Below are 336648 nucleotides of genomic sequence, written 5' to 3'. Positions count from 1 at the left end.
GGCCATTTTACCCCGCAGGAGCAAAGCGACGAGGAGGCTCACCGCACGCCCCAAGAAAAATTTGCTCTTGAAAAAGCCGGCAATTGGGCTTTTTCATAATTTTTCAGAGGAAAGCGAAGCGCCTGGAACGGAAATCAACAGACTTGTTAAGCAGAGCCAATTGTTTGCTATCTTCCTAATTTTGTATGCTTGATTATTAAAATGAACGGGTAACGTTTATATTAAAACTTTACAGGCAAGCAAAATATCCAGAGTCATACTTAATTAAATCCTGTAATTGCGGGTATACCACTAAAGAATTAATAAATCAGTTAACTAGTTGCTTACTATAATTCAGGGAGGAAACAGCATGCAATGGAAAGGCAGAAGGGCGAGCAGTAATGTTGAAGACAGGAGAGGCATGGGCGGGGGCGGCCTGATGATGGGCGGCGGCCTGGGCGGTATCATCCTCCTCGTGATCATGACATTCCTTGGCGGAGGTGACCTTGGGGATGTAGTCAATAATATGGGCGGTCAGGGACAATCGCCAGCACCATATCAGGAAACGAAGCAAGAAGAGGAGCTGGCTCAATTTGTTTCTGTTGTTTTAGCAGATACAGAAGAAGTGTGGTCAGAGGTTTTTAAAGAAGAAGGGATGGTCTACACAGAACCGACTCTTGTCTTGTATTCAGGAAGTGTACAGTCAGCCTGTGGCGTTGCGGGATCACAGGTAGGCCCGTTCTATTGTCCGGGAGACCAAAAGCTATATATTGATTTGAGCTTCTATGATGAGCTGCAAAGGAAATTCCAGGCGCCAGGCGATTTTGCGATGGCATATGTTGTTGCCCATGAAGTAGGACACCATGTCCAGACTTTATTAGGTACTTCAGATAAGCTTAATTCAATGCGAGGAAAACTCGATAAGACAGAATTCAATAAATACCAGGTCCGATTTGAGCTTCAGGCTGACTATTTAGCCGGAGTATGGGCGCATCATGCACAGGGGATGGGAGTAGTCGAGGAAGGCGATCTTGAGGAAGCATTGAATGCAGCAAGTGCTGTTGGCGATGATACCATCCAGAAACGCACACAGGGCTATGTCGTGCCAGAAAGCTTTACGCACGGAACCTCTGAACAAAGGAAAAGCTGGTTCTATAAAGGGTACGAAGCTGGAAACCTGAAAGAGGGAGATACGTTTAACACGCGAGGATTTTAGGTACAGTTAACCATGGGCCTTTTTAGTCCAGGCCATCGGCATTTCTTTAAAAAATGGATGGTCAGGTCCAAAGAGCATGACCTTGGACGTAACTTAGAGGAAAAAATGTTCAGCCACAGCTGGACAAGTTAACCCAGGTTATTGAAAGGAGCAGATGCTACATGGGAACTCAAGTAAGATCATTTTTTCTGAACGATGCAGGTGACATTCCGAACAATGCTGATTTGCCAGTCATTGTTTATGAAGGAGTCTTTGCTGACAATCTGAATATGGAAACCCAGTTTAAGCAGCATAACTGGACTGGCACATGGAGTGGAGATGTGTATGATTACCATCATTATCATACCAATACACATGAGGTGTTAGGAGTTAAGTCCGGGCAGGCGACCGTGCTGATTGGCGGGGACAGCGGCGAGCGGCTCGAGCTAAAAGCAGGCGATGTAGTAGTTCTCCCAGCAGGCACTGGACATAAGAAAATTGAAAGCAGTGCAGACTTTGCTGTTGTCGGAGCTTATCCCGATGGAAGCAAGCCGGACTTGAAAGAAAAAGACCCTGGCGCACGGGCACAGGCAAAAGCGCAAATCAAAAATGTACCGGTGCCACAGACTGACCCTGTATATGGTGACAGCGGACCGCTGCTCGAAAAATGGGTAAAGTAAAGCTCAGATAGAATAGCAGGCTGATATGGATACACAATCCATGTCGCCTGTTTTTTTTTGGACTGGACTGCAGAAATAACATCCACCAAAAATAAAATAGTTTTTAAAAATACCTATATGGGTATATAATGATAGTGAAAAGGATTCAAATTCTATGATGCTTTGGGCAAACTAAGTGGCTGTATGGAAGAAAAGAGCGAAAGAAGGGAAGGAAATGGCGGATAAGAAACTGGTTTATTTTGTTTCATTAAGCTCAAATGTTCCTTATGTCCTGAAAGATGCGCTGAAAAAGGCGGAGGAAGGCAGTGAGATTTCCATCTTTTTTGATCTTGATGGTGCCCGCGTGCTGGATAAACGCTATCTAAAAATCATGGAACGAACTCATAACATGGATTTAGCCAGAATGATGAGAAAACTCATGGAAATGGGCATCAAGTTCTTTGGCTGCCAGATGAATGTCCTGATCGCGGATGGGCTGGAACTGGTGGAAGGTGCGCAGTTAGCAGGAGTGGCGACATTTTTGGATACAGCCTATGATGCTGATGCAGTGTTAAGCTATTAAGGGGGGCTATACTGATGGCAAACAAAAAAGTTGTAGTAATGGCGCTTCATGATGAACTTGAGTCAGCATATCCGCCATTGAATATTGCGGTTGGTGCAGCTTCATCCGGTGCAGATGTGATCCTCGCCTTCGCGCGGAAAGGCGTCCATATCCTTGATAAAAGATATGTATCAGTTCCATCAGAGGACCTGGAGTATTTATCTAACGCCATAAATGATTTCGGTGTATCGTCTGTCCATGAGCTGCTGGATATAGCTGTGGAAATGGGTGTCCAGCTCTACGCTGTCGATCTGGATATAAAAGATACGTTCGAATTTTTGCACCCAGCAGAGCAGGTTCCGATCAAATGGGTCCTTAATGAAGCTGCATCTGCGGATTTGTTTATGCATTTTTAAATGTTGATGATAATGAAACAAAAAGCCTGAAGACATCTATGATTTTCATAGAGTTTGTCTCCAGGCTTAAACAGTGGCTTTCCCACTCTGTGTAAGAAATGAATGTTTCATCCTATCTGTTTCGACAGGTCATTTTTGCATGTGACCTTGTTCTTGCCATGTTCCTTGGACTGCAGGAGCAGCTGGTCTGCGTAAATATAGCCTTTTTCCATTGAAGTATAAGGGTTGACCGTGAAGAAATACAGTCCAAATGAAGAGGTGACCGATATGGAATGCATATCGGATTTGTATTCTACCTCTACTGAGCTGGCTTCAATCCCCTGGCGGATCTGTTCCACTAAATCAATGGTCTCCCCAAACGTCCGATTCCTGAAAATAAGCGTGAATTCTTCACCGCCGCTGCGGAATAGGTAATCCCCCTCAGCCAGATACGAATTTAAGGTCAGGGCAAAATGCTGGATGACCTTGTCCCCGACAGCGTGATTATAGGAGTCATTGATCCGCTTGAATTTATCAATATCTGTCACGACAATGGCGATGCGTTCACCAGATTGATTGAGTTCCGCCATTTTCAAATCCATGTAAGCGCGGTTTGGAATTCCTGTCAGGAAGTCTGTATAGGCCATTTGCTCGAATTTGTCCCGCTCGATCCGATCCTGGATGCTTTGCGATTTCGAATGGAATGAACGGCTGACAAGGTAATTCAGGATAAATAAACCGAACATCATCTCCCACTGCTGTTCCTGAAGGAATAACAGCAGAAAGCCGTTAGTGAATGCTGTTTTTCCCAGATCAAGGATATTATTGCTTTCCCTGAAAAATTGGAGAGCTTCTTTAACACTCTTTATTTCACCAGAAATATAAAAAGCAGCCGACAAGAAGGTGTAAGAAATAACCATTGTCAATACTGCGAGGATGCTCATTAAAATCCAGAACCCAAAAGGTATGCCTTCAAATATAGGATAGGCGAGTTTATATAAATAGTATCCAGTCGAGTAAATCAGGACATGGGCGCCGATATTGTAAAAGGTATCCCAAAATTCCTCTTCATCTGCTGTTTTTGATTGCTTTCTCATCACGAAAACAGAAACACGGTAAATAGCCTCAAAAATGAACAAGCCTAAAGGACCTGCAAAAATACCGAACGACAGGCTGTAGCTGATCCCGTAATCAAATTTGATTGTCCCATTTTTCGCCGTAATCCTGAGATGGTTATAAAGAATGGAGAACAGCCAATAAATCGATAATGCAATCAGGAACGTGTTTTGTTCCGTAAAAAAGGTACCTAAACCAAAAGCCACGGCAATAGATGCGAAAAACAGTACAAAATTATAAATCCTAGCTTCCAGCATAGGCATAATTACCCCTTTCCCAATCCCTACCATATAATATTATCCTAAGTATATTACTAGTTGCAAAATAAATTTTTTGATTTATTTAAATTTTTGTGCCATTTGATTTGTCTGCTGCGTATCATAAATGTCTAGAATGGGTGTAAGGAAGGAAAGAAAATTTTTTCGGGTAAGGAAATATTGCATTTAAAGGAAAAAGATATAAGAATGTCGAATAATATAATAAATATATTCATAATTTTAAATTAATTATTTTTAATATAAAAAGACAGAGAGGGGTCGTATATGGATCTATTGTTAGGAATAACTGTTGTCTTTTTGTTGCTTGTGCTGGCCGGCGTGATTCTATATTCTCAACGGAAAAATAAACTGAATCAGCTTCCAGCCAATAATCCAAAGTCCTTCCTGGAAAGCGGCATGAGAGAAGATGGGAAAAAACTAGTGGCAGTCATAGGCGGAGACCTCGTCCATGGTAATATCAGCTACAATTTTGTTGAAGATGCAGCAAGACGGAAGGGCTGCCTTGATTATCAATTCATCAATGATGGAGTCAATGGGAGCACATCATTTGATGTCCTGGAGCGGCTTGATGATGTGATTGCGTGCAACCCTGATTTCGCTGTCATTTTGGTTGGGATGAATGATGCATCCTTCAAAATTGCACCGGATATTGCCAGGCGAAAACAGAATGGCCAGGGATATTCGGAAAAACCATCCATATTGGCTTATGAGAGGAATTTGGCAGAGATTGTGAGCAGGCTGAAAACAGAAACAGGTGCAAAAATCGCTTTGCTTTCTCTTCCTGTCGCAGGTGAAAATTTATTTTCCAAGGCCAATAAGGAGATTGACCAATACAACGAGGTCATCAAAAAACTTGCTGAAATGAGCAATGTCTCCTATTTGCCATTCAATGAAAAACTGAAGGCATTCCTCAAAGGCAAAGGGAATACGAGAGGGCGCTCCTTGCCAAACAGCTCAAAGCTGTACGAACAGGCAGTCATCCAGCATTTTGTGTTTGGACATAGCCTTGACCGGATTGCTCATCGAAATGGCTTTTTATTGCTGACAGATGGCATGCATTTGAACAGTACTGCGGGAATGATGGCCGCGCACCAGATTGAGCTGTTTTTGAAAAAGAACGAGCTTAAGGCAATTCAATAGAAAAGGATACTGGCAGCTGCGCAGTATCCTTTTTGCATTATGCCTGGACTTCGCTTATGAATGCATGGGTATTGCCTTCTGGGTCCTTGAAGAAAGTCATCCACGTTTCAGTCTGTCCGATTTTCGCGACGACATGCGGTTCATCCAGGAAGGTGATGTCAGCAGCCAGCTCTTCATATTTCCCCTTTATATCTTTCACTTGAAAATAAATGACGGAGCTTGCGTTTCCATATTCCTCTTTTTCCGGGAGGCTTAGGAGAAGCCTGACTCCATTGCAATCGAAAAAAGCCATTGAATCCGTGTTGAACAATAACGGAAGTCCTAATTGATCCTTATAAAAGGAAATAGCTCTTTCGATATCCTTCACTGGGACTCCAATTTGGCCGATTTTTTGTATTGAATTCATGTCATCCTCCTAAAAATAATTTTTTGCCAGAAAGGTACTAATATCCGCTTTGATCTTTTTCACATATTCATCAGAGGGAAAATGTCCCATTCGATAGCTTTTAAATTCCAGTTGATCACCGAAAAGTCCTGCTGCTTTTTGGGAAATGTTTTTTTCCGGAAAAAATACATCTTCCGTTCCTGAAATAATTAACGTCGGAGCGTTATAGCCCGCCAATTCCGTTGCTGTCGTCAGCTTTGGCATATCCTGCTCTAGGACCGTATGCCTGAAAATGCTGCCGATGATATTTTCGTCGATAGTAGACATGCTGTTGTTGGACATGATATTAGCGATTTGCCTTAAGCTTTTTGCAGATCCGTTCATTTTATAAAACAGAAGCGGAAGAAGGATTTGCTTCACCATATTAAGCTTCGAGCCTAAACTGATCCCAGCCGGAGCCACAAGTACGGCGCAGTCTATTTTTTCAGGCTGATAGGCTGCAAGTCTTAAAAGAATGCCAGCTCCATAGGATGGCCCAATGAACGCGCATTTTTCAATCCCGTAGTGGGTCATCAAATCTTCAATCTACTCTGCAAAACTATGGTCGGAGGCGGAAATCCTGGTTTCATCACTGTACCCGGGATGGCCGATGGTGTCCGGAGCATAAACCTTGTAATCTTTTAACAGGCCCTTGAACCATGATAAGGTCACTGGATTGATGCAATTGCCGCCCTGAAAAATGAAAACCGGCCTGCCATCCGCTTTTCCCATTTTCAATACATGCGTATTTCCGTACCTGGTTTGGACATACTCCCGGTCAATCGGCAAGTCAAAAAGAGTAAGATAATGTTCATATTGATCCAGAATTTCTTTTTTGCCAGCACTAGATTTATATATTGTTTTCATTGGATCACTGCTCCTGGATATAAATGCAACTCGTTCTGATATAGTAATACTTTATGACTAGATGAATCTCCTTTAATTTTTTCTCCTTGGCTGATGTGTATAATAGCAATGAATGTAATTTATAGGAGGCGCCACATGCTGAAGTTGGACATACCAGGGAGAAAAGAGCTTGAAATACAACATCTAATCTTGGACTTTAACGGGACCATCGCCTTGGACGGAGTTTTGGTACCGGGTGTAACGGAGAGGATTGAGGTGCTTAGTCAGAGTCTGGAGATTCACGTTATTACCGCGGACACCAATGGAAGTGTCACAGGCCAGTGCAGCAGCTTGCCGGTTTCAATTAAAATCCTTGAAACCGGAAACCATACGGAGGAAAAGGGAGAGTTTGCCGAAGCTCTGGGTAATGCTGTCTGTATCGGGAATGGGGCTAACGATGAAGCAATGTTCGAAGCATCTGAACTTGCGATAGCCGTGGTTGGAAGCGAAGGCTGTATGACTCAAACTCTCTTGAAAAGCGATCTTATCGTCCAAAATATCAACGATGCTTTCGATTTATTGCTAAAACCTAACCGGTTGATCGCGACATTGCGGAAATAGAAGGATTTTTCAGAAACAAGAAAAAGACGCACCCTGCCGAGGTGGGTCTTTTTGCGTTACTGCTTGTCTAAAATACTTTTTCGCACAGTCCATAGAAAAATATATAATAGTGCTACACACCACTTTTTCCATTATTAAGAAAATCTTAAGATTTATCCTCGGTGAATGTTAAGGTTCACTGTCTAGAATAATCACTATCAAAGCATGTCTTTGTCTGAAAGGGGGGTATTGGAGTGGAGCAATACAATGTGCTAGTGGTCGACGATGAAAAAGAAATACGCGACGCGATCGAAATTTATTTGAAGAATGAAGGAATCACGGTCATCAAGGCGGCAGACGGGATTGAAGCAATCGAAAAGCTGAATGAGCAGCCGGTCCATCTCATCATACTGGATGTGATGATGCCACGCCAGGATGGGATTACGACAACGTTCCGGATTCGGGAGGATAAAAACATCCCGATCATTATCCTGAGCGCCAAGAGTGAAGATACGGACAAAATCCTTGGGCTGCAGGTCGGAGCGGATGATTATGTGACGAAGCCGTTCAATCCGCTTGAACTGATTGCCAGGGTAAAATCGCAGCTCAGACGATATGTGACGCTTGGTACATATGAAGGGAAGACGAAGCTGCTCGATCTGAATGGGCTGACACTCGATCAATCATCAAAAGAGGTCACTGCCCACGGCGAGCCCGTGAAGCTGACGCCAATTGAGTACAAGATCTTCGAGCTGCTGATGACGAATGCCGGCAGAGTGTTTTCCATCAACGATATCTATGAACGCGTCTGGAAGGAACCGAGCTACAATGCCGAAAATACTGTAGCCGTCCATATCCGGAAAATCCGTGAAAAAATAGAAATCGATCCGAAGAATCCGAGATTTTTGAAGGTGGTGTGGGGCATTGGGTATAAAATCGAAAAGTAAGTATGGAATCGTCATCTGGCTGCTTCTGGCAGCATTCGGACTTAGCGGACTGTTCTCAGCCTTGACGAATGGCAGCCAGTTTTTACAGGGTGATTACTTCGAATCAGAAGAATACAGCTCCCAGATGAATCGTTTTGTCAGTTTGCTGCAAGTCTTTGAACTTAATAGCATGACTAAAGAAGAAATGAAAAAGCAAATTACTGTTTCAGATGCAGAAATAGAAGAGCATCGGACGCGATATGGGAATCTTGGCGACCAGATTTCCAATATCGGCATGCAGTATGATCAGCAAATCCAGGATGCAAAGGACAGCGGTAATAAAGCGGTTGAAACAGCCCTTACGAAGGAAAGGGATTCGAAAATTGCCGATATAACCGAAAACTTCAACAATGATGAACATGTACGCGCCAAAGTTGTGAAGGAAAAAGAAAAGCGCATTGATGAATTTTACCAGGAGCTGGAGCAGTATCGACAGCAATTCCGGAATTACGAGCGTGCATATAAATATTACTTGAAGAACGATGATACGGGAAAGGTTTTCACCAACCTGAATATTAAAGATGGAGATTCTGTTTCGGACTACTTGAACAGTAAAGAAATGTACTATGTTCAGGATTACAGTGAGATCCAGGATTTTAATGGCTACACAGGAAACTATGAGGGGCTCGTGTCTTACAATGAGGTCGCAGATACAATTCTTATGAATCAGGATCGTAATTTTACAGGAAAGATTGGGCTATCTAAAGCTGCTCCGGCAAACCTTCAGGCCATCCAGGACTACCGGTATTTCCAGAAGCGCCAGGTGCTTTTCATCGGCTTTATGATTGCCAGTATGGGCGCGCTGATTGCTGCGTATGTGATTGCGAGGCGTAAACCAGCCGTTGTGTTTGGCTCATTTGAAAATTTCAGGCCGTTATACGCCAAAGTTCCACTGGATATAAGAGCAGGCATCCTGCTGGCAACGGGCGGTTTCCTATTGCTGTCAATGACCTTGGTCAGTGAGCAGTTTGTCTATTATCATTCTGACGTATTCTCTTCGCTGATAGAGCTGATTTTCAGCCTGGCATTTGGAGCAGCATTGCTCGGCTTTGGCTTGATGCAGCTGAAATCAATCGCTGATTACCGTAATGATGAACAGCAGCTTAGGGATGATTTTAAGAAAAGCCTTGTTTTTAAAGCATATCAGGCGATACTGGATGCCTTCCTGATCAGGAGTATCGGTATTCAGCTGATCGTGCTGCTCGCATTTGTATTTGGGCTTGGCATGATTGCAGCCGCTGTTTTGGTTGAACCAGGTTTCATTGTCATTTTTGGCCTTGCTTTCATTTTCATTGGGCTGCCGCTTCTTATCATCATCATGAAAAAGGCTGGCCAATTTAACAGGATCATGCTGAATACCGAAGAGCTTGCAGCCGGTAATATGGGCACAGACCTTGCTGTAAAAGGAAAATCGGTTTTCGCCAAACATGCAGCAAACATCAATACATTGCGGAACGCTGTGAAGGTCTCACACAGGGAACAGGTGAAAAGCGAGCGGCTGAAGACCGAACTGATCACCAATGTCAGCCATGATCTCAGGACACCGCTGACATCGATCATCACTTATACAGAACTGTTGAAGACACCGGATCTGGCGCCAGAAGACCGTGATTCCTATATCGAAATCCTTGACCGGAAATCAAAGCGCCTTAAGGTCTTGATCGATGATTTATTCGAGGCGACCAAGATGGCAAGCGGCAACATCGAACTTAAGAAGGATAAGGTCGACATCATCCAGCTCCTGCAGCAGGCATTGGCCGAGCACAATGAAGCGCTGAGCCAATCATCGCTCCAGCTGCGCCTGACACAGCCGGACCACCCTGTATATGCATTCGTCGATGGCCAGAAACTGTGGCGAGTGTTTGATAACCTGATCGGAAACATCCTCAAGTACTCACTTGAGAATACTAGAGTCTATATTTCGGTAAAAGCAGAGCTCGACCAGGTTGTGCTGACGTTTAAAAATGTGACCAAATATGAACTCGGCGAGGATTTGGATGAATTGTTCGAGCGCTTCAAACGTGGTGACCAGTCCCGCCATACTGATGGCTCCGGCCTCGGTTTGGCAATCGCCAAATCGATCGTGGATTTGCACGAAGGCTCACTCGACATCGAAGTCGATGGCGATTTGTTCAAGGTGACCGTTATTTTGGATAGGATAAGTTGATATTTTCGATCCCTTGCACATATGCAGGGGGTTTTTTATGGAGCAGCATGGGTTGTGAGATGTTACGGGCTGAAACGGAGAGGATTTTGGCGTTATCTGAAATATATTAGTGAATAATGGTTGGATATTAGCAAAATCACAAAAAAATTTGCGGAAGCAGCCTTGTTTTTTGCAAAAACTAATATTCAGGTACCAAAGGATCAGCGAAATTGCACCGTAGAGGTCAAATTATCAAATAGAGACAGCGTAAATCGTCCAGAATCAGGTGCGTGAAAATTATATCGACGAAAATGCCCCAGATATCGACGGAAAAACAAATATATCGACGAAAACGCCACCGATATCGACGAAAAAAAGAATATATCGACGAAATTCACCAACTTATCGACGAATTGGAAATTATCGAGGAAAATTTCCAGCCCTCAGCATCTTCAACTCCAAAAAAATATATCATGACTCCTGTAAAGACAAGTGTTACTATAAAGTAGTTCAAGCAAGTTAATGTTAAAATTATCAAATTTAGGGAAACTACTTGTATCGTTGAATTGTAGCAGGAGGATTATATGAAAAAAACTCAGGAAATTTCAAAGAAAAAGCTGCTGGGGATTTCAGGTCTGGGCTGGATGTTCGATGCGATGGATGTTGGGATTCTTTCCTTCATCATCGCAGCATTGAAGGTGGACTGGGATCTGTCTGTCCAGGAAATGGGCTGGATTGGCAGCGTGAATTCAATCGGCATGGCTGCCGGTGCGCTGATTTTCGGTTTGCTTGCTGACAGGATTGGCCGGAAGAATGTCTTTATCATTACATTGTTGCTATTCTCGGTCGGAAGCGGGGTTTCCGCGATGGCTACGACCCTGTGGTTCTTTTTGCTGATGCGTTTCTTCATTGGGATGGGGCTCGGAGGGGAGCTGCCCGTGGCCTCGACGCTTGTTTCAGAAAGTGTGCCTGCTGAAAAGCGCGGGCGTGTGGTCGTCCTTCTGGAGAGCTTCTGGGCAGGGGGCTGGCTGATTGCGGCATTGATCTCCTATTTCGTCATTCCAAAGTACGGCTGGCAAATGGCCTTGATTTTGAGTGCGCTGCCAGCACTTTATGCTTTGTATCTACGTGTCAACCTGCCGGATTCGCCGCGCTTCCTTGCGGTCAAGAAGAAGGAGCGGCTGACTGTCAAGGAAAGCATTGCCGAAGTCTGGTCGAGGGAACATGTAAAGAAAACGGCGATGCTCTGGATTCTTTGGTTCAGCGTCGTATTTTCCTATTACGGCATGTTCCTCTGGCTGCCGAGTGTCATGGTCATGAAGGGTTTCACGCTGATCAAGAGCTTCCAGTATGTGCTGATCATGACGCTGGCGCAGCTGCCGGGTTATTTTACCGCCGCGTGGCTTATTGAAAAAGCGGGCCGGAAATTTGTCCTGATTGTCTATCTCATTGGAACAGCACTCAGCGCGTATTTCTTCGGCACTGCGGACACGCTGGCATTGCTGATTACGGCAGGAGTCCTGTTGTCCTTCTTTAATCTGGGGGCATGGGGGGCGCTTTATGCCTACACACCAGAACAATATCCAACAACGATTCGCGGCTCAGGTGCCGGTATGGCTGCATCGTTCGGCCGGATTGGCGGAATCCTTGGGCCTTTGATGGTGCCTTACCTATCCGCCCAAGGCCTTTCCATTACTGCCATCTTTACGATTTTCTGCGTATCGATTCTTATCGGTGCAGTCGCCGTCTGGCTTTGGGGCACTGAAACGAAGCAGACGGAATTGGCTTAGAGCACTCTATCCAAAACATAAAAAAGTTCGCCTGGGATATCCAGGCGAATCAGTTTGTAGACAAAAGGGGTTCGGAATGGTCTCATTCCGAACCCCTTTTTGGATTTTATCGGATTTTTCAAAGGAAACAGACTCCCTTTGCTATACTTTTAGGCCATTTCTGGACTTCTCCATGTCCAGTTGGCCATCTTCTTCAAATTCAAGGCAGCGAAAGTAAGCATCGCCTGCATCGACAATTTTTTAAGTCCCCTCAGGGTTGTCCAACGCATGCCATGCTTTTCTTTTGCATCTGCGAATACACGCTCAATGGTTTCCTTGCGCTTCGCATAGATTTGTTTTACTTCTGGTTTGTGCCTTAAGTGATCTGCCTCTTCCACATACTCTTGCCAGATATGGCGTGTTACCACCTTTTGGTGGTCTTTGCTTTCTGTGCATTGCGCTAAAAACGGGCAAGTGACACAGATTTGTTTAGGGGATTTATATTCACGATATCCCTCTTTCGTTGTGGTCGAATACTTCAGGACCTCACCCGCAGGACACAAGTAACAGTCGTAGAATTCGTCATATACATATTCATATTTACGGAAGAATCCGTCCTTCGTTCGTGGTCGGGTATATGGCAAAGCCGGGACCATTTCGTTTTCCATTAGAAACTTCGTAATAGCTGGAGTTTTATAGGCTGCGTCGGCCGCGACGGCATTAGGCTTTCCAACTTTCTCTATCACTTGTTCTACCAGTGGCTCAAGGATCAGGCTGTCATGCGTATTGCCAGGTGTCACAATTGTCCCTAGGACAAATCCATTACGGTCTGATGCCGCATGAAAGGAATAGGCAAACTGTTTTGTCCGTTCATCTTTGACGTAGTATCCACTCTCAGGATCGGTTGTGCTTTCCTTGATTTCCTTCGTTTCCTCCTTCTCGAACTTATCGGGAGGAAAAGGTTTTTTCCCGTGATCTTCTCGATCCTGATTGATCTCTTCCTGGAGTTTCTCTTGATACGCCCGTGTTTCCTTTCGCACCACTTTCTTCTCGAATTTATGCTTATTCGCACTTGCTTTTACATGGGTTGAATCAATAAAGACATGTTCAGCACTAATAAGTTTCTTATCCGCTGCGGTCTTAAGAATTCGATAGAAAATCTGTTCAAACAAATCGGTGTCTTTAAAACGGCGTTCGTAATTCTTCCCGAAGGTGGAGAAATGGGGAACTTTATCATGGAATCCATACCCCAAAAACCAGCGGTAGGCCATGTTGGTTTCTACTTCGGCAATAGTCTGGCGCATGGAACGGATGCCAAAGGTATATTGAATGAAACTTAGCTTAATAAGAATTACAGGGTCAATGCTTGGGCGACCTACTTCGGAATACACATCCTTCACCAGTTCATAGATGAAAGAAAAATCAAGGGCTGCTTCCATCTTACGGACTAAATGGTCCTGAGGAACCAGCTGGTCTAAAGCGACCATCTCTATTTGGTCTCGTTGGATTGGATTGTTTTTCGAAAGCATCTTCATCACCTCAAGCGTTATATGTATCTATTTTAAAAGAGACTTATGGTTAGTTCCACACTAAGTTGAAGAATCCTGTTGATTGGAGTGGAAGGCGCGTAGACTCCTGCGGGATCAGACGGACAGGTGAGACCCCGCAGGCGCCAGCGGCGACGAGGAGGCTCAGCGCCGGCCCCGCGGAAAGCGAAGCGCCTGGAACGGAAATCAACAGCCCCATTCCAGCACAAACCAAAAAAACTGTAGACAAGCTCGATTTCCATCGAGTTTGTCTACAGTCTGGTTCGCCTGGGATATCCAGGCGAATTTTTTTGGCTTAATTTAAGCTTTCACATGCTTGAACACATTAACAGCAAACAAAATGCCGCCGAGTACAACGACCAGCGATCCGACAACTGCCAGAACCGTGAATCCGCCGTTATTTGTGAGCATGACTAATGAAATCCCGCCCTGCATCACCGGCACGCCGAGATTATGCAGCCAGAAGTGGATCTTCGCCAGTTTGCTGCTGCCTGCTGCCGGAAATAAATGATAGATGGTTCCGAACAGGGCCATCGATACCCAGCCAAGCAGGTTTAAGTGGGCATGCACTGAGGACAGTGAGAAATTATGCGTGATCCCCATAATAATACCTAGAATAATAGCAATAACAAAATAAACTGCCGCAATCTTAAAAAATCTGATGCTCAATGTTTTTCCTCCTTTCTTTATAGTTCTTTTAGATTATATAAGAATTCTGAAAAAATATAACATTTTTACCATAAAAATAGTGCTTATTCTGGTAAAAAAACTTGGAAGCTGGAGAACAGGACTATTCTCCTGGAATGCAATAGTAGAATAATGATAAGTTCAGGATGACACAAAAATATCATCTTTGGATTTATCAATTTTACGGAAATTCATGATATAATAGTGCAAACGTTTGTACAACTTTTTAAAGGGTGATAAATGCGATGAAAAGATTATTTGGAATCGATAGCTGGAAAATCATCGAAACTGAACTGCATAAAGAAGATTTCCGTCTTGCTGAAAGCATCATGAGCCTTGGAAACGGCCATATGGGCATGCGTGGAAACTTTGAAGAAACCTATTCTGGAGATTTCCACCGCGGCTCATATATAGCGGGTGTATGGTTCCCGGACAAGACTCGTGTTGGCTGGTGGAAGAACGGCTACCCGCATTATTTTGGAAAGGTAATCAACTCTACAAATTTTATTGGCATAAAAGTGTTTGTTGATGGCGAAGAGCTTGATCTTCATAAAGCAGATGTGAAGGAATACTACCGCGAGCTTGATATGCAGCATGGTGTCTTGACAAGGAAATTCACTGTCATCCAAAACGGCAAGGAAACAGAAGTGGAAGCGGTCAGATTCCTATCGGTTGCTGAACAAGAGCTTGCTGCGATCCGTTATTCAGTGACTGCCAAAAACTATAATGGAAACGTTACCTTTGTTCCTTATCTGGATGGCGACGTACGCAATGAGGACTCCAATTATGATGAGGACTTCTGGTATGAAGTGAGCAGGGATGCTGCAGAACAAAAAGGCAGCCTTGTCATGAAGACGAAGGACAACCCATTCGGTACGCCAACCTTCCAGGTAGGCACAACTATGCAAACGATTGTCGAAGGTGAGACTGTAAGTGTATCTGTAAATGAAAAAGAAGAATATGTGGAAAATGTGATTGAAGTGAAGGCAGATCAGGGTAAAACTGTAACCCTTTACAAATATGTCGCAGTGACAACTGACCGGGATTATGAGGCAGAAGAGCTTATTGCGAAGGGGCAGGAAGTCCTTGCACGCTCTGTTGAAAAAGGGTTTGAACAGCTTCTTGATGAGCACAGAAATGGCTGGCTGAGCCGCTGGGAAATCGCCGATGTTGAAATATCTGGCGACGACTCTGCACAGCAGGGAATCCGTTTCAACCTATTCCAGTTATTCTCGACTTATTATGGCGAAGATTCTCGTCTCAATATCGGTCCAAAAGGATTTACAGGTGAAAAATACGGCGGCGCTACTTACTGGGATACAGAGGCTTACGCCATTCCGCTATACCTTTCAACTGCTGAATCAGAGGTTGCCCGCAACCTGCTGATCTACCGCCACAACCAGCTGGATGGTGCCTACCACAATGCGAAGCAGCAGGGACTGAAGGGTGCACTGTATCCAATGGTTACTTTTACAGGCGTCGAGTGCCACAATGAGTGGGAAATCACGTTTGAAGAAATCCACCGTAACGGCGCAATTGCCTATGCGATCTATAACTATGTGAACTACACTGGAGATAAGAATTATCTGCATGAATATGGAATCGATGTGCTTGCCGGGATTTCCCGCTTCTGGGCAGACCGAGTGCATTTCAGCAAGGCAAAGAACGTCTATATGATTCACGGTGTGACAGGTCCTAACGAGTACGAAAACAATGTGAACAACAACTGGTACACAAACCGTATTGCTGTATGGACGCTCCGCTATACGCTGGAAGTGATTGATTTCTTGAAGCAAAACGGCCATGAAGACCGTCTTGCGGGCCTTGAATTCTCTGATGAAGAGCTTGCGAAGTGGCAGGACATCATCGACAGAATGTACTTCCCGTACGATGAAGAAAGAGAAGTATTCGTTCAGCACGATACATTCCTTGATAAAGATCTGAAGACAGTCGATGAGCTGGCAGCGGAAGACCGCCCGATCAACCAGAACTGGTCATGGGATAAAATCCTTCGCAGCTGCTTCATCAAGCAGGCGGATGTGCTGCAGGGCTTATACTTCTTCAACCATGAGTTCACACAAGAAGAGAAACGTCGCAACTTCGAATTCTATGAGCCAATGACGGTCCATGAGTCTTCCTTGTCTCCAAGTATCCACGCTGTACTTGCAGCAGAGCTTGGCATGGAGGAGAAGGCATACGAAATGTACAACCGCACGGCGCGCCTTGACCTTGATAACTATAACAACGATACAGAAGACGGCCTGCACATCACGAGCATGACTGGTGCATGGCTCGGAATCGTCCAGGGCTTTGCCGGCATGCGCACAGCAGAGGGCACATTGTCGTTTGCGCCATTCATTCCGCAGGCCTGGAACCAATACAGCTTCAACATCATTTACCGCGGCCACTACATCAAGGTCGAAGTAAACCAGGAAAACGTCGTTCTTTCCCAGCAGGGACCAGAGCTTGCTATGAACCTATATGGTGAGAGCGTTACGATCCCTGAAGATGGCGAGCTTTCTGTAAAATTAAAATAAATACTCTGTTATAGTCTATGTTGAGATTTTAAACACTGTTGATTGTAGTGGAAGGCGCGAAGACTCCTCCGAAAATGCTACCGCATTTCCATCGTGCGTGGGCAACTTCGAAGAAGCCAATTCAAAGTCCTGCGGGCGCAGCTGGACAGATGAGACCCCGGTAGAAATGGCCCAAGAAGAAGGGCCATTTTACCCCGCAGGAGCAAAGCGACGAGGAGGCTCACCGCACGCCCCAAGAAGAATTTGCCCTTGAAAAAGCCGGCAGTTGGGCTTTTTCATAATTCTTCAGAGGAAAGCGAAGCGCCTGGAACGAAAATCAACAGACATGTTTAGCAGAGACATGAAAATAATATCAAGAAGATCTTCGGGTACCCGAAGGTCTTTCTAATGAAAAGGGGTTAAACGATGACAAGACCGCTTAAAGCCTTCATTTTTGATCTTGATGGTGTCATTACCGATACAGCTGAATACCACTTTTTAGCGTGGAAGGCACTTGCAGAGGATTTGGGCATTACCTTTACGCGTGAGGACAACGAGGAGCTTAAGGGTGTATCCCGCATGGATTCTCTTGAAAAAATCCTTGCGATTGGCGGCAGGGAGAATGATTTTTCCGCAGAAGAAAAGGATGCCCTTGCAGATAAGAAGAATGACCATTATTTAACCTTGATCCAGAACATCACTCCAGAGGATCTGCTGCCTGCAATCAAGGAATTGATTAATGCTATTAAGGCAAACGGGCTGAAGCTTGGCCTCGCGTCCGCAAGCAAAAATGCGTTCACGGTCATGGAGTCGCTTGGCATGAAAGAGGAGTTCGATATCATTGTGGATGCGAAGACAGTAGCGAACGGCAAGCCTCATCCGGAGGTATTCCTTCGTGCGGCAGAGATGCTTGGAGTAGAGCCGGAAGCATGCATCGGCGTTGAAGATGCGGCAGCAGGCGTCCAGGCAATCAAAGCTGCTGGCATGTACGCTGTCGCAGTAGGACCGAGGGAAAGCTTTGAGAACGCTGACCTTGTATACGCAAGCACAGCTGAGCTTTCATTTGAACAAATCGTGAAAGAATATAATGCATAATGGTTCTGGCCAGATAAAGGTCGTTTTTTGAAGTTAAAAAATTAATATAGCTTTTCACGATAGTAATTTGAACTCAACGAAAAATGCTTGGAGCATGCTCCAAGCATTTTTTTTAAGATAAGCGGCCGTTTAACACCCGGCACCAATTTGCCAATGAATTTAAATATTTTTATCTCGCTGTTGGAAATACTCTTTGTACCATTTCGCTAAATTCATCGTACAAGCCACGAATCGGCTCTCCATTTTGGATTTTATTACCGTAATCGCTCATGCGGTCAACAAAATCAGGGTTGCTTGAAACATAGACATTATCAATGCTTTTATCAGTGGATTTAACCTTATCAGAAATTTTATCCTCAAGGTCTTTTCTAACATTGCCTGTTTGGTCATCGTTTAAAACAACCGCAACATAAGCTGTGCTGTCTGTAACAATCACATGTGCTCTTTTTACTTCATTTAGATCCTCAATCTTGTTTTTAACGTCATCGTGAACTCGCATTTGCACATCATTATTGTCATTGTTATCAAGGTTATCATTAAGAATTCTTGCGCCTCTGGAAGTGTTATCATCATAATTTTGTGTCTTCACATTGTTGTTATCGCTCACATCATCTCTGGCTCCATTGTTCATCGCACAGCCCGTGCTTAAAGCGATTGTTAACAAGACGAATGATAAATTTTTAATAACCTTCATGTTTTTCACTCCTTAAATTTACTTCAATTTTAGAGTTGCCAAACAATCGGTTATTATTCGCATTGTGAAATGAGTTAGAGCACTGACAATTATTCATCTTTAATAGAATCAAAACCGTGCTCTTTAAAGGTGGCTTTATTTTAATACTTTGTTGCTATTCTATATGCTTTTTAAATCTCCTTTTAAATGGTTTTTAAAGAAGGCTTTGCAATAAAAGGCTGTTGATTTCCGTTCCAGGCGCTTCGCTTTCCTCTGAAGAATTATGAAAAAGCCCAACTGCCGGCTTTTTCAAGGGCAAATTCTTCTTGGGGAGTGCGGTGAGCCTCCTCGTCGCTTTGCTCCTGCGGGGTAAAATGGCCCTTCTTCTTGGGCCATTTCTACCGGGGTCTCACCTGTCCCGCTTCATCCCGAAGGAGTCTGCGCGCCTGGAACGAAGAGCAACAGGATCTTAATTCAAAAATGGTGAAAGCAACAATCTTTTGCGAAAACAGCCTTAAAAATAAAAGCAACAGTTCAATTCATATGTGAATTGGACTGCTAATCGGCGTGCTAATTCATTTTGCGACGATACTAAACTGATGCTAAGTTTTTTCCCATTTATTCTTGGTCAACTAATGCTGCCTTTACTTCCTCATAAAATCGCGCAGGTTCGTCAACATTCAGGACAATCCGTGATACCTTCCGTTTCAATCCATACATTAACTGCAGCTCCTGTGGCTCATGAAGAAGGATTTCAAAGGTCGGTTTTTCCGGCATGAAATCAGCAGCACGGGCATCATAGAGGTCTTTTAGCTCCTTGCTGCTGAATTTTTCCGGTCCGTCATAATACTTAATCTCTTTAATCTGGCTTAACGGAAGGTGCATGCTCTTTGAAAAGCCTGTCTGCAGGAGCAAATGGTCTTCTGTCAGCAAATAAGGGCTCAGGCGGGTTGCCTGGATTTCAGCAATGAAGTACAAGATTCCGTAAACGTTGAGGAACAGCAATACATACGCCACGACTTCATTCCAGCCATGCAGGAAATAGTGGAGCCCGATCGATTCAATCGCAACAGCGTGGATCAGCATAAGATTTACTGCCACCGAGCTTGTTTTATGATGATAGGTAAAAGCCTGCCCATGCTCAATGTGGACTTTCTTTTTCCATGAAAAAAGAGCGTAATGGAACAATGAAAACTCCGTCGCGAAAACCAACGCTGGCTTATTGCCTGGCAAATGCTTTTCAATCGCTGTTTTAACATTGAACAGAAAGTAGGAACTTTGCCTGCTTAAGCTTCTGTATTCCGTTAAAAGCTTAGGCAGCCTGATAAGGATTGTATAGGCGATATAAAGCTCGAGCAGCAGGAAGGCGCCTTCCGACACTATCAGCAAATAGGGAAGGAAGGAGTACTCTGCTAAATGCTGCTTTGGGACAATGAAGTAGGCCGCAGCGAAACCTGCCAGGATGACAATGCCCATATACTTAAGTGAGTATCGTTTGCGGATGATCATGAAGTACGTCAACAGAGGCAAGATGATGAGCAAGTCCAGCAATGAACCGAGGACAGCACCATCAGGGACTGGGCCGAACATCGAGGTTCGGTAAAGTGTATAGTTGGCCAGCAGAATCAGAGAGGCTAAAAACATAAAAAGCAGGAACTTTGGTTTCCTTATAACGCCATTTGTCATAATTATCCACCTCAATTACATTATAACGAATTTAATAGTGCAAAAGTAGTATTTATACGTAATGAATTATATTAGTTTTGTTTGTGAATTCGGTGCAGGAAATACAGAACAAGCCACCGCAATTGTACTGAATACCCAAAACACATAATATTTCGGATTACAAAACAGTAATAAGGGAAATATGCTATTATATTTCTTTTTTCGAAGGACGGTGTGACTATATGTACGATTGCCTAATTGTCGGCGGCGGGATTGCAGGGCTTCAGGCTGCAATCCAGCTGGGCCGGTATAATCATAAAACCATGGTGCTGGATTCAGGAGATGGCCGGTCAGCCATCTGCCATAGCTATCACAATATTCTTGGATACCCGGATGGGATCAGCGGTGCTGAATTAAGGGAAACAGGCCGCAAACAGGCGGAGAGATATGGTGTTGAATTTGTGATTGGCAAGGCCGCAAATGCCAGGAAAACGGCCGATGGTTTTGAAATCGAGGCAGACAGCGGCCAAACTTACAAGACTAGGAGATTGCTGCTGGCAACCGGGATAATGGACAGGATCCCGCCATTTCCGGAATTGATGCCGACTCTTGGTATCAGTGTATATGTCTGTCCGGATTGCGATGGGTTTGAAGTGAAGGATAAAACAACGATCGTGATGGGTGCAGGGAATGTCGGCGCGAACATGGCCCTGACGCTAAGTTATTTTTCCAATAAAATTACCTATGTAAACCATGAAGATACAGAAGTTGACGACGAAAAAATGGCTGAGTTAAAGGGAAAAGGCATTAAATATGCTAAAGGGCCGATTGAAAGAGTGTTAGCGGATGGACCTGACTTTAAAGGAGTAGTGCTGTCAAATGGAGAAGAGCTGACGGCAGAGCGGGGCTTCATCGCCTTTGGAGGCAACGAGGTGAAGTCCCAGCTGGCACAGCAGCTTGGGGTTGAACTGCATAAAAACAAACATGTGCTGGTAGATCCGCGGACAAAAATGACCAATGTGGAGCATGTCTGGGCCGCAGGTGATGTCGTTGCGCACTCTGAGCAAGTCACCATTGCAATGGGAGACGGGATGCAGGCCAGCATCTGGATTCATAAGACGCTTTTACCGGAGGGCAAGGGCTGACGATTGGGGATAATCCAAATTGAAATCAATGTATTCCTCGTTGAAGAGGATGTATTCCCTTTTGTTCGCAATTTCCCCCATTTGAATCAATATATTCCCCGTTGGACAAAACGAAAGCCGCCACTCATACCTGAATGGCGGCTTTATTCTATTCAAGGTCTATTTTTGCCAGCGGCAGCTCAGCAGGACCATCAGTGACATCACCTTTATAAGAGAAGCGTGAGCCGTGGCACGGGCAGTCCCATGTGCGATCGCCATTATTCCATTTCAGCTCGCAGCCCATATGGGTACAGGTAGTATCGACGACATGCAGCTGGCCGCTTTCATCGCGATAGGCACCGACCCGTTTGCCGTTCACCGTAATTGCAGCGCCTTCATCGTTGCCGAGGCTTTCAGGTTCTGTTGATGGCTTTTCGAGCTTGCCCTTGATTAGTTCCTTTGCGACAGTGACATTATCGGTGACGAAGGTCGCTATATCAGGCTCAGCATGGAATCTTTGCGGTGAAAATACATCCGTGTACGGGTTATCCTTTTTCAGGACAAGGTCTGACATGAGAATACCGGCATTGATGCCGTTTGTCATGCCCCATTTGCGATAGCCTGTTGCCACAAAAATATTTTCAGTGCTCGAGGAGTACTTGCCCACAAACGGGATTTTATCCAGTGTGGTCGGATCCTGTGCTGACCAGCGGTATGGGATTTCTTTGATTCCGAACGTCTGTGATGCAAAAGCCTCGAGTGCTTCGTAATACTGGTGGGTATTCTCTTCCTGGCCGGTAATATGGCTGTCGCCCCCAAACAGCACGAGACGCTCACCATTGTAATCTGTGTAGCGCAGCGAACGGGTTGGCGTTTCGGCATTGATATACATGCCGCCCGGAAACTCTTTTTCCGTCTTGACTGCGAGCACATAGGACCGGTTGACCTGCATCCGTGAAAAATAAAAGCCTTTTAAGTCATAAAACGGGAAGTGTGAGCTGATAATCATTTGGCTGCAGCGGACCTTATGCCCGTCCCGGACAGTCACGACTGGTTCGGAGCCTTCCTCCATATCGACAGCGGTGGTATTTTCGAAAATCTGGCCGCCCATTTCGGTAAAACGCTCAACGAGATGCTTCAAGAACTTCAACGGATGGAATTGGACCTGGTTGCGCATGACGACCGCGGCCATCGCTTCGACAGGGATCGGCACGCTGGAGACATACTCGCTGCCGAATACGCCAAGCTTTTCATAGGCTTTGAATTCTTTAAGCAATTTTTCCATTTCCTTATCGGAATTCGTATAAAGATAGGCATCCTCCTCTTTGAAGTCACAGTCGACCTGCTGGTCCTTCACGAGGTTTTTCACGAACTGCATCGCATCATAGTTTGCCTGATAATAAAGGCGGGCTTTGTCTTCGCCAAAATGGCTGATCAGCTCATCATAAATCATGCCATGCTGGGCGGTTACCTTTGCAGTTGTATGGCCAGTTGTTCCATTTAAAATGCTGCCGGCCTCAATCACCGCTACCTTGGCGCCTGCTTTTGCGAGCTGATAGGCAGAGGTCAAACCGGTGATACCGGCGCCAACTATAGCTACATCCACCTTCAGGTCCTCCTGCAGCTTAGGGAATGAAGGGAGCTCGACAGATGTGCGCCAGTATGGTTCAGGAAAGCGCGGCAGCCTTGAAGTATTATCGTTCATCGGAAATCCTCCTTAAAATTGTTCATACTAACTAATTTTTCCTATTCCTCAAAAATCATGCTTGTTTCCTTTACCCAGCGAATATCTTTGATAGACAAGTTTTTTCCAAATTGAGCGGAACAAAGAGGGATATGGGCCGGTCATGATAGAATGGATAGATAAAATGATTCCTCAGGATAATCAGGAGGACGATATGGAAATCACAATTGTGGGTGCGGGGTATGTTGGCCTTGTCACCGGGGTTTGCTTTGCGGAAGTTGGATACAATGTCACTTGTTTAGATAAGGATGAAGAAAAAATTAAGGGACTTGCAGCAGGCAAGTGCCCGATTTATGAGCCGGGGCTTGAGGAGCTGCTGCAGAAAAATCTGGAGGCAGGGAGAGTTTCTTTTACCACAGACGTCAAAACAGCGTACCAAAATGCCGAGGTGATCTTCATGGCTGTTGGGACACCTGAAGGCGCAGATGGATCGGCCAATCTCGATTATCTCGAAACGGCGGCAGCGGACGCAGGCACCTGTTTAAACCAGGATGCGGTCATCGTCATTAAAAGCACTGTACCGGTTGGGACAAATGAAAGGGTTGCCGGGATATTAAGAAAACGGCTCCAGCCTGGATTGAAGGTGGATGTCGTCTCGAATCCGGAGTTTCTTCGCGAGGGGTCGGGCATCCTCGATACCTTCCATGCGGACCGCATCGTCATCGGTGCGGATGACTGCGAGGCAGGCGGCAGGGTTGCGAGTATTTATGACCCTTTTGGTGTACCAGTCCTGCAGACGGATTCCCGCAGTGCGGAGCTCATCAAGTATGCATCGAACGCATTTCTGGCGACAAAAATCAGTTTTATCAATGAAATCGCCAATTTGTGTGAACTAACCGGCGCCAATATTGAAGATGTCGCCAGGGGAATGGGCATGGACCAGCGCATTGGCAGCCAGTTCCTGAAGGCCGGAATCGGTTACGGCGGTTCCTGTTTTCCCAAGGATACAAAAGCGCTCGAGAAGCTGTCCGAGGCTTCACAGTATGATTTCAAGATTTTGAAGGCAGCAATGGAGGTAAACAGCAGCCAAAAACAGCAGCTGCTTGTGAGGGCTAAGGAGCTCCTGGGTTCCTTGCAGGGAAAGCGCGCTGCAGTTCTGGGCCTGGCCTTCAAGCCGCATACGGATGATATCAGGGAAGCAGCGGCAATTGGGCTGATAGCACAGCTTCTAGAAGACGGTGCGGATGTATCGGTCTATGATCCAGCAGCTATGAAAAACACAGAAGAAATCTTCGGCACCAGGCTCTATTATGCAGCAGATATCGATGGTGCCATCAAAGGTGCCGATGTCGTGTTCATCATGACAGAATGGCCGCAAATCACAGACTATGAACTGAAGAACTTCCATTTGTACATGCGGGAACCGATTGTTTTTGACGGCAGGAATTGCTTCAGCCGCGAGGAGGCTGAAAAAGCTGGCATCACCTATCTTTCCATTGGCAGGAAGCCTGTGATCCCTGCTTCGGATTCTGAGACTCTTGGGATCGGGAAGGATTGAACACATCAGCAAATTTAAGGTAAAATTATCCTAAGTACCTTCAGTTTAGGAGGAAGCAGGATGGCCAAGGTTAAAACGAATGCAATGAGAATTCTCGATACACAAAAAATCCCTTACGAAATCCATACCTATGATTCAAATGATGGAAAAATAGACGGAGTCGCTGTTGCCGGTAAGATTGGCAAGGACCCTGCACAGGTGTACAAGACACTTGTTGCCGTGGGCGCGAGCAAAAATCTCTATGTTTTTGTCATTCCGGTTGAATCCGAGCTTGATTTGAAAAAGGCGGCAAGGGAAGCTGGCGAAAAAAATATCGAGATGCTGCCGGTAAAGGATATCCAAAAGTTCACTGGCTATATCCGTGGCGGCTGCTCACCTGTCGGCATGAAAAAGAACTACCCAACGTTTTTGGATTCAAGCGCCGAGGCTCTGGATTCCATCATTGTCAGCGCCGGTAAGATCGGGTTCCAGGTCGAGCTGGTGCCGAAAGATCTTCTGGGAGCGGCAAATGGCAAGCTTGCTCAATTGGCGAAATGAGAAAACCACAGCCCCGGGGGTTGTGGTTTTTCGCGTAATATCATAATCTCTTGGCAGCGGATTTACTTTCCTATTCAACCCTATCTGAACAGATAGATTCTACAGGTAAGTAACATGAATCAGAAAACACATTTATAGCTTTCCTTCAAATCTATTGCCGGTCAGCCGCATTGATTTTAATGTCCAGGCTGGCTATTTGAGACTGGTATAGTTCCTCATAACTTTTAGAAGTATCATAGGCTAGTTCTTTTTCAGAGGCGTTCGGTTTTTCCTTGGCGACATCAGCCTTCAGGATTTCATAGATTTGCTGTGTGAGCAATTTTTCCGTGAAAAAACTGTTCAGGCGATTGTTATATGCATCTTCGGGAAAACCCGCCACTAGCGTTTCAGCGGCTTTATTTTTCCCGACCTTGGCTGTGAACTCCCTGACCGCCTCTGCAACTTCATTTCCTTCCGCTTTCAATCCCTTTTCCCTTGCGAGCAGGTACATCGAGTGCTGCTCAATCATTTTTGATAGATTGACATTGAAATTATCGTGGTATTTCAGCTGTTCATCCCAATAGGCAAGCTTATCTGTGAGGTCATCACCCTTAAGGGCCTGTTCATCCTGCTGGCGGTTCAGTTCAATATCAACCTTGTTCATCAGCTGGCAGAATTGCAGGTCCTCATAGGACAGCACCTTGCCATCGATTGTGACAACTTTATCATCTGCAGTAAAACCATCGTCAGCAGTCTCAGCAGGAGATTCCTGTTCTGCCGCTGCCGACTTGTTTTCCTGGACTGGCTGTTTTTCATCCTGCTGGCAGCCGTTAAGAAAAAGGCCGGTCAGCAGCATGGCAATAATCATCTTTTTCATGATTGCATCAATCCTTTTCCACTTCGAATGTCAGGACATGTTCGAAGCCGGATTCGCCTTCGATATTGGCAAGCCATTCACCTGCCATCGGCAGTTCGGCGTCAGCTTCATAGATTCCATTGCCTTTATCCTCAAAAGATAGCTCGATCGAACCATGGTCCATTTTGGCCATCTCAAGATATGCGGTGAATTCGAGTCCTTCAGCTGGCTTTCCATCCTTTAAAATCTCAATGACAACCGGATAGCTTTCGCCAGCCTTGTATTTGGGTGCCTGTTTCAGCGTGAATTCATAATCAGAGCCTGAGCTGCAGCCGGTTATCAGCAGCATCAGCAGCATAATGCCTGCGATCAATCTTTTCATTTCAAACCCGCTCCTTTTAAATGTTCTTCCAGGAATTCAGCGACCGTGTACTTGGTCATCTGGCCGTTTTCTAAAAATGCGACATGCGTACAGATCTGTTTGATCTCATCCATGTGGTGGGAGGCCATGAAGATTGTTTTCCCAGTCAGGGACTTGAGGATCTGGAGGATTTCCTCACGTCCAAGCGGGTCAAGGCCGCTCGTAGGTTCATCGAGAATCAGGATGTCAGTGTCGTAGTAAAGCATGACGCAAAGGCCGAGGCGCTGGAGCATGCCTTTAGAATAACCCTTTACCTGGTTGTGGCGGTCCTCCCAGAGTGACACAAGCTTTAATTTTTCCTCGATCTTCTTCTCGTCTACCTCACTCGACCCAAGCGATGCAAAGAAACGCATATTTTCTTCGCCTGTAAGATGAGGGTAGAGGTGAAACTTCTCCGGAAGGTAGGAAACGATTTTTTTCCAGTCTCCTTTTTTATTAGAAAACCCTCCGAGAGTGATCGCTCCCTTTTTTACTGGCTGAAGGCCAAGAATCGAGCGAATCAGTGTTGATTTCCCGGCGCCATTCCGGCCGACCAGAGCGCAATATTCATTTTTTTCGATGGTGAGATTGATATCCTTCAGCACTTGTTTGTTTTTATAAGATTGAGATAAACCTTTGATTTCAATCATGATTTTTCCCCCTTGCTGCGGAACAGGATGGAAAGCTCGAAGAACAGGATCATCCAGAAGGCCAGGTCAATCACAAGGAATTTCCAAGGGGCCATCCAGATCATTTTTTCCATCAGCCTCGACATATTGTTCAGCGAGAACAAGCCGAGGGAGGTTTCCAGGTAAAAGCGCATCGTGTGCAGCGGATCCAGGAAATAAAGCCAGGAAAACAGTTCGACATTTTCATAGGAAACAGATGGAATGTATTGGATGAAGGCCAGGTCAATCAGGAAAACGAACAGGAACCAGGTAAAAATCGCTGCGCCGATCAGCTGCATCTTTGTATTGGCGATATTGCCAAGGAACAGGCCGAGCTGGTTAAAAATAAGCAGCAAGACGACAACGGTTGCCACGAAATAAAGGAAGCTGCCGAGCTGAAAATGCAGGAACCATTTCATTGCAATCGCAAGCACAAAATACCAGCTAACGAAGGCCCCGATAACGACTGATTGGATTGCAATGCTCTTTTTCAGCATCAGGCTGCGGTTCGATTCCTTTTTCGTCAGCAGGATCATCGATGTTTTCAGTTCTTTTTCCTGGAAGATTGAAAAAGAAGAGATGAACAGCGCAAAGATCGGTACAAGGTAAATATTCATATCGTAAAGCGAGAGAAGAAAGGCATCGAATCCCAGTTCATCTGGAAAAGAACGTGCTTCCGCCAGAAGAAACAGGGATGTTAGGATGACCATCGCAAGCCCAAGCCAGAGGCCTTTCCCGCGTGACTGTTCAAGCCATTCCTTCCAAATGTAGTTCATGATAAACGACTCCTTCTCTTGAATAGAACCCAGCCCAGGATCAAAACCACCGGAACAGCAATCATGATGAACAATGGGCTGCTGCTGGACGATTGGTTTTCCTTGATCAGCGGGAATTCATCCACGACCATGACCTTCTGGGTGCTCAGGACTTCATTGATTTTTTCATAGATTTTAATTGCAGGGCTCTTTAAAAACAGGTAGGCCAGTTCATTTTCTTCGACCAGCTTATATAGTGATGATTTATATTCAACAGGAGAGTCACCGATCTGGTTTTGGTCCAGATCAAGCACAGCAAGATCTGTTCCCCAGTAGTTTCCAATCCCGTTCTGATTCCATTGGTTATAGGATTCTGCGCCGATTGTCAGCACATTTGCGACATTCTGCTTAAATTGATTTCTGGTGAACACCTGTGATGTCGAGGTAGTCCACAGCTCGATGCCGATTTCATTGTGGAAAAACTTGTTTCCTTCAATCCGGTTCTGCGTTGATTGCTCAAGGTAGATTCCGCGCTGGTTCAGGTAGAATTCATTATCCAATACGGTGTTGCTGCTGCTCGTCTGGATGATCAGGCCGAAGGAGCGGGACCCTTGATTAAAGGAAAACTGGTTTTCTTTCAGTGTGATTCCCTGGGAGTGCATGATCGCGGCACCGCCCGTATTTTTGTTAAAACGGTTTTTGTAAAAGAAATTATTATTTGAATACATATAGTGCAGCCCATAGCGGGTCTCGCTTACCAGATTGTTGCGTATTTCGTTCTCATCCGCATACTCTACATAAATTCCGTCGCGGGTGTTCGCGATGGTGCAGTCTTCAATGACATTATTGGAGGTGCGGACAAGCTGGATGCCATTGCCCTGGCTGCCAAGTTTTCCAGTTCCCTGGCCGGTGACTTTGACATCTTTGACTAGATTGTGTTTTGAACTATTAATATAAAGTCCATGGTAAACATCGTGGATAACTAGTTTAATAAACTGGTTATGGTCACCCTTCGTGCGGATCCCCGAATATTCCTCATCGGAGCTCCTGTTCAGGCTGCCATGTTCGATCGTTAAGTTTTTCAATGTTACATTTGATGCTTTGACCAATACGACATTTCCGTTGCCATCGCCCCGGAGGACTGTTCCTTTTTTGCCGATGATTGTAATCGGCTTCGTTATTTCGATATTGCCGTCATATTGCTTTCCTTCAAGCTGTAGTTCGCCGTTAATTGGAGTTTCATCAATCAGCTGCTGCAGGGATACATCTGCCGAGACAGGCAGGGTGGATAAGATCCAGACGCCTATCCCAACAAATAAAATCAATAGCCTGTTCATCGCTTTCTCTCCAGCCACAACGGCAGAACAGTCAGCAAGAAGGCTGCGGCAAGCAGGAATGAACCAGTCGTAAAATAGCTGTGCGTGACAAAGTTGGCGAGGATATTCTCTCCAAGAATCGGCGGGACAAACGGATCAAGCTCAATTGGTGCCTTCGGATCCAGTTCAGTGCCAAATTTGGTCAGCCAGCGCTTCATATCATAAATTCCAAGTGCGCCGCCAACTGCCAAAAGGCCGGCTGGAATGTAAAGCAGCCCTTTTCTCCTTACTAGCGCAACGATGATGAACAGTAAGGCGACAGCAATGATCAGACCGGGCAAATATTTCAGCTCCGGAAAGCTTTCATTGCTGAAGGGCGCCATGCCAATATAATGGTTCAGCCCATTGACGATATCAATATTTCCAGCAAGCTTGCTTGGATATACAACGATATCGAGGCCCTCTGGGTATTGAGGGGCAAAGAACTTCATACCCCACCAAGGGAATTTGATAGAGGCAAATAGCAAAGCTGCAGCTCCAAGCAGGCTGGCCATCGAAGCGACAGATATCTTTTTTGCCATCTTGATCATCTCCTATTAGGAAGCGGCAGCTCCTATTAAAACGGAAAGGAACTACTGCCTATTTTTAAAAAGTGAGAAAGGGTATCGGCTAAAAGCAATACCCTTTTCCTATTTTCAGAGTGCAGGATTATTTCGGTTCAACCAGCAGATAGCCGCTCATTTCCTGGTGCAATGCTGAACAGAAGTTTGTACAGTAAATCGGGAATGTACCAGCTTTCTCTGCAGTAAACTCGATTGTGCTAGTTTGGCCTGGCTGGACTTCATAGTTTAAGTCATGGTCCATGATGCCGAAACCATGCGTGATATCCTGGTCAAGGTCAATATTCGTCAGGTGGATGAATACCTTGTCGCCCTGGTTGACTTTGATTTCATCCGGGCGTTTCGCTTTGGCGTCAAACACGAATTTGGATCTCATCGCAATACCGTAAACATGGACTTCATTGCCTTTACGTTCAATACGGGTGTCTTCCTGTTTCCAGACTGAGTTCTCGCGCTTTTCATCCTTCGCGTAAATCGGGATCGTTTTGATCTTGTCGCGGTGGATTGTCTGCGCATAGTGCGGTTCTGGGTCAACCGGACTTGTGTAGATGACCTCCATCTTATCGCCGGAAATATCAATCAATTCCATGGATTCAGGATGTGAAGGCCCGACTGACAGGAAGTTATCCTTTGCGATTTTGTTCAATGAAACAATCCATTTGCCATCCGGAGTAGCAGTGTCCCCTTCAGCAGCTGTAGAGTGTCCTGGTGAATAGTGGACAGGCGTTCTGTCGAGAACCTCACCGGTAGCAATTTTCCACTTGACGATTTCAGAAGAAATGAACATTGTGTTGTAAGCATTTCCTTTGTCATCGAATTGGGTATGAAGCGGCCCAAGGGCACCAGGCGGGTCAACTTCACGCTCTACAACCTTGTCATAAGGCAGAACAGGGATGCCGTATTTTTCACCTTCAAATTCATTATTCTTGATCAGTTCAAAGGCTTTCTCGAATGAGAAAACAGTCATTAGTGGCGCTAGTTTGCCTGATGCGATGAAACGAGTCCCGTCCGGAGTCACATCAACACCGTGCGGAGACTTCGCGACAGGAACGGCGTAGATGGAACCCTTATGCTTGCGCGGGTCAATCATCTTCGCGCCGTTCACTTCCTCGTACTCACCATCTGCAATTTTCTTCTCAAGCTCTTTCCAGTTCAGCATGACGATATAGTCGCGGTCGTTCTGGGAAGCATTGATTTCATTGTTTGTTGTTGCGAATTCAGTGTTGTATGTTGTCATGACAATCCAGTCGCCAGACATTTTTTTGCCGGCATCCGATAGGTCATAGGACCAAGGCGGAAGCATGATTTGGTATGCGAGGTCAAGTTCCTTCTTTTTCTGGTCGAATTTCACCATTGAAACGACGCCTTTATATTTGCTTTCAAAGTCATCCAGTGGCGCATATTCTTTTCCGATTGGGACAGAGAATCGTGTTGGCATGACGATGTATTCCGTATTCTGTGTTACAAACGTACCAGCGTGAGGGCCGCCCATATTCGGCATTTCCATGATATCTGCGGTGTGGAATGTGCTAAGGTCGACAGCGGCGATCCGGTTATTGGCCACATCGTTCGCGAAGACGAATTTGCCATCGTATTCAGCATTTGTTTCGGAAATGGCCGGGTGGTGGAAGTCGCCCCATGTATACTTGCCGAGCATTTCTTTCGTTTTGGTGTCAAAACCGTAGCCAGTTGCCGGATCAGGCGAGAAAACAGGAACGGTCCGTATCTTCCTCATTGATGGAAGTCCATAGACGAACAGCTGTCCTGAGTGGCCGCCAGATGAGAGCATATAGTAATCATCAAGCTCACCGTAAGGGACATACACTTTTTCGGCATTCGACTTGTTTGTATTTGCAGTGTCATTGCTTGCTTCTCCTTTAGGCCCTGTTGAAAAATCAGCGAAAAACACTGTCGCCGCCATAAATCCGGCAAGAAGGCCAGAGGCTGCTGGAACCCATTTTTTCATTAACGTTGCACCACCTTGTTTATTTTTCTGAAGCTTCTTTCAATATGCCTACAACTTGATTTATTTCATCCTCAGACAGCGGATTTCCGCCGATTACACCAGACATGACTGCAGAAGTTGGTGCTTTAAGGAATTCAGAAACAGGTTTGCCATGCTTGCCTTCGACATTCTTGTACGCCTGTGAAAGGTCAGGGCCGGTAGCGCCGCCTTTGAGGTTTAATGCTTCGACTGAATGGCAGCCCAGGCAGCCTTTGGATTGAAGGATATTTTCTTCTCCGGCTGCTGCAGTTTCTTGCGTATCTGCAGGCTCAGCTTTTTCAGCTTTTGTTTCTTCTGGCTTGGATTGCTCCGTGACAGCGGCCTTTTGATCCTGGCTGCCGCTCGCCGGAATCACATCAAAGGCAATATATCCAATGCCAAGGCCAATGAGAGCACTGATGATGAAATGAATGACAGGTTTATTCACTTTTTTCCCCCCTCGATTGATTTACAATTACATCCTAACTTTTTGGAAAAAACGGTAGTGTGATGTACTGCACACAATTTTGTGTTTATTGTGAAGGATTTGTGAAAGCAGTGTGTAGGCCTGTGAAGAACATCACTTGCCCGGGAAATAATTTCTTAGGATGTTCAAAAATGTGATGGGAATTGTGTGGCTGCACAAAGGACTGACTCACGATTAAGTGGGAGGTTTAAAGAATGGGAGAGGAATAGTATTGGTTACCAAATATTCATTCAACTAGGCATTCACCCAGCACAACCGCCCTGCATATAGTAATGAGGAAGCTATAACAAGCCGGTTTTATAGCGGCTGGAGGGAGTGCGAAATATGGCTGGGAAAATACTGAATTACTTTGCCGGCGGGAATACAGCCCGTGGATTTTACAATTTGTATGATTCGAACCTGCAGGGATTGTCTCGTTTGTTTATTTTGAAGGGCGGCCCTGGAACAGGCAAATCTTCTTTGATGAAAAAAATCGGTAATGAATGGGTTGAAAAAGGCTATGACATAGAATTCCTGCACTGCTCGTCAGATAATAAATCGATTGATGGAGTGATCATACCTAAGCTGAATGTGGGCATCGTTGATGGAACTGCTCCGCATGTCATTGAGCCAAAAGCGCCCGGGGCAGTCGAGGAATACATCAACCTGGGAGAGGCATGGAATTCCGCCAAGCTGCAGGAGCATAGGGAAACCATCCTGAAGCTGTCTGAGGAAATCAGCACTGCTTTTAATACTGCATACAGCCAGTTCGCGGAGGCATTGAGGATTCACGATGAGTGGGAAAAATTCTATATCGAGAATATGGATTTTGCCAAAGCAAATGAATTCACGAACCAATTGATTGGAAAATTGTTCGGTGACAGCAGGCTGGAGGGTGAAGGGAAAGTGATTGACCGATTCCTCGGAGCGGCAACACCAGTTGGCGCAGTCGATTTTGTCCCTAACCTGACTGAAACAGTTGGCAAGAGATATTTCATTAAAGGCCGTCCTGGTTCAGGAAAGTCGACCATGCTGAAAAAGCTGGCAGCCGAAGCGAAGTCGCGCGGCTATGAAGTCGAAGTCTACCATTGTGGCTTTGATCCGCACAGCCTTGACATGGTGATTGTCCGTGAACTTGATTTCGCGATTTTTGACAGCACCGCTCCGCATGAGTACTTCCCTGACCGGGCGACAGATGAAATCATCGATATGTACACGGAGCTCATCGAGCCTGGAACAGATGAAAAGTATGCCGAGGAAATCAAGGATGTCGGCAGCAGATATAAAAATAAGATGAATGAGGCAATCGCGTCGCTTGCTAATGCAAAGGTGCTTCGCGATCAGCTGGAAAAAATCTATATTGGTGCGATGGATTTTTCAAAGGTCGATGCTATTGCCAGCCAAATTCAGGCAGAAATTGAATCATTGCCTGTCCAGTAGCACCCATTTGGGCATTGGGCATACATTACAGGGAAAACATCTAGAGAGGGGATATGAGTTTGAATTATTATAACTTCTACCCATATGGACAATATCAGCAAGATGACGAAGAATATGGCTATTACCAAAACCAATTCTACCCGCAGTATGATGAAAGGATTTTCCCAGGCGGCGGGCAGGGAGGAGGCTTTCCGTTTCCGGGCGGCGGGCCAGGCGGAGGAGGATTTCCATTCCCAGGCGGTGGTCCTGGTGGCCAGCCTGGCGGATTCCCAGGTGGCGGCGGATTCCCGGGAGGACCTCCCCCAGGACAGCAGCAAGGCGGCGGGGCACCGACATCACCACCGCCAGCCTTCATTCCACAGGAAACCCAGGCATCAGCCTTTGCGGTTGATCCAGGCGGAATCAGAAGATGCCTCTACCGCTACACATATGTTTGGCTGAACAATGGCAGTGCCTTCTGGTACTTCCCAACCTTTGTCGGCCGCAATTCAGTAGCTGGCTGGAGATGGCGGCGCCGTTGGGGATGGGTCTACTTTGGGATTGACCTGAGGCAGATTCGTTCATTCCAGTGCTTCTAAAGCATAAAAAAGAGAGCTCGTGCATTTTTCGCATGAGCTCTCTTTTGCATATAGTCAAAAAATCAAATGTGCGACTAACACAATGATCGGCAGCGTTACAATCGTACGCTGGAGGAAAATGATGAACAATTCCCCGAAGCTTACCGGAATTTTGGATCCAAGCAGCAATCCACCGACCTCTGACATATAAATCAGCTGGGTAACCGAAACAGCAGCAATTATGAATCTGGTCATTTCACTGCCGATTTCCGCGCCGATGACAGAAGGCAGGAACATATCAGCAAAGCCGACTATCAAAGTTTCTGAAGCAGCCTTGGCTTCAGGGACCTGCATCAACTCCAGCAGCGGAATGAACGGCAAACCGAGCCATTGGAATACAGGTGTATATTCAGCGACTATCAAGGCGAGTGTGCCAAGAGCCATGACGATCGGAGCTACACCCATCCACATATCGAGGATATTTCTTACACCTGCGATGAAGAAATCCTGGAAACTGCGGTTGGCTCTTGCTTTTTCAACAGCCTGTGTCATACCCCATGAAAAAGGGGTAAATCCCTGGGGAATCTTTTCTTCAGAATAATCGTCTGGCCGCTCCACAAAATACGTATCAGGCTTCCGTGATAACGGAGGGATGCGCGGAATGATGATGGCCGCAATGACCCCGGCACCTGTGACTGTCAAATAAAACGGGACAAACATAGAGCCCAGGCCAACCTGTGAGATGACCACAAGACTGAAGGTGATGGATACTACGGAGAATGTCGTCCCGATCACGGCAGCCTCTCTCTTCGTGTAATATCCCTCTTCATATTGCTTGCTTGTGAGCAGGACTCCAATAGTTCCATCTCCAAGCCATGACGCAAGGCAGTCGATGGATGAGCGGCCAGGCAGCCTGAAGATTGGGCGCATGAACTTTGTCAGCAATGTGCCAAACAGCTCGAGCAGGCCGAAGTTCAGCAGCAGCGGTAAGAATAAACCGGCAAACAGGAAAACAGCAAACAGGATCGGCAGCAGGTCATTGAGAAGCAGCCCGCCTGTATTTGGCGACCACACTGCTTCAGGCCCAATCTTGAACAAAGTCATGATCGCAAAAATAGCTCCCAGGATGCGGGCAATCAGCCAGATGGCTGGTACATCAAAAAGCGCCTTAAGAAAATGATTGCGATTTAAAACCTCAGGCCTTACCGATTTAATCAATAAGGTGCCGATCAAAGTCAAGACAATGATTACTGTCATGATCGCCGGCAGTGAGCCCCCAAGCAAATCCTGGACCCAGCCAGAAAGAACCGCGATCGGTATTGTGATTTCTCCCTTATAGGAGACCGGAATCATGAAGAAGAATATCCCGATTAATGATGGAATGATAAATGTTAAAAGGTCCCCAACAGAGGCCTTCTTTTTCTGAAGCGGTTTTTCCAAAACAATTTCACCCTTAAAATACATATTTATAAACAAGAAATAATTTTAATGCATATAATGCGGTTTGCCAACCCTTTTCTCAGCCCAATTCCTTCCTGAATTATATTAACCTAAACGCCACTGATTAAACACGAGGAAGGGGGAGCACGGGGACGTACCCTGTGCTTCTGTTTTTTTTTAATGAAGGAAGCAATGGGTACGTCCCCGTGCTTCTAGCAGGAATCAAGCTTCAAATAGGGAATATAAAAGGGGAATTCAGTATATCAACAGGGAGAAAAAAATCATGGATATTACTTTGGAGAAAATCGGACCAAATAAAAAGACGATTTTGCGTAATCTCTACTCATTATACCTTCACGATTTATCAGCATTCGCGGACGGATTGATGGTGAGCGAGGATGGAAGTTATGAGTTTGACTCATTTGATTTGATATGGGAGAAAGAAGGAATCTCTCCTTATTTAATAATGGCAGAAGGCAAGCTTGCGGGTTTTATTCTGCTGCTGGAGGCCCCTATAACGAAAAAGGTAGATAAAGTCATCAATGATTTCTTTATCCTTCACCCATACCGCGGCAAGGGAGCCGCAAAAGCTGCAGCATCACTGATTTTCCAGGAGCACAAAGGCAGCTACTATATTTCACAGCTAACCAGGAATGAACCCGCTGTCCGCTTCTGGAAAAAGCTTTATCAGCAATTTGCGATCGACTATGAAGAAATTACAGAAGAACAGGATGGCGAGCAAGTCGTTTATCAAACATTCACGATTGGGGAAGCACGGGGACGTATTCTAGTGCTTCCCTGATCTTAATGAAAAAGGAAGCACAGGGTACGTCCCCGTGCTTCTATTCCTATAGGCAGTTGGCTGCTAATCGTCTGATTTCCCTGGTCATGTCCTTGTTTACTGGGTAAACTTCTTCTAAATAATCCAATATTTTTAGAGCGGATTCTGGGACTTTCTGATAGCCCTGCAGCATTTCTGCCATTAATCCTGCAAATTTAGGGAATCTTTTCTCGATGCGTCTCTCATTACCAAAAATATCAGGATAATACTCTATTTCCTGTTCAATTAGGTGGAGCACAGATAGGATATTATCTATAGCATGATTCTGAATAAACTTCATGCCAGATAAATTTTCGCCTCGAGCATACCTGCACAGCCCTACATATAAGTTAGTCAGGGCCTCATTGATAGCAAAGCTTAAGGATTCCTGGCGTACTGATGGTGCTTTTCTTACAGGTGAGACAATTTCAAGATTAGTGAAAGAAGGATCTTTCCAGACAATACGTCCCGGCGAAAATAGAATATTCTTCATTTCCTCTTCTTCGAATACCGCAAATTCACCATATATTCCATCTTGAAATAAAATCTTATAACCGTCTTTTGTATTTTTAAATGAATAAGCCAAAGGGTGGGCTGTTTCTAGCCAATCTAACTGGTCGATGAATCTTGTTTTCTGATTGGGCTTTACGATGACGAAAAAGTCCAAATCAGAATAATCATCTAACCGTCCAAGTTCTAGTCCAACTGAACCAAGTCCCAGCAAAAGCAGGGCGTCACCGGTTTTTTCTAAACTTTCTCCAATTTGATTGAGTCTTTCTAATAGCAATTCTTTCCCCATTTTTACATCCCTCCCTGAATTAACTCGATTAAAATTTCCAGCTAAACTGCTTTTTCTGCCGATTTATCCTGTCGATATCAAGATGGATCCATACCTGTGAGCAGTGGGTATTATTGTTAATGATTAATCTTCATTGCCTTGCTGTATAAGAAAAAAGACCAAATCAATTCCGATTTGGTCTGTATGTTTCTCCAACGAAGCTGCAATAGCGTTATTAGTTATTTTACATATACTCTTGTTTCATAAGGTTTGAGGGTTAATGCGGTAACTGGTCCGTGCTGTTCTGCCTCTTGATTGCTTAGCAGGAGTTTGCTGGATTCTAGCGGGAATCCGTCAAATTCATAATCTGCTGGCTGGTCGGAAAGGTTGGTGATCACGATTGCCTGTTGGCCGTCCAGTGTACGGGTGTATGCATAGATTTGCTCGTGGTTTTCGAGGATCAGGTCATATACTCCGTATGTGAAAACTTCATGTTCCTTTTTCATCTGGATCATTTTTTTATAAAAATGAAGGATCGATTCAGGATCATTTAGCTGCTGCTCGACGTTGATTGTTGTATAGTTCGGGTTCATGCCGAGCCATGGATTGCCGGTTGTGAATCCTGCATTTGCCTCTGCTGACCATTGCATCGGTGTCCGTGAGTTGTCGCGGCTTGTTGCCCAGATGAAATCCATTATTTCTTCATGCGGCACGCCGGCTTCACGGCGGATGTTATAAAGGTTCTTGATCGCGACATCATCGTAATCCTCGATGGAAGGGAACTGGACATTGGTCATGCCGATTTCCTGGCCTTGATAGATGAATGGTGTTCCCTGCATCAGGAAATACATCGATGCCAATGCTGTCGCGCTTTCACGCCAGTATTCTTTATCATTGCCCCATGTGGACACAATGCGCGCTTTGTCATGGTTTTCAATGAAAAGGGCATTCCAGCCTTTGCCTTCAAGGCCTTTTTGCCAGCGAGTGAATACGCTTTTCAACTTGGCGAGGTCAAGTGCCTTCTTTTCAGAATCCCAGAGGTCCAGGTGCTCAAACTGGAAAACCATATTGAACTTCCCGTTTTCTTCACCCACCCAAAGGTCTGCTTCCTCAATGCTGACGCCATTTGCCTCACCGACAGTCATGATGTCGTATTTTGAGAAGGTCTCCTGCTTCAGTTCCTCCAGGTACTTCTGGATTCCGTCCACATTCATATGCTTATCGAATGAAGAAACATACTGAAGCCCTTCCGGATTCGGCATATCCTGAAGCCCGTCTTCCTTTTTGATATGGCTGATCGCGTCAACACGGAAGCCATCGATTCCTTTATCAAGCCACCAATTGATCATATCGTATAAAGCAGTGCGGACTTCTTTGTTTTCCCAGTTTAAATCAGGCTGCTTGCGCGAGAAGATATGAAGGAAATACTGATCTGTTTCTTCATCGTATTCCCAGGCAGAGCCGCCGAAGATGCTTTCCCAGTTATTCGGCTCAGCCCCATCCTTGCCATCACGCCAAATGTACCAGTCGCGTTTCGGGCTGTCTTTTGACTCGCGTGACTCGAGGAACCAGGCATGCTCATCGCTCGTATGATTGATAACAAGATCGATGATCAGCTTCATGCCGCGCTTATGTGTTTCTTTTAAAAGCTGGTCGAAGTCTTCCATCGTGCCGAACTCATCCATGATATCCTGGTAATCACTGATATCATATCCATTGTCATCATTAGGAGACTTGTACATCGGGCAAATCCAGATGACATCGATGCCCAGCTCCTTCAGGTAATCCAGTTTAGAAATCATTCCTTGTAAATCGCCAATGCCGTCGCCGTTCGAATCCATGAAGCTTCTAGGATAAACCTGATAGGCAACCGCTTCTTTCCACCATGTGTGTTTCATGTGAACCCTCATTTCTGTATAAAAGCTATGTCCGCAAACGCTGCCGTCATCGGAACATAGCTTGCTTCCTGTATTTTCCCCAATTTTACGGAAATAGGACCGTAAAATCATGATGCGCCCCGTTATTTTACTGTAAAAGCAGCAGGATGCCAAGATAAGCACCGGGGACAGCTGTCCTGGCATTGATGTTTGACTTGCAGGCAAACGTTAGAACCTTCCAGCCATAAAATTCGACCGAGGATGGCTCTAATAAAGACGATTAGGACCATCCAGCAATAAAATTCGACCGAGGATGGCTCTAATAAAGACGATTAGGACCATCCAGCCTAAAAATTCAACCGTAGATGGCTCTAATAAAGGCGATTAGGACCATCCATCCATAAAATTGAACCGAGGATGGCTCTAATAAAGGCGATTAGAACCTTCCAGCCATAAAATTCGACCGAGGATGGCTCTAATAAAGGCGATTAGGACCATCCAGCCTAAAAATTCGACCGAGGATGGCTCTAATAAAGACGATTAGAACCTTCCATCCATAAAATTCTACCGTAGATGGCTCTAATAAAGGCGATTAGGACCATCCAGCCTGAAAATTCGACCGAGGATGGCTCTAATAAATGCTACTAAGGCTCCTAGTTCTTTACATCAGAGCCTATTGCAAAGCAAGACTTGCGCTCGATCATTTTAGCTGGGATTGTGATCCGTTTAGGCAGAGCCTTTGGATTTTTGATTATTTCTATTAAACAGTTAGCTGCTTCAAACCCTAACTGAAAGATATCAATGTTCACCGATGTCAGCTGCGGCTTCATATGCTCCGTTAGCGGCACATCATTGAAGCTCACAATTGAAATCTGCTCAGGCACCTTGATATTCAATTCCTCTGAATAGCTCATGAGTTCGATCGCGGTAAAATCATCTGCCACTACCAGGGCGGTAGGGGGCTGGTGGGAGGAAAGGAACCTGGTGATGCCTTCTTTTCCTTCTGATTTTAAGCATTTCTCATGGATAATATACGTTTCGTCATAAGGGATGCCAGCTTCCTGGAGGGCCTGTCTGTACCCTTCAAGCCGGTCGATTGTAAAAACGAAATCCAAATTCACGCCGATAAAGGCGATGCTGCGATGGCCGAGCTGGATTAAATAATCTGTTACCTGTTTTGTGATGTAGATATTATCATTGTCGACATAGGTGATCCGCTCTGCATTCTTGTAAGGGCGGCCAATGACGGTAAAAGGAAAGTTCTCCTCCAGCAAATAATTCATGATCCTGTCGTCCGTTTTCGAATAAAGGAGGATGATGCCGTCCACACGCCGTCCCTGGACCATGGACACAACCTGTTGGAAAATCTCTTCATCGGTGATGCCGGTGGTTAAATATACCCCGAATTGATCCTCGTGGGCTTTCATGCTGATTCCCCTCAAAACTTCAGGGAAGAAGGGATTCTGCAGCGCCTGTGTTGCTGAATTGGGCATAACAATGCCAATTGTTTCTGTACTTCGCACGACAAGGCTTCGCGCCTGGAAATTAGGGTGATAACCCAGTCTCTCCATTTCAATTCGCACACGCTTCTTGGTTTCTTCACTGATATGAGGATGGTCAGCAATCACCCTGGAAACGGTCGAAGGTGACACAGCGGCTGCCTTTGCTACATCTTTAATTGTGACTGCCATTCGTTGTCGCTCCTATTCGATCGATTTTTACAGCAGGACGCTTATTTGACTGAGCCTTCGGAAACGCCCTTGATGATTTGCTTCTGAAGGAAGAAGTAAATGATGATGACTGGAATGATCGCGATCGTCAATCCTGCCAGCGCCAAATGCCACTGCTTTGTATACTCGCCGAAGAAGAAGAACATTTTCAGCGGGATGGTTTCCATGCCTTGCTGGTTGATGACCAGGGAAGGCAGCAGGTAATCGTTCCAGATCCAGATGATGTTCAAAATCGCGACTGTTACAGACACTGGCTTCAACATCGGGAAGATGATGTACCAGAAAATCTGGAACCTGTTTGCTCCATCAATTGTTGCTGCTTCATCGAGGGATTTTGAAATCCCGCTCAATGTTCCATGGTAAAGGAAGATGGACAAGCTCGCACCAAATCCAAGATACATAAACACCAATCCAGCCCTGTTCAGCATTTCGAGCTTACCGAAGATTGATACCAATGGAATCATGACCGATTGGAAAGGAATCAGCATCGCTGCCACGAACAGCATGAAGATGATGCCGCTTGTTTTTCCGCCTCTTCTTGATAGGGCATATGCCGCCATCGAAGAGAACACGATGATGACCGCTACAGCCAGGACCGTAATCAGGACGGAGTTGAAAAAGGTTTTGATAAAATCAAGGCGCTCAAACGCTGTCACATAGTTATCAAATGTAAAAACATCCGGAAGCTTGATTGTATCCTCGAACATTTCACGCTTCGTTTTAAAAGAGTTTACGATCATGAGATAGAAAGGGGAGAGCCAGACCAGGGCCAAAATGATGCCAAGAATTTCAAGGATGATTCTGCCTTGCTTTTTCTTTTTCATTACATCTCGACCTCCCGTTTCTTATTGATGTAAACCTGAGTCAATGAAATCACAGCGACAATCAGGAAGAAAATGACGGCCTTAGCCTGTGCGAAAGCCATGGCATTCTCAACGAATGCTGTTTTGAAAATCTCCATCGCCACCATTTGGGTGGAGTTGTACGGACCGCCGCCAGTCAGGCTAAGGTTTTGGTCATAAAGCTTGAATGAATTTGAAAGCGTCAGGAATAAGCTGACTGTGAACGCAGGCATGACAAGCGGGAACGTTACATGCCAGAATCGCTGGAGGCTGTTTGCTCCATCAATCTCAGCCGCTTCAAGCAGCTCCTGAGGTACACCTTCAAGGAATGAGATGTAGATGACCATGATATAACCAGCCATTTGCCAGCTCATCAAGATCGCCATTGCCCAGAAACCCGTTTCCGTAGTGGAGAGCCAGCCTTGCAGGCCTTCAATACCAAGAATTTCGCCGGCACTTGCGAATACTTTTGTAAAAATGAACTGCCAGATGAAGCCTAAAATAAGTCCGCCAATCAGGTTAGGCATGAAGAAAATCGTTCTCAGGATATTGTTGGTTTTGAATTTTTGCGTTACAAGCAATGCCAAAGATAGGCCAAAGAAATTGATCAGGAACACGGAAACAACCGTGAACTTCGTCGTGAACCATAACGCATCCTTGAATTCCTTCTCTGCGAATAACGCTTTGTAATGTTCAAGACCTACAAATGATGGTGTCTTAATCCCGTTCCAATCCGTGAATGAGTAGTAAACTCCGTATGCAAGCGGCAGAATCACAACTACAGCAAGCGCGAACAACGCTGGAGCAAGGAAAAGCCAGTACCAGAGATTCCGGTTACGCATCTGTAAATCCTCCTGTCTATGAATGCCCGGTAAAGGGGAATACATGAATTAGTTTGGTGAGTGAAAAATCAGTGTGGTTTGTGCAAGCGTTTGTACAGTTTCTTTTTCTAGTAGTTTACTTTTTTAAAAAACAGTAGGAAACAAAACAGCCGGAGCCGTTCTGTTTCCCTCTTGTTGTGAAAAAATTATTACTTGCGAGCGTCTGCCCATGCTTTAGATGATTCTTTAACAAGCTCATCCCAGCTCATTTCGCCGCTCACGTATTTTTGGATGTTCACGCCAAGCTTTTCTTGTCCCCAGCCTGTTGGGTAACCCATGAATGTCCAAGCCAATGTTTTGCCAGCTGAAGAGTATTCATAGATTTCTTTTGCAAGTGGATCAGAGATTTTGCCAGCATCATATCCTTCATAAGCAGGAATGAATTTGAAGTCTTCGATTACAGCTGTTTTACCTTCTTCAGAAGTGTACAGCCAGTCTAGGAATTCTTTCGCTGCTGCTACTTCTTTTTCGTCCTTGTTGCTGTTTACAGCCCAGTACATTGGTACGCCTACAGGGATTGAATCTTCTTTGTAGCCTTCAACAGGGATAGGAAGGATGCCTACACCGCTGTTAGCAAGCTCTTCGTCGATGCCTGCGATTGAACCAGATACCCAGTTACCTTGCTGGATGATAGCAGCTTTGCCAGTAGAGAATAATTCTTCAACTTGCTTAGCGTAGTCAAGGCTTACAGTTGGCTGGTCAGAGTATTCGTTCTGAAGGTCAAGGATCTTCTTGAATGCATCGCCATGCTCAAACTTAACTTCCTTGGATTCGAACGCGTTGATTACGTTCTGGTCGAATTCAGGAGCAAGGAACACGTTGGACAGGTGAAGTCCTGTTACCCAAGTTTCTTTTGCTGGAAGTGCGAATACTGAAGTAAGGCCAAGGTCCTTCTTTTTGCTGTCAAGAGTCTTCACTGCTTCTTCTAAAGCCTTGTAGCTAGTGATGCTCTTAGGGTCGATTCCTGCTTTTTCAAAAATGCCTTTATTATAAATGAAGCCATAGCCTTCCTGGTTGTATGGAAGTCCTAGTACTTTATCGTCTTTTGTTACACCTTCAAGCGTTCCGCTAAGGGCAGCTTTTGCCGCTTTCGTATCAGAAAGGTCAGCAAGCTTATCCTGCCAGTCTGCAACGTCCTGAGGTCCGCCTACGTTGTAAATAGTAGGTTCATTGCCTGAAGCGAACTTGGATTTAAGTGCAGCGCCGTAATCCTCACCGCCGCCAACTGTCGTAATGTTGATGTCGACGTTCTTGTGTGCGTCTTCATAAGTTTTTGCAAGGTCTTCAAACTGATCCTTGAATTCCACTTTGAACTGGAAAATGTCAACGGTTACTTGATCTCCGCCTTTTTCTTTGTCCCCGGAAGCTTTGTCATCGCTTGATGAACATCCCGCAAGGCCGCCGCCAACTAACAGGCCAAGAGAAAGAACTGCTGGAAATAGCTTTTTTGCTTTCATTGTTGAGATACCCCCAAAAATATTTGTTTTTTGCATGCAACCACATGCGTTCCGAAAGCGTTTGCATATATTTGCATAGATTCATAGAAGACAGACGCCATATACAACACCTTTAAAACGCTTACATTCAAAAGATAAAAATAAGGAAAACACTGATATTGCTTGGTTGAAAAGCGTTTTTCCCTCTTGCTATCCTCGTATGCAAACGATTGCAGCTGTGGATTCATAATAGCATATGAATCTTTTAATGACAATATGTAAGTTTTGAAGAAATTTAAATTGATAGTCTATTAGTAAAACTCAACGCAATTCCCGGCTGGCAGGGCAGAACTAGTATATACACGTATCATTTGATGTTATGGGATTGAAGGTCTATCATGGGAACAAAGTGATAATAATAGTAGTAGAAGGTGAAGGCGAACATGATTAAATGTATAGCAACAGATATGGATGGAACATTATTGACCGCGGCCCAGGAAATCACAGCTGAAAACCGGGAAGCGATTTTACAGGCGCTTGAAAAAGGTGTGGAGGTCGTGGTTGCGACTGGCCGTTCCTATCAGGAAGCCAGGTTTGTGCTTGAGGAAGCTGGCCTGAAGCTCCCGATGATTTGTGTGAATGGAGCTGAAGTACGCTCCAGTGACGGGAAGATCATTTCTTCAAGCCCTTTACAAAAGGAGCAGGCAAGGCAGGCAGCACTGCGGCTGGTTGAAAGCGGCGTTTATTTTGAGGTATACACGAACCAGGGGACGTTCACAGAGGATGAGGATAAAGCGATCTCAATCATCGTCGATATTTTTTCAACGGCGAATCCGGAAATCCCGATCGAACAAATTGCTAAAGCAGCAGAGGAAAGACTGCATAAGGGCCTGGTGCGGACAATCGAACATTATGACAGGCTCTTTGAAGAGGACCAGTATGAAATTTATAAGCTGCTGGCTTTTTCTTTGGACCCGGAAAAATTGGCTGCTGCAAACAGTGCACTGAAGGAAATCGATGGCCTCGCGATCAGTTCATCAGGCAGTGAAAATATTGAAATCACCAGCCTTGAAGCGCAAAAAGGGGTTGCACTGGAAAAATTCGTGCAGTCACGGAGCATTAGCCTGGAAGAAACGATGGCACTTGGCGACAATTTCAATGATGTGTCGATGCTGAGAAAAGTCGGAAAGCCGGTTGCGATGGGCAATGCGGTTGAAGAAATCAAGGCATTATGCGGCGAGGTTACATTAACGAATGAAGAAAGCGGCGTAGGAAAAGCGATTCTGGCTGTCCTTGGGGATGGGCAGAGAACTATATAAGGAAGGTTTGGTGTCATGAAAAGATTATTGTATGTGTTAGCTGCGATCCTTATGGTCCTTGCCGGATGCACCAGTGGTGAGGAGGAAAAAAAACCTGCGGAAAAGGAAGCGAATCCTGATGGGCAGGAGACTGTGGCCCAGGTCAGTGATCTGGAAGCTGTCGCTGAAAACCTCCAGGTTCCATGGTCGATCAATAAGCTGGGAGATATTTTTTACCTTAGCGAACGTCCTGGCACCATCGTGAAGGTTGAAAATGGCACGGCCAAGCGGCAGAAAGTGTCATTAAAGAAGGAGCTTTCGCAGGCTTCCGAAGCAGGATTGCTTGGTTTTGTGCTTGCGCTCGATTTTCAGCAAACCAATAAGGCATTCGCTTACTACACATATGAAAATGGCACCGGTCAATTCAACAGGATTGTGGAATTGACATTAACAAACGATGTATGGACCGAGGGCAGGCTGTTGCTCGATAAAATTCCGAGCGGCCGCTTCCACCATGGCGGAAGGCTGAAGATTGGCCCGGATGGCAAACTGTATGCAACGGCTGGGGATGCAGCGACAACTCCTGAAATTGCCCAGAACCTTGGCTCGCTCGGCGGGAAGATTTTACGCATGAATCTCGACGGCTCGGTACCGGAGGATAATCCATTTGGAAACTCTTATGTATATAGCTATGGCCACCGAAATCCACAGGGGCTTGCCTGGGGCGAGGATGGAACCATGTATGCAAGCGAGCACGGGCCATCCGCCCATGATGAAATCAATGTCATTGAGCCAGGAAAGAATTATGGCTGGCCGGAAATCACAGGCAATGAAACGAAGCAGGGAATGGTGACTCCGCTCTTCCAGTCAGGGAACAATACGTGGGCACCATCAGGAATAGCATTTCATGATGGGAAGCTTTACGCTGCAACCTTGAGGGGCAATGCATTAAGGGAATTCGACCCTGTCGCGAAAACAACGGGAGAAGTGGTCACGGGTGTCGGCCGGATTCGGGATGTGCTGATCGAAGGTGACTATGTTTACTTCGTTACCAATAATACTGACGGCCGCGGCACTCCTGCAGAAGGCGATGACAAGCTTTATAGGGTGAAAATTGCCGATTTATTAAAATGAGCAGAGGGAACAGCTGAAAAATGAGGCTGTTCCTTCTTTTTTGTGGCTGTTTGAAAGTGTTGGATCAAGTTGTGAGCAGTTGGCGCATGTTTTTATAGCGAAAAATTATTTATATAGCAATAAAGCATTTTATAGCGAACTGGAAATAATTCAAGATTTTTTCCATGGTGAAAAAAGGCCGAGCACAAATGCCCGGCTTTTTACTTGCTATTCGGCCCGCCCAATCCATGCATGATGAATTCAACGGTTCTTTCTATCTCAGCTTCATCGTCCCAATCTGCTTCAGGCAAGATCATATAGCGGGCAAGCAGGTAGCCGAAGATCGTGGACAGCGACATGCGGAACACGCTGTAGGCAGGTATTTCAATGAGCTGGCCTTTTTCCTGGTAATGCTCCACGATCTTTTCGAAACGTGCATACACCTTCAGCGCGATATGCTCCTTGAACAAATCCTTTAACTCGGGATGGAACGGGATCTCCTGGAGCAGGATTTTTACAGTGGACAGGTTTTTGACCAAAAAGTCGCGGCGGTTCACGATGATCGCCTTAAGGAAATCCTCGACATGCTCATAATCATGGTTAAGGACCTTATTAAGATCTTTTATGATAAAAGGTGCAACAAACTTTGCCATCACTGGAGAAACAATCGCCAGCAGCAAATCCTTTTTCGTTTTATAATGTCGGAAAATCGTGCCTTCCGCTACCCCGGCTTTTTTGGCAATTTCGCTGGTGGAGGTGGCTGAATAGCCTTTTTCGGCAAAGGACTCGATCGCAGAGACGATTATTTTCTTCTGCTTGTCGGTCAATTCTTCTTCTGTATCAATAAATTCATCAATGGTCAGGTCGCGATCTGTCATCATTATCTCCCTCCGCGAGTAGTGGCGGCCATTTAGACTGCGCGGTGTTTTCTCAATGCTAGAATGTTGAGCAGGATGAATCCTGCAGAGAAACCGGCCATAATCAACAGATTACCATAAATGGCATCCCAGCCATAGCCTCTTACCATGATATCACGCAAAGCTTCGGCCGCATAATAGAGTGGCGTGATCGGGCCAAGCCAGCTCAGCCATCCGGAAATGGTATCGAGGTTGATCAGTCCCGAGAAGAAGAACTGCGGAACGATGATGATCGGGATGAACTGGATCATCTGGAATTCGTTGTTCGCAAAAGCGGAAAGCAGGGTACCCAGCGTCAGCGCCGTCATCGATAGCATCAGGGTGATGAGCAGGACGTAAATAAACGAGCCCTCCATCAGCATGCCCAACACATAAATCGCATACCAGGCAATCAATGTCGCCTGCAGCATCGTGAAAATCCCGAAGCCAATTACATAGCCAATCACGATTTCCCATTTGCGGAGCGGGCTTGCAAGCAGTTTTTCCAGCGTCCCGCTTGTTCTTTCACGTAAAAAAGAAATACCCGAGATGATAAAAACAAAAAAGAAGGCAAAGAATCCAAGCAATACCGGTCCGAAATAATCGAATTGCCCCATATCTTCAGAGCCGTGGAGGTAATCCACATCCATTTCCAGCCTAGCGTTTTCTGGGAGCAGCGGCTTTGTCGCCTGCTGTATCCACTTCATTACTGCGCCATTGACTGACGGGTCACTGCCCTCAAGGACGATTTTATCAAGCGCTGGCCCTTCAAAAACAATGTAGCCGTCGATTTCCTGTCCGGAAGTATCTTCCCTTGCCGATTTTACAGATTCATATTCTGTGATCTTGGCATCTTTTAAATCGAGTTTTTCCATTAATGTTTCTGGAGCATTGACGAGACCGACCTTGGGTATATAATCGTCTCCATTGAAAACCAGGTGAAGCATTGTCAGAATGATGAGGGGAGCGATGAGCATCATGGCCAGTGTTCTTTTGTCCCTCAGGAATTGGCGGATGATCCTGATTACTAAAGCATTAATTCGCATGCTGGGCACCTCCATAGGCTAAAAATGCTTCCTCGACACTGGAGGAACCAGTTTTGTTTTTTAATTCATCAGGCGTCCCGACGGCAATCAGGCTGCCATCGCGAATCAACCCCAGTCTGTCACATTTCTCGGCTTCATCCATGACATGGGTCGTCACAATCAATGTCTTGCCATTTGCCTTTAAATCATAGAAGCCATTCCAGATACTTTTGCGAAGGACGGGGTCAATCCCTACTGTTGGTTCATCGAGAATCAGCAGCTCCGGTTCATGGAGGAGGGCCGCTGCGAGCGATAAACGGCGTTTCATACCGCCAGAATAATTGGTTACGAGTTTATTAAGGTGTTCAGATAAGTCCACGAGTTCCATTACCTCTAGGATCCGCTGCTTCCTCCGGGCCCCGCTTAAACCAAACAGGCTGGCGAAAAATTCAAGGTTTTCTTTTGCCGACAGCTCCGTGTAAAGTGCATCGGATTGAGCCATGTAGCCAATTTTTTCAATAAGCTGCAGGGAGGGCATTTTCTGGCCGAATAAATAGTTCTCTCCTTCACTTGGCTGGTCCAAGCCGACAAGCTGTTTGACAAGCGTTGTCTTTCCGGCACCTGAAGGGCCAAGCAGGCCGAATATCTCTCCATTTTCGATATCTAGATTGATATTCTTTAAAACTTCATGAGTACCATAGCGTTTTGAAACATTTTTAATGGAAACGATCATTATGGAATCCACCTTCCTTTTTAAAAGTAGTGAGTAATCACTCACTATTTGATACTAAGAATATATCATCAAGAGTGAAATGTAAAGTGAGTAATCACTCATTTGTGCTGAAGGTCAGTTTTTATAATTAAGGCTGCTTTAAATATATGGTAATATGGTAGTAAAGAATGAATATAACGAAAATTAAAATAAATTACGAGGTGGACTTGGTGTTTGGAAATAAGAAAAGGTTAATCCTGGTCATCGTTCCGCTGCTGATTATCGGTGGATTAATCCTATTTGATGCCAATTTGGATGTTTACTCGATCAAAAAGACCGGCACCCTTGTTTATAAGAATCAGGAGTTTCACACAGGATATGATACTTATAAGAAATTTTATATCAATGGTGAAAGAAATTTTAAAATTGACAAATTGATTGGCAAAACGGATAACAGCAAGTTCATCGGCTTCAAAGAATCTGTCTGGAGTATCGAAGGGGTACCGGCAGATGAGGTTGTGTTTGTTAAAGGGCTGATGATTGAGGGGATTTATGAGAAGGATTAGAAAGGCATAGAGAGATAGGAATTAGTCATGCCTGATGTAAAAAAATAGGCTGTTTTCGCAAAGTTTGTTGCTATCACCAATGTTGAATTAAGATCCTGTTGATTGTAGTGGAAGGCGCGCAGACTCCTTCGGGATGAAGCGGGACAGGTGAGACCCCGCAGGAGCAAAGCGACGAGGAGGCTCACCGCACGCCCCGAGGAAAGCGAAGCGCCTGGAACGGAAATCAACAGCCTTTTATTGCATAGCCTTCTTTAAAAAGCCATATATAATAGCAACAAAGTATTAGAAAAGAGCCAAAAAAATCCACCAAAACTGGTGGATTTCCTTACTCAGCAAACTTATAAGTCCAGAAACGTTCATTATTCAGCCATGCCATTGTGGCAGGGTCCTTCTCTTTCAGCTTATCAGCCATATCAGCAAGCATCAGCTCTGTCTGGGAGCGGTGAGCCCTGATGGCTTCGAGCTTTACATCAGCTACTGCACTGATATCATGGACAATATCAGCCTGGCCCAGCTCCTCAACACAATTGCGCGAGAAGGCTACACAGTGCAATTTCGGCCTGTCTGCTGCCGGGATTTTTTCGACGGCCCTTACTACCGCTGCACCTGTTGCCTCATGGTCGGGGTGAACTGAATAACCAGGGTAGAAGGTGATGACTAAAGAGGGATTCAATTCGGTAATCAATGATGACATCAGGTTCGTCAGCATGTCTTCATCTTCAAATTCAACCGTTTTATCACGGAATCCAAGCATCCTTAAATCAGATATGCCAAGAGCGCGTGCCGCATCCTTCAATTCCTTTTTCCTTATAGCCGCCAGTGTTTCCCGATTGGCAAATGGCGGATTCCCCATATTGCGTCCCATCTGGCCGAGCGTCAGGCAGGCATATGTGACAGGTGTTCCCATATTCACATGAGATGCAATCGTCCCGGAAACGCCAAACGCCTCATCATCTGGATGAGGAAACACTACAAGTACTTGTCTTTCTTTTTCCATATTCAAATCTCTCCTTTCAGCCAGCCTGAAAACATCTTATTCAAAAGGCGTTTCGCTAATCTGCAGAGCAACAGCGAGCTTTCCGCTGAAGTCATGGCCAGCCAGCAGCAGCCTTCCTTTATCATCAATCTCAAAATGTGTGATTCCTTCAGCATAAACCCAGCCTAATGGAATTTTTAGTCCAGTCCGATATGGTCCTTCACCCGTGATTTTTGCGCGCTCGTATGTAACCTTCGCGTTGCGGATGTATGCCCCTGATGAGAAAAATGACTCATTATTATGGGAAGCATAAGCCCCGTTTGTTGTTTCAAGGTGAATATAAACTTCCTTATTTTTAAAACTGTCCAAAGCCTGCTGGACATCCTGCACTATAACCGGATCCATCCATACTCCTCCTTCCGTGTTCAATGCCGCCCGGTCCTCTTTCGGAGCCTTTGAATGCCCCGATGAATGAAGTTCCCACTTTATGTTAGCCGATTGAACAGCCTTCTATGATAAAAAAATAGCTGCAGCACCATTCATGGATGCTTTTTTGAATACATACTGATATAAGAGTACTTTTCTACGGAATGTTTTAAGGAGGTCCTGTATCATGACCTCTTAAAGCAATAGACCTCGCTTACTTAAGTCAAACCATGCAAGTGAAAAGACCCTTGTAAATCGATATATCCATATTACTAAAAAATCCTTCTGAAAGCGAAATGTACGCTCGGGGGTTTTACAAAGGCTGTTTTCGTAAAGATTGTTGTTAAAATCCAAAAGCTGATTTCAACGTGATAAAAGCCATTTTGTATGCCGGTACTAATTTAGCAAGCTCTTTTCTCATAATAAGCGATAAGTTTGGGAAGAAACTTGAGTAATTCAATCCTATTTTTTAGTCAATAGCAACAGAGTTTGAAAAAAGAGCCTTTACAAAAAATGTTTATTAAGGGTGAAGGGTGGAAAAAGTTTAGCAAAAGGAGGGGTTCCATGGAACATGCAAAGGCAGTATTGATAAAAGGCATCATGACGTTTGCCGTTCTGCTTCTCATTTTTGGCAGTTATACAGGAGTTGGCGAAATCCTTCTTCTTACAATTGTTCTTGGTGCTATATCCTACTTTGCCGGAGATTTGTTTATTTTGCCTAAAACAAGCAACCTGACAGCGACTTCTGCAGACTTGATTGTGTCGTTCATTGTGATCTGGGGAATGGGATTGATGTTATTTGACAACACTGGCAACTTGATTGGCCCAGCGCTTTTCGCAGCATTATTGATAGCTGCCGGGGAATGGTTCTTCCATAGCTATATGGCTGATAAAGTACTTCGAATAAATCGGAAAATATAAAAAGGATGGCGGCTGCCATCCTTTTTTCTTATGCATTGAACCACGTGCCGGAATTTACAGGCTTGTATTAAATTTATTCGCCTCTGTTGCCGCCTGAGAATTGGTTGAACGCAAGGTGCGTTGTTGGCCCTACATATTCATTCAGTCTGAAGCCATGCTTGATTGCCTCAGTGATGAAGCGTTTTGCCACATCCAATGCTTCAGGGACTGATTTGCCCTTGGCAAGCTGCGCTGTGATCGCAGAAGCGAATGTGCAGCCCGCGCCATGCGTGAAGCTTGTTTCCACTTTTTCAGACTCGAAAAGTGTGAAGTCTTTGCCATCATAAAGAAGGTCAACTGCTTTTTCATGGTTAAGCTTGCTGCCGCCCTTGATCATGACGTTCTTGGCACCAAGGTCATGGATCTTGGCAGCAGCTTCCTTCATGTCATCGATGGTGCGGATTGGGCCAGTTTGAGCCAGCTGCCATGCTTCGAACAGGTTCGGAGTCACAACTGTTGCTCTTGGAAGAAGCAATTCTCTCATTGCATCTGTGTTTTCAGGCATTAATACCTCGTCTTCCCCTTTACATACCATAACAGGGTCGATGACAACTCGGTCCAGCTTGAACTCATCGATTTTGCGGGCAGAAAGCTCAATGATATCGACAGTTCCAAGCATCCCTGTCTTCATTGCGTCAATTCCGACTGAAAGAATCGTTTCCAGCTGCTTCTCTACTAATTCAACTGGCTGAGGGAATACCTCGTGATGCCAGTGATTCTTTGGATCCATTGTCACGATTGTCGTAAGGGCAGTCATACCGTAAACCCCAAGCTCCTGGAACGTCTTCAGATCAGCCTGGATCCCAGCTCCGCCACTCGTATCAGAACCCGCAATCGTCAAAACCTTTTTCAACGCCATACCAAAACCTCCAATTCAAATCATGCCCGCTTTACCACACTAACGCACCGGGGGTCAGACCCCCGGCGCTGTGACGCGTTAAAGTGTGTGGCCGCGGACTGTTTTTATTTGCTTTCCTTTGATTATACCAATTCCTTTGATTTAGACAAAGGGAGGGGACTTGGAGGAAGAAATTAACTTTTTGCGATTTTGTGGCATTGACGGCTGCCGTGATGAAAGTTACTGAGGGAGGTATGGATTTTCGGTTAGGATGGGAGGAGTGAAATTTGGCCCAGGCTGAGAGAAAAAGGTTTTTCGTGAATGGAAAATCTTGAATTGATAGTTTGTTAAAAAAATAGACAATTTTCATCTATATTTTTGTAACAATTGAAGCGGTTTCCAGCAGCCGTTTTCCAGTAAATTAAAGGTGTAGGGGTATAAATCCTTTTTTCATATTTAGATGTTTTACAAATATAGAAAACGTAATAATCAAAGTTTGTGAGATATTTAACAGTCTTTCAAATCCATCAGCATTACCATTGATGGAAGATAGTGATTGCTGCAGCATATCCCGGAGAAGAGCACAGTGAGGGGTGAAGAAAATGAACAAGAAAGGCTGTCCCGATGAATTTCCCATCAGTCTTAGGCTGAACGGTTTTGAAATTGCTGTCTTCCAGCTGACCAATCAGGATCTGACAGATTGGGCATATGGTTATCTGTACTCAGAAGGATTGATTGACCGTGCGGAAGATGTGGTGACCATAGAGTTCAATGAGAAGCGGGGGACTCTGGACGTCACCCTGTGCAATAGCTTTGAGCCTGAGCAGATGTTCTCGAAGAAAAAGCATTATACAGCCGGCTGCGGCCGAGGTGTGACCTTCTTTTCGATGACGGACGTGAAGAAGTTCAATAAAGTGAATTCAGATGAAACATATCCGCTTACTTATCTGCTTAAAAAGCGCGCTGAATTTGCACAGAATTCGCCGCTTTATCTTGAAACAGGCGGCATGCACGGTGCCTGCATCATCCTTGAAGATGGCAGCATCGAGGTCCGGGAAGATATCGGCCGGCATAATGCTGTCGATAAGATCATTGGCCACGCAATCAGAAAGCGCTTGCAGCCCGACCGGCTCGTCCTGCTTACCACCGGAAGAGTGTCATATGAAATGCTCTCTAAAGCAGCAAAGTTCGGCTTTGCTGTGATAGGTTCCCGGACCGCAGCGACGAAGCAGGCTATCCAGCTGGCCAGGTTCCTCAATATTGAAGTCGTTGGCTACCTGCGCGGGAAAATGGCCACTGTCTATACAAAGGCTGGGAGGATCACGGATGATTTGAATCCGCCCGCTTCCGCAGAGGAACTCCTTGAAAGGGGGGAAGCCCATCAAGTATTGAATTGAATCTGCTTATGGGATTAGGGATATTCAAGCAATTAAAGGGAAGGAGAGAGAGAAATGGTTGAAATCAACCTGAATCGCCGGCAATTCCTGAAGCTGTCAGGAGCAACTGCCGCAACACTGGCTGTTGTTGAGCTTGGCTTCAATGAAACAGAAGTCCGCGCGAAAACAAAGGATTTCAAGATTGCCAAAGCTACTGTAACACCAACCATTTGTCCATACTGCGCTGTGGGCTGCGGAATTTTAGTCCATACAAAAAACAATGATGTGGTATATACGGAAGGGGATCCGGACCATCCCATCAATGAAGGAAGCCTTTGCAGTAAAGGGACGACCATCAGACAGCTGTACACTTCGGAAAAACGCGTCCTGAAGCCGCGTTATCGTGCACCTGGAAGCAATAAGTGGGAAGAAAAGGACTGGGGATGGATGCTTGATACCATCGCCAAACGCGTTAAAGAAACGCGTGACAAATCCTTCGTTGAGAAATCGAACGGAATTTTTGTCAATAAAACTGAAGCGATTGCCAGCCTTGGCGGCGCTGCACTTGATAATGAAGAAACCTATTTGCTCGCGAAAATGATGAGAGGGCTTGGTGTCACCTATTTAGAGCACCAGGCACGAATATGACACAGTTCAACGGTTGCCGGTCTGGCACCTTCATTTGGCCGTGGAGCAATGACAAATCACTGGAATGATCTGCAGCATACCGATTGCGCGCTGATCATCGGAGCCAACCCTGCTGAAAACCATCCAGTCAGCTTTAGATGGCTTTTAAAGGCAAGGGAAAACGGAGGCAAAATTTTATCAGTCGATCCACGTTTTACAAGAACATCATCACAGGCTGATACCTATGCCCCGCTTCGCTCCGGAACCGATATTCCTTTTATCGGCGGTTTGATCAATTATGCGATAGAAAAGAATCTATTCCACAAGGAGTATGTTGCTAAATATACAAATGCCTCCTTTATCGTCAAGGAAGGCTTCGAATTCAAAGACGGCTTGTTCAGCGGATATGATGCCAAAACACGCTCATATGACAAGGCGAGCTGGTCGTTTGAAACAGCGGAAGATGGAACTCCGGTTAAGGATGAAACACTCCAGCACCCTAGAAGCGTCTTCCAGCTGATGAAAAAGCACTACTCCCGCTATGACATTGACACTGTCACAACAGTAACAGGAACACCTAAGGAAGAATACCTGAAGATTGCTGACAGCTTCTGTTCAACAGGAAAGCCTGGCAAGGCGGGAACAATCCTGTATGCAATGGGGACAACACAGCATACAGTCGGAACTCAGAATGTCCGTTCATATGCAATGCTGCAGCTCCTTTTAGGCAATATCGGGATGCCTGGCGGAGGCGTCAATGCCCTGCGCGGAGAATCGAATGTCCAGGGCTCGACAGACTTTGGACTGCTATTCGGCGATCTGCCTGGATATCTGGGTGCTCCGAAAGAGCTTCCGGAACACGCAACCCTCAAGGCATATCTGGAAAAAGAAACACCTTCAGCCGGATACTGGAGCAATAAACCGAAATTCGTGGTCAGCCTTTTGAAGGCATGGTACGGCCCGAATGCCACAAAGGAAAATGAATTCTGCTATCAGTATCTTCCAAAAGGAAACAAGAACTACTCCCATATCGCGCTTTTCAATGCAATGTATAAAGGCGAATTGGATGGAGCATTCCTGTTTGGAACGAACCCCGTAGTCGGGGGCCCGAACGCAGGCAAGGAGAAAGAAGCATTAAGCAAGCTTGACTGGCTTGTAGCCATCGACCTTTGGGAAACGGAGACATCTGCCTTCTGGCAAAAGGATGCGGGAAGCGACCCATCCAAGATCAATACAGAGGTATTCCTGCTGCCGGCAGCATCTTCTTATGAAAAAGAAGGAACCGTTTCAAATAGCGGCCGCTGGATGCAATACCGCTGGAAAGCGATTGAACCAAAAGGCGAGGCAAAAGCAGACATGGAAATCATCCATATACTGGTGAAGCGACTCAAAGGCCTGTACAAAAATGAAAGCTCAGCTGCTGCTCGAGCAATCAATGCCTTGTACTGGAATTATGGCGAGCATGATCATCCTGATTTTGATCTTGTTGCCAGGGAAATCAATGGTTATTACACAAAAACAGGCAAACAGGTTGAAAACTTCGGCAGCCTTGCGGATGATGGCTCAACCTGCTCCGGCAACTGGATCTATTCAGGCTTTTATCCAGAAGAGGGCAACCTGTCCAAGCGCCGTGACAACAAGGATAATGGCATGGGCAATTTCCTGAACTGGTCATATGCATGGCCGATGAACCGCCGCATCCTGTACAACCGTGCCTCCGCAGATCCAAGCGGAAAGCCGTGGAGCAAGGATAAGGCAGTAATCTGGTGGGATGCCGCAGCGAAAAAATGGACTGGACACGATGTTCCTGACTTTAAAGCGGTAGTAGCACCTACTGATAAAGGCGGCACGAACCCATTCATCATGACAAAGGATGGCGTGGGCGGAATGTTTGCCCCAACGCTGAATGACGGACCTTTCCCTGAGCATTACGAACCGTTTGAAAGCCCAGTGCCAAATGTATTTTCAAGCCAGGAAATCAACCCGACCATCAAGGTATGGGATGGTGACTTCAACCTTAAAGGCACGAAGAAACAGTATCCGATTGTCGCGACAACATACCGGGTAAGTGAACACTGGCAGTCTGGCTCGATGACAAGGAACCAGCAATGGCTTTCTGAATTAATGGGCCATATGTATATCGAAATGAGCGAAGAGCTCGCGAAGGAAAAAGGCATCAAGAATAAAGATCAAGTCATCGTTACGTCCGCGCGCGGGGAAGTCAAAGCGTATGCGATGGTGACGAAGCGCTTCAAGCCGCATACAATCAACGGCAAGAAGGTCCACCAGATCGGCATGCCTTGGCACTTCGGCTATAAAGGATATGCAACAGGGGATACAGCGAACCGCTTAACACCTCATATCGGGGACGCCAACACGATGATTCCTGAGTATAAGGCATTCCTCTGCAACGTAAGGAGGGCTGACTGATGCCAAAGGCGGAATATGTAAAATTTGTCGATGTCACTAAGTGTGACGGCTGCCGTGCATGTATGGTCGCCTGCAAGAACTGGAACGACCTTCCTGCTGAGCCGGAGGAGTTCCAGGGCAGTGTCCAGTCACATGCAAAAGTGACAGCCAATACGTGGAATGTACTGTCATTCATTGAACACGAAAATGGAAAAGGCAATCTTGAGTATCTTTTCCGGCACTCCTCCTGCTTCCATTGCACCGAAGCAGCCTGCGTTAAGGTTTGCCCGGAAGATGCGATGCATTACACAGAATTCGGCACAGTCGATGTGAATACAGACAAGTGCGTCGGCTGCGGCTATTGCGTCCAGAACTGCCCATTCGATGTCGTCCAGCTGGCAACATACAAGGACAAGAATGGCAAGGAGTACAAAAAGGCACAGAAATGCACGATGTGCGTTGACCGCCTTGAGGAAGGCATGCAGCCTGCCTGCGTGACAACCTGCCATACTGACGCAATGGAATTTGGCACAAAAGAAGAAATGCTGAAGAAGGCTGAAAAACGCCTGAAAGAAATCAAGGACCGCTTCCCGAATGCCATGATTTATAACCCAGAGGGAGTCGGCGGCACCCATACGATTTATGTGCTAGCTGAAAGGCCGTCTGTGTACGGTCTGCCAGAAAAGCCTAAGGTTCCGACATCTGCAGTAGTCTGGAAGGATTACGCACAGCCAATCGGAAAAATGATGCTGGGAGCCACAAGCATGGCACTCGTAGGCGCATTTGTCACCAGCAAGCTGTTCAATAAAGAAGGCAAGGGACATGAAGAGGATGGAGGCGGCAGCCATGAGTAAACCGCAAAAATCAGATGTGAAGGTAAAACGTTTCTCAAAGGGTTTTGTCGTTGCGCATGCTGTGAATGCCATTTCCTTCTTTGCACTTTATATCACGGCGCTGCCGATGTATACAGAATGGTTTGACTGGCTCTATCCAGTGCTTGGCGGACCGGAGGGAGCCCGCCTGCTCCACAGGATTTTCGCGGTTGCATTCATCACGCCGACATTCATTTGGCTGATTATGGACCCTAAAGGCCTCCTCCGCTCGGGCAAAGAGCTTGTGACCTGGAAAAAGAGAGATTTGCAGTTCTTCACCGAATTCGTGAAGGAGCTGTTCGGCTTTAGATTCAAGCATGTCAAACAGACATTCTTTAACGCCGGGGAAAAAATCAACTCAATCATCCAGATCCTGACGGCAATTTTGATCATCGGATCAGGCTTCCCAATGTGGTTCCCCCAGCTGTTCCCAAAGGTGATGGTCCAGTGGGCGTATGTAGCGCACAATATTGGTTTCGGATTAGCGATCGCAGTCGTGGTTGGCCATATCTACCTCAGCGTCATCCACAAAAATTCAAGACCAGGCTATACCGGTGTCATCACCGGCGAAGTTCCTGCATGGTGGGCAAAGGACCATTATACGGAATGGTATGAAGAAGAAGTCAAGAAAGGCAACTTCCCTGACCTTGATAAAAAAGGCAATAAGAAGAAGGGTGCGTAATTGCTAGGTTCTGTTATTTCAGAATGTTAATTTTGATAATGCTGTTGATCGAAGCGCCTGGAATGGAGATCAACAATCTAATTTAACGGAGCCAATTTTAAGAAAGGTTTATGATGAGAGTTTTTAGCCGCTATAAATGCTAGGACTACTACTCTCTTAGAAGAACCTTCATCAGGGGGAATGGCAGCCATAATGGAAGCCATTCCCTTCAAAATTTGATATGGAAGAGGGGCTCAGCATGAAGAAGTCCGTTGTTTCGAAAGATTACCAGAAATTGCAGAAAGATATCATCAGTTTGCAGGAGCAGTGGAAATCCAGCATTGACCTTGACCGCATCAGGCCAAACCTGGATAAAGCGGCTATGGAAGCAGGTGTACCGGTCACTGCTTTAGCGGCTATTGACTTTGATATATCACTATTTTTACAGTGGATAGAGGATATGAGAGAATTATTAGCGAAATATCAACCAGACCTGGAACACTCTATGGAAAGAATCCAAAGGTTGCTGGATGAAGAAACGGCGGTTAGGTGGATTGATGAAGCCTTCGCTTTGAACCATATATATTTTGCCGGCTTTGCCGAAGAGAATGGGCTTGATAGCTGGATTCCTTTGTTCCTGGCGGAAACAGTGCTCCGTCCTTATTTGCAGCTGACAGCTGAAAAAGTTCAGCAGGCTATCCAGTATGGGGTCCATGGCGCTGGCTGTCCTGTTTGCGGGGAACCTGTCCGCCTCGCCCAGATTGAGGATAACGGCAAAAAAGTCCTTCACTGCCCGAGATGCCTTGCACACTGGCATGATAAGAAGATTACCTGCTCGCATTGCGGCAATGAGGATCATGAAACCGTTCAATTCCTGACAATCGAAGGGGAGTCGGCTGCCCAGATCCAGGTTTGCGATGTATGCAAGGGGTATACCAAAATAATCGATACACGACAATATATCATAAAGCCTACCCCGGCTATGCTCGACCTGAATACGATCCATCTGGATTTTGTTGCCCAGGAAAACGGCTATAGTGCGGCAGGAGATATAAAACTGAAAAATTAGAAGAAGGTGCTAACGGATGAAAGCCGGAGCTATTATTTTATCAGGCGGAAAGTCCAGCAGGATGGGTTCAAACAAAGCTCTCCTGAAAATTCGCGAAAAAACGAATATTGAGAGAATTAAGGATGAGCTAAAGCATGTATTCGATGATATAATTCTAGTAACGAATGATCCTGAAACCTATCAATTTTTGAATATGAAAACGGTCTCAGACCACTTTCCCGGTTCTGGGCCGCTTGCAGGAATCCACGCAGGCCTTGAGGCTTCAGACTACGAGGAGAATTTTGTCGTTGCCTGTGACATGCCATTTGTATCAGCGGAGCTTGCGGCGAACCTTGTCAGGATGCTAAAGCACCATGACGCGGTTGTCCCGGTAATAGAGGGCAGGCAGCATCCGCTTTTTGCAGCATATCAGAAAAGGACAGCACAGGACGCCAAAAACAGTATCGAAGAGGGAGATCTCAGGATGAAGAACCTTCTCGGCGGGCTGGATGTGCGATATCCGGATGAGGCTGATTTGAAGCTATACTGTGAAGGCAATCTTGAACGTGTCTTTTTCAATATGAATCGCCCCGAGGAATACGAGGACGCGAAGAAGTGGGCTGAATCCGACCGATAGTTTTTTCAGGTGCCAGAAAGGAAGTTAGGCAGCATGCAATTTTTCAAAGTGAAAACAGTTGAGGAGACTCTTGCATTAATAGACGAGAAAATCGGGAAGGTGACGGAGGCCGAAATTCGCCCTCTTGATGAAGCATTGCATTATATCCTGGCTGAGGATGTCATCGCAGCGGAGAATGTCCCGGGGTTTGACCGGTCAACCGTTGATGGCTATGCGGTCATTGCCAGGGATACCTATGGCTCTTCTGAGTCGATGCCGGGCTTTTTGAATGTGGCCGGCGAGGTGCATATGGGCGAAGAGGCGGTTAAGGCAGTCGGCAGGGGAGAAGCAATCTACGTTCCGACAGGCGGGATGCTTCCCCCAGGCAGTGACAGCGTCCTGATGATCGAGCATTGCGAGGATATCGGCGGCCTGCTAAATACCTATAAGCAGATTGCCCCGGGAGAAAATGTCATCCGTGCCGGAGAAGACATCAGGGCTGGCGAAGTCCTGCTTGCACAAGGAACGAAGCTGCGCCCGCAGGAGCTTGGTGCTCTCGCTGCACTCGGTATTTCCCGGGTAAAGGTCTACCGGAAGCTGAAAGCTGCGTACCTTTCTTCAGGCGATGAAATTGTCCCGTTTGAAACAAAAAACCTGGGAACAGGGCAAATCCGTGACATCAATTATCTGACCGTCAAAGGATTGGCCAATGAGTGGGATATCGATGTTATTTATGGCGGGATCACCCGCGATGATTTTCAGGAATTTTCCGCAAAAGCGCGCGAGTTATATGAACAGGCAGACTGCCTGATTTTATCCGGAGGCAGCTCTGTCGGAACCAAGGATTTCACCACTGAAGTCATTCAGTCGCTAGGTGACCCGGGCGTATTTGTCCATGGTATATCAATTAAACCAGGCAAGCCAACGATTCTGGCACTTGCTGATGGCAAGCCCGTCATCGGCCTTCCGGGTCATCCGGCATCCGCGATGATTATCTTCAAGCTGTTTGGGGAGCGGGTTTTCCGGAGATTGAAGGGTGAGAGGATCGAAAACAAACCGGAACGGATTTTTGCAAGGATTGTTAAAAATATTCCGTCCTCACCAGGAAGATCCGATTATATCAGGGTCAAGCTGGAGGAGAAGGACGGAGAATGGTGGGCAGAGCCGATTATCGGCAAGTCCGGCCTGATTACAACTTTGGTGAAAAGTGATGGAATCGTTGAGATTGTTTCTGAAAAAGAAGGCATTTCTCAGGGAGAATACGTTCCAGTCATTTTGACGAGATAGGGGGAGCCGAAAATGGACCGAATACGATATAATCGAAAAATCTATCTGGAGGACAAGCCGCGCAGTGACGCCAGAGAAGAAATACTGGCTGCGTTCAACCTTCCTCAGGAAAAAGAATGGATCCCGGCTGCCAGCGCCCTCGGCAGAATTACTGCAGAACCTGTATTCGCAAATGTCTCCATGCCTTTTTACCATGCGTCAGCCATGGATGGAGTCGCAGTGAGCGCGGAAGAAACATATGAAGCGCATGAGCAGCGTCCCCTTCATTTAAAAAAGGGCGAGAACTTTGTCTATGTTGACACTGGGAATGCGATTCCTTCACCATTCAACGCCGTGATCATGGTCGAGCATATTCACGTCATTGACGAGGACACAATTGAAATCATTGAACCGGCAACTCCATGGCAGCATATCCGTCCAATCGGGGAGGATATTGTCCAGGAGGAAATGCTGTTCACCCAGGGCCATGAGCTGCGCCCTGCAGACCTTGGGGCCCTTCTCGCGGCTCAGGTTACCGAGGTCTGTGTCGTGAAAAAGCCGCTGGTAACCATCATCCCAACAGGGAATGAGCTGGTCAGCGCCGACACCTCCCTATCCTCAGGCAGGATCATCGAGTTCAATGGCACGGTTTTCAGCGCCTATATTGAGGACTGGGGCGGAACGCCTTATCTTCATCCGATTGTGAAGGATGAGCCTGAGAAAATAAAAGAAGCCCTGCTGAATGCGGTTGAGACATCTGATATTGTCGTCATCAACGCAGGTTCATCAGCAGGCTCAAAGGATTATACAGTCCATATCCTCGAGGAGCTGGGCACTGTTTTTACCCATGGGGTCGCCACAAGGCCGGGTAAGCCGGTCATCCTTGGGAAGATTAACGATAAAGTGGTTATTGGAGTGCCAGGCTACCCTGTATCAGCTTACCTTGCGCTCGAATGGTTTGTAAGGCCGCTCGTTTGCAAATATCTCGGTATTCCAGAACCGAAAAGGCCAACATTGCAGGTGAAGCTTGGCCGCAGGATCGTCTCCACGATGGGGGCGGAGGACTTTGTCCGAATGAATATCGGCTATGTGGATGGACAATTTGTCGCCAACCCGCTGACTCGCGCGGCGGGCGTCACGATGTCACTTGTGCGCGCGGATGGCTTGCTGGTCGTGCCGCCGGATGAGCTTGGATACGAACAGGGCGATACCGTTGAGGTTGAACTGTATCGGCCTGTCGAGGAAATCAAGAATGCGATCGTCTTCAGCGGCAGCCACGACTTGACGATTGATCTCCTTTCATCACAGCTGAAAAGGCAGCGCACAGACATGAAAATTGTTTCTTCACATGTAGGAAGCATGGCCGGATTAATGGCAATCCGGAAAGGGGAAGCCCATGTAGCGGGCATTCATTTGCTTGACCCGGAGACGAAAGAATATAATATAACCTATGTGAAAAAATTGCTTGCCGGACAGGACGCGGTCCTTTATCCGTTTTTAAAAAGGACGCAGGGCTGGATGCTTCCAAAAGGAAATCCGCTCGGCATCGAAAATGCAGGTGACATTGCTGTCAAAGGCGCCGACTATGCCAACAGGCAGAAGGGTGCCGGCACCAGGATCCTGTATGATTTATTGTTAAAAGAAGCAGACCTGTCTCCAGAGCAGATCAACGGCTATGACCGCGAAATGTTCTCGCACCTGAGTGTTGCTGCCGAGATAAAGGGCAATGAAAATGCGGCGGGATTGGGCATCTTCCCTGCAGCAAGAGCCATGGGCCTTGATTTCATCCCTGTAGCGGATGAAAATTATGATTTGCTTATGACAAAGGCATTTTATGAAAGCGAAAAGGGTATCTGGTTAAGGTCCGTAATCCAGTCAGAAGCCTTCAAGGCGGAAGTTGCTAAAATTGGCGGCTATGCGGTGGTCGAAAATCCGGAGCCGATTTATTTTTTAGGCTCTGTTAAAGCTGAAGATTGATTTTTAAACCCTGTTGCTCTTCGTTCCAGGCGCGCAGACTCCTTCGGGATGAAGCGGGCAGGTGAGACCTAGGTAGAAATGGCACGAGAATATGGGGCCATTTTACCCCGTGGGAGAAAAGCGGCGAGGAGGCTCACCGCGCGCCCCAAGAAAAATTGGCTCTTGAAAAAGCCGGCAATTGTGCTTTTTCATAATTTTTTAGAGGAAAGCGAAGTGCCTGGAACGAAAATCAACAGACTTGTTTAACAGAGCCTACTTTTAATAAGAATATTTAGGATGATAGAGCGTAATTGCTGTTAAAATGACAACCTTCCTGGGAAAAGCGCTGGGTACCCGAATGAAGCTGTCAAAAGGACAACTCATACGGAAAAATGCTAGAGTTGTCTATAAGAAGTTATCATGATAAAAGCTGATGAGAGCTGTCTGTCAAAAAGGATTGAGCTCACAAATAAATTAAGCAGTATCCTGATCTGGATCAATTTATAGAGGTGAAAATGATGAATTATGAAATTGCGAAGGAACCAATCAACGTTCAATCCGTCATTGATAAAGTGGTCCAGCGTGATGCAGGGGCAATCACGACATTCATTGGCACCGTCCGGGAAATGACAAAGGGAAAGAAGACCCTTTATCTGATATACGATGCATATGAGCCGATGGCGGTAAAAAAGCTTGAGCAAATTGGCACGGAAATCCAGGAGCGCTGGAATGGCGCACAGGTTGCGATCACACACCGTGTCGGCAGATTGGATATCACCGATATTGCCGTCGTTATCGCTGTTTCGACTCCTCACCGCAACGATGCATACGAAGCGAACCGCTACGCGATTGAACGCATCAAGGAAATCGTCCCGATCTGGAAAAAGGAGCATTGGGAAGACGGCGAGGAATGGATTGGCAATCAGCTAGAAACTGTCCCATATCCGACAGGAAAACCGGAGGAGAAGGATCTCAATGAATAAAATCTTATTTTTTGCCCACCTGAGGGATGAAGCAGGCCATGAATCAGTAGAAGTTGACGCAGCTGGCAAAACGGTTGCTGAATTAAAAGAAATCATCGCTGAAAAGTATGGAGTCCAAAAGCTTGATACGTCCATGACGGCAATAAATGAAGAGTTTTCGTCAAATGATGAAGTAATCAAAGATGGTGACACGATTGCGTTCATTCCGCCGGTTTCAGGCGGCTGATTTGAGTGAAAACCAGCACCTGATCCGCAATCCAGCCATGTGAAATGGGAGAGTTAGCGGACAAACGGTGCATGAGTTCTACCCAACAGGAGGAATAATCATGTCAGAAAGATATTCACGCCAGACGCTGTTTCCTCCAATCGGCAAAACGGGGCAGGAGAAAATCGGCAGCAAGCATGTATTGATGATCGGTGCCGGCGCGCTTGGCTCTGGCAATGCAGAATTATTGGTCCGTGCGGGAGTAGGCCGGCTGACGATTGTCGATCGTGACTATGTCGAGGCGAGCAATCTTCAGCGCCAGCAGCTGTATACGGAAGAGGATGTAGCCCTGAAGCTGCCTAAGGCTGCTGCTGCTGAAAAAAGGCTGAGAGCGATCAACTCTGATGTGGAAATCCGTGCTCATATTGCAGATGCCACACCGGAAAAATTGGCTGAGCTTGCTGAAGATGTGGATTTGATCATCGATGCCACTGATAATTTTGAAACAAGGATGGCGATCAACGATATCTCGCAGAAATATCGCATTCCCTGGATTTACGGTGCCTGCGTCGCCAGCTTTGGCATGAGCTTTTCGATCATTCCCGGACAGACGCCATGCCTGAACTGCTTGCTTAAAACGGTCCCGCTCCAGGGGCTGACATGCGATACGGGCGGAATCATTGGACCCGCCGTCCAGATGGTCATTGCCCATCAGGGAGCAGAGGCACTGAAAATCCTGGTAGAGGACTGGGATGCGGTCAGGACTTCCTTTGTCAGCTTCGACTTATGGCGAAACCAATATAGCAGCATGAAAATGTCCAAGGCGAAGGATCCGGGCTGCCTTTCCTGCGGGGAACATCCTGAATATCCATATTTGAACGCTGAAAACATGACGAAAACGACTGTCCTTTGCGGCCGCGATACCGTCCAAATCAGGCCGGCACGCCAGCAGCAGCTTAACCTGCAGGAAACAGCCGGTAAAATGAAGGATTTAGGCTATGAGGTAAAAGGGAATCCTTATCTGGTATCCGTTGAAATGCCTGAAAACCGAATGGTCATATTCCAGGATGGACGAGCATTGATTCACGGAACGAAGGATTTGGCCCATGCACGCAGCATCTATCAGCGGTTTTTTGGATAGGCTGTTTTCAGTTTAGGAATACAATTTTCACAACGCGCAAACCCCCTGCCGAGTTGGCAGGGGGTTTCTATTTAAACGATCCTTGGCAGATCGGATATAATGTTTAGCGCAATGGTTACTTTACATCATCTGTAGCGACAAGAACGAGGCGGCCCTTGTCCAATTCCATTTCATACTGTTCAGCTTCCTGCTTGGAAAGGCCGAGTGATTCAAACTTGCTGCGAAGCTCGTCGCCGCGTGATTTGAACATGTTGCCGATGGAATCAAAGAAGCCTTGTTCCTTGAAGCCCATTCCGCCTGTTTCGGTAGCATCTGTTAAATGCTCGCTGCGGTTTTCGTCATGTGCGAAAATATAAATGTTTTCTTTGCCGAATCCAGCTGCTTCCAATGAGCTGATTTTTTCCGTTGCCTGGACTCCGTTTTCAACTACTTCTACTTTTAACATAGTATCTTCCTCCTTATGGATTTTAACTGTTCAAGCTGGGAAAACGTGATGTCTTCCGCGTCTACAATATATATATAACCGCTTTGGATTCTATTAAACCTGAAGTAGAAGATTGGAAAAATCTCTTTTTATTGGTGCCTAATTTGACAGAAACGGGTAGATTGATAGAGAGGAGAGTGATCAATGGTGGGAATTTTACAGAATGGCTGGGCTTCGCTGCTGGCCGAAGAATTTGAAAAACCGTATTATCAACAGCTGCGATCATTTTTAAAAGAAGAGTATGCGACGAGAACCATATATCCAGACAAAGATGATATTTTCAATGCGCTTCATTTTACAGATTTCGAGGATGTGAAGGTCGTCATTCTTGGCCAGGACCCGTATCATGGACCAGGACAGGCACATGGGTTAAGCTTTTCGGTGAAGCCGGGAGTCGCACTGCCGCCTTCGCTGCGGAATATCTTCAAGGAGCTGAATGGCGATCTCGGCTGCTATGTTCCTGACAATGGCTATCTGAAAAAGTGGGCAGACCAAGGTGTGATGCTTCTCAATACTGTGCTGACCGTCCGTGCAGGTGAAGCCAATTCGCACCGGGGAAAAGGCTGGGAGACTTTTACCGATAAAATCATATCCCTTTTGAATGAACGGGAAAAGCCTGTCATTTTCATCCTTTGGGGCAAACCGGCTCAAAGCAAGCTGAAGCTGATCGATGAAAGCAAGCATAAAATCATTATGTCCGTTCATCCAAGCCCTCTGTCCGCAAGAAGGGGTTTCTTTGGCAGCAAGCCGTTCTCAAAGGTGAATGAGCTGCTGCGGGAGCAAGGCGAGAAGGAAATAGACTGGCAGATTGAAAATTTGGAATAGGTTAAAGAGCTCCGGGAAACCGGGTTTTTTTTAGTGATGGAATTGATATAATTGTACACAGCCAAATTATGCGCAGCCTAAGTAAAAGTCGACATGTTCCACGTGGAACTGACATCCATGATTAGTGCTGGTCGAAAAATTAGTCGAATTGATGTAAAATGGAACGGTATGAATAAGGCTATTGAAATTGGATTTACATATAGGTTTGGATATGGAGGTGAGTGGATGAATATTTCATTGCAGAAACTGCTGGCAAAGATGGAAGCGGAAATCAGGCTTGCACGGTCAGCGGAAACGGAGGCTGTCCAGCGCGAAAAGATTCATTCGATCAAAACATTGTGTGAGCTTGTCCTAGATGAGCCAGCACAGCAGGGGACAGGGAAGCATACCAGTAACGAAGCTGGCAGGACGGTAAACCCGCCCGCGCCGCAATATGCTGCCCCGCAGCCAGGCTATGTCCAGCCGCAGCTGTCTGTGAACCAGCCGGCACAAGTCATGCCCCAGCCGAAGAAGCTGGAAATGGATGATCACTCCAACGGGGATTCGCTGTTCGACTTTTAACACACTGAAGAGGAAAGATAAATAATGAGGTGGAAAGAATGAAGACATTTATTTTAATAGGGGCAATCAATGCATTCCTGGCTGTAGCGCTTGGCGCATTTGGCGCGCATGGACTTGAAGGGAAGGTTGAGCCTAAATATCTTGAAACATGGAAGACAGCTGTTACTTACCAGATGTTCCATGCCACAGGCTTATTGATCATCGGAGTCCTGGCGGGCAAGCTGCCGGCTTCTGGACTTATTTCCTGGTCAGGCTGGCTGATGCTGATCGGAATCATCCTGTTCTCAGGAAGCCTTTACGTATTAAGTGTGACGAAAATCAGCATTCTTGGAGCGATTACTCCGCTTGGGGGAGTAGCATTCCTGGCAGCCTGGATATTGCTGATGATCGCAGCGGTTAAATATCTATAAAAAATAAAAAGCACGCTGTCGCCAGCGTGCTTTTTACTATGCTTCCGTTTCCTTTACAATCGTCTTATTGATTTCTACACGTTCCCTGCCCATGAAGAAAACCGCAATGGCTGAAAGCACGATTGGGATTAACGCAAGGGCGAAGATGTGAGTGATGGATGCAGACATTGCCCCAACGATTTTGTCCAGTACAAATCCAGGAATTTGCGATCTCTGACCAGATTGGAACAGCTGCTGCGGATCACCCATAAGCTGGTTTCCTTGTCCGCCGCCCATCCCTGCAAATGCGCTTTTCAATTTATCCATGAAGACATTGTTCTGGATCGTTCCAAAAATGGTGATTCCAAGAGTCATTCCAAGTGAACGGAGAAACGAGTTCGTCGAATTCGCGGACCCGCGAAAACGAGGGTCAAGATTATGGATCGACGCAGTCGGCAGCAGGGAAAACGAGAAGCCCATCCCGAAGCCGGCTATAATCATGAATAGAGTCAATAGCAGCCTTGTTGTTTCTGGTGACATCATGCTAAGCATGAGCATTCCAGCAAAGTAAGCAACGACTGAAATGAACATTAGATTCCGGTAACTCGTTTTTGTCTGGAAAATGCCGCCTACAGCACTTCCGGCAACGGATCCGAGCATCATCGGAGTCAGGATGAGTCCTGCAGTCTTGGCAGATCCGCCATAAACCGCCTGCACGAAAATAGGGATATAGACTGCAAGGATGATAAAGGTTGCTCCATATAAGAATGCAAGAATCTGTGATGCTGCAAACAGGCGCCTTTTGAACATCCAGAAAGAAATGATCGGCTCATCTGCTTTCCTTTCAGCAAAAATAAATACCAGGAAGAAAACCGCAAAGCTCGAAAATAACCCGATAATCTGGATTGACTCCCAGCTGTACTCTTTTCCGCCAAGCTCAAGAGCGAACATCAAGCTGACAACAGCCACTACAAGAGTGATGGCGCCAGCCCAGTCAATTTTTTGCTTGGAATGCTGAGCAGATTCATGATAATACTTAAAAATGAAAAATAAAGACAAAATTCCAATTGGTACATTGATGTAAAATACCCAGTGCCAGCTGAACCAATCAGTGATATATGCTCCAAGCAGAGGTCCAAGCACGCTTGATGTGCCGAAAACCGCACCAAGCAGCCCGGTCATTTTCCCGCGCTTCTCTGGCGGGAAAATATCAAAAACAATTGTAAAGGCAATCGGCATCAAGGCGCCACCGCCAATTCCCTGGATTGCCCTGTAAATGCTGAGCTGTACCATCGTTTCTGCAATTCCGCAAAGGGCGGAGCCTATTAAAAACACAAGAAGGCCAAATATGTAAAACCGTTTACGCCCGTACATATCTGACAGTTTCCCAAAAATCGGCATTCCCGCCATGACAGCGACCATATAAGCCGAAGTGACCCAAACGAATTTATCAAAGTCGCCCAGGTCTGCCACAATCGTGCCCATCGCCGTTGCGACAATCGTATTATCCATTGCCGCCATCAAAATCCCGAGCAGCAGGCCAGCCACTACCAGTTTAATATTGCTTTCACTAGAAACCATACAGTTTCCTCCCGGATATATTAATTTGAAAAAACAGGTATCTAAAGTGTATTTTTCCACCCGGAATATTGTCAAGACGCTAGCTGCGCCGAAATGAAAAAAACGGCCGAAGCCGTTTTGATCAGTCTATCAGCGCGGAGGATATGTGCTCATCCCTGCACCGCCGCCAAAAGGATAGTCATATTCAATTTCTTCATCAAATGTGATGTAATCAAGGTAAACCATCGGCAGAAGGAAGCGCATATTGGTCTGCGGGTCACTAATGATGATGTGGTCCCTCCCGGCAGCTTCAATAATGCCTTTGAAAATCTTTGCGTTCCACTCCCGGTTGTTTTCAAAAGTCATATAGATCGTTGCTAGCTTACCTTTGTTCAGGCGAAGGATGTTTTCAATATACGACTGTTCCGCCGGCAGCATCCCCGGAACCTGGACACCTGCAGCGCTGCCGCCCATTCCGCCGCCAGAATAGGTCGGAATTTGAGTTGCCTGCTGAGGGAATCCCGTCTGACCCATCTGACCCATTTGCCCCATTTGCTGCATTTGCCCCATTTGCCCCATTTGTGGCACCTGGCCTTGAGGGTAGCCTGTTGTGGCCTGTTCATCGCTTGCAGTATATGGCTGGTACATTTGCGGGTAGGTTCTGTAGTTATAGTATGGATTATTGAATTGTGTCATTTGTAAAAGCCTCCTTTTTTAATTATATGGACTAGCTGCATTTCACCTTGCTATGTAAAAATGGTGAAATGGTCTGTTACAGGAAGGTGTACAAGTAAAATGAATCCTCACTATTTCATTCTTATGAGGGAAGCTTGATTTTATGACAGAAAAAACGGAAGGGAATGCGGGGAATATGAAAAAGCCCCAGGCTGTCTGCCCAGGGCTTGAAATTTGTATTAAACCTGTAAGAATGATGCTACGCGCTCTTCTTCAAGGATGTTTCCGACAAAGAACGAGCCGAACTCGCCATAGCGTGCACTTACTTCATCAAAACGCATTTCATATACAAGCTTCTTGAATTGAAGGACATCGTCTGCGAACAGAGTAACACCCCACTCATAATCATCGAAGCCTACTGAACCTGTGATGATTTGCTTTACTTTGCCAGCGTATTGGCGTCCGATCATGCCGTGGCTGCGCATCATGCTGCGGCGGTCTTCCATCGGAAGCATGTACCAGTTGTCATCTCCCTGGCGGCGCTTGTCCATTGGATAGAAACAAACATACTTCGCTTTTGGCAGCTCAGGATAAAGGCGCGCAAGGATTTGCGGATTCTGGTATGGATCCTCACCAGCCGGCAGGTAGTTGCTCAATTCAACAACTGAAACATAAGAGTGTGCCGGAATTGTGTATTCTGCAAGCTTTGACTTGTTGAATTCTGTTTCGATTTCGTTCAGCTCTTCCATTGTTGGGCGCAGGATCATCATCATGAAATCTGCTTTTTGGCCAACGATTGTATAAAGAGCGTGGCTGCCTTGTTTTTCAGCCTGAGTACCATTCCACTTTTCCACTAAACCGAGGAATTCATTGATTACTTCCTGACGCTCTTCAGCCGGAAGCATCTTCCAGGTTGTCCAGTCAACAGTACGGAAATCATGCAAACAATACCAGCCATCAAGTGTTTGTGCTGCTTCACTCATATATATCACTCCTAAAAATCATCAATATACCAATATCATATCATAGTTTCTCCATCCGTCATGCTTATAAAACCTGATTGTTTGAAGAGAGTATAAAAAGGATAATTTGTTAATGATATTAAAGGCAGGAAAAGCATGCTTGAATATTTACAATTAAAAGACTTCTGACTGTAAACGGTAACAATCTTGAATTTTAAAACACGTAAAGTATCCTAGAAGTATAGATAAAAGGAGGAGTCAGCATGAGTGATTTATTTGAAGGCTTAAAAGCGAGATTGAGCGGCCAAAACTTGCGTATTGTTTTTCCGGAAGGACTTGACGAACGTATCCTGGCAGCAGCAGGCAGATTGGCTGCGGACGGAATTTTGACACCGATTTTGGTAGGAAACATCGAACAGATCCAGGCAAAGGCGAATGATATGGATGTATCGCTTGATGCGGCCGAAATCTATGACCCGGCTAATTTTGCGATGATGGATGAGCTGGTTGCGGCTTTCGTTGAACGTCGAAAAGGGAAAGCTACAGAAGAACAGGCTCGCCAAATCCTGCTTGATGAAAACTACTTCGGCACGATGCTCGTTTACGCAAACAGAGCAGATGGCCTTGTAAGCGGAGCAGCACATTCAACTGCTGATACAGTGCGCCCGGCATTGCAGATCATCAAGACGAAGGAAGGCGTACGCAAAACTTCAGGTGTGTTTATCATGGTGCGTGAAGATGAAAAGTACGTATTCGCTGATTGCGCGATTAACATTGCGCCAGACAGCCAGGACCTTGCGGAAATCGCGATCGAAAGCGCTAAGACAGCCAGAATGTTCGATGTGGAGCCGCGTGTAGCAATGCTAAGCTTCTCTACAAAAGGTTCAGCTGTATCTCCTGAAACGGAAAAGGTATCCAAGGCATTGGAAGAGGCTAAGCTTCGCGATCCATTGCTGATTGTTGACGGCGAATTCCAATTCGACGCAGCATTCGTTCCATCTGTCGCTGAAAAGAAAGCACCGAATTCTCCAATCCAGGGAGATGCGAATGTATTCGTATTCCCAAGCCTGGAAGCAGGAAACATCGGCTACAAAATCGCTCAGCGCCTTGGCGGATTTGAAGCAGTCGGCCCAATCCTGCAAGGTTTGAACCGCCCTGTTAACGACCTGTCCCGCGGCTGCAGCGAGGAAGACGTATACAAGCTTGCGCTGATTACGGCAGCTCAGGCGCTAAATAAGTAAAATTATGTACGTGGGAAGCCGGTCGAATTTTTTTCGATCGGTTTTTTGCTGTTTTGTTGAATAGCTTGATTGCGTTATCCGACTTAGAGCCAACGACCGCCCTAAAAGCACTGGTGGATGGTCTTAATAGAGGAGATAAGAGCCATCTGCTGCTTCAAAAGGAGAGCTAGGAGGTCTTAATAATGTTTATTAGAGCCATCTACAGCTTCTAAAGTAGAGCTAATGGTCTTAATAGAGGAGATAAGAGCCACCTGTGGCCTCAAAAAGAGAGCTAGATGGTCTTAATACTGTTTATTAGAGCCACCTGCGGCTCCTAAAGTAGGGTTGGATGGTCTTAATAGAGGTTATTAGAGCCACCTACACCCTCAAATGTAGCCTGGATGGTCTTAATCACTTATCTAACGAAACTAAAACAAGTGTACTGGGCAGAATACCAGAAAGGTAAGCAAATTAAAGCTGGGTCACCCCGATATGCTATAATATCAACGGAAATATCATAGAAAATTGCAATAGAGTTTGGAAAAGGGGAATTATCATGGATGAGGCGCTTAATTTATTGCGTCAGGACAAATGGAGACTGATTGACCAGTCGGCGCTGGGTGCGCATTTTCATGCTTTGCAGTCGTTTGGCACGGACGATACATTGTGCGAGTCGGTCGGCACCGGACATTCACCGGCGACGGCCCGGGCCTGGGTTCATCACAATACGATTGTCCTTGGCATCCAGGATACGAGGCTCCCATTTTTACAGGATGGCCTTGATTATCTTGAGCAGCAGGGCTATCAATATATTGTCCGCAATTCTGGCGGACTGGCAGTGGTGCTGGATGAAGGGGTCCTGAATCTATCACTGATTTTGCCTGAAAAAGAGAAGGGCATTGATATCAATCGCGGATATGATGCGATGTGGTTCATGATCCGGGAGATGTTTGCCGACTTTAACAAAGAAATCGAAGCGAAAGAGATATCGGCTTCCTATTGTCCGGGAAGCTATGACTTAAGCATTGGCGGGAAAAAGTTTGCCGGCATTTCGCAGCGCCGCTTGAAAAAGGGCGTAGCGGTCCAAATCTATCTTTGCGTGACAGGCAGCGGGAGCGAGCGGGCAGAACTAATCCGCGAATTTTATTCCCGCGCCAAAAAGGGAAAAACGACGAAGTTCAGTTATCCCGAGATCCAGCCTGAAGTGATGGCTTCCCTGACAGAGCTTTTCGGTGTCGACATGACAGTTCAGGATGTGATGCTGCGGTTTTTGAAGTTCCTCAGTGCCAACAGCAATGAGCTGACATCAGGCTATTTGAACGGTGCGGAAATCGAAATGTTCGATCACTACTATGACCGCATCATCGATCGAAATGAGAAGTTTTTGGAGCCGCGGGAATAGCTGCTGGATGCAGGTATATAAAAATAAAGAAAAGCCGGTTACCCAACTATACGGGTGCCGGCTTTTCCTAAGAGGGGGCTGTTGCGATCTCCATCTCCATACAACATCTATTTATATAGTAATTTATTCCGCTACTTTTTCGAGATTGCCGTTGCGGTCCATTTTGAACTTCGTTGCCGGGCGCTCTTCTTCTTCAAAGAGAACCAGCTTGCGGGCGCGATTCATGATTTTCAGCAATGTCTCGTAATCTTCCTGCATCGTATGAGTATTGTTCTCAAGTTCATTGACCTTGGCCTGAAGCTCTTCGTTCTGCTTCCTTAAACTATTGATTTCACGCTTCAATCTTTCATTCTCGCTCTTATAAATATCAACTTGCAATGTTGATCCATTCAGGCTTTGCAGATAAGCGATCACATGGCCCATCGTCAATCCTGTAGGCGGGACTGTATGCCTGACCGTGAGCGGCGTGGCCTGCGGTTTCTGGACGGCAGCCGGAACTTCTTCCATCTGTGAAGCTTCGACACTGAAATCCTGCTGCTCTTGTTTTTCATTCAGCAAATCTTGCATTTCAGCCATGAGAGCTGCTTCAAGTTGTTTGTCGTCCTGATCAAGCATTGATAAATCAAAGGTAATCTGTGAATCATCCGCTTCAGCTGCTGGCAGCGAACCTGTCAAACTTTCATCTAAAACTGGAACCGGCGGAGCGTACAGCAATTTCTTTTTGCCGCCCTGGTCTTTTCCTAGGATTCTCTGTCTTTGCTTACGCTGCTTTTTCGCGAGCTGCAAAGCTTTTTCATAGTTATGCCTTACAACGGCGTTCCACCTGAATCCACAGGCTGCTGAAGTGCGGTCGAGCTTGTCGCCCACCTCTTCAAACGCGTTCAATTGTGTACTGCCTTCTCTTACATGGCGCAGTACGGTTTCCGCTAGCAATAAATCATTTTCTTCAGTCCAGGCATCCTGGCGTACCTTCATTTTCTTCAACTCCCTTTTACATTGGTTAACTATAGAAACTTATATTTCAATCATGTCCTGAAATTGGAAACCTTATACATTGCAAAATGGAAGGATAGTAGATTTTTTGCGATAAATACGTGTTTTCCATAAAGATAGATAAAGGAGCAGAGCCTTTGGACAGCTTGCAATCGAGTGAAATAAGAGGTAAAATACCTGTTAGTCTATAGCGAAAAGCGGAAGCGCCAAAATCTGTGTCCATTGACTGACTATCACACAAAGCGGACGTCGGCTAGACCTTGTGCAGATCAGGCAGGAATGCCGGGATGAAACTTGAGGCGCTGGAGCTGGACAGTATGATTAGAAAGGGTTGTCCTAAATGGCAAACGAATTTCGAGTTTGCGACGATTGTCAGGCCGTAAACCTTAAAACATTGATTCCGAAGCTGAAGCAGCTGGATCCGGAAGCGAAAGTGGACATTGGCTGCCAGTCCTATTGCGGGCCAGGCAGAAAGAAAACCTTCGCCTTCGTCAACAATCGGCCAGTCGCTGCTCTCACTGAAGAAGAACTAATGGAAAAAGTCGAGAAAAAACTTAAATAGAGTTCCGGATTATTTAGGTTTTAAAATGTCATACAAATCACCTTTAAACCAAGTTTAGAGGTGATTTTTCTTTCTTATCTGTGCAAATTTCCACCTGAAACTTGCAATCTACATTTTCAATTGTTTACAAATCATTGAATATAGGAATTAAGGGAGTATGGTAAATTTTTATCAAAAAATGCAAATTGTCTCGAACCCTGATTAAACCTCGTTTTTACAATCTGAAGATGAAAAATTTGTAAAAATTTGCAGAAAATCGAGGTGATTTGACGATTGAAACAGGCTATAATAAGTAACAAGATGAACAGGAAGAAGGGGAAAGATGGGATACTCGGAAGAAAAGCTATTTGAAGAAAAAGTTTTCAAAGATCCTGTCCACCGGTATGTCCATGTCCGTGACCGGGTGATCTGGGATTTGATCGGGACGAAGGAGTTCCAGCGCCTGAGAAGGATCAAGCAGCTCGGCACGACGTACTTAACCTTCCACGGAGCGGAACACAGCAGATTCAACCATTCATTAGGCGTCTATGAAATCGTTCGCCGCATTGTCGATGATGCTTTTGCATCGAGGCCGGAATGGGATGAGGGAGAGCGTCTTCTGTCCATGTGTGCAGCACTGCTTCACGACCTTGGCCATGGCCCCTTCTCGCATTCATTTGAGAAGGTATTCGACCTTGACCATGAAGACTTCACCAGGGAAATCATTCTTGGGGACACCGAGGTCAATCAAGTGCTGACGAAAGTAGCGCCTGATTTTCCAAAGAAGGTTGCTGAAGTCATTGAAAAAACGTACGAAAACAAGCTCGTCATCAGCCTGATCTCAAGCCAGATCGACGCTGACCGGATGGACTACCTTCAAAGGGATGCCTATTTTACGGGCGTGAGTTACGGACATTTTGATATGGAACGGATTTTGCGTGTCATGCGCCCAAAGGAAGACCAGGTTGTCATCAAGCAAAGCGGGATGCATGCTGTCGAAGACTACATAATGAGCCGCTATCAGATGTACTGGCAGGTATATTTCCATCCAGTCACAAGAAGTGCCGAAGTCATTTTGACGAAAATCCTGCACCGTGCAAAACACCTTCATGAGCAAAATTACACCTTCAAACATAAACCGCATCATTTTTACTCAATTTTTGAGGACCGTTTGACGCTGCAAGACTATTTAAAATTGGATGAAGCAGTGTTCCTCTACTATTTTCAGATTTGGGAAGAGGAAGAGGACCAGATCCTCAGCGATCTGTGCCGACGCTTCAATAACCGCAATCTATTTAAATATGTGGAGTTTGACCCGGCAAAGGAATACAAGAAGCTGGCAAGGCTTTCTGTTTTATTCGAACAGGCTGGGCTCGACCCTGAATATTATCTGGTCGTCGATTCATCGTCAGACCTTCCATATGATTTTTACCGTCCGGGCGAGGAGGAAGAACGTCTTCCAATCCACCTGCTAAAAAAGAACGGCGAAATCCGCGAGCTTTCGCGAGAGTCCGAGATTGTCGACGCCATTTCAGGCAAAAGACGGACAGACCATAAACTTTATTACCCTGCCGATATTCTGGAAAAGGAAAAAGCACGCCCTGAAATCGCGCAGATTATACAAATTCTAGAGCTGCACTTAGACAATGGGACCATTTGATACAGGAGTTGACGCGTTTTGTTAAAAGACCACGCTAAAATCATACATGCCATTTCAGTTTCTGGAGAGGTCATCGGCAGGAAGAAGCTGCAGAAAATGATCTATATCGCAAAGAAAATGGAGTTTCCTTTCCAGGAGCGCTTCCAGTTCCATTTTTATGGACCATATTCTGAGGAGCTTACGTTAAGAGTAGAAGAGCTTTGCAATATGGGCTTCCTTGACGAAGTGAAGGAAAAAAAGGGAGGCTACTACCAGTACCGCTATACCCTTACCGAGGCCGGCCAGGAATTCCTGAGCGAAAACAGCATCGACATGCCATGCCTTGGCGACTGCCTGACAGACATCAATGGACAGAATGCAAGATTCCTTGAACTCGTATCCACTGTTTTGTATTTTGATAACTTGCCAGAAGACGAGGTAAAAGAAAAAGTGCAGACAGTCAAAAAGAGCCAGAAATACACAGACGAAGAGATTGCAGACGCTTATGCTTATATTGCAAGCCTAAAGGAAAAATCCAGGCAGCTGGCATAATCTTGATAATGGAGTACGGAACCTATGCGGGTTTTGTGCTCTTTTTTTATTTGGCTGTATTCGCAAAGATTGTTGCCTTCACCAATGTTGAATTGAGATCCTGTTGCTCTTCGTTCCAGGCGCGAAGACTCCTTCGGGATGAAGCGGGACAGGTGAGACCCCGGAAGAAATGGTCCGAAAAGAAGGGACCATTTTTCCCCGCAGGAGCGCAGTTACGAGGAGGCTCACCGCACGACCCAAGAAAAATTTGCCCTTGAAAAAGCCGGCAATTGGCTTTTTCATAATTTTTCAGAGGAAAGCGAAGCGCCTGGAACGGAAATCAACAGCGTTTTACTACAAAGAGGTAACTTATAAGCTCTATAGATGCCTAGTAGGGACGATTATAAGAATAAAGAGGTAACTTATAAAAAATTCCAAGATGATAAAATATTAGTAATTGGAAGGAAAATCCAAACCTAAAGTGAAATAAGTAAAGATACTGATTCAAAGGGAGCTGATTGGATGCAGATGCCTACACATATCGTGGCGGTCGGCGGAATTGTGGAGAATGAGGACGGGAAAATCCTCCTGGTCAAAACTCAGCATGGGGGATGGGTGTTTCCTGGCGGACAGGTGGAGGTTGGCGAGAATTTGCCTGATGCGCTTCGCAGGGAAGTGAAAGAGGAAAGTGGAATGGAGATTGAAATCAAAAATTTAGTGGGAATTTACTCTAATACTGCTGTACATAAGTGGTATGACGGCATTACCGATGTACCGACCAAATTGATGCTGGACTTTGCCTGTATAAGTGTTGGCGGTGAATTAAGTGTTTCTGAGGAAACATCGGATAGCCGCTGGGTTGAAAAAGAAAAGGTGCTTGATCTGATTTCGGGCCCTGCTTACCGGACGCGGTTCGAGGCGTATTTGAAATCTTCCGGTTCAGTTCAGTATATGGATTATGTAACGCATCCTGAGTTCGAATTGAAGTTAAATACACTTGTATAAGGGAAAAGCTCAGAATCAATGTTCTGAGCTTTTACTAATGGTGGATCTATTCGTCACTTAAACGCTTGCCTGCAACAGCATAATGATTCTTCGTCATTTCTTCGATAAAAACAACGACCTTTTCCTTTGGTGCGCCAGTTGTTTCGCTGACAGCGTCGGTTACTTTTTCAACAAGAGCTTTCTTTTGGTCTTCAGAGCGGCCTTCAAGCATTTTGACTGTTACATATGGCATATGTGTTGCCTCCTTGAATATGTTGAAATGTACATCTAGATTGAGTTTTTCATAATTCGCCAAAATGTGCAAGTCCCTAGAACGATTCACTTTTTCACATTCAAAGTAGAATGGGGTATAATCTAGGGAAAAGAGAAAAAGGGGAATGGTCTGTGTTTTTACCCTATTCGTTAGATCAAATACCGTATGTTGCTGCAGCGCTGATGATTGCATTCGCGGTGCACGAGTTCGCCCATGCCTGGGTGGCGTATAAGTTTGGCGATCATACTGCGCAGAAGCAGGGAAGATTGACGCTGAATCCGATTCAGCATCTGGATCCGCTCGGCACAATCTTGATTTTCATCGCTGGTTTCGGCTGGGCAAGACCGGTTCCGGTCAATCGCTTCATGTTCAAAAACCCGAGGCTTGCCGGTGTTCTCGTTTCAGTTGCGGGCCCAATCAGCAATCTTCTGCTTGTCTTTCTGGCATTCGCAATCTGGTATATATTTGTAGCGCTTGGATTGGCATCGGGGATTCCGGAGTTTTTCCTGAATTTCCTCAATATCTTTATCGGCCTGAATGCGATGCTGTTCGTCTTCAACCTGCTGCCGTTCCCTCCGCTTGACGGTTACCGCATTATCGAGGATTTGGCGCCAGCAGATATCCGTGCAAAAATGACCCAGTACGAAGCGTATGTATCAGTCATCTTTTTAATTCTGGTAATCACACCACTTGACCAATATACCATCGGGCCGATTTTCAGCTATCTGATTCCGGCTGTCATTGATGGAGTGCAGAGCTTGTTTGCGTGGATTTAGTCAGGGGTTGTTGTTAAAGAGACTATTAAAACATTTTGAAGGCAAAATATTGGTGAACTGTTATGGGTGAGGCCATTAGAGCCATTCAAAGGCGAAAATCAGTGGTGGATGGTCTTAATAAAGCTTATTGGAACCATTCAAAGCCAGAAATCATTGCTGGATGGTCTTAATAGAGCTTATTAGAACCATTCAAAGGCGAAAATCAGTGGTGGATGGTCTTAATAGAGCTTATTAGAACCATTCAAAGCCAGAAATCATTGCTGGATGGTCTTAATAGAGCTTATTAGAGCCATTCAAAGCCAGAAATCGTTGCTGGATGGTCTTAATAGAGCTTATTAGAGCCATTCAAAGCCAGAAATCGTTGCTGGATGGTCTTAATAGAGCTTATTAGAACCATTTAAAGGCGAAAATCACTGGTGAATGGTCTTAATGGAGCTTATTAGAACCATTTAAAGGCGAAAATCACTGGTGAATGGTCTTAATGGAGCTTATTAGAACCAATCAAAGCCAGAAATCATTGCTGGATGGTCTTAATGAAGCTTATTAGAACAACTCCAAGCTAGAAAACGCAGACGAATTGTCGTAATAGTAATAGAGGCTATTAAAACAATTCAAAGCCAAAAACCCGTAATGAATTGCTATAAGTGCGCCTCATAAACCAATTTTCATACCAAAAAACCATCATCCAATTGTTCAAATAAAAGATTTTAAATCTTTCTGAAGGAGGAATTTCCATGGAGGAAAAAAAGAAAAACATAGGCTTTAATATTATCAAAAATGATCCGATGGATGGACACAAGGGCTTTGGGAAGGGTGTCCTGACGCTGGATAATGTTTCTCCTGTCATCATTGATGTCGATGCGGGCGAGGCGGCTGTCGATGTTGGAGCGATGCATGCGCGCAGTGTCGTGGAGAAGGGCATTAAGTTTTTGCCTGACCGCAATGAGGTTCCGGATGCAAAGCTGTATTGGGTTGTATGGGTAACGATTGACCGCAAGGAAGAGGGGCCGTATTATGCGGGAGTCACAGCCTGCGAAATGACGGTGAACCGTGAGATCCGCCGCGGCTATAAATCCCTGCCGGAGCATGTTAACAGGCTTGATAAGTCAATCAAGCGCCAGATCATTGTCAATCATATGGATGATAAGTCAAAAAATATTCTTACAGACTTCTTGAAAAATCATGATGCAGGAATGTGGGAGAGGTCAGAAGATCAGTTAAAGGCAGACTTATCAGTATAAAATAAGCGTTATAAGGGGTTGGATAATTCTCCCTTAAATTTGTCGAAATTGTGACATTTTTTATGGATGACAATATCTGGCTTGCTCACTTTGAATAAAAAAAGTAAACTTAATACAGCGTAAAACACATTTTATGCTAGGACGAGAAAAACCCCGGGAGCTTGCTTCCGGGGTTTTTCTTTGTTTTTTGGCGATTTTTGTCGTTGACAGTCTATGGTAATCGACACTTAATTCCCAAACAATCGCTTATACCAAGGTTTCTTTTCTTTTTTCTTTTCAGGCTTTGGCTCTTCATGCTCTTCATCATTGCCCAGGTGATCTGTGCAATATTCCGTCGGCTCTGTTCCGGTCTGGAAGTAGGTGAGCCGCTTTACCGGACAAGTGTCGGATGCCAGTTTTCCGTTGGCCGGATCCACATAGACACCGACTGTGCCTTTCGCACGCTTGAATTTCTTCGCTGGCTCGTCATCAAGAGCTTTTTCCATAAAATCGAGCCAAATATTCTTGGCATATGATTTTTCAACAGTCAGTTCGATCGGTTTTCCCTTATCGTAGCCGGTCCATACGGCTGAGACAAGCTGAGGCGTGTAGCCAATCATCCAGCTGTCTGTTTCCGTAGTTCCTGATTTGCCGGCATAAGGGCGGGTCATTTTTTTAATCAGCGTGCTGCCGGTTACGGATGAATAGCCATTTAGCTTTTTATCGAAAATCCCTGTCAGCATATGGGTCATCACGGATGCCACATCAGGCTTCAATACATCAGCTTCTTCCTTCTTATATTCATAGATGACTTCCCCTCTATGATTCTCAACCTTTTTGATCAAGACAGGCTCTACTTCTTTGCCGCCATTGGCAAACATGCTGTAGGCATTGGCCATTTCGATCACCCTGACTCCGGAAGTGCCGAGTGCCAGGGATGGGACATTTGCCATTTGGGTTGTAATGCCAAAACGTTTGGCTGTATCGATCAGAGTGTCCTCTCCAAGGAAAAGATGCGTTTTAACAGCATAGACATTATCTGACAGTGCCAGGGCCTGAGCCATGGTGATATCAGCGTTTGCATACTTATTGTTAAAATTGTGCGGTGTATATTCGGAACGCCCGTCATCGAACCTGAAGGTCGTCAGCTGGCTCTTCATCGTTGTTGATGGTGTGAAGCCATTTTCCAGTGCAGCATAGTAAAGGAGCGGCTTCATGGTGGACCCCGGCTGCCTTACTGCCTGGACTGCACGGTTAAATGGACTTTCTTCATAATTCCTTCCGCCTACCATCGCTTTTACATACCCGTTCTTAGGGTTCATCGCAACGATTCCCGCCTGGATCTCCGAATCAGCAGGAATCAGCTTGCTGACTGTTTCTTCAGCGATTTCCTGCTGCTTGAGGTTAAGCGTCGTATACACCTTCAGGCCGCCAAGGGAAATCGTCCGGTCATCAAAGTTCAGTGAATTTTTCAAGGCGCTGCGGACAGCATCCTGAAAATAAGGTGCCTTGCCAAGCTGGTCATTCTGGTGCTTGCCAATTAGCTGCAGCTTTTCAATTTTGGCTTTTTCAGCCGCGGCTTCATCGATAAAGCCGTTCTCCTTCATCGTATAAAGGATGACCTGCTGGCGCTGCTTCGCTTTTTCCATCGACGCCAAAGGCGAGTAGATATTAGGCCCCTTAGGAATTCCTGCTAGCATGGAAGCTTCCGCCAGGGATAGATCCTTCGCATCCTTGCCAAAATAATAACGGCTTGCAGCCTGTACACCGTAGGCGCCATTGCCGTAGTAGATCGTATTTAAATAGCCTTCGAGGATTTCATCCTTCGAATAGTTCATTTCAAGCCGCAAAGTATAGAATGCTTCCACGGCTTTTCGCTTCCAGGTTTTTTCATGGGCAAGATACAGATTCCTTGCATACTGCTGGGTAATCGTACTTGCACCCTGGACCTTGGACATCGCCTTCAGGTCGGCAAGGGCAGCGCCGGCAATCCGCTTATAATCAAACCCGTTATGGGCGAAAAAGCTTTTATCCTCTATGGAAATGGTGGCATCAATTAACTGCGGTGAGATCTCTTCAAGCGGCACCCAGTAGCGCTTTTGCCCGGAATTGCTTTCGCCAATGACAGTGCCATCATCGGATAGATAAAGAGTTGACTGAGGCACAGCGAGCGGCGGCGGTCCCTGAAGCTTCGCGTATCCAAGCAGGGAAAAATAAAGGATCGCGGCCAGAGCCAGGCCTCCAAGACTTATAAAAATCAACGCGCGCAAATATTTGATTGTTTTGCGAAACCGCTGGTCGGTCATCAGCTCCATGCTGCTTCCCCCTAAAAAGATAGATAGTATCAGTATGAAAGAATTTAGCGTATTTTAAACATTCAAGAAAAGAGAATTAAATTTTGCTTGCAATTTTGCTAGATTCAACTATACTTTTTCTGATGTTTGTATTTGTGATGTTGGGGAAGTATAAAACTAAATATGAATGGTTCGCAGATTTTCAGTCCTTCGGCATTTCCATGGAGAGGGCATTTTTCTGCGAAAATTGACCAATATAAATGAATGAGCTGGCTGGTGCCTTTTCGGATTTTTAATGGCAGCGCCCATGCATGTGAAAATTTCGCCGCATCATAACGGAAATTTTTTTGCCGAAAGGAAGGAAGAAACTATGGGTCTTTGGTTTACAGAAAAGCAGACAGAAAACTTTGGTATCACGATGAAAGTGAACAAAACGTTACATACAGAGCAAACTGAGTTCCAGAAGCTTGATATGGTAGAAACAGAAGAGTGGGGCAATATGCTTTTACTTGATGACATGGTTATGACATCTGTAAAAGATGAGTTCGTCTACCACGAAATGGTCGCGCACATCCCATTATTCACGCATCCAAACCCTGAGCACGTATTGGTAGTAGGCGGCGGCGACGGCGGTGTAATCCGTGAAGTCCTTAAGCACCCTAGCGTGAAAAAAGCGACTCTTGTAGATATCGATGGAAAAGTAATCGAGTACTCAAAGAAGTATTTGCCTGAAATCGCTGGCAAGCTGGACGACCCACGTGTCGATGTTCAGGTTGGCGACGGCTTCATGCATATCGCTGAAAGCGAAAACCAGTATGATGTCATCATGGTTGACTCTACTGAGCCAGTTGGACCAGCAGTAAACCTGTTCACAAAAGGCTTTTACGCTGGAATTTCCAAAGCATTGAAGGAAGACGGCATCTTCGTTGCACAGTCAGACAACCCTTGGTTCAAAGCTGACCTGATCCGCAACGTGCAAAAAGATGTAAGAGAAATCTTCCCAATCACACGCCTATACGTGGCGAACATCCCAACATACCCAAGCGGAATGTGGGCGTTCACACTAGGTTCAAAGAAGCACGACCCGCTTGAAGTAAGCGAAGACCGCTTCCACGAAATCGAAACAAAATACTACACGAAAGAGCTTCACAAAGCAGCTTTCGTATTGCCTAAATTTGTTGGCGATCTTTTAAAATAATCATGATATGACCGGTTAATTTGCCGGCAAATCCCATACGGCTTCCCGGTAACCCGGGGGCCCTTTTAATGTAAAGGCTGTGTTAAAGTTTCACTATTTATATTAAGCCCTGTTGATTAGAGTGGAAGGCGCGAAGACTCCTGCGGGATGAACGGGTCAGGGGAGACCCCGCAGGAGTGAAGCGACGAGGAGGCTCCCCGAGCTGCCCGCGGAAAGCGAAGCGCCTGGAACGGAAATCAACAGCCTAAGTTAACAACGCCAATGTAAATATCATTAGAAAGAGGTGTTTGGAATGCGTTTTGATGAAGCCTATTCTGGCAATGTATTTATCCGCAGCCATTCAAATTACATGGAAAGCAAGGCGGTCCTTTACGGCATGCCGATGGACTGGACTGTAAGCTACCGTCCTGGTTCCCGCTTCGGCCCGACTCGTATCCGGGAGGTCTCTATCGGTCTTGAGGAGTACAGCGCGTACCTTGATAAGGATTTGGCTGATTTGGCTTACTTTGATGCAGGGGATATCCCGCTTCCTTTCGGGAATGCACAAAAAAGCCTTGATATGATTGAAGAATTCGTGGACAAGCTGTTAGCTGCCGATAAGTTCCCGCTTGGTATGGGCGGTGAGCACCTGGTTTCATGGCCGGTCATGAAGGCAGTTGCAAGAAAGTATGAAGATCTTGCTATTATCCACTTCGATGCCCATACAGATTTGCGCGAGCACTATGAAGGGGAGCCATTATCCCACTCAACGCCAATTCGCAAAATTGCTGAGCATATTGGGCCTAAGAATGTTTACTCTTTCGGAATCCGTTCCGGCATGAAGGAAGAATTCGAATGGGCAAAGCAAGCTGGCATGCACATTTCCAAGTTTGAAGTGCTTGAGCCGCTAAAGGAAATCCTGCCTGCACTTGCAGGACGCCCTGTATACGTGACGATCGATATCGATGTCCTTGATCCAGCGCATGCTCCTGGAACAGGTACAGTAGATGCTGGCGGAATCACTTCGAAGGAATTGCTGGCATCGATCCATGCAATCGCAAATTCCGATGTGAACGTTGTCGGTGCTGACCTGGTAGAAGTAGCGCCAATCTACGATACATCCGAAATGACTGCAAACACAGCTAGCAAACTCATCCGTGAAATGCTGCTTGGGTTTGTGAAATAAAAAAAGAGTTAGAAGCTGCATCCTTATTGAGGGTGCAGCTTTTTTGTATGGTGAGACTTTTCAGAAGTAAATCCAACTCCACTCGTAAATCCCTCTCGTACCGAGTGCGGACATAAAAATCCTTTTAAATAGAAGGAATATTCAAAAATGTATAGAAAATATAATGACTATGAGTACAACTACTACAAAGGAGGTTAAAAGCATGAAAATGTTGGTTTCATTTTTTAACCGCATCATGCAGCGGTATTTGCCTGATCCGTTTCTTTTTGTCATCATCCTAACTTTTGCTGTTTTTGGATTAGGCCTTATTTTTACTGACAATGGTCCATATCAGATGGTCCAGCATTGGGGCAACGGATTCTGGAGCTTGCTGACGTTCTCGATGCAAATGGTTCTGGTGCTTGTCACAGGCCATGTTCTTGCGAGCAGCAATATATTTAAAAAAGGATTGGGTGCTCTTGCTTCGCTGGCAAAATCACCGGGGCAGGCCATCATCATCGTCACGATTGTTTCGATGGCAGCCAGCTTAATCAACTGGGGTTTCGGATTGGTCATTGGAGCCCTATTTGCGAAGGAACTGGCCAAGAAGGTTAAAAATGTTGATTACAGGCTGTTGATTGCAAGCGCTTACTCCGGTTTTATTGTCTGGCATGGCGGGATTTCAGGTTCCATTCCGCTCACGATTGCAACGGAAGGACATTTTTCACAGGATTTGATTGGAATCATCCCAACTGAGCAGACCATTTTTGCTGGATTCAATCTCATCATTATCCTGGTGCTGCTGATTGTCCTGCCAATCGTTAACAGGCTGATGATGCCATCGCGGGAAGAAACAATCACGGTAGACCCTGCGATATTGGAAGCGAATGTCCAGGCTGCAGCAATCGAGCAAGGTGCGATGACACCGGCTGATAAACTGGAAAACAGCCGGATTATTTCATTGCTAATCGGGATTTTTGGACTCGTGTTCTTATTCTATTATTTTGCGACGAACGGCTTCAAATTGAACCTTGATATTGTTAACTTCCTGTTTTTATTCCTGGGGATCCTGTTCCATGGGACACCAAAGCAATTTCTTGAGGCTGTTGTGAATGCGGTGAAGGGTGCAAGCGGCATCATTGTCCAGTTTCCTTTTTACGCAGGGATCATGGGCATGATGACGGCATCCGGTCTTGCTGCAGTCATGTCTGAAGGCTTTGTTTCGATTTCGAATGAGTTTACATTCCCATTCTTCACATTCCTGAGTGCAGGACTGGTAAACTTCTTTGTGCCATCAGGTGGCGGCCAATGGGCGGTGCAGGCGCCAGTCATGCTCGAAGCGGCCCAGACACTTGGCGTATCCATTCCAAAGACAGCGATGGCCGTGGCATGGGGCGATGCCTGGACGAACCTGATCCAGCCATTCTGGGCGCTCCCGGCACTCGCGATTGCCGGCTTAAAGGCGAAGGATATCATGGGATACTGTGTCCTGACCCTGATTGTCAGCGGAATTGTCATTTCCGCAGGAATGCTATTTTTCTAAAGGTAGTTTTTTAAAAGGGGATTATATAAGAGAGAGGGAGGAGCGCAATGCTTCTCCTTTTAAAATTGGTAAAAATCAAATAATTTTTCCAGTTTGCGGGATTTCGACAAAAGTTTGCGGAATGAAGGGAGCAGAGCTGCGGGATTTCAACAAAGAGTCACAGATCAGGCGGAAAAAATGCAAAATCTTGGGTAAAAACGCGCGGAATCAAAGCGCGTTGTCGCGGAATACAATCCAAATCAATACTGAACTAACTTTTCATACCAGGTGGCCTGCTATTTACGTCGCAAAACCAGCAAAATTTCAGCGGAATTCACTAATATCTCAGTAACAAATTAAAAAACTGGATAGCCCGCAGCCATCCAGTTCACTCTATTACATTTTCTCAAACGTCTCACAGATCGTTTCGCGTTCATTTGCTGCTTGTCTGCCGGTGTTGGCGATAACTTTAATGGAATCCGCTACACATTCGTCGCCTTCTGCCCAATATTTGCAGTTTTCCACATCGCATTTTACTTCGATTTTCATGTAGATCGCCTCCTTAATGGGTTTTGATAATCTATACCCGGATAAGTAAGGCCCTAATCCTTTATGACTATGCCTAATATTGGCTGGTTTAAAAGTCGGAAATGCAAGGAGAGATTCCTCCTAACCTTGCACTTTCAAATGAGAATATTTATACTTATAAAGTTATAATAGAAGCAGACATGCGGTAGCCAGTTCAAGGTCTTTTACACAGGGGCTGGTTAATGGCCGCAGTAAGGAAATAGACTTGTTTATTATGGAAAAGGACGTGTTAACGGTGCCGACTGGACCCGCTGATCAGATTCCTGTCAAGGTGACGGTAAAAACGGTGATTTATAGTGGCAGTGAGAAGGAAACTTTTGAATTGACCACTTTTGGCCGATACTATAAAAAAGCGAGCAGCTCGTACCTCCAGTATGATGAAGTGATGGAGGAAGGGGATGTTCAGACAACGGTTAAGATTTCAGGGGACGAAGTGCTGATTTTACGGAGCGGTGCAATCAAGATGAGGCTTCATTTCCTGCTGAATAAGAAAACCCCGGGCAATTATAAGACGCCGTATGGGCTGCTGGAAACCTCGGCGCTCACAAAACGGCTGGATACAAATTTTAACGCTCAAAGCCAGGAAGGCCATGTTGATTTGCTTTATGATATGGCGATCCAGGGTGCGAATGCAGGTACATACCATCTGACGATTAATTTTAAGGAGGAAGGCAAATGAACATAGTTGAACAGGTTCAATTGAAGCTGAAAGAAGAAATCAAGCAGGCTGCCATTAAGGCGAATCTCGCGGAGGAAGCACAAATTCCATCTGTAGTCCTTGAAACACCTAAGGAAAAAGCGCATGGCGATTACTCTACGAACATGGCGATGCAGCTTGCGCGCGTCGCGAAGAAGGCCCCGCGCCAGATTGCGGAGCTATTGATCGAGAACTTTGATAAAAGCAAGGCGTCCATCGAGAAAATTGAGATCGCCGGCCCTGGCTTCATCAATTTTTATATGGATAACAGCTATCTGACCGACCTGATTCCAGCAATCCTTGAAGCAGGCGAAAAGTACGGCGAATCCAAGGTTGGCAATGGCCAGAAGATCCAGGTTGAGTTCGTTTCCGCCAATCCGACTGGTGACCTTCACCTTGGGCACGCACGCGGCGCGGCTGTCGGCGATTCTTTGTGCAATGTGCTGGCGAAGGCTGGCTACGATGTATCTCGTGAATATTACATCAATGATGCCGGCAACCAGATCAACAACCTGGCACTGTCTGTTGAAGCGCGTTACTTCCAGGCGCTTGGCATGGATAAGCCGATGCCTGAGGACGGCTACCATGGCGAGGACATTATCGGTATCGGCAAAAAGCTTGCTGAGGAGTTCGGCGACAAATATGTCAATGTATCTGACCAGGAGCGTTTCGATACTTTCCGTGAATACGGCCTGAAATATGAAATGGAAAAATTGAAGCAAGATCTTGAGAACTTCCGCGTCGGATTCGATGTATGGTACTCAGAAACTTCGCTTTATAAAAATGGAAAAATTGATGTGGCCCTCAATGCATTGCGTGAAAATGGCCATATTTATGAGCAGGACGGCGCTACATGGTTTCGTTCAACTGAACTGGGCGATGACAAGGACCGCGTCCTGATCAAGCAGGACGGATCTTACACATACTTATTGCCTGATATTGCATACCACAAGGACAAGCTTGAGCGCGGTTTTGAAAAATTGATCAACATCTGGGGAGCGGACCACCACGGCTATATCCCGCGTATGAAGGCGGCGATCCAGGCTCTTGGCTATGACCGCGACCAGCTTGAGGTTGAAATCATCCAGCTCGTTCATCTTTATAAAAATGGCGAGAAAATGAAGATGAGCAAGCGTACCGGTAAGGCAGTCACAATGCGTGACCTGATTGAAGAGGTAGGCCTTGATGCGGTTCGTTACTTCTTCGCAATGAGAAGCGCGGATACTCATATGGACTTCGACCTTGACTTGGCGGTATCGCAATCAAATGAAAACCCAGTATTCTATGCGCAATATGCGCACGCGCGTATTTCCAGCATCCTGCGTTCTGCTGAAGAACAGGGCTTTGCTGCTGGCAATGACGCTGATTTCAAATTAATCGGGGCGGAAAAGGAATTGGATCTGCTGAAGAAGCTTGGCGAATTCCCGCTGGCAGTCGCTGAAGCAGCCCAAAAACGCATGCCTCACCGCATCTCGAACTATATTTTCGAGCTTGCGTCCGTCTTCCACAGCTTCTACAATGCCGAAAAAGTGTTGGATATGGACAACAAAGAAAGAACCCAGGCTCGTCTTGCCCTCATCAAGAGTGCCAAGATTACACTTAAGAACGCACTTGCGCTGATTGGCGTATCTGCTCCGGAAAAGATGTAAATAATAATAAGAAATGCGCTGGTTCCCGGATGAACTAGCGCATTTTTTTAGGCTCAGTTAAAGCTTTATGAGGAATATTAAACTCTGTTGATTGGAGTGGAAGGCGCGTAGACTCCTCCGAAAATGCTAACGCATTTCCATCGTGCGTGGGTCCAATCGAGGAAGCTTTTCAGAGTCCTGCGGGCGCAGCTGGTCAGATGAGACCCCGCAGGAGCAAAGCGACGAGGAGGCTCATCGCCGGCCCCGCGGAAAGCGAAGCGCCTGGAACGGAAATCAACAGACTTCTTAAACAGAACTTGTGTTAAAAAGGTAGGCCGATAAATCTTTTATAGTTTCTATTTAAATTAAGGACAAATACTATTAGAATAATCAGTATAATCTCAAACAGTGAGGGGTTCTCATGGGAACGGGCCAAGTCCTATATAAGCAAGAAGCAGAGAAAATATGTCCCGAACGCCAATCGCAAATTCCGGTTCACAAAGGATACGTTTCATGGTGTGAATGCGGCTATAATATAAAAATGGACCATTCAGAAAGACCGAAGACAAAACTGAACAGAATATATGAACAGCTTGGAAACAGGCGAGGGGAAAAAATCTACAATAGTTTGGTCGCAAAAAAGGAATTTTCAGCAGGGATGCTTTTTTCAAAATTGCCAGTCTTCCTGCTGGCAACACTAATCCATCTTGTCAGTATAAGCTCACTTTTCTTCGGAATCTATCTATTAACTTTTCATAATAGCAATTACCTGCTGATAGCAATTGGACTTGGCTTACTGGGGATCTCATGGCTGGCAAGGCCCAGAGCACCGAGGCTTGAGAAAAGTGAACATTTGCTTCCGCGTGATGAGTTTCCTTATTTGTATCTCGCGGCGGACCAGCTGGCTGATGCGATGGGAGTTCCAAGAATTGATGGAATTTTGATCAATGAGGATTTTAACGCGTCTGTAACCCAAATTGGCTGGAGCAGAAGGAACATTATTAAGATTGGCTATCCATTGTTTTCAATTTTGGAACCTGAAGAACAAATGGCCATTTTGGCGCACGAATTCGGCCATATCAAAAATGGTGATCTATCAAGAAGCATTTATATTGGCTCAGCGTTATTTACTCTCCAAACCTGGTACGAGCTGCTGGAGCCTGTGCCTCTGGATGAAAGCGAGAATATGGGAATAGCTGAATGGCCTGTTTATTACTTTATGGTTTTACTAGCGCAAATTCCATATTTCCTTTTCTTTTTGCTGGTCCATTTTCTTTATGATGATTCCCAAAAGGGTGAATATCTTGCGGATGACCGTGCCGCTAAAACGGCAGGTTATCAGCATCTGGTAACCGCCATGGAAAAATTCGAGTATGCTGACACTTTTTATTCCAAAGTAAGGGAAGCAGCAATTAGCAGAACAGAAATGAATGTATTCAATGCCATGGAAGAACAGCTTTTGACAATGCCTCTGCGTGAAAAAGAGCGGCTGTCCCGCTGTTCGCAAATGGAGGAATCCAGGTTGGATGCGACTCATCCGCCCACATTTTACCGAGTACAAATGCTTGAGCGATTTAGGGAAGTCCCGCCGTCTCTTCCTGTAGACAACGGAACATTGAATAAAATGACTGGTGAATTGGAATCGCAAGAAAAAAGAATCCAGGACCAGTTAATCGAAAACTACCGCTATCATCTTAATTACTAAACAAAAAGCTGCTGGGGGATATCCAGCAGCTTTTTGTTCATTTCCACTCCAAAACAGCTCCGCCAATCCGATTCACACCGCGAATTTTAGCCAAATCCTCAACTAAAGCGAGCACTGCTTTGTCCTTTGTCTTCGCTTCGATCATGAAGTCGACGTCCTGGCCGATTCCGCGCAAAATATCAATCAGCGGCAGGATGAATTCGGCATCAACGTAATCGGCATGTGATCGGTACGCTTTTTCTGACTTTGGTGATGAGATATGGATCTTTGGCCTTAATCCTGTCCGCGCCCAAGTTTCAAAACCAACAGGAAGGATTTTTTCAAGCGAATCCTCACAAAGGTTGGCCATGTGATGGTGATAATCAAACATGAATGGTACATCCTCTTTTACACAGGCAGCGAGAGTTTCTGCGGAATTATATGTTTTATCATCATTCTCAAGCGTCGTGATTTTCTTGATATGTGCTGGCAGCCTGGTGAAATTTTCATGGAATCTGAGAATCGTTTCGTCCTTGTTGCCATAGGCTCCGCCAATATGGATGTTGATGATTGCTTCATTTTCCAGTCCCATCGCTTCAAGCATGCCATAATGGTATTCCATGTCCAGGATGGCATTGGCTGTAACTTCCTCACGGGGAGAGGTGAACAGGGTGAACTGATTAGGGTGGAAGCTTGTCCTTACCCCGTGTTTCTTAACTAACGCGCCGATTTCCAGCCATTTATCCCGGAATGGAGACACATAATCCCATTTCACTTCAGGGTGTGTCGCCAGCGGCGCGATCGAACTTGAGAATCGGTACAGCGGGATGTCATGGGCAATATTATAGTGAATCATTCTTTCTGTATTCATAAGGTTCTGGTACGTAACTGAGAGCAGTTTTTCCTGCCGCTCCTCTTTTGCCAGCTGCCCATAGCGGGCGAATGTCAGCGCCTTTGAGGGAGAGGCATCCCATAAACTGATGGCAGTGGAAACATATCCAAGCCTGATAATCATAATGAAACTCCTTCATCATCCGAAGCAGCTTCGCCCAGCTTCGGTTTTTATAAAAAGGCTCTGTTAATGCTGAATATTGATTTTTAAACGCTGTTGATTGTAGTGGAAGGCGCGTAGACTCCTTCGGGATTTAGCGGGCAGGTGAGACCCCGGAAGAAATGGTCCGAAAAAGAAGGGACCATTTTTCCCCGCAGGAGCGAAGCAACGAGGAGGCTCACCGCACGCCCCAAGAAAAATTTGCCCTTGAAAAAGCCGGCAGTTGGGCTTTTTCATAATTTTTCAGAGGAAAGCAAGTGCCTGGAACGAAAATCAACAGCCTTGTTTAACAAAACCTATAAAAAAAAGGATATCGTCCGTGCGGCAGTTTCCTTGATTGACAGCAGCAGGCTGACCCGGCTGAAATCCTGGTAGGTGGCCTTACGGGAATTCAGGATATCTTCTGTTAAAACATGCTTTACTTTTTTAATAAAAGCAGGGTCATAAACGAGACAGTTCAATTCATAATTTAAAAACATGCTTCTTTTATCGAAGTTGGCGGTTCCGATATCACAAATGCTGTCATCGATCGTCATTACTTTTGCATGATAAAATCCGTTCAGATACTGGTATACATCCGCACCTTCTTTTATAAGCGTCCGCAGGTATGGATGCGATGCCTCTTTTACAAGGATATGGTCAGCCTTGCAAGGGACAAGAATCGTTAATTGAACTCCTCGCTGGATGGCATCGCGCAGTACTTTAAATACTTTTTCACTCGGAATGAAGTATGGTGTTCCAATGATGATGTTTTTCTCAGCTTTTTTAATCAGCTTAATGATCAGATTTTCCAAAAGAACGCCTTCAGTAGGAACAATTTGCTGCTGCATCGTTCCTTTCTCCAACCTCGGGAAATAAGCACGATCCTGCAGCAGATTTACTTTTGCAGCTTCATGCCAGTCCTGCAAAAACTCCATCTGGAGGTCATGTACACCTTCGCCGGTCATTTTGAGGTGATAATCGCGCCATGGAGAAAGCTTTGGATCTTTGTCATTATACTCATTGCCGATATTAAAACCGCCAAGATATGCGACTTTCCCATCTATCACCGTAATCTTCCGGTGGTTGCGGATTTGGGATGAATAAAAGATGAACGGGAAATTCGGTACGTGCGAATAATGGAACTCTACACCAGCATCCTTAAGGGATTTGATGGATTTCCGTTTCAAGCCGCTGCCGACCCAGTCAACCAGCAGGCGGACCTCCACACCTTCACGGGCCTTATCCTTTAAAATGGACATGAACTCATGACTGATTTTATCATCCTGGACGATGTAAAACAGAATATGGATGTGCTGCTCGGCCTTTTTTATATCGGTAAAAAGGTCTTTGAACAAGTCGGGCCCTTTAGCAATAAGATCAAGATTGCTGTTTTGGACCGGGAACTCATATTTCACAGCTTCTGCAAGATGCTTCCTTCTTCCAAGTATGAAATCGGCTGCGGCCCATACGGCAAGCCCTGCTATTATCAAAAACACAATCCATCCAAATTCCATAGCGATTCGGCTCCCTTAAAAGATATTTATTTTATCTTTGCCGAAATCACTCCATATATGTTATGTTCCTGTAAAAGAGGGAGTATAAACAATTTTCAGAAATGATAGGAAATAAGTTGACTGAATGCTCATTCATTATATAATGGTAGTAAGGATAAATTCAGAATATTGGTTTGTTTAGAAATTTTCATCCAAAAAATCAGCATCGAAAGGGGTCAAACATTTATGGAAGGATTGCTTTGGGTCAATCTTATCGCGTTCCTGCTTGTAACCGCTTACGCTATCAGTTTGTTTGTTTACGTGGTCAAGACAAGGATCGAATACATCAAGCTCGGCAAGAAATCCGAGTTCGACGATGACGTGAAAGAGCGCGTCAGGAGAATCTGGGTTCATGTATTTGGCCAGAAGAGGCTTCTTAAGGATAAGAAGAGCGGAATCATCCACGTTATGTTCTTTTATGGATTCATCCTTGTCCAGTTTGGGGCAATCGATTTTATCTGGAAGGGGCTGAAGCCAGGCTCGCATTTGCCGCTTGGGCCGCTGTATCCAGGTTTCACGTTTTTCCAGGAACTTGTCACATTGACTATTCTTGTGGCGGTTGTCTGGGCATTCTATCGCCGCTATGTTGAAAAATTGGTCCGCCTGAAGCGAGGCTTCAAAAACGGTCTTGTGCTTCTTTTCATCGGAGGTTTGATGCTTTCCGTACTGCTTGGAAATGGCATGAGCATGATCTGGCATGGCCATGAAGCAACATGGACAGAGCCGGTTGCGTCATTAATTGCAACCGCATTCAGCGGAATTCCTGAAGCAGCAGCGATCACGATTTTCTATATCGCTTGGTGGATCCACCTGCTGTTCCTGCTTGCGTTCCTGGTGTATGTGCCGCAGTCAAAGCACGCCCACTTAATCGCAGGGCCTGCGAATGTTTATTTGACAAAGGTTGATGCTCCAGGGAAAATCAAGAAAATTGATTTTGAAGACGAAACACAAGAGACATTCGGTGCAGGAAAAATCACCGACTTCAATTATGAGCAGATGATCGATTTCTACGCGTGTGTGGAATGCGGCCGCTGTACAAATATGTGTCCGGCAACCGGCACAGGAAAAATGCTTTCTCCGATGGACTTGATCGTCAAACTGCGAGACCATTTGACACTTCACGGTGCGGCAGTTACATCAAAGCAGCCATGGGTGCCTACATTCGCATTCGGGAATACGAAGGGCAATCAGATCGCGCTTGCTGCGGCTGGCCAGGGTGCTGAAGAGGCAGCTGCAGGCCTAGCTTACAATCCAAGCATGATCGGAGACGTCATTACAGAAGAGGAAATCTGGGCTTGTACAACTTGCCGCAACTGTGAGGATCAGTGTCCGGTTATGAACGAGCATGTTGACAAGATCATCGACCTTCGCCGCTATCTTGTACTGACTGAAGGTAAAATGGATGCTGACGCACAGCGCGCCATGACAAATATTGAGCGCCAGGGCAACCCATGGGGCTTGAACCGCAAGGAAAAAGAAGACTGGCGCGAGCTTCGCGATGATGTCGTCATTCCTACGGTAAAGGAAATGAAAAAAGCAGATGAAGAATTCGAATATCTCTTCTGGGTAGGCTCAATGGGTTCTTATGACAACCGCAGCCAGAAGATCGCCCTGTCATTTGCGAAGCTTTTAAACGAAGCGGGAGTCAAGTTCGCAATCCTTGGAAACAAGGAAAAGAACTCCGGCGATACACCGCGCCGCCTCGGCAATGAATTCCTGTTCCAGGAGCTGGCGACAAAGAATATTGAAGAATTCGAGAAAAATGAAGTGAAGAAGATCGTGACAATCGATCCTCACGCATACAATATCTTTAAGAATGAATATCCTGACTTCGGATTCGAAGGCGAGGTTTACCACCACACTGAGCTTCTTGCCAAACTGGTGAAGGAAGGCAAGCTCGTTCCGAAGCACGCAGTCAACGAAACGATCACTTTCCACGATTCCTGCTACCTGGGCCGTTACAATGAAGTGTATGACGCACCGCGTGATATCCTCAAGGCAATTCCAGGTGTGGATCTGAAGGAAATGGAACGCAACCGCGATACAGCAATGTGCTGTGGCGCAGGCGGCGGCTTGATGTGGATGGAAGAAGAAACCGGCCACAGAATCAACGTTGCCCGTACAGAACAGGCGTTATCAGTGAACCCATCCGTGATCAGCTCCGGATGCCCATACTGCTTGACGATGCTATCTGACGGAACGAAAGCGAAGGAAGTAGAAGACAGCGTCGATACACTCGACGTAGCAGAACTGCTTGAAAAATCCGTATTCGGAGAAATCAAGCCGCTTGTTTCGTAAGTGCTCTTTTATAGCAAAACGTTGATATTTAGTTCAGGTTGATTGTAGTGGAAGGCGCGCAGATTCCTTCGGGATACAGCGGGACGGAGAGACCCCGGCAGAAATGGCCTTGAATAGGGGGCCGTTTTACCCGCAGGAGCGAAGCGGCGATGGAGATCACCGCACGCCTCAAGAAGAATTTGCTTATGAAAAAGCCGGCAGTTGGGCTTTTTCATCGAAGCGCCTGGAACGAAAATCAACAGCCTATTTCAATAAAAATCATGAATAGTAGAAGTTGACTCACCGTAAAAATTCGACACATGCCAGAATTTTTAGCAAAGTGTTTCAATTTCTACTATTTTTACGATAAAATGAATATGTTGATAAAGCGCTTACATTTACTTCGGCAGCAAACCACTTTAAAACCTCTAAGAACCAGCATCATGCCTATTTTTTTGGCTAATAGAAAGCGTGAATTTTAACTAAAATTCACACTTTCTAACCCATAAGGGCAACTACGCCTCTGTCTTCGCCCTAAAGGGCTCGACAATCGGCGAGTTTTTTTTAGACCAGTTTCGAGCGAGCGTTCAGTCAACCAATACCGGCTGAATGCAATTTTAAAATTAATAGATTACAAGGGAGAGATGGCAATGGGAAAGACAGTCATTCTAGCAGGGGCAAGAACACCTTTTGGAAAGCTTGGCGGTGCATTGAGCGGTTTCACCGCAAGCCAGCTTGGAGGGATTGCAATAAAAGAGGCATTATCACGTGCTGATGTTAAGCCTGAAGAAGTTGGCGAAGTGATTCTGGGAACCGTGCTTCAAGGCGGGCAGGGACAGCTTCCTTCCCGACAGGCAGCCAGGGAAGCGGGCATTCCCTGGGAGATAAAGACAGAGACAGTCAACAAGGTATGTGCTTCCGGGATGCGCAGCCTGACGCTTGGCGATCAGATTATTCGTGCAGGAGACGAGGAAGTCATTGTTGCCGGCGGAATGGAATCGATGAGCAACGCACCATATTTGCTCCCGAAAGCACGCTGGGGATTGAGAATGGGCGACGGCCAGGTGAAGGATTTGATGATCCATGACGGCCTGACATGCAGCTTCAAGGGAGTCCACATGGGAACGTACGGAAATGAAGTGGCGAAGGAGCTTGAAATCGGCCGTGCAGAGCAGGATGAATGGGCATATCGCAGCCATCAGAAGGCCATCGAAGCGATTGAATCAGGAAAGCTGGCTGAAGAAATTGTTCCAGTCCAGGTGCCTCAGCGCAAAGGAGATCCGGTTGTAGTAGAACATGATGAATCACCGCGTAAGGATACATCAATTGAAAAGCTTGCCAAGCTTGGCTCAGTGTTCAATTCAGACGGCACGATCACTGCCGGCAATGCGCCTGGCGTCAATGACGGTGCGGCTGCCCTCGTGCTGATGAGCGAGGAGCGTGCAGAACGCGAAGGCAGGACACCACAGGCGGTCATCCTTGCACACGCAGCAATCGCGACTGAAGCGAAGGATTTCCCGAAAACACCAGGAATCGTCATCAATGAGTTGTTAAAGAAAACAGGCAAATCGCTTGAGGAAATTGATTTGTTCGAAATCAATGAAGCTTTTGCAGCAGTAGCTTTGACAAGCGGACGCATTGCGAATCTTGATCCTGAAAAGGTAAACGTCAATGGCGGCGCGGTAGCGCTTGGACACCCAATCGGGGCAAGCGGTGCGCGCATCATCCTGACACTTATGCACGAACTGAAGCGCCGCGGCGGCGGGGTCGGCATTGCGGCGATCTGCAGCGGCGGAGGCCAGGGAGATGCAGTGATGATCGAGGTGTCGAAGCAATAAAGCTGTTCAGGTTTACTGTGATGAATACGGACGATAGGAGGGCGGCTATGATGCCCTGCCCTCCATTGATATGAAAATGAATTTGAAATGAGCATAGGAGGACTTTCGATGAGTGTTCAAGCAATTATGGTAATCGGCGCAGGGCAGATGGGTTCTGGAATCGCACAAGTATGCGCGCAGGCAGGATACAGTGTGGTATTGAACGATCTTAAGCCAGAGTTTGTTGAGCGTGGTATGGCAGGAATCAAAAAGAACCTGAACCGCCAGGCAGACAAGGGACGCATGACTTCAGAGCAGGTTGATGAGATTGTCGGAAAAATTACTGCTTCTCATGATTTGCAGGATGCTGCAAAGGTTGACCTTGTCATTGAGGCAGCAGTTGAGAATATGGACATTAAAGCGAAGATTTTTGCCCAGCTGGATGAGATTGCTCCAGCACATGCGATTCTTGCATCAAATACTTCCTCACTGCCAATCACAGAAATCGCTGCAGCAACAAAGCGTCCTGAAAAGGTCATTGGAATGCACTTCATGAATCCTGTGCCAGTGATGAAGCTGGTTGAAATCATCCGCGGCCTCGCGACTGCTGATGAAGTCTATCAGACAATCGAGGATATTACGAAAACATTGGAGAAAGTCCCTGTAGAAGTAAATGATTTCCCTGGCTTCGTATCAAACCGCATTTTGATGCCGATGATCAACGAAGCAATCTACACATTGTATGAAGGCGTGGCAACGAAAGAAGCGATCGATGAAGTCATGAAGCTTGGCATGAACCATCCGATGGGACCGCTGACACTGGCAGACTTTATTGGCCTCGACACCTGCCTGTACATCATGGAAACCCTGCACGAAGGCTTCGGTGATGACAAATACCGCCCGTGCCCACTGCTAAGAAAATACGTAAAAGCAGGCTGGCTTGGCAAGAAATCAGGCCGCGGCTTCTACACATACCAATAAATATGGCGTGATCAGCACGTCAACGCATTAAAGCGGCGGGGGTCAGACCCCCGACACTTTAAAGTGCTAAAGGGAGGGCGAAGGATGAATCTGAGGTTTACGGAAGAGCAGGAAATGATGCGGAAGATGGTTCGTGATTTTGCGCAGAGTGAAATTGCTCCTTTTGTTGAGAAGATGGAGGAAGGCGAGTTCCCGAAAGAAATCCTGAAGAAGATGGGGGAGCTTGGCTTGATGGGGATTCCGGTTCCCGAGCAGTATGGCGGATCAGAGATGGATTTCATCTCTTATATTATAGCGATTCATGAAATTTCAAAGGTAAGCGCGACGGTGGGTGTCATCCTGTCGGTGCATACATCAGTCGGCACCAATCCGATTTTATACTTCGGCACGGAAGAGCAGAAGCAGAAGTACGTTCCTAAGCTGGCAGCAGGTGAATATCTAGGGGCTTTCTGTTTAACTGAACCGAGCGCTGGCTCGGATGCGGCCAGCCTCAAGACGCGGGCGGTCAAGAAGGATGGCCACTATGTATTGAACGGTTCTAAGGTGTTCATTACCAATGGCGGCGAAGCAGATGTGTACATCGTCTTTGCTTCCACCAATCCTGAACTGGGCACCAAGGGTGTATCTGCATTCATCGTTGAAAAGGATACTCCAGGCTTCATCGTTGGCAAGGATGAGCACAAAATGGGCCTTTACGGCTCTCGCACCGTCCAGCTGACATTCGAAGACATGAAGGTACCAGCGGAAAATCTGCTTGGCCAGGAAGGTGAAGGCTTTAAAATCGCCATGAGCAATCTTGATTCAGGAAGAATCGGGATTGCAGCGCAGGCGCTTGGAATTGCCGAAGCGGCCCTGGAAGCAGCAACAGGATATGCAAAGGAAAGAGTCCAGTTCGGCAAACCGATTGCCGCTCAGCAGGGAATTGGCTTCAAGCTCGCAGACATGGCGACATCGGTGGAGGCTGCGAAACTATTGATCTACCGTGCAGCCCAGCTGCGTTCGGAAGGCCAGAAATGCGGCATCGAAGCGTCAATGGCAAAGCTGTTCGCATCAAGGACAGCAGTAGAGGTATCTACAGAAGCAATCCAGGTATTCGGGGGCTATGGCTATACGAAGGAATACCCGGTTGAACGTTATTTCCGTGACGCGAAGGTTACCGAAATTTACGAAGGAACAAGCGAGATCCAGAAGATTGTGATCAGCAAGCAGTTATAAAGCCTTATTACCAACATCAATATAACTATTAATCTATTAAACCGTTAATGGAGGAAATAACAATGAATTTTCGATTATCCGAAGAACATGACATGATCAGAAAAATGGTGCGTGATTTTGCGAAGAATGAAGTAGCTCCTACAGCTGCTGAGCGTGACGAGGAAGAGCGCTTTGACCGCGAGATTTTTGACAAGATGGCGGAGCTTGGCCTGACAGGGATTCCCTGGCCTGAAGAGTATGGCGGAATCGGCAGTGACTATCTTGCATACTGCATCGCCGTTGAAGAATTATCACGCGTCTGCGCGTCGACTGGTGTAATGCTTTCAGCTCATACTTCACTAGCTGGATGGCCAATCTTCAAGTTCGGCAACGAAGAGCAAAAACAAAAGTATTTGAGGCCGATGGCTGAAGGAAAAAGCATTGGCGCATATGGCCTTACAGAGCCAGGCAGCGGTTCAGATGCCGGCGCAATGAGGACGACTGCAAAAGAAGATGGTGACCACTATGTGCTGAATGGTTCGAAAATCTTCATCACAAACGGCGGCGTTGCTGACATTTATGTTGTATTCGCGTTAACAGATCCTTCAAGCAAGCATAAAGGAACAACAGCGTTCATCGTTGAGAGCAGCTTCCCGGGCTTCTCTGTCGGCAAGAAGGAAAAGAAGCTGGGCATCCGTTCATCACCTACAACAGAAATCATTTTTGAAGACTGCCGCGTTCCAAAGGAAAACATCCTTGGCGAAGTAGGCGAAGGCTTCAAAATTGCGATGATGACGCTTGATGGCGGCCGCAATGGTATTGCTGCACAGGCTGTCGGCATCGCTCAGGGCGCACTTGATGCTGCTGTCGACTATGCAAAGGAACGCCAGCAATTCGGCAAGCCAATCGCGGCTAACCAGGGAATCGGCTTCAAGCTTGCGGACATGGCAACTTCTGTTGAAGCTGCAAGACTATTAACCTACCAGGCAGCATGGCTGGAATCCGAAGGCCTTCCATATGGCAAGGAATCGGCCATGTCGAAGCTATTTGCAGGCGACACGGCAATGAAGGTAACAACTGAAGCGGTACAGGTATTCGGCGGCTATGGCTACACAAAGGATTACCCAGTAGAACGCTTCATGCGCGATGCGAAGATCACGCAGATTTATGAAGGAACACAGGAGATCCAGCGTCTGGTTATCTCACGTATGCTGACAAAATAAGGTCCCTTGACAATTTGGAAAAAGTAAACGGAAAACAAGGCGGGTAGAAATGTGATGAAAAAGCGAGAAGTGCAGGCGTCGGTAAAAGATGAGCGCCTTGTGAAAAAGAGGCGCGACCAGATGATCAAGGGGGCCGTTACCCTTTTTAAGCAAAAGGGCTTTCACCGTACGACAACCAGAGAGATTGCCCGGGCTTCAGGCTTTAGCATCGGTACCCTTTATGAATACATCCGCACAAAGGAAGATGTCCTCTATCTTGTCTGTGACAGCATCTACGACGAGGTGCGCGACAGACTTCAGGAAAACCTTGATACGAACCAGGGGACACTTGAGAGCCTGAGGGTCGGGATCGCCAATTACTTCAAGGTAATGGATGACCTGCAGGATGAGGTCCTCGTCATGTACCAGGAGGTTAAGTCGCTGACAAAGGACGCGCTTCCTTATGTGCTGAAAAAAGAAATCGAAATGGTGGCAATGTTCGAGGAAGTGATCCAGCGCTGCGTTGAAAATGGCGAGCTTGACCTGGATGAGAAACATGTCAAAATCATTGCCCACAATATCTTCGTCCAGGGGCAGATGTGGGGATTCCGCCGCTGGGCCATGCGCAAGCTGTATACACTTGATGAATATACAGAGCTGCAGACTGAACTGCTTTTTAAGGGGATAAAGGGATCGGAAACGAAATTATGAACAGGGGGTACAGAATGAGTATGAAGGAAACGTATAAGCCGAAGAATCATATTCGCTTTGTGACAGCTTCAAGTTTGTTCGACGGCCACGATGCTTCGATCAATATCATGAGAAGGATCCTGCAATCAATGGGTGCAGAGGTCATCCATCTCGGGCATAACCGCTCCGTTGAGGAAGTTGTGAACGCGGCAATCCAGGAAGATGCGCAGGGGATCGCGATTTCTTCCTACCAGGGCGGGCATGTTGAATACTTTAAATATATGTATGACCTTTTAAAGGAAAAGGGCGCTAGCCATATCCGCATTTATGGCGGAGGCGGCGGGGGCATCATTCCTCGGGAAATAAAAGAGCTTCATGAGTACGGAATCGCACGGATTTTCTCGCCGGAAGATGGCCGCAAATATGGCCTTGATGGCATGATTGAGCAAATGATCAAGGAATGTGATTTCCCGACAGTGACAGTTGAAGGCGTTGAGGAAATCGAAAAGCTTGAATCGGGCGACCCGAATGCCGTTGCCAAGCTGATCACGCTGGCAGAACAGCAGGTTGGTTCGGAAAAAGAAGCAGCGGCTGCGGTCGAAACATTGATGGAAAAGGTAAAGACGATGACCAAATCCGTACCTGTAGTCGGTATCACCGGAACAGGCGGTGCAGGTAAAAGTTCATTGACAGACGAACTGATCAGGCGCTTCATCAATGAAATCCCTGAAAAACGCGTCGCGATTTTATCAGTCGACCCGACTAAGCAAAAAACAGGCGGTGCCCTGCTTGGCGACCGGATCCGCATGAACGCGATCTTCTCTCCGCGCGTTTATATGCGAAGCCTGGCGACAAGAAAATCGAGATCAGAGCTTTCCCTTGCGATCAAAGATGCGATTGACGTGGTAAAAGCGGCAGGCTTTGACCTCGTGATCGTTGAAACAAGCGGGATTGGCCAGGGAGATGCTGGCATTACCGAAGTGTGCGATGTATCTATGTACGTGATGACAAGCGAATTCGGTGCGCCGTCACAGCTTGAGAAAATCGACATGATTGATTACGCTGATTTGATTGTCATCAATAAATTCGAGCGCAAGGGCTCAGAGGATGCGAAGCGCCAGGTCCAGAAGCAATACCAGCGCAGCCATCTTTTCTGGGATAAAGAACTGGATGAGATGCCAGTGTACGGCACGATTGCCAGCCAGTTCAATGACCCTGGTACAAATGCCCTTTTTGCTGCCCTGGTTAATAAAATCAATGAAAAAGCGGGTACTGACTGGACGACATCCTTCTCTACGAATGCAATCGTGGAAAAGCAGAATATCATCATTCCAAATGACCGCCGCTATTATTTAAGGGAGATTTCCGAGACGGTCCGCGGCTATCACAGGCACGCTGCCGAGCAGTCAGAGCTTGCCCGCCGTTTGTTCCAGCTTGAAGGGACGATCGAAGCGGTAAAAGAACGCGAGACGAACGAAGAAGTCCTTAAATCACTTGAGGCGATGAAGGAAGAGCTTGTGAAAAAGCTTACTCCAGAATCGAAAAATATTATTGACCAATGGGGAGCTCTAAAAGAAAAGTACAGTGCAGATAAATTCATCACAAAGATCCGCGACAAGGAAATCGTGACGGAATTGAAGACGAAGAGCCTGTCTGGCCTGATGATCCCTAAGGTCGCATTGCCAAAGTACAAGGATTACGGCGAGATTTTACGCTGGGTATATCTAGAGAATGTACCTGGAAGCTTCCCTTATACAGCCGGAGTTTTCCCGTTCAAGCGTGAAGGGGAGGACCCGAAGCGCCAGTTCGCAGGGGAAGGAACGCCGGAAAGAACGAACCGCCGCTTCCATTACCTTTCAAAGGACGACAGCGCAAAGCGTTTGAGTACTGCTTTTGACTCCGTGACATTATACGGCGAGGATCCTGATTACCGCCCTGATATTTACGGTAAGGTAGGGGAGAGCGGTGTCAGCGTCTGTACGCTTGATGACATGAAAAAGCTGTATGCCGGCTTCGACCTTTGCCATCCATCGACTTCAGTATCGATGACGATCAATGGTCCTGCGCCAATCATTCTGGCGATGTTCATGAACACCGCGATCGAACAGCAGGCAGAGAAGAAGGAAGCTGAGCTTGGCCGCAAGCTGAATGATGAAGAGTTCGCGCAAATCAAGGAAATGACGCTGCAAACAGTCCGCGGTACGGTGCAGGCGGATATTTTAAAAGAAGACCAGGGACAAAACACTTGTATCTTCTCAACTGAATTTGCACTTCGGATGATGGGCGATATCCAGCAGTATTTTATCGACGAGAAGGTCCGCAATTACTATTCTGTATCCATTTCGGGATACCATATTGCCGAAGCGGGCGCAAACCCGATTTCCCAGCTGGCATTCACGCTGTCAAACGGATTCACGTATGTTGAGTACTATTTAAGCAGGGGCATGAAGATTGATGACTTCGCGCCGAATTTGAGCTTCTTTTTCTCAAACGGACTTGATCCCGAGTATTCAGTCATTGGCCGTGTAGCACGCCGCATCTGGGCAACGGTCATGAAAAACAAGTATGGCGCAAATGAGCGCAGCCAGAAGCTGAAGTATCATATCCAGACTTCAGGCCGTTCCCTGCATGCGCAGGAAATCGACTTCAACGATATCCGGACGACGCTTCAGGCATTGATGGCGCTGCATGACAACTGTAACTCGCTTCATACAAATGCCTATGATGAGGCAATCACAACGCCGACTGAAGAATCCGTCCGCAGGGCAATGGCGATCCAGATGATCATCACGAAGGAACATGGATTGACGAAAAACGAAAATCCGCTTCAGGGTGCGTTCATCATCGAAGAGCTGACAGACCTTGTAGAAGAAGCAGTCCTGCAGGAATTTGAACGGATCAATGACCGCGGCGGCGTGCTAGGCGCAATGGAAACACAATATCAGCGCGGCAAGATCCAGGATGAGTCGATGTACTACGAAATGAAGAAGCATTCAGGTGAGCTGCCGATCATCGGCGTGAATACTTACTTGAATCCGAATCCTCCATCCGAAGAAGAAATTGACAAGATGGAGCTTGCCCGGGCGACAACTGAGGAAAAAGAAACACAGATCCGAAATCTGGAATCCTTCAAGGCTAAAAATAAGGACCAGTCAGAAGAGGCCCTTAACCGCCTGAAAGAAGCAGCAGTCAGCGGCGGCAATATTTTTGCAGAGCTGATGGAAACGGTAAAATATGCTAGCCTTGGCCAGATTACCCGAGCACTTTACGAGGTTGGCGGACAATTCCGCAGAAACATGTAAAAAGCCACGTTTAAAAAAAGTCCTGCAAGTGTATAAAGGTAGGGCACAGATAACTGGATTCACAGCAAAGATGGCTTGTAGGAGACTATGAGCCATCTTATTTTAAACTCTATTATCCGCCTGCAGCCAAGGTTGCTGAATTTATATCAATTTTACATACATTTTTCCAGCATATCTTATATAATCTAACTATAAGGCTCTATTGGGATTAAGAGATTAGCCCGCAGAACATATTTGACTTTTTGCTTATCTGGATGAATACTTTTACTGCATGTTCATCGCTGAAATCTCCCCAATGGCTCAACTAGAGTTGGTACATATGACCTACTGCAGGATGTGAAAAAATTTGAGACTGGTATTGCAAACGGCAGGGGCTGCGATCATCGCTGCGGCCTTATACTATTTATATCAGCGTCAGCTTGGTGCCATTTCTTTTTTCGTTCTATCGATCTTTTTCTGTTATCTGGCATACACACAGCTCAGGAAGCGGAAAAAGAAAGAAGTAATCTCTTCGCGAAAGACAGGAGCAGAAAGCGAAAAAAGCCAAGAAAACAACAGATAAAACTAGCATAAAGGTTTAGAATTTGTTTATAATGTAGAATATGCATTCTGGGATATTTTCCTTGTTTTCGGACGCAAGGCCAAGTATGGCCTGGAATAGAGAAAGGAAGTGCGAAGGTTGAGTCTAAATCAATACTCAAAAGAAGAGCTTCAAGAAATGTCATTGATTGAAGTTGCATTCGAAATTTTAAAAGAGAAAAAGCAGGCAATCACATTCAAAGAACTTATGGATGAAATTACAAAGGTCCTTGGACTGAGCGAAGAGGTAGCCCTCGACAGAATGGCTCAGTTTTATACAGATATAAACATAGATGGACGCTTCATGTCACAGGGGGAATCCCGCTGGGGACTTCGCGTTTGGTACCCTGTAGACCAAATTGAAGAAGACAATGTCACAACGGTCAAGCCTAAGAAGAAGAAATCCAAAAAGGCAACTGATGAGGACGATCTCGACCTTGACGAATTCGATGAAATCGATGAGGAAGATCTTGATTATGACGACATCGATGAATTCGATGAAGATGAAGACGACGATCTTCTTGATGACGATGATGATGAAGAGGAAGAAGAATTCGACGAAGATCTTGATGACACTGAAGACTTCGATGAAGACGACGACGAGTTACTGGAAGACGAAGAAGAAGATCTTCCGCTTGAAGACGAGGATCTTGAAGACGACGAAGATCTCTAATTCACTGCTTGACTTTTAACAGGCCCGACTGTAGAATACTTTTTGGGCTCCTTAAAAAAGGACGATTAGTAAAAAAAGCAGCAAAACGCTCCCCATACACTGTATGCGGGGCGTTTTTTTTTGTTTTTTGCTCAGTTATATACCAATGATGGTTTCAATCCCTGTTGATTGCAGTGGAAGGCGCGCAGACTCCTTCGGGATTTAGCGGGCAGGTGAGACCCCGCAGGAGCGAAGCGACGAGGAGGCTCACCGCACGCCACAAGAAGAATTTGCTTATGAAAAAGCCGGCATTTGGGCTTTTTCATAATTCTTCAGAGGAAAGCGAAGCGCCTGGAACGGAAATCAACAGCATAATTACGCTGAACCATTTTATTAGAGCATATTCAACCCCCCTGGGGAAAAACGGCAGGCACCAGCAAAAGCAAACAGTGCAGGCTACACAACAATGTTAAAAATTTTATTAATAAATCAATTAAACAGGTACAGATTGTACAAACTGTTTGATGAGGGGGATTACATTATGGCAAAGTATATTTTTGTTACTGGCGGCGTAGTTTCGTCATTAGGAAAAGGAATCACAGCAGCCTCTCTTGGCAGACTCCTGAAAAACAGGGGCATGAGCGTGACAATTCAAAAATTCGATCCATACATCAACGTGGATCCTGGGACAATGAGCCCTTATCAGCACGGTGAGGTATTCGTTACAGATGATGGCGCTGAAACCGATTTGGACCTTGGCCACTACGAGCGTTTCATTGATATCAACCTGAACAAATACTCTAACGTGACAACAGGTAAAATCTACTCTACAGTTTTGAAGAAAGAGCGCCGCGGCGACTATCTTGGCGGAACTGTACAGGTTATTCCGCACATCACAAATGAGATCAAGGACCGTGTTTTCCGCGCTGGAAAAGAAACTGGCGCTGACGTAGTCATCACAGAAATCGGCGGTACAGTTGGGGACATCGAATCACTGCCATTCCTTGAAGCAATCCGCCAGATAAAAAATGATGTTGGACGCGACAACGTTATGTACGTCCACTGTACTTTGGTACCATATATCAAAGCTGCCGGTGAAATGAAAACAAAGCCAACACAGCACAGCGTAAAAGAATTGCGCAGCCTGGGCATCCAGCCAAACATCATCGTCCTGCGTACGGAAATGCCGATATCCCAGGATATGAAAGATAAAATTGCTCTTTTCTGTGACATTGACAAAGACGCAGTTATCGAAGCTGCAGATGCAGATACACTTTATTCCATTCCGCTTGCGCTTCAGGAACAGAAGATGGACCAGCTTGTCTGCGACCACTTCAAGCTTGATTGCGGCGAAGCAGATATGACAGAGTGGAACAAGCTTGTTGAAAAGGTAACCAATCTTTCTGGCAAGACTAGAATCGCTCTTGTCGGTAAATATGTAGAGCTTCAGGATGCATACATTTCAGTGGTAGAATCTTTAAAGCACGCTGGATATGCTTTTGACAGCGATATTGAAATCAAGTGGGTCAATTCTGAAGAAGTAACAGCAGAAAATGTCGTTGAACTGCTTGACGATGCAGACGGAATCCTTGTTCCGGGCGGCTTTGGTGACCGCGGTATTGAAGGTAAGATCCTAGCGACTCAGTACGCACGCGAGAACAAAGTTCCATTCTTCGGAATCTGCCTTGGCATGCAGCTTGCATCAGTTGAATTCGCGCGCAATGTCCTTGGTCTTGAAGGTGCACACTCTGCAGAAATCATGCCAAGCACGCCATACCCAATCATCGACCTTCTTCCTGAACAGAAGGATATCGAAGATCTTGGCGGAACACTTCGTCTTGGCTTATATCCATGTAAGCTAGAAGAAGATACAAAGGCATTCGCTGCTTACGGAGATGACCTGATCTATGAACGCCACCGCCACCGTTACGAATTCAATAATGAATATCGTCAGGCAATGGAAAAGGCAGGCTTCCTGTTCTCAGGGACAAGCCCAGATGGCCGCCTTGTAGAAATCATCGAGCTAAAAGACCACCCATGGTTCCTGGCGTCCCAGTTCCATCCGGAATTCACATCAAGACCAACACGCCCGCAGCCATTATTCAGGGATTTCATTGAAGCATCAATCAAATTCCGTCAATAAAATAAAAATCCGGTGCATTCTCGAGGGAATGCACCGGATTTTTTTATGAATTTTGCTGCCGAATGTTTTTTTCACCAGTTTATGCTCGTTTTTCACCAGTAACTTTAGATTTTTTCACCAGTAAGTTTGTTTTTTTTAACAAGACAACGATTTTATCACCAGTAAGTTTGATTTTTTCACCAGACTACGATTTTATCATCAGTAACCTCAGTTTTATCACCAGTAACTGCGATTTTATCACCAGTAAGTTTGTTTTTATCACCAGTAACTACGATTTTACCACCAGTAACTTTGTTTTTTTCACCGCATTACGATTTTATCACCAGTAACTTTGGTTTTTTCACCAGTAACTACAGTTTTATCACCAGTAAGTTTGTTTTTTTCACCAGTAACTGCGATTTTATCACCAGTATGCCAAAAATTAATTCATGGTTACATCTGGTTGGTTGAGCGCTACCCAAAAGGTCAAATTTACTAGCTAATGCAGCCGAAACTAAACCCTAGTACTCCTCCAAAATCTCCTCAATCGTAAACTTCAAGCCGTAATATACAAATAGGGCGGCCATCGATGTAGGGAATCCAATTCTGTTACCTGTTTCGTCTGGAAGCATGCCCTTTGTCAGCCTTAAGTCGATATGGACATCCGCCAGTGTATTGAGGCTTTCTCGATCGGTTTCTCCGCGGACAGTTGAGATTGCAACAAATGGAATTCCTTTTCCCTTTAAATCATGAGCCGTACCTACAGCATCCGCATCATTAGCATAACGGCTGACAATCAGGACGCGGTCAGCTGCCTCAACTTGAACTCCAGCTGTTAAAAGAGCTGCTGACTGCAGCGGTTCTTCGCCATAAACTGCTTCGAAACCGATTGCCTGCATTTCTTTTGTACCGTAAATATAAATCGTTCCCTGGCCGGCCGCTGCCTGTGCCAGCAAACGTGCACCATCCTCGATTGCGAACTCTTCTTTTTCATGCAGCCGTTTGAATAACCCTGTTAGCTGTGTCGAAAACATTTTTAACATAGAAGCACCTCCATCTTTGCCAATTTTGATTATATCGAACTACAATGAGAAGGTAAAAGTCCTTGTCGAAAAAAACTTTGATATATGGCAGGAATTTCAAGGATTATCACGAAATATGTAATGGGGATAAAACAAGAGCGTTTCCTGGACAAAACATTTACATGAACACTGTTTTCACATCGCTTTTCGCCAGATTAGCTTGGGCCGACTGGCAAAAGGTTATGGAAAGTCAAATGACTTATTAGGGGGAAGATGGCGGCATGAAAGAAAAAATACTTATTGTTGACGACCAGTTTGGCATCAGAATTCTACTTAATGAAGTGCTGCAAAAAGAAGGTTATCAAACGTATCAGGCTGCAAATGGCGTCCAGGCCCTAGATATCGTAAAAAAGCATCCACCAGATCTGGTCCTTTTGGATATGAAAATCCCTGGCATGGATGGAATTGAGATTCTTAAGAGAATGAAGGTCATTGAGCCGGACATCCGCGTCATCATAATGACAGCGTACGGAGAACTGGATATGATCCAGGAGGCAATGGACCTCGGCGCGCTGACTCATTTTGCAAAACCGTTTGATATTGATGATATCCGTGCGGCTGTTAAAAAATATTCACAAACCGTTTCATGAAAAATGAATCAGGTCAAAAATAATAGATAAGCTTAAGTACATATTTTTCCCTCAAAGATTTGGGGGATTTTTTTTCTGGAATTCATACTGTAAAAAGCGCTTGATCGCACAAATAAATTGGATTAATTTGTAAAAAAATAAAGAGAAACGCATGTTATCAGATTAGCGAAAATATTGGTAGCGCTTGCTTTATAGCATTTTTATGACACTTGCAAAAACAAGGCTTGAACGATGGCAATTCTCAAATTCTTTTGGTATGATACATATGAATTCCACAGGATCAATTCGTTTTGTTGAATGCCTTCTCGGGTACATAATCAAATGCAGAGAAGGAAAACCTTTAAAATGGTAGCATAGTCAAAAAGACGATTGATCATTACGAAGGAGGAAAAATAATGCCTTTAGTTTCAATGACAGAAATGCTTAAGAAAGCGAATGCGGAAGGCTACGCTGTTGGGCAATTTAACTTAAATAACCTTGAGTTCACTCAAGCGATCCTTCAGGCTGCTGAAGCTGAAAAATCCCCAGTCATCCTTGGTGTTTCTGAGGGTGCTGCACGCTACATGGGCGGCTTCAAGACAGTTGTGAAAATGGTAGAAGGTCTGATGGAGGACTATAAAATTACAGTTCCTGTCGCTATTCACTTAGACCACGGTTCAAGCTTCGATAAGTGTAAAGAGGCAATCGATGCAGGCTTTACATCTGTTATGATCGATGCTTCACACGGTCCTTTCGAAGAGAACGTAGAAATCACTTCAAAAGTGGTAGAATACGCTCACTCTAAAGGTGTTTCTGTAGAAGCGGAATTAGGAGTTGTCGGCGGCCAGGAAGATGATGTCGTTGCAGCTGGCGTAATTTATGCTGATCCTAAGGAATGTGAAGAGCTTGTTAAGCGCACTGGCATTGACTGCCTTGCTCCTGCACTAGGTTCTGTTCACGGCCCTTACAAAGGCGAACCAAACCTTGGCTTCAAAGAAATGGAAGAAATCAACAAAACTGCTGGTGTACCATTAGTGTTACACGGCGGAACTGGAATCCCTACAAAAGATATCCAGAAGTCTATTTCTTTTGGAACTGCGAAAATCAACGTTAACACTGAAAACCAAATCGCTTCTGCTAAAGCAGTTCGTGAAACACTTGCTGCTAAGCCTGAAGAATACGATCCACGTAAATACCTTGGACCTGCTCGCGATGCGATCAAGGAAACTGTTATCGGCAAGATGCGCGAATTCGGTTCTTCTAACAAAGCGTAAAAGCTTCGCAAATCTGGTATAATTAAAACCGCCTTACATAAGGCGGTTTTATTCGATTTTTATATGATTGAAAATTTTGTCGACTGGAGGCGTTTACAAATGAAATTTTTTATCGATACTGCGAATATGGAAGAAATCCGCGAGGCCTATGCACTAGGAATCCTGTCTGGTGTTACAACCAACCCGTCATTGGTGGCGAAAGAGAAGAATGTTAAGTTCGAAGACCGCCTGAAGGAAATCACTGAGCTTGTTCCTGGTTCCGTCAGCGCAGAGGTCATTGCGCTGGACGCAGAAGGAATGATCAGGGAAGGCAAGGAGCTTGCTGCGATCGCCCCGAACATCACAATCAAGGTTCCGATGACTCCTGATGGGTTAAAAGCTGTTTCTGTTTTCTCAAAAGAAGGCATCAAGACGAATGTTACACTTGTTTTCAGTGCTAACCAGGCATTGCTTGCAGCAAGAGCAGGAGCTACATACGTTTCACCATTCCTGGGAAGATTGGATGACATCGGCCACAACGGCCTTGACTTAATCTCAACGATCGCGGACATTTTCACGATCCATGGCATTGAGACAGAAATCATTGCCGCTTCCATCCGCCACCCTCAGCATGTGACAGATGCAGCGTTAAGAGGCGCGCATATCGCAACAGTACCATACAAAGTCATCCAGCAAATGTTCAACCACCCACTAACAGACAAAGGCATCGAAGCATTCCTGAAAGACTGGGAATCACGCGGCCAATAAATCTCAACTCACGTTAACGCTTTAAAGCGCCGGGGGTCAGACCCCCGCTGCTTTAAAGTGGTAAAGTCCGGCGCATGTCAGGAACTTTTGCCCAATTTCTAGTTTCTTGCATTTTATTACATGATTTTGGGAATATCGTGTAAACTAGAGGAATAGAATACTGCCGGAATCTGGCTATATTTGTTGGAAAAATGTTCCTGTGTTTCTGTTTTAATAATAATTTTACAAGAGCCTACATCGGTCTTAGCTGAAATCCTATTTGCATCTCCAGCTTGACCTTAATACATCACGGCTTAGAAGGGAGTCAAAAATGGAAAAGCTTAAGATTGCAGGCGGTTATCCATTAAAAGGAACTGTTCGGATCAGCGGTGCGAAGAACAGTGCGGTAGCCCTGATCCCCGCAACGATTTTAGCTGAATCGCCTGTAACCATCGAAGGTTTGCCGAATATTTCTGACGTTCATATGCTTAAGGATTTGATGGAGGAAATTGGCGGTTCTGTCCAGTTCTCGAACAATGAAATGACGGTTGATCCGTCTTCCATGATTTCCATGCCTTTGCCGAATGGAAAAGTGAAAAAGCTGAGAGCATCTTACTACCTGATGGGAGCAATGCTGGGACGTTTCAAAAAGGCTGTCATTGGCCTGCCGGGCGGCTGCCATTTAGGTCCGAGGCCGATTGATCAGCATATAAAAGGTTTTGAAGCACTTGGAGCGAGTGTGACAAATGAACAGGGTGCCATTTATTTGCGCGCTGACGAGCTCCGCGGTGCAAGGATTTATCTGGATGTTGTCAGCGTTGGTGCAACAATCAATATCATGCTTGCCGCTGTACGTGCAAAAGGCCGTACAGTCATTGAAAATGCGGCGAAAGAGCCTGAAATCATTGATGTTGCGACATTGCTTACAAATATGGGTGCCAAAATCAAAGGTGCGGGTACGGATGTGATCCGGATCGATGGCGTGGACGAGCTGCACGGCTGCCGCCACACAATCATACCTGACCGGATCGAAGCTGGTACATATTTGATTCTTGGTGCGGCAATCGGAGAAGGTGTCCTGATTGATAATGTCATTCCGCAGCATATTGAATCTCTTGTAGCCAAGCTGAAGGAAATGGGCGCGCACATCGAAGCGAGTGACGAATCCATTTTCGTCGGGCCGGCAGATAAGTACAAAGCTGTTGATATTAAAACCCTGGTCTATCCAGGCTTCCCAACAGATCTTCAGCAGCCTTTCACCTCGCTTTTAACGAGAGCAGAGGGCTCCAGTGTCGTGACCGATACCATTTATGGTGCGCGCTTCAAGCATATTGATGAGCTTAGGAGAATGAATGCCAATATCAAGGTAGAGGGCAGATCGGCAATCATCAGCGGACCTGTCAAGCTGCAGGGTGCAAAGGTGAAGGCAAGCGATCTGCGTGCTGGCGCTGCACTTGTGATAGCTGGTTTGATGGCTGAAGGGGTTACTGAAATCACCGGAGTTGATCATATTGACCGCGGCTACAGCCACATCGTAGAAAAGCTGAACGGACTTGGTGCCACAATTTGGCGCGAAGATATGACGTCTGAAGAGCAAGAAGAGATAAAAAAATCATAAAAAGTATAGTACAATGAAAGATGTACAATACAAATGGTAGTACTAATGGCAGTTTATAAGCGAAATAGTATAGCATATTAACCTTGGTACGATAGGCTCACCAAGCTGGCAAATCACATTTCCTTTTATGAAAATGATCGGAATTAGAGGTGCCGGAATCTCTGGGGAGTCCTGTCGCCGGGGTTTATACTACAGCTGACTATTTCCTATAGGCATTAGTGCTTTGATGATTAGGGGAGGATCTCATGGAACGCAGCTTAACGATGGAGCTTGTCCGTGTAACGGAAGCAGCAGCACTTGCTTCAGCCCGCTGGATGGGCCGTGGTAAAAAAGATGAGGCCGATGATGCGGCTACTTCAGCAATGAGGGATGTTTTTGACACGATTCCGATGAAAGGCACGGTAGTAATCGGCGAAGGGGAAATGGACGAAGCGCCAATGCTGTATATTGGCGAAAAGCTTGGGACAGGCTATGGGCCGCGTGTGGATGTCGCTGTCGATCCGCTGGAAGGCACAAACATCGTTGCCTCTGGCGGCTGGAATGCGCTTGCTGTACTGGCGGTTGCGGATAACGGCAATTTGCTGCACGCGCCAGACATGTATATGGACAAACTTGCGGTAGGACCTGAAGCAGTCGGTATGGTTGATATCAATGCTTCCGTACTTGATAATCTGAAGGCTGTCGCAAAAGCAAAGAACAAGGATATCGAAGATGTTGTGGCAACGGTATTGAACCGTCCTCGACATGAGCATATCATTGCGCAGCTGCGTGAAGCAGGAGCAAGGATCAAGCTGATCAACGATGGCGATGTTGCCGGCGCAATCAACACTGCGTTCGATTTCACTGGCGTTGACATCCTGTTTGGCTCAGGCGGAGCTCCTGAAGGCGTTATTGCTGCAGTAGCACTAAAAAGCCTCGGCGGAGAAATCCAGGGGAAATTGCTTCCGCAAAATGACGCAGAACTAGAACGCTGCATAAAAATGGGCCTCGATGTGAACAAAATTCTTCTTATGGAAGACTTTGTCCGCGGTGATGACGCAATCTTTGCTGCAACCGGCGTAACCGACGGCGAATTGCTGAAGGGCGTCCAGTTCAAAGGCTCTTACGGCTCAACCCATTCAATTGTTATGCGTGCGAAATCAGGCACAGTCCGCTTTATCGAAGGCCAGCACAGCCTGAAGAAAAAGCCGCACCTGGTTATGAAATAATAAATATTTTATTTTAGATCAGTAATACCTATAAATTATTAAATGACTGTTGCTCTTCGTTCCAGGCGCGTAGACTCCTTCGGGATGAAGCGGGACAGGTGAGACCCCGGAAGAAATGGTCCGAAAAAGAAGGGACCATTTTTCCCCGCAGGAGCAAAGCGACGAGGAGGCTCACCGCACGCGCCGAGAAAAGCGAAGCGCCTGGAACAAAAATCAACAGCTAATTAAATAACCAGCAAACCCTTACAAATTAGCTCCCGATACCTAATTCTATAGGCAGAGGGAGCTAATTTAAAAAGATATTGATTATTTTTCCTATTTAAGGGTAAAATGAAAATTGTTTTTACTACTTCGAAATCTGCTTGCATCCAGGCTCTTTTCGTAAATTAGCTAGATTCAGAAAAGAAATTCTTCATTAATTCCTTCTTACAATCCTTCAAAGGAAACTCGTTTCTTCTTTTTCCATCCATACCTTTTGAACTCTTATACATTCTTTATTTTTATGGTGGAAATCGAAATATTTTAAGGTGTGGTGACATTATGGAAGTAAATATTTCAAGCTTAGAAAATATGAAATTAAAAGAGCTGTATGAACTTGCAAAGGAATACAAGGTTTCCTACTACAGCAAATTGTCGAAAAAAGAATTGATTTTTGCCATTTTAAAAGCGCGTGCTGAGCAGCAGGGTTACTTTTTCATGGAAGGTGTTCTTGAGATCATCCAGTCAGAGGGCTTTGGCTTCCTGCGTCCGATCAATTACTCGCCTAGTTCTGAGGACATTTATATTTCCGCTTCGCAGATCCGCCGTTTTGATCTGAGAAATGGAGACAAGGTTTCAGGAAAGGTTCGTCCTCCAAAGGAAAACGAGCGCTATTTTGGCTTGCTTCAGGTTGAAGCAGTTAACGGCGACGATCCGGAGTCTGCTAAGGAAAGGGTTCACTTCCCTGGACTGACGCCTTTATATCCGGACCGCCAGATGAAATTGGAGACAACCCATAATAAAGTTTCTACCAGAATCATGGATGTCCTCGCGCCAGTCGGTTTTGGCCAGCGTGGCTTGATTGTTGCGCCGCCAAAGGCTGGTAAGACGATGCTGATCAAGGAAATCGCGAACAGCATCACAACGAACCATCCTGAAGCAGAATTGATTGTCCTGCTGATCGATGAGCGTCCGGAAGAAGTAACCGATATCGAGAGATCGGTTGCAGGCGATGTTGTCAGCTCGACTTTCGATGAAGTCCCTGAAAACCATATTAAAGTGGCCGAGCTTGTGCTTGAGCGTGCGATGCGTCTAGTTGAACACAAGCGTGACGTTATCATTTTGATGGACAGCATCACCCGTCTTGCGCGTGCCTACAACCTCGTCATTCCGCCAAGCGGACGGACACTTTCCGGCGGTATCGACCCGGCTGCATTCCACCGTCCAAAGCGTTTCTTCGGTGCAGCGCGTAATATCGAAGAGGGCGGAAGCTTGACAATCCTTGCGACTGCGCTTGTGGATACTGGTTCACGTATGGATGACGTTATCTATGAAGAATTCAAGGGAACTGGTAATATGGAGCTTCATCTTGACCGTTCACTTGCGGAAAGAAGAATCTTCCCGGCAATCGATATCCGCCGTTCCGGAACTCGTAAGGAAGAACTGCTTATCCCTAAAGACCATCTCGACAAGCTCTGGGCAATCCGCAAATCGATGTCCGATTCGCCAGACTTCGCAGAAAAATTCTTGCGCAAGCTAAGGCAGTCCAAGTCAAATGAAGACTTCTTCGCTGTCCTTGGCGAGGAAATGAAGGGGAATACGAAGCGTCAGTAATTTACTAGTTGCTGTATTGAATGCATTGAGTTTTAGCACCTGTTGCTCTTCGTTCCAGGCGCGAAGACTCCTTCGGGATGAAGCGGGACAGTGAGACCCCGGAAGAAATGGCCCGAAAAGAAGGGACCATTTTTCCCCGCAGAAGCGAAGCGACGAGGAGGCTCACCGCACGCCCCGAGGAAAGCGAAGCGCCTGGAACGGAATTCAACAGTCTAATTTTTATTTTATATTCCTTTTTATGGAAGGTAAAACAAGCTTGAAAAATAAAAGCATACTTGTTATACTGATTACAGTGTGTTTTTACAAAAACGGCAAGTACTATATTTGCTGTTATTTATAACTCTGTTTCGGATATGATTCAGGGCGGAAGGAGATGAAAAGAATGAAATCAGGAATTCATCCAAATTACAAAACAGTTAAGGTGACTTGCGCATGCGGTAACGAATTCGAAACTGGTTCTGTAAAGAACGAGATTCGCGTTGAAACTTGCTCTGAGTGCCATCCTTTCTATACTGGACGTCAAAAATTTGCTGAAGCTGGCGGACGTGTTGACCGCTTCAACAAGAAGTACGGCCTTAAGAACCAACAACAGTAATAGCAAACCTCAAAAACAGGCAAGAAGCTTTGTGACTTGCCTGTTTTTTATTGTCTAGATTTAGATGTACAAGGGTACATAAAGATAGATTTATCCGTAAATTTTATCTTCATAAAACTTTAAATTTCAGTCTGGTTTTGGCGCTTTTTTTTGTTATAATGGAAAAAGCTGAAAAAAAGGTGTCGGATGTAGTCAGAATTTGGACCAGCGAGGAAGGAGAGGCCGACCATGTACGTGATGAAACAAAGCGGTTGGATCGAGCTGATTTGCGGCAGCATGTTTTCCGGGAAGTCGGAGGAATTGATCCGCCGAGTGCGCAGAACCCAGTTCGCCAAGCAGAAAATTGCCGTTTTCAAGCCGAAAATCGATAACCGCTACAGCGAAGAATCGGTTGTATCACACAACGGAACTGCTGTTACAGCAATGCCTATAGCGAATTCCACAGATATTTTCCAGCATATCAATCCAGATATCGATGTGATTGCCATTGACGAAGTACAGTTCTTTGACAATGAGATCCTTCAGGTTGTCCAGCATCTCGCAGACAGCGGATATCGAGTGATTGTTGCCGGCCTTGACCAGGATTTCCGCGGGGAGCCATTCGGCCAGATGCCAGCGTTGATGGCAGTTGCCGAAAATGTGACCAAGCTACAGGCTGTTTGTGCTGTATGCGGTTCACCTGCAAGCCGTACCCAGCGTTTAATCAATGGAAGCCCAGCTTCATATGACGATCCTGTCATTCTCGTTGGGGCATCAGAATCTTATGAGCCACGCTGCAGGCACCATCACGAAGTGCCGAAATCCCCAAACGAGCTGAAAATAGAAAAAACGACTGAAACTTTGACATAAATATTGTAATCCTCCTATTCATGGGAGGATTTTTTGTTTGTAATGAAGATTGAAGTTTTCCTTATTTTGGGTGAAGGGGAGATTATCCTGCCTTTTGGATTAATTATTGTGATAAATGGAATGATTCCTGACTTTTTTCGGGCAATTATAGCTGTTCTTCAGGAGACTCCCTCACTTCACCAGGAGAATGATTTTTCCAGCTTGAAAATTTCACTGCTAAATGGGCAGTTTGAAAAAAATACAAAGCACCCTTCTCGTGAATGCATGGCCAAGTCATGCTGCGGGCAACCTAACGTTGGGAGGTGCCATAATATGAAAAAAACATTCATGGTTTTTATCTTAGCAATGATCATGGTTTCAGGATGTGCTCAGAATAATGCTGAATCTGTACACGAAAAGCAGCAGGATCAGGCCGGGCAGGACCTGTTAAATGACCGTGATGGTGTTCGCGAAGGGGACGGACCGAATTTTTCCAGGGACGTGGATGACGGGATGACGATGAGCGACCAGAACCCAAATCTGCTGAATACCGATAATGAAAATCATATTAATTTATCAATGGATGTTCGAAAGGCCAAAGAAGTGATAGCTGCACAAGGGTATGAGCCTGATGCAGTCTGGATCAATGGCGGTAGGATGAACATAACCGCGCGCCCGGAAGGCAGGCTTTCCAGGGATGAACGGGACCAGGCGGAAAAGTCACTAAGGAAAAATCTCTTAAAGGCTCTGCCTCGCTATGAAATCAATGTGGATATTAAATAGGTTGGCTGAAGCATGCTCGCTGATGGGTGTGCTTTTTTGTGCTTAAGATCAATATAGAGAATCTTTCTTTTTCGTTTTTGGATGAAAAGGGAATTAAAAATTGAGCAACGGGGATTAATTTGAAAGAACAGGAACTAATTGTATGTTACGGGGATTAAGTTGAATAAGAAGGGTTAAAACTGAGGAAACCAGGTTTTCGTCCAACGAAACCATAATTAACATGAATGAAATAAAAATTAATTAAGGGTATCAGTCAAAAACCGCATCCAGCTGGTTATCATGATTCACCTGTTTCTATCTAAACCAGCAGATTGGCTTTGACTGAGATATTCACCTATACTATAATTAGAATGTTATGAGCTTTTTTCTAAGCTTTTTTTAATAAGAATATTGAGTCGTCCGTATTGGATATTAAATATAGAGGTGAATGCCCGTGTTTGATCGTCTTCAAGCAGTTGAGGATCGTTATGAAAGATTGAATGAGCTATTGAGTGACCCGGAAATTGTTAATGATTCCAAGAAGCTTCGTGAGTATTCCAAGGAACAGTCTGACATTCAGGATACTGTTATGGCTTACCGTGAATATAAGGAAGTTAAAGAGCAGCTGGCTGATGCGAAAGCGATGCTGGAGGAAAAGCTGGATGCAGAAATGCGTGAAATGGTAAAGGAAGAAATCTCTGAGCTTGAGCCTCAGATTGAAGAGCTTGAGGCTCGTATCAAGCTTCTTCTTATCCCGAAAGACCCTAATGATGACAAGAACGTTATCATGGAAATCCGCGGCGCAGCAGGCGGAGATGAGGCTGCTCTTTTTGCAGGCGACCTTTACCGCATGTACAGCCGCTATGCGGAATCCCAGGGCTGGAAGACCGAGGTTATCGATGCGAGCACGACTGGCGTCGGCGGTTTCAAGGAGATCATCTTCATGATCAATGGGAATGGCGCATATTCCAAAATGAAATTCGAAAATGGGGCGCACCGTGTACAGCGTGTTCCAGAAACAGAATCAGGCGGACGTATCCATACGTCAACAGCAACGGTAGCATGCCTTCCGGAAGCAGAGGAAGTCGAAATTGAGCTTCATGATAAAGATATCCGTTTCGACGCATTCGCGTCCAGCGGTGCAGGCGGACAGTCCGTTAACACGACGATGTCGGCTGTTCGTCTAACGCATATTCCAACAGGTATTGTGGTTTCCTGCCAGGATGAAAAATCGCAGCATAAAAACAAAGACAAGGCGATGAAGGTACTTCGTGCCCGCGTTTATGACAAGTTCCAGCAGGAAGCACAGGCTGAGTACGACCAGGTTCGTAAATCAGCTGTCGGTACAGGGGACCGCTCTGAGCGTATCCGTACGTACAACTTCCCGCAAAACCGCGTGACTGACCACCGTATCGGTTTGACTATCCAGAAACTTGACCAGATTTTGCAAGGCAAGATGGATGAAATCATCGATGCGCTGATCATGGAAGACCAGTCTCAAAGGCTTGAGAGTGCCAACAATGAGTAATCACAGTGTAAAAATATACGAAGCCCTCAATTGGGCTTCTTCTTTTTTAAAAGAAAGCAATCGGGAAGAGTATGCAGGCGAGCTTTTGCTGCGCCACTTCTCAGGCCTTAGCCGGACTTCGATGCTTGCGATGATGCGTGATGATTTGGACGCTGGTGTGTGGGTTCTTTTCCAGGAGGCTGTAAAAAGGCATGCTGATGGGGAACCGATTCAATACATCATTGGCTCAGAGGAGTTTTATGGCCGCCGCTTTGAAGTGAATGAGCATGTGCTGATTCCCCGTCCGGAAACGGAAGAGCTGGTGTATGGGACATTGAAGCGTCTCGGTGAGCTTTTTCCAGATGAGGATACGCTTGAGCTAGTTGATGTCGGGACAGGCAGCGGCGCGATTTCCGTTACGCTCAAGCTTGAAAAGCCCGAGCTGAATGTAACCGCCATCGACCTTTCAGAAGACGCATTAAAGGTTGCGCAGAAAAATGCCGCACAGCTTGAAGCGGAAATTGAATTCATCCACGGCGACTTGCTGCAGCCGCTCATCTTACAGGGGAAAAAGGTTGACGCAGTCATCTCCAATCCGCCATATATACCAGTATCCGACCAGGAATGGATGTCGGACATTGTCACTGAGCATGAGCCGCATATGGCCCTGTTTGCCGGTGAAGATGGGCTGGATCTCTACCGCAGATTCATGGATGAGCTGCCGCTAGTCCTCAAGGAAAAAGCGCTGGTCGGCTTTGAAATCGGTGCCGGCCAGGGAGAAGCAGTCTCCGGCCTGCTGAAAAAAACCTTCCCGCACGCAAAGGTGGAAATCGTTTTTGATATCAATGGCAAGGACCGGATGGTGTTTGCGGAAATGTTATAGAAATTTGGATCTCGCTTCAGAAGGCGAGGTCTATTTTTTTGGCTCTGTTAAAGCTGATGTTGATTTTTAAACCCTGTTGATTGTAGTGGAAGGCGCGCAGACTCCTTCGGGATGAAGCGGGACAGGTGAGACCCCGGAAGAAATGGCCCGAAAAGAAGGGACCATTTTTCCCCGCAGGAGCGAAGCGACGAGGAGGCTCACCGTACGCCCCAAGAAAAATTTACCCTTGAAAAAGCCGGCAGTTGGGCTTTTTCATAATTTTTCAGAGGAAAGCGAAGCGCCTGGAACGGAAATCAACAGCCTTGTTTAACAGAGCTATTTTTTTCAAAATTACTAGTTTAAGAATCTATCAATCTGTCCACACTGTGACTAGTGAAGGGATGGTGCGGAAGATGATGACAAAAAAAACAGCAGCAATCATATATATTCTCCTATTATGCGCAGGTACAATTATAAGTTTATATACACCCAAAAATGAAGTGACGGCCCAGGAGGCGATGGTGATTCCGAATGAGGCCATCAGGCTGAGGATCCTCGCTGACAGCGATACAGAAAAGGACCAGGCAATCAAGCGAAAGGTCCGCGATGCAGTAAATAAAGAGATTACCCTGTGGGTCAAGGATATAGCTTCGATAGACGATGCGCGGAACGTAATCAAATCCAAGCTTCCTGAAATCCAGGCAATCGCCGAAAATGTAGTAAAAACTGAAGGTTCATCACAATCTGTCAAAACAGAGTTCGATAAAGTCCAGTTCCCGACAAAGCTTTATGGACAATTCCTCTACCCAGCAGGCCAGTACGAAGCAATCCTGATCACTTTGGGTGAGGGGCAAGGAGCAAACTGGTGGTGCGTGCTTTATCCGCCGCTGTGTTTCCTTGATTTTTCAAACGGAGAAGCGACAAGCGAAGGCTTTGACGAGGGTGACAGTAAAGGTGATGTAAAAGTAGACAGTGAAGAAAAAGCAGCAGACGCTGATAAGGAAGACACAAAGTCAAAGAAGAAGCCTGCAAAGGAAATTGGCACTGAGAAGCCTGTATTCGAAGATGGCTCTGAGGAAGAAGAAGTAGAGGTAACATTCTTTTTGGTCGAGATTTGGAACAGGATATTTGGATAAAAAGTGACCCCGCTTGAGAATATGCGGGGTCTCTTTTGGCCATTTAGCCTATATATTTTGCACAAATCGCTCATCAGGTATTTTAGTCAGCATCACATAAAGGCTGGCAGGGGCGGTTCCTGTGTTTTTGTAGGATAGTTCTTCAGTTCCGGCAAGATGGACAGTTTCGTTTGCAGCAGCGGTTACTTCTGTGCCATCAATTGTGAAGGTTCCTTCCCCTTGAAGAGTTAGAATATAGACCTCGGTGCCGGGATGGGTGTGCTTCGGCAGCTCCTGTCCGGGCATGAAGTTTAATAGAAAAATAGTGCTTTCGCCTTTTTTTAAAAGAATCCTCTTCGTAAAGCGCTCCTCGTTGAATTCCTGGTAATCCTTTAGTGAGATTTTTTCCATCATGAACTCCTCCTCTATTAGTGGCTGTTAACCATGATTGGCGCGATTTGGCTTAAGCGTTCAAACAATGCCTTTCCGCCTTCTGTCTCTATTAAACCGGTTTCGGTCAATGTTTCGTGCATCAGCTTAAGCCATGCCTGTGCCCGGACAGGCGTGATTTCGAAAGGCATATGCCTTGCGCGCATATTTGGCGGTCCGAACTTTTCGCTGTATAGCGGACCTCCGCCTGTCAATTGTGTCAGGAACATCCACTGCTTCATTTTTATTTCTTCGATATCCCCCTCGAACAAAGGACTTAGCTCTTCATTTTCATAAACCTTCGGATAAAAAGTATCGACAATTTTGCGGATGGAAGCATCGCCGCCAATTTGCTCATAAATCGTTTTAATTTCCATGCCGTTCCTCCTGTTAACATCTGAACAAATAAATTTATTTATCTTTATTATAACCACCCAGATGATCAGAAAGAGTGACCTAAATCACTCACTTGTGAAATTTTCACTATGAGAAGCTAGGAAACTATATCTAGCTTCTCTAAGAAAAAGATGGTAAAAGAGGTAAAATTCCTGTGAATATTTCCAAAAATATTACATCTAGTGGACAGGGATATTACATTCCTTTTTCAAAGGTTTTAGAGGCGGGAGAAGCGGATATTCAAGGGAGTGTAAGAACAAAACAAAAACAGATTTCAAGGAGGATGAGTACTATGGCTAACAACAATAACAATAACAATGATAATGGTAAAATGTCACGTGAAGAACGCGGACGCATGGGCGGCGAAGCAACAAGCCGTAATCATGACAAAGATTTCTATCAGGAAATCGGCCGTAAAGGCGGAGAAGCAACAGCTGAAAATCACGACAAAGACTTCTATCAGGAAATTGGCCGCAAAGGCGGAGAAGCTACTGCTGAAAGCCATGATAGCGAGTTCTACCAGGAAATCGGCCGCAAAGGCGGAGAAGCAACATCTGAGAATCATGACAAGGAATTCTATCAGGAGATTGGACGCAAGGGCGGCGAAGCCACTGCTGAAAATCATGGTGAAGAATTCTACAAAGAAATTGGTGAAAAAGGCGGCAACGCTCGTTCAGAGAACAACAACAATGATTAATCAACCGGTTTAATAGACCAAAAAGCAGACAAGGCAGCATCCATTCTAGATGGATGCTGCCTTGTTTCACTTTCCCCCTATTATCGAGTTCTACTTTTTCAACTCTCTCATATTCATTAAGTAGAATCTAAATTTTGGGGTGAAAGATATGACGTGGAAAATTAGAAGTGCGAATATTGAAGATGTAACTAAATTGGAGGCTTTTTTAACAAAAGCAGGAGTTAGCGCGGAAGGTTTGCATGAATCAATAGAAAACTTTTCGCTTATGGAAAACACTGATGGGGAATTGAAGGCATGTTTGGGTGTGGAGCCTGTTGAAAAGGCAGGCCTGCTGCGATCATTCGTTGTTTCCCCGGAAATTGCCCAGCCAGATTTGCTGCTTCTTTTTAAAAGAGCGTTCTTGACTGCAAAATGCCAGGAGCTGCAGGCCCTCTATCTTGTAACCAACAAAATGAGTGCGGTTTCCTTTTTCAGCAGCATGGGTTTTGAGATGGTCACTCAATCAGAGCTTCCGGAAACATTGCTTGAAAAAAATCATATAAAACATGTTTTGACTGTGGATAACTCTGCTATTATGAAAATAATTCTGTAAATTGTGGATATATCCACAAAGTTATCCACGGATCCACTGATTTTATACACAATTTGTGGATAAAAACTTGTGTTCGCCTTCTTATTCTTTTATACTTTCATAGAAATCTTGTTATCCATAAAGGATAAACGGACTAGATTAAGGGATACAAGGCCCAGAATCAAAGGTGGATGTACATGGAAACAAAAATGTGGACAGTGGATAAGGATGTGGATAATTTAAAAACATATCCACAGATTATAGAAGCAGCTGAAAAACTCAAACAAAATGAAGTGGTCGCATTTCCGACAGAAACCGTATATGGACTTGGCGGAAACGCTAAAAGTGATGAGGCCGTGTCAAAAATCTTTGAAGCAAAAGGCAGGCCTGGGGATAACCCGTTGATCGTCCATATCTCAAGTCAGGAACAAGCCCATGCATTTGTAAAAGAAATTCCTGAAAAAGCGAAGCGTTTAATGGATGCCTTTTGGCCAGGGCCATTAACGATCATTTTAGAAAAAAGGGCAGGGGTGCTCTCAGATAAGGCTACTGCGGGTTTGTCGTCTGTTGCGGTGAGAATGCCTGACCACCCAGTAGCGCGGGCGCTGATTGAAGCATCAGGTCTGCCGCTGGCGGCGCCAAGCGCAAATTTATCAGGAAAGCCCAGCCCAACGGCTGCCGGACATGTTGCCGATGATTTGACGGGCAGAATTGCCGGAATTGTTGACGGAGGCCCGACCGGAGTTGGCCTGGAGTCCACAGTGGTCGATTGCACCGCTGATGTACCCGTTATTCTACGGCCGGGTGGTGTGACACGGGAACAGCTGGAGTCGGTGGTCGGTGAAGTAAGCACGGATCCAGCTTTGAAGGATGGAGACCAGGCGCCCAAATCGCCAGGGATGAAATACCGCCACTACGCTCCTAACGCACCGTTTTATCTAGTGGACGGGACGCGCGGGCAAATCCAGCAGCTCGTCCAGGAAAAACGGAACGAGGGCTTGAAGGTCGGCGTCATGACTACAGTGGAAAACAGGGATTTTTATGATGCCAATGTCGTCATCGCCTGCGGAGAAAGAAGCAATCTTGAAACAGTCGCCGAGGCTCTATATGATACATTACGTTCCTTCAATAATGAAGAGCTCGACATTATCTTTGGCGAAGTCTTCCCGGAACATGGCATCGGCCAGGCCATCATGAACCGGCTATCCAAGGCATCTGGATTGGAAATTATAAAAAAGTAATAGTACGGAGGCGCATCGAGGTTTCGGTGCGCTTTTTTAATTACTTCCCTCAAATCGCGGATAGTTTTAAAGGGTGCTGTTAAGGCCATTCATCCCTAAAATTTCTTCATGGATGGCTCTAATGGAGGCTATAAAGACCATTTAGCCCGAAAACTTCATCATGGATGGCTCTAATGGAGGCTATAAAGGCCATCCAGCCTATAAATATCGTCGTGGATGGTTCTAATAAAGGCTATAAAGACCATCCAGCCCGAAAATAACTTCGTGGATGGCTCTAATGGAGGCTATAAAGACCATCCAGCCCTAAATAATCGTCGAGGATGGCTCTAATAAAGGTTATTAAGACCATCCAGCCCTAAAATAACTTCGTGGATGGCTCTAATGGAGGCTATTAAGACCATTCAGCGGTAAAAAATCGTCGTGGATGGTTCTAATAAAGGCTATTAAGACCATCCAGTCCGAAAAAATCGTCGTGGATGGCTCTAATGGAGGCTATAAAGACCATCCAGCCGTAAAATATTGACGAGGATGGCTCTAATGGAGGCTATAAAGACCATCCAGCCGTAAAATATTGACGTGGATGGTTCTAATAAAGGCTGTTAAGACCATTCAGCCGTAAAAAATCGTCGTGGATGGCTCTAATGGAGGCTATAAAGACCATCCAGTCCGAAAATAACTTCGTGGATGGCTCTAATAAAGGTTATTAAGACCAACCAGCCCTAAAAATTCTCTCGAGATGGCTCTAATGGCTCTAATAAAGGCTTTCAAGCTTTAATAATCGATTTGTTGGTGTTAGATGTGGTGCGTGTTTTAGGGGCACCTTAGACACGAGTTAATCAAGAACCATAGCCACAAAATTTCCATGCTTCTAAATCCATTTGGACGTGCATATGCTGAATTAGCAAGTCCGAGGGGGAGAAGACATGGCAGCAATCGCTGGTGAATTACTTACACTAATATTGATGGCTTTTGCATTAGGGATGGATGCTTTTTCGGTCGGCCTTGGAATGGGAATGTTCCGGCTGACAAAGAGACATATCTTTAAAATTGGTGTCACGATTGGAATTTTCCATGTGTGGATGCCTCTGCTTGGTATGGTGGCAGGCAGGTTTTTATCTGATCAGTTTGGGGCGATTGCCGGTTATATCGGAGGCGGGCTTCTCGTGCTGCTTGGACTGCAGATGATATGGTCAAGCTTCAAAGAAGATGAGACAAGTTTGATCACACCAGTTGGGAAAGGCTTATTTATTTTTGCCTTAAGTGTCAGCCTGGACAGCTTCTCAGTCGGACTCACGCTTGGCATTTACGGAGCGAGAACAGCTCTGGTCCTCGTTTGCTTTGGAGTGGCAGCGATGATCCTCACGTGGGCGGGCCTCCTCGTCGGCCGCAAGATGCAAGGCTGGATTGGTACATACAGCGAAGTACTTGGAGGCAGCATACTCCTTGCCTTCGGGATCAAATTGCTTTTGCCGCTATAAAATCAATGCACCTGTATTTTTGCAGGTGTATTTTTATTTGGACGGTTCTTGTGCTTCCGCCATGGAAGCGCAAGAACCGTCCCCGTGCTTCTCGGTGAAACTTATTTTATAATGGTAGAAAAACTAGAGGAGGTCCTGACATGGCAAGAGTATTATTTGTCTGTACGGGAAATACTTGCCGAAGCCCGATGGCAGAGGCGATTTTAAGGAGCAAACAGCTGCCGGGGGTGGAGGTCAAGTCAGCTGGTGTTTATGCGGTCAATGACGCTGAAGCATCGGTCAATGCGAAAACAGTACTGGATGAGCAAGGGATCAACCATGATCATCGCTCCTCGACGCTGACCAGGGAAATGATGGAATGGGCAACACTGGTCCTGACGATGACTCAAGGACATAAATCGGTGATTTTGAGTCAATATCCACAGGCTGCAGAAAAAACTTTTACCCTGAAGGAATTTGCGGAAGACGGCACAACCCTTGATGTGGCAGACCCTTATGGCGGAAATGAGCAAATTTATCGTGAAGCTTTTTCAGAAATTAAGGAAAGTATAGAAAAAATTATCGATAAGCTCCGATAATAACCTTGTAGGCATTTTGATTACTTATCAGGGGGATTATCTGTGGCGGCAAAAAAGAGCTATAAATTCGGATTGAAAAAGAAAATGGTCTTGCTGACAACTGTGCTCGCGATCATTACTTATTCGACAAGTGCATTTTTCATTTATTTTCTAGAACCATATGTACAAAACTTCCTTGATATCAGTCCGCTTGTTTACAATGGGGTTGTTCTCGGAATGGGGATTTTCTGGTCAGGCTTTCTTGCATATATTGCGGCCGGTTTGATCATCAAGCCGCTCCAGAAGCTTGAGCAGTCAGCTATGAAAGCTGCAGAGGGTGAGATCGGAGAGGACGCGGAATTGTCAAAATCGGATGATGAAATCCGTTCTCTGGGACTGGCCTTCAATAATATGCTGGCAAATCTGCGTGAAATGGTCAGCCAGATTGACACGAACTTCAAGGAAACGAATGAAAAGGTCATTTCGATTTCAGGCCAATCATCCGCGGCAGCAGAACAGGCATCGATCATTTCCACTACCATCAAGGAAATCGCTGCAGGGGCCGATTCTTCGGCTTTATCGACGCAGTCGACTGCAGAGTCAGTAGACGAAGTCATCCGCATCGCAGAAGAGGTCCAGGAAAAAGCGCGCACTTCCGAGACAATTTCCGTTGAGATGGTAAAAGATCTGCAGGAATCGAAGAACGCAATCCATTCATTGATTTCAGGAATTGAAAGGCTTGCGAACGATAACCGCGAATCACTGGGTACGGTAAAAAGGCTTGAGGAGAACGCAGCAAAAGTTGAGCAAATCATCCAGCTAGTCGGGGACATTGCAGCCCAGACGAACCTTCTAGCGCTGAACGCTTCGATCGAAGCAGCAAGAGCCGGTGAGCATGGAAAAGGCTTTGCCGTTGTTGCTGAAGAGGTAAGGAAGCTAGCGGATCAGAGCGCCGATGCGGTTCAAGGCATTTCGCAACTGATCCAGAATATCCAGGCAGAAGTCCAGAACGTTGTCGGCCAGATCAGCAGACAGGTAGAAACAGCAAACAGCGAAGTCAAAAAAGGTGAAAAAACCAATCAGGTCATCGATGAAATGACCTCTACAATCAATGAAATGGCTGAGGTCATCCACGCGATCACAGGATTGGTAGAAAACCAGATGGAAACAATCCACGAAACTTCTGAACAATCACAGGAAATGGCGGCCATCGCGGAAGAAACATCAGCAGGTGCCCTGAGCGTAGCATCAGCAGCCGAGCAGCAGGCAGAAGTGATTGAGAATGTCGAATCACTGGCAATCGAGCTGAAAAACCAGGCCCAAAAGCTGAAGGGCACAATTACAAAGTTTTCATTATAGAATTTAACCACAGCTGCGGCTGTGGTTTTATTTTGGCCTGGGAAAAATTATTCTGAATTTCCAGTTCGCTATATTAATTTATTTTCGCTATAAAAAAGATTTTTTCGCTGTAAATTAATTTTACGCTATAAAAATCATAATTCCGCTATAAAATCCAATCGCAAACGTTTTTATCACCAGCAGCCAGGCAAGCTGAGCTAACTGACCCGATTTCTTTATAAAATGTGAGGAGTATGAGAAAATAACGGTAGAATTTATCACCCCGCAATCCGGGAATCTATAGGAGGATTTTACAATGAAAGTTGCAATTGCTTCAGACCATGGCGGAGTGAACATCCGTGAAGAAATCAAAAGCCTGATGGACGAAATGAATATCCAATATGAAGATTTCGGATGTGAATGCAATACATCCGTCGACTATCCTGACTATGCGCTCCCAGTTGCGGAAAAGGTGGCAAACGGAGAGTTTGACAAGGGGATTTTAATTTGCGGTACAGGCATCGGCATGAGCATTGCTGCGAATAAGGTAAAAGGAATCCGCTGCGCCCTTGTACATGATGTATTCAGCGCCAAGGCAACGCGCCAGCATAACGACAGCAACATCCTCGCGATGGGTGAGCGCGTCATCGGGCCGGGACTTGCCCGGGAAATCGCAGCCACATGGCTGACAACGGAATTCGAAGGCGGCCGCCATGAAAACCGCGTTGGCAAAATCACGAATTACGAGAACAAGTAATATACGTGTTAGGCAAAATCACGAATTACAAAAATAAGTAATAAACACGTTGGGTAAAATCACAAATCAGAGAACAAGTAATAAACCGTGTTAGCTAAATCACGAATTAAAAGAACAAGTAATAGACTTGTGGGTGGGCTAAAATCACGTGAATCACGAGAACAAGCAATAAACTATCAGGCTGAGCAACGCTGCAAATTCCTGCCCAGCCTATTTAAGCAAAATCTCGAGAAGGGGTGAGGGCGTATGGCAATTGAACAGTGGGAAGCAGAATTGAAGTCAATACTGAATGATTTTAACTCACAGGCGGACCTGAAAAAGGGACAGGTACTGGTGATTGGCTGCAGCACGAGTGAAATTATTGGCCAGAGAATCGGGACGGCTGGTACCGAAGAGGTTGCGGAAATGGTGTTCAGGCAGCTTCGGGAGTTCCAAAAAGAAACTGGCGTACGGCTCGCGTTCCAATGCTGTGAGCATCTGAACAGGGCAATCGTCGTTGAACGGGAAACCGCGGAACAAAAGCAGCTTGATGAAGTAACCGTGATTCCGGTCAGGAATGCAGGCGGGGCGATGGCAGCCTATGCGTATCAGCATATGGAAGATGCCGTGGTGGTCGAATTCATCAGGGCCGAAGCGGGCATCGATATAGGCGATACGTTAATTGGCATGCATATGAAGCATGTCGCTGTCCCTGTGCGTGTACCACAAAAAAGCGTTGGCCATGCCCATGTAACCATGGCCAAAACAAGGCCGAAGCTGATTGGCGGGGCACGAGCGGTATATGAGCTGACAAAGGAAAATGAGTCCTGCTGATGGTTTTGTTTTTTTTAGGCTAAAAGAGGGTCAGCCTTTTCTTTCAATATAATATCAGCTAAAATAAGAATGAATTTTCTAATAACGATGGAACCAATTACATACAGGTGAATGAAGGGGGAACTATAGTGAAGCACTTGTCACAGCAGGATAGCCAGGTTTTTGCAGCCATTCAGGATGAACTGAAGAGGCAGCGCACGAAAATTGAATTGATTGCTTCTGAAAACTTTGTCAGTGAGGCAGTAATGGAAGCGCAGGGTTCTGTGCTGACGAATAAATACGCTGAAGGTTATCCGGGCCGCCGCTATTATGGCGGTTGTGAGCATGTCGATGTTGCCGAGAATATTGCCCGCGACCGCGCGAAGGAAATCTTTGGCGCTGAGCATGTTAACGTCCAGCCGCACTCTGGCGCACAGGCGAATATGGCTGTTTATTTCACGATTCTTGAGCATGGCGATACAGTGCTTGGGATGAATCTGTCGCATGGCGGCCATTTGACACACGGAAGTCCTGTTAACTTCAGCGGCATCCAGTACAATTTTGTTGAGTACGGTGTGGATGAGAACACGCATTTAATCAATTATGATGATGTACTTCAAAAAGCGCGCGAGCATAAGCCGAAGCTGATCGTAGCGGGTGCAAGTGCCTATCCAAGAGCGATTGACTTCAAGCGTTTCCGTGAGATCGCCGATGAAGTAGGCGCTTATTTGATGGTCGATATGGCGCATATCGCAGGTCTCGTTGCTGCTGGCCTCCATCAAAATCCAGTCCCTTATGCTGATTTTGTTACAACTACAACACATAAGACGCTACGCGGACCGCGCGGCGGCATGATTCTATGCAGAGAAGAATTCGCCAAGAAAATCGATAAATCAATCTTCCCGGGCATCCAGGGCGGTCCGTTGATGCACGTCATCGCTGCCAAGGCTGTCGCTTTCGGAGAAGCTTTGCAGGATGATTTCAAGCAATATGCACAAAACATCATCTCAAACGCAGCCCGTCTTGCTGAAGGCTTAAAGAAAGAAGGCATCGATCTAGTATCAGGAGGAACGGACAACCACCTTCTGCTAGTCGACCTTCGTTCACTTGGCCTTACTGGCAAAGTTGCTGAGAAGGTGCTGGATGACATCGGCATCACAGTTAATAAGAACACAATCCCGTTCGATCCAGAAAGCCCATTTGTTACAAGCGGCGTCCGCATCGGAACGGCAGCAGTCACAAGCCGCGGCTTCGGGCATGAAGAAATGGATGAGATTGCTTCACTGATCGCCTTCGCATTGAAAAACCACGAAGACGAAGCAAAACTCGAAGAAGCCAAACAACGCGTCGAAGACCTTACTAGCAAATTCGAACTATATCCAGAAAGATAATAGAATAGAGAAGCCTTCATAAGGCTTTAGCACATTAACGCGCCGGGGGTCTGACCCCCGGCGCGTTAATGCGGTAAAGGGCCGCACTTCTTTTGAAAAGCTTTCCTCCTTATGAATCAGGACGATTATTTTGCGGAAAAATGACTATGATTACGAAATGAAAACATTCAGATGCAATGGTTGATTGTAGCAATGTTTTTCTGTAAAATTAGACGAAGTGTGATTCAACAGATCTTACATAATCAGACAGGTGTTCACAACTCATTTACCCTGAAAAGGAGAGATACACATGGCAAAGGTTTACGTATTTGACCATCCATTGATCCAGCATAAACTTACTTATATCCGCGATACAAGCACAGGCACGAAGGAATTCCGCGAGCTTGTAGATGAAGTCGCAACGCTTATGGCGTTCGAAATCACACGCGACATGCCGCTTGAGGAGATCGAAATCGAAACTCCAGTCAGCAAGACAAAATCAAAGGTGCTTTCAGGCAAAAAGCTGGGTATCATCCCAATCCTGCGTGCAGGAATCGGTATGGTTGACGGAATCCTTAAGCTTATCCCGGCTGCAAAGGTTGGTCATATCGGCCTGTATCGCGACCCTGAAACGCTTATGCCGGTTGAATACTATGTGAAGCTTCCAAGCGATGTGGAGGAGCGCGATTTCATCGTTGTTGATCCAATGCTTGCTACTGGCGGATCTGCCGTTGAAGCGATCAACTCTCTTAAAAAGCGCGGCGCAAAGCATATCAAATTCATGTGTTTAATCGCAGCTCCTGAAGGGGTAGAAGCAGTTAAAAACGCACATCCTGATGTTGATATTTATATTGCTGCACTTGATGAAAAGCTAAATGACCACGGATATATTGTTCCAGGACTGGGCGACGCAGGCGACCGTTTATTCGGAACGAAATAAGGAGTGTTTGATTTGAATCAGCCGATTAAAGTCATGACGATATTTGGGACACGCCCGGAAGCTATCAAGATGGCGCCGCTTGTCCTTGAATTGCAGAAGCACCCAGAGCATTTTGAATCCATCGTTACAGTAACAGCCCAGCACCGCCAAATGCTTGATCAGGTTTTGGATATTTTCAACATTAAGCCTGACCATGACCTTAACATCATGAAGGACCGCCAGACATTGATTGATGTGACAACAAGAGGTTTGGAAGGCCTTGATAAAGTCATGAAGGAAGTCAAGCCGGACATCGTCCTTGTCCATGGCGATACGACAACTACATTCGTTGCCAGCCTTGCTGCCTACTACAATCAAATTGTGGTCGGCCACGTTGAAGCTGGTTTGAGAACTTGGAACAAGTACTCTCCGTTCCCGGAAGAAATGAACCGCCAGCTGACAGGCGTAATGGCAGATCTACATTTCTCGCCAACGTCTCAATCAGCGCAAAACCTTCTTCAGGAGAACAAGGATAAGGAAAACATCTTCATCACCGGAAATACAGCAATTGATGCGCTGAAAACAACGGTAAAGGATACGTATCAGCATGAAGTACTTGATAAGCTTGGCAATGACCGCCTGATCCTGATGACGGCGCACCGCCGCGAAAACCTTGGTGAGCCGATGCGCAACATGTTCCGCGCCATCAAGCGCATCGTCGATGAGCAGAAGGATGTCCAGGTTGTCTACCCTGTCCACTTGAATCCGGTTGTCCGCGAGCTTGCTGACGAAGTGCTTGGCAATGACCCGCGCATCCATCTGATCGAGCCGCTCGATGTCATCGATTTCCATAACTTCGCGTCTCGCGCGCACCTGATCCTGACTGATTCAGGCGGAGTACAGGAAGAAGCACCATCCCTTGGTGTTCCGGTACTTGTTCTTCGTGATACGACTGAGCGTCCAGAAGGAATCGAAGCAGGAACATTGAAGCTTGCCGGCAATGAAGAGCAGCCAATCTATGATATGGCTACAGAACTTCTGACAGACCGCGAAGCATATGAAAAAATGGCAAAGGCTTCAAATCCTTATGGAGACGGCCTTGCATCTCAACGTATTTGCGAAGCGATCCGTTACTACTTCAAGCAAACTGAAAATCGTCCTGAAGAATATAAATAAACGATTCTTGACACCTCTTTTTTCGATAAAAGAGGTGTTTTTGCTTTTGGCTCTTTTCTAATACTTTGTTGCTATTCTATATGCTCTTGAAATCTCCTTCCAAATGGTTTATTAAAGAAGGCTTCGCAATAACAAACTGTTGATTTCCGTTCCAGTCGCTTCGCTTTCCTCGGGGCGTGCGGTGAGCCTCCTCGTCGCTTTGCTCCTGCGGGGTCTCACCTGTCCCGCTTTTATCCCGAAGGAGTCTGCGCGCCTTCCACTACAATCAACAGGATCTCAATTCAACATTGGTGAAAGCAACAATCTTTGCGAAAACAGCCTTGCTTATAAATAGAGACGAAAATCCTGCTGGGAAATTGATTTAATCTCCTTCAACGGGAAAATTGCCCGAAATCCTGCAATATCCTTTCCGTCAACTTATTAATCTCCCACTCAACCTTGATAATTGCCCGGAAACCACCATTAATCTCCCGGTCAACCATAATAATTGCCCGAAAACCAGAGATAATTAATCCAAAAAACCATAATAATCGTGCCTTTATCCTAATTTTGGTAAAATCCACTCTCCGATAAGCACACATCCTAAATTAAGAAAAACCTGCATACTACCCTTCCAAAATTGAAACGCTAACGGAAAAAGGGGGAGTCTGCCTTGTTCAAGCGTCCATTCATGATTCTTTTTCCAATCCTGCTGATACTTACTGCCTTCCAGCCGCAGAAACTCCAGTATCCACCCATTCCAGAGGAAGATTCCCACGCAGAAAAAATCGCAATCGTGGTGACCGAAAATCCATTAACTGAACAGGAAATTATCCGGCAGCTAAAAGACTTAAAAAACACCAAACTCCGGCGGGTCTTCCGCTATGCTGTGCAGGGATACTCCGTTGAAGGACCGATTGCCGAGCTGGAAAAGCTTCAAAAGAGAAATGAGGTGAAACTGGTCTCAGAAGTTAACACCTATCAGGTTGAAACAACTCCGTACTTGCATAGAAAACAGGACTCTTTTCAAATAAAAAAGGAGGACCCGCACCAGCCAACGCGTTACAAGCCCAGCTCCAGTTTCACCGATAATTTTGAACTGATTGGTTCTGAGGCAGTCCGCGGGATCCTCGATGATAAAGGTGAACGGCTGACTGGAAAAGGCATCACCATAGGTGTAATTGATACAGGGATTGATTATGAGCATCCTGACCTTCGCAGGAATTTCGCTGGCGGCCATGATTTGGTTGATGGTGATGAGGACCCGATGGAGACAAAGGGCATGGGACCGCGAAGCACTTTGCATGGAACCCATGTGGCAGGCATCATCGCCGCCAATGGAAGAATGAGAGGGATGGCACCTGAAGCCAAAATTGTCGCTTATCGGGCACTGGGCCCAGGGGGCAGCGGCACGACGGAGCAGGTGATCGCGGCGATAGATGAAGCAATCAAGGATAAGGTGGACATTCTGAATCTTTCCCTGGGAAATGATGTGAATGGACCTGATCTTCCCATCAGTCTCGCCCTGAATAAGGCGGTCGACAACGGCATTGTCGCAGTAACATCCTCAGGCAACTCAGGGCCGAACCGCTGGACGGTCGGTTCACCAGGCACGGCTTCCAAAGCAATTTCCGTCGGTGCATCAACACCGCCGTTGATGGTGCCGTATGTGAGCGGTGCCGGCCAGGCAGGGAAAATAAGGCTGGAGCTTTTGCAGGGTTCAGGCAAATGGAGCAGCGCACATAGCGAAGGTCTTGTATTCGCCGGTCTCGGCACGAAGGAAGAATTGAAGAATGTGAAGGACAAGCTTGTTTTGCTGGAACGAGGCAAGCTTACTTTTACCGAAAAGGCGAAGAATGCCATGGAGGCCGGCGCCATTGGCATGATCATTTATAACAATACGAAAGGCACCTTCTTTGGAAACCTGGAGGAGAGCCTGACTATCCCGGTTGCGGCCATCAGCAAGAAGGATGGCCTCGCTTTGAAAAAGCAGCTGGAAAAAGGGAATCTGCTGCTAAGGATTAATTTAATAGAAGAAAAAGATATCCTGGCCGATTTTAGCTCGCGCGGGCCGGTGACAGTCACCTGGGAAATCAAGCCTGACATTGTGGCCCCGGGAGTTGCGATCAACAGCACAATCCCCGGTGGATATTTGCTGCTTCAGGGAACAAGCATGGCAGCGCCTCATGTGGCGGGAGCGGCAGCGCTGATCAAGCAGGCCCATCCAGATTGGGGGCCATACGAGATCAAAGCAGCAATCATGAACACGGCCAAGCGAATTTCAGACAGGACAGGCAAAACTTATCGGACATATGAACAGGGTGCTGGCAGGATCCAGACTGAATCAGCAATCAAGACGGAAAGTCTCGTCATGCCTGGTTCGCTGCAATTCGGGAAATTCCAGCTGTCGGACGATAAGCACCGCCATACGGCCATGGTAGAAGTCAAAAATATAAGCAGCCATGCTAAAAGGTATTCATTTGACATTCCCAGGAAGGAATCTGGAATTGAGTGGGAGCTCCCATTAAGTTTTACCCTCGGTGCCAACGAATCGAAAAAACTGCAGCTGGCGATGAAGGTTTCTCCACAGCATTTGAAAAATAAGATCCACGATGGCAGCCTGCTGCTGGATGATGGGAAAAATAAAATCACGATACCGTATTTGTATGTGTTGGAGGAGCCGGATTATCCACGGGTCATGGGCTTTGATTTTGCTCCTGCTGATAGCGGGAATGCCTACCGGTATGAGGTCTATCTCCCGGGTGGCGCTGAAGAGTTCGGCATCGCGCTCTTTGATCCTGATCAGTATCGTTTCATCGGTTACCTTGATTGGGGCCGGAAGCTGAAGAAAGGGATGGCAGGCAAGGAAATCCCTCTCGAAAAATTGCCGGAGGACGGCGTGTATTTGGCAAAAGTTTTCGCAAAAAAAGCAGGGCGTGAAAGCACGATTGAAACTTTTATCGTGATTGATAAGCAGCAGGCAGCAAACATGGCCGGCGGGGAATGATTCCTGCCGGCTTTATTTGGATTGGATATCCATTTTGTCTATGGGAAATTAGAAAATGAACGGGAATTTTTCCAGTCAAAAAAAATAATTCTAATATAGGGTTATTGGTATTTGAAGTTCAGTGAAAACTTTGTGAATTTTTTCACCCCAATGGATTGACATTGACATTTGCCTATTGTATGCTTACTTAGGGCATAAAATGATAAGGTTTTCAATGTTGATTTGCAAGCTTTTTTAAATGAAAGATATTGTTTTTTCAGAAAATATTTTTCATCCCCCTGATCGTCCATTCTCAAAAGTGAGGATGCGTTTTTATGCGCCGAAACAACCGCCACCCATATAAAGCGATGGCACTCATGTCCGCTATACTATCTCAATTGGTAGGCTCCATTTTAATTGGCATTTTTTCCGGCAGATGGCTCGACCGTACCCTTGGTACAGACCCGCTTTTCTTAATATTCGGATTGCTGATCGGATTGGCGGCAGGTGTGTATGCCATGCTTCGCCTCGTCCAACACTTCTTCTCAGGAGACTAGCCATAAATGGAAATCAAGGATATGTTCCAACGTCATCGAAAATACATATTTACCTTGCTATCACTGTATGTACTCGGGTATGGCTTTACAAGCTATCAATCTGAATTTGCTGGATTGATATTCGGTACAAGCCTGAGCCTTTTTAATTTGTGGCAGCTTGCAAGGAAAATGGACCGCTTTGGGGACTCGGTTTTGCAGGGGAAGAAGGTGCGTTCACTTGGGTTCATCTCGAGGCTCGCAACCGGAGCACTTGTAGTCATCATCGCGATGGAATATCCGGAGCGTATAAGTCTTATTTTTTCCGTATTGGGATTAATGACATCCTATATTGTCATTATGATAGATTTTTTTGTCCAGTCTTTTCATAAACGTAACTAGCGGGGAAGAGAGGTGAATTAACGGATGCATCATGAAGCTCCATTATTACATTTATTTGGGCTTACTTTTAACTTGGCAAACATGCTGATGATCACAGTAGCAAGTGCTATCGTTTTCATCGTTGCAGTACTTTCAACTCGCAATCTAGCGATGAAACCGACAGGGATCCAGAACTTTTTTGAATGGGTGATGGATTTCGTAAAAGGAATTATCAACAGTGCGATGGACTGGAAGGACGGGGGAAGATTCCACGTGCTTGGAATTACATTGATGATGTACGTCTTTGTTTCCAACATGCTAGGACTTCCATTCTCAATCGTATATGACGGTGTGCTTTGGTGGAAATCGCCAACGGCTGACCCAGTCATCACTCTGACTCTTGCAGTCATGGTTGTAGGGCTATCCCACTACTATGGTGTCAAGCTGAAGGGTACTGCTGAATACGGGAAGGAATTCTTCAAACCATTCTGGTTTATGTTCCCGATCAAAATCATTGAAGAGTTCGCAAATACGCTTACTCTTGGTCTCCGTCTTTACGGAAACATTTACGCGGGTGAAATTCTTCTTTCCCTGCTAGCTGCCGGTCTTGCAACTGGCGTAGGCGGACACTTGGCCGCTATCGTTCCAATGCTCGCCTGGCAAGGATTCTCGATTTTCGTCGGCGGAATCCAGGCGTTTATCTTCACAATGTTAACGATGGTTTATCTCTCCCATAAAGTGAGCCATGACCATTAATATATACCTGTTCATTTATTGGACAAAACTTTTTAAAAAATTATTTTTTCATACATTAAAGGAGGAAACAAAATAATGGGTCTTTTAGCAGCAGCAATCGCAATCGGTTTGGCAGCACTTGGTGCAGGTATTGGTAACGGTCTTATCGTATCACGTACAGTAGAAGGTATGGCTCGTCAGCCAGAAGCTAAAGGTATGCTTCAAACTACAATGTTCATCGGGGTTGCGTTAGTCGAAGCGATTCCTATCATCGCTGTAGTTATCGCGTTCATGGTTATTGGTGGTTAATAAGCGTTATTCATATTGAAATAGTAATGGCGAAGATCATTCCGCGCGAACCTTCGCCATTCTATTATGTAAGCTCTTTTCAGTAACTGAAAAGAGCCAATAACTAAGTATTAAAACATTCGTTTTATATAAAAAAGGGGCAAGCCTCAGTTCTTATGAACGGGGAGCCCGGGCGCAAAGCGTCTCGATGTTGGACCTTTTTATCACGGCACACAACTCTTGAAGGGAGTGAATCGAGGGTGTTAACAATGAATTTCTTAGTATTGGGAGCAGCTGCTGAACACGGCGGCTTGAACACAGGAGACATCTTATTCCAGCTGGTTATGTTCCTTGTTTTGTTAGCATTGCTTAAAAAGTTCGCATGGGGTCCATTGATGGGCATCATGAAGCAGCGTGAAGAGCACATTGCTGGCGAAATCGGAGCGGCGGAAAAGAGCCGTGCCGAAGCACATAAACTACTGGAAGAGCAGCGTGAAATGCTTAAGCAGGCACGCACAGAAGCACAGGGCTTGATTGAAAATGCAAAGAAACAAGGCGATGTACAGCGTGACGAGATCATCGCGCTTGCACGCACTGAATCTGAAAGAATTAAGGAAGCTGCAAAGCTTGAAATCGAACAGCAGAAGGAGCAGGCTGTCGCTGCAATTCGCGAGCAGGTCGCTTCATTGTCTGTCTTGATTGCTTCAAAGGTAATCGAGAAGGAAATTTCTGCAGCTGACCAGGAAAAGCTCATCAATGAATACATTCAAGAGGCGGGTAATGCCCGATGAGCAACTCGACAGTAGCAAAACGCTATGCCCTGGCTCTTTTTCAAATCGCTTCTGAAAAGCAGGTTCTTGCTGAGGTTGAGCAGGAGCTTCGCACTGTGAAAGAAGTTGTTAAGAACAATCCTGAACTGACTGTCTTTTTAAAGTCTCCTAAACTTTCTAATGAAAAGAAGAAAGAGGTTTTAAACCAGGCTTTCGGATCAGCAAGCACATATGTCCGCAACACACTGATGATCCTGGTTGACCGCCACCGCGAAGACCAGATCGCAGAGGTTGCAGATGAGTTCATCAACCTTGCAAACGATGCAAAAGGCATCGCTGAAGCGAAAGTATACAGTGTTCAGCCGTTATCAGCTGAGCAGGCTGAAGCCATTTCAGCTGCATTCGCGCCGCAGGTTGGCAAACAAACTCTTCAAATCGAAAATATTGTAGATTCCAATTTGCTTGGAGGCGTAAAGCTTCGCATTGGAAACCGCATTTTTGACGGCAGCTTGCGCGGCAAGCTAGACCGCTTAGAACGTAAATTGCTAGGCTAAGATTCGTAGATAGGGGTGAAACTCATGAGCATCAAAGCTGAAGAAATCAGTGCGCTGATAAAATCGCAAATTGAAAACTATCAGTCGGAAATTCAAGTGAGTGATGTGGGTACAGTTATCAGTGTTGGTGACGGTATCGCACGTGCTCATGGCCTCGACAATGTCATGGCTGGAGAACTTGTTGAATTTTCAAACGGCGTTATGGGTATGGCGCAAAACCTTGAAGAAAATAACGTCGGTATCATCATCCTTGGACCTTTCACGGACATCCGCGAAGGTGACGAGGTACGCCGTACGGGCCGCATCATGGAGGTTCCTGTTGGGGAGCAGCTAATCGGCCGCGTAGTAAACCCTCTTGGACAGCCAGTAGATGGCATGGGTCCAATCAACACAACTAAAACTCGTCCGATCGAGTACAATGCACCAGGCGTTATGGACCGTAAATCTGTTCATGAGCCATTGCAGACTGGTATCAAGGCGATTGACGCTCTTGTTCCAATCGGGCGCGGACAGCGTGAATTGATCATCGGTGACCGTCAGACTGGTAAAACATCTGTTGCCATCGATACAATCCTGAACCAAAAAGGCCAGGATATGGTATGTATCTATGTTGCGATCGGCCAGAAGGAATCAACTGTACGTAACGCAGTTGAAACTCTTCGTAAACACGGCGCACTAGATTACTCAATCGTTGTTACAGCATCTGCATCACAGCCTGCTCCATTGCTATACCTTGCTCCTTACGCTGGTGTTACAATGGCAGAAGAATTCATGTATGCTGGCAAGCACGTGCTTGTAGTATATGATGACCTTTCTAAACAAGCGGCTGCATACCGTGAGCTTTCCTTGCTGCTTCGCCGTCCTCCAGGTCGTGAAGCTTACCCAGGGGATGTATTCTACTTGCACTCACGCTTACTAGAGCGTGCTGCTAAGTTGAGCGACGCTAAAGGCGCAGGTTCAATCACAGCACTTCCGTTCATTGAAACACAGGCAGGCGACGTATCTGCTTACATTCCAACGAACGTAATCTCAATCACAGACGGACAGATCTTCTTGCAGTCCGACCTATTCTTCTCTGGCGTACGTCCAGCGATCAACGCAGGTCTTTCTGTATCCCGTGTAGGTGGATCCGCTCAAATCAAAGCGATGAAGAAGGTATCTGGTACACTGCGTCTTGACCTTGCTTCATACCGTGAATTGGAAGCATTCGCACAGTTCGGTTCCGACCTTGACAAAGCAACTCAAGCAAAGCTGAACCGCGGTGCCCGTACGGTAGAAGTTCTTAAGCAGGACCTGAACAAGCCGCTATCTGTTGAAAAGCAAGTAGCGATCCTATATGCATTGACTCGCGGCTTCCTTGACGATATTCCATTGCAGGATATCCGCCGCTTCGAAGCTGAATACCTGACTTGGTTAGACCACAACCGCAAAGAAGTGTTAGACCATATCCGCACAACGAAGGAACTTCCTTCCGACGACGATATGGCTGCTGCGATCAACGACTTCAAAAAGACGTTCGCAGTATCTGAATAATCAGTGATGCCGGCCTGCCTTGCAAAAGAGCAAGCTGGCTCCTGCTTGACCTTGGACTAACAATCTTCGATAAAGGGTGGTGAGAACCGAAATGGCATCTTTACGTGATATAAAAAACCGTATTACTTCTACAAAAAAGACGAGCCAGATTACCAAGGCAATGGAAATGGTATCCGCAGCTAAATGGAACCGTGGAGTAATGAACGCGAAAGCATTCGTTCCTTACATGGAAAAAATCCAGGAAGTGACGGCTTCCATCGCAGTGGGCAGCAAGGATGCAAACCATCCGATGCTGACAACTCGTCCTGTGAAGAAGACGGGATATCTAGTGATTACTTCAGATCGCGGTCTAGCGGGTGCATACAACAGTAACGTTCTTCGCCAGCTTTACCAGACGATCCAAAGTCGCCATAAATCAAATGATGAGTTTGCGATCATCGCGATCGGGCGTGTCGGCCGTGACTTTTTCCAAAGCCGTGGCATGAATGTCGTCCTTGATATCGTAGGCATCGCGGACCAGCCTTCTTTCTCTGAGATCCAGGATATCGCCAGCAGCACAGTTGGCATGTTCTCAGACGAGACATTTGATGAATTATATATTTACTACAGCCATTACGTCAGCGCGATTTCACAGGAAGTAACAGAGAAGAAGCTTCTGCCGTTAACAGACATTGCAGCTGCTTCAACAAAGCTGACTTCTTACGAATTCGAACCAAACGCTGAAGAAATCCTGGAAGTTCTCTTGCCGCAATATGCAGAAAGCTTGATTTACGGAGCACTGCTTGACAGCAAAGCCAGTGAACACGCTGCTCGTATGACAGCCATGAGAAATGCTACGGATAACGCGAAAGAGCTGATCAATTCCCTCAGCTTGAGCTACAACCGTGCACGTCAGGCTGCTATTACCCAGGAAATCACCGAAATCGTCGGTGGAGCTGCAGCGCTCGAATAGATATTTTCCAATTGACTTTAGGGGATGTGGCATGATGACCACATCCCATCATGATGTATATATTTGAACAAGTACGTTAGGAGGGAACAAGATGAACAAAGGACGCGTTCTCCAGGTTATGGGTCCGGTTGTTGACGTAAAGTTTGAAAGCGGCAATCTTCCAGAGATCTATAACGCTTTGAAAATTGTAAGTAATGACGCGGATGTTAACGTCGAACTAACTCTTGAAGTAGCCATTCACTTGGGCGATGACACAGTTCGTACAATCGCGATGTCTTCCACAGACGGTCTTAAGCGTGGAGTGGAAGTAGTAGATACAGGTGCTGCCATCTCCGTTCCAGTTGGGGATGTAACACTAGGACGTGTATTCAACGTATTGGGTGAGTCAATCGACCTTGACGCTCCAGTCCCTGCCGATGCACGCCGCGATTCAATCCACAGGGAAGCTCCAACATTCGAACAGCTTTCAACTGAAGTTGAAATCCTTGAAACAGGTATTAAGGTTGTTGACCTTCTTGCTCCATATATCAAGGGTGGAAAAATTGGTCTATTCGGTGGTGCCGGTGTAGGTAAAACGGTATTAATCCAGGAATTGATCAACAACATCGCTCAAGAGCACAGCGGTATCTCCGTATTCGCAGGTGTTGGTGAGCGTACACGTGAAGGTAATGACCTTTATCATGAAATGACGGATTCAGGCGTTATCAAGCAAACTGCGATGGTATTCGGACAGATGAACGAGCCGCCAGGAGCACGTATGCGTGTAGCCCTGACTGGTTTGACAATGGCTGAATATTTCCGTGATGAGCAAGGACAGGACGTTCTTTTCTTCATGGATAACATCTTCCGTTTCACGCAAGCAGGTTCTGAGGTTTCCGCGCTGCTTGGCCGTATGCCATCTGCCGTAGGTTACCAGCCGACTCTTGCAACTGAAATGGGTAAATTGCAGGAACGTATCACATCTACTAACGTAGGTTCTGTTACATCCATCCAGGCAATTTACGTACCAGCGGATGACTATACTGACCCGGCTCCGGCTACAACTTTCGCTCACTTGGATGCAACAACTAACCTTGAGCGTAAGCTTTCTGAAATGGGTATCTACCCTGCGGTGGATCCACTTGCTTCGACTTCACGTGCATTGACACCTGAAATCGTTGGCGAAGAGCACTATTCAGTTGCTCGTCGTGTACAGCAAACATTACAGCGTTACAGAGAACTTCAGGATATCATCGCGATCCTTGGTATGGATGAGCTTTCTGACGAAGATAAGCTAACAGTACACCGTGCTCGCCGTATCCAGTTCTACCTATCTCAAAACTTCCACGTAGCTGAGCAGTTTACTGGTCAGAAGGGTTCTTACGTGCCAGTTAAAGAAACAGTTAAAGGATTCGCTGAAATCCTTGACGGTAAATATGACCACCTTCCAGAAGATGCATTCCGCCTTGTTGGCCGAATCGAAGAAGTTATCGAGAATGCAAAACGTATGGGTGTAGAGGTCTAATAACGGACCAGGAGGGTAAAAAATGAAGACGATTAAAGTCAGTGTTGTTACTCCCGATGGGCCGGTGTATGAGTCGAATGTTGAAATGGTAAGCACAAAAGCCCGCTCAGGCGAGCTTGGAATCTTGCCAGGCCACATTCCAACGGTTGCACCGCTACAAATTGGCGCTGTCCGTTTGAAAAATGGCAGCAATACTGAGTTCGTTGCGGTAAGCGGCGGCTTCCTTGAAGTCCGTCCAGATCAAGTAACCATCCTTGCTCAATCCGCAGAACAATCATCTGAAATCGATCTTGAACGTGCCCTAAGAGCAAAAGAACGCGCCGAACAGCGCCTGCGTGAAAAACAGCAGGAGAACGTTGACTTCAGACGTGCAGAACTTGCCCTTCAGCGTGCAATCAACCGTATTTCAGTTGCAGAACGCAAAATCTAATTTATATGAATCAACACCCTCCGGTTATGCTGGGGGGTGTTTTTTGTTGGCACTGTTAACCAAGGCTGTTGATTTACGTTCCAGGCTCTTCGCTTTCCTCTGAAAAATTATGAAAAAGCCCAATTGGCGGCTTTTTCAAGGGCAAATTTTTCATGGGTCGTGCGCTGAGCCTCCTCGCCGCTTCGCTTCTGCGGGGTAAAATGGCCCTTCTTCTCAGGCCATTTCTACCTAGGTCTCACTGCCCGCTAAATCCCGAAGGAGTCTGCGCGCCTTCCACTAAAATCAACAGGGTTCAAAAATCAACATTCAACATTAACAGAGCCTTTTATCATGGAGGATAACGGTGGTAGTGAACTTCGCCTATATAATTAGAATTCTGCCAGAAAAACGTTGATCTTCGAATAAAAAGCAAATTTCCCTCTGAAAAAACTGTTAACCGCACACGAAAATTAAGAATTGATACTATAAACCGCGATGCAAAAACACAAACTAAGATTTTTTTAGAAAATTCTCCTTCAGCTTGACCCAGTTCATCCAACTTTCCGCGGCCAAACATTAAAATCCCCACGCCAAACCAATTTAATGATCGTCTTCTACCACAGATTTCAGAAATGTTGATAAACGTCACTGACAATATAATTCAATTTGCGTTTTAATATAGGATGTAACCGATTGCCGTTTTCAGGTGTTCCATGCAGTTACATCACTCACCTTCAACTCATTCCATTGGCTGCACCCTTACTGGAGAACGGAGCTTGAAGGCATCAAAAAGAACACCTGAATAAACAAGATGAATATATTCCTGGCATTGCGACTATGTATGTAATTGGACGACTCATTCTGGCCGGCCATTTCAAGTCATTTTTCCACTCTAATGATCTATTGAATATGCTTGGAAGAAGGTTGCCAGATTGTTCAAAGCCTTGTCGACACACTATTGTAACAATGGTATAATTGTTATCGGTTACAAGTTTGATAAGTATGAAAATTTTACAACATTGGAGGGATGGGCATGGAACAGTTGAATCTATATCAAAATAACTATTTGATAGTCTTTGTGTTCCTATGTCTCGGGGTATTGCTGCCTATTGTGGCCTTGTTCGCGGCGAAGCTATTGCGTCCGAAGTACAAGCAGGATGAGCGCAAATATACCACCTACGAGAGCGGGATGGAACCTTTCAGCGATGCTAGGGTTCAGTTTAACGTCCGTTATTATGTGTTTGCCCTTATGTTCGTTATTTTTGATGTAGAAACAGCGTTTTTGTATCCATGGGCTGTCGCCTATGAGAAGCTGGGGATTTTCGCATTGATTGAAATGCTGATCTTCGTTGTATTGCTTCTTATCGGACTCATCTACGCGTGGAAAAAGAAGGTGCTAAAATGGATTTAAAGTTGGATGAACTTTCACCTGCAGAAATGGCAGAACTCCAAAGAAATGTATTCGTGACAACACTTGAACAGGTTAAAGGCTGGGCACGAAGCAACTCCATGTGGCCAATGACATTTGGTCTTGCATGCTGTGCGATCGAAATGATGGCATCAAGCTCCGCGCACTATGACCTTGACCGTTTCGGTACATTCTATCGTAACTCGCCGCGTCAATCAGATGTCATGATCGTATCGGGTACTGTTACGAAGAAAATGGCGCCGACTGTGCGCAGGCTGTATGACCAGCTGGCTGAGCCAAAATGGGTCATTGCCATGGGATCATGTGCGACAGCAGGCGGTCCTTACGTAAAATCATATTCAGTAGTAAAAGGGGTCGACCAGATCGTTCCTGTCGATGTTTACATACCGGGATGCCCGCCGAACCCAGCAGCCCTGATTTACGGGATTAATAAATTGAAAGAGAAAATCCGTTACGAGGCGAAGACCGGGAAGAAGGTGATCTAACCGATGAGCGGGGAAAAGGATTTAGAGCAATTAAAGAGAGAAGCGGCCGAGAAGGCGAAGGAGCTGGCAAAGCAGCGCCTTGCAGCCAAGCAATCGGGAGAGGCTCCTGCATCAGAACCAGCACAAACATCGCAAGCTTCGGGTGAAGATGCGGACCTAGCGAAAAAGAAAGCCGCAGCTGCAGCCAAGGCAAAAGCAGCTGCTTTGGCAAAAATGAAAGCAATGGGCCAGACTGAGGCAACAGCTGAAGAAGAGGCGCCAGCGCCAACACCTCAGGCAGAAGGCCAGGATGCGGACCTTGCGAAAAAGAAGGCCGCTGCAGCAGCGAAAGCAAAGGCAGCTGCACTGGCAAAGATGAAAGCAACAGGCCAGGTGGAGGAGAATGCAGACGCTCCTGCTGATGAAGATGCTGATCTTGCTAAAAAGAAGGCCGCGGCAGCAGCGAAAGCAAAGGCAGCTGCACTTGCAAAAATGAAGGCATCAGGCCAGGCTGAGGAGACTGCAGAGGCTCCAGCAGGGGATGACGATGATCTTGCGAAAAAGAAAGCAGCCGCAGTGGCGAAAGCAAAAGCCGCCGCAGCAGCCAAGCTGAAGGCTAAAGCAGAAGCTGGCGAAGGAGCAGAGGCTCCAGCAGGAGATGACGATGACCTAGCCAAGAAGAAAGCCGCCGCAGTAGCGAAGGCAAAGGCAGCCGCAGCAGCAAAAGCGAAGGCAGCCGCATCAGGTGGAGCCGGAGACGATGAAAAAGCGAAAGCGATTGCCGCAGCCAAGGCAAAAGCAGCTGCAGCAGCGAAGGCGAAAGCCGCAGGGGGAGCAGCTGCCGAAGCAGAACCTGTGGAAGAGAAAAAGCCTTCACCGAACCAGCCTTATCTTGATAAATATGTGAAGGTAATCTCAGACAATCTCGGAGCAGATGTTTTAGAAGATTACTATATTAACCCGCTGTCAAAGGATGTACCGACGCTAGTTGCGAAGAAGGAGTCGTACCAGCGCCTGGCTGCATTCCTCAAATACAATGAACTGCTTGGCTTTGATTATTTATCTGAGCTTCATGGCACTGATTTTGAGACGCATATGGAAGTGTATGTGCATTTGTACTCATACAAAAACAGACAGTCTGTTGCATTGAAGGTCAAACTTGACCGCAATGAGCCGGCAGTTGAATCTGTTACGCCATTATGGGCGGGTGCCAACTGGCCTGAATGTGAAGCGTACGACTTGCTTGGTATTAAATTTGAAGGCCATCCTGACCTCCATCGCATCATGCTTGGTGAAGACTGGGTCGGCCACCCATTACGTAAAGACTATGAACCGTATGATGTGGAGGTGTAGCCCGTGATACGCACAGAAGAAATGCTCTTGAACGTGGGCCCGCAGCACCCTAGTACACACGGTGTATTCCGCCTCGTTCTAAAAATCGACGGGGAAATCATTGTAGAAGCAAAGCCAGTAATCGGCTACCTGCACCGCGGCACTGAAAAGCTCGCGGAAAATCTGCAATATACCCAGATCATTCCGTACACGGACCGAATGGACTATGTATCGGCTATGACAAACAATTATGTCATCGTCCATGCAGTAGAAACGATGATGGGCATCAAAATCCCGGAACGCGCTGAATACCTGAGGATTCTGGCGATGGAATTGAACCGCGTTGCCAGCCACCTGCTCTGGTGGGGAACATTCATCCTTGACTTCGGTGCGACAAGCCCATTGCTTTATGCATTCCGTGACCGGGAAATGATCCTGAACCTGCTGAATGAGCTATCAGGGGCGCGCCTGACATTCAATTACATGCGTGTCGGCGGCGTCAAATGGGATGCTCCTGAAGGCTGGCTTGAAAAGGTCTCCGAGTTTGTCCCTTACTTAAGAGGACAGCTGAAAGGCTACCATCAGCTTGTTTCCGGAAATGAAATTTTCCTTAACCGTACAAAAGGCATCGGTACATATACAAAAGAAGATGCCATCAATTATTCATTGAGCGGTCCAAACCTGCGCTCAACCGGCGTCAAATGGGATTTGCGCAAGGATGAGCCATACTCAATCTATGACCGCTTCGACTTCGACGTCGTCACTCGCGAAGAAGGTGACGCACTTGCCCGCTATTACTGCAGGCTCGGCGAAATCGAAGAATCTCTGAAAATCATCGAACAGGCCATCGAGCAATTCCCGAAAGAGGGCGAAATCATGGCCAAGGTTCCAAAGATCATCAAAGCTCCAAAAGGGGAAGCGTTTGTCCGGATCGAAGGCTCAAGAGGCGAGATCGGCTGCTATATTTCCAGCGATGGCAAGAAAGAGCCATACCGTCTCAAGTTCAGAAGGCCGTCCTTCTACAATTTGCAAATCCTTCCTAAACTTCTAGAAGGTGAAAGTATCTCGAATCTGATTGCAATTTTAGGAGCGGTTGATATCGTTCTTGGGGAGGTAGACGGATAATGGTTGAGGAATTTCTCAATTCAAGCCCCGGCCTGATCAATTTTGGAATTTTCTTTCTCCTGGCAGTCGTGCTGTTGCTCGTCATCCTTGGATTCGTAACAATGGCAATCCTCGCTGAGAGAAAAGTGCTTGGTTTTATGCAGGGCCGTTATGGTCCCGCCCATGTCGGCGGTAAATGGGGTCTCCTGCAGTCCGTGGCCGACGTACTGAAGCTTTTGGTAAAAGAAGATTTGATCCCTAAATTGGCGGATAAGCCGCTGTTCATCATCGCACCGGTAATTGCGTTCGCGCCATCTTTCATGGTCATGGCGACAATCCCGCTGACAGATGAACTTCAATTTGCGGATTTGAATGTTGGTTTCCTCTATTATATTGCCGTTTCAGGACTGACAATTGTCGGGATGCTGATGGCAGGCTGGGCATCCAACAATAAGTACTCCCTGCTTGGCGGTATGCGTGCTGCGGCACAGATGATTTCCTATGAAATCCCGCTTGTCATGAGTGTGCTGGGAATCGTCCTGCTGACAGGAAGCCTGAATCTGAATGAAATCGTTGAAGCCCAAAGCAGCGGTGGCTGGTTCATCATCTGGCAGCCAATCGCCTTTATCGTATTCTTCATCGCTGCAACTGCAGAACTGAACAGGGTGCCATTTGACCTTGCAGAAGCGGAAAATGAACTTGTTGCCGGTTTCCATACTGAATACTCAGGTTTCCGCTGGGCGATGTTCATGCTCGCAGAATATGTGTATATGTTCGCAATGTCTGCATTGATTACTGTGCTATTCCTTGGAGGCTGGCTGCCGCTGCCATTCCTGGACTTCATTCCGGGTGCTGTGTGGTTCTCGCTCAAGTTCAGCCTGGTAGTCTACATCCTGATCTGGTTCCGTGCGACGTTCCCGCGTATCCGTGCAGACCAGCTAATGGAGTTCGCTTGGAAGGTGCTGCTGCCGGTTGCGCTGGCAAACATTTTCTTGACAGCTTTAATTAAGGAACTTTTCAATATTTAAATTTTGAATGGAAGCAGGCATCAATCTAGGCGCCGCTGCTTCCCGGATTAAAAGGGGTGAATAACGTGCTAGGATGGACTAAAGGATTAGCTTATACCCTTAAACAATTGTCTCGCGAGAAACTCACTTATGATTATCCGAACGAACCGATACCGCTTCCGGACCGGGCCCGCGGTATCCAGAAGTTTTATCCTGAAAAATGCATCGTCTGCAATCAATGTGCCAATATTTGCCCGACAGAATGCATCAACCTGACAGGGAAAAAGCATCCTGATCCGACGAAAAAAGGCAAAATCATTGATACGTATGATATCAACTTCGAGCTTTGCATCCTCTGTGACCTGTGCACAGAAGTCTGCCCGACAGAAGCGATCATCATGACGAACAACTTCGAGCTTGCTGAATACAGTCGGGATGATTTATTTAAGAACCTGGAATGGCTCGACGAAAATGATGAGAATATACGGAAGGTGAATAAAGCATGACGTTAACAGGCGAATTTTTTGCGTTTATGTCACTTGCTTTAGTGGCGGTAATCGGCGGCGTGCTTTTACTGAACCTTACCAGGGTCATCCATATGGTCGTGGCGCTCGTTTTTACATTCGTCAGTATTGCAGGTATCTATATTTTGTTATCAGCCGAATTCATTGCGGTTATCCAGGTCATGATTTATTCCGGCGCGATCACGATCATCATGCTGTTCGGAATCATGCTTACCCGCCACCACAGTGACGATGAGGAGCAGAAAACAAGTCCATGGAGAAAGCTTTTGCTGCTTCTTGGCGTTCTGGGCTTCGGCGGAGCTGTTTATTATGGGATCTATGACCTGAGCTTTGAAGCAGTGCCAAATACGCTGCATGAGAACAATACGGAACAAATTGGGATGGCGCTTTATTCCAAGTACATCATTCCGTTTGAACTAATGTCTGTAATCCTGCTTGTCGCGCTCGTAGGCGCAATCGTGCTGGCACGCAAGGATGATGAGAAGGAGGGGGATAAGGAATGAGTTCAGTTCCAGTTTCAGCCTTTCTTGCACTTGCACTTATCCTGTTCTGCATCGGCCTTTACGGCGCGCTGACAAAGCGCAACACCGTCATTGTGCTGATTTCGATTGAATTGATGCTGAATGCGGCCAATATCAATCTAGTAACCTTCAGCAAATACGGATTGAACCCATCCATCACAGGACAGGTCTTTGCGCTGTTCGCCATCGCGATTGCCGCGGCGGAGGCAGCTGTCGGACTGGCGATCTTGATTGCTCTATACCGCAACCGCAGGACTGTCAATGTGGATGAAATGAATCAGCTGAAAAACTAATTAAATGAAACTGACGGCGTCCAATTCGCTGTCAATTGTATACTGCTATTCTTGTAGCTGGACTGCCCCGCATACTGCGGGCCTCAATCTGACGGACGTAAAAAGAAAGACAGCGCCCGTTCAAAAAAGGGGATTGTGATATTAATGGAGAATGCTTGGCTCATTCCGCTGTTCCCGCTTGTATCCTTTCTGTTGCTGCTGCTATTCGGAAAAAGGCTTAAAGAAGCGAGTGCGTTCGTTGGGATCCTGGCGACGCTTGCCTCACTGGTATATTCGATCCTTGTGCTGATTGAGCGCATGTCAGAGCATACCTACAAAGCTGAATCCGTCTGGCTGACAATAGGGGATTTACAACTGACTGCGGGCTTTGAAGTAAATCAATTAAATGCATTGATGCTGGTAATCGTGTCACTTGTCAGCTTCCTTGTACATACCTATTCAAAAGGATATATGCATGGCGATGAGCGTTTCCCGGTTTTCTATGCCTATCTAGGATTATTTACATTTGCGATGCTAGGTCTTGTCATCTCGCCTAACCTTCTTCAGACATATATTTTCTGGGAGCTGGTTGGTGTAGGTTCATTCCTGCTGATCGGGTTTTATTTTTACAAAGAAAGTGCCAAAGCGGCTGCAAAGAAAGCCTTCATCATGACCCGTATCGGGGATGTCGGGCTGTTGATCGGGATGATTCTATTATTCTGGCAAACTGGCAGCTTTGAATATGATGAGATCTTTGCGGCAGTTGAAGAAGGAGCTATATCAGGGACGATGATTACCCTGACTGCGATCCTGATTTTCATCGGGGCAGTCGGTAAATCGGGTCAATTCCCGCTCCACACATGGCTTCCTGACGCGATGGAAGGCCCAACGCCTGTTTCTGCATTGATCCACGCAGCGACAATGGTTGCGGCCGGTGTATATTTAGTCGCATCACTGTTCCCGCTTTTCAATGCAAGCGAGACGGCAATGATGACTGTAGCGATCATCGGTGCATTCACAGCGATTTTTGCGGCAACGATCGGCCTTGTACAGACAGACATCAAACGCGTCCTGGCGTTTTCAACTGTCAGCCAGCTTGGCTATATGATGCTGGCGCTAGGTTCGGCCGGTTATGTTGCCGGAGTTTTCCACTTGATGACTCATGCTTTCTTCAAAGCATTGTTGTTCCTTGCAGCAGGAAGCGTCATCCATGCTGTACATACTCAGGATATTGAAAAAATGGGCGGGCTTTGGAAGAAGCTTACGTTCACTGGACCATTGTTCCTGATCGGGACATTGGCCATCAGCGGTGTACCGCTATTCTCAGGATTCTTCAGTAAAGATGAAATCCTGATTGCTGCCTGGGCACATGGCCATACTGTGCTGTTCTGGCTGGCTGTCATTGCGGCATTCTTCACGGCGTTCTATATGTTCCGCCTGTTCTTCATGGTGTTCACTGGTGAAGCACGCAGTGAAATGAAGAATGTCCATGAATCGCCATCTGTCATGACTCTGCCAATGGTTGTCCTTGCTGTACTTGCTGTTGTGGCAGGTTATGTGAACACACCTTGGTTCGGTACATTCCTTGGCGATTGGCTTGTTGAAGGCAATGAAGCGCTTGGACACGGACATATCGAAGGCCCAGCCTGGATCATGGTGGTTGCGACTGTCGTTTCCTTGCTCGGCATCCTGCTTGCATGGATGATGTACGGCAAGAAGTCCATATCCCGGGATTGGCTTAGCAGCAGAGCGCCAATTGCTTACGGCATTGTGAAAAATAAGTATTATATCGATGAAATATACAGCCAGACATTCGTGTTTGGCGCTAAAGCAATCAGTCTTTTCCTTCGCTTCATCGAGCTCTTCCTTGTGGAAGGCCTTGTGAAACTGACGACAGCTGTTGTCCAGGGGCTTGGAAAAACTGGTGCCAGGATCCAAAGCGGCCAGGTACAGACATACGGTGCCATTGCCTTTGTCGGACTTGCAGTTCTGATGGTCATCTTTGCTTTGACAGGGGGGTATTTGTAATGGATTTCAACTATTTTCTTACCTTGCTGGTATTCTCCCCTTTACTAGGTATCCTGCTGCTGGCTTTCATGCCAAAAGCAAATGAATCAGGCATCAAGATGCTTGGTGTGCTGGCTACGCTTCCGTCCCTGGTTTTGTCGCTGATTGCGTACTTCTCCTACCGCGGCGGAGCGGACCTTGCCAATTTTTCCGAAAAGCTTCGCTGGATCCAGTTTGGCGGACCAAGTGCTGAGCAATCCGGCATGTTCAGTGTCAATTATGAACTGGGCATCGATGGATTCGGCCTGATCATGGTTGTGCTTACTTCTGTGATTGCCACGCTGGCAGCATTAGCATCCTTCCATATCAAAAAAGAGTGGAAAGGCTACTATATGCTGTTCCTGCTGCTTGAAATCGGCATGCTTGGAGTTTTCACGTCCCAGAACCTGATTCTGTTCTTCCTTTTCTTCGAAATCACCCTGATTCCGATGTTCTTCCTGATTGGAAAATGGGGCTATTACGAAAGAGAAAAGGCTGCCTACAGCTTTTTGATTTATAACGGACTTGGCTCAGCCATCCTGTTGATTGTCATCATGGTGCTGTTCTCAAGAACCGGCACTTCTAATATTGAAATGCTGAAAGTCATCCTGAATACTGAAGGCGCGCCACTGGTAGCGCCGGTTTCAGAGTCACTGAAGATGGGATTATTGATTGCCCTGCTTGTTGCGTTTGGCGTCAAGCTGCCAATCTTCCCGCTCCACAGCTGGATGCTGCGCGTCCACGTGGAGGCGCCGCCATCAATCGTTATGATCCACTCAGGGATCCTGTTGAAAATCGGTGCCTTCGGTTTGATCCGCTTTGGTATGGGAATCTTCCCTGAGCAATTTGCGGATTTAACCGTTCTTCTAGCAATACTTGGCGTCATCAATCTGCTTTATGGAGCATTCCTTGCTTTTATCCAGACAGATTTCAAAATGGTCCTGGCTTACTCTTCTATTTCCCATATGGGTATCGTGTTAATCGGACTCGGCGCAAGTAATGAAGCGGGGATTCAAGGAGCTATTTTCCAGGTCGTTTCCCACGGCTTGATTTCAGCATTATTGTTCTTCCTGGTCGGTGTGCTGTACGAACGCACACATACCACTACACTTTCAAATCTTGGCGGGCTTGCAAAAGGCATGCCGGTTGCTTCAGGCTTCCTGCTTGCAGGTGCGATGGCATCTCTTGGCTTGCCTGGCATGTCCGGATTCATCAGCGAATTCATGGCATTCTTCGGCTTGTTCAAAGAAATGCCGATCATCGCAGCGGTTGGTACTCTTGGCATCATCATGACAGCAGTTTACCTGCTGCGTGCAGTGCTTGGCATTACCTATGGCAAGGCAGAACGCGAATTCGTTGGCATTTCCGATGTCCGTTCGTTTGAATGGGCGCCGATCCTGGTGCTTGTCGGCTTGATCGTCCTGATTGGAGTATATCCTAACGTTCTTGGTGAACCGCTTCAGGCAACATTAGAGACTATCTTGATGGGAATAGGGGGGTGATGAACGATGGATTTAGATACACTTCTATCATTTGATTGGGGAACGATGGCTCCGGAGTTCATCATCCTTGGCATAGCGACAGCACTGTCTGTCCTTGATTTATTCATGCCAAAGCATGTAGACCGCAAAGTACTTGGCTGGATTGGTTTCATTGGTGTTCTGGCAGCACTTGTATCATTGGTGATGCTCATTGGCACAGAAACGACTTCAATCCTGTTTGACACCTTCAGGCTGGATTCATTTGCGATTGCTTTTAAACTGATCCTGCTTGTTGGTTCGGCTTTAGTTATGCTTCTGGCTATCGATTATCATCATAATGACGGGCTCGAGGAATATAAAGGGGAATTCTTCTACCTGTTCCTTGCTGCATTGCTTGGTGCGATGATGATGGCTTCAAGCGGAGACTTGATTACATTGTTCGTCGGACTTGAGCTGCTGTCGATTCCTTCTTATATTCTGGCTGGAATGCGCAAGCGCAATCTTCAGTCGAATGAATCAGCAATGAAATACGTCATCAACGGCGGAATTTCATCAGCGATAACGCTGTTCGGTATGAGCTATGTTTTCGGACTTGCTGGTACGACAAATTTAAAAGGAATTGCAACAGTATTCGGAGGGATGTCTGATTCTCAGCACATTTACCTTCTTGGACTTGCATTTTTCATGATTTTCGTCGGCCTGTCCTTCAAGCTTGCTTCCGCGCCATTCCATATGTGGGCGCCGGATGTTTATCAGGGTGCTCCGACTCCTGTCACCGCGTTTTTGAGCGTGGTTTCAAAAACGGCTGGATTCGTGATCATAATGCGCATCATTTTATCCGTATTCATGTATGTGCCGGTAACAGGAGAGGAAGGACAGCAAGTTCCGCTGCTGTTTGCGGTACAGGATTATATCGCTTTCCTTGCTGGCGCGACAATGATCATCGGTAACGTGGTAGCGTTAAGGCAGCGCAACATTAAGCGCATGTTCGCATACTCAAGTATCGCGCATGCAGGTTATATCCTTGTCGCCTTAACGGCAATGTCGTTTGTAACCTTTGATTCGATCTGGTTCTACCTGCTTGCCTATGTATTGATGAACATGGGGGCATTTGCCATCATCCAGCTGATCACAGCAAAAATCGGTTCTGAAGATATCAGCCATTTTGCAGGCCTCTACCGCCGTGCACCGCTGCTGGCAGTAGGAATGGGAATCTTCATCCTGTCACTCGCAGGAATCCCGGGAACAGCTGGTTTCATCGGCAAGCTTAATATCTTCCTGGGTGCCTTGATGGTTGACCAGGCGCACTATGTGCTTGTCTCAATCATGATCGCAACCACTGTTGTCTCATATTTCTACTATTTTGGAATCATGACGCAAATGTTCTTCCGCCCGGCGGCAGACGATGCGAAAATTGGAATTCCTGCAGGCCTGACAGCCGTGATCATCATCACAGGTGCAGCAACCATCCTGTTCGGTGTCATGCCAAACCTGGCCCTGGACTTCCTGCACGGCAATTTCAACCAATTTGTTGATTTTATGAGGTAGAATATCTGTTGATGAAGGGGAGATTAACAGTCGTGTTTTAAAACGAAATAGATTTTGGGGAAAATCTGTTCCGTCATGGATGCCGGTCTCCACCGGCAAAGGGGTAACATAATTGATAAAAGCTGACCTGCATTCGTTGTGGGTCAGCTTTTTTGCTTGTAAAGAAGTTGGTTTCTGAAACTTTTCCGCATCCGCTCCGTCTAATTACAGGTAGGCGGCTGCCTTATGTTAAAATGGTAAGGTAAAAGGGGGAACGACACTTATGATTACGGCAATTGGTCCTTACGCACTGACCAGCATTATTTCCCATCTTGCCTTTATCGCAGTTGCCTGGTGGGCGCTTCAAGCCATCCAGTTTGAGAAGCTGTTAAGGCCTAACCACGTGCTTCAGGCAAGGGTGCTATACATTTTAGCCTCGATCGCACTTGGCTCCACTGTCAGCAATTTCTTCCTTGACTATCTCCAATGGTCGCAGCAGCTGCCAATGATTTTTCAAATGGTAAAAAATTAGGTCTTCATACATGTTTTCAAAATGACAAATATTGAGTAAAATTCTTTTTGTTGTTATTTATTTTGTACATATATGTTTGTTTTTTCACAAACGGTGTACACCCGGCCAAGTTGATTAAAAAATGCTGTCAAAAAGTGACGACAATTCCCAAGTATGCGATACTCTCACCTGGTAACAATGGTAATAAGGGGAGAGTGAAATCGACATGAAGAAAATTTCGTTTATTTTATCAATTTTTGGCATTATTGGTTTTATTGTACTTCAGGCTGGGAATAAAACGACTGTAGCTGACACAGATCATGAGATTTACACTCTGGCCTCAGTTTTGCAGGACGAAAATATTTTGATCACTGGTTGGTCTATTTATGCAAGGGAAACCTTGGTAAAAAAAGATGCAGATAGTCTGGCGGAGGATTTGAAGTCTAAGCTTCCAAATTGGACATGGACGCGCGGCGAGGATTCTAACCATGGAGAAATCATTGCCGTATCAAAGTCTTCCGGGCTTCAAGAGAAAATTAAAATTATTTCAACGGACACAAACGGCCAGATACATACGTATATCATGTATGAGGTCAGAGGTCAGTCATGGAATAAAAATACAAAATCTTTTTTAAGCAAAAATTTACCAGGCAGATTATTTGACATATTTCGAGGAAATGCCACAACTTTCTCTTGTATCGAAGGCGAATTCAATGATAAGATAAAATCGGCTTTACCTGTTTATAAAAGTAAACTGTTAAAGGCATTTAATGCAAAAGAAGTTGAAGGACTGGAAGAGGATTCATTTATTTCTGCATCCGCCTTTTCACCTCTTTTCGACAAATCATTGAGCAGTGAACATGACATGAATATGCAGCTTGGATTACGGAAAAATGAACGATTGGGCGGTAAGACTACCATTGTAGTTGGCACACCCATCATAACGATTGAATATTAATATAGAGAAATTGGACGCGGAGGGGAATACACTTGGAAAAAATCATCGTCCGTGGCGGACAAAGGCTAAGCGGTTCTGTAAAGGTTGAAGGAGCTAAGAATGCCGTCTTGCCTGTTATCGCTGCAACATTATTAGCAAGTGACGGAAAAAGCGTAATTCGTGATGTGCCAACTCTCTCCGATGTATATACCATCAACGAAGTATTACGTTCTTTAAACGCCGTAGTGGAGTTTGAAAATAACACAATTACTGTAGATGCATCCAGAGAGTTAAAGATCGAAGCGCCATTTGAATATGTTCGTAAAATGCGTGCTTCTGTATTAGTTATGGGATCACTGCTTGCCAGGAATGGCCGTGCGCGAGTAGCGCTTCCAGGCGGATGTGCAATCGGTTCCCGTCCTATCGACCAGCACCTTAAAGGCTTTGAAGCAATGGGTGCAACAGTCAAGGTAGGCAACGGTTTTATCGAAGCCGAAGCAGTAAATGGCTTACACGGAGCTAAAATATATCTTGATTTCCCTAGCGTAGGCGCTACGGAAAATATCATGATGGCCGCTGTTCTTGCAAAAGGCACGACAATCATGGAAAACGTCGCAAAAGAACCAGAGATCGTAGACCTTGCAAACTTCCTGAATAAAATGGGTGCGAAGGTCCGCGGCGCAGGTACGGGCACAATCCGTATCGAAGGTGTTGAGGTGCTGTTTGGCGCAGACCACAACATCATCCCGGACCGCATCGAAGCAGGAACATTCATGGTTGCTTCTGCCATTACAGGCGGAAACGTCCTTGTAAAAGGCGCAGTACCGGAACACCTTTCTTCATTAATTGCAAAGATGGAAGAAATGGGCGTTACCATTATCGAAGAAGCAGAAGGTCTTCGTGTTATCGGACCTGATTCGCTAAAAGCAGTTGATATCAAAACAATGCCTCACCCTGGTTTCCCTACGGATATGCAATCCCAGATGATGGCACTGCTATTGCGCGCTCAGGGCACAAGCATGATCACTGAAACTGTATTCGAAAACCGCTTCATGCACGTGGAAGAGTTCCGCCGCATGAATGCAAACATCAAGATTGATGGACGTTCTGTCATCATGAACGGACCATCCGATCTCCAGGGAGCAGAAGTGGCTGCAACTGACCTGCGTGCCGCAGCATCACTGATCCTGACTGGTTTAGTGGCAGATGGCATGACACGCGTGACGGAGTTGTACCACCTTGACCGCGGATATGTTGACTTCCACTTAAAACTGGCCGCACTTGGCGCAGACATCGAACGCGTCAGCGAAATCGAAGAAACTTCAGTGACTGAAAAATTAGTCTCAGACATGAACGCATAAATAATCGTACTCAATGAACCGGAGAATTGTGCTTAGCGTATAGTTCTGCGGTTTTTTGATTTTTAGGGACTGGTTGGGCTTGGGAGTTAGAGAGAAATCGGTCCTTTGTGTGCATTTTTGAAAAATAATTGTCCAATTTCAAGAATTTTTGCTGTATAGCATTTTGCCAAAAATGATGTCATAAATGCTTGTCCGCCTCCATAAGAATGAAATGTAGACGGTTTTCCACCGTAAATTTCATAATGGAGGCTTTTTCTATGTTAAAATTCAAACCAATCATCGTACTAGCTGCAATCCTATTCGCTGTCACACTCCTTATACCTACTGTGCTCGTCCTCCCTTTTATGGAAGAAAAGGCAGGCGGGAAGCTGGGAGAAGACCTCCAGAAGGAAGCGAAGGATGTCACGGCAGTGCCATCGGCAGACTCTGCCATCGAGGTGGCTGTGTACAGGACAGCTTTGTCAAAGACAGAGAAGCTTCCGCTGGACGAATACTTAATTGGCGTTGTAGCCGCTGAAATGCCTGCTGAGTTCGAGCTTGAGGCATTGAAGGCGCAGGCGCTGTCTGCAAGGACCTATTATGTAAAACAAATGCTGAGCCCCAATAAGGTTGGTGTACCTGCTGGAGCACAGCTGAATGACACCGAAATCCACCAGGTTTTTAAAAACAAGGAAGAGCTCAAAAAGCAGTGGGGCGTCGATTATAAATGGAAAGTCAAGAAGATTGCCGAGGCTGTAAAAGCAACGGACGGCCAGGTGCTGACATATGAAGGTGCACCAATCGATGCGACCTTCTTCTCAACCAGCAATGGCTATACAGAGAACTCAGAGGAATACTGGGCCAATGCCTTCCCATACCTGAGAAGCGTTGAAAGCCCATGGGATCTTAAATCACCGAAGTTCCACAGCCAGACGGTCATGAGCATCGCGGAGGTTGAATCCAAGCTCGGAGTGAAGCTGCCGAACTCCGCTTCGATCGGAAAGGTCATTTCACGGACAGCCGGCAACCGCGTCGGAAAAATCGATATTAACGGCAAGGTCCTGACAGGCAAGGAAGTGCGCGAAAAGCTTGATTTAAGATCCAGCGACTTCTCCTGGGTCATCAAAGGCAATAACGTCGTCATCACCACCGAAGGCTTCGGTCACGGCGTCGGCATGAGCCAATACGGCGCCAACGGCATGGCCACCGAGGGGAAAAATTATAAAGACATTGTCACACACTATTATAAGGGTGTTGAAATCAGTACAGCGGATAGCATGCTGACTAAGGTGACTGCCAGAAAGTAGTGTACTGGACGATAGCCTTTGATGCTAAGAACCAAATATTTTGATTACCTGCCAGGGCAAAGAGCGCCCTGGCTTTTTAGCGCGATTGGGTTCGGCTTGAAGCCTTAAGGTTTTTTCGCGGGATTGAAGAATGTTTCGTTATTTGGTGGCATTTGGTAGGTGCGGCCTTTTTTTGCCCCAATGGATGGTAGATTCATTGAGGCCAAAATATTCGTGGCAGCCCTCGTAGAGTTGATTTTGGAGAAATCTCTAAATGCAGCATTAGATAGAGTTGGATTAATAAGCAGGAAGAAATCCTTAATTGTCTTATGGTGAGCTGTTTTGGATGTATGGGAGCATATAGGACATCTCCAGAACCATTTTTCGCGTTGCATTCCATAGGATAGACAGGAGGGACATTGTACACCTAATTGAAGATCAGCTTGCGTGAGGGAATAAATATTAAGTAAATCAGGATGGTGAGGAGTATGTTTCTTTATAAGTATCCTTGATAACTTTTTTGCCTCCTTCTTTTGAAAAAAAGCATTGGTATTAAATTCATCAACCTTTAGGACACGATTTAATAATACATCTCCTTTTACGATTAACTTGTTTAGCGAACGGTCATTAGTTTTAACAATAGTGGAAGGATTGCTGATGGTAACGAAGTGATAAATAGGAGGAACATTGAATTTATGATGCTGGAGCCATCTTTTTAAATGCCATGCTTGCATTCTAACTTGTAGAAGAGGATTATCATAAGATTTTTCTTTCTCATCCTTTGTTTGAATTATTTGCTCGGAATCTTTATCAAAAAAGACAGTACCAGAGTAGTTCTTGGTTTCAATTAGGAGGATATAACGAAGAGTCAAAATGAGGGTATCCATTTGGAAGTACCAATCTCCATCGGCAAGACGTAAATCCCGGAATATAAGGAAACCTTGTTCAGGTAAGAAACTCAATCGATAATCGGTTTGCAATTCACCCCTGTAACCAGCACGCCAGGCTTTATAATCTTCCTCAATTGAGGCGAATTTAGGATGATTTTTCAGTATTCTTTCCATTAATGCTTCATACATGAGAAGACGAATAGGATATACTCTCTCTTTTTCAATCAAAACAGTCACTTCCTTAATAGTTTTTAGAATGAATTCTACAAATACCGGATAAATACCTATTAAGGTAATCCTGCTTTTGTGAATTTTTTTAGAACAATTAATGTAATGAAGGATAATACCAGTTGAAAACGAGATAATTCCAGTTGGAAAGGATTTAATACCAGTTGGGAGCATTTTAATACCAGTTAAACTGAATTTAATACCAGTTGGAGCAAAGTCCAAATAAAAAGCCGGCCTTTAATACAAGGCCAGCCCCTTTAAAGCAATTATCCCCGTGCCCAATCCTCAATCCCCCGCAAAACCCTGGCCAGCCTCCCAAACTTCCCGCTGAAATAAGCATGGTGAATGAAATGCGATGCCGCTAAAACCCCAATTATGTCTTTTATAAAATCAATCACGGTTGCGGACCTATACGGGACGAAGCTCTGGTGGATTTCGTCTGTCAGCCCCCACAGGATCGCTACGCCCATGAACGCAAAGCTTAAAACCGGTGTGAAGCGCCCGGTGATCAGGGCAGCGAGAACGAGCAAGACATACAAGATCCCAAACTCAACGAGATGGAGTGATTCTTTTATAAACCGGTCGACTCCCTGGTTTGGCAGCTCGACGATTGCGTCTGATGGATTGCTGGACATGATCCAGATTGCCGCCATATAGAACAATGGCAGGAGGCGTAAAACCAAAACGACTAACTTTTTCATCAATGAAACCTCACTTTGTATTGGTAAAAAACATTAAAAAACTTTTTTGCATAAAATTATCACCTTTGTCGAAAAATAAGCAGTAAAAAATTTTTCAACTCTATGTATATATTTTTTCGCATCTGTTCAGACTGATTGCTGAGGTGATGAAAATGAGAGAGGAAAGATCTTCTCAAGACAAAAGCAAGAACAGCTTTTTCAAGAAGCGGTGGGTGTATCCAACAGTTTATATTGCAAGTGCCGCAATCATTCTAACTGGGGTCCTATGGTATCAAAACAGCGGTAACAACGGAGCGGATCAGCTCGAGTACAAAGCGACTGATATGCCTGGCAAAAAAATCAATGATCAGCCAGCCGTTGAAGTAAACCGTGCGATGGAAAACTTCGTAATGCCAGTTGTGAATGAAGACGATGCTGTCATCCAAATGGGATTCTATGATAATGACAGCGATGCAAAAGACCAGGAAGCAGCTCTAGTGTTCTATGACAATACGTACCATCCGAACACTGGATTAGACATTGCTTCCAAAGATGGCAAGGCTTTCGATGTTGTTGCTTCATTAAGTGGTACTGTCACTAAAGTCATGGAAGATAGCTTGCTTGGAAATGTCATTGTAATTGAGCATGACAAAGGTATTGTAACACAATATCAGTCAGTGAAAGACTACCAAGTTAAGGTTGGCGACCAAGTTGAGCAAGGACAAGTCATTGCGAAATCTGGTACAAGCCTGATCAATGAAAAGGCTGGCAACCACGTACACTTTGAAATCCGCAAGGACAATGTGCCTGTCAATCCGCATGAGTTCTTCAACAAGTCTCTGAGCGCATTGCAGGAAGCAGAAATTGCGAATGAAAAAGCAGCGGCTGAAGGAGATGCAGGCAAGTCAGAGGAAGCAACTGAAGACGAAGCTGCCCAAGAAGAAGGCGCCCCAGCTGGCGACGAATCTGACAGCGTAACGCCAGACGAAGAAAAACCAGCAGAAGACGGCTCTGACAAAAAAGACGCCGGTGAAGACAAAGACGCTGGCCAAGACAAAGACACAACAACTGATTCAGAAGAATCAACAAACTCATAATAAAATATGCTTTAGCACATTAACGTCCTGGGGGTCTGACCCCCAGGACGTTAATGCGTTAAAGCGGCGGGGGTCAGACCCCCGCCGCTTTAAAGTGGGAAAGCCCGGGTAGTTTCTCTCTTTTGTTAATTGGAATTGATATGGTAAAATCAGACGGAAGGAGGGGTACATATGAAGAGGGTGTTTTTGTTTTTTGTGTTTGTGATCGTTGCGGCTGTTTTTGCGGGCTGCAGCAAGGAACCGACTCCAGAGGAACGTTTTTCGCAGTATGTGAAGCTGTGGAATGATCAGAAGTTTGATGAGATGTATGGGTTTTTATCGGAGGAGGCGAAGGGAAGGATCTCGAAGGAGGACTTTGTCAATCGCTATAATAAAATTTATCAAGATTTAGAGATTAACAAGCTGAAGGTCAGCTATAAGCAGCCTAAAGAGGAGCAGGAACACGATAAGAAAGAGCAGCTGGTCTCCCTTCCGTTTTCGGCAAGCATGGAAAGTGTTGCAGGCCCGATTTCGTTTGATTATGAAGCTGAGCTCGTAAAGGAAGAACGCGAGAAAGAAACAAACTGGTATGTGGACTGGAATACGACCTATATTTTCCCGGAATTAGGCTCAGGGGATAAAATCAGTTTCCAGAATGTGAAGGCGGAACGCGGGGCAATCCTTGACCGGGAAGGCAATGGGCTGGCTATTAACGGGTCTGCCCTCCAGATTGGCGTGGTCCCTGGGGAAATGGGCGGGCAAAAGGCACAAATCATCACCAGGCTCACGGAGCTGCTCGACATGTCAGAGGAGCAAATCAACAAAGCGCTCAATGCCAGCTGGGTCAAGCCCGAGCATTTCGTCCCGCTGAAAAAAATCTCAAGGACAGATGAAGCGCTAAAAGAAAAATTATTTGTGCTAGCCGGTGTAACAAGCCAGCAGGTTGGGGCTCGTGAATACCCTTATGGCGAATCACTGTCGCACCTGCTTGGCTATATCGGCCCTGTAACGGCAGATGACCTCGAGAAACTGGATGGCAAGGGCTATACAAGTACCGATTATATTGGCCGCCGCGGCCTTGAGCAGGTGCTTGAGGAACAGTTAAAAGGAACGAATGGAATCAAAATCTCAATAAACAAAGAAAATGGCACTGAAACGGTGCTGGCAGAAAAGCCAGTAATACACGGAAAAGATGTCCAGCTGACAATTGATGTGGTCATGCAGCAGCAATTATATGATCAGCTTAAAGGCAAGGCAGGCACATCAGCGGCACTTAACCCAACAACGGGTGAGACCCTGGCTCTGGTCAGTTCGCCAGGCTTCGATCCAAACGAGATGACGCTGGGAATCTCGCAGAACAAGCGGAAACTGCTAGAGGAGAATCCGCTGCAGCCTACACTTAATAGATTCAAGCTAACCTATGCGCCAGGATCAGTGATAAAGCCAATTACTGCTGCGATTGGTCTCGAGAGCGGCAAACTGAAGCCTAATACTGCCTATGAAATAACAACGAAGCAGTGGCAGAAGGACGCTTCATGGGGCAATTACAAGGTCACCAGGTATTCAGACGTCAAAGGAACGATCGACCTGGAAAAAGCGCTCATCTACTCCGACAATATTTATTTTGCCAGAGCAGCCCTGGAGGAGATGGGAGCTGATACCTTTAGGGAGGGCCTGAAGAAGTTTGGCTTTGAAGACCAGCCGGAATATTTGTATCCGATGGAGCCATCGCAAATCGGCAAAATGGAAAGTGACATCAGTCTTGCAGACTCATCATATGGCCAAGGGCAGGTTGAAATGAACGTACTGCACCTCTCAGCTGCCTATTCACCGCTTGTCAACAAAGGCAATATGGTCAAGCCGGTTCTAGGCATGGAAGATGAAAAAAGCCAGATTTGGAAGGAAGCTGTGATTGGTCAGGAAAATATAACTACACTTAACGGGATGCTGAGGAAGGTCGTCTCGGATCCAAGAGGCACGGCTCACAGCGCCAATATGGCCGATTACCCGCTCGCAGGGAAAACCGGTACCGCCGAAATCAAGCAGAAGCAAGGCGAGAAAGGCAAGGAGCTTGGATGGTTTGTCGCCTATAATCCGCAATCAACTGATTTGATTGTTGCGATGATGATTGAGAATTCAGGATCCGGCGACGTCGTTAAAAGGGTGAAGCAATTTTATCAGTTGAGGAAATAGAAAGAAGGGGTCCAGCTGTGTAGGCCGGGCCCTTTTCATGAGTTGAGGAGGAAACATGACAGAGAAAAAATTCAGCTGGGGATTTAACGCAATACAAGTAAGTATGGTTTTCTTTTTCAGTTTAATAGGCAGTGCGGCCCCAGTATGGTCTTTTACTACTTTTAAAATACAGCTTGGCATTCTATTTTTAGGGATATTGCTCGCTGTTTATTGGTATCGGACAATGGAAGATGCCAGGAAGTATAATTTATATGTTGCGGCAGACATGATAGTATTAATGGGATTTTTCGCGACAGTTCCTCTTTTTAGGCTGGCATGGGATACCAGTCTGTTCTGGGTACTCCTGACCGTCTATCTGCTAATTTTATTCCATTCAATTTTAAAAAATATCATCCTGCACCGTCTGCATGCAGTATTAAAATATCTGCCGGCTATTCTGTTGAGTATGGCACTGATCTTATTGATTAGTGTGTTCTTTTTAAGGGATAGCCAGGGATCAATTATAACTACCTTATATAACTCCAGTGATGGTGCTATTGTTCTAACTTTTTTCTTATATGTTATTGGTGTGTTAATGACCTGGCTGGGTATGTTTGTTTTAAGAGAGTTCTATGAAAAGCCAGCTGAAAAAGAACGGAAACCTGTAAGGAAGGTCAGGAAAAAGAGAAAAAGGAGATAGCTGGAGGTATGACATTGACAACTGGTATTAAATACGGTTCAACTGGTATTAAAAGTGAGCCAGCTGGTAATAAATCAGCTCCAACTGGAATTAAAGCCGTGCCAACTGGTATTAAAATGCAAATACTATTCTTCAGTCCTTCCGAAAGCTAACAATCTCTTCTTTTTAAAAAGGAGAGATTTTTTTATTTAGAATTTTCAACTATTTTAGTATAATATTTCGTAAGACGAATAAATGGGGGAATCTAACATGTCTTTGCATACATATCCTTATCCTTCCCAGCGCATGGCGACTGTAGCCCGCAATGGGATGGTGGCAACTTCTCAGCCGCTTGCTGCGCAGGCTGGGCTTGATATTTTAAAAAAGGGCGGCAACGCGATTGATGCGGCGATTGCCACTGCGGCGTGCCTTACGGTAGTCGAGCCGACTTCTAACGGAATCGGCGGTGACGCTTTTGCCCTAGTGTGGGTGAAGGACAAGCTTCATGGCTTGAATGCCAGCGGTCCAGCACCACAATCCATTTCAATTGAGAAAGTTAAGGAACTTGGCCATGAAAAAATGCCTTCGCACGGCTGGATTCCGGTAACAGTTCCAGGCGCACCAGCAGCGTGGGCCGAGCTTTCGAAAAAATTTGGGCGACTGCCTCTGACGGAAGTGCTGCAGCCGGCGATTGACTATGCCCGAAATGGCTACCCGCTCACTCCGATTCTGGAAAAATACTGGAACGGTGCCTACAAAGCCTATAAGACTCGTTTCCAGGGAGCTGACTATGAAGAATGGTTCCGCGTATTCGCCCCGGATGGAAGGGCGCCAGAGGCAGGCGAGATGTGGAAGTCAGAAGACCATGCAAACACGCTCCAGGAAATCGCAGAGAGTAACGGGGAGAGTTTTTACAGAGGGAAGCTGGCGGAAAGGATTGCTGATGCCTCTGAAAAAGCAGGCGGCTTCCTTAGCAAGTCTGATTTGGAAAGCTATCATCCGGAATGGGTAGATCCAATTTCCGTTTCGTACCGAGGCCATGAAATCTGGGAGATACCGCCGAATGGCCAGGGAATTGTCACCTTGATGGCATTGAATATTTTAAAAGGCTACGAGTTTACACACCGTGAAGATGTGAATGGCGTCCATCTCCAGCTTGAAGCGATGAAGCAGGCATTCACGGATGGCAAGGAATATGTTTCTGACCCAGCGACTATGCAGGCTAAGGCTGCCGATCTGCTTTCTGAAAAATTTGCAGAGGAAGCCCGGGCAAAGATTGGTGAAGAAGCAATGATGCCTGAACCAGGCCAGCTGCCAAAAGGCGGAACGGTGTATTTGGCGACAGCCGACGGGGAAGGCAATATGGTTTCGTTTATCCAGAGCAACTATATGGGCTTCGGTTCAGGAATCGTGGTTCCAGGTACCGGCATCGGCCTGCAAAACCGCGGGCATGATTTCTCGCTCGATCCAAATCATGCAAATGCGCTTGCTCCTGGGAAAAAGACGTATCACACCATCATCCCTGGCTTCATTACAAAAGGAAAAGAAGCAGTGGGCCCATTTGGAGTCATGGGCGGGTATATGCAGCCGCAGGGCCATGTCCAGGTGGCAATGAATATGATTGACTTCGGGTTGAACCCACAGGCAGCACTGGACGCCCCGCGCTGGCAGTGGATTGAAGGTAAACAGATTGAAGTCGAACATCACTTCCCGAACCATGTCGTCAAGCAGCTGGCAGCACGTGGGCATCAGATGAAGGTAGCGTATGATGGCGGCGGTTTTGGCCGGGGACAGGTCATCGTCCGCAATCCGGAATCAGGCGTGCTGACCGGCGGCACGGAAGCAAGGACAGACGGCAGCATTGCCTGCTGGTGATAAATGGATTTATCAGGATCGCCTTTCATCGGGCGTTCCTTTTTTTCGCCTTTAAAAAAGGTAATAAGAGCAGTGCTCAAAGTAGTTCAACAAAATATTCCACCTATTAATTGCAATGAGAGCCTTGCTCGATGCAGTTCAGTATGATTTTCGGCATCTATAATTTAATGAGAGCTCGGCCCAATGCGCTTCAGGTGGCATTTCTGTATCTGAATTGTAAAGAGGGCCTTGCTTGATGAAGTTCAGTATGATTTTCTGCATCTATAATTTAATGAGAGCCCGGCCCAATGCGCTTCAGGTGGCATTTCTGTATCTGAATTGTAATGAGAGCCTTGCCCGATGCAGTCCAGCTGAATATTCCACATCTCAGGTGCAATGAAATCTCCAAGCAATGTGAGTTATTGTCTCTTCTAAATTTTTATATCTAGCTTTTCCAAATGAAGTAGAGTCCCACTCCCTACAAAAATCCAACACTCAACAAAACCACAGTCAAATTTAACAAAAATTTTTTTTCGACAAATTTAATAATAGAGAAGTTCAAAAAACCTTTATTCTGCTGACGTTTTTCCAACGTTCGTTAAAATATCGACATAGTAACCGATTACATTTTTTGAATAGAGTTACTTGACCAGGGTGGACAGAATATGGATAATAAAATTAAATTTTCTAAAGATTTAGTAAAATTATGAAATTGGAGGAATCCATCTGTGATTATTTTAATCGGCCTTCTGGCCATTACAGGCATCAGCCTGTACATAGCGTTCAGAAAAAATAAGATGATTTTTCTTACAGTGCCGTTCCTTAGCATATTTCTCTATTTCCTCATCCAGATTATCATGGTGCCAGCTCCGTTTTTCGAAACATTAAAGTTTATTTTCAGCCTCAGCTAAACTTTTTCAGACAATCTTCAGTTAATCATTTACGACCACATCCAGGAAACAAATTCACATCTTAGACTTCAATCATTCGAATCAGGTATCAGCTCTGCCATGGCAGAGTTCATATAACCCAAATTTTTTTAAGAAGGAGAGGGAATGGCTTCAGCTCGTAATGGTTTTAGATTCCGTGTCCGTTAACCAATGGGATTATACAAAGGGGATTAGCAATTACAAAGGGGTGTAAGTGTGAAGAAAATTGATAAGGCAGTCGCAGATGCGTATTTCCGCGAGAAAAACCGTAACATGATCATTTATTTTGCGATCTGGTTCATTGTTTCGTTCGGTGTCGTGCTGGTCGCAGAGCCGCTTAGCGAGATTTCGATCGGCGGATTCCCGTTCCACTATTTTATGGGAGCACAGGGAGCAGTGTTGACCTTCATTATCCTGCTGTTCGTAAACGCGAAGGTCAGCGATGGCATTGACAAAAAGTATGGAATCGATGAAGAGAAAAATGTGAAATTAAGTGAAGGTAAAAGCCTGGATCACTAATTTCTGAGGGCAGCCATTTTTGCTTTTATGGAAAAATAGAAAGCAGCTGAAAAAGGGGGAGAACTTTGGATACACAATTTTTGGTCTCATTATCTATTATTTTAGCAACCTTTGCTTTGTATATCGGTATCGCTGTCTATAATACAGCAAAACAGACATCTGACTTTTACGTGGCAAGCCGCGGGGTCCCGCCAATTTTTAACGGAATGGCGATCGGCGCTGACTGGATGAGTGCGGCGTCCTTCATCGGGATGGCTGGGACCATCATGCTGCTTGGTTACGACGGGCTTGCCTATATCATGGGCTGGACGGGCGGCTATCTTCTGCTGACGTTCCTGCTTGCACCGCAGCTCAGGAAGTACGGGCGCTATACCGTTCCTGAATTCATTGGCGACCGCTTCAACAGCCATACAGCACGTGTCATCGCCGCAATCTCCACGATTATCATCAGCTTTACGTACTCTATCGGCCAGCTTTCTGGATCAGGCGTGGTAATCGGGCGCCTGTTTGAAATTGATGCGAAGCTTGGGACGATGATTGGTGTTGTCCTGATTGCCGTCTATGCAGCATTCGGCGGTATGAAGGGGATTACATGGACACAGGTAGCACAGTATATCATTTTAATCATTGCTTACCTGATTCCGGTTATCTTTATGTCCCTGCAGCTTACGAACAGCCCGCTGCCATGGCTTTCTTATGGCGAATTGGTCGGGAAGATGGGCGAGCTGGACCGTGAGCTCGGCATTTCAGAGTACTTCGCGCCATTCACAAACGGTACGAAATGGCAGTTCCTTGCACTTATGTTTACATTGATGGCCGGTACGGCGGGACTTCCGCACGTTATCGTCCGTTTCTATACGGTTTCAACGATGAAGGCAGCCCGCTGGTCAGGAGCATGGGCACTTCTGTTCATCGGTTTGCTTTACCTGTCCGCACCTGCTTATGCGGCATTCTCTCGCTTCATCCTGATGACGAAGGTTGCTGGCAGCAAAATCACTGAACTGCCGGCGTGGACGAAAACATGGGTTGATACTGGCAAACTGCAGCTCGCTGATGGAAACGGCGATGGAATCCTTCAATGGAAGGAACTGATCATCTCCAATGACATCGTCGTTATGGCGACACCAGAAATCGCGAATCTTGGCGTATTTGTCATCGGCCTTGTAGCGGCAGGCGCTATGGCCGCAGCGCTTTCTACAGCGGGCGGCTTGATGATCGCCATATCGTCTGCGTTTGCACACGATATTTATTACCGCGTCATGAAGCCGAACGCTTCGGAAAAAACACGTCTGAATGTAGCGCGTATCTCGATTGTCGTCGCTACATTGCTTGCGGGTCTCATTGCGCTTAACCCTCCAGGAGCGATCACGCAAATCGTTGCCTGGGCATTCGCGCTTGCAAGCGGTACGTTCTTCCCGGCTCTCATTCTCGGAGTGTGGTGGAAGCGCTCTAACTCACAGGGTGTCATTGCCGGTATGCTTGTCGGACTTGGCGTCACCCTTGCCTATATCTTCGCGGCAAAATACGGTGGCTACACGATCCTTGGCATAATTGACACAGGTGCCGGCGTATTCGGAGCTGCGGCTGCGATCCTTGCCAATGTCGTTGTTTCGCTAGCCACTCCTGCACCATCACAAAAAATTCAGGAGGAAGTACTCGACCTTCGCTATCCTGAACAAATGGTGTATAAGAACGGTGAAGTTTGGATGAATGACGATGGAACAAAAGCTCTATAAGGAAATTTGGAAGGCTGTGCAGCTCCACCCCTTATTCCAGGGGGTGGAGGAAAGCACGGCCCTTTCCCTTGTCGAGGAATGCGAAGCATTAACCTTTAAAAAACGAGAAATCATGCTCCAGGCAGAAACTCCTCGCCAGGGGCTTTTGCTGATTTTACAGGGAATTGCCGAAGTGTTTGTGAAAAATGCTGCTGGTCAGGATGAAGTACTCGAAGTGATCCGCGAGGGCGAAATTGTTGGTTTTTCCAGCCTTGCCGATTTCCTTGGGATTGCAAAGGCAGAAAAAGCACAGCCGACAGTTGAAGTCAGGGCTGTACAAGAGGTAAGGGCGCTGCTGATTCCTTTTTCAGTCCTCGCTAAAAGATGGGACGACCAAAATGTCCACGACTATCTGTTGACCCAGGTAGCCATCAGGCTGAAGGATGTATATGGATCGCTTGCAGAACAGGTAAAGCTGGCAAAGGGGATGGGGGAAGGAGAAACCATTCTCACCAGGGTCCAGGATCTCATGTCGGAAAAAATCGTCGCAGTTGCTCCTAAAACAAGCATCCAGGAAGCTGCACAAACAATGGCGGAGAACAAGACAAGCTCGGTATTGGTGGTAGAGGGTAAAGAACTAAAAGGAATCATCACCGAGAGGGATATTGTCGATCGAGTCGTTGCAAAGGGAATGTCTTTTCAGGAGCCTTCCAGCCTGGTGATGACTGAAAACCCTGTCACGATTTCGAGATTTGCTTATTACTATGATGCTATTTCCGAGATTCTTTTAAAAGGAATCAAGCATCTGCCTGTCGTGGATGAGGGTGAAGTTTCCGGTATCATTACCTTTACGGATCTTCACCGGAAAAAGAATGATAGCGTCATGAGGACGATTAAAAAGATTGAAGAGGTCGATGAAGCAGCCTTGCCTGAAATTAAAGCAGCCATTTATGAAATTACTGAAACTCTGATAAGAGATCGGGTGCCGGTCTTGGCCATGCTTGAAATCATAACGAAACTGTATGACCGCTTGATCGGCAGGGCTGTGGAATTATCACTTGAAGTGCTGCGCAGGAAGGGCCTTGCGGCGCCTGCACCGTTCGCATTTTACCTGATGGGATCCAGCGGCCGCGGGGAACAATTCATGCTGACTGATCAGGACCACTTCCTTGTCTATGGTGAGACAGAGGACCATGCCTATTTTGAAATGCTGGGTAAGGAGATCACCACGATGCTTGAAAAAGCTGGCTATGCCCGCTGCAAAGGCTTGATGATGTCGAGCGAGTCTGCGTGGAGAGGAACGGTTTTACAGTGGCAGGACCGGGTAAGGAAATGGATGCTGCAGTCCACCAACGAAAACCTGCTGCTAGCCCAGAACTTTTATTCCTATCGTTTTGCGTCAGGAAGCGAACAGCTGAACCAGGAGTTCGAGACGAAAATAGCTGAATTGCTGGATCGCTCCAAGATCTTTTTATACAGGATGGTGCAGGCTGAGCGTGAGCAGGAAATCCCGACACTCGATGAACCGATCAGGGCGCTGTTCAAGCTTGGACGGAAAAGCATTGATATGAAGAAAGAGATTCTTTTTCCTTTTCACCACAGCCTGCAGATTCTATCTCTGTATTATGGGGGAATCTCTGGAACCCCACTTGAAAAACTAGCAGCCTTGAAAGAGAAAGGTATTTTTACAGAAGCATTTTTTCACGATTTAAGAGATGCATTCAGCCATATACTCAATTTGTATATCAGGCAGCGGTGGGAAAATGAAGAGGGGAGTTCTATTCTCTCATTTTCATCGATGTCGACGAGGCAAAAGGATGAACTGATCCTCAGCCTGCGGACGATGAGAGAACTGCAAGGAATGGTATTTGCCAGATTTTCAGTGTAAGAGCCGGGTTAGAGAGGAGGAGGGCATGTTCTTTCAACGCAAGCATATTTCCTGCAACTTAACTTACGAAAATATCCCTTTGTCGACGCCAATCGAGGAGCTAACCTTTATCGTATTCGACACAGAAACGACGGGATTCCAGGTGGCAACAGCTGATCGGCTCATTGAAATTGGCGCAGTCCCGGTCCAGGGACTGAAGGTCAGCGAAAAGGATCAATTTCAGACATATGTAAATCCAGAGCGACAAATTTCTCGGGAAATAATTGAATTAACATCGATTACAAACGAGCTTGTGAGCGTAGCGCCACCCGCTATGGAGGCGATATCTCAATTTTTCACCTATGTCGAATCACACGAAGCAGTATGCCTTGTCGGCCATTATGTCAGCTTTGATGCCCTTGTCCTGAAGAGCGAGCTAAAGCGGGAAAAACTTGGACTGAAAAAACTGTTTACAATCGATACTCTGGATTTGATTGGCTTTATCGCTCCCTCATACGATATGCGCGATCTGCATCGATACGCCATGGCATTCGGCACCCGCATTTATGACCGCCATAGCGCTATAGGCGATACGCTCACCACCGCCTATTTGTTCATAGAACTGCTCCAGCAATTCAAGGGCCGGGGACATCGGACATGGGGCGAGCTGATCAAAGCGACGGACAGCCAGATGAGGACGATGCAGTTTTGATGGGGATGTATAATATTTCCTGTCGATAGTACTATTGATTAAGGATAATATTTGGGTAAGAAACTATCACCCAAGAGGTTATGAAATGAATGGCGATTAAAATAATAATGCATATCATATTAGTTATCTTTGTTCTATCCGGTGTTAATGGTTCAAGCGAAATGCCACAAGTCGAAGTGATTGAGACGAAGATGCCTTTTTATGATGAAGAAGGAAATGAGCACGAAGTTTATGAATTATTCACGTTCAACTCCCCTTCTTTTAACAGGGTCTATTCTGTATTCCTGCCTTTGCCACCATCACCATGGGCAAGGGATGGAATTTCTTTTACGGCATATAATCTTAGTAATGAAGAGGTCGTACTTGACGTGACTGAAGAAGAGGGAGAGCTTCTTTGGAAATCGACTATTCGTTATTATGAGGAGAAGAAAGCAAAAGATTGGAAGCAGTACCGCACTGGAAAATATAATGAAAGTTTAAAACATGTCAATCAAATAATGTTTCCGTAGAATTCAACAGCTGGTAAACAAGCAAAGAACCCAGGGTTAAAAAATCCATGGGTTCTTTCTCAATTAATCTATACTAACAACCGCACCATTCTTATAGGAAACAATCAATTTATCACCAGCAAGCTCCTGATACTTCCTTGCCGTTCCATACGCAACCTTTAAAGGAACTGCCTGTCCATTCTGCGTAAATTCAACGGTGAAATTGTCTGCAGCACCGGCAACAGTTGCCTCCATCGTTTGGATTTCACCAGGAATCAGCAGCTTTTGGCCGATCAGGACCATATCATCCTGCAAGCTGTTTGCTGCCTTCAATTCTTTTGGGCTGATGCCGAATCGCTTGGAAATGCTCCACACCGTGTCTCCGGGATTGACAGTATAAGTGCCCTTGCCGGCCTGATGATAATGGGTAGGTACGATTAATTCCTGTCCCACATAGATTGTTTCTTTTAATAAACGGTTTTCCTTCAATAAATCCTTCACGGTGACACCGTATTTTTTCGCAAGAGAATAAAGGGTATCGCCCTTTTTTACCTTATAAATACCAGCTTCATTCTCAGGTTCACTAACAGGAATATATAATTTCTGGCCTGCCTGGATCTTATCACCTTGAAGCGAATTTCCGTCCTGCAGGACTTTTACTGAAGTATCGAACTTCTTGGAAAGGCTGTACAATGTATCGCCTTTTTTAACGATGTACATCGCGCCATCAGCCTCGATTTTCTTTTGTCCCATACCAAACAGCAATGCCGTTGCCAGCGACCCCGCGAGCGCGGCACCCGCAGCCTGCCTGCGCCGTTTAAGTGCGACCTTGCGTTTCTGTTCTCTAATACGCTGTTTTCTTGTTTGTCTGTACGTAATCACAGCAATCTTCCCCCAATGAAAAATAAACTCCTTAACAGAGATTCGCATATGGGTTCGCTTTTTTGTCCTCAATTTGGGTGTTGAGGAAAGATTTTCTTTTAAAGGAGGGGGAAAGCAAGGACAATTACACTTTGATTTATATATTAATTGGGTGTGTTGTATTTAGGTCTTCAATACAAACCCTGTTGCTCTCCGTTCCAGGCGTGCTGACTCCTGCGGTTGCAGCTGGCCAGGTGAGACCCCGCAGGAGCAAAGAGGAGGCTAAACGCCAGCCCCGCGGAAAACGAAGCGCCTGGAACTAAAATCAACAGCCTAATTTAAAAAGCAAACCGCAAAAGAAAGCCAAATAAACCATTAAAATTGTTAGATTTTTTAAAAAACTTTATAATACCTTGTCCCTATTGTGTTTTTCGTGCATATATCATCAACCAAGCTAATAAAATGTTACAAACCTGACAAAGAGAGTGTTTGAGGTGAGGAGTCGTTTGAAGACCTGAGGATTTAGCTGGGGACATGATTAATCATTGTAATATCCAGAAGGCCATGCCTTCTGCCGCAAGCAGTTATCTTTGCGGAAAACAGTATTTGCTGATGAAAGCGAGTCTCATTTCACACTTCTCACATCCAATTTAGGGAGGGCGAGTGGTGTGCACGATTACATCAAAGAGAGAACAATCAAGATTGGAAAGTATATCGTGGAGACGAGGAAAACAGTTCGCGTCATAGCGAAGGAGTTTGGCGTGTCCAAAAGTACAGTCCATAAAGACCTGACAGAAAGATTGCCTGAGATCAACCCTGACCTTGCCAATGAAGTAAAAGAGATCCTTGATTATCATAAATCGATTCGCCATTTAAGAGGCGGAGAGGCTACTAAGTTAAAGTACAGGAAAGAGGAAAGGGAAGAAGAGCCTGTTAAGTGAAACAATCCGGAATTATAGCCTGAAGTGAAGGGAGGGAACGTAATTCAGCTGTGGAAGAACAGAAGCCAACATAGAAAATGCCCAGCTTGACATACATAAAGCCGGGCATCGCCACAAAAGGCGTGTATGATTCTGCTCAATTCAAAAGCGGAGGCTGCCGCCTTTTTATCATGGACAGAATGGGACAAGGCCACTCTGTCTGGAAGCTGCGCGCACTATTCCCCTGCGTCGCCATCCCCATCATGATCGCCGATATTATCAGGAGCCGACTTCGGATCGCTAATATCCGGCCCCTCTCCCCGCTCAGCAGAATTGCGGGCGTTTTTAATAATCATGAACGCAGCGATTATGATGAGAACGACTGCGGCAATTAAAAAATTCATGTAAAATTCCTCCGATCCATTTTACTCCCTATTTCCAATTTTACAGTAAGGAAACAAGAATTTCAGGTATCATGACAAAAATCAACAAATCATGTCGATTTTTTCAGCAATGAGTTACTTATTTCAGGCTTCTGTGATAAAATAAACAATTAGGGTAGAATATGGTTCGCAGATTGCGGCAGCGTCTGGAAATCTCGAACATCGTGATCTATTTTTACATAGACGAGACTTTGCGTCAGAGAGAAACGAGGCTTACTCAGCCGCAGCCAGCCATGATCAAGGAGGAAAAATCAGAATGTTTGCAAGGGATATTGGGATTGACCTTGGTACTGCCAATGTGTTGATTCATGTAAAAGGCCGAGGAATTGTATTGAATGAACCGTCTGTTGTGGCGATTGATAAAAACACGAATAAAGTTTTGGCTGTCGGTGAGGAAGCGCGCCGTATGGTTGGGCGTACACCTGGCAATATCGTAGCGATCCGTCCGTTGAAGGATGGCGTCATTGCTGACTTTGATGTAACCGAATCCATGCTTAAGCATTTCATCAACAAACTGAATGTGAAAGGCTTCCTGTCCAAGCCGCGCATCCTGATCTGCTGTCCAACGAACATCACAAGCGTTGAGCAAAAAGCGATCAAGGAAGCAGCTGAAAAGAGCGGCGGCAAGAAAGTATACCTTGAAGAAGAGCCAAAGGTAGCAGCAATCGGCGCAGGCATGGATATCTTCCAGCCCAGCGGCAATATGGTTGTGGATATCGGCGGCGGTACAACGGATGTTGCCGTGCTTTCCATGGGCGATATCGTAACCTCTGCATCGATAAAAATGGCTGGCGACAAGTTTGACGCTGAAATTTTAAATTATATTAAACGCGAATATAAGCTGCTGATCGGTGAACGAACAGCTGAAAATATTAAACTGACAATTGGAACAGTATTCCCTGGCGGCCGTAACGAAGAAATGGAAATCCGCGGACGCGATATGGTTTCCGGTCTTCCAAGAACGATCACAGTCCGTTCCGAAGAAGTGGAACAGGCATTAAGAGAATCTGTAGCAGTCATCGTCCAGGCGGCAAAAACAGTCCTGGAACGCACACCGCCTGAGCTTTCCGCAGACATCATCGACCGCGGCGTTATTTTAACTGGCGGCGGTGCATTGCTGCATGGCATTGACCAGCTGATGATGGAAGAATTGAAGGTCCCTGTATTGATTGCTGACAACCCGATGGATTGTGTTGCAATTGGAACCGGCATCATGCTCGATAACATCGACCGCATCGCTGGGCGCCGCAGAATTGTATAAATAGGTAGGTTAAAAATCTGGAGTTTGACGGAGAAAGCAGCCGTTGGACTCCGGATTTTTTTGGTTTATACCCAATTTTTCGCAAATAAAACCTAAAATCCTACATTTTCCTGCAAATTTTTAATGTTTCCCGCCGATATATTTCATATAATAGGAATTAGAGAAAAAATTTCCTGTTTTGTCAGGTTATTTTGGTCGATTTCATGGAAAAATCGCATCAGATATAAGGGTGTAAAATAGATATCGATGAAATCGGGATTTATATCGACGAAAAAAGAAATATATCGACGAAACTGCCCCGGATATCGACGGAAAATGAATTTTATCGACGAAATTGCTTCATATATCGACGAATTGGAAATTATCCAGGGGAATTTCCAGTCAGTTTTTACACACTGTGCTATACAGTATTAAGCATTTATAGATTACGATTCGATTTACACTAGGAGACAAAGCTCCAATGAGGTGGATATATGTTTAAAGGATTCTATACAGCGGCATCCGGGATGTTTGCCCAGCAGCGCAGGACGGAAATGCTGACCAATAATATGTCTAATGCAAATACACCGGGCTATAAAGCGGATCAATCTGCATTGAAGGCTTTCCCGGAAATGCTCCTGCAGCGCTTTGACCAGACAAATATACCGACGGAAAAAGGGCTGAACCTGCCTTTCAGCAAAGAGATTGGCACGATAAATACCGGTGTTTATATGCAGGAGGCGATACCAAAGTTCATACAGGGCGATTTGCGCGATACGGGCAGGTCAACGGACGTAGCGCTTCTGGATGTTACGATGCCTGATAATGGTACGGTATTTTTCAATGTCCGCCATGAAGACGGTTCTGTCCGTTACACACGGAATGGGAACTTCACCGTTGATGGACAAGGCTTCCTTACAGCCGGCAGCGGCCAATATGTTCTTGACCAGGCTGGCCAGCCAATCCAGCTTTCCAGTGATCGCTTTAGTATCAATGAAGCTGGGGTGCTTACCGGGGAAAACGGCGAAAACGCGATACTCGGCATTGGTTATGCCAACGATCCACTCCGGATGATCAAGGAAGGCGACGGCATGTTCCGGACAGAAGATGGTGCGCCGCTTCCAAACGCATTAGGTACGCCAGGTGTCCAATTCAAGATGCAGCAAGGTTTTCTTGAGCAATCAAATGTCGATATCAGCAGGACGATGACCGACATGATGACAGCCTACCGCGCATTCGAAGCCAACCAGAAGATCCTCCAGGCCTATGACCGCAGCATGGAAAAAGCCGCGAATGAAATCGGCAGACTGTAAACCTGTTTTTTGGACTTATTATTTTTAAAATAAATAACAATCCAGCCCACGGATTGCGTTGAGGGATCATATATGAACAGAACCATGTTTACTGCTACGAATACATTGTCCCAGCTGCAGAAGCAGATGGATATTATCAGCCACAACCTGGCGAACGTTGATACCAATGGATATAAGCGCCGTGAAGCATCTTTCACCGATCTGCTCGTCCAGGAGTTCCGGAACCAGCCGAATAATGCGCTGGAGCAAAACAGGATGACGCCATTCAATATCCGGCAGGGAACAGGCGCAAGGCTTGGCCAGGTGCAAATGGTTCTTAGCCAGGGAAATATTAAAACAACTGACCGCCAATTGGATACCGCTTTTACAAAAGAGGGGCAATTATACCGTGTCATGGTCCAGAATGAAAATGGCGGCTCGGCGATCAGCTTCACAAGGAACGGCGCTTTATACTTATCGCCTATTGGTGACAATCAAACAATGCTGGTGAACAGCGATGGACATGCAATCCTTGATGAAAATGACCAGCCAATTACCATTACTGGAAACGTAAAGCAATTCAGCATCAGTCCTAACGGAAATTTTTCTGCTGAAATGTACGATGGATCGACGCAAGACGTGAATCTTGGTGTAGTATTAGTAAAGAAGCCGCAGTTTTTAGAGCAAAAGGGCGGCAATTTGCTTGGATTACCGGAAGATTTAGCGGGACTTGGCGTGACGGAAGCAGACATCCTTACCGGCCTGGATGGTCCTTTAAGGAATCAGATTTCAATCCAGCAGGGCGTGCTTGAGCAGTCCAATGTCGACATGAGCAAAGAAATGACGGATTTGATCAATGTCCAGCGCAGCTTCCAATTCCACTCCAAATCCATCAATATCGCGGACCAGATGCTGGGGCTGGTGAACGGGATCCGTTAAGAAGGGAAGAACAGAATGGCTTTGAACAAGAATAATCAGGAAGCAACAACGCGTGAACAAGTGAAAAAAACGAAAAAAGCACGCGAAAATAAGAAAAGAATCCGGGTTCGCCTTATTCCGATCTGGCTTCGGATTATAATTGTCCTTATCCTGTTAGCTTTAAGCATCATGCTTGGAGCAATGTTCGGTTACGCCGTCATGGGCAACGGAGAAGCGAAGGATATTTTTGAAAAATCAACCTGGACTCATATTATTGATCTGGTGAATAAAGAATAATTAAGGAAGGAAGGGAAATTCCCTTCCTTTTTTATATTGTTTTTTAGTACAATGGGAGTTAAGCACCTAATATTAATAGGAGGTACTAAAAATGCTTGATATCACTCAAATTAAAGAAATCATTCCTCACAGGTATCCATTCTTGCTCGTTGATAAAATTGTGGAAGTCGAAGAAGGGAAAAAAGCCATTGGCATTAAAAATGTTACTGCCAATGAGGAGTTCTTCAACGGACATTTTCCGGACTATCCAGTCATGCCTGGTGTGCTGATCGTTGAAGCACTTGCTCAGGTAGGGGCTGTAGCGATGCTGATGGTTGAAGAAAACCGCGGCAAGATTGGCCTTTTTGCCGGCATCGACAACTGCCGCTTCAAGCGCCAGGTAAAGCCAGGCGACCAGCTTCGCCTTGAGGTTGAAATGGTCAAGCTTCGCGGACCGATTGGAAAAGGAAAAGCGATTGCCACGGTAGATGGCGAGCTAGCGTGCGAAGCTGAGCTCACATTTGCGATTAAATAACGATTTGCCCGGACACTTGTTCCGGGTTATTTTTTTTGCATAAAAAAATGGAAACATGCAAGTTTTTTCCGTTAGTGGGCAATATAACAGCAGACCCGTGCAACAGGTCTTAAAAAACCTACTAATGAAAGGGGCTTTTACTCATGAAGAAAAAGCTATTAATGCTAATCGGTGGCTCTTTGCTATCGGCTATGTTCCTTGCAGGCTGCGCGAACAATGATGATCAGAATCCTCCTCCAAATGATGATGTGGATGTTGAGAATCCGGCAGACAATGACATGAACGATAACAATGGAAATGTTGATAACGATGGCGTTATCGATGATAATGATGAAAACGTACCTGACACTCCAGATGTCAACACAGATGACGATGGCGACATGATGAAGGACAACAACGAGCCAGGCGAAGATGCTGTTGAAGACACAAGAGATATGAACGATAAAAATAAAGAAGACCAGTAAAAATGTTAGGCGGGAGAGTGCTCCTGCCTATTTTTATTGGAATAAAAAAACTCCCGCATTCAGCAGGAGTTCAATTAAACTTTTTTAGGCTGTAAAATTTTCGGCCGGGAAATCATTTTGTCCTTGAATTCCGCCATCAGTGCCTCGCCAGTTAGGCCTTTATCCATCAGGTATTCAAGCAGTTTTTCAGGATAATCGCTCTTTGGTTTTGTCAATTTTCCGGTCAGAAGGATGCTGGCATGGCTCTTAAGCTTCTTTACGCAGCAGACTTTTGTGGAAAAAGCAGCCGGGTCATTCTCTTTTTTCGTGATGACGACTTGCACGATAATTTCCTTGTCATTCGCGCACGCATCTTCAAAATAAGGAATGTATTTGTGGTCGGTAAAAACCTCGACAAGCCACGTGCCTTTATCATCCTCTTTATTGATGATCAGGCCATCCTCCATATCGATATCCACTAAAGCATCATCATCAGCAAGCTGCATTGAGATCAACTTAAAGGTCTTCATGTCAACCACCTCCTGTAATACTTGTCCAAATTATAACATAGTCAGAACCGAAAGCGAAAAAAAGGATAAGCTTCCGAAAAAGAATAGCAATGTCGAAAAATATTTCATCCGTTTTGCTAAAAATGAGTTTTCAGGATGCAAAAATGGCGGAAATTCATTTTTGGGCAGGAAATAGTCCTTTGGATCTATCTTTCTGCAGGGGAAAATTCATTTTTGGCGATTTTACTCTTGTCCTGCATGAGAATATGATGTGGGTAGAACAGAGAAAGGAGTTGAAAAGGATGATTAACCAGGTTACATTAGTCGGCCGCCTGACCAGGGATCCGGAGCTTAAATGGACCCAGGAAGGCAAGGCAGTCACCAATGTCACGCTTGCGGTAACAAGGCATTACAAAAACCCCCATGGTGATATTGAAGCTGATTTCGTCAACTGCACGCTTTGGGGCAAGACGGCGGAAAACACTGCCCAATATTGCAGGAAGGGCTCTGTCATTGGCGTGACCGGAAGGATCCAGACCCGCAATTATGAAAACCAGGATGGGAAAAAGGTGTATGTCACCGAAGTCGTTGCCGAAGGTGTCAGGTTCCTGGGCACGAAGCCTCAAAAGGACCAGCATGATCCGCGGGAAAGAGAGCCGCAGCGGGAACATCATCACGAGCCGTTTTCGAGACAGAACGAACAGCGCCAGGCTCCGCCAGTGGAAAGAGAGGAACTTCCATTTGCCTAGCGAGAACGAATCTCTTGAAAAGCTCCTCGTCAGCCTCATCAAAATGGTCGGGAAGAACAATGAAAGAGTCGACGAACTCATGAAGAAGGTCCAGCAGCTTGAAATCGCCACGAAAGAACAACAAGTCCACCGCGTATACTCATTCATAGCCGAACCGCCAAAACCCGATGCGTACAGCAAAAAGGAATACATTAAAACATGATTCGAAAACTAGTTCCTCGGACACTCTTCTTGGTTAAGCATTCATAGAGAGAATCAAAGACGAATCTCCAATATACCCTCTAATTTTGACCGGCTGGCGGGAAGGTGACCAGCTGGTTTTTTTGTGATTGCTGGAAAGGCTGCACTCTCCCGCACTGGTTTCTTTAAGATTAGAACTTCAAGTTGAAAAAAACCAGTACCAAAACAGGTACTGGTTCCAATCCGTTACGATAAAAACACCAGCTCATGCAGCTCTTCTGTGGACAGCTCGGTAATCCAGCTGTCGCTCTGGATGATCTGGTCATTCAATGACTGCTTCTTTTCAAGCATGGCATCGATTTTTTCCTCAAGCGTGCCGGTGCTGATCAGCTTATGGACGTGGACGAAGCGGCTCTGGCCAATCCGGTACGCACGGTCTGTTGCCTGGTTCTCGACCGCAGGGTTCCACCAGCGGTCATAGTGGACAACGTGGTTCGCCGCTGTCAGGTTCAAGCCGGTGCCGCCGGCCTTCAGAGAAAGCAGGAATACCGGGAACTCTCGGTTCTGGAACTTCGTGATCAGTTCATCGCGCTTCGTTTTAGGCAGGCTGCCGTTCAGGAACGGAACCTCGATGTCGAATTCCTTTTTCAAAGCGCTTTGGATCATTTCGCCCATTCCGATGTACTGAGTGAAAATAATGCAGCTTTCTTCCTGCTCCAGCACCGCGCCGACAAGCTCGATCATCTTTTCCATTTTTGCTGAACGGTCGATGAGGTGCTTCGGTTTTTCCTCTTTTAAATAAAGTGCCGGGTGGTTGCAAAGCTGCTTCAGGCGGCTCAGCAATTGTAAAATCAACCCTTTGCGCTCAAACGCGGATAGCTGCTCGATTTGTGCGAATGTATCTTTTACAAGCTGTTCATACAGGGACGCCTGCTCTGCAGTCAGCGGGCAATATTCCTTCTGCTCGACCTTATCCGGAAGGTTCAGGGCCACGTCTTCATCCTTCTTTGTCCTCCGCAGCAGGAACGGCTTGATCAGTGACTGAAGCTGGGTGATTTTTTCCTTCTTATCTTCTTTTTCAATCGGCAGGATGAACTGCTTCTGGAACTGGCCGGCGCTGCCGAGATAGCCGCGGTTGGTGAAGTCGAAAATTGACCACAGCTCGGACAGGCGGTTTTCCATCGGCGTTCCGGTCAGGGCGATATGATGCTTGCCCTTCAGCTTGCGGACAGCACGCGATTGCTTGGTGTCCGCATTTTTTATATTCTGTGCCTCGTCAATCGCCACCGCGCTCCATTCGACATTCTCGAGATCCTCGAAATCCAGGTGCGTCAGGCCGTATGAAGTCAGCACGATATCCGAACTCATAGCTTCCTCGGTAAAAATCGTGCCCTTCAGACGGTTCGGGCCGTAGTGAAGATGGACCTTCATCTCAGGAGCAAAGCGCTCGACTTCTTTTTGCCAGTTGCCAAGGACAGAGGTTGGGCAGACGATCAGGGCAGGGTGCCCGTCGTTTTCCTGTTCTTTTACCGACAATAGGTAGGAAATCAGCTGGATAGTTTTCCCGAGACCCATGTCATCGGCAAGCAGGGCGCCAAAGCCGTATTTTCGCAAAAACAGCAGCCAGTTCATGCCGAGCTTCTGATATGGGCGCAGCTCGCCTTGCAATCCGGCCGGCACAGGGGAATCAGGAATTTCCTTCGTTTCAGACAGCTGCTTGATCATTTGCTTCCAATGGCGGTTCAGCTCGATCTGGATTTTTGCGAATGCGCGCGGGTCGTCGAGCCCGTCTCCATCCTCGCCGTCTTCATCTGAAAGCTCCTGCTGCAGCAGGTCACGAATATGTAAGCCTTCCTTATCGGCTTTTTTCATCAGGTCCTGGATCTGGCGGATGAATCCATGGTCCAGCTTGATCCAGCGGCCCTTCAAATACACAAGGCGCCGCTTTTCGTTCACAAGGCGCTGGAATTCATCCTCGCTGAGATCCACGCCATTCATCGAGAAGCGCCAGTCATAATCGAGCATCGCATTCAGCCCGACGAACGAACGGCGGTAGCCAGTCTGGCCCTTTAGTTTAGCTTTTACCTTCAGGTTGGCGTTCTTGACCGCTTCCCACCAGGAAGGGAGGAGGATTTCGATGCCAAGCGCGATCAAAGTCTCGCTCGCTTCGGTCAGGAACATCCACGCTTCATCCTCGGTGAGGCTGGATTTAAGCCGTGTGCCGTCACCGTCGTCATCCGCAATCCATGGGAAGATGTTCGCGAGGCGCGATTCTTCGTTTTCGACCTTTTCGCTAAAATCATCCCAGCCAGCCGGGTAGCTCTCATAATCCCGGGCATCAATCAGCATCGCTTCATTTTTCCCGCGCAAAAATAGACCCAGCTTCCAGTCACCCATATCATCAAGCGGTTCTTCGAGCCGCATGCCAATTGTAAAGGGAGCAGGGCTTTCCTTTAGTCCAATCCACTCCAGCCAGCGGTCCTCATCAAAGTAGGCAGCCAGCTGCTGGGCAGAAAGCTGCTTGTTCCGAAGGACATCCAGCTTGTCGCCGAGCAGGTACTTCATCGTTTCGTTTTCGTGGAAGTAGGATTCCAGGGAGTTATGGAACAAATCAGCCACAAAGTTTCGCACTGTGATCGATTCATCATTCAGCTTGATGGCCTCATCCCAAAAAGGCTCATGGAACTCATCCAGTACGCTCGCAGGCAGAGCCCAGCGAAAATCCTCACCTTCCAGCTGAGAGAAATCCGGATGCCACTCCTTCGCCAAAATCGCATCATAAACAGCATGGGCAGTCGACAGGCAAATATCACCGACTTCGTCCCATTCCCATTCAACCAGCCGATTGAAGCTCTCCTCGCCGAACAAGGTGACAAGCTGCCAGGCGCTGAGCGTAACACCCTCAGCAGCACCCCATTTAACGCTGTCAAGCATCGTCCCATAATAGCTTTCCTTATGGCGGAAAAACAACAGCTTCTTCCATTGCGGCGAAGCCAGGCCAAAACCATCAAAATCCTCACCACTCAAAAAATAACGCCCGCCAGCCACAGGCATCACACCAATCCGAATCTGCTTAATCTCAAGCATCCAACCACCCCCTAGTATCGCACTTCACCACACCACCGCGCTACTCCGCTGGGGGTCAGACCCCCGGCGCTTCACCGCATCACCGCACCGGGGGTCTGACCCCCAGTGCGGTGATGCGTTAAACTAATTTTTGTTACACTTCTGTTTCTTCTGGTACTTCGATCAGCTTGTTTCTTGTGCATTCTTCGTGGAATGCGCGGAGTCTTTTGGTTCGTGTCAGTAGTTTATCGAAGAAGGCTTGCCATTCTGGCAGCCTTTTGAGTTTTTTGTAAACGGTCCGCAGTTTTTTCAGCAGGCGGGCGGCCTGGCGGTAGCTGCTGCGGTTCTTCATTTCAATTAAATCGCCGACCATCTGATGGTAGAGCGGGATCAGAACCTCAGGCGCTTCCTTCTGCAGAATCTTGATCCGTTCATTTGAAATCGAATTATATTCGAACCCAAAATACGAGTACAGCTCACTCCACTGCTCGTATTGCTGTTTCTCGAACAAGGAATCCTCGTACTCATAGAAGCTGTATGGCATCGCCTGGGATAGCGCACGGTCGTACAGCTCGCCGCGGCCAATCTCGCGGGTATAGGCGCCAATCAGCTTCAGCGCATAGCGCGTGAATTTTTTACAAGTATAATACTCGCCAAGATGCTTCAAATAATTCCGCAGCGAACCTACGAGGTAATCGATGAACGGCGCCATCCGGCTCCACTCGCGCTGCACCCGGAATCCGTCCAGCCAGTAAAACAGATAAGGCAGCGACTCAATGGACAACCCCGAGAACACCTTCAGCGCATCCCCATCCTGCTTCGCCAAAATCAGCTGATGGACAAGGGCGATTTCCTCGATCACATCCCGTTTGCCTTCGCCGAATTTCTCAAGACGCGCACGCTCCTGCTCACGCCATCCGGCATTCTTGAATAATTTTTCCCACAGCAGCCGATACAAATCAATCCGCTCATACCCTGAAGCCGAAACCGGGAACGTCAATCCAATGGACTCATCCTTGATTTTTTCCAAAAAAGCATCGAATGAAAACGGCATTGTATTGAAAGCAAGGCGCTCAATATATTCCTCCGCATCATTGAACAAATCCTCGAACAGCGGCCGGTAGTAGCGGTCCATCGTCGCATCTTCATCATGGCCGAATTCCCGCGCAAGCTCTGATAACAAGTTAAACGAATATACAGCCGCAGCAATCATATAGAGATTTTTCCAAACGGCTTCAAGCGGCGCAGACACCTCAACCCGGCGCACATAGGTCCGGAAAAGCCCCGGCACCACATATGGTTTCGGCTCGCCCTGGCCCTTCATGATTTCCTCGAAGCTTTCGTTAAAAGAAGCGACCCACTGCTCGTAATCATGGCCGGTCCTCGTATCCTTCCGAACCAGATCCTTCGCGCGCTGCAGCCCCCATTTTTCAGCACTCTGTTGTTCTTTTGCAGGCTTGCGCCAGGCTTCAACCCAATCGCCGACGCTTGCAACCTCTCCGTATGCCTGGAAAAAGGCGGCCAGGCGGTGGCGGCAAAATGAATTGGCCGGACAGGTGCAGCTGCTTTCCTGTGGATCGCTCACATTGATGTACACACGAACTGGCGTGACATCCTGGACCGTTGCCCAGATCGACTTCACCATATACTTCAGATGGTGGACAGTTCCCTGGCGATACAGCATCAGCCCTTTTTGGACTAGGCGCGCATCCTCTTCGACCTCAGCCTTGAGCATCGTATTTAATTTTACGGCGGCTTCCTTTAAGACGGGCGCCTGATTCTCAGGTATGACAGCCACAGCGATCCCTCCGTTCCTATGGGAAAAATTTATGTATAGCGCTCACGCAATCGCAAGGCAGGCAAGATCTGCTGCCAGAATTTTATAAAATCCGAAAAAACATATTCTTCTATTATACCCAAAAATGGGCGATTAGAGGAGGGAGTTGTTTGATTTTAAAATTAGGGCAGGGAAATCTGTGGAGATTGTTGAATAGAAAAAGGAAACAGGTTCCATTTTGTGACATTATTTTAAAAAATCATACAAAATCTGTCTGTTATCATTTCAATTTTTGACTTTTTTCAGCTAAAATGAAGGATACAAAGACATTCTGGGGGACATAAGATGAACCGAATTCCTGTGCTTCGCGGCCTTTTTGACTATGATGTATATACATATAAACTAAGAGATTCAGAATATGTACCCGGTGTATGGAAGAATACGACGATGCTGATCCTGCTCAGCGGCCTGATTTTCGGCATCAGCGCCTATTTTGGCATCGGCTCGGAATATCTTTCGAAAAACCTGACCGCTATCTCGCGGGAAAACTATGAATTACATAAGCTGCTGTTCATGATTGGCCAGACCATCTGGGGGATTGTTTACGGCGCAGCAATGATTTTCATACCGGCGCTATTCTTCTGGACACTGTCCGACATTGGCCTGAAAAAATTCGTGACACTCCAGCAATTCGTCCTGCCAATCCTGCTGCTGGAAAAAGCAATCCTGATCCCGCTTGCGACCACGCTTGGATTGATCAAGGTATCCTCGCCATTTTCACTTGGAATCATCGCCCAGTACATAACCGGAAATGATTTTATCATCTATTTCATGTCGGCTATTTCTCTATTTAAACTTTGGGCTATTTTTATAGAATACAAGTACGTAAAAATGCTGACTGGCAAGAATCCGCGCGTGGTCCTGCTGATGGTCATCGGCATCAATCTCATATTCTGGCTATTCTCGGCGCTGTTTGCGTTCGTCCAGTTTGAGAAGATTTTATAAGGGAGGTGCACCATATGAAAAAAAAGACAGCAATCCTCGCTGCTGCAGGTATCCTGTTTTTCACAGGTAATCTGTATCTGGCATTCAAGGAAGACAGCAAGGCGGTGCGTTCCTCCTATATCAATAAGTGGACAGCGACTGGAAAAGACAATCTCACTAAAACCCTCATGGCAGACGGTGTTGTCACGCCTGTCGAGGAGCATCATGTTTACTATAATGACACTCCGGGCGGCTTCAAGAATTTTCTTGTAAAAGAAGGCGACCAGGTCGACTCTGGCACACCTTTATACGAATATGCCTCAGACGGCGACGATGCAGACCGCCAGAAGTTAGAGAACGAAAAGAATCAGCTGGTGAGGGAAGCGGCTTTGATCGATGAACAGATCCAGCAGCTCGAATACCTGCTGTCGGTTTCTGAATCCGCTACGGAAAGCAGCGTTCCAGTAACCGGGGACGGGACGACTGGTACCGGGACTGGAACTGGAACTGGGACGTCTTCGCGTGATCTTGTGAATGCTTCAATTGAAAAAGAAATTTACGATAAGAAGAGCGAGAAAACACGGATTGAATCTGAGATCGACCAGTATGATAACACTATCAATTCGGAGAACGACAGTGACCAGCTCGGCATCAACAGCGAGGTAGCAGGGACTGTGAAGAAGATCAACTATGATCTGGAGAACCCAATCCTGACGATTATTTCCGACAGCCCAAAGGTCGAGGGGACTTTTAGCGAAAAGGACCTGAAAGAGGTCAAGGAAGGCATGGAGGTTTACGTGAAATCCGACATGCTCAAGAAAAAGGTGAAGGGCACTCTGACCAAGATTGCCTCCTATCCAGAGACAGATCCTTCCGTAAAAAAAGCAAGCCGTTTCGCGTATGAAATCGAGCTTGCAGAGGAAGACGCCAATCTGGTAAAAGGAACGCATGTCGATGTTTCCGTTGTCACAGCCCAGGTGTTGAATGCGGCAACCGTACCGGCAAAATCAGTGGTTAAGGCCAAAAAGGCAAACTATGTCTATATACTGAATGAAGCAGGTAAAGTTGAAAAGCGCAAAATCAACAAAGGCATGGAGCTGGACGGCAAAGTAGAAGTCAAAAAAGGCGCCAAACCAGGCGAACTCGTCGTCAAAAACCCAGAAAAAGTCCAAAAAGCCGGCGACCCATTCTTCAGCAAACTAAAACCAGACACCCTGAATAAGAAGACATTTAAAAATGAACCGAAAAAAGACATCCTCAAAGCCATTATGGTAGGGTTTTTCAAACGGTAAATAGTGATCGAGGGAAGAAAAGGAGAGGCTATTAGCCCCTCCTTTTCTTCCTTTTGTGCTTTAAAGCGCCGGGGGTCAGACCCCCGGCGCGGTGATGCGTTAAAGTGTTTTGTTCTAATAGAATAGTAAATTATCGAGGTTGCCAGTGCGGACATAGGTTCAGAGGATCATTTTAGGGGATACGGGAGTGGTTTATGCCTACTGCTGTCTCTCATTCAGTATCTCTAAAACAACCTGATGCTGCTTTTGGATTGTGGAAACATGCTTTAATTCGCTGGATAATTCAAGTTTAGTTTCATCCAGCTTCTTCATTAGGCTGCCATAATAAAAAGCAACTTCCTTCCGCATTTCACCTTGCTCGGAAAGCAGGCTCTTCTGTCCATCTTCGAGGCTGGATAAACGGCTGTCCATGGTGTCAAATCTCTGATCCATGGCATCGAATTTCTGATCCATTTTGTTAAAACGGTCATCCATGGAATCTAGTCGGGTGTCCATTGCGTCAAACCTTTTGTCCATGGAATCCAGTCGGTTATCCATTGCATCAAACCTTTTATCAATGGAATCAAATTTTTTATCGATTGCATCAAACTTCTTGTCAATCGCATCAAATCGTTTGTCGATAATCTCGAAATTACGATCAATACCATCAAACCGCTTTAAAATCTGCTGCAGAATTTCTTCCAATTTTCTCACCTCCTATTTCTCCAATTATACTCCCGTACCCATAGCTTGTCATCATTCCAAGCGCAATAAAAAAGGTCGGATCACCCCACACTTCACCACTTTAAAGCGCCGGGGGTCAGACCCCCGGCGCGTTGGTGCGTTGGTGTGTTAAATCCCTTTTTTAAAGTTGGATTACGTCTATATCTTGTATGATCCATTTGCCTTCTGCATATTTGAACAGGAAGATGACGTTTTGCTTGCCGTTAAGGTCGCCTTCTTGGTACTGGATCAGTTTGTACTCGGTGTCTGATACTTTTTCAAAATCATACGGTATTTCTGGCCATAAATAATGAGCTCCCTCGGTTGGCTGATTATATAGGCCGTCAGCACGCTCTTCCACCCGGAAACTAAATGTTGATTCGACTTTTTCCCTGGCCATGAAATCTGTAAATAAGGCGTAAAACTCTTCCTTTGTTTTATATGATTTGAACTTGAATTGGTCGTTATCCGAGTCGGCAAATGCAGCATCCGTTGTTGCCTTGTATTGCTCCAATATAGCAACTGCTTTTCCTTCATCAAATGCCATCCTGGCTTTTTCCTCTTCTTCTGCTTTTTTAGCTTCTTCCTCAGCTTTCTTTGCTTCCTCCAGCTCCCGAATATGCTGGTCAAGCAGAACTGTATGCCCTTTAGCTTCTAATATAGAAGAAACGATTTTATAAAAATCAATCTCGCCCATATCGCCTGCCTGCTCAACGATTTGGTAGAACCCTTCATCCTTCCATATGAGTGCTTGATGATTCCCGGCAATGCTGAACACCTGACCGGCCAGCCCTTCAGCTAATTCGAGTTCGGTTTCCAGCATTCCGCTTACTTCAGGCTTCTCCTTTTGCATTCCGTAAGTGAAATATTCGTCCTCATTTGTTTCTTTTACATAGACATGCTCATACAGATTCTCGTTTGTTAATGTATGTTTAAACACATAGCCATCAGGAATATAGGCAGGGGTTACAAGCGTAGGTTTTTCATTGAAATTTGTATCCTTACCCGGATGAGGCAATATTACTTCGGAATCAAGGTTTCGTCCTGGATTTGGAGCTGGGTTAGCAGGCTCCTGCATATCGTTGCTGACGATATAATAGATTCCCACTGAAAATAACAGGACCGCTGCCATGCTGAGAGTCTTTGGTACAGCCTGGGAGACCTTTACACCAGATTTCTTCCGGTTCGCCGCTCTGCTGCCTGTTTTCTCAAGCACATTCATCCTCATTTGTTCGGTAAAAATAAAATCAGCCAATTCTCCCTTTGACAGATTTTCCTTGAGATCCTTGAGTTCCTTCATCAGTTTCACCTCTTTCGGTTAAATAGTCCTTTAATAATCTCTTAGCTTTAGTAAGCCGTGATTTTACAGTATTAATATTAAGATCGCAGATTTCACTGATTTCTTTTAGCGGACATTCCTGATAATAAAATAAGAAAATGATTTCGCGATATTTCATAGGCAGCTGAAACATAGCAGCCGCAAGCTCCTGGTTATCAGCTCGTTCCATGAATTGTTTTTCCGGACTGTCATTGGACCCTGTCAAAAGGGAGGAAATATAGCCGCTGACATGGATCTTCCGGTGGTGCCAGCTCCTCAAATAGTCCTTGCAATGGTTCGCTGCAATCCGGTAAAGCCAGGTTTGCAGGGAAGAATCACCTTTAAAAGTATCCAGCTTCTCGTAGCATTTGATAAAAATCTCCTGCGCCAAATCCTCCGCTGTCTGGCGGTTCCTGACATAAGAATACGCCAGGTGGAGCACGTGAGTCCCATGCTCCCTCATAAGCCGATCAATCGTTTCCTGATGTTCCATCATCTCACCCCGTTCCTCGCACAAACGATGCACAAAGCTGTTTTACTATTTAGACGGTACCAGATTTCTAAAAGTTTACAAATAGCGAATGTTTTTTAGCACATTAACGCGCCGGGGGTCAGACCCCCGGCGCGTTAATGTGCTAAAGTGCAGTACGTTCTGATACGAATCCTTGGTATTATTGCTTGAGAAGGTGTTAATCTGAAAATTAAAGAAGAAGACGGCATTATCAAAGTGAAGGGGTGCAATTATTGAGGATTTTCGTTGACGTTGTCAAGTTGACAGTGAAGGAGATAAAGGGGTGCTGGCAGCTTGCGAAAACTGCAGAGACTCATCATGGCAAATCAATTTATATGTCGCTGGTTTATATGAATGGCTTATTTTTGCCTGTCTATCTGATCCCGCTTCTCTATACCTTCGTTATCGTTGGCGGCGCGGTTTATTATGGTCCGGTGCTGCTCTTGGGGCTGCTTTTCAATCTTCCTTTTGTTCTGTTCGTATTATGGATAAAGGTAAAACTGTATCCTATATTGAAACAGAATTTGCTTAAGAAAAATAAAAGTGCCTGATTCCAGGGAAGTTAAACCTAAACCTCGGCTGGAATCAGGCACTATTTTTATATCGTAGCCTATTAATCATTTTCTCTCCGCTTTCGTCCTTTATTGCTGATGACTTCCAATAACATTAGTTTCTGTTCCTGACTTAACATACTCCAGCTTCCTGCTTTGACCTTCATTTAAAACACTCCTTTTAATGTATTATTTTGGGATATCAGCTTTGTCCTCCTCTTATACCGCCTTTTTTAAAAAGTTAAACAATCTATATTTCTACAAATTACCAAGCGTTTTAGAGAGCAAAAGCAGAACATTGTCGAATTTTAGAGAACCGACGAACCAACCTAAAATCTCAGCCCATTAAAACGAGTAAAATCGCCCGGGAAAAGGCTAATCGTGTAAAAAGGAGGCAAATTTATTGTCGTGTGAAATTTTGAAACGGCTGGTAAAAATTCTCGACTAACTATGTGTAAAGCAAATCAATTAATCGGGGGAATGAAAGATGGGCGCAGTAACAAAACGTTTAATTATCGGACTGGTGATTTTTGCATTAGCGACATTGACTTATTTAGGCACCATGCTGCCCAAGGCAGAAGCGAGTATTTCCTGGGGGCAGGAGGTAACAGCTGTGGCGAGCAACTATAAAGGTGTGAAATATAAATGGGGCGGAAAGTCGACAAAAGAAGGCTTCGATGCCTCTGGTTTCACGCAGTTTGTATATGATTACTCAGCAGCAGACCTGAAGCTGCCGCGAACCTCAGCAGATCAGTACAAAGTGGGCAAAGCAGTCAGCAAAAAGAATCTGCAGGAAGGCGACCTAGTCTTCTTCAATACAAACGGAAAAGGCGTATCCTTCGTCGGGATCTACCTCGAAAAGGGCAAGTTCATTGCAGTTACAGTTTCAAAAGGAGTCTCAATCCAATCCATGGACTCAAACTACTGGAAAACCAAATACGTAGGAGCCAAAAGGGTATTGAATTACTAAAAGGCAATGGTGCTCGCTTCGCCGCACTAACGCATTAACCCGCCGGGGGTCAGACCCCCGGCGGGTTAATGCGTTAAAGGGAAAAAGTGCATTTCCACCTCGACCATCCAAATCCTGGGACATGTTTTGCAACTCGGAAAATATACTGTATTAACTATGGAAAGGGGTTGATACTGTGTTAGCTTCGATTGCGGATCGTTTATCAAGGGGAGTTCAGCGGTACTTGCCGGATGCTTTCGTCATTGCGGTGCTTCTCACGTTGTTTGTCTTCATTGTTGGTTTTTTTACCAATCCTGCAGAGCCTATTAACCTGGTAAAATCGTTCGGTGATGGTTTCTGGGTTTACCTTGCTTTTACGATGCAAATGGTAATTCTCTTAATGACAGGGATGGTACTGGCGTCTGTCCCTTTTGTAAAAAGGGGGCTTGAATCCTTAGCCTCGCTGGCAAACACCCCAAACAAAGCGTATGTTTTGACGTTTACGGTCACAGCCATTGCCTACTACATCAACTGGGGATTAGCGGTTGTTGTCGGGGCCATTCTCGTTCGCGAGGTGGGCAGGCGCAATCAAAACGCTCATTTTCCGCTATTGGTTGCTGCTGCCTATTCACCAACCGTTTTATACACAGCTGGCCTATCAAGCTCCATCGGTCTTACGGTTGCCACGCCTGACCATTTTCTGGCTGATGTGATGGGAGTTATTCCAACATCGGATACCATCTTTAGCTCCGGCACAATTATAATTTTTGCCGCGTTATTCCTCACGATGCCAATAATTATCTGCTTAATGGCGCCAAAAACAAACGTAAAACCATACATGGCAAAGGAAGCGCCTCAGAAGAAAAAGGAGACTGGCGAGTACACAGAAAACACCCCAGCGGCAAAACTGGAAAGGACACCGGTGTTAGGGATGCTGACCGGAGCTTTGGGACTTATTTATGTAGTTAATGAATTTATTAACGGCCGGGATCTCGATTTAAATATCATCAACATATTATTCCTGTCGTTAGGATTGTTTTTTCACAGGTCTCTTGGGCAATTTGGCGAAGCATTCAAGGAAGCGGCGAGTTCTACATCACCGATCATCCTGCAATTTCCGTTCTATGCTGGCATAATCGCAGTGCTTGGAAGTTCAGGGCTTGGCCAGGCAATCATTGACGGGATGGCTTCGGTTGCCAGTAAAGAAACCTTTGATATCTTCACGTATTGGTCAGCGGGTGTGGTAAATATGCTGGCTCCTTCAGGCGGCGGGCAGTGGGCGCTCCAGGGACCGCTTCAAGTTCCAGCCGGGATGTCATTGGGAGTAGACCCGGCAACCATCGCCATGGCAGTAGGCTGGGGAGACGCATGGACGAACCTGATCCAGCCATTCTGGGCATTGCCAATCCTAAGCGTAGTCGGCTTGCACATCCGCCATATCATGGGCTACTGCTTCCTCCTTGCCATTTGGGTTGGAGCACTGACTTCAATTCTTATGCTGTTTGTGTATTAATAACAAAAAGTAACGCAGTTCTGCTGCACACAAGTAACGCATTAACGGGCTGGGGGTCTGACCCCCAGCCCATTAATGCGTTAAAGGATCTATTCGCTCACAATGCAAGGTTTAATAATTCTCCCAAAGAGGTAAAGAAAATAACTTGCATAAATAAGGCGATTGTACATTTTTTGAAAAGCTGGTGAAATCGAGCCTAATTTAGTAGCTAATACCCCTCATCACTCATATTTTAAAGAAAGAAAGTTTTCCAACACTTAACAAAGATTTAATTGTTAAATCACTGTAATCCAGCTGAAATGGTTTTCTATTATAATAGTAGAAAATTATTCACAATTTACTAGCTGGAAGAATATTTACAATTCTTGTAATTTTATATATTATATTCATATTGAACTCAGGAGGTCCATGTCATTGGAACAGCAGATGAAACAGGCAGAATATAATCAGGAGCTCTTTTTTGATGTCATTAAAAAGGCATACGAAAAAGGTATGAATGAAAAAGAAATGACAGTAGAAAAGATAGTCGAAGACTTAAAGAACGACTTGAGAAATACTCTATTAAAATAATCCGAGCAAATGGACACCTTAAAAGGTCAAGCCATTTGCTTTTTTTATTGGGCAAAAGCCTTTGATCCAGCCGGCTTGCCCTTATCCTTTAACACATTAACGCACTGGGGGTCAGACCCCCAGTGCGTTAATGTGTTAAAGTCTTATAAATCTCTCTTCTCCCGACCCCCAAAAACTGGCGAAAAAAGTCGATTTGTATTTATGTAGGAAGTTATGATATTGTAATAATGTTAATTTAGTGCACCATAGTATTGTTTAGGGGGTACCTTAAATAGGATGTTAAAAGATCTTGCTCCAGGCATAAAAATAAGCATTTCCAGATCCATATCGAAGTCATTCGAGCAGTATATGAGCAGAATTGGCTGGGATGAAAATAAGTATAGCCTTGAGGATTTCATCAAGGAATGGCGGGAATACATTCATAATTCTGCATCATGGTACAGCCAGCTTAGTGAAGAAACGAAGGCGGATCCGGTTTTCCATGAAGAACTCGCCGCAAAAATCAATGAAACGATCGAAAAGATCTTCAATGAGGCACCAACTCAGGAACAAATTGAAGAAATCGAAAAGCTGCAGGAGCAGCACGGCAAAGAGTTTGACTACTCTTGCAAAATGGAAGCAAAGTACATTATCGATACGCAAAAACGCTAATTCACCACGGTATCGGGAAATATAAAATAACAGTGCAAACTTTGGTGTAAAACTATAAAATTATTACTTTCATGTGAGATCATGAAGCTTGCCATATATATTTCTAAAAAAGGCAGTCCAAAATTATTTTGGACTGCCTTTTTTTAGTCATCCAAGGCAAAAATACAGTCCCGCGTATTTTAAAATAATATTTTTTACAAATTATTGAAACCTAACCAGGAAAGCAGCCGTCTGTAAATGTGGAAACATATGCTAAAAAAGCACTAATGGTGTTAAAATTTTACAAACTTTGCCGATACTTACATTATTGAGCAATAAAATTAGCGATAAAAGAAAGGTACCTTCAATGAAAAAACTAGCAGCTCTACTTTTGAGTGCTGCAGGCCTGTTCAGCGTGATGCCGGACAAGGCGGACGCAGCGGAAACGAATTTTACAGACCTGACACGGAGCCACTGGGCATATCATGATATCAGCTTTTTAACAGAGAAGAATGTCATCATGGGAAATAACGGCATGTTCTTGCCGAATGAAACAATCACCAGGCTTGATGCGGCCGTCATGATGGGGCGGGCAATGCAGCTTGATGCTCCTGCCGATCCTGCTGCAACCATGCCAACAGATATGTTCCTTTCTACAAGGGGATATAATGAGGTTGTTAATGAGCTTGAAAAAGGAATGTTTACACTGAACGAAAACGGTGCATTCCAGCCGAATGAGCCACTGACGAGAAAGGACATGGCCCAGGCACTTGCCGCTGGATTTCAATACCAGGGGAAAGGGCAGTCGGCTTTCAAAGATGTTCCTGTAACAGATCCATATTATTCCTATATTGATGCCATTGCTGCCAATAAAGTCACCACAGGATACAGCGACAACACATTCAGGCCGGACATGCCGGTGGACCGCCTGCAGTTCTCGGTTTTCCTTGCAAGGATATACAATAAGCCGTTAGAATACACGGTCAAGCAAGATGGGGTGGTCCTCCATACTGTTCGTGACCCAGAAGAAGCCATCAGCCTTGCACTGAATTATCCAAAAGCAACGGTCCATCCAGTGAGCAACTCGCTCGTTACATATCCGGAAAAAACAGGAGCCTTGAGCGAGACCGGAATCCGGAACGGTGTCTTGATTTACAATGGAGCAGAACGGACAATTGGGTTCTCTCCAGAATTTTTCAGGCCATATATATCACCTAATGGAAGCAATGGGACTTTGTTTGATTCATTCATACTTTTGGGACGCAGCTATCCAGGGGGGGAATTTGGGGTCCATGCCAAGAATAATGCCAACTACTCCGACTGGTGGTGGTACTTGACGGAAACCTTTGCGGACAACGGGGCCATCGTCAATTTGAATGAGTCGGCGAAAAGCCTTAATAAAACAGTGAATGTCTATATCGCAATTCCCTACCCGAAAATGGGAGGAACAATGGTCGACCTTGAAGGCAAGGAGCATCCAAACTCCATGGCCGAGCGCGAAAAATTAGTTGCGTGGTACATTGATCAGACAGAAATGATGTGGGATGTCGCAGGTTATTCGAATCTTAACTTCAAGGGTTACTACTGGATAAGCGAGACAATGGGCCATCGCGAAGACGAGAAGCTGATCAACAATATTGCGGATAAGATCCATTTGAATAGCCGGACATTCATCTATTCGCCGCATGCCACTTCATCCAATTTCGAACATTGGAAAAACTACGGATTTGATGGTGCGTACCTGCAGCCGAATACATTCAGGCTGAAGATTCCGGATACCCAGGCACGCCTGCACAGAGCGTTCCTTCAGGCTCAGATTTACGGAAGCGGGATCAACCTGGAAATAGATCAATACGGACCTCATCAAATGGATGCAGGGTTGGAAAACTTTAAACAATATATTGAAATGGCCCATCGCTACCGCCTGCCCGAACAAAGCCTGATTGTCTACCAGGGCGTGGGAATGGTCGACCGAATGGTAAAATACTCGAGTCAGCCATCCTATTACCAGGCCTACCAGCTGTTGAGCAGCCTGGCTTACCAATAAGAGATTCAATGATAAGTGACAGGCGCTTCCTGATTCCCGGGGAGGAAGCCTGTCACTTTTTTGCGAAAAAAAATATTGAGAGCTAGGTTTCAGACAGGAGAAGGGACTATGCTTGAAAAACTGTCTGAAAGCCAGCGTCATTTGGACAGAAAAGGCATCAAAGCTTGAAAAGCTGTCTGAATGAGAACCTCATTCGGACAGGAAAAGCCCCATCGGTGCAAAACTGTCCGAAAGCCAGCGTCATTCGGACAGAAAAGGCATCAAAGCTTGAAAAGCTGTCTGAATGAGAACCTCATTCGGACAGGAAAAGCCCCACCGGTGTCAAAACTGTCCGAAAGCAAACCTGATTCGGACAAGAAAAGGGTATACGTTGCCAAAACTGTCCGAAAGCCGGCGTCATTTGGACAGAAAAGGCAACAAAGCTTGAAAAACTGTCCGAAAGCAAACCTGATTCGGACAAGAAAAGGGTATTCGTTGCCAAAACTGTCTGAAAGCCAGCGTCATTCGGACAGGAAAAGCCTCACCGGTGCCAAAACTGTCCGAAAGCAAACCTGATTCGGACAGGAAAAGCCCCACCGGTGTCAAAACTGTCCGAAAGCAAACCTCATTCGGACAGGAAAAGCCTCACCAGTGTCAAAACTGTCCGAAAGCCGGCGCCATTCGGACATGGAATCAATTTGCACTTAAAAAACTGTCAAAAAGAGGACTCCATTTCACAGGGTTGCTGAAGCTCTTCAAATCCTGTTAGTAAGGAATCCTCGTATTTTAAAAAGCTGGTCGCCATAATCATGCAAAACTAAACTGTGGCAGCTGTCTTTCTAATTGTCCAGAGTGATATCAAATTTTTTGCCAAGACCTAAAATCATCCTTAAAGCACTCTAGTCATTTAGCCACCGTCACCAAGAGTTTTATAGACAATATGACGCATTTTTATAAGAAAATCTTGTAAATAATTTGCCAAACACACCCAAATATATTAATTTCCCCAAAATCAAATAATATGAAACATGTAATTTATTCCAATTAAATCGTCGAAAAACGTTGATAAATCAGTAATCAGCTTAGAATCTCCTAATTTTTGTAACCTTATTCGCCTTTTTATAGCTAAATTGGATGATTCAGGCACCATTTCCATGTGTTAAAATGTAGAAAAAAGACGAAAGGAGCAGACGAGAATGAAGCGTATTGTAACAAGTATTTTACTAGCTTTGTTGATTCTGCCATTCACAGCAAAAAGCTCCGAAGCGGCTGTTTCCTTTTATGATTTAGATAGCACGCATCGGGCTTATCCAGAAGTTAGTTACCTTGCCGGTGGAAATATAGTCAATGGAACAGGGGGTTATTTTTACCCTAACAGAGAGGTGACCCGTGCTGAAGCTGCAACAATGCTTGGGCGCGCGTTGAATCTCAATGGAACAAAGCGTGTAACCTGGTTTAAGGATGTCGACAGCGGCAGTTTTGCTTCAGGCTACATACAGTCAGCAGCAGAAAAGAGCATCATCTCGGGCTATCAGGATGGTACGTTCAAGCCTGATAATAAAGTGACGCGCGGTGAAATGGCACTCCTGATCAACAGGGCGTTCGGATACGGCGGCACTGATACTGTCTCAGCAGCAAAAAAGCTTATGGAAAAAGGAATTGCCCAGGGAATTACCTCTACGAATTTTGGTTATGACTTAAAAATTAAAAGAGCGGACTTCTCAATCTTTTTAGCAAGAGCAGTTAATTACAAATATCGTATCAATGGACAGGTTGATTTTGGCGGTGACCTTCAAGTCAACGCTGGCGGGGACACTTTGAACGTCCGCACAGGTCCATCTACAGGCTTCAATGTGGTACAAGCGCTGCCTGACGGAACAAAAGTAGAAGCAGCTTACAGGGTCGCCGACTGGGTATTCATCCGTTCGGGCTCTGTCGAAGGCCTGGTGCACGGCGACTATTTAACAGGTGCTTATCCATCCTTTATGAACCCGCCGCTGCCAGCATCCACTCCAAGCCCTTTAAGCTCGGAGATGATTATCATCGACCCGGGACATGGTGGAACAGATCCTGGAGCAAGCGGATACGGACTTCAAGAAAAAGCAGTTGTGTTGGATACAGCCCTTAAGGTAAAAGTCTTGCTTGCTAAAACTCCATTTGCTTTTAAATTGACGAGAGAAACTGATGTATACTTATCATTGTCCCAGCGCGTGAACATAGCGAAGGCTGCAGGCGGAGACACATTCCTCAGCATCCATGCGAATGCTTTCAATGGATCGGCTAACGGAACTGAAACATATTACTACGGACTATCCGGAGAAAACCCATATGTTTCAGAAAGTAAACAATTAGCATCCGCAGTCCAAAAACGTATGGTCGCAGCATGGCAGCTGAATGACAGAGGAACAGCTCACGGAGATTATCACGTAATCCGCGAGAACACAATGCCAGCTGTTCTAGTAGAACTTGGATTCATCGACCACAAAGGCGATAACCAGAAGCTAGCGAACGCCGGCTGGAGACAAAAAGCAGCCGAAGCAATCTACCTCGGAATCCTTGACTACTACAAAGCAAAAGGCTACAACGTCGCATACCTATACGACGTAGTAAAATAAAATACTATATTTTAAAATACAAACCTACTAAAATAAGAAAGGAGTCTACTATTAGACTCCTTTTCTGATAGCTGGAACATGGGGACGGTTCTCGTGTTCCAAACTTTTAATGGAACGGAACATATGGACGGTTCTCGTGTTCCATACCATAATCGAGCGGACTCCGTTCGATTTTTGCTATAGGAGAACATACGACACCTGGTCAAGAAACGGGGAATAAGCATGAAAAAGATGATTGCTTTAATGTTAGCTTCACTATTGGTAACCTCGGCAGCTGTGCCGGCATTGGCTTCCGGCACGGTTGAGCTGCAGGCGGAGCCGGAACGTTACATAGTATTTTTTCAAAATCCAACGGCCGCTAAAATGATCCAGGAAAATGGCGGAGAAATCATTCAATCTTATACGTCAATCAATGCCGCGACAGTAAGCATGGACGAAGCAAAGCTCGAAGGTATGAATGCACTGGGATTGATCGAAAGCTTCCACAAGGAAAACAAATTCGAATCGAGCGCCCAGACTACTCCGTGGGCTCATGCCAACCTGAATATCCCTGCAAAAGTGCCCTCGACACTATCAGGCAGGGGAGTGAAAATCGCCATCATTGATACAGGTGTGGATTCCAATCATCAGGACTTATCAGTGAAGGATGGGGTTTGTACGCTTGATGACTCGATCAGTGCAGATGCCTGTGACCACGGTTATCTTGATGAAAATGGCCACGGCACCCATGTTGCGGGAATCATCGCCGCTAAAAACAACACTATCGGGATTGTCGGAGTGGCTCCGGATGCTGAAATCTATGCGGTAAAAGCGCTTGATGGCAATGGGGACGGTACAACCTCCACAATCATGGCAGGAATCGATTGGGCAATCCGTAAAGGCGTTAATATCATCAATATGAGTTTGACGACTGAATACCCGGATATGGGGATCAAAGCGATGGTTGATAAAGCGAATGCGAATGGAATTATCGTCATTGCCGCTGCAGGAAACGAAGGAACTCTGTCGGGCATTGAAGAAACGGTTATGTATCCTGGTAAGTTCCCGAGCGTTATTGCTGTAGCTTCAGTCAGATCCGACAACCGCAGGGCCACAACCTCAGCAACCGGCCAGGAGATTGAGCTGGCTGCACCTGGCGAAATGATCTATTCAACACTTCCAACCCGTGTGGCACCAGCTGGCTACGGGACAATGAGCGGAACATCAATGGCAGCTCCGTTTGTAGCCGGGATGGCTGCTCTTTATAAAGAGAAATTCCCGAACTACACGAATGATCAAATTCGTTCTTTACTGCAAAGAAATGCGAAAGACCTCGGGGTGGCAGGCCGGGATCGCCTATATGGCTATGGGCTGATCCAGACAGACACCGTGCCTGTGGAAAGTGCCCAGGCACCAATCACGTTTACTTCCAATGGCAATGGCTCATTTAAATTAAACATGCAGCCAGTTCTGGAAAAATATGAGGCTTACTCTGTTTACCGTGAAGGAAAACTAATAGCTGACCGTATACAAGATGCTAGTTTCGAAGACTACGGAACGACAGGCGGCATTAATTATACGGTTTACCCTTGGCTCAATGGCATAATGAACAAGGATAAAATAGTAGAGACAATTGTTTCGCTAAGCAAACCGGCGATCCCTGATTTGAATAATTCTGCATGGTACAGCCGGAATATGATGTATCTGTACTCACAGGGTGTCTTAAAAGGGGATGCTTTCAACCAGCTGCAGCCTGCGAAGTTTGTAACGCGGGCAGAGGCGGTCGCGATGCTGGGGAGGGCACTTGGCCTTGATGGAAAACAAAGAGCAACAAAGTTCAAAGACGTGCCAAGCAGCAGCTTTGCCTCAGGTTATATCCAATCAGCAGTCGAACGGAAAATCATTAGCGGACGGGCAGATGGCACGTTCAGGCCGAATGATCTTGTGACCCGTGCCGAAATGGCAATTATGCTATCAAAAGCCTACAGTCTGCCGGCAGCAACGACGGGAAGCTTCAGCGACGTACCAGCCGGAATGGCAGGCTACCAGCAAATCTACAATCTCTCTGCAGCAAAAATCACAACAGGATACACAGACGGAACCTTCAAACCACACGAAAAAATGCTAAGATCCTATTACTCCGTCTTCCTGTCCAAAGCAGCAAACCCGAATTTAAAATAGAGAAATAAAATAGAGAAATAAAAAAAGCTTTAACGCATTAACGCGCCGGGGGTCAGACCCCCGGCGCGTTAATGCGTTAAAGCCCCTATTCAAACACAAAAAAACACCGATTTACCAGATCGGTGTCGAACGACGACGGATTACCAGTCCGCCGCCAATGGCTTGGTGGCCTGCCGTAAATGGATTACCAACCAAAATCTTAACGTATTATAGTTATATCAAAATATGTCGAAGTTTGTCGACAGGTAACTTATGGCATTAACGCATTTTCTTCACCATAAAGCTAAACATCTTCAAAAGCCGACCGATATAATTAGGTATTTTACCCGAAAAACAGACCCGAAATGCCATTGTTCGAAAATTGTAATATAATCGTAAAAGTTATGACATTCCATTTCTGCTAATATAGTCATATAGAACCAAAATCTGATAATTTGTAACATAAAAACAACAAGGCAGAGGTGTACTAATGAAGAAGCTCGTAACGAGGCTAATTTTGGCGGCATTACTAGTATCGCTCATTCCATTCCAATCGGCCATGGCAGCAACGCAGCAGGAACAGGTTGTCCAGATTGCGAAACAATACATAGGAGTACCATATCTTTATGGCGGCACAACTCCAAGCGGGTTCGACTGTTCAGGTTATATCGGATATGTCTTTAACGAGATTGGCGTCACGATGCCGAGAGTTTCAGCAGACCAGTATAATGTTGGCACAGCGGTATCCAAGGATAATCTCCAGCCTGGAGATCTAGTATTCTTTGAAAAAACATATGATAAAGCAGGAATTACCCATTCAGGGATCTACATAGGCGACAACCAATTTTTAAGTGCCACAACAAGCAAGGGGATCAAAATTGATTCCCTCGACAGTACATATTGGGGGCCAAAGTTTTACGGAGCAAAAAGAGTCCTCGTAACAGCTGCAAGCCTTCCAGGCCAATATCAGGACGTTCCCCAGGAGCATCCTGCGTTCCAGGCAGTAATGACATTGAGTAATCAGAATGTGATCAAGGGAATCGACAGCACGACATTCCAGCCAGACCAGCCGGTTACAAGAGGACAAGCATCTGCTATCATCAACCGTGTATTGAAACTGCAGCCTAAGTCACTGAACGGTTTCACGGATGTTTCATCTAATTACCAATTCGCAGCTGATATTGCCGCAATCAGGGAAGCTGGCGTCATCAACGGATTCGCTGACGGTTCTTTCCGCCCGAACAACAATATGACAAAAGCTGAGATGGCAGTAATCGTCCAGCGTGCATTCAAGCTGGCCAAGACAGAGGTCCAAACAGCAAATGCTCCCTACAATGACGTCATGCCAGGCTACTGGGCATATGATGCGATCATGACGATGCACCGAATCGATACAACGACAATTTTTAATGGCAGCCAATACGGCGCTTCGTTAAAAGCGACACGCGCAACGTTTGCGGCTTCAATCTATAATTCTATCAATGCAAAATAATAGAAAGCTGGGAAGCGTTTTTCCCAGCTTTTTCTATACGCTTTTTGCCCTTAAAAACTAAACATCCGTGCCAATGGACCGATACTATAACACGAGAAGGTGGTCAAAGAGGTAGTTTATGACCATTTTAAAAAATCTGTCAAAACAGCCTGTTCTATCTGTAAAAAAATTGGTAGAATGAGAGAGTAATTGTCAGAATTTTTGACAAAAAACATCTGGGGGTAAAAGAATGAAGAAGAAACTTGGCATACTCGCTCTGACTTTCGGGTTGAGTGTGAGCAGTTTATTGTCGATTCAGCAGCCAAAGGCTTATGCACAGGATGATATCACAGGGAGCGCGTTAGAAACAGAAATGCGCGCGATGATTGCAGCTGACGTCATCCAGGGCTATGGAGAGGGAATCTATAAACCAGGACTGAATGTATCACGCGGCCAATTTGCGACATTCATTTCCCGTGCCCTTAAGCTTCCTGAAGGACCGCATGTATATTCCGATGTCCCACTATCATCAGGGCTTGCGAAAGGAATCAATAGCGCAGCTCAAGCAGGGATCATCATGGGATACAATCCAACAACTTTTGGGCCGAATGACCAAATCTCGCGTGAACAGGCAGCGGCGATGATCGACCGTGCTTTTAACTATATGCAGTTAACAAGGGAAGACGCTGAACTGAATTTTTCAGATGCTGCTGAAATCAATAAAAATTTTAAGATGGCCGTAGCAAAAAACTCCCGTGACGGCTTAATAAAAGGTCTTGCAAATGGCGACGGTACATACAAGTTCATGCCGAAAAAGACTGCAACCCGCCAGGAAGCAGCTGCGTTCATTTATCGTATGCTGAATAAAATGGCAGAATCGGAAATACCTGAAGAGCCAGGTGAAGATGGAGCAGAAGGCTACAGAGTGGCAACCATCCAAACGACTGGTGAACTGACTTACAGCAGGACCTATTCATCTTTTGACACAGCGAAGACTGCCGCAACAGCTTCAAACCAGGTTGTAACCGTTAATGAACAAATCGTGGAAATGCCGGCAGGACTCGTATGGTCAAAACCAGCATTAGGGCAATCTTTAACTTATATTTATAAAGACTCATCTCTAAAATCTTCCTTCACATACTTACCGGCTGGCCAGGAGATGAAGTATGTCGATGCGACAGAGAATTATGTAAAAGTAATTCTTGCTGGTAAGACAGCTTATGTAAAACATGAAGAGGTATCATTAGTTCCATTGCAGCTGATCGAAGGCAGAAACTATTATTCTGTCAATGGCAATAATGAGCTCGTTCACACAATCTATGATCCTATTAAAAAGACATACGTCTCCTATACGATGGGATTCGCGCCAAGCTTCCTTTCCCAGGGAAATAAATATTACAGCTGGGATGGCGGCCAGTTCATGAACACTTCCGGCAATGTCATCGGAACAGCATACCAATACTTTAACTACCTGCCGGCTCGTACGGAAACATCCTATACGGCTGAAGAGTTAAACAGCTATATCGATTACATCCTTGCAGAAAAGCAGGCGCTATATGCGTCTAACCCGACAGTCTATGCCAAATACAAAGACGCAGCAACTGTCAGCAAAATCAAAGGGCTTGGAGCATACCTGAAGGAAGCGGAAGTAAAACATAACATCAATGCACTGCTGATCCTTGGCATGGCTATGCATGAAAGCGACTTCGGCATGAGTAAGTACGCGTTAGAGCGCAACAACCTGTTTGGAATCAAAGCATATGACAGCAATACAGACGCCGCACAGAAATTCGCTTCACCAAATGAAGCAATCGACGCGCTGGCGAACCTATATTTGAATAAAAATTACATCAATCCAGCAGGCGCCCATGCAAATGGTGCAGCAACAGGTAACAAAGCACGCGGCTTCAACGTCAAATACGCATCTGACCCATTCTGGGGCCAAAAAATTGCCGGCCACATGCACCGAGTGGACATGTACCTCGGCAAAAAAGACCGTGGAGCCAATGCCTACACAATCGGCCAGACAACAATTGACGGCGTAAACGCACGAATCAATCCAGGCACCGAATCCGCTCTAGTATACGAAAACAAAAACGCCGGAGCACCAGTAGCGATCCTCGGATCAGTAAAACATACCGACAACTACGAATGGAAAAAAATCATGTCCGACGCAGCAACAACAAACGAAGTCTACATCAGAGCAGACCTAATCCAGGACCTGCCAATCGTAAAATAGTGGAACATGGGGACGGTTCTCATGTTCCAACCTGGAACACAGGGACGGTTCTCGTGTTCCAAAATAGAGTCCAAAGAAAGATGCTGGCCAAAATTCGTGCCAGCATCTTTTTTTAAAGGAGGAATCCCATTTGAGAGATGGATTTTTACGAGAAGCAGCAAAGTTCAGACGCTGGGCAGGCCCGAAGAGCAAGACATTTGGCGAATGGGAGACTGAGTACGACGATTGGATGGAGATATATCATGCTGTCGAAGCATTGATAGCAGGTGAGCCAGCGGAACAGTGGGATGACGAGCTGAAGGAAGAATTCTTATACATACTCGCCAGGGATAATGAATGTGAAAATATCCTTGATACGCTGATTCAATTTCCAGAACACCTGATTGTTTTATCGGGGCATGCTGCGACCTTCCATGACCCTGATGCCAGATGGCAGATTGCTCACGGGCTGGGTCAAACGGCAGCTTACACTGAAGAACGGCACATATTGCTGGATGTTTTAAAAAACGATAATGATGAATACGTAAGAAGAAGAGCTACGTTTTCCTGGGAGGCAAGCGGCTTTTGAAAAAGGTATATCTACTAATTTGCATGATTGTCCTGGCTGGGTGTAATGAGAAGGAGCAGTTACCAGATCATCCGCAAAAAATGACCCCGCCAATTGAAGCCAAGCTAAAGGTCAATCATCTGCAAAAAGATGTTTATGAACTTTCGCTGGAGGTTAAATTTTTAAACCGTGAATACCTCGCAAAAGCAGTCCTCGAGGAATCAGGCGTCATAAAAAGTGCAGAATCCGGCAGAAGTCTGCTGGGAGAATGGAGAGGGATTCAAGAGGGAGCGACCTATTCCATTCCGTTCAAGGTAAAAGCAGAAGGCTAAGGTAAAGGCAGTGTAAAAGTACGAGTAGAAGCATATGACCAAAACGGAACTCTTAAATATGGAAAGAACCCCGAACAGTACTTCCTTGTCACCAAAGAAGAAGTCCTCACTGGGATAAACGGGTACATGGAGCTGGAAATCCAGCACCTCGATCATTTGAGGAAAGAAGGCAAGATTTCTGCAAACGAGTATGAAAAGCGTAAAGAAGAAATTACGAAGGGGGGAACGGTTCTTAAAAACGCCACTTTAACGCACTAAAGCAGTGGGGGTCAGACCCCCACCGCTTTAAAGTTCTAAAGCAACCTTCACTTTTATGCTGCTTTCTTCTTCCTCAAGATCCCGATCAGCTGCCTGAATCCTTCTCGATAGAAGAAATACACTCCGGCTACGTACAATACTACGCCCAACGGCACGAGAATTGCGAGCTGGATCAATGAGTACAGCTCGGAAATCGGTGTGAACTGCTTCACCAGATACACAGGAACTGCCATCAACAAAGTCGGCAGAATAACCCGCCCGAACAGCTTCGCCAAACGAACTCTCTCCGCAGCGTCAAAATCCTTATAAACGACAAACGTCGAAACGCCTAAATAGTAAATTGAAACGAGCGAGCTTGTCAGCGCCAGACCCGGGTAACCAAATGGCCCTACCAGCAGCCAGTTGAACACAAGGTTCAGGACAATCGTCGTAACGCTGATCCGCAGCACGATTGCGGTTTTCCCGCGTGCGTACATCGACTTGGACACGATGTACTGCAAGCCCTGCGTGACAATCAAAGGAATATAATAAACAAGTGCAACATAGGTATTCTGCGTATCCTCTGCCGTAAACCGCCCCCGCTCGAACACAAACGAGATCGCCTCTTTACCGACGAGCAGCAATCCCACTGCGATCGGCAGCAGTGTCACCAAGGTAATCTGCATTCCCATGAATACAGTGCCCTGGAACTTCTTCGGATTATCAACCTGTTCAGACAATAAGGTAAAAATAATCGCCGCAACCGTTGTCGCGTAAATAGCCTGCGGTATGCTCACCAAAAGGGAAGCGTTGTTCAAATACGTAACCGCACCGCTGACCTCTGTCCCGGAAGCAAACGACTTGTTCACGAACATATTGATCTGCCCGACTACCGAGTTCAGCAAAGCCGGTGCCAGCAAAACGATGAACGCCGAAAAGAACGCCTTTTCAACCTTGACAGTCGGCTGCCATTTGTACCCATTTTTAAACAGGTAAAAGAACTGAATGACCGTCCCTAAAAACGTTCCGAAAATAAAGCCGTAAGCAAGACTGTAAATTCCCCACTGATCAGAGAACAGCAGAGCAAAAACCGCCCCCATCAAGGTCGCAAGCAGCTTGGAAATCTGCGACGGAACAAACACGCGCCGTCCCTGCAAATACGACTCCAAAATTCCATTCACAGCAATCAAGCTCATGAACAGGAAAAAGAACTGCGTAATCTCGACAGCGACCTTTGAAGTGGTCTCCGTCATATGCCCGTAAATGAAAGGGACAAAATAAGGCACAAGGAAGTAGCCGACGAGAGTAACTCCGAGGAACACTAACACTGTTCCGTTTAAGATCCCATTCGCATTGCGTTCCGTTTCCTCCGGGCTTTCCTTCCTCTTTTGCACATACATCGGAAGGAACACATTATTGAAGCCGCCGGAAATCATCGCAACGACAAGCGTGATAAAAGAGAACGCCAGTAAATATCCGTCAGTATAATGGTTCGCACCGAACTCGCGGGCGATGATACTTTCCCGCAGGAAGCCGGACAGCTTAAGGACCAGGGCCAGGAGGGTAATCCAGATGGCCGTTTTTTTCAATCCTGCCATATTCGTTTCAGTCACTTTCTATAAAAGAATTTTCACACGAAAAACAGCCTAAACAAAAGTAAGGCGAAACAAATGCCCCGCCTTACTAAATTCCATCTCTATCATAGCAGTCCCAAACTGGAGAGACTACAGCAAATCGATTTGCACCGCGGTCAACTGACCTTGAAGCAAATCGATCTGCGAACCCAACCCACTGAGACCACTATCCAAAAATCCTACTTACGCCCCAAAGCGCTTAAATAAATCTCTTCATACTTCGCAGCAGCTGCAAGGTGGGAGTACTCTTCCTCAATCTTCTTGCGTGCCTTTGCCGCAAACTCTTCGCCTTTTTCAGGATTCTTTAAATAGAAGATAATCGCTTCAGCCAGCTCCTGAACATTTTTCTCTTCAACAAGCAAGCCATCTTCCTTATCCACGATGATTTCCTTCAAGCCGCCGACAGCACATGCAACTAGCGGAGACCCGGAACCCATCGCTTCAAGCGCAGAAATCGAAGTCGCTTCTTCAACACCCGCAGAGTGGACACTCGGCACAAGCGCGACATCAGCCAGCGCATAATAATCCTTAACCTTGTCATGAGCGACAGCCCCAAGCAAATCAACCTTGCTCTCAAGCCCATTTTCGGCAACAATCTTCTTGATTTCAGACAACGCTTCGCCGCTTCCTGCATAGATTAACCTTGTGTTTGGAAATTCCTTCAGCACAGCAGGCATCGCAAGCGCCGGATAAATGACACCGTTCTTCTTCGTCAAACGGCGCGGCACGAACAATACATTTTCATCACGAGAAACGCCATACTTATCACGTAGCGCATTTTTCTTGTCCTTGTCAGGCTTGAAGCTGTGGATGTCGATGAAGTTGCGGATCGCGATTCCGTCGACACCGGACACTTCCTTCACATACTCCTTCAAGCGCTGGTCAACAGTGACGACTTTGCGCGTTTTCTGGTATGCCTGGATTTCAATCTCCTGCATTTCCTGAGCTTCAGCACTGCCTTCATCAATCGAGCCTTTGCTGACAGATTCGAACGCCATGTATCCATGAACCGTCGAAACAACAGGAATCCCAGTTTCAAGCGCGGCAAGAGTAGTGAAAGGATCCTGAGCGTTAATGACATCATAATTTTTATGTTTGTTCTTTAAAATAAGAGCCTTCAGCAGTCTCTTACGGGCATAGTGGCTCCAAAGGATGCCGCGGCCCTTTTTCACTTTATTGATCACAAAGCTAGGACCCTGCGCGTACACCTTGCGGACAACAGGCGCCACATCAGTGAACGAAAGGACATCAACCTCATGTCCACGCTCCTCAAGTCCAGCCTTCAATGTCGCAACATGAGTCGAAAGACCGCCAGCATGCGGATAATCATAAGCGGTAGCAATAAGAATCTTCATAATTGCACCTCCTGGGTTAGTTTAAATTGCACAGGGAAGGTTCTTGTGCTTGTTTTGTGAGGGGAAATCAATCAATAGAACCTTCCCCCTGCTCACTCAATGGCAAATCAATCAGCAGAACCGTCCCTCTGCGCACATCACTTTACTTAACAAATTTTTCTTTCATCAAATCAACATTACGTACTGCTTCAACGCGCATTTCTTCTGCGTTTGCCTTTACAACCTGGCTGTACTTTTCACGGTTGTCCAATAATTCCAAACCATTCCGAGTAAGCTCTTCAATGTTCATTTCTTCAAGGACGGCTGAGTACGGCCACATGCCGCTGCGCTTCAGCAGGCTTTCGACCTTTTTGTCATAGCTTAACCCAATATGCGGCACGCCTGTCAGCGTGGAGAAAATTAATGCGTGCAATCTCATGCCGATCGTGATCTGGCATTCGCCGATAAAGTTCAGGTATTGGTTCGGCGTGAAGTTCGTTCCAAGGATAATGCATTTGTCAGCGTGCTTCATATGCTGCATGACATCCTTGCTCGCCTTGTCGTCGTGATGGCCTTCCATCGGCACGAACACCGGCGTGATCCCGCGCGCTTCGATCCAATGATCAAGGATCTCAGCGATCTGCTCAAACTGCTTTACTTTTTCAAACCAAGGACGGACAGAAACGGCGACAAGATTGTCCTTGCGCTCAAGCTGAAGGCTGTCCATCGCAGCTGTATCCTTTTTCGGGTGGAAAGCAAACACGATATCAGATGTCACAACCGTTTCCGGACGCGTAACACCAAGCTTATGCAGCAAGTCCTTCGAGAACTGGTCACGGACAGTAACAAAGTCCGCCATATTGGCAAAAACTTTCATTAGTATCTTGCCCCATGTGGAGTTGACCGGCCCGATCCCCTGTGAAAAGAACATGACCTTCGTTCCGACAAGCTTCGCTAAAAAGACAATCAACAAATAGTACGGCAGGGGCCCGAAAATAAAGCGGGTCGGATATGTATCCTGCAGCAATCCGCCGCCGCCAGAGATCAGCAGGTCCGCTTCCTTCAAAGCCTTGACCTTTCCTTTAAAATCATGGCGCCAGCCGCGGTAGACTGTTTTTACATTATGTTCCTTTGCCGTTTGCTCCGGTGATAAAGAGAAAACGGTAATTTCTGGCTGGTCTAAATGCTCGCGCAAGTTATCGACAATAGATTCCAATATGGCTTCGTCACCAGTATTCCCGAGGCCATAAAATCCTGAGATGACAATTTTCAAAGAAGTTGCTCCTCCTTAATATAGAAAGTAGTGCGTTGGTAAAACATAATCTCAATAAGAAAAAACGCTGTGCAAAAAAAGAAGGTGCCCAAACAAAATCCAAGCACCGCAAAGCTAAACAATATTCTAACATTATAACGGAAAGCATTCAATGTTCAAGGGTGCAAGGTTTGACAAGATTTGATATACTATGTTAGAAATTGAAACTAGATTGATCAGATAATCACATATAAAAAGCATTCATAACTGCCTTAAAAAGAGAGGTCCTTATTAATGAAAAAGATTTGTGTCATTGGATTAGGTTATATCGGACTGCCAACCGCTGCGATCTTTGCGAGAGCCGGCTACGATATCGTCGGCGTCGATGTCAGCGAGCGCGTTGTCAATTCTTTAAATGAAGGTAAAATCACAATAGAAGAAGTCGGCCTTCCTGAGCTCGTCAAAGAAGTTGTCGAAAAAGGAAAGCTCCGCGCTTCATTAACACCGGAAGAAGCAGATGTATTCATCATCGCAGTTCCGACACCGATCCACCATGACTATACAGCAAACGTTGACTACGTCATCAGCGCAACGAAATCAATCGTTCCTTTTGTAAAAAAAGGCGATGTAGTCATCGTAGAATCAACAATCCCGCCGCGCACAATGGATGACGTGGTAGCGCCAATCCTGTCTGAAGCAGGCTTTGACGTCCAGAATGACGTATATCTTGCACACTGCCCAGAGCGCGTGCTTCCAGGCCGCATCCTGATCGAGCTGATCGAAAACACTCGTATCGTCGGCGGAACAACTCCTGTTGCTGCGAAAAAAGCGGCAGACGTATATCGCGCAGTCGTGACTGGCGATGTCATTGAAACGGAAGCTGTTACAGCTGAAATGTCTAAACTTATGGAAAACACATTCCGTGATGTGAACATTGCCCTTGCGAACGAATTGGCTAAAATCAGTGCAAAGCTTGGCGTTAATGCTCACAGCGTAATCGAGCTTGCCAACAAGCACCCGCGTGTCAACATCCACCAGCCTGGACCAGGCGTAGGCGGACACTGCCTGGCAGTTGACCCTTACTTCATTGTTGAAAAAGCACGCAATGAATCGGTCCTGATCAAGCTGTCACGTGACATCAACAATTCAATGCCTGAATTCGTCGTTGAAAAGGTTGAAGAATTAACTGTTCAGATTGAAAAGCCAAAAGTAGCAGTATTCGGCTTAACATATAAAGGAAACATCGATGACGTGCGTGAAAGCCCGGCAATCGAAATCTACGAAATGCTGGCGAAGAACCCGCGTTTCGAAACAGTGGCGCATGATCCGCACGTACAGCAGGATCAGGTCCAGTTCCCGCTTCTTTCATTAGAAGATGCACTGGCTGACGCTCACGTTGTTGTCGTTCTCGCTGACCACAATGAGTTCAAAACACTGGACAGCCAGCTGGTCGCGAACCAAATGAAGTCACCAGTCGTTTTTGATACAAAAAACTGCACAAATCTTGATAGCGATTTTGTCACAGTCTACAAAATCGGCGATCTGTCAGGACTGAAACCAATTCAGCTCTAAGAGGGTTTGATACTTGCTATGGAAAAAGAAAATTATTTAGGCGTCGACGTATCGCCTTTGGATTATGAAGGAATCATTGCAGACCTGCGCGCACGAATGAATGCAGGCCTGCAATCCACAATTATTGCGGTTAACCCTGAAAAGGTCATGGCCGCTGAAAAAAATGAAGAGCTGCGCCAGCTCATCAACTCATCGACCTATCAAATCCCAGACGGAGTAGGGATTTTGCTCGCTTCGAAAATGAAGGGTGGCAAAATCGCCTCACGGGTAACTGGCGTCGATATGATGGACAGGCTCATCCGCTTTGCTGCTGAGGAAAACCACAAAGTCTTCCTTTATGGTGCAAAAGAGGAAGTCGTCACCATGGCGAAGCAAAAGCTCGAAGAAAAATATCCTGGTCTAAACATTTCCGGCTACGAAAACGGGTATGAAAAGGACAACGATAAAATCATCAATAAAATCAATGCCTCAGGCGCCGAATTGCTGTTCGTCGCAATGGGCAGCCCAAAGCAGGAGCTGTGGATCCGAGAAAACATGGGCAAACTGAACGTCAAGGTATTCCAAGGGGTCGGCGGCAGTTTCGACGTCTTCTCAGGAAAAGTCCAGCGCGCACCACTATTCTTCCGCAAGCTCGGAATCGAATGGCTTTACCGCCTGTCAAAAGAGCCAAAGCGCTTCAAACGCCAGCTCGCATTGCCAAAATTCTTATTAAGAATCCTTGGCTCTAAATAATATAGTAGAAAAAGAACCAAAATAAGGCTTGAACTAACAATTCAAGCCTTTTAAAATGCCATTAAGAAGAGGCTCTTTTATTGCCTAATTGTTGAATTTTAAACTTTGATGATTGTAGTGGAAGGCGCGCAGACCCCTTCGGGATTTAGCGGGCAGGTGAGACCCCGGAAGAAATGTTCCGAAAAGAAGGGATCATTTTTCCCCGCAGGAGCGAAGCGACGAGGAGGCTCACCGCACGCCCCGAGGAAAGCGAAGCGCCTGGAACGGAAATCATCAGACTACTTTAACAGAGATAAAGAAAAAATTGTAAATTCTTGTCACCAACAGGCATTTACATCCGTCTAATATTTTGTAAATTCTGCACTTATACCATCTTTGTCGATTAAGCATGTGAAGAAAGGAATTGTCGAATGAACTCGTTAACCTGGAGAGATTTCCCGTTTATTTTCATCGCCCTGCCGGTTCTCGCGGTCGCATTATTGTTCCCCAGCACCATCACCGGTCTCGGGGCATCCGCCTTATTAGCTTTATACGCTTTTGCATCTCCGAAAAATGGCCTATTAATGCTATTGCTCTATTTCCCAACCCGGCCGTTTTTAATACAAATTAATCCATCACTCAAAATGGCAGGCGATCTGATCATCCTTGCTGCATTCGCACGTATTGCATTCGATACAATCCGCAGCGGCAACTTCAAAAGCCTGTTCAAGTTCCAGATTTTCGAATGGGCATTTTTCGGCTTCCTTGCAGTCGGAGCGATCTCTGCTTACATTACAGGCGTCGCGCCTAGCGTCATCGTTTTCCAAATCCGCGCATTCGTGATCACGTATATCGTTTACTACGTTGTAAAACGCCTGGATATCACAAAGGAAGATATCCTGAAGTTCCTTTGGACAACCTTCATTATGGCAATCGTATTGAGCCTGCATGGCCTTGTGGAAAAAATGTCACTGCGCTCATATCTGATGCCGGAAAAATGGGTCCAGCGCTCATTGTCGCCAAATAACCGTGTCCGCATCTATGGGCTGATTGACAATCCAAACGTGCTTGCGGTCTATCTTTCATTAGCACTCATGCTGACGATTTATTTAAAACAGTTCATTACCGCTGCTAAAACGAAGCTTGTCCTTAACATCGGCATGATCTTGATGCTGGGGATCATTACGCTGACATACTCCCGCGGAACATGGATCGGCTTCATCATCGCGCTAGCCGTTTACCTTGCTGTTTCAAGAAACTGGAGACGTACCGGCAATATTTTTGTGGCCGCCGTACTTTCCATTATCTTGATTAACATTCCAGTGACACAGGCAACAAATTATTTCAAAAACGCTGGGGTTGGAGAAGACATCCCGCGTAATGTTACAACAGACAGCACAGAAGGTGATAATCAGCCATCAGATGAACAGAAACGTCTAGAAACAACATTCGAAATGTCGACGGTTGAGCTAAGCAAAACAACTGGCCGCCTGTTCATCGTCAACAAAGGATTGGAAATTTTCAGGGATCATCCGGTTATCGGCACAGGCTTCGCGACCTTCGGCGATTCAGCCGCAAAGGGCAATGGCTCACCAATTTATGAGGAATATGATATTAACTTTAATATCTATTCAGATAACCAGTACATCCAGATCATCGCCCAAACAGGTGCGGTCGGCGTCATCCTGTTCGCCATCTTCCTGTTAGGAATGCTTTTCTTCCTCTGGAAAAAAAGAAAAGACACCAGGCTGGCTGTTCCATTGCTCGCTGTCCTGATCGGCATCTATGTGGTCGGCGTCCTCTACAACATCTGGGAAGACAAAACATTCACAACTTATTTCTTTATGATGCTCGCAGTCATCGCGCACGGCATCAATAATAAAGGGTGGGGAAAAAATGAAAGTCCTTCATCTAATTAGCGGCGGAGAAACAGGTGGTTCAAAAAACCACCTGCTTTCTTTATTAACACATATGAAAGAAACAGAAGTCCTGCTGGGAGTTTTCCAGGAAGGCAAGCTTTCTGAAGAAGCAAGACATTTGGGGATACCGGTCATAATGTTCGGTCAATCCTCCCGCTACGATTTTTCCGTCATCAGTAAAATAAAGCAGACCATTAAAGAAAATAATATTTCCATTGTCCACACTCACGGACCGCGAGCCAATCTGTTTACATACATCGTCCGTCAGACAACCCCGTTCAAATGGATCAGCACCATCCACAGTGATCCGTCCCAGGATTTCATCAAAGGCGGGATCAAGGGCAAAATCTTTACGACGATCAATATGACGGTCATTAAAAAGATTAATCATTTTTTTGCTGTCTCTGAACGGTTCAAGCAGATGCTTGTAGGATTTGGGCTTAAGGCTGAAAAAATCACCACCGTATATAACGGGATTTCATTCTACGAACAGCTGGAGTGCAAGCTTTCACGGAAAGACCTGCAGCTTAATGAGGATGATTTCGTCATTTCCATGGTTGCAAGGCTGCATCCAATCAAAGGCCACACCGTTGTCTTCGACGCGCTAAAAAAAGTCATAACAACAAATCCTAAAGTTAAATTGCTTTTAATCGGCGATGGTCCGGAAAGGGAAGAGCTAGAGGAAGGGGTGCAATCCAAAGGATTATCACAGCACGTCCATTTCCTGGGCTTCCAGCAGGATGTCCATTCCTATCTGTGCATTTCTGATGTAAAATTGCTCGCTTCCTATAGTGAAAGCTTTCCATTAGTAATCCTGGAGGCTGCCCGTGCGCATACTCCGGTCATTTCCACAGATGTTGGCGGTGTGAAGGACCTCATTTCAGATCCTTCTCTCGGCTGGGTTGTCCCAATTAAAGATGCGGAAGCCATCGCAACAGCAATAACAGAAGCAATCAATCATCCAAATCTGCAGGAGCTCGGTAAGAACCTTTACCAAAAAGCCTCCAGACTCTATTCGGTCGATCAGCTGGCAAAAAGCACTGAAGAAACTTACAAAAAAATTTAGCATACACACAAAGTTTGCGTCATAGTTATATCTTTGTGGGCCAAAAACATGTAGGTAACCCTGCATGTTTTTTGTTTGGAAAAAAATTATCAAAACATGTGAAACTTTTATCCTGCCCAATCCGTCTAGAATTATTGGAAACAATTACTATGTATATTTAGCAATATTCTTCCATGGTAAAACTTCCAATATTCAAATAATAGTAGTATAATTTAACTTGTGTTGTGGCTGGTAAATAGCTCAAAAACAGGGGTATTCTACTATTTATCTAGCAGTAAATTGTTTTATAGGGAGAAATTTGTAAAAAAAGGTTGAAATATCAACCAAGTTTGGTAGAATAGTGTACATGTATAGTAAAACTATTTTTTTCTGCCCTTTTTCAGCATCATAGAGTTTCGGATTTTCCGTAATACATATAAAGTGAAAAACGGCTCTAAGAACATAGAAGGACAGAGGAAATAGACTATAAAACTATTACAACACGTTTTAAATCCGGATCTTACCAGTCCGGAGGCACCATGAACAATTTATTTACAAAACAGGGAGGAAACACAAAATGGCATACCAACCAAAATCTTACCGCAAATTTGTGGCGACTGCTGCTACTGCAACTCTAGTTGCATCTGCAATCGCTCCAGTTGCAGGCGCTGCATCTAACTTCACGGATGTTGCTCCAAAGTACAAAGAAGCAGTAGACTACCTTGTAGCTAACAACATCACTCAAGGTGCTACAGCTACTACATTCGGAACTCACGAAAACATCAAGCGTGGAGATCTAGCAATCTGGCTTGCAAAAGCTCTTAAGCTAGACACTGCTTCTGCACCAGCTTCTGGTTTCGCAGACACTAAAGGCACTCGCTATGACGGGGCTGTATCTGTACTTAAAGCTAAAGGAATCGTTTCTGGTAAGTCAGAAACTTCTTACGAGCCATCTGCATACGTAACTCGTGGCGAAATGGCAATCATGCTTTCAAGAGCATATGACCTAACTTCTACAACTTCTGCTCCATTCTCTGACATGGGAGCATATGCACCATATATCAACGGACTTTACGAGTATGACATCACTACTGGTAAAACTCCTTCAACTTTCGGAACTGCACTTAACATCACTCGTGGCGACCTTGCAATCTTCTTGAAGCGCGCTGCTGAAGTTGTTAAGACTGCAGAAGTTAAGAGCGTAACTCCTCTTAACGCTAAAGAAGTTCAAGTAGTATTCACACAGGCTGTTGACAAGACAGAAGCTGAAACTGAAGCTAACTACTCAATCAATGGCACTAACCCAACTGAAGCGAAACTTTCTGCTGATGGCAAGACTGTTACTTTAACATTTGCTACTACTGAAATTAAAGATGCTGTCTTAGTTGTTGAACCACTTAAGACTGTTAAAGACGCTAAAGTTAAAACATTAAAGTACTCTGCTGTATATTCTTACGAAGATACTGCTCGTCCAGCTGTTTCTTCAGTAACTTATGACAACTACTACACTGCAAAGATCTGGTTCAACGAGCCAATGAAATCAGCAGGTAATGTTGTAATCGGTGATTCTAATGCAACTTACAGCTTCAACGCTGGCGACAAGTTCATCACTGTTGATCTTTCACATGCTGATGTTGCAAAAGACAAGAACATCGCTGTTACAATCGTAGGTGCTACTGATTACTCTGATAACCTAGTATCTCCAAACCCTGTTGTGGTTAACGTTACAAAAACAAAATCTGACACTGTTAAGCCAGAAGTCAGCAGCGTTGATGTACAAGATACTAAGCGTTTCTCTGTTAAATTCACTGAAGCACTAGCTGCTAACCCTACAATCACTATCAATGGATCTGATGTATCTGCATTCGGCGGAGTAATTACACAAGATTCAACTGATAAGTCTAAGTACAACGTTGCTTTAACTACAGCTGTAACTGGTGTTAAGACTGTTGCTGTTGCTGCTGGTTACAAAGATATCAGCGGTAACGAAGGTGCTGCATTCTCTAAATTAGTAGAATTCAAAGCTGACACTACTGCACCAGCATATGCTAGCCACGAAGTTAAGACAATCAGCGGCAAGCAATACCTTGTTGTTACTTTCAATGAAGAAGTATCTCACGTTGCAGGTAAAACTGTTAGCGGTACTTACGTTGATGGAAACCAAGTAACTCACACTGTATCTGATCTTGGAACAGTAACTGCTCACGATGTAAACAACGATGGCAAGAACGAAGCTGTAAAAGTTGAATTGACTGGAAACAGCGCTGGTTCTTACTCTGTAACTCTTCCATCTGCTTTCGTTGAAGATCTTGCTGGTAACGATTCAGCAGCTAAAGCTGTTACTTTCACATTAGGAAGCGCTTCTGATGCTGATAAGCCAGGCGTATCTTCAGTTGATGTAGCACCAGGAAAAGTAACTGTGAAATTCAGTGAAAATGTTTCTGCAGCTACTGCTCTAAACCTTGCTAACTACAAAGTTGAAGGCGAAAGCATCTTCACATCTGCAATCTTCAAAGGCGACCAGAAGACTGTAGAACTAACAGTTAGAGATGGTTCTATCACAGTTGACGGAACTCGTACAGTTTGGGTTGGCAACGTACAAGACGTAAATGGCAACACTATGGATGCATTCAGCGTTCAGAAGTCATTCGTTGAAAACGTAAAACCAACAATCACTTCTGCTAGATTAACTGCTGCTGACACAGTAACAGTATCTTTCTCAGAAGCAATGACTGAAGCAAACCTTGAAGATGGTACAGCTGACTTCAAAGTAAAAGTTGATGGCACTGACAATGCAGTAACTGCTGTAACTTACAATGCTGGTAACAACACAGCAACTGTTAAGTTCACAACTGCTGTTGCTGACCTAAGCAAGCCAGTTGTTCTAGAAGTACTTTCTGGAAACAACGTTACAGATGCAAAAGGTAACGCGCTTGCAACTACTGGTACTGTAGCTGTAACTCAATAATCTAATTAGAAAAAGAGGATTGGCCGATGGCTGATCCTCTTTTTTTATGTATTTTGTATTGAAGATAATTACTAGCTTAATAACTTTTCATCATTAAATGCTTATAAATGGTTAAATTATACTACTATGTAAATATATAAAAGGTTTTGTCGTAACAATGTAAAATTAATTGTCTATTACGTAAAAAATTGAAGAACTATAGTGAAAGTTTTGCAGTTTTTGATATAATAAGAGTTGGGTCAAAATTACTATGATTCTAACAATTTATTGATTTGGTAATTTTGAACGAATTTAAAAATCTCAGTTTAAAGGTTTTTAAGTTCTCCACCAAAATTAAGGGAGGATTGGTTAATGGTGTCAAAGCATAAGTCTTACCGTAAGTTTATTGCAACCGCTGCTACAGCGACAATGGTTACGGCAGTTGTTGCTCCGGCTATTTCTGCTGCAGGTTTTACAGATGTTACAGAAAGATATTCTGATTCTGTTGATTTTCTTTTATCAAAAGGTGCAAAGGGAATCAGTGATTCTTACTTTGGTGTAAATCAAGAAATCAAGCGTGTCGATGCAGCGATCCTTACTGCTATGGTTTTAGGATTGGATATCGAAAGCGCACCTGCTTCTGGCTTTACAGATGTACCTGCTCGCGGAGTAAAAGCAGTTAATGCTCTTAAAGCTGCAGGAATTACTTCTGGTAAAACAAAAACGACTTTTGATTCAAACAGCTCAATTACTCGCGGCGAACTAGCTATCTGGCTACAAAAAGGCTTCGGGCTAACAGGCGGAGCTGATCTTTCCTTTAAAGATGTAACAAAAAATTATGAAGCAGCAGTACAAGCTCTAGTAGCTAATAATGTTGCTAAAGGCATGTCGTCTGAACAGTTTGGAGTAAACCTTAACGTTAAACGCGGCGATTTTGCTATCTTCTTACATAAATCGTCAAAAGCAGCAGGCGCACCGCCAGTTGTGACACCACCTCCGGTTACTCCGCCAGTAACACCTCCTGGAAATGGCGAACCTAACCAAAACTTTAAATTATCATTAATGCATACAAATGATACACACGCGAACTTGGATAACATTGCAAAAACTGTAACAGCTGTTAAACAAGTGAGAGCTACAAACCCGAATGCCTTATTACTGAGTGCAGGGGATGTATTCTCAGGAACACTTTACTTCAATGAGTTCAATGGTCTGGCAGATTTAGAATTCATGAACTTAATGAAATACGATGCCATGACTTTCGGTAACCACGAGTTCGATAAAGGTACAGCAACGCTTGATGCTTTTGTTGAAAAAGCAAAATTCCCATTTGTAAGCGCTAACGTAGATTTCTCAGCTGACGCAAACTTAAATGACGATTTCAAAGACGTTGTTTCTACAACTGCTGGTACGAATGGAGAAATCTATAACGGTATCGTAAAAGTTGTGAATGGCGAAAAAGTCGGGATCTTTGGTTTGACTACTGCTGAAACTCTGTATATCTCAAGCCCAGGAGAAGGCGTTAAATTCGAAGATTATATTGCAGCAGCAAAAAATGCTGTTGAGGCTTTCAAAGCGGCAGGCGTTAATAAAATCGTTGCACTATCCCACCTTGGTTACATGGACGGCGGCGGAGATAACGACGTTACTTTAGCAAAAGAAGTAGATGGGATTGACGTAATCGTCGGTGGCCACTCTCATGATAAATTGACTGCTCCTGTTATTGACAACACTGGCGCTGAGGCAACTGTTATCGTTCAAGCAAATGAATACAACAAATTCCTGGGAACATTAGATGTAGAGTTCGATAAGGATGGCAAGGTTGTAGGACACTTAGGAAAACTTATTGATGTTGCTACAATGGCTGAAGATGCTGAAGCAAAAACTCTTCTAGCTCCTTATAAGGCTAAAGTTGAAGAAACGAAAAACCTGGTAGTTGGTAAAACTACTGTTGATCTAGTTGGTGGAAACCCAGCTGCTAGAACGGCAGAAACAAACCTTGGAAATGCTATTGCTGATGGTATGCTGGCAAAAGCGAAAACGATCACCCCTGATACAGTAATCGCATTGCAAAATGGCGGTGGCGTACGTACTTCAGTACCTGCTGGAAATATCACTTTAGGACAAGTACAGACAGTAATGCCATTCGCAAATGCATTGGCCATCATGGAAATCACAGGTGCAGAACTTGAAGCTGCTCTAGAACATGCTGTATCAATTGCGCCAGCGGCAAACGGCGCATTCCTGCAAGTTGCTGGAATGAAATACACTTATGACAGCAGAAAAGCAGCTGGTGACCGTGTTGTATCTGTTGAAGTAAAAGGCACTGATGGAAATTACACAGCTCTAGAGGCTGACAAGAAATATTTCGTAGCAACAAACATCTTCACAGCTAAAGGTGGAGATAACTTCTCAATGTTTGCGAAGGCATATGCAGAAGGCCGTGTAAGTGAGCCTGGCTTTGTTGACTGGGAAGTATTTAAAGAATACCTTGATGCACAGCCGAACGATACAATCAGCCCAGCTGTAGAAGGCCGTATCATCGATGTTGCAACAATGCCTGCTCCTCCAGTAGTCGTTGACGCAGCTGATTTCAGCGGTACTGCAGCAACTCCAAAAGTATATGAAGGAGATGTACTAGTAGATGTTACTGGTGCAACAAAACTTGAGTATGCAACTGTAAAAGGCGACCTATACCTTAAAGGTGGCTCTGTCGACCTAACAACTGTAACAGTTGAAGGCAACACAATCCTAGAAGACTAATTAAAAATAGCCTCTGGCAAGCAACACGCTGGAGGCTATCTCTATCATCTTTTTTAATGTCAGACTTTCGACCTGTCGAAAAAGACAGGAATCGATATTCAACCTTAAACAAAAACCTCTTAAAAGGAGAATTCATTAATGATGAACCGATCGAAAAGGAAGTCATTAAATATCGTGTTGACGCTGGCACTAGTCGTTAACCTGTTCCTGCCTTTTATTTCTCAGGAAGTAAAAGCGGCTACTGTTGCTTCTGATCTTTTCATTTCTGAGTATGTGGAAGGGTCAAGTAATAATAAAGCGATTGAGCTTTATAACGGAACTGGACAAGCGGTGAATTTGAAAGATTATGTGGTTGAGCTCTATGTTAATGGTCAAACTACAATCAATAGTTCACTAAACTTCAGTACCTTAACAGATGCAACACTTGAAAATGGCAAAACATTTGTAATTGCTAATGCAAGTGCTAGTGAAGCTTTAAAATCAAAGTCTAATTTGACAGCTAGCATCGCTAACTTCAACGGTGACGATGCACTAGTTTTAAAACATAATGGAACTATTATTGATTCTTTCGGACAGGTAGGCTTTGATCCAGGAACAAACTGGGGAACCACTGTTAAAACAGCCGATCAAACCCTAATCCGTAAAAGCTCTGTTATTTCCGGTGACGCAAACCATACAGATGTTTTTGATCCAGCAGTAGAGTGGGACAGCAATCCAATTGATTATTTTGATAATCTTGGCACACACACAATGGATGGCTCATCTGAGGCCCCAACAAAAGTTTCAGCAGTAACTGCTTCTGTAAAAACAACATCCGTAAAAGCAGGTACAGCTGTAGAATTATCAACGACAACAGATGGCGCGAAAATCTACTACACAGTAGACGGCTCTGAACCTACAACGTCTTCTGAGGTATATTCAGCACCAATCACGATCAATGAGGATACAACAATCAAGGCATTTGCTGTAGCAGATAATCTTGAAAACAGCGATGTTGCAACTTTCGCTTATACTGTTTTACAGCATAAAACAATTTCTGAAGTAAGAACATTAAATCCTGGCGATTACGCACTTACATCAGGTGTTGTAACTGCAGTTCTAGGCAAAAACATCTACATTCAGGATGAAAATGCAGGTATAGTTCTTTACGGAACGGTAAGTGTACAGCCTGGTGATGAAGTAGAAGCAGTTGGTAAAGTAGCTGACTACAATTCACTTTTAGAATTGGAAGTTTCTTCTGCAGACGTTAAAGTTCTTGGCAAAACAGAAGTTCCGGCTGCAAAAGAAGTAACCGCAACTGAACTTTCTGAGCAGTATGAAGCAATGCTTGTAAAGGTAGGCAAATCAAAGGTTGAGAGCTTCTCTGGCGGAAACTATACCGCTGTTGATGCAAGCGGCTCTTATCAGGTTCGTCCAGGAACTCAGGAATGGTTAGAAGTAGGCACTAACTACGATTCAATCACAGGCGTTCTAGGCGCTTACCGTGATGTATACCAGCTGATTCCTAGAACAGAATCAGATATCGTCCTTGACCCTAGCTTCGTTCGTCCAGTTGAGGCAACTCCTGGTGCAGGCTTTGTCCAGACAGGCCAAGAGGTAACTCTATCTACAGACACAGAAGGCGCAACTATCCACTATACGACTGATGGCAGCGAACCAACAGCCAGCAGCCCAGTGTACAGCACGCCAATCACTGTAAATGCAGATATGACCATCAAGGCTTTTGCTGTAAAAGAAGGCCTTACAAGCAGCAAGGTTTACACTTACGACTACATCATTCAAAAAGATGAAATCCGCATCCACGATATCCAGGGTGCTGGACACTTCTCTAAATATGAAGGTCTGACTGTGAACAATGTAGAAGGTATTGTAACGTATGTTGTCGACAAAAATAACTTCTACATGCAAGATTTAAATGGTGACGGAAACGACAAGACAGCTGAAGGTATTCTGGTTTATAAGAGCGCCCACGGATTTACAGCTGGAGATGTTGTCAAAGTAACAGGCCAGGTAAAAGAATACTATATCGAAGGCTACGATGACCGTTTTGAGGTAGACCTTCCATCAACTGAAATCAATGCTACTACAGCTGTAAAAGACCGTACTGAAGCCCTTCCTGCTCCAGTAGTAATCGGTAAGGATCGTACAGCTCCAACAGATGTAATCGATAATGATCAATTGAAAGATTTCAATCCAGCTGAAGATGCTATCGACTTCTACGAAAGCCTTGAAGGCATGTACGTACAAGTGGATGATGCGAAAATCGTTGCTCCACAAAATTACGGGGAAGTAGTCGTAATCCCAGGTTCAATGGAAGCAAACACTTCAGCAGGCGGTTTGCGCATCACTGAAGGTGACTTCAATCCTGAAAGAATTACCATTGATATGAACGACGATAAATTCGTTGCAAAAATGGGCGACAGCTTCAATGGCTCCATCAAGGGTGTCATGAGCTACGGCTATAGCAACTACAGAATTTTAACGAAGAAAACAGAACTTCCTCCATTAGTTGAGGGAACAAATGCACGTGAAATCACTTCAATCGTACCAGCTGACGGTAAACTGACAGTTGCGTCTTACAATGTTGAGAACTTCTCGCCAAAGGTAGACCCAGCGAAGGTTCAAAGACTTGCACAAGCAATCGTTACAAACCTAAAGTCACCGGATATCCTTGGCCTGACAGAAGTGCAGGACAATGATGGCCCGACTGACAGTGGTACTACTGATGCTTCACAGAGTGCAGCATTATTGATTGAGACAATTAAATCTCTCGGCGGTCCTACTTATAAGTTTGTAGATATGGCTCCGAATGACAAGCAGGACGGCGGACAGCCAGGCGGTAACATCCGTGTAGGATTCCTATACAATGTGGACCGTGGTGTGGAATTAATGGAAGCACCTAAAGGAACTGCAGACCAGTCTGTAGGCTTTGAAAATGGCAAGCTGACATTGAACCCAGGCCGTATTGACCCTACAAATACAGCTTACAAATCAAGCCGTAAATCACTTGCTGCTCAGTTTAAATTCCAGGGCAAGAGTGTCATTGTTGTAGCGAACCACTTCAACTCAAAAGGCGGAGACCAGCCGTTATTCGGTAAGAATCAGCCACCAGTATTGAAGAGTGAAGTACAGCGTATGGAAATTGCGAAAATCGTAAATGGATTTGTGAAGGATGTAAAAGCAAAGGATCCTAATGCGAACATCATCCTATTAGGTGACTTCAATGACTTTGAATTCTCTAATCCTTTAAAGACTCTAAAAGGCAATGAATTAACAAACATGGTTGAAAAGGTACCTGCTGACCAAAGATATTCTTACTCTTACCAGGGTAATGCTCAAGTACTTGACCATATCCTTGTGACAAAGAACATGGAAGCAGCAACAACAGTTAACATGGTTCACATCAACTCTGGATTCATGGAAGAGCATGGCCGTGCAAGTGACCATGACCCACTGATGATCCAGACGGACCTGAAAGCTGTTGAAAAGGTATATAGCAAGGTCTATAACCTTACTGGTTTCAAAACGAAGAAACTAGTGGTTGGCACAACAAACAGCTTGGTCAACGTTGACAGCACTTCAGTTATCAGCGAAGGCATCTGGCTGAAAAAATCAGCAACTTTAAATGGTGCAGGACTTGAAAACACACTTGTGGTAATCAGCCCGGCAGCAGCTGGAACTGTCATCGACCTGAGCGGTGCAAAAACAAAAGCAGTATTCATCGACAATGCAAATGTCACTGAAATCCATGGAGCAGAAAACGTTCAGTCATGGGATGTTAAAGCAGGCGTAGACACATCTGCAATCAAATTCTATGACTCCGAAGGAAACCTGATCGAATCACCATTCAAAGTGGCAGCAGCAAGCTAAAAAAAGGACGGTCTTGCCCAAAGCAAGACCGTCCTTTTTTGGAACATGGGGACGGTTCTCGTGTTCCATTCTGGAACACAGGAACCGTCCCCACGTTCCATCCCCAGGCGAAGTATTGTATAATTATCAAGACTCGAAATAAGAAATCATACTTAGGTGAAAATACATGACTTATAAAGCTTGGGCGATAAAGCTGATGGTAACTCTGGTCACGCTGATTGCCGCGGTCGGGGGATTCAATTATTGGATGGATCCGATGTGGATGTATGGCGGGGCGCATAAATTCAATGATTACCAGGATACGATCAACGAACGCCAGCAGAAAACGAACCGGATCAAGTTCCAGCCCTTCAGCCCGGATACGCTGTTGATCGGCAGCAGCCGCAGCACTTATATCAATCAATATGAATTTGAAGGCATGGATGTCTACAACTATTCAGTTGCCAACATGTCGGTGCAGGAATATGAAAGCTATATCCAGTTCGCGAAGGAGAACAGCGATACAGAAATAAAAACGGTCATCCTTGGCCTGGATTTCTTTAAATCAAGCCTTACGGAAAGCAAAGCGCCTATGACTATAGCTCCATATACCGGCAAATTGGACGAGCCGTCTTTCAGATGGAAGAATCTCATAACCTATGATTTAACGAGATACTCCTATTATAATTTTATGGCTTCTATTAAAAATGAGCCAAAGTTCGTCCGCACTTACGATCGAAAGAATGTAGCCAAGACATTCAGGCTCTCAGAGGAAGAAGCGGCGGAAGAGCTCCAAAAGAAAATCGAGAAGTTCAAGGAAACATTTTACGGCGATTATCAATACAATCCCAACTATAAGAACATCATGCAGAATTTAATAGATAAAAACCCTGATACCAGATTCATAGTCTACACAACGCCGATCTCTGAACCGCTGTTCCAGGCGCTGATAGAGTCAGGAGCGTATCCACACTACGAAAAGTGGCTCCGCGAAATCGTAGGCGTCTTCGGTGAAGTCTATAACTTCATGGACATCAACACCGTCACAAAAGACACATCAAACTACTTCGACGGCCACCACTTCTACCCAGAAGTAGGAACACTCATCGCCCACCGCCTGAGCATGAACAACCCGCCAGACGTCCCAAAAGATTTCGGCAAAAGAATCACCAAAGAAAATATCGACGAATACCTGGAACATGGGGACGGTTCTCGCGTTCCATAATCTTGCCGAGTGGAACACAGGGACGGTTCTCGCGTTCCATAATCTTGCCGAGTGGAACATGGGGACGGTTCTCGCGTTCCAAATTTGCTCAAGTAAAACATATGGCAGAACAATTCGCTAGATATAAATGTTCTCATTAAAAAACCAGTCTATACACGTTAAGGCACCTCCAAAAACCAGGGAGGTGCCTTTTTGGAACGAAGGGACGGTTCTTGTGTTCCATCCGCCACAGGCGGTGGAACATCAGAACCGTCCCCATGTTCCGCCTTTTTATGTCAAATTTACTAAAAACTTGTCAAAATGCATACCCTATGGCCCTATATAATGCTATAATTTACCTGTTGTTTAATTAGGGATATAGGAGGAAAGTCTGTGGGGAAAAAATTAGATGCTAGAAAGAAAAAATTTATTGCTGCTTCAGTAGCCACTGCTGCGGTAGCGACGGTAACAGCTCCAGCGATGGCCGAGGGAAAATATTTTACAGATATTTCTCCAAAGTTCTTTGCATATGAGGAAGTAATGGGACTGGCAAATGCCGGAGTAATCAATGGATATGGTGATAGTACTTTCAGGCCGTATCTGACAATCACAAGAGGGCAGACAGCGATGATGCTGGCAAGTGCACTTGAGCTTCCGGCAGCACCAAATACGAAACAATTTTCAGATGTAAGCAAAAACTCTCCGTATTACAATGCGGTATCTGCCGTGGTACAAGCAGGCATCATCAAAGGCTACGGTGATGACTTCAGGCCGCACGCGACACTTACGCGTGAAGAAATGGCTACCATTATGGTCAGAGCCTTCCACTTATCCGGGAAAGCACAGGTTCAGGTGCCTTTTACGGACCTTATGACAGTTTCTCCAACCCACCGTAAAAATGTCGAAATACTTTTCCAAAACGGTTTGACAATGGGTAAAGACGGAAAAACGTACGCACCGAAGGAATCGGTAACAAGGGTACAGTTCTCCATGTTCCTGTACAGGCAGCTTAAGGATAGCCTGAAAGAGACCCCTGCACCGCCGGTGGTTAACCCACCTTCTGATGGAGGACCGATTATCACCCCTCCTCCAGGTGAAGTAGTTCCAACCGAAACAATCGAAGCAAACATCTTCGATGGCATGCAGATATACAACAAAAACTACATAATCAACCCATCCGAAGAGGCAGCTGTATTCGGAGCAGATCACGCAGGGACCAATGCAGTCGTCAAAGGGAACATAACTGTAAAAGGATCTCTTGAATTGAAGAATCTCACAATCGAGGGAACGCTGATCCTGGATCCAGGTGACAACGGTGAAGTTACACTGACCAACGTCAATGGTGCTAAAATTGAAATCCTTTCAGGTAAGACAGGTACAATCACATTCAGCGGCGTGAATTCAGCCGAGGTAGTCGTCAAGGACGAAAATGGCATCAAACTTGAGACAGATGGCACAAGCACAATTGGCAGTCTGGAGATCGCTCCTGAAAACGGATCCGAAGTCCAGCTGGCGGGTAACTTCAACGAAACAGATATTATCGTAACAGAAGAAACAACATTGACAGCAAAAGAAAACTTCGTTGCCTCATCCCTTGAAATCAAGGTGAATAAGCCCGACAGCGAAGTGAAGCTGAACGCTGAGACACCTGTGGAGCTTCCGCCTATCACTGTAAGCAGTGGTGTTAAGCTGAAGTCTCAAACTGCTAATATTTCAGCTCCAAAGATCAGTGTAAATGTGGCTGAATCAAACCAAACTGTTGAGCTGGAGGGCCCTCTAGGCAATCCAGAGGTCGTGGTTGAAAAGCCAGTTACTTTAACCGTCGATACGCCTGTCAGCAAGGTAACAGCAAAAGCAAATGTTTCCCTTGAAGGCAGCGAGGCAGCAAGCATTAATGAATTGGAAACAATCGCTCCAGAAGGACAGAAGGTAACCATTAATTCTGCGGACGCTGAAGTTCAGAAAGCATTAGATGCAAAAAAAGCAGAAAGCATCCAGCTGGCAAAGTCAAAAATTGAAGTGCTGAAAGGCCAGACAAATCCTTCACTCCAAGCGATCCAGGAAGCAGACGCACTTGTAAAAACAGCAATCTCTTTGGGCGCTGTAATCGAGGACTTCCAAAAGGGTGAAATCAATCTTTTTGACGTATTAATAGATTTAAAGACAGCTGCAGAGGAAAAATTAGCTGCACTCGACACACTGGAAGCGAAGCTGCTTGCCCTTCCAAAACCAGAAGCACTAAGCAGCTATACCGAAGTGAGCATCTCCAGACTTGAAAAAGCAGTCCAGGAGGCGAAGGCAACGGTTGGGGCTGTAAAAGCATTAGGATTGGACCCGACAACTGTAACGAACTACAGCCGTCTGGCTGCAGCAGAAGCAAGAGTCCAGGAGCTCCGTACAAGCTACGAGCAGGCGAAATCAGCAGCCATCACGGCTCTTCAAGCATTGCCTGAACTTTCTTCTATAACAGCAGCAAACCTGGATGCAGCGAAAAAAGCAGTTTCCGATGCGAGCACAGCTGTAGCGACTGCAAAGCTGAAAGGCGCAAAGGATACAGATTTCATCGTGAACAATGTGAATCTGCTGCAAAAATTGAATCAAGTTTCGACCAAAATCAAAGAAGTGGAAGCAGCATACCTTGCAGCGAAAAGAATCGCACTTAATGATGCCATCAGCAAAGTGGCGTTGATTCCTGCAAAGGATCAAATCACAGTACAAAATCTTGAGGATGTCCGCCAAAATGTTACAGCTGCCCGTACAGCTGTAGAAGCCGCATTGACACTCGGCATCACGAAGGAAGAAATCACAAACCTAAATCTGTTGATTGAAGCGGAAGCACAAATCAAAGCTCTTGATGACGCACGCAATGCAGCCGTAGCAACAGCAAATGAAACTATCGCTCAATTGCCAGCTGCAGCAGAGGTGACACTTGCTAACATCGAGGATGCAAAAACTAAGCTGGCAGCCGCTGAAGCAGCCGTATCAGCTGCAAAAGAAAAAGGCGCTAAGGATGCTGATTTTACCGGCTTAGAAAAGATTGCTGCCGTTAAAGACCGCATTACAGCCCTTGAAAAAGGAAAGCAGACAGCAATCCAGGAAGCAGTGGCAGCTTTAAGCCAGATTCCAAACACAGCAGATATTACTGCAGCCAACTTCAGAACGGTAAAACAAACCGTCGCATACGCAAAGGAAAAGGTAGCAGTTGCGAAGGAACTTGGCGCTGCAGACGCTGAATTGACAGGACTTGGAAAAATTGCCCAGGCTGAAGCGAAAATTGCAGACCTTGAAGCAGCACTTGCAGCAGCTGTAAATGAAGCGAACCAAAAGCTAGCCGAGATTCCAGCGGCAGCTGAAATCACATATGAGAACATGGAAGCTGTATCGGAAAAAGTGACAGCAGCGAAGGCAGCAGTAGAAGCTGCCAAGCAAAGCGGTGCTGTAGATGCTGACTTTACTGCTCTAAATAAAATCCAGGACGCAGAAGCGAAGATCGCCCAACTCCAAGCGGAAAAATCAGCTGCCATCACAGCAGCGAACAATGCCCTGGCAGCGATACCAGCATCAGAAACTATTACATTCGAAAACTATAAAGATGCTGAAGCAAAAGTTGCAGCGGCAGAGGCAGCTGTGGCAGATGCCCGTACAAAAGGCGCGTCAGACACAGACTTTACTGGCCTATCACGCATTGAAGATGCAAAAACAAAAATCGCTGCTCTTAAGAAAGAGCTTGCTGATGCCATCACAGCAGCCAACACAGCACTTGCGGAAGTGCCGGCAGCTGATACAATCACATTTGAAAACTACAAAGCAGCCCAAGAAAAAATTGCAGCGGCTGAAGCAGCAATGGCGGCTGCACGTCAAAAAGGTGCAACAGAAGCAGACTTCGCTGGTTTAGAACAGCTTGCAGACACAAAGGCTAAAATCGCAGCACTTGTAAAAGAATTAACTGATGCCATCGCAGCAGCAAAAGCAGCGCTAGCAGAAATCCCGGCTGCGAACACAATCACTTTCGAAAACTACAAGGCAGCAGAAGAAAAAGTGGCAGCGGCAGAAGCGGCAGTAGAAGCAGCCCGTGAAAAAGGCGCCGTGGACACAGACTTCACTGGATTGGCAAAGATAGCAGAAGCGAAAGCGAAGATCGCAGAACTGTTAAAAGCCCTTGAAGATGCAGTCACAGCAGCGAATGCAGCTCTTGCTGAAATCCCTGCAGCCGATACAATTACCATTGAAAACTACAAAGCAGCGGAAGAAAAAATCACAGCAGCAGAAGCAGCAGTGGCGGCTGCACGTGAAAAAGGCGCCGTGGACGCAGACTTCACAGGCTTGAATCAGCTGACCGAAGCAAAGAAGAAAATTGCAGCACTTGTAAAAGAACTCAATGAAGCAATTACAGCAGCCAACGCAGCGCTTGCTGATGTACCAGCTGCAAATACGATCACAATCGAAAATTATAAAGCGGCTGAAGAAAAAATTGCTGCAGCAGAAGCAGCTGTAGAAGCGGCTCGTGCAAAAGGAGCTGTGGATACAGACTTCACTGGCCTATCACGTATTGAAGAAGCGAAAACAAAGATTGCAGCGCTTTTAAAAGCATTAAGCGACGCCATCACAGCAGCTAACACAGCGATCGATGCATTGCCTGATCCTCCAACCATCACGGCAATCAGCATTGAAGATGCGCTCAACAAGGTAGAAGCAGCGAAGAAAGCAGTACAGGCAGCAAGAGATAAGGGTGCTGTAGACGCTGACTTCCCTAATCTTGATAAAATCGCAGCGGTAGAAGCGAAGATTAAGGAATTCGGTGACCTGAAAGCAGCAGCCATCACCGCAGCAAATGAGGCACTTGCATTGATTCCGGATGCGGAATCCATCACGGCAGAGAACCAGGCAGAAGTCAGAACATTGGTTCAGCGTGCTCAGTTACTTGTTGCGGAAGCAAAAGGAAAGGGAGCAGTCGATGCTGATTTCACCAACCTTGACAAGCTTGCGGCAGCAGTCGAAAAGCTTAAGGAATTTGAAGGGGAATACAACCTGCCAGATTGGAAGAATCCGCTTGATACATTAAAATTTATTAATGATAATGTGGATACTTTCACTAGCGAAGAGCTCGATAATACCCTTGAGCATGTATATGTAAAAGGTGAATTCGAAACATACAGGCAAGCAATCAAAGACATGAAGGCTTCCAAAGGCCGTGACCTGACCTTAAAGGAACTCGAGAATATCATCCTTAACTTGAATATGCAGTTTGAGAAAGAAGGCCTGGCTGCAATCAATAGCAATCCAGAATCCATGACTTATGAGAATCTGGAAAAAGTAATGCCGTGGATTTCTTACTCTGAGTTCAATCTTGATCTGGCTGTCCTTGGCGCTAAGCTTGCAGACCAGATTGCTGAGAAGGGGCCAGTTTCCTACCAGGAGATTGAGACAGTACTGGATGAAATCCTGCTGGAGAATGCTCTTTCTGACCTTGAAAAGCAGCAGTCAGCCCTGTCCGATAGCTCTATTTATGAGATCGTCAATGAACAGCATATCAATGTGTATCCGTTCCTGATTCAGGCTTACCGTGAAAAAATGGCACAGCATGTGGCTGCAAATGGATTGATGACACCGGAAATCCTGGTTCAGATTGTCCAGCAGGTGAATGATGCAGCAACAAACAGTGCAATGGAGATAATCAAGACCAATCCTTCAGCAGTAACAATAGCTGACCTGGAAGTCCTTCATTTCTTTAATGCTGATACTTATTTGATCAATCACTACCGAGAGGCACTTCTTGAAAAGAAGAACCAGATAACTGGTACCTTGACAATGGGAATGGTTGAGCAGGTCATCGATGAGGTCAACAAAGCGGCTTATATGGAGGATATCAATTCCGGAGGCGAATTTTTCCGCAGTCTTTACAATTTGCTCGATTACAAGGAATTTGATTTCACATTGCTTGCGGAGTACACAGAATCCATCAGGGAAGCGCTGGCCAACGGACCGCTTACTTATGAAGAGCTGATCAAGATCGTTACTGGTGCAAATGAAGACAAGAAAGCTCTAATTCTTGAATTCATTAATAACAACCCTCAGGCTGTGATCATCAATGATTTAAGGGATATTGATCTTGGCTATACCTATCTGGATGTAGATGCAATCCAGGATTACCGCGATGCGCTGGAGGCAGCTATCAGCCAGAAACAAGCTCCATTGACGGAAGAGGAAATCGGTTCAATCGTGTCTGACGTCAACACCGAAAATACACTGGCAGCCTTGAACGCAGATCCTTTTAGCGCCCAATATAACAGGGTAATGTACCTTCTCGAAGGTTCATACCACTATGAGATTTGGGATAAGTATCTTGATGCAATCGATGCAGCTGTCAAATCGGGCGAAACGATTACAGTGGATAGCCTGAATGAAATCGTCGAAACAGTAAATACGCAAGCAGCAGATGAATATTTAAACATGATCATTGAGAATCCGGAAAAACTGACCTTGAGCACGGTCGGGATTGCCTTCCCGAACTTCTGGATTGTTCACGATTTGATTGATGAATACCGCCAGGCAATTGCCGAGCTGAAGCTGAATTCAACAACTCCTTTAACGAGAGCTGACATCGAACAGCTTATTATGAAACTTAATCAGGCAGACCGCCTGGTAAAACAAGAAGCGGTACTGGCGCTGCTAAATGATAATCCTGAAAGTGTAACGCTAAGCGACCTTTATAATTTAGGCATCGCTTTCCGATTTGAATTGTATGAAGAATACAAGCTTATGTTCATTGAGAAACACGGACAGGGAGTCGTCTTTACGATTGAAAAACTGAGGGAAATCATTGAAGCTGTTGAGACTGATTATATTCTTGAAAGAGTCAATACAGATCCTGCTACTCTTGAATACTGGGAATTGAGCCTGGTGAGCTATGAAGTAAGGATGGAATATCTTGCAGAATATAAAACTGCCATCATAGATGCTGGCTCCGAGCTTACACTTGATGAGCTTGTAGCTTTGATCCAGGATGTAAATAATCAGATGGCATTCAAGAAAATCGAAACAGCTCCTGAGACTCTCACACTTAGCGACCTGCAGAAAATCTATGGCTGGGAACTCGCGAAATACGAGAATTACGATGGCTATATGGCAGAAATCAAACTGGCAATCGAAGCAGGGGAAACATTGACGGTAGATAGCCTGAGAGATCTGATTGTTAAGGTGAACAATAGAGTGATCGACGCGGCGCTGAAGGATATCAATGACAACCCGCTGACATTTGCGTTCGAGTCGCTGGATGTACTGTTGAATACTTACCTGAACGAAGCGTGGCTTGATTTTTACCATGAAGGTGTCAATGAAGCGAGAGCAAACGGAGAACTGACCGTGGCACAGCTGCGCACGATTATTGACCAGGTCAACCAGAATGCCCAGGAAATGGAGCGGGAGAGAGCGCTTGAATTCATCCTTTCAAATCCTGAGACATTCACAGCGGGTGATTTGGAACGAGCAGGATTCTGGGAAGCAGCTAATCGTTATGGCCAGTATATTGACCAGTTCCGTGCAGCCATTAAGAATATGATAGACACGGACGGAACAGACCTGACTTTTGATGAGGTCAATCAGCTTATCTACCAAACGATTAATGAAATCAGGCAGGCTGAGAATGATGCTGTTCTTGATAAATTGGTCAGCAATCTGGAAAATGTGACCTTCAGTGATCTTGATAAAATCGTTCCGTATATCGTCAGGGCTGAATACTTCAATCAATATCTAGCTGAGCTGGAAAAGCTCGTCCAGAATGGAAAGCCTGCTGCAGATGAAGTGCGCGAACTTGTAAGATCCGTGAATAAGACAGAGGCGCTTGCACAAATCAACGAAGGTGTTGAAGTGACACGCCAGATTTTATCGGATGCTTTGACAGATGAAAACTTCTATTGGATTTATGATGAGTTTTTCACTCAATACAACCAGGATATAACGGCTGAAATTGAACAAAATGGGGCTCTTGACGCTGCCACTCTGATAGAGATCCTTACAAAGGTCAATCAGGAGCAGGGGCTTGGCTATATACTAGGAAATCTTTATACATTTGATAGGGATGACTTAGGTACTGCTGTCGGCTCCCTGATGCTTTGGAATGTCGATATTGAGCTGTATCGCGATGCGATCATTGCTTTGGCTGATTCAAAAGAAACCGTGACAGTGCAAGACCTGATCGATGCTGTCATTGGTGTGAATGAAAGATTCCTGCTTGATGAAATCCAGCAAAGCCCATATAACGCGCAAATCCATATCCTCAGGGATCTGCTTGGTGATACAGATGGTGAGTGGATTAAATACGAGTATAGTGAACAGTACAGACAGGCCATCGCAGACTTCGTCTACAGTCTGCCGGCAGGTGAGCTGTTGACTCTTGAAGATCTGAGGAATATTGTCACGTCCGTAAATGGAGCGAAGGAAAAGGAATTGCTCGATGCAATCAATAAGGATCTCTATGGCTTTGACATGGATGATCTATGGCAAGTTGTGGATCCAGAACTATTAAACTATAGCAATCTGGAATATTACAGAACTGCTGTACAGGAAATGCACGCAGAGCTGGGCCGTGACCTGACAGCGGAAGAAATTGCTGAGGCCGTGGTAAAAGGAAATGCTGCTGCTGAGCAAGCCCTGCTGGATGCAATCAATCATCATCTGACTGATTTTACTTATTACGATTTGTATGAGTTGTTCAATTATGATTCTATCGACCTGAACGCAGACATTTCATTCTACAGGGAAGCGATCCAGGCGATGCATGATAAGCTTGGCCGCGACCTGACAAAGGCTGAGATTGCCGAAGCGATCGCACAAGGAAACGCTGCTGCGGAACAGTCTTATCTTGATGCAATCAATCATAATGTCGAAGGCTTCGATTACTATGATCTTGAAAAGGTAGTAGATTATCAGCTAGTCGTATACGGCGATATCGATTTCTACCGTGCCGTGATTTTGGCGATGCAGCAAGACTTGGGCCGTGACCTGACAGCCGAGGAAATAACTGAAGCGGTTGTCCAGGGCAATCTTGATGCAATCCAGGCTGCACTGGATGAAATTAATAAAGACGACACTCAATTCTCATCCTACCACCTCTACAAGGTGCTCGGACCTGTTGAGGAAATCAAGCCGGATAATCTTCAGTTCTACCGTACTGCGGTCAAGGAGATGCGCGGAGAGCTGAAGCATGACCTGAATGCAGAGGAGCTTCTTGAAGCCGTAAAACGAGGCAACCAGTATGCAGTAGACCAGTATCTGTATATGATCAACAACGAGCCTTTTAATCTATCTCCTGGTGAATTCCAGATTTTCTTGGGAGACAGCGCAAAAGTCCTTGGATCCCGTATGCAGTCATACACGAATGAGATCCAGGCGCAAAAACAAACGCTAGGCAGAGATTTAAATAAGGCTGAAATTGTCGCCGTGGTGATAAGCGTCAATGAAACGCTGTTAGCCGCTCTTGAGGATGCGGTCAATAATAGCCCGGAAACCCTGACACTTGATGACCTGAAAGTAATTCACTTACTATATGATGGATGGTTCGATACACGCTTCCGCTTATACCAAATACAATTCATGAACCATAAAGCAGACGGCGGTGCACCTCTTTCTGCTGAACAAATTGCTTCCATCATGGAAAATGTAGATAACACAGGCGAGCATATGTATGCCTTCATCTTGCCGCAGGATTCTTACCAAGCCGGTGACCAGATCGAAGTCGAACTGATAAAACTTTATTATGGCGGTACTGTTTACCTAGTTCCAAAAGGTTCAGATTCAGAGATGACAGTTGATGAGTTGGAGAACTTGGTAACAAGCGGGCTAGGCGTTAAGGCATCAGACCCTGACGGCACAGGAACAGTATATCTTGATACAGCTTCCTTGCAAGCTGGAGAGTATGTAGCCTATACCGTTGATGTGAATGGTTATACATCCACACCTTCCAATAGCATCACACTAGAAGGCGGAACTGCCGTTGACACAGGAGATGGAGAACAGCCAGGAACAACAACAGCAACCATGCAGCTAAACAAGCTATCACCAGCTGAATTCGAAGTGACGGTGACAGACATGGATCAGAACCTGGATGCAACAGCTCTCGACACAGTTGAAGTCATCGTCGAAAATGCATACAACGACTACATTACAGTGACCCTGACTGAAGATGGTGAAAACACAGGAACATTCAAAGGCAGATTCACCTTCAGCAACGTCACAGACGACAACGCAGACATCATCGTCCAAACATACCTAGTTCAAGTAGCATACGCAGACAACGGAGAACCAGCAAGCGTAGTAAAAGAAATCACGAACTAATGGAACATGGGGACGGTTCTCGCTTCCAAATTTGCATAAGTAAAACATGTCCACAGAATCAGCAGTATGAAAGCTTTCCTGCTAAAAATAGTTAAGCGTAAGGCACCTCCCAATCGACAGGAAGGTGCCTTTTTGCAATCCAAAACGCGGTTCTCATGTTCCAGCCGCCCCGGGCGGTGGAACATGAGAACCGTCCCCGTGTTCCAAAGGGCTGGTGTATTTTTTCCTATTAATCTAGAGAAATCATATGACGCATAAAAGAAAAGTGAGTCGAATTTACTTAATTTTTGGTATTTTCTGTAGTTTTCAATAAATAAACATGCTACAATACTACTGTAATTTATTTACAATAAATACATAAAAAGGAGAGTGTATTGAGTGTTATTTAAAAGAAAAGTTGTGAATGCAATCCTGGTTTCTAGTTTATTAGTTGTCCCGTTGTCCCATGTATCTGCTAAAGATTCAGGTAAAGTAGCTGAGGTTGTAGTTTCCCAGGAAGTCAGTCTGGAAGATGCAAAGAAAGCAATAGAAAATTACATTAACTCAGAATCATATCTTGCGGCTCTACAAGGAGGGATTATATCCTTTAAAGAGAATCTTTATGATACGGAAGATAATTTAGTTGGCTACTATTTTGAAGTAGACTCTACAGAGACGAAGGGATACTTCATAACCTCGGCTGTAGATACGATTGACCCGTTCATTCAGTATGGAATTGATGGGAACCTTTCTGAAATGTTAAGCCAAAAAGGTGAAAATCAAAAAGTGTATTATTTTGGTGCTATGAAATTCCATTTTGCAGAAAGCGGGAAGGAGTTAAAGCACAATTTCGAAAAAGCTAAAAAATCTACAATTGATAAATTGAAGGCAGAAGGTAAGACAGATCAAGAAGAATTACAGAGATTAGAGAAACTGGAGTTAAAAAATATCAAAAGAGGCGATAAAAAAAGCCCAGGTTGGAAAAACGTTTTAGAAGGCAGCCAGAATAATGTTATTTCTGCAGCAGCAACTTCTTATAAAGTACTGGCTGTGGACAGGATTTACCAACGTGCCTCAGGAATCAACAATCCAGGTTCAGCATGTGGGGCAACCACGGCTGCAATGATCATGGACTATTATTACGATGTTATGGGTTATAGCGTGCGTGATAATGCGTATTATGGCTCATGGGCAAATCTGGTAAATCACTTGTATAATGAAATGGGAAGCACTTGGATAGGAACTTCACTTTCCATGTGGAAAAGTGGTGCCCTAACCCATGTACGTCATACTAGTTCAGCATGGGGCGCAAGCCAGTATTCTGATGCAGTGGGTTATAGTTCAAAATTCATTGCAGCAATCGATAGCAGTGATCCTGTCGCTATTCGTTTCGATCGTTTTGATGCAGGAGGCTCAACTATTGAATATCATTTCGTAGCAGGAATTGGTTATAACAAAAATGGAAGCTATACTGGTGATTTACATGTAGCTTACAAGGATCCGGATAACGGCAGTACAAATACAGGCACCCACTGGCTGGACTGGACTGCTGATGATGATGATTTCGGAATTGCTTACCTTTACTAAAGCATAAGGAGAGTTTAGTATGAGATTTTGGTCAAAGGGAACGGTATTGTGGCTGGTACTTTCAGTTATATTTATTTACTTAGTAGATTTATTTACAGTTAGCCCTAACGTCACCTCAGGAAACGGAAATTTGGGGCTATTAATAGTGGTGCCGGCGTTCGTTGTCTTTCTACTTTTGGCTAGAAGTTTGTGGAGAGGTTTAGACAGGCTCGAGTTAGCTTCGAATACTCGGTCGATAATCGGCTTAGGTGCTCTTGTACTCTTACTGGTCTTTTGTTATCTAGAATATAATTTTATTATAAATCTAGTTAACGATTTAGGAGGTTCTCCTGAAGTAGAAGCCTCGAAAATCTACCGTTATCCTTGGCTAAATCAGTATACAAATACCATCTTCATTAACTTATATACTTTTGGTATTTTAGTAACTGGAGTCACTTTAATAAAATTGATCTTTAAGAAAAAAACAGTTACCAACCAAAAATAACGTGGAACATGGGGACGGTTCTCACGTTCCAGAAATTCAGCCAGAATACAGGTTAAAGTGCCTTAATAAAGACAAGGGAAATGATCTTCATTTCCCTTGTTTTAACTATGAACAACAGTCTTTTATAAAGCTTATAAAGCCTGTAAGGATTTTAATACAGTTTGATATTCCTTTATCTTTTGTATTCCGAGAATCTTTGTATAATCAGAAGTTAAGAATGTAATGAATTCATCTAAAGAAAAGGATTTAATAATAATTTCCGCTTCCTTTAATTCTTCAAAAGTTTCCACGTAATCAAAACCTTCATGTTTTGTCATATATACAACTCCTGCTTTATTAAAAGCCTTATGACTAGCCTTTAATAGATCCTTTAGATGGTTATTATAGGTTGTGTTCGTCATATCATGACGCACCATTGCCAAACAATCATAAAAACGCACCATATTAATGATTAGATGATTTTGGTCAATCATCTTATAAGCTGGCGTTAATTCATAAGGTTCTGTATCTAGCTTGTGTTTCAAACGCTTTTCTTTTAGTTGATTCAATCTCATTAATTCAACTTCCTCGCGAAGATAAATCCCTTTTTTCACTTCCTTTAGTAAGTTCTGTTTTTTTAAAGCCAGCAGTCTTTGTCTGGAAATAGCCAGACGTACCAACACTTCATTTGAAGTAAGTGTGTGCTGTTCAATCAGCATGGTTAAAATTTCGCTGCGGCTCTTATTGAACAACTCCTCCAGCTTCTGTAACTCAACCGTTGACATATTACCCACCCTTTCTATTTACAAAGTAAATAGTTATTATTTTCTTTAATTATAATCTTATCTATTTACTTTGTAAATAGATATAAGTGATTGAATTGGAAAATCTCAAATAAAGTAAAAATGCTCTAAAAAAGACCAAATTCAAAACGGTTCTCATGTTCCGCCAGCCGCCAGGCGGTGGAACATGAGAACCGTCCCCACGTTCCAAATTTTTTTCTCCACAACAAGGCAGGAGGAATCGTTCCTAATAACGAACAATATAATATGTATCTAAGAACAAAATCTAGGGGGAGTGAAAGTGAATTTGAGGTTTTCCAAGAGAAGAAAGAATCTGTTTTCAGTCGTGCTGATTGTGTTCCTGATCATGCAGTCGCTGTCAGCAGTGGCCCTGGCCAGCCCGCAGAAGGGGTTCAAGGACCTTCCAAAGTACCAGAAGGAGATTGGCGAGCTGGTAGAGCTCGGCATCATCAACGGCTATCCGGACAACACGTTCCGGCCGAACTTGCCGATCACGAGGCTGCAGGCGGTCACGATGATCGCAAGGGAAATGCAGCTCGACACGAAGAACCGCCCGAATCCAAACTTCAAGGATGTAAAAAAGGGCATGCCAGGCTATGAGGCAATCGCTGCTGCGGTAGCGGAAGGCATCATCACCGGCAAGGCCGATGGCAATTTCGATCCGCAGGGCAAGCTGTCCCGCGCCGAGATGGCCAAAATTCTCGTCAAAGCATACAACCTGAAGGCACCGGCTACATACAGCAAAACGTTCAAGGACGTCCCAAAGAAATACTGGGCACACGACTTCATCAAAGCCATCGCCGCAAATGATATCACAACCGGGTATGGAGACGGCACATTCCGGCCAGGAGCCCACATAACAAGGCTTCAATTCTCGCTTTTCCTGTCACGCTACATCAACGGCATCAAGAAAGCAGAGCTGGCGGCCCTTTCGCAGAAATTCACCCTGAAAACCTCCAAGAGCAAAATCACCTATGGTGAAAAAGTCACCCTGACCCTCGAAGCAAAAGACATAAAGGACATGACCTACACAGCCAGCTGGGATGCTACCGCCGGCAACCTGACCGTCGCAGCCGACAAGCAATCGGCGGAATGGACGGCCACGAAAAACAATACGCAAACCGATACCGTAATTGTTAAAATAGAAATAAAAACAAAAGGCAAAAAATACCTCATTGAAAAATCAGCAGCGATTTCCGTTGAGAAGCTTCAGGAAACAACCGTCACGGACAGTGATGCTGACGGCCTTTCCAACAACCAGGAAAGACAGCTTGGCACCGATCCGGCTAAGCCTGATACGGATGGCGACAAGCTGAAGGACGGCGAAGAGGTCAACACCTACAAAACGAACCCGCTGCATCCAGATACAGACGGTGACCGCCTCACCGATTACTTTGAAGTCATGGCAAAAATGCCGGCTAAATTCGATCCGCTAAAGCCAGACTCAGATGGCAACAAAGTCCCGGACAGCGCCGAGGACTATGACCAGGATAAATTGATCAACGCCCTGGAAGAAGGGGCAGGCACAGATCCATTCAATCCTGACACCGATGGCGATAAGCTTGCGGACAGCTATGAGGTTCTTTACCTGTCCGATCTTTCTCCATTAAAACCTGATACAGATGAAGACGGCGTTCCAGACCCGCTCGAGGACTTTGACGGCGACGGCATCACGACAGTCCAGGAACAGTTGCTCCTGACAAATCCATTATCAGATGATACAGACGGCGATGGCCTGAAGGACCAGGAAGAGGTAGGCGTCTATAAAACAAATCCGACAATGGAAGACACCGATAATGACCAGCTCGATGATGCAGCTGAAATCAAGTTCGGCACCAATCCGCAAAACCCGGACACCGATGGAAATGGCACACTCGACGGTCTGGAAAAAAGGGAGCAGACCCTGAAGTCCGATGCACAGAATGTCCAGCTGACATTTGCAGCAACAGGCGATGCGACCGAAACGACGTTGATAAAAGAAGATAAATCTGTCAGCAGCCTCGTAGGTGCTGCCGGCGTTGTCGGCAAGCCAGTCGACATCACCACATCATCCCTGTTTGACAGCGCAACGCTGACAATCCAATACGATGCCAGCCAGCTAAATGGCATCCAGCCTGAAAATCTAAGAATCTTTTATTTCAATCCAAAAACCAACCAGCTGGAGCCAGTTGAAAACCAGCAGGTGAATACGGCGAATTCAACAGTTTCAGCAACACTGACTCACTTCTCTACTTATGTCCTGGGTGATTTAAGCCTATGGGCAAAGTCATGGGAAGAAAACACGAAGAACCCTCCTGCACCAGGTCCAGGGGGAGAAGAGGAGAAGCCGCTCGACCTTGTGCTCGTCATCGACAGCTCAGGCAGCATGTCCAGCAATGACCCGAACGATTATCGCCTGTCAGGTGCAAAGGAAGTCATTGATTCCCTGAAGGCGGGTGACCAGGTAGCCGTTGTCGGCGACCGAGGAGCGGTTGTAGACTTCGACAGCTGGGCAGTCCTTCTTCAGGAACTGACCGAGGATAAGGAAGCTTTGAAAGACGCCGTGGATAAAATCGACTCATCTGGCGGTACGGACATTGCGGCCGGCGTCACCATCGGCCTTGCCGAGCTTGAAAAAAATGGCCGCACGGATGCGGATAAGGCAATCATCCTGCTGACTGACGGGGAAGGCTATTACACACACACCCTGACAACGAAAGCGCAGCAGATGGGTGTCAAGATTACGACAATTGGCCTTGGCGAATACATCGACTTCAACCTGCTGCAAAAAATCGCTGACGACACTGGCGGCGACTTCTACCATGTTGAAGTAGCAGAAGACCTTGAAATCATCCTCGAGAGATCAAAGGATCAAATCGACAACGATGACACAGATGGCGATGGCCTGCCGGACTGGGTCGAAAAGCTGGCGGAGTCGAATGGTGGCTTCATCCTGAAGAACACCTTCCATATTCCGTTCACCGACATCCAGATTCCATACGAAAATAAGTTCATCACCAAGTTTGATGCAGCCGATACTGATGGCGATGAAGTCAACGACGCGGATGAGCTTGGAGGCCTGAGCAATATTTTCGTCAGCGCCAACAAGACGAAAGTATATTTAAAAGAATATCCGCGCAGCAATCCGAATATCGCTGATACAGACGGAGATAACGACAATGACAAATACGATGACAAACCATTAAGGGAATACATCAAGCCAGTCGTCCTCCTGCACGGCATCCGTTCGAATACGGGCGATACATGGGGCGGCGATGCCTGGGTCGACAATGGCAATCTGTCACTGTTTGCCGGCCAGAATGAGCCTGATTTTACAAAAGATGTTCCAAGCTATCTGACCGCGACGAAAACAGCGTACAGCAAAGGTGACAACCTGACCTACAGCCACCTGGATGCCCAATATATCAAAGAGGTCCGGGCGAACTCGCTTGCAAGACATTTGGAGATGCAAGGCTATGATGCGAACGAATCCATCTTCGTCTTCAACTGGGAGAACATGGACCATGTCCTGTATGCAGCCCAGCATCTTGAAGCATACCTGGAAAATCTGATAGCGAATTACCTGCCAGATCAGGATGTCGACGTGACGAAGGGCTACAGCCAGGAAACGAGCTTCTCGCTTGTTGGCCACAGCGCCGGCGGCTTGGTGTCGCGCACCTATATCGAAACACTGCAGGACAGCTCTGACCCGATGATCGACAATCTGGTAACAGTCGATACACCGCACTACGGATCCGATTACCTGAACAATGGCGGCATCTGCGGATTGGTCACCGAAGACCTGGACCGAGAAGACAGCGACCTGTTCTATTCGAATCCAAGCAGCTGGTGCTCGGATTACGGCCAGGAGCAACTGAACTATGATAACAAGGGTAGCACAAACTACTATTTCTTCGGCGGCCTGATCGGAAGATACTATGAAATGGTTGACGATATCCCTGGTGACAGAGTGCCGCCTCGCAAGGTGGATAAGTATTATGTCCCTAGCGACAAGGCGCCGATCATGCTGACATTCGGCCCACAGGGTAAAAGTAAAACCGATGATGAGCTATTCTCCGATATTAAGAGAGAGCTAGGAAAGCATGGCATTACCGTACCGGATGAAAACAAAGACGTGCTGAGTGAGAAATATTTCGGCGACAACATCGTCACCCTCGGCAGCCAGCTAGGCATCCCGGCTGACTTCCAGAGAGGAAACGAAGCAGGGGTGGATGCAGTAACCTACGACCAGGCCATCGTTGTCGTCGGACGCCCATCCCACTCATCACACAGCGACATGACAAAACTCGAAATCGTGTACGAAAAAATTAACGAATTAATCAAATGAAACAAAGGGACGGTTCTCGTGTTCCAGAATGGAACACAAGAACCGTCCCCACGTTCCAAAGGAGTCTGGTGATGATGAAGAAGCTGGTTCTGCTGCTGCTTGGTGCAGCCTTTATAGGATATGAATATATCATATACGCCCTCACGGGCACACTGGTAGTACCGCAGGAGTATGAAGCAGCCTATAAGACTCTCACCCTTGTACTTCTCATTACGACGATTATTATTCAGGCAGCCATCTTCCTGACCAGGCAGGAGCAATTCTGGAAGGCAGCGGCTCTCCAGGTCATGAGCTTTATTATGGTTGTATTGGCAGAAATGATCGCCAAAGATTACTTTCACAACCAGGTCACAGCCTATCCGGACTGGAGCGGCATTATGATGTTCGGGGCAATCGAAATAGCACTATTGACGGCGATCATCTATATATGGAAATAAACAAAGGGACGGTTCTCGCGTTCCACTGGTCTACGACCGTGGAACATGAGAACCGTCCCTGCGTTCTTATAGCGCGGCCTTCGCTTTCTCCAGCAATGCGGATTCGCGTGCTTCTTTGGCGCTTTCGTATTGTGTTTTGAATTCGTCTGCTTCTGATGCGCTGAAGCCTCTTGCTTCGAGGTCATTCACAAGCGCTCCGTATAAATAATTGAAGGTTTCGTCTGTATTTGCTTCAAGTGCTTGTCCAGCAGTTGTGTACTTTCTATAGAAGTAAGTGATCGAAACGGATTCTCCGTTCTGCTTCTTCGTGCTGTACTCGGAATAAGCTGCGCCAACCAATGCATCAATTTTGGCATTTGCCTGTGCCTGCAGGTCCTCAAATGAAGGGCGGTAAGCTGCCTTGATGACTTCAGCTGTGATTTTCTTTTCTGGCTGCTTCTTAGCAACTGCATCCTTCTTCTTGCCCTCAGTTGACTTAGCAGAAGTGTTGCCAGACTTAGAGCTTCCAGAACCAGTTGTAACATTTGTATTTGAATTAGTAGACTTACCAGAAACAGTCGCCGTGCTGCTGTCGCTGTTAGAGCCAGCGGATTCGGCAGCACTCTTAGCGGTAGTATCTGATGTACCTTCTGCACTTTCTCCATCAGCAGCATTACTCTCTGCATCGCTGCTCTCTTCTCCATCTACGACACTATCAAGATCAGGAAGATCAACTTTATAATCATTCTTCGTGATTTCCTCTACCTTTTCATCGGCAACGTCATATTCCTTCACATTCAAATAATAATATAAAACACCTGCTGTTCCAGCGAGCAGGACAAGGACAGTGGCAATAGCAATCTTAAATGACTTCTTCATTCTTTGGTGTTCTCTCCTTTGAGTTTACTAATATGTGAAAAACATTTAAATATTACCATAAATATACCGATAAAAGGAACGTATTCTAAAAAAAGGTTATAGGAAAATTCTACAAATTAGCAAATTCCGTTGTATCTGGTAAATTAATCTAGTATTATAGTCTCATGTTGAAAAGACTCTATTACATAGAGAAAACGATAGATAGAGCCAATAATCTTAACGGGGGAAACAGAATTGAAAAGGTATCCATTCAGCAACAAGACGATTACAGCCATTTTGGCAGCATCCATTGCCTTAACGCCATTGGCACCTGCAGGAGTATTTGCACAGGGTTCGACAACATCAACTGTTCAGGTAGCAAGTGAATCTACTGCCATTGACCGTGTTACATTGATTTACAGCAAGCTGACAAATGACCAGAAAGTGGTCTTTAATTTAGCGGCTGAAAAATTAAAGGATTTTAACTCAGCAGATTGGCAAGCTGTGCTATTGGACGAAGTAGAAGCTAAGGTTGGCAACAAGGCAGAAACAATTGCAAAAGAACTGTCTCTTCTAGTTTATGGAGCGACTGACTCTAATCTTTCAGAGAGAGTCCAGGCATTCAAGGATTCTCAGGCAGGACTAGATTTTGAAAGCCTCACAAACCCAACTGGAAAACCGGACAAGACAATCGATTTAATCTTTGATTTCCTTGTTGATGCAGAAAAAGAACTATGGAAGAAGTCTCCTTCTTATGTATTCTCTACACCAGTTGACCAAGTAGCAGCAGAAATCCGTACTGAACTGATTAAACAATCTAAATATGCTGACCTTAACAGCAGACTGAATACAAATGTAGGAACAAATCTTGAAGGTATCTTCACAATGAAAGACAATATCAATAATCGTTTAGTCAGCAACAAAGGCATGACAACCGATCAAATTGGTATTTTACGAGATGCCTTCATTGATGCAGCTTTCCTTGCGGGAAACCCTAACGATGGCGGAACAACTCTTCCAGGCGGCGGCGGTGGCGGAACACTTCCTCCAGTAGATCCAGGTAACCCTGATCCAAATGTTATCGAACTTCCAGAAGGCGCAGCAGAAGTAGTAAAAGAAAAGAACCCTTCCGGAATGGTAGAAGTAGTAACAAAAGTCGTTCCTGAAAAGGTAGCAGAAATCGTAGCGTTACTTACAGCTGAAAAGAACACAATCGAAGTTGTTCTTGAAACTCCAGCAGCTGGTGAAGAAGTAAAGGCTCAGGTCCCAGCTTCACTATTCACAGAAGCAGCAAAGAAAAACAGCAAGGCTGTAGTAGCAATCTCTACACCTGAAGCATCCTACAAACTGCCTGTATCTGAAATTAACGTCGCTGCCCTTGCAGCTAAACTAGGCACAACAGCTGACAATGTGAAGATCAATATCTCTGTCAACGTTGTAAACAAGAATGTAGCAGGTGTGAAGAAAGTATCTGATGTCATTGACTTCACAATTGAAGCAGTAGCAGGCACTAAGAAAGAATACATCTCAACATTCTCAACATATGTTGAGCGTGAAATCGTCGGCGACACTGACTTCAACAAAGAAAAGTCAGTAGCAGTAAGATTGAATGCTAATGGAACTTTCTCTGCTATCCCGACTATATTCGATGGCAAAACAGCAACAATCAAGTCATTGACAAACTCTGAGTACACGATCGTCGAAAACAGCAAGACATTCAAGGATGTTAAGAGCGGCTGGGCGAAGGAATACATTGAAACACTTGCATCCAAGTACATCGTGTACGGAAAAGCAAATGGCGAATACGAGCCAGGCAAGCACATGACTCGCGCGGAATTCGCGGTTCTGCTCGTTCGTGCTCTTGGTCTTCCAACTGAAAAGTATGATGGAAAGTTCAAGGACGTAAACGGAATCGAATGGTTCGCGAAAAATGGAGAACTGACTGCAGCAGTTAAGTACGGCGTAATCCAGGGGAAGGGCGATGGCACCTTCGCTCCGAACGAAAAAATCACTCGTGCTCAGGCAGCAGCTATGATCGAGCGTGCAATGAAGATCTCATTTGTGAAGTATGACTTCAGCCAATTGGATAAAACGAAGACACTGAAAAACTTTAAAGATGCTAACCAAATTGGCTCTTGGGCAAAAGCAGGTGTTGAAGCGGTTTACCAGGCAGGCATCGTAAAGGGTAAAGGCGACGGCACATTCAATCCAACTGGTTACACTCAGCGTAACGAAATGGCAGCAATCCTTGCTAACTTCCTTGTAAGTGCAGAACTGCTTGACGATACATTCAGCGAGTAATGTAAAAGATATTTCCCGCAACAGACTATTAACCTGTTGCGGGATTATTTATGAAAAAGCCTTTATGTAAAATATGCCAATTCGACAAATTCCCTTCAAATTAATGGGAAAATGCGGTTAAATTAAATAGTTAACATTTATATGACAAGATTATCAGTAATGTTTCAATTGTGCCTGAGGAATGGACAATTTACATAAAATTCGACATAATTCCCCATGCATTTATGCTTTAATATGATATAGTACTAGTTATTGATTTTTTATACACAGGAGGAAGCAATGGAAGAGACGATAAGTTTAAAAGAACTGCTCGGTACCTTAAGAAAACGCCTCTGGCTCATTTTGTCCATTACTATAATGGCAACACTGGTGAGCGGAATCATCAGTTATTTCTTCTTAACCCCAATCTATCAGGCTTCGACACAAATTCTAGTTAATCAGAAAAAGAGCGATCAGGCAGTCTATAATCCAGGTGAGGTACAGACAAACCTGCAATTAATCAACACATATAACGTTATTATCAAAAGTCCGGCAATCCTTGAGTTAGTAATCGAGGAACTGGACCTGGAAATGACTTCACAAGAGTTAAGCAGCTTCATTACAGTTGGAAGCGAAAAGGACTCACAAGTAGTCAACATTTCTGTCCAAAATGCCGATAAAGAATTAGCAGTGGATATTGCCAACACAACGGCACAGGTCTTCAAAAAAGAAATCACAAAAATCATGAACATCGATAACGTCAGCATTCTTGCTAAGGCAAATGACGTACAGACAGAGTCACCAATCAAACCAAAGCCGCCACTAAACATTGCAATCGCATTAGTAGTCGGTTTGATGGCAGGTGTGGGACTTGCATTTCTATTAGAATATTTTGATAACACGGTAAAAGATGCACAGGATATTGAACGCACGCTGGGACTTCCGGTTCTTGGGGTCATCTCAGTCATCGATGACAAGCAAATGGCGGCGATCAAGGAGAAAAAGGCACAACAAAGAGGTGAAGTGAGCAATGGCTAAAAAGAAGAAAAATTCATTAGGCAATTCGCAAAGAAGTCTCATCACCTTCGTTGATCCAAAATCACCGATTTCTGAGCAATACCGGACAATCAGGACGAATATTGAGTTTTCATCAGTGGACAAAGAAATCAAAACGTTGATGGTTACTTCACCAGGTCCAGCAGAAGGAAAATCAACGACGGCTGCCAACCTGGCTGTGGTTTTTGCGCAGCAGGCCAAGAAGGTCCTCCTTGTTGATACCGACTTGCGTAAACCGACCGTGCATTATACATTCAACCAGAACAATACTTTTGGTCTGACCTCCGTGCTTTCAAAGCAAAGATCTCTATCTGAAACAGTCAACCTTACTGACCAGCCATACCTATCTGTTCTGACAAGCGGACCGATTCCGCCAAATCCTGCCGAATTATTAGGCTCAAAGGCGATGGAACAATTCCTTGAAGAAGCAAAACAAGAGTATGATGTAGTTCTATTCGACACTCCACCGGTCTTGGCAGTAACGGATGCACAAATTCTAGCTAATCGATCTGATAGTGTTCTTCTTGTCGTTTATAGCGGAAAAACGGAAATGGAAGAAGCAACCAAGGCGAAAGACCTATTAACAGCTGCGAAAGGCAAGCTATTAGGTATGGTTCTTAACCATAAAAAGCTGCAAAGCTCGGACTACTATTATTATTATGGCAACAAATAACCCTCATTCGACAATGATTCGACAAAATACACCCATTTACCCACGTGGGGTATAATGGTAATATAGTAAAAGACCTATAAAAGTGACAATTTTTTGGAAATGAGGGGTTGGAATGATAGATTTGCATTGTCATATACTTGCAGGAATAGACGATGGTGCACAAACGATGGCGGACAGTCTCGAAATGGCCCGCGCTGCAGTAAATGAAGGAATCCAGACAATCGTCGCAACTCCTCACCATAAAAATGGCAGATATGAAAATACAAAGCTTCAAATCATCGAGAAAACAGAGGAATTAAATAAAAAGCTTAAAGAGGAAAATATCCCGCTAGCCATCCTGCCTGGGCAGGAGCCGGCTATACACGGTGAATTGCTGACGGGGCTTACACTCGGAGAAGTCAGCACATTGAACCATACAGATTATATCTTCATCGAGCTGCCAGCTGGCCATGTACCACGCTATACAGAACAAATGATTTACGATCTCCAGGTGGAAGGGAAGATTCCGGTCATCGTTCACCCAGAACGAAACCAGGAAATTACCGAGCGTCCGGACATCCTTTATAAATTGGTGAAGAACGGCGCATTATCGCAATTAACAGCTTCAAGTGTTAGCGGAAAGTTTGGTAAAAAAATCAAAAGTTTCTCAGAACAATTAATTGATGCAAACCTGGTTCATTTCATCGCTTCAGACGCTCACAACACAAATAGACGCGGATTCCACATGGTGCACGCTTACGACAATATTGATACCCGTTATGGTGTTGATATGGTGTATTTATTTAAGGAGAATGCAGAATTACTCGTTCAGGGGAAAAACGTATATAAAGAAGTGCCGCAGCATGTGAAAAAGAAAAAATTCCTTGGACTCTTCTAGAACACATCAAGAATTAAAATACTTCTTTGTCAGATAGAAACTGACCGGCGATGCCTCCTACCCGTTACCCATGGAGGCACTCGATCATGCTGTGGGATGCTGGGATAGCAGGCCTTAGACACTTGAGTTGTCGATAGCATGATGTGAGGGCGGGTTAGATGCCCATTTTAACTTAATACAATACAAATAGATATCTAATGAGAGTATATGTAAAGACACGTGTATTTTCATTAGATATTTATTTTGCCAGGGGACTTTAGCAAGATAAAGTGAAGATTGATATAGGGGGATATTGATGAGCTATCATAAGCGTTTATTATTATTGTCAGGACTTGATTCAGTTATTGTGTTTGCTGCAGTTTACATCAGTTACATACCACTTCACCCAACGGCCGATACCATTCATGTCATAAATATTTTTTACAGTGCCCTTGTTCTTCTAATGTGTCACCATATTTTTGCAGCTATGTTCCTCCTGTACAATAAAGCATGGGAGTATGCAAGCGTCGGAGAATTAGTCGGAATTACAAAATCAGTTACTCTTTCAATACTGATGCTGACCTTGTTCCAATTTATCATGGATTATAACGTTTATGGCCGAGTTCTCTTTAGTACATGGACGCTGCTGATCCTAATGATTGGCGGAAGCCGTTTCTGGTGGCGAATCACTCGTGACCGTTTCATCAAAGCGGATAAAAATATGACTCAGGTTTTAATCATTGGCGCTGGACAAGCAGGAACACTTGTTGCAAGACAGCTAAAAAACAACCGTGATTTAGGTTTGATGCCCGCAGCATTCATTGACGATGACCCAAACAAATACAAGCTGCATATCCTTGGTATTCCGGTAGCGGGCACAAGTAAGGATATTGCTGTAGCAGTTGAAAAATATAAGATTGATAAAATCGTCATTGCGATTCCTTCATTAAATAAGAAGCAATTGACGCGAATTTTTGAAGAATGTTCTAAAACAAAAATTAAACCGCAAATCATGCCCAAAATAGAAGACGTCATGCTTGGGAAGACACCAGTCAGCCAATTCCGTGATGTTGAAGTAGAGGATTTGTTGGGGCGGGATCCTATCAAACTCGATATTGAAGGTATTTCAGAGTATATTTCAGGTAAAACCGTTCTTGTAACTGGTGCAGGTGGATCAATCGGATCGGAAATTTGCCGGCAGATTTGCCCGTTCAAACCCGAGAGATTAGTGCTGGTAGGGCATGGTGAGAACAGTATATATACGATTGATATGGAACTGCGTAACCAATACGGCCAGGAGATTGAGATCATCCCGGTGATAGGGGATGTACAGGACCGTGAGAGAATGTTCGAAGTAATGGTAGAGTACTCACCGGATGTTGTATATCATGCTGCTGCTCATAAGCATGTGCCTTTGATGGAATACAATCCGAGGGAAGCTGTTAAGAATAACGTGTTTGGAACAAAGAACGTAGCAGAAGCAGCAGACACATTCGGAGTTGGAACATTTGTCCTTGTATCTACAGACAAGGCAGTAAATCCAACGAACATCATGGGGTCAACAAAACGAATTGCTGAAATGATCATTCAATCGCTTGCGCAGACAAGTAAGACCAAGTTTGTAGCTGTTCGTTTTGGGAACGTACTTGGAAGTCGTGGTAGTGTTATCCCTTTGTTTAAAAAGCAGATCCAGGCTGGTGGGCCGGTTACCGTTACACATCCTGATATGACACGTTACTTTATGACGATTCCTGAAGCTTCGCGGTTGGTTATTCAGGCTGGATCACTGGCTCGTGGTGGAGAGATTTTTGTACTTGATATGGGTGAACCGGTTAAAATTACGGACTTAGCTAAAAACTTAATAAGACTCTCTGGATATTCAATTGAGGAAATCGGTATCCATTATTCTGGCTTGAGACCTGGGGAGAAGATGTTTGAAGAGTTGTTAAATGAAAATGAAATCCATCCTGAGCCAATTTTTCCTAAGATTTTTATTGGAAGGGCTGTTTTAGAACAACAGGAGGAAGTGGAGTTCTTAATAGATCGTTTTGAGAACTTTAGTGCACCTCAATTAAAAGAATATGTGATTAACCTTGCCAATAGAAGAAAGAACCGTGTGTATCTAGTAGCAAAGTAACACGATATTATAGAAGAAACTAGGTACAGATAAAAAAGCATTATGAAACGGGGAGCGGGAATGAAAAAAGTAAGGAAGGCGATTATTCCAGCAGCAGGATTGGGAACACGCTTCTTGCCGGCGACAAAAGCGATGCCAAAAGAAATGCTTCCAATCGTTGATAAGCCGACTATCCAGTACATAGTGGAAGAGGCGATTGCATCAGGAATAGAAGATATCATTATTGTCACGGGTAAAGGGAAGCGTGCAATCGAAGACCACTTCGATTTTGCCCATGAGTTAGAACAGAATCTGATAGAAAAAGGAAAGTTGGATATTCTAGAGAAGGTTCGTTATTCAACGAATCTTGCAGACATTCATTATATTAGACAAAAAGAACCAAAGGGACTTGGACATGCTGTTTGGTGTGCACGTAATTTCATTGGTGACGAGCCTTTCGCGGTATTGCTTGGTGACGATATAGTTCAGAGTGAAAACCCATGTCTACGCCAACTGATTGATCAGTATGAACAGACCCATTCATCGGTTATCGGTGTACAGACTGTGCCTGAAGATGAGACTCACCGATATGGGATTGTGGAACCGTCGATTCAAACTGGCAGAAGATATCAGGTTGAGAATTTCGTCGAAAAGCCAGGACCTGGAAAAGCGCCTTCTAATCTTGCCATTATGGGAAGATATATTTTAACTCCTGAGATTTTCATGTTTCTGGACCAGATGGAAACAGGTGCTGGTGGCGAGATTCAGCTGACAGACGCAATTCAGAAGTTAAATCAAATCCAACGGGTATTTGCTTATGATTTTGAAGGCAAGCGTTATGATGTTGGAGAGAAGATTGGGTTTGTGAAGACAACTTTGGAGTTCGCGTTACAAGATGTTGAACTTCGATCAGAATTATTATCTTATCTTGATGAGGTATTGACGAAGGAAAAGGTTAAATAAAATTTATTTACCCGGGTTCATGTTAACTTTATTGGACCCGGGGTGTTTTTTTGAGATTTGGATTCCCTTGAATTTACTAGATAGGTCCATGGATAATTCGATGGAGTGCGTGTAAACGGAATGGAAAGGGATTTCCATTTTTATAGTGGATATCTATTTATTATTTGGTTGTGTGATTGAATAAATATTATGGGATGGATAAAGTACTAGATTATTTAGTAGTTTAGAAGTTAGTTGGAAAGTTAGGAAAAAAGGAGCTATCCAATTAAGTTCTAACATACTAAATGATTATTCAAGGAGTGTTACAGGCATGTATATGAAAATAAAGAGATTGATAGATATCATTCTTTCTTTAATTGGACTTATTGTTTTATCACCTTTTTTTTTAGTTCTTCTTATCGCTATTAAAATTGATTCAAGAGGTCCGGTACTTTTTAAGCAAAAGCGTGTTGGAATCAATAAAACACATTTCAATATATTGAAGTTCCGTACTATGAGAATAGATACACCTAAGGACACTCCAACTCATTTATTAGATAACCCAGAACAATACATTACTAAGATGGGTAAGTTCTTAAGGAAAACTTCTCTTGATGAACTGCCTCAAATTTGGAATATCTTTGTTGGAGATATGAGCATTATTGGGCCTAGACCAGCGCTATGGAATCAATATGACTTGATTGCTGAACGAGATAAGTATGGAGCAAATGATGTTCCACCTGGGCTCACTGGATGGGCACAGATTAATGGTCGTGACGAGCTTCCGATTGAGGATAAGTCCAAGTTGGATGGTGAGTATGTTGAAAGAATTAGTCTCTGGATGGATGCAAAGTGCTTTTTTGGTACCATTGTTAGTGTTGTAAAAAGTGACGGTGTTGTTGAAGGTGGGACTGGAGCTACAGCGAAGAAAGAAATCGCGAGTAGTAAGGAGAGTATTTCCAAATGAAAAAAATACTGATAACAGGTAAAAACAGCTATGTGGGTATGAGCCTAGATAAATGGCTAGGAAACTATCCTGATAGATATTCAATAGATTCGATTAGTTTAAGAGACGTTACGTGGAGGGAGAGCGACTTCTCAGAGTATGATGTGGTGTTTCATGTGGCTGGTATAGCACATATAAAGGAAACGAGAGAAAATGCACATCTCTATTATAAAGTGAACCGTGATTTGGCATACGAAGTTGCGCAAAAGGCAAAAATTGAAGGTGTTAAGCAGTTCATATTCCTTAGTTCCATGAGTGTTTATGGAATTGAGAGTGGTGTGATTGATGAAAACTCTCCTCTTAAACCTAAAAGTAATTATGGAAAGTCTAAGCTTGAAGCTGAAGAGTTGATCACAAATTTAGAGGATTGTGTTTTTAAAGTTGCAATTTTACGCCCGCCTATGATTTATGGTAAGGGGTGTAAAGGTAATTATAACAAATTAGCAAAATTTGTACTAGGAACACCTGTTTTTCCTGATATAGCCAATAATCGTAGTATGATTTATATCGATAATTTGTCGGAATTTGTAAAGTGCGTAGTTGATAATTGTGATCATGGTTTGTTTTTTCCACAGAATGATGACTATGTGAGCACAAGTGAAATGGTTGAATTAATTGCAAAGGTACACGGGAAGAAAATCTTATTAACTAGTTTATTTAATCCTTTATTAAACTTAATGAAGAATAAGAGTACATTTAAAAAAGTATTCGGAAGCTTAGTATATGACAAAAGTTTATCTAAATATAGAGATATTCAATTTAAAAACTATATTGGTTTTAAGGAATCAATAATATTGACGGAGGATTAAGATGAAAAAAGTAGTAATACTATCCAACCATCATGCATATACGTATAACTTCCGTAAAGAGATTATACAAAGGCTTATTGATGAACACTATAAAGTTTATGTTGTTCTACCTTATGGTGAGAAGGTAGAACTTTTGAAAGAAATGGGATGTGAGTTTATAGATTTACCTCTTGACAGACGAGGAATGAATCCTATAACTGATTTAAAATTACTTTTAAATTATCACAAAATCATTAAACACATTAAACCTGATGCTGTTTTATCTTATACTGTAAAGCCAAATATATATGGCGGGATAGTTTGCAGGTTTTTAAATGTTCCTTTTTTTCCTAATGTTACTGGTCTCGGATCTGCAGTTGAAAATGAAAGTGTAATACAGAAGGTACTGGTGCAAATGTATAAATTTGCATATAAGAAAGCAAGTTGTATATTTTTTCAAAATGAAGAAAACCAACAGTTTTTCAAAAATAAGAGAATCACAATTAAAAAATCAAGAATTATCCCTGGGTCTGGTGTAAATACACAGTATTTTTCATTAATACCTTACCCATCTGATGAAACGATAGAATTTGTATTTATATCTAGGATCATGAAGGAAAAAGGCATAGATCAATATTTAAAGGCTGCTGAATTCATTAGAGGAAAGTATCCAAATACGAAATTTCATGTTCTTGGATTTTGCGAAGAGGATTATGAACAAAAACTTCAGGAGTTACACGATAAAGGAATAATACATTATCACGGAATGCAGAGCGATGTTCGAGAGTTTCATAAGATATCCCATTGTACAATTCATCCTACTTACTATCCTGAGGGAATGTCTAATGTGCTTTTAGAGAGTGCTGCATCTGGTAGACCAGTAATTACAACAAATAGAAGTGGGTGCAGAGAGATTGTAGATGATGGTGTAAATGGTTATATTGTAGAACAGCAAAACAGCAAAGATCTCATCGAGAAAATAGAGGCGTTTTTAACATTAAATTATGAACAAAAAATTGAGATGGGTCTAGCTGGTAGAAAAAAAGTGGAGAATGAATTTGATAGGAACATTGTAGAAAATGCATATATTGAGGAAATAGAGAGGGTAATTGGGGAAAAAAATGATTAGGTATATAAGAGCGGGTTTCTATATAATTTATTCTTTAGTAAGATTTTATTGTATAAAATTATTTCATTTGAATGGATTTGAATTTTCTTTATTAAATTTAATTTCGCCATTTACTGAGATTGATATAGATAAGAACTCAAAGCTATCTTTAGGTAAAAAGGTAAACTTTAAAAGTGGTTCTAAACTAAAGGTACGAAAAGGCGCTAAAATAAAAATCGGAAGAAATACTTTTCTTAACCATGGATGTTTGTTAGTGGCTCATGAGAAAATAGTAGTTGGAAATAATGTGCAATTAGGACCTAATGTGCTAATTTATGATCATGATCACGATTTCAAAAAAAAGGAAGGCTTAAAAGATTTGCAATATAAAACATCTCCGGTTGAAATAGGAGATAATGTTTGGATTGGAGCTAATACAGTAATTTTAAGAGGAACAAAAATTGGCGATAATTGTGTGATAGGTGCTGGAAGCGTAATTAAGGGAGAGTTTCCGAATAGTTCTATAATTATTCAAAAGAGAGAAAATAAAGTCTTGCCTTATCAATTTGAATAATAAAAAGGAGATCATTGCCAAATGAGTTTAGGAACTATCATATATACTGGAGGATTTGAACTTCCAGATAAAGATGCAGCAGCTCATAGAGTATTAAATAATGCCAAAGTTCTTCGAGAATTAGGATATGACGTTGTTTTTATAGATGTAAATAGAGACACAAAAGTAAAAAAAGTACTTGAGTATAAAAATCTTCAAGGATTTAATGTATGGTCTAGGAAGTTTCCTGACTCTATAGCGGGTTGGCTTGGATATTTAACAAGTATTAGTGAAGTTAAAAAAGTTATTAATAAATATACCAATGTAAAAGCTGTTATATGTTATAACTATCAGTCAGTCTCATTATATAACTTAATGAAATATTGTAAAAAGAAAAATATAAAAATACTTGCTGATTGTACTGAGTGGTACGAGGATAAACGACTTATAAAGAAATTGGATACTGATTTTAGAATGCAGTTTCTTCATAAACATGTAGACGGAATAATTTGCATAAGCAAATATCTTGAAAGTTATTATTCAAATTATGTAAATACAGTAGTTATTCCCCCTTTAGTAGATTTTGAAGAAAAGAAATGGCAACTTAAGGTACAGAAAATAAACGATGAGAAAATTCATTTTGTATATTCCGGAAGTCCAGGTAAACATAAGGACAAGTTGAATTATATTATTGAAGCATTTAATAACATTATAAAAGAAGTAACGAATTTCGAATTTACAATAATAGGAATTACAAAAGAACAATACTTAAGATATTATCCTGAACATATTAATATTATTAATAACATGGATGGATGCATAAATTTTAAAGGTAGAATAAGTCATGAACAAAGTTTAAAATTTGTAAAGGCTGCAGACTTTCAAATTTTTATACGTGAAAATAAAAGAGTAAATAATGCTGGTTTCCCTACAAAATTTGTAGAGAGTATGGCCTGTGGAACGCCAGTAATTACAACTAATACAAGTGATTTAGATAATTACTTATTAATTGGAAAGAATGGTTACTTTATAGATAGTGATGATAATAAAGATCTTGAAAACACCTTACAAACGATAATGAATATGAAACCTGACCAAATCAGTGAAATGAAAAAATATAGTGGTAATTATACGGTCTTTAGTTATAAAAATTTTGTCAGACCATTCGAATCGTTTTTAGAAAATGTGATAAAAAAGGGATAATATAAAGAGAATTCGCTTTTAATTACTGGGTGCATAGTATTTTTTGCAAATTCCGTAATAAAATGATTTCTTTAATATAAAAAATTTCAAATTTCTCTCGTGATGAGAAAGTAAGATGACATGAAGAAGCTTTTAAAAATCATGAATTTGATAATAGAGATAAAAAGGTGAAAGCCAGAAAAAGTAGGCAAAAAGGGGAGTATATTGATTTCGTAAGATTAAAATAGGTTTGATACAGCAGGTTTTCCGACAAATTAGCTAAAAGTTTTTTATGGTAATCCAGTATTAAATCCTTGTAATAATATTTCGATAATTACACGATAAATGATTTTGTTGCAAGGTATTCTTCCTTTGAAGTGTTAGCAGAGGCATCCTTATAGAGATAAAATGATACTTTAAAGCAAATACATGATTTAGTATAGTGGATGTCAATTTATAGGTAAGATTGAGGATAATAATTAAAAATTTCAGACTCGAAGGTTAGAAAGGTGTATAAATGGCATACTACTTTTTATTAATTTTTTTATGGGGGCTAGTAGGATTTATAGTTCAAACTGACAATAACTTGATGAAAAATAGAAGTGTAATCTATCTGTTTTTTGGAAGTGTGAGTTTAATATTAATCATGGGATTGAGGGATGAAACTGTTGGTACAGATATTATAAGTTATAAAAATGAATTTGGAAATGCAGCTTATTATTTAAATAACTTATTAAGACCAACGGAATTAGGATATTCCTTTTTCAACAACCTTATTAATTCTATGGGATTTGATTTCCAAATGTATTTATTAATAGTATCTATTATTATAATTGGTTCAATATCCTTACTATATTATAAATTCTCAAAAAATGTGCTAATGAGTTTTTATCTCCATTTCACAATTGGATTATTTGCAATGTCCATGACCGGAATACGACAGATCTTAGCTGTTTCTATAACAATCATTGCGTTTATTTTTCTTATGAAAAATAAAAAATTATTATTTATTTTATTTACAGGTTTAGCATATACCTTTCATAATTCAGCTATTGCATTTTTAATAACGTTCTTTTTAAAAAATATTAAGATTACTAAGAAATCCGGATTCATTATTTTTGGTATAGCAAGTTTAATGTTCTTTATAAGAGGGTGGTTAACTATTATTGTGCAATATTTAACCCCAGATAAATATCTAAGATATTTAGAAATATCATTTGATACTAATATTAATCCTATGGTTATTTTGGCGAACATGGCAATTCCATTAGCATGTTTATTGTTTTGGCCAAAAAGTAGTGACGGTAAAGAAAGTAATATTTTATCAGTAATATTTATTTTATCATGTATAAATTTTTTAATTTCATTTCTTTCAGTAGATTTAAAATATTTATCTAGAATATCATTTTATTTTATGGTATATAATACCGTTCTTATTCCAAATGTAATAAATAATATAAGAAGCAAAGAAATAAAAATTATTGCAATGATATTATGTATATTTTTTCCATTAGTTCAATTTAGCATGGTTACCCCGGGAAGTAGTTTTGGAATCGATAATTATAAATTTTTTTGGGAATGATAGAATATGAAAAAGAAAATATTAATGATACACCACTCTGGATTAATAGGTGGTGGTAGTATAAGCTTTTTTAACGTCTGGAAAAGCCTAAATAAAAAATACGAGGTAATTGCATATGTCCCAAAGGATCCTCCCGATTTAAATAGGCTATTAACTGAAAATGGATTAACTCCAAAAACATTTCCATTTAAACTTGGAAAAATCACATACTATAGTGGTGGGAATAGTTGGTTGAATCCAAAATTTTGGTTTCACTTGCTTCATTCGTTAACACAAATTCCCTATTGGAAAAAAGTTATCACATATGAGCAACCGGACCTGGTGATTATTAATTCTAAAGTTCTCTGTTGGATGGGGCTTTTATTCAAAAATACTAAAAGTGTATGTTTTGTAAGGGAAACAGTAAAAGGAAATCCTGAAAATTTTATTAATAGATTAATGAAGAGATTGTTAGAAAATTTTACTTTGGTATCTTTTTTATCTAATTATGATTTACAGCAGACCGGATTAGTTAAAGCACAATCTATAGTTTCTACAGATTACTTAAATGAGGACAGATATGAAGATACTCTTGGAAGAGTGAAGGCATGTCAACAACTAAATATTAGTGATAGTAACTTCAATATTTTATTTGTCGGTGGAATAAATAGATTAAAAGGAATTGATATTGCTATTCAGGCAATTAATATACTAAAAAATAAAAAAATATGCCTAATTGTTGCTGGTAATGAGAAAGATATAGAGGTTAATAAAGCTAGTTTAAAAGGGAAAATTAAAAATATCCAAAATAGAAAATCTATCGAGTTTTTTAAATATGTAAAGAGTTATATTGAAAAGCATGGTCTTGAAAATAAGATAAAATTTATCGGAATTCAAACAGATATGTCTATTTCTTACTCTGCATCAGATATATTAATTTTTCCAATGAAACAACCACATCAAGCAAGACCTGCATTTGAAATCGGAGTACAAAAAAAGCCTGTCGTGATTTCAAATTTTGAAAACATTAAAGAATTTGTTGTTGATGGAGTTAATGGATTAATTTTCAACCCTAATAATCCTAAAGATTTGGCAGAAGCAATTCTAAAGTTGATGAATAATCAACAGTTATTAAAAGAATTAGGTGAAAAAAATTACGAGCATACAATAAAGTACCATACAGAGGGTTATTCAATGAAAATATTATCTGAGAAAATAGATGAAACTATTTGTAAGTAGTAGTTAGCCGAGCGGTTTATATATTATTACGCAATTAATTTGTTTTCAAAATGTAGAATTAAGGTGAGGCTTTTATGAATTATAAGGATATTAAATATATCGGATTTTATGATGTATCAAATAGTGAGGAAAACCGTAATTCAAACTTATCGGCCACTAATAAGATGGACTATATTATTTCTAAGTTAAATCAATTAGGATATGATGTTGATTTAGTTTCACCATCTTGGACAAATAACAACCAATATTACAAAGGGAAACGAATAGAAATTAATAAGAAGAATTCGCTAATTTTGCCACCTACATTACCTTGGAAAGGGTTTTTAAAAGTCCTTAGTGTATTGTTTTCTCAATTATGGCTGTTTTTTCACTTATTATTTTATACAAAAAAAGATGAAGAGGTTATTGCATATCATTCTTTGTTACTAATGTACCCTTTGTATTATGCTAAGAAAATTAAAGGTTTCACCTTGATACTAGAGGTTGAGGAAGTTTATCAGGATGTTAGAAAAACATCTAAAGCACTTTCGAATATGGAATATAAGCTTATTGAGTTAGCAGATAAATATATTTTTCCTACAGAAATGCTTAATGAGAAGCTAAATATAAATTATAAACCACACACTATTATATACGGAACTTACCAAGTAGAAAATGATAGAAAAAATAAGTTTAAAGATGGGAAGTTTCATATAGTATATGCCGGTACTTTTGATCAGCAAAAAGGAGGTGCTGCTGCTGCTGTTGCTGCTGCTGCCTACCTTTCTAAAAATTATCATGTGCATATTATTGGATTTGGTAATGAAAAGCAAAAGAAACAAATACAGGAATTAGTCTCTGAAATTAATAAAACGTCTGAATGTACAGTAACTTATGATGGGTTATTAAGGGGTGAAGAGTATATTAGATTTTTGCAGAGTTGTGATGTTGGGTTAAGCACTCAGATGCCAGATGCCAAATTCAATAATACTTCTTTCCCATCTAAAATACTATCATATATGGCTAATGGGTTGCGAGTGGTATCGGTACGAATAAAAGTAATAGAAATGTCTGCTATTGGAAATGCAGTTTATTACTATGAAGAGCAAACACCGGAATCTATTGCACAAGCTATTATGTCAATAAATTTAGAAGAACAGTCTGATAGCATAAGCCTGATAAAAAGACTTGATGTGAATTTTGTGAATAATATAAAGAAATTATTGGAGAACTAACATGCGCAAGCTCTCAAGGTTAAAAAGAATTATAGGAAGTAATGAAAATAATAAAGTTATATTAAAAAATGTATTAGGCGCCTTTTTAGTTAAAGGCGGAGCATTAATTATATCATTATTAACGATGCCTGCTTATATAAGATATTTTGATGATCAGCAAATACTTGGTCTATGGTTTACAATTTTATCGGTTTTAACCTGGATCCTTACATTTGATTTAGGAATTGGAAATGGACTACGTAATCACTTAGTACATGCTTTTGTTAAAAAAGATGACTTATTAGCAAAAAAGTATATTTCCTCTGCTTATATTGTTATTGGGGCAGTTGTAGCATTATTTTCATTATTAGCACTTATACTTTTTAAACTAATAGATTGGAATCTTATCTTTAATATTTCTCCTAATGTGATTTCAAAAGAAACGCTATATTTTACGGTTTGTATAGTATTTGGTGGAATAATGCTACAATTTTTATTCAAGCTAATTACATCCATACTTTATGCAATGCAAAAGTCTGCTCTTATTAACCTATTAAGTTTAATTACAAGTATTATTATATTAATTTATGTTTCGCTAGCGAAGTCTACAGATATATCCACTAATCTAATTTCGTTAGCGATTGTCTATCTTTTAGCAGTTAATATACCATTATTAATCACTACTATAGTAGTATTTACAACAAAATTGAAAAAGAGTAAGGCGAATATAAGGTATTTTGAGAAAAAGTATGCTAGTGATGTTATAAAATTAGGTGGAATTTTCCTTTGGGTCCAAATGATGTATATGGTTATTACAACCACAAATGAGTTCTTAATAACTTGGTTAGCTGGACCAGAAAAAGTTGTTGAATATCAAATCTATAATAAACTATTCACCTTAATAGGTACTATGTTTACTTTAGCATTAACTCCTATTTGGTCGGCGGTTACAAAAGCTCTTTCGGAAAAGAATTATAGTTGGATAAAGAAACTTTATAACACATTGAAATTAATGGCTTTATTCGCTGTTATATTACAATTTGCTATGATCCCATTCTTACAATTTGGTATTAATTTATGGCTTGGAGACAATTCAATACAAGTGAATTATTTTTATGCTACTGTCTTTGCATTGTCTGGCAGTATTTTTATTTGGAACGGAGTACTATCCAGTATTGTTAATGGACTGGGTGAACTTAGAACACAAAGTATATTTTTTACTATTGGAGCTATTATTAAAATTCCTCTTGCTTGGATCCTTGTAATGGCTCTTGAATCATGGATTGCTGTAATAATGGCCAATATTATTGCTATGAGTTTATATTGCATTGTGCAACCGTTCTTGTTAAATAGATTCTTAAATAATAAAGTATTAGGAGATGAAAATTATGTTTGAAAATAAAATATTATTAATATCAGGCGGAACAGGTTCTTTTGGCAATGCGGTAATGAAAAGGTTTCTAGATACAGATATAAAGGAAATTCGTATCTTTTCAAGAGATGAGAAGAAACAAGACGATATGAGAAAGCTTTATAAAAATGATAAATTAAAATTTTATATTGGTGATGTCAGAGATTTAGCTAGTATAAAAAATGCTATGCATGGAGTGGACTATATTTTTCATGCAGCGGCATTAAAACAGGTTCCATCATGCGAGTTCTTCCCTCTAGAAGCTGTTAAAACTAATGTGGTAGGAACAGAAAATGTATTAACAGCAGCTATTGAATATAACGTTAAAAAAGTAATTTGCCTTTCAACAGATAAAGCGGCTTATCCAATAAATGCGATGGGTATTTCAAAAGCAATGATGGAAAAAGTGTTTGTTGCTAAATCAAAAACTGTTGATCCAGATAGGACCCTAATTTGTGGAACTAGATATGGTAATGTGATGGCCTCACGTGGATCGGTTATACCGTTATTTATTGAACAAATTAAAAATGGTCAGCCTTTAACAGTAACGGATCCTAATATGACAAGATTTTTAATGAGTTTGGAAGAAGCAGTAGAATTAGTAGTGTTTGCATTTCATAATGCTGAGGCAGGGGATATTATGGTTCAAAAATCACCTGCTAGTACTATTGGAGATCTTGCTCAAGCTGTAAAAGAATTATTTAATGCAGATAATGAAATAAAAATTATTGGAACACGACATGGAGAAAAGCGTTATGAAACACTTCTTACCAAAGAGGAGTATGTAAAGGCGGAGGATTTACCTGGATTCTATAAAGTTCCTGCGGATCAAAGAGATCTTAACTATGATAAATATTTTGCTGAGGGCGATCAAAAACTTACTAGTGTGGAAGAGTATAATTCAGATAATACACAAATTCTTACGATTGAACAAATTAAAGAAAAACTACTTGAATTAGACTATGTACAAAATGAATTAAAAGAGTGGAATAAAAAAAGTTAACGTTATGAAATAAGGGTGGTTTTGTGGGATGAATATTCTGGTTACAGGAGCAAACGGGTTTGTAGGAAGAAACCTTATAGCAGAGCTAAAAAACAACGGCTATAATGATATTTTTGAGTTTACTAGAGAAAGTAATCCTTCACTACTTGAGAAGTATACAAAAGAATGTGATTTTGTCTTTCATTTAGCTGGGGTTAATAGGCCAAAAGATGAAAAGGAATTTATGGAAGATAATTTTGATTTAACATCTCAATTACTAGAATTATTAAAGGAACATAATAATAAAGCCCCTGTGCTTCTAACCTCTTCTATTCAAGCAGAAAAGGATAATCCATATGGAAGAAGTAAGAAAGCTGGAGAGGATTTATTATTAAATTATAATTATGAGACTGATACTAAAATATACATTTATCGGCTTCCCAATTTATTTGGTAAGTGGAGTAAACCAAATTATAATACAGTGGTAGCCACATTTTGCCATAATATTGCTAGTGGCTTAGATATACAGATTAATAACCCGGATGCAAAGCTTAATCTATGTTATATAGATGATGTGTTAGAAGAATTTATTAGAGCCCTAGAGGGAAGGCCAACTGTTCAGGGTGATTTCTGTGTTGTACCTGTAACACATAATATTAATCTTGGAGATTTAGCGGACCTTATAAAGAGTTTTAGAGAAAGCAGAACAAATTTAAGTATCCCTAATATGGAGGACGCTCTAACTAAAAAGCTTTATAGTACTTATTTAAGTTTTTTACCAGAAGATCAGTTTTCTTATGATCTTAAAATGAATTCAGATCACAGAGGCTCTTTTACAGAGTTTATAAGAACACCTGAAAGAGGACAAGTTTCTGTAAATGTATCAAAGCCAGGGATCACCAAAGGAAATCATTGGCATCATACTAAAAATGAGAAGTTTTTAGTTGTTAGTGGTGATGGCTTAATTCGCTTTAGAAAAATAGATTCTGATGAAATCATAGAATATAGAGTTAATGGAGAAAAATTGCAGGTTGTAGATATTCCTACTGGATATACCCACTCAATTGTAAACGTTGGAGAAAGTGATCTCGTTACAGTAATGTGGGCAAATGAATGTTTTGAACCAGAAAAGCCAGACACTTATTTTGTGGAGGTATAATTAATGAAGAAATTAAAAGTTATGACAGTTGTAGGTACTAGACCAGAGATTATAAGATTATCAGCTGTTATAAATAAATTAGAAGAATCAAATGCAATTGAACATACACTTGTCCATACGGGACAAAATTATGATTATGAATTGAACGAGGTGTTCTTTAAGGATTTTAATTTGAAAAAGCCAGACTATTTTCTTAATGCAGCTACAGGAACAGCAGTAGAAACTATTGGGAACATCCTAGTAAAAATTGATCCAATTATGGAAGAAGTAAAACCGGATGCATTCTTAGTGCTAGGAGATACAAATAGCTGCTTATGTGCTATTGCAGCTAAAAGACGTCAGATTCCTATATTCCATATGGAAGCGGGAAATAGATGTTTTGACCAAAGGGTGCCAGAAGAGACAAATAGAAAGATTGTTGATCATACAGCAGATATTAATTTGACATATAGTGATATTGCGAGAGAATATCTTCTTGGAGAAGGATTCCCTTCAGATAGAATTATTAAAACAGGAAGCCCTATGTTTGAAGTTCTAAACTCAAGAAAAAACGAAATAGAAAACTCAAATGTATTAGAAAGATTGGACTTAGAAGAAGGTAACTACTTTGTAATATCGGCTCATAGAGAAGAAAACATTAATTCTGATATCAATTTCTTAGATTTAGTTGATAGTTTAAATGCGATTGCTGAAAAGTATAATATGCCCGTAATTGTGAGTACACATCCTAGAACTAGAAAAATGATCGAGGCTAAAGGAATAGTATTTAATCCTTTAGTGAAAACATTGAAACCTTTAGGGTTTAATGATTATGTGAAACTTCAACAAAAAGCAAAGGCTGTTCTTAGTGATAGCGGAACAATTAGTGAAGAATCTTCTATTCTAGGGTTTAGGGCACTGAATATAAGACAAGCCCATGAGAGACCAGAGGCGATGGAAGAAGCATCTGTGATGATGGTTGGGTTAGGAAAAGAAAGAGTATTACAAGGACTTGAGGTGCTAGAAACTCAGGGTAAAAGTACATTAAAGCTTGTTGGAGATTATAGTATGCCTAATGTTTCAGATAAAGTACTACGAATAATATTATCTTATACTGATTATGTAAACAGAGTTGTTTGGAGGAAAAAGTAAAACTTGTAATTCTTCCTACAGTATACATCAGGCATATTGCGATTAGTAAAATAAGCAAAACAGCCTAATTAAATATTATTCAAAAAGTGAAGGAAGGCGTTACTATGTACAAAATAGCCGTGGCAGGAACAGGTTACGTCGGTTTAGTTGCAGGTGTTTGTTTTGCTGAAGTAGGCCATCAAGTAACCTGTGTAGATATAGATGAAAAAAAAGTAGAATTAATGAAATCTGGAGTTTCTCCAATTTATGAAACTGGATTAGAAGAGTTGATGAAAAAAAACTATTCTGCTGGTAGACTCGAGTATACAACCGACTTTAAATCAGCATACAAAGATGCTGATGCAATTTTTGTTGGTGTTGGGACACCTGAACAACCTGATGGTTCTGCAAATTTATCATACATTGCTACAGTTGCTAGGCAAATTGCTGAATCAGTAGAAAAAGATTGTCTAGTAGTAGTTAAATCGACCGTTCCAGTGGGAACGAATGATAAAGTAGAACAGTTTATTCAGGATTTTTTGGTTAATGATGTAAAAGTTGAAGTGGCATCTAACCCAGAATTTTTGGCACAAGGTTCAGCAGTTCACGACACTCTGCACGCAGAGAGAGTAATTATCGGGACAGAAAGTAAGTGGGCTGAAGAAAGGCTTATGAATATATATGAGCCATTTAATTTGCCTATCGTATCTGTTAATAGAAGATCTGCGGAAATGATTAAATATGCATCAAATGATTTCCTTGCATTAAAAATTTCTTATATGAATGATATAGCAAATTTATGTGAGTTAGTGGGTGCAGATATTCAAGATGTTGCAAGAGGAATGAGCTTTGATGATCGAATTGGCAGCAAGTTTTTAAATGCTGGAATTGGTTTTGGGGGATCTTGCTTCCCTAAAGATACTAAGGCTCTAGAAAATATTGCAAAACAGAATGGTTATGAGTTAAAAACAGTAAAAGCAGCAATTGATGTTAATATAGAACAAAAGACAATTTTATATAAAAAGGCTAGCAAAAGACTCATAACATTTAATGGTCTTAAGGTAGCTGTTCTTGGATTGACTTTCAAACCTGGTACGGATGATTTGAGAGAGGCTGCTTCCCTTGAGAATGTTCCTTTGCTATTGGAACAAGGTGCAGATATCTATGCGTTCGATCCAGTTGGGGCAGAAAACTTTGCTAAAGTATATCCTGAAGGTAAAAATGGCAAAGGTAGCATCAAATATGTTTCAAATATTGACCAAGCTTTAATTGATGCGAATGTTTGCTTCATCTTTACTGAGTGGGGAGAAGTAAAAGAAGTAAAACCTGTAGCTTACAATAAGTTAATGAGAACTCCTTTAGTATATGACGGAAGAAATATTTATAAAGTGGATGATATGAGAGAAGCAGGGGTAGAGTATCATTCTATTGGAAGAGCACCCGCTACACGTGAAAGTTTAAAGGAGTCGAAAAGTGTTGAATCTCAAACCACTAGATCCTAATAAGACATACCTGATTACAGGTGCAGCTGGTTTTATTGGTTATTACTTGTCTAAGAAACTATTAGAACAGGGCTGCAAAGTAGTTGGGATTGATAACCTTAATGATTACTATGATGTAAATCTTAAGCATGCAAGATTGCAGCAGCTTGAACCGTTTAAGGAGTTTATCTTCATTAAGACCGATATCTCAGATAAGGCGGCAGTCAATAATGTTTTTGAAGAGTATAAGCCTAATGTGGTAGTAAATTTAGCTGCCCAGGCCGGTGTTCGATATTCCATTGAAAATCCAGATGTATATATCCAAAGTAATATCATTGGATTTTATAATATACTGGAGGCTTGCAGGCATTATCCAGTTGATCATTTAGTATATGCATCTTCGAGCTCGGTATATGGAGCAAACAAAAAGGTTCCGTTTGAAGAGACCGATTTCGTTGATCAACCAGTATCACTTTATGCATCTACTAAAAAATCAAATGAATTAATGGCTCACACATATAGCCACCTATATAAGATACCTGCTACAGGCTTACGCTTCTTTACAGTATACGGACCGATGGGAAGACCAGATATGGCGTACTTTGGATTTACAGATAAGTACTTTGCTGGAGAGGCTATCCAAATTTACAACAACGGTGATTTCGACAACGATCTTTATCGTGATTTTACGTATGTAGATGACATTGTAGTTGGGATAGAACGACTAATTACCGCTCCTCCTGTAGGTACTGATACTGTTCCTCATAGAGTATTTAATATAGGGAATAACAGTCCAGAAAAGTTAATGACGTTTATTGGAGCTCTGGAGAAAGCATTAACTAATGCTCTTGGTAGAGAAGTATTATTTGAGAAAGTTTTCGAACCAATTAAACCAGGGGATGTTCCGGCAACTTATGCATCTACTGATTTACTGCAGCAGGCTGTTGGGTTTAAGCCTGAGACTTCTATTGAGGAAGGGTTGCAGAGTTTTGCGGATTGGTATGTGGAGTATTATAAAAAGAAAGCCTAGAAATATTTAAAAAAGCCCCCTTTTTAGGGGGCTTTTTAAACTTAATTATGGAGAGGAGTTATTTACTTTGGGAACAAAAATAGTTAATCTGGCAAATTTTAATTGCACTTTTAATGTTAATAAAGAAATTTATCCAATGATAAACTACTTTGATCATTATATTTTCCCGGCCTTAACCAGTAAGCGTTATGTAAGGGAAACTAAAAGTGCCTCATATTACTTGGATAATGTGCAATTAGTAAACTTGTCAAACGATAATGAAAAGAAAGAGTTGGCTCTAATTGGTCAACACGTAAAAAGGGTTAAGCTTGAAATTAAGAATGATTATAGTCTGGAGGAAGGTTTTGTACATATTGGACAACAAACATATAGTGCTCCTTTTTCTACCTTCATTTTAGTTCTTAGAAACCATAGAGTAATTCATTTTAAGGACCAAAAAGGAAGTCCAGAATTACAAAGCCTATCTCCAACAATAAAGCATTTCTTAAATCAATATAGGAAGGAAATAATAAATAAGGAAAGAAAAGAATTAAGCCCTATATTTATTCCGGAATTTATGGAGTTTAAAGGGACAAAGTTGGAATTCCTAAGTAATTTTGTCTTCCCAAAACCAGAGATTAATATTGTTCCCATTCCCTCACCTTCGATTGTACAAGATAAGATGAAGTCCATTAAGAAAATCTATTCTGTTAATTATAGAGTTTATGCACTTAATTCAGAATTGGATATGTCTGGTTTTTTAACAGCTGTAAGGACGGCAGCTGAAGCTTATGATTCACCTTCTGGTCAAGTATCATTTTCCGGTCCTAAAAATATTGAAGAAGTCACCCAATCGTTAGAAGAATCTCAAGGTATGGCGGACTTCACTTTAAAAGGGAAAACGGGTACAGAAAAAGTTATATTGAAACCTGAACAATTGACTGAAAATATCGAATTGGATGTTAGCGAAACAAACGGTATCGAGTATCAAACATTAGAAGTTTATGAAAAAGTGAAAGATAGAGAAGAAATTAGTGAAGCTAGTCCAGAGAATCAGCAAAATTTTGATAAATACTTAACTGGCCAATATTTCTGGATGGGTGATCTTGATGGGAAACTTAGATAGTAAAGAAGAAAAGACTTTTTGGGATGTTGGTAAAAAGTCATTATGTATCTTTTATAATAATAAAAAAAGGAATCTTCTTTTTTACTTTGTAATAATGGCAATATTTAATTTTGTTGGCAGTAAAATTATAAACTTAAATGATACCATTTTAGTCCTAGATAAATTTGTTTATGTTTTATTAGGTGTATTATCGGCTGTCTTGGGGTTTTTGATTGCTGGTTTTGCATTATACGTTACCTTAGGCAATCGAGATTTAACTTATTTTCTTTTATTACATAAAAACAAAAAATATAATTTATCTCAATTTCATACGAATTTAATATATTTTTTTGAACCCTTTATAATAGTTGGGATTACCCTAATAATTTCTATTATCTTATATATAAATATTTTAATGCTAAATACGGGTCAACACCTAATCCTGCAACAATACAAGAATTTATTTAGCTATATTTTAGGGGTATATTTCTTTTTAATTTTTCTTAGTACAATATCAATTAAGGATTTCATATTTAATGTTTATCAAATTGCTAGAATCCAAGGCGATATAACCTTACTCATTAAGGAGTCACCATATGATGTTGATGAGATAGCCAAAAGATTAAAAGAGAAAATTTAAATTTGACTAGGCATAGTAACCAATTAATGCAAGAGAGTCCGTCAGTTCCATCCGTCGTCCGTCTATATTACATAGTTCTGCCTTATATCCAGGAAAGAAAGGCAACAAACAACCCGCACTATGGTGAGGGCTTTGCGTATCTGATTAAAAGGATTGAGAGGGAGTACAAGTATAGATATATGCCGGCAAAGAAGGAAGAATTGATAGATGATAAGGTTGTGGATATGGGAGAGAAGTTGAGTGGATATTTAAATAGTATCTAGAAAATTTGAAGAAGTAGAGGGTTATAAATGAATTTATCTAATGAACAGATTAATCTGGCTACAGAATTACTCGATCTCAAGGATACTGACAGTATAGAAAAAGAACACACTGAAAAAGCATTCCAACTTTATTGCACTTTAAAAGATAAAAAACCTGACCTCTTAAGATTAAACGAAGAAATTAAGCCAAGATTTAACGGCGATAATATAGAACCCTTAAGGGATTTTTTTCATACTCATAAAAGGATTACTTTCTTAGCTAGATGGACAATTTATATTATTCCTTTTGTAGATTTGTTACATGAGACTGGTAATTTACCTTTAAAGAGAACAAAGGATGATTTTGAAGGTTATATTAACGATGTATTCAATACTTACCTAACTACCTTAGAAGAGATTAAAAATAAAACTCACCACCTTAATCTCATTGCCGATATCCATTATAAAAATGTTGTTGAAATTAGTGAAAAAATCCAATCTGCAATATCTATATATTTTGAAGGTTATCCGAATGAGGCTTTTAATTATATTGCTGAGCTTTTTGATCAGAATATATTGCCTAAAGGATATTTAAATAAACACATGACTATTTGGGATCATAACCTCGGTCTCTTATATAAGATGCGCACAGGAACAGATCATACATTTTCCAAAGATGAAATGTTTCATATTCCCTTTGAAAACCGTGGATTAGTTAGTACGAATCGCTATAGTATTCCAGGGTTGCCATGTGTATATTTAGGTAGTTCCCCTCTCACATGTTGGGAGGAACTAAATAGACCAGACTTGAATACAGTACAAACATCGTTATTTATAAGAAAGAGTATAAGTTATCTGGACTTTTCGACTCCTCCAGGTGCATTGATTGAGCTTCTATTCAATGATTATTATGTAAACGGTGTAGATGATGAAAAGTTTAATGAAACCTACAGCGACTTAATCTCTTATATAGTCGTATGGCCTTTAATGGCAGCTTGTTCAATTAGAGTTAAAAATCCCAAGGATTCATTTAAACCGGAATATATTGTACCCCAGTTACTACTTCAATGGATTCGGCAATCAAAATTTGATGGTATATCATATTTTTCAACAAAAATAGATAGATACACTCACGCAACAGCTAAACTTTATACAAATTACGCATTTCCGGTTCAAACTAAAAAAGAGGAAGGTCATTGTACAACACTTAGCGAGAAATTCGATATTACTGAGGCTATTCCTTGGCAATCCTTCCAACTCTATAAGGTATCACCGCATGCGATGCCAAACGAAGAAGCAATGAAAGTAGAATTCGAATTAATTAAGGGTCTTACCTTGAAATATTCTGAAACTGATTTTAGCAGAATTGAAGCATTATTAATTAACAAGTATGAAGAAGAAAGAAAACGAATGAATTAATTTTGTTGACTGTCAATCGTTACAGAAGAGATGAAATTGAATTGCCCCAAGGTACCCAATATTTAAATGGGTAAGAGAAAGGAACCCCGCCTTGATAAAGCTTGGCGGGGTATTATTTCAAACAGTCGTTTGATATACTCTATAAATACTTGCAACTATATAATGGTCGCGAAGAAGACATCGGGACGGTACTTGAGTCTCATTCGGGACTCGAAGTAAATGGTGAGAATCTGGAAAGATAATGGGGTCTTTTATGTTATAACCAGCTAGGAGAAGGTTACAAGGCTGGTTTTTATATTGTTGCTGGGTTGTTTGACGGAATATTGCAAGTATTAATTGTCGTGCTGCTGACGAAATGTATTATGTGGGGTAGTCTGTAGTGTTTTGTAAATGGCTAACTTGATCCAGTTTGTTTTGCATTTTGGGACATTTGAAGACATAGGGACGTTCCTGAGTCTCATTCGGAACTTAAAATAAATGGTGAGAATGTGAAGGGATGAGGAAGATTGTGATATAAACCAGCCCAGGAGAGGTTTCCGGGCTCGTTTTGCTTTTATATAAATATTACTCTAAGTCCTCTGTGCTGTAGCTTTTGCTTTCATTTATGACAGCAAAGTCTGTTTTTTTTAATTGGTAATTACTTGGAATGATTTCTCTTGCGTACATTGAGAGGACTTGGGTTGTTTGGATGCTGCCTTTGGATGTGGCGAGGCAGCCTTCTGAATAGCGGCCGATACGTTCAAGGAGATGCTTCATGGACTTACTTTTGACATAGAGCTCCTCGGTGAAGTCAGGTTCGTAAGCAATATATAGAATAAAGTAATTCATTTCGCTGTCTCCTTGAAATTAGGCAATATACTCATTTTAGTCTGGTTTTTGGCAGTCTTCTTCGGCTACTCTTATAAAATCAGATGCTCGCATACCTAGGGCTTTTGCAATGAACTCGATTGTCTTGAGGGTAGGATGAGAGGATTCAGTTTCTAGGTTGCTTATGGCCTCCCGAGAAAAACCGCTGAGGTATGCTAGTTCTTCTTGACTCATTTTCTGTTCATTTCGTAATCGCTTTAATGTCTTTCCTATGTAAAGGGTTTGTTGTTGATCCAAAGAGCAAATCTCCTTTACCCCAATTACATAACTGATGAGTGGATGTTAGTATGAAGTGTACTTCACAAAAAATGTGAAATTTATAGATTGAAATCAATGGAAGGCTTGTGAGGGATTACGAAAAGAAAGTCAGTAACTTTGTGTGCGATTGTAAGCTGTTACGAGTAATTTCTTGATTAGCCAGCTGGTGATAAGAAACTTTTGATAAAGGAACTTGTTATTTGCGTGGGGTGCTGTAGGCCTATGGTGTTTGCTCATATTTAGTTTGTCATCGCAGCCGGCAGCGGTCTCAAATGAACTCAGTAAAGGTACGATTGAGTTAATAGTCGAACATACGGAGAAGGTTTTTCCTAATGAGGTAATTAAATTGGGAGACCTTAACCATATCGTCAGGAAGATGCTCATTTTTTTCTATATCTGATGCTTGGTATTCTTGTCGTATTTGCTTTGCAGCGAAGTGGAAGAAGAGGCAGACGGGCATATACATTAGCGATGCTGATTAGTGTACTATATGCCATGACTGATGAATTTCATCAGCTCTATGTCCCTGGCAGGGGAGCAGAGGTAAGAGATGTGCTGATTGATAGTAGTGGGGCTTTTGTTGGCTTGGTGGGGTATCTCTTAATAAGTAGAGTTAGGAATAAGGGGTGAAGTGGAACATGGGGACGGTTCTCACGTTCCAGTTTGACGCTATGTACAAATAAAAGGCCAGTCACCATCCAGAAGCGGATGGTGACTGGCCTTTTTGTTTTCTTTCCTATGTTCCGCTGCCTATAAAGTTAACAGTATCCCTGTTTTATCATCAGCAATTTTCAGTCTAGGATATTCTAAGCATAGTAGATCATTCATCTCCAAATAATTTACCTTCTTTAATAAAGCTTCCAGTCCGTAATCAAATGCAAACTGTGCTGTTTCTTCCCATGTAGCGGAGGGGATTTGAAGGCCATCGGATAATAGCAGGATTTTATCTATTTGATTTAATGACAGAATTCCATACTCGATGAACTGGTTTGCCTCTTCGGTTCCATCAAGGATTCCATAGCCGCCTAACGTATTTAACTTCGCTCTATTCTCCCGTAATATATCTATAATTCCTGATTTTTCACGATCCAGCAGCTCTTTTGCCTGTTCAATGGTTACATCAGACACATTCAATAGGTTGGACTTTGATAACTGCTGAAATTTTGAAATGGCGATGGAATCTAACGGGAAAATATGGTCATAAGTCATAGCCCGGATTGTGCCGTCTATATATTGAAGGAACAGCATGCAATCTCCTGCGTGTATGTATTCCAATTGGTTCGTTTCTTCTATTATATTGATTGCTGCTATCCCGCAAGAACTGCGCTCCTCTTTCGGCAGCTCGGAAATGGAGTCCTGTTTCGTAAACTCAACGGTTCTTTTACCAAGCAGCCTGTTAGCGAATTGTGCTTTTTTCAGCAGCGACCCCTGGCTTTTTTCATCCAGTAGACCATCTTTGATCGTGCTGGCAGCCAGTTTGCCAGATAAGCCTCCAAGACCGGTTGCACCATCAATGACTGCATATAGCTGCTTGCTGTGATCTATGATCAACTCATCTTCATTGATGTTATTGATCCCTTTTTCATGAACATGTTCAACTGTTCTAAACATAGCTGCCTCCTACAATAAGAAATGAACTCCGAACCCAAGGCCGAGTAGCATGAATCCCAATAAAAATGCATAGATGATTTTACTTCTGTTCTTTTTTCCCATCAGAGAATAACACACTGAATGCAACATAACTGATTATAAGGTATCTTGCTGTAACGCCATTTTACACTATCCACTATACCAAATAGAGGAGAATCTTGGGGACATGGGGACGATTCTCGTGTTCCAACTGGAACGCAAGAATCGTCCCCATGTTCCACCCATGTACCCTGGATTATTCGGAATATTTATAATACTATAATAGTACGTTTAGTATTTTACTGGAGTAATTTGATATGTTGCTGAAATACATAAGGAATCTTCGGGTTTCGTTAAAGGTTAAGATTTTAGGTTTGGTGATCTTGCTGATTGTCTTTATTATTGGCGCTTTGTCTACGTTATTCATTGTCGTGAAGGAGCGTGATGATATTGATGGTGCAAAGGAGCTGTCGTTGCAGACGGCAAAAACATTATCGTATATGCCTGCGCTTCATGAGTATTACAGGTCTGGAAACTCTAGCAATATTAAATTGCTGACTGACCAGATTAAATATCAGGCGAAACCGATGACGGTCTTTTTTCAGCACCGTGACGGCACTGTTGTTGCTTCTACGGACGAACAGGAAGTATATAAGAGCCTGAATGACCACAACCGTGCTAAAGCACTTACTTATGGAAGTTATTATGTGTTCCAGACGATGGAAAGCGGGCGAAAGGTTCTTAAAGCAATTGCGCCTGTGATTGTGGATTACGGTCCATATAAAAAGGTCGAAGGAACAGTAGTAGTTTTATATGATATGAAAGCGATTACTCTTTCTATTTGGCAGGATATCGGAAAGATCGTCAAGGCATCGGTTTTGATGCTGATACTTGGGATTATCGGAAGTTACCTGCTGGCCAATAGCATTCGTAAGGATACTCTTAATCTCGAACCCTATGAAATTGCAGCTTTATTCCGGGAGAGAAATGCCATCCTTCAATCCGTAAAAGAAGGGATTGTTGCTGTGGATGGCCAGGGCTACATAACGATGATGAATTCATCTGCTGAAGAAATGTTCGGGATCAAGGAACAGGCAGAAGGCAGACAAGTCTCGCATGTATTTCAATCTGCTGATTTGTTAGAGATTTTTGGCGGGCAGGAAAAACAGACGAATGCTGAAATCCAATATCACGACAAGATCATCATTGCCAATACGCAGCCAATTTTTGAAAGGGAAAAGCGGATTGGACTGGTCGGCAGCTTTCGCGACCGGACTGAAATCAAGGACATGATTGATGCGCTTTCTGAAGTCAGGCAGTATTCCGATGATCTAAGGGCACAGGCACATGAATTCAGCAATAAGCTGTATGCGATCCTCGGTCTTCTCCAATTGGATAAGAAAGATGAAGCGATCGATTTTATAAAAAATGAAGCTCATATCCATACCGTTGATGAGCATCTATTATTCTCGAAAATTAAGGATGAGAAGGTCCAGGCAATCCTCCTCGGAAAAATCGCACAGGCTTCGGAAAAGAAAATCTCCTTTGTGATCGATTCAGAAAGCTCATTAGAAGTGCTGCCTGAAAAGTACAAGCTATCATCTCTTATCATTATTTTAGGCAACCTCTTGAACAATGCGTTTGAGGCTGTGAAGGATAAGGAGGATAAGATCGTCCGTTTTTTTGTGACGGACATAGGCAACGATATTATCTTTGAAGTTTTTGATAATGGGTCGGGAATCAGTGAGGAATTGAAGCCGTTTATTTTTCAGACTGGGGTTTCTTCAAAAGGAAAAAACAGGGGCTATGGCCTGGCCAATCTGGCGGAAGAGGCTGAATCTCTTGGCGGAAGTATTGAATTCAGCAGTAATGAAGGCAGCGAAACAGTCTTTTCGGTTTATTTTCCAAAATCCTAAAAAGGGGGAATTCAGATGGAGAGCGTCAATGTCGTGATTGCGGAGGATGATTTTAGAATCGCACAGATTCATGAAGAATTCCTTTCCAGGGTCAAAGGAATGAAGTTAATAGGGAAAGCGCTGAACGCCAAAGAAACAATGACACTATTAAACAGCCAGGCTGTTGACCTGCTGCTTTTGGATATTTATATGCCGGATAAACTCGGAACCGATTTATTAGCCGAAATCCGTGAACATCACCCTGAGGTGGAGATCATTTTAATTACGGCCGCAAGGGAAAAGGAATATTTAAAAAAGGCACTGAAGTTTGGTGTTCAGCATTATTTAATTAAGCCTGTCACAATGGAGCATTTCGTGGAAACCCTGGAGAAGTTCAAGCAAAGTAAACAGCTCCTGGACTCTGTATCAGAAATCAATCAGGAGCTCCTTAATCGCTTTTTCGGATATGGAAAAGAAGAGAAAGACGATAGAGGAGATCTGCCTGCAGGAATCGACTATCTTACCCTGAATAAAGTAAGTAAGATACTATGTGAGGAAAGAAAAGGACTGTCCGCTGATAAAGTAGGCGAAAAAATGGGAGCGTCAAGAACAACTGCGAGAAGATACCTCGAATATTTAGTGAGTACGAATAAGGCATATGTGGAGCAGGAGTATGGCATCGTAGGACGCCCTGAACGGAATTATCATATAAAGGAAGCTTAAGGAAAGGCCGGGAAGAGGCTTTTCCTTTTCATTTTGGCACTGATAATGCTGAATGTTGATTTTTAGACTCAGCGCCAGCCCCAAGAAGAATTTGCTTATTCTTCAGCGGAAAGCGAAGCGCCTGGAACGAAAATCAACAGAGTTGTGAATCTTTTAACATATGAACAAAATGAACAAAAAGGGCTTAAAATTTTAAAAGCACAAATTTTTGAAAACGTTTACACTATACAATTTAGAATTTAAAATAAATTCAGAATTCGATTTAATACTATAGAAGGAGTGGAAACGATGAAAAAACTTGGTCTATTGTTATTGGCTGTACTGCTGCTTTCAGCTTGTTCGTCCGGCAAAGCGTCAAACAGCGCAAAGTACCCTTCCAAAAATATTGAAATTGTCGCACCTGCATCACCAGGAGGAGGCTGGGACCTGACTGCCCGATCTGTCCAGAAAATCCTGAAGGACAATAAGTTGGTTACGAACAATATTAATGTGATCAATAAGCCTGGCGGCGGCGGGGAAGTAGGCTGGAACTACCTCCATTCAAAGGATTCTCATAATCTAGCAGTTAATTCAAGCTTGCTTTTGACCAATAATCTTTTAGGCCAAAGCAAATTGACTCATAAAGATTTTACTCCTCTGGCAACATTGGCTACTGAGTGGCAGTCAATTGCTGTACCTGCAGATTCTCCTTACAAAAGTATTAATGACTTATTAGAGCAGATTAAGAAAGACCCTAAATCAATTAAAATCGGTGTTGGACCTGGTCTTGGCAATGATGACCATCTTGCATTTGTGCAAGCTGCTTCCATGAAGGGCATTACGCCAACGGATTTGAACTTCCTCGTTTATGATGGCGGCGGAGGAGATGTTGTTACAGCTTTGATGGGGAAACACGTTGATGCGGTGACAACGTCTTTATCGGAAGTAAAAGATCAGCATCTTGCCGGGAAGCTTAGAATATTAGTTGTTTCTTCAGATGAAAAATTGGAAGAGCTTGAGGATGTACCGACACTTCAGGATGAAGGAATTGATATGGTCTTCCCTCACTGGAGAGGAATCATGGGGCCTCCTGATATGACTGATGAAGAAATCAAGTATTGGGATGAGAAGCTAGGCGAAATGGTCGAGACAGAAGAGTGGAAGAAATTGCTCGAAAACAATGATTGGGATAGCTTCTATCAGGATAGCAAAACAACCAAGAAGTTCTTCGACGAGCAAGAGAAGCTGTATAAAAAACTAATCGATGACTCTGGATTGGTTAAATAAAGGAGCGATTCAGATGAAAGCGGTAAAAATAGGAATGCCAGTAGCGATGATCCTCATCAGCAGTATTTTCTTGATCAGCTCCTTTGCCATTCCAAGGGCAACACTTGGCAATCCTAATGGACCCTTATATTTTCCGATAGGGTTAAGCATCTTGATGCTGGTGCTGAGTATCGTTTATCTTTTCAACGAATTAAAAACACTAAATGAACATAATGGAAAGATCCAGGCGCTTTTCCAGGGAAGGACGATGAAATTGATTGGAGTAACGACCGCTCTCGGAGTGGTCTACTCCTTGATTTTTGAATCATTAGGATTCCTGGTTTCTACGATCATTTTTCTGGGCTGCCTGATTTTTTACGTGAATGGTGTGAAAAAATGGCTTGTCAATATTATCGTTACGGTCGCTTTTTCCTTCATCACCTGGTATGGCTTTAGTGAATTATTGGGAGTAAGTTTACCATAATGGAGGTGAGCAGTTAGAGATGGATGCATTCATGCAAGGACTTCAGACTGTTCTGCAGCCAATGAACATCTTCTGGGTTGTCATTGGCGGTTTCTTGGGTACAATTGTTGGCATGCTTCCTGGATTGGGGCCTGCTACAGCTGTTGCGGTATTGATCCCAATCACATTTGGGATGGATCCCACCAGCGCGATCATATTAATGGCGGCCATTTATTATGGTGCGATGTACGGAGGTTCGAGAAGTTCTATCCTCCTGAATACACCGGGAGATGGCTCGGCGATTGCAGCTACTTTTGACGGCTACCCGATGGCTCAAAAAGGACAGGCAGGGGAGGCAATGGCGATTTCAGCTGTCGCTTCCTTTATCGGCGGCATCCTGGCAACATTTGGTTTTATCTTCTTGGCAGAGCCGCTGGCAAGCTTTGCCCTTAAATTCGGGCCAGCAGAATATTTTCTATTAATGCTATTAACGCTATCGGCGATTGTTTCACTTTCTATCGGTAAAATGGTGAAAGGATTCATTGCCATGGCTCTCGGTCTCCTGATCAGTACAATCGGGATTGATCCCCAGACCGGTGTCCACCGTTTCACCATGGATATTCCCCATTTAAGTGAAGGGATTGAATTCCTGATTGTCATTATTGGCGTGTATGCGGTAGGGGAAGTATTTTACAACTATTTAACGATTGATAATGCAAAGAAAGAGAAGAAAAGTGTCGGGAAAATCTGGTTCACTAAGGAACAGTGGAAACGCTCTAAGTGGCCGATTCTTCGGAGTGCACCATTAGGATTCATTGTTGGCGTCCTTCCAGGCGCAGGAGGTTCAATTGCTTCGATGATGAGTTACTCAACAGAAAAACAGCTGTCCAAGAAACCAGAGGAATTCGGAGAAGGTGCCATAGAAGGATTGGCAGCTCCTGAATCCTCCAATAATGCAGCATCAGTAGGAGCGATGATCCCGCTTTTGACAATGGGAATCCCTGGTTCAGGGACAACTGCCGTCATGCTTGGAGCGCTCATCATGCTTGGTGTAAGGCCGGGACCGATGCTGTTCGAGAATGATCCTGGAATGGTCTGGGCTCTTATTAACAGCATGTTTATCGGAAACATTGCGCTGGTCATCATCAATATTCTCCTAGTCGGCTTATTGGTAAAAATATTGGATACACCAGCAAAGGTTCTTTATCCGCTGATCATCATGCTCGCCTTTATTGGCACGTATACACTTAGCTACAGCACGGTTGATTTTTACTTGCTGCTGTTATTCGGAGTCATTGGGCTGTTCATGAAAATCATGGATTTCCCGATTGCGCCGCTTGTGCTCGCAATCATCGTAGGAGGGGATATGGAGCAAAACTTCCGGATGGCTCTTACCTCGTCAAACGGCAGTCTGAGCATCTTTTTCTCATCAGGAATCTCGGTCACTTTAATGATACTAACTGTTTTGTCCCTATTCTATCCTTTGCTGATCAACAAGCTTAAGAAGAAAAAGAACAGTGATGGAGACAAAGCGATCTCTGCTTAATATTTATGAGGATAGTCCACCAGAATCAGTTGGTGGATTTTCCTTTTTTACACTGAGGAGAAACGTTCATGAAAAAGAAAATTCTATTAATGATTGCGAGTCTGCTGTATATTTTCTTTTTTATCCTGCCACTTCACCAGGATATCAAGATCCAGTCCTTGATCGCGCTGGTCATTATTCAACTTTTATGGGTAGGAAAGGTTTTCCCTTTGGCATACAGCTCTTTGCTGGTCATGCTGCTGTTCTCATTCCACTTTTTTAGCTATGAGGAGACATTGTCATATCTAGGATCTGATGTAGTATGGCTGTTATTCGCTACGTTCATCATATCCAAAGCCTTTATTGATACAGGTTTAGCCGATCGGCTGTCGTTATCAATCTTGAAATTGTCCCGGGGTGCCAGTAGAGCCCTGATTTTCATATCGATTATCCTTGTCTTTATTTTATCGATCCTCGTTCCTTCGAATGTTGGAAAAGCAAGTCTCCTAACATCTGTATTTGATAGTTTGATCAGGAGTTTGAAATCAATCAACAAGACTAGCAACCTGGCAAAATCGCTTTTTATCGGAATTACCTATTTAATCCCTATAACCGGCGCCTTCATTGCCACTGGAGCAAGCTCAACCATTTATGCCTACAGCCTTTTAACGGAAATCGGTCCAAGTATCCACTATTTAGAATGGATCCTGATTTTCGGGGTGCCGATCATGGTTTTCTGCTTCTTTTTATGGGTTATTTTTATCGTCATGTTCCCTCCTGAAAAAATTAATAAACACCTTCTGCTGGCACTTATTGATGAAAAAATCTCTCAGCTGGGGAGAATGACGGTAAAGGAAAAAAAGATGCTATCGATAATGGCGTTAACCCTTATTCTATGGATCACCCAGAATCTACATGGCTACTCAATACCGCTAATCGGCCTATTAGGTGCATGCCTAACCATTTTTCCAGGCATCGGTGTCTGGAAATGGGACCAGGCCAAAACATCTATCGACTGGGACATCTTTCTTTTCTTTGCCTCGACGTTGATGGTTTCAGGGATGCTGCTGAATACCGGCACCATTGATTGGCTTGCCCAATATCTAAACCAGATCCTTGCGCTCCAGACTCCATTTAAGACCATGTTGATCCTGATTCTATTGACCTCGCTGATGAGGGTCATGTTTGTCAATGTTCTGGGGTTTCTGGCCATCATGCTGCCACTCGCGATCTCGCTCGGAGATGCACTCACAGGCATTTCAGCCCTGACACTGGCAAAGGCGGTATTCCTGGCCGGGATTCCAGGCTTCTTCTTCATCACCCAGTCTCCCGTCCATTTGATTAGCTACTCATATGGGCATTTTGCGGAGAAGGATTTATTTAGGGTTGGCATGGTTGCATCGTTTGTGTGGATTGGGGTTATTTTGGGGGCTTATGCGTTTTATTGGTAGGAGAGGTGGGGCGGCTGTTAGTTCAGCTGCCCATTTGTTTTTATTTGAAAAACGTCTCTATTAAAAAAAGCGGCTCCTCTGAGAAAGAGGAGACCGCCTTATAAATGATGTTTATTTTACTGCTGCGTTTTCTTCGTTTGCCGCTGCATATTTTGCCGCCTGTGACCCGGAAATCTTTCCGAAGACAGCACCGGACATCAAACCAGATCCGCCCGGGTAGTTTTTATAAAAAATGCCACCGACCATTTCACCTGCTGCAAACAGTCCCTGGATTGGTTCTTGCTCTTTGTTCAGCACCTCGCCATCTGTGTTGACATGCAGGCCTCCGAAGGCAAAAGTGATGCCGCAAGTGACCGGGAATGCGTAGAAAGGACCTTGTTCGATACTCTGTGCCCAGTTTGTTTTTTCCGGATTAAGCCCTGACGTTGCCTTGCCATCTTTGATCGATGGATTGAATTCGCCATCCTGGACTGCATCATTGTATTCCTTGATTGTATCGAGGAACTGAAGCTTGTCTACAGGGAGCTGGTCCACTAATTGTTCCAGTGTCTCAGCCTCGTAAACCGTCGCCTCTTCAAGATTATATTCCTTGCGAAGGATCGGGCGCACCTTTGAATCAAAGATCTGGTATGCCGCATGGCCCATCTGCTTCAAGATTTCCCGGCCGTATTTAGCATACGTATAGTTCCTGAAATCAGCACCTTCGTCGACAAAACGGTGGCCGTCTTTATTGAGCATAATTCCAAGTGGATAGGAATGCTTTTTAAAAATATCGCCTGGCTTATTGAAGTCGCCCACTCTTGGTACATTGTAATCTGTACCGATCGAGTGGCATCCGGCCCACTCGCCAAAAGTTTGTGCCCCAGCTTCCACCGCCATTGTCAGTCCATCGCCAGTATTGAATTCTGTTCCCCGGACGGCAGCAGCTTCCCACTCAGGTCCCAAATGCTTCGAGCGCATTTCCTTGTTCGCTTCGAAACTTCCGCAGGCTAGCAGAACGCTTTTAGCCTCAACGGTTGCCTCCTCATCATTACGCTGTACAACTACACCTGAAATCCTGTTTTGGTCCGTAATAAGTTTTGTCGCTGCGGCTTCATACCAAATCTCAATTCCAACTTCTTCTGCTTTTTGGAAAAGGGACTTCATCAAGCCGATTCCTTTTTCCTTCGTTTTTACAGGAAGGCCGCCCCAGAAGTGGATTTTGTCATCCTTTTTAAAGGATTGATTATCATAGTTCAGCTCGAACTCCACCCCTTGCTCGCGCATCCAGACAATCGTTTCATACGATTTTGAGACTAATTGATTCGCCAGATCCGGCTGGCTTTGGCCGTCCGTTACTCTCATTAGGTCGTTATAATAATCATCACCGCTGTATTCTGGCATGACAAGAATGTTTGCTTCCTCATCTGAGAGTTCCGGCATGATTCTTCTGATATCTTCTAAATCATTATAGGCAAACCGGATCGCTCCATCTGTGAAAAATGAGTTCCCGCCGCGCTTATGTTCCGGTCCTTTTTCCAGTACCAGTACGCTTGCGCCATTTTCCCTTGCCGAAATAGCCGCACATAAAGCAGCATTGCCTGCTCCTACCACCACAACATCGAACTTAGTCAATTGGATTCCTCCTGTTATATAAATATTTTGAATATTAATAACTTAATTTTAGTGGTAAAATCATCATAAATAAAATATTGATATTTTATGATTATTGATAAAAAACTTCTATGACTCGGAGGCGGTTAGAATGGATGAAAAAGACTGGATCATTCTTCAGACCATTCATAAAGAAAGGAATATTACCAAAGCAGCTGAACAATTATTTATCTCCCAGCCTTCGCTTTCATATCGAATCCAGCAGATGGAAAAAGAGTTTGGCGTGAAAATCCTGTCCAGAAGGAAGAGGGGAGTCGACTTCACAACCGAAGGAGAATACCTGGTGCAATATGCAGATAAAATGCTGCGCCAATTGCGTGAGACAAAGGATTTCCTCAATAATCTCGAAGGAAAAATAAAAGGAACACTTCGCTTAGGAGTTTCGCAGACATATGCAAGATACGAGCTTCCCAAAATCCTAGCTGAATTTTTAACTCAGTATCCAGAAGTGGATCTCCAATTAAAAACAGGATTCAGCTACGAAGTCTTCCAAATGATTCACAAAGAAGAAGCAAACATCGGGATTGTCCGCGACCTATACGACTGGAAAGGACCAAGTGTCCTGATTGATGAAGAGAAAATTTACGTAGTTTCAAGAAATAAAATTGCACTTGAAGACCTGCCCAACCTGCCAAGAATCGATTACAACACCGACCCCTCACTAAGAAACATCATCAACCAGTGGTGGAAAGAAACCTACGACCAGCCACCAACCATAACCATGGAAGTCGACATAATCGACACCTGCCGCGAAATGGTACACAACGGTCTAGGCTACGCCATCCTCCCAGGAATCTGCCTAAAAGGATACGACGAATTAAATACATACGAACTAAGCCTCAACAACAAAAAGGTAACAAGGAACACATGGCTAGTATTTAACGAAAACTCCCTGGAACTATCAGTAGCAAAAGCCTTTATCGGGTTTTTGGAACATGGGGACGGTTCTTGTGTTCCAGGTTGAGGTGGAGTGTAGAACGTGGGGACGGTTCTCACGTTTCCAAGTGGAATACAAGAACCGCCTCAGTGTTTTTAGCTAATCTTCATTTGATTGATAATTTTTTGTAGTCCTGATAAATTCCCTTTTCCTAACGTAGAATAATAATTTATATGTTTCTGAACTGCTTTTAAAGCGTTAGTATAAGATTCCTGGCCAAAATCTTTCCTAATACTTTCAAGCAAGAATTTATTTGTGTCATTATTAAAAGCTCTTTTATATTCTTCTCCATTCATCATCGCAAGAAATATGGTAATAAACGCTTGAGCAGAACCTTTATTCATCCTCGTAACTCTATTAATTTCAATTTTTCCCTCATTTCTTGTTAATTTCCCTGCATATACTTTTTTGGCAATTTCGTAAGCACCCTGACTCATTTCAATAGTGATCTTCAAAGCTATCACTCCTTCTATAGCTTTATTTATATTTATAACGTAACACAAAATATGGAAGTTGAGGCTCAGCAATTTTAACGGTTAAACACTTTCTTTTAATCACTGATGATCAAGAGGATTTGAATTTTCCGCATGCACTTTCACGTTAAAAAATATATTTGGGCACTTTCACCAGGTGAGAGTGCTATTTCTTTTCTATTCGGAGTGGCGGTTCAGGCTCTGGAAAAGATATCGAAGTCTGGAACTGTTTCGGTTCCTGGCTTTCAGTATTCTTAAGGGTTTATTATCCGTTTTCCTAGCCATTTTTAGAGGTTCGAGGCTGACTTTTAGAACAAAAATTTTATAAATAATTTTTTAAATAAATATTTAGAAAATTATTTACTTTCAGCTAATTCGTGTTAGAATAGCCTTAATAAAGTTTAATATACAAATACTGGTTTATTATACAAAACCAGTAAGTGTTAAGGTGGTGAAAAAATGACTAAAAAATATTGGGTTCCAGCTCTTGAGAAAGCAAATTTAATTTTGGATTTAATTGTCCTTAATCCGAGCCAATTAAGACTGATCGATATTTCTGCTAAATCAGGAATTAATAAAAGTTCTTTGTTTTCGCTGTTGAATACGATGGAAGAGCTCGGTTGGATCGTGAAGGAAAAGGGAGATACCTATACTCTTGGCCCAATTCTTGGATCCCTCGGTGCAGCGTATTTTCGTCAGTTTAATATTTTAGAATCCTTTTTTATAGAATCTGAGGAATCAGTAAAGAGCATAGGAGAAAATATTCAATTGGGGATTCTAGAAGGTGGAGATGTACTATACCTGGCTAAGAAAGAAGGCCATTCACCGGTACGATTAGCTACGGATCCTGGTATGCGTTTCCCCGCTTATGCCTCTGCGATTGGCAAAGCACAATTAGCGAAGTATACAAAAGAAGAAATATATGAGTTGTTTCCGGATGAAAAGATCATTCCAAAGACAGAGTTTACGATTAGAAATTCTGAAGATCTATGGGCTGAAATTGAATTGACCAAGCAAAGAGGTTATGCGATCGAACAACAAGAAGGTGCCCTTGGCTTTTGTTGTGTGGCCGCTCCAATCTTTAATTATGAGAATAAATGTATTGCAGCCGTGAGTTTTACCATGCTGGAGAACAGTTGGGATAGAAAAAAGGAAGATGCCAGAGAGGAAATTTTAAACTTGGCCAAAAGATTATCTTTATTGGCTGGATACAAAGAAAACAATATCGACCAAGACAGGGGAGTGTTGAAATGAAGCTGATTACGTTTCGCCATGACATCAAAGAAGAGATTGGTATTTTAGGAGATTCCTCAACAATAAAATTGAAAACGCTGTCAGATGTTTTTAATCGTGAAAATAATGATTCCGTAGGGTTTCCTGATGACATGCTTGGCCTAATTAATTTAGGCAGGCATGGAAAAGATCAGATAGCATCTGTTTTGAAATGGCTTGAAGAAAACGAGTCTTTCAGACAAGAAGTTGAAGTAGACAATGCATCAATTGAGATAGTGGCTCCAATTTCGAATCCAGGAAAATTAGTATGTGTCGGAAACAATTATATGGACCATTGTATTGAACAAAACGTTGAGCCGCCAAAAAAACCAATGATTTTTTCGAAATGGGCTAGCTGTATAGTAGGCCCAAATGCAGAAGTCAACCTTCCTGAAGACTCTGCCCAAGTGGATTATGAAGCAGAGCTTGCAGTAATTATAGGCATGGAAGGAAAGAACATTCCTGAAGAACAAGCCCTAGATTATGTATATGGCTACACCATCATCAATGATATTAGTGCCCGAGATATTCAATTCGAAGATGTCCAATGGGTTAGGGGTAAATCTTATGATACGTTTGCTCCCCTTGGACCGGCAATTGTAACTGCAGATGAAATCGATGATCCCCACAACTTAGATATTCGTTTAACTGTAAACGGAGAACCCCTTCAAGATTCCAATACCAAACACCTTATTCACAAGATTCCTTACATTATTTCCTACTTATCCAAAGGGTTTACATTCAAGCCTGGAGACGTCATTGCTACGGGAACACCTCATGGAGTTGGTGTATTTAGAAATCCGCCAATTTTCCTGAAAAAAGGCGACATTTGCAAAATTGAGATCGAAAAGGTTGGGAGTCTGGAAAATCCAATTAACTAGAAGCGGAATAATATTGCTGCGTAGTTGAGGACCAAAACCTCAAACCTCAAATACAAGAGTCTTAAAGACATAGGAGGAATATATGAAAGCGCTTGTATGGACTAAAGCTGAAACAATGATTATTCAAGAGGCAGAAAAACCTGCACCGAATGTTGATGAAGTATTAATAAAGGTAGATGCAGTCGGTATTTGCGGTTCGGAAATCGAAGGGTTTTTAGGCCATAACAGCCTGCGAGTCCCTCCATTAGTAATGGGTCATGAATTTTCAGGTGTCGTCGTTGAATCGCCCAGCGAAATTGATTTGCAAGGAAAACGTGTTGTAGTAAATCCGCTTATTAGCTGCGGAAAATGTAATCGCTGCCGCAGGGGATTTGAAAATCTTTGTGATCATCGACAAATCATCGGAATCCATCGTCCTGGAGCCTTTGGTGAATATGTAGCAGTTCCAGTTTCACAGGTTTTAACAATACCCGACCATCTAAATCCTTATGCTGCGTCACTTACTGAACCTCTGGCCTGCAGCTTAAGGGCAACCAGACGTGCTATGGAAAACCATCCGTTTGCAAATGTTTTGGTGTATGGTGCTGGAACAATTGGACTTTTAAGTGCGTTTATGGCAAAAATACTGGGCGCTGAAAACGTAATTGTACTTGATTTAAATGCTGAAAGATTAAAAACGGTTCAAGAAGCAGGTCTTGAACATGTAATTCAGTCGAATAAGGAAAATGTTGAACAAAGAGTGAATGAGATTACAGGTACGAAAGGGATCGATGTCATTATTGATGCCGCAGGATTTTTGCCGACCCGAAAACAAGCTATCCAACTTATTAATCCTGGTGGAGTTGTAATGAACATTGGCCTAGGAATTGATGAAACTCCAATTCCAATTAATCAAACAATCAGGAGTGAAATAACTTTATTGGGATCCTTCTGTTATACAAAGCAAGATTTTTACGATGCTCTACAGCTCTTAATCAATCAAAAAATAAACGAAGAGGTTTGGTCAGAAATCAGGACCATTGAGGAAGGTCATCAAGCCTTTACAGATCTAGTAAACGGAAACGTCATTAAAAGTAAAATCTTTCTTCATTTTTAAAAAGGAGGCAAAGATATGAGCAAAGTTGGACAAAAAATTAAAGCTTTAAGATGTCATGTTGTTGAAGGTGGAGGAGCTGACTATCACGACCAAGGCCAGGACCATTGGATTGTAGGTCAAATCTCAACACCGATGAGTATTTATTCGGAGTACAAGGCTACAAGAACCAGCTTCGGAATTAATGTCCTAAAAACGATCGTTGTTGAAGTCGAATCTGAAAGCGGAACGGTAGGCTTTGGGATTTCAACAGGCGGCTACCCAGCAGCTTGGCTAATCAAAAATCATTTGGAACGCTTTATCGTTGGGCAGCAAGTTGAAAGTATCGAAATTATGTGGGATCAAATGTACCGTGCATCACTCTACTATGGCAGAAAAGGTATTGTCTTAAATGCCATCTCTGCAATTGATCTAGCTTTATGGGATTTATTAGGTAACCTGAGGGAAGAACCTGTATATTCCATGATTGGCGGAAAGGTTAGAGATGAACTTGTGTTTTATGCAACAGGACCACGACCTGATTTGGCAAAAGAGCTAGGGTTTATTGGTGGTAAACTGCCACTTGTGTATGGTCCAGCAGATGGTGAAGAAGGCTTGCGCAAAAATATTGAGACGGCAGCTGAAATGCGTAACCGTGTTGGTGATGATTTCTGGTTAATGTGGGATTGCTGGATGTCTCTTGATTTACCGTATGCACAAAAGCTGATGAGCAAATCTGAGGAACTAGGATTTAAATGGATCGAGGAATGTTTTAATCCGGATGAGTATTGGAACTATCGTGACCTTAAGAAACGAGCTGGCAATAACATTTTAGTAACCGGTGGGGAACATGAAGCAACCCGGTATGGCTTCAGAATGTTACTGGAATATTGCGATTTAGACATTATTCAGCCAGATGTGGGCTGGTGCGGTGGATTAACGGAACTCATTAAAATAGGTAATCTCGCTGATAGTTATGGAAAAATGGTTATCCCTCACGGTAGTGGTGTTTACAGCCACCATTATGTTGTCACTAAAGTGAATAGTCCATTTACAGAATACCTGGTTATGAGTCCGGATGCTTCAGAAGTGGTTCCACAATACTTTCCTTTATTAAAAGACGAGCCAGTTCCGGTTAATGGCAGATTAAAGGTCAGTGATAAGCCAGGCTTTGGTGTGGAGCTTAATTATGATGCAGGCTTAGTTGAAATAAAATCAGGACAAAGTATTTAAAAAATAAGGGGGAGTTTAAATGAAAAAGAAGGCATGGGGTATCTTGGTTCTAGTGTTGGTTATGATTTTATCTGCATGTGGAGGAAGTAAAAGTTCTTCAGGTTCCGATTCAGGAGATAAAAAAGAAGATGTTAAAATCCGACTTGGTTCCCACCTTGCAGCCGATCACTCCGTCGTAAAAACAGCAGAAAAATTTAAAGAATTAGTAGCAGAGAAATCAGATGGAAGAATCCAGGTTACTATTCATCCGAACGGAGAATTAGGTGACCAGAAGGAGCTTGTAGAAAACCTGCAATTAGGTGCAATTGAGATGACTGTAAATGATGCTGGTTTACTAGCTAACTTCGTGCCAGAAGTCGGAATTTTAGATATGCCGTATTTATTCAAAGATTACGACCATGTACACAAAACTTTTGATGGAGAAGTAGGAAAAGCACTGCAAGAGAAAATGCTTGATAAAGGGATCCACTCGCTTGCCTGGTTTGATTCAGCCTTCCGCAGTACATTTTTAAATAGTGAAGCACAATCAATTGAAGACTTGAAAGGCTTGAAAATTCGGACACCCGAGGCACCAAGTGTAATTGAAACAGTAAAATCATGGGATGCCGTAGCTACACCGCTGCCATGGGGAGAATTGTACACCGCTTTAGAAACTGGAGTTGTAGATGGTTTTGAAGGCTCAGCTGAAAGTATCTATACAGCAAAGTTTCAGGAAGTATCCAAATACATTTTGAAAACAGAGCATATCTTCACAGCTCTTTCATTGAATATTAGCGAAAACTTCTATAAAGGTTTGTCCAAAGAAGATCAGAAAATCATTTCAGAAGCAGCATTAGAAGCTGGCGAATATGGCCGTCAATTAGCGATGGATCTCGACCAGGATTACTTCGATAAATTAGTTGAAAGTGGTTTACAAGTAGTTGAAGTAGACAAAACTCCATTCCAGGAAAAAGCTGAAGCTATTGTCGATTCATATGCAAAGGATGTTAACGCAGTTGATCTAGTAGAAAAAATTCGTGATCTAAAATAGTAAAACTAGCTGATTCAAAGGTTCGTCCTTTGAATCAGCTTTCCTGTTATAACTGGAACCATAGGGTGAGTATTAAAAGCTTTATATAAAAAACAAAGTCACCGAGGGGTGAATACATGATTACTTGGATTGATAAGGCGATTAAAGCTATTATCATTTTATTGTTTGGTTTACTTGTTGTAGTTACAGTCATTCAGGTTTTTACCAGGCTTATAGGTACTCCCGTTCAAGGAACAGATGAGGCCATTCGATTTATGTTCATTTGGCTGGTGTTTTTGGGAATAGCATTTGGGATGCGTGAAAAGATCCATATTGAGGTAGACTTTTTCATCAACAGACTAAGCGATTCTTTACAATTTTGGATAACAATATTTAATCATTTATTAATGGCAGCTTATACGCTGGTTATTATTTACCAGGGGATTGAAGTGACAAAGGTAATGGGACAGCAGCTTGCACCAATAAGTCGAATTCCAATGTCCTACATCTTTGTGGCAGCACCAATAGGTGGGACCTTACTGCTATTGTATATTATTCTAAGTGCTGTTGAGACAATCAAGGCAAGGAAGGAGTGATAAGCTATGTTAGCTGCTATGTTTATAAGTCTGATTATTCTGCTTATGATTAGGATACCAATAGCATTCGCGATTGGTTTATCAACTTTAATTTCACTTCTGTTTTTTAGCAATATCCCACTTAGCTTACTTATTCCCCGAATGTTCAATACATTAAATAGCACAACCTTCTTGGCAATCCCCTTTTTCATGCTAGCTGGTGTCATCATGGAGAGAGGAGGGATCTCTGAAAGGTTAATCCGATTCTCTAGTTCATTAGTCGGCCACATCCGCGGTGGTATGGGACATGTAACGGTGTTGACAAGTATGGCTTTTGCAGGAATTTCAGGTTCAGCTTCAGCAGATACTTCAGCTGTAGGAGCGGTAACGATTCCCTCAATGATTAAAAAGGGTTATCCGAAAGGTTATGCAGCTGCTCTAACTGCGTGTGCAGGCGCACTTGGTCCCATTATTCCGCCGAGTATTGTAATGATTGTATATGGATCATTAACAGGTCTTTCAATAGGAAAGCTTTTTCTCGCAGGGGCTATACCAGGTATCCTCATCGGGCTTGGTCTAATGTTCATAAACTATATAGCAGCGAAAAAGTTAGGTCTGGAAAAAGAAGAACGTGCTTCATTAAGAGAAGTATGGAAGAGCTTTATCAGTGCATTCTGGGCACTATTGGCCCCAGTCATCATAATTGGGGGTATTGTAACAGGCTTGTTCACAGCGACAGAATCAGGTGTCATTGCTGTAGTATATTGTTTCCTTGTTAGTACCTTTATCTATAAAGAAATGCGCTTTGCAGATTTGGGAGACATATTTGTAAGGTCAGCCAATACCACAGTAATGGTCATGTTCATTGCCGCGGCAGCTTCCGGGTTTGCATGGATATTGGCCAATGAGCAGTTCCCGATCAAAGTAGCAAATTTCCTAAGTGAATTTACAACTAATAAATATTTATTATGGCTAATCATTATTGCTTTCTTGTTATTCATAGGATGTTTCCTTGAAACAATTGCAGCGGCAATCATCTTTATACCAGTCTTAGCTACCGTGGCAACTAATTTCGGATATGATCCAATACAGTTTGCGACAGTAGTTGCCATTTGTTTAATAATTGGAGGAATAACACCGCCAATCGGAGTACTCCTATTCATTACAAATGGAATAGCCAAGGCAAACATTAATGAATCAATAAGATACTTGTGGCCGTTCTTTGGAATGATCGTATTTGTAATTCTACTGGTAGCATATATACCGTTCTTATCTACTTTCTTGCCTGGGTTGATAGAATAAGAGGTTTGGAACATGGGGACGGTTCTCATGTTCCAATGAGGAGTCGAAATAGTGGCCATACGGCTAATCGGAATACAATAAATCAAAGCTGACAACTCTATAATTGCCAGAGTGATAAGGGAAGCGATTTAATTGCTTTCCTTTTTGCGTTTTAGCCTAATTTTATATGCACAGGATCGTATCGGTAAGGAAGTCATGCTGTTTGAGTGGAAGGTACGGTATGGGGACTAGCGAGACCTAGGTCATAGAGTCCTTGTATATTCCTGGTGAACCCTTGGTTTTATGAGGGCTTTTTAATAAGTAGGATCGCTTTTGAATTTTAAATTTTCTAAATATTAATAATAAAATATTGACACTATTTTCCCCACCTTCTATAATCAAAACATCTTGGTTCGTAATTTGAATATTATGTTCATGATATGAACAACAGCGGAGGGGGATAGGAGAATCTTATAGTAAGGAAATTAAAACAGAAATGTGTTTTACAAAAATGTAAGCGATACCAATTTAGAATGAATGGGGGAGAAATCTTGAAAGATATTAGACATTCTGTTTTTTGGCCACCGTTTCTCTTGTTAATTGGAGCATCTGTGCTGAGTTTTACGAACAAAGATAGCTTTATAGCGATGACGACCAATGCGAATAGCTGGGTCATTAACAATTTGGGCTGGTTATTCAGCCTGGGCGGTTTACTCATGGTTGCTGGCTGTATATTTGCCTACTTTTCGCCGCTTGGAAATGTGAGGATAGGTGGAGAACAGGCAAAGCCTATGTTAAGTTTCCCAAGTTGGTTTGCGATTACATTAACCACCACTATCGCTACTCTTACCTTTTGGAGTATTGCTGAGCCCATTTACCATTTATCCAGTCCGCCGGAATCGCTGGGTCTTGAGAAAAATAGTGGAGCGGCAGCGTTATTCTCCATGTCGACATTGTATTTGCACTGGACGTTTACTCCATATGCAATTTATTGTGTTCCTGCCGTTGTATTTGCGTTTGTCTATTACAATATGAAAAAACCATATAGCTTAAGCTCCACGCTTTCTCCGCTATTCGGAAATAAAATTAAAAAGAATACAGCTACAGTAATTGATGCTGTTTGTTTGTATACGTTGGCATTAGGAATGGCAGCGTCCATGGGAACCAGTATTCTGACCCTTTCCGGAGGCATCGAATACTTGACGGGAATTGGCTCTTCGCCGTTATTATGGGGAATTGTCGCTGCAGTTGTAACTGTTACATTTTTAATCTCTGCAGCCACCGGATTGATGAAGGGGATTCGCATACTCTCTGATATCAACATGAAAGCTTTCTATGTGATATTGGCCTTTGTATTCTTGGTAGGTCCGATTCCATTTATCTTCAACTTTAGTACAGAAGCGTTGATAGTATACCTTTCAGAGTTCTTCACAAAAAGCCTGTTTACTGGATCTGCAGCAGCCGATCCATGGCCGCAGTGGTGGACAACCTTTTATTGGGCAAGCTGGTTTGCCTGGGCTTTGATTTTATCACTATTCTTAGGGAGAATTGCCTACGGATATAAAGTGAAAACCATTATTCTCGTTAATTTTATTTTACCAGCTGTCTTTGGAATAGTTTGGATGAGTGTATTTGGCGGAACAGCCATTTCGATAGATTTGGAAACTGGAGTACTGTCAAAAGTCCTGACAACAAGCGGACCTGAAGCAGTGATCTATGAATTTTTCTCTAATTTACCTTGGGCCGCGGTCATCATTCCTTTTTTCTTATTTGTCTTCTTCATCACGTTTGTCACTGCATGCGACTCAAACGTAGCCGCTATGAGTGGGATCAGTTCAACGGGCATTACACCAGAAAAACCTGAAGCAGGACTGCTGGTAAAAGTTCTTTGGGGGATTGCTGTAAGTTTGATTTCCTGGACCATGATTAGTTTTGCGAGTATAGATGGGGTAAAAATGCTTAATAACCTTGGTGGCGTACCAGCATTGTTTTTGGGAATCATTGTTTTTGGCTCACTTGTTAAAATCTCATTGAATCCTCAGAAATATGATAAAACTATTGTTGAGGACACAGAAGAAACGGTTCAGCCTCTTTCAAAAGCTTTATAGGAAGAGAAAAGTCACCAAATGTAAAAGGTAGGCAAGGGAACTTATGAGAGCAAAAACGGGGTTATTCCCAGCGCTATTTAAAGCGATGGTGAATGACCCCGTTTTTTGCTATCTAAGGTATGTTCCAATTTCTTGTGCTGCCTCAATTAATCGATCTTTTAATGCCAGCATTCTCTCCTTGGTGAACCGAAAATTCGGACCAGAGATACTTATAAAAGCAACCAAATTATTTTGCCGATCAAAAATAGGGGCTGAAATGCCATTTTCGCTTTCATCCAATTCCCCTAAAGCTGTAGCCACTCCTTGTCTTCGAATCCTTTCCATTTCTTCTAGTAATTGATCCCGTTCGGTAATGGTGGCTGATGTTATTTTTTCTAGAGGCTGATCCAATAAAATGTTTAGTTCTTCTTTAGGAAGTAGGCTTAATAGAAGCTTTCCATTCGATGTGCAATGAAGAGGAAGGTATACATTCACATAATCTACCACTCTAATACTGTGTTCAGGATCAAGTTGATCAATTGTTAATGTCCCATCATGCTTAGGTACACTTAGTAAAACTGTTTCCTGTGTTTCATCCCTCAACCTTTCCATAGTCCTGTGCGCACGCCTGATCAGGGACCCGTAATTTGTAGCTTGTGCTGCCAATCGGGTGGCTGCATATCCAAGCTGATATCCTTTTGTAATCGGGTCTCGCTCTACATAGCCGAAGTTTTCAAGTGTACCTATCAGGCGCCAGACAGTCGTCCTGTTCATGTTCGATTTTTCAACTAATTCACCAATGGATACAGGATGGCTGCTTTCCGCAACATTCTGGAGTAATGTCAATGCCCGGCCTACTGCTTGAACAGATGAATTTTCCTGTTTATTGTTTTGTAATTCATTATCCTTTTTCATAATTCTCATTATAGCGTAAAAAACAGAAAGTAATCGAATGGTTTTAATGTTTTCAAAATATTTTCAAAAATGTTTGACATGATTGTTTATCCATTTTACAATGACATTAAGTTCTTGATGTGAACTTAATGTTCATAATATGAACAAATAATAAAATAATAACATTTAATTGGAGCTGGTTTCATGAGGGAAGAAACAGACCAATATGGCACAGTTGAAATCCCGGATCATTATCTTTTTGGTATCCAAACTGTGAGGACGGTTCAAAACCTCTCATTCTCTGATCGTCAGCTTAGTGGCTATTCTGCCTATATCGAATCGCTTGCGATCGTCAAAAAAGCTGCAGCACTTGCTAATCAGAAAGCGGAAGTGTTTGGCGGGCAAATTGCAGACGCCATTATCCATGCTTGCGATGCTTTAATTAAAGGCAATCACCACGAGCAATTTGTCATCGACATCCTTCATGGTGGTGGCGGAATTGGCACGAATATGAACATGAATGAAGTCATCGCCAATCTGGCAAATGAATCGCTGGGGAACCCCAGAGGCAGTTACAGCCCCATACATCCGGTCGAACATGTAAACGCTTCACAGTCCACCTCTGATGTTTGCCATACGGCAATCAGGCTGGCGATTTTAAAAAGATTCCACAGCCTTCATCCAGTACTGGAGCAATTAGCAGTTGCATTAAAGGCAAAAGCAGATGAGTTTGCGAATGTTACTACAATTGGGCGCACATGTTTGCAGGATGGGCTGAGGACAAGTCTTGGCGATACCTTTAGCGGCTATTCTCAAGTTATTAAGCGAAGGCTCCTTTCAATGGAAGAAGCGGTAAAAAAACTTCATAAAGTTAATCTTGGCGGCACTGTGATTGGGTCAGGAGCCGGAGCACCGGAAGCCTACAGGAACAAGGTATTGCCGATTCTTTGTGACGTATCAGAGATGGAGCTGTCCTATCGTGAAAATTTATATGACGCAGCGCAAAATATCGATGACTTAGCGAAAGTTTCAGGTGAACTGCGGATCCTCGCTTCCTGCTTGCTGAAGCTGGCTAAGGATTTGCGCCTGCTTTCTTCAGGGCCTGAAGCTGGATTCGGTGAAATTCAGCTTCAGGCAGTGCAGGCGGGGTCCTCCTTTTTTCCAGGGAAAGTGAATCCTGTCATCCCCGAAACTCTGATCCAATGCTGCTTTCAAGTAATTGGCTGTGATAGTGTCGTCCAGGCCGCATTGGAGCACGGGGAATTAGGGTTGAATGTTTTTGAAGGGGCAGCCGGTGCCAATATATTAGATGCAATGCAAATGCTTGAAAATGCTCTTATCAATTTTAATGAAAAATGCATCAATGGAATTGTGGCGAATCAAGAGCGCTGTGAGGAACTTGCCAATAGTTTCATCCCAGTTGTTGCAGAGTTGAAGGAAAAGATCGGATACACAGCAGCCGCTCGGCTAGTAAAGGACAAAAGCAAAGAAGAGATTAAAACTATGTTCCTAAGCGGAGGTATTGAAATATGACACAAGCAACAGATAAATATGTATTCGAAGGCATTGAACAGCCGAAACTGGAATGGGCAAAAGACTGGCTCAAGACAGCAAAGAAACTATATATCAACGGTGAGTGGGTTGATAGTTCAACTGACACAGTCATAGAATCTATCAATCCTGCAAACGGAAAGGTTATCGGAACCTTCCAATCAGCTTCCCAGGCGGAGGTTGACAAGGCAGTCTTGGCTGCGCGTGAAGCGTTTGAACATGGTCCCTGGAGTACGACCACACGAAAAGAACGTGCCAAAATCATGCGCAGGATCAGCGATTTAATGGATCAGCATCGTGCGGAACTCGCTACGCTTGAGACATTGGATAACGGTAAATTATACACGGAATCCTATCACGATGCAGTTGGTGAAGCTGTCGATATTTTCGAATATTATGCTGGCTGGACTGACAAGTATTATGGTGAAAATAATCCAGTTGAAGGCAATTTCTTAAGCATTACAACAAGAGACCCGATTGGTGTCTGCGGACAGATCCTTCCTTTCAATTTCCCATTGGATATGGCTGCATGGAAGCTTGCGCCGGCATTGGCGATGGGCAATACAGTTCTATTGAAGCCGTCAGAAAAAACTTCTTTTTCAGTGATTCGCCTGTTCGAACTAATTGATGAAGCCAATCTACTGCCTAAAGGAGTCATTAATTTAATCCTTGGTGAAGGGCAGACGGGAGAAGCGATCGCTACACATATGGGCATCGATAAAGTGGCCTTTACCGGAAGTACGGAGATTGGGAAGAAGCTTGTCCATAATTCAGCTGACTCTAACTTAAAGCCTGTATCACTTGAGCTTGGAGGGAAATCTCCAAACATCATTTTTAATGATCCGCCAAATCTGGATCAGGCGATTGAGCGTTCCTTCTATGGTTTGTTTACCCATAAAGGAGAGAAATGCTCAGCTCCGACTCGTTTGTTTGCCCAAGTGGATGTCTACGATCAAGTAGTCGAAGAGATTGCAAAACTGGCAAATAGCTACGTAGTGGGAAATCCGTTCGACCCAAGAAGCAATCAGGGTGCCCAGGTGTCTGAGGCACATATGGAACGTATTTTAAGCTATATCGAAAGTGGAAAAAGCGAGGGTGCTAGATTAGTAGCAGGCGGAGAGCGTGACTTGACTGGGGAAAATGCAAAGGGCTTCTTCATTCGTCCAACAATCTTTGCTGATGTAGACAATAAGATGAAAATTGCCCAGGAAGAAATCTTTGGACCTGTTCTTTGCATCATTCCTTTTGAAACAGAAGAAGAAGTCATTGCCATGGCGAATGACACCATCTATGGTCTTGGTGCTGGCCTCTGGACGAATGATGTTTCCAGGGCACATCGTGTGGCTAATAAGCTTCAGGCAGGTATGGTTTTTGTTAATAAATATGGCTGTTATGATTTTGCCAGTCCGTTCGGCGGCTTGAAGCAAAGTGGATGGGGGAAAGAATACGCAATTCACTCCCTGTCATCCTATACAAAACAAAAAGCTATTTGGTTTGCATACTAATTTTAGAGGACAGGGGAAATTTACATGTTGATGAAAGCTGCGGTCATGACGGGTGTAGGTACACCATTAGAAATCCAGGAAGTGGAACTTGCTCCGCCAAAAGCAAATGAAGTGCTTGTGAAAATCGAAGCAACAGGAGTCTGCCACAGCGATTTGAACGCTTTGGATGACGCGACAACCCCGATGCCTACCATCCTTGGACATGAAGGAGCTGGTATTGTAGCAGCGGTAGGATCCAATGTAACAAAGGTGAAAGTGGGCGATAAGGTGGCGCTAAGCTGGGCTCCTTATTGCGGAACATGCGAGTTTTGCGTAACGGGCAATGTTCATTTATGTGAAACGGCATTTGGTCCGATGTTTGAAGGAACTCTATTAGACGGGACCACCCGTATAAGCAAAAATGGAGAAAGAATTTATCACAACTCGTTATTATCTACGTTTGCAGAATATGCCGTTGTACCGGAGCTTTCCTGTGTAAAGATTCCTGATGCGATGCCGCTTGCCCAGGCTTCGTTAATCGGCTGCGGTGTGGCGACAGGGTATGGTGCTGCCGTTCATGCGGCAAAAGTAACACCAGGTTCGACCGTTGCTGTATTTGGTATTGGCGGGGTAGGGGTCAATGCTATTCAAGGAGCACGGATTGCCGGAGCGTCAAAAATCATTGCATGTGATATGAAGCCAGCCAATCTCGAGCTTGCAAAAAAATTCGGGGCAACTCACACCATCAATGTCGCAGAACAAAATGCCGAAGAAGCGTTGAAGGAACTGACAGGCGGCTACGGAGTGCATTTCGCGATCGACTGTTCCGGGCACACTGGAGCAACTGAAAGTGCCTGGAAAGGAACAAGAAAAGGCGGTACTGTTGTGGTTGTTGGAGCTTTCAATCCAGCAAAGTCCCTTCAGCTGCCGGCGGGAGGCTTTCATCGTGTAGGCAAAATATTAAAGGGCAGTTTCTATGGGGATACCCAGCCTTATCGCGACTTTCCTACCATTGCCCAGCTGTATTTGGATGGCAAATTCATGCTGGATGAACTGGTACTTGATCGTATTAAGCTTGAAGAAATCAATCAAGCATTCGATAGCTTCCATGACTGCAACTGCATTAATGTCGGCCGGACTGTTGTTGAATTTTCCCCACAGGAACAACCTGAACGAGCAAAGACGACTGAGCATATCGTAACGATTTGAAAAAAAGAACAGACCACCTGATTCCAGGTGGTCTGTTCTCATTCCTTATGCTTTTCAAGTTCTCGTTCAGCCATTAACTTAGCCATGATTTCTTCGATGAAGATAAAGAAAACGGTTCGTGTTTTTTCATACGGCAGCAACTTATCATTTTGGGCAGATTGGGTTAAGTAAAAGATATGATCTGCCTGGATGTTTGAAGAATTGTCGTATTCCTCCAGAATCAGCAATACTTCAGCTCCTTTGGACTTTGCCCCGCTGAACAGGCTTTCAAAAGAAATGAACTTCCCTGTAACTGAGAAGACTACTAACAGCGTTTTTTCATCGACTAAATGAAGAGCATGGTCCTCTCCTTGAGAGACTAAAATATTTTTTCCGGAAACAAGAGCAAGCTTATAAGCAAAGTATTCTACACAAATAAATGAAGGCCCTAAGCCGAATAGGACAATTCGATTATATTTTTCATACAAAGCCAGGAATTCATCCACTAGGGCAGGGTCGAAGTTTTCGATATAATGTTTCAATCTATCCAGTTCGCTTGAAACATGTTTGTCTTTGTTTAGGATGGGCTGTCCGCCAAAATATTGTTTGTATTGTTTAAAGCTCTCAAAACCAAGCTTTCTTACAAGCTTGGATATTTTTGATGGCGATACCTGACAATAATCAGCGGCATCCAAAATTTTCAGGCCATCCTCTTCTTTTACCACTGCTGAAAGTTTAGTATGGACCGCAAGCTCCAGATCATTTAATTTATTTACGTTAATATTAATGGTTTTTCTCTCCTCTACTCATGTTTATCTGTAGTTCAAGCATAGCATATAAGTGGAAAATTTTCCATTAATAATTTTAAAAACTATAAAAATAGAAAATTTTCTACAGAAAACGTTTACACTAACGTTCGTTTGTAGTAAATTAAAGTTATTAATATTAAAAACTTTCACAAAGAAGGGTTGGCAAATGACTACTCAGTTAGCTGATATCAAAGACTTCTCCATGAATTTCTTTAGCTTAAAAGGAAAAGTGGCGATCATCACTGGAGGGAATTCCGGTCTCGGGCAGGGATTTTCCTTGGCGCTGGCAAAAGCGGGAGCCGATATTTTTGCCGTAAGCATTGCGGATGATCATGGTGAAACAAAAGCACTCATTGAAGCGGAAGGTGTCCGCTATCATCTTATGATCACGGATGTGACTCAAGAGGGAGCTTGCCAACAAATCGCTGAAGAATGTATAAGGACTTTCGGGAAAATCGATATTCTGATGAATAACGCAGGAATCTGTATCAATGAACCTGATGTCACTAAGTTTACCAGGCTGCAGTGGGATAAAATGGTCTCAATCAATTTGACTTCAGCTTTTGAATTATCTCATGAAGTTGCGAAGTACATGATCCCGCAGCAAAGTGGAAAAATCATCAACACTTGTTCCTTGTTTTCATACCTCGGAGGTAAATGGTCTCCAGCTTATGCTGCAACAAAACACGGTTTAGCAGGTTTTACAAAAGCTTATTGTGATGAGCTTGCGGCCTTCAATATTCAAGTGAATGGAATTGCTCCCGGCTATTTTGCTACCGCTGTCACAGCGGAGACAAGAGCAAACCCGGAGGCGAACCAACGCATATTGGATCATATTCCAGCCAACCGCTGGGGAAATATTCTAGATTTAATGGGAGCAGTTGTTTATTTGGCTTCGGATGCTTCCAACTATGTGAATGGAACTCTTTTAAATGTGGATGGCGGCTATCTAGTCCGTTAAACTTACACAGAAAATCGACCAAAAAGGAGAAATGCGGGCAATGACGAATGAACAATTGATCAAACAAGAAACGGCGACACGAAAGGAACAATTGCTGAAAGAGTTAGAGTCTATTATTTCCTTAGAGCAAATCAATACAGATCCTGAAGCGCTATATGATGCCTCAGCAGACCGTTATAAGAAATATGCAAAAGCAAAAAAAGTGCTTGATGTCCCAATGCCAATGGCGATTGTGTATCCTCACTCCACACAGGAAGTCCAGCAGCTTTTGCAGTTTTGTAATGATAATCAGATCAATGTCATTCCAAGAAGCGGTAAAACAGCTACGGAAGGCGGACTTGAAAACTGGAAGGATATCGCATTAGTAATCGATGGTTCAAGGATGGATCAAATCATTAAGATTGATCCATATAATATGCAGGCAACTGTCCAGGCGGGTGTAAGGCTGCAAGCTTTAGAAGATGAACTGCGCAAGATTGGCTATACAACAGGTCACTCTCCTCAGTCAAAACCGGTTGCGCAATTTGGCGGACTATTGGCAACTAGGAGCATAGGACAATTTTCAACGCTTTACGGCGCGATTGAAGATATGGTCGTAGGGTTAGAATGTGTCTTCCCGGATGGCCACATCTCCAGGATCAAGAATGTACCAAGAAGAGCTGGCGGCCCGGACATCCGGCATATTGTCATCGGGAATGAAGGGACTCTCTGCTACATTACGGAAGTGACAGTGAAAATCTTTAAATACTATCCTGAAAACACTACGTTCCATGGGTATTTAATCAAAGATATCGATACAGGGATCAACGTGTTAAGAGAAGTAATGACGAACGGCTTCCGGCCATCTGTTGCACGTGTCTATTCAGAAGAGGATGCAAGACAGCATTTTTCTCATTTCTATAAAGACAAATGTGTATTGATTTTTACTGCAGAAGGGCCAAAGGGTATTGTTAATGCAACGAATGAAGCGATTGAAGAAGCAGTTGCTAAATTCCAGGAAGGCATTCTTGAAAAAGTAGAAGACCAATTAATCGAAAACTGGTTCAACAACTTGAATTGGACGCAAGGGCATATTGATCGTGAAATCCAAACGATGATTGATCATCATAAGCATGATGGCTATACAACGGAAGTTTCCGCTGACTGGGAAAACATCACAAAGATTTATCACAATGTAATGAAGAGAGTCAGGGAAGAGTTTGACCGAATTGAAGATATCACCATGCTTGGCGGCCACTCATCCCATAGCTACCTGAATGGAACAAATATGTACTTTGTTTATAATTACAATATTAATTGTGAGCCGGAAGATGAAATGAGAATCTATCATCACCCAATCCAGACTATTATTGTTGAAGAAACATTAAAGCTCGGAGGATCCATGTGCCATCACCACGGTATCGGAAAGTATCGCAGCGAATGGACTCTTGAAGAACACGGTTCTGCTTTCTATATGCTAGAGAAGTTAAAAGAAGCATTTGACCCTAATGGCATCATGAATTTCGGCACCATTTACCCTCAGGAAGAAGGCATGAAATATATTAAGGGCTACTGATAGGTGATCATATGAGTAGATACGTTATGGGAATCGATAATGGTTCCCAAAGCACAAAGGTTGCCATATATGATTTAGAAGGAAATGAAATGGCCTTTGGCTCTTATCAATTAAATGAAACTTTATCACCTGAGCCAGGCGTCGTGATCCATCCGGATGATGATTTGTGGGACAGCGTGTACAAAGCGATGAAGAGATGTCTCGTTGATTTTACCGGCAATCCTAAAGATATTGAAGGTATTGGTCTATGTACAATTAGGTGCTGCCGTGTGCTTTTAAAGGAAGATGGCCATCTAGCTTATCCCGTGATAAGCTGGATGGATTCTCGTCTAAATAAACCCTATATCCATACTGATGACAACGTAAAATATGTTACGACTACTTCCGGATATCTAGGCTTTCGATTGACAGGTGAATTTAGGGACAGTGCTTCCAATTATGAAGTCCACTGGCCGTTGGATCGCGAAACACTGGATTGGTCCGAGGATGAGGAAGTATTCGAGGCGTACGGCTTGAAAAGAGAGATGGTGTTTTCCCTAGTAAAGCCAGGCGAAAAGCTAGGAATGCTTCGGCCTGGACTGGCAGATGAATTTGGATTGAAAAAGGAAATTCCAATAGTAGCCACAGCTAACGACAAAGCAGTGGAAGCTCTGGGCTCTGGAATCCAGGATGATGGGAGTATTATGATTTCTCTCGGCACCTTCATTTCATCCATGTTGTTACGGAATGACTATAAGGAAAACGCCATGAATTTCTTCCCTACGCTTGCCTGTATCCCATTCAAATATGTATATGAATCGAATGGAATTCGACGGGGAATGTGGACTGTAAGCTGGTTTAAAAAACTGATAGGTGAAGAAATCGTCAATGAAGCTGCAAAGCTAGGTGTCTCCGAAGAGGAGTATCTCAATAGGAAAGCAATTGAAGTACCGGTTGGAAGTGATGGTCTGATCACAATCCTTGATTGGCTGTCTACACCAGCTGAACCGTATCGAAAAGGGATCATGATCGGGTTTGATCAGCGCCATACCAAATTCCATATCTATCGTTCCATTTTGGAAGCGATTTCTTATAATATCAAGGGCAATATCGATGACATGCTAGAGGAAATAGGTGCAGAGGTAAAGGATGTCGTTGTCATAGGTGGAGGATCGAAAAGTGACTTGATGATGAAAATCATTGCCGACCTTTTTGGATTGCCTGTGCATAGGCGCAAAGGAAGCAGCGTTGCCTGTCTAGGAGCTGCCATCTGTGTCTGCAAGCATTTATCAGTCTATGAAGATTTTAATGAAGCAGCAAATAAAATGATTAAAACAGAAAAGACGTTCATGCCAGATTCAGAAAACCATGTTTTATATAACACTGTTAACGAAACAGTCGTTAAACAAGTCAGAAAACATACAGATGAAATATTAAAGCTTACTTATCCCATTTTCAACTAAGTCTGGATATCGTCAACAAGATGCCAGAACATCCATTTTGCTATGTTTGTTCTGGCCCCATTTATATAGAGAGGTTTCTAAATTTTCAATAATTTAAAGCGAAGGGGAAATGTTGGATGAAAAATTTGAGGCATAGTGTTTTTTGGCCGCCGTTTTTGCTATTGATTGCTGCCGCTCTATTCAGTTTTTTTAACAGAGAAGGCTTCATCAAAATGGCAACAGATGCTAACAACTGGCTGCTTGCGAATGTTGGTTGGTTATTTAGTCTCGGCGGCTTAATTATGTTGGTGACTGTGGTTGGGGTCTACTTTTCACCACTGGGAAAAGTGAAAATTGGTGGCAATAATGCTAAGCCATTGCTGAAATTAAAAAATTGGCTGGCTATTACTCTTTGTACGACCATCGCTTCAGGTGTTACGTTTTGGGGGATTGTTGAGCCAATCTACCACGTAACCTCTCCGCCTGAGTCTCTTGGGATCGAAGCAAATAGCCCAGCGGCTGCTATTTTCTCCATGTCGACGATGTATCTTCACTGGACGGTAACACCTTATGCTATTTATTGTGTACCAGCGCTTATGTTCGCCTTTGCTTACTACAATATGCGGAAACCTTTCAGTCTAAGTTCAACTCTGGCTCCGCTTTTCGGCGATAAAATATTTGGCGGCTGGGGAAAAACCATTGATGCCTTATGTTTGTATACGTTAGCACTTGGAATGGCGGCGGCCATGGGGACCAGTGTTCTAAACTTAGCAGGAGGAGTCAACTACCTGTCTGGTATTGCTAGTACGCCAACACTTTGGGCGATTATATCCTTCGTGGTGATGGTGACCTTCATTCTTTCTGCATCGAGCGGTTTGATGAAGGGAATAAGGATTTTATCTGATATTAATATGAAAGTTTATATCTTCATTGTTCTGTTTATGTTTGTTGCCGGACCGGCAGCATACATTGTCAATCTGGGTACGGAATCTTTCGGAAACTTTTTAACGAATTTCTTTGAAAAGAGTTTATTTACTGGTGCTTCAGCTGGAGACCAATGGCCTCAATGGGGGACTGTGTTTTACTGGGCTAACTGGTTTGCCTGGGCAGCCATTACGGCCCTCTTCCTAGGCAGAATTTCATATGGTTATTCTGTAAGAGCATTTATTCTGGTTAACTTCGTGTTCCCGTCCGCTTTCGGTGCTTTATGGATGACCATCTTCGGTGGCACGGCGATCCACAAGCAAATGACCGAAGGAACACTAGGGGACATTTTGGCAAATAAAGGACCTGAATCAGTATTATACGCGGTGTTGGGTGATGTGCCTTTAGCAAGTTTAATCATCCCGATTTATCTATTTGTGGTCTTTATCTCCTTCGTAACGGCGTCGGACTCCAATATTTCCGCAATGGGAGGTATCAGCTCCACTGGAATCACACCTGAGAGCCCGGAAGCAGGCATGCTTATCAAAGTCATCTGGGGAGCCACAATTGGGATCATCTCTTGGATCATGATTAGCTTCGCCAAAATTGACGGAATCAAAATGCTATCGAATCTTGGAGGCGTACCTGCATTAATACTCGGACTGTTAACGGTCTTCGCCTTAATTAAGGTCGCTAGTAATCCTGCAAAATATGACTTAGCAAGCAAAGAACAGAAGGGTGAGCAGGAAGAATTGAAAAAAGTGATGTAAATTAGTGGACAGAGGAGCATGGGGACGTACCCTGTGCTTCTTTTTGTCATTTCGATAAAAGACCGTCCCATCTGGATTCGCGAGAACCTTTTGAAAACAGGCAGGTTCTCGTGTTTTTTTATCACGTTAACGGTTTTCAAAAATACGAGAACCATCTATGTTTTTTTCGGCGCCAACACTAAACAAATAAGTAAAGGTAACTAGCTCTGAATTTAATGATAAGGACCGCCAATCGATTTACTTAGAGAAAGATGGTATAATTAACTAGCACAGTAAATAGCAGGGAGAGCAGCGGTCGTCCCCAATCCAAGAGGAAAGGGGGTGCCGCCATGGTTACGTATGAAGCGATGAATTTGATGGTTAGCTTTGCCACACTTATCGTTGCCGTAATCGCTATAGGTATTTCTTCTTCAAATAAAAAGAAGTAACCCTCCCTGCATCGGCTAAATGTGAGTAGGATTACTTCTTATTCGGAGCTGGCCGCTGCTCTTCAAGCAGCTTGCTGTGTATCGAGGTCTCGGTTGCAGCCGAGATCTCTTTTTGTATTATATGGACTTTATGACTAAATTATAAACCTTATTTTCAATGAATTCAATAAATCTGATAAAGCAATTGAATCTAATTATATGAGAGGAAACTAATTATATATTGTGCCTCATGTGTGTTTGAAGATGGACGAAGGATGCTTATGGTGCAAGAAGCACAGGGACGTTTCTTGTGCTTCTTTTTCGAAGTACAGATCACATAAAACATGATCTCTTGCTATCTTTGAATACGCCCCTAATGCCGTAGTTAGTTTTACATAGCAGCTCCATCATCCAATAAGAGCCTCGAATACGTTTTACAATAGTTGAAGACCGTATTCACCACTACTTCTGAGTTGTATTCAAGGTAATTAACCATGTAGCTCCTGTTCTCAGGGTGAAGAAAAATCATTAAAAAATCGAGCATCATATTATTCACTAATTTACAGTTTGAATAGACCATTTCCGCATTGGCCACCTGTTCCTCGGTGGTTGAGCCTTTATAGACAAACTCTTTATAGTGTGGCATGGCCTGGGCTAAATAGTTTGGATCGTTGATTTGGTTTCTGACTGCCAGCATAAATGACTCAAGGCTTGCAGGAGGGAAAAACTGTTCCTCCTCAATGCATTGGCTTAAAAAAGACCTCGCTCCATTCGTATTTTCAATGAGAAACGTTACATTCTGGAGCAAGGATTCAAGATAATCCGCCTCAGAAGCTGCACGCTCTCTCTTTTGCAGCAAGATTTGCTGAATGCCAATTTGCACCTCATTCTTTTTCCACTGCGGCTGGTTCATGATGGATCCGATTACACTCGCTGTATTCTTTGATAACTCTTCCAAAGACAATATCAACACTCCCGACAGTAATTAGACATTTAATAACTAGAATTCGACAAAGGTTAGCAAAATCCTTCTGGTGGAACATGGGGACGGTTCTCGCGTTCCAGAATGAAACGCAAGAACCGTCCCTGCGTTCCACAACTAGTCCTTTCCTCCCGTAGCTCCCCAGCAAAAAGGAAGTTCCGCCACAAAATCCCCTCCCCATGTCCCGTTTAATTACCCCAATTTACGCCTGATAGAAAGCCCCCTTACTATGAATGTAGAAAGTATTTATACTTTTCTAATAACTTATATTTCAGGGGGATGAGCATGAAGGGACGTAAGAATCTATTAAAGGGTGCTTTGGCAGCGGGGTTACTGGTTTCTGCATCTGTGCCTTTTAATGTTTTGGCAGAGAAACCTATGGTAACAGTGGATGAAGCGGAGAAGATCCTGAACAGTCTTTCGGATGAACAGAGAGAGACATTGCAGCAGCTTGAAGTGGGTCCGGGATTTGTCATTTCGCCTGAAGTGAATACGAAATCGCCTGAGCTGGTCAACATTATCGTTGAGTTCAGCCAGGCTCCTGCAAAGGTGGAAGTGAAAAAGCAGGCTTTGAAGGGGAAAAAGCTGGCGCTTAAAACTGCTGAGGAAAAAGTCGAGCTAGCCCACAAGGAATTCAAAGAGCAAGTTCAAGCTTTGAAAGCCAAGAGAGGCGCAACGCTCTATGATCCTAATAAAATCGAACTGAAACGTGAATATAAGCATGCTTTTAACGGTGTTTCCATGAGCTTGCCGGGAACAGCGGTTGAAGAGCTTCTTCAATCAGGGGCGGTAAAAAGAATCTGGAACGACGCTGAGGTTCAGCTGGAGTTTCCAAAAGGCGAGCAGGCTAAAATAACCCCGAAAATGGCAGACAGCATCCCGCAAATTGGGGTGGACAAGCTTCACAATGAAGGAATCACCGGAAAAGGCATCAAAGTTGGGGTTTTGGACACTGGTCTTGATTACACGCACCCTGATTTGACAGATTCCTATAAAGGCTACCGCGGGCAGGCTGGCACAGATCCGAAAGCAGTTGATCCGTCTTCCGTAAAAGGCTGGGACTTCATTAATAACGATGCCGATCCGATGGAGACAACTTATACGGATTGGAAAGCAACAACAAAGCCGGAATTTAGCGCAGGCTCCTCCTACTATACTTCGCATGGCACACACGTATCTGGCACAATTGCTGCCCAGAAACATAACAGCGTCGATTATGCAGTAAAAGGTGTCGCTCCCGATGTAGATTTATACGGATATAAAGTGCTGGGTTCGTATGGCTCTGGACAGACAGAGGGCGTACTGGCTGGAATCGACAAGGCGGTTGCAGATGGCATGGATGTCATCAACCTTTCGCTTGGAGCAGCGGTTAACGATCCGTTATATCCTACTTCTGTAGCGATTAATAATGCGATGCTTTCTGGCGTCGTTTCAGTTGTAGCTGCGGGAAATAACGGTCCGAATGAAAAAACACTCGGCTCTCCTGGTACAAGTGCATTTGGAATTACCGTAGGTGCAAGTGACGCGGCGATGTCGATTCCGACTTTTAAGGCGACTGCTGGGGACTTAAGCTTTGAAAATATGAAACTGCTTGCGAAAAATTTTAGGGATAACCTGAAAGAATTAGAAGGAAAATCGTATCCGCTTGTGTTCACGGGCCTGGGTAAGCCGGAGGATTTCACTGGCAAGGACCTGGCCGGAAAAATCGCCCTGATTGAACGCGGTGAGCTTACCTTTGATGTAAAGGTCCAAAATGCTAAAAAGGCAGGCGCCATTGCCGTTATCATCTACAACAACACCGAAGGGGAAATCCCGGTTTACATTGGTGAAAATACAAAATATATTCCGACATTCCAGTTGTCAAAAGCGGATGGAGAGCAGCTTAAGAACACAAAGGATGCAGCTGTTGCTTTTAACCAGTTATCTTCGATCAAAACAGAAGGCGACTCCCTCGCCGACTTTAGCTCAAGAGGGCCAGTCAACAGCAGCTATGACATTAAGCCGGATCTGGTAGCACCCGGAGTATCTGTATTCTCCACCTATCCTGAGTATATGAACAGCCCGGAGGAAGGCCTTGATTATACAGCGGCCTATGCCCGCTTGAACGGAACTTCGATGGCAACCCCTCATGTTGCCGGGGTAGCGGCATTGATTTTACAGGAGCATCCCGAGCTTGATCCGTTTGCGGTAAAAGCAGCACTTATGAATACCGCAGACGATTTGAAGAAGGATTATTCAGTCTATGAGGTAGGGACTGGACGTGTCGATGCCTATCAGGCGGTCCATTCGGATGTTTCTTTTAACGTGATCGATAAAACCGACCATATTGAGAACGGCGAATATGTAGAAGTAGAGGAGCTTACAGGCTCAATCAGCTTTGGTAACCATTACATCGATGGCGGAGATGTCCAGGATAGCCGCAAGATTAACGTAACGAATAAAGGTGCACAAAATAAATCATTTAAGGCAGAGATTGAGTATCACCAGGCAAGGAAAGGTGTACAGGATGGAATTGAAAATAAAATTAAGCTGGATGTTCCGGCATCGATCTCATTAGCAGCAGGAGAGACGAAAGAAGTGGCAGCCGCGATAACTGTTCCTCAAGATGCTGAACTGGGCCGCTACGAGGGCTATATTCATTTTACAAATGAAGAAAACCCGGAAGAAAGCTACCAAATTCCATTTGCCATCCGTGTGACAGATAAAGGCATTGAGTACGCTGAACCACTTGCCCCTTCTGTTTCGAATGATACACCGTACCACCAATATTACGCTCCTGGCACACATTTCGTATTCAAGTTCAAAAGCCCGATGGAGCGGTTTGACCTGATTGTGAAGGATGCGAAAACTGGGGAGGCAGTAGGGGTCATCGGCAGCTATGATGCCAGAGGTGCTGTGCCGGACCGCGAATATCTGATTTTCTTCGGACACAGAGGACTTGCTTATCCGTTTACAGGCAACAAAAAGCAGCCAATTGCCGACTATATTCATAAGCTTCCGGAAGGTGAATACGTACTTGATCTGATCAGTACGGACAAAGACGGGAAAACCTATCATTCTGAAAGTGTTGGTGTCGTCGACAATACTCCGCCTAAAGTGGAGCTTGATATTGAACCTGGCGTAACAGAAGTGAATGATAGCATGTTAACGGACGAAGATGGCTACCATGCTCTATGGGTTCATGGGAAAGTGACCGATTCAACCGTGGGTTTATTGCAGCAGCGAGGCTTTGATTACACGCAGAAATCTAATACAGTAGGATACTATGAAAATGGCATGCCATTCATCATGGGATTCCTGCCGATTGCTGATAATGGTGATACAAAGTTTGGGGTCCTGCCTGAAGAATACGGGACAAATCCATATCAGCTAGGCTTGAGACCATGGGATATCGCGACCGCTGCTGAAACCATCGGAAACCAGCAATACGTCTTTGTAAAAGAAGGAACAGGATACGCGACAAGCCGCTTTGATAAGAAGAGTGTACAGTTAAATGATGAGATCACGGTAACGCTCGATTTAAACAATGTAAAGAAATTCGTTTCCGGTTCCACGAATATTGATCTGTATGTTGACACGATGGAATTCCAGAAGGTAAAAGTAAATCCAGCATTCGAAAAGCTTGCTGCTGAAAAAGGAGCGGAAGTGAAGCTGGATGAACCAGTTACCGGTAATAATACTGTAAAAGTAGGAGCCAAGCTGGAAGGACAGGGCTTTGAAGGGATCAGTGGAGATACGCCATTCCTGGATGTTACGTTCAAGCTGATTGACGACACTTTTAACAGTAAAAGCCTGGGTGTCCGCTTGAAGGAATTAACTTACCAGGAACAGGGCAAGGCAGGATTGACCAAAATCCCAGCCTACAGCTTAACTAGCTTCAAGGTCATTTCCAAACACACAAGATTGAATGGAAACATATTCCCAGAAGCATTCCTGACAGAAGGCGGCTATCTCGATAATAAATATGATATTACGAAGCTGAACACAAAGGTTTATGCAAAAGGAACAGATGGAACCATCTATCCTGCCATTCCGGATAAAAGGGGATTATATGAAGTCATCGTTCCAGCCGGCGTATCCTATACTGTTTATACAGAAATTCCAGGACACTTAACTCAGAAAAAGAACCTCATGGGCGGAATTGAAGTGGACGGCGAATACCGTGGGATTTACTGGAGAGAGAATCCAGGAAAAAACCTCGCTGGTGATGTAACAGGAGATCAAATCATTGATATCCGTGATCTGAAAGAGGCAGTCAACCATTATGGTGAAAGGGATCCTCTGAACATCAGTCTCGATCTCAACCAGGATGGCATCGTCAATGAAACAGATGTCAGATGGATTGAGAAGAACTTCCTGGCAAAGGGCCCGATAGCAGGGGCAGGCGCCCAGCCGATGGCGACGATCGGGAAAAAGGGGTTAAAAGACTTCTTGAAGATGATTGGGCTTGAACCCAGGGAATAAATACTTAAAAAAACAGCTCTGTTAATGGAACAAATACGAACTAGGCAGGATAGTAGAATAATAGTAAACTTTTATAGCGTATTTTAAACAAAAATACGCCGCAAAATAAATAAAGGCTAGGCAGAAAGAGCCTAGCGATCAGACTAACGGGGTGCGATTATTCAATAAGAATAATCGCATTTTCCTTATTCAACGGGTGCTAATGATTAAAGAAGGGGGATCGTAACTCCGATCCCTATTCTTATGAGGAAAAATTAGAAGACCCAATTAGTATTAAGAAACTAAGTATTGAGGTAAGATTCCATTGGTACTCTGCTCAGTTCCTTTTTTAAAAAGATGATGTACTTCCATTAGTAAAAATTTGTTGTTTTCTCAAGACTTGCAAGGCTAATGGAACTGACCTCTTTTTCTAGGAAGGTTCTTATTTTAGTTCAGGCGCTTTTCGATGGTTAGTTCCTTCTTGATAAGCGTAGGCTAGTTTAATCAATGTTGGCTCGTCGAATTCTTTTCCTAGAAGCTCGAGTCCGACTGGAAGGCCGTTGTCATTGAAGCCAGCAGGAACCGAGATTGCAGGGAATCCTGAATAAGGACTTAAGCGATTGGCATTCCCTGCACCTTGGCTTTTGCCCACCTGTGCCGGTAAAGCACTCGAAGTTGGATAGAGCAGTGCATCAAGGTTATGTTCATTAAACGTTGCCATTAAGCTTTCCCTTGCCATTTTAGGACGATGGGTAATAATGTCCTGGTATACCTCATCATTTTCTAATGATTCTCTTTCATTTCGGGATTTTAATCCACTTTCCAAACTTGGATGGAATTTCCCGCTTTCAATAATATCTGATAACGTTCTTACAGGTGCATCCGGTCCCAGGCCAGCCAAGTAATCATTTAACTGAAATTTAAATTCGTATCCACTTAAGCTAGGATAAGAAAGAATTGTACTAAGATTGGGAACTGTTACCTCGAACACTTCTGCTCCAAGTACTTCCATGTCCTCAATCACTTGATCCATCACTTTATTGACCTCAGGATCGTTCCCAAACAGGTCGCGAATGACGCCTATCCGGGCTTTCTTCAATCCATTTTTCTTAAGATAATGAGTATAGGTTTTGGGAACTTTTCCGATACTGGCTTTAGTAATTGGATCTGCTGGATCATAGCCAGCAATTGTATCGAGCACGACAGCCACATCTTCAACCGTACGTCCTATCGGTCCGCCGACATCCTGTGAAAGTGCAAGTGGAATGATTCCATCGCGGCTGGCAAGTCCCATAGTAGGCCGAAGTCCAACCAGGTTATTAAAGGACGAAGGTATTCGGATGGACCCGCCAGTGTCCGTCCCTAATCCGACAGTGGCAAAGTTGGAAGCAACCGCTGCTGCCGTACCACCGCTTGAACCACCTGGGTATCTTGTTAAATCATATGGATTATAGGTTTGTCCACCAAGGGAACTAATTGTTTGGAATCCGAAAGCAAATTCATGCAGGTTCGCTTTCCCTAAGATGATTGCACCTTCATCTCTTAATCTTTTTGTTTGATAGGCATCATTTAGAGGGATGGAACCTTCAAGTGACAGGGATCCTGCAGTAGTTTGCATATCGTATGTATCATAGTTGTCTTTTAATATAACCGGAATTCCATGCAAGGGACCGCGAACTTTTCCCGCTTCGCGCTCTTTATCTAGTTGTTTCGCTTCTTCTGCTGCATTTTCGTCAACCGTAATGATGGAGTTAATGCTGTCATCGTACTCCTTAATTCGCTTGAGATAGAATTGAACCAATTCCTCAGAGGTTAACACCCCCCTCTGCATCGCATGCTGCAATTCAAATATCGTCGCTTCCTCAACCTCAACCGATAAAACTCTTTCGGCAACAGGGCTCGCTAAATTAGAAACCGCACTTGCTGGACCTGCGTACGTCCCCAAAGCCATTACTAGAACAGTGAAGAAAACTATAAAATTTTTATACAACTTTTCCATGTGGAACCTCCTTTATTTTTCGGAATAATTAGAATATATCAATCTACATTTATACTGTATATAAGTGGAAGGTCGTGAAATAATTGGTTGATAGGGAGTATAGCCTGCATAGAAGGGGTCATTTTGTCCCGCTTTTACAGTCAGTATAAATTCCGGTGCTTAGAAGCGCCTCAAGAAGTAACGGGGTTAGTTACACAAGAGACAGACAAAAAAACGCAAAAAAAATTGCGGCTCACACCCAGCAGATTATTTTGAATTACCAGCTGCTATATGCCGGACCCAAAATTTAAATTAGGTAATCATTCCTGGTTTTATAAAATTTGGTAACTCGCATTTCTCAAAATCGTCAAGTTGAATAGAGAAGGAGGTTCTAATAATGAAATTATCAAGGCTATTAATTTTAGTAATGCTTTTGTTGCTAAGTGGCTGTAAAGATATACAAACTGTTGAGAGTGAAAATTCAATTGGAGAGTATAAAGATTATTACACAGATACTTTTGCAAATGTAGTTAATGGAGGGACATCCAGAAGATCAACTGGGAATGTATTTCCGAGATTTAATAGAAATTATGGAGCAATCATAGAGGTTTATCCTGGTGATACATATAAGCCAGATCTTCCGAAAACCTTGAAAGATGGCTATTATGCAGAAGTTTTATTGGAAGAGGTTAATAGACACGCTGAGCAGCCAAAGGTAATCTTTTCAACAAAAACGACAAATTTAGAGGAAGCTAAGGTAAAGATTCCAAATGCACCTGGTAAGTTTTATCGATATTCGATTACCATTAGGGATGAAAAAAATCAATTCAAGGATATTAAATACGATCCACTATATACAACTTATGAAAATTATAATATGGCAATAAGAATGGCAAAGCCTTCGTATAAGGAAAATGAACTAATAACGTTTGCTGTGACAAATTGGGGACCTAACTATCTTTCTGTAAGTAGAAATTTTACAGTTCAGAAAAAAACAGGGGATAGTTGGGAGACAATCAAACCTAACATTCCGGATAATGTAATAAAAGGAGAAAAAACACTGATTGGAATCATTCCATCAGCATGGAATATGAGTTATCTGGCAATAGACAGTGATTCATTCTTACTTCAGGACAAGGCTACTGAAACCATGGTATTGCGTTATTATTCTCTAGATGAGGGAGAATACAAGATAATCGTAAAGGCGGGTTCCTCTAGACACGTTTATCAATTGGAGGATACATTTATAGTTCAAAAATTATACGAAGTCACATAGATTAAAACCTCTAATAACCAGGAAAGCGTTGGTGAAAAAAACAGAGAAAATTCGTGTGCAAATTGCTCTGCTATTATAGTTAACTTTTATATTAGTTTTTACATGTGCGAGGTACTTGAAAAGAGAACGTCATAAGAAAAGTCTCCCGTTTTTTTGTTATAATGTTAAAAATAATCTTCCATTGAGGTGCAGCATGATAGAGGGGAAAATCATCAAATTTTACAGAGAAAAAGCAAATTTGACCCAAGCGGAGCTGTGCAATGAAATCTGCTCGGTCACCCATCTTAGCAAGATTGAAAGAGGAATTACCGAATATTCTCCTGAAATCACCACTCTTCTCGCAAAAAAACTAAACATCAACCTTGAAGCGGAAATCACCCGCTATCACCAATCATCACAGAAATTGAATCAGTGGCTGGAAGCGATGGTCATGCAGCGTGAGGGTGATTCCAGAGCCTTGAAGTTGGAGCTTGAAAAAGAAAGTTTAATCGGCATGCCGGAGTTTCAAGTAGTATTCCAATTGCTGTCAGCAAGGTATTACCTTTTATTTGATCATAACTTAGACCTGGCTTATACGATGATGCAAAACCTCCATAATCAAGAGGCAGATCTTTCACCTCAGAACCAAAACACGCTTAAGCACATTCGCGGGATTTGTTACTTTTTAAAAGGGCAATTCCGAGAGTGTATCGACTGTTTAACTTCCATCAACCCCGAACAATACAGCAATGAAGAATACTATTATCATTTGGCTATTGCTTATCATTCCATCCATTCAAATATAACCGCCTATTATTACGGCAAAAAAGCCCTGAGCTTTTTTCAAAGAACATTGAATATCCTTCGAATCATTGATACGGAAATGCTATTGATCGTTCAGTTAAATGCAAAAGAACTCCACGATTTTGCCGAGACAAAGGCAAAGTACGAGCAATTGATCAAATTGAGTGAAACCCTTCATTCAACAGATCGCATCGGAAAAATCTATTATAACCTTGGATTTGAATGCTACCGCCGCAAGATGTACAAAGAAGCAGCAGATTACTTTCAGAAGGCCATCGATTTATTGGGAGAAGCATCGCCGCATTATCTCTCTGGTTTAGACAACTATATCCGTACCTGTCATAGCGGGAAGCTCTACTCAGAGGCCACACTAATCCCGCTTGCAGAAAAAGGCATGGAGCATGCCAAAACAAGCAGCTCCCCAACCTGGATCGAATTCCAGCTGCATTTATACGAACTAACCAAACAAACAGATCAATACTATCAATTCGTCGAGGAAACGGTCATCCCCCACTACCAAGAAATCGGCTACACCATCCTAATCGACCACTACGAACGAAAACTATTTCAGCACTATCTCGAAATAGGAGAAAAAGACAAAGCCCTGGAACTCGCCGACAAGTACATAAACTCTAAGAAGAGCTTTTATAATCATGAGTGAAGTGATGGAACATGGGGACGGTTCTCATGTTCCATTCTGGAACACGAGAACCGTCCCTGTGTTCCTATTCAGAAGGCCAGACACCATCCCAAAAGTGGGATCGTGCATGGCCTTTTATTAATATTAGAAAGCAATGTCACAAATTTATGGGGAAAGGAAAATGAGAACCTTTCATCCTTTCTTATCGTGTCGAAATATATTAAAAGTTTGTCGATAAGAGGCGGAGTTTATTGGTATAATTTACATATAAATAGAAATGTTTAGGTACTTTCCTTATTTAGTTTAGTAGAAATTTCATTGAGAGAAGGATACGGATGTGATGGAAGTCTTCGAAGGTCATAAAACAGGTTTTGAGTTGCTATGGTCAGTCATAACGGCAGACACTCTATTCACGACTATATTATTGTTGTTTTTTGGAGGACCTTTGTTACTCGCGTTTGTGACCAAGTTACTAAGAGAACAGAAACTAAGAAAATCTGGAATTTTAGAAATTGACCACATGCCCGGCAGGACATTCGAAGAGTATCTTCAGGTTTTATTGAAAACGAGAGGGTATAGTGCCGTTCTGACGCCAGTAAGTGGAGATTATGGAGCGGACCTGATTTTAACAGCAAAAGGAAAGAAAATTGTTGTGCAAGCAAAGAGATATAAAAAGAAAGTAGGTGTAAAGGCCGTTCAAGAGGTAGCCTCAGCAAAGAGCCATTACCAGGCAGATGAATGTTGGGTTATTACTAACAGCTACTTTACTGAGCAGGCTAAAAAATTGGCGAAGTCAAATCAAGTTATATTGATTGATCGCAATAAGCTGATGAATTGGATGCTTGAGCAGAAGGGTGCGTAAAGTGGAACATGGGGACGGTTCTCGGGTTCCAACGGAGGAAGCGATTGGTGTCCCTGTGCTTCAAAATAAGGGGAATATAAAATGGTTGAAGTTATTAAACTTGCACCAGAAGATTTACAAACTATTGACGTAATAAAAACATTTTATTAACCGATGTTTAATGTATTCAGAATTAGGAGGAATCGTAATGAACCAACCCATTAAAAGTACGAAATACTGCGATCTATTAGCACAAGGAATAACACAAGAAGGTGAAGACATATCAGCAGTGGAAAGAATTTTTGTTAAATCTCTAAATAGGAAAGAAATCCGGTTTGCTTGGTATAAAGAAAAAAACGGTACAAGAAAGTTTCAGTTGAGGCCGCTGGATTTACCTGAGGAAGAGTTACTAATATTGATAAAAAAGGGTTTGGATAATGGGGTTTTCTCAAAGGAGTTCAGAGAAGGTCTTAAGGAAGTCCTGTAAGGATTAGAAATCACGGTGACGGTTCCCAGTTCCAGAGTGGAACGCAAGAACCGTCCCTGCGTTCCATCAGTTTTTTACCAACGCCTGTTCCTCCAGCACCCGATGTATAAAGTGATACTCCTTCAAATTCCCAAAGGTAGCAAAGCTATGCACGCTTATTTCATTCTCATGTTTTCTGGAGACACCTTTTAGCAACAGTCCATCCGTTACTCCAGTGGCAACGAAAAAGCAGTCTGTGCTTTTTACAATGTCCCTTATATTCAGTTTTTGATCTGGAGCTGGAATCCCCATTTTTATGCATCTTTCACGTTCCTGCACGGTTGATGGCAATAAGCGTCCCTGGAAATCGCCGCCTAAGCATGATAGGGCTGCTGCTGATAAAACGCCTTCCGGTGCGCCGCCGATGCCAAGGAACATGTCGATGTCCATTTCTTTGATTGAGGTTGAGATTGCCGCAATTACATCCACATCACTGAATAGGATGACACTTGCTCCTAAGCGTCTGATTTCGTTGATAACATCTCTATGTCTATCGCGGTCTTGAATGATGATTCTTAGCTGGTCTATCGATTTGCCGTTTGCTAAGGCTACGGCCTGTAAGTTTTGTTCGAGTGGGGCGTCAAGGTCGACCTTGCCTGCAGCACGGGGACCTACTGCGATTTTATCCATATACATATCTGGGGCATGAAGCAGGCAGCCAGAAGGGGCACCGGCAATGACGGCGATTGAATTGCCCTGGCCGTTGGATATCAAATTCGTGCCATCAAGGGGATCGACGGCAATATCAATTGAGGGACCGGTCCCTGTTCCTACCTTTTCCCCAATATAAAGCATCGGAGCCTCATCTAGTTCTCCCTCGCCAATGACAATCTTTCCATTCATATTCATTTTGTTCAGCTGTTCCCTCATCGCGCGGGTGCTGGCACCGTCTGCTTCGTTCTTTTCTCCTTTACCCACCCATGGATAAGCGGCTAATGCAGCTCTCTCCGTAACATTAATAAAATCCAATAACAGTGATTTCATTTTTCCACCTCATTCTGGATATTCACGGACACAGTTTTATAAAAGAATCTTAATTAATATTCTGAATACAAGAGAGGGTTTTGTCAATCGTTTATTTTCGTTTGTTATTATTTATTTTCATTTATTTTCATATGAAAAGTTATAATAGGGACGTTACCGGGGGAGCGGATAAGAAAAAGGATGTTAAAGCCGTATAGATGGTTATCACCATACGTCTAAAACATCCTTTTAAAATTATTCAGCTATCTCTAACTGTATATTGCTGGAACTGAAAAAGTCATGCATTTCCTCAGAAACTGGCTGGTCTGTGATAAAAACATCAAGGTCATCTGGACGTGCGAATGTCGCGATGGAGCTTTTGTTCAGCTTGCTGTGGTCCAGCAGGGCGATTACTTTGTTGGAAGCAGAAACCATGATTCTTTTCAGCTCTACTTCGTACAGGCTGAAATCCGAAAGCCCATCCTTGGTATTGAAGGCATAAGCAGAAGTGAAAAGGATATCGATATTAATTTTTCGCAACAGCTCCTCACCTAGAAGACCTTCAACCGAGTTGGAAGCATTGCGGACAATTCCACCTATAATGATTACAGTTAAATAAGGATTTTCTTTGAGCATTGCAGCAGTGGAGATGCCGCTTGTCACAACCGTAAGCCTCATTTTTGTTTCACTTAGGTATCTGGCAAGCTCAAAGCACGTAGTACTTGCGTCGAGAAGGATACATTGCCCCTCCTGAATGAATTCGAAAGCCTTGCTGCCAATTCGCTGCTTTTCTGAACGGAATTTCTTTTCGCGGATTTCGTATTTCTTATCGATTAAATCGGAATCCTCTTCTCTTTTCATCGCGCCGCCATGAGTCCGGATCAGCAGGCCTTGCTTTTCCATATGATTTAAATCGGAGCGAATGGTAGCAGCAGAAGTATTAAGCGTATCCGTCAATTCATTGACAGTCACGATCTCTTTCTCTGCAAGGATTTCTAGAATTTTATTTCTGCGTTGATCAGCGAACATAATTTCATCCTTTCATCTATGTAAACTATTTATGGTAATTGCTCTGCAATAATTTAATATGCCATCTATATTATATCGGAAAGAAAGAGAAAAGAATTCATTATTTAAATATTTCTTGTTATTTTTTTTGTGAACGTTCAAAGAATGCTTTCATTTTCATTTGATTCAGTTTGTAATTGACAATTATCGAAAGCAAGGAATAAGATAATGGTAAATTTACAATTTGATTCACGAGAATGATAGAAAGCAGGTGGGATAATGAAAAAAGTGTACATAGGAACCAATTGGAAGATGCATAAGACCATTGAGCAGGGGAGGCAATATTGTCGTGAATTGAAGGAAATTGCACAATGGTTGGATGATAGAATCCAGCTATTTATCATCCCGCCATATACTTCCTTATCCTCATTGAGGGATGAAGTTGAAGCCCCGATTCTTTTAGGCGCCCAGAATATGCATTGGGAGGAAGAGGGGGCGTTCACCGGTGAAATTTCTCCTCTTATGCTAAAAGAAATCGGGGTTGACCTGGTTGAGTTGGGCCATTCTGAAAGGCGAGCCTACTATAATGAAAATGACCAGGATTTGAATAAAAAGGTACGTGCTGCGCTGGCAAACGGGATGAAGCCCTTGCTATGCATCGGCGAAGAGCTGGCGGACAAGGAGCAGGGAATCAGTGCGGAATCACTTTCGATTCAGCTGAAAATTGGCCTGAAGGATATTTCTCGAAAGCAAGTGAAAGATGTTCTCGTTGCCTATGAACCAGTTTGGGCGATTGGAGCTGGCGGTATGGAGGCTCCGGCTGATTATGTACATAAAATGCATGACCATATTCGAAAGGTATTGGCAGAGCTTTTTGGAGCAGCCGGGGAAGAAGTGCCGATTTTATTTGGCGGCAGTGTGAATATAGGGAATGCCATCGATTATTTGGAATCCGACAATGTGGATGGTTTGTTCATTGGACGGTCTGCCTGGGATTTACAGAAATTCGAACCAATCCTTAAGGCAGTGGAAGAGCTTATTCAGGAAAAATAGCAAAAAAGGTGCGGACTCATGTTGGTCCGCACCTTTTTTCATACATGTTGAAGGGTTACGCATGGATACAATCTGAATCCTGCCTGGAGGCTTCCCTCATAATCCTTTTTACGATTTTGATCGCCGTGTCATTCGATCCTGTCAGACCGCCTTTCCCTACAACAAGCAGTCCGTGGTATTTGCCTCCGATGATTCTTCCAAGATCTGCTTGTGGGATGACATAATCGATCAGTTCGATTCCTTTTGCTCCTAAAACCTGAAGAACATTGACCATAGTGTCACCGCCGGTCATGTAGATTCCCCGGATATCTCCTAGTTCCTTGCTTAACAATTTCGAGACGATTTTTCCAAGCCCCTGGTTAATATTTGCTGCCCCCTGGCCTGGAAGAAGCCCTAGTTCATTTTCTTTTTCAGCTAAATTCATCACTTCACCCGTTAGGCAAGTCTCGAGTAAGATTACGTTCGGTCTTCGCGTCTCCAAAGTTTTCTTTGTTTCCTTCACGGCACGCTCTACTTCATAAGGAGCAAATTTATTCGTATCAATCAGGTCTGTTGCAGAGACGGGAACTTTACACGCCCACCCAAACTCTGTCAGCGCTTTCATTTGGACCCTGGTCACGGGGGTGGCGCTGCCAGCTACCACTAAAACAGTGCCATTCAGCTGTTGCTCTGAAACAATCTGTGGGGAGCTTTCCGCCATTTTCCTGCTGAAGCCTCTGCCAGCTGCAAGTTTTTCTGTGAACGGGCCAGGGTCTACCGCTAACACCTTCCACTGCAATTCTGCGACTGCTTCTGCAATTGATTCCACATCTTCAACTGTGATAGCGTCGGCAACAATATATTTGGCTCCGCTATCTTTCGCTTTCTGGAGACTTTGGATCAATGCATCTTTCCCTGCAAGCAATGAACTTAATGGGATTGATTCAATCTTGTTGCTTGTTTGCCTGGACAACAGTGTAGGAACATGGGATTCAGTAACCGGGGTCCTGACATCGGTGGCAACAGAGGTTTTGGATAACGCCAGCCCATCGATAATCGAATAGCCGCCGACTACAATCCGCCGCGATTGAGGCATGGCCGGGACAATCACAGCCACTGTGTCCGGATCGAGTTCTTCCAGCATGGCATCAATTTCATACCCGATGCCGCCTCTCAAAGTAGTATCGATTCTTTTGGAAAAATAAGTTACACCCTGCAGCTTTAAAGCAGCCACTGCCGATTTTACTTTTTGCTGCGCAGTTTCTTTAGCTAAAGCTCTGCTGTCACTGCTCAGGACAATAGCATGGTAGTCCTGGTCGGTATCAAGCGATCCTTCATCAAAAAAAGCAGCGGCTGAAATGCCGGCTTTTGCCAATAAAACCCCAACCGTGGTAGCTCCGGTCAAGTCATCTGCTACAATTCCCAATTTGCACATTACGTTTTCTTCACCTACTTATCTAATAGTCAAACAGGAAAGATCAAAAATCTTTCCTGTTCGAAGGGATTATAGTTGCGCAGTTAATGCGTTTTGCTTCATCTTCCAGTAATCAATGGCCACAAGTGTTGCTTCAATCATACTGACCGAACCGGCTACACCTTTTCCAGCAATATCAAAGGCTGTTCCATGGTCGACAGAGCTTCTCATGAAAGGCAAACCCCATGTGATGGTGATGGAACGTTCGAAATCATATGTTTTGCAGGCAATGTGACCTTGGTCATGATATAGAGATAGAATCGCATCATAATTTCCTTTTAACCCAAGGTAAAAAACAGAATCTGCTGGAACCGGGCCAACTGCATTAATGCCAGCTTCCTGGGCAGCCTGGACAGCGGGAATTAGATTTGTTGCTTCCTCCGTACCGAAAAGGCCGTTGTCAGAAGCATGAGGATTCAGGGCTGCCACAGCAATCTTTGGATTATTGAGGCCAATGCCATTCATTTCATTCTGGATTTGCTTCACACAATCTAGTACTCTCTCTTTCGTAGCGTAGTCACAAGCTTCCTTCAAAGCTTTATGGCGGCTGACAAAGAATACTTTTAAATTATGGCAGTTGAACATTGTCAACGCATAATCAGAATTCGTCAATTCTCCATAGATTTCTGTGTGGCCAGGCTGCGGGCAGCCTGCCAATTTGATTGCTTCTTTATGGATAGGTGCAGTAGCAACAACATCAATCTCATTATTCAATCCCAAATCAATTGATTTTTTTACATAATCATAAGACATTTGTCCAGCAAGCTTCTGGACCTTGCCATATACAATACTGTCACAGTCATAATCGGCCGTTTCCAGGACATCGATGGTTCCGTATTGAAATTTCCCCTCAGCAGTCTTACTGATCTTATTAATCTCAAAATCACAGTTTTTGATTTCCATAGCCCTCTTAATAATATCAATCGAACCAATCAGGAAAGGTTTGCTCTCTTCATATACCTTCTCCTGCATAATCGTGTCCACTGTAATCTCAGGACCAATCCCAGCTGGATCCCCAATCGTAATCGCCACAACAGGCTTCTTCACATTAGTCATTTTATTCTCTCCTCTTTGTGTATTTAAAATCTCTAAAAGACTTAATTATTTGTAATTCATCTTATTGTCATTTTCGTTATTTGTCAATTGATGTTTAATTCAATGTAACAAAAAAGCGTTTAAACAAAAACGAAAGTATTATTATTAAAACATCTTAAAAAAGTTAATTATTTCACAGGATTAGTATCTATTTCAAACGAATATCCTTTCGTTAACTTTCGTTCGTTTAAAAAGTAATTGACTAAATCGAAAATAAATGAAAAAATAAGAAACAACAAAACGAAAGAAAATGATAAAAAGGAGAGATTCAAAGTGAAAATTGGAATCGGTTGTGACCATAATGCTTTTTCCATGAAGGAAGAAGTAAAAGCTTATATTCAGGAACTTGGCCATGAAGTTGTTGATTATGGCTGCTATTCAGAAGCTGAAGTAGATTATCCAGGTGTTGCTTTTAATGTAGCTTCAAATATTGCGGATGGTAACCTGGAGAGGGGAATCCTCATTTGCGGCACCGGCATTGGCATGTCGATTGCAGCGAACAAGGTTCCCAATATCCGTTCTGCCCAGTGTCATGATGTGTACTCTGCAGAACGTGCTCAGCTAAGCAATAATGCACAAATCATTACCATGGGTGCAAAAGTGATTGGCGTTGAAGTAGCAAAGAAAGTGGCGGAAGCCTATCTTAATGTATCTTTCCAGGGTGGCAACTCTGCGCGGAAGATCCAGCAGATCATGGACAAAGAAAAAGAATACCTTCTTGGCTGCTAATCCGAATTTTAAAAGTACCCTGTGAAAGGCGAAATTTCATAGGGTACTTTCTATTAAACTGCGAAATTATGATTCCATCAGCATCCGCAGGATTTTCGCCTGATCAGTGACGTTGGGATTTGTATGTGTTTCGAGTAAAGCGGGTTATTAATCTTATTCATTAAAACATCAAAGGCTGTTCGGCCGATTGTTTCTGCGGATATACTGACTGTCGTGATCGGCGGGTTGGTGATGCTTGCTCCTGCAAAGTCTCCGAACCCTACCAGTGCAATGTCTTCGGGGCATTTAAGCGATAGCTCATTTATTCCCTGCATTGCGCCGATTGTCATTAAATCACTTAATACGAACAGCGCTGTTATTTGCTTTTCTTTCGTCAGTAATTTTTTGGTGGCGTTAAGACCATTATTGACTGTAGCGTAACCAACTTCGAGATAATCCTCATTAAAAGGTACATTGAATTCCTTAAGTGCAGCTTTGTACCCATTGATTCTTTCGATTGTTGGCGTAATGTTTGTCCTTGATAAAATCAGGCCGATATCCCTGTGGCCATGTTGCAGCAAATGGATTGTCGCATCATACCCTGCCTGGAAGTCATCTGCCGTAACCCTTGGCAGTTCAGGGAATTTGGGATCATAACGAATTACCTGAATGATGGGAGTATCCAACTGGATTTCGTTTTTTAAATAGCCAAGGTCCATTTTCGTAGGGGTAAGAATGATTCCATCCACAACATGGGAGCTTAGCAGTTTGATAGAATCCTTCTCGTAATCCTGGTCTTCGCTGGTGTTTACAAACAGCAGGCGATAGTCCAACTCGCGGGCGCGGCTGCCGACGCCATTCATAATTCCAGTTACATACGTATCGGGAAAGCTGGACACGATCAACCCTGCCGTTTTGGTAATCGGGCTGCGAAGGCTTTTGGCTCTAGTATCGGGTATATAATTGTATTTTTGTATGATTTCAGTGATTAACTTACGCTTATCTTCACCAATGTTCTTTGTTCCGTTTATTACGTGGGACACAGTCGCAATGGAAACGCCTGCTTCTTGCGCGATATCCTTCATCCTTACTTTCATATTATTCACCCTAAGTTAAACGATTTTCTTCGTATTCGTACCTTATTGTAATCTTTGCCAGTAAAAAATACAACGCTTACATTTTAGAAAATTTTAAATATAAAAATAGTTGTTGATTTAAAAGAGTCATTTTGTTATATTTTACTTGAAAGTGCATAAACTGAAAGAAAGTGAAAGAAATTGAAAGTATTTGAAATTTCAAAAAATGTATTTACAAGCAATAATCCCAGTTGGTATACTTGTCTTACAAAGTTTGGTAAAACGATTTACTAATTTAACCACTGGTTTCAAAACAAGATAAGCTAGACTGTGCACCTAAGTTTCGCACTATTCTGATAAAAGTTTTCTTTAAGCTGATAGTGCTCCTCATTTTATGAAAGAAATGAAAGCGATTACTAAATTACGCCAGGACAGGGGAGGTACAAACTTGAAAGCAGCTTTGTTCGATGAAATCAAACATATGTCATTAGTCGAAAAAGAGATTCCTGAAATTAAAAATCATGAAGTGCTGATTCGGGTTGTGACAGCAGGGATTTGTGGTTCTGAGGTTCATGCCTATATCGGAACTCATCCGTTCAGGAAACCGCCAAGTATTTTAGGTCATGAAATTATCGGCAATATTGTTGAAATAGGAGACAAGGTAGCAAACCTTCAGGCAGGCGATCTGGTGACGGTTGAGCCGCATGTTGGCTGCGGAGAATGCAGACCTTGTTCAGAAGGAAGATACAATCTTTGCAAAGATAAAACCGTCCTTGGCACACAAAAATGGGACGGTGGATTTGCGGAATATATGACAGCTCCTGAACAGGCAGTATATAAGCTGCCGAACTCTCTTTCACCGCATCTGGCTGTCCTGACAGAACCTTTAGCAGTTGGTGTCCATGCTGTAAATGTCGCGGGTGTAAAGGAAGGCGATAAAGTTGCCATTCTTGGCTCTGGGCCAATTGGACTGCTGACAGCGGTTGCCGCTCATTATAAAGGAGCGGAAACGATTTGCTTGACGGATGCAGTTGACAGCAATCTTGAACTCGGAAAAAAATTATGCGCCACACATGGCGTCAATGTAAGGGAACAATCACTGAAAGAATATACAGCCGAGCATATTGGTGAGTTTGACCATGTTTTTATCACCTTCGGCCATCCATCAGTTATAGAAGATGCTTTTAACGTCGTCAAACGAAAAGGGAAGATTATCTCCATCGCATTATTTGAAGAAAAAGTGCCGATTGATCTGAATAAGGTGATGATTTCTGAAGTCCAGATATTCGGTTCTTCCATGTATGTGAAGGAAGACTTCGACACAGCGATTGAAATGATTACTAGCCGGAAATACAGCCTCGAGTCACTCGTTACTCATCGTTTTCCGTTTGATGAAATTAATACGGCCATGGAAACAGCGCTAAATAGAAAAGGATCACCAATCAAGATTGTCGTTGATTTACCACTATAATCATCTTTTTTAAAATGTAGATATGTATATGAAAATACGTATCTATTTTTAATAAAAACAATAGTTCAAGGGGGAAGTTATATGAAAAAAGCTAGGAAACTCATGTTCATTGCATTAATTTCATTCCTGATGATCACTTTAGCAGCTTGTGGCGGTACAAAAGAAGCGAGCACTGGCAAAGCCAGCGGCGGCTCCAAGGATGGGAAGATCACGATTAAATTTGCCCACAGTGCAGTAGAGGCAAACTCTCGACACAAGGCGGCGCTTAAGTTCAAAGAACTAGTAGAAGAAAAATCAGATGGGCAAATCACTGTTCAAATTTTTCCGAACGAAGTGCTCGGAAGTGAGCCTCAAATGGTAGAAGCGGTAGCTTTCAACGATATCCAGATGGTAGCTGCAAGTACGTTTGCACAGTATGAGCCAAAGGTAGACGCATTTGGTTTGCCGTTCCTGTTTGAAACGAATGAAGATGCATGGGCTGCAATCGATGGCCCGATCGGACAAGAGGTCCATGAGTCCCTTCTTAAAGATAACTTGCGAGTCCTTGGACATCTTGAAAATGGATTCAGAAACATTACAACTAGTAAAAAAGCGATTAAAACGGTAGATGATTTGAAAGGCTTGAAAATCAGGACGCCAGAACAGCCTGTCCTGGTCAGCATCTTTAAAACTTTAGGAGCGAATCCTACTCCGATGGCTTTTGGTGAGCTTTATATGGCTCTGCAGCAAGGTACAGTTGATGGCCAGGAAAACCCAATTTCCAACATCCATGCAAGTAAGTTTTATGAAGTCCAGAAGCACTTAACATTAACAGGACATTCTTATAGTGCAACAACTATGGCGATCAGCGATAAGTTCTGGAAGACACTTACGAAAGAACAGCAGGAAATCATCCAGTCCAGTGCAACGGAAACATCTAAATTCCACCGTGAAATGGTAATGGATCAGGAAGCAGATCTTTTAGAAGACCTGAAGAAGCAAGGTATGGAAGTATTCACTCCAGATAAAGCTGCGTTCAGGGAAGCATCTATGGATGTGTACAAAGAGTATGAAAAAGTGTACGGCAAAGACCTGATCGATCGCCTGCTTGAAGCATCAAAGCAGTAGTTTAATTGAAAGCAGAATCTATCCTAATATGAACCTTAGGTGGGTTCTGCTTTTACCTTATGGTCATGAGGGATTTACCGTTTTCACGGATTGAAATGAGGGGGAAGAACATGAAGGTGTTGAGGTGGCTGGATGATAATTTAGAAGCCTTTTTACTTGTAGTATTAAGCATCCTGACTGTAGTGGTTATTTTCATTCAGGTATTCATGAGATATGTGCTGGGGTCATCCCTGGTATGGTCTGAGGAACTGGCACGATATGCTTTTATCTGGCTGGTTTATATTGGAGTAAGCTATGGAGTGAAGAGAAGGGCCCATATCAGTGTTGATGCATTGTCAATGGTGCTGAACAGGACGGGGAAATTTGTCCTTGAGTTTTTGGCGAATATTGCTTTTCTTGCCTTTGCGGTCATTCTTACTTACTTCGGATACATGGTTGCAATTGAAGTAACACGATTGTCACCGGCAATGGAGATTCCTTTGATGTGGGTATATCTAGCGCCTACTGTCGGCTTTTTCTTAACGACAATCCGGATCATTCAGCGAATGTCACTTCAAATTAAAACGTATAGGATTGGGGAGTAGGTGATCGTATGACTGCGCTAATTTTATTTGGAAGTTTCATATTCTTTCTCTTGCTGACAGTTCCGATAGGCATATCCCTTGGTCTGGCGACTCTGACCACGATCCTGATGGCTGATGTGACTTCAGTTGAATACCTTGCACAGAGCCTTGTAGCCTCAACGGATTCCTTTCCATTAATGGCAGTTCCGTTCTTTATTTTAGCTGGAGAGATTATGGGGAAAGGCGGGATCTCACAGCGCCTCTTTAAATTGGCTAACGTTTTTGTCGGGAATTTTACTGGAGGCTTTGCGATGGCGGCCGTCCTGACTTGTATGTTTTTTGCCGCAATTTCCGGTTCAGGTCCGGCTACGGTTGCAGCAGTAGGGGGAATCATGATCCCTGCCATGGTCGGCTATGGTTATGACAAGAAATTTGCTACGGCGGTTGTTGTTTCAGCGGGTGCTTTAGGAATTATCATTCCGCCAAGTATTCCAATGGTTGTATACGGTGTTTCAGGAAGTGTTTCAATCGGTGACATGTTCCTTGCCGGAATCCTGCCAGGAGTTTTCATCGGTTTATGCATGATGGTATGGAGTTATATTCATTCCAAAAAGAACAATTATAAAGGAACTGGAGAAAAATTCACGCTGAAAAATGCCTTGGCTGGCATCAATGAAGCCAAGTGGGCGATTTTGATCCCGATTATCATTTTAGGCGGGATTTATGGCGGGATCTTCACGCCAACTGAAGCAGCTGTTATCGCAGTAGTTTATGCGGTGATTATCAGCTTGTTTGTTTACAAGGAAATCAAACTGAAGGACTTCCCGAATGTCATCAAGGATGCGGCCCTTACTTCAGCGACGATTCTGATCATTATTGGTACAGCAAACGCGTTTGGAAAGATTTTAACACTCGAACAAATTCCTTCAATGGTTGCAGACTTACTGTTGAGTATTTCTTCAAACCCATTGGTCATTATGCTGTTGATCAACATTCTGCTCCTGTTTGTGGGAATGTTCATGGATACGACGGCTGCGATTATTATCCTGACACCAATTTTGCTTCCGATTGCTTTGAACATTGGCGTAAACCCTGTGCACTTTGGAATCATCATGATTGTTAACCTGGCGATCGGATTCATCACGCCGCCAGTTGGAGTCAATCTATTTGTCGGATCAGGGATTTCAGGATTGTCTGTTGGAGTCTTATCTCGGGCGATTATTCCATTCCTTATTTCGATGCTGATCAGCTTGACTGTCATTGTCGTGCTGCCAGAGCTATCACTATTTTTACTTGATTTCTTTGGAGAATAAGTTGAAGTTTAAGAACACGCTTGTACGTAGTAGAGGGGTGTTCTAATTTCATAGGTATACTTAGCATACAAGTAGACAACTAATTTATTTTTAACCAGGTGCAGCTTAGATTGAAGAAGTTGTATGGATTTACTTTGGTGGCAAGTAGACAAATGTTTGTATTGGATTGCGGTCACTTAGGATACAAGCAGACAAATGGTATATGAGCAATCTCATTAGAAATTTTTATAAGAGGTGAAAGAGATGAAGAATATCAGTGTTGAAGAATTAAAGCAAAAGGCGATCGAGCTCAGACAAACAGCGGTGACGATGGTGCATAAAGCCCAATCCGGTCATCCAGGCGGCTCTCTCTCAGCGGCCGATATCGTGGCAGCACTTTACTTCAGGGAGATGAATATTGATCCACAGAACCCGACATGGGCAGACCGCGACAGATTTGTGTTGTCAAAAGGCCATGTTTGTCCGATTCAATATTCCGCGCTGGCGCTTCTCGGATATGTACCTTATGAGACGGTTTATACATTAAGGCAATACGGTTCTCCTTTTCAGGGGCATCCAGACATGAAAAAGTGCCCCGGAGTCGATATTTCAACTGGTTCTCTTGGACAGGGGCTGTCATGTGCGGTCGGAATGGCTGTTGGCGGAAAAAGAGATGAAAAAGCATATCGCGTCTTCGCTATGGTAGGAGACGGAGAATGCCAGGAAGGTCAGATTTGGGAAGCTGCCCAGAGCGCTGTCAAATACCAGCTGGATAATCTTGTTGTTTTTGTCGATGATAATGGGCTGCAAATTGATGGGACAACAGATGAAATCATGCCGAATCTGGATCTGGAACAGAAGTTCAAAGCATTCGGCTTTGAAACGAAAAGAATTAACGGTCATTCAATGGAAGAAATCGTCGAGACACTCGATGGAATAAGAGATTCAAAGAATGGCAAACCAAAATGCATTGTGTGCGACACGGTAAAAGGAAAAGGCGTTTCGTTCATGGAGAATGTGGTTGAATGGCATGGGACTGCTCCTAATGATGAACAGTACAATCAAGCAATGCAAGAATTAGCTGGGGGGTTGAAATAATGAGTTTATTAGAGAAAGATCTCACTGTTAAAAAGGCTACTCGTGATGCCTTTGGCGATGAAATCCTGGAATTAGGCAAGAAGAATAAAGATATCTATGTTGTGGATATCGACATCGGAAAGTCATGCAAAACGACGAAGTTTGCGAATGAATTACCGAATCAGCATATCAATGTCGGGATTGCGGAACAGAATGGCGCCGGGATGGCTGCTGGACTTGCGACTACTGGAAAGATTCCTTTTATCAGTACGTATGCGGTATTTGGATCCTTAAGAATGGCGGAGCAGATAAGGCAGGAGGCTTGTTATCCGAACCTGAATGTCAAGATTGCATGTTCACACGGCGGACTGACTCCAGCGAATGATGGCGGCAGCCACCAGGCAATCGAGGATATGGGGGTCTACCGCACCATCCCTAATATGACCGTAATCATGGGTGCTGACTATCACTCTACTAGAAAACTCGTTGCACAAGCCGCTGAAATATACGGGCCCGTTTATCTTCGTTTTACAAGAGATGCTGTTCCGGTCATTTATGACGAAAACGAAGAGTTCACAATCGGCAAAGCAAAGCAGATAAAAGACGGAAACGATGTTGTCATTATCGCAAACGGAGATACTGTCTCGCTTGCAATCGAAGCAACGAAGGAATTGGAGAAAGAGGGGGTCTCCGTCAAATTGCTTGATATGCATACGATCAAGCCGATTGATCGCGATGCCGTCGTTGATTGCCTGAATGTCGGAAAAATCATCACAGTAGAAGACCATAACATTTTAAATGGCCTTGGAAGCGCAGTTTGTGAAATCGTGGCTGAAGAGGGCCGCGGGAAAGTCCGCAGAGTTGGAGTCCAAGACCAATTCGGCCAGTCGGCTCCTTATGAAAAGCTTCTGGAGTTAAATGGAATCACTGTTAACGAAATCGTAAAAATCGCAAAAGAATTAGTCGGACAGGAGTGAATAGGATGTTTGAATTAAATGATAGAGTTGCAATTGTAACAGGCAGCGGGTCGGAAAGAGGGATTGGCCGAACAATCGCTTTGACGCTCGCAAAGCAGGGAGCTGCGGTTGTTGTCGCAGATTTGAACTCGGATGGAATCCAGAGCACAGTGAATGCAATCACCGAAGCCGGTGGAAAGGCATTGGGCGTGGAGCTAAATGTAACTAGCAAAGAATCCGTTGATGCCATGGTGGAAAAAGTACTTGGAGAGTATGGCAGAATAGATATTCTTATCAACAATGCAGGGATTTCTCAAAAAGTGACTGTTGAGGATATGACAGTCGAGGATATGGCCAGGGTTTTTAACGTAAACATGTTTGGATTGTTCCTGTGCACTCAAGCAGTTTTGGAGCCAATGAAGAAGCAAAAGTTTGGACGGATTGTCAGCCTTTCTTCTGTATCGGCTAAAAGAGGCGGGGGAGTATTCGGCGGAGCTCATTATTCAGCATCTAAAGCGGCTGTGCTGGGATTCTCCAAAAACCTGGCCCGCGAAGTGGCGCTTTATGGAATTACAGTTAACTGTGTAGCGCCAGGACTTGTTAATACAGATATTTGGAAGTCGCTTCCGGAGGATGCTGCAAAGGGCGTTATTGCAGGGATCCCGATGGGCAGACCTGGTGAAACAGAGGAGGTTGCATCAACGATTGCCTTCCTTGCATCAGAGGAAGCATCTTATATTACCGGCGAAGAAATTGACATAAATGGCGGCTCGCACATGGATTAATTTTTCCAACAGATACAGGCATCCCAATCGCGGCTGCCTGTATTATTTATGTGAAGACGGTTGTTGTAATGCTGGTAAAAATATATAATTTGGTTAATTCTTTGATTATTTTTGAAAGAAGTGATTTCAATTAAATTCAACCCAGTTTCCAGCAAGAAATTATATATCCAAATATATAATCAAATCCTTGAGCAGATTCAGTCAGGTACATTTGAAATAGGGGATAAGCTGCCAGCTGAACGAGAGCTGTGCGAGCAGTTTGGCGTCAGCCGGGCGCCCATCAGGCAGGCCCTCAGTGCCTTGGAGATGAATGGGATCATATTCACTCGCCAGGGAGAAGGCATCTTTGTTAAAAACACTCAGGTCGCCAGCGAAAGAACCCAATCCACTATGTTCCTTGAATCCGTTTCTCCTGAAGATATCGTCGAAACCCGGAAGAACTTTGAGCCGATGATGATCAAGTATGCTGCCAGGAGAGCGACAGAAGAAGATATCGAGAGGCTGCGTTCGACTATCGAACAAATGCAGGCAGAAACCGAAGCAGGCATATACGTCCCGGAAACAGATGAAAAGCTTCACAACGAAATAGCCAAAGCTTCACGCAACGAATTGTTCATTCAATTCATGTCCGCCATCCACGACGCCATGAAGCAGCAGGAAATGTGGCGATTCATCCGGGACCGCACCGTAACCCGGCCAGATTACCGAGAAACCAACTTCACCGAGCACAAGCTCCTGATTCAAGCTATCGAAGACCACGATGAAGAAGAATCCGTCAGACTCATGAAATTCCATATGCAGAACTTAGATGATATGTATTGGAAAGAGTAGGTGGAACATGGGGACGGTTCTCGCGTTCCAAGTGGAACGCAAGAACCGTCTCCATGTTCCAAAAGCCAGGCACCATCCACAAAGTGAACTGTACCCCGTCAAGTAGACAATCGAAATAATAAAAATGATTTAAGCGGCGTTAGCTCTATATTCTATAGGGCTAAGGCCGTTTAATCGTTTTTGATATCTATCGTGATTATAAAAATGTATGTATTCATCTATTGC

General features: G+C 44.1%; 293 protein-coding genes and 2 pseudogenes. 222 read left to right on the top strand and 73 right to left on the bottom strand.

All coding sequences use genetic code 11. The annotated features are described in order from the left end of the window. Window positions 1-349 precede the first annotated feature (349 nt). The 4 genes from ypfJ (at window position 350) to AC3EBE_RS23825 (ending at window position 2811) form a co-directional block, all read left to right on the top strand. Entirely contained in the window at window positions 350-1195 is an 846-nt protein-coding gene (gene ypfJ / locus AC3EBE_RS23840) for a KPN_02809 family neutral zinc metallopeptidase (RefSeq protein WP_488597516.1), read from the top strand. A gap of 161 nt (window positions 1196-1356) precedes the next feature. Next, window positions 1357-1854, top strand: a complete 498-nt coding sequence (locus tag AC3EBE_RS23835) for a cupin domain-containing protein (RefSeq protein ID WP_488597515.1) — start codon at window positions 1357-1359, stop codon at window positions 1852-1854. Window positions 1855-2068: 214 nt separating this feature from the next. Next, window positions 2069-2416, top strand: coding sequence for a DsrE/DsrF/DrsH-like family protein (locus AC3EBE_RS23830; RefSeq protein ID WP_488597514.1), 348 nt, complete (start codon window positions 2069-2071; stop codon window positions 2414-2416). Between the two features lie 14 nt (window positions 2417-2430). Next, on the top strand, window positions 2431-2811 hold the full coding sequence (locus tag AC3EBE_RS23825; protein WP_488597513.1) for a peroxiredoxin family protein: 381 nt from the start codon (window positions 2431-2433) through the stop codon (window positions 2809-2811). Between the two features lie 107 nt (window positions 2812-2918). Here AC3EBE_RS23825 and AC3EBE_RS23820 read toward each other — a convergent pair whose 3' ends face one another. Beyond that, complete coding sequence (locus AC3EBE_RS23820; protein ID WP_488597512.1) at window positions 2919-4163, bottom strand: GGDEF domain-containing protein; 1245 nt, start codon at window positions 4161-4163, stop codon at window positions 2919-2921. Between the two features lie 285 nt (window positions 4164-4448). Between AC3EBE_RS23820 and AC3EBE_RS23815 the strand changes: the two genes are divergently transcribed. Next, the gene (locus tag AC3EBE_RS23815) at window positions 4449-5324 is read left to right on the top strand and encodes an SGNH/GDSL hydrolase family protein (protein WP_488597511.1); all 876 of its coding nucleotides are present in this window, start codon (window positions 4449-4451) and stop codon (window positions 5322-5324) included. A 37-nt stretch (window positions 5325-5361) separates the two neighbouring features. Here the strand turns inward: AC3EBE_RS23815 and AC3EBE_RS23810 are convergent, their stop codons facing one another. From AC3EBE_RS23810 to AC3EBE_RS23800, 3 genes are read right to left on the bottom strand one after another with little or no spacing between them, the layout of a single operon-like run. Further along, a complete protein-coding gene (locus AC3EBE_RS23810; RefSeq protein ID WP_488597510.1) occupies window positions 5362-5730 on the bottom strand; it encodes a VOC family protein in 369 nt (122 codons plus the stop codon). Between the two features lie 9 nt (window positions 5731-5739). Continuing rightward, complete coding sequence (locus tag AC3EBE_RS23805) at window positions 5740-6282, bottom strand: alpha/beta fold hydrolase (protein ID WP_488597524.1); 543 nt, start codon at window positions 6280-6282, stop codon at window positions 5740-5742. A 12-nt stretch (window positions 6283-6294) separates the two neighbouring features. After that, complete coding sequence (locus AC3EBE_RS23800) at window positions 6295-6615, bottom strand: hypothetical protein (RefSeq protein ID WP_488597509.1); 321 nt, start codon at window positions 6613-6615, stop codon at window positions 6295-6297. A 135-nt stretch (window positions 6616-6750) separates the two neighbouring features. Here AC3EBE_RS23800 and AC3EBE_RS23795 point away from each other — a divergent pair, with 135 nt between their 5' ends. From AC3EBE_RS23795 to AC3EBE_RS23780, 4 genes are all read left to right on the top strand, one after another. After that, window positions 6751-7215, top strand: a complete 465-nt coding sequence (locus tag AC3EBE_RS23795) for an HAD family hydrolase (RefSeq protein ID WP_488597508.1) — start codon at window positions 6751-6753, stop codon at window positions 7213-7215. Window positions 7216-7448: 233 nt separating this feature from the next. Further along, a complete protein-coding gene (locus AC3EBE_RS23790; RefSeq protein WP_488597507.1) occupies window positions 7449-8141 on the top strand; it encodes a response regulator transcription factor in 693 nt (230 codons plus the stop codon). Beyond that, window positions 8119-10347, top strand: coding sequence for a histidine kinase dimerization/phospho-acceptor domain-containing protein (locus tag AC3EBE_RS23785; RefSeq protein WP_488597506.1), 2229 nt, complete (start codon window positions 8119-8121; stop codon window positions 10345-10347). The genes AC3EBE_RS23790 and AC3EBE_RS23785 overlap by 23 nt, the downstream gene beginning before the upstream one ends. A gap of 563 nt (window positions 10348-10910) precedes the next feature. Continuing rightward, window positions 10911-12116, top strand: coding sequence for an MFS transporter (locus AC3EBE_RS23780; protein ID WP_488597505.1), 1206 nt, complete (start codon window positions 10911-10913; stop codon window positions 12114-12116). Between the two features lie 149 nt (window positions 12117-12265). Here the strand turns inward: AC3EBE_RS23780 and AC3EBE_RS23775 are convergent, their stop codons facing one another. Together AC3EBE_RS23775 and AC3EBE_RS23770 are read right to left on the bottom strand one after the other, a co-directional pair. Then, window positions 12266-13624, bottom strand: coding sequence for an IS1182 family transposase (locus AC3EBE_RS23775; RefSeq protein ID WP_488597504.1), 1359 nt, complete (start codon window positions 13622-13624; stop codon window positions 12266-12268). Between the two features lie 318 nt (window positions 13625-13942). Next, the gene (locus tag AC3EBE_RS23770) at window positions 13943-14311 is read right to left on the bottom strand and encodes a cytochrome-c oxidase (RefSeq protein ID WP_488597503.1); all 369 of its coding nucleotides are present in this window, start codon (window positions 14309-14311) and stop codon (window positions 13943-13945) included. A 263-nt stretch (window positions 14312-14574) separates the two neighbouring features. Between AC3EBE_RS23770 and AC3EBE_RS23765 the strand changes: the two genes are divergently transcribed. Continuing rightward, on the top strand, window positions 14575-16866 hold the full coding sequence (locus AC3EBE_RS23765) for a glycoside hydrolase family 65 protein (RefSeq protein ID WP_488597502.1): 2292 nt from the start codon (window positions 14575-14577) through the stop codon (window positions 16864-16866). A gap of 405 nt (window positions 16867-17271) precedes the next feature. Next, window positions 17272-17940 carry a beta-phosphoglucomutase gene (gene pgmB / locus AC3EBE_RS23760; protein ID WP_488597501.1) on the top strand — a complete coding sequence of 223 codons (669 nt, stop codon included), beginning with the start codon at window positions 17272-17274 and terminating at the stop codon, window positions 17938-17940. A 169-nt stretch (window positions 17941-18109) separates the two neighbouring features. Here the strand turns inward: pgmB and AC3EBE_RS23755 are convergent, their stop codons facing one another. Both AC3EBE_RS23755 and AC3EBE_RS23750 read right to left on the bottom strand, forming a co-directional pair. Beyond that, complete coding sequence (locus AC3EBE_RS23755) at window positions 18110-18634, bottom strand: YhcN/YlaJ family sporulation lipoprotein (protein WP_488597500.1); 525 nt, start codon at window positions 18632-18634, stop codon at window positions 18110-18112. Window positions 18635-19231: 597 nt separating this feature from the next. Beyond that, window positions 19232-20299: a hypothetical protein gene (locus AC3EBE_RS23750; protein ID WP_488597499.1), complete on the bottom strand. Its 1068-nt coding sequence runs from the start codon at window positions 20297-20299 to the stop codon at window positions 19232-19234. Between the two features lie 221 nt (window positions 20300-20520). On the opposite strand from AC3EBE_RS23750, the gene AC3EBE_RS23745 reads away from it, so the two are divergent. Further along, window positions 20521-21423, top strand: a complete 903-nt coding sequence (locus AC3EBE_RS23745; protein WP_488597498.1) for an NAD(P)/FAD-dependent oxidoreductase — start codon at window positions 20521-20523, stop codon at window positions 21421-21423. A 148-nt stretch (window positions 21424-21571) separates the two neighbouring features. On the opposite strand, the gene AC3EBE_RS23740 is transcribed toward AC3EBE_RS23745, so the two are convergent. Further along, on the bottom strand, window positions 21572-23107 hold the full coding sequence (locus AC3EBE_RS23740) for an FAD-dependent oxidoreductase (protein WP_488597497.1): 1536 nt from the start codon (window positions 23105-23107) through the stop codon (window positions 21572-21574). Window positions 23108-23300: 193 nt separating this feature from the next. On the opposite strand from AC3EBE_RS23740, the gene AC3EBE_RS23735 reads away from it, so the two are divergent. Then, the gene (locus AC3EBE_RS23735; RefSeq protein ID WP_488597496.1) at window positions 23301-24644 is read left to right on the top strand and encodes a UDP-glucose dehydrogenase family protein; all 1344 of its coding nucleotides are present in this window, start codon (window positions 23301-23303) and stop codon (window positions 24642-24644) included. A gap of 60 nt (window positions 24645-24704) precedes the next feature. Beyond that, on the top strand, window positions 24705-25181 hold the full coding sequence (gene ybaK / locus AC3EBE_RS23730; protein WP_488597495.1) for a Cys-tRNA(Pro) deacylase: 477 nt from the start codon (window positions 24705-24707) through the stop codon (window positions 25179-25181). A gap of 151 nt (window positions 25182-25332) precedes the next feature. On the opposite strand, the gene AC3EBE_RS23725 is transcribed toward ybaK, so the two are convergent. The 8 genes from AC3EBE_RS23725 to AC3EBE_RS23690 form a co-directional block, all read right to left on the bottom strand. Continuing rightward, window positions 25333-26037, bottom strand: a complete 705-nt coding sequence (locus AC3EBE_RS23725) for a hypothetical protein (protein WP_488597494.1) — start codon at window positions 26035-26037, stop codon at window positions 25333-25335. 7 nt (window positions 26038-26044) lie between these two features. Next, on the bottom strand, window positions 26045-26398 hold the full coding sequence (locus AC3EBE_RS23720) for a FixH family protein (RefSeq protein ID WP_488597493.1): 354 nt from the start codon (window positions 26396-26398) through the stop codon (window positions 26045-26047). Next, window positions 26395-27066, bottom strand: a complete 672-nt coding sequence (locus tag AC3EBE_RS23715) for an ABC transporter ATP-binding protein (RefSeq protein WP_488597492.1) — start codon at window positions 27064-27066, stop codon at window positions 26395-26397. Before AC3EBE_RS23715 ends, AC3EBE_RS23720 begins: the two co-directional genes overlap by 4 nt. Further along, the gene (locus AC3EBE_RS23710) at window positions 27063-27860 is read right to left on the bottom strand and encodes an ABC transporter permease (RefSeq protein WP_488597491.1); all 798 of its coding nucleotides are present in this window, start codon (window positions 27858-27860) and stop codon (window positions 27063-27065) included. Before AC3EBE_RS23710 ends, AC3EBE_RS23715 begins: the two co-directional genes overlap by 4 nt. Then, window positions 27857-29176: a nitrous oxide reductase family maturation protein NosD gene (gene nosD, locus AC3EBE_RS23705; protein WP_488597490.1), complete on the bottom strand. Its 1320-nt coding sequence runs from the start codon at window positions 29174-29176 to the stop codon at window positions 27857-27859. The genes AC3EBE_RS23710 and nosD overlap by 4 nt, the downstream gene beginning before the upstream one ends. After that, complete coding sequence (locus AC3EBE_RS23700; protein ID WP_488597489.1) at window positions 29173-29736, bottom strand: hypothetical protein; 564 nt, start codon at window positions 29734-29736, stop codon at window positions 29173-29175. Before AC3EBE_RS23700 ends, nosD begins: the two co-directional genes overlap by 4 nt. Before the next feature lie 127 nt (window positions 29737-29863). Next, window positions 29864-31741 carry a Sec-dependent nitrous-oxide reductase gene (nosZ, locus tag AC3EBE_RS23695; RefSeq protein WP_488597488.1) on the bottom strand — a complete coding sequence of 626 codons (1878 nt, stop codon included), beginning with the start codon at window positions 31739-31741 and terminating at the stop codon, window positions 29864-29866. Between the two features lie 19 nt (window positions 31742-31760). Continuing rightward, on the bottom strand, window positions 31761-32207 hold the full coding sequence (locus tag AC3EBE_RS23690) for a c-type cytochrome (protein WP_488597487.1): 447 nt from the start codon (window positions 32205-32207) through the stop codon (window positions 31761-31763). Window positions 32208-32570: 363 nt separating this feature from the next. On the opposite strand from AC3EBE_RS23690, the gene AC3EBE_RS23685 reads away from it, so the two are divergent. Then, window positions 32571-33665: a PRK06851 family protein gene (locus AC3EBE_RS23685; RefSeq protein WP_488597486.1), complete on the top strand. Its 1095-nt coding sequence runs from the start codon at window positions 32571-32573 to the stop codon at window positions 33663-33665. A gap of 53 nt (window positions 33666-33718) precedes the next feature. Beyond that, on the top strand, window positions 33719-34243 hold the full coding sequence (locus AC3EBE_RS23680) for a hypothetical protein (protein WP_488597485.1): 525 nt from the start codon (window positions 33719-33721) through the stop codon (window positions 34241-34243). 54 nt (window positions 34244-34297) lie between these two features. On the opposite strand, the gene AC3EBE_RS23675 is transcribed toward AC3EBE_RS23680, so the two are convergent. After that, window positions 34298-35662, bottom strand: a complete 1365-nt coding sequence (locus AC3EBE_RS23675; RefSeq protein WP_488597484.1) for a YjiH family protein — start codon at window positions 35660-35662, stop codon at window positions 34298-34300. Between the two features lie 283 nt (window positions 35663-35945). On the opposite strand from AC3EBE_RS23675, the gene AC3EBE_RS23670 reads away from it, so the two are divergent. Continuing rightward, on the top strand, window positions 35946-36464 hold the full coding sequence (locus AC3EBE_RS23670; RefSeq protein WP_488597483.1) for a GNAT family N-acetyltransferase: 519 nt from the start codon (window positions 35946-35948) through the stop codon (window positions 36462-36464). A gap of 46 nt (window positions 36465-36510) precedes the next feature. Here the strand turns inward: AC3EBE_RS23670 and AC3EBE_RS23665 are convergent, their stop codons facing one another. The 6 genes from AC3EBE_RS23665 to AC3EBE_RS23640 all read right to left on the bottom strand — a co-directional run bounded on the left by AC3EBE_RS23665 (window position 36511) and on the right by AC3EBE_RS23640 (window position 44047). Then, window positions 36511-37281, bottom strand: coding sequence for a hypothetical protein (locus AC3EBE_RS23665; protein WP_488597482.1), 771 nt, complete (start codon window positions 37279-37281; stop codon window positions 36511-36513). Window positions 37282-37499: 218 nt separating this feature from the next. Further along, complete coding sequence (locus tag AC3EBE_RS23660; RefSeq protein ID WP_488597481.1) at window positions 37500-39158, bottom strand: glycoside hydrolase family 13 protein; 1659 nt, start codon at window positions 39156-39158, stop codon at window positions 37500-37502. Between the two features lie 632 nt (window positions 39159-39790). Then, complete coding sequence (locus AC3EBE_RS23655) at window positions 39791-40828, bottom strand: LacI family DNA-binding transcriptional regulator (RefSeq protein WP_488597480.1); 1038 nt, start codon at window positions 40826-40828, stop codon at window positions 39791-39793. Between the two features lie 41 nt (window positions 40829-40869). Beyond that, a complete protein-coding gene (locus tag AC3EBE_RS23650) occupies window positions 40870-41691 on the bottom strand; it encodes a carbohydrate ABC transporter permease (protein ID WP_488597479.1) in 822 nt (273 codons plus the stop codon). Continuing rightward, window positions 41691-42551 carry a carbohydrate ABC transporter permease gene (locus AC3EBE_RS23645; RefSeq protein ID WP_488597478.1) on the bottom strand — a complete coding sequence of 287 codons (861 nt, stop codon included), beginning with the start codon at window positions 42549-42551 and terminating at the stop codon, window positions 41691-41693. Before AC3EBE_RS23645 ends, AC3EBE_RS23650 begins: the two co-directional genes overlap by 1 nt. A 188-nt stretch (window positions 42552-42739) precedes the next feature. Further along, window positions 42740-44047, bottom strand: a complete 1308-nt coding sequence (locus tag AC3EBE_RS23640; RefSeq protein ID WP_488597477.1) for an ABC transporter substrate-binding protein — start codon at window positions 44045-44047, stop codon at window positions 42740-42742. A gap of 422 nt (window positions 44048-44469) precedes the next feature. Between AC3EBE_RS23640 and AC3EBE_RS23635 the strand changes: the two genes are divergently transcribed. Beyond that, window positions 44470-45345 (top strand): Cof-type HAD-IIB family hydrolase, encoded by an 876-nt coding sequence (locus AC3EBE_RS23635; protein WP_488597476.1) that lies wholly within the window; start codon window positions 44470-44472, stop codon window positions 45343-45345. Between the two features lie 15 nt (window positions 45346-45360). Next, window positions 45361-46458, top strand: a complete 1098-nt coding sequence (locus AC3EBE_RS23630; protein WP_488597475.1) for a PQQ-dependent sugar dehydrogenase — start codon at window positions 45361-45363, stop codon at window positions 46456-46458. A gap of 200 nt (window positions 46459-46658) precedes the next feature. Here AC3EBE_RS23630 and AC3EBE_RS23625 read toward each other — a convergent pair whose 3' ends face one another. The 3 genes from AC3EBE_RS23625 to AC3EBE_RS23615 are packed head-to-tail and all read right to left on the bottom strand — an operon-like array spanning window position 46659 to window position 49091. Then, on the bottom strand, window positions 46659-47315 hold the full coding sequence (locus AC3EBE_RS23625) for a TetR/AcrR family transcriptional regulator (protein ID WP_488597523.1): 657 nt from the start codon (window positions 47313-47315) through the stop codon (window positions 46659-46661). Window positions 47316-47347: 32 nt separating this feature from the next. Then, window positions 47348-48379, bottom strand: coding sequence for an ABC transporter permease (locus tag AC3EBE_RS23620; protein ID WP_488597474.1), 1032 nt, complete (start codon window positions 48377-48379; stop codon window positions 47348-47350). Next, the gene (locus AC3EBE_RS23615; protein ID WP_488597473.1) at window positions 48369-49091 is read right to left on the bottom strand and encodes an ABC transporter ATP-binding protein; all 723 of its coding nucleotides are present in this window, start codon (window positions 49089-49091) and stop codon (window positions 48369-48371) included. Before AC3EBE_RS23615 ends, AC3EBE_RS23620 begins: the two co-directional genes overlap by 11 nt. A gap of 209 nt (window positions 49092-49300) precedes the next feature. Between AC3EBE_RS23615 and AC3EBE_RS23610 the strand changes: the two genes are divergently transcribed. Then, on the top strand, window positions 49301-49636 hold the full coding sequence (locus AC3EBE_RS23610) for a hypothetical protein (protein WP_488597472.1): 336 nt from the start codon (window positions 49301-49303) through the stop codon (window positions 49634-49636). 325 nt (window positions 49637-49961) lie between these two features. On the opposite strand, the gene bshB2 is transcribed toward AC3EBE_RS23610, so the two are convergent. Continuing rightward, window positions 49962-50633 carry a bacillithiol biosynthesis deacetylase BshB2 gene (gene bshB2, locus AC3EBE_RS23605; RefSeq protein WP_488597471.1) on the bottom strand — a complete coding sequence of 224 codons (672 nt, stop codon included), beginning with the start codon at window positions 50631-50633 and terminating at the stop codon, window positions 49962-49964. Between the two features lie 36 nt (window positions 50634-50669). Continuing rightward, the gene (locus AC3EBE_RS23600) at window positions 50670-51017 is read right to left on the bottom strand and encodes a YojF family protein (protein ID WP_488597470.1); all 348 of its coding nucleotides are present in this window, start codon (window positions 51015-51017) and stop codon (window positions 50670-50672) included. A gap of 585 nt (window positions 51018-51602) precedes the next feature. Here AC3EBE_RS23600 and AC3EBE_RS23595 point away from each other — a divergent pair. Next, window positions 51603-51959, top strand: a complete 357-nt coding sequence (locus AC3EBE_RS23595) for a DUF2512 family protein (protein ID WP_488597469.1) — start codon at window positions 51603-51605, stop codon at window positions 51957-51959. A 73-nt stretch (window positions 51960-52032) separates the two neighbouring features. Here AC3EBE_RS23595 and pdxK read toward each other — a convergent pair whose 3' ends face one another. Next, window positions 52033-52857, bottom strand: coding sequence for a pyridoxine/pyridoxal/pyridoxamine kinase (gene pdxK / locus AC3EBE_RS23590; protein ID WP_488597468.1), 825 nt, complete (start codon window positions 52855-52857; stop codon window positions 52033-52035). Between the two features lie 581 nt (window positions 52858-53438). On the opposite strand from pdxK, the gene fdhD reads away from it, so the two are divergent. From fdhD to AC3EBE_RS23530, 12 genes and pseudogenes are all read left to right on the top strand, one after another. After that, a complete protein-coding gene (fdhD, locus tag AC3EBE_RS23585; RefSeq protein ID WP_488597467.1) occupies window positions 53439-54233 on the top strand; it encodes a formate dehydrogenase accessory sulfurtransferase FdhD in 795 nt (264 codons plus the stop codon). A 54-nt stretch (window positions 54234-54287) separates the two neighbouring features. Further along, a complete protein-coding gene (locus tag AC3EBE_RS23580) occupies window positions 54288-54860 on the top strand; it encodes a twin-arginine translocation signal domain-containing protein (protein ID WP_488597466.1) in 573 nt (190 codons plus the stop codon). 12 nt (window positions 54861-54872) lie between these two features. Next, window positions 54873-57269, top strand: a pseudogene (gene fdnG, locus AC3EBE_RS23575) (formate dehydrogenase-N subunit alpha); the annotation flags it as partial. Further along, entirely contained in the window at window positions 57269-58102 is an 834-nt protein-coding gene (locus AC3EBE_RS23570; protein ID WP_488597465.1) for a 4Fe-4S dicluster domain-containing protein, read from the top strand. The pseudogene fdnG and the gene AC3EBE_RS23570, both read left to right, overlap by 1 nt. Next, on the top strand, window positions 58095-58802 hold the full coding sequence (locus tag AC3EBE_RS23565; RefSeq protein WP_488597464.1) for a formate dehydrogenase subunit gamma: 708 nt from the start codon (window positions 58095-58097) through the stop codon (window positions 58800-58802). The genes AC3EBE_RS23570 and AC3EBE_RS23565 overlap by 8 nt, the downstream gene beginning before the upstream one ends. 238 nt (window positions 58803-59040) lie before the next feature. After that, entirely contained in the window at window positions 59041-59850 is an 810-nt protein-coding gene (locus tag AC3EBE_RS23560; RefSeq protein WP_488597463.1) for a formate dehydrogenase accessory protein FdhE, read from the top strand. 16 nt (window positions 59851-59866) lie between these two features. Beyond that, a complete protein-coding gene (gene mobA, locus AC3EBE_RS23555; protein WP_488597462.1) occupies window positions 59867-60466 on the top strand; it encodes a molybdenum cofactor guanylyltransferase in 600 nt (199 codons plus the stop codon). 33 nt (window positions 60467-60499) lie between these two features. Next, complete coding sequence (locus AC3EBE_RS23550; RefSeq protein ID WP_488597461.1) at window positions 60500-61732, top strand: molybdopterin molybdotransferase MoeA; 1233 nt, start codon at window positions 60500-60502, stop codon at window positions 61730-61732. 12 nt (window positions 61733-61744) lie between these two features. Beyond that, complete coding sequence (locus AC3EBE_RS23545) at window positions 61745-63688, top strand: molybdopterin biosynthesis protein (protein WP_488597460.1); 1944 nt, start codon at window positions 61745-61747, stop codon at window positions 63686-63688. 497 nt (window positions 63689-64185) lie between these two features. Then, complete coding sequence (locus AC3EBE_RS23540; RefSeq protein ID WP_488597522.1) at window positions 64186-64650, top strand: molybdenum cofactor biosynthesis protein MoaE; 465 nt, start codon at window positions 64186-64188, stop codon at window positions 64648-64650. Then, complete coding sequence (gene moaD / locus AC3EBE_RS23535; RefSeq protein WP_488597459.1) at window positions 64643-64876, top strand: molybdopterin converting factor subunit 1; 234 nt, start codon at window positions 64643-64645, stop codon at window positions 64874-64876. Before AC3EBE_RS23540 ends, moaD begins: the two co-directional genes overlap by 8 nt. Window positions 64877-64976: 100 nt before the next feature. Next, a complete protein-coding gene (locus tag AC3EBE_RS23530) occupies window positions 64977-65996 on the top strand; it encodes a MoeB/ThiF family adenylyltransferase (protein WP_488597458.1) in 1020 nt (339 codons plus the stop codon). A gap of 115 nt (window positions 65997-66111) precedes the next feature. Here AC3EBE_RS23530 and AC3EBE_RS23525 read toward each other — a convergent pair whose 3' ends face one another. After that, window positions 66112-66441, bottom strand: a complete 330-nt coding sequence (locus AC3EBE_RS23525) for a YflT domain-containing protein (protein WP_488597457.1) — start codon at window positions 66439-66441, stop codon at window positions 66112-66114. A gap of 183 nt (window positions 66442-66624) precedes the next feature. Between AC3EBE_RS23525 and AC3EBE_RS23520 the strand changes: the two genes are divergently transcribed. From AC3EBE_RS23520 to AC3EBE_RS23510, 3 genes are all read left to right on the top strand, one after another. Next, a complete protein-coding gene (locus AC3EBE_RS23520) occupies window positions 66625-67305 on the top strand; it encodes a uracil-DNA glycosylase (protein ID WP_488597456.1) in 681 nt (226 codons plus the stop codon). Window positions 67306-67530: 225 nt separating this feature from the next. Next, the gene (locus tag AC3EBE_RS23515; RefSeq protein ID WP_488597455.1) at window positions 67531-67866 is read left to right on the top strand and encodes a YwdI family protein; all 336 of its coding nucleotides are present in this window, start codon (window positions 67531-67533) and stop codon (window positions 67864-67866) included. Between the two features lie 38 nt (window positions 67867-67904). After that, complete coding sequence (locus tag AC3EBE_RS23510; RefSeq protein WP_488597454.1) at window positions 67905-68276, top strand: DUF423 domain-containing protein; 372 nt, start codon at window positions 67905-67907, stop codon at window positions 68274-68276. 36 nt (window positions 68277-68312) lie between these two features. Here the strand turns inward: AC3EBE_RS23510 and AC3EBE_RS23505 are convergent, their stop codons facing one another. The 3 genes from AC3EBE_RS23505 to hemQ form a co-directional block, all read right to left on the bottom strand. Next, complete coding sequence (locus AC3EBE_RS23505) at window positions 68313-69836, bottom strand: MDR family MFS transporter (RefSeq protein ID WP_488597453.1); 1524 nt, start codon at window positions 69834-69836, stop codon at window positions 68313-68315. A 129-nt stretch (window positions 69837-69965) separates the two neighbouring features. Continuing rightward, on the bottom strand, window positions 69966-70511 hold the full coding sequence (gene gerQ, locus AC3EBE_RS23500; protein WP_488597452.1) for a spore coat protein GerQ: 546 nt from the start codon (window positions 70509-70511) through the stop codon (window positions 69966-69968). Between the two features lie 218 nt (window positions 70512-70729). Continuing rightward, window positions 70730-71473, bottom strand: a complete 744-nt coding sequence (gene hemQ, locus AC3EBE_RS23495) for a hydrogen peroxide-dependent heme synthase (RefSeq protein ID WP_488597451.1) — start codon at window positions 71471-71473, stop codon at window positions 70730-70732. Between the two features lie 242 nt (window positions 71474-71715). Between hemQ and pta the strand changes: the two genes are divergently transcribed. Then, window positions 71716-72693, top strand: a complete 978-nt coding sequence (pta, locus tag AC3EBE_RS23490; RefSeq protein WP_488597450.1) for a phosphate acetyltransferase — start codon at window positions 71716-71718, stop codon at window positions 72691-72693. A gap of 535 nt (window positions 72694-73228) precedes the next feature. Next, window positions 73229-74074: an octanoyl-[GcvH]:protein N-octanoyltransferase gene (gene lipL, locus AC3EBE_RS23485; RefSeq protein ID WP_488597449.1), complete on the top strand. Its 846-nt coding sequence runs from the start codon at window positions 73229-73231 to the stop codon at window positions 74072-74074. Window positions 74075-74197: 123 nt separating this feature from the next. Here the strand turns inward: lipL and AC3EBE_RS23480 are convergent, their stop codons facing one another. After that, window positions 74198-75049, bottom strand: a complete 852-nt coding sequence (locus AC3EBE_RS23480; RefSeq protein WP_488597448.1) for an RsfA family transcriptional regulator — start codon at window positions 75047-75049, stop codon at window positions 74198-74200. Window positions 75050-75407: 358 nt separating this feature from the next. Here AC3EBE_RS23480 and AC3EBE_RS23475 point away from each other — a divergent pair, with 358 nt between their 5' ends. The 4 genes from AC3EBE_RS23475 (at window position 75408) to AC3EBE_RS23460 (ending at window position 78783) form a co-directional block, all read left to right on the top strand. Next, window positions 75408-75629: a YuzB family protein gene (locus AC3EBE_RS23475; RefSeq protein ID WP_488597447.1), complete on the top strand. Its 222-nt coding sequence runs from the start codon at window positions 75408-75410 to the stop codon at window positions 75627-75629. A 322-nt stretch (window positions 75630-75951) separates the two neighbouring features. Then, complete coding sequence (locus AC3EBE_RS23470; RefSeq protein WP_488597446.1) at window positions 75952-77268, top strand: HD domain-containing protein; 1317 nt, start codon at window positions 75952-75954, stop codon at window positions 77266-77268. A gap of 18 nt (window positions 77269-77286) precedes the next feature. Next, window positions 77287-77799 (top strand): YwgA family protein, encoded by a 513-nt coding sequence (locus AC3EBE_RS23465; RefSeq protein ID WP_488597445.1) that lies wholly within the window; start codon window positions 77287-77289, stop codon window positions 77797-77799. A gap of 501 nt (window positions 77800-78300) precedes the next feature. After that, the gene (locus AC3EBE_RS23460) at window positions 78301-78783 is read left to right on the top strand and encodes an NUDIX hydrolase (RefSeq protein ID WP_488597444.1); all 483 of its coding nucleotides are present in this window, start codon (window positions 78301-78303) and stop codon (window positions 78781-78783) included. A gap of 46 nt (window positions 78784-78829) precedes the next feature. Here AC3EBE_RS23460 and thmT read toward each other — a convergent pair whose 3' ends face one another. Beyond that, window positions 78830-79015, bottom strand: a complete 186-nt coding sequence (gene thmT / locus AC3EBE_RS23455) for a 2-hydroxymuconate tautomerase (protein WP_335428378.1) — start codon at window positions 79013-79015, stop codon at window positions 78830-78832. A gap of 110 nt (window positions 79016-79125) precedes the next feature. Between thmT and AC3EBE_RS23450 the strand changes: the two genes are divergently transcribed. Together AC3EBE_RS23450 and AC3EBE_RS23445 are read left to right on the top strand one after the other, a co-directional pair. Continuing rightward, the gene (locus AC3EBE_RS23450; protein ID WP_488597443.1) at window positions 79126-79812 is read left to right on the top strand and encodes a site-2 protease family protein; all 687 of its coding nucleotides are present in this window, start codon (window positions 79126-79128) and stop codon (window positions 79810-79812) included. A 734-nt stretch (window positions 79813-80546) separates the two neighbouring features. After that, window positions 80547-81053, top strand: coding sequence for a YwhD family protein (locus AC3EBE_RS23445; protein WP_488597442.1), 507 nt, complete (start codon window positions 80547-80549; stop codon window positions 81051-81053). Window positions 81054-81280: 227 nt separating this feature from the next. On the opposite strand, the gene AC3EBE_RS23440 is transcribed toward AC3EBE_RS23445, so the two are convergent. Beyond that, window positions 81281-83347 (bottom strand): transglycosylase domain-containing protein, encoded by a 2067-nt coding sequence (locus AC3EBE_RS23440; RefSeq protein ID WP_488597441.1) that lies wholly within the window; start codon window positions 83345-83347, stop codon window positions 81281-81283. A 349-nt stretch (window positions 83348-83696) separates the two neighbouring features. On the opposite strand from AC3EBE_RS23440, the gene speE reads away from it, so the two are divergent. The 3 genes from speE (at window position 83697) to AC3EBE_RS23425 (ending at window position 87211) form a co-directional block, all read left to right on the top strand. After that, window positions 83697-84524, top strand: coding sequence for a spermidine synthase (gene speE / locus AC3EBE_RS23435; protein ID WP_335428374.1), 828 nt, complete (start codon window positions 83697-83699; stop codon window positions 84522-84524). A gap of 292 nt (window positions 84525-84816) precedes the next feature. Continuing rightward, on the top strand, window positions 84817-85689 hold the full coding sequence (speB, locus tag AC3EBE_RS23430; protein WP_488597440.1) for an agmatinase: 873 nt from the start codon (window positions 84817-84819) through the stop codon (window positions 85687-85689). A gap of 202 nt (window positions 85690-85891) precedes the next feature. After that, entirely contained in the window at window positions 85892-87211 is a 1320-nt protein-coding gene (locus AC3EBE_RS23425) for a short-chain fatty acid transporter (protein ID WP_488597439.1), read from the top strand. A gap of 375 nt (window positions 87212-87586) precedes the next feature. On the opposite strand, the gene AC3EBE_RS23420 is transcribed toward AC3EBE_RS23425, so the two are convergent. Further along, on the bottom strand, window positions 87587-87739 hold the full coding sequence (locus AC3EBE_RS23420) for a DUF1540 domain-containing protein (RefSeq protein ID WP_488597438.1): 153 nt from the start codon (window positions 87737-87739) through the stop codon (window positions 87587-87589). A gap of 274 nt (window positions 87740-88013) precedes the next feature. Between AC3EBE_RS23420 and AC3EBE_RS23415 the strand changes: the two genes are divergently transcribed. From AC3EBE_RS23415 to AC3EBE_RS23405, 3 genes are all read left to right on the top strand, one after another. After that, entirely contained in the window at window positions 88014-88457 is a 444-nt protein-coding gene (locus AC3EBE_RS23415; RefSeq protein ID WP_488597437.1) for a YwiB family protein, read from the top strand. Beyond that, complete coding sequence (gene argS / locus AC3EBE_RS23410) at window positions 88454-90124, top strand: arginine--tRNA ligase (protein WP_488597436.1); 1671 nt, start codon at window positions 88454-88456, stop codon at window positions 90122-90124. Before AC3EBE_RS23415 ends, argS begins: the two co-directional genes overlap by 4 nt. 400 nt (window positions 90125-90524) lie before the next feature. Beyond that, a complete protein-coding gene (locus AC3EBE_RS23405) occupies window positions 90525-91808 on the top strand; it encodes a M48 family metallopeptidase (RefSeq protein ID WP_488597435.1) in 1284 nt (427 codons plus the stop codon). A 37-nt stretch (window positions 91809-91845) separates the two neighbouring features. Here AC3EBE_RS23405 and uvsE read toward each other — a convergent pair whose 3' ends face one another. Both uvsE and cls read right to left on the bottom strand, forming a co-directional pair. Continuing rightward, window positions 91846-92802, bottom strand: coding sequence for a UV DNA damage repair endonuclease UvsE (uvsE, locus tag AC3EBE_RS23400; protein ID WP_488597434.1), 957 nt, complete (start codon window positions 92800-92802; stop codon window positions 91846-91848). Window positions 92803-93134: 332 nt separating this feature from the next. Beyond that, entirely contained in the window at window positions 93135-94334 is a 1200-nt protein-coding gene (gene cls / locus AC3EBE_RS23395) for a cardiolipin synthase (RefSeq protein ID WP_488597433.1), read from the bottom strand. A 225-nt stretch (window positions 94335-94559) separates the two neighbouring features. Here cls and AC3EBE_RS23390 point away from each other — a divergent pair, with 225 nt between their 5' ends. The 12 genes from AC3EBE_RS23390 to pyrG all read left to right on the top strand — a co-directional run bounded on the left by AC3EBE_RS23390 (window position 94560) and on the right by pyrG (window position 109210). After that, the gene (locus AC3EBE_RS23390; RefSeq protein WP_488597432.1) at window positions 94560-96671 is read left to right on the top strand and encodes a (Fe-S)-binding protein; all 2112 of its coding nucleotides are present in this window, start codon (window positions 94560-94562) and stop codon (window positions 96669-96671) included. Between the two features lie 103 nt (window positions 96672-96774). Beyond that, entirely contained in the window at window positions 96775-96939 is a 165-nt protein-coding gene (locus AC3EBE_RS23385; protein WP_488597431.1) for a hypothetical protein, read from the top strand. Between the two features lie 361 nt (window positions 96940-97300). Next, entirely contained in the window at window positions 97301-98488 is a 1188-nt protein-coding gene (locus AC3EBE_RS23380; protein WP_488597430.1) for an acetyl-CoA C-acetyltransferase, read from the top strand. 108 nt (window positions 98489-98596) lie between these two features. Continuing rightward, window positions 98597-99448, top strand: a complete 852-nt coding sequence (locus AC3EBE_RS23375) for a 3-hydroxybutyryl-CoA dehydrogenase (RefSeq protein WP_488597429.1) — start codon at window positions 98597-98599, stop codon at window positions 99446-99448. A gap of 84 nt (window positions 99449-99532) precedes the next feature. Then, on the top strand, window positions 99533-100663 hold the full coding sequence (locus AC3EBE_RS23370) for an acyl-CoA dehydrogenase (RefSeq protein WP_488597428.1): 1131 nt from the start codon (window positions 99533-99535) through the stop codon (window positions 100661-100663). A gap of 62 nt (window positions 100664-100725) precedes the next feature. Further along, window positions 100726-101865 (top strand): acyl-CoA dehydrogenase, encoded by a 1140-nt coding sequence (locus AC3EBE_RS23365; protein WP_488597427.1) that lies wholly within the window; start codon window positions 100726-100728, stop codon window positions 101863-101865. A 54-nt stretch (window positions 101866-101919) separates the two neighbouring features. Further along, the gene (locus tag AC3EBE_RS23360) at window positions 101920-102555 is read left to right on the top strand and encodes a TetR/AcrR family transcriptional regulator (RefSeq protein WP_488597521.1); all 636 of its coding nucleotides are present in this window, start codon (window positions 101920-101922) and stop codon (window positions 102553-102555) included. Window positions 102556-102575: 20 nt separating this feature from the next. Then, window positions 102576-105836, top strand: coding sequence for a fused isobutyryl-CoA mutase/GTPase IcmF (gene icmF, locus AC3EBE_RS23355; RefSeq protein WP_488597520.1), 3261 nt, complete (start codon window positions 102576-102578; stop codon window positions 105834-105836). Window positions 105837-106182: 346 nt separating this feature from the next. Further along, window positions 106183-106398 (top strand): hypothetical protein, encoded by a 216-nt coding sequence (locus tag AC3EBE_RS23350; RefSeq protein ID WP_488597426.1) that lies wholly within the window; start codon window positions 106183-106185, stop codon window positions 106396-106398. Window positions 106399-106515: 117 nt separating this feature from the next. Next, window positions 106516-107088 carry a DNA-directed RNA polymerase subunit delta gene (gene rpoE / locus AC3EBE_RS23345; protein WP_488597425.1) on the top strand — a complete coding sequence of 191 codons (573 nt, stop codon included), beginning with the start codon at window positions 106516-106518 and terminating at the stop codon, window positions 107086-107088. Between the two features lie 275 nt (window positions 107089-107363). Beyond that, entirely contained in the window at window positions 107364-107540 is a 177-nt protein-coding gene (locus AC3EBE_RS23340; RefSeq protein WP_488597424.1) for a hypothetical protein, read from the top strand. 68 nt (window positions 107541-107608) lie between these two features. Then, a complete protein-coding gene (gene pyrG, locus AC3EBE_RS23335) occupies window positions 107609-109210 on the top strand; it encodes a CTP synthase (protein WP_488597423.1) in 1602 nt (533 codons plus the stop codon). A gap of 500 nt (window positions 109211-109710) precedes the next feature. Here the strand turns inward: pyrG and AC3EBE_RS23330 are convergent, their stop codons facing one another. After that, the gene (locus AC3EBE_RS23330; RefSeq protein ID WP_488597422.1) at window positions 109711-110232 is read right to left on the bottom strand and encodes a DUF2529 domain-containing protein; all 522 of its coding nucleotides are present in this window, start codon (window positions 110230-110232) and stop codon (window positions 109711-109713) included. Between the two features lie 260 nt (window positions 110233-110492). Here AC3EBE_RS23330 and AC3EBE_RS23325 point away from each other — a divergent pair, with 260 nt between their 5' ends. The 12 genes from AC3EBE_RS23325 to spoIIR all read left to right on the top strand — a co-directional run bounded on the left by AC3EBE_RS23325 (window position 110493) and on the right by spoIIR (window position 123168). Further along, complete coding sequence (locus AC3EBE_RS23325) at window positions 110493-110861, top strand: response regulator (protein ID WP_207501374.1); 369 nt, start codon at window positions 110493-110495, stop codon at window positions 110859-110861. A 395-nt stretch (window positions 110862-111256) separates the two neighbouring features. Next, window positions 111257-112114, top strand: coding sequence for a class II fructose-bisphosphate aldolase (locus AC3EBE_RS23320; protein ID WP_488597421.1), 858 nt, complete (start codon window positions 111257-111259; stop codon window positions 112112-112114). 99 nt (window positions 112115-112213) lie between these two features. After that, on the top strand, window positions 112214-112861 hold the full coding sequence (gene fsa, locus AC3EBE_RS23315) for a fructose-6-phosphate aldolase (protein ID WP_488597420.1): 648 nt from the start codon (window positions 112214-112216) through the stop codon (window positions 112859-112861). A gap of 310 nt (window positions 112862-113171) precedes the next feature. Continuing rightward, window positions 113172-114458 (top strand): UDP-N-acetylglucosamine 1-carboxyvinyltransferase, encoded by a 1287-nt coding sequence (gene murA, locus AC3EBE_RS23310; RefSeq protein WP_488597419.1) that lies wholly within the window; start codon window positions 113172-113174, stop codon window positions 114456-114458. Between the two features lie 245 nt (window positions 114459-114703). After that, window positions 114704-115666 (top strand): class II fructose-bisphosphatase, encoded by a 963-nt coding sequence (glpX, locus tag AC3EBE_RS23305; protein ID WP_488597418.1) that lies wholly within the window; start codon window positions 114704-114706, stop codon window positions 115664-115666. Window positions 115667-116206: 540 nt separating this feature from the next. Further along, window positions 116207-117478, top strand: a complete 1272-nt coding sequence (gene rho, locus AC3EBE_RS23300) for a transcription termination factor Rho (RefSeq protein WP_488597417.1) — start codon at window positions 116207-116209, stop codon at window positions 117476-117478. Window positions 117479-117860: 382 nt separating this feature from the next. Then, a complete protein-coding gene (rpmE, locus tag AC3EBE_RS23295) occupies window positions 117861-118073 on the top strand; it encodes a 50S ribosomal protein L31 (RefSeq protein ID WP_488597416.1) in 213 nt (70 codons plus the stop codon). A gap of 228 nt (window positions 118074-118301) precedes the next feature. Beyond that, window positions 118302-118922 (top strand): thymidine kinase, encoded by a 621-nt coding sequence (locus AC3EBE_RS23290; protein ID WP_488597415.1) that lies wholly within the window; start codon window positions 118302-118304, stop codon window positions 118920-118922. A 312-nt stretch (window positions 118923-119234) separates the two neighbouring features. Next, window positions 119235-119684: a hypothetical protein gene (locus tag AC3EBE_RS23285; protein ID WP_488597414.1), complete on the top strand. Its 450-nt coding sequence runs from the start codon at window positions 119235-119237 to the stop codon at window positions 119682-119684. A gap of 433 nt (window positions 119685-120117) precedes the next feature. After that, window positions 120118-121191: a peptide chain release factor 1 gene (gene prfA / locus AC3EBE_RS23280; RefSeq protein WP_488597413.1), complete on the top strand. Its 1074-nt coding sequence runs from the start codon at window positions 120118-120120 to the stop codon at window positions 121189-121191. Continuing rightward, on the top strand, window positions 121184-122053 hold the full coding sequence (gene prmC, locus AC3EBE_RS23275; protein ID WP_488597412.1) for a peptide chain release factor N(5)-glutamine methyltransferase: 870 nt from the start codon (window positions 121184-121186) through the stop codon (window positions 122051-122053). The genes prfA and prmC overlap by 8 nt, the downstream gene beginning before the upstream one ends. 395 nt (window positions 122054-122448) lie before the next feature. Continuing rightward, window positions 122449-123168: a stage II sporulation protein R gene (gene spoIIR / locus AC3EBE_RS23270; protein ID WP_488597519.1), complete on the top strand. Its 720-nt coding sequence runs from the start codon at window positions 122449-122451 to the stop codon at window positions 123166-123168. A 48-nt stretch (window positions 123169-123216) separates the two neighbouring features. Here spoIIR and AC3EBE_RS23265 read toward each other — a convergent pair whose 3' ends face one another. Together AC3EBE_RS23265 and AC3EBE_RS23260 are read right to left on the bottom strand one after the other, a co-directional pair. Then, window positions 123217-123561, bottom strand: coding sequence for a cupin domain-containing protein (locus AC3EBE_RS23265; RefSeq protein WP_488597411.1), 345 nt, complete (start codon window positions 123559-123561; stop codon window positions 123217-123219). Between the two features lie 14 nt (window positions 123562-123575). Then, window positions 123576-123953 (bottom strand): globin domain-containing protein, encoded by a 378-nt coding sequence (locus AC3EBE_RS23260; protein ID WP_488597410.1) that lies wholly within the window; start codon window positions 123951-123953, stop codon window positions 123576-123578. A 311-nt stretch (window positions 123954-124264) separates the two neighbouring features. On the opposite strand from AC3EBE_RS23260, the gene AC3EBE_RS23255 reads away from it, so the two are divergent. From AC3EBE_RS23255 to spoIID, 37 genes are all read left to right on the top strand, one after another. Next, complete coding sequence (locus AC3EBE_RS23255) at window positions 124265-124669, top strand: KGG domain-containing protein (protein WP_488597409.1); 405 nt, start codon at window positions 124265-124267, stop codon at window positions 124667-124669. Between the two features lie 148 nt (window positions 124670-124817). Then, complete coding sequence (locus AC3EBE_RS23250; protein ID WP_488597408.1) at window positions 124818-125261, top strand: GNAT family N-acetyltransferase; 444 nt, start codon at window positions 124818-124820, stop codon at window positions 125259-125261. A 176-nt stretch (window positions 125262-125437) separates the two neighbouring features. Further along, window positions 125438-126481 (top strand): L-threonylcarbamoyladenylate synthase, encoded by a 1044-nt coding sequence (locus AC3EBE_RS23245; protein WP_488597407.1) that lies wholly within the window; start codon window positions 125438-125440, stop codon window positions 126479-126481. A gap of 923 nt (window positions 126482-127404) precedes the next feature. Continuing rightward, window positions 127405-127959: a manganese efflux pump MntP gene (locus AC3EBE_RS23240; protein ID WP_488597406.1), complete on the top strand. Its 555-nt coding sequence runs from the start codon at window positions 127405-127407 to the stop codon at window positions 127957-127959. 140 nt (window positions 127960-128099) lie between these two features. Next, a complete protein-coding gene (locus AC3EBE_RS23235) occupies window positions 128100-128537 on the top strand; it encodes a low molecular weight protein arginine phosphatase (RefSeq protein WP_488597405.1) in 438 nt (145 codons plus the stop codon). 42 nt (window positions 128538-128579) lie between these two features. Further along, entirely contained in the window at window positions 128580-129875 is a 1296-nt protein-coding gene (locus tag AC3EBE_RS23230) for a methyl-accepting chemotaxis protein (protein WP_488597404.1), read from the top strand. 295 nt (window positions 129876-130170) lie between these two features. After that, complete coding sequence (rpiB, locus tag AC3EBE_RS23225) at window positions 130171-130611, top strand: ribose 5-phosphate isomerase B (protein ID WP_488597403.1); 441 nt, start codon at window positions 130171-130173, stop codon at window positions 130609-130611. Between the two features lie 246 nt (window positions 130612-130857). Next, window positions 130858-131424 (top strand): TIGR01440 family protein, encoded by a 567-nt coding sequence (locus tag AC3EBE_RS23220; protein WP_488597402.1) that lies wholly within the window; start codon window positions 130858-130860, stop codon window positions 131422-131424. Window positions 131425-131552: 128 nt separating this feature from the next. Then, complete coding sequence (locus AC3EBE_RS23215; RefSeq protein WP_488597401.1) at window positions 131553-132794, top strand: serine hydroxymethyltransferase; 1242 nt, start codon at window positions 131553-131555, stop codon at window positions 132792-132794. Window positions 132795-133083: 289 nt separating this feature from the next. Further along, window positions 133084-133713: a uracil phosphoribosyltransferase gene (gene upp / locus AC3EBE_RS23210; RefSeq protein WP_488597400.1), complete on the top strand. Its 630-nt coding sequence runs from the start codon at window positions 133084-133086 to the stop codon at window positions 133711-133713. Window positions 133714-133725: 12 nt separating this feature from the next. Continuing rightward, the gene (gene wecB / locus AC3EBE_RS23205; RefSeq protein ID WP_488597399.1) at window positions 133726-134868 is read left to right on the top strand and encodes a non-hydrolyzing UDP-N-acetylglucosamine 2-epimerase; all 1143 of its coding nucleotides are present in this window, start codon (window positions 133726-133728) and stop codon (window positions 134866-134868) included. 670 nt (window positions 134869-135538) lie between these two features. After that, window positions 135539-137854, top strand: coding sequence for a S8 family serine peptidase (locus tag AC3EBE_RS23200; protein ID WP_488597518.1), 2316 nt, complete (start codon window positions 135539-135541; stop codon window positions 137852-137854). 314 nt (window positions 137855-138168) lie between these two features. Continuing rightward, window positions 138169-138390: an AtpZ/AtpI family protein gene (locus AC3EBE_RS23195; protein ID WP_475094379.1), complete on the top strand. Its 222-nt coding sequence runs from the start codon at window positions 138169-138171 to the stop codon at window positions 138388-138390. A gap of 6 nt (window positions 138391-138396) precedes the next feature. Then, window positions 138397-138768 carry an ATP synthase subunit I gene (locus tag AC3EBE_RS23190; protein WP_488597398.1) on the top strand — a complete coding sequence of 124 codons (372 nt, stop codon included), beginning with the start codon at window positions 138397-138399 and terminating at the stop codon, window positions 138766-138768. A gap of 24 nt (window positions 138769-138792) precedes the next feature. Beyond that, complete coding sequence (gene atpB, locus AC3EBE_RS23185; RefSeq protein ID WP_488597397.1) at window positions 138793-139503, top strand: F0F1 ATP synthase subunit A; 711 nt, start codon at window positions 138793-138795, stop codon at window positions 139501-139503. A gap of 75 nt (window positions 139504-139578) precedes the next feature. Further along, window positions 139579-139791, top strand: a complete 213-nt coding sequence (atpE, locus tag AC3EBE_RS23180; protein WP_071393288.1) for a F0F1 ATP synthase subunit C — start codon at window positions 139579-139581, stop codon at window positions 139789-139791. Window positions 139792-140039: 248 nt separating this feature from the next. Beyond that, window positions 140040-140561 (top strand): F0F1 ATP synthase subunit B, encoded by a 522-nt coding sequence (locus AC3EBE_RS23175; RefSeq protein WP_488597396.1) that lies wholly within the window; start codon window positions 140040-140042, stop codon window positions 140559-140561. Then, a complete protein-coding gene (locus tag AC3EBE_RS23170; RefSeq protein ID WP_488597395.1) occupies window positions 140558-141094 on the top strand; it encodes a F0F1 ATP synthase subunit delta in 537 nt (178 codons plus the stop codon). Before AC3EBE_RS23175 ends, AC3EBE_RS23170 begins: the two co-directional genes overlap by 4 nt. A gap of 24 nt (window positions 141095-141118) precedes the next feature. Next, on the top strand, window positions 141119-142627 hold the full coding sequence (gene atpA / locus AC3EBE_RS23165) for a F0F1 ATP synthase subunit alpha (RefSeq protein WP_488597394.1): 1509 nt from the start codon (window positions 141119-141121) through the stop codon (window positions 142625-142627). A gap of 91 nt (window positions 142628-142718) precedes the next feature. Next, window positions 142719-143579 (top strand): F0F1 ATP synthase subunit gamma, encoded by an 861-nt coding sequence (locus AC3EBE_RS23160; RefSeq protein ID WP_488597393.1) that lies wholly within the window; start codon window positions 142719-142721, stop codon window positions 143577-143579. Window positions 143580-143670: 91 nt separating this feature from the next. After that, the gene (gene atpD, locus AC3EBE_RS23155) at window positions 143671-145083 is read left to right on the top strand and encodes a F0F1 ATP synthase subunit beta (protein ID WP_488597392.1); all 1413 of its coding nucleotides are present in this window, start codon (window positions 143671-143673) and stop codon (window positions 145081-145083) included. A 22-nt stretch (window positions 145084-145105) separates the two neighbouring features. Continuing rightward, complete coding sequence (locus AC3EBE_RS23150; protein WP_488597391.1) at window positions 145106-145513, top strand: F0F1 ATP synthase subunit epsilon; 408 nt, start codon at window positions 145106-145108, stop codon at window positions 145511-145513. A gap of 1012 nt (window positions 145514-146525) precedes the next feature. Continuing rightward, the gene (locus AC3EBE_RS23145) at window positions 146526-146903 is read left to right on the top strand and encodes an NADH-quinone oxidoreductase subunit A (protein ID WP_488597390.1); all 378 of its coding nucleotides are present in this window, start codon (window positions 146526-146528) and stop codon (window positions 146901-146903) included. Next, window positions 146894-147406 carry a NuoB/complex I 20 kDa subunit family protein gene (locus tag AC3EBE_RS23140; protein WP_488597389.1) on the top strand — a complete coding sequence of 171 codons (513 nt, stop codon included), beginning with the start codon at window positions 146894-146896 and terminating at the stop codon, window positions 147404-147406. The genes AC3EBE_RS23145 and AC3EBE_RS23140 overlap by 10 nt, the downstream gene beginning before the upstream one ends. A 3-nt stretch (window positions 147407-147409) precedes the next feature. Further along, a complete protein-coding gene (locus AC3EBE_RS23135) occupies window positions 147410-148738 on the top strand; it encodes an NADH-quinone oxidoreductase subunit C (RefSeq protein WP_488597388.1) in 1329 nt (442 codons plus the stop codon). A 3-nt stretch (window positions 148739-148741) separates the two neighbouring features. Continuing rightward, the gene (locus AC3EBE_RS23130) at window positions 148742-149842 is read left to right on the top strand and encodes an NADH-quinone oxidoreductase subunit D (RefSeq protein WP_488597387.1); all 1101 of its coding nucleotides are present in this window, start codon (window positions 148742-148744) and stop codon (window positions 149840-149842) included. Continuing rightward, entirely contained in the window at window positions 149842-150849 is a 1008-nt protein-coding gene (nuoH, locus tag AC3EBE_RS23125) for an NADH-quinone oxidoreductase subunit NuoH (RefSeq protein ID WP_488597386.1), read from the top strand. Before AC3EBE_RS23130 ends, nuoH begins: the two co-directional genes overlap by 1 nt. Before the next feature lie 65 nt (window positions 150850-150914). After that, window positions 150915-151334: an NADH-quinone oxidoreductase subunit NuoI gene (nuoI, locus tag AC3EBE_RS23120; RefSeq protein WP_488597385.1), complete on the top strand. Its 420-nt coding sequence runs from the start codon at window positions 150915-150917 to the stop codon at window positions 151332-151334. Next, window positions 151331-151855, top strand: coding sequence for an NADH-quinone oxidoreductase subunit J (locus AC3EBE_RS23115; protein WP_488597384.1), 525 nt, complete (start codon window positions 151331-151333; stop codon window positions 151853-151855). The genes nuoI and AC3EBE_RS23115 overlap by 4 nt, the downstream gene beginning before the upstream one ends. Then, window positions 151852-152166: an NADH-quinone oxidoreductase subunit NuoK gene (nuoK, locus tag AC3EBE_RS23110; RefSeq protein ID WP_488597383.1), complete on the top strand. Its 315-nt coding sequence runs from the start codon at window positions 151852-151854 to the stop codon at window positions 152164-152166. Before AC3EBE_RS23115 ends, nuoK begins: the two co-directional genes overlap by 4 nt. Window positions 152167-152310: 144 nt before the next feature. Continuing rightward, the gene (gene nuoL / locus AC3EBE_RS23105; RefSeq protein WP_488597382.1) at window positions 152311-154173 is read left to right on the top strand and encodes an NADH-quinone oxidoreductase subunit L; all 1863 of its coding nucleotides are present in this window, start codon (window positions 152311-152313) and stop codon (window positions 154171-154173) included. Continuing rightward, on the top strand, window positions 154173-155693 hold the full coding sequence (locus AC3EBE_RS23100) for an NADH-quinone oxidoreductase subunit M (protein WP_488597381.1): 1521 nt from the start codon (window positions 154173-154175) through the stop codon (window positions 155691-155693). The genes nuoL and AC3EBE_RS23100 overlap by 1 nt, the downstream gene beginning before the upstream one ends. A gap of 6 nt (window positions 155694-155699) precedes the next feature. After that, window positions 155700-157220 (top strand): NADH-quinone oxidoreductase subunit NuoN, encoded by a 1521-nt coding sequence (nuoN, locus tag AC3EBE_RS23095; RefSeq protein WP_488597380.1) that lies wholly within the window; start codon window positions 155700-155702, stop codon window positions 157218-157220. 262 nt (window positions 157221-157482) lie between these two features. Beyond that, on the top strand, window positions 157483-157731 hold the full coding sequence (locus AC3EBE_RS23090) for a DUF1146 family protein (protein WP_488597379.1): 249 nt from the start codon (window positions 157483-157485) through the stop codon (window positions 157729-157731). 205 nt (window positions 157732-157936) lie between these two features. Beyond that, window positions 157937-158668: a YwmB family TATA-box binding protein gene (locus AC3EBE_RS23085; protein WP_488597378.1), complete on the top strand. Its 732-nt coding sequence runs from the start codon at window positions 157937-157939 to the stop codon at window positions 158666-158668. A gap of 32 nt (window positions 158669-158700) precedes the next feature. Beyond that, a complete protein-coding gene (gene murA, locus AC3EBE_RS23080; RefSeq protein ID WP_488597377.1) occupies window positions 158701-160008 on the top strand; it encodes a UDP-N-acetylglucosamine 1-carboxyvinyltransferase in 1308 nt (435 codons plus the stop codon). Window positions 160009-160265: 257 nt separating this feature from the next. Continuing rightward, a complete protein-coding gene (gene spoIID, locus AC3EBE_RS23075; RefSeq protein ID WP_488597376.1) occupies window positions 160266-161294 on the top strand; it encodes a stage II sporulation protein D in 1029 nt (342 codons plus the stop codon). Between the two features lie 104 nt (window positions 161295-161398). Here the strand turns inward: spoIID and AC3EBE_RS23070 are convergent, their stop codons facing one another. Together AC3EBE_RS23070 and AC3EBE_RS23065 are read right to left on the bottom strand one after the other, a co-directional pair. Beyond that, window positions 161399-162613 carry a nuclease-related domain-containing protein gene (locus AC3EBE_RS23070; protein WP_488597375.1) on the bottom strand — a complete coding sequence of 405 codons (1215 nt, stop codon included), beginning with the start codon at window positions 162611-162613 and terminating at the stop codon, window positions 161399-161401. A 44-nt stretch (window positions 162614-162657) separates the two neighbouring features. Further along, window positions 162658-163092, bottom strand: a complete 435-nt coding sequence (locus AC3EBE_RS23065; RefSeq protein WP_488597374.1) for a VanZ family protein — start codon at window positions 163090-163092, stop codon at window positions 162658-162660. A gap of 152 nt (window positions 163093-163244) precedes the next feature. Here AC3EBE_RS23065 and spoIIQ point away from each other — a divergent pair, with 152 nt between their 5' ends. From spoIIQ to AC3EBE_RS23010, 11 genes are all read left to right on the top strand, one after another. After that, entirely contained in the window at window positions 163245-164168 is a 924-nt protein-coding gene (gene spoIIQ / locus AC3EBE_RS23060) for a stage II sporulation protein SpoIIQ (RefSeq protein WP_488597373.1), read from the top strand. A gap of 171 nt (window positions 164169-164339) precedes the next feature. Continuing rightward, on the top strand, window positions 164340-166340 hold the full coding sequence (locus AC3EBE_RS23055) for a penicillin-binding transpeptidase domain-containing protein (RefSeq protein WP_488597372.1): 2001 nt from the start codon (window positions 164340-164342) through the stop codon (window positions 166338-166340). 55 nt (window positions 166341-166395) lie between these two features. Next, the gene (locus tag AC3EBE_RS23050) at window positions 166396-167019 is read left to right on the top strand and encodes a hypothetical protein (RefSeq protein WP_488597371.1); all 624 of its coding nucleotides are present in this window, start codon (window positions 166396-166398) and stop codon (window positions 167017-167019) included. Window positions 167020-167033: 14 nt separating this feature from the next. Next, window positions 167034-167171: a hypothetical protein gene (locus tag AC3EBE_RS23045; protein ID WP_488597370.1), complete on the top strand. Its 138-nt coding sequence runs from the start codon at window positions 167034-167036 to the stop codon at window positions 167169-167171. 97 nt (window positions 167172-167268) lie between these two features. After that, entirely contained in the window at window positions 167269-168873 is a 1605-nt protein-coding gene (ggt, locus tag AC3EBE_RS23040; RefSeq protein WP_488597369.1) for a gamma-glutamyltransferase, read from the top strand. 707 nt (window positions 168874-169580) lie between these two features. Further along, window positions 169581-169763: a hypothetical protein gene (locus tag AC3EBE_RS23035; RefSeq protein ID WP_488597368.1), complete on the top strand. Its 183-nt coding sequence runs from the start codon at window positions 169581-169583 to the stop codon at window positions 169761-169763. Between the two features lie 234 nt (window positions 169764-169997). Beyond that, window positions 169998-170300, top strand: a complete 303-nt coding sequence (locus AC3EBE_RS23030; RefSeq protein ID WP_488597367.1) for a DUF4212 domain-containing protein — start codon at window positions 169998-170000, stop codon at window positions 170298-170300. Window positions 170301-170365: 65 nt separating this feature from the next. Beyond that, on the top strand, window positions 170366-172036 hold the full coding sequence (locus AC3EBE_RS23025; protein ID WP_488597366.1) for a sodium:solute symporter family protein: 1671 nt from the start codon (window positions 170366-170368) through the stop codon (window positions 172034-172036). Continuing rightward, window positions 172017-173903: a DUF294 nucleotidyltransferase-like domain-containing protein gene (locus AC3EBE_RS23020; protein ID WP_488597365.1), complete on the top strand. Its 1887-nt coding sequence runs from the start codon at window positions 172017-172019 to the stop codon at window positions 173901-173903. The genes AC3EBE_RS23025 and AC3EBE_RS23020 overlap by 20 nt, the downstream gene beginning before the upstream one ends. A 25-nt stretch (window positions 173904-173928) precedes the next feature. Continuing rightward, complete coding sequence (locus AC3EBE_RS23015; RefSeq protein WP_488597364.1) at window positions 173929-174594, top strand: 3'-5' exonuclease; 666 nt, start codon at window positions 173929-173931, stop codon at window positions 174592-174594. An 89-nt stretch (window positions 174595-174683) separates the two neighbouring features. Further along, window positions 174684-175103 carry a DUF1292 domain-containing protein gene (locus AC3EBE_RS23010; RefSeq protein WP_488597363.1) on the top strand — a complete coding sequence of 140 codons (420 nt, stop codon included), beginning with the start codon at window positions 174684-174686 and terminating at the stop codon, window positions 175101-175103. A gap of 63 nt (window positions 175104-175166) precedes the next feature. Here AC3EBE_RS23010 and AC3EBE_RS23005 read toward each other — a convergent pair whose 3' ends face one another. Beyond that, a complete protein-coding gene (locus AC3EBE_RS23005) occupies window positions 175167-175964 on the bottom strand; it encodes a LysM peptidoglycan-binding domain-containing protein (protein WP_488597362.1) in 798 nt (265 codons plus the stop codon). A gap of 647 nt (window positions 175965-176611) precedes the next feature. Between AC3EBE_RS23005 and spoIIID the strand changes: the two genes are divergently transcribed. Continuing rightward, window positions 176612-176884, top strand: a complete 273-nt coding sequence (spoIIID, locus tag AC3EBE_RS23000) for a sporulation transcriptional regulator SpoIIID (RefSeq protein WP_079506386.1) — start codon at window positions 176612-176614, stop codon at window positions 176882-176884. Window positions 176885-177099: 215 nt separating this feature from the next. Here the strand turns inward: spoIIID and AC3EBE_RS22995 are convergent, their stop codons facing one another. Next, entirely contained in the window at window positions 177100-177267 is a 168-nt protein-coding gene (locus tag AC3EBE_RS22995; RefSeq protein WP_488597361.1) for a hypothetical protein, read from the bottom strand. Between the two features lie 295 nt (window positions 177268-177562). Between AC3EBE_RS22995 and mreB the strand changes: the two genes are divergently transcribed. The 6 genes from mreB (at window position 177563) to AC3EBE_RS22965 (ending at window position 182031) form a co-directional block, all read left to right on the top strand. Then, window positions 177563-178567 carry a rod shape-determining protein MreB gene (mreB, locus tag AC3EBE_RS22990; protein ID WP_488597360.1) on the top strand — a complete coding sequence of 335 codons (1005 nt, stop codon included), beginning with the start codon at window positions 177563-177565 and terminating at the stop codon, window positions 178565-178567. A gap of 473 nt (window positions 178568-179040) precedes the next feature. Continuing rightward, window positions 179041-179859, top strand: a complete 819-nt coding sequence (locus AC3EBE_RS22985) for a flagellar hook-basal body protein (protein ID WP_488597359.1) — start codon at window positions 179041-179043, stop codon at window positions 179857-179859. A 72-nt stretch (window positions 179860-179931) separates the two neighbouring features. Beyond that, entirely contained in the window at window positions 179932-180777 is an 846-nt protein-coding gene (locus AC3EBE_RS22980; RefSeq protein ID WP_488597358.1) for a flagellar hook-basal body protein, read from the top strand. A 15-nt stretch (window positions 180778-180792) separates the two neighbouring features. Next, window positions 180793-181053, top strand: a complete 261-nt coding sequence (locus AC3EBE_RS22975; RefSeq protein WP_488597357.1) for a DNA-directed RNA polymerase subunit beta — start codon at window positions 180793-180795, stop codon at window positions 181051-181053. 91 nt (window positions 181054-181144) lie between these two features. Then, on the top strand, window positions 181145-181567 hold the full coding sequence (fabZ, locus tag AC3EBE_RS22970) for a 3-hydroxyacyl-ACP dehydratase FabZ (RefSeq protein WP_488597356.1): 423 nt from the start codon (window positions 181145-181147) through the stop codon (window positions 181565-181567). Window positions 181568-181710: 143 nt separating this feature from the next. Beyond that, window positions 181711-182031, top strand: a complete 321-nt coding sequence (locus AC3EBE_RS22965; protein ID WP_488597355.1) for a hypothetical protein — start codon at window positions 181711-181713, stop codon at window positions 182029-182031. A 74-nt stretch (window positions 182032-182105) separates the two neighbouring features. Here the strand turns inward: AC3EBE_RS22965 and AC3EBE_RS22960 are convergent, their stop codons facing one another. Continuing rightward, a complete protein-coding gene (locus AC3EBE_RS22960) occupies window positions 182106-182540 on the bottom strand; it encodes a YwpF-like family protein (RefSeq protein ID WP_488597354.1) in 435 nt (144 codons plus the stop codon). A gap of 281 nt (window positions 182541-182821) precedes the next feature. Between AC3EBE_RS22960 and AC3EBE_RS22955 the strand changes: the two genes are divergently transcribed. Continuing rightward, complete coding sequence (locus tag AC3EBE_RS22955) at window positions 182822-183268, top strand: single-stranded DNA-binding protein (protein ID WP_488597353.1); 447 nt, start codon at window positions 182822-182824, stop codon at window positions 183266-183268. Continuing rightward, window positions 183261-183470 (top strand): hypothetical protein, encoded by a 210-nt coding sequence (locus tag AC3EBE_RS22950; protein ID WP_488597352.1) that lies wholly within the window; start codon window positions 183261-183263, stop codon window positions 183468-183470. Before AC3EBE_RS22955 ends, AC3EBE_RS22950 begins: the two co-directional genes overlap by 8 nt. A 224-nt stretch (window positions 183471-183694) precedes the next feature. Here the strand turns inward: AC3EBE_RS22950 and AC3EBE_RS22945 are convergent, their stop codons facing one another. After that, window positions 183695-186535, bottom strand: coding sequence for a DEAD/DEAH box helicase (locus tag AC3EBE_RS22945; protein WP_488597351.1), 2841 nt, complete (start codon window positions 186533-186535; stop codon window positions 183695-183697). A 133-nt stretch (window positions 186536-186668) separates the two neighbouring features. Next, entirely contained in the window at window positions 186669-188312 is a 1644-nt protein-coding gene (locus tag AC3EBE_RS22940) for an SWIM zinc finger family protein (protein ID WP_488597350.1), read from the bottom strand. A 324-nt stretch (window positions 188313-188636) separates the two neighbouring features. Here AC3EBE_RS22940 and AC3EBE_RS22935 point away from each other — a divergent pair, with 324 nt between their 5' ends. After that, window positions 188637-189296, top strand: a complete 660-nt coding sequence (locus tag AC3EBE_RS22935; protein ID WP_488597349.1) for a hypothetical protein — start codon at window positions 188637-188639, stop codon at window positions 189294-189296. 14 nt (window positions 189297-189310) lie between these two features. Then, window positions 189311-190567: an efflux RND transporter periplasmic adaptor subunit gene (locus AC3EBE_RS22930; protein ID WP_488597348.1), complete on the top strand. Its 1257-nt coding sequence runs from the start codon at window positions 189311-189313 to the stop codon at window positions 190565-190567. A 198-nt stretch (window positions 190568-190765) separates the two neighbouring features. Here AC3EBE_RS22930 and AC3EBE_RS22925 read toward each other — a convergent pair whose 3' ends face one another. From AC3EBE_RS22925 to AC3EBE_RS22915, 3 genes are all read right to left on the bottom strand, one after another. Next, window positions 190766-191251 carry a hypothetical protein gene (locus AC3EBE_RS22925; RefSeq protein ID WP_488597347.1) on the bottom strand — a complete coding sequence of 162 codons (486 nt, stop codon included), beginning with the start codon at window positions 191249-191251 and terminating at the stop codon, window positions 190766-190768. Between the two features lie 160 nt (window positions 191252-191411). Beyond that, window positions 191412-192569, bottom strand: a complete 1158-nt coding sequence (locus tag AC3EBE_RS22920) for a DUF4367 domain-containing protein (RefSeq protein WP_488597346.1) — start codon at window positions 192567-192569, stop codon at window positions 191412-191414. After that, complete coding sequence (locus AC3EBE_RS22915; RefSeq protein ID WP_488597345.1) at window positions 192517-193083, bottom strand: sigma-70 family RNA polymerase sigma factor; 567 nt, start codon at window positions 193081-193083, stop codon at window positions 192517-192519. The genes AC3EBE_RS22920 and AC3EBE_RS22915 overlap by 53 nt, the downstream gene beginning before the upstream one ends. A 248-nt stretch (window positions 193084-193331) precedes the next feature. On the opposite strand from AC3EBE_RS22915, the gene AC3EBE_RS22910 reads away from it, so the two are divergent. From AC3EBE_RS22910 to AC3EBE_RS22850, 13 genes are all read left to right on the top strand, one after another. Beyond that, complete coding sequence (locus AC3EBE_RS22910; RefSeq protein WP_488597344.1) at window positions 193332-193649, top strand: hypothetical protein; 318 nt, start codon at window positions 193332-193334, stop codon at window positions 193647-193649. Window positions 193650-194136: 487 nt separating this feature from the next. Beyond that, window positions 194137-194619, top strand: a complete 483-nt coding sequence (locus tag AC3EBE_RS22905) for a C40 family peptidase (protein ID WP_488597343.1) — start codon at window positions 194137-194139, stop codon at window positions 194617-194619. Between the two features lie 175 nt (window positions 194620-194794). After that, window positions 194795-196111 carry a short-chain fatty acid transporter gene (locus AC3EBE_RS22900; protein ID WP_488597342.1) on the top strand — a complete coding sequence of 439 codons (1317 nt, stop codon included), beginning with the start codon at window positions 194795-194797 and terminating at the stop codon, window positions 196109-196111. Window positions 196112-196525: 414 nt separating this feature from the next. Beyond that, window positions 196526-196681, top strand: coding sequence for a YwzD family small protein (locus AC3EBE_RS22895; RefSeq protein ID WP_488597341.1), 156 nt, complete (start codon window positions 196526-196528; stop codon window positions 196679-196681). Between the two features lie 276 nt (window positions 196682-196957). After that, window positions 196958-197332, top strand: coding sequence for a hypothetical protein (locus tag AC3EBE_RS22890; protein ID WP_488597340.1), 375 nt, complete (start codon window positions 196958-196960; stop codon window positions 197330-197332). A 346-nt stretch (window positions 197333-197678) separates the two neighbouring features. Beyond that, complete coding sequence (locus AC3EBE_RS22885; protein ID WP_488597339.1) at window positions 197679-199358, top strand: DUF4855 domain-containing protein; 1680 nt, start codon at window positions 197679-197681, stop codon at window positions 199356-199358. Between the two features lie 1175 nt (window positions 199359-200533). Beyond that, window positions 200534-201952, top strand: coding sequence for an N-acetylmuramoyl-L-alanine amidase (locus tag AC3EBE_RS22880; protein ID WP_488597338.1), 1419 nt, complete (start codon window positions 200534-200536; stop codon window positions 201950-201952). A 222-nt stretch (window positions 201953-202174) separates the two neighbouring features. Next, entirely contained in the window at window positions 202175-204112 is a 1938-nt protein-coding gene (locus AC3EBE_RS22875) for a S8 family peptidase (protein WP_488597337.1), read from the top strand. Window positions 204113-204581: 469 nt separating this feature from the next. Continuing rightward, complete coding sequence (locus tag AC3EBE_RS22870; RefSeq protein WP_488597336.1) at window positions 204582-205583, top strand: C40 family peptidase; 1002 nt, start codon at window positions 204582-204584, stop codon at window positions 205581-205583. A 229-nt stretch (window positions 205584-205812) separates the two neighbouring features. After that, a complete protein-coding gene (locus AC3EBE_RS22865) occupies window positions 205813-207801 on the top strand; it encodes an S-layer homology domain-containing protein (protein WP_488597335.1) in 1989 nt (662 codons plus the stop codon). Window positions 207802-207931: 130 nt separating this feature from the next. Beyond that, window positions 207932-208369, top strand: coding sequence for a HEAT repeat domain-containing protein (locus AC3EBE_RS22860; RefSeq protein ID WP_488597334.1), 438 nt, complete (start codon window positions 207932-207934; stop codon window positions 208367-208369). Then, window positions 208366-208680, top strand: a complete 315-nt coding sequence (locus tag AC3EBE_RS22855) for a hypothetical protein (RefSeq protein WP_488597333.1) — start codon at window positions 208366-208368, stop codon at window positions 208678-208680. The genes AC3EBE_RS22860 and AC3EBE_RS22855 overlap by 4 nt, the downstream gene beginning before the upstream one ends. A 126-nt stretch (window positions 208681-208806) precedes the next feature. Further along, window positions 208807-208938: a hypothetical protein gene (locus tag AC3EBE_RS22850; RefSeq protein ID WP_488597332.1), complete on the top strand. Its 132-nt coding sequence runs from the start codon at window positions 208807-208809 to the stop codon at window positions 208936-208938. Window positions 208939-208991: 53 nt separating this feature from the next. On the opposite strand, the gene murJ is transcribed toward AC3EBE_RS22850, so the two are convergent. The 3 genes from murJ to csaB all read right to left on the bottom strand — a co-directional run bounded on the left by murJ (window position 208992) and on the right by csaB (window position 213158). Further along, on the bottom strand, window positions 208992-210515 hold the full coding sequence (gene murJ / locus AC3EBE_RS22845; protein WP_488597331.1) for a murein biosynthesis integral membrane protein MurJ: 1524 nt from the start codon (window positions 210513-210515) through the stop codon (window positions 208992-208994). Window positions 210516-210730: 215 nt separating this feature from the next. Continuing rightward, the gene (locus AC3EBE_RS22840; protein WP_488597330.1) at window positions 210731-211906 is read right to left on the bottom strand and encodes a glycosyltransferase family 4 protein; all 1176 of its coding nucleotides are present in this window, start codon (window positions 211904-211906) and stop codon (window positions 210731-210733) included. A gap of 142 nt (window positions 211907-212048) precedes the next feature. Then, entirely contained in the window at window positions 212049-213158 is a 1110-nt protein-coding gene (csaB, locus tag AC3EBE_RS22835; RefSeq protein ID WP_488597329.1) for a polysaccharide pyruvyl transferase CsaB, read from the bottom strand. Window positions 213159-213431: 273 nt separating this feature from the next. On the opposite strand from csaB, the gene AC3EBE_RS22830 reads away from it, so the two are divergent. From AC3EBE_RS22830 to AC3EBE_RS22780, 11 genes are all read left to right on the top strand, one after another. After that, on the top strand, window positions 213432-214709 hold the full coding sequence (locus AC3EBE_RS22830) for a nucleotide sugar dehydrogenase (protein ID WP_488597328.1): 1278 nt from the start codon (window positions 213432-213434) through the stop codon (window positions 214707-214709). Window positions 214710-214727: 18 nt separating this feature from the next. After that, window positions 214728-215441 (top strand): WecB/TagA/CpsF family glycosyltransferase, encoded by a 714-nt coding sequence (locus tag AC3EBE_RS22825; protein ID WP_488597327.1) that lies wholly within the window; start codon window positions 214728-214730, stop codon window positions 215439-215441. Window positions 215442-215851: 410 nt separating this feature from the next. After that, window positions 215852-217339 (top strand): O-antigen ligase family protein, encoded by a 1488-nt coding sequence (locus AC3EBE_RS22820; RefSeq protein WP_488597326.1) that lies wholly within the window; start codon window positions 215852-215854, stop codon window positions 217337-217339. Continuing rightward, a complete protein-coding gene (locus AC3EBE_RS22815) occupies window positions 217317-218405 on the top strand; it encodes a glycosyltransferase family 4 protein (RefSeq protein ID WP_488597325.1) in 1089 nt (362 codons plus the stop codon). Before AC3EBE_RS22820 ends, AC3EBE_RS22815 begins: the two co-directional genes overlap by 23 nt. Before the next feature lie 556 nt (window positions 218406-218961). After that, entirely contained in the window at window positions 218962-221352 is a 2391-nt protein-coding gene (locus AC3EBE_RS22810) for an S-layer homology domain-containing protein (protein WP_488597324.1), read from the top strand. A gap of 351 nt (window positions 221353-221703) precedes the next feature. After that, window positions 221704-224094: a 5'-nucleotidase C-terminal domain-containing protein gene (locus tag AC3EBE_RS22805; protein WP_488597323.1), complete on the top strand. Its 2391-nt coding sequence runs from the start codon at window positions 221704-221706 to the stop codon at window positions 224092-224094. 138 nt (window positions 224095-224232) lie between these two features. After that, the gene (locus AC3EBE_RS22800; RefSeq protein WP_488597322.1) at window positions 224233-227964 is read left to right on the top strand and encodes a chitobiase/beta-hexosaminidase C-terminal domain-containing protein; all 3732 of its coding nucleotides are present in this window, start codon (window positions 224233-224235) and stop codon (window positions 227962-227964) included. A gap of 166 nt (window positions 227965-228130) precedes the next feature. Continuing rightward, window positions 228131-229168: a hypothetical protein gene (locus AC3EBE_RS22795; RefSeq protein ID WP_488597321.1), complete on the top strand. Its 1038-nt coding sequence runs from the start codon at window positions 228131-228133 to the stop codon at window positions 229166-229168. A 372-nt stretch (window positions 229169-229540) separates the two neighbouring features. Then, window positions 229541-239479 carry an S-layer homology domain-containing protein gene (locus AC3EBE_RS22790; RefSeq protein WP_488597320.1) on the top strand — a complete coding sequence of 3313 codons (9939 nt, stop codon included), beginning with the start codon at window positions 229541-229543 and terminating at the stop codon, window positions 239477-239479. A 378-nt stretch (window positions 239480-239857) separates the two neighbouring features. Continuing rightward, window positions 239858-241045: a C39 family peptidase gene (locus AC3EBE_RS22785; protein ID WP_488597319.1), complete on the top strand. Its 1188-nt coding sequence runs from the start codon at window positions 239858-239860 to the stop codon at window positions 241043-241045. Between the two features lie 19 nt (window positions 241046-241064). Continuing rightward, window positions 241065-241529 (top strand): hypothetical protein, encoded by a 465-nt coding sequence (locus tag AC3EBE_RS22780; protein ID WP_488597318.1) that lies wholly within the window; start codon window positions 241065-241067, stop codon window positions 241527-241529. A 131-nt stretch (window positions 241530-241660) separates the two neighbouring features. Here AC3EBE_RS22780 and AC3EBE_RS22775 read toward each other — a convergent pair whose 3' ends face one another. Continuing rightward, window positions 241661-242293 carry a hypothetical protein gene (locus tag AC3EBE_RS22775; RefSeq protein ID WP_488597317.1) on the bottom strand — a complete coding sequence of 211 codons (633 nt, stop codon included), beginning with the start codon at window positions 242291-242293 and terminating at the stop codon, window positions 241661-241663. A 298-nt stretch (window positions 242294-242591) separates the two neighbouring features. Here AC3EBE_RS22775 and AC3EBE_RS22770 point away from each other — a divergent pair, with 298 nt between their 5' ends. Both AC3EBE_RS22770 and AC3EBE_RS22765 read left to right on the top strand, forming a co-directional pair. Next, a complete protein-coding gene (locus tag AC3EBE_RS22770) occupies window positions 242592-246638 on the top strand; it encodes an S-layer homology domain-containing protein (protein WP_488597316.1) in 4047 nt (1348 codons plus the stop codon). A gap of 71 nt (window positions 246639-246709) precedes the next feature. Further along, window positions 246710-247075, top strand: a complete 366-nt coding sequence (locus tag AC3EBE_RS22765) for a hypothetical protein (protein WP_488597315.1) — start codon at window positions 246710-246712, stop codon at window positions 247073-247075. Between the two features lie 66 nt (window positions 247076-247141). Here the strand turns inward: AC3EBE_RS22765 and AC3EBE_RS22760 are convergent, their stop codons facing one another. Next, the gene (locus tag AC3EBE_RS22760) at window positions 247142-247933 is read right to left on the bottom strand and encodes a hypothetical protein (protein ID WP_488597314.1); all 792 of its coding nucleotides are present in this window, start codon (window positions 247931-247933) and stop codon (window positions 247142-247144) included. 234 nt (window positions 247934-248167) lie between these two features. On the opposite strand from AC3EBE_RS22760, the gene AC3EBE_RS22755 reads away from it, so the two are divergent. The 24 genes from AC3EBE_RS22755 to AC3EBE_RS22640 all read left to right on the top strand — a co-directional run bounded on the left by AC3EBE_RS22755 (window position 248168) and on the right by AC3EBE_RS22640 (window position 275023). Next, the gene (locus AC3EBE_RS22755; protein WP_488597313.1) at window positions 248168-250213 is read left to right on the top strand and encodes an S-layer homology domain-containing protein; all 2046 of its coding nucleotides are present in this window, start codon (window positions 248168-248170) and stop codon (window positions 250211-250213) included. Window positions 250214-250492: 279 nt separating this feature from the next. Then, a complete protein-coding gene (locus tag AC3EBE_RS22750; protein ID WP_488597312.1) occupies window positions 250493-251230 on the top strand; it encodes a YveK family protein in 738 nt (245 codons plus the stop codon). Further along, window positions 251223-251921 (top strand): CpsD/CapB family tyrosine-protein kinase, encoded by a 699-nt coding sequence (locus AC3EBE_RS22745; protein WP_488597311.1) that lies wholly within the window; start codon window positions 251223-251225, stop codon window positions 251919-251921. The genes AC3EBE_RS22750 and AC3EBE_RS22745 overlap by 8 nt, the downstream gene beginning before the upstream one ends. A gap of 112 nt (window positions 251922-252033) precedes the next feature. Next, window positions 252034-252798 carry a tyrosine-protein phosphatase gene (locus tag AC3EBE_RS22740; protein ID WP_488597310.1) on the top strand — a complete coding sequence of 255 codons (765 nt, stop codon included), beginning with the start codon at window positions 252034-252036 and terminating at the stop codon, window positions 252796-252798. Between the two features lie 295 nt (window positions 252799-253093). Then, window positions 253094-254914 (top strand): polysaccharide biosynthesis protein, encoded by a 1821-nt coding sequence (locus AC3EBE_RS22735; protein WP_488597309.1) that lies wholly within the window; start codon window positions 253094-253096, stop codon window positions 254912-254914. Between the two features lie 60 nt (window positions 254915-254974). After that, window positions 254975-255856 carry a UTP--glucose-1-phosphate uridylyltransferase GalU gene (gene galU / locus AC3EBE_RS22730; RefSeq protein ID WP_488597308.1) on the top strand — a complete coding sequence of 294 codons (882 nt, stop codon included), beginning with the start codon at window positions 254975-254977 and terminating at the stop codon, window positions 255854-255856. A gap of 310 nt (window positions 255857-256166) precedes the next feature. After that, window positions 256167-256802 carry a sugar transferase gene (locus tag AC3EBE_RS22725; RefSeq protein WP_488597307.1) on the top strand — a complete coding sequence of 212 codons (636 nt, stop codon included), beginning with the start codon at window positions 256167-256169 and terminating at the stop codon, window positions 256800-256802. Then, window positions 256799-257650 carry an NAD-dependent epimerase/dehydratase family protein gene (locus AC3EBE_RS22720; RefSeq protein ID WP_488597306.1) on the top strand — a complete coding sequence of 284 codons (852 nt, stop codon included), beginning with the start codon at window positions 256799-256801 and terminating at the stop codon, window positions 257648-257650. Before AC3EBE_RS22725 ends, AC3EBE_RS22720 begins: the two co-directional genes overlap by 4 nt. A 1-nt stretch (window position 257651) precedes the next feature. After that, complete coding sequence (locus AC3EBE_RS22715) at window positions 257652-258758, top strand: glycosyltransferase family 4 protein (protein ID WP_488597305.1); 1107 nt, start codon at window positions 257652-257654, stop codon at window positions 258756-258758. Beyond that, a complete protein-coding gene (locus AC3EBE_RS22710; protein WP_488597304.1) occupies window positions 258739-259311 on the top strand; it encodes an acyltransferase in 573 nt (190 codons plus the stop codon). Before AC3EBE_RS22715 ends, AC3EBE_RS22710 begins: the two co-directional genes overlap by 20 nt. 21 nt (window positions 259312-259332) lie before the next feature. Next, the gene (locus tag AC3EBE_RS22705; protein ID WP_488597303.1) at window positions 259333-260493 is read left to right on the top strand and encodes a glycosyltransferase; all 1161 of its coding nucleotides are present in this window, start codon (window positions 259333-259335) and stop codon (window positions 260491-260493) included. A 496-nt stretch (window positions 260494-260989) separates the two neighbouring features. Next, complete coding sequence (locus AC3EBE_RS22700; protein WP_488597302.1) at window positions 260990-262054, top strand: EpsG family protein; 1065 nt, start codon at window positions 260990-260992, stop codon at window positions 262052-262054. A gap of 6 nt (window positions 262055-262060) precedes the next feature. After that, window positions 262061-263272, top strand: a complete 1212-nt coding sequence (locus tag AC3EBE_RS22695) for a glycosyltransferase family 4 protein (protein WP_488597301.1) — start codon at window positions 262061-262063, stop codon at window positions 263270-263272. 74 nt (window positions 263273-263346) lie between these two features. Further along, window positions 263347-264486: a glycosyltransferase gene (locus AC3EBE_RS22690; protein WP_488597300.1), complete on the top strand. Its 1140-nt coding sequence runs from the start codon at window positions 263347-263349 to the stop codon at window positions 264484-264486. Window position 264487: 1 nt separating this feature from the next. Continuing rightward, complete coding sequence (locus AC3EBE_RS22685; protein WP_488597299.1) at window positions 264488-265861, top strand: lipopolysaccharide biosynthesis protein; 1374 nt, start codon at window positions 264488-264490, stop codon at window positions 265859-265861. Next, window positions 265854-266879 (top strand): polysaccharide biosynthesis protein, encoded by a 1026-nt coding sequence (locus tag AC3EBE_RS22680; RefSeq protein WP_488597298.1) that lies wholly within the window; start codon window positions 265854-265856, stop codon window positions 266877-266879. The genes AC3EBE_RS22685 and AC3EBE_RS22680 overlap by 8 nt, the downstream gene beginning before the upstream one ends. 28 nt (window positions 266880-266907) lie before the next feature. After that, entirely contained in the window at window positions 266908-268017 is a 1110-nt protein-coding gene (locus tag AC3EBE_RS22675; RefSeq protein WP_488597297.1) for a capsular polysaccharide biosynthesis protein CapF, read from the top strand. Window positions 268018-268020: 3 nt separating this feature from the next. Continuing rightward, window positions 268021-269148: a non-hydrolyzing UDP-N-acetylglucosamine 2-epimerase gene (wecB, locus tag AC3EBE_RS22670; RefSeq protein WP_488597296.1), complete on the top strand. Its 1128-nt coding sequence runs from the start codon at window positions 268021-268023 to the stop codon at window positions 269146-269148. 104 nt (window positions 269149-269252) lie between these two features. Beyond that, window positions 269253-270629: a UDP-glucose dehydrogenase family protein gene (locus tag AC3EBE_RS22665; protein ID WP_488597295.1), complete on the top strand. Its 1377-nt coding sequence runs from the start codon at window positions 269253-269255 to the stop codon at window positions 270627-270629. Further along, a complete protein-coding gene (locus tag AC3EBE_RS22660) occupies window positions 270604-271638 on the top strand; it encodes an SDR family NAD(P)-dependent oxidoreductase (protein ID WP_488597294.1) in 1035 nt (344 codons plus the stop codon). Before AC3EBE_RS22665 ends, AC3EBE_RS22660 begins: the two co-directional genes overlap by 26 nt. Window positions 271639-271705: 67 nt before the next feature. After that, a complete protein-coding gene (locus AC3EBE_RS22655; protein ID WP_488597293.1) occupies window positions 271706-272743 on the top strand; it encodes a hypothetical protein in 1038 nt (345 codons plus the stop codon). Continuing rightward, window positions 272727-273362 carry a hypothetical protein gene (locus tag AC3EBE_RS22650; RefSeq protein ID WP_488597292.1) on the top strand — a complete coding sequence of 212 codons (636 nt, stop codon included), beginning with the start codon at window positions 272727-272729 and terminating at the stop codon, window positions 273360-273362. The genes AC3EBE_RS22655 and AC3EBE_RS22650 overlap by 17 nt, the downstream gene beginning before the upstream one ends. Window positions 273363-273364: 2 nt before the next feature. Continuing rightward, complete coding sequence (locus tag AC3EBE_RS22645; protein ID WP_488597291.1) at window positions 273365-273625, top strand: hypothetical protein; 261 nt, start codon at window positions 273365-273367, stop codon at window positions 273623-273625. Window positions 273626-273652: 27 nt separating this feature from the next. Then, window positions 273653-275023: a hypothetical protein gene (locus tag AC3EBE_RS22640; RefSeq protein WP_488597290.1), complete on the top strand. Its 1371-nt coding sequence runs from the start codon at window positions 273653-273655 to the stop codon at window positions 275021-275023. 564 nt (window positions 275024-275587) lie between these two features. Here AC3EBE_RS22640 and AC3EBE_RS22635 read toward each other — a convergent pair. Together AC3EBE_RS22635 and AC3EBE_RS22630 are read right to left on the bottom strand one after the other, a co-directional pair. Beyond that, window positions 275588-275851 (bottom strand): hypothetical protein, encoded by a 264-nt coding sequence (locus AC3EBE_RS22635; protein ID WP_488597289.1) that lies wholly within the window; start codon window positions 275849-275851, stop codon window positions 275588-275590. Window positions 275852-275887: 36 nt separating this feature from the next. Then, entirely contained in the window at window positions 275888-276127 is a 240-nt protein-coding gene (locus tag AC3EBE_RS22630; RefSeq protein WP_488597288.1) for a helix-turn-helix domain-containing protein, read from the bottom strand. A 214-nt stretch (window positions 276128-276341) separates the two neighbouring features. Here AC3EBE_RS22630 and AC3EBE_RS22625 point away from each other — a divergent pair. Beyond that, window positions 276342-276778 (top strand): annotated as a pseudogene (locus tag AC3EBE_RS22625) (VanZ family protein). Window positions 276779-276898: 120 nt separating this feature from the next. Here the strand turns inward: AC3EBE_RS22625 and AC3EBE_RS22620 are convergent. Continuing rightward, window positions 276899-277759 carry a hypothetical protein gene (locus tag AC3EBE_RS22620; protein WP_488597287.1) on the bottom strand — a complete coding sequence of 287 codons (861 nt, stop codon included), beginning with the start codon at window positions 277757-277759 and terminating at the stop codon, window positions 276899-276901. Between the two features lie 335 nt (window positions 277760-278094). Here AC3EBE_RS22620 and AC3EBE_RS22615 point away from each other — a divergent pair, with 335 nt between their 5' ends. The 6 genes from AC3EBE_RS22615 to AC3EBE_RS22590 all read left to right on the top strand — a co-directional run bounded on the left by AC3EBE_RS22615 (window position 278095) and on the right by AC3EBE_RS22590 (window position 285079). Next, complete coding sequence (locus AC3EBE_RS22615) at window positions 278095-279693, top strand: sensor histidine kinase (RefSeq protein ID WP_488597286.1); 1599 nt, start codon at window positions 278095-278097, stop codon at window positions 279691-279693. A 15-nt stretch (window positions 279694-279708) separates the two neighbouring features. Then, entirely contained in the window at window positions 279709-280395 is a 687-nt protein-coding gene (locus tag AC3EBE_RS22610; protein WP_488597285.1) for a response regulator, read from the top strand. Window positions 280396-280683: 288 nt separating this feature from the next. Continuing rightward, window positions 280684-281661, top strand: a complete 978-nt coding sequence (locus tag AC3EBE_RS22605; RefSeq protein ID WP_488597284.1) for a tripartite tricarboxylate transporter substrate binding protein — start codon at window positions 280684-280686, stop codon at window positions 281659-281661. Between the two features lie 13 nt (window positions 281662-281674). After that, window positions 281675-282124, top strand: a complete 450-nt coding sequence (locus AC3EBE_RS22600; RefSeq protein WP_488597283.1) for a tripartite tricarboxylate transporter TctB family protein — start codon at window positions 281675-281677, stop codon at window positions 282122-282124. 19 nt (window positions 282125-282143) lie between these two features. Beyond that, window positions 282144-283649: a tripartite tricarboxylate transporter permease gene (locus AC3EBE_RS22595; RefSeq protein WP_488597282.1), complete on the top strand. Its 1506-nt coding sequence runs from the start codon at window positions 282144-282146 to the stop codon at window positions 283647-283649. Between the two features lie 68 nt (window positions 283650-283717). Continuing rightward, window positions 283718-285079 carry an SLC13 family permease gene (locus AC3EBE_RS22590; RefSeq protein ID WP_488597281.1) on the top strand — a complete coding sequence of 454 codons (1362 nt, stop codon included), beginning with the start codon at window positions 283718-283720 and terminating at the stop codon, window positions 285077-285079. A gap of 111 nt (window positions 285080-285190) precedes the next feature. Here the strand turns inward: AC3EBE_RS22590 and tcuA are convergent, their stop codons facing one another. Continuing rightward, window positions 285191-286693 carry an FAD-dependent tricarballylate dehydrogenase TcuA gene (gene tcuA / locus AC3EBE_RS22585; RefSeq protein WP_488597280.1) on the bottom strand — a complete coding sequence of 501 codons (1503 nt, stop codon included), beginning with the start codon at window positions 286691-286693 and terminating at the stop codon, window positions 285191-285193. A 130-nt stretch (window positions 286694-286823) separates the two neighbouring features. Between tcuA and AC3EBE_RS22580 the strand changes: the two genes are divergently transcribed. Continuing rightward, window positions 286824-287696, top strand: coding sequence for a LysR family transcriptional regulator (locus AC3EBE_RS22580; RefSeq protein WP_488597279.1), 873 nt, complete (start codon window positions 286824-286826; stop codon window positions 287694-287696). Between the two features lie 68 nt (window positions 287697-287764). Here AC3EBE_RS22580 and AC3EBE_RS22575 read toward each other — a convergent pair whose 3' ends face one another. Next, window positions 287765-288124, bottom strand: a complete 360-nt coding sequence (locus tag AC3EBE_RS22575) for a hypothetical protein (protein WP_488597278.1) — start codon at window positions 288122-288124, stop codon at window positions 287765-287767. A 477-nt stretch (window positions 288125-288601) separates the two neighbouring features. On the opposite strand from AC3EBE_RS22575, the gene AC3EBE_RS22570 reads away from it, so the two are divergent. The 8 genes from AC3EBE_RS22570 (at window position 288602) to AC3EBE_RS22535 (ending at window position 297573) form a co-directional block, all read left to right on the top strand. Then, window positions 288602-289396, top strand: a complete 795-nt coding sequence (locus tag AC3EBE_RS22570; protein ID WP_488597277.1) for an IclR family transcriptional regulator — start codon at window positions 288602-288604, stop codon at window positions 289394-289396. After that, window positions 289393-290295, top strand: coding sequence for a fumarylacetoacetate hydrolase family protein (locus AC3EBE_RS22565; RefSeq protein WP_488597276.1), 903 nt, complete (start codon window positions 289393-289395; stop codon window positions 290293-290295). The genes AC3EBE_RS22570 and AC3EBE_RS22565 overlap by 4 nt, the downstream gene beginning before the upstream one ends. A gap of 82 nt (window positions 290296-290377) precedes the next feature. Then, on the top strand, window positions 290378-291391 hold the full coding sequence (locus AC3EBE_RS22560; RefSeq protein ID WP_488597275.1) for a galactitol-1-phosphate 5-dehydrogenase: 1014 nt from the start codon (window positions 290378-290380) through the stop codon (window positions 291389-291391). Window positions 291392-291406: 15 nt separating this feature from the next. Then, window positions 291407-292600, top strand: coding sequence for an L-rhamnonate dehydratase (rhmD, locus tag AC3EBE_RS22555; RefSeq protein WP_488597274.1), 1194 nt, complete (start codon window positions 291407-291409; stop codon window positions 292598-292600). Window positions 292601-292619: 19 nt separating this feature from the next. After that, on the top strand, window positions 292620-293630 hold the full coding sequence (locus AC3EBE_RS22550) for a TRAP transporter substrate-binding protein (RefSeq protein ID WP_488597273.1): 1011 nt from the start codon (window positions 292620-292622) through the stop codon (window positions 293628-293630). A 116-nt stretch (window positions 293631-293746) separates the two neighbouring features. Beyond that, a complete protein-coding gene (locus tag AC3EBE_RS22545; protein ID WP_488597272.1) occupies window positions 293747-294205 on the top strand; it encodes a TRAP transporter small permease in 459 nt (152 codons plus the stop codon). Between the two features lie 6 nt (window positions 294206-294211). Continuing rightward, entirely contained in the window at window positions 294212-295486 is a 1275-nt protein-coding gene (locus AC3EBE_RS22540) for a TRAP transporter large permease (protein WP_488597271.1), read from the top strand. Between the two features lie 530 nt (window positions 295487-296016). Next, window positions 296017-297573 (top strand): BCCT family transporter, encoded by a 1557-nt coding sequence (locus AC3EBE_RS22535; RefSeq protein ID WP_488597270.1) that lies wholly within the window; start codon window positions 296017-296019, stop codon window positions 297571-297573. Window positions 297574-297681: 108 nt separating this feature from the next. Here the strand turns inward: AC3EBE_RS22535 and AC3EBE_RS22530 are convergent, their stop codons facing one another. Next, entirely contained in the window at window positions 297682-298467 is a 786-nt protein-coding gene (locus AC3EBE_RS22530; protein ID WP_488597269.1) for an IclR family transcriptional regulator, read from the bottom strand. Window positions 298468-298650: 183 nt separating this feature from the next. On the opposite strand from AC3EBE_RS22530, the gene AC3EBE_RS22525 reads away from it, so the two are divergent. Genes AC3EBE_RS22525 through AC3EBE_RS22515 form a run of 3 tightly spaced genes read left to right on the top strand, consistent with a single transcriptional unit; the run spans window position 298651 to window position 302690 of the window. Next, entirely contained in the window at window positions 298651-299979 is a 1329-nt protein-coding gene (locus tag AC3EBE_RS22525; protein ID WP_488597268.1) for a lyase family protein, read from the top strand. Continuing rightward, a complete protein-coding gene (locus AC3EBE_RS22520; RefSeq protein WP_488597267.1) occupies window positions 299976-301502 on the top strand; it encodes an aldehyde dehydrogenase family protein in 1527 nt (508 codons plus the stop codon). Before AC3EBE_RS22525 ends, AC3EBE_RS22520 begins: the two co-directional genes overlap by 4 nt. Window positions 301503-301526: 24 nt before the next feature. After that, window positions 301527-302690, top strand: coding sequence for a Zn-dependent alcohol dehydrogenase (locus AC3EBE_RS22515; RefSeq protein ID WP_488597266.1), 1164 nt, complete (start codon window positions 301527-301529; stop codon window positions 302688-302690). Window positions 302691-302728: 38 nt separating this feature from the next. Here AC3EBE_RS22515 and AC3EBE_RS22510 read toward each other — a convergent pair whose 3' ends face one another. After that, complete coding sequence (locus AC3EBE_RS22510; RefSeq protein ID WP_488597265.1) at window positions 302729-303364, bottom strand: MurR/RpiR family transcriptional regulator; 636 nt, start codon at window positions 303362-303364, stop codon at window positions 302729-302731. Window positions 303365-303644: 280 nt separating this feature from the next. Between AC3EBE_RS22510 and AC3EBE_RS22505 the strand changes: the two genes are divergently transcribed. The 5 genes from AC3EBE_RS22505 to AC3EBE_RS22485 all read left to right on the top strand — a co-directional run bounded on the left by AC3EBE_RS22505 (window position 303645) and on the right by AC3EBE_RS22485 (window position 309537). Next, window positions 303645-304439 (top strand): SDR family NAD(P)-dependent oxidoreductase, encoded by a 795-nt coding sequence (locus AC3EBE_RS22505; protein WP_488597264.1) that lies wholly within the window; start codon window positions 303645-303647, stop codon window positions 304437-304439. A gap of 40 nt (window positions 304440-304479) precedes the next feature. Then, a complete protein-coding gene (locus AC3EBE_RS22500) occupies window positions 304480-305994 on the top strand; it encodes an FAD-binding oxidoreductase (RefSeq protein WP_488597263.1) in 1515 nt (504 codons plus the stop codon). 11 nt (window positions 305995-306005) lie between these two features. Next, window positions 306006-307436, top strand: a complete 1431-nt coding sequence (locus AC3EBE_RS22495) for an FGGY-family carbohydrate kinase (protein ID WP_488597262.1) — start codon at window positions 306006-306008, stop codon at window positions 307434-307436. Window positions 307437-307552: 116 nt separating this feature from the next. Further along, the gene (locus tag AC3EBE_RS22490) at window positions 307553-309109 is read left to right on the top strand and encodes a BCCT family transporter (RefSeq protein WP_488597261.1); all 1557 of its coding nucleotides are present in this window, start codon (window positions 307553-307555) and stop codon (window positions 309107-309109) included. Window positions 309110-309438: 329 nt separating this feature from the next. Beyond that, the gene (locus AC3EBE_RS22485) at window positions 309439-309537 is read left to right on the top strand and encodes a putative holin-like toxin (RefSeq protein ID WP_488597260.1); all 99 of its coding nucleotides are present in this window, start codon (window positions 309439-309441) and stop codon (window positions 309535-309537) included. A 370-nt stretch (window positions 309538-309907) separates the two neighbouring features. On the opposite strand, the gene AC3EBE_RS22480 is transcribed toward AC3EBE_RS22485, so the two are convergent. Beyond that, window positions 309908-310480: a hypothetical protein gene (locus AC3EBE_RS22480; RefSeq protein WP_488597259.1), complete on the bottom strand. Its 573-nt coding sequence runs from the start codon at window positions 310478-310480 to the stop codon at window positions 309908-309910. 303 nt (window positions 310481-310783) lie between these two features. Between AC3EBE_RS22480 and AC3EBE_RS22475 the strand changes: the two genes are divergently transcribed. Continuing rightward, window positions 310784-314962, top strand: a complete 4179-nt coding sequence (locus AC3EBE_RS22475) for a S8 family serine peptidase (protein ID WP_488597258.1) — start codon at window positions 310784-310786, stop codon at window positions 314960-314962. Window positions 314963-315383: 421 nt separating this feature from the next. On the opposite strand, the gene AC3EBE_RS22470 is transcribed toward AC3EBE_RS22475, so the two are convergent. Continuing rightward, entirely contained in the window at window positions 315384-316940 is a 1557-nt protein-coding gene (locus AC3EBE_RS22470; RefSeq protein WP_488597257.1) for an amidase, read from the bottom strand. Window positions 316941-317316: 376 nt separating this feature from the next. On the opposite strand from AC3EBE_RS22470, the gene AC3EBE_RS22465 reads away from it, so the two are divergent. The 4 genes from AC3EBE_RS22465 (at window position 317317) to AC3EBE_RS22450 (ending at window position 320946) form a co-directional block, all read left to right on the top strand. Beyond that, a complete protein-coding gene (locus tag AC3EBE_RS22465; RefSeq protein WP_488597256.1) occupies window positions 317317-318195 on the top strand; it encodes an immunoglobulin-like domain-containing protein in 879 nt (292 codons plus the stop codon). 193 nt (window positions 318196-318388) lie between these two features. After that, window positions 318389-319639, top strand: coding sequence for a helix-turn-helix domain-containing protein (locus tag AC3EBE_RS22460; RefSeq protein ID WP_488597255.1), 1251 nt, complete (start codon window positions 318389-318391; stop codon window positions 319637-319639). 319 nt (window positions 319640-319958) lie between these two features. Next, window positions 319959-320480, top strand: coding sequence for a restriction endonuclease (locus AC3EBE_RS22455; RefSeq protein ID WP_488597254.1), 522 nt, complete (start codon window positions 319959-319961; stop codon window positions 320478-320480). A 187-nt stretch (window positions 320481-320667) separates the two neighbouring features. Continuing rightward, window positions 320668-320946, top strand: a complete 279-nt coding sequence (locus tag AC3EBE_RS22450; protein WP_488597253.1) for a hypothetical protein — start codon at window positions 320668-320670, stop codon at window positions 320944-320946. Between the two features lie 66 nt (window positions 320947-321012). On the opposite strand, the gene glpX (AC3EBE_RS22445) is transcribed toward AC3EBE_RS22450, so the two are convergent. Next, window positions 321013-321969: a class II fructose-bisphosphatase gene (gene glpX, locus AC3EBE_RS22445; RefSeq protein ID WP_488597252.1), complete on the bottom strand. Its 957-nt coding sequence runs from the start codon at window positions 321967-321969 to the stop codon at window positions 321013-321015. Window positions 321970-322203: 234 nt separating this feature from the next. After that, complete coding sequence (locus AC3EBE_RS22440; RefSeq protein WP_488597251.1) at window positions 322204-322977, bottom strand: DeoR/GlpR family DNA-binding transcription regulator; 774 nt, start codon at window positions 322975-322977, stop codon at window positions 322204-322206. A gap of 258 nt (window positions 322978-323235) precedes the next feature. On the opposite strand from AC3EBE_RS22440, the gene AC3EBE_RS22435 reads away from it, so the two are divergent. Continuing rightward, complete coding sequence (locus AC3EBE_RS22435; protein ID WP_488597250.1) at window positions 323236-324009, top strand: triose-phosphate isomerase; 774 nt, start codon at window positions 323236-323238, stop codon at window positions 324007-324009. Window positions 324010-324064: 55 nt separating this feature from the next. Here the strand turns inward: AC3EBE_RS22435 and AC3EBE_RS22430 are convergent, their stop codons facing one another. Together AC3EBE_RS22430 and pdxA are read right to left on the bottom strand one after the other, a co-directional pair. Further along, window positions 324065-325423: a four-carbon acid sugar kinase family protein gene (locus AC3EBE_RS22430; RefSeq protein ID WP_488597249.1), complete on the bottom strand. Its 1359-nt coding sequence runs from the start codon at window positions 325421-325423 to the stop codon at window positions 324065-324067. A 69-nt stretch (window positions 325424-325492) separates the two neighbouring features. Beyond that, on the bottom strand, window positions 325493-326518 hold the full coding sequence (gene pdxA / locus AC3EBE_RS22425) for a 4-hydroxythreonine-4-phosphate dehydrogenase PdxA (protein ID WP_488597248.1): 1026 nt from the start codon (window positions 326516-326518) through the stop codon (window positions 325493-325495). Window positions 326519-326830: 312 nt separating this feature from the next. On the opposite strand from pdxA, the gene rpiB (AC3EBE_RS22420) reads away from it, so the two are divergent. After that, complete coding sequence (gene rpiB / locus AC3EBE_RS22420) at window positions 326831-327286, top strand: ribose 5-phosphate isomerase B (RefSeq protein WP_488597247.1); 456 nt, start codon at window positions 326831-326833, stop codon at window positions 327284-327286. A 77-nt stretch (window positions 327287-327363) separates the two neighbouring features. On the opposite strand, the gene AC3EBE_RS22415 is transcribed toward rpiB (AC3EBE_RS22420), so the two are convergent. Beyond that, a complete protein-coding gene (locus tag AC3EBE_RS22415) occupies window positions 327364-328362 on the bottom strand; it encodes a LacI family DNA-binding transcriptional regulator (protein ID WP_488597246.1) in 999 nt (332 codons plus the stop codon). 427 nt (window positions 328363-328789) lie between these two features. Here AC3EBE_RS22415 and AC3EBE_RS22410 point away from each other — a divergent pair, with 427 nt between their 5' ends. From AC3EBE_RS22410 to AC3EBE_RS22375, 8 genes are all read left to right on the top strand, one after another. Next, window positions 328790-329812: a zinc-dependent alcohol dehydrogenase gene (locus AC3EBE_RS22410; RefSeq protein WP_488597245.1), complete on the top strand. Its 1023-nt coding sequence runs from the start codon at window positions 328790-328792 to the stop codon at window positions 329810-329812. A gap of 81 nt (window positions 329813-329893) precedes the next feature. Further along, window positions 329894-330919, top strand: a complete 1026-nt coding sequence (locus AC3EBE_RS22405; protein WP_488597244.1) for a TRAP transporter substrate-binding protein — start codon at window positions 329894-329896, stop codon at window positions 330917-330919. Between the two features lie 110 nt (window positions 330920-331029). Continuing rightward, entirely contained in the window at window positions 331030-331503 is a 474-nt protein-coding gene (locus tag AC3EBE_RS22400; RefSeq protein WP_488597243.1) for a TRAP transporter small permease, read from the top strand. A gap of 8 nt (window positions 331504-331511) precedes the next feature. After that, window positions 331512-332795, top strand: coding sequence for a TRAP transporter large permease (locus AC3EBE_RS22395; protein WP_488597242.1), 1284 nt, complete (start codon window positions 331512-331514; stop codon window positions 332793-332795). A gap of 243 nt (window positions 332796-333038) precedes the next feature. Beyond that, window positions 333039-333872, top strand: coding sequence for a transketolase (locus AC3EBE_RS22390; RefSeq protein WP_488597241.1), 834 nt, complete (start codon window positions 333039-333041; stop codon window positions 333870-333872). Further along, window positions 333872-334828 carry a transketolase family protein gene (locus AC3EBE_RS22385; RefSeq protein WP_488597240.1) on the top strand — a complete coding sequence of 319 codons (957 nt, stop codon included), beginning with the start codon at window positions 333872-333874 and terminating at the stop codon, window positions 334826-334828. The genes AC3EBE_RS22390 and AC3EBE_RS22385 overlap by 1 nt, the downstream gene beginning before the upstream one ends. A 5-nt stretch (window positions 334829-334833) precedes the next feature. Beyond that, window positions 334834-335592, top strand: coding sequence for an SDR family NAD(P)-dependent oxidoreductase (locus AC3EBE_RS22380; protein ID WP_488597239.1), 759 nt, complete (start codon window positions 334834-334836; stop codon window positions 335590-335592). Window positions 335593-335712: 120 nt separating this feature from the next. Continuing rightward, window positions 335713-336423, top strand: a complete 711-nt coding sequence (locus AC3EBE_RS22375) for a FadR/GntR family transcriptional regulator (RefSeq protein ID WP_488597517.1) — start codon at window positions 335713-335715, stop codon at window positions 336421-336423. A 129-nt stretch (window positions 336424-336552) separates the two neighbouring features. Here the strand turns inward: AC3EBE_RS22375 and AC3EBE_RS22370 are convergent. Beyond that, the coding region (locus tag AC3EBE_RS22370; RefSeq protein WP_488594034.1) for an IS3 family transposase at window positions 336553-336648 on the bottom strand (96 nt) is incomplete at its 5' end.

The organism is Mesobacillus sp. (assembly GCF_057785455.1).
The sequence above is the reverse complement of the archived record's forward strand: the minus strand, read 5'-3'. Positions and strand labels throughout refer to the sequence as shown.

Excerpts from the sequence above, each read along its gene's own strand:
- ypfJ (WP_488597516.1), top strand. The coding sequence starts at position 350 with ATGCAATGGAAAGGCAGAAGGGCGAGCAGTAATGTTGAAGACAGGAGA.
- AC3EBE_RS23835 (WP_488597515.1), top strand. The coding sequence starts at position 1,357 with ATGGGAACTCAAGTAAGATCATTTTTTCTGAACGATGCAGGTGACATT.
- AC3EBE_RS23830 (WP_488597514.1), top strand. The coding sequence starts at position 2,069 with ATGGCGGATAAGAAACTGGTTTATTTTGTTTCATTAAGCTCAAATGTT.
- AC3EBE_RS23825 (WP_488597513.1), top strand. The coding sequence starts at position 2,431 with ATGGCAAACAAAAAAGTTGTAGTAATGGCGCTTCATGATGAACTTGAG.
- AC3EBE_RS23820 (WP_488597512.1), bottom strand. The coding sequence starts at position 4,163 with ATGCTGGAAGCTAGGATTTATAATTTTGTACTGTTTTTCGCATCTATT.
- AC3EBE_RS23815 (WP_488597511.1), top strand. The coding sequence starts at position 4,449 with ATGGATCTATTGTTAGGAATAACTGTTGTCTTTTTGTTGCTTGTGCTG.
- AC3EBE_RS23810 (WP_488597510.1), bottom strand. The coding sequence starts at position 5,730 with ATGAATTCAATACAAAAAATCGGCCAAATTGGAGTCCCAGTGAAGGAT.
- AC3EBE_RS23805 (WP_488597524.1), bottom strand. The coding sequence starts at position 6,282 with ATGACCCACTACGGGATTGAAAAATGCGCGTTCATTGGGCCATCCTAT.
- AC3EBE_RS23800 (WP_488597509.1), bottom strand. The coding sequence starts at position 6,615 with ATGAAAACAATATATAAATCTAGTGCTGGCAAAAAAGAAATTCTGGAT.
- AC3EBE_RS23795 (WP_488597508.1), top strand. The coding sequence starts at position 6,751 with ATGCTGAAGTTGGACATACCAGGGAGAAAAGAGCTTGAAATACAACAT.
- AC3EBE_RS23780 (WP_488597505.1), top strand. The coding sequence starts at position 10,911 with ATGAAAAAAACTCAGGAAATTTCAAAGAAAAAGCTGCTGGGGATTTCA.
- AC3EBE_RS23775 (WP_488597504.1), bottom strand. The coding sequence starts at position 13,624 with ATGCTTTCGAAAAACAATCCAATCCAACGAGACCAAATAGAGATGGTC.
- AC3EBE_RS23765 (WP_488597502.1), top strand. The coding sequence starts at position 14,575 with ATGAAAAGATTATTTGGAATCGATAGCTGGAAAATCATCGAAACTGAA.
- pgmB (WP_488597501.1), top strand. The coding sequence starts at position 17,272 with ATGACAAGACCGCTTAAAGCCTTCATTTTTGATCTTGATGGTGTCATT.
- AC3EBE_RS23755 (WP_488597500.1), bottom strand. The coding sequence starts at position 18,634 with ATGAAGGTTATTAAAAATTTATCATTCGTCTTGTTAACAATCGCTTTA.
- AC3EBE_RS23750 (WP_488597499.1), bottom strand. The coding sequence starts at position 20,299 with ATGACAAATGGCGTTATAAGGAAACCAAAGTTCCTGCTTTTTATGTTT.
- AC3EBE_RS23745 (WP_488597498.1), top strand. The coding sequence starts at position 20,521 with ATGTACGATTGCCTAATTGTCGGCGGCGGGATTGCAGGGCTTCAGGCT.
- AC3EBE_RS23740 (WP_488597497.1), bottom strand. The coding sequence starts at position 23,107 with ATGAACGATAATACTTCAAGGCTGCCGCGCTTTCCTGAACCATACTGG.
- AC3EBE_RS23735 (WP_488597496.1), top strand. The coding sequence starts at position 23,301 with ATGGAAATCACAATTGTGGGTGCGGGGTATGTTGGCCTTGTCACCGGG.
- ybaK (WP_488597495.1), top strand. The coding sequence starts at position 24,705 with ATGGCCAAGGTTAAAACGAATGCAATGAGAATTCTCGATACACAAAAA.
- AC3EBE_RS23725 (WP_488597494.1), bottom strand. The coding sequence starts at position 26,037 with ATGAAAAAGATGATTATTGCCATGCTGCTGACCGGCCTTTTTCTTAAC.
- AC3EBE_RS23720 (WP_488597493.1), bottom strand. The coding sequence starts at position 26,398 with ATGAAAAGATTGATCGCAGGCATTATGCTGCTGATGCTGCTGATAACC.
- AC3EBE_RS23715 (WP_488597492.1), bottom strand. The coding sequence starts at position 27,066 with ATGATTGAAATCAAAGGTTTATCTCAATCTTATAAAAACAAACAAGTG.
- AC3EBE_RS23710 (WP_488597491.1), bottom strand. The coding sequence starts at position 27,860 with ATGAACTACATTTGGAAGGAATGGCTTGAACAGTCACGCGGGAAAGGC.
- nosD (WP_488597490.1), bottom strand. The coding sequence starts at position 29,176 with ATGAACAGGCTATTGATTTTATTTGTTGGGATAGGCGTCTGGATCTTA.
- AC3EBE_RS23700 (WP_488597489.1), bottom strand. The coding sequence starts at position 29,736 with ATGGCAAAAAAGATATCTGTCGCTTCGATGGCCAGCCTGCTTGGAGCT.
- nosZ (WP_488597488.1), bottom strand. The coding sequence starts at position 31,741 with ATGAAAAAATGGGTTCCAGCAGCCTCTGGCCTTCTTGCCGGATTTATG.
- AC3EBE_RS23685 (WP_488597486.1), top strand. The coding sequence starts at position 32,571 with ATGGCTGGGAAAATACTGAATTACTTTGCCGGCGGGAATACAGCCCGT.
- AC3EBE_RS23680 (WP_488597485.1), top strand. The coding sequence starts at position 33,719 with ATGAGTTTGAATTATTATAACTTCTACCCATATGGACAATATCAGCAA.
- AC3EBE_RS23670 (WP_488597483.1), top strand. The coding sequence starts at position 35,946 with ATGGATATTACTTTGGAGAAAATCGGACCAAATAAAAAGACGATTTTG.
- AC3EBE_RS23665 (WP_488597482.1), bottom strand. The coding sequence starts at position 37,281 with ATGGGGAAAGAATTGCTATTAGAAAGACTCAATCAAATTGGAGAAAGT.
- AC3EBE_RS23660 (WP_488597481.1), bottom strand. The coding sequence starts at position 39,158 with ATGAAACACACATGGTGGAAAGAAGCGGTTGCCTATCAGGTTTATCCT.
- AC3EBE_RS23655 (WP_488597480.1), bottom strand. The coding sequence starts at position 40,828 with ATGGCAGTCACAATTAAAGATGTAGCAAAGGCAGCCGCTGTGTCACCT.
- AC3EBE_RS23650 (WP_488597479.1), bottom strand. The coding sequence starts at position 41,691 with ATGAAAAAGAAAAAGCAAGGCAGAATCATCCTTGAAATTCTTGGCATC.
- AC3EBE_RS23645 (WP_488597478.1), bottom strand. The coding sequence starts at position 42,551 with ATGCGTAACCGGAATCTCTGGTACTGGCTTTTCCTTGCTCCAGCGTTG.
- AC3EBE_RS23640 (WP_488597477.1), bottom strand. The coding sequence starts at position 44,047 with ATGAAAGCAAAAAAGCTATTTCCAGCAGTTCTTTCTCTTGGCCTGTTA.
- AC3EBE_RS23635 (WP_488597476.1), top strand. The coding sequence starts at position 44,470 with ATGATTAAATGTATAGCAACAGATATGGATGGAACATTATTGACCGCG.
- AC3EBE_RS23630 (WP_488597475.1), top strand. The coding sequence starts at position 45,361 with ATGAAAAGATTATTGTATGTGTTAGCTGCGATCCTTATGGTCCTTGCC.
- AC3EBE_RS23625 (WP_488597523.1), bottom strand. The coding sequence starts at position 47,315 with ATGACAGATCGCGACCTGACCATTGATGAATTTATTGATACAGAAGAA.
- AC3EBE_RS23620 (WP_488597474.1), bottom strand. The coding sequence starts at position 48,379 with ATGCGAATTAATGCTTTAGTAATCAGGATCATCCGCCAATTCCTGAGG.
- AC3EBE_RS23615 (WP_488597473.1), bottom strand. The coding sequence starts at position 49,091 with ATGATCGTTTCCATTAAAAATGTTTCAAAACGCTATGGTACTCATGAA.
- bshB2 (WP_488597471.1), bottom strand. The coding sequence starts at position 50,633 with ATGGAAAAAGAAAGACAAGTACTTGTAGTGTTTCCTCATCCAGATGAT.
- AC3EBE_RS23600 (WP_488597470.1), bottom strand. The coding sequence starts at position 51,017 with ATGGATCCGGTTATAGTGCAGGATGTCCAGCAGGCTTTGGACAGTTTT.
- AC3EBE_RS23595 (WP_488597469.1), top strand. The coding sequence starts at position 51,603 with ATGGAACATGCAAAGGCAGTATTGATAAAAGGCATCATGACGTTTGCC.
- pdxK (WP_488597468.1), bottom strand. The coding sequence starts at position 52,857 with ATGGCGTTGAAAAAGGTTTTGACGATTGCGGGTTCTGATACGAGTGGC.
- fdhD (WP_488597467.1), top strand. The coding sequence starts at position 53,439 with ATGAACAAGAAAGGCTGTCCCGATGAATTTCCCATCAGTCTTAGGCTG.
- AC3EBE_RS23580 (WP_488597466.1), top strand. The coding sequence starts at position 54,288 with ATGGTTGAAATCAACCTGAATCGCCGGCAATTCCTGAAGCTGTCAGGA.
- AC3EBE_RS23570 (WP_488597465.1), top strand. The coding sequence starts at position 57,269 with ATGCCAAAGGCGGAATATGTAAAATTTGTCGATGTCACTAAGTGTGAC.
- AC3EBE_RS23565 (WP_488597464.1), top strand. The coding sequence starts at position 58,095 with ATGAGTAAACCGCAAAAATCAGATGTGAAGGTAAAACGTTTCTCAAAG.
- AC3EBE_RS23560 (WP_488597463.1), top strand. The coding sequence starts at position 59,041 with ATGAAGAAGTCCGTTGTTTCGAAAGATTACCAGAAATTGCAGAAAGAT.
- mobA (WP_488597462.1), top strand. The coding sequence starts at position 59,867 with ATGAAAGCCGGAGCTATTATTTTATCAGGCGGAAAGTCCAGCAGGATG.
- AC3EBE_RS23550 (WP_488597461.1), top strand. The coding sequence starts at position 60,500 with ATGCAATTTTTCAAAGTGAAAACAGTTGAGGAGACTCTTGCATTAATA.
- AC3EBE_RS23545 (WP_488597460.1), top strand. The coding sequence starts at position 61,745 with ATGGACCGAATACGATATAATCGAAAAATCTATCTGGAGGACAAGCCG.
- AC3EBE_RS23540 (WP_488597522.1), top strand. The coding sequence starts at position 64,186 with ATGAATTATGAAATTGCGAAGGAACCAATCAACGTTCAATCCGTCATT.
- moaD (WP_488597459.1), top strand. The coding sequence starts at position 64,643 with ATGAATAAAATCTTATTTTTTGCCCACCTGAGGGATGAAGCAGGCCAT.
- AC3EBE_RS23530 (WP_488597458.1), top strand. The coding sequence starts at position 64,977 with ATGTCAGAAAGATATTCACGCCAGACGCTGTTTCCTCCAATCGGCAAA.
- AC3EBE_RS23525 (WP_488597457.1), bottom strand. The coding sequence starts at position 66,441 with ATGTTAAAAGTAGAAGTAGTTGAAAACGGAGTCCAGGCAACGGAAAAA.
- AC3EBE_RS23520 (WP_488597456.1), top strand. The coding sequence starts at position 66,625 with ATGGTGGGAATTTTACAGAATGGCTGGGCTTCGCTGCTGGCCGAAGAA.
- AC3EBE_RS23515 (WP_488597455.1), top strand. The coding sequence starts at position 67,531 with ATGAATATTTCATTGCAGAAACTGCTGGCAAAGATGGAAGCGGAAATC.
- AC3EBE_RS23510 (WP_488597454.1), top strand. The coding sequence starts at position 67,905 with ATGAAGACATTTATTTTAATAGGGGCAATCAATGCATTCCTGGCTGTA.
- AC3EBE_RS23505 (WP_488597453.1), bottom strand. The coding sequence starts at position 69,836 with ATGGTTTCTAGTGAAAGCAATATTAAACTGGTAGTGGCTGGCCTGCTG.
- gerQ (WP_488597452.1), bottom strand. The coding sequence starts at position 70,511 with ATGACACAATTCAATAATCCATACTATAACTACAGAACCTACCCGCAA.
- hemQ (WP_488597451.1), bottom strand. The coding sequence starts at position 71,473 with ATGAGTGAAGCAGCACAAACACTTGATGGCTGGTATTGTTTGCATGAT.
- pta (WP_488597450.1), top strand. The coding sequence starts at position 71,716 with ATGAGTGATTTATTTGAAGGCTTAAAAGCGAGATTGAGCGGCCAAAAC.
- lipL (WP_488597449.1), top strand. The coding sequence starts at position 73,229 with ATGGATGAGGCGCTTAATTTATTGCGTCAGGACAAATGGAGACTGATT.
- AC3EBE_RS23480 (WP_488597448.1), bottom strand. The coding sequence starts at position 75,049 with ATGAAGGTACGCCAGGATGCCTGGACTGAAGAAAATGATTTATTGCTA.
- AC3EBE_RS23475 (WP_488597447.1), top strand. The coding sequence starts at position 75,408 with ATGGCAAACGAATTTCGAGTTTGCGACGATTGTCAGGCCGTAAACCTT.
- AC3EBE_RS23470 (WP_488597446.1), top strand. The coding sequence starts at position 75,952 with ATGGGATACTCGGAAGAAAAGCTATTTGAAGAAAAAGTTTTCAAAGAT.
- AC3EBE_RS23460 (WP_488597444.1), top strand. The coding sequence starts at position 78,301 with ATGCAGATGCCTACACATATCGTGGCGGTCGGCGGAATTGTGGAGAAT.
- thmT (WP_335428378.1), bottom strand. The coding sequence starts at position 79,015 with ATGCCATATGTAACAGTCAAAATGCTTGAAGGCCGCTCTGAAGACCAA.
- AC3EBE_RS23450 (WP_488597443.1), top strand. The coding sequence starts at position 79,126 with ATGGGGTATAATCTAGGGAAAAGAGAAAAAGGGGAATGGTCTGTGTTT.
- AC3EBE_RS23445 (WP_488597442.1), top strand. The coding sequence starts at position 80,547 with ATGGAGGAAAAAAAGAAAAACATAGGCTTTAATATTATCAAAAATGAT.
- AC3EBE_RS23440 (WP_488597441.1), bottom strand. The coding sequence starts at position 83,347 with ATGGAGCTGATGACCGACCAGCGGTTTCGCAAAACAATCAAATATTTG.
- speE (WP_335428374.1), top strand. The coding sequence starts at position 83,697 with ATGGGTCTTTGGTTTACAGAAAAGCAGACAGAAAACTTTGGTATCACG.
- speB (WP_488597440.1), top strand. The coding sequence starts at position 84,817 with ATGCGTTTTGATGAAGCCTATTCTGGCAATGTATTTATCCGCAGCCAT.
- AC3EBE_RS23425 (WP_488597439.1), top strand. The coding sequence starts at position 85,892 with ATGAAAATGTTGGTTTCATTTTTTAACCGCATCATGCAGCGGTATTTG.
- AC3EBE_RS23420 (WP_488597438.1), bottom strand. The coding sequence starts at position 87,739 with ATGAAAATCGAAGTAAAATGCGATGTGGAAAACTGCAAATATTGGGCA.
- argS (WP_488597436.1), top strand. The coding sequence starts at position 88,454 with ATGAACATAGTTGAACAGGTTCAATTGAAGCTGAAAGAAGAAATCAAG.
- AC3EBE_RS23405 (WP_488597435.1), top strand. The coding sequence starts at position 90,525 with ATGGGAACGGGCCAAGTCCTATATAAGCAAGAAGCAGAGAAAATATGT.
- uvsE (WP_488597434.1), bottom strand. The coding sequence starts at position 92,802 with ATGATTATCAGGCTTGGATATGTTTCCACTGCCATCAGTTTATGGGAT.
- cls (WP_488597433.1), bottom strand. The coding sequence starts at position 94,334 with ATGGAATTTGGATGGATTGTGTTTTTGATAATAGCAGGGCTTGCCGTA.
- AC3EBE_RS23390 (WP_488597432.1), top strand. The coding sequence starts at position 94,560 with ATGGAAGGATTGCTTTGGGTCAATCTTATCGCGTTCCTGCTTGTAACC.
- AC3EBE_RS23385 (WP_488597431.1), top strand. The coding sequence starts at position 96,775 with ATGGCCTTGAATAGGGGGCCGTTTTACCCGCAGGAGCGAAGCGGCGAT.
- AC3EBE_RS23380 (WP_488597430.1), top strand. The coding sequence starts at position 97,301 with ATGGGAAAGACAGTCATTCTAGCAGGGGCAAGAACACCTTTTGGAAAG.
- AC3EBE_RS23375 (WP_488597429.1), top strand. The coding sequence starts at position 98,597 with ATGAGTGTTCAAGCAATTATGGTAATCGGCGCAGGGCAGATGGGTTCT.
- AC3EBE_RS23370 (WP_488597428.1), top strand. The coding sequence starts at position 99,533 with ATGAATCTGAGGTTTACGGAAGAGCAGGAAATGATGCGGAAGATGGTT.
- AC3EBE_RS23365 (WP_488597427.1), top strand. The coding sequence starts at position 100,726 with ATGAATTTTCGATTATCCGAAGAACATGACATGATCAGAAAAATGGTG.
- AC3EBE_RS23360 (WP_488597521.1), top strand. The coding sequence starts at position 101,920 with ATGAAAAAGCGAGAAGTGCAGGCGTCGGTAAAAGATGAGCGCCTTGTG.
- icmF (WP_488597520.1), top strand. The coding sequence starts at position 102,576 with ATGAAGGAAACGTATAAGCCGAAGAATCATATTCGCTTTGTGACAGCT.
- AC3EBE_RS23340 (WP_488597424.1), top strand. The coding sequence starts at position 107,364 with ATGAAAAAGCCGGCATTTGGGCTTTTTCATAATTCTTCAGAGGAAAGC.
- pyrG (WP_488597423.1), top strand. The coding sequence starts at position 107,609 with ATGGCAAAGTATATTTTTGTTACTGGCGGCGTAGTTTCGTCATTAGGA.
- AC3EBE_RS23330 (WP_488597422.1), bottom strand. The coding sequence starts at position 110,232 with ATGTTAAAAATGTTTTCGACACAGCTAACAGGGTTATTCAAACGGCTG.
- AC3EBE_RS23325 (WP_207501374.1), top strand. The coding sequence starts at position 110,493 with ATGAAAGAAAAAATACTTATTGTTGACGACCAGTTTGGCATCAGAATT.
- AC3EBE_RS23320 (WP_488597421.1), top strand. The coding sequence starts at position 111,257 with ATGCCTTTAGTTTCAATGACAGAAATGCTTAAGAAAGCGAATGCGGAA.
- fsa (WP_488597420.1), top strand. The coding sequence starts at position 112,214 with ATGAAATTTTTTATCGATACTGCGAATATGGAAGAAATCCGCGAGGCC.
- murA (WP_488597419.1), top strand. The coding sequence starts at position 113,172 with ATGGAAAAGCTTAAGATTGCAGGCGGTTATCCATTAAAAGGAACTGTT.
- glpX (WP_488597418.1), top strand. The coding sequence starts at position 114,704 with ATGGAACGCAGCTTAACGATGGAGCTTGTCCGTGTAACGGAAGCAGCA.
- rho (WP_488597417.1), top strand. The coding sequence starts at position 116,207 with ATGGAAGTAAATATTTCAAGCTTAGAAAATATGAAATTAAAAGAGCTG.
- rpmE (WP_488597416.1), top strand. The coding sequence starts at position 117,861 with ATGAAATCAGGAATTCATCCAAATTACAAAACAGTTAAGGTGACTTGC.
- AC3EBE_RS23290 (WP_488597415.1), top strand. The coding sequence starts at position 118,302 with ATGTACGTGATGAAACAAAGCGGTTGGATCGAGCTGATTTGCGGCAGC.
- AC3EBE_RS23285 (WP_488597414.1), top strand. The coding sequence starts at position 119,235 with ATGAAAAAAACATTCATGGTTTTTATCTTAGCAATGATCATGGTTTCA.
- prmC (WP_488597412.1), top strand. The coding sequence starts at position 121,184 with ATGAGTAATCACAGTGTAAAAATATACGAAGCCCTCAATTGGGCTTCT.
- spoIIR (WP_488597519.1), top strand. The coding sequence starts at position 122,449 with ATGACAAAAAAAACAGCAGCAATCATATATATTCTCCTATTATGCGCA.
- AC3EBE_RS23265 (WP_488597411.1), bottom strand. The coding sequence starts at position 123,561 with ATGATGGAAAAAATCTCACTAAAGGATTACCAGGAATTCAACGAGGAG.
- AC3EBE_RS23260 (WP_488597410.1), bottom strand. The coding sequence starts at position 123,953 with ATGGAAATTAAAACGATTTATGAGCAAATTGGCGGCGATGCTTCCATC.
- AC3EBE_RS23255 (WP_488597409.1), top strand. The coding sequence starts at position 124,265 with ATGGCTAACAACAATAACAATAACAATGATAATGGTAAAATGTCACGT.
- AC3EBE_RS23250 (WP_488597408.1), top strand. The coding sequence starts at position 124,818 with ATGACGTGGAAAATTAGAAGTGCGAATATTGAAGATGTAACTAAATTG.
- AC3EBE_RS23245 (WP_488597407.1), top strand. The coding sequence starts at position 125,438 with ATGGAAACAAAAATGTGGACAGTGGATAAGGATGTGGATAATTTAAAA.
- AC3EBE_RS23240 (WP_488597406.1), top strand. The coding sequence starts at position 127,405 with ATGGCAGCAATCGCTGGTGAATTACTTACACTAATATTGATGGCTTTT.
- AC3EBE_RS23235 (WP_488597405.1), top strand. The coding sequence starts at position 128,100 with ATGGCAAGAGTATTATTTGTCTGTACGGGAAATACTTGCCGAAGCCCG.
- rpiB (WP_488597403.1), top strand. The coding sequence starts at position 130,171 with ATGAAAGTTGCAATTGCTTCAGACCATGGCGGAGTGAACATCCGTGAA.
- AC3EBE_RS23220 (WP_488597402.1), top strand. The coding sequence starts at position 130,858 with ATGGCAATTGAACAGTGGGAAGCAGAATTGAAGTCAATACTGAATGAT.
- upp (WP_488597400.1), top strand. The coding sequence starts at position 133,084 with ATGGCAAAGGTTTACGTATTTGACCATCCATTGATCCAGCATAAACTT.
- AC3EBE_RS23200 (WP_488597518.1), top strand. The coding sequence starts at position 135,539 with ATGATTCTTTTTCCAATCCTGCTGATACTTACTGCCTTCCAGCCGCAG.
- AC3EBE_RS23195 (WP_475094379.1), top strand. The coding sequence starts at position 138,169 with ATGCGCCGAAACAACCGCCACCCATATAAAGCGATGGCACTCATGTCC.
- AC3EBE_RS23190 (WP_488597398.1), top strand. The coding sequence starts at position 138,397 with ATGGAAATCAAGGATATGTTCCAACGTCATCGAAAATACATATTTACC.
- atpB (WP_488597397.1), top strand. The coding sequence starts at position 138,793 with ATGCATCATGAAGCTCCATTATTACATTTATTTGGGCTTACTTTTAAC.
- atpE (WP_071393288.1), top strand. The coding sequence starts at position 139,579 with ATGGGTCTTTTAGCAGCAGCAATCGCAATCGGTTTGGCAGCACTTGGT.
- AC3EBE_RS23175 (WP_488597396.1), top strand. The coding sequence starts at position 140,040 with ATGAATTTCTTAGTATTGGGAGCAGCTGCTGAACACGGCGGCTTGAAC.
- AC3EBE_RS23170 (WP_488597395.1), top strand. The coding sequence starts at position 140,558 with ATGAGCAACTCGACAGTAGCAAAACGCTATGCCCTGGCTCTTTTTCAA.
- atpA (WP_488597394.1), top strand. The coding sequence starts at position 141,119 with ATGAGCATCAAAGCTGAAGAAATCAGTGCGCTGATAAAATCGCAAATT.
- AC3EBE_RS23160 (WP_488597393.1), top strand. The coding sequence starts at position 142,719 with ATGGCATCTTTACGTGATATAAAAAACCGTATTACTTCTACAAAAAAG.
- atpD (WP_488597392.1), top strand. The coding sequence starts at position 143,671 with ATGAACAAAGGACGCGTTCTCCAGGTTATGGGTCCGGTTGTTGACGTA.
- AC3EBE_RS23150 (WP_488597391.1), top strand. The coding sequence starts at position 145,106 with ATGAAGACGATTAAAGTCAGTGTTGTTACTCCCGATGGGCCGGTGTAT.
- AC3EBE_RS23145 (WP_488597390.1), top strand. The coding sequence starts at position 146,526 with ATGGAACAGTTGAATCTATATCAAAATAACTATTTGATAGTCTTTGTG.
- AC3EBE_RS23140 (WP_488597389.1), top strand. The coding sequence starts at position 146,894 with ATGGATTTAAAGTTGGATGAACTTTCACCTGCAGAAATGGCAGAACTC.
- AC3EBE_RS23135 (WP_488597388.1), top strand. The coding sequence starts at position 147,410 with ATGAGCGGGGAAAAGGATTTAGAGCAATTAAAGAGAGAAGCGGCCGAG.
- nuoH (WP_488597386.1), top strand. The coding sequence starts at position 149,842 with ATGGTTGAGGAATTTCTCAATTCAAGCCCCGGCCTGATCAATTTTGGA.
- AC3EBE_RS23115 (WP_488597384.1), top strand. The coding sequence starts at position 151,331 with ATGACGTTAACAGGCGAATTTTTTGCGTTTATGTCACTTGCTTTAGTG.
- nuoK (WP_488597383.1), top strand. The coding sequence starts at position 151,852 with ATGAGTTCAGTTCCAGTTTCAGCCTTTCTTGCACTTGCACTTATCCTG.
- nuoL (WP_488597382.1), top strand. The coding sequence starts at position 152,311 with ATGGAGAATGCTTGGCTCATTCCGCTGTTCCCGCTTGTATCCTTTCTG.
- AC3EBE_RS23100 (WP_488597381.1), top strand. The coding sequence starts at position 154,173 with ATGGATTTCAACTATTTTCTTACCTTGCTGGTATTCTCCCCTTTACTA.
- nuoN (WP_488597380.1), top strand. The coding sequence starts at position 155,700 with ATGGATTTAGATACACTTCTATCATTTGATTGGGGAACGATGGCTCCG.
- AC3EBE_RS23090 (WP_488597379.1), top strand. The coding sequence starts at position 157,483 with ATGATTACGGCAATTGGTCCTTACGCACTGACCAGCATTATTTCCCAT.
- AC3EBE_RS23085 (WP_488597378.1), top strand. The coding sequence starts at position 157,937 with ATGAAGAAAATTTCGTTTATTTTATCAATTTTTGGCATTATTGGTTTT.
- spoIID (WP_488597376.1), top strand. The coding sequence starts at position 160,266 with ATGTTAAAATTCAAACCAATCATCGTACTAGCTGCAATCCTATTCGCT.
- AC3EBE_RS23065 (WP_488597374.1), bottom strand. The coding sequence starts at position 163,092 with ATGAAAAAGTTAGTCGTTTTGGTTTTACGCCTCCTGCCATTGTTCTAT.
- spoIIQ (WP_488597373.1), top strand. The coding sequence starts at position 163,245 with ATGAGAGAGGAAAGATCTTCTCAAGACAAAAGCAAGAACAGCTTTTTC.
- AC3EBE_RS23055 (WP_488597372.1), top strand. The coding sequence starts at position 164,340 with ATGAAGAGGGTGTTTTTGTTTTTTGTGTTTGTGATCGTTGCGGCTGTT.
- AC3EBE_RS23050 (WP_488597371.1), top strand. The coding sequence starts at position 166,396 with ATGACAGAGAAAAAATTCAGCTGGGGATTTAACGCAATACAAGTAAGT.
- ggt (WP_488597369.1), top strand. The coding sequence starts at position 167,269 with ATGTCTTTGCATACATATCCTTATCCTTCCCAGCGCATGGCGACTGTA.
- AC3EBE_RS23020 (WP_488597365.1), top strand. The coding sequence starts at position 172,017 with ATGGAACAAAAGCTCTATAAGGAAATTTGGAAGGCTGTGCAGCTCCAC.
- AC3EBE_RS23015 (WP_488597364.1), top strand. The coding sequence starts at position 173,929 with ATGTTCTTTCAACGCAAGCATATTTCCTGCAACTTAACTTACGAAAAT.
- AC3EBE_RS23010 (WP_488597363.1), top strand. The coding sequence starts at position 174,684 with ATGGCGATTAAAATAATAATGCATATCATATTAGTTATCTTTGTTCTA.
- AC3EBE_RS22995 (WP_488597361.1), bottom strand. The coding sequence starts at position 177,267 with ATGAATTTTTTAATTGCCGCAGTCGTTCTCATCATAATCGCTGCGTTC.
- mreB (WP_488597360.1), top strand. The coding sequence starts at position 177,563 with ATGTTTGCAAGGGATATTGGGATTGACCTTGGTACTGCCAATGTGTTG.
- AC3EBE_RS22985 (WP_488597359.1), top strand. The coding sequence starts at position 179,041 with ATGTTTAAAGGATTCTATACAGCGGCATCCGGGATGTTTGCCCAGCAG.
- AC3EBE_RS22980 (WP_488597358.1), top strand. The coding sequence starts at position 179,932 with ATGAACAGAACCATGTTTACTGCTACGAATACATTGTCCCAGCTGCAG.
- AC3EBE_RS22975 (WP_488597357.1), top strand. The coding sequence starts at position 180,793 with ATGGCTTTGAACAAGAATAATCAGGAAGCAACAACGCGTGAACAAGTG.
- fabZ (WP_488597356.1), top strand. The coding sequence starts at position 181,145 with ATGCTTGATATCACTCAAATTAAAGAAATCATTCCTCACAGGTATCCA.
- AC3EBE_RS22965 (WP_488597355.1), top strand. The coding sequence starts at position 181,711 with ATGAAGAAAAAGCTATTAATGCTAATCGGTGGCTCTTTGCTATCGGCT.
- AC3EBE_RS22960 (WP_488597354.1), bottom strand. The coding sequence starts at position 182,540 with ATGAAGACCTTTAAGTTGATCTCAATGCAGCTTGCTGATGATGATGCT.
- AC3EBE_RS22955 (WP_488597353.1), top strand. The coding sequence starts at position 182,822 with ATGATTAACCAGGTTACATTAGTCGGCCGCCTGACCAGGGATCCGGAG.
- AC3EBE_RS22945 (WP_488597351.1), bottom strand. The coding sequence starts at position 186,535 with ATGCTTGAGATTAAGCAGATTCGGATTGGTGTGATGCCTGTGGCTGGC.
- AC3EBE_RS22935 (WP_488597349.1), top strand. The coding sequence starts at position 188,637 with ATGAACCGAATTCCTGTGCTTCGCGGCCTTTTTGACTATGATGTATAT.
- AC3EBE_RS22930 (WP_488597348.1), top strand. The coding sequence starts at position 189,311 with ATGAAAAAAAAGACAGCAATCCTCGCTGCTGCAGGTATCCTGTTTTTC.
- AC3EBE_RS22920 (WP_488597346.1), bottom strand. The coding sequence starts at position 192,569 with ATGAAGGAACTCAAGGATCTCAAGGAAAATCTGTCAAAGGGAGAATTG.
- AC3EBE_RS22915 (WP_488597345.1), bottom strand. The coding sequence starts at position 193,083 with ATGATGGAACATCAGGAAACGATTGATCGGCTTATGAGGGAGCATGGG.
- AC3EBE_RS22905 (WP_488597343.1), top strand. The coding sequence starts at position 194,137 with ATGGGCGCAGTAACAAAACGTTTAATTATCGGACTGGTGATTTTTGCA.
- AC3EBE_RS22890 (WP_488597340.1), top strand. The coding sequence starts at position 196,958 with ATGTTAAAAGATCTTGCTCCAGGCATAAAAATAAGCATTTCCAGATCC.
- AC3EBE_RS22885 (WP_488597339.1), top strand. The coding sequence starts at position 197,679 with ATGAAAAAACTAGCAGCTCTACTTTTGAGTGCTGCAGGCCTGTTCAGC.
- AC3EBE_RS22880 (WP_488597338.1), top strand. The coding sequence starts at position 200,534 with ATGAAGCGTATTGTAACAAGTATTTTACTAGCTTTGTTGATTCTGCCA.
- AC3EBE_RS22875 (WP_488597337.1), top strand. The coding sequence starts at position 202,175 with ATGAAAAAGATGATTGCTTTAATGTTAGCTTCACTATTGGTAACCTCG.
- AC3EBE_RS22870 (WP_488597336.1), top strand. The coding sequence starts at position 204,582 with ATGAAGAAGCTCGTAACGAGGCTAATTTTGGCGGCATTACTAGTATCG.
- AC3EBE_RS22865 (WP_488597335.1), top strand. The coding sequence starts at position 205,813 with ATGAAGAAGAAACTTGGCATACTCGCTCTGACTTTCGGGTTGAGTGTG.
- AC3EBE_RS22850 (WP_488597332.1), top strand. The coding sequence starts at position 208,807 with ATGGAGCTGGAAATCCAGCACCTCGATCATTTGAGGAAAGAAGGCAAG.
- murJ (WP_488597331.1), bottom strand. The coding sequence starts at position 210,515 with ATGGCAGGATTGAAAAAAACGGCCATCTGGATTACCCTCCTGGCCCTG.
- AC3EBE_RS22840 (WP_488597330.1), bottom strand. The coding sequence starts at position 211,906 with ATGAAGATTCTTATTGCTACCGCTTATGATTATCCGCATGCTGGCGGT.
- AC3EBE_RS22830 (WP_488597328.1), top strand. The coding sequence starts at position 213,432 with ATGAAAAAGATTTGTGTCATTGGATTAGGTTATATCGGACTGCCAACC.
- AC3EBE_RS22825 (WP_488597327.1), top strand. The coding sequence starts at position 214,728 with ATGGAAAAAGAAAATTATTTAGGCGTCGACGTATCGCCTTTGGATTAT.
- AC3EBE_RS22820 (WP_488597326.1), top strand. The coding sequence starts at position 215,852 with ATGAACTCGTTAACCTGGAGAGATTTCCCGTTTATTTTCATCGCCCTG.
- AC3EBE_RS22815 (WP_488597325.1), top strand. The coding sequence starts at position 217,317 with ATGAAAGTCCTTCATCTAATTAGCGGCGGAGAAACAGGTGGTTCAAAA.
- AC3EBE_RS22810 (WP_488597324.1), top strand. The coding sequence starts at position 218,962 with ATGGCATACCAACCAAAATCTTACCGCAAATTTGTGGCGACTGCTGCT.
- AC3EBE_RS22805 (WP_488597323.1), top strand. The coding sequence starts at position 221,704 with ATGGTGTCAAAGCATAAGTCTTACCGTAAGTTTATTGCAACCGCTGCT.
- AC3EBE_RS22800 (WP_488597322.1), top strand. The coding sequence starts at position 224,233 with ATGATGAACCGATCGAAAAGGAAGTCATTAAATATCGTGTTGACGCTG.
- AC3EBE_RS22795 (WP_488597321.1), top strand. The coding sequence starts at position 228,131 with ATGACTTATAAAGCTTGGGCGATAAAGCTGATGGTAACTCTGGTCACG.
- AC3EBE_RS22780 (WP_488597318.1), top strand. The coding sequence starts at position 241,065 with ATGAGATTTTGGTCAAAGGGAACGGTATTGTGGCTGGTACTTTCAGTT.
- AC3EBE_RS22775 (WP_488597317.1), bottom strand. The coding sequence starts at position 242,293 with ATGTCAACGGTTGAGTTACAGAAGCTGGAGGAGTTGTTCAATAAGAGC.
- AC3EBE_RS22765 (WP_488597315.1), top strand. The coding sequence starts at position 246,710 with ATGATGAAGAAGCTGGTTCTGCTGCTGCTTGGTGCAGCCTTTATAGGA.
- AC3EBE_RS22760 (WP_488597314.1), bottom strand. The coding sequence starts at position 247,933 with ATGAAGAAGTCATTTAAGATTGCTATTGCCACTGTCCTTGTCCTGCTC.
- AC3EBE_RS22750 (WP_488597312.1), top strand. The coding sequence starts at position 250,493 with ATGGAAGAGACGATAAGTTTAAAAGAACTGCTCGGTACCTTAAGAAAA.
- AC3EBE_RS22745 (WP_488597311.1), top strand. The coding sequence starts at position 251,223 with ATGGCTAAAAAGAAGAAAAATTCATTAGGCAATTCGCAAAGAAGTCTC.
- AC3EBE_RS22740 (WP_488597310.1), top strand. The coding sequence starts at position 252,034 with ATGATAGATTTGCATTGTCATATACTTGCAGGAATAGACGATGGTGCA.
- AC3EBE_RS22735 (WP_488597309.1), top strand. The coding sequence starts at position 253,094 with ATGAGCTATCATAAGCGTTTATTATTATTGTCAGGACTTGATTCAGTT.
- galU (WP_488597308.1), top strand. The coding sequence starts at position 254,975 with ATGAAAAAAGTAAGGAAGGCGATTATTCCAGCAGCAGGATTGGGAACA.
- AC3EBE_RS22725 (WP_488597307.1), top strand. The coding sequence starts at position 256,167 with ATGTATATGAAAATAAAGAGATTGATAGATATCATTCTTTCTTTAATT.
- AC3EBE_RS22720 (WP_488597306.1), top strand. The coding sequence starts at position 256,799 with ATGAAAAAAATACTGATAACAGGTAAAAACAGCTATGTGGGTATGAGC.
- AC3EBE_RS22715 (WP_488597305.1), top strand. The coding sequence starts at position 257,652 with ATGAAAAAAGTAGTAATACTATCCAACCATCATGCATATACGTATAAC.
- AC3EBE_RS22705 (WP_488597303.1), top strand. The coding sequence starts at position 259,333 with ATGAGTTTAGGAACTATCATATATACTGGAGGATTTGAACTTCCAGAT.
- AC3EBE_RS22700 (WP_488597302.1), top strand. The coding sequence starts at position 260,990 with ATGGCATACTACTTTTTATTAATTTTTTTATGGGGGCTAGTAGGATTT.
- AC3EBE_RS22695 (WP_488597301.1), top strand. The coding sequence starts at position 262,061 with ATGAAAAAGAAAATATTAATGATACACCACTCTGGATTAATAGGTGGT.
- AC3EBE_RS22690 (WP_488597300.1), top strand. The coding sequence starts at position 263,347 with ATGAATTATAAGGATATTAAATATATCGGATTTTATGATGTATCAAAT.
- AC3EBE_RS22685 (WP_488597299.1), top strand. The coding sequence starts at position 264,488 with ATGCGCAAGCTCTCAAGGTTAAAAAGAATTATAGGAAGTAATGAAAAT.
- AC3EBE_RS22680 (WP_488597298.1), top strand. The coding sequence starts at position 265,854 with ATGTTTGAAAATAAAATATTATTAATATCAGGCGGAACAGGTTCTTTT.
- AC3EBE_RS22675 (WP_488597297.1), top strand. The coding sequence starts at position 266,908 with ATGAATATTCTGGTTACAGGAGCAAACGGGTTTGTAGGAAGAAACCTT.
- wecB (WP_488597296.1), top strand. The coding sequence starts at position 268,021 with ATGAAGAAATTAAAAGTTATGACAGTTGTAGGTACTAGACCAGAGATT.
- AC3EBE_RS22665 (WP_488597295.1), top strand. The coding sequence starts at position 269,253 with ATGTACAAAATAGCCGTGGCAGGAACAGGTTACGTCGGTTTAGTTGCA.
- AC3EBE_RS22650 (WP_488597292.1), top strand. The coding sequence starts at position 272,727 with ATGGGAAACTTAGATAGTAAAGAAGAAAAGACTTTTTGGGATGTTGGT.
- AC3EBE_RS22640 (WP_488597290.1), top strand. The coding sequence starts at position 273,653 with ATGAATTTATCTAATGAACAGATTAATCTGGCTACAGAATTACTCGAT.
- AC3EBE_RS22635 (WP_488597289.1), bottom strand. The coding sequence starts at position 275,851 with ATGAATTACTTTATTCTATATATTGCTTACGAACCTGACTTCACCGAG.
- AC3EBE_RS22620 (WP_488597287.1), bottom strand. The coding sequence starts at position 277,759 with ATGTTTAGAACAGTTGAACATGTTCATGAAAAAGGGATCAATAACATC.
- AC3EBE_RS22615 (WP_488597286.1), top strand. The coding sequence starts at position 278,095 with ATGTTGCTGAAATACATAAGGAATCTTCGGGTTTCGTTAAAGGTTAAG.
- AC3EBE_RS22610 (WP_488597285.1), top strand. The coding sequence starts at position 279,709 with ATGGAGAGCGTCAATGTCGTGATTGCGGAGGATGATTTTAGAATCGCA.
- AC3EBE_RS22605 (WP_488597284.1), top strand. The coding sequence starts at position 280,684 with ATGAAAAAACTTGGTCTATTGTTATTGGCTGTACTGCTGCTTTCAGCT.
- AC3EBE_RS22600 (WP_488597283.1), top strand. The coding sequence starts at position 281,675 with ATGAAAGCGGTAAAAATAGGAATGCCAGTAGCGATGATCCTCATCAGC.
- AC3EBE_RS22595 (WP_488597282.1), top strand. The coding sequence starts at position 282,144 with ATGGATGCATTCATGCAAGGACTTCAGACTGTTCTGCAGCCAATGAAC.
- AC3EBE_RS22590 (WP_488597281.1), top strand. The coding sequence starts at position 283,718 with ATGAAAAAGAAAATTCTATTAATGATTGCGAGTCTGCTGTATATTTTC.
- AC3EBE_RS22580 (WP_488597279.1), top strand. The coding sequence starts at position 286,824 with ATGGATGAAAAAGACTGGATCATTCTTCAGACCATTCATAAAGAAAGG.
- AC3EBE_RS22570 (WP_488597277.1), top strand. The coding sequence starts at position 288,602 with ATGACTAAAAAATATTGGGTTCCAGCTCTTGAGAAAGCAAATTTAATT.
- AC3EBE_RS22565 (WP_488597276.1), top strand. The coding sequence starts at position 289,393 with ATGAAGCTGATTACGTTTCGCCATGACATCAAAGAAGAGATTGGTATT.
- AC3EBE_RS22560 (WP_488597275.1), top strand. The coding sequence starts at position 290,378 with ATGAAAGCGCTTGTATGGACTAAAGCTGAAACAATGATTATTCAAGAG.
- rhmD (WP_488597274.1), top strand. The coding sequence starts at position 291,407 with ATGAGCAAAGTTGGACAAAAAATTAAAGCTTTAAGATGTCATGTTGTT.
- AC3EBE_RS22550 (WP_488597273.1), top strand. The coding sequence starts at position 292,620 with ATGAAAAAGAAGGCATGGGGTATCTTGGTTCTAGTGTTGGTTATGATT.
- AC3EBE_RS22545 (WP_488597272.1), top strand. The coding sequence starts at position 293,747 with ATGATTACTTGGATTGATAAGGCGATTAAAGCTATTATCATTTTATTG.
- AC3EBE_RS22540 (WP_488597271.1), top strand. The coding sequence starts at position 294,212 with ATGTTAGCTGCTATGTTTATAAGTCTGATTATTCTGCTTATGATTAGG.
- AC3EBE_RS22530 (WP_488597269.1), bottom strand. The coding sequence starts at position 298,467 with ATGAAAAAGGATAATGAATTACAAAACAATAAACAGGAAAATTCATCT.
- AC3EBE_RS22525 (WP_488597268.1), top strand. The coding sequence starts at position 298,651 with ATGAGGGAAGAAACAGACCAATATGGCACAGTTGAAATCCCGGATCAT.
- AC3EBE_RS22520 (WP_488597267.1), top strand. The coding sequence starts at position 299,976 with ATGACACAAGCAACAGATAAATATGTATTCGAAGGCATTGAACAGCCG.
- AC3EBE_RS22515 (WP_488597266.1), top strand. The coding sequence starts at position 301,527 with ATGTTGATGAAAGCTGCGGTCATGACGGGTGTAGGTACACCATTAGAA.
- AC3EBE_RS22505 (WP_488597264.1), top strand. The coding sequence starts at position 303,645 with ATGACTACTCAGTTAGCTGATATCAAAGACTTCTCCATGAATTTCTTT.
- AC3EBE_RS22500 (WP_488597263.1), top strand. The coding sequence starts at position 304,480 with ATGACGAATGAACAATTGATCAAACAAGAAACGGCGACACGAAAGGAA.
- AC3EBE_RS22495 (WP_488597262.1), top strand. The coding sequence starts at position 306,006 with ATGAGTAGATACGTTATGGGAATCGATAATGGTTCCCAAAGCACAAAG.
- AC3EBE_RS22490 (WP_488597261.1), top strand. The coding sequence starts at position 307,553 with ATGAAAAATTTGAGGCATAGTGTTTTTTGGCCGCCGTTTTTGCTATTG.
- AC3EBE_RS22485 (WP_488597260.1), top strand. The coding sequence starts at position 309,439 with ATGGTTACGTATGAAGCGATGAATTTGATGGTTAGCTTTGCCACACTT.
- AC3EBE_RS22475 (WP_488597258.1), top strand. The coding sequence starts at position 310,784 with ATGAAGGGACGTAAGAATCTATTAAAGGGTGCTTTGGCAGCGGGGTTA.
- AC3EBE_RS22470 (WP_488597257.1), bottom strand. The coding sequence starts at position 316,940 with ATGGAAAAGTTGTATAAAAATTTTATAGTTTTCTTCACTGTTCTAGTA.
- AC3EBE_RS22465 (WP_488597256.1), top strand. The coding sequence starts at position 317,317 with ATGAAATTATCAAGGCTATTAATTTTAGTAATGCTTTTGTTGCTAAGT.
- AC3EBE_RS22460 (WP_488597255.1), top strand. The coding sequence starts at position 318,389 with ATGATAGAGGGGAAAATCATCAAATTTTACAGAGAAAAAGCAAATTTG.
- AC3EBE_RS22455 (WP_488597254.1), top strand. The coding sequence starts at position 319,959 with ATGGAAGTCTTCGAAGGTCATAAAACAGGTTTTGAGTTGCTATGGTCA.
- AC3EBE_RS22450 (WP_488597253.1), top strand. The coding sequence starts at position 320,668 with ATGAACCAACCCATTAAAAGTACGAAATACTGCGATCTATTAGCACAA.
- glpX (WP_488597252.1), bottom strand. The coding sequence starts at position 321,969 with ATGAAATCACTGTTATTGGATTTTATTAATGTTACGGAGAGAGCTGCA.
- AC3EBE_RS22440 (WP_488597251.1), bottom strand. The coding sequence starts at position 322,977 with ATGTTCGCTGATCAACGCAGAAATAAAATTCTAGAAATCCTTGCAGAG.
- AC3EBE_RS22435 (WP_488597250.1), top strand. The coding sequence starts at position 323,236 with ATGAAAAAAGTGTACATAGGAACCAATTGGAAGATGCATAAGACCATT.
- AC3EBE_RS22430 (WP_488597249.1), bottom strand. The coding sequence starts at position 325,423 with ATGTGCAAATTGGGAATTGTAGCAGATGACTTGACCGGAGCTACCACG.
- pdxA (WP_488597248.1), bottom strand. The coding sequence starts at position 326,518 with ATGACTAATGTGAAGAAGCCTGTTGTGGCGATTACGATTGGGGATCCA.
- AC3EBE_RS22415 (WP_488597246.1), bottom strand. The coding sequence starts at position 328,362 with ATGAAAGTAAGGATGAAGGATATCGCGCAAGAAGCAGGCGTTTCCATT.
- AC3EBE_RS22405 (WP_488597244.1), top strand. The coding sequence starts at position 329,894 with ATGAAAAAAGCTAGGAAACTCATGTTCATTGCATTAATTTCATTCCTG.
- AC3EBE_RS22400 (WP_488597243.1), top strand. The coding sequence starts at position 331,030 with ATGAAGGTGTTGAGGTGGCTGGATGATAATTTAGAAGCCTTTTTACTT.
- AC3EBE_RS22395 (WP_488597242.1), top strand. The coding sequence starts at position 331,512 with ATGACTGCGCTAATTTTATTTGGAAGTTTCATATTCTTTCTCTTGCTG.
- AC3EBE_RS22390 (WP_488597241.1), top strand. The coding sequence starts at position 333,039 with ATGAAGAATATCAGTGTTGAAGAATTAAAGCAAAAGGCGATCGAGCTC.
- AC3EBE_RS22385 (WP_488597240.1), top strand. The coding sequence starts at position 333,872 with ATGAGTTTATTAGAGAAAGATCTCACTGTTAAAAAGGCTACTCGTGAT.
- AC3EBE_RS22380 (WP_488597239.1), top strand. The coding sequence starts at position 334,834 with ATGTTTGAATTAAATGATAGAGTTGCAATTGTAACAGGCAGCGGGTCG.